The 407,014-nt window shown below is 66.9% G+C and carries 365 protein-coding genes, 4 tRNA genes, 2 rRNA genes, 5 pseudogenes and 1 riboswitch (2 of these 377 only partly in view); of the genes and pseudogenes, 155 read left to right on the forward strand and 221 right to left on the reverse strand.

Translation table 11 applies throughout. From position 1 onward, the window contains the following. Positions 1-225: the final stretch of a D-alanyl-D-alanine carboxypeptidase family protein gene (locus tag ACYKG1_RS19415; RefSeq protein ID WP_100474090.1), read on the forward strand. The gene continues 570 nt to the left of window position 1, outside the view; 225 of the gene's 795 nt are visible here — the last part of the coding sequence; its start codon lies beyond the left edge, outside the window; the stop codon is at positions 223-225. Positions 226-230: 5 nt separating this feature from the next. Here ACYKG1_RS19415 and ACYKG1_RS19420 read toward each other — a convergent pair whose 3' ends face one another. Together ACYKG1_RS19420 and ACYKG1_RS19425 are read right to left on the reverse strand one after the other, a co-directional pair. Further along, complete coding sequence (locus tag ACYKG1_RS19420) at positions 231-824, reverse strand: TetR/AcrR family transcriptional regulator (RefSeq protein WP_100474091.1); 594 nt, start codon at positions 822-824, stop codon at positions 231-233. Between the two features lie 16 nt (positions 825-840). Further along, on the reverse strand, positions 841-1,437 hold the full coding sequence (locus tag ACYKG1_RS19425) for an NAD(P)H-dependent oxidoreductase (RefSeq protein WP_100474092.1): 597 nt from the start codon (positions 1,435-1,437) through the stop codon (positions 841-843). Positions 1,438-1,563: 126 nt separating this feature from the next. Between ACYKG1_RS19425 and ACYKG1_RS19430 the strand changes: the two genes are divergently transcribed. Further along, on the forward strand, positions 1,564-2,097 hold the full coding sequence (locus tag ACYKG1_RS19430; RefSeq protein ID WP_262083568.1) for a hypothetical protein: 534 nt from the start codon (positions 1,564-1,566) through the stop codon (positions 2,095-2,097). A gap of 76 nt (positions 2,098-2,173) precedes the next feature. Here ACYKG1_RS19430 and ACYKG1_RS19435 read toward each other — a convergent pair whose 3' ends face one another. Beyond that, the gene (locus ACYKG1_RS19435) at positions 2,174-3,001 is read right to left on the reverse strand and encodes an isocitrate lyase/PEP mutase family protein (protein WP_262083569.1); all 828 of its coding nucleotides are present in this window, start codon (positions 2,999-3,001) and stop codon (positions 2,174-2,176) included. Positions 3,002-3,167: 166 nt separating this feature from the next. On the opposite strand from ACYKG1_RS19435, the gene ACYKG1_RS19440 reads away from it, so the two are divergent. From ACYKG1_RS19440 to accC, 5 genes are all read left to right on the forward strand, one after another. After that, the gene (locus tag ACYKG1_RS19440; RefSeq protein WP_100474095.1) at positions 3,168-3,896 is read left to right on the forward strand and encodes a DOPA 4,5-dioxygenase family protein; all 729 of its coding nucleotides are present in this window, start codon (positions 3,168-3,170) and stop codon (positions 3,894-3,896) included. Between the two features lie 273 nt (positions 3,897-4,169). Next, positions 4,170-4,619, forward strand: coding sequence for a type II 3-dehydroquinate dehydratase (gene aroQ, locus ACYKG1_RS19445; RefSeq protein WP_478471145.1), 450 nt, complete (start codon positions 4,170-4,172; stop codon positions 4,617-4,619). Further along, the gene (locus ACYKG1_RS19450; RefSeq protein WP_202908159.1) at positions 4,619-5,041 is read left to right on the forward strand and encodes a lysozyme inhibitor LprI family protein; all 423 of its coding nucleotides are present in this window, start codon (positions 4,619-4,621) and stop codon (positions 5,039-5,041) included. The genes aroQ and ACYKG1_RS19450 overlap by 1 nt, the downstream gene beginning before the upstream one ends. A 54-nt stretch (positions 5,042-5,095) precedes the next feature. Beyond that, positions 5,096-5,575: an acetyl-CoA carboxylase biotin carboxyl carrier protein gene (gene accB / locus ACYKG1_RS19455; protein WP_100474098.1), complete on the forward strand. Its 480-nt coding sequence runs from the start codon at positions 5,096-5,098 to the stop codon at positions 5,573-5,575. Positions 5,576-5,585: 10 nt separating this feature from the next. Then, positions 5,586-6,953, forward strand: a complete 1,368-nt coding sequence (gene accC, locus ACYKG1_RS19460) for an acetyl-CoA carboxylase biotin carboxylase subunit (protein ID WP_100474099.1) — start codon at positions 5,586-5,588, stop codon at positions 6,951-6,953. Positions 6,954-7,053: 100 nt separating this feature from the next. On the opposite strand, the gene ACYKG1_RS19465 is transcribed toward accC, so the two are convergent. Together ACYKG1_RS19465 and ACYKG1_RS19470 are read right to left on the reverse strand one after the other, a co-directional pair. Next, complete coding sequence (locus tag ACYKG1_RS19465; RefSeq protein ID WP_100474100.1) at positions 7,054-7,428, reverse strand: hypothetical protein; 375 nt, start codon at positions 7,426-7,428, stop codon at positions 7,054-7,056. After that, on the reverse strand, positions 7,425-8,396 hold the full coding sequence (locus tag ACYKG1_RS19470; RefSeq protein ID WP_100474101.1) for a hypothetical protein: 972 nt from the start codon (positions 8,394-8,396) through the stop codon (positions 7,425-7,427). The genes ACYKG1_RS19465 and ACYKG1_RS19470 overlap by 4 nt, the downstream gene beginning before the upstream one ends. 164 nt (positions 8,397-8,560) lie before the next feature. Here ACYKG1_RS19470 and prmA point away from each other — a divergent pair, with 164 nt between their 5' ends. The 3 genes from prmA (at position 8,561) to fis (ending at position 10,682) form a co-directional block, all read left to right on the forward strand. Then, positions 8,561-9,481, forward strand: coding sequence for a 50S ribosomal protein L11 methyltransferase (gene prmA / locus ACYKG1_RS19475; RefSeq protein ID WP_100474102.1), 921 nt, complete (start codon positions 8,561-8,563; stop codon positions 9,479-9,481). Positions 9,482-9,523: 42 nt separating this feature from the next. After that, positions 9,524-10,291: a DUF3426 domain-containing protein gene (locus ACYKG1_RS19480; protein ID WP_478471146.1), complete on the forward strand. Its 768-nt coding sequence runs from the start codon at positions 9,524-9,526 to the stop codon at positions 10,289-10,291. 115 nt (positions 10,292-10,406) lie between these two features. Then, positions 10,407-10,682 (forward strand): DNA-binding transcriptional regulator Fis, encoded by a 276-nt coding sequence (gene fis / locus ACYKG1_RS19485; protein WP_005419706.1) that lies wholly within the window; start codon positions 10,407-10,409, stop codon positions 10,680-10,682. Positions 10,683-10,806: 124 nt separating this feature from the next. On the opposite strand, the gene ACYKG1_RS19490 is transcribed toward fis, so the two are convergent. The 6 genes from ACYKG1_RS19490 to ACYKG1_RS19515 are packed head-to-tail and all read right to left on the reverse strand — an operon-like array spanning position 10,807 to position 16,601. Then, the gene (locus tag ACYKG1_RS19490) at positions 10,807-11,802 is read right to left on the reverse strand and encodes a phosphatidate cytidylyltransferase (protein ID WP_087923789.1); all 996 of its coding nucleotides are present in this window, start codon (positions 11,800-11,802) and stop codon (positions 10,807-10,809) included. After that, complete coding sequence (locus ACYKG1_RS19495) at positions 11,799-12,428, reverse strand: lysophospholipid acyltransferase family protein (protein ID WP_087923790.1); 630 nt, start codon at positions 12,426-12,428, stop codon at positions 11,799-11,801. The genes ACYKG1_RS19490 and ACYKG1_RS19495 overlap by 4 nt, the downstream gene beginning before the upstream one ends. 13 nt (positions 12,429-12,441) lie before the next feature. Next, positions 12,442-12,879, reverse strand: a complete 438-nt coding sequence (locus ACYKG1_RS19500; RefSeq protein ID WP_478471147.1) for a hypothetical protein — start codon at positions 12,877-12,879, stop codon at positions 12,442-12,444. Next, positions 12,876-14,201, reverse strand: coding sequence for a phosphatase PAP2/dual specificity phosphatase family protein (locus ACYKG1_RS19505; protein WP_100474106.1), 1,326 nt, complete (start codon positions 14,199-14,201; stop codon positions 12,876-12,878). The genes ACYKG1_RS19500 and ACYKG1_RS19505 overlap by 4 nt, the downstream gene beginning before the upstream one ends. Further along, the gene (locus ACYKG1_RS19510; protein ID WP_478471148.1) at positions 14,201-15,952 is read right to left on the reverse strand and encodes a bifunctional alpha/beta hydrolase/class I SAM-dependent methyltransferase; all 1,752 of its coding nucleotides are present in this window, start codon (positions 15,950-15,952) and stop codon (positions 14,201-14,203) included. Before ACYKG1_RS19510 ends, ACYKG1_RS19505 begins: the two co-directional genes overlap by 1 nt. A gap of 31 nt (positions 15,953-15,983) precedes the next feature. Continuing rightward, entirely contained in the window at positions 15,984-16,601 is a 618-nt protein-coding gene (locus ACYKG1_RS19515; RefSeq protein ID WP_100474108.1) for a CDP-alcohol phosphatidyltransferase family protein, read from the reverse strand. A 208-nt stretch (positions 16,602-16,809) separates the two neighbouring features. Here ACYKG1_RS19515 and purH point away from each other — a divergent pair, with 208 nt between their 5' ends. Both purH and purD read left to right on the forward strand, forming a co-directional pair. Further along, positions 16,810-18,393, forward strand: coding sequence for a bifunctional phosphoribosylaminoimidazolecarboxamide formyltransferase/IMP cyclohydrolase (purH, locus tag ACYKG1_RS19520; RefSeq protein WP_100474109.1), 1,584 nt, complete (start codon positions 16,810-16,812; stop codon positions 18,391-18,393). 61 nt (positions 18,394-18,454) lie between these two features. Further along, a complete protein-coding gene (gene purD / locus ACYKG1_RS19525; RefSeq protein ID WP_478471149.1) occupies positions 18,455-19,738 on the forward strand; it encodes a phosphoribosylamine--glycine ligase in 1,284 nt (427 codons plus the stop codon). A gap of 146 nt (positions 19,739-19,884) precedes the next feature. Here the strand turns inward: purD and rpoH are convergent, their stop codons facing one another. Next, positions 19,885-20,760: an RNA polymerase sigma factor RpoH gene (rpoH, locus tag ACYKG1_RS19530; protein WP_049424102.1), complete on the reverse strand. Its 876-nt coding sequence runs from the start codon at positions 20,758-20,760 to the stop codon at positions 19,885-19,887. Positions 20,761-21,118: 358 nt separating this feature from the next. Here rpoH and ACYKG1_RS19535 point away from each other — a divergent pair, with 358 nt between their 5' ends. The 3 genes from ACYKG1_RS19535 to ACYKG1_RS19545 all read left to right on the forward strand — a co-directional run bounded on the left by ACYKG1_RS19535 (position 21,119) and on the right by ACYKG1_RS19545 (position 24,704). Continuing rightward, positions 21,119-21,511 (forward strand): BlaI/MecI/CopY family transcriptional regulator, encoded by a 393-nt coding sequence (locus ACYKG1_RS19535; RefSeq protein WP_100474111.1) that lies wholly within the window; start codon positions 21,119-21,121, stop codon positions 21,509-21,511. Continuing rightward, positions 21,508-23,037 (forward strand): M56 family metallopeptidase, encoded by a 1,530-nt coding sequence (locus ACYKG1_RS19540; RefSeq protein WP_262227857.1) that lies wholly within the window; start codon positions 21,508-21,510, stop codon positions 23,035-23,037. The genes ACYKG1_RS19535 and ACYKG1_RS19540 overlap by 4 nt, the downstream gene beginning before the upstream one ends. 131 nt (positions 23,038-23,168) lie before the next feature. After that, positions 23,169-24,704: a serine hydrolase domain-containing protein gene (locus tag ACYKG1_RS19545; protein ID WP_478471150.1), complete on the forward strand. Its 1,536-nt coding sequence runs from the start codon at positions 23,169-23,171 to the stop codon at positions 24,702-24,704. A 37-nt stretch (positions 24,705-24,741) separates the two neighbouring features. On the opposite strand, the gene ung is transcribed toward ACYKG1_RS19545, so the two are convergent. The 6 genes from ung to rhlB all read right to left on the reverse strand — a co-directional run bounded on the left by ung (position 24,742) and on the right by rhlB (position 30,724). Then, on the reverse strand, positions 24,742-25,455 hold the full coding sequence (ung, locus tag ACYKG1_RS19550) for a uracil-DNA glycosylase (RefSeq protein ID WP_262083576.1): 714 nt from the start codon (positions 25,453-25,455) through the stop codon (positions 24,742-24,744). Beyond that, a complete protein-coding gene (locus tag ACYKG1_RS19555; RefSeq protein ID WP_049424094.1) occupies positions 25,452-26,294 on the reverse strand; it encodes a response regulator in 843 nt (280 codons plus the stop codon). Before ACYKG1_RS19555 ends, ung begins: the two co-directional genes overlap by 4 nt. Positions 26,295-26,301: 7 nt before the next feature. Continuing rightward, complete coding sequence (ftsX, locus tag ACYKG1_RS19560) at positions 26,302-27,249, reverse strand: permease-like cell division protein FtsX (RefSeq protein ID WP_262083577.1); 948 nt, start codon at positions 27,247-27,249, stop codon at positions 26,302-26,304. 3 nt (positions 27,250-27,252) lie between these two features. Further along, the gene (gene ftsE, locus ACYKG1_RS19565; protein ID WP_014648630.1) at positions 27,253-27,939 is read right to left on the reverse strand and encodes a cell division ATP-binding protein FtsE; all 687 of its coding nucleotides are present in this window, start codon (positions 27,937-27,939) and stop codon (positions 27,253-27,255) included. A 99-nt stretch (positions 27,940-28,038) separates the two neighbouring features. Continuing rightward, the gene (locus ACYKG1_RS19570; RefSeq protein WP_478471151.1) at positions 28,039-28,782 is read right to left on the reverse strand and encodes a class I SAM-dependent methyltransferase; all 744 of its coding nucleotides are present in this window, start codon (positions 28,780-28,782) and stop codon (positions 28,039-28,041) included. A gap of 238 nt (positions 28,783-29,020) precedes the next feature. Continuing rightward, positions 29,021-30,724, reverse strand: coding sequence for an ATP-dependent RNA helicase RhlB (rhlB, locus tag ACYKG1_RS19575; RefSeq protein WP_478471152.1), 1,704 nt, complete (start codon positions 30,722-30,724; stop codon positions 29,021-29,023). A 509-nt stretch (positions 30,725-31,233) separates the two neighbouring features. On the opposite strand from rhlB, the gene trxA reads away from it, so the two are divergent. The 3 genes from trxA to ACYKG1_RS19590 all read left to right on the forward strand — a co-directional run bounded on the left by trxA (position 31,234) and on the right by ACYKG1_RS19590 (position 35,320). Further along, entirely contained in the window at positions 31,234-31,563 is a 330-nt protein-coding gene (gene trxA, locus ACYKG1_RS19580; protein ID WP_005411275.1) for a thioredoxin, read from the forward strand. Between the two features lie 227 nt (positions 31,564-31,790). Beyond that, positions 31,791-33,536: a transcription termination factor Rho gene (gene rho, locus ACYKG1_RS19585; RefSeq protein ID WP_100474118.1), complete on the forward strand. Its 1,746-nt coding sequence runs from the start codon at positions 31,791-31,793 to the stop codon at positions 33,534-33,536. 209 nt (positions 33,537-33,745) lie between these two features. Beyond that, the gene (locus ACYKG1_RS19590) at positions 33,746-35,320 is read left to right on the forward strand and encodes a sensor domain-containing diguanylate cyclase (protein WP_478471153.1); all 1,575 of its coding nucleotides are present in this window, start codon (positions 33,746-33,748) and stop codon (positions 35,318-35,320) included. A gap of 39 nt (positions 35,321-35,359) precedes the next feature. On the opposite strand, the gene ACYKG1_RS19595 is transcribed toward ACYKG1_RS19590, so the two are convergent. After that, the gene (locus ACYKG1_RS19595) at positions 35,360-36,250 is read right to left on the reverse strand and encodes an energy transducer TonB (RefSeq protein WP_478471154.1); all 891 of its coding nucleotides are present in this window, start codon (positions 36,248-36,250) and stop codon (positions 35,360-35,362) included. Positions 36,251-36,330: 80 nt separating this feature from the next. Beyond that, positions 36,331-38,061: a bifunctional isocitrate dehydrogenase kinase/phosphatase gene (gene aceK, locus ACYKG1_RS19600; protein ID WP_262227850.1), complete on the reverse strand. Its 1,731-nt coding sequence runs from the start codon at positions 38,059-38,061 to the stop codon at positions 36,331-36,333. Positions 38,062-38,299: 238 nt separating this feature from the next. Here aceK and ACYKG1_RS19605 point away from each other — a divergent pair, with 238 nt between their 5' ends. Then, entirely contained in the window at positions 38,300-39,046 is a 747-nt protein-coding gene (locus tag ACYKG1_RS19605) for a KilA-N domain-containing protein (protein WP_478471155.1), read from the forward strand. A 110-nt stretch (positions 39,047-39,156) separates the two neighbouring features. Here the strand turns inward: ACYKG1_RS19605 and ACYKG1_RS19610 are convergent, their stop codons facing one another. The 9 genes from ACYKG1_RS19610 to ACYKG1_RS19650 form a co-directional block, all read right to left on the reverse strand. Next, on the reverse strand, positions 39,157-39,516 hold the full coding sequence (locus ACYKG1_RS19610) for a hypothetical protein (RefSeq protein WP_100474123.1): 360 nt from the start codon (positions 39,514-39,516) through the stop codon (positions 39,157-39,159). 53 nt (positions 39,517-39,569) lie between these two features. Next, entirely contained in the window at positions 39,570-39,986 is a 417-nt protein-coding gene (locus ACYKG1_RS19615; protein ID WP_262083583.1) for a roadblock/LC7 domain-containing protein, read from the reverse strand. Beyond that, positions 39,979-40,527, reverse strand: a complete 549-nt coding sequence (locus tag ACYKG1_RS19620; protein WP_478471156.1) for a GTP-binding protein — start codon at positions 40,525-40,527, stop codon at positions 39,979-39,981. Before ACYKG1_RS19620 ends, ACYKG1_RS19615 begins: the two co-directional genes overlap by 8 nt. Next, positions 40,520-41,485 (reverse strand): hypothetical protein, encoded by a 966-nt coding sequence (locus ACYKG1_RS19625; protein ID WP_262227848.1) that lies wholly within the window; start codon positions 41,483-41,485, stop codon positions 40,520-40,522. Before ACYKG1_RS19625 ends, ACYKG1_RS19620 begins: the two co-directional genes overlap by 8 nt. Positions 41,486-41,793: 308 nt before the next feature. After that, on the reverse strand, positions 41,794-44,016 hold the full coding sequence (locus tag ACYKG1_RS19630; RefSeq protein ID WP_478471157.1) for an NADP-dependent isocitrate dehydrogenase: 2,223 nt from the start codon (positions 44,014-44,016) through the stop codon (positions 41,794-41,796). Positions 44,017-44,362: 346 nt separating this feature from the next. Next, positions 44,363-44,872, reverse strand: a complete 510-nt coding sequence (locus tag ACYKG1_RS19635) for a hypothetical protein (RefSeq protein WP_478471158.1) — start codon at positions 44,870-44,872, stop codon at positions 44,363-44,365. Between the two features lie 46 nt (positions 44,873-44,918). Further along, positions 44,919-45,212: a LysM peptidoglycan-binding domain-containing protein gene (locus ACYKG1_RS19640; RefSeq protein WP_005419771.1), complete on the reverse strand. Its 294-nt coding sequence runs from the start codon at positions 45,210-45,212 to the stop codon at positions 44,919-44,921. Positions 45,213-45,380: 168 nt separating this feature from the next. Then, the gene (gene queF / locus ACYKG1_RS19645; protein WP_478471159.1) at positions 45,381-46,199 is read right to left on the reverse strand and encodes an NADPH-dependent 7-cyano-7-deazaguanine reductase QueF; all 819 of its coding nucleotides are present in this window, start codon (positions 46,197-46,199) and stop codon (positions 45,381-45,383) included. 541 nt (positions 46,200-46,740) lie between these two features. After that, entirely contained in the window at positions 46,741-48,060 is a 1,320-nt protein-coding gene (locus tag ACYKG1_RS19650; protein WP_478471160.1) for a M20 family metallopeptidase, read from the reverse strand. A gap of 187 nt (positions 48,061-48,247) precedes the next feature. Between ACYKG1_RS19650 and ACYKG1_RS19655 the strand changes: the two genes are divergently transcribed. The 10 genes from ACYKG1_RS19655 to ACYKG1_RS19700 all read left to right on the forward strand — a co-directional run bounded on the left by ACYKG1_RS19655 (position 48,248) and on the right by ACYKG1_RS19700 (position 64,771). Then, entirely contained in the window at positions 48,248-49,489 is a 1,242-nt protein-coding gene (locus tag ACYKG1_RS19655; protein WP_262083591.1) for an efflux RND transporter periplasmic adaptor subunit, read from the forward strand. A gap of 74 nt (positions 49,490-49,563) precedes the next feature. Beyond that, positions 49,564-52,797: an efflux RND transporter permease subunit gene (locus tag ACYKG1_RS19660; protein ID WP_100474133.1), complete on the forward strand. Its 3,234-nt coding sequence runs from the start codon at positions 49,564-49,566 to the stop codon at positions 52,795-52,797. 31 nt (positions 52,798-52,828) lie between these two features. Then, positions 52,829-55,951, forward strand: coding sequence for an efflux RND transporter permease subunit (locus tag ACYKG1_RS19665; protein ID WP_478471161.1), 3,123 nt, complete (start codon positions 52,829-52,831; stop codon positions 55,949-55,951). Between the two features lie 243 nt (positions 55,952-56,194). Further along, complete coding sequence (locus ACYKG1_RS19670; RefSeq protein ID WP_478471162.1) at positions 56,195-58,252, forward strand: TonB-dependent siderophore receptor; 2,058 nt, start codon at positions 56,195-56,197, stop codon at positions 58,250-58,252. A gap of 129 nt (positions 58,253-58,381) precedes the next feature. Continuing rightward, positions 58,382-60,559, forward strand: a complete 2,178-nt coding sequence (gene yccS, locus ACYKG1_RS19675) for a YccS family putative transporter (RefSeq protein WP_100474142.1) — start codon at positions 58,382-58,384, stop codon at positions 60,557-60,559. Between the two features lie 120 nt (positions 60,560-60,679). Next, entirely contained in the window at positions 60,680-61,474 is a 795-nt protein-coding gene (locus ACYKG1_RS19680; protein ID WP_262227841.1) for an SDR family NAD(P)-dependent oxidoreductase, read from the forward strand. Between the two features lie 156 nt (positions 61,475-61,630). Continuing rightward, entirely contained in the window at positions 61,631-63,520 is a 1,890-nt protein-coding gene (locus ACYKG1_RS19685; protein WP_478471163.1) for an MFS transporter, read from the forward strand. Positions 63,521-63,701: 181 nt separating this feature from the next. Further along, positions 63,702-63,989 carry a CD225/dispanin family protein gene (locus tag ACYKG1_RS19690; RefSeq protein WP_005419784.1) on the forward strand — a complete coding sequence of 96 codons (288 nt, stop codon included), beginning with the start codon at positions 63,702-63,704 and terminating at the stop codon, positions 63,987-63,989. A 34-nt stretch (positions 63,990-64,023) separates the two neighbouring features. Continuing rightward, on the forward strand, positions 64,024-64,302 hold the full coding sequence (locus tag ACYKG1_RS19695; protein WP_100474151.1) for a CD225/dispanin family protein: 279 nt from the start codon (positions 64,024-64,026) through the stop codon (positions 64,300-64,302). 43 nt (positions 64,303-64,345) lie between these two features. Next, the gene (locus ACYKG1_RS19700; protein ID WP_100474154.1) at positions 64,346-64,771 is read left to right on the forward strand and encodes a DUF2752 domain-containing protein; all 426 of its coding nucleotides are present in this window, start codon (positions 64,346-64,348) and stop codon (positions 64,769-64,771) included. Between the two features lie 253 nt (positions 64,772-65,024). Here the strand turns inward: ACYKG1_RS19700 and ampE are convergent, their stop codons facing one another. The 5 genes from ampE to ACYKG1_RS19725 all read right to left on the reverse strand — a co-directional run bounded on the left by ampE (position 65,025) and on the right by ACYKG1_RS19725 (position 68,719). Next, positions 65,025-65,912 carry a regulatory signaling modulator protein AmpE gene (ampE, locus tag ACYKG1_RS19705; RefSeq protein WP_100474157.1) on the reverse strand — a complete coding sequence of 296 codons (888 nt, stop codon included), beginning with the start codon at positions 65,910-65,912 and terminating at the stop codon, positions 65,025-65,027. Positions 65,913-66,057: 145 nt separating this feature from the next. Continuing rightward, positions 66,058-66,963 carry an NAD(+) diphosphatase gene (gene nudC, locus ACYKG1_RS19710; RefSeq protein ID WP_478471164.1) on the reverse strand — a complete coding sequence of 302 codons (906 nt, stop codon included), beginning with the start codon at positions 66,961-66,963 and terminating at the stop codon, positions 66,058-66,060. A gap of 119 nt (positions 66,964-67,082) precedes the next feature. After that, entirely contained in the window at positions 67,083-67,475 is a 393-nt protein-coding gene (gene erpA, locus ACYKG1_RS19715) for an iron-sulfur cluster insertion protein ErpA (protein WP_005419789.1), read from the reverse strand. A 31-nt stretch (positions 67,476-67,506) separates the two neighbouring features. Continuing rightward, entirely contained in the window at positions 67,507-67,971 is a 465-nt protein-coding gene (locus ACYKG1_RS19720; protein ID WP_100474163.1) for a bactofilin family protein, read from the reverse strand. A gap of 4 nt (positions 67,972-67,975) precedes the next feature. Then, positions 67,976-68,719 carry a DUF6776 family protein gene (locus ACYKG1_RS19725; RefSeq protein ID WP_100474167.1) on the reverse strand — a complete coding sequence of 248 codons (744 nt, stop codon included), beginning with the start codon at positions 68,717-68,719 and terminating at the stop codon, positions 67,976-67,978. 179 nt (positions 68,720-68,898) lie between these two features. Here ACYKG1_RS19725 and ACYKG1_RS19730 point away from each other — a divergent pair, with 179 nt between their 5' ends. From ACYKG1_RS19730 to ACYKG1_RS19740, 3 genes are read left to right on the forward strand one after another with little or no spacing between them, the layout of a single operon-like run. Then, positions 68,899-69,516, forward strand: coding sequence for a DUF4126 domain-containing protein (locus tag ACYKG1_RS19730; RefSeq protein ID WP_478471165.1), 618 nt, complete (start codon positions 68,899-68,901; stop codon positions 69,514-69,516). A 44-nt stretch (positions 69,517-69,560) separates the two neighbouring features. Beyond that, positions 69,561-71,450, forward strand: coding sequence for an EAL domain-containing protein (locus ACYKG1_RS19735; RefSeq protein ID WP_100474173.1), 1,890 nt, complete (start codon positions 69,561-69,563; stop codon positions 71,448-71,450). Position 71,451: 1 nt separating this feature from the next. Then, positions 71,452-73,668, forward strand: a complete 2,217-nt coding sequence (locus tag ACYKG1_RS19740; protein ID WP_478471166.1) for an ATP-binding protein — start codon at positions 71,452-71,454, stop codon at positions 73,666-73,668. Between the two features lies 1 nt (position 73,669). Here ACYKG1_RS19740 and bfr read toward each other — a convergent pair whose 3' ends face one another. From bfr to ACYKG1_RS19755, 3 genes are all read right to left on the reverse strand, one after another. Further along, the gene (gene bfr / locus ACYKG1_RS19745) at positions 73,670-74,140 is read right to left on the reverse strand and encodes a bacterioferritin (protein ID WP_005419804.1); all 471 of its coding nucleotides are present in this window, start codon (positions 74,138-74,140) and stop codon (positions 73,670-73,672) included. Between the two features lie 142 nt (positions 74,141-74,282). Next, the gene (locus tag ACYKG1_RS19750) at positions 74,283-74,492 is read right to left on the reverse strand and encodes a (2Fe-2S)-binding protein (protein WP_478471167.1); all 210 of its coding nucleotides are present in this window, start codon (positions 74,490-74,492) and stop codon (positions 74,283-74,285) included. Positions 74,493-74,600: 108 nt separating this feature from the next. After that, complete coding sequence (locus ACYKG1_RS19755) at positions 74,601-75,221, reverse strand: RNA pyrophosphohydrolase (protein ID WP_100474183.1); 621 nt, start codon at positions 75,219-75,221, stop codon at positions 74,601-74,603. Between the two features lie 120 nt (positions 75,222-75,341). Here ACYKG1_RS19755 and ACYKG1_RS19760 point away from each other — a divergent pair. Then, positions 75,342-75,418: transfer RNA gene (locus ACYKG1_RS19760), tRNA-Met, on the forward strand. Positions 75,419-75,473: 55 nt separating this feature from the next. Further along, a tRNA-Gln gene (locus ACYKG1_RS19765) sits at positions 75,474-75,548 on the forward strand. 298 nt (positions 75,549-75,846) lie between these two features. Here ACYKG1_RS19765 and rpsI read toward each other — a convergent pair. Together rpsI and rplM are read right to left on the reverse strand one after the other, a co-directional pair. Beyond that, positions 75,847-76,239: a 30S ribosomal protein S9 gene (rpsI, locus tag ACYKG1_RS19770; RefSeq protein ID WP_005411311.1), complete on the reverse strand. Its 393-nt coding sequence runs from the start codon at positions 76,237-76,239 to the stop codon at positions 75,847-75,849. Positions 76,240-76,241: 2 nt separating this feature from the next. Then, complete coding sequence (gene rplM / locus ACYKG1_RS19775) at positions 76,242-76,670, reverse strand: 50S ribosomal protein L13 (RefSeq protein WP_005414692.1); 429 nt, start codon at positions 76,668-76,670, stop codon at positions 76,242-76,244. A 196-nt stretch (positions 76,671-76,866) separates the two neighbouring features. On the opposite strand from rplM, the gene coq7 reads away from it, so the two are divergent. Further along, entirely contained in the window at positions 76,867-77,511 is a 645-nt protein-coding gene (gene coq7 / locus ACYKG1_RS19780) for a 2-polyprenyl-3-methyl-6-methoxy-1,4-benzoquinone monooxygenase (RefSeq protein WP_100474186.1), read from the forward strand. Between the two features lie 92 nt (positions 77,512-77,603). On the opposite strand, the gene ACYKG1_RS19785 is transcribed toward coq7, so the two are convergent. Together ACYKG1_RS19785 and speD are read right to left on the reverse strand one after the other, a co-directional pair. Further along, the gene (locus tag ACYKG1_RS19785) at positions 77,604-77,924 is read right to left on the reverse strand and encodes a DMT family transporter (RefSeq protein ID WP_100474189.1); all 321 of its coding nucleotides are present in this window, start codon (positions 77,922-77,924) and stop codon (positions 77,604-77,606) included. Between the two features lie 170 nt (positions 77,925-78,094). After that, positions 78,095-78,889 carry an adenosylmethionine decarboxylase gene (speD, locus tag ACYKG1_RS19790; protein ID WP_014648662.1) on the reverse strand — a complete coding sequence of 265 codons (795 nt, stop codon included), beginning with the start codon at positions 78,887-78,889 and terminating at the stop codon, positions 78,095-78,097. 149 nt (positions 78,890-79,038) lie between these two features. On the opposite strand from speD, the gene crp reads away from it, so the two are divergent. Continuing rightward, complete coding sequence (crp, locus tag ACYKG1_RS19795) at positions 79,039-79,728, forward strand: cAMP-activated global transcriptional regulator CRP (RefSeq protein ID WP_010482649.1); 690 nt, start codon at positions 79,039-79,041, stop codon at positions 79,726-79,728. A 62-nt stretch (positions 79,729-79,790) separates the two neighbouring features. Next, complete coding sequence (locus ACYKG1_RS19800; RefSeq protein WP_478471168.1) at positions 79,791-80,552, forward strand: sulfite exporter TauE/SafE family protein; 762 nt, start codon at positions 79,791-79,793, stop codon at positions 80,550-80,552. Between the two features lie 75 nt (positions 80,553-80,627). On the opposite strand, the gene ACYKG1_RS19805 is transcribed toward ACYKG1_RS19800, so the two are convergent. The 10 genes from ACYKG1_RS19805 to ACYKG1_RS19850 all read right to left on the reverse strand — a co-directional run bounded on the left by ACYKG1_RS19805 (position 80,628) and on the right by ACYKG1_RS19850 (position 89,131). After that, positions 80,628-81,344 (reverse strand): haloacid dehalogenase-like hydrolase, encoded by a 717-nt coding sequence (locus ACYKG1_RS19805; RefSeq protein ID WP_100474195.1) that lies wholly within the window; start codon positions 81,342-81,344, stop codon positions 80,628-80,630. Next, the gene (gene trpC, locus ACYKG1_RS19810) at positions 81,341-82,135 is read right to left on the reverse strand and encodes an indole-3-glycerol phosphate synthase TrpC (protein WP_100474198.1); all 795 of its coding nucleotides are present in this window, start codon (positions 82,133-82,135) and stop codon (positions 81,341-81,343) included. The genes ACYKG1_RS19805 and trpC overlap by 4 nt, the downstream gene beginning before the upstream one ends. 74 nt (positions 82,136-82,209) lie before the next feature. After that, on the reverse strand, positions 82,210-83,241 hold the full coding sequence (gene trpD / locus ACYKG1_RS19815; RefSeq protein WP_478471169.1) for an anthranilate phosphoribosyltransferase: 1,032 nt from the start codon (positions 83,239-83,241) through the stop codon (positions 82,210-82,212). 16 nt (positions 83,242-83,257) lie between these two features. After that, positions 83,258-83,845 carry an anthranilate synthase component II gene (locus ACYKG1_RS19820; RefSeq protein WP_100474204.1) on the reverse strand — a complete coding sequence of 196 codons (588 nt, stop codon included), beginning with the start codon at positions 83,843-83,845 and terminating at the stop codon, positions 83,258-83,260. Between the two features lie 2 nt (positions 83,846-83,847). Beyond that, entirely contained in the window at positions 83,848-84,627 is a 780-nt protein-coding gene (locus ACYKG1_RS19825; RefSeq protein WP_100474207.1) for an SIMPL domain-containing protein, read from the reverse strand. 67 nt (positions 84,628-84,694) lie between these two features. Next, on the reverse strand, positions 84,695-86,170 hold the full coding sequence (trpE, locus tag ACYKG1_RS19830) for an anthranilate synthase component I (protein WP_478471170.1): 1,476 nt from the start codon (positions 86,168-86,170) through the stop codon (positions 84,695-84,697). A 197-nt stretch (positions 86,171-86,367) separates the two neighbouring features. Continuing rightward, positions 86,368-87,321 carry a lipid kinase YegS gene (gene yegS, locus ACYKG1_RS19835; protein ID WP_478471171.1) on the reverse strand — a complete coding sequence of 318 codons (954 nt, stop codon included), beginning with the start codon at positions 87,319-87,321 and terminating at the stop codon, positions 86,368-86,370. Between the two features lie 235 nt (positions 87,322-87,556). Next, positions 87,557-88,039, reverse strand: a complete 483-nt coding sequence (locus ACYKG1_RS19840; RefSeq protein WP_262083607.1) for a GNAT family N-acetyltransferase — start codon at positions 88,037-88,039, stop codon at positions 87,557-87,559. A 58-nt stretch (positions 88,040-88,097) separates the two neighbouring features. Next, complete coding sequence (gene rpe, locus ACYKG1_RS19845; RefSeq protein ID WP_100474216.1) at positions 88,098-88,772, reverse strand: ribulose-phosphate 3-epimerase; 675 nt, start codon at positions 88,770-88,772, stop codon at positions 88,098-88,100. A gap of 29 nt (positions 88,773-88,801) precedes the next feature. After that, entirely contained in the window at positions 88,802-89,131 is a 330-nt protein-coding gene (locus ACYKG1_RS19850; protein WP_005411327.1) for a J domain-containing protein, read from the reverse strand. A gap of 144 nt (positions 89,132-89,275) precedes the next feature. On the opposite strand from ACYKG1_RS19850, the gene ACYKG1_RS19855 reads away from it, so the two are divergent. From ACYKG1_RS19855 to ACYKG1_RS19890, 8 genes are all read left to right on the forward strand, one after another. After that, positions 89,276-90,202: a phosphoribosylaminoimidazolesuccinocarboxamide synthase gene (locus ACYKG1_RS19855; RefSeq protein WP_162292088.1), complete on the forward strand. Its 927-nt coding sequence runs from the start codon at positions 89,276-89,278 to the stop codon at positions 90,200-90,202. 138 nt (positions 90,203-90,340) lie between these two features. Then, a complete protein-coding gene (locus ACYKG1_RS19860) occupies positions 90,341-90,826 on the forward strand; it encodes an Mpo1 family 2-hydroxy fatty acid dioxygenase (RefSeq protein ID WP_478471172.1) in 486 nt (161 codons plus the stop codon). A 333-nt stretch (positions 90,827-91,159) separates the two neighbouring features. Then, on the forward strand, positions 91,160-93,988 hold the full coding sequence (locus ACYKG1_RS19865) for a monovalent cation/H+ antiporter subunit A (RefSeq protein ID WP_262227830.1): 2,829 nt from the start codon (positions 91,160-91,162) through the stop codon (positions 93,986-93,988). After that, positions 93,988-94,380 (forward strand): Na+/H+ antiporter subunit C, encoded by a 393-nt coding sequence (locus tag ACYKG1_RS19870; protein WP_049423184.1) that lies wholly within the window; start codon positions 93,988-93,990, stop codon positions 94,378-94,380. The genes ACYKG1_RS19865 and ACYKG1_RS19870 overlap by 1 nt, the downstream gene beginning before the upstream one ends. After that, complete coding sequence (locus ACYKG1_RS19875; RefSeq protein WP_478471173.1) at positions 94,377-95,912, forward strand: monovalent cation/H+ antiporter subunit D; 1,536 nt, start codon at positions 94,377-94,379, stop codon at positions 95,910-95,912. Before ACYKG1_RS19870 ends, ACYKG1_RS19875 begins: the two co-directional genes overlap by 4 nt. Further along, positions 95,909-96,415: a Na+/H+ antiporter subunit E gene (locus ACYKG1_RS19880; protein WP_100474231.1), complete on the forward strand. Its 507-nt coding sequence runs from the start codon at positions 95,909-95,911 to the stop codon at positions 96,413-96,415. Before ACYKG1_RS19875 ends, ACYKG1_RS19880 begins: the two co-directional genes overlap by 4 nt. After that, the gene (locus tag ACYKG1_RS19885; RefSeq protein WP_005411334.1) at positions 96,412-96,696 is read left to right on the forward strand and encodes a K+/H+ antiporter subunit F; all 285 of its coding nucleotides are present in this window, start codon (positions 96,412-96,414) and stop codon (positions 96,694-96,696) included. The genes ACYKG1_RS19880 and ACYKG1_RS19885 overlap by 4 nt, the downstream gene beginning before the upstream one ends. Continuing rightward, positions 96,693-97,082 (forward strand): Na+/H+ antiporter subunit G, encoded by a 390-nt coding sequence (locus tag ACYKG1_RS19890; RefSeq protein ID WP_100474234.1) that lies wholly within the window; start codon positions 96,693-96,695, stop codon positions 97,080-97,082. The genes ACYKG1_RS19885 and ACYKG1_RS19890 overlap by 4 nt, the downstream gene beginning before the upstream one ends. Positions 97,083-97,216: 134 nt before the next feature. Here ACYKG1_RS19890 and ACYKG1_RS19895 read toward each other — a convergent pair whose 3' ends face one another. Together ACYKG1_RS19895 and ACYKG1_RS19900 are read right to left on the reverse strand one after the other, a co-directional pair. After that, on the reverse strand, positions 97,217-98,182 hold the full coding sequence (locus ACYKG1_RS19895) for a sodium:calcium antiporter (RefSeq protein ID WP_100474237.1): 966 nt from the start codon (positions 98,180-98,182) through the stop codon (positions 97,217-97,219). Between the two features lie 73 nt (positions 98,183-98,255). Next, complete coding sequence (locus ACYKG1_RS19900; RefSeq protein WP_478471174.1) at positions 98,256-98,909, reverse strand: hypothetical protein; 654 nt, start codon at positions 98,907-98,909, stop codon at positions 98,256-98,258. A 125-nt stretch (positions 98,910-99,034) separates the two neighbouring features. On the opposite strand from ACYKG1_RS19900, the gene ACYKG1_RS19905 reads away from it, so the two are divergent. Beyond that, positions 99,035-99,583, forward strand: coding sequence for a hypothetical protein (locus tag ACYKG1_RS19905; RefSeq protein WP_100474244.1), 549 nt, complete (start codon positions 99,035-99,037; stop codon positions 99,581-99,583). A 209-nt stretch (positions 99,584-99,792) separates the two neighbouring features. Here the strand turns inward: ACYKG1_RS19905 and hmgA are convergent, their stop codons facing one another. Together hmgA and hppD are read right to left on the reverse strand one after the other, a co-directional pair. Beyond that, the gene (gene hmgA / locus ACYKG1_RS19910; RefSeq protein WP_100474247.1) at positions 99,793-101,100 is read right to left on the reverse strand and encodes a homogentisate 1,2-dioxygenase; all 1,308 of its coding nucleotides are present in this window, start codon (positions 101,098-101,100) and stop codon (positions 99,793-99,795) included. Between the two features lie 104 nt (positions 101,101-101,204). Further along, positions 101,205-102,317 (reverse strand): 4-hydroxyphenylpyruvate dioxygenase, encoded by a 1,113-nt coding sequence (gene hppD, locus ACYKG1_RS19915; protein WP_202908132.1) that lies wholly within the window; start codon positions 102,315-102,317, stop codon positions 101,205-101,207. 129 nt (positions 102,318-102,446) lie between these two features. On the opposite strand from hppD, the gene ACYKG1_RS19920 reads away from it, so the two are divergent. After that, positions 102,447-102,938: a MarR family winged helix-turn-helix transcriptional regulator gene (locus tag ACYKG1_RS19920; protein WP_057501376.1), complete on the forward strand. Its 492-nt coding sequence runs from the start codon at positions 102,447-102,449 to the stop codon at positions 102,936-102,938. A gap of 80 nt (positions 102,939-103,018) precedes the next feature. Here the strand turns inward: ACYKG1_RS19920 and ACYKG1_RS19925 are convergent, their stop codons facing one another. The 4 genes from ACYKG1_RS19925 to ACYKG1_RS19940 all read right to left on the reverse strand — a co-directional run bounded on the left by ACYKG1_RS19925 (position 103,019) and on the right by ACYKG1_RS19940 (position 107,719). Next, the gene (locus tag ACYKG1_RS19925; RefSeq protein ID WP_478471175.1) at positions 103,019-104,158 is read right to left on the reverse strand and encodes a hypothetical protein; all 1,140 of its coding nucleotides are present in this window, start codon (positions 104,156-104,158) and stop codon (positions 103,019-103,021) included. Positions 104,159-104,540: 382 nt separating this feature from the next. Then, on the reverse strand, positions 104,541-105,146 hold the full coding sequence (locus ACYKG1_RS19930; RefSeq protein ID WP_478471176.1) for a thioredoxin family protein: 606 nt from the start codon (positions 105,144-105,146) through the stop codon (positions 104,541-104,543). A 16-nt stretch (positions 105,147-105,162) separates the two neighbouring features. Then, entirely contained in the window at positions 105,163-106,662 is a 1,500-nt protein-coding gene (locus ACYKG1_RS19935; RefSeq protein ID WP_014038761.1) for a peptide MFS transporter, read from the reverse strand. Between the two features lie 181 nt (positions 106,663-106,843). Then, positions 106,844-107,719, reverse strand: a complete 876-nt coding sequence (locus tag ACYKG1_RS19940; RefSeq protein ID WP_262083614.1) for a tryptophan 2,3-dioxygenase — start codon at positions 107,717-107,719, stop codon at positions 106,844-106,846. Between the two features lie 335 nt (positions 107,720-108,054). Here ACYKG1_RS19940 and pdhA point away from each other — a divergent pair, with 335 nt between their 5' ends. The 4 genes from pdhA to ACYKG1_RS19960 are packed head-to-tail and all read left to right on the forward strand — an operon-like array spanning position 108,055 to position 111,937. Next, positions 108,055-109,137 carry a pyruvate dehydrogenase (acetyl-transferring) E1 component subunit alpha gene (pdhA, locus tag ACYKG1_RS19945; RefSeq protein ID WP_100474259.1) on the forward strand — a complete coding sequence of 361 codons (1,083 nt, stop codon included), beginning with the start codon at positions 108,055-108,057 and terminating at the stop codon, positions 109,135-109,137. Further along, on the forward strand, positions 109,130-110,197 hold the full coding sequence (locus ACYKG1_RS19950; RefSeq protein WP_478471177.1) for an alpha-ketoacid dehydrogenase subunit beta: 1,068 nt from the start codon (positions 109,130-109,132) through the stop codon (positions 110,195-110,197). Before pdhA ends, ACYKG1_RS19950 begins: the two co-directional genes overlap by 8 nt. A gap of 1 nt (position 110,198) precedes the next feature. Next, on the forward strand, positions 110,199-110,552 hold the full coding sequence (locus ACYKG1_RS19955; protein ID WP_005411349.1) for an SH3 domain-containing protein: 354 nt from the start codon (positions 110,199-110,201) through the stop codon (positions 110,550-110,552). Then, entirely contained in the window at positions 110,549-111,937 is a 1,389-nt protein-coding gene (locus ACYKG1_RS19960; RefSeq protein WP_478471178.1) for a dihydrolipoamide acetyltransferase family protein, read from the forward strand. The genes ACYKG1_RS19955 and ACYKG1_RS19960 overlap by 4 nt, the downstream gene beginning before the upstream one ends. A 111-nt stretch (positions 111,938-112,048) precedes the next feature. On the opposite strand, the gene ACYKG1_RS19965 is transcribed toward ACYKG1_RS19960, so the two are convergent. From ACYKG1_RS19965 to ACYKG1_RS19975, 3 genes are all read right to left on the reverse strand, one after another. Next, complete coding sequence (locus ACYKG1_RS19965) at positions 112,049-112,435, reverse strand: VOC family protein (RefSeq protein ID WP_262083615.1); 387 nt, start codon at positions 112,433-112,435, stop codon at positions 112,049-112,051. Positions 112,436-112,648: 213 nt separating this feature from the next. After that, positions 112,649-113,356 (reverse strand): helix-turn-helix transcriptional regulator, encoded by a 708-nt coding sequence (locus ACYKG1_RS19970; RefSeq protein ID WP_478471179.1) that lies wholly within the window; start codon positions 113,354-113,356, stop codon positions 112,649-112,651. Further along, positions 113,356-113,991, reverse strand: a complete 636-nt coding sequence (locus ACYKG1_RS19975; protein ID WP_478471180.1) for a Rossmann-fold NAD(P)-binding domain-containing protein — start codon at positions 113,989-113,991, stop codon at positions 113,356-113,358. The genes ACYKG1_RS19970 and ACYKG1_RS19975 overlap by 1 nt, the downstream gene beginning before the upstream one ends. A gap of 105 nt (positions 113,992-114,096) precedes the next feature. Here ACYKG1_RS19975 and ACYKG1_RS19980 point away from each other — a divergent pair, with 105 nt between their 5' ends. Further along, positions 114,097-115,635: a GGDEF domain-containing protein gene (locus ACYKG1_RS19980; RefSeq protein WP_478471181.1), complete on the forward strand. Its 1,539-nt coding sequence runs from the start codon at positions 114,097-114,099 to the stop codon at positions 115,633-115,635. Between the two features lie 22 nt (positions 115,636-115,657). Here the strand turns inward: ACYKG1_RS19980 and ACYKG1_RS19985 are convergent, their stop codons facing one another. Further along, positions 115,658-116,584: a DUF808 domain-containing protein gene (locus ACYKG1_RS19985; RefSeq protein ID WP_100474273.1), complete on the reverse strand. Its 927-nt coding sequence runs from the start codon at positions 116,582-116,584 to the stop codon at positions 115,658-115,660. 209 nt (positions 116,585-116,793) lie between these two features. Between ACYKG1_RS19985 and ACYKG1_RS19990 the strand changes: the two are divergent. Both ACYKG1_RS19990 and ACYKG1_RS19995 read left to right on the forward strand, forming a co-directional pair. Continuing rightward, a pseudogene (locus ACYKG1_RS19990) lies at positions 116,794-118,440 on the forward strand (ABC1 kinase family protein); the annotation flags it as partial. A 244-nt stretch (positions 118,441-118,684) separates the two neighbouring features. Next, the gene (locus tag ACYKG1_RS19995; protein WP_478471182.1) at positions 118,685-120,790 is read left to right on the forward strand and encodes a phosphoglycerol transferase I; all 2,106 of its coding nucleotides are present in this window, start codon (positions 118,685-118,687) and stop codon (positions 120,788-120,790) included. A 529-nt stretch (positions 120,791-121,319) separates the two neighbouring features. Here ACYKG1_RS19995 and ACYKG1_RS20000 read toward each other — a convergent pair. Together ACYKG1_RS20000 and ACYKG1_RS20005 are read right to left on the reverse strand one after the other, a co-directional pair. Further along, the gene (locus tag ACYKG1_RS20000; RefSeq protein ID WP_100474282.1) at positions 121,320-123,749 is read right to left on the reverse strand and encodes a DUF3772 domain-containing protein; all 2,430 of its coding nucleotides are present in this window, start codon (positions 123,747-123,749) and stop codon (positions 121,320-121,322) included. Between the two features lie 87 nt (positions 123,750-123,836). Beyond that, the gene (locus tag ACYKG1_RS20005; RefSeq protein WP_005414723.1) at positions 123,837-124,085 is read right to left on the reverse strand and encodes a hypothetical protein; all 249 of its coding nucleotides are present in this window, start codon (positions 124,083-124,085) and stop codon (positions 123,837-123,839) included. Between the two features lie 182 nt (positions 124,086-124,267). Between ACYKG1_RS20005 and ACYKG1_RS20010 the strand changes: the two genes are divergently transcribed. The 3 genes from ACYKG1_RS20010 to ACYKG1_RS20020 all read left to right on the forward strand — a co-directional run bounded on the left by ACYKG1_RS20010 (position 124,268) and on the right by ACYKG1_RS20020 (position 126,590). Next, positions 124,268-124,762, forward strand: coding sequence for a lipocalin family protein (locus tag ACYKG1_RS20010; RefSeq protein WP_478471183.1), 495 nt, complete (start codon positions 124,268-124,270; stop codon positions 124,760-124,762). Between the two features lie 13 nt (positions 124,763-124,775). After that, positions 124,776-125,984, forward strand: coding sequence for an NAD(P)/FAD-dependent oxidoreductase (locus tag ACYKG1_RS20015; protein WP_478471184.1), 1,209 nt, complete (start codon positions 124,776-124,778; stop codon positions 125,982-125,984). A 126-nt stretch (positions 125,985-126,110) separates the two neighbouring features. After that, positions 126,111-126,590: a hypothetical protein gene (locus ACYKG1_RS20020; RefSeq protein ID WP_087923863.1), complete on the forward strand. Its 480-nt coding sequence runs from the start codon at positions 126,111-126,113 to the stop codon at positions 126,588-126,590. Between the two features lie 114 nt (positions 126,591-126,704). On the opposite strand, the gene ACYKG1_RS20025 is transcribed toward ACYKG1_RS20020, so the two are convergent. Beyond that, positions 126,705-127,139: a PepSY domain-containing protein gene (locus tag ACYKG1_RS20025; RefSeq protein ID WP_100474294.1), complete on the reverse strand. Its 435-nt coding sequence runs from the start codon at positions 127,137-127,139 to the stop codon at positions 126,705-126,707. Positions 127,140-127,289: 150 nt separating this feature from the next. Between ACYKG1_RS20025 and ACYKG1_RS20030 the strand changes: the two genes are divergently transcribed. From ACYKG1_RS20030 to ACYKG1_RS20040, 3 genes are read left to right on the forward strand one after another with little or no spacing between them, the layout of a single operon-like run. Further along, complete coding sequence (locus ACYKG1_RS20030) at positions 127,290-127,580, forward strand: PepSY domain-containing protein (RefSeq protein ID WP_478471185.1); 291 nt, start codon at positions 127,290-127,292, stop codon at positions 127,578-127,580. Next, positions 127,580-128,239: a response regulator transcription factor gene (locus tag ACYKG1_RS20035; protein ID WP_478471186.1), complete on the forward strand. Its 660-nt coding sequence runs from the start codon at positions 127,580-127,582 to the stop codon at positions 128,237-128,239. The genes ACYKG1_RS20030 and ACYKG1_RS20035 overlap by 1 nt, the downstream gene beginning before the upstream one ends. Next, positions 128,236-129,555, forward strand: a complete 1,320-nt coding sequence (locus ACYKG1_RS20040) for a sensor histidine kinase (protein WP_478471187.1) — start codon at positions 128,236-128,238, stop codon at positions 129,553-129,555. The genes ACYKG1_RS20035 and ACYKG1_RS20040 overlap by 4 nt, the downstream gene beginning before the upstream one ends. An 88-nt stretch (positions 129,556-129,643) precedes the next feature. On the opposite strand, the gene ACYKG1_RS20045 is transcribed toward ACYKG1_RS20040, so the two are convergent. Both ACYKG1_RS20045 and speA read right to left on the reverse strand, forming a co-directional pair. Further along, complete coding sequence (locus ACYKG1_RS20045) at positions 129,644-129,964, reverse strand: DUF6122 family protein (protein WP_478471188.1); 321 nt, start codon at positions 129,962-129,964, stop codon at positions 129,644-129,646. 43 nt (positions 129,965-130,007) lie between these two features. Continuing rightward, positions 130,008-131,897 carry an arginine decarboxylase gene (gene speA / locus ACYKG1_RS20050; RefSeq protein WP_100442105.1) on the reverse strand — a complete coding sequence of 630 codons (1,890 nt, stop codon included), beginning with the start codon at positions 131,895-131,897 and terminating at the stop codon, positions 130,008-130,010. Between the two features lie 191 nt (positions 131,898-132,088). Here speA and speE point away from each other — a divergent pair, with 191 nt between their 5' ends. Continuing rightward, positions 132,089-132,940: a polyamine aminopropyltransferase gene (gene speE, locus ACYKG1_RS20055; protein WP_049403786.1), complete on the forward strand. Its 852-nt coding sequence runs from the start codon at positions 132,089-132,091 to the stop codon at positions 132,938-132,940. Positions 132,941-133,058: 118 nt separating this feature from the next. On the opposite strand, the gene ACYKG1_RS20060 is transcribed toward speE, so the two are convergent. Then, positions 133,059-133,964 carry an aspartyl/asparaginyl beta-hydroxylase domain-containing protein gene (locus ACYKG1_RS20060; RefSeq protein ID WP_024957655.1) on the reverse strand — a complete coding sequence of 302 codons (906 nt, stop codon included), beginning with the start codon at positions 133,962-133,964 and terminating at the stop codon, positions 133,059-133,061. 434 nt (positions 133,965-134,398) lie between these two features. Between ACYKG1_RS20060 and ACYKG1_RS20065 the strand changes: the two genes are divergently transcribed. Next, complete coding sequence (locus ACYKG1_RS20065) at positions 134,399-135,058, forward strand: RIO1 family regulatory kinase/ATPase domain-containing protein (protein WP_478471189.1); 660 nt, start codon at positions 134,399-134,401, stop codon at positions 135,056-135,058. A 103-nt stretch (positions 135,059-135,161) separates the two neighbouring features. Here ACYKG1_RS20065 and ACYKG1_RS20070 read toward each other — a convergent pair whose 3' ends face one another. Next, complete coding sequence (locus tag ACYKG1_RS20070; RefSeq protein ID WP_005411374.1) at positions 135,162-135,500, reverse strand: P-II family nitrogen regulator; 339 nt, start codon at positions 135,498-135,500, stop codon at positions 135,162-135,164. Positions 135,501-135,655: 155 nt separating this feature from the next. Between ACYKG1_RS20070 and ubiK the strand changes: the two genes are divergently transcribed. Together ubiK and arr are read left to right on the forward strand one after the other, a co-directional pair. Continuing rightward, positions 135,656-135,907: a ubiquinone biosynthesis accessory factor UbiK gene (ubiK, locus tag ACYKG1_RS20075; RefSeq protein WP_005419983.1), complete on the forward strand. Its 252-nt coding sequence runs from the start codon at positions 135,656-135,658 to the stop codon at positions 135,905-135,907. 127 nt (positions 135,908-136,034) lie between these two features. Next, complete coding sequence (arr, locus tag ACYKG1_RS20080) at positions 136,035-136,469, forward strand: NAD(+)--rifampin ADP-ribosyltransferase (protein WP_478471190.1); 435 nt, start codon at positions 136,035-136,037, stop codon at positions 136,467-136,469. Between the two features lie 38 nt (positions 136,470-136,507). Here arr and ACYKG1_RS20085 read toward each other — a convergent pair whose 3' ends face one another. The 4 genes from ACYKG1_RS20085 to ACYKG1_RS20100 form a co-directional block, all read right to left on the reverse strand. Further along, on the reverse strand, positions 136,508-136,972 hold the full coding sequence (locus tag ACYKG1_RS20085; RefSeq protein ID WP_157804655.1) for a hypothetical protein: 465 nt from the start codon (positions 136,970-136,972) through the stop codon (positions 136,508-136,510). Beyond that, entirely contained in the window at positions 136,969-140,796 is a 3,828-nt protein-coding gene (locus ACYKG1_RS20090) for an RHS repeat domain-containing protein (protein ID WP_478471191.1), read from the reverse strand. Before ACYKG1_RS20090 ends, ACYKG1_RS20085 begins: the two co-directional genes overlap by 4 nt. Then, complete coding sequence (locus tag ACYKG1_RS20095; RefSeq protein WP_157804657.1) at positions 140,796-143,015, reverse strand: RHS repeat domain-containing protein; 2,220 nt, start codon at positions 143,013-143,015, stop codon at positions 140,796-140,798. The genes ACYKG1_RS20090 and ACYKG1_RS20095 overlap by 1 nt, the downstream gene beginning before the upstream one ends. A 409-nt stretch (positions 143,016-143,424) precedes the next feature. Further along, on the reverse strand, positions 143,425-143,913 hold the full coding sequence (locus tag ACYKG1_RS20100) for a hypothetical protein (protein ID WP_478471192.1): 489 nt from the start codon (positions 143,911-143,913) through the stop codon (positions 143,425-143,427). A gap of 554 nt (positions 143,914-144,467) precedes the next feature. On the opposite strand from ACYKG1_RS20100, the gene ACYKG1_RS20105 reads away from it, so the two are divergent. Then, the gene (locus ACYKG1_RS20105) at positions 144,468-144,824 is read left to right on the forward strand and encodes a hypothetical protein (RefSeq protein WP_478471193.1); all 357 of its coding nucleotides are present in this window, start codon (positions 144,468-144,470) and stop codon (positions 144,822-144,824) included. A 46-nt stretch (positions 144,825-144,870) separates the two neighbouring features. After that, positions 144,871-145,401: a cold-shock protein gene (locus ACYKG1_RS20110; protein ID WP_478471194.1), complete on the forward strand. Its 531-nt coding sequence runs from the start codon at positions 144,871-144,873 to the stop codon at positions 145,399-145,401. 52 nt (positions 145,402-145,453) lie between these two features. Here the strand turns inward: ACYKG1_RS20110 and ACYKG1_RS20115 are convergent, their stop codons facing one another. The 9 genes and pseudogenes from ACYKG1_RS20115 to ACYKG1_RS20155 form a co-directional block, all read right to left on the reverse strand. Next, on the reverse strand, positions 145,454-146,026 hold the full coding sequence (locus ACYKG1_RS20115) for a hypothetical protein (protein ID WP_478471195.1): 573 nt from the start codon (positions 146,024-146,026) through the stop codon (positions 145,454-145,456). Positions 146,027-146,095: 69 nt separating this feature from the next. Next, positions 146,096-146,503, reverse strand: coding sequence for a hypothetical protein (locus tag ACYKG1_RS20120; RefSeq protein ID WP_478471196.1), 408 nt, complete (start codon positions 146,501-146,503; stop codon positions 146,096-146,098). 26 nt (positions 146,504-146,529) lie between these two features. After that, entirely contained in the window at positions 146,530-146,970 is a 441-nt protein-coding gene (locus ACYKG1_RS20125; RefSeq protein WP_478471197.1) for a hypothetical protein, read from the reverse strand. Between the two features lie 42 nt (positions 146,971-147,012). After that, a complete protein-coding gene (locus ACYKG1_RS20130; RefSeq protein WP_478471198.1) occupies positions 147,013-147,351 on the reverse strand; it encodes a hypothetical protein in 339 nt (112 codons plus the stop codon). 110 nt (positions 147,352-147,461) lie between these two features. Continuing rightward, on the reverse strand, positions 147,462-147,860 hold the full coding sequence (locus tag ACYKG1_RS20135; protein WP_478471199.1) for an Imm10 family immunity protein: 399 nt from the start codon (positions 147,858-147,860) through the stop codon (positions 147,462-147,464). 672 nt (positions 147,861-148,532) lie between these two features. Next, positions 148,533-148,739 carry a hypothetical protein gene (locus ACYKG1_RS20140; protein ID WP_157804661.1) on the reverse strand — a complete coding sequence of 69 codons (207 nt, stop codon included), beginning with the start codon at positions 148,737-148,739 and terminating at the stop codon, positions 148,533-148,535. Positions 148,740-148,852: 113 nt separating this feature from the next. Next, positions 148,853-149,362 carry a hypothetical protein gene (locus tag ACYKG1_RS20145; RefSeq protein ID WP_157804663.1) on the reverse strand — a complete coding sequence of 170 codons (510 nt, stop codon included), beginning with the start codon at positions 149,360-149,362 and terminating at the stop codon, positions 148,853-148,855. Positions 149,363-149,504: 142 nt separating this feature from the next. Beyond that, positions 149,505-150,149: pseudogene (locus ACYKG1_RS20150) on the reverse strand (HlyD family type I secretion periplasmic adaptor subunit); the annotation flags it as partial. Continuing rightward, positions 150,074-150,502: a cysteine peptidase family C39 domain-containing protein gene (locus ACYKG1_RS20155; RefSeq protein ID WP_100474352.1), complete on the reverse strand. Its 429-nt coding sequence runs from the start codon at positions 150,500-150,502 to the stop codon at positions 150,074-150,076. The pseudogene ACYKG1_RS20150 and the gene ACYKG1_RS20155, both read right to left, overlap by 76 nt. Before the next feature lie 702 nt (positions 150,503-151,204). On the opposite strand from ACYKG1_RS20155, the gene ACYKG1_RS20160 reads away from it, so the two are divergent. Continuing rightward, on the forward strand, positions 151,205-152,704 hold the full coding sequence (locus ACYKG1_RS20160) for a YifB family Mg chelatase-like AAA ATPase (protein WP_478471200.1): 1,500 nt from the start codon (positions 151,205-151,207) through the stop codon (positions 152,702-152,704). Between the two features lie 124 nt (positions 152,705-152,828). Here the strand turns inward: ACYKG1_RS20160 and ACYKG1_RS20165 are convergent, their stop codons facing one another. The 3 genes from ACYKG1_RS20165 to yidA form a co-directional block, all read right to left on the reverse strand. Continuing rightward, on the reverse strand, positions 152,829-153,215 hold the full coding sequence (locus ACYKG1_RS20165; protein WP_478471201.1) for a hypothetical protein: 387 nt from the start codon (positions 153,213-153,215) through the stop codon (positions 152,829-152,831). Positions 153,216-153,393: 178 nt separating this feature from the next. Continuing rightward, complete coding sequence (locus tag ACYKG1_RS20170; RefSeq protein WP_478471202.1) at positions 153,394-155,712, reverse strand: TonB-dependent receptor; 2,319 nt, start codon at positions 155,710-155,712, stop codon at positions 153,394-153,396. Between the two features lie 340 nt (positions 155,713-156,052). Next, positions 156,053-156,886 carry a sugar-phosphatase gene (gene yidA / locus ACYKG1_RS20175; protein ID WP_478471203.1) on the reverse strand — a complete coding sequence of 278 codons (834 nt, stop codon included), beginning with the start codon at positions 156,884-156,886 and terminating at the stop codon, positions 156,053-156,055. A 149-nt stretch (positions 156,887-157,035) separates the two neighbouring features. Here yidA and ACYKG1_RS20180 point away from each other — a divergent pair, with 149 nt between their 5' ends. Beyond that, positions 157,036-157,698 (forward strand): exopolysaccharide biosynthesis protein, encoded by a 663-nt coding sequence (locus ACYKG1_RS20180; protein WP_478471204.1) that lies wholly within the window; start codon positions 157,036-157,038, stop codon positions 157,696-157,698. A gap of 69 nt (positions 157,699-157,767) precedes the next feature. On the opposite strand, the gene ACYKG1_RS20185 is transcribed toward ACYKG1_RS20180, so the two are convergent. From ACYKG1_RS20185 to ACYKG1_RS20195, 3 genes are all read right to left on the reverse strand, one after another. After that, entirely contained in the window at positions 157,768-159,078 is a 1,311-nt protein-coding gene (locus tag ACYKG1_RS20185) for a PQQ-dependent sugar dehydrogenase (RefSeq protein ID WP_478471205.1), read from the reverse strand. Then, the gene (locus ACYKG1_RS20190; protein WP_100475270.1) at positions 159,071-159,511 is read right to left on the reverse strand and encodes a DUF2231 domain-containing protein; all 441 of its coding nucleotides are present in this window, start codon (positions 159,509-159,511) and stop codon (positions 159,071-159,073) included. Before ACYKG1_RS20190 ends, ACYKG1_RS20185 begins: the two co-directional genes overlap by 8 nt. Before the next feature lie 107 nt (positions 159,512-159,618). Next, positions 159,619-160,029: a hypothetical protein gene (locus ACYKG1_RS20195; RefSeq protein ID WP_478471206.1), complete on the reverse strand. Its 411-nt coding sequence runs from the start codon at positions 160,027-160,029 to the stop codon at positions 159,619-159,621. Between the two features lie 252 nt (positions 160,030-160,281). Between ACYKG1_RS20195 and ACYKG1_RS20200 the strand changes: the two genes are divergently transcribed. Both ACYKG1_RS20200 and ACYKG1_RS20205 read left to right on the forward strand, forming a co-directional pair. Continuing rightward, positions 160,282-162,048, forward strand: a complete 1,767-nt coding sequence (locus ACYKG1_RS20200; protein ID WP_100474371.1) for a S8 family serine peptidase — start codon at positions 160,282-160,284, stop codon at positions 162,046-162,048. Further along, positions 162,048-162,626, forward strand: coding sequence for a DNA breaking-rejoining protein (locus ACYKG1_RS20205; RefSeq protein ID WP_315973640.1), 579 nt, complete (start codon positions 162,048-162,050; stop codon positions 162,624-162,626). Before ACYKG1_RS20200 ends, ACYKG1_RS20205 begins: the two co-directional genes overlap by 1 nt. A gap of 146 nt (positions 162,627-162,772) precedes the next feature. Here ACYKG1_RS20205 and ACYKG1_RS20210 read toward each other — a convergent pair whose 3' ends face one another. From ACYKG1_RS20210 to cyoA, 5 genes are read right to left on the reverse strand one after another with little or no spacing between them, the layout of a single operon-like run. Then, on the reverse strand, positions 162,773-163,453 hold the full coding sequence (locus ACYKG1_RS20210) for an SCO family protein (RefSeq protein ID WP_478471207.1): 681 nt from the start codon (positions 163,451-163,453) through the stop codon (positions 162,773-162,775). A gap of 11 nt (positions 163,454-163,464) precedes the next feature. Then, the gene (gene cyoD, locus ACYKG1_RS20215) at positions 163,465-163,797 is read right to left on the reverse strand and encodes a cytochrome o ubiquinol oxidase subunit IV (RefSeq protein ID WP_006399830.1); all 333 of its coding nucleotides are present in this window, start codon (positions 163,795-163,797) and stop codon (positions 163,465-163,467) included. 1 nt (position 163,798) lies between these two features. After that, positions 163,799-164,434 (reverse strand): cytochrome o ubiquinol oxidase subunit III, encoded by a 636-nt coding sequence (gene cyoC / locus ACYKG1_RS20220; RefSeq protein WP_100474380.1) that lies wholly within the window; start codon positions 164,432-164,434, stop codon positions 163,799-163,801. Then, positions 164,431-166,407 (reverse strand): cytochrome o ubiquinol oxidase subunit I, encoded by a 1,977-nt coding sequence (gene cyoB / locus ACYKG1_RS20225; RefSeq protein WP_006474876.1) that lies wholly within the window; start codon positions 166,405-166,407, stop codon positions 164,431-164,433. Before cyoB ends, cyoC begins: the two co-directional genes overlap by 4 nt. Positions 166,408-166,412: 5 nt before the next feature. Next, the gene (gene cyoA, locus ACYKG1_RS20230) at positions 166,413-167,318 is read right to left on the reverse strand and encodes a ubiquinol oxidase subunit II (protein WP_478471208.1); all 906 of its coding nucleotides are present in this window, start codon (positions 167,316-167,318) and stop codon (positions 166,413-166,415) included. Positions 167,319-167,501: 183 nt separating this feature from the next. Here cyoA and ACYKG1_RS20235 point away from each other — a divergent pair, with 183 nt between their 5' ends. The 4 genes from ACYKG1_RS20235 to ACYKG1_RS20250 are packed head-to-tail and all read left to right on the forward strand — an operon-like array spanning position 167,502 to position 171,374. Continuing rightward, complete coding sequence (locus tag ACYKG1_RS20235) at positions 167,502-168,917, forward strand: aminotransferase-like domain-containing protein (RefSeq protein WP_478471209.1); 1,416 nt, start codon at positions 167,502-167,504, stop codon at positions 168,915-168,917. 55 nt (positions 168,918-168,972) lie between these two features. Next, complete coding sequence (locus ACYKG1_RS20240; protein WP_478471210.1) at positions 168,973-169,251, forward strand: hypothetical protein; 279 nt, start codon at positions 168,973-168,975, stop codon at positions 169,249-169,251. Next, the gene (locus ACYKG1_RS20245; protein ID WP_478471211.1) at positions 169,251-169,850 is read left to right on the forward strand and encodes a DUF6436 domain-containing protein; all 600 of its coding nucleotides are present in this window, start codon (positions 169,251-169,253) and stop codon (positions 169,848-169,850) included. The genes ACYKG1_RS20240 and ACYKG1_RS20245 overlap by 1 nt, the downstream gene beginning before the upstream one ends. Before the next feature lie 9 nt (positions 169,851-169,859). Then, the gene (locus ACYKG1_RS20250; protein ID WP_478471212.1) at positions 169,860-171,374 is read left to right on the forward strand and encodes an aminotransferase-like domain-containing protein; all 1,515 of its coding nucleotides are present in this window, start codon (positions 169,860-169,862) and stop codon (positions 171,372-171,374) included. A 67-nt stretch (positions 171,375-171,441) separates the two neighbouring features. Here ACYKG1_RS20250 and ACYKG1_RS20255 read toward each other — a convergent pair whose 3' ends face one another. Both ACYKG1_RS20255 and ACYKG1_RS20260 read right to left on the reverse strand, forming a co-directional pair. Next, positions 171,442-172,743, reverse strand: a complete 1,302-nt coding sequence (locus tag ACYKG1_RS20255) for an aminotransferase class V-fold PLP-dependent enzyme (RefSeq protein ID WP_100474395.1) — start codon at positions 172,741-172,743, stop codon at positions 171,442-171,444. Continuing rightward, positions 172,743-175,145, reverse strand: coding sequence for a TonB-dependent receptor plug domain-containing protein (locus tag ACYKG1_RS20260; protein WP_478471213.1), 2,403 nt, complete (start codon positions 175,143-175,145; stop codon positions 172,743-172,745). The genes ACYKG1_RS20255 and ACYKG1_RS20260 overlap by 1 nt, the downstream gene beginning before the upstream one ends. A 199-nt stretch (positions 175,146-175,344) precedes the next feature. Here ACYKG1_RS20260 and ACYKG1_RS20265 point away from each other — a divergent pair, with 199 nt between their 5' ends. From ACYKG1_RS20265 to ACYKG1_RS20275, 3 genes are read left to right on the forward strand one after another with little or no spacing between them, the layout of a single operon-like run. Further along, the gene (locus tag ACYKG1_RS20265) at positions 175,345-176,172 is read left to right on the forward strand and encodes an AraC family transcriptional regulator (RefSeq protein ID WP_100474401.1); all 828 of its coding nucleotides are present in this window, start codon (positions 175,345-175,347) and stop codon (positions 176,170-176,172) included. A gap of 13 nt (positions 176,173-176,185) precedes the next feature. Next, the gene (locus ACYKG1_RS20270; protein WP_478471214.1) at positions 176,186-177,265 is read left to right on the forward strand and encodes an alpha/beta hydrolase family protein; all 1,080 of its coding nucleotides are present in this window, start codon (positions 176,186-176,188) and stop codon (positions 177,263-177,265) included. Between the two features lie 54 nt (positions 177,266-177,319). Beyond that, complete coding sequence (locus tag ACYKG1_RS20275) at positions 177,320-177,991, forward strand: VOC family protein (RefSeq protein ID WP_478471215.1); 672 nt, start codon at positions 177,320-177,322, stop codon at positions 177,989-177,991. A gap of 407 nt (positions 177,992-178,398) precedes the next feature. Here the strand turns inward: ACYKG1_RS20275 and ACYKG1_RS20280 are convergent, their stop codons facing one another. The 3 genes from ACYKG1_RS20280 to ACYKG1_RS20290 all read right to left on the reverse strand — a co-directional run bounded on the left by ACYKG1_RS20280 (position 178,399) and on the right by ACYKG1_RS20290 (position 181,398). Beyond that, the gene (locus ACYKG1_RS20280) at positions 178,399-180,123 is read right to left on the reverse strand and encodes a peptidoglycan-binding protein (protein ID WP_262227778.1); all 1,725 of its coding nucleotides are present in this window, start codon (positions 180,121-180,123) and stop codon (positions 178,399-178,401) included. A 122-nt stretch (positions 180,124-180,245) separates the two neighbouring features. Next, a complete protein-coding gene (locus tag ACYKG1_RS20285) occupies positions 180,246-180,821 on the reverse strand; it encodes a hypothetical protein (protein WP_262084286.1) in 576 nt (191 codons plus the stop codon). Positions 180,822-180,873: 52 nt separating this feature from the next. After that, positions 180,874-181,398 carry a hypothetical protein gene (locus ACYKG1_RS20290; RefSeq protein ID WP_262084285.1) on the reverse strand — a complete coding sequence of 175 codons (525 nt, stop codon included), beginning with the start codon at positions 181,396-181,398 and terminating at the stop codon, positions 180,874-180,876. 205 nt (positions 181,399-181,603) lie between these two features. On the opposite strand from ACYKG1_RS20290, the gene ACYKG1_RS20295 reads away from it, so the two are divergent. Continuing rightward, positions 181,604-182,230: a YiiX/YebB-like N1pC/P60 family cysteine hydrolase gene (locus ACYKG1_RS20295; protein ID WP_478471216.1), complete on the forward strand. Its 627-nt coding sequence runs from the start codon at positions 181,604-181,606 to the stop codon at positions 182,228-182,230. Positions 182,231-182,284: 54 nt separating this feature from the next. On the opposite strand, the gene ACYKG1_RS20300 is transcribed toward ACYKG1_RS20295, so the two are convergent. The 3 genes from ACYKG1_RS20300 to ubiA form a co-directional block, all read right to left on the reverse strand. Next, positions 182,285-182,446, reverse strand: coding sequence for a hypothetical protein (locus ACYKG1_RS20300; RefSeq protein WP_010482135.1), 162 nt, complete (start codon positions 182,444-182,446; stop codon positions 182,285-182,287). Positions 182,447-182,719: 273 nt separating this feature from the next. Beyond that, positions 182,720-184,144 carry a short-chain fatty acid transporter gene (locus ACYKG1_RS20305; protein ID WP_181390018.1) on the reverse strand — a complete coding sequence of 475 codons (1,425 nt, stop codon included), beginning with the start codon at positions 184,142-184,144 and terminating at the stop codon, positions 182,720-182,722. 201 nt (positions 184,145-184,345) lie between these two features. After that, positions 184,346-185,239, reverse strand: coding sequence for a 4-hydroxybenzoate octaprenyltransferase (gene ubiA / locus ACYKG1_RS20310; RefSeq protein WP_262227776.1), 894 nt, complete (start codon positions 185,237-185,239; stop codon positions 184,346-184,348). Positions 185,240-185,388: 149 nt separating this feature from the next. On the opposite strand from ubiA, the gene ACYKG1_RS20315 reads away from it, so the two are divergent. From ACYKG1_RS20315 to ACYKG1_RS20325, 3 genes are all read left to right on the forward strand, one after another. Continuing rightward, positions 185,389-185,465 (forward strand) — tRNA-Arg (locus tag ACYKG1_RS20315). A 72-nt stretch (positions 185,466-185,537) separates the two neighbouring features. Then, positions 185,538-186,662 carry a helix-turn-helix domain-containing protein gene (locus tag ACYKG1_RS20320; protein WP_262227775.1) on the forward strand — a complete coding sequence of 375 codons (1,125 nt, stop codon included), beginning with the start codon at positions 185,538-185,540 and terminating at the stop codon, positions 186,660-186,662. An 82-nt stretch (positions 186,663-186,744) separates the two neighbouring features. Next, positions 186,745-188,622, forward strand: a complete 1,878-nt coding sequence (locus ACYKG1_RS20325) for an aspartyl protease family protein (RefSeq protein ID WP_478471217.1) — start codon at positions 186,745-186,747, stop codon at positions 188,620-188,622. Positions 188,623-188,699: 77 nt separating this feature from the next. Here the strand turns inward: ACYKG1_RS20325 and ACYKG1_RS20330 are convergent, their stop codons facing one another. The 18 genes and pseudogenes from ACYKG1_RS20330 to ACYKG1_RS20415 form a co-directional block, all read right to left on the reverse strand. After that, the gene (locus tag ACYKG1_RS20330; RefSeq protein WP_262227773.1) at positions 188,700-189,158 is read right to left on the reverse strand and encodes a hypothetical protein; all 459 of its coding nucleotides are present in this window, start codon (positions 189,156-189,158) and stop codon (positions 188,700-188,702) included. Positions 189,159-189,327: 169 nt separating this feature from the next. Beyond that, positions 189,328-189,777 (reverse strand): adhesin, encoded by a 450-nt coding sequence (locus ACYKG1_RS20335; protein WP_478471218.1) that lies wholly within the window; start codon positions 189,775-189,777, stop codon positions 189,328-189,330. Beyond that, positions 189,774-190,208 carry a hypothetical protein gene (locus ACYKG1_RS20340; RefSeq protein ID WP_478471219.1) on the reverse strand — a complete coding sequence of 145 codons (435 nt, stop codon included), beginning with the start codon at positions 190,206-190,208 and terminating at the stop codon, positions 189,774-189,776. The genes ACYKG1_RS20335 and ACYKG1_RS20340 overlap by 4 nt, the downstream gene beginning before the upstream one ends. 88 nt (positions 190,209-190,296) lie before the next feature. After that, positions 190,297-190,692, reverse strand: coding sequence for a hypothetical protein (locus ACYKG1_RS20345; RefSeq protein ID WP_478471220.1), 396 nt, complete (start codon positions 190,690-190,692; stop codon positions 190,297-190,299). Positions 190,693-190,770: 78 nt separating this feature from the next. After that, positions 190,771-190,947 (reverse strand): hypothetical protein, encoded by a 177-nt coding sequence (locus tag ACYKG1_RS20350; RefSeq protein WP_478471221.1) that lies wholly within the window; start codon positions 190,945-190,947, stop codon positions 190,771-190,773. A 13-nt stretch (positions 190,948-190,960) separates the two neighbouring features. Beyond that, entirely contained in the window at positions 190,961-191,590 is a 630-nt protein-coding gene (locus ACYKG1_RS20355) for a hypothetical protein (protein WP_478471222.1), read from the reverse strand. Positions 191,591-191,674: 84 nt separating this feature from the next. Continuing rightward, on the reverse strand, positions 191,675-192,082 hold the full coding sequence (locus tag ACYKG1_RS20360) for a hypothetical protein (protein ID WP_478471223.1): 408 nt from the start codon (positions 192,080-192,082) through the stop codon (positions 191,675-191,677). A gap of 803 nt (positions 192,083-192,885) precedes the next feature. Further along, positions 192,886-193,275 carry an ankyrin repeat domain-containing protein gene (locus ACYKG1_RS20365; RefSeq protein ID WP_478471224.1) on the reverse strand — a complete coding sequence of 130 codons (390 nt, stop codon included), beginning with the start codon at positions 193,273-193,275 and terminating at the stop codon, positions 192,886-192,888. Between the two features lie 139 nt (positions 193,276-193,414). Further along, complete coding sequence (locus ACYKG1_RS20370; RefSeq protein ID WP_478471225.1) at positions 193,415-193,780, reverse strand: hypothetical protein; 366 nt, start codon at positions 193,778-193,780, stop codon at positions 193,415-193,417. A gap of 46 nt (positions 193,781-193,826) precedes the next feature. After that, entirely contained in the window at positions 193,827-194,078 is a 252-nt protein-coding gene (locus ACYKG1_RS20375) for a hypothetical protein (protein ID WP_478471226.1), read from the reverse strand. Then, positions 194,053-195,273 (reverse strand): annotated as a pseudogene (locus ACYKG1_RS20380) (RHS repeat-associated core domain-containing protein); the annotation flags it as partial. The pseudogene ACYKG1_RS20380 and the gene ACYKG1_RS20375, both read right to left, overlap by 26 nt. A 101-nt stretch (positions 195,274-195,374) precedes the next feature. Continuing rightward, positions 195,375-195,872 (reverse strand): hypothetical protein, encoded by a 498-nt coding sequence (locus tag ACYKG1_RS20385; RefSeq protein ID WP_478471227.1) that lies wholly within the window; start codon positions 195,870-195,872, stop codon positions 195,375-195,377. 445 nt (positions 195,873-196,317) lie between these two features. Beyond that, positions 196,318-197,187, reverse strand: a pseudogene (locus ACYKG1_RS20390) (RHS repeat-associated core domain-containing protein); the annotation flags it as partial. 187 nt (positions 197,188-197,374) lie between these two features. Next, positions 197,375-197,785, reverse strand: a complete 411-nt coding sequence (locus ACYKG1_RS20395) for a DUF4279 domain-containing protein (protein WP_478471228.1) — start codon at positions 197,783-197,785, stop codon at positions 197,375-197,377. Continuing rightward, the gene (locus ACYKG1_RS20400; RefSeq protein ID WP_478471229.1) at positions 197,782-202,446 is read right to left on the reverse strand and encodes an RHS repeat-associated core domain-containing protein; all 4,665 of its coding nucleotides are present in this window, start codon (positions 202,444-202,446) and stop codon (positions 197,782-197,784) included. The genes ACYKG1_RS20395 and ACYKG1_RS20400 overlap by 4 nt, the downstream gene beginning before the upstream one ends. A gap of 331 nt (positions 202,447-202,777) precedes the next feature. Then, positions 202,778-204,133, reverse strand: coding sequence for a Gfo/Idh/MocA family protein (locus tag ACYKG1_RS20405; protein ID WP_478471230.1), 1,356 nt, complete (start codon positions 204,131-204,133; stop codon positions 202,778-202,780). A 65-nt stretch (positions 204,134-204,198) separates the two neighbouring features. Beyond that, positions 204,199-207,174, reverse strand: a complete 2,976-nt coding sequence (locus ACYKG1_RS20410) for a TonB-dependent receptor domain-containing protein (protein WP_478471231.1) — start codon at positions 207,172-207,174, stop codon at positions 204,199-204,201. A 132-nt stretch (positions 207,175-207,306) separates the two neighbouring features. Continuing rightward, positions 207,307-210,666, reverse strand: a complete 3,360-nt coding sequence (locus ACYKG1_RS20415) for a TIM-barrel domain-containing protein (protein WP_478471232.1) — start codon at positions 210,664-210,666, stop codon at positions 207,307-207,309. Positions 210,667-210,988: 322 nt separating this feature from the next. Between ACYKG1_RS20415 and ACYKG1_RS20420 the strand changes: the two genes are divergently transcribed. The 6 genes from ACYKG1_RS20420 (at position 210,989) to ACYKG1_RS20445 (ending at position 218,261) form a co-directional block, all read left to right on the forward strand. Next, on the forward strand, positions 210,989-212,143 hold the full coding sequence (locus tag ACYKG1_RS20420; RefSeq protein WP_262084277.1) for an SIS domain-containing protein: 1,155 nt from the start codon (positions 210,989-210,991) through the stop codon (positions 212,141-212,143). Further along, positions 212,136-213,074, forward strand: coding sequence for an ROK family protein (locus ACYKG1_RS20425; protein ID WP_100474442.1), 939 nt, complete (start codon positions 212,136-212,138; stop codon positions 213,072-213,074). The genes ACYKG1_RS20420 and ACYKG1_RS20425 overlap by 8 nt, the downstream gene beginning before the upstream one ends. A gap of 16 nt (positions 213,075-213,090) precedes the next feature. Further along, a complete protein-coding gene (locus ACYKG1_RS20430; RefSeq protein WP_262084275.1) occupies positions 213,091-214,425 on the forward strand; it encodes a D-tagatose-bisphosphate aldolase, class II, non-catalytic subunit in 1,335 nt (444 codons plus the stop codon). Positions 214,426-214,458: 33 nt separating this feature from the next. Beyond that, positions 214,459-215,235, forward strand: a complete 777-nt coding sequence (locus ACYKG1_RS20435) for a DeoR family transcriptional regulator (protein ID WP_087924247.1) — start codon at positions 214,459-214,461, stop codon at positions 215,233-215,235. Next, entirely contained in the window at positions 215,232-216,359 is a 1,128-nt protein-coding gene (nagA, locus tag ACYKG1_RS20440) for an N-acetylglucosamine-6-phosphate deacetylase (protein ID WP_478471233.1), read from the forward strand. Before ACYKG1_RS20435 ends, nagA begins: the two co-directional genes overlap by 4 nt. Positions 216,360-216,482: 123 nt before the next feature. Beyond that, on the forward strand, positions 216,483-218,261 hold the full coding sequence (locus ACYKG1_RS20445) for an MFS transporter (RefSeq protein ID WP_478471234.1): 1,779 nt from the start codon (positions 216,483-216,485) through the stop codon (positions 218,259-218,261). Positions 218,262-218,313: 52 nt separating this feature from the next. Here ACYKG1_RS20445 and ACYKG1_RS20450 read toward each other — a convergent pair whose 3' ends face one another. The 7 genes from ACYKG1_RS20450 to ACYKG1_RS20480 form a co-directional block, all read right to left on the reverse strand. Continuing rightward, positions 218,314-218,784, reverse strand: coding sequence for a SecDF P1 head subdomain-containing protein (locus ACYKG1_RS20450; protein ID WP_478471235.1), 471 nt, complete (start codon positions 218,782-218,784; stop codon positions 218,314-218,316). Beyond that, positions 218,781-219,332 carry an HdeD family acid-resistance protein gene (locus tag ACYKG1_RS20455; RefSeq protein WP_478471236.1) on the reverse strand — a complete coding sequence of 184 codons (552 nt, stop codon included), beginning with the start codon at positions 219,330-219,332 and terminating at the stop codon, positions 218,781-218,783. The genes ACYKG1_RS20450 and ACYKG1_RS20455 overlap by 4 nt, the downstream gene beginning before the upstream one ends. Positions 219,333-219,390: 58 nt before the next feature. Next, positions 219,391-220,080: a ComF family protein gene (locus ACYKG1_RS20460; protein ID WP_478471237.1), complete on the reverse strand. Its 690-nt coding sequence runs from the start codon at positions 220,078-220,080 to the stop codon at positions 219,391-219,393. A gap of 96 nt (positions 220,081-220,176) precedes the next feature. Further along, on the reverse strand, positions 220,177-221,346 hold the full coding sequence (locus ACYKG1_RS20465) for an L-dopachrome tautomerase-related protein (protein ID WP_478471238.1): 1,170 nt from the start codon (positions 221,344-221,346) through the stop codon (positions 220,177-220,179). Between the two features lie 149 nt (positions 221,347-221,495). Beyond that, positions 221,496-222,821: a chloride channel protein gene (locus tag ACYKG1_RS20470; protein WP_262084271.1), complete on the reverse strand. Its 1,326-nt coding sequence runs from the start codon at positions 222,819-222,821 to the stop codon at positions 221,496-221,498. 122 nt (positions 222,822-222,943) lie between these two features. Further along, positions 222,944-223,510 carry an HAD family hydrolase gene (locus tag ACYKG1_RS20475; RefSeq protein ID WP_262084270.1) on the reverse strand — a complete coding sequence of 189 codons (567 nt, stop codon included), beginning with the start codon at positions 223,508-223,510 and terminating at the stop codon, positions 222,944-222,946. Between the two features lie 109 nt (positions 223,511-223,619). Continuing rightward, positions 223,620-224,183: a DUF3658 domain-containing protein gene (locus ACYKG1_RS20480; RefSeq protein ID WP_478471239.1), complete on the reverse strand. Its 564-nt coding sequence runs from the start codon at positions 224,181-224,183 to the stop codon at positions 223,620-223,622. 160 nt (positions 224,184-224,343) lie between these two features. On the opposite strand from ACYKG1_RS20480, the gene bioB reads away from it, so the two are divergent. From bioB to bioC, 5 genes are all read left to right on the forward strand, one after another. After that, positions 224,344-225,387, forward strand: coding sequence for a biotin synthase BioB (gene bioB, locus ACYKG1_RS20485; protein ID WP_478471240.1), 1,044 nt, complete (start codon positions 224,344-224,346; stop codon positions 225,385-225,387). Between the two features lie 67 nt (positions 225,388-225,454). After that, on the forward strand, positions 225,455-226,678 hold the full coding sequence (gene bioF, locus ACYKG1_RS20490; RefSeq protein WP_100474476.1) for an 8-amino-7-oxononanoate synthase: 1,224 nt from the start codon (positions 225,455-225,457) through the stop codon (positions 226,676-226,678). Positions 226,679-226,696: 18 nt separating this feature from the next. Beyond that, the gene (gene bioH / locus ACYKG1_RS20495) at positions 226,697-227,476 is read left to right on the forward strand and encodes a pimeloyl-ACP methyl ester esterase BioH (RefSeq protein WP_262084267.1); all 780 of its coding nucleotides are present in this window, start codon (positions 226,697-226,699) and stop codon (positions 227,474-227,476) included. A 29-nt stretch (positions 227,477-227,505) separates the two neighbouring features. Continuing rightward, positions 227,506-228,285 (forward strand): SDR family oxidoreductase, encoded by a 780-nt coding sequence (locus tag ACYKG1_RS20500; RefSeq protein WP_100474480.1) that lies wholly within the window; start codon positions 227,506-227,508, stop codon positions 228,283-228,285. 12 nt (positions 228,286-228,297) lie between these two features. Further along, positions 228,298-229,182: a malonyl-ACP O-methyltransferase BioC gene (bioC, locus tag ACYKG1_RS20505; RefSeq protein ID WP_478471241.1), complete on the forward strand. Its 885-nt coding sequence runs from the start codon at positions 228,298-228,300 to the stop codon at positions 229,180-229,182. Between the two features lie 108 nt (positions 229,183-229,290). Here bioC and ACYKG1_RS20510 read toward each other — a convergent pair whose 3' ends face one another. Together ACYKG1_RS20510 and ACYKG1_RS20515 are read right to left on the reverse strand one after the other, a co-directional pair. Next, positions 229,291-229,935, reverse strand: coding sequence for a YdcF family protein (locus ACYKG1_RS20510; protein WP_202908162.1), 645 nt, complete (start codon positions 229,933-229,935; stop codon positions 229,291-229,293). Continuing rightward, positions 229,920-230,882 (reverse strand): pyridoxal-phosphate dependent enzyme, encoded by a 963-nt coding sequence (locus ACYKG1_RS20515; protein ID WP_100474484.1) that lies wholly within the window; start codon positions 230,880-230,882, stop codon positions 229,920-229,922. Before ACYKG1_RS20515 ends, ACYKG1_RS20510 begins: the two co-directional genes overlap by 16 nt. 160 nt (positions 230,883-231,042) lie before the next feature. Here ACYKG1_RS20515 and ACYKG1_RS20520 point away from each other — a divergent pair, with 160 nt between their 5' ends. From ACYKG1_RS20520 to ACYKG1_RS20565, 10 genes are all read left to right on the forward strand, one after another. Further along, a complete protein-coding gene (locus ACYKG1_RS20520) occupies positions 231,043-231,534 on the forward strand; it encodes a hypothetical protein (protein ID WP_100474487.1) in 492 nt (163 codons plus the stop codon). A gap of 548 nt (positions 231,535-232,082) precedes the next feature. Next, positions 232,083-233,972, forward strand: coding sequence for a tRNA uridine-5-carboxymethylaminomethyl(34) synthesis enzyme MnmG (gene mnmG / locus ACYKG1_RS20525; protein ID WP_100474493.1), 1,890 nt, complete (start codon positions 232,083-232,085; stop codon positions 233,970-233,972). Positions 233,973-234,101: 129 nt separating this feature from the next. Continuing rightward, positions 234,102-234,920: a nucleotidyltransferase domain-containing protein gene (locus ACYKG1_RS20530; RefSeq protein ID WP_100474496.1), complete on the forward strand. Its 819-nt coding sequence runs from the start codon at positions 234,102-234,104 to the stop codon at positions 234,918-234,920. A 173-nt stretch (positions 234,921-235,093) separates the two neighbouring features. Then, positions 235,094-235,624, forward strand: a complete 531-nt coding sequence (locus ACYKG1_RS20535; protein ID WP_262227948.1) for a gamma carbonic anhydrase family protein — start codon at positions 235,094-235,096, stop codon at positions 235,622-235,624. A 123-nt stretch (positions 235,625-235,747) separates the two neighbouring features. After that, entirely contained in the window at positions 235,748-236,437 is a 690-nt protein-coding gene (locus ACYKG1_RS20540) for an RDD family protein (RefSeq protein WP_262227949.1), read from the forward strand. Continuing rightward, positions 236,434-237,426 (forward strand): stage II sporulation protein M, encoded by a 993-nt coding sequence (locus ACYKG1_RS20545; protein WP_262084263.1) that lies wholly within the window; start codon positions 236,434-236,436, stop codon positions 237,424-237,426. Before ACYKG1_RS20540 ends, ACYKG1_RS20545 begins: the two co-directional genes overlap by 4 nt. After that, positions 237,416-239,032, forward strand: coding sequence for a DUF4129 domain-containing protein (locus ACYKG1_RS20550; protein WP_478471242.1), 1,617 nt, complete (start codon positions 237,416-237,418; stop codon positions 239,030-239,032). The genes ACYKG1_RS20545 and ACYKG1_RS20550 overlap by 11 nt, the downstream gene beginning before the upstream one ends. After that, the gene (locus ACYKG1_RS20555) at positions 239,029-240,213 is read left to right on the forward strand and encodes a DUF4350 domain-containing protein (protein WP_478471243.1); all 1,185 of its coding nucleotides are present in this window, start codon (positions 239,029-239,031) and stop codon (positions 240,211-240,213) included. The genes ACYKG1_RS20550 and ACYKG1_RS20555 overlap by 4 nt, the downstream gene beginning before the upstream one ends. Continuing rightward, entirely contained in the window at positions 240,210-241,196 is a 987-nt protein-coding gene (locus ACYKG1_RS20560) for an AAA family ATPase (RefSeq protein WP_100474514.1), read from the forward strand. The genes ACYKG1_RS20555 and ACYKG1_RS20560 overlap by 4 nt, the downstream gene beginning before the upstream one ends. Next, positions 241,193-242,491 carry a DUF58 domain-containing protein gene (locus ACYKG1_RS20565; RefSeq protein ID WP_478471244.1) on the forward strand — a complete coding sequence of 433 codons (1,299 nt, stop codon included), beginning with the start codon at positions 241,193-241,195 and terminating at the stop codon, positions 242,489-242,491. The genes ACYKG1_RS20560 and ACYKG1_RS20565 overlap by 4 nt, the downstream gene beginning before the upstream one ends. A 141-nt stretch (positions 242,492-242,632) precedes the next feature. Here the strand turns inward: ACYKG1_RS20565 and ACYKG1_RS20570 are convergent, their stop codons facing one another. Next, positions 242,633-243,811, reverse strand: coding sequence for a glutathionylspermidine synthase family protein (locus ACYKG1_RS20570; RefSeq protein ID WP_478471245.1), 1,179 nt, complete (start codon positions 243,809-243,811; stop codon positions 242,633-242,635). Positions 243,812-243,818: 7 nt separating this feature from the next. Further along, positions 243,819-244,391, reverse strand: a complete 573-nt coding sequence (locus ACYKG1_RS20575) for a DUF1190 domain-containing protein (RefSeq protein WP_164090210.1) — start codon at positions 244,389-244,391, stop codon at positions 243,819-243,821. Between the two features lie 409 nt (positions 244,392-244,800). Between ACYKG1_RS20575 and ilvD the strand changes: the two genes are divergently transcribed. Both ilvD and ACYKG1_RS20585 read left to right on the forward strand, forming a co-directional pair. Beyond that, on the forward strand, positions 244,801-246,639 hold the full coding sequence (ilvD, locus tag ACYKG1_RS20580) for a dihydroxy-acid dehydratase (RefSeq protein ID WP_478471246.1): 1,839 nt from the start codon (positions 244,801-244,803) through the stop codon (positions 246,637-246,639). A gap of 138 nt (positions 246,640-246,777) precedes the next feature. Beyond that, on the forward strand, positions 246,778-247,389 hold the full coding sequence (locus ACYKG1_RS20585) for a hypothetical protein (RefSeq protein WP_262084259.1): 612 nt from the start codon (positions 246,778-246,780) through the stop codon (positions 247,387-247,389). Between the two features lie 57 nt (positions 247,390-247,446). Here ACYKG1_RS20585 and dinG read toward each other — a convergent pair whose 3' ends face one another. The 3 genes from dinG to aroE all read right to left on the reverse strand — a co-directional run bounded on the left by dinG (position 247,447) and on the right by aroE (position 250,907). After that, entirely contained in the window at positions 247,447-249,549 is a 2,103-nt protein-coding gene (gene dinG, locus ACYKG1_RS20590) for an ATP-dependent DNA helicase DinG (protein ID WP_478471247.1), read from the reverse strand. Between the two features lie 155 nt (positions 249,550-249,704). Further along, a complete protein-coding gene (locus ACYKG1_RS20595) occupies positions 249,705-250,058 on the reverse strand; it encodes a hypothetical protein (protein ID WP_049444215.1) in 354 nt (117 codons plus the stop codon). A 3-nt stretch (positions 250,059-250,061) separates the two neighbouring features. After that, positions 250,062-250,907 (reverse strand): shikimate dehydrogenase, encoded by an 846-nt coding sequence (gene aroE / locus ACYKG1_RS20600; protein ID WP_478471248.1) that lies wholly within the window; start codon positions 250,905-250,907, stop codon positions 250,062-250,064. Positions 250,908-250,955: 48 nt separating this feature from the next. Between aroE and ACYKG1_RS20605 the strand changes: the two genes are divergently transcribed. Continuing rightward, positions 250,956-251,819, forward strand: coding sequence for a TolB family protein (locus ACYKG1_RS20605; RefSeq protein WP_478471249.1), 864 nt, complete (start codon positions 250,956-250,958; stop codon positions 251,817-251,819). Between the two features lie 83 nt (positions 251,820-251,902). On the opposite strand, the gene ACYKG1_RS20610 is transcribed toward ACYKG1_RS20605, so the two are convergent. The 4 genes from ACYKG1_RS20610 to ACYKG1_RS20625 all read right to left on the reverse strand — a co-directional run bounded on the left by ACYKG1_RS20610 (position 251,903) and on the right by ACYKG1_RS20625 (position 254,503). Beyond that, complete coding sequence (locus tag ACYKG1_RS20610; RefSeq protein WP_253134565.1) at positions 251,903-252,172, reverse strand: DMAP1-binding domain-containing protein; 270 nt, start codon at positions 252,170-252,172, stop codon at positions 251,903-251,905. Positions 252,173-252,204: 32 nt separating this feature from the next. After that, positions 252,205-253,194 carry a porphobilinogen synthase gene (gene hemB / locus ACYKG1_RS20615; protein WP_065198312.1) on the reverse strand — a complete coding sequence of 330 codons (990 nt, stop codon included), beginning with the start codon at positions 253,192-253,194 and terminating at the stop codon, positions 252,205-252,207. Between the two features lie 19 nt (positions 253,195-253,213). Continuing rightward, positions 253,214-254,131 (reverse strand): bestrophin family protein, encoded by a 918-nt coding sequence (locus tag ACYKG1_RS20620; RefSeq protein WP_478471250.1) that lies wholly within the window; start codon positions 254,129-254,131, stop codon positions 253,214-253,216. Positions 254,132-254,254: 123 nt separating this feature from the next. After that, the gene (locus tag ACYKG1_RS20625; protein ID WP_005420185.1) at positions 254,255-254,503 is read right to left on the reverse strand and encodes a hypothetical protein; all 249 of its coding nucleotides are present in this window, start codon (positions 254,501-254,503) and stop codon (positions 254,255-254,257) included. Between the two features lie 186 nt (positions 254,504-254,689). Between ACYKG1_RS20625 and ACYKG1_RS20630 the strand changes: the two genes are divergently transcribed. Next, on the forward strand, positions 254,690-255,154 hold the full coding sequence (locus tag ACYKG1_RS20630; protein ID WP_014038879.1) for a hypothetical protein: 465 nt from the start codon (positions 254,690-254,692) through the stop codon (positions 255,152-255,154). A 102-nt stretch (positions 255,155-255,256) separates the two neighbouring features. Here ACYKG1_RS20630 and ACYKG1_RS20635 read toward each other — a convergent pair whose 3' ends face one another. From ACYKG1_RS20635 to ACYKG1_RS20650, 4 genes are all read right to left on the reverse strand, one after another. Beyond that, on the reverse strand, positions 255,257-257,053 hold the full coding sequence (locus ACYKG1_RS20635; RefSeq protein ID WP_478471251.1) for a DUF885 domain-containing protein: 1,797 nt from the start codon (positions 257,051-257,053) through the stop codon (positions 255,257-255,259). A gap of 67 nt (positions 257,054-257,120) precedes the next feature. Further along, positions 257,121-257,636, reverse strand: a complete 516-nt coding sequence (locus ACYKG1_RS20640; protein ID WP_478471252.1) for a cytochrome c oxidase assembly factor Coa1 family protein — start codon at positions 257,634-257,636, stop codon at positions 257,121-257,123. Between the two features lie 25 nt (positions 257,637-257,661). Beyond that, positions 257,662-259,887 (reverse strand): S9 family peptidase, encoded by a 2,226-nt coding sequence (locus ACYKG1_RS20645; protein WP_478471253.1) that lies wholly within the window; start codon positions 259,885-259,887, stop codon positions 257,662-257,664. A gap of 153 nt (positions 259,888-260,040) precedes the next feature. Beyond that, the gene (locus tag ACYKG1_RS20650) at positions 260,041-260,730 is read right to left on the reverse strand and encodes a glutathione binding-like protein (RefSeq protein ID WP_478471254.1); all 690 of its coding nucleotides are present in this window, start codon (positions 260,728-260,730) and stop codon (positions 260,041-260,043) included. A gap of 112 nt (positions 260,731-260,842) precedes the next feature. Here ACYKG1_RS20650 and ACYKG1_RS20655 point away from each other — a divergent pair, with 112 nt between their 5' ends. Both ACYKG1_RS20655 and ACYKG1_RS20660 read left to right on the forward strand, forming a co-directional pair. After that, positions 260,843-261,451 (forward strand): TIGR00645 family protein, encoded by a 609-nt coding sequence (locus tag ACYKG1_RS20655; RefSeq protein ID WP_100474559.1) that lies wholly within the window; start codon positions 260,843-260,845, stop codon positions 261,449-261,451. Positions 261,452-261,650: 199 nt separating this feature from the next. Next, entirely contained in the window at positions 261,651-262,664 is a 1,014-nt protein-coding gene (locus ACYKG1_RS20660) for an energy transducer TonB (RefSeq protein WP_014038885.1), read from the forward strand. Between the two features lie 82 nt (positions 262,665-262,746). Here the strand turns inward: ACYKG1_RS20660 and ACYKG1_RS20665 are convergent, their stop codons facing one another. Further along, entirely contained in the window at positions 262,747-263,001 is a 255-nt protein-coding gene (locus tag ACYKG1_RS20665; RefSeq protein WP_478471255.1) for a hypothetical protein, read from the reverse strand. Between the two features lie 76 nt (positions 263,002-263,077). Between ACYKG1_RS20665 and ACYKG1_RS20670 the strand changes: the two genes are divergently transcribed. Together ACYKG1_RS20670 and ACYKG1_RS20675 are read left to right on the forward strand one after the other, a co-directional pair. Further along, on the forward strand, positions 263,078-263,875 hold the full coding sequence (locus ACYKG1_RS20670) for a helix-turn-helix domain-containing protein (RefSeq protein WP_478471256.1): 798 nt from the start codon (positions 263,078-263,080) through the stop codon (positions 263,873-263,875). A gap of 99 nt (positions 263,876-263,974) precedes the next feature. Then, positions 263,975-264,685, forward strand: coding sequence for a transposase (locus ACYKG1_RS20675; RefSeq protein WP_478471257.1), 711 nt, complete (start codon positions 263,975-263,977; stop codon positions 264,683-264,685). Between the two features lie 22 nt (positions 264,686-264,707). Here the strand turns inward: ACYKG1_RS20675 and ACYKG1_RS20680 are convergent, their stop codons facing one another. The 4 genes from ACYKG1_RS20680 to ACYKG1_RS20695 form a co-directional block, all read right to left on the reverse strand. Beyond that, positions 264,708-265,892 carry an ABC transporter permease gene (locus ACYKG1_RS20680; protein WP_014038889.1) on the reverse strand — a complete coding sequence of 395 codons (1,185 nt, stop codon included), beginning with the start codon at positions 265,890-265,892 and terminating at the stop codon, positions 264,708-264,710. After that, a complete protein-coding gene (locus ACYKG1_RS20685; RefSeq protein WP_478471258.1) occupies positions 265,889-266,635 on the reverse strand; it encodes an ABC transporter ATP-binding protein in 747 nt (248 codons plus the stop codon). Before ACYKG1_RS20685 ends, ACYKG1_RS20680 begins: the two co-directional genes overlap by 4 nt. Beyond that, positions 266,632-268,158, reverse strand: a complete 1,527-nt coding sequence (locus tag ACYKG1_RS20690) for an alpha/beta fold hydrolase (RefSeq protein ID WP_478471260.1) — start codon at positions 268,156-268,158, stop codon at positions 266,632-266,634. The genes ACYKG1_RS20685 and ACYKG1_RS20690 overlap by 4 nt, the downstream gene beginning before the upstream one ends. A 68-nt stretch (positions 268,159-268,226) precedes the next feature. After that, a complete protein-coding gene (locus ACYKG1_RS20695) occupies positions 268,227-269,429 on the reverse strand; it encodes a GGDEF domain-containing protein (RefSeq protein ID WP_478471262.1) in 1,203 nt (400 codons plus the stop codon). A 153-nt stretch (positions 269,430-269,582) separates the two neighbouring features. Here ACYKG1_RS20695 and ACYKG1_RS20700 point away from each other — a divergent pair, with 153 nt between their 5' ends. The 3 genes from ACYKG1_RS20700 to ACYKG1_RS20710 all read left to right on the forward strand — a co-directional run bounded on the left by ACYKG1_RS20700 (position 269,583) and on the right by ACYKG1_RS20710 (position 272,822). Continuing rightward, positions 269,583-270,068 (forward strand): DUF1203 domain-containing protein, encoded by a 486-nt coding sequence (locus ACYKG1_RS20700; protein ID WP_478471264.1) that lies wholly within the window; start codon positions 269,583-269,585, stop codon positions 270,066-270,068. A gap of 233 nt (positions 270,069-270,301) precedes the next feature. Further along, the gene (locus tag ACYKG1_RS20705) at positions 270,302-271,474 is read left to right on the forward strand and encodes a lytic polysaccharide monooxygenase (RefSeq protein ID WP_478471266.1); all 1,173 of its coding nucleotides are present in this window, start codon (positions 270,302-270,304) and stop codon (positions 271,472-271,474) included. 178 nt (positions 271,475-271,652) lie between these two features. Further along, the gene (locus ACYKG1_RS20710; RefSeq protein ID WP_478471268.1) at positions 271,653-272,822 is read left to right on the forward strand and encodes a lytic polysaccharide monooxygenase; all 1,170 of its coding nucleotides are present in this window, start codon (positions 271,653-271,655) and stop codon (positions 272,820-272,822) included. Positions 272,823-272,897: 75 nt separating this feature from the next. On the opposite strand, the gene ACYKG1_RS20715 is transcribed toward ACYKG1_RS20710, so the two are convergent. Further along, entirely contained in the window at positions 272,898-273,647 is a 750-nt protein-coding gene (locus ACYKG1_RS20715; protein ID WP_100474588.1) for a ferredoxin--NADP reductase, read from the reverse strand. Between the two features lie 84 nt (positions 273,648-273,731). On the opposite strand from ACYKG1_RS20715, the gene ACYKG1_RS20720 reads away from it, so the two are divergent. The 5 genes from ACYKG1_RS20720 to ACYKG1_RS20740 all read left to right on the forward strand — a co-directional run bounded on the left by ACYKG1_RS20720 (position 273,732) and on the right by ACYKG1_RS20740 (position 278,657). Then, complete coding sequence (locus tag ACYKG1_RS20720; RefSeq protein WP_049400895.1) at positions 273,732-274,700, forward strand: ABC transporter ATP-binding protein; 969 nt, start codon at positions 273,732-273,734, stop codon at positions 274,698-274,700. Next, a complete protein-coding gene (locus ACYKG1_RS20725; RefSeq protein WP_100474591.1) occupies positions 274,697-275,488 on the forward strand; it encodes an ABC transporter permease in 792 nt (263 codons plus the stop codon). Before ACYKG1_RS20720 ends, ACYKG1_RS20725 begins: the two co-directional genes overlap by 4 nt. A 354-nt stretch (positions 275,489-275,842) precedes the next feature. Then, positions 275,843-276,610 carry a hypothetical protein gene (locus ACYKG1_RS20730; protein ID WP_478471270.1) on the forward strand — a complete coding sequence of 256 codons (768 nt, stop codon included), beginning with the start codon at positions 275,843-275,845 and terminating at the stop codon, positions 276,608-276,610. A 188-nt stretch (positions 276,611-276,798) separates the two neighbouring features. Beyond that, the gene (gene panE, locus ACYKG1_RS20735) at positions 276,799-277,737 is read left to right on the forward strand and encodes a 2-dehydropantoate 2-reductase (protein ID WP_478471272.1); all 939 of its coding nucleotides are present in this window, start codon (positions 276,799-276,801) and stop codon (positions 277,735-277,737) included. Beyond that, positions 277,734-278,657: a Rossmann-fold NAD(P)-binding domain-containing protein gene (locus tag ACYKG1_RS20740; RefSeq protein WP_100474600.1), complete on the forward strand. Its 924-nt coding sequence runs from the start codon at positions 277,734-277,736 to the stop codon at positions 278,655-278,657. The genes panE and ACYKG1_RS20740 overlap by 4 nt, the downstream gene beginning before the upstream one ends. 27 nt (positions 278,658-278,684) lie before the next feature. Here the strand turns inward: ACYKG1_RS20740 and ACYKG1_RS20745 are convergent, their stop codons facing one another. Beyond that, positions 278,685-279,482, reverse strand: a complete 798-nt coding sequence (locus ACYKG1_RS20745; RefSeq protein WP_262227975.1) for a TatD family hydrolase — start codon at positions 279,480-279,482, stop codon at positions 278,685-278,687. 67 nt (positions 279,483-279,549) lie between these two features. On the opposite strand from ACYKG1_RS20745, the gene hrpB reads away from it, so the two are divergent. Beyond that, positions 279,550-282,054 carry an ATP-dependent helicase HrpB gene (gene hrpB / locus ACYKG1_RS20750; protein ID WP_478471273.1) on the forward strand — a complete coding sequence of 835 codons (2,505 nt, stop codon included), beginning with the start codon at positions 279,550-279,552 and terminating at the stop codon, positions 282,052-282,054. A gap of 212 nt (positions 282,055-282,266) precedes the next feature. Then, positions 282,267-282,641, forward strand: a complete 375-nt coding sequence (locus tag ACYKG1_RS20755) for a hypothetical protein (RefSeq protein WP_057497856.1) — start codon at positions 282,267-282,269, stop codon at positions 282,639-282,641. A 60-nt stretch (positions 282,642-282,701) separates the two neighbouring features. On the opposite strand, the gene ACYKG1_RS20760 is transcribed toward ACYKG1_RS20755, so the two are convergent. The 3 genes from ACYKG1_RS20760 to ACYKG1_RS20770 all read right to left on the reverse strand — a co-directional run bounded on the left by ACYKG1_RS20760 (position 282,702) and on the right by ACYKG1_RS20770 (position 284,529). Next, complete coding sequence (locus ACYKG1_RS20760; RefSeq protein ID WP_262084337.1) at positions 282,702-283,241, reverse strand: pseudouridine synthase; 540 nt, start codon at positions 283,239-283,241, stop codon at positions 282,702-282,704. Between the two features lie 68 nt (positions 283,242-283,309). Next, positions 283,310-283,576, reverse strand: coding sequence for a hypothetical protein (locus tag ACYKG1_RS20765; protein WP_262084336.1), 267 nt, complete (start codon positions 283,574-283,576; stop codon positions 283,310-283,312). 95 nt (positions 283,577-283,671) lie between these two features. Beyond that, positions 283,672-284,529, reverse strand: coding sequence for a class I SAM-dependent methyltransferase (locus ACYKG1_RS20770; protein WP_100474611.1), 858 nt, complete (start codon positions 284,527-284,529; stop codon positions 283,672-283,674). A 169-nt stretch (positions 284,530-284,698) separates the two neighbouring features. Between ACYKG1_RS20770 and ACYKG1_RS20775 the strand changes: the two genes are divergently transcribed. The 4 genes from ACYKG1_RS20775 to ACYKG1_RS20790 all read left to right on the forward strand — a co-directional run bounded on the left by ACYKG1_RS20775 (position 284,699) and on the right by ACYKG1_RS20790 (position 289,130). Continuing rightward, on the forward strand, positions 284,699-285,655 hold the full coding sequence (locus ACYKG1_RS20775) for an aldo/keto reductase (RefSeq protein ID WP_100474614.1): 957 nt from the start codon (positions 284,699-284,701) through the stop codon (positions 285,653-285,655). Positions 285,656-286,299: 644 nt separating this feature from the next. Beyond that, positions 286,300-286,373, forward strand: a tRNA-Arg gene (locus tag ACYKG1_RS20780). Between the two features lie 355 nt (positions 286,374-286,728). Continuing rightward, complete coding sequence (locus ACYKG1_RS20785) at positions 286,729-287,853, forward strand: slipin family protein (protein WP_478471276.1); 1,125 nt, start codon at positions 286,729-286,731, stop codon at positions 287,851-287,853. A gap of 56 nt (positions 287,854-287,909) precedes the next feature. Next, a complete protein-coding gene (locus ACYKG1_RS20790; RefSeq protein WP_100474620.1) occupies positions 287,910-289,130 on the forward strand; it encodes an RtcB family protein in 1,221 nt (406 codons plus the stop codon). A 95-nt stretch (positions 289,131-289,225) separates the two neighbouring features. Here ACYKG1_RS20790 and ACYKG1_RS20795 read toward each other — a convergent pair whose 3' ends face one another. Beyond that, a complete protein-coding gene (locus tag ACYKG1_RS20795; RefSeq protein ID WP_100474624.1) occupies positions 289,226-290,131 on the reverse strand; it encodes an NAD(P)/FAD-dependent oxidoreductase in 906 nt (301 codons plus the stop codon). Then, on the reverse strand, positions 290,121-290,576 hold the full coding sequence (locus tag ACYKG1_RS20800) for an Rrf2 family transcriptional regulator (RefSeq protein ID WP_100474626.1): 456 nt from the start codon (positions 290,574-290,576) through the stop codon (positions 290,121-290,123). Before ACYKG1_RS20800 ends, ACYKG1_RS20795 begins: the two co-directional genes overlap by 11 nt. A 183-nt stretch (positions 290,577-290,759) precedes the next feature. Here ACYKG1_RS20800 and ACYKG1_RS20805 point away from each other — a divergent pair, with 183 nt between their 5' ends. Continuing rightward, entirely contained in the window at positions 290,760-292,880 is a 2,121-nt protein-coding gene (locus tag ACYKG1_RS20805; protein WP_262084235.1) for a methyl-accepting chemotaxis protein, read from the forward strand. Between the two features lie 252 nt (positions 292,881-293,132). Continuing rightward, a complete protein-coding gene (gene dkgB, locus ACYKG1_RS20810; RefSeq protein ID WP_478471278.1) occupies positions 293,133-293,942 on the forward strand; it encodes a 2,5-didehydrogluconate reductase DkgB in 810 nt (269 codons plus the stop codon). A 98-nt stretch (positions 293,943-294,040) separates the two neighbouring features. On the opposite strand, the gene ACYKG1_RS20815 is transcribed toward dkgB, so the two are convergent. Beyond that, positions 294,041-295,837, reverse strand: a complete 1,797-nt coding sequence (locus tag ACYKG1_RS20815; protein ID WP_478471280.1) for an ATP-binding response regulator — start codon at positions 295,835-295,837, stop codon at positions 294,041-294,043. A 717-nt stretch (positions 295,838-296,554) separates the two neighbouring features. On the opposite strand from ACYKG1_RS20815, the gene ACYKG1_RS20820 reads away from it, so the two are divergent. Continuing rightward, positions 296,555-297,331 (forward strand): YdcF family protein, encoded by a 777-nt coding sequence (locus ACYKG1_RS20820; protein ID WP_478471282.1) that lies wholly within the window; start codon positions 296,555-296,557, stop codon positions 297,329-297,331. Here the strand turns inward: ACYKG1_RS20820 and ACYKG1_RS20825 are convergent. Beyond that, positions 297,294-297,995 carry an alpha/beta fold hydrolase gene (locus ACYKG1_RS20825; RefSeq protein WP_478471284.1) on the reverse strand — a complete coding sequence of 234 codons (702 nt, stop codon included), beginning with the start codon at positions 297,993-297,995 and terminating at the stop codon, positions 297,294-297,296. The two genes, ACYKG1_RS20820 and ACYKG1_RS20825, sit on opposite strands and share 38 nt — an antisense overlap. 98 nt (positions 297,996-298,093) lie before the next feature. On the opposite strand from ACYKG1_RS20825, the gene ACYKG1_RS20830 reads away from it, so the two are divergent. After that, positions 298,094-298,474, forward strand: a complete 381-nt coding sequence (locus ACYKG1_RS20830; protein ID WP_100474648.1) for a YbjQ family protein — start codon at positions 298,094-298,096, stop codon at positions 298,472-298,474. A gap of 24 nt (positions 298,475-298,498) precedes the next feature. On the opposite strand, the gene ACYKG1_RS20835 is transcribed toward ACYKG1_RS20830, so the two are convergent. Together ACYKG1_RS20835 and mgtE are read right to left on the reverse strand one after the other, a co-directional pair. Then, complete coding sequence (locus ACYKG1_RS20835) at positions 298,499-301,225, reverse strand: bifunctional acetate--CoA ligase family protein/GNAT family N-acetyltransferase (RefSeq protein WP_100474651.1); 2,727 nt, start codon at positions 301,223-301,225, stop codon at positions 298,499-298,501. Between the two features lie 83 nt (positions 301,226-301,308). Further along, positions 301,309-302,679, reverse strand: a complete 1,371-nt coding sequence (gene mgtE / locus ACYKG1_RS20840) for a magnesium transporter (protein WP_478471286.1) — start codon at positions 302,677-302,679, stop codon at positions 301,309-301,311. 345 nt (positions 302,680-303,024) lie between these two features. Between mgtE and ACYKG1_RS20845 the strand changes: the two genes are divergently transcribed. Beyond that, on the forward strand, positions 303,025-304,803 hold the full coding sequence (locus ACYKG1_RS20845) for a monovalent cation:proton antiporter-2 (CPA2) family protein (RefSeq protein WP_478471287.1): 1,779 nt from the start codon (positions 303,025-303,027) through the stop codon (positions 304,801-304,803). A gap of 74 nt (positions 304,804-304,877) precedes the next feature. Here the strand turns inward: ACYKG1_RS20845 and ACYKG1_RS20850 are convergent, their stop codons facing one another. The 26 genes from ACYKG1_RS20850 to ACYKG1_RS20975 form a co-directional block, all read right to left on the reverse strand. After that, complete coding sequence (locus tag ACYKG1_RS20850) at positions 304,878-308,216, reverse strand: ankyrin repeat domain-containing protein (RefSeq protein WP_478471288.1); 3,339 nt, start codon at positions 308,214-308,216, stop codon at positions 304,878-304,880. After that, positions 308,209-308,469 (reverse strand): YcgL domain-containing protein, encoded by a 261-nt coding sequence (locus ACYKG1_RS20855; RefSeq protein ID WP_100474666.1) that lies wholly within the window; start codon positions 308,467-308,469, stop codon positions 308,209-308,211. Before ACYKG1_RS20855 ends, ACYKG1_RS20850 begins: the two co-directional genes overlap by 8 nt. A gap of 160 nt (positions 308,470-308,629) precedes the next feature. Beyond that, entirely contained in the window at positions 308,630-309,070 is a 441-nt protein-coding gene (locus ACYKG1_RS20860) for an excinuclease ATPase subunit (protein WP_100474669.1), read from the reverse strand. A 72-nt stretch (positions 309,071-309,142) separates the two neighbouring features. Further along, the gene (locus tag ACYKG1_RS20865) at positions 309,143-310,381 is read right to left on the reverse strand and encodes a beta-ketoacyl-ACP synthase (protein ID WP_100474672.1); all 1,239 of its coding nucleotides are present in this window, start codon (positions 310,379-310,381) and stop codon (positions 309,143-309,145) included. Then, the gene (locus ACYKG1_RS20870) at positions 310,381-311,112 is read right to left on the reverse strand and encodes a 3-ketoacyl-ACP reductase FabG2 (protein WP_100474675.1); all 732 of its coding nucleotides are present in this window, start codon (positions 311,110-311,112) and stop codon (positions 310,381-310,383) included. The genes ACYKG1_RS20865 and ACYKG1_RS20870 overlap by 1 nt, the downstream gene beginning before the upstream one ends. Then, complete coding sequence (locus ACYKG1_RS20875; RefSeq protein ID WP_100474678.1) at positions 311,109-311,564, reverse strand: hotdog family protein; 456 nt, start codon at positions 311,562-311,564, stop codon at positions 311,109-311,111. The genes ACYKG1_RS20870 and ACYKG1_RS20875 overlap by 4 nt, the downstream gene beginning before the upstream one ends. After that, on the reverse strand, positions 311,561-312,745 hold the full coding sequence (locus ACYKG1_RS20880; protein WP_478471291.1) for a beta-ketoacyl-ACP synthase: 1,185 nt from the start codon (positions 312,743-312,745) through the stop codon (positions 311,561-311,563). The genes ACYKG1_RS20875 and ACYKG1_RS20880 overlap by 4 nt, the downstream gene beginning before the upstream one ends. Beyond that, the gene (locus ACYKG1_RS20885) at positions 312,742-313,299 is read right to left on the reverse strand and encodes a DUF3261 domain-containing protein (protein ID WP_315973590.1); all 558 of its coding nucleotides are present in this window, start codon (positions 313,297-313,299) and stop codon (positions 312,742-312,744) included. Before ACYKG1_RS20885 ends, ACYKG1_RS20880 begins: the two co-directional genes overlap by 4 nt. Next, positions 313,287-314,537, reverse strand: a complete 1,251-nt coding sequence (locus ACYKG1_RS20890) for an NAD(P)/FAD-dependent oxidoreductase (RefSeq protein WP_032129172.1) — start codon at positions 314,535-314,537, stop codon at positions 313,287-313,289. The genes ACYKG1_RS20885 and ACYKG1_RS20890 overlap by 13 nt, the downstream gene beginning before the upstream one ends. A gap of 54 nt (positions 314,538-314,591) precedes the next feature. Then, entirely contained in the window at positions 314,592-316,967 is a 2,376-nt protein-coding gene (locus ACYKG1_RS20895) for an MMPL family transporter (RefSeq protein WP_478471292.1), read from the reverse strand. After that, a complete protein-coding gene (locus ACYKG1_RS20900; RefSeq protein ID WP_478472779.1) occupies positions 316,939-317,562 on the reverse strand; it encodes a LolA family protein in 624 nt (207 codons plus the stop codon). Before ACYKG1_RS20900 ends, ACYKG1_RS20895 begins: the two co-directional genes overlap by 29 nt. Before the next feature lie 2 nt (positions 317,563-317,564). Next, positions 317,565-317,996: an acyl-CoA thioesterase gene (locus ACYKG1_RS20905; RefSeq protein WP_478471294.1), complete on the reverse strand. Its 432-nt coding sequence runs from the start codon at positions 317,994-317,996 to the stop codon at positions 317,565-317,567. Further along, positions 317,983-319,533 carry an HAL/PAL/TAL family ammonia-lyase gene (locus ACYKG1_RS20910; RefSeq protein ID WP_478471295.1) on the reverse strand — a complete coding sequence of 517 codons (1,551 nt, stop codon included), beginning with the start codon at positions 319,531-319,533 and terminating at the stop codon, positions 317,983-317,985. The genes ACYKG1_RS20905 and ACYKG1_RS20910 overlap by 14 nt, the downstream gene beginning before the upstream one ends. Then, positions 319,523-320,464 carry an LpxL/LpxP family acyltransferase gene (locus tag ACYKG1_RS20915; RefSeq protein ID WP_100474695.1) on the reverse strand — a complete coding sequence of 314 codons (942 nt, stop codon included), beginning with the start codon at positions 320,462-320,464 and terminating at the stop codon, positions 319,523-319,525. The genes ACYKG1_RS20910 and ACYKG1_RS20915 overlap by 11 nt, the downstream gene beginning before the upstream one ends. Before the next feature lies 1 nt (position 320,465). Next, positions 320,466-321,236, reverse strand: a complete 771-nt coding sequence (locus tag ACYKG1_RS20920) for a glycosyltransferase family 2 protein (RefSeq protein ID WP_478471297.1) — start codon at positions 321,234-321,236, stop codon at positions 320,466-320,468. After that, on the reverse strand, positions 321,226-322,911 hold the full coding sequence (locus tag ACYKG1_RS20925; protein ID WP_478471298.1) for an ApeI family dehydratase: 1,686 nt from the start codon (positions 322,909-322,911) through the stop codon (positions 321,226-321,228). Before ACYKG1_RS20925 ends, ACYKG1_RS20920 begins: the two co-directional genes overlap by 11 nt. Continuing rightward, the gene (locus tag ACYKG1_RS20930; RefSeq protein ID WP_478471300.1) at positions 322,904-323,455 is read right to left on the reverse strand and encodes a COG4648 family protein; all 552 of its coding nucleotides are present in this window, start codon (positions 323,453-323,455) and stop codon (positions 322,904-322,906) included. Before ACYKG1_RS20930 ends, ACYKG1_RS20925 begins: the two co-directional genes overlap by 8 nt. A gap of 22 nt (positions 323,456-323,477) precedes the next feature. Then, positions 323,478-323,735, reverse strand: coding sequence for an acyl carrier protein (locus ACYKG1_RS20935; RefSeq protein WP_005411609.1), 258 nt, complete (start codon positions 323,733-323,735; stop codon positions 323,478-323,480). A 17-nt stretch (positions 323,736-323,752) separates the two neighbouring features. Next, positions 323,753-324,010, reverse strand: a complete 258-nt coding sequence (locus ACYKG1_RS20940; protein WP_005411610.1) for a phosphopantetheine-binding protein — start codon at positions 324,008-324,010, stop codon at positions 323,753-323,755. Further along, the gene (locus ACYKG1_RS20945; protein ID WP_478471302.1) at positions 323,997-324,794 is read right to left on the reverse strand and encodes a lysophospholipid acyltransferase family protein; all 798 of its coding nucleotides are present in this window, start codon (positions 324,792-324,794) and stop codon (positions 323,997-323,999) included. The genes ACYKG1_RS20940 and ACYKG1_RS20945 overlap by 14 nt, the downstream gene beginning before the upstream one ends. Further along, entirely contained in the window at positions 324,787-325,530 is a 744-nt protein-coding gene (locus ACYKG1_RS20950) for a beta-ketoacyl synthase chain length factor (protein ID WP_478471303.1), read from the reverse strand. The genes ACYKG1_RS20945 and ACYKG1_RS20950 overlap by 8 nt, the downstream gene beginning before the upstream one ends. A 217-nt stretch (positions 325,531-325,747) precedes the next feature. After that, the gene (gene cydB / locus ACYKG1_RS20955; protein WP_100474715.1) at positions 325,748-326,761 is read right to left on the reverse strand and encodes a cytochrome d ubiquinol oxidase subunit II; all 1,014 of its coding nucleotides are present in this window, start codon (positions 326,759-326,761) and stop codon (positions 325,748-325,750) included. A 1-nt stretch (position 326,762) separates the two neighbouring features. Then, a complete protein-coding gene (locus ACYKG1_RS20960) occupies positions 326,763-328,160 on the reverse strand; it encodes a cytochrome ubiquinol oxidase subunit I (protein WP_478471305.1) in 1,398 nt (465 codons plus the stop codon). 224 nt (positions 328,161-328,384) lie between these two features. Beyond that, positions 328,385-328,600: a hypothetical protein gene (locus ACYKG1_RS20965; protein ID WP_100474721.1), complete on the reverse strand. Its 216-nt coding sequence runs from the start codon at positions 328,598-328,600 to the stop codon at positions 328,385-328,387. Next, positions 328,597-329,250 (reverse strand): RNA polymerase sigma factor, encoded by a 654-nt coding sequence (locus ACYKG1_RS20970; RefSeq protein ID WP_100474723.1) that lies wholly within the window; start codon positions 329,248-329,250, stop codon positions 328,597-328,599. The genes ACYKG1_RS20965 and ACYKG1_RS20970 overlap by 4 nt, the downstream gene beginning before the upstream one ends. A gap of 37 nt (positions 329,251-329,287) precedes the next feature. Beyond that, on the reverse strand, positions 329,288-329,617 hold the full coding sequence (locus ACYKG1_RS20975; protein WP_005414880.1) for a hypothetical protein: 330 nt from the start codon (positions 329,615-329,617) through the stop codon (positions 329,288-329,290). A 236-nt stretch (positions 329,618-329,853) separates the two neighbouring features. Here ACYKG1_RS20975 and ACYKG1_RS20980 point away from each other — a divergent pair, with 236 nt between their 5' ends. The 6 genes from ACYKG1_RS20980 to hemF are packed head-to-tail and all read left to right on the forward strand — an operon-like array spanning position 329,854 to position 336,991. Further along, positions 329,854-332,223 carry a S9 family peptidase gene (locus ACYKG1_RS20980; RefSeq protein ID WP_478471308.1) on the forward strand — a complete coding sequence of 790 codons (2,370 nt, stop codon included), beginning with the start codon at positions 329,854-329,856 and terminating at the stop codon, positions 332,221-332,223. Next, positions 332,220-332,639, forward strand: coding sequence for an NUDIX hydrolase (locus tag ACYKG1_RS20985; protein WP_262084218.1), 420 nt, complete (start codon positions 332,220-332,222; stop codon positions 332,637-332,639). Before ACYKG1_RS20980 ends, ACYKG1_RS20985 begins: the two co-directional genes overlap by 4 nt. 30 nt (positions 332,640-332,669) lie before the next feature. Then, positions 332,670-333,230 carry a hypothetical protein gene (locus ACYKG1_RS20990; RefSeq protein ID WP_100474733.1) on the forward strand — a complete coding sequence of 187 codons (561 nt, stop codon included), beginning with the start codon at positions 332,670-332,672 and terminating at the stop codon, positions 333,228-333,230. Between the two features lie 34 nt (positions 333,231-333,264). Further along, positions 333,265-334,386, forward strand: a complete 1,122-nt coding sequence (locus ACYKG1_RS20995; protein WP_478471310.1) for a hypothetical protein — start codon at positions 333,265-333,267, stop codon at positions 334,384-334,386. A gap of 37 nt (positions 334,387-334,423) precedes the next feature. Continuing rightward, the gene (locus ACYKG1_RS21000; RefSeq protein ID WP_478471312.1) at positions 334,424-336,040 is read left to right on the forward strand and encodes a hypothetical protein; all 1,617 of its coding nucleotides are present in this window, start codon (positions 334,424-334,426) and stop codon (positions 336,038-336,040) included. Positions 336,041-336,094: 54 nt separating this feature from the next. Then, positions 336,095-336,991: an oxygen-dependent coproporphyrinogen oxidase gene (hemF, locus tag ACYKG1_RS21005; RefSeq protein WP_100474745.1), complete on the forward strand. Its 897-nt coding sequence runs from the start codon at positions 336,095-336,097 to the stop codon at positions 336,989-336,991. Between the two features lie 83 nt (positions 336,992-337,074). Here the strand turns inward: hemF and ACYKG1_RS21010 are convergent. After that, positions 337,075-337,554, reverse strand: a pseudogene (locus ACYKG1_RS21010) (DUF421 domain-containing protein). Between the two features lie 371 nt (positions 337,555-337,925). Then, a complete protein-coding gene (gene polA / locus ACYKG1_RS21015; protein WP_262084214.1) occupies positions 337,926-340,700 on the reverse strand; it encodes a DNA polymerase I in 2,775 nt (924 codons plus the stop codon). A 97-nt stretch (positions 340,701-340,797) separates the two neighbouring features. Between polA and ACYKG1_RS21020 the strand changes: the two genes are divergently transcribed. Continuing rightward, positions 340,798-341,082: a DUF2782 domain-containing protein gene (locus ACYKG1_RS21020; RefSeq protein ID WP_100474755.1), complete on the forward strand. Its 285-nt coding sequence runs from the start codon at positions 340,798-340,800 to the stop codon at positions 341,080-341,082. Positions 341,083-341,212: 130 nt separating this feature from the next. Here the strand turns inward: ACYKG1_RS21020 and ACYKG1_RS21025 are convergent, their stop codons facing one another. Further along, the gene (locus ACYKG1_RS21025) at positions 341,213-341,659 is read right to left on the reverse strand and encodes a universal stress protein (RefSeq protein ID WP_005411629.1); all 447 of its coding nucleotides are present in this window, start codon (positions 341,657-341,659) and stop codon (positions 341,213-341,215) included. A gap of 183 nt (positions 341,660-341,842) precedes the next feature. Between ACYKG1_RS21025 and ACYKG1_RS21030 the strand changes: the two genes are divergently transcribed. Further along, positions 341,843-342,037, forward strand: a complete 195-nt coding sequence (locus ACYKG1_RS21030) for a hypothetical protein (protein ID WP_478471315.1) — start codon at positions 341,843-341,845, stop codon at positions 342,035-342,037. A gap of 33 nt (positions 342,038-342,070) precedes the next feature. On the opposite strand, the gene ACYKG1_RS21035 is transcribed toward ACYKG1_RS21030, so the two are convergent. The 7 genes from ACYKG1_RS21035 to rpmB form a co-directional block, all read right to left on the reverse strand. Next, positions 342,071-342,625 carry a hypothetical protein gene (locus ACYKG1_RS21035; protein WP_478471317.1) on the reverse strand — a complete coding sequence of 185 codons (555 nt, stop codon included), beginning with the start codon at positions 342,623-342,625 and terminating at the stop codon, positions 342,071-342,073. 135 nt (positions 342,626-342,760) lie between these two features. Further along, on the reverse strand, positions 342,761-343,087 hold the full coding sequence (locus ACYKG1_RS21040; RefSeq protein WP_100474765.1) for a low molecular weight protein tyrosine phosphatase family protein: 327 nt from the start codon (positions 343,085-343,087) through the stop codon (positions 342,761-342,763). A 122-nt stretch (positions 343,088-343,209) separates the two neighbouring features. Further along, complete coding sequence (gene uvrD, locus ACYKG1_RS21045) at positions 343,210-345,402, reverse strand: DNA helicase II (RefSeq protein ID WP_478471319.1); 2,193 nt, start codon at positions 345,400-345,402, stop codon at positions 343,210-343,212. A 9-nt stretch (positions 345,403-345,411) separates the two neighbouring features. Beyond that, positions 345,412-346,833 carry an FAD/NAD(P)-binding protein gene (locus ACYKG1_RS21050; protein WP_262228005.1) on the reverse strand — a complete coding sequence of 474 codons (1,422 nt, stop codon included), beginning with the start codon at positions 346,831-346,833 and terminating at the stop codon, positions 345,412-345,414. Positions 346,834-346,878: 45 nt separating this feature from the next. Next, complete coding sequence (cls, locus tag ACYKG1_RS21055; protein WP_262228033.1) at positions 346,879-348,297, reverse strand: cardiolipin synthase; 1,419 nt, start codon at positions 348,295-348,297, stop codon at positions 346,879-346,881. A 180-nt stretch (positions 348,298-348,477) separates the two neighbouring features. Then, positions 348,478-348,645 carry a 50S ribosomal protein L33 gene (gene rpmG, locus ACYKG1_RS21060; RefSeq protein ID WP_169411268.1) on the reverse strand — a complete coding sequence of 56 codons (168 nt, stop codon included), beginning with the start codon at positions 348,643-348,645 and terminating at the stop codon, positions 348,478-348,480. A gap of 10 nt (positions 348,646-348,655) precedes the next feature. Continuing rightward, entirely contained in the window at positions 348,656-348,892 is a 237-nt protein-coding gene (gene rpmB, locus ACYKG1_RS21065; protein ID WP_005411638.1) for a 50S ribosomal protein L28, read from the reverse strand. A gap of 281 nt (positions 348,893-349,173) precedes the next feature. Here rpmB and ACYKG1_RS21070 point away from each other — a divergent pair, with 281 nt between their 5' ends. After that, on the forward strand, positions 349,174-350,388 hold the full coding sequence (locus ACYKG1_RS21070; protein WP_478471320.1) for a glycosyltransferase: 1,215 nt from the start codon (positions 349,174-349,176) through the stop codon (positions 350,386-350,388). Positions 350,389-350,401: 13 nt separating this feature from the next. Here the strand turns inward: ACYKG1_RS21070 and ACYKG1_RS21075 are convergent, their stop codons facing one another. Continuing rightward, complete coding sequence (locus ACYKG1_RS21075; protein ID WP_478471322.1) at positions 350,402-350,911, reverse strand: DNA polymerase III subunit epsilon; 510 nt, start codon at positions 350,909-350,911, stop codon at positions 350,402-350,404. A gap of 55 nt (positions 350,912-350,966) precedes the next feature. Continuing rightward, complete coding sequence (locus ACYKG1_RS21080) at positions 350,967-351,860, reverse strand: LysR substrate-binding domain-containing protein (protein ID WP_478471324.1); 894 nt, start codon at positions 351,858-351,860, stop codon at positions 350,967-350,969. 108 nt (positions 351,861-351,968) lie between these two features. On the opposite strand from ACYKG1_RS21080, the gene ACYKG1_RS21085 reads away from it, so the two are divergent. From ACYKG1_RS21085 to ACYKG1_RS21105, 5 genes are all read left to right on the forward strand, one after another. Next, positions 351,969-352,370 carry a RidA family protein gene (locus tag ACYKG1_RS21085; RefSeq protein WP_478471326.1) on the forward strand — a complete coding sequence of 134 codons (402 nt, stop codon included), beginning with the start codon at positions 351,969-351,971 and terminating at the stop codon, positions 352,368-352,370. Between the two features lie 198 nt (positions 352,371-352,568). Further along, complete coding sequence (locus ACYKG1_RS21090; RefSeq protein ID WP_100474792.1) at positions 352,569-352,904, forward strand: hypothetical protein; 336 nt, start codon at positions 352,569-352,571, stop codon at positions 352,902-352,904. A 56-nt stretch (positions 352,905-352,960) separates the two neighbouring features. Further along, entirely contained in the window at positions 352,961-354,214 is a 1,254-nt protein-coding gene (locus tag ACYKG1_RS21095) for a TolC family protein (RefSeq protein ID WP_478471328.1), read from the forward strand. Continuing rightward, positions 354,211-355,416, forward strand: coding sequence for an efflux RND transporter periplasmic adaptor subunit (locus tag ACYKG1_RS21100; protein ID WP_262228009.1), 1,206 nt, complete (start codon positions 354,211-354,213; stop codon positions 355,414-355,416). Before ACYKG1_RS21095 ends, ACYKG1_RS21100 begins: the two co-directional genes overlap by 4 nt. Positions 355,417-355,426: 10 nt before the next feature. Then, on the forward strand, positions 355,427-358,636 hold the full coding sequence (locus tag ACYKG1_RS21105) for an efflux RND transporter permease subunit (RefSeq protein ID WP_478471330.1): 3,210 nt from the start codon (positions 355,427-355,429) through the stop codon (positions 358,634-358,636). Between the two features lie 102 nt (positions 358,637-358,738). On the opposite strand, the gene ACYKG1_RS21110 is transcribed toward ACYKG1_RS21105, so the two are convergent. The 9 genes from ACYKG1_RS21110 to ACYKG1_RS21150 all read right to left on the reverse strand — a co-directional run bounded on the left by ACYKG1_RS21110 (position 358,739) and on the right by ACYKG1_RS21150 (position 366,796). Beyond that, positions 358,739-360,511, reverse strand: coding sequence for a DUF885 domain-containing protein (locus ACYKG1_RS21110; protein ID WP_478471331.1), 1,773 nt, complete (start codon positions 360,509-360,511; stop codon positions 358,739-358,741). A gap of 173 nt (positions 360,512-360,684) precedes the next feature. Further along, the gene (locus ACYKG1_RS21115; protein ID WP_162292089.1) at positions 360,685-361,032 is read right to left on the reverse strand and encodes a lipid-A-disaccharide synthase N-terminal domain-containing protein; all 348 of its coding nucleotides are present in this window, start codon (positions 361,030-361,032) and stop codon (positions 360,685-360,687) included. Beyond that, positions 361,032-361,754 carry a glycosyltransferase family 2 protein gene (locus ACYKG1_RS21120; RefSeq protein WP_100474808.1) on the reverse strand — a complete coding sequence of 241 codons (723 nt, stop codon included), beginning with the start codon at positions 361,752-361,754 and terminating at the stop codon, positions 361,032-361,034. Before ACYKG1_RS21120 ends, ACYKG1_RS21115 begins: the two co-directional genes overlap by 1 nt. Before the next feature lie 90 nt (positions 361,755-361,844). Further along, positions 361,845-362,810, reverse strand: a complete 966-nt coding sequence (locus tag ACYKG1_RS21125; RefSeq protein ID WP_262084201.1) for an NAD-dependent epimerase/dehydratase family protein — start codon at positions 362,808-362,810, stop codon at positions 361,845-361,847. Positions 362,811-362,855: 45 nt separating this feature from the next. Beyond that, complete coding sequence (locus ACYKG1_RS21130) at positions 362,856-363,590, reverse strand: suppressor of fused domain protein (RefSeq protein WP_100474810.1); 735 nt, start codon at positions 363,588-363,590, stop codon at positions 362,856-362,858. A 95-nt stretch (positions 363,591-363,685) separates the two neighbouring features. Continuing rightward, positions 363,686-364,609, reverse strand: coding sequence for a ParB/RepB/Spo0J family partition protein (locus tag ACYKG1_RS21135; protein ID WP_008267278.1), 924 nt, complete (start codon positions 364,607-364,609; stop codon positions 363,686-363,688). Next, complete coding sequence (locus ACYKG1_RS21140; RefSeq protein ID WP_014648884.1) at positions 364,609-365,406, reverse strand: ParA family protein; 798 nt, start codon at positions 365,404-365,406, stop codon at positions 364,609-364,611. The genes ACYKG1_RS21135 and ACYKG1_RS21140 overlap by 1 nt, the downstream gene beginning before the upstream one ends. A gap of 112 nt (positions 365,407-365,518) precedes the next feature. After that, a complete protein-coding gene (gene rsmG / locus ACYKG1_RS21145) occupies positions 365,519-366,157 on the reverse strand; it encodes a 16S rRNA (guanine(527)-N(7))-methyltransferase RsmG (RefSeq protein WP_478471334.1) in 639 nt (212 codons plus the stop codon). Positions 366,158-366,196: 39 nt separating this feature from the next. Then, positions 366,197-366,796: a 4'-phosphopantetheinyl transferase family protein gene (locus tag ACYKG1_RS21150; protein WP_262084199.1), complete on the reverse strand. Its 600-nt coding sequence runs from the start codon at positions 366,794-366,796 to the stop codon at positions 366,197-366,199. Between the two features lie 84 nt (positions 366,797-366,880). Here ACYKG1_RS21150 and ACYKG1_RS21155 point away from each other — a divergent pair, with 84 nt between their 5' ends. After that, positions 366,881-367,132: a GlsB/YeaQ/YmgE family stress response membrane protein gene (locus ACYKG1_RS21155; protein WP_025878785.1), complete on the forward strand. Its 252-nt coding sequence runs from the start codon at positions 366,881-366,883 to the stop codon at positions 367,130-367,132. Between the two features lie 36 nt (positions 367,133-367,168). Here ACYKG1_RS21155 and xth read toward each other — a convergent pair whose 3' ends face one another. The 4 genes from xth to ACYKG1_RS21175 all read right to left on the reverse strand — a co-directional run bounded on the left by xth (position 367,169) and on the right by ACYKG1_RS21175 (position 372,784). Further along, a complete protein-coding gene (gene xth / locus ACYKG1_RS21160; protein ID WP_262084198.1) occupies positions 367,169-367,936 on the reverse strand; it encodes an exodeoxyribonuclease III in 768 nt (255 codons plus the stop codon). Positions 367,937-368,031: 95 nt separating this feature from the next. After that, positions 368,032-369,441, reverse strand: a complete 1,410-nt coding sequence (locus ACYKG1_RS21165; RefSeq protein WP_478471336.1) for a coniferyl aldehyde dehydrogenase — start codon at positions 369,439-369,441, stop codon at positions 368,032-368,034. Positions 369,442-369,596: 155 nt separating this feature from the next. Further along, positions 369,597-371,261 (reverse strand): MFS transporter, encoded by a 1,665-nt coding sequence (locus ACYKG1_RS21170; RefSeq protein ID WP_100474815.1) that lies wholly within the window; start codon positions 371,259-371,261, stop codon positions 369,597-369,599. Positions 371,262-371,356: 95 nt separating this feature from the next. After that, positions 371,357-372,784 (reverse strand): DcaP family trimeric outer membrane transporter, encoded by a 1,428-nt coding sequence (locus ACYKG1_RS21175; protein ID WP_478471339.1) that lies wholly within the window; start codon positions 372,782-372,784, stop codon positions 371,357-371,359. Between the two features lie 245 nt (positions 372,785-373,029). Between ACYKG1_RS21175 and acs the strand changes: the two genes are divergently transcribed. From acs to ACYKG1_RS21190, 3 genes are all read left to right on the forward strand, one after another. Then, entirely contained in the window at positions 373,030-374,973 is a 1,944-nt protein-coding gene (gene acs, locus ACYKG1_RS21180; protein ID WP_262228015.1) for an acetate--CoA ligase, read from the forward strand. Between the two features lie 82 nt (positions 374,974-375,055). Next, positions 375,056-375,721: a response regulator transcription factor gene (locus ACYKG1_RS21185; protein ID WP_006477308.1), complete on the forward strand. Its 666-nt coding sequence runs from the start codon at positions 375,056-375,058 to the stop codon at positions 375,719-375,721. 180 nt (positions 375,722-375,901) lie between these two features. Beyond that, a riboswitch (yybP-ykoY riboswitch) is annotated at positions 375,902-375,991 on the forward strand. Between the two features lie 88 nt (positions 375,992-376,079). After that, positions 376,080-376,655, forward strand: coding sequence for a manganese efflux pump MntP (locus ACYKG1_RS21190; RefSeq protein ID WP_478471341.1), 576 nt, complete (start codon positions 376,080-376,082; stop codon positions 376,653-376,655). Positions 376,656-376,694: 39 nt separating this feature from the next. On the opposite strand, the gene ACYKG1_RS21195 is transcribed toward ACYKG1_RS21190, so the two are convergent. Next, a complete protein-coding gene (locus ACYKG1_RS21195) occupies positions 376,695-380,141 on the reverse strand; it encodes a hybrid sensor histidine kinase/response regulator (protein ID WP_478471343.1) in 3,447 nt (1,148 codons plus the stop codon). 135 nt (positions 380,142-380,276) lie between these two features. Further along, the gene (locus ACYKG1_RS21200) at positions 380,277-382,424 is read right to left on the reverse strand and encodes a S46 family peptidase (protein ID WP_478471345.1); all 2,148 of its coding nucleotides are present in this window, start codon (positions 382,422-382,424) and stop codon (positions 380,277-380,279) included. A gap of 127 nt (positions 382,425-382,551) precedes the next feature. Between ACYKG1_RS21200 and ACYKG1_RS21205 the strand changes: the two genes are divergently transcribed. Beyond that, complete coding sequence (locus tag ACYKG1_RS21205; protein WP_478471347.1) at positions 382,552-384,240, forward strand: Hsp70 family protein; 1,689 nt, start codon at positions 382,552-382,554, stop codon at positions 384,238-384,240. Beyond that, positions 384,237-385,850 carry a J domain-containing protein gene (locus ACYKG1_RS21210; RefSeq protein ID WP_478471349.1) on the forward strand — a complete coding sequence of 538 codons (1,614 nt, stop codon included), beginning with the start codon at positions 384,237-384,239 and terminating at the stop codon, positions 385,848-385,850. Before ACYKG1_RS21205 ends, ACYKG1_RS21210 begins: the two co-directional genes overlap by 4 nt. Positions 385,851-385,869: 19 nt before the next feature. Here ACYKG1_RS21210 and ACYKG1_RS21215 read toward each other — a convergent pair whose 3' ends face one another. The 4 genes from ACYKG1_RS21215 to glyQ form a co-directional block, all read right to left on the reverse strand. Further along, positions 385,870-389,727 carry a translocation/assembly module TamB domain-containing protein gene (locus tag ACYKG1_RS21215; protein WP_478471350.1) on the reverse strand — a complete coding sequence of 1,286 codons (3,858 nt, stop codon included), beginning with the start codon at positions 389,725-389,727 and terminating at the stop codon, positions 385,870-385,872. Continuing rightward, positions 389,724-391,520: an autotransporter assembly complex protein TamA gene (locus tag ACYKG1_RS21220; RefSeq protein ID WP_478472780.1), complete on the reverse strand. Its 1,797-nt coding sequence runs from the start codon at positions 391,518-391,520 to the stop codon at positions 389,724-389,726. The genes ACYKG1_RS21215 and ACYKG1_RS21220 overlap by 4 nt, the downstream gene beginning before the upstream one ends. Positions 391,521-391,733: 213 nt before the next feature. Further along, positions 391,734-393,809 (reverse strand): glycine--tRNA ligase subunit beta, encoded by a 2,076-nt coding sequence (glyS, locus tag ACYKG1_RS21225; RefSeq protein ID WP_100474826.1) that lies wholly within the window; start codon positions 393,807-393,809, stop codon positions 391,734-391,736. An 87-nt stretch (positions 393,810-393,896) separates the two neighbouring features. After that, positions 393,897-394,808 (reverse strand): glycine--tRNA ligase subunit alpha, encoded by a 912-nt coding sequence (gene glyQ / locus ACYKG1_RS21230; RefSeq protein WP_262228021.1) that lies wholly within the window; start codon positions 394,806-394,808, stop codon positions 393,897-393,899. 83 nt (positions 394,809-394,891) lie between these two features. Here glyQ and ACYKG1_RS21235 point away from each other — a divergent pair, with 83 nt between their 5' ends. Genes ACYKG1_RS21235 through ACYKG1_RS21245 form a run of 3 tightly spaced genes read left to right on the forward strand, consistent with a single transcriptional unit; the run spans position 394,892 to position 398,408 of the window. Beyond that, entirely contained in the window at positions 394,892-396,727 is a 1,836-nt protein-coding gene (locus tag ACYKG1_RS21235) for a GspE/PulE family protein (protein ID WP_049446899.1), read from the forward strand. Further along, on the forward strand, positions 396,699-397,445 hold the full coding sequence (locus ACYKG1_RS21240; protein WP_262084187.1) for a glutamine amidotransferase: 747 nt from the start codon (positions 396,699-396,701) through the stop codon (positions 397,443-397,445). The genes ACYKG1_RS21235 and ACYKG1_RS21240 overlap by 29 nt, the downstream gene beginning before the upstream one ends. Positions 397,446-397,496: 51 nt before the next feature. Next, complete coding sequence (locus ACYKG1_RS21245; RefSeq protein ID WP_262084186.1) at positions 397,497-398,408, forward strand: BPSS1780 family membrane protein; 912 nt, start codon at positions 397,497-397,499, stop codon at positions 398,406-398,408. Positions 398,409-398,492: 84 nt separating this feature from the next. Here ACYKG1_RS21245 and tatC read toward each other — a convergent pair whose 3' ends face one another. The 4 genes from tatC to ACYKG1_RS21265 form a co-directional block, all read right to left on the reverse strand. After that, positions 398,493-399,242, reverse strand: a complete 750-nt coding sequence (tatC, locus tag ACYKG1_RS21250; RefSeq protein WP_100474831.1) for a twin-arginine translocase subunit TatC — start codon at positions 399,240-399,242, stop codon at positions 398,493-398,495. Then, the gene (tatB, locus tag ACYKG1_RS21255) at positions 399,235-399,699 is read right to left on the reverse strand and encodes a Sec-independent protein translocase protein TatB (protein WP_262084185.1); all 465 of its coding nucleotides are present in this window, start codon (positions 399,697-399,699) and stop codon (positions 399,235-399,237) included. Before tatB ends, tatC begins: the two co-directional genes overlap by 8 nt. Positions 399,700-399,714: 15 nt before the next feature. Beyond that, on the reverse strand, positions 399,715-399,942 hold the full coding sequence (tatA, locus tag ACYKG1_RS21260; RefSeq protein ID WP_012512521.1) for a Sec-independent protein translocase subunit TatA: 228 nt from the start codon (positions 399,940-399,942) through the stop codon (positions 399,715-399,717). 75 nt (positions 399,943-400,017) lie between these two features. Beyond that, a complete protein-coding gene (locus tag ACYKG1_RS21265) occupies positions 400,018-400,917 on the reverse strand; it encodes a lipid-binding SYLF domain-containing protein (RefSeq protein ID WP_100474833.1) in 900 nt (299 codons plus the stop codon). Between the two features lie 165 nt (positions 400,918-401,082). On the opposite strand from ACYKG1_RS21265, the gene hemH reads away from it, so the two are divergent. From hemH to ACYKG1_RS21280, 3 genes are all read left to right on the forward strand, one after another. Continuing rightward, positions 401,083-402,045, forward strand: a complete 963-nt coding sequence (hemH, locus tag ACYKG1_RS21270; protein ID WP_262084183.1) for a ferrochelatase — start codon at positions 401,083-401,085, stop codon at positions 402,043-402,045. Next, on the forward strand, positions 402,042-402,896 hold the full coding sequence (locus ACYKG1_RS21275) for an alpha/beta fold hydrolase (protein WP_478471355.1): 855 nt from the start codon (positions 402,042-402,044) through the stop codon (positions 402,894-402,896). Before hemH ends, ACYKG1_RS21275 begins: the two co-directional genes overlap by 4 nt. 290 nt (positions 402,897-403,186) lie before the next feature. Beyond that, entirely contained in the window at positions 403,187-405,292 is a 2,106-nt protein-coding gene (locus tag ACYKG1_RS21280; protein ID WP_478471357.1) for a methyl-accepting chemotaxis protein, read from the forward strand. Positions 405,293-405,684: 392 nt separating this feature from the next. On the opposite strand, the gene rrf is transcribed toward ACYKG1_RS21280, so the two are convergent. Both rrf and ACYKG1_RS21290 read right to left on the reverse strand, forming a co-directional pair. Continuing rightward, positions 405,685-405,799 (reverse strand): 5S ribosomal RNA (rrf, locus tag ACYKG1_RS21285). Positions 405,800-405,924: 125 nt separating this feature from the next. Further along, positions 405,925-407,014 (reverse strand): 23S ribosomal RNA (locus ACYKG1_RS21290) (it continues 1,792 nt past the right edge of the window).

Below are 407,014 nucleotides of genomic sequence, written 5' to 3' on the forward strand. Positions count from 1 at the left end.
CTGCTTGGCGAAGACGGCGTGGATGGATTGAAGACCGGCTACACCCAGGCCGCAGGCTTCTGCCTGGCCGCCACCGCATGCCGGCCGGTGCCCGGGCACGACCCGCCGGCCCGCCTGATCACCGTGGTACTGGGTTCTGAAAGCCGCGACGCGCGCGACGCTCTGGTGCGCGAACGGCTGGCCGCCGGGTTCGCGGCACTGGCCGGCAACACCGCCAACGCCTGAGCGGCTCAGCGCCGCTTGACCGTCGCTACGATCAAGCGCTGCAGCTCGGCTTCGGCAGCGGCCTTGTCCAGCGCGCCGGAAGCCACGGCTTCGGACAAGGCTTCGGCCGCACCGAGAATCGCCCAGCGTCCCGCCAGCGGCACCGTGCCATCGGCAGCGAACGGGCCCAGCCAGGTGTCGCAGTTGTCGATGAAATCCTGCTGGTAGCGCCGCCGCACCTCGTGCAGTTCCGGTGCGCCGACCAGTGCGGCGAGGATGCCCTGCACTTCACTGCCCTGGCTGAGGATGCAGTCGATGTATCCGGAGGCGATGGCCGCCGCGCGATCGGCCAGCTGCGCCCTGGCGCGGCCGATGCGCTCGTTGAAGACCCGCGTCTGGCGGCCGTCGTAGTCATCGTAGAGCGCCGCCAGCAACCCATTGCGGGTGACGAAATGGTCGTAGGCCACCGGCTTGGTCACGCCGGCTGCCTCGGCCAGCCGCCCGAGCGTCAACGCGTCGGTGCCTTCGCCGCCCACCAGTGCCCAGGCCACGTCCAGCAACTGGCGGGCGCGTTGCTCGCGGGTCAATCGGCGGCGCGTGGGTGCGGCATTGGCAGGCATCGGCAGGGCACGGCGGTCAGCGCATCGGAGTACCGATTTTACGGCCGATCGCCAGCGCGGTCTGCAGATGCGCTTCGGCCGTACCGGAATCGGCGTCCAGCAGCAGATCGGATGACAGCACGCGCGCGCCGCAGTAGTCGAAGATGCCCATGTCGATCTGGGCCTTCATCGCGGCACCGTAGCCGCGCCGTTCGATCATGTCCGCGCCGGCTCCGCCGATGCCGACCAGGTGCACATGCAACCACTGCAGCTTTTTCCGTACCTTGCCATCGGCACCGTCCTGGTAGGCCCAGCCCTGGGTGAACACGCGATCGATCCACCCCTTCAGCAGCGCAGGGAACGACCACCAGTACAGCGGGTAGACCAGTACCAGCGTGTCGGCAGCCTCCAGCCGCGCCTGCTCGGCGGCGACGTCGGCGGGAGCTGCGCCGGTGCCACGGAACAGCGCCTGGTCCTGTCGGGTGAAGCGTGGATCGAAGCCTTCGGCCATCAGATCGGCGTGGGTCACGCTGTTGGCGGTATCCGACGCGGTGATCGCGTCGCCGATACGCCTGGCGACGGCCTGGGTCAACGCGCCGGATTCAGGATGGGCGGTAACGATGAGGGTGTGCATGGGGGATGTCCGGAATTCACTAACTACCAATAGTAAGTAGCGACGCCCGGGATACCAGCACCATGGGTGGGACGCTGTTTCCGCATCCACCGTATAGTGCGGCGGTTGCCGCCGAGATACCCGACGATGCACCGATATCTGCTTGCCCTTCTGCTGGCCCTGCCGATGGCAATGGCCGTTGCGCCAGCGCTGGCCGGTGAACTCAGTCCGGAAGACTCGGTCGCATTGCGCAAGGAGGTGCAGGCGATGATGGACGCCTTCGCCCGGGGCGATACCGAGCTGATCATCGCGCGCACCCATCCCAGCCTGAAACAGCTGGCCGGCGGCGACGAGGCCTATGCGCGGGCGACCCGCGATACGGTGAAGGCACTGCGCAAGGCCGGCGTCACCATCATCAGCGACGAAGCGGGCGTGCCGGGCCGCACCTATGCGGCCGGTGACGAGGACGTCTGCTTCGTACTGCGCCAATCACTGCTCCGCGTGCGCGAGGCGCCGATGCGCAGCACGTCATTCATGGTCGCCGTACGCCGTGTCGGCACGAGCCAATGGAATTTCATTGACGGTTCCACGCTGCTGGACAACCCCGCGCTGCTGCGTCAACTGCTGCCGGCTCTGGAACCTGGCGTGACGCTGCCCAAGAGTGGGATGGAAGCGCTGTAATCGCAGGCACATCCATCCAGGCATGGCGTGGAGCTTCTGCCCGCCTGCTGGCCTGGGGCCCGCGCCGAGGCTGCCGTCAGCGAAACAGCGCGTTCAACGCAGCCCCGGAAGCCGCCTGCTGCAGGCCATCGAAGCGGCCGTCCTGCACGATCGGCTGGGTCGCCTGCATCAGCCCACCCCATGCCGCGCGCGCCAGCGCACCGCCCAGGCTGACCCGGCGCACGCCGAGTGCAGCGATGTCCTGCAGGCTCAGCGGTGTCGGTCCACCGACCAGCAGGTTCACCGGCTTCGATCCCGCAGCGGCAACCACCGCACTGATCTGCTCGCGCGTGCTGATGCCCGGCGCGTACAGCACATCGGCACCGGCCTCGGCATACGCACGCAGGCGCCGCAGGGTGTCCTGCAGGTCCGGTACGCCAACGAAGAAATTCTCGGCGCGCCCGACCAGCAGCACGTCGCCACCCGCGCGGTCGATGGCTGCACGGGCAGCGCGCAGGCGCTCGACCGCCTGGTCGATCGGGCGCAGCGGTGCATCGGCCACGCCGCTGGCATCCTCGATCGACAGCGCCGCGATGCCGGTGCCGATCGCTGCCGCCACCGCCTCCCCCACGGCCTGAGGCGTGGCGCCGAAGCCATCACCGAAATCGGCGTTCAACGGCAGCGGTGTCGCTGCCGCCATCAGCCGCAGATGTTGCAGCGTGGCCTGCAGCGAAACCGCCCCATCCGGCCGCCCTTCACTCCAGGCGCAACCGGCACTGGTGGTGGCCAGTGCCTGGAAGCCCTGGCGCTGCAGGTAGCGGGCGCTGCCCACGTCCCACGGATTGGGCAGCACGAAACAACCGTGTGCATGCAATTGGCGGAAAGCCACGCGCTTGCGTTGGGTGTCGGCATCAGGCGAGGTCATGGCGGGCTCCGGGGCGGCAGACCTGCACCCTAGCCCGCCGCCCGGCCGCGCTCAATGGCGATGAAGGCGGCCGTGCATGAAGTGATACCGGCTGCTTATTGGACACCACCGTGCGCGCTGCCCGAGCGTGCTTGCCTGCCCACACAGTGCCACCACGGAGCCTTCCATGCAGCCGGACCCGCAGCCCCCCGTCGACGCCGGCGACGATGACGCCCACTGGGCCGACCTGCTCTCGCCCGCACGACGTCGCCTGATCGCATCAGCCGGACTGGCTGCCGGCGGCCTGGCCAGCGCGTCGACCGCCACCGCCGCCGCGCGCAGCGACAGCGCGGTGAACACTACCGAGCCCGGACGCCCCGGCTTCCGCGCCATCGTCCCGCCGACGCCCGAAGGCCGCAGCCCCTGGGGCCTGGCTACGGCAAGCGAGCCCACCCCGCGCCCGACCAGCGTGCGCCCTGGCGAGGCCACCCTGCCCGCCCGGCCACGCGCCTACACCGACATCAAGAGCTATCACGCGCATATCTACTTCGATGAGGACAGCTTCGAGAAGGCCGCGCTGCTGCGGCGCTGGGCGGCCGAGCGCTTCCCGGTGGAACTGGGCAACTGGAACCTTGAGCCGCGCGGCCCGCACGTCACCCCGTCGTTCTACTTCGGCTTCACCAACGACCTGCTGCCGGTGCTGGTGCCCTGGCTGCAGCTCAACAGCCTGGGCCTGACCATCCTGATCCACCCCAACACCGGTGATGGCCGTGCCGACCATCTGTATTACGCGTTATGGGTGAACCGCGCGCAGCCGGTGAATGCCTACAACTGGCCAGCGCCGAAGCCCGGGGAACGGGAACCGCTGGAGGAGGTGTTCCCGAACGTGGTGCCGACGGTGCCGCTGGAGACCTGAGCAATCGAGCATCCATCCACGCATGGCGTGGATCTACGGCGTCACGGGCCATTGCAGCATCCGTCATCGTCCGGCCTTGCCGTCATCGTCGGCCTACGTGCCTGCATCCCCGGCCAGCACGCCATTCAGCGCGCCTTGATCCAGCGCCCGCCGTACGGCCACAAGCGCTTCGGCGAATTTCAAACAATCGATTGAAACGCTGCAAACTTCGCCGAACTGGACAGTATCCGCCGGTTCCGCCAGACTGCCGCACTTTCCCGTCTTCCGGATCCCATGGCGAAGCTGCTGGTCCTGCACGGCCCCAACCTCAACCTGCTCGGCACCCGCGAGCCGGAGGTCTACGGCCACACCACGCTGGCCGACATCGACCAGGCCCTGGCCGCCCAGGCATCGGCTGCCGGGCACACCGTGGAGAGCCTGCAGTCCAACGCCGAGCATGTGCTGGTGGACCGCGTGCAGGCCGCACGCAACGACGGAACCGCGTTCATCCTGATCAACCCCGCCGCCTTCACCCACACCTCGGTTGCCCTGCGCGATGCGCTGGCGGCGGTGGCGGTGCCGTTCATCGAGATCCACCTGTCCAACCCGCACACCCGCGAGCCGTTCCGCCAGCACAGCTACTTCAGTGACAAGGCCGTGGGCGTGGTCTGTGGCTTCGGTGCCGACAGCTATCGCTACGCGATGGACGCGGCGCTGCTGCGCGTGCAGGCGGCCCGCACGTGATGATGCTCCCAAGAGTGGTTGCCGGCATCGTGCTGTGGGCCGGTGTGTGCAGCGCCAGCGTCGCCGCCGAGCGCGCGGCCGCAGGCATTGACTGCGCGCAGGCCACCGGTGGCTACGAGCGCGACATGTGCGATTCCGATCGCCTGGATGATGCCGACAGCGCATTGAACGCCGTCTACATCCAGGCGCGCGGCGAACTGAAGGCACAGGCCGCCGATGGCAGCTGCAGCCGCTGCGCGGCGGCCGAACAGCACTTGGTGAAGGCCCAGCGCATCTGGATAACCCTGCGCGATGCAGACTGCGAGGCGGTCTACGCCTTCAATGCAGACGGCACCTCGCGCAACCCTGCGAAGATGCAGTGCCTGATCACCCAGACGCGCGACCGTACGCGGCAGCTGCGCGAGTTCTACGAACTGCTTTGACCCGAGTGCAACCGCACTCCCCACCACACTGACATCACGAGCAAAGAGGCCACCATGGATCTCCGCAAAATCAAGAAGCTGATCGACCTGCTGGAAGAGTCGAACCTGGCTGAAATCGAAATCAAGGAAGGCGAAGAGTCGGTGCGCCTGTCGCGCGCCCCGGTGGCCGGCTATGCCGCCCCGATTGCAGCCCCGGTGTACGCCGCTCCGGCCGCTCCGGCGCCGCAGGCGATGCCGATGCAGTCGCCGACCGAAGCCTCCACCGGCGGCACCGCCAAGCCGGGCCCGGCGCTGCCGGAAGGCCACGTGCTGCGCTCGCCGATGGTCGGCACCTTCTACGCCTCGTCCGCCCCGGACAAGCCGGCCTTCGTCACCGTTGGCCAGCAGGTCAAGGAAGGCGAAACCCTGGCCATCATCGAAGCGATGAAGATGTTCAACCCGATCGAGGCCGACACGTCCGGCACCATCGTCGCCATCCTCGGCGAGAACGGCCAGCCGGTGGAATTCGACCAGCCGCTGTTCGTGATCGGCTGAGGGGCACGCCATGCTCGACAAAGTCGTCATCGCCAACCGAGGGGAGATCGCGCTGCGCATCCTGCGTGCGTGCCACACCCTCGGCATCCGCACGGTGGCCGTGCACTCCACGGTCGATCGCAACCTCAAGCACGTGGCCATGGCCGACGAGTCGGTCTGCATCGGCCCGGCGCCGTCGCCGCAGAGCTACCTCAACATCCCGGCACTGATCGCTGCCGCGGAAGTCACCGACGCCCAGGCCATCCATCCGGGCTATGGCTTCCTGTCGGAGAACGCCGACTTCGCCGAACGCGTGGAAGAGTCCGGCTTCATTTTCATCGGTCCCAAGGCCGACACCATCCGCATGATGGGTGACAAGGTCGAAGCCATCCGCGCGATGAAGGCCGCCGGCGTGCCGTGCGTGCCCGGCTCGGGCGGCCCGCTGGGCGAGGACATCGTCGCCAACACCAAGATCGCCCGTGAGATCGGTTACCCGGTCATCATCAAGGCGGCTGGCGGCGGCGGTGGCCGCGGCATGCGCGTGGTGCACGCCGAAGCCTCGCTGAAGACCTCGATCGAAACCACCAAGAGCGAGGCCAAGGCCGCGTTCGGCAATGGCGAGGTCTACATGGAGAAGTTCCTGGAGAATCCGCGCCACGTGGAAATCCAGGTGCTGGCCGACGGCCAGGGCAACGCCATCCACCTGGGCGAGCGCGACTGCTCGATGCAACGCCGCCACCAGAAGGTGGTGGAAGAAGCACCGGCACCGGGCATCAGCGCCGAGCAGCGCGAGCAGATCGGCAAGGTGTGCGTGGAAGCCTGCATCCGCATCGGCTATCGCGGCGCTGGCACGTTCGAATTCCTCTACGAGGACGGCCGCTTCTACTTCATCGAAATGAACACCCGCATCCAGGTGGAGCATCCGGTTACCGAAATGGTCACCGGCATCGACCTGGTGGCCGAGCAGCTGAAGATCGCCGCCGGCCAGAAGCTGTCGATCAAGCAGAGCGACGTGGTGCTGACCGGCCATGCCATCGAATGCCGCATCAACGCCGAAGACGCCGAGACCTTCGTGCCGAGCCCGGGCACCATCACCGGCTTCCATCCGCCCGGTGGCCCCGGCGTGCGCGTGGATACCCACATCTACAGTGGCTACCGCGTGCCGTCGAACTACGACTCGATGATCGGCAAGCTGATCGTGCACGGCCCGGACCGCGAAACCGCCATCGCCCGCATGCGGGTGGCACTGAGCGAAATGGTGGTCGATGGCATCAAGACCAACGTCGCCCTGCAGCAGCGGATCATGCGCGACAAGGGCTTCCAGGCCGGTGGCCAGAACATCCACTACCTGGAAAAGCGCCTCGCCGAGCGCAAGAACAAGCCGATCGCACTGACCTGATCGGCGGCAGGTGCTGGACATGGAAAGGGCGGGGATCTCCCCGCCCTTTTCTGTTTCCTTCCTGTAGCGCCGGGCATGGCCCGGCTCTACACTGGCGGGCTCAGCGCGCGTCCGCCGCCGTCGCCGGGATCTGCGAATTGGCCAGCGGCCGCACGCCATTGGGCGAGGTCGGATCGACGATCACCATGGTTTCGGTGGAACCATCGGGCCACACCACCTGGAAGGTGCTGCCGGCCGGCAGTGAAGTGAACGGCATGCCACTCTGCGCGCGATAGACCGCAGCGACCTGGCTGGCACCGGCGCGACGCACGTCTTCCTGCGCCTTCACCGTGGTCAGTTCGACCTTCGACAGATGCCGGTAGCGATCCTCGTAGGTATCGATCATCAACAGGCCAACCGCGCCGGCCGAGTAGGCCACGAACAGCGCCACCCAGAACCAGAACTTGGCCCCGTGCAGGAATCGGCGGTAGTTCATTGCTCGTTCCTCTTTCCAACCAATCGCTTGATCCATTCCTTCATTTTCCCAGCACCTTGCCGCGATACCGCAGCGTCATACACGAAATCCCGGAAATCCTGCGCCCCATCCTGCGAACAGATCCCTCCGTTCGCACAAAAATTGTTGACCAGCACGCTGTCCGCTCCACAGGCTAGACCGAGTTCACAGGCCGCAAGCCGCCATGCAAGTTCACTGAGCTGCTCGCCGGCCACCAGCCCGTCAAGCGCGCGGTCACCGGCAGCACGCACGCCCATGCCCGGCGCGATGGCCATGTAGGCCTCCGGGTCGCGCGAGGTGCGCACGCGCTCGACCAGGTCGCGGCGGTACTCGGCACTGTCGTGCAGCGGCTCACCTTCGGCGAACAGCGCTGCTTCCGCAGCCAGGTTGCCCTGCGCGGCCGCTTTGCGGCGTTCGGACAGCACCAGCGCCGCGCCCAGCTTGTCGCCCGGCACGAATCCGCCGCAGCGCTGCGCCACGCGCTCGCGCGCCTCGACCATCGCCGGCGCCGCCGTCAGGCCCAACCCACTCAGTACGTTGTTGTCCAGGCGGTAGCCGCCCGGATCGAGTGCGTACTGCGCGCAATAGTCATAGACGCGGCTGAGCATCCAGCGCGCCTCGTGATTACCGTTGTCGGCCTGTGTGCGCAGGCGCTGGGCGTAGGCATACAGGTCGCTGGCGTCTTCGATGTCGGCGCGCAGGTCCAGCGGCAGGCCAGACGGCAGCGTGTTGCCCCGCTCGAAGGCCGCCAGCCGTCGCGCCAGTGCTTCGGGCACCACCGGCAGCGGCGCTCCGCTGTCACGGCTGGCCACCGCCAGTGGCAGGTCCGGCGACGCCGACGGCGATGCCCCGCCCGCTGCGTGGCCGCTGGCCCGATACCCGGCCACGCCCAGCACGGCCACCGCCGGCAGCACGAGCAACCAGGTTTTCAGGGTCGGAGCGAAGGCCATCGGCGGCGGTGAGCGTTCACGGCGCACAGGAAAGCGCCGAGTTTAGCAAGGCCCGGCAGGCCTGTCTGAACTGCGCCCGTTCATCTCAAGGCGGCATCTCAGGCGATACGGAGACGCCCCGATGGTCTAGCATGGCCCCCTTTCCCGCGATTGCCCCCACCGCCATGCCGTTCCTGGAACTGACCCTGCGCTGCACCGAAGCCACCCAGCCCCGCTATGAAAATGCGCTGGAGGACGTCGGCGCACTGGCCGTCACCCTGCTCGATGCCGAAGCCGACACCAGCAACGAACAGGCCATCCTCGAACCGGGCGTGGGTGAAACGCCGCTGTGGGACACCCTGGTGCTGAGCGCGCTGTTCCCCGCCGACAGCAACGCGCTGTTGCTGCTGGCCGCACTGGAATCCTTCGACCCGGAACTGGACTGGAGCAATGGCAGCTTCCGCGCGGTCGAAGACGAAGACTGGGAACGCGCCTGGCTGGACCAGTTCCAGCCGATGGATTTCGGCAGCCGCACCTGGATCGTGCCGTGGAACCATGAACTGCCGGACGCTGCACAGGCCGCCGATGCCGCCGTGGTGCGGCTGGACCCGGGCCTGGCGTTCGGCTCGGGCACCCACCCGACCACCGCCCTGTGCCTGCGCTGGCTGGACCAGCTGGCCGTGGACGGCCAGCTGCAGGGCCAGCGCGTGCTCGACTTCGGCTGCGGCTCGGGCATCCTCGCACTGGCCGCGCTGAAGCTGGGCGCTGCCGAAGCGATCGGCGTGGACAACGATCCGCAGGCGCTGGTCGCCACCGCCGACAATGCCGAGCGCAATGGCGAGCAGGCCCGCATGCATGTGTACCTGCCGCAGGACGAACCGGTCGCCACCTACCCGGTCGTGGTCGCCAACATCCTTGCTTCGGCGCTGGATGCCCTGGCCGAGCTGCTGGCCGCACGCGTCGCCGCTGGCGGTCGCATTGCCCTGTCGGGCATCCTGCATGGTCAGGAAGGCGAACTGCTGCAGCGCTACGCCGCGTGGTTCGACGATCTGCAGGCCACCCAGGATGGCGACTGGATGCGCATCACCGGCGTGCGCCGCGCCTGATCATGATTGAATGACCGCTGGATCCGAGCCCGCGCCCTGAGCATGTCCGAGCCGAACCCGCCGCGCCGTCCCCTGGCCACCTTCCTGCGCCCCGCGCCGGAAGGCGAGGCTGCACCTGCGACCGATGCGCGCACGCCCGACCCGGCGGCGCATGGCATTCCTGCCGGGGAGACTGGCGACCCGATCGGCGCGGCGTTGCCGCCGATGGCGGAGACGCGACAGATCGATGACACCGTCATCCTCGACGAGGCGGCCGTGATCGAACCCGTCCTTGCCGTCCCGGCCGCGCAGGCCGTGGCCGGCGATGCGCCGAGCTTCCTGGGCACTTCACGGCCGCGCGCGCTGCCGACGCCGCGCTGGCACTGGGTGCTGGTTGCCGGGCTGGCACTGCTGCTGGTACTGCAGAGCGTGCTGGCCGATCGTGCGCGACTGGCCGCCGACGCCGGCAACCGCGCCTGGCTGGGCGCGTTGTGCGGCGCACTGCGCTGCAGCCTGCCGCCCTGGCACGAGCCCACCGCCTTCACCATGACCAGCCGTGAGATCCGTCCGCTGCCGGGCCAGCCCGGCGTACTGCAGGTGCAGGCCAGCATCCGCAACGATGCGCGCTGGGCACAGGCCTGGCCGGACCTGCGCCTGTCGCTGTCCGATGCCGATGGCCGGGTGATCGGCAGCGGCGTGTTCGCACCGGCGCAGTACCTCGGCGAGGCCCCCGGCGCGGCCCTGCTGGAACCGGGCCAGAGTGCGCGCATCGCGTTCCGCGTGCAGGAGCCTGCCGCGTCCACCGTCGCATTCACCTTCGACTTCCTCTGACCAAGGTAGAGGCGACCAGCCGTGGCAGGTCGGGCACGCTCGCGCTAGACTGGCCGCCACCACCTCGTCCGGCCGCGCGCTCCGCGCGCACGGGCCAACCAGATCGGGAACCCCCTTGAACGCTGTCCTCTCTCGTCCTGACAACAGTCGTGGCGCTCCCCGGCCACCGCTGCGTGAACACGTCGCCCAGTCCGTGCGCCGCTACCTGCGTGACCTCGATGGCTGCGACGCGGACGATGTCTACGAGATCGTGCTGCGCGAGATGGAAATCCCGTTGTTCGTGGAAGTACTCAACCACTGCGAAGGCAACCAGAGCCGTGCCGCCGCGATGCTGGGCATCCACCGCGCCACCCTGCGCAAGAAGCTGAAGGAATACGGCATCAGCGCCTGAGCGCGCGTGGGTAGTGCCGGCCGCTGGCCGGCAACCTCATGAACGATGACAGGATTGCCGTTGCCGGCCAGCGGCCGGCACTACCCGTAGATCCACGCCATGCGTGGATGCCGCCCCGGCAGAATCAGCCGCCTCCGCCTGCCTTCCAGTAATACCGCACCACGTGGAAGAACACCGGGGCGGCGAAGCACACCGAGTCCAGCCGGTCGAGCATGCCACCATGGCCCTCGATCATGTGGCCCCAGTCCTTGATGCCGCGGTCGCGCTTGATCGCCGACATCACCAGGCCGCCCCAGAATCCCATCAGGTTGATCAGCAGCGACAGGCCGAACGCCTGCAGCGGCGTGAACGGGGTGATCCACCACAGCGCCGCGCCCAGCGCACTGGCACTCAGCACGCCGCCCACGAAGCCCTCCACGGTCTTCGACGGCGACAGCTTCGGCGCAATCAGGTGCCTGCCCAGCAACTTGCCCCAGATGTACTGCAGCACGTCCGAGGACTGCACCACGATCACCAGGAAGGCGAACAGCAGCACGTTGCGCGACGGGTCATGGCCGGGCACGTGCAGGTTCAGCAGCAGCGGCACGTGCGAGATGCAGAACACGCAGATCATCAGCCCCCACTGCACCTTCGCCGTGCGCTCCAGGTAGTGCGTGGTGTCGCCACCGATGGTCGACAGGATCGGCAGGAACAGGAACGCGTACACCGGGATCAGAAGCGTGTACATGCCGTACCAGTCGATCCACACCAGGTAGTACTGCCAGGGCAGCACGATGTAGAACGCGGCCAGCAACGCGTAGTAGTCCCCTGAGCGTGTCGGTGCCAGGGTGATGAACTCGCGCAGCGCGAACAGCGAGATGATCGCGAACAGCACGATCACGCCGGCACGGCCGAAGAACAGCGCCAGCCCGACCACGATCGCCATCACCCACCAGGCACGGATGCGTGACACCAGGTTGGCGATCACCGCACTGGGCCGACCGCGCTGGCGCCAGCGCAGGGTCTCGGCCACCAGCGTGGCCAGCACCAGCACCGCACCGACACCGGCAAACAGCAGGCCGGTCTGCTGGCCTACGCTCTGCGTTGCCAGATCGCCAGATACATCCAACACGAAACTCATGCACGCCCCCCGTTCGGCGCCAGGTCCAGCAGCGCCTGCCGGCTGCGGGCCAGGAAGGCCGCCTTGTCCTCGTCGGCCTGCAGCCGCAGCGGCGTCCCGAACGTGGCCGTGCACAGCAGCGGCAACGGCAGGAACCGCCCCTTGGGCATCACCCGCTTCAGGTTGTCGATCCACACCGGCACGAACTCCAGCTCCGGCCGTTGCCGCGCCAGATGGTAGATGCCGCTCTTGAACGGCAACAGCGGCTCATCGCCCACATTGCGGGTACCTTCCGGAAACAGGATCAGCGAGCAGTCTTCGTCCACCGCGTCACGCAGCACCTGCAGCGGGTCCTGCCGGCGCTGGCCGGCCTCGCGTTCAACCAGCACGCCGTTGAACACCGCGTCGATCAGGTAGCGGCGCAGGCCATCGCGCTGCCAGTATTCGGCCGCAGCCACCGGGCGCACCTGGCGCCGCAGTGCTGGTGGCATCGACGACCAGATCAGCACGAAGTCACCATGGCTGGCATGGTTGCCGTAATACACGCGTCGTTCGCTGGACGGCGCGCAGCCGATCCACAGCGCGCGGGCGCCGGTCACCACATGGATCGCGCCACTGCAGGCGCGGGCAATCAGCTCGGCGAACATTGGTCCCTCCCGTTCACGTCTGCGGCCACAACACGGCCAGCACCAGCAGTGCGAACTGCACTGTGGTCAGCAGGTATTGGCGCAGCAGCAGGCGGCGCATGCCGGCCCAGCGCGCGTCCCAGCCGCGCAGCGGCGCATCGGGCGCCGCGCGACGCAGGCCACTGTCGTGCAGCAGCTGATCAGTGCGGCGCGCAGCGGCTTCGCCGTCCAGGCCCTCATCGCGCAGCAGCTGCAGCAGGCTGGCATCCAGCCCGACCCGCCATGCCTGGCAGGCCTGTGCGATACCCACGGCAACACTGATCAGCAACAGGCCGGCAGCGATCATCGCCAGGCCCGGCTCGATGCCGAGCAGCAGCAACGCCACCAGCAACAGGCCCAGCGACAGCAGCGCCGGCCAACGCCCCTGCCGCAACAGCAACTGCATGGTCGCCAGATCGGGGGCCTTGCTCATGCGCGCGCTCCTGCAGCAGTGATGGCCTTCAGGTGCGCTGCGCCCAACACGATGCCGGGGCGTGCACCACGCACGATCGCCACCGCCGCGTCCGCGTCGGCCACACGACCACTGCGCAGCAGCCAGGTCGCCACACTGGCGGCGCTGCGCGAATAGCCCAGCGCGCAACAGACCAACAGTGGCCCCTGCATGCGCAGGCGCTCGATGGCCTCGGCCGCCGCGCGCAGCTGTTCCGGCGTGGGCACCACCAGGTCCAGCATCGGCACGCTGGCATACGCCGCGCCCGATGCACGACAGGACAGTTCAGCACAGGTATCGACCACGCCGACCAAGGGTGTTGGCAACGCAGCACAGGGAATGCGCCCCAGCCACACGCCATCCATCACCGGCACCGGCTGCGGCGCACGTCGCGTCCACAGCCGCGAATTGATCCAGGCCGCGCCCAGGTACGGCGCCAGCAACCAGCGCGCCGCCATGGTCAGCCGCCCATCGGCGCGCTTCTGGAACACCGCCGTGCCCAGCCCGGCATAGGCCAGCGCCACCAGCAGCAGCGACACCACCGGCCACAGCAGCCACAACGCCACACTCCGCAGCAGGATCACCGGCACCATCAGCACAGCGGCCCCCAGCAGGTACAACCCCGCCAGGCGCCAGCGCCCGGCATCACGTGTCGTGCGCCATGCACGCAGCGGTGGCGTGCCCTGCTCCGGCCACAGCCAGACGCACAGCCAGCCGGCCAGCAGGCCGGTCGGGATATCGATGAAGTGATGCTGGAACGTGGTCAGCACCGAAACGCCGATCAGCAGCGCCCACCCATGCAGCACCCAGCGCCACGCACCGTGCAGGTATTGCGCGAACTTCACCCACAGCACGATCAGCAGCACGATGTGCAGCGACGGCGCCTGGTTGAACGGCTTGTCGAAGCCCAGCAGCACGTCGAACAGCCAGCCAAACACACCGCCAATCTCCGGCCGCTGGAAGCTGAAGCGCAGCGGCCACAGCAGGAAGCAACTCACGGCGATCAGCTGTGCACTGAACAGCCGCAGCGCGTGCCGGTCCAGTTCGAGGCGCTGCCGGCACAGGAAGAACGAGACCGCGTAGAACAGGTCGATCGACCAGTACGGCACGATCGTCCACGGCACGAACGGGATATGCGCCTCCCACGCGAACGCCATCACCGGCAGCGTAGCGTGGCGGCCGGCCATCCAGTTGGCGAAGCCATAGCTGGCGAAGAAGAACGGGCCCAGCAGGGCCAGCCACAACAGGGCGCGCCGCCAGGGGCGCCCCTCTGCGGCCAGCGGGGATGCGGCGAGCGTCGCCATCACGCGATCCGGCGCGCCAGCGACACCGTGAAGATGCCGAAGTCGTCGATACGCTGCGCCACCTTCTCGAACCCGGCCAGGCGCACCAGCTCATCCATTTCCTGTTGGGTACGGCGGCGCATCACCCACGCGGCGCCACCCCGATGGCTGGTCAGCGCGCGGGCGATGAATTCCAGCTGCGGGTGCCAGGGCTGGCCGGTATAGGCCAGGTAGCCGCCCGCCGGCACCGTCGCGGCAATGCCCTGCAGCGAGCGCAGCACCGCATCGTTGTCGGGGAACAGCTCGTACAGGCCCGATACCACCGCCAACGTCGGTGCCGGGTCGACCTTCGCCAGCTGCACCGGGTCGAACGCATCGCCCTGTTCGAAGCGGGCGATGTCGGCCGCCCCCAGGCGCTCTATCAAGGCCTGGCCCTGGGTGACGTTCAGATCGCTGAAGTCACGCAGCACGATGCGCTCGGCGCGCTGTTCGCCCTGGCCCAATGCTTCCAGCACGTAGCGGCCATGGCCAGCGGCCACGTCCAGCACGCGCACCGGCGCGCCCTGCCCGCGCAGGCGCTGGGCAGCATCGCGCAGCAGTTCCTGCAGGTGCTGGCCACGCACGCGGATGCCGCGCCAGCCGATCGCGTCCAGATAATTGCGGTCGACCATGCGACCCAATGGGCCCTTGCCGCGCGCTTCATCGCGGTAGATGTAGTCGAGCGTGCTGCCCGAATCGAAACCGGTCTGCAGTCCCAGCGCGATGCCTTCAGAGAGCGTGCCGCCGAAGCGCAGGCCGCCACGAACTACGCGCCAGCGCAGGTCGGCCAAGCTGTTGCGCTCCGGTGGCCAGGCCAGGATCTCCGATTCCTCGAACGTCGGCCCATGGCGGTGCGCATCGCGCCGTGACAGCTCACGCAGCGGTTCGGCGAAACGCGCCTGGATGAAGCTGCGGATGCGCGCCAGTGCCGGCGCCCGATCACGTTCGCCCAGCGTGTCGTGGAAGAAGCCCGGCAGGTGCACGCGCTCCTTGACCGGGCTGGACAGGCGCTCGTAGAAGCGGTCCTGCGGGCCGCGATGCACGACGAAGTCCGAGCCGGACACCAGCAGCTGCACCGGCACACTGATCGCCTGCGCATCGGCGACGATGCGGTCGGCGGCCTCGTACAGGCCCAGCAGTACGCGCACCGAGATCGGCCGGGTGATCAGCGGATCGGTGCGGTAGCTTTCCACCCGCGCCGGGTCATGGGTCAGCCACTGCGGCTTGACGTAGCTGTTGACGAAGAAGTTGCCACGCAGCTTCTGCATCAAGGCCAGGCCCGGGCGTGCGAACGGCACGTACAGCTTCACCTTGAACGCCGGCGAAGCCATCACCAGCGCGCGCAGGCGCGGTGCGTAATCGTGCACCCAGGTGGCGGCAACCACCGCTCCCACGCTTTGCGCGATCACCACGATGTCCTGCACCGCGATGCCATGCTCGGCGCCGATATGGGCAATGAAGCTGTCCAGATCGCGCACCAGCGCCGGGAAGCCCGGTGCATCGCCACGTGCGCCCGGCGAACGGCCATTGCCACGCGCGTCCCAGGCGAAGAAGGCGGTGTCGGGCAGGTCCAGCTCATCGACCAGGTGGGTGACACGCCCGGAGTGCTCGTGGCCACGATGCAACAGCACGATGGCCTTGGTGGCCGGGGTGGCGGTGGTGCCCGCCCAGTACCGGTAGAACAGCGGTCCCTGGTCGAAGCTGTGGAATTCCCGTTCCTGCGCCTGGCGCATGCAATCTCCTGATTGTCTTTTTGTATCTTGATTAATTCGGCGAAACCGCCGCTTCCCGCAGTCCACGACGGACGCGGTTGATCATCGTCAGCACGCACAGCACCGCCATGGCCGCGGCCACGCCAGTGACCGTCATCGCGCCACCCCACTCAAACGCCAGCAGCAGGCCCAGCGCACCGATCACGAAGGCGCGATCGCTCTTGCCCATCGGGCCGTCATAGCGGCGGCTGGCGCCGACCATCAGCCCCAGCACCCCGGCGTACTCGCTCAGCGCCGCGGTCCAGGCCAGCAGCCACAGCGCCTCCGGGCGCACGCCCGGCACGCTGAGCAGGCTCAGGTACAGCGCGGCGTCGGCGATCACATCGCACAGCTCGTTCAGATAGGCGCCCAGCCGCGACTGCTGGCCGAACTCGCGGGCCAGCATGCCGTCCACGGCGTTGAGCGCCATGCGCAGCAGCATCCACAGCGGCAGCAGCAGGTACAGCAGCGGCTGGGCCGGCGCGCAGCACCACACGGCGGCGGCCACCAGCAGCGAGACCCCGGCAGCGGCCACGGTCACCGTATTGGCGGTGATCCCCATGCGGTACAGGCCGCGTACGGCCGGACGCAACAGGTCCTGGAAACGTCCTTTCAATGCATAGATCGACATGATCCGTACCCGCTGATCCTTGGCAGTGCGGGCACAGCCTACCCGATTGGGGCAGCCGGCCCCATCCTGTTGCCTGCGGGCCACTCCGGCCCGGCTGTGCTGAAGGCGGCCGCAGGGCCACCGGCGCGGGCCGATTTTCCCCACCGGCGCCCGCCACCGGCCCCCACCGCCTACAATATCGGCCCCGCTCCGCTGCCGATTCTGTCCCATGACTGCTGATCTGTTGCCCGTCCGCCGGGCCCTCCTCTCCGTTTCCGACAAGACCGGCCTGGTCGAGCTGGCCACTGCGCTGGCGGCACGCGGCGTGGAGTTGCTGTCCACTGGCGGCACCGCCAAGGCGATCCGCGATGCGGGCCTGGCCGTGAAGGACGTGGCCGACGTCACCGGCTTCCCGGAAATGATGGACGGCCGGGTCAAGACCCTCCACCCGATGGTGCACGGCGGCCTGCTGGGCCGCTCCGGCCTGGATGACGCAGTGATGGCCGAGCACGGCATCGGCGCCATCGACCTGCTGGTGCTGAACCTGTATCCGTTCGAATCGGTCACCGCCAAGGCCGATTGCACCCTGGCCGACGCGGTCGAAAACATCGACATCGGCGGCCCGGCCATGCTGCGCTCGGCGGCCAAGAACTTCGCCCGCGTGGCGGTGGCGACCGATCCGTCGCAGTACGCCGAACTGCTGGCTTCGCTGGACGCCAACGACGGCCAGCTGTCGGCCACCACCCGCTTCGCGTTCTCGGTGGCCGCGTTCAACCGCGTCGCCCAGTACGACGCCGCGATCAGCAACTACCTGTCGGCCGTCACCGCCACCGACGCCGCGGTGCCGGCACGTGCCGAGTACCCGGCACAGATGAACTCCACCTTCGTGAAGGTGATGGACCTGCGCTACGGCGAGAACCCGCACCAGAGCGGCGCGTTCTACCGCGATCTCTACCCGGTGCCGGGCACGCTGGCCACCTTCCAGCAGCTGCAGGGCAAGGAACTGAGCTACAACAACCTGGCCGATGCCGATGCAGCGTGGGAATGCGTGCGCCAGTTCGACGCGCCGGCCTGCGTCATCGTCAAGCACGCCAACCCGTGCGGCGTGGCCGTCGGTGCCGGCAACGGCGATGCCTACGAGCTGGCCTACGCCACCGACCCGACCAGCGCCTTCGGCGGCATCATCGCCTTCAACAAGCCGCTGGACGCCGCCACCGCCAAGGTGATCCTGGACCGCCAGTTCGTGGAGGTGCTGATCGCCCCGGACTACGAGCCGGCCGCGCTGGAATACGCGCAGAAGAAGGCCAACGTGCGCGTGCTGCGCATCCCGCACGGCGACGGCCTGAACAACTTCGACAGCAAGCGCGTCGGCTCGGGCCTGCTGCTGCAGTCCTCGGACAACCGCGGCATGACCCGCGATGAACTGAAGGTGGTCAGCAAGCTGGCGCCGACCGACAAGCAGTTCACCGACCTGCTGTTCGCCTGGAAGGTCGCCAAGTTCGTGAAGTCCAACGCGATCGTCTACGCCAAGGACAACCGCACGATTGGCGTGGGCGCCGGCCAGATGAGCCGCGTGTACTCGGCCCGCATCGCCGGCATCAAGGCCGCCGACGCGAACCTGGTGGTCGAGGGTTCGGTAATGGCCTCCGATGCATTCTTCCCGTTCCGCGACGGCATCGACGCCGCCGCTGCCGCCGGCATCAAGGCGGTCATCCAGCCGGGCGGTTCGATGCGCGATGCCGAAGTGATCGCCGCCGCCGACGAACATGGCCTGGCCATGGTGTTCACCGGCGTGCGCCACTTCCGCCATTGATCCGCATTACGAAGCCGGGCCCTGCCCGGCTTTTCTTTTCCGCACCCGAGAACCCTGTCCCATGAAGATCCTCGTCATCGGCTCCGGCGGCCGCGAACACGCCCTGGCATGGAAGCTGGCCCAGTCCTCCCGTGTCACCGAAGTGATCGTGGCGCCCGGCAACGCCGGCACCGCCAGTGAAGGCAAGTGCCGCAACGTGGCAGTGAAAGTCACTGACATCGACGGCCTGCTGGCGCTGGCCCAGGCCGAGGGCGTAGCGCTGACCGTGGTCGGCCCGGAAGTACCGCTGGTGGCCGGCGTGGTCGACCGCTTCCGCGCCGCTGGCCTGCGCATCTTCGGGCCGACCGCCGCTGCCGCGCAGCTGGAAGGCAGCAAGGCTTACGCCAAGGATTTCCTGGCCCGCCACAACATCCCCACCGCGTTCTACGCCGTGCACAGCGACGTGGACGCTGCGTTGGCGTACGTGCGCGAGAAGGGCGCACCGATCGTGGTCAAGGCCGATGGCCTCGCCGCCGGCAAGGGCGTGATCGTCGCGATGAGCTTGACCGAGGCCGAAGACGCGGTGCGTGACATGCTCTCCGGCAACGCGTTCGGCGATGCCGGCGCCCGCGTGGTGATCGAAGAGTTCCTCGACGGCGAGGAAGCCAGCTTCATTTCGATGGTGGACGGCGTGCATGCGCTGCCGATGGCCACCTCGCAGGACCACAAGCGCGTCGGCGACGGCGACACCGGCCCCAACACCGGCGGCATGGGTGCGTACTCGCCGGCCCCGGTGGTCACGCCGGAGGTGCATGCGCGGGTGATGCGCGAAGTGGTGAACCCGACCGTGCAGGGCATGATTGCCGACGGTATCCCGTTCACCGGCTTCCTCTACGCCGGCCTGATGATCGACGCCAGTGGCGCGCCGAAGGTGATCGAATTCAACGTGCGCTTCGGCGACCCGGAAACCCAGCCGGTGATGCTGCGCCTGCAGTCGGATCTGGTGGAGCTGGTGGAAGCGGCCATCGATGGCCGCCTGGACCAGGTGGAAGCACACTGGGACGCGCGCCCGTCACTGGGCGTGGTGCTGGCCGCCAGGCCGTACCCGGAATCGCCGATCACCGGTGACGTGATTTCCGGCCTGGACGAGGTGCCTACCAGTGCCAAGGTGTTCCATGCCGGTACGGCATTGGATGCGCAGGGCCAGGTGCTGAGCGCCGGCGGCCGCGTGCTGTGCGTGGCGGCGCTGGGCGACAGCGTGCGCGACGCGCAGGCCAACGCCTATGCCGGCGTGGCCAAGGTCAGCTGGGCCAACGAATTCCATCGCAACGACATCGGCTGGCGCGCGATCGCACGCGAGGGCTGAGGCAGGCGCGGCGTCAGGACATCCACGCATGGCGTGGATCTACTGGTTCTGCAGCAGGGGGAGATGCACGCCATGCGTGGATTGAACACCCGAAAAGAAAGGCCCGGCAGTGCCGGGCCTTTTCATTGCTTCAACGCCGTCCCGCCTTACGCGGTGAACAGCGCCTTCATTTTCTTCAGCGCGTTCGCTTCAACCTGGCGGATGCGCTCGGCCGATACGCCGTACTCGTCGGCCAGCTCCTGCAGCGTCACCTTGCTGTCGGCATCCAGCCAGCGGCGGCGGATGATGTCGCGCGAACGCGCATCCAGCTCGGCCAGGCCTTCGCGCAGCAGCTGCATCTGGTTGTCTTCACTGTCGGCACGTTCGTAGGCCATCGACGGGTCTTCGTCGTTGGCGACCAGGAACGCAGCCGGCGACGGCGGCGCGTGTTCGTTGTCCTCGTCGGCCGGCGCATCGAAACCGATATCGCGACCGGACAGGCGCGACTCCATTTCCATGACCTCGCGCTCGGACACGTTCAGGTCCTTCGCCACCGCGCTGACCTCAGCCGCGTTCATCCAGCCCAGGCGCGTCTTCGACTTGCGCAGATTGAAGAACAGCTTGCGCTGCGCCTTGGTGGTGGCGACCTTCACGATGCGCCAGTTCTTCAGGATGAACTCGTGCATCTCGGCACGGATCCAGTGCACGGCAAAGGAGACCAGGCGCACGCCCATGTCCGGGTCGAAGCGCTTGACCGCCTTCATCAGGCCGATGTTGCCTTCCTGGATCAGGTCGCCCAGGGCAAGGCCGTAGCCGTTGTAGCCGCGGGCCACGTGCACCACGAAGCGCAGGTGTGAATGCACCAGCTCGCGGGCGGCGTCCAGATCGTTGCCGTCGCGGAAGCGACGGGCCAGGTCCTGTTCGTCATCGACCGACAGCACCGGGATCTGGTGCACGGCACCGATGTAGGCGTCCAGCGAACCGAGCGCACTGGGAATCGGGAGATTGTTTGCCACAAGGGCAGTAGAGGTGTTCTGGCTCATAGGCACCCATCTTAGCAGTCCGGGATTTGGACTGCTAAAGGAGGAAAAAGTTCCAGCATCCTATTGATGCAACACTGGTCCCAAACAGAGCCCTACCGTAGCGCGATTTGATGACAGTGGCGAGCACGCTTTTCGGGATTCACAATCCCTTGGAATTCAATCAATTAACTGCCGGAAACCGGCGATTTCCGGTCAAGCGGAGCTGAACGGGCCGGCCTGGAGGTCCATTCAGGCCTGGAGACGTTGCCGGGTGTTCAGGCCCGAAGGCCGAGGGTCGCCCCCTTTACTACTAAGAAACCCGTTGACAGCCATCCGGCGACATGCTCCGATGCATCAACTAATTCATACGTAGAAACACATGGCCCGTCCTGTCTCGCAGACTCCCACCCCCGCCGAGCAGGCCATCCTGGACATCCTCTGGGACAAGGGCGAAGCATCCGTGCGCGAAGTGGCGGATGTGCTCGGCGAACACAAGCCGGTCGCCTACACCACGGTGCTGACCATGTTCAACGTGCTGGCGAAGAAAGGCTTCGTCAGTCATCGCCAGGAAGGTCGCGCCTACATCTACCACGCCACGCTCAGCCGCGAGCAGGCCCGCCGGCAGGCGCTCGACCATCTGCTGCATCAGTTCTTCGACGGCTCACCGAACGTGTTGGCACAGCACCTGGTGGACGAACGCGAAATCGACCGCAACGAACTGCAGGCACTGCAGCAGCGCATCAGCGATGCCAGGGCCGGGAGGAAGGAATGAACCTCATCGACATGGCGATGGCACTGGGCCTTCGGCAGTTGCTGTTGTCCGCAGTTGTGCTGCTGCCAGCGCTGTGGCTGGCACGGCGGCGGGCCCTCAGTGCCGAACAACGCTCCTGGCTGCTGACAGCAGCGATGGCAGTGGCACTGCTGTTGCCGCTCAGCGCCTTCCTCCCGGGCTGGTCGACCACCCTGCCCGCACCGGCACCGCCCGCGGCCGCGTTCCACCCCATGCCCGGCGAAGGGGCAACGACGGAAGAGGCCATCTTCGAAGCCGGACGGCAGCCCGACATCTATTACGTCGAACTGCCGAAGACCCTGCCGACGGTGCTTGCACTGCTTTGGCTGCTGGGCACCCTGTGGCTGGGCATGCGCCTGCTGGACGCGATGCTGCACGCGCGCCGGCTGCGGCGGCTGGCGCAACCGGCGTCCGCCGGATTGCGCGCGGTCCTGGCCGACATCGTGCCCGCCCACGTGACGATCGCCACCTGCGCCGTCGACGGGCCGATGGTCGTCGGCCTGTGGCGCCCGCAGATCCTCCTGCCCCGCCCCTTGCTGGCACGGCTGGACAACAACGTGCTGCGCGACATCGTCCGCCACGAGGTTGCACACCTGGATCGACGCGACCTGTGGACAAGCACGCTGCTGCGGGCGGGAACAGCACTGTTCTGGTGGAATCCACTCCTGCACCTTGCCCAGGCACGCTTGGCGGTACTGCGCGAAATGGCCTGTGATGCACGCGCTGCGATGCAGGCACGCGAACCGCTGGACTATGCAGGTTCGCTGCTGGCCAGCATCGAACAGCTGCAGGCCCTGCGCGAAGAGGCACCGACACTTGCACTGGGCATGTTCAGTGCACGCAGCCAGCTGGCGCAGCGCATCGATCAGCTGCTGGACGCCGCGTCGCAGTCCCCCCGGCGCCGCAGCCTGTTGATGCTGGGCCTGCTGCTTCTGCTGGCCTGCACCGGCACCGCGGTGGCTGTCTCACCACGACTCGCCTCACCACCGGTTGCCAGCTCCTCCGATACGCGCGTCAACACGCTGCTCCAGGCCGCCAGCACGCATGACGTCGCGCAGGTCCACGCGTTGGCGGCGGCGGGCGTCGATCTCGATGCGCGCGTGCTCGGCGACGGCACGGCGCTGATCCAGGCCATCCGCGCACGCGATCCTGCGATGGTCGACGCCCTGCTGCAACTGGGCGCCGACCCCGATCGTGCCGCGCTGGGCGAAGGCAATCCATTGATCGTCGCCTCCGCGCTGGGCCTGCAACCCATCGTCGAGCAGCTGGTGCAGGCCGGTGCAGACGTCAACCGGGTCGTGACCTATGACGAGACGCCGCTGATCAATGCCTCGCGCGAAGGGCATCTGGTCACCGTGCAGTACCTGCTCGCGCACGGCGCCGACATCAACCTGGGCGTGGAAGCCGACGGCTGGCTGGGGCGCTGGCGGACACCGCTGAACCAGGCTGGCAACGCGGCCGTGCGCGATTACCTGCTGGCGCAGGGCGCCCGCCGCGAACGACGCTGACGCCGCCGCCGCATCGCCTCCTGCGCTGCGGCGGCAACCCGTTCCACCCGCAACGACCGGACGCGGCAGGCGTGCGTGGCAACGCGTGTGCCGATCCCGCCCGCTCTTCCACTCCTGCAAGGATGTCGATGATGAACCGACTGTTGCTGTGTTCGCTGCTGGTCTCCCTGACTCCGTTCCACGTGATGGCCACTGACGCCAGTGCTGAAGACCCTGCGCGCTTTGCCCAGGCAATGGCCCATGGCCTGCGCCCCAGCACCGCGCAGCTGGGCGCCGCGCTGCCGCAGTGGTCGATCGAGGAACGCCTCGCCCACTACAAGATACCGGGCGCTGCCGTTGCGGTGATCCGGAATGGCCAGGTGGTATACGCCGCCGGATTCGGCCTGCGCCAGGCGGGCACGCGCGATGCGGTGGATGCCGATACCGTGTTCTCGGTGGGCTCGGTCAGCAAGATGGGCGCTGCAGCAACCACCCTGAAGCTGGTTGCCGCCGGCACAGTCTCGCTGGAAGAGAACATCGACCTTCGGCTGCGTCGCTGGCATGTGCCTGCCGATGCGCAGGGACTGCACCCGCCGATCAACCTGCGCATGCTGCTCTCGCACACCGCCGGCTTCAATGTGCATGGCTTCCAGGACTACCAGCCTGCCGAACGCTTGCCGACCTTGCTGCAGACACTGGATGGACTGGCGCCTGCAAAGAATGAACCGATACGCCTGATCCACGCGCCCGGCCAGCAGGTCGACTATTCCGGTGGCGGCTACACGGTGGTGCAGCTGGCGATCGAAGACCTGACCGGCAGAGCATTCGCCGACGTCGCACGTCGCGAGGTGTTCGCGCCACTGGGCATGTCCCGCAGCACGTACCAGAATCCCTTGCCTGCCGGCTACGGCAACGTTGCCCATGCCCATGACAACAAGGGCCAGCCGGAGGCCCTGCCACGCGGCTGGCAGAGCTTTCCGGAACAGGCGGCGTCCGGGCTGTGGACCAGCGCCAACGACATGGGCCTGTTCGTCGCGGCCCTGCTGCGCAGCATCCGCACCAAGGATGGATGGCTGCCGCAGTCGTTGGCCCTGCAGATGGTCAGCGAAGTGGCGCCGGCCGGTCGTGGCCTGGGTCCGGAGCTGGCCGGCACCGGCGCCAGTCGCCGCTTCTTCCACAACGGCAGCAATGACAGCTATCACGCCGGCATTGAAGGCTACCCGGAGAGCGGCGATGGATTCGTCATCCTGACCAATGGCGACAACGGCCCCGCACTGCGCGGGGAAATCCGCAATGCCCTTTCCGATGCACTCGGCCACAATGCCAAACCAGTCATCCGCACGCTTGACCCGGCGCTTCTGCGCGACAGCTACCCAGGTTTCAGCGGTCACTTCGTACTCGATGGCGCGCTGCCGATGGACGTCCGCGGCGGTCTCGCTGACTGGTTCGAAGCCACGACGTTGGATCTACAGGCAGGCCAAGCGGGACTGGAACTGCGCCTTCCAGGACGGGACAAGGCCGTCGTGCTCCAGGCGCTGACCCCTGTTCGCTTCCTCGCCGGCAGCGTGGGCGCAGAGCTGCTGTTCCACCGTGGTGGCGACGGCACGGTCCAGGCCCTCAGCGTGATCGCCGAAGGTGCGCGTGCCTACTATCGGCGCGCGGATATCGCGCCAGCAGCGGGCCATTGATCCATCGCTGGCGGCGCCGGGCTACTGCCCGGCCCGCTCAGAGCGCGGAACGCGGCGGCAACGACCAGTCGATCGGGGCCTGCCCGCGGCGCTGCAGGTACTCGTTGGCCATCGAGAAATGGCGGCAGCCGAGGAAGCCGCGATGGGCCGACAGCGGCGACGGATGCGGCGACTTCAGCACGCGATGGCGGCGGGTGTCGATGACCTTGCCCTTCTGCTGCGCGTAGGCGCCCCACAGCATGAACACCAGCCCTTCGCGCTCGCGGTTGAGCACGTCCACCACGTGGTCGGTGAAGCCTTCCCAGCCACGGCCCTGGTGCGCACCGGCCTTGCCCTCCTCCACCGTCAGCACCGCATTGAGCAGCAGTACGCCACGCTGCGCCCACGGCATCAGGCAGCCGTGGTCCGGGCGCGGAATGCCGAGATCGCTCTCGATCTCCTTGTAGATGTTCAGCAGCGACGGCGGCACCGGCACGCCCGGCGGCACCGAGAAACTCAGGCCATGCGCCTGGCCGCGGCCGTGGTATGGATCCTGGCCGAGGATGACCACCTTCACCTGCTCGAACGGCGTGGCGTCGAACGCGGCGAAGATCTGCGGGCCGGGCGGGAACACCGCCGCGCCACCGGCCTTGCGCTGGCGCAGGAAGGCGGACAGCTCGCGCATCTGCGGCTGCAGCAGGTAATCGCCGACATGCTGCTTCCAGCTCGGTTCCAGCTGGATCGTCGGGGTGTCGGCTACTTCATCCATCATCGCAACAGAGGTCCATCGTTCAATCGGGCCAGCCGCAGCTGGAACAGCACCTTGGTAACCAGCAACCGTTCTTCGATCGGCTTGAGCACCAGGTCGTTGGCACCGGACTGCAGCAGCCCGGTCTGGTTGTGCGGATTGCCATCGCCGGTCATCACCAGCACCGGCAGGCGGCGCTTGCCGTAGCCGAAGTCCACGCGCACGCGCTGCACCACGTCGCGGCCGCTCAGTTCGCCCTTCAGGGTGACGTCGGTCAGCACCAGGTCGATGCGGTGGCGGCTGCGGCCCAGCGACTCGGCGGTCAGCAGGGTGAACGCTTCTTCGGCGCTGACCACGTGCAGCACGTTCAGCTGCTGGCGTTCCAGCATGCGCTTGGTCGCCTCGGCCACCACGCGGCTGTCCTCGATATAGAGGATGGTGGCGCCGGGAATGGTCTGCGGCTGCACGTAGCCGCGGATGAAGGTCGCCAGTGCCTCGTGGCCCAGCGCCTTGTCGAAATAGTCGGTGACGTACTCGGTGAAGCGACGCTGCTCCAGGTGCTGCTGGGCATCGCCAGAGACCACGATCACCGGCACATAGGCCTGGCCGGCCGCTTCGCGCACCATCCGCGCCAGCGCCAGGCCGTCACCATCGCGCAGGGTCAGCGAGGTCGTCACCAGGTCCACCGGGCCCTGCGCCAGCGCCTGCTGCGCATCCTCGATGCTGTCGCAGCCGATCACCTCCACGCCCGGCAGGTCGCGCTGCAGGACGTCGGCGATCAGCTTGCGGACCAGTTTCGAACCATCGACCACCATCACCCGCGTCGCGGGCCCTTCAAGGTGCTTCAGCGCTTGCGGTTGCATGCCGGTCTCAGGTGTCGGTCGGGCGGGTCTGGCGGAGGAAGTGGCCGGTGACCAGCCAGGCGCCCAGCCAACCCAGCAGCAGCGTGCCGAGCAGGACCAGGCCGCCGTGCAGCAGGTCCAGGCCGTGCAGCACGAACGGGCTGCCGTAGCTGCGCGAAAGTTCGGCCAGCGGCACGCGCAGCGCGGCACCGGCGGCGGCGATCAGGGCCAGCGCCACCGCACCGGCGCCCAGGCCGTACCACGCGCCCAGGTACAGGAACGGGCGGCGGATGAAGCCATCGCTGGCGCCCAGCAGCTGCAGCACGCCGATCTCTTCGCGGCGGGCCTGGATGTCCAGGCGCACCGTGTTGCCGACCACCAGCGCGGCACCCACGCCAAGCAGCACCGACAGCACCTGCACCAGCCGCGCACCGAAGGCCAGCCAGGCATCCAGGCGTTGGCGCCACAGCGCATCGTGCTGCACCAGGTCGGCCTCGGGCAGGCCTTCCAGCGCGCGCGCCAGGCGCGCGTCATCCTTGCCCTGGCCGGGGGTGATCACCAGCAACGAAGGCAGTGGATTGTCGTTGAGTGCGTCGATCGCCTCGCCGAGGCCGGCATCGCGCAGTTCCTGCAGGCCCTGCTCGGGCGTGCGCACGTTCACTTCGGCCACGTCGTCGCGGTCGCGCAGCTGGCCGGCCAGGCGCAGCGCGCCGGGGCCATCGACGTTGCCCTTCAGGAACACGTTGATGTCGCGCGACTGCTGCACGCTGCCGGCGAACTGCTTGAGGTTGTCCAGGGCGATCGACAGCCCCAGCGGCAACGCCAGCGCCAATGCCATGACCATCACCGTCAGCAGGGTCGCCCACGGCTTGCGGCAGGCGCGGCCCAGGCTGAACACCACGCTGTGCACGTGGTGCTGGAACCAGACACCCACACGCGAGGGGGCGGCGGCTTCGCTGTTTTCGTTCTTCGCCATCGGTTACTCCGCCAGGTCCTGCGGCGAGATGTCATCCACCAGCCGGCCGTGGTCGAGGATCAGCACGCGCTTGCGCATGCGGCGCAGCAGCGGCAGGTCGTGGCTGACCACCAGCACGCTGGTGCCGCGCGAAGGCAGCTCGGCGAACAGGGCCATGATCTCCGCCGCCAGGGTCGGGTCGAGGTTGCCGGTCGGCTCATCGGCCACCAGCAGCTTGGGCTCGCCGACGATGGCGCGGGCGATGCCCACGCGCTGCTGCTCGCCGGCCGACAGCTGCGAGGGCAGCGCCTTCTCGCGATGGCCCAGGCCCATCCGCTCGAGCACCGAGCGCACGCGCTTGCTGATGTCGCCACGGCGGGTGCCACGCAGGATCAGCGGCAGCGCCACGTTCTCGGCGATCGAGCGGTCCATCAGCAGCCGATGGTCCTGGTAGACCGCCCCCACCGCGCGTCGGTGGCGGGGCACGTCGCCGCCGCGCACCTTCAGCAGGTTGCGCTCGTCGAACACCACCGCGCCGCGGCTGGGCCGCTCGTCCAGGTGGATCAACTTGAGCAGGGTGCTTTTGCCCGCACCGGAATGGCCGGTGACGAACAGCATCTCGCCCGGCGCGACCTCGAAGCTGACATCGATCAGCGCCTCGTGGCCACCGGCGTACTGTTTGCTGACATTGTCGAAGCGCAGGACACTCATGCCCCGATTATGCAGGACCGGCGCGACGGATCGGTAGCGCCGGGCCCGGCCCGGCGGAATCTTCGATCCGCGGCTGCGCCCGCCGGGCCTCGCCGGGCGCTAGCCCTCCCTGCGGGCGTGCAGGACCACCAACGCGTTGTTGTCGCGGTATTCATCCCAGAAGCCGGCAGGCCGGCCCTGGCACTCCGCCGCCGTCGGCGCCGGCACCTGCCACTGCAGCCCGGGCAGCCCCGCGCGGGCGGCCGCCTGCTCATGCTGGTCCGCGCGCCATTGATGGTCGGTGACGCGGGCCTCGGCAGCATCGGCGAACGCGACCTCCACCAGGTGATGATCGTCCAGCGCCTGCTGCCGGACGATGCGTGCGCCGTAGCGCGAGAAGTCGCCCCGGGCCAAGCGGAAGGCCGGATGGGTGACGATGCCCAGCAGCCGTCCGCCCGGTCTGAGGACGTGGGCCGCCGCCCGGTACATGCGCTCCAGTTCCTGCAGCGTATCGGCGTGGTTGAACAGCCAGACTGCCACGGCAATATCGAAGCGGGCCGGCAGGTCCAGCCGGGTCGCGTCGCCGTGCAGGAACTGCATGGCGTCACCGCCTTGCCGGGAAAGCCGGCACGCCTGCTCGATCATCGCGGCGGACAGATCGACACCAAGGGCACTACGTGCCCCGTGCAGCAGAAGGTGGCGGCCAAAATCGCCGGAGCCGCAGGCCAGATCGATGACATCCCGCCCCTGCAGTGGACCGGCCAGCTCCAGCAGCGTCCGGCGTTCCAGCGGACGGGATGCAGAGGCCGCCACGTGCTGCGCGTAATGCAGATCGAATGCGTCGTAACAGGGTACGGATGCCATCGCGTGAGTCCTCCGCATGCGTGAGGAGCCAGCTTGGCTGGAGGCCGGCAGGCGCAGCCAGAGTCAGATGCGACAACGTTGCGTGGCAGGCGGCTGCGCGGCATGCCGGCCATCGGCCGGCACTACCCTTCAAAGCCACCCGACCAACGGTCGGGTGCTGCCGGTCCGGCGTGGTGGGTGCCGACCGTTGGTCGGCACACCCTGGATGTCGCCCGACCAACGGTCGGGCGCTACCGGCTCAGTTGCCCGACAGCATCCGGCGGATCTTGCGGCCGATGCGGGTCAGGAACGAATCGCCGGAGTCGGCCGCCGTGCGCACCGGCTTGGCCACCACCTGCACCGGGGTCACCGGGCTGGCACCGTTGCCGGCGTTAGCCTGCATGCCCTCGCCACCCTCGACCGGACGGCCGTGGCGACGACGACGGCGCTTGCGCGGCTTGCGCTCGCCATCCACGGCACCTTCCGGCGCACCCTCGGCACGCGGCGGACGCGGGGCCTGGGCGACGGCACCTTCGGCCGGGACAGCTGCGGACTGCTCGCCTTCCACGCGCGGCTTGCGCGGGCCACGCGAACGGCGCTCGCCGCTGCGCTCACCGTCGCGACGCTCGCCACGGCCACCGCCGGAGCGGCCACCACTGCGACCACCACCACGACGCTCTTCTTCGGCGGCACGTGCTTCGCGCGCTTCACGGAAGATCTGGCCGACGCTCTCGCTCTCCTCACCTTCCTCGCCAGCGGCCGGGGCCGGGCGTTCCGGGCGCGGCAGCGGGGTCAGCAGTTCCTTGGTGACCGGCTCAGACGGGATCTTCTGCTCGATGTAGGCCTCGATGTCCGGCAGGCCCATGGCGTAGCGTTCGCAGGCGAAGCTGATCGCATCACCCTCTTCGCCCAGGCGCGCGGTACGACCGATGCGGTGCACGTAGTCTTCGGCGTCGAACGGCAGGTCGTAGTTGTAGACGTACTTGATGCCGTCGATATGCAGGCCGCGCGCGGCCACGTCGGTGGCCACCAGGATCTCCAGCTGGCCCTTCTGGAAGCGGTTGAGCAGGCTCTCGCGCTTCTTCTGCGGCACGTCACCGGACAGCACGCCGACACGGTAGCCGGCCTTTTCCAGCGAACGGGCGACGCGCTCGACGAACACCTTGGTATTGACGAACACCATGGTGCGCGCGCCTTCGCTGCGCGACAGCAGGCCCAGCAGCAGCGGGATCTTCTCGTCGTCGGCCGGGAAGTAAATGCGCTGGCGCACGCGCGCGGCGGTGATGGTCTCGGCTTCGACCACCAGCTTCTGCGGCTCGTTCATGTGCTCGTAGGCCAGCTCCAGCACGCGATGGCTGAGGGTGGCGCTGAACAGCAGGGTCTGGCGGATGGTGCGTTCCGGCATGCGGCGCAGCAGGAAGCGGATGTCCTTGATGAAGCCCAGGTCGAACATGCGGTCGGCTTCGTCCAGCACGCAGATCTCGCAGGCGTGCAGCGAAACCACCTTGTGCTGCTTGACGTAGTCGATCAGTCGGCCGGGGGTGGCGATGATCACGTCCACGCCCTGCTGCAGCAGCTCGCGCTGCTTGTCGTAATCCACGCCGCCGTAGACCAGGGCGAAACGCAGGCCCAGGTCGGAACCGAACTTCACCGCATCCTTGTGGATCTGGATGGCCAGCTCGCGGGTCGGGGCGAGGATCAGCGCGCGCGGATCTTCCGGCTTGCGATCGGCCAGGGCCGGACGCGTCAGCAGGCGGTTCACGACAGCCACCAGGAAGGCCAGGGTCTTGCCGGTGCCGGTCTGGGCCTGGCCGGCGACATCACCACCGGGCAGCGCGACCGGCAGGGTCAGCGCCTGGATCGGGGTGCAACGGGTGAATCCGGCTCCTTCAAGGCCGGCCTGCAGGGCCGGGTGCAGCTCGAAGGAGGAGAAGGTCAAATCGGTCAGCGGTTTGTCGCTCATGAGTCCGTCTTGGTATGGCCGCCGGCCCGTGGGGCGGCTGGCACTTCATCGTCTAGGGGCACCGTCGCAAACTGCGGCCCCTGCGGCGGGTTGGCAGGCTGGGACCACCTGGTCCGCGCGCCGCACAATGGCCCAGTTTAACGCACTCGGGCAGGCAAACCGGAATGCGGCGTCTCACCGAACATGGAGACGCCACCTTCACCCAGCCACACCGGACTTGAACGGCCTGCCCAGGGCCGTTGGTGTCGCCCACTGCCAGCCCCATGTACAGGAAGACAGTGAAATCCGGCACATACCGGGCATCGAAGCGATCACGATACGCTGGGTTCCAGCCGGCGCCTGTCCCGGCCCTGCGATAGGGGTACACTGCCGGCCGTGAGCGTCCAGGCATCCCGCCGAACGCACCGCGGCAGTGCGCCGCGAGGCAACGACGAGGGTCGCGCCACCGGGCATGGCCCAGTTCACCCACCTCCGGCATGGCCGGGTGCAATCCAAGACGAGAAACCAAGATGAGCGACAAGGTTGTACATGTCGGCGACGCCGACTTCGATAGCGCAGTGCTGAATTCCAAGGAACCGGTGCTGGTCGATTTCTGGGCCGAGTGGTGCGGCCCCTGCAAGATGATCGCCCCGGCGCTGGACGAACTGGCCGATGCCTACCAGGGCCGCGCCAAGATCGCCAAGGTCAACGTCGACCACAACCGCGCGCTGGCCGCCAAGTACCACGTGCGTTCGATTCCGTACCTGGTCGTGTTCAAGGACGGCGAGAAGGTCGGCGAGCAGATCGGTGCGGTGGGCAAGGCCCAGCTGGCCGGCCTGCTGGACAAGGCCCTGGCCTGATCCTGCTGTTCCCGGCAGCCGCCGCCCGCGGCTGCCGGCGGGCGCCCAGCGTCCATGATGAATGCTGTTCCTGGCGACCCTTGCGTGGCGCCGCAGGCCGATGATAGTGTCGGCATATCCGGCCGCGTTCGCGTGCCGCACCCTCTGGACGCAGTTTCTTCCAGACCCATTCCCAACGTTCGCCGCCCCAGCCGGGCGCTCGCACCTTCAAGCGAGGAATAACGCTCTTGTCCGATAACACTTCCGAAACCGGCAGCGCCGATGCGCCCGCCGAAAAGCGCGTGCGCAAGCCCCGCGTGAGCAAGGCCGCCGCTCCGGCAGCCGCCGAAACCAGCGCCGCTCCGGCGCAACCGACCCTGCCGCTGGCAGCCGCGCCCGAAGCGCCGGCACCGGCTGCAGCCGCCCCCGCGCCGAGCGCGCCTGCCGCTGAAGCCCCCGCCTCCGGCGGCGGTGAGGGTGGCGAAGGTCGCGAATCCGGACAGCGCCAGCAGAACCACCAGGGCGGTGGCCAGAACCAGGGCCAGGGTCAGAACAACAATCCCTACAACCAGAACGGCCAGCAGGGCCAGGGCAATCGCCGCGACCGTTTCCGCAACCGTCGCGACCGTGACCGCAACCGCGGTGGCCGTGATGACGGCATGCCGCAGGACGGCGGCGAGCAGCAGCCGTTCGTGCCGCGCCCGCACGCCAACGTGCCCGAGGGCTTCCCGGTCTACTCGCTGAGCGACCTCAAGCGCATGCCGGCGCAGAAGCTGCTGGAAATCGCCGAGCAGCTGCAGATCTCCGAAGGCGTTGCCCGTGCCCGCAAGCAGGATGTGATCTTCGCCCTGCTGAAGGTGCTGACCCGCCACGGCGACGGCGTCGCCGCCGACGGCGTGCTGGAAATCCTGCCGGACGGCTTCGGCTTCCTGCGCGCGGCCGAAGCCAGCTACCTGGCCGGCCCGGACGACACCTACATCTCGCCCAGCCAGATCCGCCGCTTCAACCTGCGCACCGGCGACCACATCTCCGGCCGCATCCGCTTCCCGAAGGACGGCGAGCGCTACTTCGCGCTGAACATCGTCGACACCATCAACGGCGAGCCGATCGAAGCGTCGAAGAACAAGGTGCTGTTCGAGAACCTGACCGCGCTGTTCCCGCGCCGCCGCTTCACCCTGGAGCGTGGCAACGGTTCGTCGGAAGACATCACCGGCCGCATCCTCGACCTGATGGCACCGCAGGGCAAGGGCCAGCGCTCGCTCATCGTGTCCCAGCCGAAGGCGGGCAAGACGATGATGATGCAGCAGGTCGCCACCGCCATCACCACCAACCACCCGGACGTGCACCTGATCGTGCTGCTGATCGACGAGCGCCCGGAAGAAGTGACCGAAATGCAGCGCACCGTGCGCGGCGAGGTCATCAGCTCGACCTTCGACGAGCCGGCCGCGCGCCACGTGCAGGTGGCCGAAATGGTCATCGAGCGCGCCAAGCGCCTGGTCGAGCACAAGAAGGACGTGGTGATCCTGCTGGACTCCATCACCCGCCTGGCCCGCGCCTACAACAACGTGGTACCGAGCTCGGGCAAGGTGCTGACCGGTGGTGTGGACGCCAACGCCCTGCACCGCCCGAAGCGCTTCTTCGGTGCCGCGCGCAACGTGGAAGAAGGCGGCAGCCTGACCATCATCGCCACCGCGCTGGTCGATACCGGCTCGAAGATGGACGAGGTGATCTACGAAGAGTTCAAGGGCACCGGCAACAGCGAAGTGCACCTGAGCCGTCGTATCGCTGAAAAGCGCGTGTTCCCGGCCATCGACATCAACCGTTCCGGCACCCGCCGCGAAGACCTGCTGATCGAGCCGGAGCTGCTGCAGAAGATCTGGATCCTGCGCAAGCTGCTGCATCCGATGGATGAAATGGCCGCGATGGAGTTCCTGCTGGACAAGATGAAGAACACCAAGTCCAACGACGAGTTCTTCGGTTCGATGAAGCGCTGATCCACGGTGTTGCATCGAAAAGAACCTGCCGCTCGCTGCGGCAGGTTTTTTTTTGCCTGCAGGGCGACCCACTTCACTTTGCCGCCGACCGCTTTTGGCGATAATCCGCCCACCACCCTGCCCGGCCCTGCGGGCGTGGGCACCGATTCCCGCTGTCGCCCCTTCCGGAGAACCGGTCGGGTCCAGCCTCCTGCCGGATCCGTCGACGCATGCCAACGCTGTCTCCCCGCCTCAACCTGGGCAAGTTGATCCTCGCCCTGGCCCTGCTCAGCGCCATCATCGCCCTGGCCAATACCCTGCTGGCCAGCTACCGCGTGCAGCGCGACCAGCTGGTCGGCACTACCCTGGAAGCCAACCGCGTCTATGCCACCAAGCTGGCCGAGACCACCCAGAACTTCCTGCTGGCCGCGCAGCAGGAGCTGGCCTACGCCGCCACCCGGCTCGGCCAGAGCGACCTGGATCCGAAGCAGGCCCAGGATGAAGCCAGCCGCCTGCAGCTGCAGACCAACAGCTTCAACTCCTCGCTGGTGGTGGACGCCGACGGCCTGGTGATCGCCACCTCGCCGCAGACCCTGCAGCTGCAGGGCGAGATCCTGCACAGCGTCGGCAACAACGCCGCACTGGCCGCGCGCCAGCCGATGATCAGTGACCCGTACCAGTCGGCCACGGGCAAGCTGCTGGTCTCGCTGTCGCACCCGATCTTCGATCGCCAGGGCCGCTACCGCGGCTACGTCAGCGGCACCCTGTACCTGCGCCAGCGCAGCGCGCTGCACACGCTGCTGGGCAAGCACTACTATCGAGATGGCTCCTACCTGTACGTGGTCGACCGCCATGGCCGCCTGCTGTACCACGCCGACGGCACGCGGGTCGGCGACTACGTGGTCGGCAACCCGGCGGTGAAGGCGGTGGTGCGCGGTGAACGCGGCGCGCAGCAGGTACGCAACAACCTCGGCGTGTCGATGCTGGCTGGTTATGCGCCGGTACCGGCCACCGGCTGGGGCATCATCGCCCAGCGGCCGACCGAGGCCACGTTGCAGCCGCTGTCGCGGTTGATGACCGCGGTGATCTGGAACGCGATTCCGCTCGGCCTGCTTTCGCTGCTGATCACCTGGTGGTTCGCCCGGCGCATCTCGATGCCGCTGTGGCAGCTGGCGCGCAATGTGCAGGGCGGCGAGGACACCGGCAATGCAATCAACCACGTCAGCGGCATCCGCGCGTGGTACTTCGAGGTTGCCCAGCTCAAGCAGGCGGTACTGCACAGCTTCAACGCCCTGCAGGAGCGGATCGGTACACTCAGCCGTGCCAACCGCACCGATCCGCTGACCGGCCTGCTCAATCGCCGGGGCCTGCAGCAAGCGCTGGATGCACTGCAGGTGCAGGGCATACCGTTCGCAATCCTGGCGCTGGATATCGATCGCTTCAAATCGATCAACGACCGCCACGGCCATGACGTCGGCGACGCCGCCATCGTCCATATCGCTGACCAGATGCGCCGCTACTCGCGCGACAGCGACATCCTCTGCCGCGCCGGTGGCGAGGAATTCCTGCTGCTGTTGCCGGGCATCAGTACCGACTCGGCACGCCAGGCCGGCGAGCGCCTGCGCCAGCACATCGCCGACCATCCGTTCGAGCCGGTGGGCACCATCACCGTGTCGCTGGGCGTCGCCCACTTCCCAAGCTTCCATGTCGATGCCGAACAGGCGCTGCGGCTGGCCGACAAGGCGCTGTACATGGCCAAGGAACGAGGCCGCAACCGGGTGGTGGTCTACCCATACGCGGACTGAGAAGCAGCCGGCCAGGCCGGCTGTTTCACCGCGCTGGAATCAGCGCTGCGCCAGCGGCGTCAGCAGGCGCAGGCCGCGCTGGGTGCCATCGACCATGTACACGCCGCCGGCCGGCAGCAGATCACTGCCCGCCTGCCCGGCGGTATCCGGCGTGCGCCACGGTGCGGCCTGGCGCGGGCCGGGAATGAAGGCGCGCCAGCGCCCGTAACGTTCCGGCTGGGCGTTGCCATTGTTGTTCAGTGCGAAGGTGACCGGCACGCGCACGGTCCAGGAGTCCCGCGTGCTGTCCTCGCCGGTGGTCGGCGGCACGAAGGTCCACTTGCGGGCCGCACTGATGCTGGCCTTGGCGAGGATGTCGCGCATCCTGGCCATGGTCCGTTCCGGTGCGACCACCGTCATGTTCACCTGTTCGGCAATGACATCGGCAACGGTACCGTCGCGCGCCACCTGGACCAGCAGCAGTACGTCACCCTGCCCACCATTACGGAAGGCCTCCTCGGGGTAGCGCGGTGGCGGCATGCGCTTCTGGGTGACCGAGTCAGTCGCCTTCGGATCATATTCACTGAAGTCGACACTGGTCATGCTGACCTGGTAGCCGCCATCGTCCTGCTCCTTGCCACGCAGGCGTACCCGCAGCGGCGCGTGGATGGCCACCGGCCTGCCATCGCGCAGCGTCGGCTCGAACTGCCAGCCACGGATGGTGCCTTCCACGAACGATGCGATACCCGGTGCGAGCATCGCCTGCTGGTCCAGGACCAGCTTGCTGACCGAACCGTCGGCCGCCACGTCGATACTGCCCGACAGCGCCATGCTCATCTCGGCAGCTGCGCGCACCGCGCGCGCGTTCTGGGCAACGGCGTCCGCCGGCAGCAGCGGAGCACCGGCGGTGAACGCCAGGGCCAGCGCAAGGAACAGGGGAGAACGCATCATTGCCGGATCCATGGTGATGAGGTGGTCCCCGAGCGTACCCCAGCCTGGACGGGACCGGCAGGCGGTTCACGCCAATCCGTTCAGGCCAGGCGATGGGCCACCGCGTAGGGCGGCGTGTCCGGATAGTCACCTTGGGCGAAGCGTTCCTGCAGGCCCTGCCACCACGCTGGATCGAACAGGTGCCGGTAATGTTCGCGCACCGCGGCCAGCTCGCCCGCCGGCAGGCCCATGAACGGGCCGAAGCGCTCGGGAAACACATCGCGTGGCCCGACATGGAACCAGGGCTCGTCGGCCATGGCTTCCTCCGGCGTACGCGGCTGCGGCCAGGCGCGGAACACGCAGTCGCTGACCAGGCACAGCTCGTCATAGTCGTAGAAGACTGCCCGGCCATGCCGCGATACGCCGAAGTTCTTCGGCAGCATGTCGCCGGGGAAGATGTTGTTGCGTGCCATGTCGGTGATCGCCTGCGCGTAGTCGAGCACCGCAGCGCGCACCGCCTCCCGGGACTGCTCGCGCAGGTACAGGTTCAAGGGACGGAAACGACGCTGCACATAGCACAGTGCGATCTCGACCTCCTCGCCATCGATGCGTACGCTCTGCGCGCACTGCTGCAGCAGCTCTTCCAGCAAGGCCGGCGCGAAGCGCTCGCGCGGGAAGCGCAGATGACGATAGGGCTGTGCGTCAAGCAGGCGGCCGACACGATCCAGGTTGAACACCAGTGCATACTTTTCTTCCACCTGCTGCCGCGACATCGACTTCGGCCAGGCGAAGCGGTCGCGGATCAGCTTGAATACCAGCGGATAGCTGGGCAGGGTGAACACCGCCATGACCATGCCCGGCGTGCCTTCGGCGTGCACCAGCCGCTCCTGCGGGTGCTCGTTGAAGTGCCGGAAGAAGGTGCGGTAGCGCTCGGTCTTGCCCTGCTTGGCCCGGCCCAGCACGGTGTAGATCTCGTCGATCGGCTTGCCCGGCAGCAGGCTGCGCAGGAACACCACGGCGTCGCCGACCGTGCCCAGGTCGGCCTGGAAGTAGCTGCGTGATACACCGAACAGGTGAGCGACATCACGGCGCCGGGTCAGCACTGCATCTGCACGCAGGCCGCGCTCGTCGTTGACCAGAGCGATCACGCACGGCGAGAAGCGGTGCTCGCCGAACACGCGGCCGACCAGGTAGGCACGGCGCTCGCGGTAGAACACGGTGTCGAGCAGTTCGATGCTGCGTACCGGCGTGTCACCCCAATGGGCGAGGTCATCCTGCAGCCGCACGGCGATGGCCGCCGCGCAGCGCAACTGGTGCGCATAGGGGGTGTCGAAGCGGTAGTCGGCCAACACGCGTTGCAGCGCCTCCACCGGCCGCGTCGGCGAGACCGCATAGGTATGCCGCGCGACGGGGTGGGTGATTGCATCGGACGGCTCGACGTGGAAAGCGATGAACTCCAGCGCCGGGTCCACGCCCCGGGTAGCGAACAGACGCCGCGACAGCGTGTTGTAGAAGGTCTTGTACAGTTCGGCATCGATCAGGCCCTGCAGCAGCGCGCTGTACCGCGCGTGCACCTGCAGCCACAGTGCGCGCTCGCCGATCGCCTCACCGGCGAGGCGACGCAGCGCATCCATCTGCTCGGCGATGCACAGGTCATACAGGGCGATGCGTTCGACCGCATCCTGCCGCGCACCGGCCCAGTCGCGCTGCTCGAAGCGCTGCCGCGCCCGCGCGGTGATCGCCGCGAAACGGGCATGATACTGCTCGAAACCATCGCGGATGGCGCCGGCGATGCGCGGCGCCAGCTCGGCAGCGATGTCAGGCTCGGACATGCAGGGCTCACCCCGGGAGGACCGGCTTCACCATACGCTGGCGTGGGGTGGGTTGTGTAGAGCCGAGCCTATGCCCGGCCTGGTTTGCCGCGATCTGCCCGAAGTACAGCCGAGCATCGGTTTGGTCCCAGAGGGGCCAGCGCGCCACTGCGCGCCGCGACAAACGCAACGATTCCTACAGACCCCGCGCCCCCGTGCTGCCTACCCTGTCAGGCCCAACAACGGCACAAGGTGACGCATGCAGCAAATGACCTTTATTCCGCGCGTGGAGGAAGGCAACGTAATCCCGCAGCGCGCCCGCGACGGCTACATCAGTGCCACCGCCCTGTGCCAGTCCGTCGGCAAGCGCTGGTCCGACTACCGGGCGCTGAAATCAACGGAGGAGTTCCTGCAGGAACTCATGGCGCAGACGAAGCTGGCCGAGAATGAACTGATCCACGTGGTATCCGGTGGAAACCCGGCAATGCAGGGTACCTGGATCCACCCGTACCTCGCCATCAACCTCGGCCAGTGGTTGTCGCGCAAGTTCGCGGTGAAGGTCGCGCAGTGGGTGGTGGAATGGCAGCAGGGCCGCGCCAACGCGGTGATGCCCGTGCACATCGACCGCTACATGCAGAACCGTGCCAAGGTGCCGTACACCCATTTCTCGATGCTCAACGAGCTGACGTTGAACCTGATCGCACCGCTGGAGCAGGCGGGCTACACGCTCCCGCAGGCGCTGGTGCCGGACATCTCCGAAGGCCGCCTGTTCTGCAAATGGCTGAGGGATCATCGCGGCGTCAACACCGATGCACTGCCCACGTATGACCACGCCTACCCGGACGGCCGCACGGTGCAGGCCAAGCTGTATCCCAATGAGTTCTACGAGGACTTCCGCCGCCACTTCAACGAAGTGTGGCTGCCCAATCATGCATCCAAGTACTTCGCCGCGCGCGACAGCAAGGCTCTATCGTTCGTCTCTGCACTGCTGCTTCCAGCAGCTTGAGATTCGCGTCGAGCCTGCCTGGCTGCCTCTGCCGCAGTCGCGCAGGCTCGACGCTACGAAGGGCGGAGACCGCAGCAGCCGAGCATGGCTCGGCTACAGAAGCCGTTCGCTCAGATCGCCAGTTCGGTCTCCACGTCCTGCACCTTGCGCCGGGCCAATGCCAGGTTGGACTTGGTGCGGTCCAGCACGATGTAGAAGAACAGGCCCTTCTTCTTCGCCACCGGGCGCATGATGTGGTACGCCTTGCCCAGCGAGATCAGGATGTCTTCAATGCTGTCGTTGAGGTTCAGCGACGCGGCGGTCTTCATCTTGGCGCGGATCACTTCAGTGTTGCCGGCGGCGGCCACTTCCATGTCCATGCCGGCACCGGCTTCGCCCAGCAGCATGCCGCTTTCGTAGTCGACCAGCGCCACTGCCTGCGCGCCATCGATGCCCATCAGTGCATCCAACGATTCAGTCAATCCAGCCACGTCGCACCCCTTGTCGATGTTGGTTCGAGCCCCTCGTTCCCCTGCGGCCGGGCTCACGTTCCGCCGAGTTCGGCCAGGATTGCCTGGCCACATTCCCTGCTCTGCCACAGCACCTGGCCGATCACGCTGCGCTGGTCGCAGGCCGCCATCAGCAGCAGCGGTGCGCGCCCTTCGGCCTGGATCGCCAGCATCAGCACCTTGCCGCCCATCGCTTCCAGCATCAGCGTCTGCAGATCGCCCAGCACCAGTTCGCGCCCCACCGCTGCGGCCAGCGCCAGCATCGCGCTGGTCATCGCCGCCAGCCGTTCGCCGCGCCCTTCGGCGCCGGCGCTGACCAGCGCGAAGCCATCGACACTGGCCAGCACCACCGTGCGCACGCCTTCAACGCGCTGCTGCAGGTCCTGCAGCAGCGGCTGCAGGCGCTCACGCTGGCCGGCATCGGGCAGCACCGCCAGATGCCCGTCAGCCATGCGCCGCCACCAATGCGTGCGCTTCCATTTCGCTCATCAGTACATCCATCAGCAACAGTCCCTGTTCGCGGTCGCGGGCATCCACGGCCAGCAGCGGCAGCGGCTGGCCGTCAAGGCAGGCACGGGCGGCGCAGCCATCCAGTGCGGCCTGTGGCGCCTGGTCCAGGTGGGTGACCGCCACCACCAGCGCCAGTAACGATGCGAACGGCTGCAGCACCTGCAGGTAGTCCTCCAGTTCGGTCGCCAACCCGGCGCGGCGCGCATCCAGCAGCAGCACCGCGCCACGCGCGCCCTGCAGCAGGATCGGCCACAGGAAATCAAAGCGCTGCTGGCCGGGCGTTCCGTAGAGACGCAGGCGTTCGCCGTTGGGCAGGTCGATGTCTGCGTAGTCCAGCGCGACGGTGGTGGAAGCCTTGTCGGCGCCAAGGCGATCACTGTTGGCCACGTCGGTGTCGACCACCGCACCGGCCGCGATGCTGCGCACGAGTGTCGACTTGCCGCTGCCCATGCCACCCAGCACCACCACCTTGTGCTCACGCATTGCGCTCGCTCCCGCGCAGGTGCCGCCACAGGCGGGCAAGCAGGCCGTGGTCGGCGCCATTGCCGCGTAGTGCCGTCATCGGTGTCGCCGGGGCGCTCTGCAACTGCGCGTAACCGCAGAGATAGGCTGCATGGATGAAATCGCGCACCGCCGCAGCCGGCAACTCGAGCAGCATCGCGCATTCTTCAACCGTGCACGCGCGCTTGAGCAGCAGCGAGCACAGGCGGAAGCCATCGTGGTCGTGACCCAGTACGCGGAAATCCGGCCAGCGCAGCAGCTTTACCGAGGCGCCGCGCAGGCGTTCGTCCAGTGCCTGCCAATGGCGGCTGCGTTGCGCCCATTGCCATAACAGCGGCCGCAGCGGCTGGCGTGGTCGCTCACCACCCAGCGCCTGCAGGCGCGCCGGTGTCAGTGCATCCAGCTGCAGGCGTTCGAAGGCATCGGCCAGGCGCTCCACCAGCGCGCTCGCGGGCTCCTGCAACAGCACGGCCTGGTCATGCTCCAGGTCCATCAGCAGCAATGGCTCGCCTGCATCACTCAACAATGCCTGCCCTTGCCTCAACGGCAGCCGCTCGCGCAGCAGGCGGGTGATGGCGTGCGCGCCATCGGCCAGACGGATCGGTGCGGGTGCGTGCATGGCCATGGACTCCGGTGCCAACTGCATGCGGCGGAGCGCGCGGCCGATGGCACCATCGTCAAGCACATCCTGGAGCCCGTCGCCGTCACGCAGCTGGCCGCCGATATCCTCGATCCAGCACTGCAAGCGTGGGCGTTGCTGGCGCATGCGCTGGGCCGCGTTGCGCAGTGCCGGGGTATCTCGGATGACCAGCAGGTCGCAATCGTCCAGATCCTGGCTGCGGCGGACCTGGCCATCCGGCAGTGCCGAGGCCAGGCGCAGCCGTTGCAGCAGGGCCTGCTCGCCCTGGATGTCGGTTCCCACTACCAGCACGCGTGCCATCCGTGTTCCCCGTGCGGCCACCTCCCCGGTGGCCTCGTGTCGCCAAGGCTAGGGCATTGCCGACGAGGGCCGTCGTGATCAACTGCTCAGATTGAGGGCGGCTGCAGGCCGTCTCCTATCGGTTCTGCGACGGCCATCGCGGGCAAGTTTCATACCCCTTTGACGGCATTCCGACAGCCGACGGATGTCGCAGTCTCATCGCCTGGGGTCAGATCCCTTTTGCATGGCAAAAGGGATCTGACCCCAGAACCAAAAAAGAAACCCGCGCCGAAGCGCGGGTTCCGGTGCCACGACCTGGCGGCAGTGGATCAGCCGCGCAGCTGCTCCAGCGCGGCGTTGAAGGTCACGCTCGGGCGCATCGCCTTGCTGGCCTTGGTCACGTCCGGCCGGTAGTAGCCGCCGATGTCCACGGCCTTGCCCTGCACCGCGATCAGCTCTTCGACGATCTTCTGCTCGCTGTCGGTCAGTACCTTGGCCAGCGGGGCGAAGCGCGCCTTCAGTGCGGCGTCTTCGTCCTGTGCGGCCAGGGCCTGGGCCCAGTACAGCGCGATGTAGAAGTGGCTGCCACGGTTGTCGATGCCGCCCAGCTTGCGCGACGGCGACTTGTCGTTGTCCAGGAACTGGCCGTTGGCTTCGTCCAGCGCCTTGGCCAGCACGCGGGCGGCGGCGTTGTCGTAGCGGTTGCCCAGGTGCTCCAGCGACGCGGCCAGGGCCAGGAACTCACCCAGCGAATCCCAACGCAGGTAGTCCTCTTCGACGAACTGCTGCACGTGCTTCGGAGCCGAACCACCGGCGCCGGTCTCGAACAGGCCACCACCGGCCATCAGCGGCACGATCGACAGCATCTTGGCGCTGGTGCCCAGCTCCATGATCGGGAACAGGTCGGTGAGGTAATCGCGCAGCACGTTGCCGGTCACCGAGATGGTGTCCTCGCCCTTGCGGATGCGGTCCAGCGAGAACGCAGTGGCCTCCACCGGCGGCAGGATGCGGATATCCAGGCCGGTAGTGTCGTGGTTCTTCAGGTACTGCTCGACCTTGGCGATGACCTGCGCGTCGTGGGCGCGGGCGGCGTCCAGCCAGAACACGGCCGGGGTGCTGCTCAGGCGGGCGCGTTCGACGGCCAGCTTGACCCAGTCCTGGATCGGCGCGTCCTTGGTCTGGCACATGCGCCAGATGTCACCGGCTTCCACGGCGTGCTCGAACACCACGGTGCCGGCATCGTCGGTGACCTTGACCACGCCATCGGCGGCGATCTGGAAGGTCTTGTCGTGCGAGCCGTACTCTTCGGCCTTCTGCGCCATCAGGCCGACGTTGGGCACCGAACCCATGGTGGCCGGGTCGAAGGCGCCGTGCGCCTTGCAGTCGTCGATGACGGCCTGGTACACGCCGGCGTAGCAGCGGTCCGGAATGACCGCCTTGGTGTCCTGCAGCTTGCCTTCGGCGTTCCACATCTTGCCGGAGTCGCGGATCATCGCCGGCATCGAAGCGTCGACGATCACGTCACTCGGCACGTGCAGGTTGGTGATGCCCTTGTCCGAGTTGACCATGGCCACGCCCGGACGCTGCGCGTACTCGGCCGCCAGGTCGGCTTCAATCGCAGCGCGGGTGGCTTCGGGCAGCGACGGCAGGCGGGCGGCCAGGTCACCGATGCCGTTGTTGGCATCAAAACCGGCCTGCTTCAGCACCTCGGCGTGCTTGGCCAGCACGTCCTTGTAGAACTCGTTGACCGCCACGCCGAACATGATCGGGTCGGAGACCTTCATCATGGTCGCCTTCAGGTGCAGCGAGAACAGCACGCCCTGGGCCTTGGCGTCGGCGATCTGCTCGCCAAGGAACGCGGCCAGTGCCTTGCGGCTCATCACGGCGGCATCGACGATCTCGCCAGCCTTCACCGCGGTCTTTTCCTTCAGCACGACGGTGCTGCCGTCCTTGCCGTGGAAAGTGATCTTCAGCGAACCGGCGTTGGCCACGGTGGCCGACTTCTCGCTGCCGTAGAAATCACCGGCGGCCATGTGGGCGACGTGCGACTTCGAATCCGACGCCCAGGCGCCCATGCGGTGCGGGTGCTTGCGCGCGTAGCTCTTCACCGACAGCGGTGCGCGGCGATCGGAGTTGCCTTCGCGCAGCACCGGATTGACCGCACTGCCCTTGACCTTGTCGTAGCGCGCCTTGTAGTCGCGCTGCTGGTCGTCAGCGGGGGTTTCCGGGTAATCCGGCAGCGGATAGCCCTGGTCCTGCAGTTCCTTGATGGCCGCCTTCAGCTGCGGCACCGAGGCGGAGATGTTCGGCAGCTTGATGATGTTGGCGTCCGGGGTGGTCGCCAGCTGGCCCAGCTCGGCCAGGTCGTCGCTGACCTTCTGCGCATCGGACAACAGTTCAGGGAACTGCGAGAGGATGCGGCCAGACAGCGAGATGTCACGGGTTTCCACCACGATGCCGGCAGTGGCGGTGTAGGCATCGACGATCGGCAGCAGCGACTGGGTAGCCAGGAACGGGGCTTCGTCGGTCAGCGTGTAGAGAATCTTGGACATGGGGGACTTGGACTCTGTAGCAGTGCTCAGGGGAAGGCCGGCGCCAGCGCCGGGCCACGTGCAACCGTGTCGCGCGCGGGGCCGGGCCCCACGCTTTCCCCCGTCGCCGTCAGGGTGGGCGCGCGACGGGGAAACCCCTGCATTGTCGCGTTTTCAGCCGCGCGGGGCAAAGCCACGCCATACGCGGCGGTACTGCACGCGGGCAACGCTGTGATCCATCCACGCTGGGCGTGGAGCTGCCAGAACATCGCGCCGCACCCCGGATCCATGTCATCGCCCAATAAAAAAGGACGCAGCCTCGCGGCTGCGTCCATCGTGAGCCCTGCCGGGAGAGAGTCGGCAGGACTTACTTGACCTCGAACTCCTGCGGCGTTCCGGCCGCCTTGCCATCAACCATGACCTCGGCGCGGTACTTGCCGGCCGGCCAGCCCTTTGCATTCTTGAACGTGACGTTGGTGGTTTCCGCGCCACTGGTATTCAGGGTCGCGGTCTGTTCGCCGGCCACCTGGCCGTCCTGGAAGGTCAGCTTGGCAGCGACGCTCACGTTGTTGGCGGCGCCGTCGGTCTTGACCGAGACGATGACATCATCCTTCGGCGCGAACAGTGCCGCCGGTGCAACCGACTTGTCGGCGGCAGCGGTCTTGCCCACGGTGACGTTGGAAACGCTGACCGCTGCAGCTTCCACCATCGGCGGCGGCGCACCGGTCATCGGCGCCGGTGCCGGCTCGGCCGGAGCGGTTGCGGCAGGCGCGGCATTGTTGTCGGTCGACTCTTCCTTCTTCTTGCAACCGACCAGGGCAACGCTGCCCAGCAGGGCGGCGATCAGGGCGGTCTGGAGCGGGGTGGTCTTGATCATTCGGGGTTCCTCCCAGGGCAATTGTCGGACGGCGTTCGGTCGCCGTTTACTTCGGCGGCAGTTTCAGGGTCTGGCCCGGGAAGATCTTGTCCGGGTCATCAAGCACATCGCGGTTGGCTTCGAAGATCTTCTTCCAAGCATTGGCATCGCCCAGATGCTGCTTGGCGATCTTCGACAGCGAGTCACCCTTCTGCACGGTGTAGGTACCACCGCTGACGACGTCTGCGGTGCTGTCCACCGAAGCGCTGACGCCAGAGAAGTCTGCCTTCGGCACCTGCTCGGCGGTACTGTCGACGCTGCCACTGACGCCGGAGAAATCGGCTTTCTTCTCGGTACTCATCCACAACTCCCGTCTGCATGACTACGTTGCATGCACGTTGCCATGGTGGTTGTTAAATGGGGATGGTGCAGATGTGAAGCCGCCCCGGGGGGCGGCTGAACAATCGGGAAGGCGGGTGCCCGGTAGTGCCGGCCCGGGACCGGCACCAGCCTTAACCGCCTGCGGCGGCTATTGGCGCAGCTCGCGGTAGGTCGCGGCCGGGGCGGCGATGCCGGGGCTGGCGCGCCAGGGGTTGATGTCCAGGCCGCCGCGGCGGGTGTAACGGGCTTCCACTTCCAGCCATTGTGGCTGGCAGCGCGCGGACACCTCGCTGAATATCCGTTCGACGCACTGCTCGTGGAACTCGGCGTGCTCGCGGTAGCTGACCAGGTAGCGCAGCAGCCCGGCGCGGTCGATCTTCGGCCCGCGGTAACGCAGGCTGACCGTGGCCCAATCCGGCTGGCCGGTGACCGGGCAGTTGGACTTCAGCAGTGCCGAGACCAGGATCTCCTCCACCACCTCGCCCGCATCGGCGGCGAGGAATTCCGCCTGGGGTGGGCCATAGCAGTCGATGGCCACGTCCAGCCCGTCGATGGACTCGCCCAGTGGCGACTCACGCAGGTCCGGCAGGCCGAACTCAACCTGGACCGGCGCACCGGCGCAGGCTGACAAGTCAGCCACCAGGCACTCGCGCAGTGCCTCGGCGCTGTCGATGCGGGTGCTGTTGAGGGAGTTGAGGTACAGCTTGAACGACTTCGACTCGATCAGCCGCGGCGAGGTGCACGGCACCTGCACGGTCGCCACGGCGACCTGCGGCTTGCCACGCGGGTCGAGCCAGCTCAGCTCGAACGCGTGCCAGCGGTCGTGGCCGACAAACGGCAGCGCGGCGTCATCCAGGCCGATCTCGGCACGGGCGCCGCTGCGCGGGATGGGAAACAGCAGGCCGGGATCGTACTGCGACGGGTAACTGACCTCGCGACCGAGGCTGGAATCCTGTGGGGTGTTCATGGGCGTCATTGTATCGCGCGGACGGCGGGCCTTCGGCCGGGCCGGCCAACGGCGGAGCCCCTCCGTAGTGGGGTGTTGGGTCGTCGAAAGCCTGGATTCCCGGGAGTGGGCCGGGCGGATGGGGCTGGCGGGGACGCCGTGAATCCGTCCCTGGAGGCTTAGCCGCGCCATCCATGGCGCGGATACCCCGCCAGCCCCACCCGCCCGGCTCCCCGGACACATTTCTGCCGTCGATCCACCACGGGAAAGATCAGAAAATCAAAATCAGAATCCGATCCTTCAGACGTTCATGACGTCCGCCGTGCCGACCAACGGTCGGCACCCACCAACAGCAGCGGGCACCAACAGCCGCGGGAAACTGTCGAAGGCGGGGTGGGTCCGGTTGAGGGGGTGTCCGCGGCATGGATGCCGCGGCCAAGCCCCCATGGACGGGTTTACGGCGTCCCCCGCAACCGGACGCACCCCGCCATCCCACGGAATGCCCGTTTTTGACGTTGACGTTGATCTAAGCGGGTGCAGGGCGCAGCCCTGCCGGAAACCCTCACCCCGCAGGCGTGCCCGTACCGTGCAGGTAATCCAGGCTCACCTGCAGCAGCGCGCGGAATCCCACATCCAGCGCCTTCTCATCCAGCAGGAACTTCGGCGAATGGTTGGCCGGCGCCGTCGCCGGATCGATACCCACGCTGGTGGAGCCGACGAAGAAGAACATGCCCGGCACCTCCTTCGCGTACAGCGAGAAATCCTCCGCACCCATCTGCAGCGGCGGCTCGTACACGTTGTCCTTGCCCACCACCGCCTGCAGGCTCGGCAGCATCTTCGCCGTCAGTGCCGGGTCGTTCACCGTGGCCGGGTTGCCTTCCGACTCGTAGATGTCGGTCACCGCCTTCGCGCCATGCGCGGCGGCAGTGTGCTCGGCCACGTTGCGCAGGTCGGCGAAGATCTGCTGGCGCATGCCTTCGTCGAAGGTGCGGATGGTGCCGACCATCTCCACCTCATCGGGAATGATGTTGTAGCGGATGCCACCATTGATGGCACCGAAGGTCAGCACCGCCGGCTGCTTGGACAGGTTGGCGCGGCGGCTGACGATGGTCTGCGCGGTGCCGACCAGGTCAGCGGTGGCCACGATCGGGTCCACGCCATTCCACGGCGCCGAACCATGCGTCTGGCGGCCGATCACCTTGATGCCGAATCGATCCGAAGCAGCCATCAGCGGCCCACCCCGCACCGCGATCTGTCCTGCCTGCACGCTGGAAAACACATGCAGGCCGAACACCGCTTCCGGCTTGAAGCCGGCGAACAGCCCTTCCTTCAGCATCAGGGCCGCACCACCCTCTTCCGGTGGCGGTGCCCCCTCTTCGGCCGGCTGGAAGATCAGCATCACCTGGCCCGGCAGGTCCTTCTTCATCGACACCAGCGCTTCGGCCACGCCGAGCAGGGTGGCGGTGTGTGCGTCGTGGCCGCAGGCATGCATCACGCCCACGGTCTGCCCGCGGTACTGGTCGGTGGCCTTGGAGGCGAACGGCAGACCGGTCTGTTCGGTCACCGGCAGCGCGTCCATGTCCGCACGCAGGGCAATCTTCGGCCCGGGCTTGCCACCTTCGATGATCGCCACCACGCCATGGTGGGCGATGCCGGTCTTCGGCTTCAGGCCCATCGCGCGCAGGCGCTTGGCGACCTCGGCCGAGGTACGCACCTCGCGGTTGGACAGTTCCGGGTGCTGGTGGAAGTCGCGGCGCCATTCGACCACCTTGGCCTGCAGCCGCTGGGCGGCGGCGGTCACTTCCGGGCGCTGCCCGTCCTGGGCATGGGCGAGGGCCGGCAAGGCCAGCAGCAGGGCGGACAGCAGCAACGAACGGCGCATCACGATCTCCACGGCAGGGGGTTCCAGCTGAATGTAGGGCAACACTGCCGTCACGGGAACCTCCGCGGCCGGATCCGGTCCTAGCGCCCGTCCCATCCGTCATGCAGGAAACGTGATGTGGCACAGGTATGCTTTGCGCATTGCCAACCGGGGCACCGCCCTGTCCAGCCCACTTGGAGTCCTCGTAATGTCACGTGTTTGGAAGATCGTGCTGCTGGTCGTGGCGGTACTGGTGCTGGCCGTGGTCGGCCTGCGCGTCATGGGCGGAGGCAAGGACAAGCCTGGAAAACCCGCTGCGGGCGCGCGCCAGGGCGGCGAAGATCCGGATGCCGGCCCGGTGCCGGTGACCGTGGTGGATGCCACGCGCCAGGACGTGCCGGTGTATGCCAGCGCGCTGGGTACGGTGACCGCGATGAACACCGTGACCGTCAGCCCGCAGGTCGGCGGCCAGCTGATGAGCCTGAATTTCCGCGAAGGCCAGGAAGTGAAACAGGGCGATGTGCTGGCGGTGATCGATCCGCGCACGGCCCAGGCCAGCTATGACCAGGCCGCCGCGGCCAAGCGCCAGAACGAAGCCCTGCTGGCCACCGCGCGCTCCAACTTCCAGCGTTCGAACGCGCCGGAGTATCGCCAATACGTCGCCAAGACCGACCTGGATACACAGCGAAACCAAGTGGCACAGTACGAAAGCGCGGTCGCAGCGAACGAGGCCAGCATGCGCTCGGCACAGGTGCAGCTGCAGTACACCAAGGTCACCGCACCGATCTCCGGCATCGCCGGCATCCGCGCGGTCGACGCTGGCAACGTGGTCAACGCCGGCACCGCACTGGTGACGCTGACCCAGATCCATCCGATCCACGTGCTGTTCAACCTCCCCGAGCGCCAGCTCGGCGATGTGCGCCAGGCGCAGGCGGCCGGCACGGTGCCGGTGGCCGCGCTGGACCGTGCCGATTCGCACGTGTTGTCCGGCGACGGCAAGCTCGACGTGGTCGACAACCTGATCAGTGCCGACAGCGGCACGTTCAAGGCGCGCGCCCTGTTCGACAACACGGACAACGGCCTGTGGCCGGGCCAGTTCGTCAACGTGCGCATGCAGCTGCGCACGATTGCCGGCGGCGTGGTCATCCCCACCCAAGCGGTGCTGCGCGGCCCGGACGGCGAGTACGTCTATGTCGTGCAGGGCGACAACACGGTGAAGATGCAGACCGTGCGCAGCGGCGTGGAAGTGGGCGACAGCCAGGTGCAGATCGCCGAAGGCCTGAAGGGCGGCGAGCGGGTAGTCAGTGAAGGCCAGTTCCGCCTGAAGCCAGGCAGCAAGGTCACCGCACTGAAGCCGGGCGAGACCCCTGCCGCACCGACCGAGGCCGAACTGAAGGCCGCCGAGCAGAAGAACGGCAGCGGTGGCCGTCGCGGTGGTGGCCCGCGCTGAGCGCAGGCCACTGACCTCCCTCGCGCCGGCGAACCTGCCGGCGCCGACATTGAAGTGCCAGCAAGGATCAGTCCGTGGGCTTTTCGACGATCTTCATCCGCCGCCCGATCGCCACCTCGCTGTTGATGGCGGGCCTGTTGCTGCTGGGCATTCTCGGTTACCGCAAGCTGCCGGTGTCGGCGCTGCCGGAAATCGATGCGCCCAGCCTGGTGGTCACCACCCAGTACCCCGGCGCCAACGCCACCACCATGGCCTCGCTGGTCACCACGCCGCTGGAGCGCCAGTTCGGGCAGATCTCCGGGCTGGAACTGATGACCTCCGACTCGTCGGCCGGGTTGTCCACGATCATCCTGCAGTTCTCGATGGACCGCGACATCGACATTGCCGCGCAGGACGTGCAGGCGGCGATCCGCCAGGCCACCCTGCCCTCGTCACTGCCCTACCAGCCGGTCTACAACCGGGTGAATCCGGCCGACGCGGCCATCGTCACCCTGAAACTGACGTCTGACACGCGCCCGCTGCGCGACGTCAACAATTACGCCGACTCCATCCTGGCCCAGCGCCTGTCGCAGGTGCAGGGCGTCGGCCTGGTTTCGATTGCAGGCAACGTGCGCCCGGCCGTGCGCATCCAGGTCAATCCGGCGCAGCTGTCGAACATGGGCCTGACCCTGGAACAGCTGCGCAGCGCGCTGACCCAGGCCAACGTCAATGCGCCCAAGGGCTCGCTGAACGGCAAGACGCAGTCCTACAGCATCGGTACCAACGACCAGCTGGCCAGCGCCGCCGAGTACCGCGACACCATCATCAGCTACAAGAACGGCCGCCCGGTACGGCTGTCGGACGTGGCCGAGGTGATCGATGGCGTGGAGAACGACCAGCTTGCCGCCTGGGCCGACGGCAAGCCGGCGGTGCTGCTGGAAGTGCGACGCCAGCCCGGTGCCAACATCGTGCAGACCGTCGAGCGCATCCGCGCGATCCTGCCACAGCTGCAAGGCGTGCTGCCCGCCGACGTGCACCTGGAGATCTTCAACGACCGCACCGAGACCATCCGCGCCTCGGTGCATGAAGTGCAGTTCACCCTGATCCTCACCATCGGCCTGGTGGTGGCGGTGATCTTCGTGTTCCTGCGCCGGCTGTGGGCCACGATCATTCCGTCGGTGGCGGTACCGCTGTCACTGGCCGGCACCTTCGCGGTGATGGCCTTCGCCGGCATGTCGCTGGACAACCTGTCGCTGATGGCGCTGGTGGTGGCCACCGGCTTCGTGGTCGACGATGCGATCGTGATGATCGAGAACATCGTGCGTTACATCGAGCAGGGCAAGAGTGGCAAGGAAGCGGCCGAGATCGGCGCGCGCCAGATCGGCTTCACCGTGCTGTCGCTGACCGTCTCGCTGGTGGCGGTGTTCCTGCCGCTGCTGCTGATGCCCGGCGTCACCGGCCGCCTGTTCCACGAGTTCGCCTGGGTGCTGAGCATCGCGGTGGTGCTGTCGATGCTGATCTCGCTGACGCTGACCCCGATGATGTGCGCCTACCTGCTCAAGCCCGATGCCCTGCCCGAGGGCGAGGACGCGCATGAGCGCGCGGCAGCGGCCGGCAAGCAGAACCTGTGGACGCGCACCGTCGGCCTGTACGAGCACAGCCTGGACTGGGTGCTGGGCCACCAGCGCCTGACCCTGGCCGTGGCCGGCGGCGCACTGGTGCTGACCGTGCTGCTGTATGTGCTGATTCCCAAGGGCCTGCTGCCCGAACAGGACACCGGCCTGATCACCGGCGTGGTGCAGGCCGACCAGAACATCGCTTTTCCGCAGATGGAGCAGCGCACCAGGCAGGTGGCCGAAGCCCTGCGCCAGGACCCGGACGTGACCGGTGTGTCGGCCTTCATCGGCGCCGGCAGCATGAACCCCACGCTCAACCAGGGCCAGCTGTCGATCGTGCTGAAGGAGCGCGGCGAGCGTGACGGCCTGGATGAGATCCTGCCGCGCCTGCAGAAGGCCGTGGCCGGCATTCCCGGCGTGGCGCTGTACCTGAAGCCGGTGCAGGACGTGACCCTGGATACCCGCGTGGCCGCCACCGAGTACCAGTACTCGCTGTCGGACGTGGATTCGGCAACGGTGGCGACCCAGGCCACGCGCCTGACCGAAGCACTGCGCAAGCGCCCGGAACTGGCCGACGTCGACAACAACCTGTCCAACCAGGGCCGTGCGCTTGAGCTGAACATCGACCGCGACAAGGCCAGCGTGCTGGGCGTGCCGATGCAGACCATCGACGACACGCTCTACGATGCGTTCGGCCAGCGCCAGATCTCGACCATCTTCACCGAGCTCAACCAGTACCGCGTGGTGCTGGAAGTGGCGCCGGAGTTCCGCACCAGCACCGCGCTGATGGAACAGCTGGCGGTGGCGTCCAACGGTGCCGGTGCACTGACCGGCACCAATGCCACCAGCTTCGGCCAGGTCACCTCGTCGAACTCGTCGACCGCTACAGGCATCGGCGCGCAGAACACCGGCATCACCGTTGGTGCCGGCAACATCATCCCGCTGTCGGCGCTGGCCGAAGCCAAGGTCAGCAGTGCGCCGTTGCTGGTCAGCCACCAGCAGCAGCTGCCGGCGGTGACGGTCTCGTTCAACGTGGCGCCTGGCTATTCGCTGTCCGATGCCGTGCGGGCAATCCAGGAGACCAAGGACAGCCTGGACATGCCCACCCACCTGCATGCCGAGTTCATCGGCAAGGCCGCCGAGTTCACCGGCAGCCAGACCGATGTGGTGTGGCTGCTGCTGGCGTCGCTGGTGGTGATCTACATCGTGCTGGGCGTGTTGTACGAGAGCTACATCCATCCGATCACGATCATCTCCACCCTGCCGCCTGCCGGTGTCGGCGCGCTGCTGGCGCTGATGCTGTGCGGGCTGAGCCTGTCGGTGGATGGCATCGTCGGCATCGTGCTGCTGATCGGCATCGTCAAGAAGAACGGCATCATGATGGTCGACTTCGCGATCGAGGCGCGCCGCGCCGGTGCCAACGCGCACGAAGCGATCCGCCGTGCCTGCCTGCTGCGCTTCCGCCCGATCATGATGACCACGGCCGCGGCCATGCTCGGCGCGCTGCCGCTGGCACTGGGCACCGGCATCGGTTCGGAACTGCGCCGCCCGCTGGGCATCGCCATCGTCGGCGGCCTGCTGCTGTCGCAGCTGGTGACCCTGTACACCACACCCGTGATCTACTTGTACATGGAGCGCTTCTCCGAGTGGCTGGCGCGTCGCCGTGAGCAGCGCGCACTGCGCGACGGTTCGCTGCAGGAGCCGCAGGCATGAACCACTCCCCGGTGCCGTGGGGGGCCGCACGATGAACCTGTCCGGCCCCTTCATCCGCCGTCCGATCGGCACCGCGCTGCTGGCCATCGGCCTGTTCATGGTCGGCCTGATCTGCTACCTGAGGCTGGGCGTGTCGGCGCTGCCGAACATCGAGATCCCGGTGATCTTCGTGCACGCCAGCCAATCGGGCGCGGATGCGGCGACCATGGCCTCCACGGTCACTGCACCGCTGGAACGCCATCTCGGCCAGCTGCCGGGCATCGACCGCATGCGCTCGTCGAGCTCGGAAGGCAGCTCGCTGGTCTTCATGATCTTCCAGAGCGGCCACAACATCGATTCGGCGGCACTGGACGTACAGACCGCGATCAACTCGGCGCAGGCCGACCTGCCCACGGGCATGGGCTCGCCGATGTACCAGAAGGCGAACCCGAACGATGACCCGGTGATCGCCATCGCGCTGACCTCGCAGACGCAGTCGGCCGACGAACTGTACAACGTCGCCGATTCGCTGCTGGCGCAGCGCATCCGCCAGATCAGTGGTGTTGCTTCGGTCGACATCGCCGGTGCTTCGACGCCAGCGGTACGCGTGGACGTGAACCTGCGCCTGATGAACGCGCTGGGCCTGACCGCCGATGACCTGCGCAACGCGGTGCGCGCGGCCAACGTGACCTCGCCCACCGGCTTCCTCAGCGATGGCAACACCACCACTGCGATCATCGCCAACGACTCGGTGGCGCGTGCGGCCGACTTCGCCGACCTGGTGGTGAAGACCCAGGGCGATGGCCGGGTGATCCGCCTGAAGGACATCGCCAATGTCTACGACGGCCAGCAGGATGCCTACCAGGCCGCGTGGTTTGACCACAAGCCGGCGGTGGTGATGTACGTGTTCACCCGTGCCGGCGCCAACATCGTCGAGACCGTTGACCGGGTCAAGGCGCAGATCCCGACCCTGCGCGACTACCTGCAGCCGGGCACCACGATGACGCCGTACTTCGACCGCACGCCGACCATCCGCTCGTCGCTGCACGAAGTGCAGATCACCCTGCTGATCAGCCTGGCGATGGTGGTGCTGACCATGGCGCTGTTCCTGCGCCGGCTGGCACCGACGCTGATCGCCGCGGTGACCGTGCCACTGTCGCTGGCCGGTGCCGCGCTGGTGATGTACGTAATGGGCTTCACCCTGAACAACCTGAGCCTGCTGGCGCTGGTGATCGCGATCGGCTTCGTCGTGGACGATGCGATCGTGGTGATCGAGAACATCATGCGCCATCTCGACGAAGGCATGCCGCGCATGCAGGCGGCGTTGACCGGTGCCCGCGAGATCGGCTTCACCATTGTCTCGATCACCGCCTCGCTGGTGGCGGTGTTCATCCCGCTGCTGTTCGCCAGCGGCATGATGGGCGCGTTCTTCCGCGAATTCACCGTCACCCTGGTTGCGGCCATCGTCGTCTCGATGATCGTTTCGCTGACGCTGACCCCGGCGCTGTGCAGCCGCTTCCTCAGCGCACACGACCACAAGGCAGCACCGTCGCGCTTCGGCCGCTGGCTGGATGCCGGCCACGAGCGCATGCTGCGCATCTACACCGTGTTCCTCGACTTCTCGCTGCGCCACGCGTTGCTGCTGTCGCTCACCCCGCTGATCCTGATCGGCGTCACCATCTTCCTGTTCGGCGCGGTGAAGAAGGGCGCGTTCCCACCGCAGGACACCGGCCTGATCTGGGGCCGCGCCAACTCCAGTGCCACCGTCTCCTTCGAGGACATGGTCGCCCGCCAACGCCGCATCACCGACATGCTGATGGCCGACCCGGCGGTGAAGACCGTGGGTGTGCGCCTGGGCAGCGGCCGCCAGGGCTCCAGCGCACAGTTCAACATCGAGCTGAAATCGCGCAGCGACGGCCGCCGCGAAACCACAGCACACGCATTGGCGCGGCTCAGTGCCAAGGCCGACCGATACCCGGACCTGCAGCTGCGCCTGCGCGCGATCCAGGACCTGCCCAGCAACGATGGCGGCGGTTCCAGCCAGGGCGCGCAGTACCGCATATCCCTGCAGGGCAATGACCTGGCCGCACTGCAGGAATGGCTGCCCAAGCTGCAGGCGGAACTGAAGAAGAACCCGAAACTGCGCGACGTCGGTACCGACGTGGACAACGCCGGCCTGCGCCAGAACATCCAGATCGACCGCGCCAAGGCCGCGCGCCTGGGCATCACCGTGGGTGCCATCGACGGCGCGCTGTACGGTGCGTTCGGCCAGCGCCAGATCTCCACCATCTACTCGGACATCAACCAGTACAGCGTGGTGGTCAATGCGCTGCCCTCGCAGACCGCCACGCCGGCGGCGCTGGACGAGGTGCATGTGCGTACAGGCAATGGCGACATGGTGCCGCTCACTGCGGTGGCCAAGCAGGTGCCGGGGCTGGCGCCTTCGCAGATCACCCATGAAAACCAGTACACGACGATGGACCTCAGCTACAACCTGGCACCGAACGTGAGCATGGGTGAGGCCAAGGCGATCATCGACGCGACCGTGGCCGGCATGCGCATGCCCGGCGACATCCGCCTGGCCGATGATGCGGGCTTCGGCTTCAACTCCGATCCCAGCGACATGCTGATCCTGGTGTTTGCCGCGATCCTGACCGTGTACCTGGTGCTGGGCATGCTCTACGAGAGCCTGATCCACCCGGTCACCATCCTGTCCACGCTGCCGGCGGCGGGCGTCGGTGCACTGCTGGCGTTGTTCGGCACCAACACCGAACTGTCGGTGATCTCGATGATCGCGCTGGTACTGCTGATCGGCATCGTCAAGAAGAACGCGATCATGATGATCGACTTCGCGCTGGTCGCGCAGCGCGAGCATGGACTGGCACCGCGCGACGCCGCGCGAGAGGCCAGCATCGTACGCTTCCGCCCGATCATGATGACCACCATGGTGGCGATCCTGGCAGCCGTACCGCTGGCGATCGGCCTGGGTGAAGGGTCCGAACTGCGCCGTCCGCTGGGCATCGCGATGATCGGCGGCCTGCTGTTCTCGCAGAGCCTGACCCTGCTCAGCACGCCGGCGCTGTATGTGATCTTCTCGTGCCTGGCCGAGCGTTGGCGCGCACGTCGCGCACGCAAGCGCGAAGCGAAGCTGCTCAAGCGCGCGCAGCGGGCCTGATCGGATCGCCGGCCAGCGGCCGGCGCTACCGTGGGTGCGGATGGTGGGTGCGGACCGTTGGACCGCACGCCTCCGGGTTTGACGCGCCGTAACGAAAAGAGAACAATTCTCATCCAGCCATGGTCCTGCGCCCCATCGCGGCGCCCCGCTGCCATCTCCGGCCAGCCTGCGTGATCCCAGCCACTGCACATTCCCCCACCCGTGGGCGGATGGCCTGTGGCCGTCCGTCGAGGATCACCATCGATGCTGACGTTCCGTTCTCCCCGCCTGACCCTGCTGGCCGTAGCCTTGTCCGCCGCCTGCGCCGCCCACGCCGAAGCGCCGGCCGGCAGCCGTAGTGCCACCGATCTGGATGCGGTGAAAGTCACCGCCGAGCGCACCCATACCGAAGCCGGCGCACTGGGCGACCGTGCGCTGCGCGATACCCCGTTCGCGATCACCGCGGTTGGCCGCGAGCAGATCGAGCAGCGCCAGGTCGTCTCGCTGGGTGAAGCCTTCCTGCTCGACCCCTCGGTCAGCACCCAGGTCAGCGCCTATGCCAGTGGCTGGAGCTCGCCGATCCGCAACCGCGGTCTGGAGCTGAACTACGACAGCTACCGGGTCAATGGCCTGCAGGTCTCGTCCTGGGGCACCGAATGGCCGCTGGAAGCCATGGAACAGGTCGATCTGCTGAAAGGCCCGGGCGGATTCCTGTATGGCTTCGGCACCCCCGGCGGCATCGTCAACTACATCACCAAGAAGCCGACCGACACGCCCACCCTCTCCGCCCAGCTGGGCTGGCGCGAACAGGGCGTCGTCAGCGGCGGCATCGACGTTGGCGGCCGCTTCGGCAACGAGCAGATGTTCGGCTACCGCTTCAATGCCTTCCAGGAAAAGGGCGAGACCTTCAACGGCGGGCATGTCGATCGCAAGGTGGGCGCGCTGTCGCTGGACGCGCGCCTGAGTGATGCACTCACCTGGACCTTTGACGGTGTGTTCCAGTCGCGCGACCTGCGCGAGGAATCGCCGCAGTACTACTTCCGTGGCCTGACCTCGTTGCCGCGGCCGATCGCCGGAGATACCGACAACAGCGTACCCGGCACCTACTACGACACCCGATCCAGCCTGCTGTCGACCGGCCTGAACTGGCAGATCAACAGTGACTGGAAGGCCAGCCTGAGTTATGGCGTCACCACCTCATGGAATGACGTCAACAAGATTTTCGCCTACATCGACGATCTCAACGGCGACTACGACGTCAATGTCTATGAACTGGGTGGCAAGAGCGAGTGGAAGCTGGCCCAGGCCATGCTGCAGGGCAGCTTCCGCACCGGTCCGCTGCAGCATCAGGTGGTGGCGGGCATCAGCCACCAGACCGGGCTGGGCTGGGACCGTCCCTACGAGTGGAACCTGATCGGCCGCGCCAACCTGTACCAGCGCCATGCCATCCGCCACGACGCCGTCGGTTCGCGGGTGATGACCCGCGGTGACGAGACGGTGCAGCAGGCGGTGTTCGCAAGCGATACGGTGAACCTCGGCAGCGGCTGGTCGGTGCTGGCGGGCTGGCGCTACAACGACTTCGAAACCAAGGGGCGATACCACACCTACCCGGTCACCCCGACCTACGCCGTGATGTTCAAGCCCAGCGAAGCGGTCACCCTGTATGCCAGCTACATCGAATCGCTGGAAGCAGGCAGCCGCGTAGGCAACAGCTACATCAACGCCGGCGACGTGCTCGATCCCACCATCAGCAAGCAGTACGAGATCGGTGCGAAGGTCGAGGCGGCACGCTGGAATGCGAACGTGGCCGCGTTCCGGCTGGAACGTGGTGCCAACATCGATGCGCTCACGCCGGCCGGCAAGCGCCTGGTGCAGGATGGCATCACGCTGTACGAAGGCATCGAAGCCAGTGCTGACCTGCACCTCAACGATGCACTGACGGTCGGCGGCGGCGCCACCTGGCTGGATCCGGCCTACGACAAGCTGTCCCCGGGCAGCGCCGCGCAGGAAGGCAACCGTACCGCCGGTGCTGCGCGCTGGAGCGGTGTCGTGCACGCCACCTACCAGCTGCCGTGGATGGACGGCCTGGAAACGTATGCCGCAGTGCGCTACTACGGCGACGTCTGGTACGACGCCGACAACACCCTGAAGCTGCCCGACTACACGCTGGTCAATGCAGGCGTCGGCTATCGCCTGCTGGCGTCCGGTCACCCGGTGACCCTGCGTGCCGGCGTCGAGAACCTGGCCAACCGGAAGTACTGGTCCAACGCCGGTGCCGGGCTGCCGCGCACGTTCGCGCTGAGCGTGCGCTGGGAAATGTAAGGCACCGGGCCCCGCCGTCCATGCGGACCACGGGCCCGCACATGGACGGTGGGTGCGGACCGTTGGCCCGCACTCCATATTTCACCCCACACCCGCAATAATGGTGGAAGACCCTTCCACCGAGCCTGCATGTCCGCCCGACAATCCCGCCTCAGCCGCCTGTGGGCCCACGAGAAGGCCAGTTACGGCCTGCGGGTGTTCATCGCCCTGGCCGCGGCGCTGGCGGTGTGCTGGCAGCTGGATGCGCTTACGGCCCTGCCCGGCGTGTTCCTTGGCATCATCGCCAGCGCCATCGCCGAAACCGACGACAACTGGTGGGGTCGTACCAAGGCCGTAGTGCTGTCGCTGCTGTGCTTCTGCATTGCCGCAGCCTCGGTGATCTGGCTGTTCCCGTGGCCGTGGATCTTCATTGGCGCGCTGGCACTGTCCACCTTCGGCCTGACCCTGCTCGGCGCGCTCGGCGAGCGCTATGCGTCCATAGCCCAGGCCACGGTGACGCTGGCGATCTACACCATGATCGGCCTGGAACAGCATGGTGCCAGCGACCTGCACAGCGCGCTGGAAGCCGTCAGCCACCTGCTGGCCGGCGCGGTCTGGTATGGCCTGCTGTCGATCCTGTGGACCGCGCTGTTCGCCAATCGGCCGGTGCGTGAGCGCATAGCGCGGTTGTACCAGGAGCTGGGCCGCTACCTGCAGCTGAAGGCCGCGCTGTTCGAGCCGGTGCGCGAAGCCGACCTGCAACGCCGCCAGCTGGATCTTGCCGAACAGAACCGCCGCGTGGTCGGCGCCCTGAACGAGGCCAAGACCGCGATCCTGGCCCGCTTCGGCCGCTCCGGCCGGCCCGGCGTGAATTCCGGCCTTTACCTGCGCCTGTATTACATGGCGCAGGATTTCCACGAGCGTGCCAGTTCCTCGCATTACCCGTACGGCGCGCTGGTGGATGCGTTCTTCCACAGCGACGTGCTGTACCGCTGCCAGCGCCTGCTCGACCTGCAGGGCCAGGCCTGTGCCCGCCTGGGCGAAGCGATCCGCCTGCGCCGTCCGTTCGTATACGGTGAGAGCAACCAGCAGGCCGGGCGCGACCTGGCCGATGCGCTGGCCTACCTGCGCGGCCAGCAGCGCCCGCAATGGCAGCGCCTGCTGGGCTCGCTGGACCTGCTGGTGCACAACCTGCGCAGCATCGAACGGCGCCTGCTGGATGCCGAGCGTTCGGAAGCCAGCCTGGACAACGTCGATACCCGCCTGCGTGACAGCAATCCGCATACCCTGCGCGAGATGGGCGTGCGCATCCGCCAGCAGCTCACGCCCGGCTCGGTGCTGTTCCGTCATGGCCTGCGCATGGCGCTTGCGCTGATCGCCGGCTTTGCAGCGATCCGCCTGTTCAATGCGCAGAATGGTTCGTGGGTACTGCTGACCATCGTGTTCGTGTGCCGGCCCAACTTCGGCGCCACCCGCCAGCGGCTTGCGCAACGCATCGTCGGCACCCTTGCCGGCCTGGTGCTGACCTGGGCGTTGCTGCAGCTGTTCCCGCAGCTGCACGTGCAGCTGCTGATCGCCCTTTTGTCGGCGCTGCTGTTCTTCTTCACCCGCACCGACCGCTACCTGGTGGCCTCGGCGGCGATCACCGTGATGGCCCTGACCTGCTTCAACCTGATCGGCGATGGCTTCGTGCTGATCGTGCCGCGCATGGTCGACACCGTGCTGGGCTGCGCGATCGCAGCAGCGGCCGCGTTCCTGATCCTGCCCGACTGGCAGGGCCGCCAGCTGCATCTTGTACTGGCACGCGTGCTGGACACTGCGGCCCGCTACCTGGATTCGGTGCTGGGCCAGTACCGCAGTGGCATGCGCGACGACCTGGCCTACCGCATCGCACGGCGCGACATGCACAACGCCGACGCTGCACTGTCCACCGCGTTGTCGAACATGTTGCGCGAACCCGGCCATGTGCGCCGCAACCTGGATGCCGGTTTTCACTTTCTGGCGCTGTCCAACACGCTGCTCGGCCACCTGTCGGCACTGGGTGCGCATCGTGACCAGGTGGACAGCTACGCCGGCGATCCGCTGGCATTGGCCGCCGGTGAGCGCGTGCGCAAGGCGCTGCAGCAGCTGGCCTCGGCCCTGACCGCACGACAACCGGTCGCGGAGGATGACAACGACGCCGACCGCGCCGTGGCCGCCGAGCTGGAGCAGATCGACGAGGCGATGCCGCCGAAACTGCAACTGATCCGTACGCAGATGGCGCTGGTACTGCGCCTGCTGCCGAAGGTTCGGGCGGCGGCCAATGGAGCGGTGACCGGCCTGACCTGACATCGGTGGCGCCGGCATGGTCCGGTGCTGCCGGCGGCGCAACATCATGTTGCATCCAGTGATGCACCCCGATCACGTCCGCGCGCGGATACTGGGTCATCCCCTGCTCCGGATTCCCCCATGAAGATCGAACTTGCCAACCGCACCGCGCTGGTCACCGCTTCCACCGCCGGCATCGGCCTGGCCATTGCCCAGGGCTTGGCCACTGCCGGGGCGCGGGTCATCCTCAATGGACGCAGCACCGACAGCGTCGAGCGTGCGCGCCAGCATCTGCTGGGCGCCGTACCCGGGGCCGACGTGCTCGGTGTCGCCGCCGATCTTTCTGATGCAGCCGGTGTCGAAACACTATTGGCCGGCCTGCCCAAGGTCGACATCCTGGTCAACAACGCCGGCATCTTCGGCCCACAGGACTTCTTCGAGACGGATGACGCGACCTGGGAGCGCTACTGGCAGACCAACGTGATGTCCGGCGTGCGCCTGTCGCGCGCGCTGCTGCCGGCGATGGTCGATGCCGGCTGGGGCCGGGTGCTGTTCATCTCTTCCGAGTCGGCGCGCAACATTCCGGCCGACATGATCCATTATGGGGTCAGCAAGACCGCGCAGCTGTCGTTGTCGCGCGGCCTGGCCAAGCGCGTGGCCGGTAGCGGCGTCACCGTCAACGCGGTGCTGCCCGGCCCGACCCTCTCCGATGGTTTCGCGGCGATGTTCGAGGATGAACGCCAGCGCAGTGGCAAGCCGCTGGAACAGATCGGCCGCGAGTTCGTGATGGCGCACCGGCCGTCCTCGGTGATCCAGCGCACCGCCACGGTCGAAGAAGTGGCCAACATGGTGGTGTACCTGGCCTCGCCGCAGGCCTCGGCGACCTCGGGTGCAGCGCTGCGCGTGGATGGCGGCGTGGTCGACGATATCGTCTGAGTCCGCCGGCAGGTGTGCGGACCAACGGTCCGCACCCACATCGGTCCGCACCCACAGTCGTGGGGCTTCAGTAGATCCACGCCAAGCATGGATGCATCCCGCCATGGTCCCGGCAGGTGGGCAGGAATGCTAGGCTGCGCCGGTCAAGGAGGCTCCATGTCCGGTCACAACCAGTTCGCCCTGCTGCGCCAGCGCCGTTTCCTGCCGTTCTTCGTGGTCCAGGCGCTCGGTGCGTTCAACGACAACGTGTACCGGCAGGCGATCATCAGCATGTTGCTGTTCATGGCCGTGCCAGAGGAGGAACTGGGGCTGTACGCCACGCTGGCGCCGGCCATCTTCATCCTGCCGTATTTCCTGTTCTCGGCGCTGGCCGGGCAGATCGCCGACAAACTGGAAAAATCGCGACTGATCGTGATCACCACCAGCATGGAGATCGTGATCATGTCGCTGGCGGCCACCGGCTTCCTCACCCAGAGCCTGCCGGTGCTGCTGGTCGCACTGTTCTGTACCGGCATGCAGTCGACCCTGTTCGGCCCGGTGAAGTACTCGGTGCTGCCGTCGGTACTCAGGCCCGAAGAGCTGACCGGTGGCAATGGCCTGGTCGAGATGGGCACCTCGATGTCGATTCTCTCCGGCATGATCGTCGGCGGCCTGGTGTTCACCGTGGCCGGCAGCCACGGCACGGTGGTAGCTGCGTGCGCCATCATCGCCCTGGCGATCTGCGGCAACATCGCCGCGCGCCTGATTCCCAAGGTCGATGCCGGCGACCCGAACCTGAAGATCAACTGGAACCCGTTGCCGGAATCGCTGGCGGTGCTGCGCATGGCGCGCCAGCAGAAGGCCGTGCGCAACTCGATCCTGGGCGTGTCCTGGTTCTGGTTCGTCGGCACGGTGCTGACTTCGCAGCTGCCGGCCTACGCGGTGACCAACCTGGGGGGCAAGCCGACCCTGTACATCTTCGCGCTGGCCTTGTTCTCGGTCGGCACCGGCGTCGGTTCGCTGCTGTGCGAGAAACTCTCGGCCCGTACGGTGGAAATCGGCCTGGTACCGCTCGGTGCGTTCGGCATGACCGCGTTCCTGCTCGACCTGTACTTCGCCCGCAGCGGTGAAGCGCCGGTACACGGGCTGACCATCGGGCCATTCCTGCAGCAGCCCGGCAGCCTCCGCATCGTCATCGACCTGATCGGCATCGGCCTGTTCACCGGCATCTTCGTGGTACCGCTGTTCGCGCTGATCCAGAGCCGCACGCCGAAGACGCAGATGTCGCGCGTGTTCGCCGCACTGAATATCCAGAACTCGGGTTTCATCGTCGCTGCGGCGCTGCTGTCGCTGGCCGCGCACACGCTGCTGCACTGGACCATTCCGCAGCTGTTCCTGGCGCTGGCCATCGCCAACGCACTGGTGGCGATCTACATCTTCACCATCGTCCCCGAATTCCTGATGCGCTTCCTCAGCTGGCTGATGGTGCGCACCCTGTACCGGCTGCGCCCGCACGGCATCGAGGCCAACGTGCCGGACGAAGGCGCCGCGCTGCTGGTCTGCAACCATGTCAGCTACATGGACGCGTTGATCCTGTCGGCGACCATCCCGCGCCCGGTGCGCTTCGTCATGTACTACAAGATCTTCAACATCCCGGTGATGCGCTGGATCTTCCGCACCGCCAAGGCGATCCCGATCGCCGGCGCACGTGAAGACCCGGCGCTGATGCAGCGCGCGTTGGATGAGATCGACGCCGCGTTGGCCGAAGGCGAACTGGTCTGCATCTTCCCCGAGGGCGCGCTGACCCGCGACGGGCAGATGGCCCCGTTCAAGTCCGGCGTCGAGAAGATCCTCGAGCGGCGACCGGTGCCCGTGGTGCCGATGGCGCTGCGCGGCATGTGGTCGAGCATGTGGAGCCGGCGCGACAGCCGCCTCGGCCGCATGCGCGTGCCGCGCCGTTTCCGCGCCACGGTCGAGGTGGTGGCGGCACCGGCCGTGGATGGCCACACCACCAGCGCCCCGGTGCTGGAGGCCCAGGTACGGGCCCTGCGTGGTGATCACGCCTGATGGAACCGGCTCGCCACGCGGGCCTGGGGACCTCCTCGCATACGCCACCGTCCAGTGGCGAACACGGCATGCCGCGCCTGTAAACGCATACATGCAACGCAGGTTGCGGTAGATTACGCACCCACAGGGGGGAGGTCCGGCCAATGCACCACGGCCGGCCACCAAGGAATGGAGTCTCGCTTTGAATCAACCACCACCGCTCAGCCGTCCGGTCTACATCCCCAACCATCTGGTCTGGGCGATCCTGACGACGCTGTTCTGCTGCCTGCCGTTGGGCGTGGTGTCGATCGTCTATGCCTCCCAGGTCGATGGCCGCCGCGCGGCCGGCGACCTGCCGGGGGCCTACAGCGCGTCGCGCAAGGCGGGCTGGTGGGCGGTGGCTTCGGCCGTGGCCCTGCCGGTCCTGTTGCTGTTGTGGTTCGGGCTGTTCGGCGGCTTGGCCGTACTGGGCGCTCTTTCCGACCAATGATTCACCACCACCACCCATCAAGGAGCTTGAACCCATGAACACCGCCACTCCGCAGGTCCCGAACAATCTGGTCTGGGCCATCCTGAGCACCCTGTTCTGCTGCCTGCCGGCCGGCATCGTGTCGATCGTCTACGCCGCGCAGGTCAACGGCAAGCTGGCCGCTGGCGACATCGCCGGCGCCCAGGACTCCTCGGCCAAGGCCAAGAAGTGGGCCATCTGGTCGGCCATCGCCGCCGTCGTGGTCGGCGTGCTGTACGGCATCCTGATCGTCGCTCTCGGCGGCATGGGTGCGATGAGCAACAGCGGCTACTGATCCGCGTGGACGGATCCGGCGCCTGCGCCGGATCCGTTGCTGCATGTCCGCACTTCCCACCCGATCCCGACTGGCCCGCTGGGCACCGCTGCTGGCCGCCACCGGCCTGGCCGCCGGTGCCGCACTGGTGCTGCGCAACGTCAATCCATATGTCGCCGGCAATCCCCTGCCGAGCTGCCCGCTGTACGCCCTGACCGGCCTGTACTGCCCGGGCTGTGGCAGTACCCGCTGCCTGTATTCGCTGGTCCATTTCGACCTGCCCGGCGCGATGGCGATGAACCCGCTGCTGGTCATCAGCCTGCCCTTCCTGCTGCTGATGCTGCTGAACGTCGCCGGCATCCGTCCGCGCGTACTCGACCCGCTGATGCGGGTACTGGCCAATCCCACGTTCTGGCTCTGGGTGCTGCCCGGGTATGCGCTGCTGCGCAACCTGCCGTGGGCACCGTTCACCGCACTGGCACCGATCTAGGTTTCCAGCCAACGGCGCAGCCCCTCGTGGTGGGCGGCGTTTGAAGGTAGAAGCTTTCGGGTTGGCCGGGTGGGTGGGCTGCGCAGGGGGCGCTGCAAGTACGTCCATGTAAGCTCGCCATCGAGCCCCCAGGGACGGGTTTACGGCGTGTCCTGAAGCCCCACACCGCCCCGCCCAACCATCAGCAATCCAGAGCTGCTGTTGCTGTTGCTGTTGCTTCTGCAGGTGCAGGGCTGCAAGCCCTGCAAAACAACTACGTCACCCAGCCTGCAATCACCAGCAGCGCCAGCACGGCCAGCCACAGCAGCAGCATCCGCCACACCAGGCTCATCGCATCACGCAGGTCCGGCAGCCGCTGCCACACCGGCAGCAACCCCGCCTCGGTGTAATCGTGCGCATCCTCGCGCAGCTCGGCGTTGACACTGGCCCGCGCCACCGCGCCGAGGAAACCGATGCCGCCCGCCAGGCGTTCGCCATGGGCCTGGCGCCAGGCCTTCCACGCCGTATCGAAGTTACCCACCAGCGCCATCGAAAACGCCATCAACTGCGCCACCGGCCACTCGATCCAGCCCAGCAGGCGCTGCGCCAATGCCAGCGGCTCCACCGGCACGCGCGCGCGCATCGGGCTTTCCGCCATCAGCGCCAGCAGCCGGTAGCCCAGCGCGCCCGCCGGGCCCAGCAGCAGGAACCAGAACAGCACCGCGAACCAGCGCCGCAATGCATTGAGCACCGTCGCTTCGACCAGCGACGGCACGTCCTCGCGCAGGCTGCCACCGGCGGCCTGCAGGTTGCGCACCGCCGCCTGCCGCGTCGCGGCGTCGTCCGCATCGATGATCGCTTCGATATCGCGATCCAGGTCGCGCGGTCCCCAACACCAGGCCAGCACCACCACGCCCAGCAGCAGCGACGGCAGGCCGAACAGCACTCCGCGCAGCAGCCACGCCAGCAGCCCCATCAACAGCAGTGGCGGCAACAGCGCCAGGGCGACCCCCGCCGCGCCCTGCCAGGCCTTGCCGCCATGCGCGTCCAGCCAGCCCAGCCATCGCCGGAAGCCGTCGAAACGGCGCAGCGAAGCGGCAGCGGCCGGGGCAACGTGGCCCAGGGCCAGCGCCACCAGCACGGCGGCCAGAGTGGTGAACATGGCAGGTCTCCCTACGAAACAGAACGCTCGGCGCCGCTACCTTACCTGTCGCAGCGGCACCCTCGCTGGTGAACCGGACTCTAACCCGGGCCGTGTTCAGGTGGCGGCAATACAGTTGCCACCACCGGCCCGGCAGCAATCGGGCTCAGCCCTTGTGCTGGCGGTACCAGTGTTCGATGAGCCCCCGCGAAATCGAGATCGGTGGCGACAGGCGGATGCCCTGACCATCGTCCTCGACATCACGGGCCAGCGCAGCGCCCACCTCTTCGGCACTGAACCAGCGCGCATCTTCCAGCTCGCCATCCACGGTCGGCAGGTCATCCAGTGCCTGTGCACGGAAGCCGACCATCAGCGCGCCGGGGAACGGCCACGGTTGCGAACCGAGGTACTGGCAGGCGGTCACCCGTACCTTGCTCTCCTCATGGACTTCGCGCACCACGGTCTGCTCGAAAGTCTCGCCGGGTTCGACGAAACCGGCCAGCACCGAGTAGCGACGCGGTGCCCAGTTCGACTGCCGGCCCAGCAGCAACCGGCCCTGGTTCTCCACGGCGACGATCACGGCGGGGTCGACGCGCGGGTAGTGCTCGGTAGAGCACTGCCCGCAGCGGCCGACGAAGCCACCGCGGGCAAACGCCACGGCACCGCCGCATACGCCGCAGAAGCGGGTGCGCGAGTGCCAGTACGACATGCCGCGGGCATAGCTGAAAGCAGTCGCATCGGCCATGGACCACAGCAATGCGGCCTGGCGCAGATCGAGTCGGCGTGGCGCGCTGATAGTGACGTTGGCAGCTTCAACCGAGAACCACGCCTGCTCCCCGCGCAGGCCGAGGAAGATCGCGGCACCCGGGCCACCGCCGATGGCGGCGCCGGTCAGCGCCAGCGGCTGATCGTCATCGCCGGTGAAGGCGCTGCCGTCCTGATCGAGCACGAGAATGCGCGCACCCGGCCACAGGCGCGCCAGTGCATCGGCATCTTCGCGCAGGGCATCGGCGCGCTCCAGCGGTTCGCCAACGAAGGCAAAACCGGAAAGCGGCGAAGGAGAATTGGGCATCCGCCAAGCCTGCCGCCAATCGATGCGGGTGGCAAGCCGCAGGCTTTGCGGAAACCAGCTGTGGGTGTGGAGCTTGCTCCACACACCTTGTCGCGCCGGGCGCAGGCCCCGCGCCCTGCTTACATGCTGAAGCTGCTGCCGCAGCCGCAGGTGGTCTTCGCGTTCGGGTTGCGGATCACGAACTGGGCACCGGTCAGGCTCTCGGTGTAGTCCACCTCGGCGCCCATCAGGTACTGCAGGCTCAGCGGGTCGACCAGCAGGGTCACCCCGCTGGTCTGTACCGCCAGGTCATCCTCTGCACGGTTCTCGTCGAACTCGAACCCGTACTGGAAGCCCGAACAGCCACCGCCTTCGATGTACACGCGCAGGGCCAGGTCGGGGTTGCCCTCTTCCTGGATCAGGGATTTGACCTTGGCAGCCGCCGACTCGGTGAAGTTCAGCGGGCGCTCCAGCGACTGGTAATCGGGCGCGGCAACCGGGGTGGCGCCGGGCAGGGAGACTAGCGTGCTCATGCTGCCAGCATGGGGGTGCCGACGATGGCTTTCAAGCCATCGCCTCGGCCAGCTTGCGGCGTGCGGCGGTATCGCCCTTGCCATCATTGGCCTCATCGCCTTCCGGCGCCGGCAGGGCCGCCATCGGCGCGCTCGCGTGGATCAGGCGGCCGTTCAGCTGGGCGCCCGCATTCATCTCCACCACCTGGTAATGGACGTTGCCATTGACCCGTGCGCTCGGGGTCAGTTCGACCTTCTCGGTGGCATGCACATCGCCGTCCAGGCGGCCACTGATGACCACCACCTGGGCGCGGATCTCACCCTCGATCACGCCATGCTCGGCGACCGTCAGGGTCGCGCCACTGGCGCCTTCGGCGGCAATCACCTTGCCGTGGATGCGGCCTTCCACATACAGGCCCCCACTGAATTCCACATCACCGCGGATCACCACCTGGTTGCCGATCAGGGCATCCACCACCAGCTGGCCTTCACGGTTGGATTTGCTGCTTCCGAACATCTGCCTACTCCCCTTTGCTGGCCGGCGCGCCGGCCTGTTTCCAGTCGAATACCTGGGTGGTACCCCCCGTACCACTCCCCAATGTCACCCGCACGCGTTGCGGGGTGAAGTCAGCCGGCAGCATCACGCTGCCGGTGAGCTGCTGGAAGTACCGGAACGAGTAGTCCTGTCCCGGCACCTTGCTGCGCTGGTGCAGATCATCCCAACTGATCGTGGCCAGCTTGCCGTTTTTCACGCCTTCCACGGTGAAGCGCATCTGTCCCTGGCTGATGGCGCCGCGGTTGAGGTTCTGGGTCAGCACGGCGGTGTACTGCCACGTGCCGGCCGCTTCCGGGCTGAACTCGATCGAGTGGGTGTTCAGGCCCTTGCGCTGGCTGGTCGAGCCGACCAGTCGCTCGTAGAAGGCGACGTCGGCACGCAGGCCGGCGATTTCTTCGTCACGCTCGGCCAGCGAGGACTGCACCTCGGTATTGGCAGCGCGGCTGATGCGGTCGGAGGCTTCCAGCGTGGCCTGCTTCTGGCGCAGTTCGGTCAGCTGCGCCTGCAGCGTCTCGGCACGCTTCTCTGCGGCCTGCAGGCGCTGGCCCTGGGCATCGCGCGGCGTGGCCATCCAGCAGCCACCCAGCGCGGCCAGCACCAGGCTGAGCAGCCAGATGCCACCGATCATCAGCAGGCGGCGACGGTCCATCGGCGGTTGCGGCGCGCCGGGCAGGCGTACCTGCACGCGCATGGGAGGACGGTTGGTCATGGGTGGTTTCCGGGGTATCGCAAGGGCGATACCGGTACGGCCCCTGTGGCAAACGACGGGCTAGTGTATGACAGGACGGGTGGGTTTCCTGCGCAGTGGCCGGCCACGGTCTGTGGCGTTCAGGCACGCCATCGTCGATAGTGTGGCCCCCTGCACAGTTCCGTCGCCGGAGCACCGCCATGACCGAAGCCCACCTGTTCGTGATCGGCATCCTGCTGGCCTGGCTGGCCGGCATCCGCGTCTACCTCACCGTGTTCGGCGTCGGCCTGGCCGGCCTGCTCGGCTGGGTCGACCTGCCACCCGCCCTGCAGGCCACCGAATCATGGTGGGTGCTGGGCACATCGGCCGCGCTGGCCATCGCCGAGTTCTTCGCCGACAAGATCCCCGGCGTGGACTCGGCCTGGGACCTGGTGCAGACGCTCGCACGCGTACCCGCCGGCGCGTTCCTCGCGGCGGCCACGTTGTCGCCGGATGGCCAGCTGGGCACCGGTGCGCTCGCCGCCGGTGCCGGTGTCGCCCTGGCCAGCCATGGCCTGAAGGCCGGTACCCGCGCCCTGCTCAACACCTCGCCGGAACCGGCCAGCAACTGGGTCGCCTCTGCCGCCGAAGACACCGTGGTGATCGGCGGCCTGGCGTTGGCACTGGCGCATCCGTGGATCGCCCTGGTGGTGGTGCTGGCCTGCAGCCTGGCCGGCGCACTGCTGGTGTGGCTGGTCTGGCGCGCACTGTGGAAGGGCGTGCGCTGGCTGGCGCGCGGCGCATCGGCACCACCGCCAGGGCACGCCGGCACCGGTTGAGCGCCGGGCTTGTCGCATAATGGACGCGAACACCAGGAGCACCGATGGCCGCAAACGAATCCCCCGCGGGCGCCCGCCCGGGACGCGCTGAAACCCCGCCGGCCGATCATTGGCAGCGCTGGGTCCCCGAGGCGGCAAGCCCCGCTGTGGCCGCACCGATGATGGCGACCCCGCCGCCGGTCGCGGCCGATGTGCACTCGCCCGTCAACAGCGCACCACCGCCGCTGCCCGGCCCGATCGCACTGGCCGAAGCCGGGAACAACGATCTGGCCCCACCGCCATCGGACTCGCCCTATCGCGTGCTGATCGTTGAAGACGATCGTGCACAGGCCCTGTTCGCGCAGAGCGTGCTGCATGGCGCCGGCATGCAGGCCATCGTGCACAGCGATGCAGATGCCGCGCTGCAGGCGATCAAGGAGCACCGCCCCGACCTGATCCTGATGGACCTGCACCTGCCCGGGCTGGATGGCATGCGCCTGACCGCGCTGATCCGCCAGCAGCCTGGCCTGCAGCTGCTGCCGATCGTGTTCCTCAGCGGCGATCCGGATCCGGAGCGCCAGTTCGAAGTACTCGACAGCGGCGCCGACGACTACCTGAGCAAGCCGATCCGGCCCCGCCACCTGATCGCAGCGGTCGCCAACCGCATCCGCCGCGCACGTGCCCAGGCCGCGACCCTGCCCGGTGCCACCGGCGCACCGGCCACCAGCAATCCGGAAACCGGCCTGCCGACGCGCCACCACGTGCTGCAGCAGCTCAATACCGCACTCGCCCACCGTGACCAGGGCGGCGTGTTCTTCATCGAAGTGGCCAGCGCGCTGGGCCTGCGCGAACGCTATGGCTATGCCGCGTTTGAGCGGCTGATGGTACAGGCCGGGCAGCGCCTGGCCGAGGCCGGCCATCCGCACCTGCTGGCGCGCCTGAACGACAACAGCTTCCTGCTGCTGGCCCGCAACGCCGACGAGGACGCCCTCGAAGGCATCGCCGCGAGCCTGCGCGAGCAGCTGTCGGCACGTGCGTTCGTGATCCGCGACGACGAATCCGTGCACCTGCGCGGCGTGGTCGGCTACGCGCCGCTGTCGCCGGGCTTCGAGGATGCCAACAGTGCGCTGGAAGCAGTTGAGCGCACCACCCTGCAGGCACGCCTGCTCAGCGCCGGCGTGGCGGGCCATGTGCACCGCCAGGCGGTCACCGAACAGGAACACCTGGCGCTGCTGGAAGGCCAGCTGGAACTGGCCTACCAGCCGATCGTCGCCGTGGCAGGTGGCAACACCGCGCAATACCAGCTGCTGCTGCGCCTGCGCCAGACCGATGGCACGGTACTGGCGGCCGGCCAGGTGATCCCGGCTGCGGAAGCCGCCGGGCGCATTGCCGACCTCGACCAGCAGGTGATGGACCACGCACTGGGCCTGCTGGATCTGTACCGGCACGCAACGCAGCCGCTGAACCTGTTCGTTTCGCAGTCACTGCGCACCCTGCAGCGCGATGCCTTCGCCGACTGGCTGCTGGAATCGCTGCAACAGCGTGACCTGCCCGGCAGTGCGCTGGTGATCGACGTGCGCCTGCCCGACGCACTGATCCACACCGTGCCGCTGCAGCAGTTCTGCCAGCGCATGGCCAGTGCCGGGGTACGCTTCTGCCTGAGCCAGTTCGAGCCCGGCAGCGAGGCCGACGCACTGCTGACCCAGCTGCCGCTGTCGTTCGTCCGCATGGCTGCGCGCTTCTCCAGCAGCCATTCCAATCCAGCCACCCGCGAGGAACTGCGCAAGGCGATCGAACAGGCCCATGCCGCCGGGCTGCAGATCATCGGCCAGCAGATCGAGGATCCGCAGGCTGCAGCGGCGATGTGGGTCGGCGGCGTCGACTTCATCCAGGGCAACATGGTGCAGTCGGCCGGCAGCGACCTGAGCTTCGACTTCCACAACGCGGTGCTCTGACGTGCCGCCGTGGGGCCTGCTGCTGGTTGCCCTTGCCGCGGCCGCCATCGCGCTGACGGTGCTGGGCCTGCGGCTTCGCGCGCGCAACCATGCGCTGGCGCAGCTGCAGCGCACACACGGCGCGCTGGCCGCCGAACGCGACCAGCTTCGCCATACCACCGAACGCCAGGGTCAGCTGGAACAACAGCTGCTGCAGGCCAAGCAGGCCGCCGAGGCGGCCGTGCTGGCCAAGGGCGAGTTCCTGGCCACGATGAGCCACGAGATCCGCACCCCGCTGAACGGCATCCTGCCGATGCTGGAGCTGATCGCGCGCGGACCGCTGGGCGAAGACCAGCGGCAGATGCTGGCTACCGCCTCGGCCAGCTCGCAGCAGCTGCTGCGCATCGTCGACGACATCCTCGACTACTCCCGGCTGGAAGCGCAGGCACTGGAACTGGAGATCACCAGCTTCAACCTGCGCGACCTGCTCGATGGCGTGGTGCAGCTGATGCAGCGGGCCGCCGACGCCAAGGGCCTGGCCCTGGGCCTGCAACTGGATCCATCGGTGCGCCTGCCCGTGCGCGGCGATCCGGTACGCCTGCGCCAGGTGCTGAGCAACCTGCTGGCCAATGCCATCAAGTTCACCGCCCGCGGCCAGGTGCAGCTGCGCGTGCTGCGCCTGGGCGAAGGGGCCGCGCAGCACCAGCTGCGCTTCGAGATCATCGATACCGGCATCGGCATCGACGACGCGCTGCAGGCACGCCTGTTCCAGTCCTTCAGCCAGGCCGACGCATCCACCACCCGAATCTACGGCGGCACCGGCCTGGGCCTGGCCATCTGCAAGCGCATCATCGACCTGATGCACGGAAACATCGGCGTGCGGTCCACGCCCGGCCAGGGCGCGACATTCTGGTTTGAGATACCGTTGCTGAAGGTCCCTGGCGACCTGCCGGCGATGGTGCGCGCGCCGGCACCGCTGCTGCTGTTCAGTGCCGATGCAACGCTGCAGGCACGCATCGAGCGCATCGCCGCCCACCATGGGCTGCAGGTGCAGGTGCTGGCGCGGCTGGATGCCGTGGTCGAGCGCCTGCGCGCTCCCGCGCGGCCCGGACAACCGGCACCGGCATGGCTGCTGGTCGATGCCCGCGCCCGCCGCAACGGTGAGGCCACGCTGCAGCAGGCACTGGCCGAGCGCGGCGAAGACGATGCACTGCAGGTGCTGTGGCTGCAGGAAGACACGCCTGCACAACGCCCGCGCCAACGCCAGCTGCTCCCGCATTTCGATGATGCAGCCCTGCATGGACTGCTGGCTGCGCCTGCCACGCCTGCCCGCCCTGCGGCACTGCTGGCCAATGCCGAAGACGGATTGCCCGCGCCGACGCTGCCGCCACTGCATCTGCGTGTGCTGCTGGTGGAGGACAATACGGTCAACCGGATGGTGGCCGAACAACTGCTGCGCGTGTTCGAGTGCGAGGTGCGCAACGCCGCCGATGGCGAGCAGGCACTGGCCGTTCTCCGCGAAGGCGACGTGGACATCGTGCTGATGGATTGCCAGATGCCGGTGCTGGACGGCTACGCCGCCACGCGCCGCTGGCGCGCCGAAGAAGCGGAAACGGGGCGTTCGCGATTGCCGATCATCGCAATGACCGCCAATGCCATGGCCGGTGATCGCGAGCGCTGCCTGCAGGCGGGCATGGACGATTACCTGTCCAAGCCGATCGCGCGCGCCACGCTGCATGCGCTGTTGAAGCGCTGGGGGCAACGGTCGAGCGATGCCGTAGCGTCAAGCTTGCTCGACTGCTACGCCCCCGCAGCAGATCGAGCGCCGCCAGCCGAGCAGGGCTCGGCTCTACAAGACACAAAAAGCCAAGCCACTCCGCAACCGGTGCTGGACCGTGATGTGCTGGACGAACTGCACGCAGTAATCGGCGACGCCGCCAACCAGATCGTCACGGTCTTTCTTGAAGATGCGCAGGTGATGGTGCAGCAGCTGCAGCAAGCGGCGCAGAACGGCGACGAACCACGCCTGCAGGCAGTCGCGCACAGCCTGAAATCATCGAGTGCGAACGTGGGGGCCTTGTCGCTGTCGGCAGTCGCGCAGCGGATCGAGCATGAAGCCCGCAATGGCAGCCTGCAGCGCCCCGCCGTAGCGGTGGCGCTGCTGGTTGCCGAATTCGCCCGCGCGCGCGTGGCGCTGACGGGCTACCTGGCACAGCATCGCGCCGGCCAGGGCAGCTGACTCACTCTTCCAGCTTGCTCAGCAGGTACTTCGGCTCACCGATGCGCTCGATCAGGTCGAGCTGGGTTTCAAGCCAGTCGATGTGCTCTTCTTCCGAGTCGAGGATCTTCACGAACAGCTGGCGGCTGACGTAGTCGCCGACCGAATCGGAATAGGCCACGGCCTCGCGCAGGGTGACCACGCCATCGCGTTCCAGCGACAGGTCGCACTGAAGGATCTCGGTCGGGTTCTCTCCGATGCGCAGCTTGCCCAGTGCCTGGAAGTTCGGCAGGCCTTCAAGGAACAGGATGCGGTCGGCGAGCATGTCGGCATGCTTCATCTCGTCGATCGATTCCTTGTACTCGTGTTCGGCCAGCTCCTTGATGCCCCAGTTCTTCAGCATCTTGGCGTGCAGGAAGTACTGGTTGATCGCGGTCAGCTCGTTGTAGAGGACCTTGTTGAGGAATTCGATGACCTTGGTGTCGCCCTTCATGGGGATGCTCCTGCACGCTGAAAACGCAGGCACTTTAACGCCTTGCGTGCAGCCGTGAAGGAACGCGAATCGTGTGCATTGGCCTGTGTGGCCACGCGTGAAGGGTGCGAAAGCGCGGCGTCAACGCGCCGCGAAGAGACGATCAGGCGACCTGGGCCAGGCCCAGTACCGGCAGCGGCAGATCGTGGGTCGCACGTGCCTTGGCCAGCAATTCGCCGGCCATGTCCATGCAGGAACCGCAGGTGGCGCCACAACCGGTACGCATGGTCAGTTCGGCCACCGTGCTGACGCCATGGCTGGCGGCTTCGCGGATCTGGTGGTCGGTGACTCCGTTGCAGATGCAGACGTACACAGGCGGGAACCGGGCTGGCAGGCCAGAAGCGGCCTGCTGGCTATTCCAATGGAAACGAGAATGGTTGTCAATCAGAGACCTGAACCATTCTCGATACCGTTCAGCCGTTCAGCTGGCCGGGCCATCACCCGTGGCCTTCTTCGGCCAGTAGCCGCGGGTCCGCGGGCGCTTGCGCGGGCGGTCGTGCCCGGCCGTGTGCCCCGGCATCCAGGCCTCGGCGGCGCTCTTGGGCATGGCGGTAACGCCCTGCCCGGCCACCCCTCGCGCCAGCGGCGCCAGATGTCGCAGAGCGCGCGCATAGACGCCACGCTTGAACATCACCACGTGCTCCACCGGGTACCAGAAGTCCACCCAGCGCCAGTGGTCGAACTCGGGCGAGTCGGTGTGGTCCAGCTTCACGTGGGATTCGTCGCCGGTCAGGCGCAGCAGGAACCAGACCTGCTTCTGGCCGATGCAGACCTGTCGCTCGCTGCGGCGGATGGCGCGCGCCGGCAACTTGTAGCGCAGCCAGCCGGGTGTCGCCCCGAGCACTTCCACGTGCTCAGGCAGCAGGCCGGTCTCTTCCTGCAGTTCACGATACATGGCCTCGACAGGCGTCTCGTCGGTGTTCATGCCACCCTGCGGGAACTGCCAACCGTCCCGGCGCACACGTCGTGCCCAGAACACCTGGCCGTCCTGCCGCATCAACACGATGCCGACGTTCGGTCGATAGCCGTCCGGATCGATCACGATGCGGACTCCTAAAAAATCTACTGGTCGGGACTATCCCATGCCCTCTGTCGGCCCACAAGCGCGGTACAAAAGTGTTGACAGGGGCGATACACATCCGCAGAATAGCGGGCTCACCAAGGCTATGTAGCTCAGCCGGTTAGAGCACAGCACTCATAATGCTGGGGTCGGTGGTTCGAGTCCACCCATAGCCACCACACTGAAAATCAAGTTGTTTTCCAGTGTGAAAAGTGAGAAAATAGTTGCACGTTTTGCCCCGTCGCCAAGCGGTAAGGCACCTGACTCTGACTCAGGCATTCGGTGGTTCGAATCCATCCGGGGCAGCCAAATTAAAAGCAAAAGGCCAGATCGAAAGATCTGGCCTTTTGCTTTTAATTTGGTCGCATTCCACCTTGTCCCCGCGCCTGTCGGCGCGCCCCCTTGAACATCAAGGAGGCTCTTCTCCAGAGAGGCGCCCAAGGTCGGATCCTTTTCCAAAGGAAAAGGCTCTGACCCCACCCCATCGCCAGCCACTGGCCGGCAACCTCGAAATGCGCAACCCCAGAACGACAAAAGCCCGGCCGAAGCCGGGCTTTTGCTTTTCCAACCAGCGGGCTCCCGGAGGAGCCCAGCCAGGCGCGGTGAATCAGCGCTTGGAGAACTGGGTGGCGCGGCGGGCCTTGTGCAGACCGACCTTCTTACGCTCGACTTCACGGGCGTCACGGGTCATGAAGCCAGCCTTGCGCAGCTCGGACTTCAGGGTTTCGTCGTACTCGACCAGAGCACGGGCGATGCCCAGACGGATCGCACCGGCCTGGCCGGTGGTGCCGCCGCCAGCGGCGGTGACCAGGATGTCGAAGCTTTCGGTGTTCTTGGTCAGCTCGAGCGGCTGGCGCACGATCATGCGCGCGGTCTCACGACCGAAGAACTCGTCCAGCGGACGACCATTGACGGTGATGTTGCCCGAACCCTTGCGCAGGAACACGCGAGCGGTGGAGGACTTGCGGCGGCCAGTGCCGTAGTTTTGAGTGATAGCCATGATTAGATATCCAGAACCTGCGGCTGCTGTGCGGCGTGCGGATGCTCAGTGCCGGCGTAGACCTTGAGCTTGCGGTACATCTGGCGACCCAGCGGGCCCTTCGGCAGCATGCCCTTGACGGCGATCTCGATCACGCGCTCCGGGTGGCGCTCCAGCGCCTGGGCCAGGGACTCGGTCTTCAGGTTGCCGATGTAGCCGGTGAAACGGTGATACATCTTGTCCTGCAGCTTCTTGCCGGTGACGGCAATCTTTTCTGCATTGATGACGACCAGGTAGTCGCCGGTATCAACGTGGGGGGTGTAGACCGGCTTGTGCTTGCCGCGCAGACGGCGGGCCAGCTCGGTGGCGAGACGGCCCAGGGTCTTGCCCTCGGCGTCGACGAGGTACCAGTCGCGCTGGACGGTCTCGTTCTTGGCAGTGAAAGTGCTCATGAAGAACTCTAGGTTAGGTCGGGCTCATTGCGGCGAACGACTCGCCGGAACTCTGCCACGCGTTGTGAAAGGTGAAGCGTAAGAGGCGGGATTGTACGCAGGTCAAGCCCCCGGTGCAAGCTGGCCCTGCCCCGGGTTGGCAGGGGGGCGGGGGCGGGCGAGAATCGGCGGGTCTTCCGCCTCACCGCGTACCGCCATGACCGTGCTCCGCCAGACCACCCCGCTGGACCACCTGCTGACCGAGGCGCAGCGCGCCCTGGACACGGTGTTCGGCAATCCACCGGCGGCCCGCCCCTACCCGGCTGCGGAGACCGACGAGCCGGGCATGGACAATGCCGAGCGCCGCCACGCGGCGGGGCTGATGCGGATCAACCACGTCGGCGAGGTCTGCGCACAGGGCCTGTACTTCGGCCAGGCCGCCGTGGCCCGCGACCCGGCCACGCGTGAACACCTGCTGGAAGCGGCCCAGGAAGAAACTGACCACCTGGCCTGGTGCGCCACCCGCCTGGGCGAACTGGACAGCCGCCCCAGCCTGTTCAACCCGCTGTGGTACGCCGGCAGCTACACCATCGGCACCCTGGCCGGGTTGCGCGGCGATGGCTGGAACCTGGGCTTCGTGGTCGAAACCGAGCGCCAGGTGGAAGCCCACCTGGACGAGCACCTGGTCGACCTGCCGGCCGGCGACCTGCGCAGCCGCGCGGTCATCCAGGTGATGAAGGAAGACGAGGCCCGCCATGCGGAGCACGCCGAGCAGGCCGGCGCGCGCCGCCTGCCGTTCCCGATTCCGGGCGCGATGGCGCTGGCCTCCAAGGTGATGAAGACCATCGCGTACCGCATTTGACCGGGGCGCGCCCACCAACGGTGGGGGCCTACCAGGAGGTGCGGTGGGGCCCGGTGGTGGGGCCCGACCGTTGGTCGGGCCGTCGGCCCGCCTTAGTTCGGCGAGACCAGCTTCAGGCCGATCACGCCGGCCACGATCAGGCCCACGCAGGCCAGGCGGGCCGGCGATGCGCTGTCGTTGAACAGGTAGATGCCCAGCACCGCCACGCCCATGGCGCCGATACCGGTCCAGATCGCGTAGGCCGTGCCGACCGGGATGCTCTTCATCGCCTGGCTCATCAGGTACAGGCTGATCAGCGCGGACACGACCGTGGCAGCGGTGGGGAGGGGTCTGCTGAAGCCTTCGGAGTACTTCATTCCGAGGGCGAAACCGATTTCGAACAGGCCGGCCAGCAGCAGGTAGATCCAGGGCATGGGTGGGGGGCTCCTTACCTTTCTTGAGAAAAAACGAAACGGCCCGGTGTTTTCACACCGGGCCGTGGGTCGGTACATCACCGTGGAACTATAACCTGTGCGGGGCACTGGTTCCACGCAGCGGGTCGTCCCGCCTGGACGGCGATGCCTGCGGGCATCGCACATGGGGCTTACTCGGACAGGTTCCGGCCGTGGAACAGCTCTTCGATCTCGCGCTTGAGCAGCGCTTCGATCTTCATGCGTTCCTTGAACGACAGGTTCTTGGCCTTCTCCTCGAACAGGTACTGGTCCAGGTCGAAGTCCTTCAGGTGCATCTTCGTATGGAAGATGTTTTCCTGGTAGACGTTGACGTCGAACATCTCGTAACGCGACTTGATGTTCTTGGCCAGGAAGTTCTGGATCGAGTTGATCTTGTGATCGATGTAGTGCTTCTTGCCCTTCACATCGCGGGTGAAGCCACGGACGCGGTAGTCCATGATCACGATGTCCGACTCGAGGCTTTCGATCAGGTAGTTCAACGCCTTCAATGGCGAAATGACGCCGCAGGTGGCCACGTCGATGTCGGCGCGGAAGGTGGCGATGCCTTCCTGCGGGTGCGTTTCCGGATAGGTGTGCACGGTGATGTGCGACTTGTCCATGTGCGCGACCACGGCATCGGGAATCAGCTCCTTGCCGGCCTGCTTCTTGTCGATCACCGGCTCTTCGGAGATCAGGATGGTCACCGAGGCACCCTGCGGGTCGTAGTCCTGGCGGGCCACGTTCAGGATGTTGGCGCCGATAATCTCGGCGACATCGGTCAAGATTTGAGTCAGCCTGTCGGCGTTGTACTCTTCATCGATGTATTCAATGTAACGCTGACGCTCCTCTTCGGTGCGCGCGTAACACACGTCATAGATGTTGAAGCTCAGCGCCTTGGTGAGGTTGTTGAAACCCTGCAGCCTCAGGCGAGGCAACGGCTTGACCACGGCGGTCGATTCCTGTGTAAGAAGGGAAAGGGGGAATTATGGGGCAAACTGTCCCCGGGGGGAACGTGAAGACCGCTCACATCTGGCACACTGTTTGCCCTTAACAATTGCGCTGGTTAAGCTCCGCTATCGACCCCGTGAATCCGTTCATGCGCAGAGGGAGCGCTCCTATCGTGTCAACCGTGCGCCTAGCTAGCAGTCCACTGGCCCTGGATATCGCCACAATCGATCGTTTCCTGGCGCACAGCCACAGGCGGCGATACCCCACCCGTACCGACGTCTTCCGACCCGGTGACCCGGCGGGAACCCTGTATTACGTCATCAGCGGCTCGGTTTCGATCATGGCCGAGGAAGATGACGATCGCGAGCTTGTGCTGGGCTACTTCGGTGCCGGCGAGTTCGTCGGCGAGATGGGCCTGTTCGTCGAATCGGACCGCCGCGAGGTGATCCTGAGGACCCGCACCGCCTGCGAGCTGGCCGAAATCAGCTACGAGCGCCTGCACCAGCTGTTCCTCGGCCCGCTGTCGGCCGATGCCCCGCGCCTGCTGTACGCGCTGGGCCAGCAGATCTCCAAGCGCCTGCTCGACACCAGCCGCAAGGCCAGCCGCCTGGCATTCCTGGACGTCACCGACCGGATCGTGCGCACCCTGCACGACCTGGCGCAGGAACCGGAGGCGATGAGCCACCCGCAGGGCAGCCAGCTGCGCGTCTCGCGCCAGGAGCTGGCACGCCTGGTCGGCTGCTCGCGCGAAATGGCCGGCCGCGTGCTGAAGAAGCTGCAGACCGACGGCCTGCTGCATGCCCGCGGCAAGACCGTGGTGCTGTACGGCACCCGTTGACCGTTGAGCACCCGGTGGGTGCGGACCTTGGTCCGCACTCCTTCGCGCGCTAGGCTCGGTGCATGGAACTGAGCAGCGAATTCTGGTGGTTCATCCTCATCGGCCTCGGCGCCCAGCTGGTCGACGGCGCGCTGGGCATGGCGTTCGGCCTGGTGTCGTCGTCGGTGATGCTGGCCATGGGCATTCCGCCCGCACAGGCCAGCGCTGCCATCCACACGGCTGAAGTGTTCACGACCGGTGCCTCGGGTGTGTCGCACCTTGCCGCCGGAAATGTCGATAAGCGCCTGTTCCTCCGCCTGGCGCTGCCCGGCGCTGTGGGCGGCGCCGTGGGCGCCTACGGCCTGACCCAGCTGCCCGGCGAAGTGATCCGCCCGCTCATCTATCTCTACCTGCTGGTGCTGGCGATCATCATCCTGGCACGTGCCGCCGGCCGCTGGATGCCCAAGGGCGAGATCCGGCGGGTGCCGGTACTGGGCTTCTTCGCGGGCCTGCTTGATGCCAGTGGTGGCGGCGGCTGGGGACCCATCGCCACGTCCACCCTGCTCGCCCGCGGCGGCCAGGCGCGCACCACCATCGGTACGGTCAACGCAGCCGAGTTCGTGGTCACGTTGACGGTGTCAGCAACGTTCCTGCTGTCGATGGGGGTGCAGCACCTGCAGATCGTGGCCGGCCTGCTGATCGGCGGCATGATGGCCGCGCCGGTGGCGGCGATCCTGGTCAAGCAGGTGAAGGAACGCTGGGTGCTTGTGGCCGTGGGCGTGCTGGTGCTGGGCATCAGCCTGTTCCAGATCGGGCACGCGGTATACGGGCATCTGGGGCGCTGAGCGCTTGCCGGGCATGGCCCGGCGGATCGTTCATGGTGCGATGGGGTCAGAGCCCCTTCGGGATCTGACCCCGGGTCAGGCCTTGTCGCCACCGCGGTCCACGCAACCCCAGTTGAGGATGCGGGTGCCGGCCGGCAGCACGCGGCGGAAGAAGTCCACCCGCCCCGGCTTCGGGTTCACCACCACCGGCGCCTTGGCGGCCAGCAGCAGCGGCAGGTCGGCGGTGCTGTCGGAGTACGCGATGTCGATGTCGCCATAGCCGCGCTCGCGCAGCATGCGCATCTTCTCTTCGTTGTGGCAGTGGCGGGTCGGGCCGACACCGCCCAGCCGCGGGCCGACCTCGGTGCCGATCACCGGCACGTCCTGGTGGGCAACGAAAGCCAGGATCGCGCGCGCCAGCTCCGGCGGCGCACCGGTGGCCACCACCACGCGGTCCCCCTTGGCGCGATGCGCGGCGAACACCTCCAGCGCCTGCGGCAGCAGCTTGGCGCGCATCTGTGCCTGATGGCGCAGCACGTAGGCGTCGATGACCTTGTTGAAGTCACGCGCACGGTGCAGGCCGAAGCTGCCGATCCACACGTAGACCGAGATGCCCGCGCGACGGGTCGGCAGCATCGCCACCATCGGTCCGGCGATCGGCGTGACCAGCAGCGCCGCCAGCATGCGCAGCGGGTTGCGCTTGATCAGCGAGGCGAACAGGTGGGTTCCCGAATCGCCATCGTAGAGGGTGTGGTCGAAGTCGAAGACCACCAGCGGCGCATCCTCGCGCGGCGTTGGATAGTGCGTTGTCATGCCGCGAAGAATAGCTGACGCAGGCCCTCGCCCGGCTCTTCCACACGCATGAAGGCCTCGCCGACCAGGAAGGCATGGATGCCGGCATCACGCATCAGCGCCACGTCCTGAGGGCCGAGGATGCCGCTCTCGGTGACCAGCAGGCGGTCACGCGGCACCGCATTCTGCATGTCCAGCGTGGTCTGCAGCGACACCTCGAAGGTGCGCAGGTTGCGGTTGTTGATGCCGATCATCGGCGCCGGCACCTGCAGCGCGCGCTCCAGCTCATCGATGTCGTGCACTTCCACCAGCACGTCCATGCCCAGCGACAGCGCCAGTTCGGACAGCGTGGCCAGCTGGGTGTCGTCCAGCGCGGCGACGATCAGCAGGATGCAGTCGGCGCCCAGCACACGCGCTTCGTACACCTGGTAGGCGTCGATCACGAAGTCCTTGCGCAGCACCGGCAGCGTGCAGGCTTCACGGGCCTGCTGCAGGTAGGCGTCGGCGCCCTGGAAGAAATCCACGTCGGTCAGCACCGACAGGCAGCTGGCACCACCGAATTCGTAGCTGACCGCGATGTCGGCCGGGCGGAAATCCGGGCGGATGACGCCCTTGGACGGGCTGGCCTTCTTCACCTCGGCAATCACCGCCGGGTCGCCGCTGGCCACCGCCGCCTGCAACGCGCGCACGAAGCCACGTACCGGCGGGGCGCTGGCCACGGCGGCCTGCAGCTCCTCGAGCGGGCGCTGGGCGCGGCGCTGGGCTACTTCTTCGGCCTTGCGGGCCAGGATCGTCTGCAGGATGTCGCTCATCGTCTTCGGTTCGGTGCGGGGGCGGTGAGGACGGCCATTATCGGCCATCGACGGGGTCAGGCTGAACCGCGCGCTCAGACAACCAGCGCGCGGGTGGTGTCCACATACTGCTGCAGGCGCTGGCGGGCGCTGCCGTTGGCGATGGCGGCACGGGCGCGGGCCAGGCCGTCGCCGATGTCGCTGGCCACGCCGGCCACGTACAGGGCGGCGCCGGCATTGAGCGCCACGATGTCCAGCGCCGGGCCGGGCTCGTTGTCCAGCACCGCGCGCAGCATCGCGATGGACTGCTCCGGGCTGTCCACGCGCAGGTTGCGGCTGGCCGACATGGCGATGCCGAAGTCTTCCGGGTGGATTTCGTACTCGCGCACCGTGCCGTCGCGCAGCTCGCCCACCAGGGTACCGGCACCCAGCGAGATCTCGTCCATGTTGTCGCGGCCCCAGACCACCATGGCGCGTTCGGTGCCCAGCTCGCGCAGCACGCGCGCCTGGATACCCACCAGATCGGGATGGAACACGCCCATCAGCACCGACGGCGCGCTGGCCGGGTTGGTCAGCGGGCCGAGGATGTTGAAGATGGTGCGCACGCCCATCTCGCGGCGTACCGGCGCGACGACCTTCATCGACGGATGATGGATCGGCGCGAACATGAAGCCGATGCCGGTCCGGTCGATCGCTGCGGCCACCTGTTCCGGCTGCAGCTCGATGGCCGCACCCAGCGCTTCCACCGCATCGGCGCTGCCGGACTTGGACGACACGCTGCGGTTGCCATGCTTGGCCACGCGCGCACCGGCCGCGGCGGCGACGAACATCGCGCAGGTGGAGATGTTGAAGGTGTGCGAGCCATCGCCACCGGTGCCGACGATGTCGACCAGATGGGTGCGGTCGGCCACCGGCACCGCCAGCGCGAATTCGCGCATGACCGTGGCCGCTGCCGCGATCTCGTCGATGGTTTCCTTCTTCACGCGCAGGCCGGTGAGGATGGCGGCGGTCATCATCGGCGACACGTCGCCGCGCATGATCTGCCGCATCAGGTCGACCATTTCGTCAAAGAAGATTTCGCGGTGTTCGATGGTGCGCTGCAGGGCTTCCTGGGGGGAGAAGCTCATGGAAATGCTCCTTGGATCAGGCCGCCGGGCGCTGCAGGAAATTGCGCAGCAGGGCGTGGCCGTGTTCGGTGAGGATGGATTCGGGGTGGAACTGCACGCCTTCCACCGGGAACTGGCGGTGCCGCAGGCCCATGATCTCTTCGATCGAGCCGTCGTCGTTCTCGGTCCAGGCGGTCACTTCCAGGCAGTCCGGCAGGCGGTTCTTGTCCACCACCAGCGAGTGGTAGCGGGTGGCCTGGTAGCGGTCCGGCAGGCCTGCGAACACGCCCTTGCCTTCATGGCGGATCGGCGACGTCTTGCCGTGCATGATGTTGCCGGCACGGATGACCGTGCCGCCGTAGACCTGGCCGATGCCCTGGTGGCCCAGGCACACGCCGAGGATCGGCGTGGTCGGGCCAAGGCGCTGGATGAGTTCCAGCGACACGCCTGCTTCGTTGGGCGTGCACGGGCCGGGCGAGATGACGATGCGCTCGGGTTTCTGCGCGGCGATCTCGTCCACGCTCATCGCATCGTTGCGCACCACCTTCACCTCGGCGCCCAGCGTCTGCAGGTACTGCACGAGGTTGTAGGTGAAGCTGTCGTAGTTGTCGATCATCCACAACATGGTCAGGTTCCGTCGCTTATCAGGAAAATGGCGTACACGTTTTCGGTGTAGGTGATGGGGCCGGCTTCGATGGATTCGCGTTCAGCGGGCGCCGGCGCCGAGGCCGGTGCGTAGCTGCCGGTCACCGAGATCCTGTCCAGATACTCACCATCCTCGCCCAGCTGCGGCCATTGCCCGGCCTGGATGCCATAGGCGAAGTTCGGCGCCACATCGGAGATGCTGTACAGGCCGCGCACCTTTGTTCCATAGGCCTTGGCCAGCCCCTGCGCGGACTCCCGGGTCTTGGCCGCCGCCTCGCCCTTGAGTTCGCGTCGCAGCGCCACTTCGCCCGAGTAGGTCGGGGCGACGCTGCTGACCTGCACGTTCTCATTGGCTTTCAGCGCACCCAGCACGTCCTGCATCTGCTTCACGCTGGCGAAGCTGGCGCGCAACTGGCGCGACACCTGGGTACCCATGAAGACCTGCCGGTTCTGCTCATAGCGGGTTGCCGGGCCGATCCGCAGGTTGTCCGCACGTACGCTGCCTTCCACCGCCTTGTACTGCTTGAACAGCGCCAGCACGCGGGCAACGTTGTCCTGCACGCGGCGGCGCGCCGCATCCGCATCCATGTCGGTTTCCTCGATGTTCAACTGCAGGCCGAACCGGTCCGGCATCACCACGCGGCGCGCCTCGCCCTTCACCAGCAGGTGCGGCTGCGAGGGAATGGTATTGGCCTGCGCCCACGCAGACGGGGCCATCGTGGCCAGCAGTGACGACCACAGCAATGCGCTCAGCAGCTTCATGCGGTACTCCTTGTCTTGAACGGGAACAGCGGAAGGTGCCGCGGCGCAGGCCACGGCACGGGGAGAGTCACAGGCCCTTGGCGGCCTGGGCGACGGCACGGAACAGCGCGCGGCCCTTGTTCATCGTCTCGTCCCATTCCTTGTCCGGGTCCGAGTCGTAAACGATGCCGGCGCCGGCCTGCACATACAGGCGGCCATCCTTGATCACCGCAGTGCGGATCGCGATCGCGGTATCGGCATCGCCATGCCAGCCGATGTAGCCGATGCTGCCGGCGTAGACATTGCGCTTGATCGGTTCCAGCTCGCGGATCACTTCCAGCGCGCGGATCTTCGGCGCACCGCTGACCGTACCCGCCGGGAAGGTGGCACGCAGCACGTCGGCATAGCTCAGGCCCGGCTGCAGCTGCCCGGTCACTTCGCTGACGATGTGCATGACGTGGCTGTAGCGTTCGATCACGAACTGCTCGCCCACTTCCACGGTGCCGGCCTTCGATACGCGGCCGGCGTCGTTGCGGCCGAGGTCGATCAGCATCAGGTGCTCGGCGCGTTCCTTCGGATCGGCCAGCAGTTCGGCTTCCAGCGCCAGGTCCTGCTCGACGGTGGCACCACGCGGGCGGGTACCGGCGATCGGGCGCACGGTGACTTCGCCGTCCTGCAAGCGCACCAGGATCTCCGGCGACGAACCGACCACCTGCAGGTCGCCGACATCGAGGAAATACATGTACGGCGACGGATTCAATGCACGCAGCGCACGGTACACATCCACCGGGCGCGCCTTGAACGGCACGCTCAGGCGCTGGCTCAGCACCACCTGGAAGATGTCACCGGCGCGGATGTATTCCTTGCTGCGCTGGACCGCATCAACGAAGCCTTCGCGGGTGAAACCGGAAACGAAATCGGATTCGTCCAGCACATCACTGTTGAGCGGGGCGGGATAACCCGCACCCGGCGCGCGCAGCTTGGCAGTCAGTGCATCCAGGCGCGCCTGCGCCTGCTCGAAGGCGCCCTCGGCCCGCGGGTCGGCGTGCACGATCAGGTACAGGCGGCCCTTGAGGTTGTCGAACACCGCCAGCTCGTTGGAGTCCAGCAGCAGGATGTCCGGCGTCCCCAGCTCATCGCGGCCGGCCGGCGGGGCCAGGCGCGGCTCGATGTAGCCGATGCACTCGAAACCGAACCAGCCGACCAGGCCGCCGGTGAAGCCCGGCAGGCCTTCCAGCTTGGGCACGGAGTGGGCGCTGCGCAGCGCCTCGACCTCGGCGAAGGGGTCGGCCACCTCGCGGGTGTCCACCACCTGCCCATCCTCGCGCACGGTCAGGGTGTGGCCGTGGAAGGCGTACACGCGACGCGCCGGCAGGCCGATGATCGAGTAACGACCGAAGCGCTCGCCGCCTTCGACGGATTCAAACAGGTAGGTATTGGGGCCGTCGGCGAGCTTCAGGTAGACCGAAAGCGGCGTGTCCAGGTCGGACAGCACTTCACGGACGACGGGAATATGGGTGTGGCCTTCAGCGGCCTGCAGCTGAAACTGAGCGTGCGAGTTCAAGACGACTTTCCTTCCGGGACACAGCGTTATGGGGGCGGACGACGGCAACGGGCCACCATCGCCACCAACGGCGTGCGGAAGAAAGGGTATGCGGGGTCGTCAGGCTGGACACCCCTTGACTGTATCGCAGCTTGGACGGGAGGGGAACCCTGTGAAACTGAACCACGCGACGCCCGGGACGACTACGGAGACCGCCGCTACGCCGTGGCGCTCGCGGCGGATGCACCGGCCAGCAACGGGCAGCCGGCCGGCAGGTGCATCCTCACCCTGCCCGGCACGCACTCGATGCGGAAGTGGCGGGCCTGCACCGGCTCGCCATCCAGGTTGAGCGTCAACGGGCGCTCGGATTCCACCTGCAGCCACGGCAGCCGCGCGCGCGTGGCCAGCTGTTCGAGTGCGGCCTGGGTGCCGGACTTCAGCATCTGGCCGAGCGTGGCGGTGACTTCACCTTCCAGCTCCGGAAGCACCGTCACGTCCAGCAGGCCATCGTCGATCAGTGCCTGCGGACACAACTGCTGACCACCGCCGGCCTGGCGGCCGTTGCCGATGCCGAGCGCGATGAAGTCACCCTCCCACGCGAAGTCCGGGCCCGACAGGCGCGCGCTGATCGGCTCGATCCTCCCGAGCTTGGCGATACCGGTGATGACGTAGGCCAGCCCACCCAGCATCTTCTTCAAGCCGGCATCGGTCTCCACCGTCACCTGCGTGCCGAAGCCACCGCTGGCGAGATTGGCGCACCACCATTGCACGCCGTCGGCGTCCACGCGCAGCAGATCGACGGCATGCGGCACGGCCTGCGCGATCAATGCAAAGGCCTCCTTCGGCGCGGTCGGGATGCCAGCCGAGGTGGCGAAATCGTTGGCGGTCCCCATCGGGATCAGTGCCAGCGATGGCAGCGCATCGGCTGCTTCCTCGCGGTGCGCCAGCGTCTCCGCCACGGCACTGAGCGTGCCATCACCACCGGCAGCGACGATCACGTCCACGCCATGATCGATGGCCTCGGCCACGTAGCGCTCGGCGTCACCGTCCTCCCAGGTCACCCGCACGTCCAGCTGCACGCCCTGCCCGCGCCAGTGGCCGACGGCGTCGCGCAGCTCGTCATTGCCTGCGGATTTTCCGTTGAGGATCAGGCGCCAGCGCGGGGTGGTCATGCGGTGCTTCCAGGTCGGGGGCGGACAGGCTAGCAATGCGCTGTCTGTCCGCAGTGAATGTCACGCAGGTGTCATTCAGCTACCGGAGAATGGAAGGCCATAGCAGGGACGACGGATGGAGGCAGGATCAGCCTCCCACGCATGCAGCGAGGCCACGCCAGTGATTGGCGTGGCTTTTTTTTGGGTGCGCTGGGAGTGCGAACCCACCCGGCTGGGTTCGCACCCACCATGCGCCTCAACCGTTGGCGAAATCGTGCAGCGCCTGCCCCTGCAACCGGTACACGGTCCACTCATCCTGGGGCGTGGCGCCAGCAGCGGTGTAGAACTCGATGGCCGGGGTGTTCCAGTCCAGCACCGACCATTCGAAGCGGCCGCAGCCTTCGGCCACGGCCTGGCGCGCGATGTACTTCAACAGCGCCTTGCCGGCACCGGCGCCGCGCTTTTCCTGGCTGACGTACAGGTCTTCCAGGTAGATGCCCTTGCGGCCCAGCCAGGTGGAGTAGTTGTAGAAGTACACCGCATAGCCGATCGCTTCACCGTCGGCTTCGCAGATCAGCGCGCGCGCCGTGGCATCGGTGCCGAACAGGCTTTCGGCGATGCCGATCTCGTCGGTCTGCACCGAATGCTCGGCCTTCTCGTAGATGGCCAGTTCGCGGATGAAATGCAGGATCAGGCCAGCATCGGCCACAGTGGCCGGGCGGATGTTCAGCAGTGACATGTGCGCAAACGGGGAAGGAGGGGATCAGGCGAGCTTAATCCCCTTCCTCCCGTTTTTGTCAGCGGGTTGCAGCAACGTTGGCGCGCATCTGCGCGATCACGTCCTGGTAGCTGGTCTTGGCATTGAAGATGGCCGAGCCAGCGACGAAGGTGTCGGCGCCGGCGGCCGCGATCTCGCCGATGTTGTCGGCCTTCACGCCGCCGTCGATCTCGAGGCGGATGTCCTTGCCGCTGGCATCGATCATCTTGCGCACCACTTTCAGCTTGTCCAGCGCCGAGGGAATGAAGGCCTGGCCACCGAAGCCCGGGTTGACCGACATCAGCAGCACCAGGTCCAGGTCATCCAGCACCCAGTCGAGAATGTCCACCGGGGTGGCCGGATTGAGCACGATGCCCGGCTTGCAGCCCAGCGAGCGGATCAGCTGGATGGTGCGGTGCACGTGGCGGCTGGCCTCCGGGTGGAAGCTGATGTAGGTGGCACCGGCTTCGGCGAAGTCCGGGATGATGCGGTCCACCGGCTCGACCATCAGGTGCACGTCGATCGGTGCGGTTACGCCGTGCTTGCGCAGCGCCTGGCAGACCATCGGGCCGATGGTCAGGTTCGGCACGTAGTGGTTGTCCATCACGTCGAAGTGGACCCAGTCCGCGCCGGCGGCGAGGACGTTGTCGACTTCCTCGCCGAGGCGGGCGAAGTTGGCGGACAGGATGGAGGGGGCGATGAGGCAGTGGGACATGGCCGGGCCTTGCTACGAGGGGAAAGGGGTCAGCGCTTGCGCAGGGTCTTGATGCGGTCGTAGGCGGCATTGATCCGCCGCGACTTCTGCTCGGCCTGCTGCTGCAGCTCGGGGGCGGCGCCGCCAAGCTTGTCGGGGTGGTACTGCGAGATCAGCTTGCGATAGGCGCGCTCGACCTCGGCATCGGTGGCCTCGGAGGTCAGCCCCAGCTCCCGGTACGGGTTCTCCTTGTTCAGGCGGAACCAGTCCGAGTCGAAGGCGTGGCCGATCAACAGGCCGACCACCGCGCCGAACAGCGGATTGGGCCGGAACAGCAGGGCGCCGGCGATGAATCCGAGCAGTTTTCCGTACCAGCGCATGGCGCTCCGGGGTCGACCGACGAAATGGACGCTCATTTTACGTCACAGCGGGCCCGGACCGCTTTACACTAGGCCGCCCGCTGGTCAGCGGGCCCGCCGGGTCCGTTGGGCAGCAGCCGTATCGACAACGCCCCAGGAGTGCCCGTGCCAACCACGCTGTTGCAATCCGATCTCCCCGGCCTGCCCTTGCGCCATCGCGGCAAGGTGCGTGATGTGTTCGATATCCCGCGCGAGCGGCTGCCCGCCGGAACCCCGCCGGGCGAGTACCTGCTGATGGTGGCCACCGATCGCCTGTCGGCGTTCGACGTGGTCCTGCCCGACCCGATCCCGGGCAAGGGCGAGATGCTCTGCCAGGTCTCCAATTTCTGGTTCGCCAAGACCGCGCACCTGATGCCCAACCACCTGACCGGCATCGACGTGGCCAGCGTGCTGCCCGAAGGCGTGGACCCGGCCCTGTACGCCAAGCGCGCGGTGGTCACCCGCAAGCTGAAGCCAGTGCCGGTGGAAGCGATCGCCCGCGGCTACCTGATCGGAAGCGGCTGGAAGGACTACCAGCGCACCGGCAAGGTCAGTGGCATCGACCTGCCCGACGGCCTGCGCCAGGCCGAGCAGCTGCCCGAGCCGATCTTCACCCCCTCGACCAAGGCCGCTGTCGGCGACCACGACGAGAACATCGACTTCGATGCGATGGTGAAGCAGGTCGGCGCCGAGTTGGCCGAGCGCGTGCGCGATGCCACCCTGCGCATCTACAAGTTCGCGGCCGATTACGCCCGCGAGCGCGGCATCATCCTGGCCGATACCAAGTTCGAATTCGGTACCGATGCCGATGGCCGCCTGTACATCATGGACGAGATGCTGACGCCGGACTCCTCGCGTTACTGGCCGGCCGACGAGTACGAAGTGGGCACCAGCCCGCCGAGCTACGACAAGCAGTTCGTGCGCGATTACCTGGAGACGCTGGACTGGGGCAAGACCGCCCCGGGCCCGGGCATCCCGGCCGAGATCATCGAGCGCACCCGCGCCAAGTACGCCGAGGCGCTGCAGCGCCTGGCCGGGATCAGCGTCGACTGATCCCCTGCGCCCCCCGGCCGGAAAGGCGGGGGGCGTCCTGAATGCGGTAGTGCCGGCCGCTGGCCGGCAACCCCGTGAACCTGCAGCCAGGCGTGGCCTGGCTCTACTGACGGGCACCGGCGGGAGTATGCTGGCCGCATGCAGACCTCCACCGAGCTTGCGCGGCCGATCGACCGCTATTTCGCCAGCTACTCCGACGACCACCGCAATGTGATCAACCAGCGCATCCACGTGGTGGCGGTCCCGGCGATCCTGTGGTCGGTGGTGGCGCTGCTGTGGTGCGTGCCGCCGCTGATCACCTGGTTCCAGTACGGCATCTGGTCGGCGTTCGCGATGTTCAGCGCCTGGTGCTTCTACAACAAGCTGTCGCGCCCGCTGGGCATCGGCATGCTCATCCAGTTCTTCGTGTTCGGCTGCCTGTGCCGGCTGCTGGAGGCCGAGATCGGCCTGCAGGCCCTGCGCTGGCTGGCGGTGGGCGTGTTCGTGGTGGCCTGGATCGCGCAGTTCATCGGCCACACGTTCGAGGGCCGCAAGCCCAGCTTCCTGACCGACCTGACCTACCTGCTGATCGGCCCGGCCTGGGTGATGGCCAAGGTCTACCGCAAGCTCGACTGGCGCTACTGACCTGGTGGTGGCCGACAGCGACCGTCGTTTCCTGAACGGGCGGATTCCGTCACCCGTAGTCCACGGGACCCCTGCGAGCCTGCGCCGGTGATCCGCTCCCCATCGCCCGCCCGTCTACGGCAGCCCCTGTGCGACAGGGCCTGCGGTCTCCCTGCGTGGGCGTAGGGTGTCCCCTGAGGGCAACCAGGGAAGTGATGTGGGAACGTGATGTTGCGCCGCAGAAAAAATGAATCAGCGAACGTTACATGCAATTGATCGCTGTTCGATGGGTTTCGGCGACATTTCGCAGCCTGTTATCCTCCCTGACCTGCTCGTGAATCATGGATTCCCTGCATGCTCCCCAGCCTGCCCCTGCTGCTGGCCCTGCCGTTCCTGATGGCAGCGGCTGTTGCGGCCTTCCCCCGTAGTTCGCGCTCGACTGCTGCCTGGCTGGCGGCGCTGGCGCCGTTGGGTGGGCTGGCCATCCTCGGCTGGCTGACCCCGTCCGTACTCGATGACCAGGTGGTCCGCACCCTGGTGCCCTGGCTGCCGCAGATCGGGCTGGACTTCACCCTGCGCCTGGACGGGCTGGCCTGGATGTTCGCCGGGCTGGTGCTCGGCATCGGCGCGCTGGTGGTGTTGTATGCGCGCTACTACCTGAGCCAGCAGGACAACGCGCACCGGTTCTACTGCTATCTGCTGCTGTTCATGGGCGCCATGCTGGGCATGGTGCTGTCGGGCAACCTGCTGTTGCTGATGATCTTCTGGGAAATGACCAGCATCAGCTCGTTCCTGCTGATCGGCTTCTGGTCACACCGCCAGGATGCCCGCGAAGGCGCACGCATGGCGCTGGTGATCACCGGCGGCGGCGGCCTGGCCCTGCTCGGTGGCGTGCTGCTGATCGGCCGCATCGTCGGCAGCTTCGACCTGGACGTGGTGCTGGCCGCCGGCGAGCAGATCCGCGCCAGCGCACTGTACCCGTACGCCCTGTTCCTGGTGCTGGCCGGCATCTTCACCAAGAGCGCGCAGTTCCCGTTCCACTTCTGGCTGCCGCACGCGATGGCGGCGCCGACCCCGGTGTCGGCCTACCTGCACTCGGCCACCATGGTGAAGGCCGGCGTGTTCCTGCTGGCGCGGCTGCATCCGGCACTGGCCGGCAGCGATCTGTTCTTCTATACGGTCAGCGGTATCGGCGCGCTGACCCTGCTGATCGGCGCCTGGAACGCGATCTTCCAGCATGACCTGAAGGGCCTGCTGGCGTACTCGACCATTTCCCACCTGGGCCTGATCACCCTGCTGTTCGGGCTGTCCACGCCGATGGCGGTGGTCGCCGGCGTGTTCCACATCCTCAACCACGCCACCTTCAAGGCCTCGCTGTTCATGGCCGCCGGCATCATCGACCACGAGACCGGCACCCGTGACATGCGCAAGCTGGGGGGGCTGCGCAGGCTGATGCCGTTCACCAGCGCGCTGGCGATCATCGCCTCGCTGGCGATGGCCGGCATCCCGCTGCTCAACGGGTTCCTGTCCAAGGAAATGCTGTTCGCCGAAGCCATTACCGCGGGCGGACCGGGCATCATGCGCGCGGCCGTGTCGATCGCCGCGCTGCTGGCCGGTGTGTTCGGCGTGGCCTACAGCCTGCGCTTCGTGCACGACACCTTCTTCGGCCCCGGCCCGCACGATCTGGACCGCGTGCCGCATGAGCCGCCGCGCTGGATGAAGGTGCCGGTGGAACTGCTGGTGGTGATCTGCGTGGCGGTGGGCGTGGCCCCGGCGCTGACGGTGGCACCGGTGCTGCATGCCGCCGCGGCGTCGATCCTCGGCCCGGCGATGCCCGAGTACAGCCTGGCGGTGTGGCACGGTTTCAACCTGCCGCTGGCGATGAGCGCGATGGGCGTGGTCGGGGGCGTGGTGCTGTACTTCGGGCTGCGCAAGCTGATCAACCTGCACGGCGTAACCAACGTCAGCACCGGTCGCAACGTATTCCATGCGCAGCTGGATGCGGTTTCCGCGCTGGCCATGCGCCTGACCAACGGCATCGCCAATGGCAGCCTGCAGCGCATGCTGCTGGGCCTGGTGCTGGTGGCGATCGTGGTCGCCGCCGCGCCGTTCGTGGCCAACCCGGCCTCGCCGGACTGGACCGCGCCGCAGCCGATTCCGCTGCTGGGCTGGGCACTGTGGCTGGTGATGATGGCCTGCGCGGTCGCCACCCTGCGCATCTACAAGCAGCGCCTGCTGGCGGTGCTGCTGGTCGGCGGCGTCGGCCTGATGGTGGCGCTGACCTTCGTGTTCCTGTCCGCGCCCGACCTGGCCCTGACCCAGCTGCTGGTGGAGATGGTGACCCTGGTACTGATGCTGCTGGGCATGAACTACCTGCCGGCGCAGTCCGGGCCGGAGCGGCCGCGCTGGCGCAAGCGCCGTGACGCAGTGATCGCGATCATCGCCGGTGCCGGCCTGGGCGCACTGGCCTATTCCGCGATGACCCTGCCGCCAAACACCATGGCCGGCGAGCTGCTCGCCCGTGCCCTGCCCGAGGCCTATGGCCAGAACGTGGTCAACGTGATCCTGGTCGACTTCCGCGGCTTCGATACCTTTGGCGAGATCACCGTGTTCGGCATCGCCGCGCTGGTGGTGCATGCCCTGCTGCGGCGCACGCGGATGGCGCCGGAGCAGATCATGCCCGGCCCGCCGATCAAGCTGCCGGTACCGGCCGACCTGGCGCAGATCATGTTCCCGCTGACCCTGACCGTGTCGATCTTCCTGTTCCTGCGCGGCCACAATGCCCCGGGCGGTGGCTTCATCGCCGGCCTGGTGCTGGCGGTACCGCTGCTGATCCAGTACGTGATCCAGGGCACTGCATCGGTGGAATCGCGCTTCGGCTTCGACTACATCCGCTGCATCGGCATGGGCCTGCTGATCGCCATTCTCAGCGGCAGTGCATCGATGCTGTTCGGCGTGCCCTTCCTGACCAGCGGCCATCTCGACCTGCACCTGCCGCTGATCGGCGAGGTCCCTCTGGCCAGCGCCATCGGCTTCGATATCGGCGTGTATCTGGTGGTATTCGGCGGCGCCATGCTGATGCTGTCGATGATGGGCACGATCAAGCCCTCACGCACCCGTACCGCCCGCAAGGGCGAGATCGACCTGCAACGCCGTTCGGCCCGCACCGGGGAGATGCACTGATGGAACTGGCCCTGGCGACCGCGATCGGCGTGCTGACCGCCATCGGCATCTACCTGCTGCTGCGCGCGCGCAGCTTCGACGTGATCCTCGGCATGACCTTCCTGTCCTATGCGACCAACCTGCTGATCTTCGCTGGCGGCCGCGTGGTGCTGGGCAAGGCGCCGGTGCTGCAGGAGGGCGTGGACAGCCACCTCGGCAACTACACCGACCCGCTGCCGCAGGCGCTGGTGCTGACCGCGATCGTGATCGCCTTCGCGATGACGGCGGTGAGCATCGTGCTGGCCATGCGCAGCCGCAGCGACAACCACAGCGACCATGTGGACGCCCACGAGCCGGATGACGACCTGCAGGATGAGGGCGTGCCGCCGCGCCAGGGCGAGGACCGCGCATGAACCACCTGGTGATCCTGCCGATCCTGATTCCGCTGCTGGGTGCCGCGCTGTCGCTGTTCGTCGAACACCGCCGCTATGGCCCCAGGGTGCAGCGCGCGGTGGCCTGGACCGCGCTGTCGGCGCTGGCGCTGGCGGTGGGCCTGCTGTTTGCCTCCACCGCCAGCGGTGACATCAACGTCTACCTGCTCGGCGACTGGCCGTCGCGGCTGGGCATTGCACTGGTGGCCGACCGGCTGTCGGCATGGATGCTGCTGACCACCCTGTTGCTGGCCATTCCCTGCCTGCTGCATGCCTGCTCGGGCTGGGACCGGCGCGCACCGCATTTCCATGCGCTGTTCCAGTTCCAGCTGGTCGGCCTCAACGGTGCGTTCCTGACCGGCGATATCTTCAACCTGTTCGTGTTCTTCGAGGTGATGCTGATCGCCTCCTACGGCCTGCTGCTCAGCGGCGGCCGTGGCCTGCGCATGCGCATCGGCCTGCACTACGTGGTGTTCAACGTCACCGCCTCGACCCTGTTCCTGATCGCACTGGGCCTGCTGTACGCCTCGCTGGGCTCGCTGAACATGGCCGAGCTGTCGCAGCGCATCGCCGAGGTGCCGCCGGCGCAGTTGACCCTGGTGAAGGCGACGATGGGCCTGTTGCTGCTGGTGTTCTGCGCCAAGGCCGCGCTGATGCCGCTGTACCTGTGGCTGCCGGAAGCCTATTCGCGCGCACCGGCGGCCGTCGCTGCACTGTTCGCGATCATGACCAAGGTCGGCCTGTACTCGGTGCTGCGCATCCAGATGCTGTGGTTCGGCGACGATGCCGGTGCGATGGCCGGCTATGGCCGCGACTGGCTGCTGTGGGCCGGCGTGGCGACGCTGGTGCTGGGTGGCCTGGGTGCACTGGCCGCAACCCGCCTGCGCGTGCTGATCTCGTACCTGGTGATCGTGTCGGCAGCCACCCTGTTCATCGCCTTCTCGGTGGGCACGCCGCAGGTGCTCTCGGCCGGCCTGTACTACCTGCCGCACAGCAGCTTCGTGGCCGCTGCGCTGTTCCTCATCGCCGATCTGATCCGCCGCCGTCGTGGCGGTGCCAGCGACCGCAAGGAAGTGGTCGCGCCGATGCCGGGCAAGGAGACCCCGGCCGTGCTGTTCCTGATCGGCGCAGTGTCGGTGGCGGGCCTGCCGCCACTGTCCGGCTTCCTGGCCAAGGCCGCGCTGCTGGCCGGCATGCCGGCGCAGTACACCGGCCCGGTCTGGACCGCCGTGCTGGTCAGCAGCCTGCTGGTGATCATGGGCCTGACCCGCGGTGGCATCCGCCTGTTCTGGCGTGTGCCGCCGGTGGAAGCCGATGCCCCGAAACCGCGCAAGGCCCGCCTGCGCCGGGTCGAGCTGTATGCCGCGTGCCTGCTGCTGGCCTATGGCATCGGCATGACCCTGGCTGCCGCACCGCTGATGCGCTACACCGACGCCACCGCCGCACAGCTGCTGCAACCCAGCGAGTATGTGCAGCAGCTGCGTGCGACCACGCCGGAGATCCGCCAGCCATGACCGCCCAGCGCTCCCTGTTCCGCCGCATCATTCCCTCGCCGATGCTCAGCATCATGGTGGTGGCGTTCTGGCTGCTGATGTCCGACAGCTTCACCCTCGGCCAGATCGTGCTGGGGCTGCTGCTGGGTGTAGTGGTGCCACTGTTCGCCGCACGCCTGGACCGCGAGTTCGCCCGCATCGGCACCCTGCGCCCGTTGCCGAAGCTGCTGTGCGTGACCCTGTGGGACATCCTGATGTCCAACATCCGCGTCGCGCTCCAGGTGCTCGGCCCGGAGAAGAACATCCACCCGGGCTTCATCTGGCTGCCGCTGGACATCGCCAACATCCACGGCATCGCCGCGCTGACCAGCATGATCACCCTGACCCCGGGCACGGTCTCGGCCGCGCTCAGCGACGACCGCAAGTTCCTGCTGGTGCACGTGCTGCACCTGGAGGACCCGCAGGACCTGATCGATACGATCAAGCGCCGTTACGAGGCGCCGTTGATGGAGATCTTCCCATGACCGGTTTTGAAGTCATCCAGACCACCTTGGTGGTGTGCATGCACGTGGTCGGCCTGGCCATGCTGCTGGCCACCTGGCGCCTGCTGCGCGGGCCGACCGTGCCCGACCGCATCCTCGCACTGGATACCCTGTCGGTGACCGCGATCGCCGAACTGATGTTGTTCGGCATGTACCTCAACTCGCCGATCTACTTCGAGGCCGCGTTGATCATTGCCATGCTGGGCTTCGGCAGCACCGTGGTGCTGAGCAAGTTCGTGCTGCGCCGGGACATCGTCGAATGATCACCGCGATCCAGATCGGCCTGTCGATCCTGCTGCTGTTCGGCTGCTTCTTCATCCTGGTCGGCGCACTGGGGCTGGTGAAGCTGTCCACCTTCTTCAAGCGCCTGCATGCACCGACCAAGGCCAGCACGCTGGGCGTGGGCTGCGTGCTGGTGTGTTCGGTGTGCTACCACATCTTCCTGGGCCAGGACCCGCAGCCGCGCGAGCTGCTGATCACCGTGTTCCTGTTCATCACCGCGCCGATCAGCGCCCACATGATGGCCAAGGCCGCGCTGTCGCTGCTGATGGAAACCCGCCCCAGCCTGCCGGGCAACGAACCGGCCGCCGAGGAGCAGTTGCCGCCGCCGGAACCGGTGCGGGAAGAAGAGACCTCGCAGAACCGGTAAATCGGTAGAGGCCGACCTTGGTCGGCGCTTCGTTTCCCCAAGTGCCAACCAAGGTTGGCATCCACCGGATGATCGGTGGTGGGTGCCGACCGTTGGTCGGCACGAAACCAACCGCATCCACGCATGGCGTGGATCTACAACGCCGGTGCGCCCACCAGCAGCAGCTCCAGCACGAACCAGCCAACGAACGCGACCAGCAGGATGCCGCCTTCGCCACGGTTGATCTTCAGGTCGCCGCGCAGCATCGGGTACAGCACCAGCGCGAACGCCAGCAGCGCCGGCAGTTCCAGGCGCACGAACGAGGCCGGCAACGCCAGCGGCTGCAGCAGCGCCATCGCACCGATCACCAGCAGCAGGTTGACCACGCTGGAGCCCAGCACGTGGCCCAGCACCATGTCGCCATGACCGCGACGCGCGGCGGCGATGGCCGTGGCCACCTCCGGCAGTGCAGTGCCGATCGCCACCGGCAGCAGGCCGACCAGCAGCGGCGTCCAGCCCAATGCCGCGCCGAAGTCCGCTGCGGCACCCACCACCAGCCGCGCGCCCCAGTACAGTGCCAGCGCGGCAATCAGCACCCGCAGTATGTTCAACGGCAGACTGGTGCGGCTCAGCGCGGATTCGGCGATGGCCGCCTGCACCTCGGCGCTCTCAACACGGCCGCGGCGCAGCAGCAGTACCTGCACGACGATGAAGCCTGCCACCAGCACGCCGCCCTCCCAGCGCGCCAGGCCACCATCAAGACCGAACAGGATCAGCAGGACGCCGGCCGCCAGCAGCGACCACCACAGCACCGTCTGCAGGCGCGCGCGCAGCAGCAGGGGCGCGGCAATCGCCGCCACCGCCAGGGTCAAGCCCAGGTTGACGATGCTGCTGCCGACCGCATTGCCCAGTGCCAGCTCCGGCTGGCCGACTGCCAGCGCGCGCGCGTTGACGGCAAGTTCCGGCAACGAGGTGGCCACCCCGAGCAGCAACAGCCCTGCAGTGAACGGGCTGGCCCCGAAGCGCTGGGCCAGGCCGGACACGGCCTTGACGATGGAGTCCCCACCCAGCGCCAGCAACAGCAGGCCGAGCAGGAACCAGGCAATGGCAATGGTGATCATCGAGCACTCCCCCAGCGGTCGTGGCGCGATTCTACGCTGGCCCCGCGCGCATGGCTGGGCCGTGGATCAAGGATCAGCCGCAGCCCTCCACATAATCGACCTGCGGGGTCTGCCCGACGCGCCAGGCACCCACCCGGCCATCGGCACCGAGCGCGAAATCGATCACCGCCCCACCCTCCTGCGCCGGACGCACGCGCAGGTGCTGGGCCTTTTCGTCGTACTTGTCGGGGCCGACGTCGCCGCGCTCGGGGTACAGCACCTGCAGCTCGCCCAGGGTCATGCCGACCCTGCCGCCACCCGGTGCGGCAATGGCCGCGCTGCGCACGTCGTAGCGCACCAGCTTGCGGCCTTCGATCATCAGGCGCGGGTCTTCGGCGTCCTGCGGGCGCAGGACGTAGCAGCCGTCATTGCCGTCGTCGGCCGGCAGCGGCTTGCCGCTGGCGTCGGTGCCCAGCCCCTGCAACGGTGTGCCAAAGCCGCTGCGGACCTCGGCGATACCAGCGCCCAGCTTTGCACCGGCGAAGCCATCCAGGCGCGCGGGACTGTCTTCGCGGCGGTCATCGGCTGGACGGGCTGCCAGATCAGGATCCGTCGACTGCGCGGGCCCCGTTGCCGAAGCGGTTTCGGCCGGGGTGTCGCTGCCACTGCCGGCTGCCCCCTGTTTGTCATGGCCGCCGCAGGCGGTGAGCGAAAGCAGCAGCAGACCAGCAAGCGGAAGGTGCTTCATCGATGCGGTTCCCTGGCACGAAGGTGGCTGCACGCTAGCCCATCCCGTGTGCAGGCGCTGCATTGTCATCGCCGTTTCATCGCCTTCGTTCAGGCTCGGCGTGCACCGACTTGGCTGTCCCTTCCATGCAACCGCGCAAGACCGATCTCGCCCGAACCGCGCTGCAGGCACACCGCGCGCCGCTGGACATGCGCCAGCGCCGGTTGCTGATCCTGTGCGATGGCCAACGCAGCATTGCCGACCTGACCGGGCTGCTCGGCCCCGAGGCTCCGGCGATGGTCATCCAGCTGGTGCAGGCCGGCTACCTGAGCACCGGTACCGGTGCCACAGCCCCTCCGCCGTCGCTGGCTGCCGCGGTAGAGCCACTGCAGCCCGCAGTACCCGCCGCGGCGCCCGCTGCCCCCCCGGGCACAGCCGTCGAACGCCGCCGCTCGCTGGTGGCCGCGCGCATCTATGTGCTGGGCATCCTGGAAATGCAGCGCCACCCGCAGGCGGCAGCGCTGTTCCGCGACCTGCAACAGGCGCGTGCAGAGGAAGAGGTGCTGCAGCGGCTGCAGTCGGCGATGCAGATGCTGCCCGGGCTGACCTCGGAGGGCTATTGCCAGCGCGTGCGCCAGCGCCTGCTGGAAGCACTGCCGCTGGAGCATTGCGACGCGTTCGCCGAAGTGGCGTAAGCGCAGGTTCCGGCGGTCATCATCCACGCATGACGTGGATCTACGGCTCCACATCCCGACCGCTCTCCGGTAGATCCACACCATGCGTGGATACGGTCAGGATCCGTGCCGACCAACGGTCGGCATCCACCGAGGGCTGCGGTTGGTAGATCCACGCCATGCGTGGATACGGTCAGGATCCGTGCCGACCAAGGTCGGCACCAACCCAGCTAGCGGGACGACCGGAAGTTGTTGCGCAGGCCATTCCAGCACTGCTGGTAGTCGCCCTGGCGATGGCCGGCAGCCAAGGCCTGCGCGCTTGGGCGGATCACCGCGCGGGTCTCGAACATGAAGGCCATCGTGTCCTTGATCACGTCCGCCTTGGACAGGTCTGCATTGGATGCCTTGTCGAAGGTCGGGGCATCCGGGCCGTGGCCGCTCATGCAGTTGTGCAGCGATGCGCCGCCCGGCACGAAGCCTTCGGCCTTGGCATCGTAGGCCCCATGCACCAGGCCCATGAACTCGCTGGCGATGTTGCGGTGGAACCACGGCGGGCGGAAGGTGTTCTGCGCCACCAGCCAGCGCGGCGGGAAGATCGCGAAGTCCATGTTGCTGGTCCCCGGCGTGTCGCTGGGCGAATGCAGTACCAGGAAGATCGACGGATCCGGATGGTCGTAGCTGATCGAACCGATGGTGTTGAAGCGGCGCAGGTCATACCGGTATGGCGCGTAATTGCCGTGCCAGGCCACCACGTCCAGCGGCGAATGGTCGATCGGTGCACGCCACAGGCGGCCGTCGAACTTGGCGATGAGCTCGAAATCGCCATCGATATCCTCGAACGCCGCGTGCGGGGTCTCGAAGTCGCGCGGGTTGGCCAGGCCATTGGAACCAATCGGGCCGAGGTCCGGCAGCTTCAGCAGCGCACCGTAGTTTTCGCAGATGTAGCCGCGGCTCGGGCCGTCGGGCAATTCGACGCGGAACCGCACGCCGCGCGGGATCACCGCGATCTGCTGCGGCTCGATCTCGACCACGCCCAGCTCGGTCAGCAGGCGCAGCGCGCCCAGCTGCGGGACGATCAGCAGCTCGCCATCGGCATCGTAGAAGTAGCGGCCGACCATGTCGCGGTTGGCAGCGTAGAGGTGGATGCCCACGCCGGCATGCGCATCGGGCGAGCCGTTGCCCCCCATCGTGTACAGGCCTTCGACGAAGTCGGTCGGCAGTTCCGGCAGCGGCAGCGGGCTCCAGCGCAGCTGGTTCGGCGAAGCCGGCTGGGCGCCGAAATCACACTGCAGCTGCGACTGCGCGAACGGGGTGAACTCGCCATGGGTCACCGCCGGACGGATCCGGTACAGCCAGCTACGGCGATTGCTGCCGCGCGGCGCGGTGAAGGCGGTTCCAGTCAACTGCTCGGCGTACAGGCCGTGGGCCACCTTCTGTGGCGAGTTCTGCCCGACCGGCAGCGCGCCGGGGACGGCCTCGGTGGCGAATTCGTTGCCGAAACCGGACTGGTAGCCGCGGGCGGTGATGGCGGTGGACATGGGGGCTCCTGGAAGACGGCGAGACCGGAACGGAAAGCAGCCGAGCATGGCTCGGCTCTACAGGCAAGCAGGCGCCGGGGAATGCCCCGGCGCCGCCCAGGACCTTACAGCACGCCGCGGCGGATCTGGTCGCGCTCGATGCTCTCGAACAGCGCGGTGAAGTTGCCTTCGCCGAAGCCTTCGTTGCCCTTGCGCTGGATGATCTCGAAGAAGATCGGGCCGATGCAGTTCTGGGTGAAGATCTGCAGCAGCTTGCGCTGGTGGGTTTCCGGATCGGCGTCGATCAGGATCTTGTTCTTCGCCAGGCGCGGCACGTCTTCACCGTGGTTCGGAACACGCTGGTCGATCACGTCGAAGTAGGTCTCCGGCGTGTCGAGGAAGTCCACGCCCTGCGCGCGCATCGCTTCGACGGTTTCGTAGATGTTCTCGGTGAAGCAGGCGATGTGCTGGATGCCCTCGCCCTTGTAGGCATCCAGGTACTCGTTGATCTGGCTCTTCGGGTCGGACGATTCGTTCAGCGGGATGCGTACGATGCCATCCGGCGCGGTCATCGCCTTGGACACCAGGCCGGTCTTCAGGCCCTTGATGTCGAAGTAGCGGATCTCGCGGAAGTTGAACAGACGCTCGTAGTAGTCCGACCACTGCTGCATGTTGCCGAAGTACAGGTTGTGGGTCAGGTGGTCGATGAAGGTCAGGCCGAAGCCGAACGGGTGCAGGTCGGCGCCTGCGATCGGCTCGTAGTCGCCGTCGAAGATGCTGCCGGCGCTGCCGTAGCGGTCGACCAGGTACAGCATGCAGTCACCAATGCCCTTGATGACCGGCGCGCTGACCGCCTTGCTGTCCGGCTTGAAGGTGATGGCTTCGGCGCCGTTGCCCAGCGCGGTCTGGTACACCTCCTGGCCCGGCTTCTTGAAGCGGATGGCGAAGCCGCAGGCGCACGGGCCATGCTTTTCGGCGAAGTCCGAGGCGAACGAATCCGGGTCTTCATTGACCAGGAAGTTGACGTCGCCCTGGCGATAGACGGTAATCGGACGCTGCTTGTGCTTGAGCACCGCGCTGAAGCCCATCTTCCGGAAGTACTCGTGCAGCTCCTGGCCACGGCCGGCCGGGGCCGCGAATTCGACGAACTCGAAGCCGTCGATGCCCATCGGGTTCTCGAAGGTGGTGACCTGCATGCCGGGGTTGGGATGCGAGGCGGTCGGGACTGCGGTATTCATGGCGTGGCTCCGAATCGGTACCGCATCGGTACAAACCAGGTGCGGGCAGGTAGGGACCCGGCGAGAATGCAGGGTCTGGACCCACCCCTTATAGTTACACTTGAAACCACCAGCAAGGTGCACCGCAACATGAGCCCCGATCCCGCCTCGACCCGCCTGCGTGCCTCGCACGTCCTGCTCGACCTGGAACAGTTCCTGCCGTATCGGCTGAGCGTGCTGTCCAACCGGGTCAGCGGCAACATCGCCAAGCTGTACGGCGATCGTTACGGCCTGGCGATTCCCGAGTGGCGGGTGATCACCATCCTGGCGCTTTACCCGGGCTCCTCGGCCAGCGAGGTCTCCGACCGCACGGCGATGGACAAGGTGGCGGTCAGCCGCGCCGTGGCCCGCCTGCTGGAGCGCGGCTTCATCAAGCGCGAGACCCACGGCGACGACCGCCGCCGCTCGGTCCTGGCACTGTCGGCGGCCGGATTCGAGGTGTATGAGACCATCGCGCCGATGGTGATCGAGATTACCCGCAAGCTGATGTCGGTGCTGAGCGACGAGGAAGAGCAGGTGCTGGAAAAACTGATCCTGCGCCTGGCCGGGGAAGGGCTGGAGCGGATGGGCGAAGGGGTCTGAGAAAAAAGGGGACGGAGGGAATTAAGTCGCAATCTGCACACATGTGCCTGATGCGACTTAATTCCCTCCGTCCCCTTTTTTCAGCTCAGGTGCTTGCGGCGTGCATGGATCCACGGCACTGCCAGCGCGGCGATGGCACCGCCGGCGAAGCCGAGTGAAGCCGCGACCGTGGCCGCTTCGACGGCCCCCGGCAGCGCCAGTGCTGCAGCCACCAGCAGCAGCGACGGCAGGCCGACAAAGGTGCCGAGGAAGAAGTGCCAGCGCGGTGACCAGGTGTTGAGCTGCAACAGGCTGACCGGTTGCCAGGCATCGGATGCGGCGTCCTCGGCAATCTTCGCCACCGCCTTGCCCAGGTCCACTTCCGGCAGCGCGCGTCCCAGGCGTGCGGTTGCCAGCAGCTCCGCAACCGCCTCCACCGGCGGGAAGCTGGACGGCCACGCGACCGGTGCCGGCACGCCGTAGGCGGTCAGCAGCGGCACGCTCAGCCACGGCGCCACCAGCGGGCGCATGCGACGGCGGCCGTGCACGCACCAGATCTGCGGTTGGCCGTGCGCGGTGACGCTGTACAGCGCCAGCTCGTTGGCCGGCGGATAGCCCAGCATGGTCACCCGCGCGGCCAGGCTGTCCTGGCCCATCACGCGCAGGAAGCCCGGGCGGCTGCGCCCTTCCTGCATCCACGCCAGCCCCAGTGACCCCACCAGGTACGCCTCAGCCACGTCCTTGCTGCCGGCGGTGGCGCGCTCGTCACTGGCCAGGTACCAGGCCAGCGATTTCGGTTCGGACACATCGTCCAGCCCCCAGCGGCTGTCGTCCCCCAGTACGTGGCGCACCGGCAGACGGGCAGGCGCGGTTTCGCCACGCTCGCCGGTCTGCAGGAACGGCAGCACGCCCTGGATGAAGGTGGACAGTTCGATCGCGCGCGCGCCGTGACCCTGCCATTCCGGCGGCAGCAACCCCGCCAGCTGGCCTTCGGCCGCCAGCGTATCGAGCCTCGATTTCTGCTCGACCAGCTTCTGCACCGCGCCCTTCAGCACCACGTTGTCGGGCAGCGCGATCTGCGGCAGGCGGTGGCGTGGCGGTGCCAGTTCGACGGTGGCCTCGCCGGTACCGGCGTCATCCAGCAGCGCCTCCTGCGGCGGCAGGGTCACGCCCTCGCCTGCCCCACCCTCGGCCAGGTCGCTGGCAGGTTCGGGCAATCGTTCGGCGTGGTCGCTGTGCATGGGCGTTCCGGTAGGTTGCGTCGACGGGGCGTCGACTGAGGTCCTTGCCGGTAACGGCGTGCTCACGGTGAAGTTGAGACGCCGGTTCAGAGAGTGTGACGGTGCGCGCAGTAGAGCCGCGCAGGGCGTGGATGCGCCTCAGTGCCGACCAACGGTCGGCACCCACCAGGGCATGCTGACCAACGGTCGGCACCCACCAGGGCATGCTGACCAACGGTTGGCACCCACCAAGGCGTGCCGGCCAACGGTCGGCACCCACCAGGGCATGCCGACCAACGGTCGGCACCCACCAGGGCATGCTGACCAACGGTCGGCACCCACCAAGGCATGCTGACCAACGGTCGGCACCTACCTGGATTGCCGGCCAGCAGCCGGCACTAGCCTATTCCGGCTTGTCAGGTGCCCACTGCTTGAGGAACGCGGTCACGCGCGCGGGCTGGAAAGCTTCGCCCTTGCGCAGCTCGCCGGTCGCCTGCGACACCAGCAGGCCACCATCTGCGTCGAGCACCAGCAGGTACGGGTAGTCGCGTTCCATCACCGGGTATTGGGCGAAGAAGGCGGCGTTGGGCTGTTCGTCGCTGGCGTTGACCTTCACCCACACGTAGTGGGCATCACGGAAGCGGCGCAGGTCGCCGTTGCCTTCCACCACGTCGTCCAGCGCCCGGCAGCGATCACAGGCGGCGTTGCCGATCTCCAGCAGGATGCGCTTCTTGCCGCGCTGGGCTTCCACCTTGGCGGTGGCCAGATCGTCGGCGGGGTCGCGGGCCGGGTCGAACTGCGCACCGAGCCCGGCGATGGCGGCGATGTCCGCCGCCACCGGGGTGTTGCCCGAGGCCACCGGTTCGCTGGGGTCAGCGACCGGTGGCTCGGTGGGTCGGGTATCCAGAGGCTGCGTGGGCTCGGCGGCGGCAGGCGGTTGCGGTTGGGAACAGGCGCCGATCAGCGCCGCACAGACCACCACCACTACACCACCGAGCTTGCTGCGCATGCCTACTGCCCTCTCATCATTTGACGCCGTGCATCAGCTTGTTGATCAGCGGGGCGACCAGGAACAGCACCACGCCGGAGCCGATCAGGGCCCAGAACCCGAAGGTATACCCCTTCAGGGCCGACTCGACCGTCATGCCGCCTTCACCACTGACCACGCCAGCGAAGATGCCCGACAGGTTGTTGCCGATGCCGGTGGACAGGAACCAGCCACCCATGCCGAAGCCGACCAGGCGCACCGGGGCCAGCTTGGTCACCATCGACAGGCCGATCGGCGACAGGCACAGCTCACCCACGGACTGGATGACGTAGACCATGAACAGGGTCCAGAACGGGATCTTGCCGTCCACGACCATCTGCGACAGGGCGAACATCAGCAGCGCGAAGGCGGCGCCGTTGAACAGCAGGCCCAGGCCGAACTTGCGCGGGATGGACGGATTGGCGCGGCCCATGGCCACCCAGATCCAGGCGATGATCGGCGCCAGGGTGATGATGGCCACCGAGTTGACCGACTGGAACCACGCGGTCGGGAACGTCCAGTCACCGAACTGGCGGTTGACGATGTTCTCGGCCAGGAAGGTGAACGAGCTGCCGGCCTGTTCGAAGAACATCCAGAACATCACGTTGAAGGCGAAGATGATCAGCATGGCGATCACGCGGTCGCGCTGCACCTTGCCCTCGCGGATGCCCTCGACCAGCAGCAGGATGGCCAGCGCGGTGAACATCGCACCCAGGATCCAGGCCAGCGCGGTGGCGCCGGTCGCCAGCAGGAAGTACGCGACCGGGATGGCAACCACGGCACCGGCCAGCACCATGATGATGCGGCCGAAGCCTTCAGCGCCGGCCGGCGGTGCACCGATGCCCTTCAGGCCGGCGCGACCGATGTAGAACCACACCAGCGAGATCAGCATGCCCACGCCCGAGGCGATGAACACGACCTTGTAGGACGGCATCGCGTCGGTACCGAACACCTTGCGGGCCAGGTACTCGGTCAGCACCGGGGCGATCATCGCGCCGATGTTGATGCCCATGTAGAAGATGGTAAAGCCCGAGTCGCGGCGCTCGTCCTTCAGGCCGTACAGCTTGCCGACCATGGTCGAGATGTTGGGCTTGAACAGGCCGTTGCCGACGATGATGGTCGCCAGGCCGAGCTTGAAGATGTGCTCCTGCGGCAGCGAGATCATGAACAGGCCGGCGGCCATGATGATCGCGCCGGTCAGGATCGATCGCTGGTAGCCCAGTACCCGGTCGGCCACGTAGCCACCGAAGATCGCCGCGGCATACACCAGGGCCAGGTAGGCGCCGTAGATGCGGCTGGCGTCGCCTTCACCGGCAGCGCTGCCGTTGTAGAACTGGGCGACGATGTACAGCACCAAGGCCCAGCGGATGCCGTAGAACGCAAAGCGCTCCCAGAACTCGGTCATGAACAGCATCCACAACGGGCGCGGATGGCCCAGCGTGGTCTTGAAGTCCGGCAGCGCCGGCTCTGGGGTGTTCGCAGTGGCGTTTACGCTCATGCGGATTTCCTGGTTCGGTGGATGACGAGCACGTCCGCTGTGCAGTTGGAGCAACGCGCGAGGATCACCGACTTCTGGCGTTCACGTCAAATACACGCCGTTTGAGGCAGGTGCCAGCCTGCTCGCTGAACTTGCATCTGAAACGATCCAGCCAATGGCCGGGGTCCAAGCTGAATGGGGGTCAGCCCCGTTCTGCCGGGGGCGCCGCCTGCAGGCTGGTGCGCACCTGGAACAGTTCGGGGAAGAAGGTCAGCTCCAGCGCCTTGGCCAGGAAGCCGACGCCGGACGAGCCGCCGGTGCCGCGCTTGAAGCCGATCACGCGCATCACCGTGCGCATGTGTCGGAATCGCCACAGCTGGAAGGCGGTCTCCAGGTCGACCAGGTCCTCGCACAGCGAATACTCGCGCCAGTAGCGGTCGGTGTCCTGGTAGATGCGCTCGAACACCGGCTGCAGTGCGTCGTCGGCCACATGCGGCTGGGTCCAGTCGTGGGATTCGTACACCGCCGGCACGGCATGGCCGAAGCGGGCCAGGTACTTCAGGAATTCCTCGTACAGGCTGGGCGCTTCCAGCACGGTGCGCAGCTGCGCCTGCCCGGCCGGGTCGTGCTCGAACACCTGCAGCATCTGCGCATTCTTGTTGCCCAGCAGGAACTCGATGTAGCGGTACTGCAGCGACTGGAAGCCCGAAGACGGGCCCAGCACGTCGCGGAAACCCATGTATTCGGACGGGGTCAGCGTTTCCAGCACCGACCACTGCTCGGTGAGCTGGCGCAGCACCTGCTTGCTGCGCGCCAGTACCTTGCGGCACTGCCAGACTTCATCGCGCTGCAGGAAGCCGATCGCCGCGCGCAGTTCGTGGCCGAGCAGCTTCAACCACAGCTCAGATGTCTGGTGCTGGATGATGAAGAGCATCTCGTCGTGGTGCGGCGGGCTGGACAGCGGCTGCTGCGCGCTGAGCAGCTGGTCCAGACGCAGGTAGCCGCCGTAGGTCAGGCGTCCCTGCAGGTCGGTGTGGATGCCGGCTTCGAGATCGCGTTGGTTGTTGTCGACGGACATGGGCGGGACCAGATCGGGGGCGGCAAGGGTAGCGCGTTGCCGCCGCGCTGGCAGCCGCCGGGTCCATACCGGGGCGTGCGGTTGGCCGTGGAGCATCGGCCGATGCCGGGCCTGCGCGTGGAACCGTCCGCGCCGTTGTACTGGCGGTCAGCCAGAGGCGTATTCTGATGCTTTGCAGCAACGACTGAATACGTTGTTGTTATTGGCCCCCCACCCGCCGGCAGGGGTAAAACGGGGAATCGCCGTGTTGCGGCGCAGGAAGGCTATTCCGTACGCGTTCCTTAACATGGCGATTCATATCATTTGTAACTTCTCTGTCGAAGGTGCAGTACGCAATGACGGTTGCCGCTGAATTCAAGATCGAATACCTGCAGTACCTGGACGCGGACGGCAAGCTCGTCCGCGATGACCTGCCGGCGTCGCTGCGCGACCCCAAGGTCCTGGTGCCGCTGTTCAAGCAGATGCTGTTCGTACGTACGTTCGACAGCAAATCCATCGCGCTGCAGCGCACCGGCAAGCTCGGCACCTACGCCGCCTGCCTGGGGCATGAAGCCGCGCACGTGGGTATCGGCGCTGCGATGCAGAAGGACGACGTGTTCGCGCCCTCGTACCGCGAGTATGGCGCGATGTTCATGCGTGGCGTGCGCCCGCACGACGTGCTGATGTACTGGGGCGGCGACGAGCGCGGCAATGACTACGGCGGCAACGCGGCCAAGGACTTCCCGTTCTGCGTGCCGATTTCCACCCAGTGCCTGCATGCCGCAGGCGCGGCGCTGAAGTTCAAGCTCAACAAGGAACCGCAGATCGCGGTGGCCGTGTGCGGCGACGGCGGCAGCTCGAAGACCGACTTCTACGCGGCACTGAATTCGGCCGGCGCCTACAAGCTGCCGCTGATCCTGTGCATCGTCAACAACGGCTGGGCCATCTCGGTCCCGCGTTCGGCCCAGACCGGTGCCGAAACGCTGGCGCAGAAGGGCCTGGCTGGTGGCCTGCACTGCCTGCAGGTGGACGGCAACGACCTGATCGCAGTACTGGCGGCAATGGAGCAGGCGCGCGAACGTGCGCTGGCCGGCGATGGCGGCACCGTGCTGGAACTGATGACCTACCGCCTGTCCGACCACACCACCGCCGATGACGCGCGCCGCTACCGCGACGACGCCGAAGTGAAGGATGCGTGGCAGCGCGAGCCGATGCTGCGCCTGCGCAAGTACCTAATCAACGCCGGCGTGTGGAGCGAGGAAGAAGAAGCCGCCTGGACCGCCGAGTGCGGCACGCGCGTGGACGAGGAAGTGAACCTGTACCTCAACACGCCGGTGCAGCCGGTCGAGGCGATGTTCGACTTCCTGTATGCCGATCCGCCGCCGGACCTGCTGGCCCAGCGTGCCCAGGCGATCGCCCTGGAGCAGCGCCATGGATGAGATCATGAACGGCGCGCCCGGCGCGCACACCAACGCCGCCGACAGCGCTGCCGTCGCGCGCGGAGAACAGAGCATGACCACCACCCCCATCACCCTGATCGAAGCCATCACCCAGGCACTGGCCTGGGAGCTGGAGCACGACCCGTCGGTGCTGGTGCTGGGCGAGGACGTGGGCGTCAACGGCGGCGTGTTCCGCGCCACCGCCGGCCTGCAGCAGCGCTTCGGCTCCGAGCGCATCCTCGACACCCCGCTGGATGAAACCACCATCGCCGGCCTGACCATCGGCCTGGCGGCACAGGGCATGAAGCCGGTGGCCGAAGCCCAGTTCGACGGTTTCATGTACCCGATGGTCGACCATATCGTCTGCCATGCCGCACGCCTGCGTTACCGCACGCGTGGCCGCCTGCACTGCCCGATGGTGCTGCGCGTGCCGTGGGGCGGTGGCATCCGCGCGCCGGAACACCACAGCGAAGCCAACGAGGCGATCTTCACCAACGTGCCGGGCCTGCGCGTGGTACTGCCGTCGTCGCCGCAGCGCGCCTACGGCCTGCTGCTGGCCGCCATCCGCGAACCGGATCCGGTGATCTACATGGAGCCCAAGCGCATCTACCGCCAGTACAAGGAAGTAGTCGTCAACGACGGCGAAGCCTTGCCGCTGGACGTCTGCTTCGTGCTGCGCGACGGCACCGACGTGACCCTGGTGACCTGGGGCGCGCAGGTGAAGGAAGCGCTGGAAGCGGCCGACAAGCTGGCCGGCGAAGGCATCAGCGCCGAAGTCATCGACGTGGCCACGCTGCGTCCGCTGGACTTCGCCACCATCGCCGAATCGGTGGCCAAGACCGGCCGCTGCGTGATCGTGCAGGAAGCCCCGAAGACCGCGGGCTTCGGCGCCGAAATCGCCGCGCGCCTGGCCGAGGAATCGATCTACGACCTGCTGGCCCCGGTCGAGCGCGTCACTGGCTACGACACCCACATTCCGCTGTTCCGCCTGGAAATGAAGTACCTGCCGAGCGTTGAGCGGATCGTGGCTGCGGCCAAGCGCGCGGTGGCGGCCGGCTGACATGCGGGCCCGCCTTCTGGGGGCTTACCGCAGCCAGTATCCCAACCCGCTCCGGTTCCACACCGGCCAGATCGTCGAAGTAGGTGTCCGTGACGAGGAATGGCCGGCGTTTGCCTGGGTACGCACCAACGATGGGCGCGCTGGATGGGCGCCCATCGCCTGGTTGCAACTGCTGGACGAGGGTCGCGCCGAAGCCCTGTGCGACTACGACGCCCGCGAGCTGGATGTGGAAAGCGGCGAGATGGTGAAGCTTCATCACGAACACGGTGGGTGGTGGTGGTCCGAGCGCGCCAATGGCGCGACGGGTTGGCTGCCGGCCCGCGAACTGGAACTGCTGGAAGAGAACTGCAAATGAGCCAGACCAAGAACTTCAACCTGCCCGACCTGGGCGAAGGCCTGCCGGACGCGACCATCGTCGAGTGGTTCGTCAAGGAAGGCGATGTGATCAAGCTGGACGAGCCGCTGGTGTCGATGGAGACCGCCAAGGCCGTGGTGGAAGTGCCCTCGCCGTTCTCCGGCAAGGTGCTGAAGCTGTCCGGCGCTGCCGGCGACATCATCCCGACCGGTTCGGTGCTGGCCAGCTTCGAACTGGACCCGAACCTGCCGCAGCGCGCCGATGGCCAGGACACCGGCCACAGCCATGGCCACGCCGCACCTGCCGCTGCACCGACGCCGCCGCCGCTTCCCGCTGCTGCCGCACCGGTGGCCGCTGAAGCTGCCAAGCCCGCCGCCGCCGAGCGTGATGACGCCGGTACCGTGGTCGGCGCGATGCAGAGCTCCAACACCGTGCATGCCGAACAGGCGCTGGCCGTCGGTGGCGTCAAGGCCGTCCCGGCCGTGCGTGCGATGGCGCGCAAGCTGGGCGTCGACCTGAGCCGCGTGCCTGCCACTGGCACCGATGGCGCGGTCACTATGGCCGACGTCAAGCAGGCGGCCGCTGATGGCAGCGCAAAGATCGGTGCAGCTCCGGCTCCGGCCGCTGCCGCCGCCTATGCCGCGCCGGCCCCGGCGCAGGTGTCCGCTCCGGTGCAGAGCGAAGCGCGCACCCCGCTGTCGGCCGCCGGCAAGCCGATGCGTACCCAGCCGCCGGGCGTGGTCGCCAAGGGCCAGCCGGAACCGCTGAAGGGCGTGCGCCGCAACATGGCCCGTGTGATGGCCGACGCACACAGCAAGGTCGTGCCGACCACGCTGAATGACGACGCTGACATCCACGCCTGGCTGCCGGGCAACGACGTCACCGCGCGCCTGGTGCGTTCGATCGTGGTTGCCGCGCAGAAGGTGCCGGCGATGAACGCCTGGTTCGACGGTGAAGCGCTGACCCGCACCCTGCACGCGCAGGTGGACATCGGCATCGCCGTGGACACCGACGATGGCCTGTTCGTGCCGGCCCTGCGCAACGCCGACATGCTCGATGCACGCGGCATCCGCGAAGGCGTCAACCGCCTGCGCGAGCAGGTGGAATCGCGTTCGATCGCCGCCTCGGAACTGAGCGGCTACACCATCTCGCTGTCCAACTTCGGCATGTTCGCCGGCCGTTACGCGACCCCGGTCGTGGTGCCGCCGTGCGTGGCCATCGTCGGTGCCGGCCGTGCCCGCCACCAGATGACCCCGGTGATGGGCGGCGTGGAAGCGCACAAGGTGATCCCGTTGTCGGTCACCTTCGATCACCGCGCGGCTACCGGCGGTGAAGCCGCCCGCTTCCTGCGCGCGATGATGGACGACCTGGCGCTGGCCAGCTGATCAGGTGGGTGCCAACCTTGGTTGGCACATGACTTGGAAAGGACGCCGGGCAATGCCCGGCGTTCTTTTTCTCGCACCCACGCATCGCGTGGATCTACACAATGCGGGCGATCAATCGCGCGCCACCATGCCCTCGGCGCGGCTGTACACACGCAGGCGGTGGCCATCAGGATCTGCCCCGACGAAGGTGTGGCCGAATTCCAATGTCACGGGTACCTGCAGGATCTGCACGCCGAGTGCGTGCCACGCATCGTGCATCTGCTGCACGGCCTCCGGGCTGGCGACCACCATCGCCAGTTCGGCGGCACCGGCCTGCGCGGATACCGGCGGCTGCACGTCGTCGCGCTGCCAAAGGCCCAGTGCGGCACCATCGCCGAGCAGGAACAGGGCAAAGCCGGGCGACTGCTCGACCGGTGGCTTGCCGAGAATGCCGCTGTAGAACGTGGCGCTGGCGGCGACGTCGCGCACGTACTGCAGCAGGGTGCTGGGGGTGAACATGGGGAAGCTCCATTGTTGGGAGCGTTCATGGTGGTGCGGCCCTGCTGACAGATTCTGTCAGTAGCGTCGAGCTTGCTCGACTGCCGTTGCGGTTGCTCTGGTAGATGTCGAGCTTGCTCGACTGCTGTTCGCGAAGATCAAAGGCGGCCGAGCAAGCTCGACCCCTACCAGAAGCAGGAAGTGAAGCGCGGAAGCAGTCGTGCAGGCTCGACGCTACGAACGGTCCAACCAGTCCGGCGCGATGCCCTGCGCCTTCTGCCAGCGCCGCAGCAGGGTGGCGCGGGGCACGAGGTAGTGATCCTCCAGCACGCGCACCTGGCGGATGCGGTCCAGGCGGAAATGGCGAAAGTCCTCGCGGCGCTCACACCACGCCGCCAGCATCGGCACTTCGTCGAAGTAGCCCAGCGCGAACGGCCAGACGATTCGCTCGCTGCGCTGGCCCTGCGCATCCTCGTAGCCGAACTTCAGGCGCTGCTGTGAACCCACGGCCTCACGCACAGCCTGCAGGCGCGCAGCGGGAACCTTGGTCGCCGCACGCGAAGGGCCAACGCGCAGGCCGCTGTCACGCAAGGCTTCGCGACGCGCGGCAGGCAATACATGCGCGATGCGCGCCAAGGCGTCTCGTGCGGCCTCGGCCAGCGCCGGCTCTGTGCGTGCCGCGACCCAGCGCAGGCCCAACACCAGTGCGTCGATCTCGGCCGGTGGCAGGGTCATGGGAGGCAAGGTATCGCTCGGCGCCAGCTGGTAGCCGACCCCGGCCTCGCCGCGCAGGTCGGCGCCCTGCTCGCGTAGCGTCTCGATATCGCGGTACAGCGTTCGCAGGCTGATGCCCAGCGCTTCGGCCAGCATCTGCCCCGCGACCGGCCGCCGATGGCGGCGCAGCAGCTGCAGCAGCTGGGTCAGGCGCAGCGCACGCGACATCAACCGACCAGTTCGCTGGATGCCACCACGTGCTCGCCCGGTTGCGGAGCGAGCGCGGCCTCGACCAGTGTCTTGGCGATCTCGCTGGCCGGATTGATCCGCCACGCCCGTGGCAACACCGGCCCCAGTGCACCCAACACCGTCAGTGCCAGGCGCTCGCCGCGACGCACCTCGTTGCGCTCGCCACCGATCAACCCCGGGCGTACCAGCGTCAGCGAAGCGAAGCCCAGCGCACGCAGGTCACGCTCCAGCTCGCCCTTCACCCGGCTGTAGAAGATCGACGACTGCGGGTTGGCGCCGGCCGCGGAATTCAGCACATAGGTCTGCGCACCCTGTGCCTGTGCCAGGCGGGCGAACGCCAACGGGTAATCATGGTCGATGCGATGGAAGGCCTCGCGGCTGCCGGCCTGGGCGATGGTGCTGCCCAGCGCGCAGATGACCGCATCCACGCGCGCCCACCCAGGCGCGGCGGGCAGCGCATCGAAGGCCAGCACCGGGTTCTTCAGCGTCCCGTGGGTCACGCCCAGCGGGCGGCGGGTGGGAGCGACCACGGCGCTGCAGCGCGGGTCATCCAGCAGCCTGCGCAGGGTCAGCCCGCCGACCAGGCCGGTTGCCCCCAGCAACATCACGCGCATCACCACCTCCACTGCGGCATCCTGTCGCCCATCCTAGCCGTTCAAGCCGTCGGCGGCCGCGCCGATATGCTGGAACCAGTCCCTGCCAGCCCCAGGATTCGCTCCATGACGGACCAGCCCGACCACCGCCCTGCCCCCGGTACCGCCCTTGGGCCGCCGGCACGCGTGCGCGCGGTGGTGGACGATGGACTGGGTGACCGCGTGGTGCTGCAGGGGGGTGGCGGCGTGGCCCTGCAGCAGCTGTTCGCCGGTGCCGACGCGCCGGAGCCGCTGCTGGCGGCGTTCGCCAACGGCATGGCCACCCTGCCCGGCGAACTGGGCGACATGGGCGATCGCCTGCAATCGGCGCAGGCCAGTGCCGATTGGCCGCGCTATGGCCGGGCCATGCGGCAGCTGATCGACAAGTACATCCGCACCATCGAGCAGCATTCGCCCGACGGACAGCCCGACAGCCTGCGCCTGTCCGAACAGCTGCGGCTGTTGCTGGGCGGCGCGGTGGTGGCCCTGCTGCAGCACGACCCCGATCTGCGCGAACAGGCACAGGCACTGGCCATGCAGCTGCGGCAGTGGCAGCCGGGCACGGCACTGGAACCGATCGAACAGGGCGTGCGCGAACTCGGCCACCAGGTCGGCGTGCGCGCCGAGAGCTGGCAGGAGCAGCAGGCGCTGCTGCTGGAGCTGTTCGCACTGCTGCTGGAGAACGTCAGCGAGCTGCTGGACGACCGCAGCTGGCTGCAGGGCCAGATTGCCGCAGTGCGCCATCTGCTGGACGGACCGCTGGAAGCCGAAGCGGTTGAACGTACCCGTGCCGAGCTGCGCGAGGTGATCTACAAGCAGGGCCTGCTGCGCCAGGGCATCGACGATTCGAAGGCGGCGATGCGCGGGTTGATGGGCGAGTTCATCGAGCGCATGGATGGCATGGCCACCAGCACCGGCGAATACCACGACCGCATCGGCAGCTACGCGTTGCAGCTGCGCGAGGCACGCAGCATCGCCGACCTCAACCAGCTGCTGCAGGACGTGATGCGCGACACCGGCAAGGTGCAGCAGCAGGCCGCGCAGGCGCGCGATCACCTGGCCAACGCACGCCAGGAAGTGGAACGCGCCGAACAGCGCATTGCCGAGCTGGAGCAGGAACTGCGCGCCGCCGGTGACCTGGCACGCATCGATCCGCTGACCCAGGCACTGAACCGCCGTGGCCTGGACGAACTGCTGCAACGCGAACTGGCGCGCGCCGCTCGCAACAACTCACCGTTGGGCGTGGCGGTGATCGATCTGGATGATTTCCACCAGACCAACGATGCACATGGCCATGCCGGCGGCGATGCACTGCTGCAGCACCTGGTGGCTGTGTGCAAGCTGCTGCTGCGCGCCACCGATGGCATCGCGCGGCTGGGTGGCGACGAGTTCGTGCTGGTGCTGCCAGAGACCCAGGGTGCCGACAGCATGGCCACCGTGCAGCGCCTGCAGCGCTCGCTGGCGCACCGGGTGCTGACCGTGCAGGACCGCCGCGTGCCCGTGCATTTCAGTGCCGGGCTGGCGCAATGGCAGCCCGGCGACGATACCGAGACCCTGCTGCGCCGCGCGGATGACGCGCTGTATGCGGCCAAGCGGCAGGGCAAGAACCGGGTGCAGGCGGGTTGATCGCGGAATGGGGTCTACGGGATTACTTCCCGCGCAGCTTCTGGAAGCCGGTCACTGCCGCCAACACGATGGCACCGGCGATGATGCCGACCACCATGTTGCCCACCGCATTGACCAGCCAGCCCCATTGGCCATCGCCGCCCAGCGCCTGCACCGCGTGGTGCAGCGCCGGCACGTTGTGCACAAGGATGCCGCCGCCGACCAGGAACATGGCGATGGTGCCGGCCACCGACAGGAACTTCATCAGCCACGGCGCCGAGGCCACCAGGCCGCGGCCAAAGGCGGCCACAGCCCCACCCTTGCGCGAGAGATACAGGCCGGCGTCATCAAGCTTCACGATGCCCGCAACCAGCCCATAGACGAAGACCGTCATCGCCAGTGCAACCACGGCCAGCGTGACCACCTGGTTGGTAAACGGCGCGGTGGCGACCACGCCCAGGGTCAGCACGATGATCTCGGCCGAGAGGATGAAGTCGGTGCGGATCGCGCCCTTCACCTTGTCCTTCTCCCACGCCACCATATCCACCTCGGCATCAGCCAGCGCCTTGCGCCGCTCGGCCTGATGCTCGGCGTCATCCTCGGCCGAGTGCAGGAAGCGATGCGCCAGCTTCTCCACGCCTTCAAAGCACAGGAAGGCGCCACCGATCATCATCAATGGCACGATCAGCGGCACATTCCAGCCGCGGCTGTGCAGCCACGCCTCCAAGGCGCTGATCGCCAGGGCGGCCGGCACCAGGATCACCTTGTTCACCAGCGAGCCCTTGGCCACCGCCCATACCACCGGCAGCTCGCGGTTGGCATTGACCCCGGTGACCTGCTGCGCGTTCAGCGCCAGGTCGTCGCCCAGCACGCCGGCGGTTTTCTTCGCCGCGACCTTGGTCAGCACCGAGACGTCGTCGAGCAGGGAGGCGATATCGTCGAGCAGGGCAAACAGGCTGGCACCGGCCATGGGAAGTCCAGAGAGGGAATGAGCGGATTCTGACCGATCCGGCGTGGACTGCGGAAGATATCGGGTTCACCACGTGACGACCCCGCCCCGGCCAGACTGGGGCGTGATCCCGTTCCGCCGGGCATGGCCCGGCGCTACCGGCCGTCGTCTGCAAGGAGTTCCGCTTGAGCAATCCGCCCACCGCCAATGGCAATCCTCCGCTGGTCAAAGGCATGAACCGGCGCAGCCAGATCCTGCGCCTGCTGATGCGCTACCGCCATTCGGGCGTGTTCTCGGGCATGAACCTGGACGCCGCCAGCCACCAGGCCGACGTACCCGCCGACGGCAACCCGGAGCAGTTCGTCAGCGACCTGGAAGCCCTGGGCCCGACCTTCGTCAAACTGGGCCAGATGCTGTCCACCCGCCCGGACATGGTGCCGGTGGAGTTCGCTACAGCGCTGGAGCGCATGCAGGAGAAAGTGGCCGAGATTCCGGTCGAGCGCATCCACGCCATCGTCGAGCAGGAACTGGGCGCGCCGGTGAACAAGCTGTTCGCCGCATTCGATCCTGAGCCGCTGGGCTGCGCCTCGATCGCGCAGGTGCATCGCGCGGTGCTGCACGATGGCCGCCAGGTGGCGGTGAAGGTGCAGAAGCCCGAGGTCGCCGCGCAGCTGCGTTCGGACCTGGAGGCACTGCGCAGCTTCGCGCTGGCCGCCGACCACCTGACCCAGGTAGGCCGCCGCGTGCGCCTGCGCGACTGGCTCAACGAGTTCGCCAAGACCCTGATGCAGGAGCTGGACTACCACGCCGAGGCCGAGAACCTAGCCCGCTTCGGCCGCCATCTCAAGCCGTTCCGCCGCCTGTGGATTCCGCAGCCGCTGTGGGATTTCAGCAGCCAACGCGTGCTGACCATGGAACTGGCCACCGGCGTGCGCGTGGATGCGATTCCCGATGTGCGCCGTACCGAGCAGTCGATGGACCCGCTGGCGGCGGCGCTGATCCGCGGCTACCTGGACCAGATCTTCGTGCATGGCGAGATCCATGCCGACCCGCACCCCGGCAACCTGCGGGTGATGCCCGATGGCCGGCTGGCCATCTTCGACCTGGGCATGGTCGCGCACATGCCGCCGCGCCTGCGCGAGCGGCTGCTGAAGATCCTGTTCGCTGCCGTCGATGGCCGCGGCGAAGAAGTGGCCGACGACCTGATCAGCATCAGCACGCGGCTGGAGGCCTTCGACGAAGAGCGCTACCTGCGTGAGACCGGCCAGCTGATCGCGCGCTACGCCGCCAGCGGCAGTTTCTCCGAAGGCCGCGTGGTGCTGGACATGGTGCGCATCGCCACCGCCTGCGGCCTGCGCACGCCGCCGGAACTGAGCCTGCTGGGCAAGGCCCTGCTCAACCTGGAAACCGTCTGCCGGCTGCTGGCGCCAGAACTGGACACGCGCCGCATCGTCGAGCGCCAGCTGCAGCATGTGATGCGTGCGCGCCTGAAGAAATCGCTGTCGGCAGCCAACATCGCCAGCGAGGCGATGGAGCTGCAGCAGCTGCTGCGCGATGGGCCGCGCAAGCTGTCGGACATCATGGCGCTGCTGGCCGAGAACCGCCTGCAGATGAAGGTGACCGGGCTGGAAGAGTCGCGATTGATGGAGAACCTGCAGAAGATCGCCAACCGCGTGGCGGCCGGCATCATCAGCGCGGCATTGATCATGGCCGCTGCGATGATGATGAAGATCGACACCGGCTGGCACCTGTTTGGCTACCCGCTCATCGCCCTGATCCTGTTGTTCATTGGCGTGGTGCTCGGCCTGGGTATCGTGACCAGTGCATTGCTGTTCGACCGTCGCGCGCGGGCACGCGAAGAGCGCGGTCATCGCTAATGCATCGAACAAAACGCCCGTATTCATGCGGTTTTTAATGCAATCCAACGAAGCCTTTCACGCTCGTTTTACCTTCTGAGCGCGATTGCGCGCTCGTCATTCCAACAAACATTTCAGTCAGGTTCGTGCATGCACTATCGGGTCATCGGCCTGTCATGTGCATGTGCTTGTGGCAGCGCCGGTCGGATGGACACGCGTCGGTACGACGTCCATCACCACCACCCCGTCACTGCCGAAGCTGCCTATGCTCTGGATACTGCTGCTGTCGTTGTTGCTGTTGTGCTGGTTGTTCCTCGCGTCCGGCAGGTGGGTGTGGTGGAAGGCCGGTGCGTTCTCGCTGCTGCTGCTCATGCTCAGCACGTGGTGGTTGATCGACAAGCTGTCCGGTGATGGGCTCAATGCCGCCACCCTGTACCACCTGGGCGCCGACATGGAAGGCGCCGGGGTTTCCGATTTCAAGGGCTACATCGCCGGCTTCATCGTGCTGGCGCTGGTCTCGCTGCTGCCGCTGTTCGCCACACGGGTGAAGCGCTGGCGCCGGCCCGGCCACGGCGGCGCCTGGTTCGCCGGCTTCGCTGCAGTATGGGTGGCCACGATCATCATCAGCCCGCTGGCCCGCGACGGCCAACGCCTGTACCAGCAATTGCGCCCCGTCGACTTCGCACGCATCGCCCCCGAGTACCAGGTGCCCACGCAGCCGCTGCAGCGCCCGCGCAACATCGTCTGGATCTACGGCGAAAGCCTGGAACGCACCTACCTGGATGAAAGCGTGTTCCCGGGCCTGATGCCCAACCTCAATCGCCTCGCCAACCAGTCGCTGGACGTGCGTGGGCTGGGCTCGGCCGAGGGCAGCGGCTGGACCATCGCCGGCCTGGTGTCGTCAATGTGCGGCGTGCCGCTGACCACCTCGCAGGGCGACGAGAACAGCATGGATCGCATGGGCAGCTTCCTGCCCAAGGCCGTGTGCCTGGGCGACTACCTGAAGCAGCAGGGCTACACCAACCATTACCTGGGTGGCGCCAACGGCCAGTTCGCCGGCAAGGGCCAGTTCCTGGCCAGCCACGGCTTCGACGAAGTGCATGACCTGGCGTGGTTCAAGCAGCAGAAGAAGATCGGCCGCATCCACTACTCGGCCTGGGGCGTGCACGACGACGTGCTGCTGGACACTGCCTACCAGCGCTTCGAACAGCTCTCGCGTGCAGGCTCACCGTTCATGCTGACCACGCTGACCATGGACACCCACCATCCAGCGGGCCACCTGCCGGTGTCGTGCAAGGGCGAGCGCTACCAGAGCCAGTACGGCAACATCAGCATGCTCAACGCGCTCAAGTGCAGCGACCGGCTGATCTCGCAGCTTGTGCAGCGCATCCAGGCCAGCCCGTACGGCAAGGACACGCTGATCGTGATCGCCTCTGACCACCTGGCGATGCCCAACGATCTGACCCACATCCTGACCCGGCAGAAGCGCGAGAACCTGCTGCTGTTCCTGGGCGATGGCATTGCCCCGCAGCAGCTCAGCGCCGACGCCGGCACTACCCTGGATTCGGGTGCGACCCTGCTCAGCCTGCTGGACCCGAACCTGAAGACGATGGGCTTTGGCCGTTCGCTGATCGACAGCCAGCGCGCGCCGAGCGCGAGCGCAGCCACCCAGCGCGATGGCGGTCGTGACTATCCGCAATACCTCGCCTTCGCGCGGTCGCTGTGGCTGGGCGAACCGACCCGAGAACTGAAGATCGATGGCGATGACCAGGTGGTGGTCGGCCTGCAGCACGTGCAGCCGCCGGTACTGCTGGAGTACGACAAGGACTGGGGGTTGAAGTCGGTGTACCTGGAGAACACCTCGCGCCAGTTCGATGATGCCAACCCGGACAACACCCTGGCCTACGTCGACCGCTGCACCGCATTCGAGGATGGCTCGGCCGACGGCGACTGGTGCGCCCTGCTGGTCAACCGCGACAACGGCATCAAGCTGTACCGCGACAACGACCTGCGCGGCGGCATTGCGGTGGACGCACCGCTGGATGCGTTCCAGGGCCCGCGCCCGAGCGTGCGCCAGGCGCACATGATCACCCAGAAGGGCCGCCGCACCCGTGCCGGCCAGTACATGCTGCAGCTGGTGGCAAGCACGCGCCCGGATCGTGGTTTCTGGATCGAGGCGGTGTCCTCGCAGCGCAAGGTGGTGCTGGCTCAGCAGTGGGTGCAGCCCGATGCCAACGGCAAGATCAACGTGTCGTTCGGGCTGGACCACGAAGTGGATGATCTGGAGATCCGCGCGTGGTTGAACCACGCCGAGAAGCTGGCGGTGGACACGTTCGCACTGGTGCCGTCGCGCAGCCGACCGCAGGGGTAGGGTTTTGCAGGGCTGCGCCCTGCAACCGCCGAAGCAACGGCCGAAGCAACAGCAACGGCAACAGCGGGCATTCCGTGGGATGGCGGGGTGGGTCCGGTTGCGGGAGACGCCGTAAACCCATCCATGGGGGCTTGGCCGCGGCATCCATGCCGCGGACACTCCCGCAACCGGACCCACCCCGCCTTCGACAGTTTTCCACGATCTGTCGGAAATACTATTGGGGTCAGATCCGTTTTCCGGAGGAAAACGGATCTGACCCCAGATTGATTTCGCTATCTGACAGACGTGTCGACCAAGGTCGGCACCTACCGACAGCCGCAGGAATCTGTCAGAGGTGGGGCGGTGTGGGTTGGCAGGACCGTTGGCGCCATGGATGGCGCCATCGAGCCCCCATGGACGGGTTTACGGCGTGTCCTGACAACCCACACCGCCCCGCCAAACCACGGAATGCTCGCTGTTGCCGTTGCCGTTGCTTTTGCTGTTGCTCCGGCTCGTAGCGGGTGCAGGGCGCAGCCCTGCAGAGAAACCCCTACTCCTGCGGATCGCGGGTGATGTGGATGTCGGTCGGGGTCGACAGCGGGATGTTCCGCTCCGCCAGGATCTTCAACAGGCTGAAGTACAGATCGCTGCGGGTTCCGTACACCTGCCGCGGGCTGGCCACGTACGCGAAACTGTTGATGGTGATCTGCCCGCCGGCAATGCTGTCGATGTAGACCGTTGGCGCCGGCTGCTGCAGCACGTTGGTGTGCGCGGTGTACGCATCCAGCAGCGCCTGGCGCAGGTTGCCGACATCGGTGCTGGGCGGTACCGCGAACTGGATCTGGATGCGGCCCTGGTTGTTGCCCATCGTCATGTTGCGGATGGTCTTGGTGATCAGCTCGGAGTTGGGCACGATCAGGGTCGACTTGTCGCCGACCTGGATCTCGGTCGAACGCACGTTGATGCGGCGGATGTCGCCTTCCTGGTCACCCAGCTTCACCCAGTCGCCGATCTTCACCGGACGCTCGGCCAGCAGGATCAGGCCCGATACGAAGTTCTGGATGATCGCCTGCAGGCCGAAACCGATACCCACTGACAACGCGCTGACCAGCAGCGCAAGGTTCTTCAGGTTCAGGCCCATCGCGGTCAGCGCCCACAACCCCACCAGGATGATGCCGACGTAGCCGGCAATCGTGCTGATCGAATTGCGGGCGCCGAGATCCAGCTCGGTCTTGGGCAGATAGGTGTCGGTCAGCCAGCGCTGCAACAGCTGGGTCAGCCCCATGCCCACCAGCAGCACCAGCACGCCGGTGACGATACGGCCGGGCTGTAGCGTCAGGTCCTTGTTGATCTCGATGCCGTTGGCCAGCGAGGCGACGCGTTCGACGATCGTGCCGACGTTGCCGAACGGTGCGGCCAGGGCCAGCAGCGCGACCAGCACCACCAGCGTACGCAACATCGCAGACAGCAGAACACCCGCCTGCTCCAGCCTCGACACGCTCAGGCCAGTGCTGAGCAGGATGGTCTGGCCGACCTTGCTGTCCGCGTTTAGCAGCCACGTGCTGAAGTCATCGACGAACTTGAACAACAGCATCGCGGCCATCACCACAATGCTGCCGCCGATCAGCTGCTGGTTCACGAACTTGGCGAAATTCACGTAGCCCAGCAGGGTGGCGATGATCGCAGCCACCACCGCGATGTTGCCCGCCACGCGCGCCAGCACCAGCCAGCTGCTGCGCCGCACCGGCGTGCTCGCCGTCAGCCCGTCGGCCTGTGCCTCCAGCTTGGCCTCGGCCTCGGCGGTCTGCCGTCGGTGCAGGCGCGCCAGCGTCACCAGCATCGCCATGATCAGACCCAGGTAGGTCAGCGCGATCACTCCGTCCAGCGCCACGGTGGTCACATCGCTGGTGCGCGTGGCCTGATCGAGGGCGACCAGCACCGTACTCAACCAGGCCAGCGCTGCGGCGCCCCACGCATATTTGCGCAGCTTCAGCGCGGCGGTGTCATCCAGGTTCAACAACCGCCACGACGGGCGATTGGGCACCAGCAGGCAGGCGCTGAGCGCGGCGATGAACGCAGCGGCGAAGGTCGCCTGCTGCACGCCGTCGGCCACGTTCTGCAGGCGCGGGGCGATCGCATCGACGGCGTTGAGCGAGGCAATGAACACCACCACCGCATAGCCCGGCAGCAGCGTGCCCACCAGCAGCAGCCACATGGCCAGGCCGGAACGGCGCAGGCGACCGTCCGGCGCGCGCTCGGACTCCGCAAAGCGCCGGCCCAGCCTGCGCAGCCACAGCCGCAGCGGGAACATCATCACCAGCGCGGCCACCAGGCCCAGCAACGGTGTGCCCCAGCCATTGGCCCGGACGCCAGCGACAAACGTATCGCGCCCCTGCTCGGCCAACGGCGCGACGCGTGCGATATCGATCGGCAGGCGTTCGGCAACCTTGCTCCACAGTGCCGGAGACAACGGCGAGGCGACCTTCTTCCCCATGTCTTCGGCGCGTTGCGCAGTGCGCTGCTGGTCGATGTCGGCTGCCAGCTGCTGGGCACGCACGGCACTGGTCTTGGCCTGCGCTACGGACGCGGCCAGGCCGTCGCGCTGCTTGTTGATGGTGCGCCGTTGTGCCGCCAGTTCGGGCGGCTCGGTGGTGCCCTCGGCAGGCGTGCCCAGCTGCGCCAGCTGTTCGTTGAGTCGATCCAGCTGCGGCTGCAGCGCCTTTTCCAGCGCCTCGGCATCGCGCCGTGCCTGCGAGGCATTCTCGGACAGCATCGCCAGCGTCTCGATGGCGGCCGCATCACCCCGCTTGCGGTCGACCTCCTTCAGCTTCGCATCGATATCCGCCAGCTGCTGCTTGGGCGTGGGGTCCTCATCCTGTGCCAGCACCGGCGCGGACAGCAGGAAGACGCTGCACAGCAGCAGGACCAGCCAAGGGCCCCGTGCACGGATCGATTGCAGGAAAGAAGACACGCCAGCCACACCGGTTCGCGCGGACCACCGCGCCTGCGCGCGACTATACGGCAGAGGCGGTCAAGGGCGGATGGGCGGCCCCGGCAGCGTCGCGCATCAGTACTTCAGGCGCAGCTCTTCCACGGCCGGCTGCTGCAGCGCGTACCAGTCCTGGAACTCTTCCTCGGTGATCTCATCGGGCGCATACACCGCCACCGGGTGCCAGTCGTGGTCGGTCGGCAAGGGCTGGCGCGGGCCGGCACGCAGGCTGTAACTCACCCCTTCGTAGTCGACCAGGTCATCGACCTGCGGCCACTGTTCGCGCGCGAACGCGGATTCACTCTTCAACAGGATCACCTGGTACATCGGCACCTCCACCTCGGTTGGATCAGGAAAACACGGCGCTGGCAGCAGGATACCGCCACGCCGGTGACAACGGGCGCTCCGCCGGGGCGACGGAACGTTCTGGACACGGCCATCGCCCCGGCTTCACCCGCCCATGGCAAGGCCATCGGCATCGTGGAGGCCCACCCCTGCCACGACTGCCGATGACCGAGCACCCGCCGCTGAAGACCGTCACCGACCTCAAGCTGCCCCGCTACCTGGGCACCTGGTACGAGATCGCCCGCCTGCCGATGCGCCACGAGCCGGAGGGCTGCACCGACGTGTCGGCGCACTACACCCTGCTCGACAACGGCAACGTCGGCGTCACCAACCGCTGCCGAATGGACGGCGAGATCGAAGAGGCCAGTGGCGAGGCCTGCGCCATCGACAACGACAGCGCGCGCCTGGAAGTGAGCTTCCTGCCCAAGGGCCTGCGCTGGCTGCCGTTCGCCAAGGGCGACTACTGGGTGATCCAGATCGCCCCGGACTACAGTGTGTCGCTGGTCGGCAGCCCGGATCGCAAGTACCTGTGGCTGCTGGCGCGCGAGCCGCACCTGGACGCGACCGTGCAGGACCATTATCTAGCGGCGGCCCGCCTGCAGGGCTTCGATCTGTCCGAACTGATCCAGACCCCGCACACCGGCAATCCCACCGCCTGAGCAGCACACGGCCATGGACCTGAAGAGTGGCTACCCGTGGTGGGCGGTGCGCAACGGGCTGATCCACGCCTTCCCGCCGTTGCAGCAGGACCTGCGCTGCGACGTGCTGGTGGTGGGTGGCGGCATCACCGGTGCGCTGATCGCCGACGAGCTGTCCCACCATGGGCACGACGTGGCCGTGATCGAGCAGCGCGACATCGGCTGGGGCAGCACGGCCGCGAGCACCGCGCTGCTTCAGTATGAGATCGACACCCATCTGCTGGAACTGGCCCAGCGCTATGGCCACGATGCTGCCTCTCTGGCCTACCATGCCTGCGCCGAGGCGATCCCGGCATTGGGCGAAGTCGCGCGTGGGCTGAAGGATGTGGACTTCCGGCAGATGGACAGCCTGTACCTGGCAAGCCGCCACCGCGACGTGCCACGGCTGATGGCGGAGGGCGAAGCGCGGCGCAGCATCGGCCTGGATGCCCGCTGGCTGGGCCCGGAGGCGCTGCAGGAGCGCTTCGACGTGGATGCGGGCGGTGCCCTGCTCACCCGCCAGGCGGCGCGGGTCGATCCCTACTGCCTCACCTACGGCCTGCTCAAACGGGTTCGCCGCCGCGGCGGCCAGGTGCACGACCGCACAGTGCTGCACACGCTCACGCCCAGCCCCCGCGGCGTAACCGCACTTACCGAGGCCGGTACCACGATCCGCGCCCGCCATGTCGTGCTGGCGATGGGCTATGCAAACCAGACCTGGCTGCAGCAGCGGGTCGCACGCAACCGCAGCAGCTACGCCTTCATCACCGACCCGATCGATGCGGGCGTGCTGGGCCGCCTGCGCAACACGATGGTGTGGGAAAGCGCACGCCCCTACCTGTACCTGCGCGCCACCGGCGACCGTCGCCTGCTGGTGGGCGGGCTGGACGACGCCATCGATATCCCGGCCCGCCGCGACCGGCGCGTAGAGCGGAAGGCCGACAAGCTGATGAAGCAGCTGCTGCATTGGTTCCCGCGGCTGGACCCGGTGCCCGCCTTCTCCTGGGCCGGCACCTTCGCCGAAACCGCCGACGGCCTGCCGTTCTTCGGCCCCCACGCGCAGTGGGGCCCGCGGGTGCACTTCGCCATGGCCTACGGCGGCAACGGCATCACCTACTCGATGATCGGCGCCCAGCTGCTGCGGGCCCGGATCGAGCGGCGCAGGCATGCGCTGGAAGGGCTGTTCGGGTTCGGCCGGTTGTAGCGCGCGCCCCGGAATGGCCCGGCTCTACCCCAATCCGGCGCCGACAGGCATCATTCAAGCAACCCCTGCTAGCGTCGGCCTGTACCGCCGCGTGTTGCGCGGCCACCTGTCCGCTGGAGCGCCGTCATGATCCGCCCCCTGACCCTGCTGCTGTGCCTGGCCCTGCCGGGAACCGTGCTGGCCCAGTCTGCCGCTGGCGCCACTGCGCCGCAGGCCGCTGGCCTGGACCTGACGCTGCCGCAGGCGCCGATGCGCTACCTCAACGACCCGGCCCTGCAGCAGGACCCGCCCGGTACCTATTACGGTGACAAGAGCGGCCCGCGCGTGCACGACGACGCCAGGATCGCCGACGTGACCGACGACAAGGTCAAGGTGTCCGGCAGCTTCACCACCGGCATCGGCTATTCGAAGAACGGTGGCAACAGCCACTACAACGCGGCCACGCTGAACCTGAGCAAGAACTACACCACCGATGAAGGCAAGACCCACGGGGTCAACCTCAACATCCACGTGAGTGAAGGCAAGGGCCCGGGCTTCTTCGGCCCGTATGGCGGCTACTACGGCCGCGGCCCGGGCTGGGATTACCCGCCGCCGTACGGCTGGTAACGCCGCACGCGGGATACGGGCCGACCTGGATCGGCCACTACCGCTGCATGTGCCGGTGGGTGTCGAGCGCTGCGCTCTGTGCCGGCCAGCGGCCGGCACCTACCGGCACGCGAATCAATCCAGCCAGCCATCGCGTTCGCTGTGCAGGATACGGCCGTCATAACCGCTCAGGCGCACCTCCACCTTCTGGTTGCGGGCATTGCGGGCTTCCAGCGACCAGGTCGCACCATCGCGTTCCAGCGAATGGATCTCGCGCAGGCCATGCGCCTGCGCCCGTGCCAGCACCTGCTCGGTGGTCAACAGTGCGCGCTTGCTGTGCTCATCGAAGATCTCGCCGGTCTTCGGGTCCACGTAGACCTCACTGAAGCGGCCGTCGGCGCGGCTCACATCGGCTTCCCACAGGCCGTCATCGTGTTCGATCTCGTGGATCTGGGTGTAACCGGCCTTGCGCAGGGCCTGTTCGACCTGGGCCATGCCAAGCGGTGCGGCCTGTACGGCCGGCGCGATGGCCAGCAGGGCAACGGTGGCGAGGGTGAGCGACTTCAACATGGGGTTCTCCTGTTCGTGTTCGTGGCCGGACCATCCCGGCAACGCCACAATGCGCCCCGTGGTTAACAGCGCCTTAGCCGACACTGTTAGCCAGCTGTTAGTCACCAGCGGCACACTCACACCTGTTCCTACAGCCCTCCCTGCGCCCAGATGCTCTCCACCCTGCCCCTGCTGCTGGCCCTGGCCAACGCCCCGACCACCGCCGCGCCCGCACAGGATCCGGCGCAGCAGGTCGCGCGCCGCGCCGTGCAACAGGGCCACTACGTGCCATTGGAAAGCGTGGTGCGCGATGCCCTCAAGCGCTTCCCCGGCCAGCTGCTGGAAGTGGAGCTGGACGACGGCGTCTACGAAGTGGAGATCCTGCGCGGCGACGGCGTGGTGGTGGAGCTGGACTATGAGGCGCGCAGCGGAAAGCTGCTGAAGACGGAGCTCGACGACTGATGCGCATCCTGTTGGCCGAAGACGATGCCGCGCTGGCACAGCGCCTGCTGCCCCTGCTGGAACAGGCGGGTTACGTAGTGCACGTGGTTGCCGACGGTCGCGACGCCGAGGAGATCGGCCAGATCGAGGACCTGCAGGCGGCTATCGTCGATCTGGGCCTGCCCGGGCTGGACGGATTGAGCGTGATCGAGCGCTGGCGCGGCAATGGCCGCAGCTTTCCGGTGCTGGTGCTGACCGCACGCGGGCGCTGGCACGACAAGCTGGCCGGCTTCGATGCCGGTGCCGACGATTACCTCACCAAACCCTTCCAGGCCGACGAACTGGTGCTGCGCCTGCGCGCACTGATCCGCCGCAGCCATGGCCACGCCAGCCCGCGCCTGCACTGCGGCCCGCTGCAACTGGACGTCAACGCCGGCCGCTTCGAGCTGGATGGGCAGGCGCTGGCGCTGAGCCCGCAGGAGTTCCGCCTGCTCAGCTACTTCATCCACCACAGCGGCCAGGTCATCGGTCGCGATCGCTTGGGCGAACAGGTGTTCGACGGCGGCCATGACCCGGATTCCAACGCACTGGACGTGCTGCTCGGACGCGTGCGCCGCAAGCTCGGCACCGATCTGATCCAGACCGTGCGCGGCCAGGGCTGGCGGCTGACCGCACCATGAAACGGCAACCATCGCTGCGGCGGCGCCTGCTGCTGGCCGGCGGCGTCGGCCTGCTGCTGGTCTCGCTGCTGGCCAGCGCGCTGCTGGGCGAGCTGTTCAAGCGCAGCGCGCGTGACCGCCTCGACCACGAACTGCAGCAGGACATGCTGACCCTGCTGGCGCAGGCCGAAGTGGACGCGGACGGGCAGCTGCGCCTGCGCCAGGAGCCCAATGACGCACGCTTCCAGCGCGTGTTCTCCGGTGCCTACTGGCAGATCGCCGGTGCCGATGGGCACGTGCTGCTGCAGTCACGCTCGCTGTGGGATGAAACCCTGCCGGCCACGGCCGCCGGTCCGGCCACGCGCAATCTGGCCGGGCCGCTGCAGCAATCCCTGCGCGCGCGCGTGCAGCAGGTGCGCCTGCCGCGCGCCAGCGAACCGTTCGTGGCCGTGGTCGCCACCGACCGCAGCGCGCTGGACGCGGATGTCGCTGCATTCCGCAAGCGCACCGCCATCGCCCTGGGCGTACTGGTTGCGGCGTGGCTGGCGGTGCTGGCCAGCCAGGTGCACTTCGGCCTGCGCCCGCTGCATCGCCTCGGTGCGCAGCTGGAACGGGTACGGCGCGGCGACGCGCAGCGTATCGACACACAGGCGCTGGGTGCGGAAATCGCACCGCTGGGTGAGGAGCTCAACGCGCTGCTGGAGCACCAGCAACGCATGGTCGCGCGCGCGCGTACCAGCGCGCAGGATCTGGCGCATGCGCTGAAGACCCCACTGAGCGTATTGGCCACCGAGGCGGACGGCGACGGCACGCACTGGCGTGCCACCGTGCGCGAGCAGAGTGCGCGCATGCAGGCCAGCGTCGACCGTTACCTGGCCGCAGGGCTGGCCGCTGACCATCGCCAGCGAACCGATGTGGCGGTAGTCGCACAGGCAATGTGCCGGCTGATGGCACGCGTGCATGGTGAACGTGGCATTGCATTCACGGCCGCGGATATCGATCCGGCGTTGCAGTTCGCCGGCGCCAGTGCGGATCTGGAAGAGATGCTCGGCAACCTGCTGGACAACGCCGGGCGCTGGGCGAAACAGCAGGTCACTGTCGAAGCGGAAACCAGCGAAGCGCAGTTGCGCATCGAAGTGCGCGACGACGGCCCCGGGCTGGCTGCAGACGCGCTGGAACGGGTCACCCAGCGTGGCGTGCGGCTGGATGAGCGCGAGGGCAGCAGCGGCCTGGGCCTGGCGATCGTCGGGGATATCGCCGCCAGTTATGGCGGACGCGTGGCGCTGGAGAATGCGCAGCCGGGCCTGCGTGCGACGTTGTGGTTGCCGGTGGCGTGACGCACCGCTGCGCTCGCAGGGCATGGCCCGGCGCTACCGGTTCACGCGCCCCCGGTAGGCGTCGACCTTGGTCGACACGCACCCAGCATCAACGGTGATGTATCCACCAGCAGTCAATCGCGTCCAGCACGATATGGATGATCAGACCGATGCCTACCAGCCGCGTCTTCTTCGGCACGCACAGCCCGGCATAGACCGCGATGGCCGGTGCGGTGTGCAGCGGATGGAACCCGATGCTGCAGCGGTTCGGTGCATAGATCGGATCGGCCAGCAGGTGGTCCAGGTCGATGATCCAGCCCAGCAGCATCAGCAGCCACGCCGAGGCGAAGCGCTTGCGCCAGAACAGCCATGCCAGCAGGGCTGGCACGGCGGCATGCAGGAACAGGTGGAAGATCGCGCGCGCGCTCATCGGGGCCGGTAGCGCCGGGCCATGCCCGGCGTTCCCGTTGACCTCACACCAGCGGTTCGTCGGACAGGTAGGTGTAGCCGGTCAGGCCGGCTTCCAGCGCTTCGGACAGCTCCTGCGCACGTTCCGGCGACAGCTGTGCCTCGGCCACGCGCTGCGCATAGGTGGCACGCAGCTCGTCCAGGCGGTAACCCACGTAATCCAGCATCACGTCGGTGGTGTCGCCACGGCGCTGCTGGGTGATGGCGTAGCCATCGGCATCGGCCAGCACTTCCACTGCGTCGGTATCGCCGAACAGGTTGTGGATGTCGCCGAGGATTTCCTGGTAGGCGCCCACCATGAAGAAACCGATGCGATAGCTCTCGCCCGGCTTCATCTGGTGCAGCGGCAGCGAGCTGTCCAAGCTCTCGTTCTCGACATAGGTTTCCACCATGCCGTCCGAATCGCAGGTCATGTCGGCGATGATGCCGCGGCGGTCCGGGGTTTCGTCCAGGCGCTCGATCGGCACGATCGGGAACACCTGGTCGATCGCCCACACGTCCGGGATCGATTCGAACACGCTGAAGTTGACGAAGTACTTGTCGACCAGGCGCTCGTTCAGTTCGTCCAGCACCGGGCGGTGGCTCTTCTCGTCGTAGCTCAGGCGCGCACGCACGCCGTGGGCGATGGCGTAGAACAGATCGTCGATGCGCGCACGCTGCGGCAGGTCGATCTGGCCCAGCGCATAGCTGGCCAGGCCTTCGGCGTGGAAGTGCTGTGCTTCCTGGAACAGCTCCACCGCCGGGCGCACGTCCAGCTCGTCGTGGATCTCGCGCAGGTGGCGGATCGCCGCCGGCTCGTCGTCGTGCTGGTCCGGCACGCGGCCTTCCTGCGCTTCTTCCACTTCCGAGACATTGGCGATCAGCACCGCGTGGTGCGCGGTCATCGCGCGGCCGCACTCGGTCACGATGCGCGGCGGGGTCAGGCCGAACTCTTCGCAGGCATTGGCCAGCGGCTGCACGATGTTGCTGGCATAGGAATGCAGGCCGTAGTTGATCGAGCAGAAGCTGCGCGAACGGGTGCCTTCATAGTCCACGCCCAGACCACCGCCCACGTCGACGTGGGTGATCTTCGCGCCCAGGCGCGACAGCTCCACGAAGTAGCGGGTGGCTTCGCGCATGCCATTGGCGATGTCGCGCACGTTGGAGATCTGCGAGCCCATGTGGAAGTGCAGCAGGTTCAGGCAGTCGGCGTACTCGGTGTCACGCAGCGACTTCCACAGGTCCAGCAGCTGGCGCGGCGACAGGCCGAACTTGGCCTTGTCGCCACCGCTGTTCTGCCACTTGCCGGCGCCCAGCGAGGCCAGGCGCATGCGCACGCCCAGGCCCGGCTTCACGTCCAGCGCCTTGGACTCTTCCAGCACCAGCTTCAGCTCGGACGGCTTCTCGATGACGATGAAGGTCTGCAGGCCCAGCTTGCGGCCGATCAGGGCCAGGCGGATGTACTCGCGGTCCTTGTAGCCGTTGCAGACGATCAGGCCACCCGGGCGCGACAGCGCCAGCACGGCCATCAGTTCGGGCTTGCTGCCCGCTTCCAGGCCGAAGCCCTCGCCGTGGTGGCTGGCCAGGGTGCCGGCCACGCCACGGGTCTGGTTGACCTTGATCGGGTACACGGCGGTGTAGCCGCCGCTGTACTCCCAGTCCTGCTGGGCCTGGCCGAAGGCTGCCTGCAGCTTGCCCAGGCGCTGGCCGAGGATGTCCGGGAAGCGCACCAGCAGCGGCAGCTTGGCGCCGGCCGCACGGGCCGCGTCGACCACCTTGGGCAGCGACACCACCGGGCCGTCCGCCCCGGTCGGTCTCACCACCATGTGCCCGGCCTGATCCACGTCGAAGTAACCGTCCGCCCAATGCGGGATCGAGTAGGTCTTGCGGGCTTGGTCGAGGGACCAATCGGTCATTTCAGTCGGCCTTGTTGGCAATAAAAGGGGGGGCATGATAACGCCTATATGCCCACAGGTTCGTTATCATGCGCGCCCGCGCCCGTGACAGGTTTCAACCTGAACGGGCCGATCCGTCCGGATGTGGCATCTGTGCCACGCGGCCCCGCCCGCCAGCCCGGCTCCACCCCTCCGAACAGGACTGTTTTCCAATGACTGACAGCAACAACTGGTACATCGAACACTTCGAGCGCACCGGCTCGGCCATCGGCTACCGCATCACCGGCAAGCTGGACGAGGTGCAGTCGCCGTTCCAGAAGATCGAGATCTTCCAGACCACCGACTGGGGCAACCTGATGACCATCGACGGGGCCATCATGCTGACCAGCAAGGACAACTTCTTCTACCACGAGATGATCAGCCACCCGGTGCTGTTCACCCACGCCGCACCCAAGCGCGTGGTGATCATCGGTGGCGGCGACTGCGGCACCCTGCGCGAAGTGCTCAAGCACAAGGGCGTGGAGAGCGTGACCCAGTGCGATATCGACGAGCAGGTCACGGTGATGGCGCGCAAGCACTTCCCGGAACTGTGCGACTCCAACGACGACGCCCGCGCCGAGCTGCTGTTCGACGACGGCGTGGCCTACATGGCCAACTGCCCGGCCGGCAGCGTGGACGTGGTGATCGTCGATTCGACCGACCCGGTCGGCCCAGGTGAAGGCCTGTTCAACAAGGCCTTCTACGAGAGCTGCTTCAAGGCCCTGAAGGACGACGGCATCCTGGTGCAGCAGTCCGAGTCGCCGCTGATGCAGCTGGACCTGATCAACGAAATGCGCACCGAGATGGGCAAGGCCGGCTTCGGCTCGTTCAAGACCCTGCCGTTCCCGCAGCCGTGCTACCCCACCGGCTGGTGGAGCGTGACCATGGCGCGCAAGGGCGACAGCAGCTTCGACTTCCGCCAGGCCGACTCGGCCGCCAAGACCTTCAACACCCTGTACTACACCGCCGCGCTGCACACCGGCGTGCTGGTGACCCCGCCGTTCGTGCAGGCGGCGCTGAAGTAAGGCGTGCCGACCAACGGTCGGCACCCACCCATGCAAAAGAAAAACCCGCGCTGGCGACAGCGCGGGTTTTTTCATGTTCCGGTAGTGCCGGCCGCTGGCCGGCAACCGCATGTAACGATCACAGCGCCCAGATACCCGCGATCACCGCCACCACCAGGCCCCACTTGATCAGCTGGTAGGCCACCACGCTGCGCTCGCGCAGTGCTTTGGCCTTCAGGCGCACCTTGTAGACGCTGCCAAAGGCCTTGTTGACGCCGCCGGTCGGGTCACCCGGCAGGTTCGGCGAGGCACCACCGGCCAGCAGCGTGGCCGCCACCGCGCGGTTGAACAGGCCGGGCAGGCCGAAGCGCAGCGGGCGGGCGATGTCGCAGAACAGGATCACGCGGTCATCCGGCGTCTCGTTGTGCGCGTGGTGGATGTAGGTCTCGTCGAACATCATCCATTCACCATCGCGCCAGCTCTTCTTGATGCCGTCCACTTCGATGTAGCAGCCGTCGTTGTTGGGCGTGGCCAGGCCCAGGTGCAGGCGCAGCGAACCGGCGAACGGGTCGCGGTGCGGGCGCAGTTCGCTGCCCGACGGCAGCTGCGCGAACATCGCCGCACGCACGTCCGGCAGCGACTCCAGCAACGCCGTGGTCTTCGGGCACATCGCCTTCGCCGACGGGTGCGACGGGCCATACCACTTCAGGTAGAAGCGCTTCCAGCCACGGCGGAAGAACGAATTGAAGCCCGCATCGTTGAACGTGCTGGACGCAGCGATCTTCTGCGCATCGCGCAGCGCCAGCGCCTCGTCGCGGATCATCTGCCAGTTCTGGCGCAGCGGCTCCAGCTGCGGGAACTCCTTGGCCGGGTCCAGGAACGGCGTGGTCGGCACCTTCGAGAACATGTACATGACCACGTTGATCGGGGCCATGAAACTGGAGTGGTCCAGCAGCTGGCGCGACCAGCGCGCGCGCACCTTGCCACGGAAGTGGATGTACAGCACGCAGGCCACGAACAGCGCTGCAATGACGATTTTGATGATCAAAGCACTTTCCTCCAGCCGCGGCCGGAACGGGAAACGGGGCGACGCACGGCCAGGCGGCCAGCACCGGTTGGGAACGCGGCAGGGACGGGGACGTGCCGGAGGGGGCGGCCGCCGATGTCGCGGGTTAACAGCTTATGGTCGGCAGGCCGTGCGCCGGGGTCAAGCCGGGCGTGCGTCGCGTTCAGCGCGGCGCAGATGAATGGACCGGAACCCCGCCCAACCCATTGATCCAGCGAGGCGGCCCCTGTAAGTGAGACAGAATTGTCCGATTCTACGTGACGAACTGTTCCAGCCACGGCCCCGACATTTCTCCGACAAATCGTGGAATAGCGAACTGGCGAGTACTAAAATTAACGAAAACTTAGTAACTCCCTGTAACACCGGTTCGCTTGACGCTTTGCGCCACCCACCGGGTCGTCCGAGACCCCGACATGCATCTTCCTGCCCTGCCCCCCTCCTGCTGCGGCGATGACGCCGCCTCCCCGCTGTTGCTCAAGCGCGGCGAGCGTTTCCTGGCCCCCGACGTCTACCGCACCTGCCTGGACGGGCGCGAGGCGGTCATCAAGGACTATTCCCGCTATCGCGGCACTCCCGTTTCGCTGATCGCGCGGCTGATGGTGCGCCGTGAAGCACGCATTCTGCAGCGCCTGGGCGGCTGGAAGCATGCTCCCGCGCTGCTCGGCACCCTGGGTGGCCTGGCACTGGGCATGGAGTTCATTCCCGGCCAGACGCTCAGCACCGCGCAGGTGGTCGGCACTGAAGTGTTCGAGCAGCTGCAGCACGCGCTCAGCCGTCTGCATGCCGCTGGCATCACCCACAACGACCTGCATGGCACCAACGTGGTGGTCAGTGGCGGCGTGCCGGTACTGCTGGACTTCACCTCGGCCTGGCGGGCCCCGCGTTGGCTGCGCCGCAACCCGCTGAGCCGGCAGATGCGCCGCAGCGATATGAAGAACCTGCTGAAGATCCGCCAGCGCGTAACCGGCCAGGCGCCGAGTGCCGCGCAGGCCGCACTGGTGGCCGACCCGGGTTGGGTCGCCGCCGTGCGCCAGGGCTGGAAGCGGTTCTATAAGTGGGCGAAGCGTCGGTAATCACCGCCCCGCTTCACCCGCTTCACCGGTAGGGGTCGAGCTTGCTCGACCGCTCTTCGTTCCGACGACGCAAAACCTCGCCGCTCACGTCCCTCTCGGCGGCTTACAACGCGTCCGCGTCCAGCTCGCCGGTACGAATACGCACCACGCTGCCCAGGTCGTACACGAACACCTTGCCGTCGCCAATCTTGCCGGTGCCGGCGGCCTTCACGATGGCCTCAACCACCGCCTCAACCTGGTCATCGGTCACCGCCACTTCCAGCTTCACCTTCGGCAGGAAATCGACCACATACTCCGCGCCACGGTACAGCTCGGTATGGCCCTTCTGGCGACCAAAGCCCTTCACCTCCGTCACCGTGATCCCAGTGACCCCACGCTCGGCCAGCGCTTCGCGCACGTCGTCGAGCTTGAACGGCTTGATCACCGCCATGACCATCTTCATCGTCTATCTCCTGTCTTCCGGCGTGGAGGATAGCGCCTGAACGCGGCCCGTGCGAAGCCGCTGCCGCCTGTCCGGGCAGTGGGTGCCGGCAGTATCCTTGTGCCCGAATGGCCTGCCCGCGCCGGATGCACGGGCCTACCCCCACGGAGCACCCCATGATCGACCTGAACCAAATCGATGACCTTGCCCGTCGCCTCAGCGACCTGGTGCCGCCGGGCCTGCGCGAATCGCGCGAGGAACTGCAGGCCACCTTCAAGAGCGCGCTGCAGGCCGGCCTGGCCAAGCTCGACCTGGTCACCCGCGAGGAGTTTGAAGTGCAGCGCGCCGTGCTGCTGAAGACCCGCCAGAAGCTGGACGCGCTGGAAACCGCCGTGCGCGAGCTGGAAGGGCGCGGCGCCGCAGAATGAAAAAAAGGAGGCGCACCGCGCCTCCCGTTTACAGAGTATTTCCCGGATAGGGCCTTGCAGCAAGGCCCACCGGGCGCCCTAGACTCGCCGGCCTGTCGATCCGGCAGGACACGCAGGGGCAGTGCCGATGGCGCAGGACACCGAATGGACACCCGTTTCGCATGACACCTGCGACCAGGTCGCCGGGCCGTTCTATCACGGCACCCGCGCTGACCTCGCGGTGGGCGAGTTGCTGAGCGCGGGCTTCCGCTCCAACTATCGCGACAGTGTGGTGATGAACCACATCTACTTCACCACGATTGCCAAGGGCGCCGGGTTGGCTGCGGAGATGGCCAAGGGTGAGGGGCGGCCGCGCGTGTATGTGGTGGAGCCGACCGGGCCGTTCGAGGACGACCCGAACGTGACCAACAAGAAGTTTCCCGGGAATCCGACGCGGTCGTATCGCAGTGCGCAGCCGTTGCGGATTGTGGGGGAGATTGTGGAGTGGGAGCTGTATGACGCGGAATTCGTTCGGCAGTTGAGGGCGTTTGTTGCTTCGGGGAGTGGGGAGATCATCAACTGATACTGATAAGGAGGAAGATCAGCGCTTCCCCGCGGCCGTTACTTGCAGGGCGTGCTACCCGGTAGCTCGCCCTTCAGCCGTCGCATCGTGGAGTCGAGCGCTCCAAGGAACGACGCGTCGTCGTCCGTCACAAGCCCGCGCGCGCGCACCAGCATCACCTCAGCCCGGCGGCAATTCTCGCTTCCCCCCAAGGAAATGAGATGGGAAGCGAGGCGCTGCATCGCCGCAGGATCTCCTCTCGAAACCCCCTCCTCCATCCATTGCCTGTAGAGGGCTGCATCGCCCATCTCGCGGTAGTGATTTTCCACCAACGCCTGAGCGTGCCCATCGCCAGAGCGGGCCTTGGCTTCCATCTGTGCTGCGGATTCGGGGCCGTAGCTTTCGCTTCTGCTCCCTGCGATCACATCGCCTGCGGCTTTCTCGGAAGAGGTTCCGCCGGAATTTCCACATGCCGAAAGAAGCAACATCAGCCAAGTTGACAACGAAGCCTTGAGGCTTGTCATTTTGGTTTTCCGATGGTCTGAGTAAGAGGAAGCCTACTTCCAGTCTGTGATCCAGCAAACGTTATGGTCGTCGAGCCGTTTGCATTGAATCGAATCGTCTTGATGGCTGGGCCTGAACTTCCCGTACCGCCTGGAGTCAATCGATTCCAGACACCTGGCGCGCCCTTGCCGTCTTGCTGCATGTTAACACGCAGGGTAACAGGGCCCCCTGAGTAGTTTGTGGGATACATGACAAAACCACTCGGCGCATAGACGGTGGAATCGTTCAGATCGGCCCATAGCTGGCCAATTGACTTGTTCAATCCTATTGGGGCCACGCCTAAATGACACGCAGCCATAAATACGGTTTGCCCACGTTTCAAGCCGAAGTCACTTCGAGCACGATCAAGGGACTCCGACGACTTAAAGTCCGTGTAGCGCATCGAGTTGCGCTGGTCCTGTACCAGATCTGGATTTGCATGAGCGGTGAGCGTAAACATTGAGCGGGAATCTACCGCGTCTGCAGCCCTTCTCAACCCCGCCGGATCGTGGTCGCCGAACAGATTCATGCTGGAACGGCCATCAGGATCAACATATCGGTAAGGATTGTTGTCGGCGTACCAGTAACGATTGAAGGATCCCGCTGGAGTTCTATGGACGGCGATTGGATCCACTGACAGGAACCGGCCCACCTGCGGATCATAGTAGCGCTGCTGCATGTAGGACAGACCATTAGTGCTGTCGCTCACATGGCCAGCATAGCCGACGCCATCAGAAAGAGGGCGGTCCAGCAATTCCCCATAAGGATCGTAAACGCTTCTCTGGACTACGGCTGCGGCCGTGTCTGTGACCGCAACGGGCGATCCCAGCGCATCGAGATGCTGGTACTTGGGCCGGGTCACGCCATCACTTCCAGTCTCCAATGTCGCGACCAGCAGCTCTCCCAGGTAGAGGTACTCTCTGGATATCCCATCACGCTCGCTCTGCTGGCGACGGAGCCTTCCTTCCCTGTCGTACATCGAGTGAATGGAACCGCTCCCCTGCAACCATGCCAGCACGCGCCGACCCAGCGCATCGTAGCGATACGTCTCAGGGCCCGGCGCCTGTCTCATTCGATTGCCTATGTCGAAGACAAAGCTCTGCCCGTTCCGCATCGACAGGTTGCCTTGCACATCGTAGGACAGCCCCATCGTTGTCGCACCCGCACTGGATCTGACGTTGGTCAAGCGATTGTGCTGGTCATAGTAGTAAGAATGATCCTTGCGACCTGCAAGCTTTGCGCTCTGCATATTGTCCAGGACGTCATACGTGAAACGAACAACACCACCACCCCCAAAGGCGGCGGAGGTGGCCTGGGTGAGACGATCCAAACCGTCATACATCATCGTGCGGCTGCGGCTGCCTTGTCCGATTTCGGCAATCGTGACAACGTTTCCATTCAGATCGTAGTCGTAGTTCAGAGTACTGACATTCGGAAGCGCACTGAGGCGTGCCGGGAGCCCCCGGACGTTCAGGTCCTGCTCGAACCTGATGCCATTACCATACGTGAAGCGGCTTGCAACACCTGCCGGGTGATGGGACGCGCCAAGCACGTAGTCTCCAACCCGGGTTGCCCGGCCAAGAGCATCAGGCGCCAAGGCCACATACAGGCCACTGGGATACTGGATCCCGCTACGCGAGCCGTTGGCATCGTAGGAATAGCCAAGTCCCCATGTGTACCATCCCTCCTGTGAACTTGACTCTCCAATCAGCAGTCTGCGCTTGTTGTAGCTGTAGGCATTGATAGTGTGATTGGCTCCTCCATCATTCGCCGTAGAGATGCGCGCAGGCAACCCATCTGCGGCATAGGTCCAGATCTGATTGCCATTGCCATCCGGGAAGGAGAGCGTAGACACTCGATTGCGAGCGTCATAAGTCAGATCGACGCGACGAGGCGAGCCATGGGCGGCAGCTATATCGCAGTTGCCCGGATCCGGAAGGTCCAAGCCGCTCGCTGTCCAGATGGTATTGTCGCCGCCGTCATATCCCATCACTGTGCTGCCAGACTCCGGTTCGATCGACTTGCACAGGCTTCCGCCCTCGCCGTAAACCAGAGTTCTGCGCAACTGGATGCTGCCAGTAGCATCCCTGCGCACGATGGCAGTCGGGCGCCCATATCTGTCGCGGGGGATATCAGTGAACTGCCCCTCGGGCGCACTGATTGCGATCACATCCGACTGGATAGGGGAACCGAAAGCCTGATACTGGAATCTCGTAGTAGCTCCCCGAGGATCGGTCGTCGCTCTCCGATTTCCGGGCTCGTAGGCCACAACGGTCGTTGCGAGTCCCGCGTCAGTATCCTTTGAAATCGATGTCACCCGTCCCAGGGCATCGTATTCGGTCCAGACACCCTTCAATGGTGGCAGCACCACGCGAGTGTTTGTGCTGGCGGTAGCGTCTCCGAAGCGTCCCACGCCCTCCTGATTCATCCTCCACTGGAGAGGGTACTGGCCTGCCGTGGATGGTGCGGTTATGGAGAACAGGAACTCGACGATTCCGTTCGGTGGAACATCATGCGGCAGGGGGATTCGCGCTGCGCCCCAGACGGTATTGTCCGAAGGGCTTTCCGTTGCAAGGCTGTAGCCTGCACCACTACTCCAGGTCGTCTCGCCAGTGTTTCGAAAGCGAAGACGCATCTGGACAGTGCTCCCTGCCTGCACTTCAATTGGGATGCCTCCTCCTTCCTCCGTACGCGCATTGTTTACCGGCGCCGTCACACTGATCACTACATTCGACGTCGCAGGGCCAAACCATCCTTTGCCATCCGCCCACATCTGCCGCTGGAAGTTGTAGTTTCCTGGCGTCGCTGGCGCCTGCAGCGGGACAGCGATATCCACAACTTCCCCTGGCGCTACGGCCCGTGGAAGCGCGGTACGCGCCCCTCCCCATTGGGTGGAATCGGTCGGGTTCTGCGCCCCCAGCCAATGGGTACCCGGTTGCCACACCGTGTCGCCGGTGTTCTTCATCCTGACGACCGCCGTCTGGGTGCTACCCGTTTTCATTGCAGGCGCAACGCTCTGACTCTGAAACTCGGCGCTGTTCACCGGCTGCCACACAAAGAAGCCAATCTGGCCTGTGCTCAGACCAAACCAGCTTCCGTTTCGCTGCATCTGGAAAGTCACGCCATACCAGCCTCCGTTGGCAGCCCCTGTGCTGGGTGTGAGCGTGACGTTGAAAGTGGTGCTCTCACCTGGAGGTATGACCGCGGGAACGGCTGAGCTCGCTGCGCTCCAGTAGACCAGTCCGTTGTCCGGCATGCTCAGCGCATAGCCTCCCCCCGGTGACCAGGTGGTTTCACCGGTGTTCCTCATGGTCACAGTTGCGACGAACGGTTGTCCCGCGACCACCCGATTTGTATTGAGCGATACAGCAACCTTCTCAGCGGAATCTACCGGTGCCGGCGGTGGATTGACCGTGATGACCACCGGGCCGCTCTGCAACGACCGGACAATTTCCTCACCGTTGAGATTGCGGATGCCCTGGGCGGTCAGCATGTACTGGTACGTACCAGGTGGGAGTCCGTGAACGGTGTAGGTTCCGTTGGCGAAATTGCTGAGCAGAACTCCGTTCTGTGTCAGGCGTACGTTGTCGATGTACTCCGATTTTGGCCCGCCGTTGGTGCTGCCATACCCGACCGTCATGCTGACGGTCGCGGGCGCGGTATACACCGTCTGCGCGGGGCCGGTCAGCTTCACCCATGCCTGGGCATACGCAGCGGAGCTGGCCGCCAGAACCAGAACCATTACTGCCATGGCACGAATCCAGCCCAGTCGCTCAGTGAGCGCCGAATTCATCAGGATGCTCATCACGGCTCCCCAAGACGATAGCGGCCAGGATTGGACTGGAAGGTGGTTCTTCCAGCGTGGTCGTACGCGTTTATCACCTGCCTCAGCGTGGAACTTCGATTTGTCGCGTCGTACTCCTCCCTCAGCACTGGACGCAGGAGTGCATCCCGATAGGTAATCCGACGCGCATTCCCTGTTGCCTCGACTTCTCGCCAATGGCCAGCGGCCAAGCCTCGCTCAGTACCGGCAGTACGTTGGTGATTGATGACGGTATCGTTCCAGCCAACTGTGTCATCCGACGGATAGCGGATCAGGCTCACGCGTCCCATCGCATCGTAGGCAAATACCGTCGTTGCTGCTGTTTCGTCGGTCTTGCTCAGCAACCAGCCATTGTCGTCTACCGTGGCAGAGATGCTGGTGCCATCCGCATAGACAACGCGGCGGGGAGTACCCCGCTTGTAGTCCTGCATCTGCGTGATGTTGCCGTTGCCATCCTTCGCCTGCACCACGTTGCCCAATGCGTCGTACGCAAGCGTCTGTTTCAGTTTGCCAAACAGCCAGGTCGTTTGTGGAAGCGACTGGGCATTGTACTCAGTCCGGCTTTGCTCGATCCCGCTGTCGATATCGACGACACGCGCCTTCTGTCCCAATGTCCAGGAAGAGAGATCGTCATGGAACGTAGTCCGGTCCTTGGATACACCGACATCGCTGCCACTATAGGTTTCCACCGGCCTTGCAAATGTGTCGAAGCGATCTACCCGTTCGGTGTAGGACGTTCCCTCGCGAAGGGTTACTGCCAGCTTCTGCGGCTGGATGAGGCCCTCCGCGGGCATCATGATGCTCAGCGACTGCCCCACCAGAGGAATGAACTGCCCTGCGGCGTCTTCCTTGGCCAGGTATTGGTAGGTCACACCCTCCAGCGTGGCTCCTGCAGCGCTGGCGGTGCGCGTTTCCAGAATCTTTCCTTCATCGATGCGCGGCCGTACCCCGAAGCGATAGCTCACGACGCTGCTGTCCGGCTGGGTAATCGTCGTCCATCGACCGCCGGCGGAGAATCCGTCCTGGATGGAGTAGGACGTCGTCATCGTAGGCAGGCCGGCACCGCTGATTGTGCGCTGCTGCAGGCTCCAGACTCCTGTATAGGGAATCTGTTCCGGCGACGAGCAGGGGCTTATGTCGGTCGCCCGGTAAAAGTAGCGATAGGCAAGCGAGTAGGCTGCGGTGGCACCTGATGGGTGACCTACGGTGTAACTGTAGGGTCCGTACACGGTTCCCATTCGCGGATCACATTCCGACCCTTCTTGTGTAGGACCAAACGTGGGCGGCCTGAGGGTGCCTGTAACCGTGTAGGTCCAGCGGGTGCCATCAGGCTGCACCACCGCCGCCAAGCCACCGTCGATGCGCGATCCAAGGGCACCTGGCTCGCGGTACTGATAGGTCCACGTGCGACCATTTGCCGAAGCACTGGAGATTCGTTCGCCGTTGTAGGCAATGCTTATCGATCGCCCATCACTGCTGCTGATCGAGGTGAGCTTGTCGCCTGAGTAGCCATAGTTGACCCAGTTGCCAAAGCGATCTTCAACCCGAGTCGCCAGAAAGAACACATGGCTGCGCGAAAGAACGCGGGTCGGCGCCAGCGGATTGTCCCTATAGCTGAACAACGGCATTTCCCGGGTGACCACCCAGTTCAGGTAATACTTGGTCCCATCCGGCGCCAATGCAAGAAAGGCCTCGCCAGGGACTCCATTCTGCGTCTGTGGCAGACAACGGATCCGTACGTTACCCGTCGTAACCCATGCATACGTCAGCCCATCAGCAGGCATTGGCACGCCGGCAGAAGCCACCAGCATCTGCGATGTCCCATCGCCGGGGAGATTCAATCCATATCCATTCCAGAATGCGGCTTCCGGAAAGCTGCCCATGCCGTCGCCGATGTAGGGCTTTTTCTGCTGGGAACACCTTTGAAAGCGCGAGGCGTCGTTGTCGGGTCCAACCACCCACCCACGGGCGCTGAACACGCCCTCAAGATGCGGGATATCGATGTCCCAATCGTAGAAGCCGGCAAGATCGCCAGGTTTGCTGTCCTGATAGAGATAGCGCTCGCTTATCGAGCGCTTCCGGACCAGTTCCACTGGAGGCCCGGCATTTCCTGGGATCGCGATATCGGTTACCGAAAAGCTGAGCTGACCATTGAACAGTGAGATGTTCTCGCCGAAGGTCTTCTCGTCAAGGCGCCCCATCTGTTGTGCCTTGCCAACCTTGTTCGCGTACTCCGATTCCGGTTGCACAAGCTGCTGGGCAGCAACAGACGAAGCAACAACGCACAGCAATACTGGCGCGAACCGCAACCACCTGGATCCCATAGCGTTCCCCTGGCGAAAATGAACAATCCGTTCATGCAGCGCCGCCGATTCTGCACTGAGATTTCGATACGCACAGGTCAGTAAACCCCGCAATGAGCTGTAGGGCTTTTCCTAGGGCCAAGGCCCGAACGCACTGATCACCCCGAGGGGCCTCCGCACCTCGCGCGTTATGCGGCGATGACGACGCGCACAACAAGGTGGTCCCGGCGCACTTGGACGTAGATCAACTGACGGCGGAGAGTCTTCATTCCCTGCATCGCCCCAGATCCCCCCTCCGTGCAGATGATCAGGCCCCATCCGGAAGCCGGACCTGCACGGCACACGCTGCCGCGACCGGCGCGAGCGCGGTCCCCTTCATCCTTGCAGGCGCTGCAAGAGCACGTCGTTCGTATGCGTCGGCGACGCCCGGGGCCGGCTCGATGAAGGGCGATGTGCAGACCTCTTCGACATTGAATCCATGCGTGGTCAGTGCCAGCACCCGCTCGGGTGCGTTGGGCAGTGCACGGGCGACCGCGTAGTTGATGGAGGGCGAGGCGCCCGCATCGGAGAACGGCTTGAGAGCAACTGCGACTTTGAGCCACGAGGGATCGCCTGACTCGATGCCAGAGACGACCTGATCAAACTGCCGCTCGTGCTCCCATAGGTCCCAGAGAACCTTGCGTCCCCCATCGCTGGCGATGCGCTTGAGCAGAGCTTGTGCCGAGGCTCCATCCGCGGCCACTGCCGTCGGGCTGGCAAGCGCAAGCGCGAGCAGGAGCATTGAGATGCTTCTCATGAAACCTCCCTGATGGAATGACCCTACGCCTCTCTGCACGGCACCGCATCGCGGACCTGCCCGGTTGATACAGCGCGATACCAGGACGGCCAGGTTCGGCCAACAAGCCAACCCGCAACCAGACCAGTCATGTCGCATATGCCACGCCCAGAATTCTCCTTCCGGAAAAACGGGTGACGCGGCGGTATAGGCTCCGGAAGCCTTTCGCCCCAAGGCCTGTGGAAGCACGGCCCCTATGCGACAATGCCAAAAACGTCTCGGGTTTTGGCGGCATTGGCCCCCACCCCTTGGCAATCCTCACAACAGCAGGTAATCGTTACCCCGCCACCGTGCATCGGTGGCCGGGACTCGAAAACCCGTCGTTGTGATGAAGTTTGCGCTTGCCAGCCGGCATCACCCTGCGTGGTGCCGGCTGGCAATCCGTCTGCCGGCTATGGCGGGCGGGGCGTGGGGGCCTTGTGCCCGCCGGCGATCATCACACACCGGTTTTCGAGCCATGCCCCGTCCGCCACCTTTATCGGTGGCGGCTTCCGCTTGCTTGCACGGAGCCTGCCATGACCAAGCCGCACTCCCCTCCCCCGCGCGCCATCCAGCAGCCGCCATCGCCCGGCCCTGCTCTGGACCCCACCAGCCTCATCGCCATCCTGCACGCCATCGGCGCGGGCGCTGCGGCCGACGGACAGCCCTGGCCCGAGCGGCATCACCTGCGCAGCCGGCAGATGGCGTTGTCCGACGCCGACTGCGCGCTCACCGGCCAGCGCATCGTGCAGGAGATCCTGCTGGCGGCCGAGCGCACGCGCCAGAACGGCGAGCCGGAGCAGTACGTGGGCGACCGGGTGATGGAGGGGCTCGTGATGGCCGATATCGCGCTTACCGCCTTCATTCACGAGCGGATGCGACCCAAGGACTGAGCGCGCTTGTGGCGCGGAGTTTTCTGCCTGTGTGCGGGGGTGACGAATGAAGATGCACGGCCTTGCCGCTGCAGCGGTGTGCATCGCGGTGATCGGCGCGATGTGGGTGGAGTGGCCCGAGCCAGCGGGCGATCAGGTGTGGGCCTACCAGAAGCTGCGGCCGGCCGATTACCGCCAGCTGCGCAGTGATGCGCTCGGCTTCGTTACCGCGAAGGCATACGAGGGCTTTGAACTGCACGCGCGCCATGCCGGGGCGACGTCCTTCGAGATCCGGTGCAAGGGCGTGCTGGTGATGGACGTGGAGAACGCGCCCTCGCGCGTGCTGATCCGGATGCCTGCCGATGCACGGTGGCGGGCACCGGATATTGAGCGCCTGCGCATCAGCTTCGAGCGTTGGCTGGATCTGCACCAGAGCCAGGGGCGATTGCTGGTGGAAAGCGCGGGGCCTTCGTGGGTTGAGGCGCGGTTTGGGCACTTCGATGGGTTGGTGCCTGATGAGCAGCGGTGTCTGCTTGGCGGCCCAGGCCGCCGCCAGGCCGATCCCAGCAACCATGTCCGCGCTGAAGTGCCTTCGTAGGCTGACGCTTGTAGTGGGGTTGCGCCTGCACCGCAAGGGGCAGAGCAACCGGTCAGGGGCCGAACCCGAGTGCCATTGCAACCACTTTTCCGTCCCGGACGTAGAAGCATATGTTCGATCCGCCTTCCGAGAACCCGCAGGTGCGCTCGACCTTGAAGCCGCCCAGCGTTGCCTGCTTTGTGTCTCCATGGCCATACCTGACTGCTGTGCCGACGGCCTTGGACGCCGGGTCACCCATGGCAACGCCTTTCAGCTTTACACCCCGCAAGCTCTCAGTTCTGCCTGCGGCGGGTTGCCCCGCGCTGATCGATGAAACGCAGATTTCATCGATGGTTCGGAACTCTGGAGCGACGTCAGGGTTGGAGGTGATCAGCACCTCCAAGCGGGTAGTGGGATCCAGGTACCTGCGCCGTATCAGTCCTGCCGCGTCCACGACCATCTCGCCATCACCATAGCGGCGCAGGACATCCCGCTCGCTGTAGACATGCGGGATGAAACTTCCATCGCGGAAGGCATTCGATACAAAATCCACCCGTGGATTCCCTGCGGGGAAGCCGGCGACTGCAGGCAACATACCCACCGCAATCAAGATGAATCTGCGTGTCTTCATGACAACTTCGTCCATCCATCTGAAGGAATGATCACAGGACATTCGTGACTCATGCGCGGATAGCCGATTCGTTCCAGAGGCGTATCACCATTCCGGATGATAGCGGTCCTTGTACTCGTCTTGGATCAGTCCTTGATTCACATAGCGCCCCTGACTGGTCCTTAGCACGTCCCGCGCGAACCTCAAGGCACCATCAACCGAATCAAAGGTCCACTCGGCGCCAAAGGGATGATCCGGATCCACCGCCTCGAACTCGTACACATCGATGAAGCCAGGCGCTCCATTGTCAAACACTTCGCAAAGACGAACCCTCCAGGCGTTCAGATTGGCCTGCTCAATGGAGACAAAGCGAATCACACGCTGATCCAACTCATATCGATCGGGGAGCAGCTGCTCGACATCGCGGCCCGCCGAAAGATTGCCTGTTACATCCAGATCACAAAGATAGCGCTGCAATGGATCCCCCATTCCGTTGAGAAATTTGACCAGCAAGTGAGCATTGGTGACTTCCGGAGCGACTAGGATGCCTCGCCCGAGGCATAGTGCCATGCGCCAGACGATTGGCCGTCGTAACGGCTATCGATGTCCTCCAGCCATACCTTCAGATCCAGCAGAAACCTTGCATGGTCGAAGTCCTTGAACTTCACCCTGCCCAATTGCTCCGCCAACTGCTCACGCAATTCGCGGGAGACATACCGCATCTTCTCCTTCATCGAGAGCGGAACGATGGTCGGCAGGTCAAGCATTACATCGGTATAGAACTCCGACTTCTTTCGTCGAAACTGCACTCTTCGTTTGAAATCCAGCTCGGGATCTCGACACACGAAAAGCAATGCCACAGAAGCCACTTCGTTCCCGTAGCTCCTGGACTCGAATGTGGCGGAGCGCTCTACGTAATGACTTTTTATCCTGCCAACATGCGACTCCCAGTCGCAGTCCGCCACGAAGTTCAGTTTCATCAGTCCCACGCTCCATATCAGTGCTGCGCGCGCATCCCGCACCTATTCGAGCAGGTCGTGTAGATCGATGCCAGACGGATTCGCCAGGCGCTTCTCGCGACCCACATGGTGAAGCTCGAAGGTGCCTTTCTCTGAATCGATGACACGGGTGCCATCAAGCACCGCCAGAAACCCGAAGACCGCCGAACGGGCAGCTTCACCGGCAACGGGTCGCAACATGTCGGCTTCTACAGCGGACAAGCTGTTGAACCATTCGGACCGTGCCAACAGGTCTGGGGCCACCCGACGGCCCGGTGGATACGCCAGTTTCGAGATCGTACTACGCACGGATGATTCAAGCACATAGCGCTGGATAGCGGATACAAATTCGTCAGCTTTCATGCCACTCCCCCGGCTTTGAAAATGAGCCAGAACACATTCGCCTGTCAGGACCTGCTGCCTCTTGTCCCCGCTCAGCCCGCCTCTCGCAGGCAGCGCGGCACAGCATGAACTCAATCCCGTCCAGACGAGTTCAGATCAAGCGGAATACCCTCCGCAACACAGATTTTCCGCAACGCGGCCTCCAGCTTGCTGCCGTTTTCCAACGTTTTCAGTGTCACTGCAATCCCACCAGTGATCCCAAGCTTCCTCTGTGCACTTTCGGAGAGAGACAGCTCAAGCTCCATGCGCCGCAGAGAGATATGCACCAGACCGCCATAGCAAGGCTCAAGACCTCCACCGACCTCGATATGGGCGTGCGCCATGCCCAACTCTTCGTCCTGGTCGTCATACGCCTTCGCGTTCTGCAATACCACGTAACGAGACGGATTCGTCGAGCTGTCGGCCAAGCCAACTACGATGCAGTAGTCATCTTCCTCCATGGAAACGACTTCGGCCGTGAATCTGTACATTCCCCGGGTACTCCCGACATTACGATGTGCACTGCAAATGCATCAGGGGGGTATGCCCGCCAGGCGCGATGCGCGTTCTGCTGCAGGACACCCTCTCGGTGTCCTGCGTCGGCTGCGAGCAAGGCTCCCCCATGTACCAGGCATATGCCCAAGCCGCGAAGCGCAGATGGTCGGCGTGGCTCTCCGCGCCATAGGAGTACTGCAGGTACAATCCATCCATCTGCATTTCTGCACGGTAGATACCCCTGCTCGGCGAGTCGTTCGACCATGCGGTGGCAAGCACCTCGTGTCCGCAGGGACCCATGAAGCGAAGCATGCTGTGCATCTGGGACCCGCTGTCGCGTTCCAGTCGCTGGAATCCATCGCCTTCATCAGTGACGCGCTCATCGCCTCGAAGTGACATTGAGGCAGGCAGCGTGGCGCCGACGCTCACTATCAAGCGGATGGACGTCCATGGCGTTCCCGCTGCTCTATCCGGCCCCTCATTTACTCGGCCGTCGTCGCGGGACAGATGCACCACCACGGCGTTGCTACCAGCCGGGTCAACGCCGGGCCGCAGCAGGTAGGGACGGAGCATCAGATTCACTGGGCGCTGAGGTGGAGGGTCCTGGCATGCGGCAAGGGCTGTCAGAAGCAGAAGCAGGAGGAGGCGCAGCATCCGCACGGATGAACTCATTCATCGTTGGCGTTGATCTTGCCTGCGGCATTGAACCAGTTCGCCATCTTGTTGAGTTCTGCAGCGGTAGCTGCATCCAACCCCCGTGCCTGGGTATGGGCAAGGTCTCTCAGGTGGCGATAGGCCTCGGCATGCTGGCCTGAGTTTCGGTAGTTCTGAGGCGTGGCGCACTGGGACGAATCAAGATTGAGAATGCCGGACATGTTCTTCCTTGATACAGCTGCAGTGAAGAGTGAATGGAGTGAAGGCGTGATGGATCAGGCGAGGACCACCCGCCGCACCTGCAGCGCGTGGAGAGAGGATGTGGCGTCTGGGGTCAGTGTGTGCCGGGTTCGGGCGGGCTCCCAGCGGCAGGTTCCGAAGGAGGGCAGGCATGCCCGGCATACCAGTTGTAGACCCAGGCGGCGAAGCGGAGGTGGTCAGCGTGGGATTGCGCGCCGTAGAGGTACTGTAGATACATGCCATCCATCTGCATTTCAGCCAAGTAGGTGCCTTTGTCCGTGCTGTCACCGGACCGTTGCGTCGCCAGCACTTGATGCGCGCACGGCCCTTCGAAGCGAAGAATGCCGCGTTCAGGCGCCCAGCTCTTTGGAACCAGACGCTCGAAACCGTCGCCTTCATCCATGACACGGTCATCGTCGCGAAGCGACATTGACGCGGGCAAAGTGGTACCGATGCGTATCAGCAGGCGGATGGACGTCCATGGCGTCCCCGCCGCTCTGCCTGGCCCATCTTTGACGCGGCCGTTGTCGCGATACAGATTCACGACCACCGCGTTGTCACCCGCCGGGTCGACACCGGGTCGCAGCAGGTAGGGACGGAGCATCACGTGCACGGGACGCTGAGGGGGAGGACCCTGACATGCAGTCAGGACTGCCAGAAGCGGAAGCAGGAGGAAGCGCAGTCTTCGCACGAATGACCTCATTTGGTGTGTGGTGTGGCCACCCGTCTTGGGTGCCTGGCGTGGATCAGCGCTCGCGCATCGCCTCTCCCGCGTGTTGGCGCAACGGGCTCAGCAGGTAGTCGATGACCCGCCGTTTCCCGGTCTTGATCTCGGCGCTCAGGCTCATGCCTGCGGTCATGCGCACGCGCACCCCATCGATCTGCAGGGTGGCCTTGTCGAGTTTCACCCGTACCGGGAAGACCAGGCCGAGGTTCTCGTCCTGCATGGCATCGTGAGAGACGCTCACTACTTTCCCTGTCAGGTAGCCGTAGCGGGTATACGGGAAGCTATCCACCTTCACGGTTACCGCCTGGCCGGTGCGCACAAAGCCGATATCCTTGTTGAGGATGGTAGCTTCGACCTCCAGTGATTCCTCGCTGGGGACGACGGCCAAGAGGGGCTGCGCCGGAGTAACCACACCACCCACTGTATGCACGACCAGCTGCTGCACAGTTCCATCGACAGGCGCCCGCAGGGTCATCTGGTGGTCGCGCTGCCCTGTTCGCGATACTTCAGGCGCCATCTGCCCGATCTGCTCCTGCGCCTCACGCAATCCGTCCAGGGTCTGTTGGCGGAAGTCGGCCACCAGCACCCTCAGTTCTTCTTCGGCAGCCCGCTGGGCCGACCGGATCTCCTGCACGCGATTGCGCTGCGCGGCAAGATCGCGCTCAACGGGCGCTTCTGGGCCAGATCGTGGATCAGCACCTGATCGCCATTGATGCGGGCGATGATGAACGCATCACCGTCCTCACCAAGCGCAAGCGCAGGCAGGTTGGCCAACGCCAAGCGCGCGCAGGGCGTCGACACCATCCGCGCCTTGAAGCCCAGCTTGCGCGCCGCCAAGACCAGGGTCGTTTCGTCCATGGGGGCATTGCCCAGTCCAGCGTCGTGTGCCAGCTGACTGGTGTCGGCCGCAATGCCATGAAATTGAGCAAGCAGCACCAGACCACGCAACGCCAGATCCTGTTGATCCTGCGCGCGCGCTACCCCCGGCACCGAAAGTGCCGCGTCTCCCTCTGACATAAAATCCCCTGCGCAACTTCCATTGTGCGCGTCCCCGCGATGAGCTTGGGGTCAGTTGAAAACCCTGTCAAGTGGGGGTCTCAGCACAGTTGGCCGCATCAGAGGCGCCACTCTCCGCTTGTGGGATTCGACCCTGCGAGGACAGTTTCCGGGTCGTATCCGCCGCAGGGAAGCTCCTTGCAGCGTCGGGGCAGATGTCCGACACGTTGCCCGAAAAATCCGCAGCGGGTTGGCTCTAACTTTGGTCGGCTATCTATTGAACTTCCGCTGCCGGCCAGGAGCAGAGAATCGCGGTATTTCGTCCACGCCCAACCACGAAGTGCTTTGGCCTTGAAGGAAGTCCCGAGCCGGATCCTGCTGGAGCGGGCGTTGGCGGGATCAGGGCCCGCGGTGGTTGCCGGGGGAAAGTGCGGAGCCGCCATGGGCAGAGGCACGGATTGGGCGCTTCAATGGTCAGTGCCTGATGAGCAGTGGTATCTGCTTGGCCCCATACCGCCGCCAGGCCAATGCCGACGCCCTCCAGTTTGAGTAGCACGGCCAGCTGGAGACCATTCTTTACTCGATAGCAGAGGCTCGTTTCCGCAGAAGAAGACACGCTCCACCTATCCGCCGGAATTCCCCTAGCCGCTTCACCAGCGATTCCCGATAACCCCCACAGAACACCTGCCGCACCATCAAGCGTCCCTCCGCAGGAAACCATATATGAGCCTGGCGCTGGTCCACAGCCGTGCCCGCGCCGGGGTCGATGCCCCGCTGGTGCGGGTGGAAGTGCATCTCTCTGGTGGCCTGCCTGCCACCCAGATTGTCGGACTGGCCGAGACCAGCGTGCGCGAATCGCGCGAGCGCGTGCGTGCAGCCCTGCTCTGCGCGCGCTTCGACTTCCCGCAGCGGCGCATCACCCTCAATCTGGCGCCTGCCGACCTGCCCAAGGAAGGCGGCCGCTACGACCTGGCCATCGCGCTGGGCATTCTGGCGGCCAGCGGCCAGGTCGATCCACAGTCGCTGCTGCAGTACGAATTCCTAGGCGAGCTTGGCCTGACCGGTGAACTGCGGCCGGTGGCGGGTGCGCTGCCGGCGGCGATTGCGGCGGCTGATGCCGGCCGCATCCTGGTGGTACCGCCGGGCAATGCCGCCGAGGCGGCGTTGGCCGAGCATGCCGATGTGCGGGTAGCGCGTACGTTGCTGGAGTGCTGCGCTGGGTTGGGGAACCCACGCCTGCTGCCGCCAGTAGAGCGTGTGGACACGACGCCGTTGCCGCTGCCCGATCTGGCCGACGTGCGCGGGCAGGCGCATGCACGGCGCGCGTTGGAGGTCGCTGCTGCGGGTGGGCACCATCTATTGCTGATCGGCAGCCCTGGCTGCGGCAAGACGCTGTTGGCGTCACGCCTGCCCAGCCTGCTGCCGGACACCGAGGAAGCCGAGGCGTTGCAGCTGGCCGCGATTGCCTCGGTGAGTGGTGAAGGGCTGGACCCACGACGCTGGCGGCAACGGCCGTTCCGTTCTCCCCACCACAGTGCGAGTGCGGCGGCGCTGGTGGGTGGGGGCAATCCGCCCTGCCCCGGCGAGATCTCCCTGGCCCATCACGGTGTCCTTTTCCTCGATGAGCTTCCAGAGTGGAATCGAAGTGCGTTGGAAACCCTGCGCGAGCCACTGGAATCCGGCCACATCCGCATCGCCCGCGCGGCGCGCAGCGTGCAGTATCCCGCGCGCTTTCAGCTCGTGGCCGCGATGAATCCCTGCCCGTGTGGCTGGGCCGGTGACCGCAGCAACCGCTGCCTGTGCAGTGACGAACGCATCAACCGCTATCGCGCGCGGGTGTCCGGCCCGTTGCTGGACCGTATCGATCTGCATATCAGCGTGGCGCGCATGGACGCGGTGGAGCTGCGGGAGAGCACGCCGCTGGGTGAGCCCAGTGCTGCGGTACGTGCACGAGTGGAAGCCGCCCATGCCCGGCAGCAGGTGCGTGGCGGGCTGAATGCCCATCTGCCGCCGGCGGCGCTGCGTGTCTGTACGAGACTGAGCGAGGCCGATCAGGATCTGTTGGAGCAGGCCATCGAGCGGCTGCAGCTGTCCGCACGGGCGATGCACCGGATTCTGCGCGTTGCGCGCACGATTGCCGATCTGGCAGGTTGCGAGGTGATCCAGACGGCGCATCTGGCTGAAGCGATCGGGTACCGGCAGTTGGATCGGGGAAAGCCTTAGAAATGCCGGTCGGGTTGGCTATTGGTGGAGTCGACCGCTGGTCGACTCACGCGCGAAGCGCGGCCTTCTGCGAGGTAGATGCGAAGAGCGGTCGACTGACAGTCGACCCTACCAAGGGCAGGCATCACGCCGCGGAATCCACCCGCCCCCGCTTCGCCAGCAACGCCACCCGACGGCTGACCAGCGCGTGGAGCTCCGCCAGCTCCGACGCCCGGCCAGCCGTCATGTTCCCGCCAAACAACACCCGCGACAACGCCGCCTCGTCGCTGTCGTGCGGGTGCTGCCACCGGTCCCGGTACACCTTCTGGCACACCAGCCAGGCCAGCCGCAGCCCACCGCCGGGCAACGGACGGACCACGCGCTCGTACACGTGCCAGAACTGGTATTCGGCCCGCAGGTCGATTGCAGGCGCCACGGACAGCGCCTGCCGGGGCCGTCCTGGGCCCCGGATGCCGAACAGCGGGGTTCGCGGGTTGTGCTGTGCCATGCCAACAGCATGACCCAGCAACATTGTGGGAACCTTGCGTCGCTGCCAGAAAACCCCTGTTGTTTGCGCAAGGCAGGTTTGTAGGCGGGTTTTGGGGGTCAGAGCCCTTTGCTGCGCAAAGGGATCTGACCCCGATCATGGGATGGCTGCGGGGTCGGATCCCTTTGCGCAGCAAAGGGCTCTGACCCCGCCACTCCTTGCCTCAGAACGCCATCGAGGTACTGAACATCAGCTGCCGGGGCGCGCTGCGCTGCAGGGTCTGGTAATCCCCCGAGAACGACGAGCCGGCGATGGTGGCGGTGCCGATGTTGTGGCGGTTGAACAGGTTGCTCACGTCCAGCCGCAGCTCCAGGCCGGGCACGGCGCTGTCCGCACCGAAGCGGTAGGCGGCATAGGTGTTGACCTGCCAGAAGGTCGGCACGCGGATGTCGTTCTCGTAGGTGAACGGCTGGCGCAGGTAGGAGGTGCTGGTGGCACCGAAGCGCCAGTCACCGAAGTGCGCGGAAAGATCACTCACCAGCGAGATCTGCGGGTAGCCCGGCTGGGCGTTGCCCTTGATCGGGTACACCGTGTCGCCCACCACGAAATCACTGTCGTAGTACGAACGGGCCACGGCCACGCCCTGGTAGAACTGCAGGTGGTCGGTCAGGTCGGCGGTGATGCCGAGGTCGGCGCCGATCACGTGCATCTTCGGCATCAGCCGCACGGTGTTGATCTGCGCGAACTGGGTGCCGATGGCGGCCGACAGCAGGCGGTTGCGGATGTCGTTGTAGAACACGTCACCGGTGATCGTCAGCCGGTCGAAGCGATGCGATGCGCCCACGGTCAGGTTCCAGTTCTTCTCCGGGCGCAGCGTGCCGGCCACGCGGTCGAACTCTTCCTGGTCGGTGATGGTCCACGCCGAGGCGGTGTAGCCGATGTTGCCGCGCTGGGCGACGCGGTAGCCGTTCATGGTGTTGGCCAGGTCGATGAAGGCATCGGTGGATTCGGTCGGGCTCCAGAACAGCGAGACGTGCGGCAGGAAGTTGCTCTTCGCGCGCAGCGTGCCGTTCACCGGCCGGTCCTTGGCATCACCCAGGCCTCCACCGTTGGTGCGGAAATCCACGGCCTTGAAGCCGACACCCAGCTTCAGCGTGTCGTTCAGCTCGATGTCGTCCTGCAGGTAGAACTGGCGCGAGCGGGTCACCCAGCTCGATGCGTTGTCGGTCTTGAACGCGGGGCCATACACATCGAACGGACCGGTGGCCTTCAGTGGCGGGCCCTCGCCCAGCAGCGGCTGCTGGTACCACTCGGTCTTGGCCGCGGCCTTGCTCTTCTCCTGCCAGAAGCCGGCGGTGAAGGTGTGCGCGCCGGCCTCGAACTGAAGGTTGACCATGCCGCCCAGGCGATTCACACGCGGCGTCTGCACCTGTTCGGAGAACGGTGCGCCGTTGGGCGACGGCACGGTCGGGTCGGTCAGCGTGGCCTGGGTGTGGCTGTTGGCGTTGTACAGCTGCACGTTGCCGCTCAGCGCCGGGTTGATCTGGAAGCGATGGTTGATCGAGGACACGCGGTCGCGGGTGATCTGGCCGGTGTCGTACGGGATCAGTTCGGACAGCTCACCGCAGGTGTAGGCGCCGCAGGACTTGTCCGCGTTCTCCGGCGAGGCCACGTACCAGGCCCACGCATAGTCCGGATAGAAGATGTCGGCCTTCCAGCCCAGCTTGCGGATCATGTCGAAGGAGATGTTGTTGTAGCCCCAGACCTTTGCCTTGCTGTCGGACAGGAACACGGTGAAGTCGCCCCAGGCAACGTCCTGCTGCAGCTTCAGGTCGCCGCGCAGGAAGTTCTGGGTGCCCTCGCCCTGGTACTTGTCGGCGGACACGCGCTGCAGGTCGACCAGCACCTTCGGGCCATGCTCACCGAGCTGGCCGCTCTGCCCGGATACGGTGGTGACCAACGTGCTGTTGCTGCCTACGCCCTGCTTCACGCGCAGGCTGGGGGTGTCCTGCAGCTCGCGCAGGCGGTATTCCAGGCTGCCGCCGTTGACGCTGCTGGAGAATACGCTGACCGGTGCGCCGCCGGGGCTGACCGTGATCGCGCCGATGCCATCGGGCACGCCCACGTTCACCACGCTGGTGCCGGTGAGCGAGAGGAAGCCGTTGTCATTCAGTGGCACGCCCTCGAAGGTGATGCCCATTTCATTCATGCGGAAGCCGCGCACGAACAGGCTGGTGGCGGAGATATCCAGGCCCAGCCCGTCGGTAGCGGTGTAGCTGGCGCCCGGCACCTGCTTGAGCATGGCCAGGCCATTGTTGCCGGTGACCATCGCGTCGAGGTCCTCGGCCTTGATGATGTAGCGGTTGGGGCCGACCACCTGGGTCGGTGCCACGGCCGCACCGCGCGGTGTGGCGATGACCTGCAAGGCGTTGAGCGTGGTGGGCGTGTCGAGCGCGGCGTCGTGCGTGTCTGCGGCGTACGCAGGTGCGGTGATGGCCGTGATGATGGCCAGGGCGAGGCGCGTCGTGGGTGGGGTGTTCATGGCAGTAAATCCAGGTGCAGGGAGAGCGCGGCGCAGGCGCACGCCCAGCGCGTCGCAGCACCGGTGTCGGCGCCCTGGCTGGCGATGCGATTGCGTTGGGGGAGTGACGGCGCGGTGCGCGCCGGTCAGCAGACGAAGGCGATCATCTGCCGGGATTCGGTGGGGTGATTTCGACGTGCGAAATTCTTGCATCGCACTGCCGCATCCGCCATTGCGCCGTGGTACAGCGCCGATGGCGATGGGGATGGGTGGGCTATACGTGGGTATAGGCCTTGGTCGGCGCTTGCCGCTTGCGTGTGCCAACCAGGGTTGGCACCTACCAGGGCATAGGGACGCGCGGTTACTGCAGGACGAAACGCTCGATCGCGCGCGCCACGCCGTCATCGGCATTGCTGGTGGTCTCGAACCGCGCCACCGCCTTCACCGCGTCGATGGCATTGCCCATCGCCACGCTGGTACCGGCGTATTGCAGCATGGTCAGGTCGTTTTCCTGGTCGCCGATGGCCATCACGTTGGCGCGGTCGATGCCCAGGTGTTCGGCCAGCTTCTGCAGGCTCGGCCCCTTGCCGGCGCGGTGGTCGAACACTTCCAGGAAGAACGGCGCGCTCTTCAGTACCGCGAAGCGCTCGGTCAGCTCGCTGGGCAGGCGCGCGATGGCGGCATCCAGCACGTCGGGCGCGTCGATCATCATCAGCTTGATGAAGGACATGGACGGGTCCATGTCGGCCACGCGGCGGTACGACAGCGGCATCCGCGAGAGATGCGAGTCGGCCACGGTGTAGTAGCTGATGTCCTGGTTGGGCGTATACATGCGCTGGCTGTCCAGTGCCTGGAAGTGCACGCCCAGGTCGCGGGCCACCTGCTCGCAGAACAGGAAGTCGTCGAAGCTGAGCGGATACTCGACCACGGTTTCGCGCGTGCCGATGCGCTGCACCAGGCCGCCATTGCAGGCGATGCAGTAATCATCGTCGCCGGTGATGCCCAGCTCGTGCAGGAACGGCGCCAGGCCGGGAACCGGGCGGCCACTGGTCAGCACGATGTGCACGCCCAGCGCGCGCGCCTGCGCGATGGCCCGCTTGGCCCGGGCGGTAAGCGTGTGGGTGGGGTCCAGCAGGGTGCCATCCATGTCGATGGCGACCAGTTCGATGGTCGATTGCCTGCGGCCCATGTCCATTGCGTTCAACTCGTGCGGGGCACGCCAGTTTAACCCCTCATGCCCGGTTCACCTCTTTGCCTACGTTGGCCGGGATACTGCGGGGGCCTGTGCGTCCCCCACCGCAGGACGGCCCATTGACCGCCCTTCCCTGGAGAACCTTGCGACGCATGACCTACCGTGCCCCCGAAACCAATGACAGCGCGCCCCTGGCCCAGCAGATCGAGCAGATGATCGACGAGCTGCCCGGCGACCAGGTGAGCGTCGGCACCCTGCTCAGCGCGCTGGGCGATGAAGGCCTGCTGCTGATCGTGATCCTGCTCTCGGCCATCTTCATCATCCCGGTGTCGATTCCCGGGTTGAGTACGGTGTTTGGCGCCTCGATCCTGCTGATCGGCCTGAGCCGGGTGCGCAACCGACCGCTGTGGGTGCCGCAGAAGCTGGCGCGCCGCGAGATCGCCACCGACAAGCTGAAGGCCAATCTGGGCCGTGCGCTGAAATGGGTACACCGCATGGAGCGGCTGTCGCGGCCGATGCGGCTGGCAGTGATGGTGCGCTCGAAGAAGATGATGCGCTTGAACAACCTGATGCTGGTGTTCGCGACCCTGCTGCTGATGGCGCCGGCCGGGCCGATTCCCTTCAGCAATACCTTGCCGGCGCTTGCGCTGATGTCGTTTGCGATTGGCTTCATCCAGCGCGATGGCGCGGCGGTGGCGGCCGGTTACGGTTTCGTGGTGGCGTCGGTGGTGTACTTCGGCGTGCTGCTGGGTGGCGTGGGGTTCGCTGCCGAGTCCGTGTTCAGCGGGCTGCGCGTGGCGCCGTCGGAAGTGTAGAGCCGAGCATGGGCTCGGCTCTACAAACGCCAGATCCAACGCAGTCGAGCGTGGCTCGACGCTACACAGCTATTTCGCAGACACCCGCCACACCACGTCGCCCACGTCGTCGGCCACCAGCAGCGCGCCCTCGGCGTCCATGGCCATGCCCACCGGTGCGCCCATCAGGGTCTTCTCGTCCTTTGACGCGAAACCACTGACCACCGTCTGCGGCCGCCCGGTCGGCTTGCCGTCCTTGAAAGGCACGTAGACCACTTCGTAGCCGCTCAACGGCGAGCGGTCCCAGCTGCCGTGTTCGCCGATGAAGGCGCCGCCGTGGTACTGCGCCGGCAGTGCCTGCCCGGTGTAGAACAGCAGGCCCAGCGGTGCCACGTGCGAGCCGATGGCATAGTCCGGCACGATCGCCTTGGCTACCAGGTCCGGCCGCTGCGGCTGCACGCGCTCGTCCACGTGCTGGCCGTAGTAGCTGTAAGGCCAACCGTAGAAACCATCCTCCTTCACCGAGGTGAGGTAGTCCGGCACCAGGTCGGCACCGATCTCGTCGCGTTCGTTCGCGACCGCCCACAGCTGGCCGGTGCTCGGCTCCCAATCCAGCCCGGTCGGATTGCGGATGCCCGAGGCGTAGATGCGGCTACCACGGGTGGCCACGTCCACTTCCAGCACCACCGCGCGGCGGTATTCGACGGCCAGGCCGTTCTCGGTGATGTTGCTGTTGGAGCCCACGCCCACGTACAGCTTGCGGCCATCGCGGCTGGCCAGCAGTTCCTTGGTCCAGTGGTGGTTGATGGTGCTGGGCAGGTCGGTGAACTCGCGGCCCTTGTCGGACATGCGGGTTTCGCCGGGCACGTAGTGGTACTGCATGATGTTGCCGGTGTTGGCCACGTACAGCGTGTCGCCGATCAGCTGGATGCCGAACGGCGAATGCAGGCCCTCGATGTACACGTGCTGGGTCCACGTGGAAGTGCCAGGCGCACGGCGCAGCAGGGTGACCCGGTTGCCGCCCTTGCCGGCCTTGCCCGAGCGCGCCTTCACCTTGCCGGCGATCCACTGCTTGGGCGTGGTGACCGGTTCTTCCCCGGGGCCGTTGCCTTCCACCACCAGCACATCGCCATTGGGCAGGGTGAGCAGGCGGCGCGGATGCTGCAGGTTGGCCGCGATGCGTTCGATCTTCAGGCCCTCGGCCACCGTGGGTGACTGCCCCTCGGCCCAACCGACGCCCTTGGGCACCTGCATCGGCGGCATCAGGAAGTTGGCCGGCTTGGGCAGCGGCGGCTGCGGGCCCGACTGGTCGGCCGGATGGTATTCGGCCTTGCCGGCACAGGCCGACAGCATCACGGCCAGCGCCAGGGCGCCCACGATGGGCAGGATGTGCTTAGCCATGACGACCTCCCTGCAGCACCGGCGCCTGCAGTGACAACAGGATCAGGCCCAGGGCGATCAGGGCCACGGTCAGCGCCGACAGGATCGTGCCCGGCACCGCGACGGCATAGGCATCGCGGCTGTGTACGAAGGCGTTCCAGATGGCCAGCACCACCGCCACCAGGTTGAGGAAGAAGTCGATGCGGTCGATGCGGGTAGCGGTGCCGTTGCGGCGCCAGACCGCGAACAGGTTGATCAGGCGCGGAATGATGGCGATCAGCAGGCCGAAGGTGATCAGCCAGGCGGCGGCCTTGCCCCACATCACCTCGGCGCTGTTGAGATAGATCGCGTCGAAGATCAGCGCGCCGACGAAGAAGCCGAAGGGTATCGGATTCAACAGGCTGAACAGCGTGGTGCCGAGGCCGCGATGGGCCTGGGCGAGCGGATTGACCATCATCGTGCTCCGTGCGGAAGGGTGCACGGTCTGTAGTAGCACAGCGCGATGTGAGGACGCGCGATGACGCCGGGATGGGTTGCCGCTCCCGCCGAACGGGCACCGCGCTACGCGGATTCGTCCTCGCGCACCTCATGGAAGGGCAGCATCGTTTCGAATCCGAATTCGTGTTCCATGCTGGTGCGGACCAGGCCGCCGATGGCGTAGCGACTGGTGTTGGCATGCACGTCGATGCCACCGGGCCGCCACTCGGTTCGCAGATGCAGCGTCTCTGCGCGTCGCATGACGATCCGCTCCTCCTGCAGCAGCGCGCGACGGTGCTTCTTCATCAACAGGCGCAGCGGTTTCACCGTGGTGATGCCGAATGCTGCCAGCTCGGGCAGTAACTCGGCGATATCGGCATCGTCGCCATAGTCGTGGTTGCGCGTATGCACGGCCAGCACCACCTTGCGGATGGCGGCGACCGAGAGCGGGGTCTGGTCTGCGCGCGCACGACCGCGCTGGCGTTCGTTCTTCATGTGCGTGGTCATCTGCAAGTAGTTCTCCCTGTTTCCCACGACTCAACTTCAACCGCGCGAAGATGGCGTGAAGGTGCTTGTGTGCACTGTCATAACCAGACGTACTAAGTGTTTGTGACGCAATTGGCACATCTGCATATTGGGTGTGTGAAGAGGTAGGGGGTTCTTCGTTGTGTCGCGTTTGGCTCGTTGCGATGGGGCAGTCCCGCCCCGCCGTCCTGCCATGCCGATTCACAACAGAAGGATTCGTGTATGAAGCGACACACGCAACGCTCCGCGCCACCGCGCTCCGCGCGCCTGGCCCTTGCCACTGCCCTGGTGCTGGGCAGCCTGGCCGCCACCGCCCAGGCCCAACAGGCCGATCCACTGGCGGGCATCCAGTGGCACCTGCTCAACACCGGGCAGACGGTCCCGGCCGACACGCTGCCGGTGGCCGGCAACGATCTGAACGTGGATGGCCTGTTCCGCAATGGCATCCGCGGCCAGGGCGTCACCATCGCCATCGTCGATGATGGCCTGCAGATCGCGCATCCGGACCTGGCGGCCAACGTGGCGGCGGTGGCCGGCAAGAACTTCGCCAACGGTTCGAACAACCCCACCCCGACCAACCCGGATGTCGACAACCACGGCACCATGGTCGGTGGCATCGCCGGCGCGGTAGGTGCCAACAACCTGGGCGTGCGCGGCGTGGCGCCGGCGGCGACCCTGAAGGGCTTCAACCCGATTTCGCGCTCAGCGCTGGGCAACCAGCAGAGCAACATCGAGTACGCCTGGTGGGACGGCGCAGAATCGGCCGACGTGGAGGTGTTCAACAACAGCTGGGGCGCCGGCCCGGGCAATCCCAACCTGCCGCTGGCGTACAGCGAGAACACGATTCGTTCGTACGAGCAGGCGCTGTCGGGCACGCGCGGTGGCCGCGGCGGCATCTACGTGAAGTCGGCCGGCAACAACTTCAACAATGCTTCGATCAGCCAGACCCAGGATGTCTGCACCACGGACACCAAGAACCGCAACACCGGCTGCGTGCCGGCCGGCCGCGATCCGCGCAACAACCTGTTCAACGTGATCACCGTAGGCGCGGTGCGCGCCGATGGCGTGCGCTCGTCGTACTCCTCCACCGGCTCGGCCCTGTGGGTGTCGGCCTTTGGCGGCGAGTACGGCCTGCAGGCGCAGTACGCCCCCGGCCTGGTGGCACGCGCGTACGACCCGGCCATCGTCACCACCGACGTGACCGGGTGCGCGCAGGGCAGCAACAAGAACACCAATCGCCAGAACACCCTGGACAGCAACCTGTCGGCCATCGACAGCACCTGCAACTACACCGCCAAGATGAACGGCACCTCGGCGTCGGCGCCGATGGTCTCGGGCGTGGCGGCACTGGTGCTGGAAGCCAACCCGAACCTGTCCTATCGCGATGTGAAGTACATCCTGGCCACCACCGCCACCCGCAACCACCCGAACCAGCCGGCGGTGACGCTGGCCGATGGGCGCACGCTGGTTCCGGGCTGGACGGTGAATGCAGCCAACCGTGCCTACAGCAACTGGTACGGCTTCGGTGTGGTCAACGCTGCGCGTGCAGTGCAGGTCGCCGAGAACTTCCAGTCGCTGGGACCACTGGTCGACAGCGGCTGGCGCAACACGACGCGTACCGTGGCCATCGGCAACACCTCGGCTGCCGCCGCACGCCTGACCTTCCAGTTGGCCAACGGCGCGCGCAACATTGAAAGCGTGCAGCTGGGCTTCCGGGTCAACCACCGCAACACGCGCCAGCTGCAGTTCGTGCTGGTGTCGCCCAGCGGCACCCGCAGCGTGGTGCAACCGGCGTTCACCGCGATCGGTTCGGGCACGGGGGGCGCGCAGAGCAACTTCACCAGTTGGGACCTGCTGTCCAGCAATGCCTTCCTGGATGAGAATGCCAGCGGCACCTGGACGCTGGAAGTCACCGACATGGGGCAGGCCGCGACCGCTGCATCGCGCGGCAACCTCGAATTCTTCAAGATCCGCGTTCTGGGGCACTGATGATGAAGACGACCATTCTGTTGAGCACGCTCGCCTTCGCGGCGATGACCTCCGCTGCCTGGGCACAGAGCTCGGGGCAGACTCCTCCGGCCAGGACCCTGTCGACCGTGGATGCGCAGGAACTGAAGGCGTCCGCTACCGGCCGCTCGTTCGATGTGGGCGGCACGCGCTTCCAGCTGTCTCCCTCGACCACCGTGAAGCAGGCCAGCGGCGGCCAGTTCACGATCACCCCGCAGGCGGCGGCGACCACCAGCTCGCGTACCAAGCGTTCGCTGGATAGTGCAGCGGCCGCGCCTGCTGATGCAGGTGCCGGCAAGTTCGCGGCGGCGGTCTCCCGTGACGGAGCGCCGGTGGTGGCGACATCGCGGGTCAAGGTGTTCTTCACCGATGCAGCATCGGCCCAGCGCGCGGCAACCGCCACCGGAGGCACCGTTGTGAAGGTGTCGAAGGCTTCGGGCCAGGCCATCGTGGAGTACCCGTCGGTGAACGCGGCGCTGGATGCGACCACCAAGCTGCTGTCCACCGCCGGTATCCGCGCCACCGAGCCGGACGTGGTGCAGTGGGAAGAGACCAAGTAAGGCGTTGAGTGGTGCCCCTGGCCGGTTGGCTCTCCTGGCCGGCCGGGGGATTGATGTGTGGGGGTGTGCCGACCAACGGTCGGCACCCACCGGATTCACTAATCGTGTGCCGACCAAGGTCGACACCCACCGCGGTAGAGGTGGTGTCAGCGGGCGGCGAGTGTGTCGCTGTGCGCGAGGTGGCAGCTGGCCAGTGCGTCGTTGCCGGCGGCCGGGTGGTCGGGCTCGAGCAGCAGGCGCTGCACGTCGGAGAACAGCTTTTCCACCGGCATGCCGTACGGCGCGAACAGGCGCAGGCGGCCCTGGCGGTCGAACACGTAGCCACCGGCGATGTGGCTCATGGTGTAGGTATCCGGTACCGGGCCGGGCTCCTTCTCGTAGAACGCCTTGAAGTCGCTGGCCATCGCTGCCAGCTGCGCTTCGTTGCCGACCAGCGCGATCGCCTTGGGGTCGAACGCTTCCACGTAGGTTCGCGCCACCTCCGGCGTGTCGCGGGCCGGGTCGACGCTGACGAACACCACCTGCAGCTGATCGGCATCCTTGCCCATCAGGTGCTTCACCTGGCTCAGCTCGACCATGGTGGTCGGGCACACGTCCGGGCAGCGGGTGAAGCCGAAGAACAGATAGGTCACCTGCCCCTGCAGGTCCTTCGGGCCGCGCACGGTGCCGTGGCTGTCGAGCATCGACCACTGCTGGCCGAGCTCCTCGCAGGCGATGTCCTTCGCGTAGAAGTCCATGCGCGACTGCGCACTGCAGCCGGCCAGCAGGCCGAGCAGCAGGCCTGCGGCCAGGCGCAGGCCACGATGGGGGAACGCAATGCCTTTCACGGTTGGCAGGCTCAGTTAATCATCATGTGGTAGTGCATGCTCCAGATGATCCAGACCGACAGTGCGACGACGATGAACAGGATCACCAGGGTGAACACGAAGCTGGCCAGGTTCCAGCCACCCTCGGACTTGCGGTCCATGTGCAGGAAATAGACCAGCTGCACCAGGATCTGCGCCACCGCGAAACCGACCAGCAGGAACAGCGTGAGCGGCCGCGACAGCACCGGATTCATCACCAGCGCGAACGGCACCACGGTCAGCAGCGCGCACAGCACGAAGCCGATCAGGTAGGACTTGGTGGAGCCGTGCGCATTGCCGGCGCGCGAGGTTTCGACGTGGGCCATGTCAGAAGGCTCCGATCAGGTAGACGAAGGTGAAGACGCAGATCCACACCAGGTCCAGGAAGTGCCAGAACAGGCTCAGGCACGACACGCGGGTGATGTTGGTCGGGGTCAGGCCGCGACGGTAGACCTGGTGCATGACCACGGCCATCCAGATCAGGCCGCTGGCCACGTGCAGGCCGTGGGTGGCGACCAGCGCGAAGAACGCCGACAGGTAGGCACTGGTGCTCGGGCCGGCGCCTTCGTGGATCAGGTGCGAGAACTCGTAGATCTCCATGCCAATGAACGAGGCACCGAGCACGAAGGTCACGCCCAGCCAGCGCAGCACCGAGGAGGCATCGTGACGATGCATCGCCAGCACGGCCTGGCCGTAGGTGATGCTGGAGACCAGCAGCAGGAAGGTCTCGGCCATCACGAACGGCAGCGAGAACAGCTCCTTGCCGGTGGGGCCGCCAGCGTAGGCGGTGCTGAGCACCGCGTACGAGGCGAACAGCGAACCGAACAGCACCAGGTCGGACATGAGGTAGACCCACATGCCGAACACCTTCATGCCGCCCTGCTCGTGGCCATGGTCGTGTTCGTGGTGGTCCTCGTGCGCCTGCGTGTCGCTGGCCAGCTCCGGGCGGGTCAACAGGTTCATGCGCGTACCTCCTTCAGCTTGGCCAGGTTGGCCGCTTCGGTGCGCGCCACCTCTTCGGAACTGACGTAGTAGTCCACGTCCTCGTCGTAGGACCGCACGATCAGGGTGACGATCATCGCGATGAAGCTGGCCGCGGCCATCCACCAGATGTGCCAGACCAGGGCGAAGCACAGCACCAGGATCCAGATGTTGAGGATCAGCGGCACGCCGGTGTTCTTCGGCATGTGGATCGGTGCGTACTTCTTCGGCGGCGGCGGCAGGCCGCGCTTCTTCGCTTCGTGGAAGGCATCCAGCTCATCGGCCTTGGGCACTACGGCGAAGTTGTAGAACGGTGGCGGCGACGGCGTGGCCCATTCCAGCGTGCGTGCGTTCCACGGGTCGCCGGTCAGGTCCAGGTTGCGCTTGCGGTCACGCACGCTCACGTAGATCTGCACCAGCATCAGGATGATGCCCGCGAACACGAACAGTGCACCGATGAAGGCGGCGATCAGGTACGGCGTCCACGCCGGGTTGTCGTACTGGTTCATGCGGCGGGTCATGCCCATGAAGCCGAGCATGTACAGCGGCATGAAGGCCAGGTAGAAGCCGATCACCCAGCAGGCGAACGACCACTTGCCCAGGCGCTCGTTGAGGGTGAAGCCGAACACCTTCGGGAACCAGTAGGCGAAGCCGGCCAGGTAGCCGAACAGCGCGCCGCCAATGATGGTGTTGTGGAAGTGGGCGACCAGGAACAGGCTGTTGTGCAGCAGGAAGTCCGCGCCCGGGATGGCCAGCAGCACGCCGGTCATGCCACCGATGGTGAAGGTGACCAGGAAGGCGATGGTCCACAGCATCGGCACGCTGAACTCGACGCGGCCACCGTACATGGTGAACAGCCAGGTGAAGATCTTCACGCCGGTGGGAATGGCGATGATCATCGTCATGATGCCGAAGAAGGCATTGACGCTGGCACCGGAGCCCATGGTGAAGAAGTGGTGCAGCCAGACGATGAACGACAGGATGCCGATCGCCAGCGTGGCGCCCACCATCGACTTGTAGCCGAACAGCTTCTTGCGCGCGAACGTGGCAGTCACTTCAGAGAAGATGCCGAATGCCGGCAGCACCAGGATGTACACCTCCGGGTGTCCCCAGGCCCACACCAGGTTCACGTACATCATCGGGTTGCCACCCAACGTGTTGGTGTAGAAGTTGAAGTCCAGGTAGCGGTCCAGGGTGAGCGCACCCAGCGCCACGGTCAGGATCGGGAAGGCGGCGATGATGATCACGCTGGTGACCAGCACGGTCCAGGTGAACACCGGCATCTTCATCAGGGTCATGCCCGGCGCACGCATGCGCAGGATGGTGATGAACAGGTTGACGCCGGTCAGCAATGTGCCGATGCCCGAAGCCTGCAACGCCCAGATGTAGTAATCGACACCGACCCCGGGACTGAACTCGATGCCCGACAGCGGCGGATAGGCCACCCAGCCGGTCATGGCGAATTCGCCAACACCGAGCGAGATCATCATCAGCGCAGCGCCGACCACGAAGATCCAGAAGCTGAAGGCGTTGAGGAACGGGAACGCCATGTCGCGCGCACCGATCTGCAGCGGCACGATGATGTTCATCAGGCCGACCACGAACGGGGTGGCCACGAAGAAGATCATGATCACGCCGTGCGCGGTGAAGATCTGGTCGTAGTGCTCCGGCGGCAGGAAGCCGTCACTGCCCGGCCCGGCCGCCGCCAGCTGAGCGCGCATCATCAGCGCATCGGCAAAGCCACGCACCAGCATGACCAGCGCCACCACCACGTACATGATGCCGATCTTCTTGTGGTCCACGGTGGTGAACCAGTCACGCCACAGCGGGCCCCACAGCTTGAAGTACGTCACCGCGCCGAGCAGCGCGAGGCCCCCCAGCACCATGGCCGCCAGTGTGACCACGACGATCGGCTCGTGCAGTGGCACGGCCTCCCACGTCAATTTACCCAACATGTTCGTTACTCCTGGGAAACCTGGGCACCACCGGCAGCACCCGCCGGGGTAGCAGCAGCGGTGTTCTCACCGACGCCGATGAACTGGTCGATGACCTTCTTGAACAGCAGCGGTTCGACGCTGGAGAAGTGCTGCACCGGTGCGTTCTTCGACGGTGCGGCCAGCGCCTTGAACTGGTTGAAATCCAGCGCCTGCGGCGCGCTGCGCACCTCGGCCACCCAGCGCTCGAACTCCTCGTTGCTGCTGGCGGTGGCGATGAACTTCATGTTCGAGAAGCCATGCCCGCTGTAGTTGCCGGACATGCCGCGGAACTGGCCGGGTTCGTTGGCGATCAGGTGCAGCTGCGTGCGCATGCCGGCCATCGCGTAGATCTGCCCGCCCAGCTGCGGGATGAAGAAGGTATTCATCGTCGAGTTGGAGGTGATGTTGAACGCCAGCGGGCGGTTGGCCGGGAAGTTGAGCTGGTTGACCGTGGCGATGCCCAGGTCCGGGTACACGAACACCCACTTCCAATCGGTGGCGATCACGTCCACGTGCAGCGGCTCACCGGCCACGTCCAGCGGCTTGTACGGGTCCAGCTCGTGGGTCGACTTCCACACGATCACCGCCAGGCCGGCAATGATCAGCAGCGGCACGCCCCAGACCACGATCTCCACCTTGGTGGAGTGCGACCAGTCCGGCATGTATTTCGCTTTGGTGTTGCCGGCGCGGAAGCGCCAGGCAAATACGAAGGTCAGCACGATGGCCGGTATCACCACGATCAGCATCAGGCCGATGCAGATCAGGATCAGGTCGCGCTGGGCGAGCCCGACCATGCCCTTCGAATCCAGCAGCACCCAGTCACAGCCTGACAGGCCGACGCAGGCCAGGGCGACCAGCGCCAGGCGGATGCGGTTCCAGCAGATATTCATTGGAGGTCAACCCTGTTGAAGAAGCGCGCTTGACCGGCTCGCCTGCGCGCAGCGCCCGGGCGTGGAGCGGCTACACTGTGGGTACGAGGCCGCCTACAAGAAGGCGAACCACTCCAATCAAGCCCATACAAGATACATCATTGTATGGACTTGTGCATCTGCACGTATGGAAAAAACTGACCGATGACGCCACCTGCCGCCGGCCGCCGCCTGAAACACCCCAATCGCACTTGGGTTCGCCCCTTCCGCGAGGGCGCCGGCCCGCTGTACCTGCAGATTGCCCAGCAGGTGCGCGATGCGGTGGATGACGGCGTGCTGCGCCCGGGTGACCGCCTGCCGCCGCAGCGCGACCTGGCCCAGCAGGTGGGCGTGGACCTGACCACGGTCACCCGTGCCTTCGCCGAGCTGCGCCAGGCCGGCCTGCTGGATGCGCACGGCGCTGGCGGTACCTTCATCGCGCTGTCGGCTGGCAACCGCAGCACCTCGGTCGACCTGAGCATGAACATCCCGCCGCTGCTGGGCAGCGCGCCGTTCGCACAGGGCATGGAGGCCGGCTTCCAGCACGTGGGCCAGCAGCTGGGCCAAGGCGAACTGATGAGCTACCACGTCGGCGCCGGCACCCGCGAGGACCGCGCCGCCGCCGTGCAGTGGCTGGCGCCGATGCTGGGCACGGTGGGTGCCGACCAGGTGGTGATCTGCCCCGGCGCGCAGACCGCGCTGTGCGCGCTGATCCTGGCCCGCACCCAGCCGGGTGAGCTGATCGCTGCAGAGCAGCTGACCTACCCGGGCCTGCTGGCCGCCGCGCGCGTGCTGCAGCGGGGCGTGGCGCCGGTGGCAATGGACGCCGAAGGCATGCTGCCCGACGCGCTGGAGGAGGCCTGCCAGCTGCGTCGCCCACGCCTGCTGTACCTGGTGCCGACCATCCAGAATCCGACCACGGCGACGATGTCGGCGCAGCGCCGGCAGGCCCTGCTGGCGGTGGCGAAGCGCCACGATCTGACCGTGATCGAAGACGATCCTTACTGGTTGCTGGCCGGAGACGCCGCGCCGCCGCTGGCCGCACATCGAGATGCGGGCTGTCCGGTCTATTACATCTCCACCCTGTCCAAGTGCCTGGCCCCGGGCCTGCGCACCGCCTACCTGGTGGTGCCGGCCGGCGAGCCGATGGAACCGGTGCTGGACGCCCTGCGCGCGATCGCGCTGATGCCGACCCAGTCGATGGTGGCGGTGGCTTCGCAGTGGATCCGCAGCGGCCAGGCCCAGGACATGGTGCAGCGCTTCCAGCAGGAGCTGCGCGAGCGCCAGGCCATTGCCGCGCAGTACCTGCCGTCCCGCGCGCGGGCGCACCCGGCCGGCCTGCACGTGTGGCTGCCGCTGCCGCCGCGGCTGGACCAGTACCGGCTGATCCAGGCCGCCCAGGAGCAGGGGCTGGGCATCGCCAGCTCGGATGCCTTCAGTGTGGAAGAGCCGCCGCCGGGCAACGCGATCCGCTTGTCGCTGGGCGGCGCGGTCGACCAAGGCGCACTGGCCGGGGCGCTGGCCAAACTGAACGAGATCCTGTCCGAGGCCCCCGAGGCCCGGCACAGCGCCATCGTCTGAACGCCGTGCATGGCGCGATATCCATACAAGATGATATTTTGTATGCAATGTATGGATGAAGGGACGTGCCTCGATGCGGGCCGAGAAACTGAAGCTCCACCTGGTGATGGCCGGGTGTGGCGGCTTTGTCGTGTTGATGCTGGCCGCCCTGGCCTGGGTCTGCCTGCAGCCGCAGACCGTGGATGTGCAGGCCGCCGAACGCCACGCCATCGAGCAATGCGTGCAGCGCAGCGAGGATCCGTCCCGCAGTGAGATCCAGCGCCGCGCGCAGGCTGATTCCTGCCGCGAGATGCGCAAGCAGTACGTGCACAAGTTCGGCGGGGAAGATTCCTGATGGGCGCAGGTGCGCCGCGTCGCCGCTGGCTGCTGCCGACGATGATCGCCCTCGCCTGCCTGTTCATGGCCGGCGTCGCGGCTGCGCTGTGGCAGTACTTCGGCTACAGCGCGCAATCCACGTTCACCGAACAGGCCATCGTCTTCGATGATTCGCAGCTGCGCCTGCCAGCCGATCTGGCCGGGGATACCGGCCGCATCCGCGTGGTGCATTTCTGGGACCCGGCCTGCGGCGTGTGCAACCGCGAGACCGGTGCGCACCTGAGCTACCTGATCAGCATGTACCGCCGCGCCGGCATCGACTTCTATGCGATCCGCCGCCCGGGCACCCAGGGCGAACTGCCTGAGCCGCTGCGCAACAAGGTGATCAACCTGCCGACCATCGGCGGCATCGAGCACATTCCGGCCAGCCCTGCTGTCGCGATCTGGGATCGCCAGGGCCATCTGGCCTACGCCGGCCCGTACAGCATCGGCATGGTCTGCAACTCGGCCAACAGCTTCGTCGAACCGCTGCTGGACAGACTGGTGCGCGGCGAAACCGTGCGCCCGAAAGGACTGCTTGCCGTGGGCTGCTACTGCCCCTGGCAGGACAAGCGCTGAGGACGCGCAATGACATCACTGACGCTGGCCGGCGCGGCCGCCGCAAACAACAACGGCGGTCACCTGTCCGAACCGACCGATGGTTATGGACAGGCTCCCGCCGTTGGAAGCAACGATACGCCCCGACATGCTCCGTACATGCCGCGACCGGATGTCGCAGCCCGCGAATGGGTGCAGGACGTGCTCGCGCACAACGGGCCGATCTACCTGCGCATCGTCAATTCGCTGGAACGCACGGTGCGCCGCGGTGGTCTTGCGCCGGGCCAGCGCCTGCCCTCGCAGCGCGCGTTGGCGCAGCAGCTCGGCGTCGACCTGACCACGGTGACGCGGGCGTTCGATGAAGCACGCAAGCGCGGCCTGATCGAGGCGCGTGGACCACAGGGCAGTTTCATCGCACCGCCCAAGGCTGGCTTCGACCAGGTGGTGGACCTGAGCATGAACGTGCCGCCGGTGCCCGATGCCGATGCGCTGGCCGAGACCCTGCGCCGCGGTGCCGCCGCCGTGCTTGCACGCAGCAACGCACCTAACCTGATGACCTATCACCTGGGTGGTGGCAACCCCACTGATCGCCATGCAGCAGCGCGCTGGCTGCAGCCGATGCTGGGCACCGTGGATGACAACTGCCTGCTGCTGACCGAAGGCGCGCAGGTGGCGTTGGCCGCCATCCTGGTCAGCCAGGGCCGCGATGGCGACGCAATCCTGTGTGACACGCTGGTCTACCCGGGCCTGCTGCAGGCCGCGAGGGCCATCGGCCGGCGGCTTGTACCGGTGGAAGGCGACGAACACGGCATGTGCCCCGAGGCGCTGGCCCGGCACGCGCGCAACGGCGGCGCGCGGCTGGTCTATCTCAATCCCACCTGCCAGAACCCAACCGCGCTGACCCTGTCGTTGCAGCGGCGCGAAGCGCTGGCATGCGTGCTGAAAAGCGAGGGCCTGCTGGCGATCGAGGATGATCCGTACTGGCACCTTGCCGAAGAGGCGCCGATACCGCTGGCAACGCTGGCACCGCGTCATGTGTTCCATGTGGCGACGTTGTCGAAGGTGATCAGCCCCGGTCTGCGCACCGCCTTCGTGCAATGCCCGAGCGCCGCGCACGCCGAGGCGATGGCATCGGCCCTGCGGGCCACCCGGTTGATGGGGCATCCGCTGGTGTCGGCGCTGGCCAGCCAGCTGCTGCTGGATGGTTCGGCGCAGTCACTGCTGGCCCAGGTGCGTACCGAGGCGCGCGAACGCATGCGCATGGCGCGCTACCTGCTCGCGCCGTCGCTGCTGCAGCGTGCCGGGGGCCTGCATGCCTGGTGCCGGGTGCCGGCGCCGTGGACCGACGCCACGCTGGTGCGTACCGCGCAGCTGCAGGGACTGGCCATCGCACCGTCATCGGCGTTCTGCCCGCCCGGGGTGCTGCAACAGAACGGCGTGCGGCTGTCGCTGGGGCTGGCGGCGGATCGCCGGCAGCTGGAAAGTGCGCTGCGGCGGATTGATCGGTTGTTGTTGTCGGATGCCTTGCCAGCGATCGAGCGCTAGGCGGGGAGCCTCCACGCCATGCGTGGTTGGAATGTGCCAACCAAGGTTGGCACCTACCAAAGCAGGGTCAGGCCAGGGCGAAGAGCGCCTTCACCAGCGCATCCATCTGCGCCGGCCGGGTGAACACCGACGGTGTCACCCGCACGCAGGCGCCGGAGTCCAAGCCGTCGCGATGGGTGGTGAACACGCGATGCTCGTCCAGCAGGCGCTTCTGCAGCGCGATATTGTCAGCCGCGCTGGTGCGCCCGCGCAGGCGGAAGCTGGCCAATGCACTCGCCAGCGCCGGGTCCGGCGAAGACAGCACTTCGATATGCGCCATCTGCCGCGCCGGCAGCGTCCAGCGCTCACGCAGGTAGCGCAGGCGCGCCTGCTTGTTGGCCACGCCGATGCGCTGGTGCAGGGCAATGGCTTCCGGCAGTGCCAGGTAGGCGGCGAAGTTGACCGTACCGGTGTGCACGCGGCTGCCCACGCGGCCGTCGTCGGTCTCGCCCATGTACGGGTCAAGGTCAGCAACGCGGCCCCTGCGCACATACATCGCGCCGACACCGACCGGCGCCCCGATCCATTTGTGCAGGTTGATGCCGACGAAGTCAGCCTTCAGCTGCGGCACCACGTAGTCGATCTGGCCAAACCCATGCGCGGCATCAACGATCACATCGATGCCGCGCGCACGCGCACGCTCGGCGATTTCCGCCACCGGCAACACCAGCCCATGGCGGTGGCTGACCTGGGTCAGCAGCACCAGTTTCAGGCGCGGAAGCCGCGCGAATGCGTCCTCATACGCCTGCAGGATCTGTGCGTGGTCCGGCACCGCCGGCAGCGCGATGCGCTCCACCTGCACGCCACGACGCTGTTGCAGCCAGCGCATCGCGCCGATCATGCTGTCGTAGTCGATGTCGGCGTAGAGCACCTGTTCGCCAGGCTGCAGGCGGTTGTAGCCGCCGATCAGGGCCAGCATCGCTTCGGTGGCGCCACGGGTCAGTGCGATCTCGTCGGCGCCCACGCCCAGCAACCCGGCCACCTGCCGCTGCACCGCCATGTACTGCGCCGGAAACTCGCGGCGGCCATACCATGCGTTGCCACGGTTCACCTCGGCGGTGTGGCGCTGGTAGCTGGCCAACGTCTCGCGGCCCATTGCACCCCAGTAACCGTTCTCCAGGTGATTCACTTCGTCGGTGATGTCGAAGTGGCTGGCCACGGCGGCCCAGTAGCCTTCATCGCGGGCCAGCACGTCCGGCGCCACGGTCGTTGCGGGAATCTGCATGGGCGCAGCGTAACGCGCGGCGGCCATGGCGGGCAGTGAAGACAGTGCAGCGGCGGCCGGCAGCAGCGTGCCGGCGCGCAGCAGGTTACGGCGGCGGCTGTCCATCAGAAGGTCAACCGGTACTGCGCGTACACATTGGCACCATCGGTGTCGTACGGCGCGTTGCGCGAGTAGACCAGGCCGCGGCTGGCCTGGAAGGTCGCTTCGTCCGGATAGCGGTCGAACACATTGTCCGCGCCCACGCGCAGGCTGTGGTGCTCGTTGATGCGGTAGCCCACGGCCAGGTCGAGGAAGCTCATCGCGCCGAAACGCTGGTAGATGTCGCCCACCGCATTGCCGCTGGAGTCGGTCCAGGCACCGTAGTAGCGCATGCGCGCCATCAGTGACCAGGCGCCGATGTCCCAGCTGCCGGTGAAGCTGCCCTTGTGCTCGGGCAGGCGGTCTTCGAACAGCACGCGCTGGGTTTCGTTGGTAGCCACCGAGGTGCTGCCGTTGTCCACCCGCGTACGGTTGTAGTTGTAGGCCAGGGTCAGCGTCATGCGGCCCGCGCCGAGATCGCGCAGGTAGCTGCCGACCACGTCCACGCCGGTGGTGGTGGTATCGAAGTCGTTGGTGAAGTAGTTCACCGAGGTATAGCCCAGCGGATTCGGTGTGCCGGCCGGAATGGCGAAGCTGGCCGACTGGCTGAAGCGGTCGGTGAGCTTGATCTGGTAGACATCCACTGAGCCGGACAGGCCCAGGTCGGTACGCCAGGTCAGGCCCAGCGACGCGGTACGCGATTCCTCCGGCTTCAGCGGCCTGGCGCCGAGCAGCTGTGCCAGCGGATCGTTCGGCGACAGGCGGCCACTGGTGAAGATCTGCAGCGTGCGCGTGTCCAGGCCCTGGGTGGTGCTGGTGGTGTTGAGCTGCGCCGGGGTCGGTGCACGGAAGCCGGTGGACACGGTACCGCGCAGGGCTACGTCCGGGGTAATCGCGAAACGCGCCGAGAGCTTGCCGTCCAGCGTGCTGCCAAAGCTGGAGAAGTCCTCGTAGCGGCTGGCCGCGCCGATGCTCCAGCGCTCGCCCAGCGGCACTTCCATATCCACGTAGGCGGCCTTGCTGCGCTGGCTCCACTGCCCGGCCTGGCTGGCCGAGAAGCCAGGCGCGCCGTTGGAGTTGGCCTCCAGGCCTGCCGCTGCGCCCGGGCCCACCGCGTACGAGGCCGGATCACCGGCACGTACCTGGTAGGTCTCCTGGCGGAACTCACCACCGAAGGCGACGTTGATCGGCTTGGACAGCGCGCCCGCGTCCCACTCGTAGTTGAAGTCGGCGTTGGCGTTCTTCTCGGTCTGGGTCAGGCGGCCGAGATCGAATGCGGTCGGGCTGGCCGGGCCGAGCGAGGCGTTGATCGAGTTCTTCAGGCTGTAGTCGATTGCGTTGCGCCCGTACGAGGCGCTGACATCCCAGCGCAGCTTCGGGGTGATCTCGCCACGCAGGCCACCGACCAGTTGCAGGTCGTTCTGGACGTTGCCGTACTGCGGGCTGAAACCCACCGGATAGATCGAACGCAGGTTCCAGCCGGGGAAGATCGCCGTGGTGCGGTAGGCACCGGTGGTGGTGTCCGGGTTGCGCCAGTTGAAATCGCTGACACCATCGCTGTGGCTGTACAGGCCAAAGGCATAGAGCTCCAGCGTGTCGCTGGCGTTGGCCTTCACATTGAAGCCGACGCGGCGGCTTTCCAGTTCCGGCTGGCCCCAGCGCTGTACCGGGTTGGGCACGTCCAGATCCGGATGCGCGGCCTGGAAGGCGATCGCATCCGGGCGCTGGCGGGTGCGCGAGGTGGCGTCGGAATTGGACGATTCGGCGAACAGCACCAGGCTGCCGTAGTCACCCAACGACCAGCCGGTGCGCGCACTGAAATCGCGCGACGCGCCATCGCCCTGCGCATACTGCGAATAGCCGGCAGTGATCTCGGTACCGGGGCCATCCTCGAGAATGATGTTGATGACGCCGGCGATGGCGTCCGAGCCGTACTGCGCCGAGGCACCATCGCGCAGCACTTCGATGCGCTTGATCGCACTGGTCGGAATCTGCGCCAGGTCGGCCGCCTGCGCACCGCGGTTGCCGAGCAGCGCGCTGCGATGGAAGCGGCGACCGTTGACCAGCACCAGGGTCTGGTCCGGCGACAGGCCACGCAGCGTCGCCGGGCGCACGAACACCTGGCCGTCCGCCATCGGCAGGCGCTGTACCACGAATGACGGCACCAGCTGTGCCAGCACGTCCTTCAGATCGGTCGACTCGACGGACTTGATGTCTTCCTTGGTGAACACGTCCACCGGCGCCAGCGTTTCGAACTGGGTGCGGTTGGAGGCGCGGGTGCCGGTGACCAGCATCGCGTCGAGCTGGGTGGGCGCCGCACGGCTGCTGCCCGCGGCATCGACCGCATCGGCCTCCGCTGCGATCGCGCCTCCTGCGCTGGCCATGGAAAGGGCAAGGAGGATGGAACGCGAAAGCTTCGAACGATGCACGGCAGGGCTCCGGGAGGACGCGACAGGGCCAGCACCTGTGCGGATACACCAGGCGTGGACAAGGCGCGCAGTCTCGGCGCGATCTGTGAAGGAGGCATGACGTCGGTGCGACAGCTTGATGCGGCACTGGCGCAAGAACTGCTAAACGCCGCGCCTGCCGATCCGCTACTGTGCCGCCATTGGATCCGGGGACGGCAGGATGAGCGCGGCAGGCAAGGCGTTGTGGTACATCGAGACCCATGCGGACCAGCCCTTGGCGCTGGCCGACATTGCCGCTGCGGCCGGCCTGTCGCCGTTTCATCTGTCACGCCTGTTCCAGGCCCGCACCGGCACCTCGGTGGTGCGCTACCTGCGCGGGCGCCGCCTGACCGCTGCTGCGCAGCGGTTGGCCAACGGCGCCGGCGACATCCTGCAGGTGGCGCTGGGGGCCGGCTACACCACCCATGCCGCCTTTACCCGGGCCTTCAGCGAACTGTTCGGGCAGACACCGGAACGGGTACGCGAACAGGGCACCGATGGGCTGGCGCTGGTGCAGGCGATCCGGCTGGACGAGGCCCCGTCAGCCTGCATTGAAGCCCCCCGGCTGCTCGATACGCCAGCGTTCCAGGTGGCAGGCGTCGGCATGCGGCATACCCGCGACAGCAGCGGCGCCATTCCGGGCCAATGGGCCCAGCTCAACCGCGAGTGGCCGACGCCGGCACCGGTCAGCTTCGGCGTGTGCTGCAACAGTGATGACGATGGCGGCTTCGACTACATCGCGGCACTGCCGGCAAGCACGGTACCGAACGTGCCTGCGCACTGGCAACGCGTGGACATCCCGGCGCGCCGCTACCTGGTGGCCTGGCACGGCGGACACATCTCGGCCATCCGCTCGACCTGGTTCTGGTTGCTGGATCATTATCTCCCTGCGTCCAACCTGAGCCTTGCCGATGCGCCGGACCTGGAGCGCTACGACGCCCGGTTCGACGAGCACACCGGCCAGGGCGGCGTGGAAATCTGGCTGCCGGTCGAAGAACGTCCCCACTGACAAGGAGTTGAAGATGCGCATGACCGCTGCTGTGCTGGGAGGAATGCTGCTGGCGTTCGCGAGCGTCGGCGACGCCCGCGAAAGCGGCGTCGCCGGCGAGCGCCACGGCACGACGACGCTGGCCAGCGCCGCCGTGCGCGACGCAGGGCACCGCAACGCGCTGCGCTACACGGTCTGGTATCCGGCCCCGGCCGGCAGCCGCGAAACCGCGCTGACCATCGGTCCACCCGACGCGCCGCTGTTCGACGTCGGCCGGTCGGCCAAGGATGCGCCGGTCGCGGGTGATCGCCTGCCGACCCTGCTGCTCTCGCATGGCAACGGCGGCAGCGCGCGCATGATGGGCTGGCTGGGCACGGCGCTGGCGCGGGCCGGGTATCTGGTGATTGCGGTGGATCATCCAGGCAACAACGGCGTTGACACCATGACCCTGCCCGGCAGCCTTCTGACCTGGTTGCGCGCCGATGACCTGCATGCTGCACTGGCGGCCGTGCAGGCTGATCCGGTGCTGGGCCCGCATGTCGATCCTGAGCGCCTGGGGGTCGCCGGCTTCTCGGCCGGTGGCTACACCGCGCTGCTGGCAGCCGGTGCGCGACCGGACCTGCAGCGATTGCGGGACTTCTGCACCGCACATCCGGATGACGGCGTCTGCCGGCCCCAACAGGAGGCGGCAACGCACACGATGGAGGCACGCGTTGCCGCTGCGGCGTCGCCCGAGCTGTCGCCATGGATGTCCCACGCCAACGACGCACGCGCCATTCCCGGCGTGCGCGCGGTGTTCCTGCTGGCGCCGGCAATCGTGCAGGCCTTTGCGCCCGAGCAGCTCTCCTCGCTGAAACAGCCGGTGTCGATCGTGCTGGGCCAGGCGGACACGGTCGCGCCACCACAGACCAATGGCGAGGCTGCGCGTGCGGTGATTGCGGGCGCTGCACTGCAGGTGCTGCCCGGTGTCGGCCATTACGATTTCCTCGCCGCATGCACCCCGACCGGACAGCAGCGGCTGCAGGACCTGTGCAGCACGTCGGTGCCGAAGGCGCAGACCCACGCGCAGGCAGCGGACGCGGCAATACGGTTCTTCAACCATTCGCTGCGCTAGTGGCCGCCGGGCATGGCCCGGCGCTACAGTGGGCGCGTCCACGGAGGATCGATCATGCGCCTGCTCCACCTCACTCTGCCGGTATCCGACGTCGCTTCCGTGGCCACATATTTCCACGATGTGCTGCAGCAGCGCGTGGTCGGCAACCATGTGCACATCGGCTGGAGCACGATCGAACTGCAGCCGGCGGGAGGTCACCCCGTCGGTGGCGTGCACCTGGCCTTCAACGTACCGGACAACCGCTTCGGCGAGGCGATGGCCTGGTTGCGCGAACGTACCCCGCTGCAACGTAATCCTGAGGGCCTGGATTACTTTGCGCTGGAGAGCAGCTGGCAGTCGCAGTCGGTGTACTTCACCGGTCCCGATGGCCTGATCCTCGAGTTGATCGGCCGGCGCCGTCTGCCAGACAGCATGCGCGCAGGCGCCTTCCATGGCAGCGAGCTGGCGTGCCTGAGCGAGGTCGGCCTGCCCAGCCACGATGTCGATGCGGTGCGCGAACAGTCCAGCCAGCGCTTCGGCCTGCAACCGATCAGCACGCCTTCGCCGCAGTTCGCGCCGATGGGCGACGACGAGGGCCTGCTGATCGTGGTTGCGGCGGATCGACGGTGGTTCCCTGAGCAGAAAGACCTGCCCAATGCGCAGGGCGTGCAGCTGCAGGTGGGTGATGTGAGCGGTAGCGGCGAACTGCGTGATGCCACGCTGGGCTGGCGGATGTGGGCAGCCTGAGCCACCCGCTGTCCGAAGCGCCGCCGCCGCCGCTGCGACCACCACCACCGGACCCGCCGCCGGAACTGCTCGAGGACGAGCTCGACGACGAGGTGCTGGACGAGGAACGGTAGCCTTGGGACGACCCTCGCTTCAGGGCAACGACCGAATCCCCTGTGCGCCAATCCGCTGGCAACAGGTTGCGTGCGGATGAATCTTCCGACGGCGGCAGCTGCTCGCCATCGATCAGCGCCACCAGCAGCTTGCTGCCGTCCAGCATGCCCTGGTCCAGGTCTCCCTCGCGCAGGCGCGGCACGCTGTGCATCCTGCGAAACGGCATCCGTGGATGTCCTCCCCCATGAACGGAAAAAGCCGGCCGGATCGCTCCGGCCGGCCTCCTTTACCACACGCCTGTTCACACGCAGCGGTCAACGGCCCATGGCCACTCGCTGCTGCTCGTCCTGCACGTGTTGCTGCGAAGGCTCGTGCTTGGCCAGCATTGCAGCGCTGGTCTCCTGCAGGCTCGGTGCCGTCTGGGTCATGTCCACCGCAGTACGGAAGCCGGGGACGGTGCCCATGACGAAGGCCTTGCCATCCTGCAGGGTGACGCCCTGCAGCTTTTCCGGCGAATCGATGCCGGCGGCCTTGGCCTGGGCGGTCACATGCGCGCTCATCTCGTTGCAGATCATGCCCGGCAGGTGGCCACGGATCGCATTGTGCAGTGGCGTATCCGGATGCGCCTTGTCGCCCAGTTGCGGCCCCTTCGGCGACGCCTCGGCGTGGCTGCGGCCTTCGGCCAGCTTGGCCAGCGTCGCCGGACCCGCCACGCCATCGGCGGAGAGCCCGTGCTGCTTCTGGTAGGCGGTCAGTGCGTCCTTGGTATTGGCACCGAATTTGCCATCCTCGCTCAGCCGGTTGCCATGGCCGTCGCGCACGCCCAAGCGGTTGAGTTCCTTCTGCAGTGCAGTCACTTCCTCGCCCTTGGCCCCCTGGCGCAGCACACCGTTGTGGTCGGCGTCATGCGAATGGCCACCCTTGCCGGTTTCCTTCAGCTTGCCGTGGTCCCAGAAGTCCTGCGGACTGAGCAGCTTGCCGTGCGGATCCTTCAACTGGTAATGCACGTGCTGGGCATACTGCCCCGCACCGCCCGGGCCACGCCCACCCATGGTGCCGATCGGCTCGCCCGCCTTGATCGGCTGGCCTTCCTTCACCTGGGTCGACTGCAGGTGCAGGATCTCGTGCGAGTTGCCCTGTGCATCCCTGATCTTCACCGTGCCGTAGTCACCACCGACGAACGTCACCGTTCCGGAGATCGGTGCGTGGACGGTCGGGTGCTGCAGATTACGGCCGTGCTGGCCGCCGACGTAGTTGAAGTCGGTGCCACCGTGCGGCTTGTGCGCGCGGTGTTCGCCGAACTCACCGGTAACGTGCGGCTTGACTCCGTTCTGCGGGGGCAGCATCACCTGCATCGTCTGCTCAAAGGTGCGGGTCTGGCCTTCGGCATGCGCCGCTGCCGGCTTGGCCTGCGCGTGCGTGGCCGCAGCTACGGCGGGGGCCGCGTGGCTGCCATGGGACTGGCCGTGGGTCAGTCCCAGGCGCTGCTCCACGAACCGCTCGTACTTGTCCACGTACGGCATCACCTTCTTTTCAGACAGGTTGAGGCCGCCGTAATCGCGGGTCGGGCCGTCGTGGTGGTACTTGTAGATGTACTCCTCACCCTGGCCGCGCTTGTGCGCCAGCGTGCGGTTATCGATGTAATGGTCAACCAGTGCATCGGACTGTGCGCCGACGTCGAAGCGGTTGCGGTTGTTGAGGTGGTAGTGGTTGCCGGTCTTGTCGATGAACTGGCCCAGGCCCGAGGCCGAGGTGGTGCCAGCGGCGGCATCGGGGTTGAAGCCCGATTCAACGCGGGCGATGGCCAGTACGTGCGCCGTTTCGCGTGGGGTCAGGCCCTTCTCGCGCGCCGACTCGATGATCGTGTCGATCACCCGTGACTGCACTTCCGGGGTCGCATCGCCCCACCGGCGGGAGTTGCCATGCAGGCGGCCGTCGCTCTGGTCGATCGGCTCCCGGTAGTGGCTCCACGGTTTGATGCGGTCACTGCTGTAGGCCGCCCCGCGGGGCTGGACCATGTCCTGGTAGATGTCTGCCATGTCTGTGCTATCCATTCTATGAAAAGGGGGATTTCCTTAAGGGGTACTGCTCCTGGTACTTCTGGTACTGCGGTACTGCAGTACTGCGTTCACAGCGCGCGTGCGACGTCCTGCCGCTGCGCTCAGTCTTCGATGTAGTTCACCTCCGGGTGCTTGATGCCGAGCGAGTCGATCAACTTCTCGTACTCGTCGTTGTTGGGCTCCTGCTCCTCGCCTTCCGCGCCGCGCAGCGGCGGTGTGCTGTGGGTCAACTGGCGGCCACTGGCGTCGTACAGGTAGTACCACTCGCAGAAGCTGCAGCCGAATGGCAGTTCACCGTACTGCACGACGAAGTACGGCGTGCCGCTGCGGTCCTGCACGCAGGCCAGGCCAACGGCGGTATAGCCGTCCATCTCCTTGGGCGCAGCAATGGCCTGGCGTGCGCCGTCCTTTTCGATTTCCAGCGTGGTCAGCCGGGAAGCGTCCGTGTCTTGTGTGGGCTGGGCCGCCAGGTGCAGGCGGGTGCCTTGGCAATCGATATGCATGCCGGTCTCGTCGCGCGTAAGAGAGGTGGGAAGGTCCGCAACGGCAGCCGCAGGTGCGGCCGGCGCCGCTGCCGGGTGAGTGGAAGCGGGGGGCGCCGCCGGTGCAGCCGCCTCAGGGCCGCTGCAGGCAGCAAGCATCAGGGCCAGCACGGGGGCAACGGGAGACAGACGCATGCGGTGCTCCTTGGATGAATCACACGACCGCCCGCAGGCGGTCGCTCAGGGGTCAGATCGATTCGTCCTCACGCTTGACCAGCTGCCAGCACGGCTTCTGGGCAAAGGTGTAGATCTGCTGGTCGCTGGTATCGGGGGTGCGCATCTGCACCTGAACCTGGCCATCGGGCAGGCGGGTGACCTGCATCTCGCGGCCCTGTCGCTGCAGCGTGGCCGGGTCCGGCATCACCGGCCATTCGACCTTGGCAAGCGGCACCTTCTCCTCCACCTTGCGTGGCTCCGGCTCGGCTTCGCCGTCGATGTGGCTGTCCAGCAGCGGATCGGCAGTAGACGTTTCCTGCAGCGCGATCTCGTTGCCGAAATGCTTGAGGAAGTCGTCGAAGACCGGGTGGGGGCAGCTGGCAGAAGCGTCTGCCGGGGCCGCGGCAACCGGCGTGGCCGGCGCCGTGGCGGCGGCCGTGCTGGTCGGAGCCGGGGCGGCGGCGCCAGCGGGGGCAGCCTGGGGCGCGGGCTTGCAGCCCGACAGCGCAAGCCCCAGGGCAAGCGCAAGCAGGGCAACGGGGCGGAGCTGGTTCACGGGATCCTCCTGATTCCGAGTGGTCGCGCGCGGTTCCGGCGCGGTAGGGAGGCAAGGATAGCCATGCCTCCGTCAATTCAGTTTCAACGTCCGCTGTCAGGAATTTCCCGACATGCTGAATTGAGACTCATATCACACTAATGCTGAAATCAACGTCACTGCGGCAGCCGTTAGACTACGCCGCACACGCTTCGACCCTGGCCCCATGCGCGGATTCCTGCTTGCCCTCTCCCTGTTGCTGCCAATGCTGTGGCCTGGTGTTGTGGCCGCGCTGGAGGTCCGGGAAGGCGACCTGCTGTTCGTCACCGCCGGCCGCAGCGGCCTCAGCGCGGCCATCGACGATGCCACCGGCAAGCAGGGCGCACCCAGCTTCGATCACGTGGCCCTGGCTGCCGCAACGCCAAACGGCTGGGAGGTACTGCATGCGGACGAAAAGGGATCGCGCCGGCAATCGCTGGTCCAGTTCCGCCAGGACGCCCGGGGCAAGCAGCGGCAGATCGTGATCTATCGCCTGCGCGCACCGCAGCAGGCGGCGATCAAGGATGCGGTTGCCACCGCGCGCACGATGCTCGGCAAGCCGTACAACACCTCGTATGTGTTGAACGAGGACAGCTACTACTGTTCCGACTTCATCGAACGTGCGTTCCGTGCGCACCACGTATTCGCGTTGCAGCCGATGAACTTCCGCAATCCGCAGACCGGGCAGATCGCCCAGCACTGGGTGGATCTCTACCGCGGCATGGGCATGGACGTACCGCAGGACCAGCCCGGTACCAACCCCAATGACATGTCGGCGGCACCGGCCCTGCAGCGCATCGGCGTGCTGGAATAAGCGAAGCCCCGCGCGAGGCGGGGCTTCACCGGTCACGTTGCATGCGCAACGCAATCATTCTTCTTCGTCGTGGCCGCCCTGCTGCTGGTTCTGGTTGCGCTTCTGCTGTTCCTGCTGCTGTTGCTGCTGCTGGTCGCGGCCACGGCCCTGCTGCTGATCCTGCTGGTTCTGCTGGCCCTGCTGCTTCTGGTTCGGGTTCTGGTTCTGCTGTGCCATGTCCGATCTCCGAAAGCCACGCGCGGAATGCGGTGGACGGGGCCATCGTCTGCAGCGAAGAGTTAATCGTGCGTTGGCGGACGGCTACACCCGTGTGTACGCGCGTGAATGAACGCGTGCAGAGGCTTGCGGCACAAGCGCCTGAAGGATTCATGCGGGTTCGGCATGTGCTCATGCCGGCCTCGGGCCCATGCCCATTCATGGCGTCCTCCACCGGAAACACGCGCTGAACCCGGCTGGCGTCCTGTGTAAGCACGGACGCCGGCCCAGCATTCAGGGCATCACCGGCGGCACATACGCCAGGGTCATGCCCAGCAGCCACAGCAGGCCCAGCACCAGCGGGATGTGCACCAGCAGCTGGATGAAGGTGAAGCCTACGATGTCGCGTGCTTTCAGGCCCAGCACGCCCAGCAATGGCAGCATCCAGAACGGATTGATCAGGTTCGGCAACGCTTCGGCCGCGTTGTAGACCTGCACCGCCCAGCCCAGGTGCGCCTTCAGTTCGTTGGCGGCCTGCATCACGTACGGCGCCTCGATGATCCACTTGCCGCCACCAGACGGCACGAAGAAGCCCAGCACCGCCGAATAGACGCCCATCACCAGCGCGAACGAATCGGTGCTGGCCACGTGCACGAACAGGCTCGACAGCCGGTGCGCCAGGGTCTGCCCGTCACCGCCAGCGGCGTGGGTGAGGATCATCGCGATGCCGCCGTACAGCGGGAACTGGATCAGCACGCCGGTCGTGCTGGGCACCGCCTTGGCCACCGCGTTGAGGAAGCTGCGCGGCCGCCAGTGCAGCAGCAGGCCCAGCGAAATGAACAGGAAGTTGTAGGTGTTGAGGTTGGCGATGGCGGTGACCACCGGTTTGTTGGCGAACTCGTTGAACAGCCAGCCGAACGCCAGCAGCGAGAGCAGCACGGTCAGCAGTGGACTGTATTCCAGCCATTCGCCCGGGCGCGTGCGCTGCTGCAGCGGTTCCGGTTCGGCCTGCGCGGCGCCGGGGAAGTCTTCAGCCGTACGGGCACTGCCGGCGGCCGGCGCGGTCAGCCAGGCGATCAGCAGCGAGACCAGGATCAGCACCGCCGTCAGCGCAATCGACTGCCACAGGAAGATGGTTTCGGTGAACGGCAGCACGCCGGTGATCTCCACCAACCCCGGCGGCATGCTGGCCGGGTTGGCCTGCAGCTGCGCAGCCGACGAACTCAGCCCCATCGCCCACACCGCACCCAGGCCGAGGTACGCCGACGCACCGGCCGCGCGATAGTCCATGCGCAGTTCGGTACGGCGGGCCAGCGCGCGCACCAGCAGGCCGCCGAACACCAGCGAGAAGCCCCAGCTGAGCAGCGAGGCGAGCATACTGACCAGGCCCACGTACACCACCGCACCGCGGCCGGTGCGCGGCACCCGTGCCAGGAAATCGATGAAGCGTGCGACCACCGGTGCGGTCGCCACGGCGTAGCCACCGATGACCACGAAGGCCATCTGCATGGTGAAGGGAATCAGGCTCCAGAAGCCGTCACCGAAGGCGCTCGCGGTGGCCTGCGGGGTCGAGCCGAAGCCCATCGCGGCCAGTGCGACGATGACCACGCCCAGCACCGCGAACACATACGCGTCGGGGAACCACTTTTCCGCCCAGGCGGCCGAGCGCAGCGCTGCACGCGCCATCCAGCCGTCCTGTACTGCTGCCGTCGAGGCCATCGCCTACCCTCCCAGGTTCGATGGACCGATTCTGGGCGGTGGGGTGCGGGCTGTCAGCCACCTATTGGTCGTAGGTGGCGGGGTCGGATCCCTCTCCACAGGAGAGGGCTCTGACCCCGAGCCGGGTATCGGCGCGGCAGAAGGGTCAGAGCCCTTTCCCACAGGAAAAGGGATCCGACCCCGGGCGATCAATCCCCAGGATCAACGCAGCGCCAGGTCCACGGCGATACCGGCAAACAGCGCGGCGCCCACCCAGTTGTTGTGCAGGAACGCCTTGAAGCACGGGCCGCGCTCGCGATTGCGGCAGATCCAGAACTCGTACACCACCAGCACAGTGGCCACGGCCACGCCGGCCAGGTAGTAGCCGCCCAGGCCGCCGCGCACGCCAACCAGCGCCATCGTGGCCAGGAACAGCGCGTACAGCACGCCCTGGATGACCAGGTCGAGATCACCGAACAGGATCGCGGTGGAGTGCGAGCCCATCTTCAGGTCGTCCTCGCGGTCGACCATGGCATACCAGGTGTCGTAGGCGGTGGACCACAGGATGTTGCCGGCATACAGCAGCCAGCCCAGCATCGGCACCTCGCCCTGCACGGCGGCGAACGCCATCGGGATGCCCCAGCCGAACGACATGCCCAGGTAGACCTGCGGCAGATGGGTGTAGCGCTTCAGGTACGGGTAGCTGGCGGCCAGGAACACGCCGATGAAGCTCAGGCCGATGGTCAGCCCGTTCATGGTCAGCACCAGGCCGAACGCCACCAGCATCAGCACGGCGAACAGCACCAGCGCCGCACGGCCGCTGATAGCACCGGTGGCCAGCGGACGCGCCTTGGTGCGTTCCACATGCGGGTCGAGCCAGCGGTCGGCGTAGTCGTTGATGACGCAACCGGCCGAGCGGGTCAGCCACACGCCGGCGGTGAACACGAACAGCGTCCACAGCGGCGGCAGGCCGCCGGCGGCCAGCCACAACGCCCACCAGGTGGGCCACAGCAGCAGCAGCGTGCCGATCGGGCGATCAGCGCGCATCAGACTCCAGTAATGCCGCCAACGCGGCGTCGCCGGCGACTGCGGCGAAGTGAGGGGGGTATCAGCCATGGCGATAGGATACTCCTGCCCCTCTGGCAGGGCTTTGCCCGTGGGGGGAGATTTGTTCGGCGAAACTGGATAGAATGCCGGTCCCGCACCGCTTCATGGCGCTGCGATGCCCGCCCCGGCACTGGCCGACGGCGCGGCGGTTCTACAACGCGCCCGTAGCTCAGCCGGATAGAGTAGTGGCTTCCGAAGCCATTGGTCGGGGGTTCGAATCCCTCCGGGCGCGCCATCTTCCCCAGTGTTGCCTGCATGCCGCCAGCCCGCGCTGGACGTTGCCGCGCGCTTCATCAACACTGCGCGCATGACGCCAGCGGATCTGCTGCAGCTGGCGGCAGGCGCTGCGATTCTGGGCCTGGCCGCCTTGTCCACCGGCGTGAGCTTCGGTCGCGCTCGGCGTGGCAGTCATCTGCTCACCACCTTCTTCGCCTGTTTCGCCGCCGCCAATCTGTTCGGACTGGTGCTGTTGGGTGGCCAGACCTGGCTTTCGCCCGATGCGGTGCGCTGGCTGCGGGTCATCGAAGTGCCGCTGGTCTATCTGCTCGGTCCGCTGCTGTATGGCCATGCGCGTGCGCTGCTGTTGCCCGCATCGGGCCACACTTCGTTGCTGCCGCTCGCGCATCTGCTGCCGGCTGGCCTCGCATTCGTCATTTCCCTGTTGAACGCACTCGCGCCTTTCGAGGGCTCGCCGCTGGGCAAGGTCCTGTTCCCGCTCAGCTTCCATGGCTGGCTGCTGCAGGGCGCACCCTACCTGCTGGCCACGCTATGGCTCTCGCTGCGCACGTCTTCGGCCCCGCGCGGAACCACCATCCAGCGCAGCGGACTGCGCGGGCTGGCGATCGTGATGGCGGGCTGCTGGCTTGCCAGCGCGATGAACCGGTGGCCGCCGGACGCCGCTCCGCTGCTGGCCAGCATCGGGCTCAGCCTGCTGACCACCGCCGGCATGTATCTGCTGGCGTGCCGGGTCGTACGTCATCAGCTGCGCGTACGTGCGAGCACTGCGGCACCCGTCATGGTGGACATGACCGCGTCCGCCGAGGATACGACCCACGCACGCTACGAACGCTCGGGCATCGACGCAGCACAATGCGCGGCCATCGCCAGCGCGCTGACCGCATTGATGCGGGACGAACGCCTGCATGAAGCGCCCGGGCTGGACCTTCAGTCCCTCAGCCAGCGCAGCGGGTGGTCACCCAACCAGGTCTCGCAGGCGCTCAACCAAGGCCTCGGCCAGAGCTTTTCCGAGTTCGTGAACAGCTTCCGCGTCGCTGCCGCGAGGGCGTGCCTGTCCGATCCGTCCGACTTCCGCAGCGTGCTGGACATCGGCCTGGCCGCCGGGTTCGGCAGCAAGTCGACCTTCAACAGCGCGTTCAAGCGCGCCACCGGGCAGACACCGAGCGAGTACCGCCGCCGCGCCACCTCCGGCTGAACGTCCAATCCTTCACGCCCGGTCGAATATCCCCGGTCCGTGCGCTGCCATCACCTCCTGACCCAACGAAAGAGGTGACGCGATGCGTTTGCGATGGATGCTAGGTGGCCTGCTGTGGATGCTGGCGATTCCGGTACACGCCGCGGGGGTGGATGCTGCCGATGTGCTGGCCCGGGCCCGTGCAGCCAGTGGCGGCGAGCCGTGGCTGTCGGTACAGCGCCTGCAGGCGGAGGGCGAGCAGTCGGTGGGCGGCCTACACGGGCGCTGGCAGCTCAACCAGGACCTGCGTGCCGGGCGCTATGCCGAACAGGCGCAACTGGGAGCCTTCACTGTCGCCCAGGGGTTCGACGGGCACCTCTCCTGGCGGCGCGACTACGGCGGCGAGGTCGGCCTGCTGGACGGCAGCGTGCCACGCCGCACCGCGCGCACGCAGGCGTGGCTGGCCACCCGCGCCTACTGGTCCAGTGCCTATCCCGCCTCGCGCATTGCGGGCCCACGCACCGAGGCCCACGACGGGCAACGCTATGACGTGCTGTCGACGACGCCGGAGGGCGCGGACCCGATCGAACTCTGGTTCGACACCCGCAGCGGCCTGCTCGGCCGGGTGGTCATCGCCTCCGCGCGCACACCCACCGCCATCACGCTGGAAGACTACCGGGCGGTCGATGGCCTGCTGCTGCCCCATCGCCTCATCACCGACGCCCTCGATGCCCAGGGCCGTGCTGATCCGCGACTGCGCAGCGACGTGCAGGTGCAGCGCTACCGGGTGGATTTCCCTGTGCCGGATGGGTTGTATGCACCACCAGCGATGGCCGACGACAGCTACATCGAGGATGCCAGCGGCACCACCCGCGTCCCGTTCGACCTGATCAACAACCATGTCTACATCGAGGCCGAAGTGGACGGCCAGCCGGCGCGCTTCCTGGTGGACACCGGCGCCATCAACCTGCTGACACCGATCGCCGCCAAACGCTTGGGGCTGACCACAGCGGGCCGTCTGAGCGTGCATGGTGCCGGTGACAACGCCAGCGACCTGGGCCTGGCACAGGCCCGCCACCTGCGCATCGGTGGCGCGCACCTTGCAAACCCGGTGTTCCACATCATCGACCTCGGCCAGCAGATCAACTCGATGGGCGTGCCGCATGACGGCTTCATCGGCTACGAGACCTTCCTGCGCTTCGTCACCACCTTCGACTATGGCGCGCGCGTGCTCAGCTTCACCCGGCCGGGCCACTACCAGCCACCCGCCAACGCGGTGGTGCTGCCGTTCGAACAGGACGACCGCGCACCGGTACTGAATGGCGAGCTGGACGGTATCCCGCTGCGGCTGTGGCTGGACACCGGCTCACGCAATTCCCTGAGCCTGAGCAGTCCGTTCGTGCGTACCCATGGTCTGTTGGAGAAATACCACGCCAGCGAGGAGGCAGTGCTTGGATGGGGCCTCGGCGGCCCGGGGCGGGCGCGACCGGCCCGGCTCGGTGTGCTGCGCATGGGCAGCATCGAGGTCACCGGCCTGGTCGGTGACTTGTCCAGCACCGACAAGGGCGCGCTGGCCCTGGCCGACTATGGCGCGATTCTCGGTGGCGGCGTGCTGCGGCGCTTCTCCATGGGCATCGACTACGACGCCAAGCGCCTTTATCTGGTGCCCAACGCTGAAAGCACGCAGGCCGATGCCTTCGACCGCAGTGGGCTGTGGCTGCAGGCCGAGGACGGTGCACTGCGTGTGGCTGATGTGGCGCCGACCAGCGCTGGTGCGCGCGCCGGGCTGCGAAGGGACGATCGCATCGTCATGATTTCAGGCGAGCCGATTGCCACGCGGAAGCTGGCGGACTGGCGTGCGCTGTTGCGTGAGCGCCCGGTTGGGACGCGCGTGGGCATCCGTTATCTGCGCGATGGCCGGCAGGTGGATACCGAGCTGGTGCTGGGGGACCGGGTGGCTGCGGGTTGGCGTGCAGATTGAGTCAGTACTGGCGCTATCCCTGCGGAGCACCCGCCACTCACGTGGCGGATGCTCACGCACCACAAAGGCAGTGCCAACTATTTGTCTCTTAAGAAGTTCCTGGGCCGAGCGCCAAGTCTGATGATTTTTCGCGCGGCACCAAGATAGAAGTCACTGAATACAAATGAGAAGGCGGCAGCTGTATAGAAAACAAGTAGTGCCCCAGGAATGGGAATCGCGCGAACGAAGCTATCGCATTCGAGGTTGCGGGCGACCAGCAACCCAATCATGAACATCTCGGCCAGGAAAGCCATAGCGAACGCGAATCGCACTCGCCTAACTTCAACCGACAGAATTCCCCTTCTCGCCAGTTCGAACTTGGAATACACAAACAGCACCAGCAATGCCACAAAAAGAGCAAACATAACTGATGGAGAGTATCCAACGACTGGACAGCCCATACTCATCATGGACGCAATCAGCGCGTAGCAGATTGCCAACGCTCCAACTGCAGCTGCGCCCTTCATGCACCTTATGAAAATCAGTTCGCCGGACATTGGCATTTATTGTAGTTTGACCTCAGATACAGAGCTGGCGCTGGCGGACCGGGGGGCTGCGGGATGGCGTGCCGATTGAGCTCGCGCTGCCCGCTGTGGGGTACCCGCTGCGCATGCGGCGGGTGCCACTGAACGAGGGTGACCGTGAATCTCGCACACGGCGGGAACGTCAGAGAATGAACGATGCCGAGCGACGCTCGCAACCGGCTGCATCCCGTACCACGATGGAGTACTCCGCGTCCGCGCTGGATTGCCCGGGCAAAAACACGCCATCACCATCGAACAGAACGCTCTGCTGTTCACCCTGCCCGATCGTCAGCCCGATCGCTCCCGGTGTGATTTCCTCGAGGATCACGTTGTAAGGCCGCCAGGCATCCTCGCCTGTGCGCCTCATCTCTGCGCGAGCAGTCCTTGAGTTCAACCTGCGTCTTTCATCCACCCACAGCTGAAGTGGCTGATCAGCGTTGTGGGTGATCTGGAAGCGCCCGTAGGTCAACCCGTCGACTCTCTCGGTGCCGACATAGGTGAAATGGGCCGGCGGGCACTTCGTGGTGCGGTTCGGATGCGCCGCACAGGATGTCAGTGCAACCACGAGGCAAAAGGCAGTCAAGCGCTTCATGGGTTCGAGGCCTGATGTGGGTTGTTGTCGCGGCGGCATGCGGCGGTGAGGGCAACCAGCACTACGCCCCAGAGCGGCGTGAGCAGCACGACGCTCATCACCATCAGCGAAACCGGTACCTGCCAGAGCAGCGATGACCTGAACCCGCTGAATCTATAGGCTTCCAGTGCAAGCACCACGACCTGGGCCAGAAGGCCAGCGAGCAGCCCCAAGCCAGCCCCCTTGGCAAGCCGCCTGATCGTCAGGCGTCCAGCGGCGGGAACCCGTGCGCCAATTCCCAGCAACAGAAGGCTGACGGCATACAGCCAGAAGAAAACCTGATGTGAGTCGAAGGCGTAAAGCGCCCTGCCCACAAAGTGCAGGAACAGCCAGAGCGCTCCATACGACACCGCGTAGGCCAACCCGTACCGAAGAACCTGCGTGGCTTTCATCTTGTACCTCTACGAGGGCGTGCAGGCCGATCGCGTACTTTTGTGGAGGAGTGCGGGAGCTCATGCACCTTGCCTCCCGCTTGGCACCCTACTCGCGCAACGCATCGCGCAGCGCTCGAGAGTACCTGCCTGCCTCCAGCATTTGCAGCTGGGCCAGTGGAATCCGATACCTCCTGAACAGTGCGGCCAGTTCCCAGACCTCCTCCTCCAGAACCGCATCTGGATCCAGGGGTAGATAGATGACATCCCCTCTGCCGACCACATTCCCGATGCAGCCGATTCGACCAATCCACTCGAAGAAGAACCGTTCATCCTGTTGAGAAAAGAAAACTACCCTTTTCGCTTCAAGCTCCATGGTAAATAACCATCCATTCAACCAAGCCATTTGGATTGCCCGTCCCATTCCAGCCTTTGCATTGATTACTCTGGAGCGGCGACAACGAACAGAGCTGTCAGCGCGCTGCGGAACATCCTGCGAAGACACTGTTGGGCTTCTCCTTCAAGCTAACAGCGATCACGCGGCGCATGGGATGCTCCGGCACCTGCACGCGCATATCTGCAATCACACTTCTTCACTCAACCTCCCCCCTATCTCGTAGAGAAGGCAGGCCAGGGCGGAAAGATGATAGGCCAGTGGTTCCTGCTGCCCCAATGCGACTCTTTGAATATCAGAGTAGTCATCGAAAAGACTTCCATCTTCAAGCTCCACCCGCTCACCGCCCATGGAGTGGCGTTCCAACCATGGCACTCGACTATAGCGCCGCCGAGCATCGGCCGAAAACGCTGGCGGGCTTCTCTCGAAGGCTCACGGCAACCACCCGTTGCTTCTGCTCACCGCAGCCCCCCATCACCCCATACATGATGAGAAGTCCCTTGTCGTTGACGTAGCCGATGAACTTGCCCCAACTTTCATCCGAAGCGGCCCTGACGAGATAGACGCTCTCCCCAGGCGCTGGCTTCTGGTCACTCAACGGCATTGGACCGATCTTCCCTTCAACCTCTGATGCAGATACCACGGCCAGCGAATGCTTCAACATCCACTCCGCAATGGCTGCTTCACTATCAGGATCAAGCGTGGAAATGCGGTCAAGCGGCAGGGTCGTTGAATTGCCAGGGAAAATCGTACCGGACGAAACATCTACCCAGTCCGACTTCCATTCCGTATGTTGAAACTGGTGAATGCTGCAGCCCCCCAGCATTGGCAAGAGCAGCACCGCTGCACGCAAGATGCCAGCCTTCGGCATGGTGACGCCGTTTCTTGCTTGGGCACCCCGGATCCCCCTGCGCTTGCCGCACCACAAACCGATCAGATGCCCGCTGGTGGGTAGGCCCATCCCATCGGGACTACTGGCTGATGCCCGAACACCGGACGCTTCACTCATATTGTTCCACTCCCAATCTTCTACATCGGGGTCACTGCGGGTCGACTCGCCAGCCATAGACATGAAAGCCCTAGAAGGGACCGGCTAAATGCTGAGCACCATCTGCAACCCGTTCTGCAAAACGATCTTCGCGCGATTGAGGTCACGTCTAGAGATGGAGACCGCCGCCAGCCCAACGGCTCGAGCGATCTCGCATTGCGAGAAGAATGTGTCGTACGTATCGATCATGTCGGCGTGAAACATCCTCCGTGGAGCATTTGCTACCACCCTGAAAAGATCAGTCATGAAGTTCCAAGCATCAATAACAGCATCTGGGCTAACTTCAACTCCCGAATCGACCGAATTTATCAATGATTCGAAGTCAAGTAGCGATTCACCTTCCCAGTCCACGGCCCCCTCGCAAGCAGCGACTTCGTAATCGAGCCCCTCCCTACTACCGGCTGACACAGGCCTCCCGTTTTTTGATAGAACATAATCATAGTCATCAGACACCCACGCAAACCAGACGACTCTCCCCTGCGCAGCAATCCCAACCGGATATATATCAGCCATCACAAGCCCCCACCTAAATGACGCCATCGACCCTGAGCTCTTCCGGAATTGCGTCCATCACAGGATCTTGACTGAAGTTGAAAAAATGACTCTTCAAAGAATCCAGGCTTTTCACCGCTCGGAGTGAAGTGGGTTTCCGCATATTTTTTAAGCTTACTCAAGTTTGAGCCCTGCCCTTTTCCGGGATCCTGACCAAACTCCTTGCATACTCGCTGGGCATACTGAACAGGTGTCTCCCCATTCGTAGGATTTGTACCTCGCGCCCAAGATGGTATGTCATCTTTTGACTTCCCTATCATGGGCTGGCGCTTGGCGTGTCGCTACTCTGCTCCGGGTTTGCGGCAGCGTGCGTAGTCGAAGCACCCGGCCTGCGCGCATAGCTGTAATCGGGATCCCGGCAGGCGCGCACGATCGGACTTCGTGCGTGTCTGATCACGCCCGGGAACCAGCACAGCGCCAGCACTACCAGACAGATCATTCCCAGCCGTGTCCATTCACCCGCGACACTGGCCCCGATCAGCGGCAATGACGCCATCAGAATGATGACCTGTGTGTACAGAAGATAGAGCGTGTACGTGCCCAACCGCGGGTCTGAAAGAAGCTCGACGCGACACCCCCGGCAGGACGTCTTCGCTTGACGCTTTCCAGCAAATCGCAGAGGAAAGCGCTGCCCGCTAGCGCCACAAAGTGGGCAGATGAAGGTCATCAGGCGCATCGGTAGAACTTCTCTTCAGAAATTTCCATCACCAGGCTCCATCTGCGGCGTCGACCATACGCACCACATCATCAAACCTCGGGTCCTGGCACATCATTTCCAGTGGTGTCCGGCCCAGTTCATTCCCTGCGTGTGGGTCTGCACCACACCAGAGGAGATAGGCCGCTGCCGCGACGCTGCCATGTGCCACCGCGCTTGCCAGCGGCGTCAGATCAAGATCACCACGCACATCGATGGTGGTCACGAAGGGCATCAATGCGCTGAGGAGGGCCACATCGTTGTAATAGGCCACCACATGCAGGGGCGTGTCCTCATAGGCTCCCTGGGTCTCCGGACAAGTCAGCACCGTATCGCCGAAGTCAGTGTCGACACCGAGCCGGGAAAGCAGTTCGCTGAGTACAGGATCGATGATGTTCATCGGGCTGCACGCTCGGTAGAGCCCTTTGCGTTGGCCCGATGGTCGTCCGTCCCGCAATCCATCTCTCTGTCAGATCCCTGTCGACCTACAAGCCAAGCGGTGCGTGCGTCTTGGAGCGATGCATTCGACAGATCAAGAATCATGATTTGACAGGGATCAACCGGCTTTCCCAAGTCCCCTCTACTAGAAGTGCAATCTCTGCGCCGACAGAGGCCTCAATGAAGACCAAGGTGTCGCCATCGACAATTTCCCGGACAGCCACCGGGTCTAGACCAAGGAGGAAGCAGCACCGCTGGAATTCAAAGGAATCATCCTTTCGATTGAAGACCTTAAGATCGAGCACGACATTCTGGCTAGAGAAACCATCAACGCTTGCTCTCCTGACTCGACCAAAGACCAAATCATAGGATGCCTGCGAAGATTCATCGAACAGAGAAACAGTCACACCTGACACCGGATCAAGACGAATTCCAGCCAGCTGGAAATCGTGAATAGTGATACCCATACAATCTGCCGGAACCATACGTCGCGCGTGAGCCTCCAGGCGAAGCTTACTGACTGGCCTTCATTCCTTTAATGATAATTGCCATAAACATGCCGCAGATCAGTAGCGACCCCAGCGCCATAGGCAACATTACAAAATAATCACCCCTCTCAAGGTGACCAATCGCATACACCTTCAATACAAGATAGGACGACGACCTCAAAAAAATTAGCGCAAAGAACAAAAAACCAAGCCAATTCAGTATTTTCTTGCGCATATGCATATCATCCCCATTATCTGCAATTGCACCCAGACCCACCCGAAACATCCTTCACCGCCTTCATGGCATCCAGTGCATCCTTGTCAGTGGCTACGCGTTGAACCAGTTTTCGTGTGGCCTTAAGGTGACCGCTGAACGTCAAGCCGAATGACAACAGCTCTCCCGTCTTCGCGCCAACTGGCCCCAGCAACTCCCCGCCCACCTCGGTGTAGATGGATTCTCTTTCCTTTCCATCCTGTGCGGTTTGCATTGCTGACACTCCATCGTACGCCGTTGCCCCACCATTCACCATTACCAGGAATCCGGGGATTGCAACTTCGGGCTGCAGAGACAGAACACCGGCAATGGTGGCTCCTGCGCCATTCACAGCTTCCAAGCCTCCAAAGGTGAGGTCTGCCACACCGAACGTCATGCTTAAGTAGTCGACGCACTCGCAGGGACACAGACCAAGTGGATCTACCAAAGACGACGGGACGCCACCTGCGTATCCGTATGTGCTGATGCCCCCCCTAAGTCCAATGGGATCGCTCTGCGAATACCGCCCGACCGCCGGATCGTATTCCCGCTGGTAGTTGTAGAACAACCCGCTCTCATCCGTTGCCTGCTGGCCCGGGAAGCGCAGCGCCAGCTCGAACACCACACCATCCCCGTCCGGGTCTGCACTCGGAATCTGGTTGCCGAACACTTCGCTCTTGTTGCTCCACTCCCAGATCGCCACATCGCGCGCCGGGTCGATCACCACGCGCGGGGTGCCCAAATGATCTGGCTGCACGTAGGCCAGCTCCGGCACGCCGGTAGCCGGCGTGTTGATCAGTGCCACCGGGTAGTTGTCCAGCCAGATGGCCTGCTGTTGCGCCTGGCCCGTAGCCGAGTAGTTGCCCAGCCACTGCCCAGCCTCGTCGTACAACGTGATCTGCGCAGCGCCACCGGCCGGGGTACGCAGCACGCGCTCACCGCGATGGTTGTAGGCGTAGCTTTCCAGTACGGCATTGCCCTGCTTCACCGCGTTCATGCGGTTGGCATCGTTGTAGGTGAGCGTCTTGCCGCCGATGCCGGTGGTGTTGCCCGCCACGTCATGGCTGCGTGCCTCGCCATCCACGGCAGTCAGCCGGTGGCTGGTTGCGGGATAGGTGTAGCTGGCGGTGCCTGCCGAGGTGGTCAGCGCGGTGCGATTGCCGGTCGTGCCGTCCTGGGTCTGGGTCAGGCGACCCAGCGCGTCGTAGGCGTATTTGGCCTGCGACTATGCGCTCGCACCGCTCTTCAATTCGGAAGCCGTTGTGGCCGAGCCAGTCTGTCTCAAGGCCAACTTCGCGCGAGCTGGCCTCAAAACTGGCGCTACTCATTCCCAACAGGTCTGCAGAGGACGGCCTCCAGATCTCGATCATTGCGACGATTCCATAGGTATTGCCGCTGACCGTCCGAGCCCATCATTATTATTTCGTGAGCATTCTTTCGAACATCCCGCAGAGTAACTGAAGGAGCAGCACACCTGTAGTAAAGCGAAATGTCTGGTGGCAACTCAACCTTAAATCCAAGTGAATCGCGAATCAGAGGCACCGACTCACTTTCAACCTCCAACAGCCCATTTTCCTCGATGTAGTGCACCGCATAGCTTGTATCATATGAAATATAGTAGAGACCTGTCTCAGTATCCGACCGAATGTTGATAGATGTAGCATCCTCAGGAATCGCCACTGCCTTTGCGACAGACAGGTCACCCTCGCTAACAATCTTTGATAACGAATCATAGCTACGCCCGGCCCGATCGCAACCGGAAACACTGACCGAAAAAATTAATATTGAAAATGCCAGTGCATTTAGCTCAATCTTCACCCTTCCACTCCGGGATGTAATTCTTCAGAAGAAAACGAGAGGATACCGGGACATAGCTGGCACAACACCTAGCACAATCTTCACCCAACTCACACGCGGTTCCTTGGCGATTTGCGGCCATGTCTCCATAATTATCTATCTGCATCTCTGAATGCCCCCTTCGGCGACCATCCCCGTAGACGCCGACCCGGCCTGCATAATAGTCCTTCACCTCTTTCATTGCCATTAGCTCCAATACGACTCTGGGGTTACTTGTTACCTGGGTCGCGCGACAAGCCGCCAAGCAATGATAGAACTGATCTGAACCGGTTATGCTCCTCGACTTCATCTCCGAGTTATAACTTGAAAGTATTCTTCCCGCCACGAGCGCATCACCGATGTCTGTCGCTGGCAGCGCCTCAGGCTGCTTCATTCGATACTTTCCGAATTGGAACTGCCCAGACTCCAAACCCAACGCATCCAGATTTGAGTTCGGATTCGACTCGGCATATGAGTATGTCGACACACCTGCTTCCAACCCAATCGGATCACTCTGCGAATACCGCCCCACAGCCGGGTCGTATTCACGCTGGTAGTTGTAGAACAACCCACTCGCATCCGTCGCCTGCTGCCCCGGGAAGCGCAGCGCCAGTTCAAACGCCACACCATCGCCATCCGGATCGGCACTCGGAATCTGGTTGCCGAACACCTCGCTCTTGTTGCTCCACTCCCAGATCGCCACATCGCGCGCCGCGTCGATCACCACACGCGGCGTACCCAGATGATCCGGCTGGATGTAGGCCAACTCCGGCACACCTGCGCTTGGCACGCTGATCAGCGCCACCGGGTAGTTGTCCAGCCAGATGGCTTGCTGCTGTGCCTGGCCCGTGGCGGAATAGTTGCCCAGCCACTGCCCGGCCTCGTCGTACAACGTCATCTGTGCTGCGCCCCCGGTCGGGGTACGCAGCACGCGCTCACCGCGATGATTGTAGGCGTAGCTTTCCAGTACGGCATTGCCCTGCTTCACCGCGTTCATGCGGTTGGCATCGCTGTAGGTGAACGTCTTGCCGCCGATGCTGGTGGTGTTGCCCACCGCGTCATGGTTGCGCGCTTCGCCATCCACTGCGGTCAGCCGGTGGCTGGTTGCGGGATAGGCGTAGCTGGCGGTGCCTGCCGAGGTGGTCAGCGCGGTGCGATTGCCGGTGGCGTCGTAGGCATAGGTTTCAATCGGCGTGCCGGTCGCGCCGTCCTGGGTCTGCGTCAGGCGACCCAGCGCGTCGTAGGCGTACTTGGCCAGCACCGTCGAGCCTGCACCGTTCTTCAGTTCGGTGATCGAGCGGGGAATCTCAGCGGGCGAAGCTGAACACGCCTTTACAGCGACTGGCCTTCCCGAGCTGTGCACCTCTTAGTGAACAGTGCATCCAGGAATGCGCAGCATCGCAGCTTCCCAGACGCGCTGCGCTTGACTGGAGCCAAGCGCAGCGCCTATCAGGGTGCGATGATTGCCACGTCACCACCGAGCTTCAACTTGGGTATATGTCGAATGAGAGATCTAAATGCATATCAGCAAGATGACGAAGAGTTCGACTCTTCAGGACGAAACCCGAGTTAATTGAAGAGAACCATCCTATGAAGAACTCGGCATGACCGCCAGATGCGGCTATGCGCTTAAGGAAATCTCTCTTTCCCTCCAATCCCATCACCAACTGATCCAATGAGGCTTCAAGCTCGCCCCCCTCTTCAATCGAATACGCATGGCACCAGAATGATTCCTTTCTGACGCCACCAATTTCTCTTCCATTCACAGCCAACTTTGGATCGCCAGCCGTGTAGAAAGACTCTGGAGCAAACCCAAGCTCCCCCTCAAACAATGAAGCGTCCATGTCAGGGTGCGTGATTCGCAGTGAAATAGCAAATGTCGGTTTTTTAATCATGGCAGATAGTCATCCACTTTTCCTTGATCAGAGGCCTCGCCCCCCTCGTTCACCCAGATCGAGCGATCAGGACTTACGCCGACCCAATCCTTTCCTCGAGCATTGATCCCGCGCTTTATTTTGTGAATGTCGTTACTACTTAGTCCCGGGTATTGATTGATCGGCTTGGTACCTGCGGGGCAGTCTTGGGGTCGCTGCTCTCTATCTGGCTTTGCGGCCATCTGAATCAAAGGCCGCACCGGACTTATGGGGCTTGTGAGAATTCCGATTCCCTTTAGAACGATGTCTTGAGCAATGGAATCCGTATTGATGTAAATGTCTCCGGACTGTCCGTACTCGCCATTCCCTCGATCCGGGTTGTAAGGAACATACCCAGGCGGAGCGACTGGCAGGGGCAGGGGAACGGCCTGAAGCCCCAGGCTATCAGCTCGTTGCAGAGAATTTCCCCCAACGTATCCGTATGTGCTGATTCCGCCTTGTAACCCAATCGGATCACTCTGCGAATACCGTCCCACAGCCGGGTCGTATTCCCGCTGGTAGTTGTAGAACAACCCACTCGCATCCGTCGCCTGCTGGCCTGGGAAGCGCAGTGCCAGCTCGAATGCCACACCATCGCCATCTGGATCGGCACTTGGGATCTGGTTGCCGAACACTTCGCTCTTGTTGCTCCACTCCCAGATCGCCACATCACGCACCGGATCGATCACCACGCGCGGTGTGCCCAGATGATCCGGCTGCACGTAGGCCAGCTCCGGCACGCCGGTAGCCGGCACATTGATCAGCGCCACCGGGTAGTTGTCCAGCCAGATGGCCTGCTGTTGCGCCTGGCCCGTGGCCGAGTAGTTGCCCAGCCACTGCCCTGCTTCGTCGTACAGGGTGATCTGCGCTGCGCCACTACCCGGGGTACGCAGTACGCGTTCACCGCGATGGTTGTAGCTGTAGCTTTCCAGTACAGCATCACCCTGCTTCACCGCGCTCATGCGGTTGGCATCGCTGTAGGTGAACGTCTTGCTGCCGATGCTGGTGGTGTTGCCCGCTGCGTCATGGTTGCGCGCTTCGCCGTCTACCGCAGTCAGGCGGTGGCTGGTTGCGGGATAGGTGTAGCTGGCGGTGCCTGCCGAGGTGGTCAGCGCGGTGCGATTGCCGGTGGCGTCATACGCATAGCTTTCAATCGGCGTGCCGGTCGCGCCGTCCTGGGTCTGGGTCAGGCGGCCCAGCGTGTCGTAGGCGTACTTGGCGAGCACCGTCGAGCCTGCGCCGTTCTTCAGCTCGGTGATCGAACCCACCGGGTCATAGCCATAGCCCAGCGACAGGCCACCTGCAGCCGGGTCATGTACCGCCTGCGGGCGGTAATCCAGATCCAACGGACGCTGCAGCTGGCGGCCATTGCCGTAGGTCCAGCCTGTCGCCGGACCGAAGGCCGCATAGGTCACGTTGTTCACCACGATCTGGCGCGCCTGGCCGGGGCGGGTCAGGCCGATCTGGCTGATGCGGCCCTGGGTATCGCGCACGTAGTCGGCCACGCTGCCGTCGGGGTAGGTCAACGCAGTCAGGCGACCCGCCTTGCTGTAGGCATAGCGCAGCGTGCTGGCCACACCGTTGACGGTCTGCACCTTGCGGGTGACCTGCCCGAAGCGGTCGTGGCAGTACTGGGTGCTGCCATTGGCATGCAGCACCTGCCCCAGGCGTCCCTTGGCAAAGCGCTCGTCGGCGGCACAGACCGCTGGCGCCACGTCGTAGTTGTAGCCCACGTCCAGATTGGGGTCCGGGTAGGCCATGCCGATCAGGCGGTTGAGCGCATCGTAGTGATAGGTGGCGGTGACGCCGCGTGCATCGGTGGCCGTCTTGCGGTTGCCGGCGGCGTCCACGGTGAAGCTGCTGGCGCCACTGTCCGGGCTGACCTGCCCGGTCAGATCACCGAAACCGTTGTAGGCATAGGTCGTATGCAGGCCCTTCGGGTCGGTGACCTGGGTGACCTGGTCCAGAGCGTTGTACTGGCTGCGGATCTCCGCCGCCACGCCGCCGACGTCCTGCAGGGTCTGGGCCAGTCGGTTGAGCGGGTCGTACTGCTGGCTGGTCACGCGCTGCAGGGCGTCGGTCACCGTCTGCGGGTTGCCGTTGGCATCGTAGGCAAAGCCGGTGGCGTGATTGCCTGCGTCCTTCAGCGCGGTCAGCTGGCCGAGCGTGTTGAACGTCCGTGCCAAGGTGCGACGCAGGGTGCCGCCAGTATCCAGCGTGTCTTCCTTGAGGCGGTTGCCGGCGTTGTCCAACGCATAGTGAATGGTGTTGCCCGCACTGTCCACGATGTCCGTCAGCCGCTGGGCGGCGTCATAGACATAGGTGACGCTGCTGCCGTCAGGCTCGGTGATCTGTTGCACCTGGCCGGTCGGCCAGTAGCTGATCTGGGTGACCCGATCCTCGGCAGTGGTCGCGCCACGTACGATGATCGAGGTCGGCCAGCCACGGGCATGGTAGGTGTAGTCGGTGACGACGCCGTTGGCATCCTTCGCCGACAACGGCCGCCCGAACGCGTCGTAGGCCAAGGTCTCGACCGTCTGGCCCAGCGCATTGGTCACGCTGCGCAGGTCACCCTTGCGATAGCTGCAGGCACCATTGGCCGCGCATCCCGCGTCGTCCGCGGTGTAGTAGGCATAGGTGGAGACATCCGCCACATCACTGCGCGGGCCATCCGCGCTGCGCAGCAGTCCCACCAGCGGGCACTCCGGGCCCTCGGCCTCACAGTAGGTCTGGGTGGTGACGCGGGTGTCACCGGTCACCATGTCGCGCACGGTGATGGTGGTTGGCTGGAGGCGCGCATTACGCGCAATGCGGATCTCACGGTTACCGACGGTTTGCTGGACCAGCCGATTGCTGTCCATGGCCACGCGCGTCTCGCTGACACGCTGATCCGGAGTACCGGCCGCTTCGGTGGTGGTGGTCACGCTGACAGCGCCTGCGGCAGCATCGCTGGCCTCGGCATAGGCATACTGGGTGACAACGCCACGGCGGTCGGTCACCGACTGCAGCCGACGCCGGAAATCGGTCGCCTCGGGCAGATAGGTGCGACTGATGCTGCCGTTGCTCTCGGTGATGCCATTGACCTTGCGCGGAAGGCCGCTGGCGCCGCTGGCGGTCAAGGCGTAGGTGCTCTGCTTGCCCAGTGCATCGGTGACGATGGTGGTGCCCGCCGGGGTGTACTCCAGGCGCACGCCATCAATGCCCACGTCGGCTTGACTGCAATCGCCGGAATGGCGGCTGCAGGTAACCCGCCCCTTGGCGTCGTAGCCGAACCAGCTGTAGCGCCGGGTGTCTTCGGCGGTCACGCCGGTCAGGTAGCCCGGGAAGCGGGTGTCCTCATAGTGATACGTACGGCTAGCACCGTCTGCATAGGTCGTAGTGATCAATTCCCCGGCCGGGGAGTAGGCGTAGCTCACCACAGGCTGGCCGGCGATCACCAGGGCCGAGATCAGTGAATCGTCTCCCGGCGCGAGATACTGGACGTCCACACGCCGACCGGTTGAATGGGTGATGCTGAGCAGGCGACTTCGGTTGTCGTACGCGTACAAAAGCGTGGTTCCGTCCTCGAAATCGCGGCGCTGCATCAGGCCAGCAGCGTCGAACAGGATGCGCTCTCCAGCACGTGAAAGTTGCCAGTTGGTGCCCTGCTGGACCGCACGATCGCCGCTTCCGTCCATGGCTTCGTAGCTTGCCCCCACTTTCTGGAATGCGGTCTGCCCGCCATCGGCGCCGATCAGCCCAACTTTCAGTTCGGAGCTTGGAGGGAAAGTGGAATCATCCACGCCTGCGGTAAGCCGCAGATTGTGGGAATGGGTCCAGCCCGTACCCAACGCGCCGCCCGCCGTGCTTGTCAGGGAGTGATAGTGGCGTTGGAAGCTCACCCATCCAAGGTTGAAATCCGGCTCAGGCTGGGATTTATCGCCAGTGGTCGGATCACACGGGTTACCAACAGGACACTGCTGCGGCGGCAGCGGCGCGCTTGTGTAGGAGAGCATGGGCGACATGTGCGGCTCGTCCTGCTGGACCAGAGAGCACATCTGCAGGCCCTCATTCCACGTCAGGGACGGTCGATTCGGACAAAGCGCCGTTCTGGCCCGGCGCACATGCTCCCACCCCACTATCGACGAGCATTCTTGAGTGCTCTGGTGATAGAAGTTCAAGGTGTAATGGAAATCCTTCTCCTCGTTGGTAACGCTACCGTCGTCGCCCCTGCCAAGTCCAAGGAGCTCCACCCAAGGATCCTCCGTGAGTGAAGTCGCCGGGCACTGCGGGTCGCTGACGCGGGTAGCGAGGATCACGCTACGAATCTGATCTTCGGATGAGTACTCCTGCCCTGAGTGGGTGTAGACCCAGTCAGTAGTAACGATCTTCTCGGGTCTCACCCGGTAATCGTAGATGACCTTCTTTCCAAGGACGCGTTGGCGTTTGACATGCCAATCGAAGGGTTTGTCCTTCTCGTACTGGGAAAAGAGCGACTTGATGTCCTTCTGCACCGTCGCTTCCGTGGCTCGCGGCTGGCCCATCGACAGGTAGCTCTCCCACTTCTTCTGCACCTCCTGCGCCTGCGCAGCCCAAGGAGCCAAGCTCCCCAGCGCGATCATCGCCAGTGCGGCACACGAAATGGTCTTCAGTCGTTCCAACATCCCTGTTCTCCCTCCTGGACGAACACAGCACCGGCAGGAACGAGAACGTGGGGCGGTTGCCTCACCACGTCATGCTTCGGATCGTCCCTGGTCCGGAATGCGGCCTGACCGCACGGGGAACGTTATCTCCGATGTGGTTTACACATTCAAGTCAGAAACTGTGGAATGGGTTGGATTTCAGAGTTTTCTGATACAGGGGGTCCGATCAGATGGGCAGCCGAGCATGGGCTCGGCTCTACAGGGGCCAATGCCCACACAAACAGCAACGCCGGGCATAACCCGGCGTTGCACTCAAAGCAGTCGAGCATGGCTCGACTCTACAAGGAGCGGGTCAGTACCTGCCGTCGAACGCGAAGATCGGCTTGCGCGTCTTCCACGCACCAGCAGTAAAGTCCGGGAACTCCAGCGTCTGGAAGCTGTTCGCGATCGACTGCTCGCTCAGCGGGGTGATCGCACTCCAGGTGACCGCATCGTAGATGTCGATCGGCATCGGCGCCTTGGCCTTCAGCGCTTCCACAAAGGCATGAATGACGAACCAGTCCATGCCGCCGTGGCCGGCGCTGGCGGCGGTATCGGCATTCTGCTTCCACAGCGGGTGCTCGTACTGGTCCTGGTACTTCTTGAACTCTTCCCACTGGTGCGGCGGGCTGCGGCCTTCGATGTGGATCGAATGGTTCACGTCCATCCACAGGCCCTTGGTGCCCTGCACGCGGAAGCCCATCGAGTACGGGCGCGGCAGCGAGGTATCGTGCTGCAGCAGGATGGTCTCGCCGTTCTCGCAGGCCAGCGTGGTGGTGACGATGTCGCCCAGCTTGAACTTCACCTTGGTGCTGGGATGGGTGGTGCCGCCACTCTTGGCCACGGTGTATTCGTGCAGGCCGCGCGCCTTGGTCGCGAAGGCGTTGATGTGGGTGAAGCGGTTGCCACGGTTGATGCCGGTGTACATGGCGCACGGGCCGATGCCGTGACTGGGGTACAGTTCGCCGTTGCGCTCCACCGAATGCTCGGTGCGCCACCGTGCTTCGCTCCAGCCCTTGGGACCGAATTCCACGCCGCTGTCGTAGGGCTGGTTCGGGTCGCCGGAATTGAACTTCACGCCGCGCAGGTCGTGCTGGTAGCCGGCCTGCAGGTGCACCAGTTCGCCGAACAGGCCCTGGCGCACCATCTGCAACGCGGCCATCACGTCGCGGCGGTAGCAGACGTTCTCCAGCAGCATGTACGGGGTGCCGGTGCTCAGCTGGGTCTTCAGCACGTCCCAGTGGTCCTGCAGGGTGATGCCGGCCACCACTTCGCAGCCCACGGCCACGCCGGCCTGCATCGCGGAAATCGCCATCGGCGCGTGGTATTCCCACGGCGTGGCGATGATCACGCCGTCGATGCCCTTCTGTTCCAGCAGGCGCTTCCAGGCATTGGTGTCGCGGTCCTGGCCATAAGTCTTCGGTGCCGGCTTTCCGGCCTTGCTGACCATCTCCACGGCGCGGCCAAGCATGATCGGCTCGATGTCGCACAGGGCGACCACCTCGACATCGTCGCGGCGCACCAGCTCCTTCAGCAGCACCAGGCCACGCATGCCGGTACCGATCATGGCCAGGCGCACCTTGCGCCCACGTGCCCAGGCCGGGGTCTGCGGCAGCAGGCTGCTGGCGGCGACAGCGGCACTGGCCGCGATGAATTCCCTACGCTTCATGGCAAACATCTCTCCTCTTGGCAGCGTGCCGGCCGCAGCCGGCACGCCAGGTCACGCAAACGGAATTACTTGAACCGGTAGCCGATGGTCACACTGTAACCACGGCCGAAGATGGTCGCGTAGTCACTGGAGTCACCCAGGAAGCTGTTCGGGTCGTAGAACGGCAGGCGGTTGAACAGGTTCTTGACGGTGAAGCTCAGGTTCCACGCATCATCCGGGCGCCAGGTGACGCTCATGTTGGCGGTCCACCACGACGGCGCGCCATCGCACTTGCTCTTCTGCAGGGCCAGGTAGCCGCCGGTGCAGGTTTCCTTGTTGTTGCTCTCTTCGTCGATCTGGTCGGTGGCCCACTTGGTGCCGCCCACGTAGTTGACGAACATGCTGGTGGTCACCTGCTTGTAGGTCCAGTCGGCATTGAGCGTGGCACGCAGGCGCGGGTTGTTGTAGTAGCCGACCACGTCGCCGTAGTACCAGCCGTTCTCGGCGTCCATGTAGAAGCGGTTGCGGTTGGCGATGGTGGCGGCCAGGCCGATGTTCAGGTTGCCCCAGTCGCCCAGCGAGAAGCGGCTGCGCGCATCGATGTCGAAGCCGTCGATCAGCGTCTTGCCGCGGTTCTTGTACTGGCCCACCACGCTGGCCACGTTGCCGGCGGAGTAACCCGGCAGCACCGACGGGCAGTTCACGCCACTGGCGGGGTCGGCACACATCGCTGCCAGCTGGGCCAGGTTGGCACGGTCGCTGTCGGTGATCGGCGAACGCGACGAGGAGATGATGTCTTCCATGCGGCGGTAGTCCGGCGCGACGATCTCATTGTCGCGATAGATGAACCAGTAGTCGGCCGACACCGACAGCCAGGTCGCCGGTTCATAGACGAAACCAAGGGTGGCGATCTTCGCCTTCTCCGGCTTAAGGTCCTTGTTCGGCTGGGTCATGCGTGCCACGGTGCGGCTGCAATCGACGTTCAGCAGGGTCTTGCCGAGATCGACGTCACCCGGGCGCTGCGACTTCAGCAACAGGTTGGCGATGGCGTTGGTCTCGTTGCAGCGCAGCTCGTCACGGTAGCCACCCAGCTGTGCGAACACGCCGCCGTTGCCGGACTCGGCCAGGCTCGGTGCACGGAAGCCGGTGGAGTAGGTACCGCGCAGCATCAGCTGGTCGAACGCCTGGTACTTGAAGCCGATCTTCGGCGCGACGTTGGCGCTGAAGTTCGGGTACTTGTCCACGCGCACTGCTGCATCCAGTTCCAGCGTGTCGGTGATCGGTGCGACAGTCTCTGCGAACAGCGCGTACGTGTTGCGCTTACCGTCGAACCACGAGCCGCCCTGCTGGGTGATCAGGCCGTTGGCCGCATCGGCGTTGCCCGGGGTGTAGAAGGTTTCGCGGCTGGCGTTGAAGCCGAACGCGGCGCGCATCTCACCGGCCGGCAGCTGGAACAGCGGACCTTCGATCTTGCCGTCCAGGGTGTGCAGGCGGGTCCACGACTGGATGTCGAAGGTCGGGAACGCTTCACGGATCAACGCAGCGTTGGCTTCGCTGATCTCGCCGAACTTGTAGGCCGGGTGGTCGGAGATGATCACGCGGCCGGTACCTGGATCGATCGTGTACGGACCGAACGCCTTCTCGAAGCCCTTGGTGTTGACGTTGATGGTCTGGTAGGTGGTGGAGTGGGTACCCGCGCTGGCGAAGGCGGTCTCCCAGTTCCAGTCTCCCCTGTTGCCGCGCGCACCGGCCAGCACGCGGTAGCTCTTGTCGGTGTTGCGCTGGCCGAAGTAGTTCGGGCCGACATCCTGCAGCAGGTAGTTCAGGCCGACCACACCACCCATCATCGCCTTCATTTCCGGGCTGGCGTGGTTGTACTCGTTGTTCGGGCCCAGGAACGGGTACAGGAACTGGTTGACGTTGTTGCCGGTGTTGCGCGAGAACCAGCTGGTCGGGTTGCCGGTGGTGGTGCCGTAGGCGCGCGGCGTGCCACCGTTGGCGCGCAGGTCGATGTCGGTGTAGGTCGCCTCGGCGAAGATCTCGGTGCTGTCGCCCACCAGGAAGGTGCCGTTGAGGTAAGCGGTGTTGCGCTCGGACTTGGCGCCGGCATCGATCTCGTTGTTCATCCAGGTTTCCCAGACGCAACGCGGACCGGCCGCTTCACTGGTCAGCACGTTCTTGCAGCCCGGTGCGGCTTCCTGCACGCGGCGGCCGGTGACCGGATCGAAGGCGAAGTAGCTGCCCGGGTTGAACTCACCCGGCTTGCTGCCCACGCCCAGGCGCAGGTTGTTGAGGTAGTTCGGGTTGTTGACGTAGTACTGGTCGGGCCGCTTGTCGTAGAAATCGCTGAGCGGAATCGCGTCGCGGCGGTACATGTTCACCGCGCCGTAGATGTTGAAGCGGTTCTCGGCCAGGTCACCGAAGCCGGCGGTGATGCTGGCCTGGCGCTCACCGTAGGAATCGATGCGCGAGGAGGTGTCGTTGGTGAAGCTGACCTCGGCGCCCTGGAAGTTGCGCTTGGTGATCACGTTGATCACGCCGGCCACCGCGTCGGTGCCGTACACGGCCGAGGCACCGTCGGTCAGCACTTCCATGCGTTCGATGGCGGCGGCGGGAATCGCATCGATGTTGACGAACTGGGTCTGGAAGCCGGCCGGCGCACCGTAGTACGACAGGCGGCGACCGTTCAGCAGCACCAGCGTGCCCTGTGCACCCAGCCCGCGCAGGTTGGCCTGCGAGGCACCATCGGAGCCGGTGAACAGCGAACGCGCATCCTGCTGCGCCGGGCGTGCAGCCGGCAGGTTGTCGAGCACCTGCAGCAGCGTGCGCGCACCCATGTTCTGGATGTCCTGCTTGCTGATCACCTGCACCGGCGAGGCGGTTTCAACGTCGGTGCGGCGGATGTTGGAGCCGGTGACCTCGATGCGGGCCAGATCGGTGGCGGTGTCCTTGCTCTCCTGGGCAAAGGCAGGAACGGCTACCGACAGCAGCACGCCGGCGATGGCCAGCGACAGCGGAGCGATCGAACGACAGGGGGGGCGGTGGTGGCGTGCGGGCAACATCGGGGTTCTCTCCTGGCAGGGGTGCAGCGCAAAAAGTGAGCGCGTGGGCGTTCGGCGGGCAAAACGCTCCCGGGCCACGGCCGTGATGGCCGTAGTCGGAATGGGCGGGGGAGGAGCGGTGTTACGTAGGAGTCATGGGGCGACGATGCTGGCGGAGTCGCCCTCCTGGCCGATCAGGACGGCGTTGGCCCAGTTGGCGCAGACCTGGGCGGGTTGGCTGCCCTGCGCACCCAGCGTGCGCAGGCTCAGGGTGGAAAGGCCTCGGATGTCCAGCTCCGGCTTGACCACGCCGGGCGCCTTCACCAGGCCGCTGTCATACAGCAGGCGGTTGTCACCCCAGACCTGGAACTGCAGGCCGCCGGCGTTGCGGCAGGCGTCGTCGATGCCGAGGTCGGCGCGCAGCAGGTGCCAGCCGCCCTGCAGGCGCAGGTCGATGCGGCTGTTGGCGCCGACACCCAGGCCACGGCGGAACTGCAGGCCGTTCATGCGCATGCCGGCGTCGCCACGGAAGGACTGGTCGGTGCGCACCTGGCTGGCCAGCGCGGCCGGCACCGGCAGCTCGGAGAGATAGCGCTGCCGGGCCGGTCGCTCCGGTTCCTGGTGTTCAAGAATGTGGAAGGTGGACAGTGCGATCGGGCCGACATCGCGCGGCTGCAATGCATCGAACGCGCGGGCGCTGCCTTGTGCCGCGGTCACCATCGGGTCGGAGCTGCTGGCGCCGTCGCCCTCGGGGTTCTGCACGCTCAGCACGCGGAAGCGCAGCAGGCGACCGGCATGGGCCGGGAAGTCGATGCGCTGCAGGCCTTCCTTCAGCTGCAGGCGGCCACGGGCGATCGGCTCGCCCCACTCGCCATTGCTGTCACCCAGGTACACCTCGTAGTCGCGGACCTGCCCGTGCTTCCAGTTCTTGTCGTTGCGCGGCGCGATGTCGATGCCATCGATCATCTTCCGCTCGCCGAAGCCGATCACCCACTCATGCGCGCCGGTGCGCACGGCCTGGTTGCGCACGCTGCGGAACCAGGTGCCCGGATCCTCATCGAAGGCATTTTCCAGCGCATGGCCGGGTTCTTCGGCCGGGCGATTGACCACCAGCAGGCTGTCGGCCGGCAGTTCGCGGCCCAGCACCGGCGCGGCCGGATAGGCATCATCGGCGGCTGCGGCAGCGACTGCGAAGTCCAGCTGCAGCTGCAGCGGCTGGCGGATGTCCTGCGCGGCCGTGCGCACATGCAGCGTGCCGCGGCGCTCCTTGGCATCGAAGTACCAGCCTTCGCTGGCGCTGTTCAACGCAGCGGCATCGGCCAGCGCAGGCAGCGCGCGGCCACCGGCCTGCACCGCACGCGGCGCCTGGCGGCTGAGCACGCGCAGGCCATAGCGACGCTGCGCCAGCTGGCCCTGGTATTGGCCCTGCACTGCATCGATCTGCACCTGCACCGGGCCACTGCCCTGCAGCGGCGCCTGCACGCGGACCTGCTGCGTGCTCGATTCGCCCTGCTGGTAGCGGCGGGTGTTGCCATCGTCTTCGTACAGCGTGTACTGCGAATCACCCTGCGGGTACAGGTCGAACGTCACTTCATCCAGCGGCTTCTCGCCATCGAACAGCATCGACGGGTACATCGGCAGGATCGCACCGGCGCGCACGAACAGCGGCAGCGTGGCCAGGTCCACCTGGCGGTCGAGTTGGCGGCCGTCGGTGCCGGCCTGCACGCGGCGGCCATCCCAATAGTCGATCCAGCCGCCGGCCGGCAGGTGGATGTCGCGGCGCCATCCGCGGCTGGCCGCCTGGCTGCGGTACACCGGCGCCACCAGCAGGTCGCGGCCGAGCAGGAACTGGTACTTGTAGGTTTCGTCCTGCGCATGCGGATCGCGCGGGTTGTCCCACATCAGGCCACGCACCGGCGGTGCACCGGTCTGTGCGGCCTCGTGCACCAGCCCGTACATGTATGGGGTCAGGCGCATCTTCAACTTCAGGTAATCGCGGTTGATGCTGCGGTAGGGCTCGTCGTACCACCACGGGTGCTTGCGCGCGTTCGACGACCAGCCGCTCATGCCCATCAGCACCGGGGTGAACGCCTTCCACTGCAGGTCGCGGGTGAAGGTCTCGGCGCTGCCGCCGAAGATCGCATCAACGTCGCCGCTGGCGTAGGCCATGCCGGACAGGCCCGAACCGACCAGGGTCGGCACGTGCCAGCGGATGTAGTCCCAGCTGCTGCTCTGGTCGCCGGTCCACGCTACGGCATAGCGCTGGATGCCGGCCCAGCCCATCACCGTCCACAGGAACGGGCGCGAATCGGAATTGTCGAGGATGCCGTTGAATGCCTGGCGGTTGGCATCCATCGCGAACTGGTAGCCCTTGCCGGTCCAGGCCACGTCCAGCTTCTGCACGCGGCTGCCAGCCTTGCCCACTTCCCAGGCGATCTTGTCGACACCGTTCTCGGTCCACAGGCCGGTGCGGAAGCCGTACGTGGCCAGGCCCTTCACCGTTTCCGGCAACTGCTTGTAGCCGCAGCCGTAACCATCATTGGGCAGGATCCAGCCACCGGGCATGTCGTGGGCGCGGTACTGCTTGGCCACGCTGTCGATCACATCCGGCGTGGTGCCGGTCGGGCCGTCGCTCCAGCCTTCAGGCACGGTGCCGGGCTTCTTGCTGTTGTCGCCGTCGTTGTAGCAATCGGCATCGCCGTAGGACAGCGCCCAGCGCGCCACCATGTTGGGGCGGCCGGTCAGCTGGGTGTAGCGCTCGATCAGCTTTGGCAGATCGGCGCCGACGAAGTAGTAGGCATCGAAGCGGTCTTCGCGATGCAGCAGCGTGGCCTGGTCGGCCTCGCGCAGATCGTAGCTGCCATCGCTCCACGTATTGCGCAGCATGCCCCAGCCGCGGCTGCTCAGCAGCATCGGTGCCGGGCTGGGGCGGTCGCCCTCTTCCCAGCCGCCGGAGTAGGACACTTCCAGCTCGCGGCCCTTGAACTGGTAGCGGCCGTTCTGCTGGCCACCGCCGTAATAGCCTTCGTCGGCCTGCGAGGACAGCACCTGCACGCTCTGCGTGGCATCCAGGTCCAGGGGCTGCAGCTCCTGCCAGAGGGCGATGGGCTGGCCGTTGTCCAGGCGTTCCAGGCGCAGGCGCAGCGGCTGCCGCTGCACATGCAGCACCAGTGCATCGGTGCGCACGCGGATTTCCTGCGCGTCTTCTTCCAGCTGCGCCTGCACGTTCGCCTTGGGCTGCGGCAGCACGATCGGCGCGGCCTTGTCGCCTGCACCAGTGAGCTTGCCGTTGCGGCCGGCCTGCACGCGGATGATGTCGGTGGCCGGCAGCTCGATGCGGATGCGCGCGCCCTTGTCGGTCTGCAGGTCCCAGCCCTGCACGCCGTCGCGGCTGTCGCTGGCGGCCACCGAACGCAGGTTGCCAACCGGCTCGGCGCTGGCCGGCATGGACGCCAGCATCAATGCCGGCAACAGGGCCAGCATCAGCGGCGAGCGACGAACGCAGTTTTCCACGCGGACTCCCAACCCGTTCACCGGGCGTTTCGAAAGCGGTTGGGCCGACTCTAGGGCAGCGATTCGAAAGATGTCAACAAATTGAAAGGAAAAAGGAAGATATATTCCATTGAAACGAAAGTTGCTGCGCCGCAATACTTTGTGTAAGCGCTTGCAGGCGCCTGTTAAGCGTTGTGCGATACGGCATTCCGCGCATCCTTTCGTTTTTCATCGCACTGCGGATCGTGGAAAGACGGACGCTCATTTTCTTTCTTTTTGCTTTCGCAATTTGACATTTCGAAAGAAAACGAAGATGGTGCGCTGGCCCAACTGGAACCTCCGAATGGACGTCACCCTGCTTTCCGATGTGTCCGCCTGGCAGCGCCTGGGCGGAGCCGATACCGCTACTGAAATCGCCCAGCAGCCTGCGCTGTGGGAAGCCCTCGCCCAGGATCTGTCGCATGCCCGTGACCGCCTGCAGGCTTTCCTCGGCGACGGCCTCAACGATCCCAACCAGCGCGTGCTGTTCACCGGCGCCGGCAGCTCCGGCTTCATTGCCGAGATGGTGGCCGACGCGATCAACGCACAGTGGCCGGCCGAGGTGCGCGTGGTGCACACCACCAGCCTGCTGACCCACCCGGCGCTGTACCTGCAGCGCGACCGCCCGACCCTGCTGGTCTCGTTCGGCCGCAGCGGCTCCAGCCCGGAGAGCGTGGCGGCAGTGGACCGCGTGCGCAGCGATGTGGATGATGCGCGCTTCCTCGACATCACCTGCAATGCCGATGGCGAACTGGCCCGCCGTGGCGCCGGCCGTGCCGACACCTGCACCCTGCTGATGCCCTCGGCCAGCTGCGACCGTGCCTTCGCCATGACCAGCAGCCTGACCTGCATGCTGCTGGCCGCATTGACCGTGTTCGATCGTTCGCCGTGGGATGCGCGCGTGGCGCGCCTGAAGCAGATCGCCGCGCTGGCCCGCGAAGGCCAGGCGCAGTGGGATGCACCGGTGGCGGCGCTGGCGCAACGCCCGTTCAACCGCATCATCTACCTCGGCAGCGGCCCGCTGGAAGCGCTGGCACGCGAGTGCGCGCTGAAGGTGCTGGAGCTGACCGCCGGCCGCGTGCTGGCGCTGGCGAACACGCCGCTGGGCTTCCGCCATGGCCCGAAGTCGACGCTGGACGGCAACACCCTGGTGGTGGTGCTGCGCAGCGTGCAGCCGCTGGCGCGCCGCTACGAACAGGACCTGCTGGAAGAACTGCGCCGCGACGGCGTTGCCGGCCAGGTCCTGGCGATCGGCCCGCATTCGGACATCGGCGCCGATGATGAGTACACCCTCACCGTGCCGGCACTGGACGACCCGTGGCTGGCGCCGGTGTGGCTGGGCTTCGCGCAGCTGTTCGCGCTGCAGCGCTCGGCCGCGCTTGGCCTGACCCCGGACAACCCGTTCCCGGATGGCACCGTCAACCGCGTGGTCAAGGGCGTCACCATCCACCATGGCTGAGCTGATCGCCCACGCCTGCTACGGCATCGACATCGGCGGCACCAAGATCGAGCTGGTGGCGTGCGATGCGGCGATGCAGGTCACCTGGCGCCGCCGCGTGGCGACGCCGCAGGGCGACTACGACGGCTTCCTGCAGGCGGTGCAGAGCCTGGTCGCCGAGGCCGATGCCGCGCTGGGCCGCAGTGATGCGGCCATCGGCATCGCCCTGCCCGGCGTGCGCGATCGCCGCAGCGGCCGCCAGCTGAGTGCCAACGTGCCTGCGCTGACCGGCCACAGCGTGGCCGCCGACCTGCAGGCGCGCCTGCAGCGGCCGCTGCATTTCGGCAACGACCTGCAGTGCTTCGCCCTGTCTGAAGCCCACGGCGGTGCCGCCGACGGCTACGCCAGCATGTTCGGCGCCATCCTCGGCACCGGTGCCGGTGGCGGGTTCTGCGTGCAGGGCCGCCTGCTGTCCGGCTTCAACGGCCTGGCCGGCGAATGGGGCCACTGGAGCGTGCCCGGCCACCTGCTGCAGCGCCACGGCCTGCCGCTGATTGACTGCGCGTGTGGCCTGCAGGGCTGCGTGGAGCGGTATGTCTCCGGCAGTGGCGTGGCGATGATCGAACGCCACCTTGGTGGCAGCGCCGCCGACGCCAGCGCGGTGATCGCACTGGCCGAAGCCGGTGATGCCCGCGCACGCAAGGCGCTGGACATCCATCGCGACCTGCTCGGCCACAGCCTGGCCGCGCTGGTGCTGGCGCTGGACCCGCACGTGATCGTGCTCGGCGGCGGCCTTTCGCAGTACGCGCCGCTGTACCAGCAGCTGCCGGCCGCCATCGCCGCCCATCTGTTCAAGGGCGTGCAGGTGCCGCCGATCGTGCCGCCGCGTTTCGGCGATGCCGGCGGCGCACGCGGTGCCGCCCTGCTCGCCTGTCAACCCTCGTTTTCCTGATGTCCGGAGCCTGACCATGTCCCCGTTGCAGACCCTGCTTGCCTCCCACCGCGCTGGCGCCAACGTCGGCCTGTACAGCGTCTGCTGCAGCAACGAGCAGGTACTGCGCGCGGCCATGCACGTGGCGCAGGCACACGGCACCGTGCTGCTGGTCGAGGCCACCTCCAACCAGGTCGACCAGTTCGGCGGCTACACCGGCATGACCCCGCCGCAGTACCGCGATTACGTGGGCACGCTGGCCGATGAGGAGGGCTTCCCGCGCGAGCGACTGATCCTGGGCGGTGACCACCTCGGCCCGAATGCCTGGCAGAAGCGTCCGGCCGCCGAAGCGATGACCCACGCGCGCGTGCTGATCGAGGCCTACGTCGCCGCCGGCTTCCACAAGATCCACCTGGACTGCAGCATGTCCTGCGCCGATGATCCGGTGCCGCTGCCCGATGCCATCGTTGCCGCGCGCTCGGCCGAGCTGGCCGAGATCGCCGAACGCACCGCGGCTGACCACGGCCTGCCGCCGCCGGTCTACGTGATCGGTACCGAAGTGCCGATTCCCGGTGGCGAAGCCTCGCTGGCAGAAGGCCTGCAGGTGACCACGCCGGCCGCCGCCGCGCAGACCCTGGCCATCCACCAGCAGGCGTTCGATACCCCGCAGCTTCGCGATGCGTGGCAGCGCGTGATCGCGATGGTGGTGCAGCCGGGCGTGGACTTCGACCACAGCAGCGTGCACGAGTACGACGCGGCCGCCGCCAGCACGCTGGCCGGCTTCCTCGAACAGCAGCCGCGCATCGTGTTCGAAGCGCATTCCACCGACTACCAGCGCGAGAGCGGCCTGCACGCGCTGGTGCGCGACCACTTCGCCATCCTCAAGGTCGGCCCGGCCGCCACCTTCGCCTATCGCGAGGCACTGTTCGCGCTGGCCGCGATCGAGGCCGAGCTGCTTCCAGCCGCGCAGTGCTCGCGCCTGCCGCACGTGCTGGACGAGGTGATGGTGGCGCAGCCGAAGTACTGGCAGTCCTACTACCAGGGCGATGAGGCCGCGCTGCGCCTGCTGCGCAGCTATTCCTTCAGCGACCGCTGCCGCTACTACTGGGGCGAGCCAGCGCTGGTGCAGGCGGTGCAGACCCTGTTCACCAACCTGGAACAGCATGCGCCGCCGCTGGTGCTGCTCAGCCAGTATCTGCCGGAGCAGTACCGCGCCGTGCGCGAAGGTACCCTGGCCAACACCCCCACCGCACTGGTGCAGCACCGCATCGGCCTGTGCCTGGGCGAATACGCCCGCGCCTGCAGCGCCAACCAGGCCGGAACCCGCGCGCACCACGCAGGCTCGGCTGCCGCCGTGTCTGCGAACGGCTAATCTCTACCTTTTCCCGCGAAACCGAGAATGGCCATGCGCAACACCCGCTCCCGCCGGCAACAGATCCTGCAGCTGCTGATCGAGCACGGCTCGGTGCAGGTGGCCGATCTGGTCGAGCGCTTCGGCGTGTCGGCGGTGACCATCCGTGCCGATCTGACCCACTTCGAGTCGCAGGGCCTGGCCACCCGCACCCACGGCGGTGCCACGCTGGTGCGCACGCCGCCGCAGGAACAGGACATCCACGAGAAGGACGCACTGAACCTGCCGCTGAAGGAATCGATCGGCGCGCGCGCCGCGCGCCTGGTGCAGCCCGGCGACAACATCATCATCGACTCCGGCTCGACCACGATGACCCTGGCCCGCCACCTGCGCGCGCATCGCGACGTGACGGTGATGACCAACGGCCTGAACATCGCCTGGGAACTGGCCAATGCCGCGGGCATCACCGTGCTGCTGACCGGTGGCCTGCTGCGCCAGCAGTCGCTGTCGCTGCAGGGCAGCCAGGCCGAAGCCAGCCTCAACTCGTACAGCTTCGACACCCTGTTCCTGGGCGTGGACGGCCTGGACCTGCAGTTCGGCCTGACCACCCACGACGAGGCCGAAGCCCGCCTCAACCACCGCATGGTCGAACGTGCACGCCGCATCGTGGTGCTGACCGACGCCTCCAAGTTCGGCCGCGTCAGCCTGCACCGCATCGCCCTGCTGGATCAGATCCACGCCATCATCACCGACGCCGGCATCGACGATGCGACCCGCGAAGGGCTGCAGCGGCTGGGCATCGAAGTGATCATCGCCGAGCCCGCCGCATGACCGACACCCGCACCCTGCATGGCCGCATCCTCACCCCGCTGGGTTGGCGGCGTGGCCACGTCCACTTCGATTCACACGTACGCCGGCTGCAGGTGGACGACCACAGCGGTGCCGACGACCTGCAGCTGCCGGTGATCCTGCCCGGCTTCATCGACCTGCACGTGCACGGCGCGGCCGGCGTGGACCTGATGCAGGGCGGTGACGTGGCACGCACCATCGCCCGCACCCATCTGCGCTTCGGCACCACCACGCTGCTGGCGACCACCATGACCGCCGGGCTGGACGAGATCGAGCACGCGCTGCAGGGTGTGGCCGCCACCATGGCAGCGCCCGATGCCGATGCCGCCTGCATTGCCGGCGTGCATCTGGAAGGACCGTTCATCAGCCCGCAGCGTCTGGGTGCGCAGCCCAACCGCACGATCGAGGCGACGCTGGCACTGGTGCAGCAGCTGCATGCGCTGGCACCGATCCGGGTGATGACGCTGGCTCCGGAGATCGGCGAGCACACCGCGCTGATTCCCGCGCTGTCGGCAATGGGCATCCGCGTGCAGCTCGGTCACAGCGCCGGTACCTACGAGGAAGGCGTGGCCGCGCTGCAGGCCGGTGCCTCCGGCTTCACCCACCTGTTCAACGGCATGACCGGCGTCGATCACTATCGCCCGGGCATTGCAGCGGCGGCGTTGGCACATGCGCAGTACGCCGAGATCATTCCCGACCTGCAGCACATCCACCCCGGCGTGATCCGCCTGGCCGCGCGCGCGATCCCGCGCCTGTACGCAGTGACCGACGCCACCGCCGCCACTGGCATGCCCGATGGCGAGTACGCGCTGGGCGAGCAGCGCGTGCACAAGTGCGGTGGCTGCGTGCGCCTGGCGACCGGTTCGCTGGCCGGCAGCGCGCTGACCATGGACCAGGCGCTGCGCAACCTGGTGCAGGTGGGCCTGGAGCTGGCCGATGCCTCGCAGCGCGTTTCCACCTTCCCGGCCGATTACCTGGGCCTGGGCGATCGCGGCCGCATCGCGCCCGACGCCCGCGCCGACCTGGTGGTGCTGGACGCCGAACTGCGCCTGCAGCAGGTGGTGGTAGGCGGGCGCGTGGTCGATCTGAACGCAACACCAGCCTGACGCACCGCGCCTTTGTAGAGTCGAGCCATGCTTGGCTGTCCGCGCATGGCGCGGCAGAGCAATCGAGCATGGCTCGACTCTACAGAAAGCAATCCGCACCGAAACACCTCCTGGGATATGCCGATGACTGCACGCACCGCTCCGCGCTGGCCCGTACGCTACCTGCTCTTCATCGGCGGCCTGGGTGGCCTGCTGTACGGCATCGACATCGGCATCATCGCCGGCGCCCTGCCCTACCTGGAGGCAACGGCCAGCCACGCGTGGCAGCTCAGCAGCCAGCAGCTCGGCTTCGTCGTCGCGGCAGTGCTGCTGGGCAGCGTGTTGTCTTCGCTGTTCGCCGGCATGGTTGCCGACCTGATCGGCCGCCGCGGCGCGATGCTGCTGGCCGGCCTGCTGTTCACCGCCTCGATTCCGATCATGGCACTGGCCTCCGGCTACACGCCGCTGCTGCTGGGACGCTTGCTGCAGGGCATCAGTGGCGGTTTGATCGGCGTGGTGATTCCGCTGTACCTGGCTGAAGTGCTCAGCCCCGAACGACGTGGGCGCGGCGCGGCGATGTTCCAGCTGCTGCTGACCGTTGGCCTGGTGCTGGCAGCCCTGATCGGCCTGTACCACGCCCACGCCGTGGATGCCGCCGCCGAAGCCGTGCGTTCGCTGCCGGTCGCGCAGCAGGCGCAGGAACTGTTCACGGTGAAGGACCATGCCTGGCGCACCATCTTCTGGACCTGCCTGGCGCCAGGCCTGCTGTTCTGCGCCGGTATCTTCTGGCTGTCCGAATCGCCACGCTGGCTGGTGCGCCGCGGTCGCATCGATGAAGCCCGCCGCAGCCTCCAGCGCGTCCTGCCCGCCGCAGAGGTCGAGCCCACGCTGGCCCAGATCCAGGCGCCGGAATCGAGCAGCAGCGACGGCAAGCGCGATCCGCTGCTCAGCCGCCGCTACGTGGTGCCGTTCCTGCTGGCCTGCGTGGTGCTGGCCTGTACCCAGGCCACCGGCATCAACTCGGTGCTGGCCTACGCGGTGAACATCCTCAACCAGGCCGGCCTGTCCGGTTCAGTGGCCAATGGTGCCGACGTGGCGATCAAGCTGCTCAATGCGGTGATGACCGTGGTCGCGCTGCTGCTGGTCGACCGCAAGGGCCGCAAGTTCCTGCTGATGCTCGGCAGTGGTGGCATCTGCTTGGCCCTGCTGGCCGCCGCCACGCTGTTCTTCCAGGCCGAACGCGGCCGCACCGACGTGCAGCCCCAGCTGCAGGCGGCGGTCAACGGCGACGGCCTGCAGCTGGGGCTGGATGACGCGCAGTGGCAGCGCCTCGGCGCCGGCATCGACAGCGAAGGCAGGCCGATGCAGCTGACCGTGTCGTACGCCTATGGTGACTTCACCAATGTGCGCGCCCTGCGCAGCGACAACCTGACCGACCGCGAGCTGCGCATCGAGCGTGCCGGCACCGTGCAGCCGGACAGCGTGATCGGTGCGTTCTTCCGCACGCTGCATCTGAACCCGTTCGCCGACCCCGCCAGTGCCACGCAGGCACCGTTGCGCATCGAGCAGGCCCGCATCGGCCCGGTGCCGCCGCCGGCCCATGGCTGGGCGGTGGCCACCTGCATCCTGGTGTTCGTCGCGTTCTTCGCAGTCGGCCCCGGCGTGTGCGTGTGGCTGGCACTGTCGGAGCTGATGCCCAACCGCATCCGCTCCAACGGCATGAGCATCGCGCTGCTGATCAACCAGTTCGTGTCGACCACCATCGCCGCCATCTTCCTGCCCACTGTGGGCCACTACGGCTACGCCAGCATGTTCGTGTTCTGGGCGGCGTGCACCTTCGTGTTCTTCCTGGTGGCTGCGTTCTGGCTGCCGGAGACCAAGGGCAAGTCGCTGGAAGAAATCGAGGCCCGGTTCGCCCGGTAATCGTCGACCTGGGTCGACCTCCGCGCGCAGCGCGGGGTCGCAGGCGCGCCGGTCATTCGCCGGTGATGTGCCTGGCCAGATCCCGCGCCTCGGCAACGCTGGACAGCCCGCTCAACATCATCGATTCGCCGAACGGCCCCTGCACCGTCGCCACCATCAACACGCGGCCGTCCACGCTGAGCGCCGCGCGCTGGCCCACCAGGGCTGCCGTGCCATCATGGATGCGCTGGTGCGCTTCGGGTCGATAGCGGATCTGCAGGCCAGGTTGCTTGGCCTCATCCAGCACGTAGCGCACGTCGGCGATGTCGGTGCTGCCGGCGATCGACGGCTCGCGCAGGGCGAGGGTTTCGCCTTGCCATTGCGCCGGCTTGCCTTTGCCGGAGGCGTCCACCGCGCTCAGGCGCACATCCACGCCAGGGCGCGGCACGTGATCCTTCCCTGCCAAGCCACCGGGCGTGGCGCCCGGCACGCATCCGGCCAGCACCAGTGCCGCCCCCAGCAGAAGCGGAAGCGCAACCCTCACCGCAGCTTCCGCAGCTTGAATGCCACCAACACCTGCAGCAGCCCGTACAGCAGGCTGCCGATGCCGATCCACAGCGTGGTCACCGCTACACCGGCATACGGGTTGGCCGCAAACAGCAGGCCCAGCACCACCGCCAGCACGCCGCTGAGGATCAGCAGCCACTCGCCTTGGATCTGCTTGCGCACGCGGATCGCGAACACGATGCGATAGATGCCGGCCACCAGCAGCCACGCCGCCAGGAACAGCACCAGCACGCTGGCGGTGGCCAGCGGATTGATCACCGCCAGGATGCCGAAACCCAGCGAAGCAATGGCATAGAGCGCGAGCCAGCCGCGCGAAGCGCCGCTGCCGCCACTGACCAGTGCGAACAGGCTGATGACACCCTCGACGATGGCCATCACGCCCAGTGTCCAGGCCAGTGCCATGGCCGCCGACAGCGGCCAACCGATGGCAATGATGCCGAAGCCCAGAGCGACCAGACCATACAGCAGGAGGATCCACCAGCTACGGCCAACCGCCGACAACAGGGGAGACAAGGGGGAATTCATGGCCACTCCTTCGATCCGGAACCGGCCCCATCCTAGCCCCTGGCGATGAAGAGAACGATCACGGCACCCGCGCGCACACCCATACGCGCACCTCTTCAACGCCGACGCAGCGCAGCGTTTCGGCAATCTCCATCACCGTACTGCCTGTGGTCATCACGTCGTCGACCACGGTCAGCCGCGGTGGCACTGGACCGCGTACATCGAACGCATCGAACAGGTTCTCCCGGCGCTGTTCGGCCGTGCGTTCGGACTGTGGTGCCGTATGCCGCCGCCGGTACAGCCCGTGCCAGACCGGCATCGACAGCAACCGGCACAGCTCACCCGCCTGGTTGTAGCCGCGCTGGCGCAGGCGACGATTGTGCAGCGGCACCGGCACCAGCGGTGGGCACCACCAGGGCGGCGGCGCCCGCTGCATCAGCTGTGCCAGCAGGCGACCGGCGGCGACGTCCTGATGAAACTTGTAGCGCACCAGCAGCTGGTCGACCGGCGGCAGGTACAACAGGCTGGCATGGGTGGCGGCCTGCGGCGGTGCTTCCTCGCGGCAGCTGCCGCAGACGATCAGCGCGTTGTCGGGCAGCGGCAGCGCACAACGCAGGCAGGTGCGGCCAGACCAAGGCAGATCGACAAGGCAGGCACGGCACAGGTCAAGATCATCGTGGCCCGGGTCGCCGCAGACCAGGCAACGAAGCGGTAGCGGCACGCGAAGTGCGGCCTGCACGTGGCGGCCCGCATCGAAGAAGGCAGACATGCGCTTCAGCATGTCGCCCCCGCCAGCGCGTTGCCATCGGGGGTGCCCTCAACGACCCGTAAGCATTTTCATCGCCCACCTTCTGCCCCGATCCCTTCACCGCGTTGGCGCAGGCTTCGCATCCACCCGGGTGCGGTACACCATGTACGGCGTCTGCCGGCGATCAACGCCGCCATTGAATCCGGCCTGCCGATGCAGCTGGTTGGCGGTGAAGTACAGATAGCCATCGGGCCCCATCGACAGGGTATCCGGCCACAGGATGCGCGGGTCGTGCACCACGGTCGTCCAGCGCCCCTGCGCATCGCGGGCGTGGATGGCGTTGTGCTCGTAGTCGCTGGCATACAGCCGGCCGTTGGTGTCCATCTCCATACCATCGGACGCGCCCTTGTCGCCCAGGTCGACCACGGCCGCAGCCAGCGCCGCCTCATTTACGTTGGGGTCGCGCAGCAAGGCGGTGGGCACGCTGTACAGATGGCGGCTCGACAACGGGGTATAGAACAGCGTCGCGCCATCCGGCGACAACGCAATGCCATCGGCAGCCACGGTGAACGGCTGCGTCGAACCATCCGCGTTGCGCAGCCGCATCTGCCGTCCTTCCACGATCGGTACGAAGGCGGGATCGGCCGAGGTGGATACGTGGCCGACCAGTCGCTTGGACGCGACGCCAGTGGCGAGGTCAATCACGATGATGCCGCCGATGCCGCTCAGCGACGAGTCGGTCACGTAGGCCACGCCCTCGCGGCCGACACGGAAATCGAAGCGCACATCGTTGACATAGGTGCGCGCGTCGATGACGTTGGCCGGGAATACCAGCGTCTTGGTCACGGTGTTGGTGGCAAGGTCGATCGCCACCAGTTTGGCACCGCCGGCCTGTGGAGCGGAGAAGCCCGGCGCAGCAGTGTCCAGCACCCAGAGGCGCCCCTGGCCATCGGCCACCACGCTCTGCACGCTGATGAAATGGGCCGCCGGATCGGGACCGTCCTTGCGGTTGATGCGCGCATCCGGATAGGGCACGGCGCGGCCGTCGCGCCATTCGGCCACGCTGTAGGTCACGTCATCGCCCCAGCGCGGGAAGTTGACGAAGATCCGCCCGGTCTCGGACACCGCCACGCTGGTGGGCATGGCACCTTCGAAACGCGCCACCGGTTCGAGGGTGCCGATGCTGCGCTCGCTGGGCAGCAGGGGCGCGCCGGACATCGCCAGCGCGGGGGAACTGGCCAGGGCCAGGATGGCAGCCGCCAGGCTGCGGATACGGCAGTTGATCATGGTCGCGCTCTCGATGCAGGTCCGGGTGCGGCCCCGGCGTCGACGCATCTTCTGCGGCACACGCGGCATCGGGTAGACGGTGCAACGAGGAATCAGCTTCACTACAGGAGTGAAGATTACGACCTGATTGATCCTGTTGACCAAGGTAATCAGCGATGCCTATCAGCCGGCTCTGCTTGCGGCACCATCAACAACTCCGCCAACCCACGGTAGATCGGCACGCGGCACACCAGCCCGGACACGCCCCGCGCGATCAGCACCGTGGCCAGGATCGGCAGCAGCAGATCACCACTGTCGGTCAGCTCCAGCGAGATCACCGCCGAGGTCAGCGGTGCCTGGGTAACGCCGGTCAGGTAGGCACACATGCCCAGCAGCACGAACGCACGCGGATCCACGCCCGGCATCAACACCGCCAGGTTATGCCCAAGGCCGGCACCGACCGCCAGCGCCGGCGAGAACAGGCCGCCAGGGATACCCGCCACGTAGGACGCCAGATTCGCCAGCAGCTTCATCAGACCGAATTCATGGCCCACCATCGCCTGCCCCTGTACCAGGCTGCGCGCCTGCTCGTAGCCGGTGCCGAACGCGCCTTCGCCGAAGACGAGGGCGAGCACCACCACCACCAGGCCGCACGCGGCCGCCAGCAGCACGGGATGCCGCTGCCGCAGCTGGCCAAGCCAACGCGGGCGGCCCGCCGCACTGGCCAGGACGGCGCGCGCGAACAAGCCTCCCAGCAGACCCGCCACCACACCGCACAACAGGATCGCCAGCCAACCCTGTCCCAGCGGAAGCCGCGCGCTTACATGGCCGAAATAGGTGTAGTTGCCCAGCAGGCCCAGCGACACCACGCCGCCGACGATCACTGCGGTCAGCAGGGTGCCGGAGAACCGATGCTCGAAGCGGCCGCTGAGCTCCTCGATGGCAAAGACGATACCGGCCAGCGGCGTGTTGAACGCCGCCGCAATACCAGCAGCGCCACCGGCCAACAGGAAATGCGAGAGCTCGCGGGGATCCTTGAAGCCGAACCAGCGGCCAAACAGGTACATCAGGCTGGCACCCACATGCACCGTCGGGCCCTCGCGCCCGACCGACGCGCCACCGAGCAGCGACAACGAGGTCAGCAGCAGCTTGCCCGCCGAGACCGCAGGCGAAAGATTGATCTTCCGGAATGGCTCATCGGGCTTGTCCAACGCAGCGATGACCTGCGGAATACCGCTGCCGCGGGTGGGTTTCAGCACGCCCGCAGTCAGCCACGCCAACAACGCGAAGATGCCCGGCGTGAGCAGCAGCGCCCACCACGGCGAGTGCGAGGTGATGCGCTGGAACAGGTGGAAGGCCGCGTCGCTGGCCTTGGCGAACAGGATGGCCACCAGTGCCACGGCCACGGCGCCGCCCCAGAGCGCGGCGCGGCGGCGCCAGGCCTCGCTGAGAACCAGCGCGGTGATGCGGCCGCGGAGGCGATGGAGATCGGTCATGCGGGGCAGTGTGGACGGAGCGGAAACGGGCGGACAGCGGTTACTGTGGCTGAAGGCCTTGCAGGATGCGGTGAAATGCCCGGACACGGGCCGTTCCGGCAACCAGCCCCGTGCGCACACCGCTAAACGGGCAGGCGCTCCCGCCACCGGCGCTTTTCCACGCTGCGCACGTTGGGCTGCTGCCGCAGCCACTCCAGATACAGCTGCAGATGGGCCAGCTCGTCATCAGCCGGATCACCGGTGAACTCACGCACCTCGACCAGATTTCCGTAGTTTCTGGCGTACTTGCCGGGCGTGTCATCGATACCGATCATCTGCTCCAAACGGAAGCCGTGGCGCTTCAGCTTGCCCAGCCGCTTCTGCGAGGTGTAACCGCCGGTTTCCCAATCACGGGCCATACTGCACCGCGGCGCGGACCACAGGAACGCCAGCGGACGCCCCGGCATCAGCTGGTCCACCAGCGGTTCGGCATACAGTTGCCCGGACGACGTCCACACACCCACCGTGAAATGGGCAAAGGCATAGTCGAGGAATGCCTGCAGGTGGGGCCGCAGGTAGACGTGGTAGCCGACGAGGCGGAAATCCGCGGGTCGCTCCAGTTCACGCTCGCTGGCATGCACCAGCGTCTCATCCAGATCGAGTATCAGCAGCTTTCCGCCCTGCGGCATCGCGTCCGGTTCCATGTGCATTCTTCTTTCATTGCCTCAGCTGCCGCCATCTTCTGAATGGACTTCAGCATGTGTCCTTGCAGCAGGTAGATGTAAACACAGTTCCAACCAGGTCCTGGTTGGTGCAAGCCTACTGCCGGACGCGCACTTCGCAACAGCCCATCCGCGTGAGGTCGCCCTGCGCCTGCAACATGCCCCGTTCTACCAGCATGCGTACACGCCGTGCATAGAACACATCTGGAATTCCCGATCGGCACTTCGGCTGCAGCGACATGACCATGCCCACAATGTAGGCGATCTTTCGGAACTGCCCATCGCAATGGGAAAGCAGTTGCGCATCGATCCAGGCGATGTCCTCGTCGGTCAGCGCGGCGATGTTCTGCCGCTCCTGGTCAGTGAGATGGGCATCGTTGTCGGAGCGTTCGTCCGTATCGCGCAGGCAGCCATTGATGGCCAACAAGCGAACCAAGACATAGTGACCGAATGCTTCAAGTTCCTCCTTCGGCAGCATCGCCGGATCGAGCCCCCCTGCCGGGTAGTCCTTGAAGGTCACGAAGGCGTGATTCTTCCACTGCCCCTTCGCATCGGCCTGACGCAGATCATCCAGCACCACGCGCAGGCCGCCGTCAGGAAGTTCGGCCAGGCTGCACAGCACCGCGTCGCGACGGATCGGGTAGGACTGGTAGCTGTTCATGGCACGTGCTCGCGCGTCCGTATGCAGCAATGAACTTACACCGTAGCGCCCGTTCATGGCGGCCGATCAATGTAAACCAAATTAGAAGCACTTGAGTTGACAGCGCTCACCAACCCACCCACACTGCCGCCCTCGCTCCACTCGTACCCAAGGTCCCGCCATGGCTGCTGCCATCCGCCACGACTGGCAACACGACGAACTGCAGGCACTGTTCGATCTGCCGTTCCCCGAGCTGCTGTTCCGCGCCGCAGCGGTCCACCGCGAGCATTTCGACCCATCGCAGGTGCAGGTCTCCACGCTGCTGTCGGTGAAGACCGGCGGCTGCCCGGAAGACTGCGCGTACTGCCCGCAGGCGCAGCGCTACAGCACCGGGGTGAACGCGCAGAAGCTGATGGAGACCGACGCAGTGCTGGCCAAGGCACGCCAGGCCAAGGCCGCCGGTGCCTCGCGCTTCTGCATGGGTGCCGCATGGCGTTCGCCGAAGGACCGCGACATTCCGAAGGTGGCGGCAATGATCGCCGGGGTGAAGGCACTGGGCCTGGAGACCTGCGCCACGCTGGGCATGCTCAGTGGCGAGCAGGCGCGTGCGCTGAAGGACGCCGGACTGGACTACTACAACCACAACCTCGACACCGCGCCGGACTACTACGATTCGATCATCCACACGCGCCAGTACCAGGACCGCCTGGACACGCTGGAGCACGTGCGCGATGCCGGCCTGAAGACCTGTTGCGGCGGCATCGTCGGCATGGGCGAGACACGCGCGCAGCGCGTCGGCCTGCTGCTGGCGCTGGCCACGCTGCCGGCACATCCCGATTCGGTGCCGATCAACAAGCTGGTGCAGGTGGCGGGCACGCCGCTGCACGGCAGCGCCGAGCTGGACCCGTTCGAGTTCGTGCGCATGATTGCGGTGGCACGCATTGCCATGCCGCGCTCGATGGTGCGACTGTCGGCCGGGCGTGAAGCGATGAGCGACGAACTGCAGGCGCTGTGTTTCCTGGCCGGTGCCAACTCGATCTTCTACGGCGACAGGCTGCTGACCACCGGCAACCCGGAGCGCGAGCGCGACCTGGCCCTGTTCGCACGCCTGGGCCTGCAGCCGATGGCCGTGCAGGTGGATGCCGAGGGCCACGACCACGGCGGCACCGTGCACGCCGATATCAGCGCCGACACCCCCGGCTGTGGCTGCGCTCACGCGGCCTGAGACGGGGCACAAGCAGGCGTCGCGGCAACGCGCTACCCTAGCCGCCCCGTCGCCGCATTCAGCCGCCATGGCCCGCCCCGACCTGACCGCCCGCCTCCACGCCCAACGCGCCCTGCGCGATGCCCAAGGTCGTCGCCGCACGCGGCGCTCGGTCACCCGTCGTGATGGCATCCGCCTGGAAGTGGACGGCCAGTGGCTGACCGGCTTCTGCAGCAATGATTACCTGGGCCTGGCCCAGCAGTTCAGCGTGGTCAACGCGCTGCAGGATGCGGCCGCGCGCGAAGGCACCGGCGCCGGTGCCTCGCATCTGGTCTGCGGCCACCACGCCCTGCATGACGCGCTGGAGCGCGAAGTGGCGGAATGGCTGGGCTACCCGCGCGCGCTGCTGTTCGGCAGCGGCTTCGCCGCCAACCTGGCCGTGCAGCAGGCGCTGCTGAGCGAAGAGAACGACGTGTGCGTGCAGGACAAGCTCAACCACGCCAGCCTGCTCGATGCGACGCGGCTGGCCGGTGCGCGCCTGCGCCGTTATCCGCATCTGGATGCGGAAGGTGCGATGCGCCAGCTCAAGCACGCACCAGATGGTGCGGCGATGCTGGCCACCGATGGTGTCTTCAGCATGGATGGCGACATCGCACCGCTGCGTGCATTGTCGCTTGTGGCACGCCTGCAGCAGGCGCTGTTCTATGTGGATGATGCGCATGGCGTGGGCGTGGTGGGCGATGGCCGTGGCACGGTCGCGGCTGCGGGACTGGGCGTGGACGATGTGCCGCTGCAGCTGGTCACCCTTGGCAAGGCGCTGGGCGGTTCCGGCGCGCTGGTGCTGGGCCGCGATGACCTGGTCGAGCACCTGGCCGAAACGGCGCGCCCGTACATCTACACCACGGCGATGCCGCCACCGCTCGCCGCCGCAGCGCTCGAAGCGGTACGCCTGGCACGCCGTGACAACTGGCGGCGTTCGAAACTGACCGATCTGATCGCGCTGTTCCGCGGCGAAGCCCGCCGCCATGGCCTGGACCTGATGGCCTCGGAAACGCCGATCCAGCCGCTGCTGTGTGGCGACGACCAGCGCGCCGTGGCGATGTCCAAGGCATTGGAACAGGCCGGTTGGCTGGTCGGAGCGATCCGCCCGCCCACGGTTCCCGATGGCAAGGCGCGCCTGCGCGTCACCCTGTCCGCGTTGCACACCCCCGAGCAGGTGCGTGGGTTGGTCGAAGCCATCGCCAGCGCGCGCGATCGCGTCGAGCTGGCCGCGCGTGAGGCCGCGCCACCGCCGCTGCCTGTCTTTGCCTGAGCCTGCTGCCGTTTTCCCATGCATATCGACGTCACCGGCCAGGGGCCGGACCTGGTACTGATCCATGGCTGGGCCCTGCAGGGCGGTGTGTTCGCGCCGCTGGTACAACGCCTGGCCGATCGCTTCACCCTGCATCTGGTTGATCTGCCGGGCCACGGTCACAGCCGCGAGGACACCACGCCGCTGCGCCTGCCGTTCGTGGTCAACGCCATTGCTGCAGCCACGCCACCGGCAGTGTGGTGCGGCTGGTCGCTGGGTGGCCTGTTTGCGCTGCATGCGGCGGCCACGCTGCCGAAAGTGCGCGGGCTGGCGATGATCGCGGCCACACCGCGCTTCGTGCGTGGCGACGACTGGCCGCATGCGGTGGAACCGGCGGTGTTCGAGCAGTTCGGCCGCGAGCTGGCCAGCGACTTCGGCGGCACCCTCGAGCGCTTCCTGGCATTGGACGTGATGGGCTCGGCACATGCCCGCGAGGAGCTGCGCACGCTGCGCCAGCGCCTGGTCGAGCGCGGTGCGCCCACCGAACGTGCGCTGCTGGAAGGCCTGCGCCTGCTGGAAAGCACCGACCTGCGCGGCGCACTGCCGACGCTGGGCAAACCCAGCCTGTGGATCGCCGGCCAGCGCGACCGGCTGGTGTCGCCGCTCGCCATGCAGGCCGCCGCCGCGCTGGCCCCAGGCGCTCAGGCGCTGACCATCGCCCACGGCGGCCATGCGCCGTTTCTCGGCCATGCAGACGAGGTCGCCGCCGCCCTGCAACACTTCGTTGCCGGCCTGTCACCGGCCAATGGCGGACAATGAGCGCCTTCCGAATTCCGCAGGTTTGACGCATGGATCTGGGTATCAACGGCCGCTGGGCACTGGTCTGCGCCGCAAGCAAGGGGTTGGGCCTGGGCTGCGCGCGTGCGCTGGCGCGTGAGGGCGTCAACGTGGTGATCGTGGCCCGCGGCGAAGCCGCCCTGCAGGCGGCCGCTGAAGAACTGCGTGCCCTGCCCGGCGCCGCCGAAGTGCGCACAGTCACCGCCGACGTCACCACCGAAGCCGGTCGCGCTGCGGCGCTGGCCGCGTGCCCGCAGGTGGACATCCTGGTCAACAACGCCGGTGGTCCGCCGCCCGGCGATTTCCGCGCCTTCGAGCGCGACGACTGGATCGCTGCGCTGGACGCCAACATGCTGGCGCCGATCGCACTGATCCGCGCCACCGTGGACGCGATGATCGAGCGTGGCTTCGGCCGCATCGTCAACATCACCTCCTCGGCGGTGAAGGCACCCATCGACATCCTGGCGCTGTCCAACGGCGCGCGCAGTGGCCTGACCGGCTTCGTCGCCGGCCTGTCGCGCCGCACCGTGGCGCACAACGTCACGATCAACAACCTGCTGCCCGGCCAGTTCGATACCGATCGCCTGCGCGCCAACTTCGCCCACAGTGCCGGCAAGGATGGCGATGCTGGGGAAGTGGCCGAACGCCGCCGCCAGCAGATCCCCGCCGGCCGCTTCGGCACGGCGGATGAATTCGGCGCCGCCTGCGCCTTCCTGTGCAGTGCACAGGCCGGTTACCTCACCGGGCAGAACCTGCTGATCGACGGCGGCGCCTACCCCGGTACGTTCTAAGAGACTTTCGCAATGCCGTCCCACTTCGATGCCCGCCATGTCCGCCGCGCGTTCGCCCGCGCCGCCAACAGCTATGACGCCGCCGCCGCCCTGCAGCGCGAGGTGCAGGCGCGGCTGATCGAATCGCTGGACTACCTGGAGGCGCGCAAGCCGGAGGTGGTGCTGGACATCGGCGCCGGCACCGGCCACGCCAGTGCACTGATGAAAAAGCGCTGGCCGAAGGCGCAGGTGATCGCGCTGGACGTGGCATTGCCGATGCTGGACCAGGCCAAGCGCCAGGCTGGCTGGTGGAAGCCGTTCCAGCGCCTGTGCGGCGACGCCGCCGCGCTGCCGCTGGCCGACAACAGCGTGGACGTGATCTTCAGCAACCTGTGCCTGCAGTGGGTGGAAGACCTGCCGGCGGTATTTGCCGGGTTCCGTCGCGTGCTCAAGCCCGGTGGCCTGCTGCTGTGCTCGACCTTCGGCCCGGACACGCTGGTTGAACTCAACGAAGCGTTCGCCGCCGCCGATGACCGCCCGCACGTGAGCCGCTTCGCGCAGATCGCCCAGTTCGGCGATGCGCTGATGATGGCCGGCTTCCGCGACCCGGTGCTGGACCGCGACCTGTTCACCCTGACCTACGACGACCTGCCCTCGCTGATGCGCGAGCTGCGCGCGATGGGCGCGACCAACGCACGGGTGGACCGCCGCCACACGCTGACCGGGCGTGGCCGTTTCGCCGCTGCGGCAGCGGCGTATGAACCGATGCGGCGCGCCGACGGCAAGCTGCCCAGCAGCTGGGAAGTGATCTATGCCCACGCCTGGGCTCCGGACCCGGGCGCACCGATCCGCGAAGGCGGGCACGACGTGGCCTCGGTGCCGGTGTCGGCGATTCCGATCCGGCGCAAGCAGAGCTGACCACAACGCTCCGGTAGGTGCCAACCTTGGTTGGCACACCCCATCAGATCGCGGTGCCGCCAGCATTGTGCCAACCAAGGTTGGCACTCACCCAAAGCAGGCAGCTGCTCAGGTATTGGCCGGCGAACTCAGCGGCGGGCGCACCAGGTCGCGGTGGAAGAAATAGATTTCCTGCACCAGGAAGCGCCAGCTGGTGTGGAAGCTGCGGAAGCGCGTACTGGGCGTGGACGAGGCCAGTGCGTCGATGCCCAGCGCCTTGCTCAGGCGCAGCGCGCGCGCCATGTGCAACGGATCGCTGACGATGATCACCCGGTGCAGGTCGCGCTGGTCCATCAACCGCTTGGCTTCGACCAGGTTCTGCACGGTGTTGCGCGAGGCGGTCTCGATCAGGATCGCGTCGTCCGGCACGCCATGCTTGAGCGCATAACGCCGCGCCACCTGCGATTCGGAAAAGCGCGCGCCGGTCCCGCCATAGCCACCGGTGAAGATCAGCAATGGCGCGTACTGGGCCTCATAAAGATCCAGGCCATGGCGGATGCGTTCTTCGAACACCGGCGACGGCTTGGCGTCATAGGCCGCCGCACCCAGCACGATGATGGCGTCGGCCTTGGCGGCCTGGTCGCGCTCACCGACCCAGACGATCCAAGCGGTCACGCCCAGCAGCCAGATCACCAGCAGCACGAACAGTCGCCACAGCCACCCCAGCAGGCCGGTGCGGGGCCGGTGCCGGTCGCGGCTCACGGCGCCCCCCAGCGCAGCGCGGGCAGGTCGACATTGCCTCCGGACAGGACCAGGCCCACGCGCAGGCCGGCGAATCGCTGCGGCTGTGCCAGCACCGCGGCCAGCACGGTGGCCGAGGACGGCTCGACCACCTGCTTGAGCACCTCCCACAGCAAGCGCATCGCGGCCGTGGTGGCGGCGTCATCGACCACGATCACCTCGGCCCCGGCCGCGCGCAGCAGCGCGAAGTTGGGGGCGCCGATCAGGGTACGCAGGCCATCGCAGATCGTGTCCGGTGTGAAAGCCCCCTGGCGCTCGCCTGCGGCCAGCGAACGTGCGGTGTCATCGGCGCCGGCCGGTTCGGCCAGCACCAGCCGGGTCTGCGGGCTGGCGAGCTGCAGGGCCAGCGCGGTACCGCTGGCGAGGCCACCGCCCCCCACCGGTACCACCAGCACATCGAACGGGCCGTCGCTGTGCAGCAGTTCCAGGGCCGCGGTGCCCTGTCCGGCCATCACCGCCGGGTCCGCATACGGATGGACCAGGGTCGCGCCGGTATCGGCCTGCACCTTGGCGCAGGCGGCCTCACGATCGGCGACGGTCGGCGGGCAGCGCCAGAGGGTGGCACCGTGCCGGGCGATGTTGGCCAGCTTGGCCGCCACCGCACCTTCGGGCACCACTACATGGCAGGGAATGCCTCGGGTCCGCGCAGCCAGGGCCAAAGCGGCGCCGTGGTTGCCGGAGGAATGGGTGACCACGCCGGCACGGGCGCGATCGGCATCCAACGACCACACCGCGTTGCAGGCACCACGGAACTTGAACGCGCCGCCGCGCTGCAGGTGTTCGGCCTTGAACGCCAGCGGCGCGCCGGCCAGCGCATCAAGCGTGCGCGAGCGCAGCACCGGGGTCACGCTGGCGTGCGGCGCGATCCGCGCAGCGGCAGCCAGGACATCGTCGGCACAGGGCAACAGTGAATCGCTCATGACGCAAGATTAACGTATGGTTCCGCGCTGGCGACCCCGGCACAGGTCATGCCAGCATGAGGGCCTTCACCTTCATTCATCCTGGCCAGCGAAGTTAAGGGCCGATTCAACGCCTGCGCACGAAGCTGACTGCACAACCCGTCCTCTGGGGGGATCCACCATGAAAACGCGCCTGATGCTTGCCGGCGGCCTGATGCTGGCCCTGACCGGCTGCACCACCTACGACTACGTCGGCGGTGGCCGCAGTGGCGGCTACTACCACGGTGCGCCGTCGGTGGAATACCGCTACCCGGCCGGCTATCCCTACAACTATGGCTACCCGTACTACGGTGGCTATGGCGGTTACTACGGCGGCTATGGCAATCCGTACTACTCGCGCCCGATCTACCGCCCGCCGCACAACCACCGTCCGCCGCCGCGCCCGCCCGGCAATGGTGGCGAGAATCGTCCGCCGCCGCCGTCGCGGCCGTCGTACAACGGCGGTTCGCCGTGGCGGAACATGGACTCGATGCGTCGCCCGCCGCAGTCGAACATCCAGCCGTCAGCGCCTCCGCCGCAGGCCCGTCCGGCCCCGGCGCCGAGTGCGCCGAGGATGAACGGTTCCCCCTGGCGCAACATGGATCGTGGGACGCAGCGCACAGTTGAGCGCTGAACCGTCTTGCATTTCACCCGGTCCAAGCCGCACTCTACGGGACCAGTGACGGCCCGCGTCACAATGTGACAAAAACGACAAGGGCCGCCGCAAAAAGCTCTACGTCGATATCCGACAGGAACATCTGGATCCCCCCTGTTCCGGCCCTGTCGGATGTCGACACCTCTGAAGGCAGACGGCCCCGCAATGCGGGGCCGTTTGTTTTGCCGGGTCGCCCACCGGCGAGAGCCCCAGCGCCGGTAGATCCACGCCATGCGTGGATGGGGCCTTCCCGACAGCCCCAAAAAACAGGGCCGGACAGTCCCCCGACTGCCGGCCCCCTGCTCCCCCACCGTGCGCCTGTACCGGCCCCTGTTCCAATTCCGGTCACGGGCGCCTACGGCGCCAGCCACGGTGGGTGCTATTGGGTTATCTGCAAAAATCCTGCCAACTTTAGGGCTGATTTCGACGCCGGTCGGCCGGCGCCGACGTCCCGGCCCCGAATGGCGCTAAAATCGCCACCCCGGCGCCGCCCCGCGGCCGCGCCCGCCCCCAGCTGAACAGCCCCCATGAACCCGTCCTTCCATCGTTACGACGTCATCGTCATCGGCGGTGGCCACGCCGGCACCGAAGCCGCGCTGGCCGCGGCCCGCACCGGCGTGCGCACCCTGCTGCTGACCCACAACATCGAAACCGTGGGCGCGATGAGCTGCAACCCGGCCATCGGCGGCATCGGCAAGGGCCACCTGGTCAAGGAAATCGACGCCCTCGGCGGTGCGATGGCGCATGCCGCCGACCGTGCCGGCATCCAGTGGCGCACGCTCAACGCCTCCAAGGGCCCGGCCGTGCGCGCGACCCGCTGCCAGGCCGACCGCAACCTGTACCGCATGGCGATCCGCGCCATCGTCGAAAGCCAGGCCAACCTGACCGTGTTCCAGGCGGCCGTCGATGACCTGGTCATCGACGGCGACGCCGTGCGCGGGGTGATCACCCAGACCGGCCTGCGCTTCGACGCCGATGCCGTGGTGCTGACCGCCGGTACCTTCCTGGCCGGCAAGATCCACGTCGGCCCGACCCAGTACGCCGCCGGCCGCATGGGCGACCCGCCGGCCACCACGCTGGCCGCGCGCCTGCGCGAGCGTCCGTTCCAGGTCGACCGCCTGAAGACCGGCACGCCGCCGCGCATCGATGGCCGCTCGCTGGATTACAGCGTGATGGACGAGCAGCCCGGCGATTCGCCGCGCCCGGTGATGTCCTTCCTCGGTTCGGTGGACGAGCATCCGCAGCAGGTCAGCTGCTGGATCACCCACACCACCGAACAGACCCACCAGATCATCCGCGACGCGCTGCACCGTTCGCCGCTGTACAGCGGCCAGATCGAGGGCATCGGCCCGCGCTACTGCCCGTCCATCGAGGACAAGGTAGTGCGCTTCGCCGAAAAGGCCAGCCACCAGATCTTCGTCGAACCCGAAGGCCTGGGCATCGTCGAGATCTATCCCAACGGCATCTCCACCTCGCTGCCGTTCGACGTGCAGCTGGAGATGGTGCGCAGCATCCGCGGTTTCCAGAACGCACACATCACCCGCCCCGGCTACGCGATCGAGTACGACTTCTTCGATCCGCGCGGGCTGAAGGCTTCGCTGGAAACCAAGCTGGTCAGCGGCCTGTTCTTCGCCGGCCAGATCAACGGCACCACCGGCTATGAGGAAGCTGCCGCACAGGGCCTGCTGGCCGGCCTCAATGCCGCGCGCCAGGTGCGCGGGCTGGACGGCTGGTGCCCGCGCCGCGATGAAGCGTACCTGGGCGTGCTGGTGGATGACCTGATCACCCACGGCACCAACGAGCCTTACCGCATGTTCACCAGCCGCGCCGAGTACCGCCTGCAGCTGCGCGAGGACAATGCCGACCAGCGCTTGACCCCGGCCGGCCGCGAGATGGGCCTGGTCGATGACCGCCGCTGGAGCGCCTTCGAGACCAAGCAGGCGGCTGTCGCCGCCGAGCGCGCGCGGTTGGGTGCGCTGTGGGCGACCCCGGCCAATGCGCTGGGCCGCGAAGTGCAGGACACGCTGGGCGTGGCGGTCAGCCGCGAGACCAACGTGCTGGACCTGATCAAGCGCCCGGAGCTGGATTACGCGCAGCTGATGCAGGTGCCGTCGCTGGGCCCGGCCGTGGCCGATGGCAAGGTGGCCGAGCAGGTCGAGATCGGCGTGAAGTACGCCGGCTACCTGGACCGCCAGCGCGAGGAGATCGAACGCCAGCAGCGCCACGAAGCCACGCCGATCGCCGAAGGCTTCGACTACGCCAGTGTGCGTGGGCTGTCGGCCGAAGTACTGCAGAAGCTGGAGCGCGTACGCCCGCAGACCATCGGCCAGGCGCAGCGCATCCCGGGCATGACCCCGGCGGCGATCTCGCTGCTGCTGGTGCACCTGGAACGTGCCCGCCGCGGCCGCGTGGCGTAACGCACCGCTTCGCTCGCCGGGCATGGCCCGGCGATACCGGCTCTGGTAGGTGCCGACCGTTGGTCGGCACGACTGGGTGGGCCAAACGTGCGTTACAGTCGAGCAAGCTCGACTACGAATCTGCACTGCATGGACGACATCCACCCGATCGCACCGGACAAGCGCGCCGCCATCCTCACCACCCTGGCCGACATCGAGCGCACGCACGATGTGCGCGTGCTCCTGGCCTGCGAATCGGGCAGCCGGGGCTGGGGCTTTTCCTCGCCGGACAGTGACTACGACGCGCGCTTCATCTACGTGCATCGCCAGCCGTGGTACCTGAGCGTCAACGAGGCCACCGGCCCCGGCGAAGCGCAGCGCGATGTGATCGAGCTGCCGATCGATGACGAGCTGGATGTGAGCGGCTGGGACCTGCGCAAGGCGCTGCGGCTGGTGTCCAAGTCCAACCCGACGCTGATCGAGTGGCTGCGTTCGCCGATCATCTACCAGCACGATGCCAAGGCCGTTGCCTGCCTGTGGCAGGCCGCCGAGCGCTTCTACTCGCCGCTGGGCACGTGGTGGCACTACTTCAACATGGCGCGCTCCAACCATCGCGGCTACCTGCGCGGCGAAACCGTGCGTACCAAGAAGTACCTGTACGTGCTGCGCCCGCTGCTGGCCTGCCAATGGATCGAGAACGAACACACGCCGCCGCCGATGGCCTTCGAAGACCTGCTGGAGCGCCTGCTGCCCCAGGGTGCGGTGCGCGAGGCCATCGACGCGCTGCTGTTGGTCAAGCGTGCCAGTGCCGAGGTCGCCGCCGGTCCGCGCATCGCAGCCATCAGCGAGTACATCGACGCTATGTTGGCCGAGCGTGCCGAGGGGCCGCAGCTGCCTGCAGGGCACGGCGACGCCGCCTGGCTGGACGGCCTGTTCCGGCAGATGCTGGCGACGCACGCGCCAGCCTGAACCGGGGTCCATCCACGCATGGCGTGGATCCACCGCGCACGTGCCGAAGCCGCGGTAGCGCCGGGCCATGCCCGGTGAGCAAGGCGGCGCGCAATCATCCGCCGGGCGCAGCCCGGCGCTACCACTGCAATCGCCGCGTATCATCGCCGTGCTTGCCCCTCCTGGAGACCGCGATGAACCCTCTGCGCCCCTTCCGCGACAAGATGCCCGTCCTCGGCCAGCGCGTGTACGTCGACCCGGCCTGCACCCTCATCGGTGACGTGGCGCTGGCCGACGATGCCTCCATCTGGCCGGGCACGGTCATCCGCGGCGACGTCAATTACGTCCGCGTCGGTGCGCGCACCAACGTGCAGGATGGCACCATCATCCACGTCAGCCACCACAGCCCGTACAACAAGGCCGGCTACCCGACCCTGATCGGCGAAGGCGTGACCGTCGGCCACGGCTGCATCATCCACGCCTGCACCATCGGTGATTACAGCCTGATCGGCATGGGCGCCTGCATCCTGGACGGCGCCCGGGTGGAACGGCACGCCTTCATCGGCGCCGGTGCGGTGGTGGGCCCGGGCAAGGTGGTCGGCGAAGGCGAGCTGTGGGTGGGCAATCCGGCACGCCCGGCGCGCACGCTCAGTGACAAGGAGATCGAGTCGCTGCACTACTCGGCCGACCACTACGTGCGGCTGAAGGACGAATACCTGGGCTGAGCGGCCAACGCTGCCACGCGGCTCTGCTAAAGTCTGGGCCCGACCAGGACCTGTCGAGACCCCCATGCCTGTGGCTGCCTGCCGGAGAGGACTCCGCCGCCCACAACGAAGGCCATCGCGCTGATGACCGCACCGATGCTCGATACCTACCGCGAGGTGGTGACGCCGGAGGGTGTGCCGCTGCAGTTGCCGGCGGCCGGCCCGGTGCCACGGGCGATGGCCTGGCTGGTGGATCTCGGCGTGCGCATCGCGGTACTGATGGTGATGTCCATTCCACTGGCACTGCTGGACACGTTCGGCTCCGGGCTCAGCCTGGTGCTGATGTTCCTGGTCTATTGGGCCTACCCGATCGTCTGCGAGGCGCTGTGGGGGCGCACGCTGGGCAAGCGAGCGCTGGGGCTTCGCGTGCTGTCCCGCGATGGCGCGCCGGTGGGCTGGGTGGCCGCCATCACCCGCAACCTGCTGCGCACCGTGGACATGCTGCCGTTCGGCTATGCACTGGGCCTGATCAGCAGCCTGTTCGATCCCCATGGCCGCCGCCTCGGCGACCTGGTCGCCGGCACCGTGGTGGTGCATGCACCGGTGTTGTACCTGCCCCATCCGCCCACCATCGACAGCGTGCTGGCCCCTCCGCAGCCCCTGCAGCCAGAGGAACAAGCGGCACTGATGGCCTTCGCCGAGCGCGCGCCGCGTCTGTCGGCGGCACGCCAGCAGGAACTGGCCGGCATTGCCGAACCGCTGACCGGCAGCCACGGCCAGGTCGGCGTGCTGCGCCTGTATGCCATGGCCAACTGGCTGCTGGGGCGGCGATGAAGCAGGAACAGTTCGTCGCGCGCTATCAACAGGAGTGGCAGGATCTGGAGCAGTGGCTGCTGCTGCGCGCCGGTGCCTCGCGCCGCACGCGCCGCCAGGCCAGCGGCCTGGCACTGGACGACACCACCTTCCCGCAGCGCTACCGGCGGCTGTGCCAGCAGCTGGCGCTGGCCCGCGAGCGCGGCTACAGCCCGCAGCTGGTGCAACGCCTGCAGCAGCTGATGCAGCAGGGCCACAGCGTGCTGTACCGCACGCCGCCAACACGCTGGCGCAGTGCACTGGAATTCCTGGTGGCCGACTTCCCGCTGCTGGTGCGCAGCCAGGCGCCCAGCATGTGGGTGGCGCTGGCGATGTTCGCGTTGCCGGCGGTGGCCTGCTTCGTGCTGGTGCAGGTCTATCCGGACCTGATCCACATGCTGATGGACAACCGCCAGATCGCCGCGATGGAGCGCATGTACGATCCCGCCGCCGAGCGCCTGGGACGTGACAGCGGCACCGACTGGATGATGTTCGGCCACTACATCATGAACAACATCAGCATCGCGCTGCGCACCTTCGCCAGCGGACTGCTGGCCGGGCTGGGCACGCTGCTGGTGCTGCTGTTCAACGGCGTGATCATCGGTTCGGTGGCCGGCCACCTGCAGCACATCGGCCATGGCGACCCGTTCTGGCGCTTCGTGGTCGGCCACGGCGCGTTCGAGCTGACCGCGATCGTGATCGCTGGCGGTGCCGGCCTGCAGCTGGGCATGAAGCTGCTGGCTCCCGGCCGGCGCAGCCGCCTGGATGCACTGGTCGATGGCGGCCGCATCGGTGCCCGACTGTGCCTGGGCGTGGCGTTCATGCTGCTGGTGGCCGCTTTCATCGAAGCGTTCTGGTCGTCGATTGCCGAAGTACCGGCTTGGGGCAAGTTCAGCGTGGCCGGCGTGTTGTGGGCCGGCGTGCTGCTGTGGCTGTGGCGCGGCGGACGCGGAGGCGGCAATGCGCATTGACCACCTGGACGTGGTGCTGCGCGCGCGCAGTGGCTGGGAAGCAATGGAGCTGGGCACCGCCCTGTCACGCCGCCACGCGCGCCCGGTATGGGGCAGCTGGCTGCTGGCCAGTGCACCGCTGTTCGTGATCTTCAACGCGCTGGGCTGGTGGCTGGATGCGTTCGGCTGGGCCTGGCTGGCGATGTGGTGGTGCAAGCCGCTGTTCGAACGCGCGCCGCTGTACGTGCTTTCGCGTGGCATCTTCGGCGAGCCGGTCGGCACGCTGGCGGCCCTGCACGCGCAGCGCAGCTGGGGCAATGCAGGATTCTGGGGCTACCTGGGCTGGCGCCGTTTCAGCGTGCTGCGCAGCCTGTGCCTGCCGGTGAACCTGCTGGAAGGCAACGCACCGGCCCAGCGCGGCGCACGCCGCCGCGCAGTGGCCGCCGGTGCCGCAGGCGCCGCTGTCGTGCTGACCGTGGCCTGCATGGCCTTTGAAGCGGCGCTGGTGTCCGGTGCAATCGGTGCGGTGTTCATGTTCATGCCGCTGGAGCTGATGTCCGAATCGTGGCGAGCCGCTTGGGACATGATCGGCCAGGACACGCCCGCATGGGCGCGGCTGGGCTTCAACCTTGCGTGCTGGCTGGCGTCGGTGCTGATCGGGCCGTTCTACGTCGGCGCCGGCTTCGGCCTGTACTTGAACCGGCGTACGCAGATGGAAGCGTGGGACGTGGAAATCGCCCTGCGCCGACTGCGCGAGCGGCTGCTGCCAGCGGCATCGACGCTGGCCCTGCTGCTGTGCCTGGCACTGCCGCTGGCCTCTGCGCCGGTGCATGCACAGGACGCGCGATCGATCGCCGCCGAAGCCGACGATGCCGAAGAGGACGAGAACCACGCGGAAGAACCCGCCACCGCGGCGAACGACCCGGCCAATGCACCGGCGATGATCTTCGGTGCGGCGCCGGTGGACACCGCCGGTTTCCGCCAGGCGGTGAACCGCGCCTATGAAGACCCGCTGCAGCGCCCGACCCGCCAGGTGACGCGCTGGAAGCCGATCGAACCGGCCGAGGAAGAAAAGAAGGAAGACAAGACGCTGCAGAGCGACAGCAGCAGCAAGGGCGAGCGCAGCAACCGCAAGGCCGGCATCGCCTGGCTGGCGCGGCTGGCCGAATGGGGCCTGTGGGGCCTGCTCGGCATCCTGCTGCTGGTGCTGCTGCTGACCGCACGGCTGTGGCTGCCGTGGCTGCGCGGCAGTGGCCGGCGCAAGCCGGTAGCTGCACCGCAGGTGGTGGAGGAACAGGTGGAGTTGCCGGTCGTGCTGCCACCGGACGTGGCCACCCAGGCCGGCCTGCTGTGGGACCAGGGGCGGCCGCGGCAGGCCCTGGCCCTGCTGTACCGCGCCAGCGTGCGCACGGTGGGCGAGCGCAGCGGCATCGCGCTTCCGCCTGGCGCCACCGAAGCGCAATGCCTGCGCGCGTCACGGCGCATGCCCGATGCCACCGACCGTGACCTGTTCGCGCGCATCGTGCGCATGTGGCAGTACGCCGCCTACGGTGGCCGCCTGCCCAGCCGCGCCGATTTCGATGCATTGGCCGATACCCTGCGCCAACAGTACAGGTGGCTGGCATGAGCCCGCGTCTGTTCTGGTCGCTGCTGCTGGGTGGGCTGGTGCTGTTCGGCGTGCCGCTGACGATCCTTTACCTGCGCACGCACGAGCGGGTGACCGAGACGGTGCAGCTGCCGCCGCAGGGTGAGGCCGGTTACAACCCGCTGTACGTGCTGGGCCAGGCCCTGCGTGCCGATGGCATCGACGTGCATTCGCGGCCGCGGCTGGACCTGCAGCAGATGGTGCTGGGCCCGCGCGACACGGTGGTCCTGCTGCAGGACAGCAGCGAACTGCCGGCACCGGTGGCGAAGGCCCTGCTGGACTGGGTCGACGGCGGCGGCCACCTGCTGGTGCGCACGCCGCCACCAGCCAAGGACGACGCCAGCAGCACGCAGGGACCGCTGCTCGACCGGCTGGGAGTGGACAGCCTGTTCCAGCGCAGCGACTGCCAGCCGTTCCACATCGATGATGATCCCGGCCATGTCGAATTCTGCGGTGGCCGCCGCTTCACCCTGGGCTTTGCCGCCAGCACGCGGGCCGAAAGGCGCTGGGGCAGTGAACGCGACCTGGTATTCGCGCGCCTGCGCCACGGCCAGGGCAAGGTAAGCGTGCTGGCCGACATGGAATTCATGCGCGGCGAAGTGGATTCACCGGCAGCGCGCCTGGCCTCCGCCGCGGGCAAGGCCAGTGATGGCCTGCACGATCTCTCGCACCGCGACCTGACCCGTTACCTGCTCGACCCGAACTACGGCAAGGGCGCATTCTGGCTGGTCTACGCCAGCCGCCCGCCGTCGCTGTGGGCACGCCTGTTCTACCAGGGCTGGCCGTTGTGGGCGCCGCTGCTGCTGGCCCTGCTGGGGTGGCTGTGGGGCCGCTCGCAGCGCTTCGGCAGCCTGCTGCCGTCGCCGGTGCTGGAACGCCGCTCGCTGCTGGAACACGTGCGTGCCAGCGGCGAGCTGCTGCTGCGTTTCGGCCACGGCGCGCGCCTGTATGACGCCGTGCTCGCCCTGTTCCTGCATCGCCTGCGCCTGCGCGCACCGGTCGCCGCCGCACTCGATGGCGCACCGCGCGAGCAGGCCATCGCCGAGCTGCTGAAGTGGCCGCAAGGCCGCGTCGCCAATGCGCTCACACCTCCTCCGCCGCACGATTCCTCCGCCCTGCGCGAGCGCATCCGCTTGCTGCTCCAGATGAGATCCTTGCTATGACCGAAGTCCCCGAGCTGCCGGCGGCCGCCAATGCCCGCCTGATCGAACGCGTCGATGCCATCCGCGATGCCGTCGGCCACGCCTTCATCGGCCAGGCCGATGTGCTGGACCAGATCCTGGTGGCGCTGCTGGCCGGTGGCCACGTGCTGATCGAGGGCGTCCCCGGTCTGGGCAAGACCCTGCTGGTGCGTGCGCTGGCCCAGGCCCTGGAACTGGATTATGGCCGCGTACAGTTCACCCCCGACCTGATGCCCAGCGACGTCAGTGGCCATGCGGTGTACGACCCGAAGAGCGAGAGCTTCAAGATCCGCCGCGGGCCGGTCTTCACCAACCTGCTGCTGGCCGACGAGATCAACCGTGCACCGGCCAAGACCCAGTCGGCGCTGCTGGAAGTGATGCAGGAAGGCCAGGTGACCATCGAAGGCAAGGCCTTCACCCTGGCGCCGCCGTTCATGGCACTGGCCACGCAGAACCCGCTGGAGCAGGAAGGCACCTACCCGCTGCCGGAAGCGCAGCTGGACCGCTTCCTGCTGAAGGTGCTGATCGACTACCCGCAGCTGGAGGACGAAAAGCGCATGGTGACCGCGATCACCAGTGGCCGCGCCGCCAGCGATTTCGACCTGAGCCAGGTGCCACGCGTGTTGGGCGCTGGCGAACTGCTGGAGCTGCAGCGCGCGACCGCGGCGATCACGGTCGATGACGAAGTGATCGACTACGCGGTCCGCATCGTCGCGACGACCCGGCAGTGGCCGGGTATCGCGGTCGGCGCCGGCCCGCGCGGCAGCATCGCGCTGGTGCGTGCCTCGCGCGCGCAGGCGGTGCTGGCCGGCCGTGACTTCGTCACTCCGGACGATGTGCGCGACATCGCGCGCCCCGCGCTGCGCCACCGCATTGCGCTGGCACCGGAACTGCAGATCGAAGGCCAGGACGCCGACGATGTGCTGGGCGCGCTGCTGGCCAAGGTGGAAGCGCCGCGCCGATGAGGCCGGCTCCGCTGCTGCTGGCGCTGCTGCTGGCCTGGGCTGCCCTGGGTGGCCTGGTGCTGGGTGGCCTGCTGCCGCGCTGGAGCTGGGCGCTGGCGGCAGTGGCCATCGCGCTGCCTGCGCTGTTCGATCTGTGGCGGCAGACGCAGCGTCCTTCGCCACAAGTGCAACGCGAGCTGCCCGAGGCGCTGGCGCTGGGCGTGCGCCGTCAGGCAGCGCTGCGACTGCAGGCCGAACAACCGATGACGGTGCAGGTGTTCGACCTGGTGCCCGGCGGCTGGCCGCTGGAATCGCTGCCGCAGCGCGTGCGCCTGCAGGCCGGCACCGCCTCCACGCTGCACTACCACCTGCAGCCGCTGCAGCGGGGGCACTTCCGCTTCGAGGGCGTGCACCTGCGCATGCGCTCGCCGTGGCGCCTGTGGTGGCAGCAACGCACGCTGCCGCCGTCGCTGGACGTGCGGGTCTATCCGAACTTCGTGCCGCTCACCCGGTTTGCGTTGTTCAGTGCCGACCAGGCCTCGCGGTTGGTGGGGGCGCACGTGAAGCGCCGCCGCGGTGAAGGCACCGACTTCCACCAGATGCGCGAGTACCGCATCGGCGACAGCCTGCGCCAGCTCGACTGGAAGGCCACCGCGCGAGCGCGCAAGCTGATCTCGCGCGAATACCAGGACGAGAAGAACCAGCAGCTGCTGCTGATGCTCGACAGCGGCCGGCGGATGCTGGCCAGCGAAGGCGGGCTCTCGCACTTCGACCATGCCTTGAACGCCTCGCTGGTGGTGGCCTACCTGGCGCTGCGCCAGGGCGATGCCGTCGGCCTGTTCGCCGCCGGTGGTGAACGCCGGTGGGTGGCGCCGCAGCGTGGCATGGGTACCGTCGAGCACCTGCTGCGCGCCAGCTACGACCTGCAGCCACGCGCGGTGGCCACCGATTACCTGGCCGCCGCCACCGAAGTATCGCTACGCCAGCGCCGGCGCGCGCTGGTGATGCTGGTCAGCAACGTGCGCGACGAAGACATCGAAGACCTGCTGGCGGCAGTGCGCCTGCTGCAGCGGCGCCACCTGGTGTGCGTGGCCAGCCTGCGCGAGCGCGAGCTGGACGGCGCACTGGAGGGCGAGGTGCAGACGCTGGAGGACGCCACCCAGGCCGGTGCCGCGGCGCTGTACCTGCAGCAGCGCGCGAAGGCGCACGAGGCGCTGCGCAGCGAGAAGGTGATGGTGCTGGACGTGACCGCCGACGCCCTGCCCGGCGCGCTGGTGGAACGCTACCTGGCGGTGAAGCGCGAAGGGCTGCTCTGATACCAACGATCGCCCTGGTGGGGTGCCAACCTTGGTTGGCACGAAACCCAAACCGCCGACCAAGGTCGGCTTCTACCAACGGCGGTTGTTCTACGACCGGCGTCGGTCACCCGCGTCGGCTCTGGGGGCGCCGCACCACCATCAGACGTAGATCCGCGTCGGCGCCTCATCAACGATCGCGTGCGGCACGAAGCGCGCACTGTCGCGGGTGATCGCGCTGTCGTCCTCGCGGATGCCGATGCCGCAGGCGTGGTCACCCACCACCCAGCTGCCGATCAGCGGATAGCCGCCTTCGAAGCGGGTGAGCGGATGCGCACGCTGGATGATCGCCGGGCCGTCATAGGGCCCGTCGCTGCGCTGGGTGCTGCCATCGGCCAGGTGCATCTCGATGTTGGCGCCTTCGCGTGAGAACAGCGGCTTGCGCACCCAGCCCGATGCCAGCGTGCTGCCGTCATCGAAGTGCGCCTCCAGCAGGTTCGGATGGCCCACGTTGCGCTGCCACAGCAGCGGCAGGATGCCCTTGTTGCTCAGCACCGCCTTCCACGCCGGCTCCAGCAGCTGCACGCCCGAGCCGGGCAACGCGCGGCCGAATTCCTCGGCCATCAGGTCTTCCAGCGGATACAGCTTGAACAGCGTGCCGATCACCGAATCGTCCAGCGCGGTGAAGCGGCCGTCCTCGGACAGGCCGATGTCCTCGATGGCGATGGCCTGGCCATGCAGGCCGGCCTGCGACGCACAGTCACGCAGGTAGTCGACGGTGCCGCGGTCTTCTTCCGAGCTGCCCACGGCGCTGAAATACAGCGGCGGCGGCAGCTGCGTGGCCAGTTCGCCGAAGCGTTCGACCAGCGCTTCGTGGATCGCGTTGAACTGGTCGGCATGCTGCGGCAGGCGACCGGCGTTGCGCTGGTCCTCCAGCCACTGCCACTGGAAGAAGCTGGCCTCGAACAGCGAGGTCGGCGTGTCGTAGTTCAGTTCGTACAGCTTGGCCGGGCCGGTGCCGTCGTAGGCCAGGTCCAGGCGGCCATAGAGGTGCGGCTGGCGCTGGCGCCAACTTTCAGCGATCCAGTCGCGATAGTGCGACGGAATCGCCAGCTGGTCCATCAAGCGTTCGCTGGCGATGACATCACCGACCAGGTCCAGCGCCATCTGGTGCAGCTCGGCGCTGGGGTCTTCGATGTCCTGCTCTATCTGGCGCAGGGTAAAGGCGTAGTACGCGCTTTCATCCCAGTACGGCTGGCCGTCGATCGTGTGGAAGCGGAAACCCGCCTCTTCCGCGCGTGCCCGCCACTGGGCACGCGCGGCAATCCGGATGCGCTGCATGGGTCGATCAGCCGCCGTAGCTGCCGCTGGTGCTGCGGCGTGCGCTGGTGTTGCCGAAGCCACCACGGCTGGCGGTGACCGCACGGTTCGGCTCGCTGGTGACCGGGGCCAGGCCAGCCTTGCCGGCGCCGATGCCGCTGGCGGTGTTCAGGCCACCGCTGCCGCCCGGAGCCGGACGCGCCCAACCGGCGCTCTTGTCCTGGTAAGCCGGCGACGCCGCCGGCGCCTGCGGAGCGAGGCCGCCGCGGTTGCTCAGCATCTGCGACATGAAGAAGCCCATCATCATCGGGCCGATGAACGAAGTACCGGCCGAGGTGTGCTGCTGCACGCACTGTTCCGGCTTGTAGTCCTTCTCGCAGGCTTCCTTGCTGGCGTACTTCGGCGCCGCATCGGCGGCCTGCTTCTGCGCTTCGGCGAACGCGTTGCGGCACGCCGACGGATCGCCGGTGGCCTCGGTGCAGGCCTCCACCGAGGTGTACAGGCCTTCCTGCACCTTCACCTCCGGCTCCTTCTGGCAGGCGGTGAACAGCAGCGGCGCGGCGCTCATCAGCAGCAGCGCGGTGGTGCGGGAACGTTTCATGGCCTCATGCCCTGTCGACGGATCAATGCCCCAATGATGCCAAATCCGGGCCATCAACCGGAATCGGCAAAGTGGCAAAGATGAACGGACTTTCATTTTCGTCGGGCATTGGGGTCAGAGCCCATCGCGCCGCGATGGGATCCGACCCCGGGCGGCTCACCGCTCAGGTAGGTGCCAACCTTGGTTGGCACACACCCCGCGGCGCCCCGCTATGGCCGGCGCGCGCAGCCAAGTCTCCGGCAAGAAGCCCCCTTGTTGTTCAAGGGGGCGCGCCGAAGGCGCGGGGATAAGGGGAAATGCGCGGACCACCAAGCCGCTGCAAGCGGTGAAGGTGGTTGCAGCAGCAACCGAAAAAATTGGCCATGATCAGCCGACCCCCACGTCGTACGGCCCGCCCGTTCCGCCAGCCATGCCCGAATACCGTTCCCGCACCTCCACCGCCGGCCGCAACATGGCCGGCGCCCGCGCGCTGTGGCGTGCCACCGGCATGAAGGACGGCGACTTCCACAAGCCGATCATCGCCATCGCCAACTCCTTCACCCAGTTCGTGCCCGGCCACGTGCACCTGAAGGACCTCGGCCAGCTGGTCGCGCGCGAGATCGAACAGGTCGGCGGCGTCGCCAAGGAATTCAACACCATCGCCGTGGACGACGGCATCGCGATGGGCCACGACGGCATGCTGTATTCGCTGCCCAGCCGCGAGATCATCGCCGACGCCGTGGAATACATGGTCAATGCGCACTGCGCCGACGCGCTGGTGTGCATCAGCAACTGCGACAAGATCACCCCCGGCATGCTGATGGCCGCGCTGCGCCTCAACATCCCGGTGGTGTTCGTCTCCGGCGGGCCGATGGAAGCGGGCAAGACCAGGCTGTCCGAGCACAAGCTGGACCTGGTCGACGCGATGGTGGTGGCCGCCGATGACAGCGCTTCCGACGAAAAGGTCGCGGCGTTCGAGCGCAGCGCCTGCCCTACCTGCGGTTCCTGCTCGGGCATGTTCACCGCCAACTCGATGAACTGCCTGACCGAAGCGCTGGGCCTGTCGCTGCCCGGCAACGGCACCACGCTGGCCACCCACGCCGACCGCGAAGCGCTGTTCCGCCGCGCCGGCCGCCTGATCGTGGAACTCTGCCACCGCTGGTATGGCAGCGAAGACCCGAGCGCGCTGCCGCGCGGCATCGCCACCCAGGCCGCCTTCGCCAATGCGATGACCCTGGACATCGCCATGGGCGGTTCCACCAACACCATCCTGCACCTGCTGGCTGCCGCGCAGGAAGCCGAGGTCGACTTCGACCTGACCCACATCGATGCACTGTCGCGGCGTGTCCCGCAGCTGTGCAAGGTGGCACCGAACACGCCCAAGTACCACATCGAAGACGTGCACCGCGCCGGCGGCGTGTTCGGCATCCTCGGTGAGCTGGACCGCGCGGGCCTGCTCGATACCACGGTGCCGACCGTGCACAGCGCCAGCCTGGCCGACGCGCTGGAACGCTGGGACGTGGTGCGTAGTGACAACGACACCCTGCATACCTTCTTCAAGGCCGGCCCGGCCGGCATCCCCACCCAGGAGGCCTTCAGCCAGGCCACGCGCTGGCCGACCCTGGACGTGGACCGCACCGAAGGCTGCATCCGTTCGCTGCAGCACGCGTACTCACTGGAAGGCGGCCTCGCCGTGCTGCGCGGCAACCTGGCCGTCGATGGCTGCGTGGTGAAGACCGCCGGCGTGGACGAGTCGATCCACGTGTTCGAAGGCCCCGCGCGCGTCTACGAAAGCCAGGACGCCGCCGTTGCCGGCATCCTCGCCGACGAAGTGCAGCCGGGCGAGGTGGTGGTGATCCGCTACGAAGGCCCGAAGGGCGGCCCGGGCATGCAGGAAATGCTGTACCCGACCAGCTACCTGAAATCGAAGGGGCTGGGCAAGCAATGTGCGTTGCTCACCGATGGCCGCTTCTCCGGCGGCACCTCGGGCCTGTCGATCGGCCATGTTTCGCCGGAAGCCGCCAGCGGCGGAACGATCGGCCTGGTCGAGGACGGCGACCGCATCCGCATCGACATCCCGGCCCGCCGCATCGACCTGCTGCTGGATGAGGCCACGCTGGCCCAGCGCCGCGCCGACGCCGATGCCCGTGGCTGGAAACCGCGTGCACCACGCCCGCGCAAGGTCACCAGCGCGCTGAAGGCCTACGCGCTGCTGGCCACCAGCGCCGACAAGGGCGCCGTGCGCAACACCGCCCTGCTGGGCGATTGACCGCCATACAGTCGTGCCGGCCGCTGGCCGGCATCCGTACCGTGACAGCCCACATCGATGAGGCTGCCGGCCAGCGGCCGGCACTCCCCATCCTGATCCGTTATGGTGGCCCAGGAAGTCACCAACACGGAGGTTGCGATGATGTTGCTTTCCTTTGCGCTGGCCGCTGCCATGGGCATGTCAGCAGAGCCGCCAGAAGCACCGGACTGCCGCTACGACCGTGCAGCGATGCTGGCGATGGAACCGGATGCGTTCGATCAGGACCTGGAAGGTGGCTGGCGCACGCTGGCCGACCGCGGCTGCCACCGTGAAGCCGCTGATCTGCTCGCCGCCTATGCTGCGTTGCCCAAGGCTGCGGGCAACACCATGATCCTGTGGCATGAAGGCCAGATGCGTGCCGAGGCGGGCCAGTACCCGCAGGCGGTGGCGCTGATGCGGCGCACCTACAAGCCCACCGGCACCGACCCCGGTTACTGGAACGCCTACGTGGACGGCACCATCGCCTTCCTGCAGCGCGACCGTGCAGCGCTGGAAAGGGCGCGTGCAGCACTGATTGCGATTCCCACGCCGGAGCAGATCGCCGGGGCGCTGAAGGATGGGCGCTATCACTTCACCACCGCCGGCGGGCAGAAGGTGGATGTGCCATGGCCGCCCAACCTGGACGTGCTCGATGGCTTCCTGCGCTGCTTTGATCGCGATTACCACACTGCGATGGGCAACCAGGCCTGCCGGAATCCGCAGGGCGGTTGAGCGACAGAGTGCGTGGTGGGGTCAGAGCCTTTCCTTCGGAAGGGATCCGACCCCGTGTCAGCCGATCACGCGCTTGAACGGCGGCAGCGCGTCGATGATGCGCTTGCCGTAGCGGCGGGTCAGCAGCCGCGAATCAAGAATGACCACGCGGCCGGTGTCGGTGGAGGTGCGGATCAGGCGGCCGGCGAACTGGGTCAGCGTGCGCAGCGCATGCGGAATGGCGATCAGGTTGAAGGCATTCAACCCGCGCCCCTCGAACCACTCGCTGAGCGTGGCGGTCTGCGGGTCGGTCGGCACCGCGAACGGCACCTGGGTGATCACCACCGTAGTGCAGGCTTCGCCCGGCAGGTCGAGCCCTTCGCCGAACGAGTTCAGCCCGAACAGCACCGAGCCCTCGCCTGCCGCCACGCGCCGCAGATGCTCGTCGATCAGGCGGGTCTTGGACATCTCGCCCTGCACCAGCACCTGCTTGCGCCGCGCGGCCGACATCAGCCCGGCCACCTTCTCCATCTTCCAGCGCGAGGTGAACAGCACCATCGAGCCCTTGGCCCAGTCCAGCTCGGTGTCGAGGTAGCGCGCCACTTCGCGCGGGTGGCCTTCGCGGTCGTCCGGCGTGACCGGGAACTTCGGCACGACCAGCTCGGCCTGGTTGGGCAGGTCGAACGGCGACGACAGCGAGACCATCTCTGCCTCTTCCGGAATGCCGTTGTCGATCGCCAGCGACTGGAAGTCGCCACCGCCGGTCAACGTCGCCGAGGTCATCACCACCGAGTCCACTTCATCCCACAGCAGCTTGCGCAGCACGTGCGCGGCCGACACCGGCGAGCCGTGCAGCACCAGGTCGCCGTCGCGGGTGGCGGTGACCCAGCGCGCCATCGGCGGCGCGCCATCCTTGTCCTCGCGGCGCCACGCCTGCCACAGGTTGTACTGCTGCTCGATCATTTCCAGCGCCATGCCCAGGTTGCGCTGCAGGCGCTCGCGCGCGGCATCGTCTGGCTTGCCCTTGGCCACCTGCGCAGTAGCGGCATGCGCCCAGTTGTAGAGGCTGCGGGTATCGTCGGCCAGGGCCTCGATCGGCCCGCGCCAGGCCTCGGGCAGGCGCCCGTTGGCCGCGCGCCACATCGGCTCTTCGTCCGCCGGTGCCGGCATCCACACCCGCTCGATGTGATCGCGGAACGCGCGCAGCTGCTTGGCCACGTTGCTGGCCACCTCGATCGCTTCGTTCGGCAACAGGTTGCCAAGGCGGTCCTTGTCGACCGCGCGGTAGGCACCGGCGATCAGGATCTGCAGGCGGCCGGTGCGTTTGGCCATCTCGTCCAGCGCCAGGCTGGCTGCACCCTGGTCGATCGCCACGCTGCCGATGTGATGGCCTTCGTCCAGCACCAGCAGCATGTCCGACGGCGGCGCGATCAACGGCTGGCCGTTGTCGCTGTCACCGATCGACAGCGCCGACAGCAGCAGCGCGTGGTTGGTGACCACGATCTGCGCATCGCGCACGGTGTTACGCGAACGCAGCACTGCGCACTGCGCCGAATAGGCGCAGCGGCGCCCGGCACAACCCGAAGCCGGCGTGGTGATGCGGCTGCGCAGACCGGGGCTGATGGTCTCCGGCGCGTTGTCGATGTCGCCATCCCAGGTGCCGCCGGTGAAGGCGTCGGTCAGGCGCTTGGCGATGTCCATCTCGATCGGCGCCAGCGGCCGGTCGAACAGGGGTGCGTCATCCTCGAACATGCCGCCCTGCGAACCCTCGCCCTGCGCCTCAGCAGCATTGCGCGTGCACAGGTAGCGGGTACGGCCCTTGGCCAGCGCCACGGTCGCTTCCAGGCCGGTGGCCTTGAGGAAATTCGGGATATCGCGCTCGACCAGCTGCGACTGCAGCGCTACGGTGCCGGTGCTGATCACCAGCTTCTTCTTGCTGGCCAGCGCGATCGGTACACCTGCGGTGAGGTAGCCCAGGCTCTTGCCGACGCCGGTGGGCGCCTCGACCACGCCGACGCCGCCACTTTTCGACAGCGCACGCGACACCACACCGATCATCTGGCTCTGCGAGCGGCGGGTGGAGAAGCCGGGAGTATTGGCCTGCAGCGTCGTGTACGCCTTGCGGATCGCGTCCTTCAAGGCGTCATCGAGCGTGCGCGGAGCGGCGACGGTTTCGGTCACGCCGGGAACTACCGTGGCTGGATCAGGCCGGTCATTGTCGCATGGCCGGCCGCGTTCACTGTCGCTGGCACCCTGAACGGGCCAGCGACGACGCCCGGCGGCTGGATGAACACGCCGGACGCTACTGACGACGACCCAGGGCCGTCACCGGGCTGTCACTGCACCGCGTTGCCGCGCAGGCGCAGCAGGCGCACCAGCGCCCACACCAGCAGCACCACGCCGATGGCCTCGACCATCGCCAGCGCGAAGTGCACCACGCCGAAGATGGCGCTCATGCCCGAGATGGCGCTGAAGTTGCCACTGCTGACCAGCCACATCGGCAGCATGCCCGCCGCCAGGCCCCCCAGGCTGGACAGCAGCAGCAACAGCAGGCCGACCAGCGCGCCGGTGCGGGTGGCATCGCGCGGCGCACCGACCACCCAGACCAGGCCGACGCACAGCGCGATCAGCACCGGCAGGCGCACGCCGACCATGCTCAGCACGGTCACCATCAACGTTGTGCTGTCCATCGGTCAGTCTTCGCCGGCCAGCACGGCCGAGCCCTGCCGCAGCGACTGGTAGACCTCGTCGGTCTGCGGGCGCACGCCGTGCCACTGCAGGAAGCTTTCGGCCGCCTGCTCGACCAGCATGCCCAGGCCGTCGACGGTATTGCGGCAGTTCGCCGCACGGGCCCAGGCCAGGAAGGCGATGGCGGCCTCGCCGTAGTTCAGGTCGACGGCGGTGGTCATCGAATTGACCAGTGACAGCGGCAGCTTGAATTCGACGTCGCGGTCGCGACCGGCCGAGGTGGCGTTGACGATCAGTTCGAAGTCGCCGAGGTCGCGCAGGTCCTCCCAGTAGCGGCTGATCGCACGGCCCGGTTCGCCCATCGCGTCGATCAGTTCGTCGGCGCGCTCCGGCGTGCGGTTGACCACCACCAGTTCGGTGATGCCTGCATCGAGCAGCGCCGGGGCGACGCTGCGCGCCGAGCCACCGGCACCGATCATCAGCACGCGGCGGCCGCGCAGGTCCAGGCCGTGGCGATCGGTCAGGTCGCGCACCAGGCCGATGCCATCGGTGGTGTCGCCGTGCCAGCGGTCGCCCTTGCGCAGCAGCGTGTTGACCGAGCCGGCGCGGCGCGCCCGTGCGGTCAACGTGGTGCACACCGAGAACGCGGCTTCCTTGTGCGGCAGGGTAACGTTGGCACCAACACCGCCCTCGGCGGCGAAGGCCTGCAGGCCGGCCAGGAACGCATCGGGGGCCAGGTCGATCGCGCGGTAGTCGATGGCGATGCCTTCCTGGCGACCGAACGTCGCATGGATCTGCGGCGACTTCGAGTGGGCAACGGGGTGTCCGAAGACGGCGTAACGGTCGGTCATGGAATCCTCAAGCTGGCTAGACTGATGCTCTTTCGTGCACGGAACCGGATGATGCGCATCACCCCGCCCCTGCTGGTGCTCGCCGCCAGTCTACTCTCTGCCCCCGTGGCGATGGCGTTGAACGAGTACGGGATCGAAGGCATGGGCGTGGTCTCGACCCGCGCCGACGAGGGCCGCGCCACGATCAGTGCCGATGGCCGGCGCATCGTCTTCGCCCGCCGCGGCGAGGCCGGATGGGGCCTGTGGGAAGCGCGCGTGGTGGACGGCCGCTGGCAGCAGGCGCAGGCGCTGCCGGTAGGCGTGGCCGGTGAAGCCCGCGATCCCTACTTCAGCCGTGACGGCCGCTGGCTGCTGTTCGCGGCCGGCGGCGAGGGCAAGCTGGCGCTGTACCGTGCCGCGTTGGCCGCCGACGGCCAGCCGGGCCCGGCGCAGCCGCTGGCCGGTGACGGCGGGCGCCGGGAAGAGCGCGGGCCAGCCCTGAGCGCGGATGGCAAGCAGCTGTTGTTTGCCCGCCAGCAGGGCCGTGGCGCCGGCTGGGACCTGTTCGTGGCGACGCTGGATGCGCAGGGCCTGCGCGGCCCGGCCAGCGCACTGAGCGCGTTGAACAGCGCCGACGACGAGACCGACGGTGACTGGCTGGGCCATGACGGCGCCGTGGTATTCAGCCGTGGCAGCGGCAGTACCGCGCAGGTCTGGAGCAGCCGCTGCGCATGGAGCGGCGTGGCACTGCAGCCGCTGGGGCTGTCGTTCAACCAGGCTGGCGGCTGGACCGGCGCGCCGGTGATCGACAACGCCAAGCCCGGCGAGATGATGGTCGCCAGCAGTGCGGCGAAGGCACCGCGTGCCGGGGGCGTGGATGTGTACCGGTTGGCGGTGCCGAAGGTGGCGGCGGTGCCCGGGTGCGTGCGGTAGATCCACGCCATGCGTGGATGGTGCCCGCGAAGGGGTCAGAGCCCTTTCCTGCGGAAAGGGATCCGACCCCGGGCATTGCCCCGTCAGCGCGACAACACCTTGGCGCGCAACTGCTCGTACTCCATCTCGCTCAGCTGGCCGTTGTCCTTGCGCTGGTTCAACGCGGCCAGCTCGGCCTGCACGCTGTCCGGCAGCGCCTGTTCACGGGCCACGTGACGCGCGGCGGAGAGCTGTTCCGGCGGGCGCTTGCCGGCCCGCCAGGCCGCGATGAAAACACCGACGATGATGGCGCCGAACACCAGCGTACCGATGCCCCAGATCAACCATTGCACCCATCCCAGCTCGGGTCCCATCGCGTATTCCTCCGTCTATCGTGGCGCTATTGTCAGCGCTCGCGCAGCCATCGCGCCACCTGCGGCGCGAAATAGGTCAGCACACCATCGGCGCCTGCCCGCTTGAAGCCCAGCAGCGACTCCATCACGCAGGCGCGTTCGTCCAGCCAGCCGTTGGCGAAGGCGGCCTTCATCATCGCGTACTCGCCACTGACCTGGTAGGCGAAGGTCGGCACGCCGAATTTCTCCTTCACCCGGCGCACCAGGTCCAGGTAGGGCATGCCCGGCTTGACCATCACCATGTCGGCGCCCTCTTCCAGGTCCAGCGCGATCTCGCGCAGGGCCTCGTCGCCATTGGCCGGGTCCATCTGGTAGGTCTTCTTGTCGGCCTTGCCGAGGCTGGCCGCGCTGCCCACCGCATCGCGGAATGGGCCGTAGAACGCCGAGGCGTACTTGGCCGAGTAGGCCATGATGCGTACGTTGATGTGGTGGTCGGCATCCAGCGCACGGCGGATCGCGCCGATGCGACCGTCCATCATGTCCGACGGCGAGACGATATCCACGCCGGCTTCGGCGTGCGATACCGACTGCTTGACCAGTGCTTCGACGGTGATGTCGTTGAGCACGTAACCCTTGTCGTCGATGATGCCGTCCTGGCCGTGGGTGGTGTACGGGTCCAGCGCCACGTCGGTCATCACCCCCAGTTCCGGGAAGCGCGACTTCAGCGCGCGGATCGCGCGCTGCGCCAGGCCGTCCTCGGCCCACGCCGCCGACGCGTCCAGCGATTTCAGCGACGGATCGATCACCGGGAACAGGTCGATCACCGGAATGCCCAGCTCCAGCGCCTCTTCGGCCACCTTCAGCAGCTCTTCGATCGACAGCCGCTCCACGCCCGGCATCGACGGCACCGCGGTGCGGCCGGCCAATTCGTGCACGAACACCGGGTAGATCAGGTCGTCGGTGGTCAGCGTGTTCTCACGCATCAGGCGGCGCGAGAACTCGTCATGGCGCATGCGGCGCGGGCGATAAAGCGGGTGGGACATGGCAGGCTCCGAGGAGTGGCTATTGCAACAGGTAGCCCTGCGGCAGCAGGGGTTCGGGCAACGGGCGTTCGCCGAGCGCGTCGAGCTGGTCGATCTCGATCGTGCGCACCAGCGCGTCCAGCGGCAGGTCGTTCGGCTCCAGGCCGAACGGGTCTTCCATTTCTTCGCCCAGCTGGTCCAGGCCGAAGAAGGCATAGGCGAGCACCGCCGACAGCACCGGCGTGCCCCAGCCCAGCGAGCTGGCCAGGCCGAACGGCAGCAGCACGCAGAACATCCATGCGCTGCGGTGCAGCAGCAGGGTGTAGGCGAACGGCAGCGGCGTGGTGAGGATGCGCTCGCAGCCGGCCTGGATCGACGACATCGCGTGCAGGCGCTCCTCCAGCTGGGTGTAGAGGATCGGGTCGAGTTCACCGGCGCGCAGGGCCTGGGCCAGCTCGGCGGCGATCATCGACAGCACTGCATCAGGCACGTTCTCGCGCTGGCCCAGCTGCTCGCGCTGCGGCTTGTCCATCCACGGCAACGCAGCCAGGGCCACGATGCGACCACGCAGGCGAGCGGCCAGCGCATGGGCGAAGGCCGTAGTGAGGTAGGCGATGCGGCGACGGCGACCGGCGTCATCGGCCAGCAGCAGGTTGACCTGGCGGGCCAGCGAACGCGATTCATAGACCAGCTGGCCCCACAGCTTGCGGCCTTCCCACCAGCGGTCATGGCAGGCGCTGTTGCGGAAGCTGAGGAAGATCGACAGGACCAGGCCAAGCAGGGTGAACGGCGTGACGGAAACGCGTTCGATGCCGGTCGGTGGCGCCAGTTCCACCACCGCGGCCACCGCGATGGACAGGATCAGGATGGCCAGCACCTTCGGCGCGATCGCTTTGACGATCGAGCCGCGCAGGATGTACAGCAGTTGCCAGCCGTGGGGACGGGGTCGGATGATCATGGGGCAGCCGCGCCGGGCGCGGATTCACAGGCACGCGGGGGGCTCGCGCAGCCGTTCATTGTACGCCCCTGCCCGGCCCGCGGCCGTGTACCTGCGACGCCCTGTCGCACCCGGCGACGCGGCTCAGATCACGCCGCCACCCAGGCCCAGGCGCAGGATGCCGACCACCACCACGATGCCGTTCAGCACCAGCCCAGCCCAGGCCCGGCCGCGCTTGGTCGGGTGGGTGAACAGGATGCCCAGCGCGGCGATCACCGCGCCCACGGCGGCGAACGGGATCAGGAACCAGTTGCCCCAGCCCAGCAGCGGAATCAGCGCCAGGATCATCCACAACAGCGCCAGTACGCCCCACAACAGACTGATCACACCCATTCCGCTCTCCCGCAGTTGGTTCCTGTCTGTCCACCATAGTCGTTCCCACGGTCGCCGCCTACTGCCGTTGGCGGGGCTGTCACCGGCACCGTGCTAGCGTCCTGCCGTACGCGCTCTGGCCCGGGTGTTGGCGCCGATTCAGAGTAGCCCGCCGATGATCGCAACCAGTCCTACAGGGGTCGTGCCATGAACATCCGTTGGGCCGCGCTGGCGGCCATCCTGCTGGTCGCCGCCGGTTGTGCCAGCACCTCCAAGGTCATGCTGGGGCGCGCCCGCGCGCCGATCGATCCGGCACTGGTACAGATCTATTCGACGCCGCCGGCCGGCTCCCAGGAAATCGCCCAGCTGGAATCGGCGTCTGCCGTAGGCTTCGGCACGCAGGGCCAGACCGACGCGGCGGTGGCGCGCCTGAAGCGCGAGGCCGCAGCGCTGGGCGCCAATGGCGTGGTGCTGATGGGCGTGGGCAGCAGCGGCTCGCCGGTGGGCATGTCGGTGGGTGCCGGCACGTTCGGCTCGCATGTCGGCGGAGGGGTCGGCATCGGTATTCCGACCACGCAGAAGCGCGCCGCCGGCGTCGCGATCTGGGTACCGAACCCGGCACCGCCGGCACGGCTGCCGACGCAGGTGATCACGCCGCAGCCGCAGCGTTGACGGTGATGCGGTAGATCCACGCCATGCGTGGATGGGCATTCCCGGTGACGCACGCGGTCAGAGCCCTTCCCTACGGAAAGGGATCCGACCCCAGCGCTTCGGTTACTTGTACTTCGGCACGAACACCTTGTTCACCGCATCGGCCAGCTGGTCCGGCGGCAGCAGGCCCTGGTCGAGCAGGAAGTTGTTGAACGCCAGGCGGTCAAACTTCGCACCCAGTGCCAGCTCGGTCTGCATGCGCAGTTCCAGGATGCGGGTGTAGCCATAGAAGTAGCTGCCCGCCTGGCCCGGCATGCGCACCATGTAGCGGTCCAGTTCCTGGGTGGCCATCGCCTTGGACAGGCCGACCTGCTCCATCAGTACGCGCTCGCCGTTGGCACGGTCGGTCAGGCCGAGGTTGAGCATCGGGTCGAGCATCGCGCGCGCGGCCCGCAGCAGGCGGAACTGCAGGGCGATCATCTGCCCATCCAGCGGCTCGTACGGCACCATCTCGGCTTCGGCATACAACGCCCAGCCTTCCACGTTCACCGAATTGAACGCGAACATGGTGCGTGCCAGCGAGACGCCACGCTCGACCATGGCGGTGAACTGCAGCTCGTGGCCGGGGCGGCCTTCATGCGCGCTCAGCGTCCACGCCGCCGCGCCGAAGTTGAAATCATCGTACTGCGCGCCCGGGCCCGCGGCCGGGTTGCCCAGCGGCAGCACGAAGGTGCCCTGCTGCCCGGTGTTGTTGACCAGCGGCGCCGGCAGGAAATGCGGTGCCGGGCTGGCCGCGCTCTCGGCGGCCGAACCCAGGCGCATCTGCATGGCGCGCTTGGGCACATCGACGATGGCGTGCTCGCGGATCAGCGGATCGATCGCATCGATCACCTTGCGGTAGTGGCCTTCCAGATGATCGTCGGCGATCTTGTCGGCCTTCAGCGCGCGGATCACCGCCACCGGGTCGCTCGGATCGGCCACCTTCAGGCCCTTGTCCTTCACCACCAGCGGTGCCAGCTGCTGCATCGCCGAACGGGTTTCCATGAATTCCAGCTGCGCGCGCTGCATCAGCAGCTTCGGGTCGATGTCGATGCCGACCTGCTTGAGCTGGTAGGCGTACAACGGCGCCGGCAGGCGTGCGTCGGTGCGCGCCTTCGGCAGCACGGTCGAGCGCGTCCAGCTGGCGTAGTCCTTCATCTGCCCGGCCAGGGCCTTCATCGCCTCGTCGGCGCCGGCGATCTGGTACTTCTTCAGCAGCGACTCGATGCCGGTGATGTAGGTCTCGACGTTGTCCAGCGACTGCTGCACTTCGATCTTCGTCGGCTGCAGCAGGCTGCCGTCCTTCAGCCGTTCCTCGTAGCGCTGGCGGGCCAGCGTGGTGAACGCGGTGCCGCCCGGCTGCAGGCCAGCATACGCCTTGAGGCGGTCGAGCGCCTTGGCCCGGCGCTCGGCCGGCACCTGGTCGGACAGCAGCAGGTTAAGGCCGCTGAACACCGTCTGCGGCGCATCGCTCCACGGCAGCAGGTACTTCTCGTTGAGCTCGCTGCCTTCGATGTTCTGGTTGGCCGCGTGGATCATGATCTCCAGGTCCTGGCGGACATTGGGATCCTGCTCGGCGGCCAGCTTCGCCTTCAGTTCGTCGCGTGCCTTGGCCATCGCGGCGCGGTAGCGCTTGCCGTTGTCCGGGCCGAGGTCAGCCACCTTGTCATCGTAGCCGGGCACGCCGAAGAAGCCGGTTTCTTCCGGCTGGAACGGGCCCTGCGCATCGAGCAGGATCTGCGCCAGTGCGTTGCTGCGGGCCACCCAGGCCGGGCTGGCCGGGGTAGCGGCCTTGGCGGCGGGTGCAGCCAGCGCCGGCGGTGCGGACAGCAACGGGGCAGCGGTCAGGGCCAGGGCAACGGCCAACGCGATCGGCTTCATGGTGCACTCCAGGACAGGGTTGCCCGCACCCTACGCGCTCAGCGCAGCGGCGACAATCGGCCGGAGGTCACAACGCCGCGGTCAGCGGGCACTCGCCGCGCTCGCGGCAGGCCTGCAGTTCGCATTCCTGCGCGGCTTCAACGTCATCCAGTGCGGTCAGGTCGAACGTCTGCTTGTTCTCGCCCAGCACGTACATCACCGGGTAGTCCCACACGTCGTCACTGCGGGTACCCTTCACGAACAGCCGGCCCTGCGCGCGTGGTCCTTCCAGGGCCACGGTCAGGCCAACATCGCGCTGGCCGTTGATCGCGGTCTGCATGCTGCCCAGTGGCATCGATTCAATATGCAGCGGCTCGCCGAAGGCTTCCACCAGTTCGATGCTGCATCCCGCGCGACGCATTGCTTCGCGCATCGGCGGGCTCTCGCGTGCCGCCTCGCTCCAGCGCAGCACGCTCCAGGCCACTGTGCCACCGGCGCCGGCCAGCACCAGCAGCACGGTCAGCGGCATCGCCCAGCGCCAGTGACGGCACCACCAGCCGGCGGGCTTGGGGCCATGGGTGGGAATCGGCGGTGGCAGGGTCATCGGCGGGCTCCTTCCCGTTCGTGCATCAGGGCTTCAGGCAGCGCCCCAGGAAGGCTTCGGCCACGCGGTAGCGATGCAGGGCATCGGCGCCGGACAGGCCATGCTTGGCGCCCGGGTAGGTCATCAGTTCGAACGGCTGCGCACGCTTCTGCAGCGCGCTCATCAGGCTGGTCGAGTTGGTGAACAGCACGTTGTCGTCGGCCATGCCGTGGATCAGCAGCAGCGGCGAACGCAGGCCGTCGATGTGGGTCAGCACGCGCGCTTCGCGGTATCCCGCTTCATTGCGCGCCGGCAGATCCATATAGCGTTCGGTGTAGTGGCTGTCGTACAGGCCCCAATCGGTGACCGGTGCGCCGGCCACGCCGCAGGCGTACTGGTTCGAGGCCTTGGCCAGCAGCATCAGGGTCATGTAGCCGCCGTTGGACCAGCCCTGCACGCCGATGCGCGCCGGGTCCACCCACGGCTGCTGCTTCAGCCAGGTCACGCCGCGCAGCTGGTCGGTCACTTCCACCGTGCCCTGCTTCCCGTACAGCGCGCCACCGAAGTCGCGGCCACGGCGCGGGGTGCCGCGGTTGTCCAGCGAAAACACCACGTAGCCCCGCTGGGCCAGGTACTGGTTGAACAGATGGTCGCCACGACCGGGCCAGCTGTCGGTGACGGTCTGGCTGGCTGGGCCGCCGTAGACGTACACGGCCACCGGATAGCGCTTGGACGGATCGAAGCCGGCCGGCTTGATCAGGCTGTAGTTCAGCGGGGTCTTGCCATCGGCAGCCATCAATGTGCCGAACTCGACCGGGCGCTGCGCATCGCGATAGCGCGCATACGGGTGCTTGGGATCGGCCAGGTCGTTCTCGACCAGCGTGGCGATCTTCTCGCCACTGGCGCGGAACAGTTCGATCTGCGGCGGCGTGGTGCTGTTGGACCAGCTGTCGACGTAGACGCTGGCATTGCGGGCGAACGTGGCACTGTGCATGCCCGGTGCCTTGGACAGGCGCTGCGGCTCACCGCCCTGCAGCGACACCGCGTAGATCTGGCTTTCGCGCGAGCTCTCGATGCCGGCACGGAAGTAGGCCTTGCCGGCCTTTTCATCGACCGCCAGCAGCTCGTCCACCGGCCAGTTGCCATGGGTCAGCGCGGTGGCCTTGCCCTTGCTGTCGATGCGGTACAGGTGCTGGAAGCCGGTGCGCTCGGACGACCACAGCACGCTGCCGTCTTCAAGGAAGCGCAGGCTGTTGTGCAGCGGTACCCAGGTCGGGCTGGTCTCGTGGGCGAGTACGCGCTGGCGGTTGGAATCGAGTGCCACTTCCACCAGGTCCAGCTGCCTCTGGTCGCGCGACTGGCGCTGGAAACTCAGGTGCTGCGCATCGCGCCAATCGACGCGGGCCAGGTAGATGTCCTGCTCCTTGCCCAGGTCGACCCAGCGCGGCTGTGCATCGGCGGCCGGTGCAATCACGCCCAGCTGCACGCGTACGTTGGCGTCGCCGGCGGCCGGGTAACGCTGCTCGATCACATCGGTGCGGTCGGCGTAGACCTCGTAGCGCTTCTGCACCGGCACCGGTGCCTCGTCGATGCGCGCGAAGGCGATGGCCGAATCATCCGGCGCCCACCAGTAACCGGTGTGGCGGTCCATCTCTTCATCGGCGACGAACTCGGCCACGCCGTTGCCGATGGTGGTGCTGCCGTCGCGGGTCAGCTGCAGCTGCTTGCCACTGGCCAGGTCGATCACCCACAGGTTGCGGCCGCGGATGAAGCTGACGAAGCCGCCCTTGGGCGACAGCTTGGCGTCGGTGGCGAAGCCTTCACCGTGGGTCAGCTGGCGCACGGCCGCTGCACCCTGCTGCTTGAGGTCGTACAGGTAGAGTTCGCCGCCCAACGGGAACAGCAGGCGCTGCGCGTCCGGCGACCACTGGTAATCGACGATGCCGGTCATCGCGGCGATGCGCTGGCGCTCGCGGCGGGCCTTTTCCTCGTCGCTGAGGGTCTCGGTGCCGGGCAGCACCACCTTGGAATCGACCAGCAGGCGGGTCTGGCCGCTGCCGATGTCGTAGGTCCACAGGTCCAGCTGGTTGCGGTCGCTGTCCTTGCCGCGCAGGAAACTGACCTGCGAACCGTCCGGCGCCACCTTCGGCTTCATCAGGGTCGGGCCGGACAGCGGCAGCGGGCCGGTGATGGCTTCCAGGGTCAGCTTTTCGGCGTGGGCGGCGGTACTGGTGGCGAGCATGAGGGCGAGCGAAGCGAACAGGTGGCGCATGGAGGATCCCGTCAAACGGCAGGTCCGCCCCGCGGCGGGCGCCGGGCGGTCGTCCCCCATCCTAACCAAGCCCGTGCGGGAAGGCAGCATGACCTTCTGCCCATAAGGAGTGCGAGCGAGTGCCGACCAACGGTCGGCACCCACCGTTCTGGGTCAGCGCTGGCCGAACAGGTGCTTGCGCTCTTCGTCGCTGAGCGGCTTGCCGGCGTTGGGGTTCACCTGCTGGCGCAGGGCATAGGCGCGCTGGGTGGCCGGGCGTGCGGCGATGGCCTCGTGCCAGCGCTTGAGGTTCGGGAAGGCGGCGAAGTCCACCGGCAGCGTGTCGTAGGCGCCGATCCACGGGTAGCTGGCCATGTCGGCGATGGTGTACTCGTCGCCGGCCAGGAAGGCGTGCTGGGCCAGGCGCTTGTCCATCACCCCGTGCAGGCGGCGCACTTCGTTGTCATAGCGCTCGATCGCGTACGGGATCTTCTCCGGCGCATACACATTGAAATGCCCCATCTGGCCGCTCATCGGGCCCAGGCCCGCCATCTGCCAGAACAGCCACTCCAGGGTGGTGACGCGGCCGCGCGGGTCGCGGGGCAGAAACTGGCCGGTCTTCTCGGCCAGGTACAACAGGATCGCGCCGGACTCGAACACGCTCTGCGGGGCACCGCCATCGGCCGGGGCCTGGTCGACGATGGCCGGCATCTTGTTGTTGGGCGAAATGGCCAGGAATTCCGGCTTGAACTGGTCGCCCGAGCCGATGTTGACCGGGTGGATGCGGTACTCCAGGCCGGTTTCCTCCAACAGCAGGGTCACTTTGTGGCCGTTCGGGGTGGGCCAGTAATACAGGTCGATCATGGCGTCGGCTCGGGGTGCGGAAAGGAACCTGAAGTCTAGTGCGAGAGTTGGGTTGGCACCGTCATGTCGGGCCGGTAACCTCGCCTCTCCCCCGAAACGCAGCATCCCCCGCATGAGTGCAAACCGCCCGCCGCTCTCCCCGCTGTCCACGCTGATCTTCGCCTCGCGCTGGCTGCAGCTGCCGCTGTACCTGGGCCTGATCGTGGCGCAGTGCGTCTACGTGTTCCTGTTCGGCAAGGAACTGTGGCACCTGATCTCGCACTCGGTCTCGATGGGCGAACAGCAGATCATGCTGATCGTGCTGGGCCTGATCGACGTGGTGATGATCTCCAACCTGCTGGTGATGGTGATCGTCGGCGGCTACGAGACCTTCGTCTCGCGCCTGCGCCTGGAAGGCCACCCGGACCAGCCGGAATGGCTGAGCCACGTCAACGCCAGCGTGCTGAAGGTGAAGCTGGCGATGGCGATCATCGGCATCTCCTCGATCCACCTGCTGAAGACCTTCATCGCCAGTGGCGCACTGAATGGCATCCCGCTGTGCACGCCGGAACAGATGAGCGTGGCCGCCGCCAACATCGGTGTCGCCCGCTGCTCGATGCTGACCCCGGACGGCGTGCTGTGGCAGACCATCATCCACTGCGTGTTCATCCTGTCGGCAATCGGCATCGCCTGGACCGACAAGCTGATGTCCAACAGCCACAGCAAGTCGCACGACCACTGAGGTCGTCGCCGGCAACGGCGGTGGCCGTTGCCCCTTCCGGCCACCGCCCCTTGTACGCGGCGGTGGCCGGGATGCTAGATTGCACCCTCGCCGTTGCCGGCGGTGGCGTCGGGAAACGTCACCCTGCCGCGCCCGGACCGCAGGTCCCGGCCATGCATATCAATGATTTACGTCACGTCGTCTTCTAGAGGGGAGCAGGATGTCGCACGTCTCAACGATCACCGCCGCGCGCCGGTGGCTGCCGGTTGCTTTGGCACTGGCGCTGGCCGCCTGCTCGGGCAAGGAAGAATCCGCAGCACCGGCCCCGGCCGCCGCACCCACCGCCGCCGCACCGGCCGCACCGGTGGTCGCCGCCAAGGTGCAGTCGATGGGCACCGAGCAGCTGCGTGAGTCGGCCAGCCAGGCCCTGCGCGAGAACCGCATGTACGCGCCGGCCGGCGACAACGCCATCGAGTACTACCTCGCCCTGCGCGACAAGACCCCGGACGACGCCTCGGTGAAGAGCGCGCTGACCGACCTGCTGCCCTACACCCTGATCGCCGCCGAGCAGCACCTGGGCCGCGAGGACTACACCGAGGCGCAGCGCCTGGTGGCGCTGATCGAGAAGGTGGATGCCTCCGCGCCGGCCCTGCCGCGCCTGAAGGACGGCCTGGCCAAGGGCGTGCAAAACGCTGCCAAGCGCACCGAAGCCGAAGCCGAGAAAGCCAAGAAGGACGCCGAGGACCGCAGCAAGCAGCAGACCGAACAGCAGCGCCTGGCCGAGCAGCGCGCCAAGGAAGCCGACGCGGCCAAGCAGATCGCTGCCCAGCAGGATGCTGCCCGCCGCGACAACGAGCGCCAGGAGGCCGAGCGCCAGGCCGCTGCCCGCCGCGAAGCCGAGCAGAAGCAGCAGCAGGCGGCCGCCCAGCAGGCCAGCGCCGCACGCCAGGCGGCGGCTCCGGCGGCCGCTGCGGCGCCGAACCTGCGCCCGGTCAGCACCCCGGCACCGCGTTATCCGTCCGAGGCGCTGCGTGCAGGCACCTCCGGCGAAGTGCTGGTGGAAATCACCGTCGGCACTGACGGCTCGGTGATCAACGCCCGCGTGCTGCGCGCAACGCCGTCGCGCGTCTTCGATCGCGAAGCCATGAACGCAGTCAAGCGCTGGCGCTTCGAGCCGGTCAGCGCGCCGGTCACCACCCGCCGCACCCTGGTATTCGCCCCGGGCGGCGGCTGACCACGAAAAGGGGACGGAGGGGATTAAGTCGTTTCCGTCCCGCAATGACCACACGGCCCGGCATGTCCGGGCCGTGTTCGTTTCAGGGGTAGCTGTCGATCAGGCGCTGCAGTGCTGGATCGCGCGCGGCCAGCACCTGGAACAGTCCCAGCGCATGCAGGCCCGGCAGCAGCTCACGCATGTCGGCTTCGGCGGTGGCGCGGAGGGCGTCATCGCTGGCGGGATCCTGCCAGTCACGGACGCTGGCGAGGAAGGCACCGACGCTGCCCTTGCGCACGGTGAGGCCGTTTACCTGCACGTCGTTCTGGTGGTCGGGAAGGATGTCCTGCGGCTGCATGGGTGATGCTCCATTGAGGGGACTTCCAGTATCGACACCCCGCAGCGACCGTTCTGCCGTATAACTGCCAAACGATATGGCAGATCAGACATTCCCCGCGTTGCTCGACCCCGCACTGGCCAACGCCAGCAGCGGGCCGGCGTTGCTGGCAGCCCAGCTGCGCCTGCACCGCCCACGACGCACGGCCCGCCACCGGCACGCCCGCGGCCAGCTGCTGGGCGCACACCAGGGCCTGCTGCGGATCGAGGTCGATGATCTGCAGTGGCTGCTGCCAGCCGGGCACGTCGCCTGGATTCCGCCCTCACTGCCCCACGCCCTGGTAGGGGCAGAGGAATTTGATGGCTGGAGCCTGTACTTCAACGCCGAGGCCTGCCTGGACCTGCCCGCCGTGCCGCGCATTTTCCAGCCCAACGCGCTGTTGCAGGCCGCGACGACGCGCGCGCTGAGTTGGCCACACCGGGCGCTGGACGCCGCGCAGGTACGCCTGGCCGGCGTGATCGCCGATGAGATCACCGCCAGCACGCCGCTGCCGCTTGCCCTGCCACAACCGCAGGATCGCCGCCTGCGGCGGGTCGCTGCGGTGCTGGCACGTTCGCCGGATGACCTTCGCAGTGTCGGGGCGTGGGCAGCCACCTGCGGCCTGTCCAGCCGCAGCCTCGCCCGCCGTTGGCAGGCCGAAACCCACATGACGCTGGGCCAGTGGCGGCAACGCCTGCGCGTACTGCTGTCGCTGCCACGCCTGCTGGCGGGCGAACCGGTGATCAGCGTTGCGCTGTCCATGGGCTACGACACGCCCAGCGCCTTCATCACCGTGTTCAAGCGCGAGATGGGGATGACGCCTGCGCGCTACGCAAAAGGGGACGGAGGGGATTAAGTCGCTTTTGACTCACCCGACACTGCTTCGCGGCATTGCCTGATGCCCTGCTCCGCAGCCGCGATGACAGGCTGAGGTCCCTTTCAGCCTCCGAATCCCATGCCCCGACAAGCACGCCTGATGCTGGCAGGCCAGGCCTATCACGTGATCCAGCGCGGCGTGAACAAAGGCGCGATCTTCATCGACGACATCGACCGCCAACTGTTCCTGCATCTGTTGCACAGCGCATTTCTCAAGCACCACGTCGCACTGCATGCCTATGTACTGATGGGCAACCACGTCCACCTGCTGGCCACGCCCTCCACACAGCAGGGACTGGCGGGCGCAATGCGCATGCAGGGCAACAACTACGTGCAGGCCTTCAACCAGCGGCACGGACGCAGTGGGCCTCTGTGGCAGGGGCGCTTCCATTCCTCGATGATCGACAGCGACGCTTATCTTCTCAGCGTATACCGCTACATCGAACGCAATCCGGTTCGCGCCGGAATTGTTGTCAGCGCCGAAGATCATCCGTGGTCCAGCGTGCACGGCAACCTTCAACGACGGGATGATCCAATGCTGACCCTGCACCCCGCGTTCAAAGCGCTTGCAGGAACCGCTCGGCAGAGGACGAGGTTGTATGCCGAATTCCTGCGCGATGTGAATGCATCCGCAGACCTGCCCGCAATCCGCAACCACAGCAGCAGGCAATGCCCAATGGGGGACGCTGCATTCCTGCGGATGGTGGAGAAGACGCTGGGACGCCCCGTGGCAATACGCAGACGAGGGCGCCCGCGCAAGGAGGGGACGGGGGAGGCAGAAACGACTTAATCCCCTCCGTCCCCTTTTTGGGTCAGCCGGAGATCGCCAGGCGCTCGTTGTGGTAACGGCGAACGGCGGCGAACCACAGCACCGCGGCCAGGCCGAGGCTGGCGCCTAGGTAGATCGCCCAGACCGCCGGGGTGATCGTCTCGTGGCGGATCACCTTCAGCAGCATCTGGTTCTGCGACAGGAACGGCACGGCGTACTGCCACATCTCGCTCTTCAGCGGATAGGCCACCAGTGCGTAGCCGGGCAGCATCGGCAACAGCATCAGCCAGGTCATGTGGCTCTGCGCTTCCTTCATGCTCTTGGCCGCAGCCGACAGGAAGGTCAGCAGCGAGGTGCCGATCAGCAGCATCGGCAGCATCACCAGCAGCATCTGCAGCATCGATCCGACGTTCATGTTGAACTGGCGGCCGATGTTGCCGGGCGCGATCTGCGCGCTCACCTTGAACGCGACCAGGGTCAGCAGCAGCGATACGAAACCGACCACGCAGGCGGCGGCGATCTTGCCGCTGACGATCGCGCTGCGCGAGCCCGGCGTGGCCAACAGTGGTTCCAGCGACTGCCGTTCGCGCTCGCCGGCGGTGGCGTCCATCACCAGGTAGGCGCCACCGATGAACGAGGTCAGCGTCAGCAGCACCGGCAGCAGCATCGACAGGATCATGCCGCGCTTGGCCTCGGCACTGGCCAGGTCCTGGCGCGCCACGTCCAGCGGGCGTGCCACCTGTGCATCGATGCCGCGCGCCATCAGGCGCAGTGCACCGACCTGGCCGTTGTAGGTGGCCAGCGCCGCCTCCAGGCGTGCGCCAGGCACTTCGGCAGCGCGCCGCGTGCTGTCCTTGATCACCTCCACCAGTGCCGGCTTGCCATCGGCCCAGTCCTTGCCGAAGTCATCGCTGATGCGCAGCGCCACATCGATGTCCTGGGTGCGGATGGCCTCGGCCAGGTCCTTCGGTGCCGGTGCGGCATTGAGGCCCTGTGCGGCGAGGAAGCGCACCAGGTTCGGTGCGTTCTCCGCGCCGATGGTCGGGATCTGCAACGGCTCTTCGATCTGGGTCCGCACCCGGCTCTCGGCCAGCTTGCCCATGCCCAGCAGCAGCACCGGGTACAGCAGCGGCCCGAACAGCAGGGTCAGCAGCAGCGTGCGGCGGTCACGCGACAGGTCACGCAGTTCCTTGCGCATCACCGTCATCAGGGTCGACATCATGCTCATGCGTGCAGGCCCTCTTCGCTCCCGATCAGTTTCACGAACGCATCTTCCAGGTTGACTTCTCCGGCCTGTGCACGCAGCTCGTCGGCGCTGCCGGCCGCCATCACCGTGCCCTTGGCGATGATCACGATGTGGTCACACAACGCGCCCACCTCCTGCATGATGTGGCTGGACAGGATCACGCAGCGGCCCTCGTCGCGCAGGCCCAGCAGGAAGCGGCGTAGCGCGCGCGTGGTCATTACATCCAGGCCGTTGGTCGGTTCGTCGAGGATGACGTTGCGCGGGTCGTGCACCAGCGCGCGGGCAATCGCGGTCTTGGTGCGCTGGCCCTGCGAGAAGCCATCGGTCTGCCGGTCGAGGATGTCGCCCATGTCCAGTGCGTGCGACAGCACCTCGATGCGTTCGCGGATGCGCTCGGCCGACAGGCCATGCAGCTCGCCAAAGTAGGCGATGTTCTCGCGCGCGGTCAGGCGCTTGTAGACACCACGCGCATCAGGCAGCACGCCGAGGTGGCGACGCACCTCCACCGGATGGCGTGCCGCATCGATGCCGTCGACCATGATGCTGCCCTGATCGGGCGTCATCAGCGTGTAGAGCATGCGCATGGTAGTGGTCTTGCCGGCACCATTGGGGCCCAGCAGGCCGGTGATCTGCCCATCCCCGGCGCGGAAGCCGACGTTGGCGACCGCCTGGATGCGGCCCGTGCGGGTATCGAAGGCCTTGTGCAGGTTGTCGGCGACGATCATGGTTCCCATCCGTTGAACGAGGTGAACGCCGGCACGTAGCTCAGCGTGTCCAGGCAGCTGGCATCCAGTGCCTTGGCATCGGTCTTGTCGATGAACTGGCCGAGCAGGCGCGGCATGCAGCCGGCGGTCAAGGTGCCATGGCCCTGGCCACGGGCGACCAGCGCACGGCCATTGGGCAGGCCCTTGAGCACCTGTGCGGCGTAGCGGGGCGGCGTTACCGGGTCCAGCTCACCGGACAGCAGCAGTGCCGGCACCCCGCTGCGCAGCGGCACGGCATCGGTTGCCGGCGCCGGACGATGCGGCCACACCGGGCAGGCCGCGAAGAAGGCGCTGGCGACTTCGTTGCCGAACAGCCGTTCGGGATCCTCGGCCGGCGCGTGGTAGCGCGGCGCATCCTCGCTGCAGATCACCGACCACTGCATGCCGCGGTTGATCTGGAAATCCATGCTGCGGTTCGCGCCGCGCGCCAGCGATGCCAGCGGTCCGTAGCGCCCGTGTGCGGCCTCATCCAGCACCAGTGGCAGCAGCGAGGAATACTGCGGCACGTAGGAGAAGGCGAAGGCCAGGCCGACCACGCTGTCCGGCGTCAGGACATCCTGCCGCGGTGCGTTGGTACCCGGATCGCGATACTCGACCGAGACCGGCGCACGACGCAGGGTGTCGACCACGCTGCGCAGCTGCGCGCGGGTGTCGGTCGGGAAGCGCTTGCTGCAGGCGGCATCCTTGCGGCACTGCGCCGATTGCAGGGCGATCGCGTCCTCGAAGGTGGTCGCGAAGTCGCCACCGACCACCAGCTCGTTCGGCACCACGCCATCGATGACGATGCTGCGGGTGTGCTGCGGATAGGCGCCGGCATAGCGCTGGGCCACGCGGGTGCCGTAGGAGCCACCGACCAGGTTGACCTGATCCACGCCGAGCGCACCGCGCACCGCATCCAGGTCGGCGATGGCCTCGGTGGTGGTGTAGAAGCGCGCGTCGGCACGCCCCTGCAGCGACGCCGCGCAGCGCTGGGCGTAGTCGCGCAGCGATGCCTCGGAAGGCGCGGCATCTTCGTCCATCTGCAGTGGCTTGCCGTCTGCGCCCAGGCAACTGAGCGGGTTGGAGCCGCCGGTGCCGCGCTGGTCGATCAGGAACACGTCGCGCTGCTTGCGCACCTGGCGCAGTGCGGTATCGACGATGACCGCCACCTCGCTGGCCGCCTGGCCGGGGCCGCCGGCCAGGAAGAACACCGGGTCGGGCTGGCTGGCGCCGCTGCTGCCCGATTCCAGCCAGGCGATGCGCAGGCCGATCCGGCGGCCCGCGGGCTGGGCCCGGTCCTCCGGTACCTGCAGGGTGGCGCACTGCGCCTCCACGTTGGCGCTGGCGCCTTCGGTGGACAGCGTGCAGGGCTGGAAGTCGATCGTGCCGAAGCGGCGGCTGGGTGCATCACTGGCACTTCCGGCATCGGCCGCCGGCGGCTGGCTGCACCCGGCAATCATCAGGCTGGCCAGCATCCCGGCCAGCGCGAGGTGGTGTCTTTGCATCGTGCTCGTTTCCCCTGGAGGACGTTCCTGTCGACCACGACGGGCTGCCGCGGAAGATGTGACCCAACTTACACGGGCAGCGCGCCGACGGCGATGGGCAATGACGAATCCGCCGCCGACGGCGCGCAGACCAGGCGGTCCCGCCCTTCGGCCTTGGCCCGGTACAGGGCGGCATCGGCGGCGGCCAGCAAGGTCGACAGATCGCCCTGTCCCGTATCCATCGCAAGTCCGACGCTGGCGGTGACCGGCACCGGTCCCTCGGCCAGCAGCGCCGGCCGCTGCTGCAGGCGTGCACGGATCGCGGCGGCCCGATCCACCGCTTCGCCGCACGTGCTTCCAGCCAGCACCAGCACGAATTCTTCGCCGCCGTAACGGCCCAGCAGGTGCTCATGGCCCTGCACGCAGTGCTGCAGCGTCGCCGAAAAATGGCGCAGCACCTGGTCGCCCGCCAGGTGGCCCCACCGATCATTGATCTGCTTGAAGTGGTCCACGTCGATCAGCAGCAGCCCCAGCGGGCGGCGCTGTCGGCGCAGCTTCTGCAGTTGTGCCTGGCCGTCGGCCAGCACCGCGCTGCGGTTGAGCAGGCCGGTCAGGCCATCGGTACGGGCGGCATGGCGCAGGTCGACCAGCATGCGCTCGACCAGCAGCAGCACCATCGCAAAGCAACGCGCCAGCTCCAGCATCACCCCGGCAATGTATGTGACGAACATCGGCGAGCCGGTGCGCATGATGTCCTCCCCGGCGTCCGGTGCCACCGGCAGGAACAGGCGCACGCCATAGAGAGCAGCCTCTGCCAGGAACACCGTGGCAGCCAGGAGGCAGCTGGTGCGCTGCGGGAGCGGCGCATGGCGCAGCAGCAATCCGGCGATCCAAGCATCGACAATCAGTGCGAACACACTGAACACCTGCAGGCGCAGGGCCAGGTTCGGCCACAGCACCAGGAAGGCGAAGATGCAGGCCATGAACGCAACCGCCACCAGCAATGGCCGCCACAGCGGCAACGGCTGCTCCAGATGCAGGGCCACGCCGCGCAGCATCATCAGCCCGCAGCCTGCCATCGCTGCATTGCCGGCCAGTACCGCCGGCACCAGTGGCAGGTAGGGTCGCAGCGCCAGCAGGGTCACCCCCAGGGTCAGCAGCCACAGGCTGATGGTCCACTGCCGCAGCACCGGTTGTCCGCGCAGCACGACCAGCAACAGCGAGAATCCCACGGCAATGCCGATGCAGAGCAGGAAGCCAAGCACGGCGATGGTGGGGAAATCCAGGGGCATGCGGCGCTCATCGGCCGGGGGGCGCGCGCATCTTAGCGCCTTGTTGTGCCATCCCCGTGGCGTTCTCCTGGCCGAAGCCGATGTGGGGTCTGAAAACGGCGAGCACGGCGGCCGGCGCATGCGCACAATCCGCGGCAGACCCAGGAGACGCCCATGCACACGTGGTACCTCGGTGGCATCGACCACCGCCCGTTCCTGCACCTGTTCGAGATGAGCGACAGCGCACTCGCCGCGCTCGGCATCCAGCGTCGCTGGGCGGGCGCCAATGGCGGCCATCCCTGCCGGATCAGCCTGAGCGATCCCGCACCTGGCAGTGAACTGCTCCTGCTGTCCCACGTCCACCTGCCGCTGCATTCGCCATACCGCGCCGCCGGGCCGATCTTCGTGCAGCGCGGCGTGACCCGCTGCGTCCTGCCGCCGGGCGAAGTGCCCCCGTACGTTCAGCGCAGGATGATCTCGGTGCGTGCCTATGATCACGCCGCGCTGATGCGCGATGCCGAGATCTGTGCGGGCATCGACGTTGCGGGCCGACTGGATGCACTGTTCGCCGACCCGTCGGTGGCGTTCGTCCAGTTGCACAATGCGGCGCATGGCTGTTTCTCGTGCCAGGCGGATCGGGTCGCTACCGGGACTGCGTAGCGTGATCTCCATGACGTGATCGATGCCACGCCGATCCCGTGACGTCCAACGCATCCGTTCAGCCCTGCGTGAAGCCGGTGGGAAGGGCTTCACATGCGCAGTCACGGATCGGCACAGGGATGGTTCCGCCGCCTGCATCGCGACTCGATACTCGCCGTGGTGCCGCCGAAAGTCCGCCACGCAGCGCAGCTCCTGCGGTCACCGTTCCCTTTCGACGACCACAAGGATGCGCCATGTCATTCCGATCCACACCGTTGTTGCTGGCCACCTCGATCGCCGCTGCGGGCCTGTGCCCGGCCGGCAGCGCGTTCGCCCACGGCACCATGACCACACCGGTCAGCCGCGTCTATGCCTGCTTCCAGGGCAATCCCGAGAACCCGACCAACCCGGCCTGTGCCGCTGCAAAAGCGATTGGCGGTTCGCAGGCGTTCTACGACTGGAACGGCATCAACCAGGCCAACGCCAACGGTAACCATCAGGCCGTGGTACCCGACGGCAAGCTGTGCAGCGGCAACAACCCGACCTTCCGCGGGCTGGATGTAAATCGCAGTGACTGGCAGACCACGCCGATCCAGCCCGATGCCAGTGGCAGGTTCACCTTCGTGTTCAAGGCAACTGCACCACACGCCACGCGTGACTGGCGATTCTTCGTTACCCGCGAAGGCTGGCAACCGGGCAGCCCACTGCGCTGGGCCGACCTGCAGGAATTCTGCACGCTGGGCAATACGCCACTGTCGGCCGATGGCACGTACAAGCTGCAGTGCACGCTGCCGCAGCGCAGTGGCCAGCATGTGATCTACAACACCTGGCAGCGCTCGGATTCGACCGAAGCGTTCTACACCTGCATGGACGTGCGTTTCGAGGGAGGCGGCGGCAGCACTCCGCCAGCAGCGCAGTGGCAGGATGCAGGCCCGGTCACCGCGCGCGGCGAGCTGCCGGTTGGCACGACGTTGGCACTGCGCGTGTTCAATGCCAACGGCAATGACGTCGAACGCGTGGAAGCAACCCTGGCCAGCGGCCAGACGGCGGCCGCGCAGTGGCCGTTGGCGCTGGCCCGCAAGGTCAATGCCAGCGCCCAGCATGCACGCGTGGGCGTGCTCAGTAACGGCGTGATCACGCCTGCCGCTTCGGCCACCGGCAACCGCGTGTACCTGAAGGACGGCAACCGCTTCCAGCTCGATACCCAGGTTCCCGACCCTGGCACGCCGTCACCGGGCGGCGATTTCGACCACGTGTACCCCGCCGGCATCGGCAGTTACGTGCCGGGCCAGACCGTGGTGAAGAGCAGCGACGGCAAGCTGTATGCCTGCCGCCCGTTCCCGGAGGGTGCGTGGTGCAACGTCAACGCGGAGACGTACCGGCCGGGTGTCGGCGCGGCCTGGCGCGACGCGTGGATCGCGTACTGAGGCCGTGATGCGGGAGGCGGTGCAGCATGCACCGCCTTCTGCCAGGGAAGCGGCACAGTGAGCAACGTGTTGCAGATCGAACACGGCCGCCATCGAATTCGAACTTATCCGATGTTGCCGGCGGGCCTGCATGTGAAGACTGCGCGAGGTTTCCCACACTTCGCAAAGGAGTTCCTGCATGCACCTGTCCCATCGGGCAGTCCTCGCTCTGTCCGTCGTTGCCGGCCTGGCCCTGTCCGGCAGCGCCTTCGCACACGGCACCATGACCAAGCCGCTCAGCCGCGTGAAGCAGTGCCACGAGGGCAATCCGGAGAACCCGACCAACCCGGCCTGTGCCGCGGCCAAGGCCATCGGTGGCGCGCAGCCGTTCTATGACTGGAGCGCGATCGCCCACGGCAACGCCAATGGCAACCACCGCGATCTGGTGCGTGACGGCGAGCTGTGCAGCGCCAGCATCCCCAAGTACCGCGGGCTCGATCTGAACCGCAGCGACTGGCCGACCACCCCGGTCCGCGCCGATTCGCGCGGCCGCTACACCTTCGAATTCCGGGCACCGGCGCCGCACGCCACCCGCGAGTGGAAGTTCTACGTCACCCGCGATGGCTGGCAGCCGGGCAGCCCGCTGCGCTGGGCCGACCTGCAGGAATTCTGCACCCTGGGCAACGTTCCGCTGTCCGAAGGCGGCGTCTACAAGCTGGACTGCCCGCTGCCCAAGCGCAGTGGCCAGCACATCATCTACAACACCTGGCAGCGCTCGGATTCGCAGGAGGCGTTCTATACCTGCATGGACGTGCGCTTCGAAGGTGGTGGTGGCGTGGTTCCGCCGCCGCAGTGGCAGGATGCCGGTGCAGTAACCGCCAATGGCGCGCTGGAGGTGGACAGCACCGTGACCCTGCGCGTGTTCAACGCCAACGGCAATGACCTGGAGCGTCTGGAAACCAAGCTGGCGACCGGCCAGACCAGCCCGACGCAGTGGCCGCTGGCCCTGGCCCGCAAGGTCAACGCCAGCGCACAGCACGCCCGCGTGGGCGTGATGAAGAACGGCGTGATCACACCGGTCGCCTCGGCTACCGACAACCGCGTGTACCTGAAGCCGGGCAACCGCTTCCAGCTGGAAACCCAGGTGCCGGGCCCGGTCGATCCGGTCGATCCGCCGGGCAACGATTTCGACTTCGTGTACCCGGCCGGCCTCGGCGGCTACAAGCCGGGCGAGACCGTGGTGAAGGGCACCGACGGCAAGCTGTATGCCTGCCGCCCGTTCCCGGAGGGCGCCTGGTGCAACATCAATGCCGATGCCTATCGTCCGGGCACCGGCTTCGCCTGGCGCGACGCCTGGATCGCGTACTGAGGCAGGACACCGGGGGCGGCATGATGCCGCCTCCGGTTCATGGGATTGCCGGCCCGCGGCCGGCACTACCCCGACTTATTTGCTGCTGACGTACTTCTCGCGGCGGATCTGCGGGTTGCCCAGGCCTGCGGCCTTCAGCAGCTCGGCGCAGGCATCGACCATGTCCGGGTTGCCGCACAGGTAGGCGATGTCGGTGGCCGGGTCCGGGGTGAAGCCGGCCAGCGCCTGCTGCACGTAGCCGTGCTGCACGTCCGGGTGCGGAGCGGCCGGCAGTTCGCGCGACAGGCACGGCACATAGCGGAAGTTCGGGTGTTTTTCGGCGAAGCTGTAGAAGTCTTCGCTGTACAGCAGCTCGCCCGGGCTGCGCGCGCCCTGCAGCAGCACGATCTGCACACCGCGCTCGGCCATGGCCTTTTCCAGCAGCGGCAGCATCGAGCGGTACGGGGTGACGCCGGTACCGGTGGCGATCAGCAGGTAACGGGCGTTGTGGTCACCGGGATTCAGGCAGAACCGGCCATAGGGGCCGGACGCACTGATCTGGCCGCCCTGCTCCAGCGCCTCGAACAGGGCCGTGGCGGCGCCGCCGGGCACGAAGCTGACCGCGATATCCACCGCCTCGCCCGGGCCCAGCGCATGGTCATGGATGGTCGCCAGCGAGTAGCTGCGCTTGGTTTCAGTGCCGTCGGCGTAGCTGAAATGGACCTGGATGAACTGGCCGGGCTGGAAATCCAGCGGCTGTCCATCATCACGCACGAACTGGTAGTGGCCAACGGTCGGGGCCAGCATGCGGCAGCCGACCAGCTTGAGGGGGAATTGAACAGGCACGACTTTTCGGGACAGTGTGTAGCCGGGGCAAGCCCTCGGGGTCTTCTATAATAGCCGCTCCCCGCCCCTCTCCAGCGCCAGCCCATGGGCGCGAAGGCTTCGAGCTTGGCATCCCAGAACGATACGGCGCCCGCCCTGCGCGTGCGCGACCTGCGCAAGACCTACGACAACGGCACCCAGGCCCTGAAGGGGGTTTCCCTGGAAGTGGCCCCGGGCGACTTCTTCGCCCTGCTCGGCCCCAACGGTGCCGGCAAGTCGACCCTGATCGGCATCATCAGCTCCCTGGTCAACCTCAGCGAGGGCCAGGTGGAGGTGTTCGGCAGCGACCTGGTGCGCAACCGCAGCGCCACCATGCGCCTGATCGGGCTGGTGCCGCAGGAAATCAACTTCAACCTGTTCGAAAAGCCCTTCGACATCCTGGTGAACTACGCCGGCTTCTATGGCGTGCCGCGCGAGGAAGCCGAGCAGCGCGCCGAAGAGGAACTGAAGCGGGCCCACCTGTGGGAAAAGGCGCAGGTGATGAGCCGCACGCTGTCCGGCGGCATGAAGCGCCGGCTGATGATCGCCCGCGCGATGATGACGCGCCCGCGCCTGCTGATCCTGGACGAGCCGACCGCCGGCGTGGACATCGAGATCCGCCGCGACATGTGGCGCGTGCTGAAGGAGATCAACGCTGCCGGCACCACGATCATCCTCACCACGCACTATCTGGAAGAAGCCGAGTACCTGTGCCGCCACCTGGCGATCATCAACCATGGCCAGATCGTCGAGCAGGGGCCGATGCGCACCCTGCTGGCCAAGCTGGACGTGGAAGGCTTCCTGCTGGACATCGACGGTGACCTGCCGGCGCAGCTGCCGGTGATCGAAGGCGCGACCCTGACCGCGCCGGACCCGCATACGCTGGACATCGACATGCCGCGCGCGATGGACCTCAACCGCGTGTTCGCCACGCTCAACGAGTCCGGCATCCGCGTGCGTTCGATGCGTACCAAGAGCAACCGCCTGGAGGAGCTGTTCGTGCGCCTCACCGGCAACCTGGAGAAGCCTGCATGAGCACCACCGAGCTGACCGACGGCCAGCGCAACCGCGTCGCACTGCTGACCATCGTGCGCCGCGAAGTCGCCCGCATCATGCGCATCTGGGGCCAGACCCTGGTGCCGCCGGCGATCACCATGACCCTGTACTTCCTGATCTTCGGCCGCCTGATCGGCTCGCGGGTGGGCAACATGGGCGAGTACAGCTACATGGAGTTCATCGTGCCGGGCCTGGTGATGATGAGCGTGATCCAGAACAGCTACGGCAACATCAGCTCCTCGTTCTTCGGCGCCAAGTTCGGCCGCCACGTGGAAGAACTGCTGGTCAGCCCGATGCCGAACTGGGTGATCCTCTGGGGCTACGTCGCCGGCGCAGTGCTGCGCGGCCTGATGGTGGGCGTGATCGTGCTGATCATCGCCATGTTCTTCACCCCGGTGCGCATCCCGCACCCGCTGGTGACGCTGAGCACGGTGATCCTGGGTGCGACGATCTTCTCGCTGGCCGGTTTCATCAATGCGGTGTATGCCAAGAAATTCGATGACGTGGCGATCGTGCCGACCTTCATCCTGACCCCGCTGACCTACCTGGGTGGCGTGTTCTATTCGGTGAAGCTGTTGCCGGGCTGGGCGGAAGCGGCCACGCACGCGAACCCGATCTTCTACATGGTCAATGCATTCCGCTATGGCCTGCTGGGCAGCAGCGATGTGCCGTTGTGGGTGGCCTATGCGCTGATGATCGGTTTCGTGGTGATGCTGACCGCGGTGGCGCTGTGGCTACTGCGTCGCGGCGTGGGCATGCGCAGCTGAGGGTTGCCTGCAGGGCCTGCGGCCCTGCACCCGCCGAATCAACTTCAACGTCAACGGCCACGGCCACGGCAAAAGCTGACTATCCGTGGGATGGCGGGGTGGGTCCGGTTGCGGGAGACGCCGTGAACCCATCCCTGGGGGCTTGGCCGCGGCATCCATGCCGCGGACATTCCCGCAACCGGACCCACCCCGCCTTCGACAGATTTCCGCGATCTGTCGGAACGGCATTCTGCTCTGGTAGGTGTCGACCTTGGTCGACACGGTAGATCCACGCCATGCGTGGATAAAGCGTTCCCTATAGAGCCAAGCCGATGCTTGGCTCTTTTCGTTTCGGATTACGGCTAGGCTGTGGCGATGAAGATCACTTCCATTGCGTTGCACAAGGCCGTGTCGGACGGCCCCATCGATGCGTTCAGCCATGCCCTGCTGAGCGACTCGCCCACGCTGGATGAGGTGCTGGAATACCTGGCCTCGCTGCACGTGGCCGATCCCCGCCACCGCTATCTGTGCACGCTCGACGATGCCGGCCAGTGCCGCTACACCAGCATGCATGCGTCCGACGACGAGCGCATCGCGCTGTACGAGGACGAAGACCCGGCGACGCCGGAAGACGCGCTGGCGGCACGCGAGCGGTTGCTGGCGCATGTCATCGCGCAGCTCGATCACTCCCCTCATCGGCTGGAATGGACCACCCTGCCGGGCACCTTGCTGTGCAATGACGCAGACATCGAGGCGCTGGTCACGGCCAATGCTGCGCCGGATCTGATCGCCGACGAGGTGGTCTGCGTGCAGCAGGTGCGTGTGGCCCGCGACGACCTGCTGATTGCCGCCCTGCCCAACGGCTACTTCAGCGCGGACTGGGACCTCTTCCAGAACCACGCCCTGATCCGGTACCTGCAGCAGCAATACGACTACCGCCTGTTCGGGCTCGGCGCATCGTGGCTCGGCTTCCGGCGCGACAGTGCACCGTCGCCTGCACAATCGGACGCGTTGGTCGCGGACCTGCAGCGCGTCTACGCTGCAGGAACGCACGATACCTGGTCACAACTGGCCGCAACGCTGGCCACCCGCACCACACTGCTGCTGGGCTACACCGAAGGCTTCAGCGAACAACTGCCCTGAGCGCGGCTCTACACGAGCGAGCGACCCGCTTCCGCCTTCGCTTTTGATCTGTTTTCCGAGGTGGCCGCGCCCGGATACTGGCAGGGGTCGTGAAACCAACTCCGCGAACCACCACGAGGGGCTCCGCCGTTGGCCGCAATCTCCGGCACAATCGAAATCCTGATTCCCCAGAAAACGGTGAACGTGCAATGCGCATCCTGATCCTCGGCGCCGGCGGTACCGGCGGTTACTTCGGCGGCCGCCTGGCCCAGGCCGGCGTGGACGTGACCTTCCTTGTGCGCCCCGCACGCGCCGCCCAGCTGGATCGCGACGGCCTGGTCATCCGCAGCCCGCTCGGCGATGCCAGCCTCCCGGTACAGCATGTCACCGCCGACGCGCTGCCTGCGCTCGCCGCACAGAAGCCGTTCGACCTGGTCATCCTCAGCTGCAAGGCCTACGACCTGTCCAGTTCGATCGACGCCATTGCCCCGGCCGTTGGCGCAGGCACCACCGTACTGCCCATCCTCAATGGCCTGCATCACTACAACGCCCTGGACGCGCGCTTCGGCCGCGACGCCGTGCTTGGCGGCCTGTGCTTCATCAGCGCCACCAAGGCCCCCGACGGCGCCGTGCTGCACCTCGGCAAGCCGGCCAAGCTCACCTTCGGCGAGCGCGACGGTGGCGCGCTGTCCGCGCGCGTGCGCGGCTTCGCTGCGGTCTGCGCGCAGGCCCAGCTTGATCACCTGGCCAGCCAGCACATCGGCCAGGAGCAATGGATCAAGTACACCTTCCTGACCGCGCTGGCCGCCGCCACCTGCCTGCTGCGTGCGGATATCGGCACCATCGTCGCCACCGATGATGGCGAGGGGATCGTGCGCGGCCTGTACGACGAATGCCTGGCCGTGGCCGAAGCTGCCGGTGAGCCGATTCCCGATGCCGCGCAGGACGCCGCGCGCGCCACCCTGACCCAGGCGGGCTCGGCGTTGAAGGCATCGATGCTGCGTGACCTGGAAGCCGGCCAGCAGGTGGAGGCCGAACAGATCGTCGGCGACATGCTGGCGCGCGCGCGCAAGGCCGACCAGGAAGCCCTGCTGCTGCAGGTCGCCTACAGCAGCCTGCAGGCCTACCAGGCACTGCGCAGCGCGTGAGCCAGACGTTGCAGGCCAGCACGCTGCCGGCGCGGGTGCTGATCCTTGGCATGGGCTGGAGCGGACGCGTGCTGGCCCAGCATCTGCAGGCATTGGGCGCATGCGTCGCCGGCACTGTACGCGATCCAGAGTCGGCACCACAGGATGGCCTGCGGCGCCATCCGCTGCGTGCCGACGCCACGCCATCGCCTGCCCTGCTCGATGAGGTCGCGCGGGCCGAGGCCGTGCTGTGCAGCGTGCCGCCCGACGCCGATGGCGATCCCGCACTGCGCCGGCTGTTGCCCGCGCTGCAAGCCAGCCCGGCCTTGCGCTGGGTCGGCTACCTGTCATCGACCTCGGTGTACGCCGACCGCGCCGGCGGCCGGGTCGACGAGCGCAGCGCAGCCGATGCCACTGAAACAGCCGGCGTGCAGCGCCTGCGGGCCGAAGCGCAATGGCGTGCGCTTGCTGAAGTACGCGGTATCGCATCGGCGCTGTTCCGCCTGCCCGGCCTGTACGGGCCCGGGCGCAATGCGCTGCTGCAGCTGGCTCAGGGACGTGCCCGCCACGTAGTGCGTCCTGGGCTGGCATTCAACCGACTGCACGTGGATGACCTGGCAAGGGTCGTTATCGCGTCGATGCAGCGGCCGTGCGTGGATGGACTGTACCTGCCGTCCGATGACGAGCCGGCACCGCCGCAGGAGGTACTGGCCTTCGCCGCGCAGCTGGGCGGGTTTGCGATGCCACCTGCCGTGGCATGGGACGACCCCGCACTGAGCCCGACGCTACGGCGCTTCTACGAGAGCAACAAGCGCATCGACAGTCGCGGCACGCGTGAAGCGCTGGCGTGGGAGCCAAGGTTCCCGACGTACCGGGAAGGACTGGAAGATCTGGCTGCGGCGCTCGCTCCCGGCTTCGGGCGTTCACAGCTGCCGCGGTAGGGCCGGCCGCTGATCGGCGCGAGCCGATCAACCCGCATCGGGCAGGCGGAAGAACGCACGCGTCGCCGCAGTTGCATTCGCGGCGGTCACCGCCACGTCCTCGCCGCGGTCGCGCGCCAGTTCTTCCACGATGTGCGACAGGAACATCGGCTCGTTGCGGCGGTCCTTCGGCATCGGCTTCAGCGTGCGCGGCAGCAGGTACGGCGCGTCGGTCTCGATCATCAGGCGGTTGGCCGGAATGTTCTTCACCAGCTCGCGCAGGTGCGCGCCACGGCGTTCGTCGCACAGCCAGCCGGTGATGCCGATGTACCAGTCCTGGTCCAGGTAATCGAACAGCTCGTCGCGTTCGCCGGTGAAGCAATGCACCACCGCCGGCCCGATGCGACCCTCGACGTTCTTCATCTGCGCCATGAAATCGGCATGCGCGTCGCGCTGGTGCAGGAACAGCGGCTTGCCGTTGTCTGCGGCCAGCTGCAGCTGGCGCTCGAAGGCACGATGCTGGGCCGGGCGCGGCGAGAAGTCACGGAAGTAGTCCAGCCCGCATTCGCCCACCGCCACCACTTCCGGGTGGGCATGCAGCGCGCGCATCTCGGCATCGCATTCCTCGGTGTACTCCACCGCGTGGTGCGGGTGCACGCCGGCGGTCGCATACAGGAAGCCGGGGTGCTGCTGGGCCAGCTGCACGGCCAGCGGTGAGTGCTCCCGGCTGGCACCGGTGATGACCATCTGCACCACGCCGGCCTGGCGCGCGCGCTCCAGCACGGCATCGCGGTCGCGGTCGAAGGAGTCGTGGGTCAGGTTGGCGCCGATATCGATCAGGTGCATGGTCATCGCAGGGGAAAAGTGCCCGCGCATTGTACCTGCGCCCGCCGTGGCCCCTTATCCTTTGCACATGAACGCCCCGCTCTTCCCTATCTCTCCGCTGCTGCCACAGATCCAGCAGCACCTGGCCACACACCCTCGGCTGGTGCTGGAGGCGCCGCCCGGCGCCGGCAAGACCACCCAGGTACCACTGGCGCTGCTCGATGCAGCGTGGCTGCAGGGGCGGAAGATCATCCTGCTGGAGCCGCGCCGGGTCGCTGCACGCAGCGCCGCGCAGTTCATGGCGCGGCAACTGGGCGAAGAGGTGGGCGGCACCGTCGGCTACCGCATCCGCTTCGAGAACAAGGTCTCGGCGCGCACCCGCATCGAGGTGGTGACCGAAGGCATCCTGACCCGCATGCTGCAGGACGACCCGATGCTGGAAGAGGTCGGCGGGATCCTGTTCGATGAGTTCCACGAACGCCACCTCAGTGGCGACCTCGGCCTGGCGCTGGCGCTGGACGTACAGGCACAGCTGCGCGATGACCTGCGCCTGGTGGTGATGTCGGCGACGCTGGATGGTGAGCGCCTGGCACGTTTCCTCGATGCGCCGCGCCTGAGCAGCGAAGGTCGCAGCTACCCGGTGGCGGTCAGCCATTTCCCGGCGCGCCGCGATGAGGCGCTGGAACTGCAGGTACGCCGCGCGGTGCAGCAGGCCCTGGCTGAACATCCCGGTGACCTGCTGGTGTTCCTGCCCGGCCAGCGCGAGATCGCGCGGGTGCAGGCGGGCCTGCAGGAATCGCTGGACACGGGCGTTGAAGTGCTGGCCCTGCACGGCGAGCTGCCGGTGGAACAGCAGGCGCGCGTACTGCAGGCGGCCACTGATGGCCGCCGGCGCGTGGTGCTGGCCACCAACGTGGCCGAGTCCTCGGTGACCCTGCCCGGCGTGCGCGTGGTGATCGACAGCGGCCAGGCACGCGAACCGCGCTACGACCCCAACAGTGGCTTCACCCGGCTGGACGTGGTGGCCATCGCCCAGGCGTCGGCCGACCAGCGCGCGGGCCGTGCCGGCCGCGTTGCCGAGGGCGTGGCGTGGCGGCTGTGGCCGCAGTCGCAGCGGCTGGAGCCGCAACGCCGCGCCGAGATCGACCAGGTGGAACTGGCCGGGCTGGCGCTGGAACTGGCGGCCTGGGGCAGCAGCGACCTGCGCTTCCTCGATCCGCCCCCGGCCGGCCCGATGGGTGCCGCGCGCGAACTGCTGCAGCGGCTCGGCGCGCTGTCCAGCAGCGGCGCGATCACCGCGCTCGGCCGCCGTGTACTGGCGCTGGGCACGCACCCACGGATGGCAGCGATGCTGCTGGCCGCGCCCGATGCCCGCACGCAGGCACTGGCCGCCGATCTGGCCGCCTTGCTGGACGCGCGCGACCCGCTGCGCCAGGGCGGTGATGCACTGGCCGCGCGTTGGCGTGCACTGGCGGCGTTCCGCAACGGCCGCGCACCGGGCGACGCCAACCGCAGCGGGCTGGCCGCCATCGATGCGGCCGCCAAACAATGGCGACGACGCCTGCGCTGTGACGCCACGCCGCCCACCAGCATCGAGGCCCACGAACTGGGGGACCTGCTCGCACATGCGTTCCCCGACCGGATCGGTGTCCAGCATCCCAGCGATCCGCTGCGCTACCTGTTGGCCAATGGTCGTAGCGCACGCCTGCACGAACTGAGCGACCTGCGTGGCGAACCGTGGCTGGTAGCCAGCGAACTGCGATTCGAGGCGCGCGATGCGCTGCTGCTGCGTGCCGCGCCGGTGGATGAAGGCCAACTGCGCAAGGCGTGGCCGGAGCGCTTCGTCACCGAAGATGTGGTGCGCTGGGACAGCGAGCGTCGCGCCCTGGTGGCACTGCGCGAGACCCGTTTCGACCGCATCGTGCTGGACAGCCGCTCGGCCGGGCGCGTCGATCCGCAGCACGCCGCGCAGGCCCTGACCGACGCGGTGGCCGAGCTCGGCCTGCAGGCGCTGCCGTGGACCGAAGGCCTGCGCCAGTGGCAGGCACGGGTGGAATCGCTGCGGCGCTGGATGCCCGAGCTCGGCCTGCCCGATTGCAGCGACGACGCCCTGCTGGCCACGCGCGCGCAATGGCTGCAACCGGCGTTCGCCGGCAAGGCGCGACTGGATGCGCTGGATGAATCCAGCTTCGGCGAAGCGTTGAAGTCGCCGCTGGAGTGGTCGCAGCGGCAGCTGGTCGAACGTCATGCGCCGACCCGCATTACCGTGCCCTCCGGGCTGGAGCGGCCGATCACCTATGCGCTGGACAGCGAGAGCGGCGATCCGTTGCCGCCGGTGCTGGCGGTGAAACTGCAGGAACTGTTCGGCCTGGCCGACACGCCGCGCATCGCCGACGGCCGCGTGCCACTGACCCTGCACCTGCTCTCCCCCGGTGGCCGCCCGCTGCAGGTCACCCAGGATCTGCGCAATTTCTGGGAAAGCACCTACGCCGAGGTGAAAAAGGAAATGAAGGGCCGCTACCCGCGCCATCCGTGGCCGGATGACCCGTGGACGGCGATGGCCACGCACCGGGCCAAGCCGCGCGGCACCTGAAGGCGGGGTCGGATCCCTTTGCAACGCAAAGGGCCCTGACCCCGGGCGCGGCGGTTGGGGTCAGAGCCCTTTCCCAAGGGAAGGGATCCGACCCCACCCTGCCTGATCCTGAATGGCTGCGCTGAAGTCACGCCACGTGCTGCCTCGACTGACATACCGTTTACGGGCAACACGCGACACTGGACTTCGACCCGAGGCAAAGGACCCCCCGCATGAGCAAGCTGACCGTAATCACCGACCGCGCTCTGGAGCGCGCCCTGGAGCTGGCCCACACCGCCGGCGATGGCCTGAAGAGCGCCGGTGGCAGCCTGCGCAATGCGGACTGGATCAAGACCGGCGCCGCCATCGGCGCAGTGAAGACCGGCGGCAAGGTGGCGACCAAGTTCGTGCGCCGCAATCCGGCGGTAGCCGTGGCTGCAGCTGCGGTCGGCGTGGGCCTGCTCGGCTATGCGCTGTACCGCAAGCAGCAGAAGAAGAAGGCGGCCAATGGCCACGTAGTGAATGGGCAGGCGCAGCGCATCAACGCGCGTGACCGCCGCAACGACACCGTCGTGGACGAGCACAGCGATATCGGCAGCGACGCCTGAGACCGTAGACCGCTGCCAGGGCCGGGGTCCTTCCCCAGGAAGGGCTCCGGCCTTTTCATTTCAACCGATCTGCCGCCACTGCCCGGGCTGTAGGCCCTCCAGCCGGTACGGCCCCATCGCCACCCGCACCAGACGCAGCGTCGGCAGGTTCACCGCCGCGGTCATCCGACGCACCTGGCGGTTGCGGCCCTCGCGGATCGTGACCGCCAACCAGCTGTCGGGTACGGTCTTGCGGAAGCGCACCGGCGGATCACGCGTCCACAGCGACGGCGCCGGATCGAGGCGCTCGATCTTCGCCGGCAGGGTCGGCCCGTCGTTCAGCTCCACGCCGTCGCGCAGCCGTTGCAACTGCTCGTCGCTGGGCGTGCCTTCCACCTGCACCCAGTAGGTCTTGTCGGCCTTGTGCTTCGGGTCGGTCAGCTTGTGCGCCAGCGTGCCGTTGTCGGTCAGCAGCAGCAGGCCCTCGCTGTCATGGTCCAGCCGGCCGGCGGCATACACGCGCGGCGGCAGGCCGAACCCGGCCAGGGTCGGCCGCGGCGGCACGCTGCGGTCGGTGAACTGGCAGAGCACGTTGAAGGGCTTGTTGAAGGCGATCAGCATTGCGGGCACGGCGGGCGGCGGGTGGGGCATTGTCCCATTCCCGCATCGCCGCCGCGATCACCGGCTGCTCAGCCGAAGACCTTCCTTTCCATCAACAGCGCAACGAGCACCACTACGGCGCCGCACGTGGCGGCAGCGTTGGCGCGGTAGCGCAGCCGCGCTACCGGTGGGCAGGTCCTGCGCGCGCGTTCGTCCAGCAGGCAACCAACGAGCAGCACCGCAAAACCTGCCGCCGCCACGAGGTCATGCACGTGACCCGCATGGAACACGAAGTCGTACAACCGCGGCAACGCCATCAATGCGAAGGCGAAGTACAGCACTTTCTTCAACAGCACACTCCATTGACGGCAGCGCCGGGCATTGCCCGGCGGCGACCCATTCCTTCCAACACCGCGCTGCGCGCTCACCGGGCGCAGCCCAGCGCCACCCGCTACGGCTTGATGAAGCGCAGGGTCATGCGGTCGCTTTCGCCGATCGCCTGGTACTTCGCATCGTCGGCCTTGTCGTGCTGGTTGGTCGGCGGCAGCGTCCACACGCCGTTCGGGTGGTCCTTGGTGTCACGCGGGTTGGCGTTGACCTCGCTGCGTGCGTCCAGCTTGAAGCCGGCGGCCTCGGCCATCGCGATCACCTGCTGCTGGCCGACATAGCCGGTGTCATCGTCGTCGGCCACGTCGGCCTTGGCGCGATGCTCGACCACGCCCAGCACGCCGCCCGGCTTGAGCACGTTGAAGAAGCCCTGGAACATGCCCTGCGCCTGGCCGGCCTTGCGCCAGTTGTGCACGTTGCGGAAGGTCAGCACCACATCGGCTGAACTGGCCGGGCCGAACACCGGCTTGGCCGGATCGTAGGCCACCACGGCGGTCTTGCCGAACTGTGCCGGCGCAGCGGCGTACTTCTTTTCCAGGCTGTCGCGGCTGCGCTGCTGGTAGTCACGGCCGCGGCCTTCGGCAACGGCCATCGGATCGACCACGGCGGCAACGTAGTGGCCCTTGTCGTGCAGCAGCGGCGCCAGGATTTCCGAGTACCAGCCGTTGCCAGGGGTGATCTCGATGACGGTCTTCTCCGGTGCCACCTTGAAGAACGACAACGTCTGCGCAGGATGACGGAAGCCATCGCGCTTGACGTTGTTGGCATCGCGGGTGGGCGCCTTCACCGCCGCGTCGATGGCCGGTGAGACCTGGATCTTCGCCGGTGCGACCGTGGCCGGTACGGCGAACGCGGGAACAGCGGCAAGCAGGGCCGAAGCAAGCAGCAGGCGGCAACCACGCAGGGACGAAGCAGGCATCATCGGAGCGACTCCAGCGGAAGATGCGGCGAGACTAGCAGCCGCGGCGTCCCGGGTGTTCACAAAACGTTAGCTGCGTGCGCATCGCGGAACACTGTTTTGTGGTCGCCGCCGCAGCGCGGTCACACAACGCGTTCTATTCTGGAGCACTTCCCCCAAGGAGTCCGTGCCCATGACGGCAACCCGCGAACTGGGCCGTTCCGGCCTGCATGTACGTCCGCTCGCCTTCGGTGGCAACGTGTTCGGCTGGAGCGCCGATGAGAAGGCCAGCTTCGCCCTGCTCGATGCCTTCGTCGACGCCGGCTTCAACCTGGTCGACACCGCCGATGTGTACTCGGCCTGGGTGCCGGGCAATGCCGGCGGCGAATCGGAAACGCTGATCGGCAAGTGGTTTGCCCGCAGCGGCAAGCGCGACAAGGTGGTGCTGGCGACCAAGGTGGCCAAATGGGCCGAACGCCCCGGCCTGACCCCGGACAACATCAATGCCGCGGTCGAGGATTCACTGCGCCGCCTGCAGACCGACGTGATCGATCTGTACCAGGCCCACGAGGATGACGAGTCGACACCACTGGAAGCGACCCTGGCCGCGTTCGGCCGCCTGATCGAAGCCGGCAAGGTGCGCGCGATCGGTGCCTCCAACTACAGCGCCACGCGCCTGGCCGACGCGCTGAAGGTGTCCACCGACTACAAGCTGCCGCGTTACGAAACCCTGCAGCCGGAGTACAACCTGTACGACCGTGCCGGCTACGAGAAGGAGCTGGAACCACTGGTGGAGCGCGAACAGATCGGCGTGATCGGCTACTACGCGCTGGCCAGCGGCTTCCTCAGCGGCAAGTACCGCACGCCGGCCGATGCGGCCAAGAGCCCGGCACGTGGCGAAACGGTGGTGAAGCGCTATCTGAATCCGCGTGGCCTGCGCATCCTGCAGGCGCTGGACGACGTGGCCAGCAAGCACAATGCCAGTGCCGCGCAGATCGCACTCGCATGGCAGATCGCACGGCCGTCGATCACCGCGCCGATCGTCAGCGCCACCAGCGTCGAGCAGCTGCACGATCTGCTGGCGGCGGCCAACCTGTCGCTGAGCGTGCAGGATGTCGCGCAGCTGGATGCCGCCAGCAAAGAAGGCTGAGTTGTAGTGCCGGCCGCTGGCCGGCATCGCACAATGCCGAAGAAAATAATTGAACAAAATGGTTGCACGCGAGTAAATCGTGGTTTATCGTGCGCACCTCGTTTCAACAACCACTGGAAACTTCCCTTGAACGCGCATTCCGTCGCCATCGCCAAACTGCTGCCATGCCTGCGCATGGACGTGCTGGCGCGCGCGTTCGGCAAGGAAGTCCAGCTGACAACGGCCTGATACCCGCCCTGCGGAGATCGGCCACCCCGATCTCCGAGGCCTGACGACGCCCTCGGAACGCAAGTCCCGGGGGCGTTTTCGTTTGCGTCGGCACAAGGACCCGCGATGCCAGAACTGCACCCCGCGCGGCAACCCGCCGCTCACTGACCCAGGTTTTTCCCGCCCCGCCGAAGGATTTACTTCGCGCGAGTGGCGACGCCTGGACATTATCTGCATCGCACCCAAACATTATCGCTCGCGATAATGTCGGTGGCCTGCACCCTCGATTCTCCAACGGTCCCGTTTCATCCACGGGCTGGTGCGCGCGGCGTTGCCGTGGCGTATGCCGGAGGTCGCGGACATGCCATCGCGTGGATCGCCTGCTGGAGGCAGGCGCCGGTTCGCCGGTACGCGGTTCGATTCCGCGCGGTCCCCAACTGGATAGCTCAGCTTGGTCAGAGCAACGGATCCCTAATCCGTCTGTCGTGGGTTCGATTCCCACTCCAAACCACATGACCTGTCACGTCATGACTTGAAGCAGCACCCGGGGCGCAAGCCCCAGCGGCCATCGTCGCCGTCCACGGACAACGCCTTCGAGCAGGAACGTGGAAGGCAACGGACCGCACGCCGGGCCCGGGCCCGCCGCCACTGCCAGCCACGTTCCGCACCGGTGCTGCCTGCCGGGAACGACGACGGCAGCAGTGCCGGTGCACCGAAGGCTCCGCGCGCGGACCGTCCGCCGGTGGCCGCCCTCTTCCGCTGGCTGCACGTGGTGTGCAGGCAGCCTCGCCACGACCTGATCGACCCGGGTCACGGCGATTCATGCCATCGGGTCGAACCACCAGAGCCAACAAGGAGAGACTCCCATGTTCTGGACCATCAAGGTCGTGATCGGCGACGGCGAGCGCGGCCTGGTGTATCGCAACCGTCGTTTCCAGCAGATCCTGCTGCCGGGCGTGCACCGCCTGTCGCCGTTCGGCGGCCGCCCGCACGTGGACATCCACACTGCATCGAAGGGCGCGGCCTACACCGGCAGCGACCAGGACAGCCTGATCGAGGCACTGGGCGCGACGCTGGACACGCACTTCGTGCTGGCCAACGTCGGTGCCACCGAGGTCGGCCTGTTGCTGCGCAACGGCCGCATCGATGAAGTGCTGCCGCCGGGCAGCCGCCGTCTGTACTGGCGCGGTTCGGTCGATACCCAGGTGCAGGTAATGGCGCTGGGTGACGAGCCGCGTATTCCGGCGGACGTGCAGCAGCGCCTGGGCCAGCTGGGCGTGTTGCCGCGTGTGGCGGTGATCAGCACCGTGCCGAGCGAGTCGGTCGGCCTGCTGTTCATCGATGGCACGCTGCGGCAGACGCTCGACGCCGGCCTGCACGCGTTCTGGAACTTCAACGGCAACGTGTCGGTGGAGCGCGTGGAGCTGCGTGCGCGTTCGCTGGATGTGTCCGGCCAGGAACTGCTCAGCCGCGACAAGGTGACCCTGCGGGTGAACCTGGCCGCGACCGTGCAGGTGGTCGACCCGGTGCGTGCACACCGCACGCTCAGCAATGCCGACGAGTTCGTCTACCGGCAGCTGCAGTTCGGCCTGCGCCAGGCGATTGCCGCGCGCAGCCTGGACGAGCTGCTGGGTGACAAGGCGGCACTGGACGGCGAGATCGCCGCCCATGTGCAGGCGGCGATCGAGGGCCACGGCGTGCAGTTGCTCGGCGTGGGCATCAAGGACGTGATCCTGCCGGGCGAGATGAAGGAGATCCTCAACGGTGTGGTGCTGGCCGAGAAGCAGGCACAGGCCAGCGTGATCCGTCGCCGCGAGGAGGCCAATGCCACGCGTTCGCAGCTCAACACCGCAAAGCTGATCGAGGACAACCCGGTGCTGATGCGCTTGAAGGAGCTGGAGGCGCTGGAGAAGGTCACCGAGAAGATCGACAAGCTCACCGTGTTCGGCGGCCTGGATGGCGTGCTGAAGCAGCTGGTGACGATCAGGTAGGGGGTAGCGGCGGCGCAGGGACGCGCCGCCGGCCCATCAAGGACAAACACGAAAACATGGACACTCAATACAACTATCAATGGCTGCACGCCGAGGGCACCACGCCGATCAAGGGTTGGGTCAACGGTGTACCGCTGGAAGCGCAGGCGCATGAGCAGCTGCGCAACATCGCCGCGATCCCGTTCGTCGGGCCGTGGGTGGCCGTGATGCCGGACGTGCACCTGGGCAAGGGCGCGACCGTGGGCTCGGTGATCCCGACCCGCGGTGCGATCATCCCGGCGGCGGTCGGCGTCGACATCGGCTGCGGCATGGCGGCGGTGCGTACCACGCTGCGCGCCAATGATCTGCCCGATGACCTGCGGCAGCTGCGCAGCAGCATCGAGCGCAGCATCCCGGTCGGCAACGGTCGCGGCGGCGAGCACCAGCGCATGCCCGACAGCATCCACACCCGGCTGGTGCAGTCGGGGCTGGCCGCCGGCCTGGAGAAGATCAAGGACAAGCACCGCCGGATCCGCACCGACAAGCTGGACCGCCAGCTGGGTACGCTGGGCGGCGGCAACCACTTCATCGAACTGTGCCTGGACGAGACGGATACGGTGTGGGTGATGCTGCACAGCGGATCGCGCGGTACCGGCAACCTGATCGGCACGTACTTCATCGAGAAGGCGCGCGAGGAACTGGCCCGGCGCGTGCTCGGCTTCCACCTGCCGGACAAGGACCTGGCGTTCTTCATGGAAGGCGAGCCGCTGTTCGATGACTACGTCGAAGCGGTGTCGTGGGCACAGGACTACGCCCGGCAGAACCGCGAGGCGATGATGTCGCGGGTGCTGGCCGAGATGCGCCACCGGTTGCCGAAGTTCCAGCTGGCGGCGATGGCGGTGAACTGCCACCACAACTACGTACAGAAGGAGACGCACCACGGCCAGGAACTGCTGGTGACCCGCAAGGGCGCGGTGAGTGCGCGCGAGGGCGAACTTGGCATCATTCCCGGCAGCATGGGCACGCGCAGCTACATCGTGCGTGGCAAGGGCAACGCGGACAGCTTCCACAGCTGCAGCCACGGCGCCGGCCGGGTGATGAGCCGCGGCGCTGCGCGCCAGCAGATCACGCTGGCCCAGCATCGTGAAGCGACCGCGCACGTGGAATGCCGCAAGGACAGCGGTGTGCTGGACGAGTCGCCGGCGGCGTACAAGTCGATCGACGATGTGATGGCCGCACAGCTCGATCTGGTCGACGTGGTGCACACGCTGCGGCAAGTGCTGTGCGTGAAGGGATGATGGAGGGGTGCCGGCCAAGGTCGGCCTCTACCAGAGCAGCACGGCATGCCGGGGGTCAGAGCCCTTTCTGCGAAAGGGATCTGACCCCGAGACGTTCAGCGCGGCACGCTGTCCTCGGCCACCAGCGCATGATGCACGCCGATCCCCGCGCGAACGCCCTCGGCAGTGGCGAGGGTGATGTTGCCGACCGTGGTCGCATCGCCTGCGGCATACACGTTCGGCACCGAGGTCTGCTTCATCATGTCGACCTCGATCAGCACGCCCAGCGGGCTCTCCGCCAGCGTGCAGCCGAGCTGCTGCACCAGCGGCGTGGCCATCGCCTGGGTGGCCGGTACGAACAGCGCACGCTGGGCGATGCGGCGGCCATCGGCCAGCTCCACTTCCAGCCAGGTCGGCTGGTCGCCCTGCACCCCCAGCACCGGCGAGGTCTCGATCTGCACGCCGCGCTGCTGCATGGCCGCCCGCTCCTCCTCGGTGATCGGCAGGCCCTGGCTGAAGAAGGTGACATTGCCCCAGTCGGCGAACAGCGGTGCTTTGCCGGCGGACATCGGATGGCCACCGAGCAGCCCGATTGCGCCACCGCCGACTTCATAACCGTGGCAGTAAGGGCAGTGCAGCACGGTGCTGCCCCAGCGCTCGGCCAGTCCGGGGAGCTCCGGCAGCTGGTCGGCGATGCCGCTGGCCAGCAGCAGCTTGCGCGCGGCCAGCACCTGGCCATCGGCGGTGCGCACTTCCACGCCCGCTGCGCTGGCGGTGGCCTGCACCGCCTCGGCCTGCACCCAGCGCACGCTGGGGTAATCCAGCAGTTGCTGGCGCGCAGTCTTCAGCAGCTCGGCGCCGCTGATGCCATCCAGACCCAGCACACCGTGCGAATGGCTGGCGAAACGGTTGCGCGGCGAACCGGCGTCGATGACGGTGACCGGGCGACGGGCACGGGCCAGGATCAGGCCGGCGGCGATGCCGGCATAGCTGCCGCCGACGATGAGCACATCAGGATTCATGGTGACCCTCCAGGGAACGGTGATGGGCGAGATGGCGGGCGAAATCGGCGCCGAGCTGGTCCAGCGTGGTCGCCTGCAGGCGCTGTTCGAGCAGCCGCTGCGCCTCGCGTGCGCCCTCCAGCAAGGCACTGTTGACCAGCTGCTGGATCGGGCAGCCGCCGCCTGGATCACGGCTACCGACCTGCACCAGCGGCGGTGCGCCCACCGCCAGGTAGATGTCATGCAGGGTGATGGCTGCGGCGTCGCGGGCCAGCTGGCTGCCGCCCCCATGGCCGCGGGCACTGTGCACCAGGCCGGCCTTGTGCAGCTGCGCCAGCAGGCGGCGGATCACCACCGGGTGGGTCGGCAGGCACGACGCCAGCTGCTCGGAGGTACGCGGGGCGGACTGGCCGACCAGGTGCGCCATCACGTGCAGGGCATCGGAGAGGGGATTCGCGGATTTCATGTAACAACAATAGTTACATTTAATCCAGCTGTCGAGGGTCCGCATTCGTTCCATATGGACACATTTGTCCTATGAAATAGTTTCTTCACATCGCTAAACGAAACGCGAATGTGATGAGTGTCGCACTTCAGTGCGCGGGCGACGGGTCGATACCGCAGTGCCCCTTCCCGAGAGTGCTTCCCCATGAATGCGTCTGTCCGTGCTCCGCGCCTGCAGTCCAAGCTGCTCGGCGCGGTTTCTGTTGGTCTGGCCGTGGTCCTGCTGTGCGCCCTGGCAGGCCTGGCCTTCGCCTGGTTGAAGGTGTCCACCGAGGTTCCACCCGAGGTCGCGCACAGCCGCGATGCCGAACGCCTGCAGCGTGAATTCCGCGGCCAGGTGCAGGAATGGAAGAACGTGCTGCTGCGCGGCCACGACGATGCCCTGCGCAAGCGTCACCTGGATGCCTTCGACAGCGAAGGTCGTCTGGTCGAGCAACTGGCCAAGGGCCTGGTGACCAGCCCGGACACGCGCACGCGCGAACTGGCGCAGGCGTTCATCGGCCTGCACGCGCAGCTGCAGCAGGACTACCACGCGGCGCTGCAGGCGTTTGCCGAGGCCAGCTACGATCCCGCCGCCGGCGACATCCTCGTGCGCGGCAAGGATCGCCCGGTGGCGGCGGCACTGGATGCGCTGAGCACGCACGCCACGCAGGTGGCCGAAGCGGCGCTGGCAGCGCGCTCGCAGCAGGCGCGGCAGACCCTGCTGCTGTGTGCGGCACTGACCGTGCTGGCCGCCGTTCTTCTGCTGATGGGCCTGGCCTGGTGGCTGCGGCGTGCGGTGGTGCAGCCGGTGCTGGCAGTGGAAGCCGCTGCGCGTGCAGTGGCCGCCGGTGATCTGCAGCACGTGGTGCAGGTGCGCAGCCGCGACGAGATCGGACGCCTCGCGCAGGCCATGCAGGCGGTGCAGTCCACGCTGCGCGGCGTGCTGGATGCACAGACCGCGATGGCGCAGGCGCACGAAGCCGGCACCATCAGCCATCGCATGGACGCCGGTGCCTTCCCCGGCGCGTTCGGCACCATGGTGGCCGACTGCAACACGCTGGTCGACGCGCACATCCAGGTCAAGATGCGCGCGATCTCGATCATGGGCCGCTACGCCGTCGGCGACCTCAGCCAGGACATGGAGCGCCTGCCCGGCGAGAAGGCGGTGATCACCGAAGCGCTGGACGCGGTCAAGCACAACCTCGGCGCGATCAACGGCGAGATCCGCCGCCTGGCCGAAGCGGCGGCCGCCGGTGACTTCAGCCAGCGCGGCGACAGTGCCCGCTTCGAGCATGATTTCCGCGCGATGGTCGAGGGCCTGAACCGCCTGATGCAGACCACCGAGCTGAACCTGGGCGAGGTCTCCAGCATGCTGCGCGCGATCGCCGACGGACGCCTCGGCGCGCGCATGCACGGGGATTTCCAGGGCGTGTTCGCGCGTATCGCCGGCGACGCCAATACCACCGCCGCGCAACTGGCGACCATCGTCACCGACATCAAGCATGCCTCCGGCAGCATCCACACCGCCGCTGCGGAGATCGCCGCCGGCAATAATGACCTGTCGCGCCGCACCGAACAGCAGGCCGCCAACCTGGAAGAGACGGCGGCGTCGATGGAGGAGCTGACCTCCACCGTGCGCCAGAACGCCGAGCATGCGCGCCAGGCCAACCAGCTGGCGATCGGCGCGCATACGGTCGCCTCGCACGGTGGCAGCGTGGTCGGCCAGGTGGTGGCGACGATGGGCGCAATCGAAACCTCGTCGCGGCAGATCGCCGAGATCATCAGCGTGATCGATGGCATCGCGTTCCAGACCAACATCCTGGCGCTGAATGCCGCGGTGGAAGCGGCGCGCGCCGGTGAACAGGGCCGCGGCTTCGCGGTGGTCGCCAGTGAAGTGCGCACGCTGGCACAGCGCTCGGCGGCGGCCGCGAAGGAGATCAAGTCACTGATCGAAGCCTCGGTGGAACAGGTCGGCCACGGCGCGCAGCGCGTGCGCGAGGCGGGCGACACCATGGCCGAGATCGTTGCATCGGTGCAGCGCGTGACCGACATCATGGCCGAGATCTCCGCCGCCTCGCAGGAACAGAGCGCGGGCATTGAACAGGTCAGCCAGACCGTGATCCAGATGGATGGCACCACCCAGCAGAACGCTGCACTGGTGGAAGAGGCCAGCGCCGCGGCGCGCAGCCTGGAGCAGCAGGCCAACCGCCTGATCGATGCCGTCGATGTGTTCGATCTGTCGACCACGGCGGCGGTGAAGGGCGAGCAGGCACGCGCGGCCTGATTGATCCGGTTGCCGGCCAGCGGCCGGCAGCCGGATCCGTGCGGACCAACGGTCCGCACCCACCATAGCGGTCGTGCCGGTCGCTGGCCGGCAGCGTCCGACGCCGCACGGGTGGCGCCCGACCGTTGGTCGGGCGATGGCAGGAATCCGTGCGTATACGGTGATGCAATGCACCGTTGCCGGCATGCACGCGGCCACTGGCCTACCCTTTGCCGGATGTTCCCGCCTCCCTCCCCTTCTGCTGGAGCCCCCATGACTGTCCCCGCCTTCGGTCTCGGCACCTTCCGCCTGAAAGACCAGACCGTGATCGACTCCGTGCGCAACGCGCTGGCGGTCGGCTACCGCGCCATCGATACCGCGCAGATCTACGGCAACGAAGCCGACGTCGGCCAGGCCATCGCCGACTCCGGCGTGCCGCGCGATGAGATCTACCTGACCACCAAGGTCTGGATCACCGAGTTCAAGCGCGATGCGCTGCTGGCCAGCCTGCGCACCAGCCTGGAAAAGCTCCGCACCGACCAGGTGGAGCTGGCGCTGATCCACTGGCCTTCGCCGAACGACAAGGTCGACGTGCCGATGGAGGAGTACCTGGCCGCACTGGCCGAAGCCAAGGCGCAGGGCCTGACCCGTGAGATCGGCATTTCCAACTTCACCGTCGCGCAGACCCGCAAGGCGGTCGGCATCCTCGGTGCCGATGCCATCGCCACCAATCAGATCGAAGTCCACCCCTACCTGCAGAACCGCCTGCTGGTGAAGTTCCTGCAGGACAACGGCATCCACGTCACCGCCTACATGAGCCTGGCCTATGGCGAGGTGATCAAGGACCCGGTGATCCAGGCCATTGCCGGCCGCCACCAGGCCACCCCGGCGCAGATCGCGCTGGCCTGGGCGCTGCAGCAGGGCTTCTCGGTGATCCCGTCATCGACCAAGCGCGAGAACCTGTCCAGCAACCTGGAAGCGGCGGCGATCCGCCTGACCGACGAAGACCTGGCACAGATCGCCAGGCTCGACCGCGGCCACCGCCTGGCCAACCCGGAAGGCATCGCCCCGGCCTGGGATTGATTCCAACGACGGCGCGCAACGGCCCTGGTAGGCGCCGGCCTTGGTCGGCGCAGACGTCTGATCGATCGATGAAACATCGTGCCGACCAAGGTCGGCACCTACCGGAAGCGCCCCGCCGCCGGAATGGTTGGAGCCTGGTCCTGCACAGTTGCACCCGAACCACCGCGTCCTGCAACACCGCGCAACATGTCCAGCACGTCGTGGATATCCAGTGGCTTGCATAGAAAACCGGCAGCCCCCAGCGCACGGGCTCTTTCAATCACCTGTACCCGCGTATCCGCGCTCATTACAAGAACCGGTGGCGCGCCGGGGCCCCTGGCCACCGACTCCAGCACCTCCCATCCGCTGCAGCCCGGCATGTGCAGATCCAGCAGCACCACATCGGGCCCGAGTGCCTTGATCACTTCCCGCGCATCGTGGCCATCATGGCGGGAGCTCAGGCGATGGCCGGCGCTCTGCAGCAGGCGTTCCACCACGTCACGGTTGGTTTCCACATCCTCGAACAGCAGGCAGTGCAGCGATCGAACCGACGCTGCGTGTGACTGAAGAAGCTGTTCAAGGGAAGGAAGAGGGTCCACCTCCGAGGTGGAGGCCACCGTGAAGCGCCACACGAACGAGGCACCGCCTGCTTCACTGCGGCCCACGCTGATCGTTCCACCCATGGCATCGGAAATCAGCCGCACGATGTACAGCCCCAGCCCGACACCCTGCTCGCAGCGTGCCTCGCCCTGGCTGAGCTGTACGAATGGCGAGAAGATCATCTCCAGATCCGCGCCATCGATCCCCGTGCCGGAATCGCAGACCTCGATCTGAAGCTGCCAGTCGTCGCCCGATGGGACGGCATCAATGGATACCCACACCTCGCCCGCCATCGGGCTGAACTTGATGGCGTTGCAGACAAGATTGGTCACCACCTGTTCGATACGGCCGCCGTCTGCCAGCATCCATACATCTGGCTCGCTCCCATCCATCTGCAGAAGTACGCCCTTGTCGGCGGCCGCGGGCATGCAGGTTGCCTGCACGCCTTCAATGAGCGACCGCAGCGAACAAGGATGAAGCCGCAACCGCAACCGACCACCATCGATGCTGGCTACGTCCAGTACATCATCGATGCGGTGCCTGAGCGCCTGCGCCTGTCTTGCGACCGTCGCCAGTGCATGCCGTTGGGCCGTACCCACCGTACCCACCTCCAGCAGTTGGATCCCACTGATGATGGCGTTCAGCGGCGTCCGAAGCTCGTGGCTCATCGTACTGACGAATCGGCCCTGCGCCTCACGCGAAGCAATGGCGCGCAGCGCTATGTCACGCATCGCCGCTACCAGCGACGCTACTACCAACGGCAACAGGATCGTCAATGCCAGCGCGTAGGCCAGGTAGGCGGGTCGAGAGACCCAATAGCCTTCAGGCGCGGCCCACAACAATGCCAGCGCAGTCGATGCGATCGCGGGAGCAATTGCCCTGCGGCCATACACCGCGGTGGCGGAGATCACCAGGAAAGGCAGGGCTGCATTGAGCGTCATCAACAGGATGAACGCCGTGTCCACCTGGATCGCAACCATTGCCAGGCTGAGCAGGAGGCCTACCCCATCGCACCAGCGGTGCCAGCGCTCCATGCAGAGCCTTGCAAGGAGTGCCCATGTCACGGATACCACAAGCAGTGCAACGGCCTCCGGCAACACGCGGGCCGCCTCATTGGCCAGAACCGGCTGCGGACCATCCACCCACAGCCAGCACCAAAGCACCACCAGTGCCTGCAGCAGCACCCGGAATCCGCTGGCGCGCGGCTCCTGCAGGCACGACAGAAGCCAGGCCAGGCGGTGCATCTCCAGCGCACGGGCTGCCTGCAGCAACGCTGCCGGTGCAAAGGTCTGCGAGGACACACGGGGCTCGTTCACGTCAGCCCCCTTCCATCAGGAAATGCGTCGTCGCACGATGCAGAAGACGCTGCGCAGACAGTGCCAACGCGCATGCCCGCCGCCGCACAGCGCACGCTTCTGTACCCGAGCGGAGACAGTCACTCAGCGCGTCGCAGGCTTGTGCAACCCCGGCGCTGCCCAACGCCGAGGTAACACTCTTCAGGGCATGCAGGCGCGCCAGCTCCTGCTCCATGCCACCGAAGGACTCTTCCTTTGCCTTGCTCATCCATTGCGAGATCGCCCCGTCCAACGCCGCGGTGAATGATGGCAAGTGGTGAGGTGACGTTGCCGCAATGAGACAGAGCATCGAGCCCTCTCCGAGCTCTGGTCGTTCCATGGCGCGCGACCCCGGGTTCAGCCCAACCCGTGAATTCAAGCCTTGCATTGCCTTCCCCCGTCTGTCGCATTCAACACCTGAACGAGCCCACTCGAGCGCCCGGTTGCGCCTGACCATTAGACTTCAGGCGTCAGCATGCAGGACTCACGAGCTACTGCATCCGCTGATGGATCTGTACGAAGAACTGCGGGAAGCCGCCACCCAGCAGATACCCTGCGGCAATCGCGAGCATGATTCCGCCTACGATGACAGCACATCGGGTCGGGAGTGAAAGTCGCTTCAGGTCCATGGCATCCAGCATGTAGGCAACGATCTCTCCATGCCATCGGAATCCTTTCAAACTTCCCCTATGGACCACCATGCTGACATTGACACTTCTCCTGCTGCTTTCATGCGGCGCGCTGGTCCTGAAACGACGCCTGCGCAGTGCCGCTCTCCTGGCGACGCTTCCGCTGGCCATTGCAGCCAGCGCCAGCACGCCCATCACGCAATGGCTGCTGGACCGTGCGCAAGACACGCCGCTTGTCAGTGAACATGCGCTCCATCCGCGCACTGTGATCGTAGTGCTGGGTGCTGGCATCGATCACGATGCCCGTGGCCCCAGGCCCGGGCTGGCCGGTTATAGCCGCCTGATGAGGGCTGCACAGCGTTACCACGAATGCGACCGCACGGGGGAGGTCTGTACCGTGCTTGCCAGCGGAGGCGTCACTGCCACGGGCGATGCCGCTGAGGCCGATGTCTACGCAAGGGAACTGATTGCCCTGGGCGTGCCCACCGAGAAGATTGTCCGCGAGCGTGCCAGCAGCAACACCTGGCAGAACGCCAGAAACAGCAGTGCGATCATCGGGCGCAACAGCTCGCGAGTGGTGCTGGTGACCTCAGGCCTGCATCTCACGCGGAGCCTGATCTACTTCCGTCACTTCGGCGTCGGGGCCGAGGGCCTGCCCAGTGACCACCTCCGTGCCACCCGTGGGTGGTTTCCCTCCACATTCAATCTACTGCTGGTGGAAGTGATGCTGCATGAGCGTATCGGCGTTCTGCGCTACCACGTCTACAACTGGATGGGCTGGAACCAGGCGCCGGCTGGACCGGATGCAGTCACTTCTGCAGCAACCACCCGCGCATCGCCGCACTGACCTCGTCCGGTTTTTCCATCGGTGCCAGGTGCCCGCAATCAGGCACCACCACCAGCTGCGAGTGCGGCACCATCGCGTGCATTTCCTCGCTCACCGCCAGCGGCGTGATGCGATCGTTCGCGCCGCACACGATCAGCAGCGGATCGCGGTAGCCGGCCAGCACATCATGGCCATCGCGGCGTTCCAGCGCGCTCTGGCGCAGGAACACGTCCGCGCCCAGGCGGGCGGTCATGTCGCGCACACGCTGCACCAGCACGTAGTCATCCAGCCGCGAAGCATCGATGTAGCTGCGCATCAGCACATCACCGAAGCCGTGGAATTTCCCCGGCAGGCGCACGCTGGCACGTTGGCTGCGGCGCTGCTCGGCCCGCTCGGGTGAGTCGGCGTGGATCGAGGTGTCGATCAGCGCCAGCTGCAGCACCCGCTCCGGCGCGATGCGCAGGATCTGCTGGGCCACGAAACCTCCCAGCGAGAAACCAGCCAGCGCAAAGCGCTCCGGTGCCTGCGCCAGCACGTCTTCGGCCACCGCCTGCAGGGTCTCGCCACGGGTCTGGTCGCCCACGGTGCAGTCGGCGATATCGGCCAGGTCGGCCAGCTGCGCGCGCCACAGCTCGGCATCGTTGAGCAGGCCGGGCAGCAGCAACAGGGGAATACGGTCGGTCATGGGGGTATTGTCGCGCCAGCGCGGTGACGGAACCATGCCGCAACGGGCGGTTGCGTTGTAGAGTCAGGCAAGCTCGACCCTACAACACGGGCGCGACCATGGCAGACCCCTACAACAGCGGCACCTCTTCTCCGCCGGCACTGCGCTTCGACGATGCGCTGGTCACCACCGCCTTCGAGCTGCCCGGGCACCGCGTCGTGCGCAACCTCGGTGTGGTACGCGGCATCACCGTGCGCTCGCGTTCGATCGTCGGCAACTTCCTGGGCGGCATCCAGACGATCTTCGGCGGCAACATCACCATCTACACCGAGCTGTGCGAACAGGCCCGCGAGGAAACCTACCGCGACATGGTCAAGCATGCGCGGCAGCTGGGTGCCAACGCGATCATCGGCATGCGCTACGACGCCACCGATGTGATGACCGGGCTGACCGAGGTGCTGTGCTATGGCACGGCGGTGGTGGTGGAACCAATGCGGTAGGACCGGTGCACCGCCGAGCGCGGATCACGCCGCCGGCGGCACTTCAGGAACCTCGACCTGCTGCACCGGCAGGGTCACCATCATCACCGTCGGGTCGTCCGGGTCCAGCTTCGTCTTGAAGCCCAGGCTCTGGCACATCGCCAGCATGGTGCTGTTCTCGCGCAGCACCTGGCCTTCGACCACGTCCAGGCCCAGCCACTTGGCATACTCGATCATGATCGCCATCAGGCGCCAACCGATGCCGTGTCCCTTCAGGTCCGAGCGGATCAGGATGCCGTACTCGCCACGGTGGTAGTCCGCGTCGGCGTGCAGGCGCACTGCGCCCAGCATTTCCCCGCTGCGTGGCTCGATCGCCACCAGTGCGATCGAGCGTGCGTAGTCGAGCTGGGTCAGGCGCGCGATGAACTCGTGGCTGAAGTGCTTCACCGACTGGAAGAAGCGCAGGCGCAGGTCCTCGTCGCTGACACGGGCGAAGAACGCACGGAACAGTGCGTCGTCTTCCGGCCGCACCGGGCGCACGAAGGCACGGCCGCCATCGGACAGTTCGATGGTGCGCTCCCACTCCTTCGGGTACGGGAACACCGAGAAGCGTGGGTGGCCGCGGCCCTTGTGCAGGATGCGCGACGGCGCCACCGCCACGCGTGCGTCGAGGGCGAGGATGCCCTTGCCGTCGACCAGCAGCGGATTGATGTCCAGCGTACGCACTTCGGGAATGTCGGCGGCCAACTGCGCCAGCTTGACCAGCGCCAGCGCCAGTGCGCGCTCATCGGCGGCGGGCACATCGCCGTAGGCCTTGAGGATGCGCGAGGCCCGGGTCTGGCCGATCAACTCGTGAGCCAAGCGTAGATCCAGCGGCGGCAGCGCCAACGCCTTGTCATTGATCACTTCGACGGCAGTACCGCCACGGCCGACCACGATCACCGGACCGAACGTCGCGTCATCGGCGATGCCGACGATCAGTTCGCGCGCCTTCGGGCGGACGATGGTCGGCTGTACCAGCAGGCCATCGATGCGCGCATCCGGCCGCAGCTGGCGTGCGCGCGACAGGATCGCGTTGGCCGCGCTCTGCACCGCCGGCAGCGTGGACAGGTTCAGGCGCACGCCATCCACTTCCGACTTGTGCGGAATATCCGGCGAGAGAATCTTCAGAGCAACCGTGGCACCGCGTTCCAGCAGCGGCTGCGCCAGGTCCATCGCCTCGTGCGCATCGCGCGCGTGCATCACCGGCGCGGAGGGAATGCCATAGGCCTTGAGCAGTTCATGGGTGGCCAGCGGGTCCAGCCACTGCTGGCCGTTGGCCAGTGCGGCATCGACCAGCGTGCGTGCGGCGGCTGTGTCGACGCTGAAGTCCTGCGGCAGGCTGGGCGGCGTTTCCATCAAGGCGTTCTGCGCTTCGCGATAGCGCACCAGGTGCTGGAAGCCACGTACGGCCTCGGCCTCGGTCGGGTAGGTCGGCACCCGTGCTGCGTTGAGCGTGGCGGTAGCCTGGTCGTCGTTGCCCAGCCACACCGCAAACACCGGTTTGTCGCGATGATGGCGCGGGCGCAGGCCGAGCGTGCGGGTGAGTGCCTGCGCGGCGTCCGCTGATGAGGTGAACGCGGTCGGCACGTTGACCACCATCACCGCGTCATTCTCATTGTCGGCCAGCAGCGCTTCGATGGCCGCGGCGTAGCGGTCACCATCGGCGTCGACCACGATGTCGACCGGATTGCTGCGCGACCAGCCCTGCGGCAACGCCGCGTCGAGCTTCTCGATGGTGCTGTCGGACAGGTTGGCCAGCGTGCCACGCAATGCGATGAGCTGGTCCACGGCGAGGCGGCCGACACCGCCACCGTTGCTGAGGATGGCCAGGCGGCGACCGGGGAAGGTGCCCAGCCGGCCCAGTGACTCGGCGGCGGTGAACAGCTCGTCCAGCGCCCCCACGCGCAGCAGGCCGGCGCGGTTGAAGGCCGCCCCGTACACATCGTCGGCGCGGGCCAGGGCCTGCACATGGGTATCGCGGCTGCCTGGCTGCACGCGTTCGGCGCGGCCGGACTTCACCACCACCACCGGCTTGGCGCGTGCGGCGGCACGGGCGGCCGACATGAACTTGCGTGCGTCCTTGATCTGCTCGACGTAGAGCAGGATGGCGCGGGTGCGGTAATCGGTGGCGAAGTAGTCGAGCAGGTCACCGAAGTCGACGTCCATCGTGTCGCCCAGCGAGACCACGGCGGAGAAGCCGACCGAGCGCGCCACGCCCCATTCCACCAGCGCAGCGGCAATGGCCGAGGATTCGGAGATCAGCGCGAGGTCGCCAGCCTGCGGGAAGTGCGCGGCGATGCTCGCGTTGAGCCGCGCATGCGGTGCGATCACGCCCAGGCAGTGCGGGCCGAGGATGCGCAGGCCATGCTTGCGGGCCACCGCTTCGACCTGCGCCGACGGCGAACCCGGGCCTTCGCCCAGGTGCGCGGTGAGGATGATCGCCGCCTGCACGCCACGCTCGGCGGCAGTGCGCACCACCTGCGGCACGATCGCCGCCGGTGCGGTGATCACCACCAGGTCGGGCACCCAGTCCAGGTCCTTCAGCCGCTTGACCGTGCGGATGCCATCGATCTCGGCATGCCGCGGATTGACCCAGGCCACCTTGCCGGGAAAGCCGGTGCCGCGCAGGTTGCGCATCACCGCACGCCCGGCCGAGCGCTCACGCGGGCTGCCGCCAATCACCGCGACCGACTGCGGACGGAACACGGACTGCAGGTGGTAGGTACTCATGCGCCTACGGTACCCAAAAAAGGGGACGGAGGGGATTAAGTCGTTTGTGCACAAACGACTTAATCCCCTCCGTCCCCTTTTTGTTACAGCAGCGTGCCGTGCAGGATCATCGCGGCGATGCTGAAATAGATCACCAGCCCGGTAACGTCCACCAGGGTGGCCACGAACGGGGCCGAGGCGCTGGCCGGGTCGAAACCAAGCCGCTTGAGGATGAAGGGCAGCATCGAGCCGGACAGCGAACCGAAGGTGACGATGCCGACCAGGGCCGCGCCGATGGTGATCGCCAGCAGGATCCAGTGCTCGCCGTAGTCATGCAGGCCACCCAGCTGCCAGATCACGATGCGCACGATGGCCAGGCAGCCGAGGATGGCGCCCAGCACCATGCCGGTCGGCACTTCGCGCAGGGCCACCTTCCACCAGTCGCGCAGGCGCAGTTCACGCAGCGCCAGGCTGCGGATCAGCAACGAGGTGGCCTGCGAACCGGAGTTGCCGCCCGAACTCATGATCAGTGGGATGAACAGGGTCAGCACCACCGCACGCGCCAGTTCGTCCTCGTAGTGCTGCATCGCGCTGGCGGTCAGCATCTCGCCCAGGAACAGCACGCTCAGCCAGCCGGCGCGCTTGCGCAGCATCTCGAAGAAGCCGATCTGCATGTACGGCTTGTCCAGTGCTTCCATGCCGCCGAACTTGTGCGCGTCCTCGGTGGATTCTTCGATCAGAGCATCGAGCACGTCGTCCACGGTAACGATGCCGAGCATCTGCTGCTGCACGTCGACCACCGGGATCGCCAGCAGGTCGTGGCGGCGGATCAGCCGCGCCACTTCTTCCTGGTCCATCAGCGCGTCCACCGTTACCGGCGGATTGACCTGGGCCACGTCCAGGATCGACTCCTCGGGCAGGCCGGTGATCAGCCGGCGCATGGTCACAACCTGCTGCAGCTGCTGGCTGGCCGGCTCCAGCACGTAGATCGCGTACACCGTCTCGCGGGTGCGCTCGACCTGGCGGATGTGCTGCAGGGTCTGCGCCACGGTCCAGCTGGCGGGCACCGCCACGTACTCGGTGGTCATCAGCGCACCGGCAGTGTTCGGCGGGTAGCTGAGCAGCTTCTGGATGGCCTGGCGGGCATCGGTGCCCAGCAGTGGGATCAGCCGCGCGCGTTCGTCCTCGTCCAGCTCGTGGACGATGTCGGTGGCGCGGTCGTCGGCCATCAGGCCCAGCAGAGCCGCAGCCCGCGCCGGCGGCAGCGCGGCCACCAGCTCGCCGCTGCGGTGCAGCTCCGGCGCTTCAAGCATCTTCACTGCACGCGGCAACGGGAGCGCGGCCAGCGTTTCCGCGGCGCGGGTCAGTTCCAGCGTGTTGAGGAATTCCACCGCGTCGGCGGTGTTGTAGTTCGCCAGCGGTGCGGCCAGTGCGGCGGCATCGGCCACCGGGCGCAGCAGTTGCTTCTGGTTCATCGGTTTTGCCTTGTGGGGTGCGACCTCGCGCAACGCCAACGCAGGCAAACCGTCCCGATGTCAGGCGGTGGCCATCGCTGGCGTCGAACGAGGTCGACTTCTACTGTCGCTGGACATGGGTTGGGGACTCCGGGATGCGTGTGCCGACGGACGCGCCGCCAGCGGCGGGCAGTCTGGACCGGTGGGCCATGCAGGTCAACCCGGCAGCCCTGCGCCGAGATCCGGCCCGGCCGGTTGCTCTCGTGCATACACAGACCGGCGCGCATAATGGTGGCGTGGCGTTCGCCACGCCCTCCCCCACCCGAACGGACGCACAGCGGGCTCCCCCGATGACCAGGTACTCCCATGCATAGCGGTGGTCTGGAACTGGCCCTGGTGCTGCTGCTGGCGGCGGTCATCGCCGTGCCGGTGTTCAAGAAGTTCGGCTTCGGCGCAGTGCTGGGCTACCTGGCGGCCGGCGTGGTGCTCGGCCCGGACGGGCTGGGCTTCGTGCAGGATGCCGACCGCATCCTTGGCGCCGCCGAGATCGGCGTGGTGATGCTGCTGTTCGTGATCGGCCTGGAGCTGTCACCAGCACGCCTGAAGGTGATGCGGCGCTCGGTGTTCGGTGCCGGTGCGGCGCAGGTGGCACTGTCCGGGCTGGTGCTGGGCGGCCTGCTGCTGCTCGACCATTTCCAGTGGAAGAGCGCGCTGGTGGTGGGCGTGGCACTGGCGCTGTCGTCCACCGCAGTCGGCCTGCAGCTGCTGTCCGAGCACAAGGCGATCAACAGCGACCATGGCCGGCTGGGCTTCGCCATCCTGCTGTTCCAGGACCTGATCGCGATCCCGCTGCTGGCGGCCATCCCGCTGCTGGGCGGGGTAAAGAACGAGACCTTGCGCTGGGAAGACGCCGCCGTGGCGCTCGGCGCGCTGGCCGTGGTGATCCTGTGCGGGCGGCCGGTGCTGCGCAAGGTGTTCAGCATCATCGCGCGCACCCGCAGCCCGGAGGTATTCACCGCTACCGCGCTGCTGGTGGTGCTGGGCACCGCCTGGTTCATGCAGGAGGCCGGCCTCAGCCCCAGCCTCGGCGCGTTCCTGGCCGGCGTGCTGCTGTCCGATTCGGAGTTCCGGCACGAACTGGAGGCGCAGATCGAGCCGTTCAAGGGCCTGCTGCTGGGCCTGTTCTTCATCGCGGTGGGCATGGGCATCGACCTCGACCGCATCGCGGCCGAGCCCTGGCTGATCGCGGCCGGCGTGGCGATCCTGCTGGTGGTCAAGTTCAGCCTGCTGTACGTGATTGGCCGCATTGCAAAGCTAGGGTCACGGCAGTCGCTGCTGCTGGGCAGCGTGCTGTGGCTGGGTGGCGAGTTCGCCTTCGTGGTGTTCAACGAAGCACAGCGCGCGCACCTGCTGGGCAACGCCAACCATGACCGGCTGGTGGCGATCGTCGGCCTGTCGATGGCGATCACACCGCTGCTGATGATCGCACTGCTCAAGCTGCTCGGCCGGGAGAAGGCGGTGCCGCACCAGGCCGCCGAGGCGGACAGGGTGGCGCCGGACAACCGGCCCAAGGTGCTGATCGCCGGCATGGGCCGCTTCGGCCAGGTGATCGCGCGCCTGCTGACCGCGCAGAAGGTGCCGTTCGTAGCGCTGGAGGCGAACCCGGACACCGTGGCCGACCTGCGCCGCTTTGGCAACCAGCTGTACTACGGCGACCCGACCCGGCCGGAGATGCTGCGCGCAGCAGGCGGCGAGCACATCGATGTGTTCGTGATCACTGTGGATGACCCGGAAACCAACCTTCGCGCAGTGCGCATGGTGCGCCGGCTGTACCCGGACGCAAAGGTGCTGGCGCGCGCGCGCAACCGCCAGCACGCGTGGCGCCTGATGGACATGTCGGCCGAACCGTTCCGCGAAGTGTTCGGCACCAGCCTGGAAATGAGCGGGCGCGTGCTGACTGCATTGGGTGTTGCACCTGAAGTGGCCGAACGCCACGTGCAGCGCTTCCGTGAGCACGACGAGCAGCTGCTGCGCGACCAGTACCTGGTCTACGACGACGAGGCCGCGGTGATCCAGACCTCGCGCGATGCACGCAACGACCTGATGCACCTGTTCGAGGCCGACGCGGAGAGCGACGACAAGTAGGCGTGCCGACCAACGGTCGGCACCCACCACAGATTGCGGTAGTGCCGGCCGCTGGCCGGCACCATTTCCAGGGATCAGCCGTTGTCGCGCAGGAACCGCGCCATCGACGAAACGCCCGGCACGCGCGGTTCGAACTCGCCAGCAACGTCGATGAAACCACGCATCACCGCGATCTCGCGCGGGCTGCGGTTGAGGCTGTCGCGCACTTCCGGATCGGCGCCGGCGCGCAGCAGGCGCTGCACCAGCAGCGGCAGGCCATGCAGCGCGGCCAGATGCAGCGGGCCGAAGCCGCGCGGATCGCGCACGTCCAGGCTGACGTCCTCATCCAGCAGGCGCTCTACCGCCGCCATCACCACCTGCTCGTCGCAGGCGGTGCCCGGCTCGGCACGGGCGCCCAGCAGCAGCAGCAGCGGCGTGACCGAACCGGCCGCGGCCTGGTCCGGTTCGGCCCCGGCCAGCAGCAGGGTGTCGAGCAGGGCCAGCAGGCGCGAACGGTCGCGGGCACTGAAGCCATACAGCGCAGCACAGTGCAGCGGCCCCAGCTGCTGCGCATCACCGGCATGCACGTCGGCACCGGCGGTGAGCAGGCGCGCGACGATGTCCGGCAGGCCCAGCGCCGAGGCCAGCATCAGCACGGTCACGCCGCCCGGCAGGCGGTGCTCCAGCTTGGCGCCGGCATCGAGCAGGGCCGAAACGATATCCACCTGGCGCATGCTGACCGCCGCCGACAACGGCGTCGCACCACTGGCAGCGGCGTGCTGCGGATCGGCGCCGCGCGCCAGCAGCAGGTCGGTCACCGCCAGGTGGCCGCCACCGGCCGCACGCAGCAGCGCGGTGCAGCCCTGTGCGTCGACCGCGTCGACGGCAAATCCCAGATCGATCAGGCGGCGCACCGCGTCCACATCACCGGCCATCGCGGCAGCCGGCAGATCGGCCTCGCGCAGGGTACGGCGCGGCAGCGGCCACACCCGCCAGTCGAGCCAGTCGGCCAGGTCACGGCGACCAATCGACAGTGCGACGCCCAGCGGCGTCTGGCCATCGGCGGCGCGTGCTTCCGGCGAGGCGCCGTGCTGCACCAGCAGCTTCAGCGCACCTTCGCGGGCCAGCGCGGTGGCCAGGTGCAGTGCGGTCATGCCATGGCTGTCGCGCGCTTCGCGATCGACACCGGCCTTGAGCAGGGCCAGCTGCAGGCGCAGCCAGCCCAGGCGCACCGCCAGCGACAACGGCGGGTCACCGGCCGGCGACGCGGCGAACGGATCGGCGCCACGCTCCAGCAGTTCCAGCGCCAGCTGTTCCAGGCCACGCGCGGCCTGGTCGTGCTGCGCGCAGGCGGCCAGGAACCGCGCCAGGCCGCCGCGGCCGGCCGGCGACAGGCCACGCTGCAGCATCACCTGCAGCGCGGGCACCGCATCGATGCCGCGCGACAGCAGCGCGAACATCGGCGTGTCGGCGCAGGCATCGCGCACGTAGGGATCGGCGCCGTGGGCCAGCAGCCAGTCGACCGCACGCGGTTCCAGCGCCAGCTCCGGATCGAGCAGCAGGCCACCCAGTTCCTCCGGCTGGCACAGCTTGGCCAGCGCGGCCATGCCTTCGGTGTTGCCGAAGCCAAGTGCCTCGCGCAGCAGGGTCAGCGGCGGGCGGTCCGGCAGCAGGCCGCTGGCGCTGGCCGCTTCGCCGCGTTCGGCCAGGCCATCACTGACGGCGGCCGGCAAGGGATAGGACGGGTCCAGCAGGGCGACGATCGCCCAGCGGCCGGCTTCGGCGGCATAGTCCACCGCGCGGCGACCGAGCGGATCGGCGGCATCGGCGGCGATGCCCAGCTCGACCAGGCGCTTGATCAGCAGCGGTGAGACATCCTCGGCCATGGCCGCCAGCTGCACCGCATTGCGGCCTTCGCCGTCGACCGCGGCCAGGTCCGGCTTGTGCGGCAACAGGTGCTCGACCACCGCGGCTCGGCCGGCACGGGCCGCTTCCAGCCACGGCGTGCGACCCAGTGCATCGCGCGCCTCCAGATTGGCACCGGCGCCCAGCAGCACGCCGATGATCTCCACGTGGCCGGCCAGCGCCGCCTCGTGCAGCGCACTGCGACGCTGGCGATCACGCGCGTCGGCCCGTGCCTTGTGCTTGAGCAGCAGCTGCACACCGGCCGGATCGTCGTCTTCGGTGGCGGCGGCGGCCAGCAGCACCGGCGTGCCTTCGGCCGGTTCACTGCGTGCACCCCGTTCGAGCAGGAAGCGCGCCAGGCGCCAGTTGCCCACCTGGCAGGCCACCGCCAGCGGCGACCAGCCATCGCGGTTCAGCGCATCGACTTCGGCGGCGGCATCGCGCAGCAGCGCGGCCACGCCCGGGTCGGAACTGCGGGCTGCATGGTGCAGGGGGGTGTTGCCGTCGCTGTCGGTCGCGCGCGAATCGGCGCCGTTGGCGAGCAGGGTCATCACCGCTTCGGGGCGGCCATGCCAGCTGTCGCGGGTCGCGGCCAGCAGCGGGGTCATGCCCCGGTGCGGACCATTCACATCGACACCGCGGGCAATCAATTCGCGCAGCAGGCGCAGGTCCGGCAGCACTGCGGCCAGTACCGCCAGGCTGCGCTGGTCGCGCCAGTTCGGGTCCGGCAGCGCATAGGGATCGGCACCGGCCTGCAGCAGCTGCAGGGCGCGGTCGATGCGGCCATGGCGGGCGGCTTCATACAATGCCGGTGTCAGTTCCTGTGGCGCCATGGCCTCCAGCGGCGCGGTTTCGGCCGCAGCGGGGAACATCGGTTCGTGTTCACTGCTGGCCGCTGCCAATGAGCTGGGGCGCAGCGACACCAGCGGCGCCGGCGCGACCCGCTGCAGCAACAGGTGCAGCACAGGCGACAGCAGCACGACCGCCAGTGCGGCGGGCCAGCGCGCGCTTTCCGGCAACAGGCCCGGCCAGGCCGGCAGCACCACCAGCGCGGCCAGCGCGATCACCAGCGCCGCGACACCGAGACCACGCCAAGCGGTCAGGTCGCGCCCGGCCAGCGCCTGCCAGTGCTGGGCCAGGCTGCCATCGAGGCGTTCAACGTCATTCCACAACGGCCAGGTGCGCCAGGCCGCCAGCAGGCCGGCACTGACCAGTACGCTCAGGCCCAGCACCGCCGCCAGGCTGCCGCTGTCGCGCAGCGCCGCCAGTGGCCAGGCCAGCAGCAGCGCCAGCAGCAGCGGTGCGGCGGTCCACAGCGCCAGCAGCGCGGGCAGGTCCTGGCGTGCGACCACCTTCAGCGGCAGCAGCGCGCGGCTGCGACGCCACCACGACACACCCAGCGCGAACGCTGGCTGCGCCAGCGCGGCAAGGATGGCACCCGGGACGCCGCCCACGGCGGCGCCCAGCGCCAGCACGGCACCCACGGCGAACGCGATCGACAGGACGCGTGGACGGGAGGCGTCAGTCATAGTGCCGCGGCATCAGGCTTGCCACCGACGGCGGCACCTGCAGGTAGAACCCACGTTCGCTCATTTCGCTGCGGACCTTTTCAGGATCGGCCTGGGCCAGGCGGCGCTGGGCATCCAGGGCCACCTCCAGGACGAAGGTGAGCGACCCCAGCGAGGTGAGCAGCGGCGCGGGCAGCGTGCTGAAATCATCGCGTCGGGGAACGTAGACGTAGGTGTCCGGCTTGAGTTGGCTTTTATAGACGTAGGCGTGCATGTCCGCGGGACGATAACCCGGGAAGAGCCATGATTGTGTCGGAAAGCCGACACCGGGGAAAGCCGTCAGCCGACGATGGCGGCGTGATCGACGGCGTTTCCCCAGCGGGGTTCAGCAATGTGGCGGCGGCGTTCAGCCAGCACCGCCGCCGCACGGGCGCTTACTTGACCTTGGCGTAGGTGCCCTTCAGCGCAACGCCGGCCAGGATGGCGCCGGCGTAGCACTCGTAGTTGGTGCTGCTCTTGAACTCGTTCTTCTTGTAGTAGCTGACGATGTCGACCACGGCGTTGGCGCCGCGCGACTTGGCACCGTCCTGCAATGCGCGCAGCGCCGACAGTGCGACCCAGCGGCAGGCCTCGGCATCGCTCTTGTTGGCGGCGTTGGTCTTCTTGTTGGTCACGTCCTCGCCCAGGCGCTGCTGCACGCTGACCGGCTGGCCGGCCAGGTAGAAGCGGACGCTGCCGTCGATGCCGGCGTCCTTGGCGGCCTGCGAATTGACCAGTTCCTGCAGGGACTGCTCCACGCGGGTATCGCGGGCAGAAGCGGTGGAGGACAGGGCCAGCAGCGCGGTGGCGGTGGCGATCATGAGAGTGCGGCGCATCGGAACATCTCCTTGTCGAAGGTGCGGGTGGGTAGCGGAAACAGTGCGGTGGGTGGGATCAGCGGCGGTGGATCACTCGCGCCATCGGCGGAACACCAGCGAGGTGTTGATGCCGCCGAAGGCGAAGTTGTTGCTCATCACGTACTCGGCCTGCAGTTCGCGGCCCTGTCCGGTGATGAAGTCGAGCTGGCCACAGCGCGGATCGACCTCGGCCAGGTTCAGGGTCGGCGCGAACCAGCCGGCGCGCATCATCTCGATGCTCAGCCAGGCCTCGAACGCACCACAGGCACCCAGCATGTGGCCGACGTAGCTCTTCAGCGAGCTGATCGGCACGCGGCTGCCGAACACCTGCGCGGTCGCCTGGGTTTCGGCGATGTCACCGTGGTCGGTGGCAGTGCCGTGCGCGTTGACGTAGTCGATCTGCGCCGGCTCCAGGCCGGCATCCTCCAGCGCCAGGCGCATGGCCTGGGCCATGGTGTCGGCGCTGGGCTGGGTGACGTGCTGGCCATCGCTGTTGGTGCCGTAGCCGACCACCTCGGCAAGGATGGTGGCGCCGCGTGCCTGCGCGTGCTCCAGGTCTTCCAGGATCAATGTGCAGGCGCCCTCGCCCAGCACCAGGCCGTCACGACCGGCATCGAACGGGCGCGGGGTGGTCTGCGGTGCGTCATTGCGCACGCTGGTGGCGAACAACGTGTCGAACACCGCCGCTGCGGTGGCATCGAGCTGCTCGGCGCCGCCGGCCACCATCACCGTCTGCTTGCCACTGCGGATCGCTTCATAGGCCGCGCCCACGCCCTGGCTGCCGGAAGTGCAGGCACTGGAGGTGGTGTAGACGCGCCCGGACAACCCGAAGAACACGCCGATGTTGACCGGCGCCGTGTGGCTCATCATCTTCAGGTAGGTGGTGGCGCTGATGCCGTCGGTGGTGAATTCGTTGAGCATGCGACCGAATTCGCCGGTAGCCTCATGGCTGCCCGAGGACGAGCCGTAGGCCACGCCGGTGCGGCCGCTGCGCAGTACCGGGTGCTCGTGCAGGCCGGCTTCGCGCAGCGCCACCTCGGTGGCGCGCACCGACATGATCGCGACCTTGCCCATCGAGCGGGTGGTCTTGCGGTTGTAGTTCGGGGGCAGCTCGAAGTCCTGCGCCGGCGCGGCCAGCTTGGTGTTCAGCCCGGCATAGACGTCCCATTCGGGCATCGTGCGCACGGCATTGCGGCAGCTGCGCAGGTGCGCCTCGATGGTGGGCCAGTCGTGGCCGAGCGGACTGATGGCGGCGGCACCGGTAACCACCACGCGACGATCGGCGGCCATCAGAGCATGCCCCCGTTCACCGAGATCACCTGGCGGGTGATGTAGCCGGCCGGTTCGGACAGCAGGAAGGCAACCGTGGCTGCCACTTCCTCCGGCCGACCGACACGGCCGGCGGGAATCAGCTTGAGCGCATGTTCGATCACTTCATCGTTGAGCATTTCGGTCTCGATCAGGCCCGGGGCCACGCAGTTGACGGTGATCTGGCGGCTGGCCAGTTCCAGCGCCAGTGCCTTGGTGGCACCGATGATGCCGGCCTTGGCCGCGCTGTAGTTGACCTGGCCGCGGTTGCCGGCCAGCCCGGACACCGACGACAGGGTGACGATGCGGCCCGGCTTGCGCCGCCGCACCATCGGCATGATCAGCGGATGCAGCACGTTGTAGAAGCCATCCAGGTTGGTGTGGATGACCTGGTCCCAATCCTCCGCCGACAGCGCCGGGAAGGCGCCATCGCGGGCGATGCCGGCATTGCAGACCACGCCGTAGTACGCGCCGTGTGCTTCGACATCGGCCTCCAGCGCAGCGCGTGCGGCCTCGCGGTCGGCTACGTCGAACGCCAGCACGCGGGCCTGCCGGCCCAGGGCCTGGATCTCGGCCACCACGGCCTGTGCCTCTTCCACGCGGCTGCGGCAGTGCACCACCACGTCGAAGCCATCACGCGCGATGCGCAGCGCGATGGCCCGGCCGATACCCCGGCTGGCGCCGGTCACCAGCACGCTTCGATTCCCTGTCATGCCTGTCCACTCTCCAGATAGGCCATCGCATCGGCCGGTTCGAATACCGATACGTTGGCTGTCGCCCATTCGTCCTCGCCCGCCAGGATGCGGCAGGCGAACATCCCCAATCCATTGTCACCCAACAGCTCGCAGCGCGCCTGTACGCGCAGCCGGGTGCCACTGGGAAAACCGCTGCAGCGGCTGCTGTAGCGCCGGCTGCCGAGCAGGAAGCCGAGCTGCGGTGGCTTGCCGGCCGCACGCGCTCGGCAGCCGGCCCAGGCCGCGATGGCCTGCGCCATGTATTCGATGCCGACCCACGCCGGCACCTCGCCGTTCTCCACGAACAGGCCGGCCTCGGGCACCACCAGTTCGGCCTCGATGGCGTCCTGGTCCCACCGCGTGATGCGCTCCAGCAGGCACATGTCCTGGCGGTGCGGGACCACGTCTTCGATCGCGTACAGCGTGTTCATCGGCGCTCCAGCGCCAGCACGGCATTGCTGCCGCCGAAGGCGAACGAATTGCTCAGCACCCGCCGCGGGGGGTGCGCCAGGCGGGAGCCCGGCACGACCAGCGGCAGCACCGGCAATGCGGGATCGGCCACGCCGTCCCACCAGTGGGGCGGCAGCAGCTGCTGTGGGTTCTCGGCCAGCAGGATCCAGCATAGTGCCGCCTCGATCGCACCCGAGGCGCCCAGCGTATGGCCGGTCAATGGCTTGGTCGAACTGGCCGGCACGCTGTTGCCCAGCACCTGCGAGACCGCCAGGCTTTCCATCGCATCGTTGTGGCCGGTGGCGGTGCCATGCAGGTTCACGTAGTCCACTTCGTCGGCCGCCCAGCCGGCACGCAGCAGCGCCTGCTGCAGGGCATCGATGGCGCCCAGCCCCTGCGGATCGGGGGCCGACATGTGGTGCGCATCGGCCGACTCGCCCCACCCGGCCAGGCATACCGGGCCGGGCTCGCGGGTGAGCAGGAACAACGCCGCCCCCTCGCCGATGTTGATGCCGGCGCGATGCTGCGAGAACGGATTGCAGCGCAATGCCGATACCGATTCCAGCGCGCTGAAGCCGGCCACGGTGAAACGGCACAGCGAATCGGCGCCCCCGGCGATCACCGCATCGACGATGCCGGCGCGCAGCATGCGCGCGGCCGACATCAGCGCCTTGGCGCTGGACGAACAGGCGGTGGACAGGGTCCATGCCGGCCCCTGCGCGCCACTGCGCTGGCGCACGAACTGCGCGGCAGTGCCCATTTCCTGCTGGGCGTAGTCGAAGCCCTGCGGCCACTGGCCCTGTTCGGCGTGGCTGCGCAGGGCCTGCTCGGATTCACCGATGCCGGAGGTGCTGGTACCCAGCACCACCGCCACGCGCTCGGCGCCATGGCGGGCAATCGCGGCGGCCACTGCCGGTGCGATCTGCGCCAGTGCCACGTCCAGCAGGGCGTTGTTGCGCCCGCGCAGGGCCACCGGCAGGTCATCCAGCGTCGGCAGCGGCGTGCGGACTTCTCCCAGCGCCAGGGTACGTCCCGGCAACAGGCTGTCGTTGTCACTGAGCCCGCCCGGCGCGTCGGCGAACAGTGCCGACGTCACAGCGGCACGGCCATCGCCGAGCGCACAGACCACGCCCAGATCATTCAGGTAGATCGGTGCACTCATGGGTCCTGCCCGGCCATGTCGATCGACTCGATGCGCAGGGCGTAGCCTTCGGCGCGGTTGTCCAGCTGCACGCTGCCATCGTCCAGGCGCTGCAGCTGCAGCCACACCGTGCCGTCGCGCGACAGGCTGCGCTGATGACCGTCATCGCTGACATTCCAGCCGGCCGGCAACGCGGCGGCAATGGCCGCGGTCGGCCACAGCGCGAACTGCAGGTCATCCAGCACACGTTCGGCACGCACCTGTGGCGGCAGCCACGGCGCGCGCTGCTGGGTCAGTTGCTGGCCGTCCCACTGCAGGCGCACGCCGGTCTGCCCCATCGCCTGCACCGCCAGCCGCACCTGCTGCGCGTCGGCTTCCAGCAAGGCGTCGAGGTCGCGCTCATGGCTGCCGAAACGGAAATGCAGCTGTTGCTGCAGCGCCAACGGCGACGGCAGGCTGGCCGGCGACAGGCGCAGCGGCGGCAGTTCCACCTGCGGCTTCGGCATGCGGCCGGCACAGGCCGCCAGCAGCAGGCACAACAGCACGGCCACGGTACGGGCGATCACGCGCTGCACAGCTGCTCCAGCACGCGCATGCGGCGGCCGCTTTCGTCGGCCACATACGGATTGTTGGTGTCCCAGGCGTAGCCGGCCAGGATGGAACTGATCATGTCGCGTACTTCGGGCTGTTGCTGCGGGTGGTAGATGATCTTCTGGAACCCGCCTTCGTACCAGCTTTCGACGAAGCGGCGGAAGGTCTTCACACCGGCACGCAGCGGGATCGAGAACTCGGCTTCCCAGTCGACGGTTTCACCGGCATAACGGCGCGCCAGGCATTCGCTGGCCAACTGCGCCGACTTGAAGGCGATGGTGACGCCGGAGGAGAACACCGGGTCGAGGAACTCGCCGGCATTGCCCAGCAGGGCGTAGCCCGGGCCCCACAGCGAGCTGACATTGGCCGAGTAGCCGGTGATGCGGCGTACCGGCAGCACCGCCCATTCGGCATTGGCCAGCAGGCGGGTCAGGTTGGGGTCCTCGCCAACGATGGCCTGCAGCTTCTGCAGGTCGTCGCCCTCGTAGCGTTCGAAGAACGACGGTTCGGCAACCACGCCCAGCGAGCAGCAGCCGTTGGAGAACGGGATCGTCCAGTACCAGACGTCGATGTGCTCGGGATGGGTGGTGATCAGGATCTTGTTGCGGTCGAAGTCCGCTTCAGCCGGAATGTTGTCGCGCACGTGGCAGAAGATCGCGCCACGCACCGGGAAATTGGACGGCGATTCCAGCTGCAGCAGGCGCGGCAGCAGGCGCGCGAAACCGGACGCATCCAGGATGAAATCGGCCTCGATGCGGTACTCGCTGCCGTCCGGGCGACGCACGGTCACCGCCGGTTGCTCGCCCGGCTCGACCGCAAGCACTTCATCGCCGAAGCGCAGCGTGGTGCCCATGCGCTCGGCGCCGCGCGCCAGCACGTTGTCGAAGTCGGCGCGCTGCACCTGGTAGGTGGTGCCCCAGCCTGGCGAGAACTTCTTCCTGAAGTCGAACGCGGTGCGCGCCTCGCCATGCACGAAGGCAGCGCCGTTCTTGTGCTGGAAACCTGCTTCGACCACGTCCTGCAACAGCCCGGCGGCTTCGATGTATTCCATGCTTTGCGGAAGCAGGCTTTCACCGATGGAGAAGCGCGGGAACTGCTGGCGCTCCAGCATCAGCACCTGGCGGCCCTGCTGGCGCAGCATCGCCGCGGCCACGGAGCCGGCCGGGCCGGCGCCGATGATCAGGATTTCAGTACGTTCGACAGCATCCACAGCAGTATTCATCGGTGCGTCCTTGTTGCTCGATCAAGTGGAAAGTAAGGAAGTCGGAGAACCGGCTCAGGCCGGCGGCAGATCGTGCGGCGGCGGCCGGAACAACGGCGAGATCAGCCAGACCAGGCCAATGCCGAACAGCAGGGTCAGGCCGAACGCGCGCAGCGCCGGCGTCTGCGACAGTCCCAGCAGGCCGAACGACAGCCAGGTACTGGCGGCACCCACGCACACCGCCAGCCACGCGCTGGCATCGCCGCGGTGCTCGATCAGGAAGATGCCGTAGTCGATGCCCATGCCCAGCAGCAGCATCAGTGCCAGCACGTTGAACAGTTGCAGCGGCTGGCCGAACAGGCCCAGCAGGCCCAGGGTCAGCGCGCCGGCAACCAGGGTCGGGGCGAACACGCGCCAGGCCTGGTGGCGGTAACGCAGCCACAGCGCACCGAACACCAGCACGATGCCGACCAGCAGCAGCCCACCCATCAGCTTGCGGTAGTGGCCCAGCAGCTGCGAGAAGTCGGCGGTGCGGTCCACCCAGCGCACACCCGCCAGGCCCTCGGCCGCCCCACGCAGGGTGGCCAGCGCATCGGCGCGCGACAGGTCATCGACCATCACCACGCTGATCATCTGCCCACCGACCTTGCCTACCCACAGGTGACGGAACGGCTGCGAGGCCGGCGAGGCCAGGAACGCCTCGGCAGTCAGCGGCGTGGCGGCGAAGTCCGGGCGCGGCAGGGGTTCGCCGACCGCATCGGACACCGCATCCAGCACGCCCGGTTCCACCTTCGCGGTCAGCGCGGCGTCGGCCTGCTGGCGCGCCGGCGACGGCAACCAGTCGCTGATCGCGCGGTAGCCACCAATGCGCTTCTCATTGGCCAATACACGCAGGCGTTCAGTCAGCGCTTCCTCACGCTGCAGCAGCTGTGCGGCGTCACTGCCCTGCACCAGGTAGAACTGCGCCGGGCTGGGCATGCCCAGCAGCTGGCTCAGGCGGATCTGCTGGGCCATCAATGCCGGCGGCGAGGACTGCAGGCTGCGCAGGTCGTCATTGCTCTGCAGGCGGGCAATACCGATGGCAGACAGCGCCAGCGTGATCACCAGGAACATCGTCACCCTGCGGCGGCCATGCAGGCGCGGGAAGCGCTCCAGCGTGTTGCCCAGCCACTGCGAGAAACGGGTCTGGCGGATCTCGCCGCCATCCAGCCACGGGAACCAGAAGATCACGGTAAGGAAGGCGGCAGCCAGGCCGACCACCGAGAACAGCGCCATCTGGCGCAGGCCCGGGAACGGCGCCAGGCCCAGTGCCACGTAGGCCAGCGCGCTGGTCAGCAGGGCCAGCCACAGGCCCGGCAACAGGTGACGCAGCAGTTTCCAGCGGCGATCGGCCGGCTCGGCCTGGCGCGAGGCAAACCAGTGGATGCCGTAATCCTCGGCCACGCCCACCAGCGAGGCACCGAACACGAGGGTGAGCACGTGCACCTTGCCGAACACCAGCACCGTCACCGCCAGCGCCACGCCACAGCCAATCAGCAACGATGCGGCGACCAGCAGGATCGGCCGCAGCGAGCGGAACGCCAGCCATACCAGCAGCAGCACCGCGGCCAGCGAGCCCCAGCCGATGGTGTTGATCTCCTGGTTGGCCTGCACCGCAGCCGCCTCGGCGTGCAGCGGCACGCCGGCATGCAGGATTTCCAGCTCGGGCGCCGCCGCCCTGGCGGCCTGCCCGGCGCGCTCCAGCAGGCCATCGAGATGGCGCTCACCATCGAGCTGGAACGCCGAACCCGGCGTATCGAACTGCAGCGCGGCCCAATGCTTGCCTTCGGCCTCGAGCAGGCCGTCGTCCCCCAGCCGCAATCCTGAACCCTGTGCCTGCTGCTGCCACCATTGCGGCCACAGCGACAACGGGTCTTGCCGCCAGTCGGTCAGGCGCGGGGCGCCCATCGGGCCGTACAGCGCGGCCAAGGCCTGCTCGGCCAACGCGGCCGGCTCGCTGACCTGCAGCTGCTCGCGCTGGGCTGGGGTCAGCAGGCGGTCGCGGTACGGCGCGTAGAACGCGCGCGCCTCATCGAACCAGCCTTCGATCGAACCGCTGGGCACCAGCAAGGCGTGGTCGGCGTCCTTGGCCATGGCCGCGGCAAAGGCGGCCTGCGCACGCTTGGCGGCGGCGCCGTCCTTGCTGCCGAGCAGCACCACCACCTGCCGCGAGCTGCCATCTGCGATGCGCCGGGTGACGTCGCTCAGCAGGCGGTCATGCGCATCCTGCGGCAACAGCGCGAGGATGTCGGTGTCGATCCGCGATTGCTGGCTCCACAGCTGCCACTGCTGTGCGCCCAGCACCAGCAGCAGCACCAGCCAGGCGATGCCCAGCCAGTGCCACCAGCGCCGCAACCGGTCCGGTGCATTCGATGCCACGGCCTCACTCAAAGCGGCGCGCCTCGTCCGCATCGAGCGTGGCCGGCGCCTCGCTCAATGCGCTGAACTGGATCTGCGTGCGGTCCTTGTTGGCCTCCACGATCTCGACCTGGCGCACGTAGCGGTCGCCCTGCAGGGTCAGCGATTCGAAAGCCTTGGCCAGCATCGCCGACTTCGGCGTCAGGCGCAGCCGCCAGCCCTGCCCTTCACGGCTGGCCGCCACATTGAACTGGCTGGACAGCGCCTGCACGTCCCCGCTCATCAGCGCGAACATGATCGCGTTCACCGAACGCATCGCCGGCTGCTGCCGCGCATCGAGCTCGACGCGGGTGCTGCCATCGCGCTGGCGGCTGAGGATGCGGTCGGCGGTGACCACCACCTCGGAGGGGAACGGCTTGAGCGTGGACCAGATCACGCCGTGCTGGCGCGCGACCACGAACCGGCCCTGCGAGCGCAACGGGTTCTTGAAGCCGCTGACCTGCTTTTCCTGGCTGAACTGGCCGCGCAGCACGTCCGGCCGCGCCACCGCCTGGGTGATCGCATCGATGGCGGGGTCGGCCGCCTGCACCTGCGGTGCGGCAACGAACATCAGCGCGCACAGCAGCACGCTCGGAAGACGGGCAAGCATGTTCACGGCGCAGGCACTCCCAGGCGTTCCCACAGTACCGGCGGGCACTGGTACAGCATTTCCTTGCTGGCCGCGTCCACCGCGACCTGGATGGTCATCGCGCGGGTCAGCACCTGGCCGCTCTGCGCATCGACGATTTCGTACTCGATCTTCAGCCGGTTCTCCCATTCCACGATGCGCGCGATCACGCGCAGCGCCTGGTTGAACAGCAGCGGGCGCACGTACTTCACCCGGGCATCGACCACCGGCCACAGGTAGCCCGATTCGAGCATCTGCGGGTAGTCGTAGTCGTAGCGCCCGAGCAGCGCGCAGCGCGCGATCTCCAAGTACTTGAAGTAGTTGCCATGCCAGACCACGTTCATCGGATCGCAGTCATGGAAGGCGGGGGTCAGCGCAATCTCGCCGACCCGTTCGATGGCCTCATTCACCGGCATACAGCTCCCAACGTTGCGCGCGGATCTCCACCAGCAGCTCCCGCAGTTCGCGATCCAGCGCGCGGTCTTCTTCAACCAGGGCGATGCGCTGCCCGAGGTCGGCGTACATGTCGGCCAGACTGCCATGCAGCTGCGCGTTCAGGCCAACCCGTTCGCGCAGCGCCAGGCCCTGGCGGGCGGCGATCAGCGTCGCGGCCACCACCTGTTCAGTCAGCTCGATCACGCGCAGGCAGTCGCGCGCGGCGATGGTGCCCATGCTGACCTTGTCCTGGTTGTGGCACTCGGTGGAACGCGAGAACACACTGGCCGGCATGGTCTGCTTGAGCGCTTCGGCAGTCCAGGCCGAAACACTGATCTGCAGCGCCTTCAGGCCATGGTTGATGGCTGCGCGCGGGCCGGTGGCCGCCGACAGGTTGGCCGGCAGGCCGTGGTTGTAGCGAGCATCAACCACCAGTGCCAGCTGCCGGTCGAGCAGATCGGCAACGTTGGCCACGGTGTTCTTCAGGGTGTCCATCGCCAGCGCGATGTGGCCGCCGTAGAAGTGGCCGCCATGCAGGATGCGCTCGCCGTCGGCATCGATCAGCGGGTTGTCGTTGGCGCTGTTCAGTTCGGTTTCGATCAGCTGGCGCAGGAACGGCAGGCTGTCCTCCAGCACGCCGATCACATGCGGTGCGCAGCGCAGCGAATAGCGGTCCTGCAGGCGCTGTTCATTGCGCGGCGGGCGTTCGCTGTGCAGGTCGCTGCGCAGGCGCGCGGCGATGCGGCCCTGGCCCGGGTGCGGCTTGGCCGCGAACAGGGTCTCGTCGAAGTGGTGCGCGTTGCCGTCGCTGGCCAGCACGTTGAACGCGGTCAGGCGTGTCGCCATGCGCGCCAGGTAATCGGCGCGCTGCCAGGCCAGGCAGGCCAGGCCGGTCATCACTGCGGTGCCGTTCATGATCGCCAGGCCTTCCTTCGGCCGCAGCTTCAGCGGGGTCATGCCGATCTTCGCCAGGACCTCCGCCGCCGGCTGCACGCGACCGTCGTGCAGCACCTCGCGCTCACCGCACAGCACCGCCGCCACGTATGAAAGTGGCGTCAGGTCACCGCTGGCACCCACCGAGCCTTCGGCCGGAATCATCGGCAGCACGTCGTGCTGCAGCAGCGTGGCCAAGCCTTCCAGCAGCGGCACGCTGACACCGGACATGCCGCGCACCAGCGACGCCAGGCGCGCGGCCAGCACGGCGCGGGTCTCGACCGGGTCCAGGTAACGGCCCAGGCCGCAGCCGTGGTAGGTGTACAGGTGGTGCGGCAGTTCCGCCACCAGCGCCGGCGGGATGTTCACCGTGCACGAGTCGCCGTAGCCGGTGGTCACACCGTAGATCACGCCGTCCTCGCGCAGCAGGCGGTCGAGGAAATCGGCACCGCGCTGGATGTGCGCGCGGAACGCCGGCGCGTCGCTCAGTGCGGCCTCGCACTGGCGCTGGGCCAGGGCAACCACGTCTTCAATGGTCAACGGTGCATCGCCAAAGCGGCACACGGGTACGGCGTCAGTCGTCATGCGGAGCCTGATCCCAGAAGGGGAAGAAATTGAACCAGTCCAACGGGGACTGGATGACCTGGAGTTCCAGCCAGCGCGCGAAGCGCTGTGCCTGTTCGGCCAGTGCGGCGTCGCGCGAGCCACGCGGCAGCACGATGCGCTCGGCGAACTGTTCAAATGCCACGCGATAGCCCTCGCCCTGGTGCAGGCAGGCCATGGTGTAGACCGGGCAACCGAGCGCGGCCGCGAGCACATAGGCGCCGATCGGGAACGGCGCGCGGTGGCCAAGGAATTCAGCGGTGACGCTGCGGCCGCCCTGTACCGGCGTACGGTCGCCGACGATGGCGACGAAGCCACCCGCCGCCACGCGCTCGGCCAGCATCACCGCAGTGGCCGGCCCCATTTCGGTCACCTGCACCAGTTCCACCGCCGCCAGCGGGTCCAGCCGCTGCAGCAGCCGGTTGAAGCGCTGCGCGTGCGCGGTATGCACCAGCACGGTGATGCGGAACCCCGGCACCTGTTCGGCCAGCACCTGGCACAGTTCCAGGCAGCCGATGTGCGCGGTGAGGATCAGCCCGCCTTCGCGGCGCGCGATCTTTTCCAGCACCAGGTCGCGATGCAGGTGGATGCGTCCGGCCGGATAACGCCCGCCCAGCCCGAGGATCTTGTCCAGCATCGTGTCGGCAAACGCGAAGAAGTGGCGCAGGCTGTCACGCCGGGTCGGCGTGCGGCCGAGCGCGCCACTGTGCGCCTGCAGACGCTGCAGGTACTGCATCGAGGCCTGGCGTCCAACGCGGTTGCCCAGCCAATGGCAGGCCACCACCGGCCACACGCACAGGCGGAACGGCCAGCGCCCGAACCAGCGGTGCACCCAGCACAGGAACAGCACGCCGGCCACCGAGGTGGATTCGCCGATGTCGGCCCAGTGCGGGGCACCCTGCGCGGCCGCCATCTCAGCGCTGCCCCCGCAGGCGGCGCCACAGCAGGCTCGGTGCGCGCCAGAGCATGCCGAAGAACAGGCGGGTATGCATCCGGCTGATGCGCACGTTGTCACGCCACACATCGAAGTGCGACACGCCATCGGATGGATAGGTCACGCGCGTGGCCAGATGCTCGACCGGCAGTTGCCGCCAATACAGGCGCACCATCACTTCGGTATCGAAATCCATGCGCCGGCCAATGGTCTCTTCACCGATCAGGAGCAGTACCGGCGGCAGCGGATACACGCGGAAGCCGCACATGGTGTCGCGCAGGTGCAGCGACAGCGTGTTGATCCAGACCCAGATATGGGTCGCGTAGCGGCCGTACAGACGCGCCTTCGGAACACTGGCATCGTAGGCCGGAATGCCGCAGATCACCGCATCCGGCTGCGCCTGCGCCGCCTCGATGAAGCGCGGCAGGTCGCCGGTGTCGTGCTGGCCGTCGGCATCGATCTGCAGCACGTGGCTGTAGCCACGCGCACCGGCCTCGGCAAAGCCGGCCAGCATCGCCCCACCTTTGCCCTGGTTGATGTCCAGGCGCAGCAGGTCGACCCCTTGGCGCTGTGCCAGCGAACGCAGCACCGCCGCGCAGGAGGCCCGCGAACCATCGTCGACCAGCAGGCAGGGCAGGCCGGCGGACTGCACGCCGTCGACCACCGCCGCGATGGCGTGCTCGTGGTCGTAGACGGGAATCACCACCAGTGGCGCGAACGCGGCACCGGCAACGGCCGGGTCAGTCCGCATCAGCGAAAACCACCTTGCCGCTGGCATGCACGCCGTGGCTGGAGGTGTAGCGGAAGGCCAGCACGTTGCGTGCGGCATCCCAGTCCAGCTGCAGGGTCAGCTCATCGCCCGGGCGGGCCACGTGCTGGAACTTCACCGCGTCCATGCGCAGGAACGCCGCCGGCATCGCAAACGCCTGGCGGCCGAAACGCACCGCCCAGTCCAGCTGCGCCACGCCGGGCAGGATCGCCGCCTGCGTGAAGTGGCCCTGGAACGACCGCAGCGCCGGGTCCAGGGTCATGCGCAGCGTGGCACTGGCGGCATCACGGCGGTCCCATGACGGCACCGGCATCAGCGGTTGGAACAGCGCTGCCAGGGCGGCCTGGGTCACCTTGCCCTGCGCGTTGATCGGCAGCGACGGCACCAGGCGCCAACGGCGCGGCCGGGTCACCGCGTCATGCGCATGCGCCAGACGCGCGCCGAGGCGCTGGCCCAGCGCGCGGCGCGCGGCATCACCGCCCTCCAGCAGCGTCGGGTCAGCCGGTACCACCACCGCGGCCAGTTGCTCGCGCTGCCCGGGCAGCACCAGCACGCGCGCGTCATCCACTTCGGCGTCTTCGCGCAGCGCGCGTTCCAGCGCATCCAGCGACACGCGGCGTTCTTCGATCTTGACGATGCGGTCGGCGCGGCCCAGCAGGCGGAAGCGGCCATCGGCCAACGCTTCAACGCGGTCCTGGGTACGCCACCAGTCGGGGGTTTCCAGATGCGCCGAGGCCACCGCCAGGCAGCCGTCGTCGATCCGCCACTGCACGCCCGGCAGCGGCTGCCATGGCGGCAGGTCGGTGTCCCAGCGGCGCCAGGCGATGCCGCCAGTCTCGCTGCTGCCATAGACCTCGGTTGGGGCCACGCCCAGCCACTGCCGTACCTGCCGCGCCGCGTCTTCCGGCAGCGGGCCGCCGGAAGAGAACACCGCGCGCAGGCGGCCATGCAGGCTGGCCCAGTCGAGCTGCTCAGGCAGACGCTTGAGGTGGGCCGGCGTCGCCACCAGCACTGTGTCGGCACCAGCCAGCGCGCCCACCAGGTCTTCGTGGAAGAACCGGCGCGGATGGATCAGGCGGCCGGCGGCCAGCGGCCACAACACGCGGAACAGCAGCCCGTAGATGTGCTGGTGGGACACCGTGCCATGGACCTGCACACCCTCCATCTGCGCACCGAACGCGGCCTGCAATGCCTCCACCTCGCGCGCCAGTTGGTCCAGGCGCTTGCCGATCGCACTGGGCTGGCCGGTGCTGCCGGAGGTGAACACGCACAGTTCGCAGGCGCGCTCGTCCAACGCCTGCAGTTCATCGTCCAGCACGGCGTCCCGCACCGCCAGCGGGTGGTAATCAGCGCAGACATCGCCCGCGAAACCGCTCACCCGCGGCTGCAGCGCCTGCAGCGTGGCCGGCAGGTTGTCGGCGGCCAGGAACACCCGCTTGCCGGCGTGCCAGGCACCGAACAGCGCTGCGGCAAAGGCCACGGCGTCGTCGAAGTACAGGGCCCAGTCGCGGCCTTCGGCGGCCGCAAAGGTGGCGCGCCAGGCCAGTACGTGCTGGCGGAAGCCGGCGTGGTCAACCACCTCCCCGTCGCAGAGGCCGACGCTGCGCTGCGGCCGTGCCTCCAGCAGCAACCGGTCCAGGGCAATCCAGTCAGCCATGCGCGTGCGCCGCCTTCACCCGCCGCCGTACCAGCCACTCACCCGCGAACAACACGCCCATCATCACGTACGCCAACAATCCGTTGTAGAGCATCCAGGCCCGGTCCGACGCGTACAGCGCGGTCAGCAGGGCCAGGCTGCCGTTGAGAACGAAAAAGCCGCACCACACCTGGGTGACGCGGCGGGTATAGGCCACCGCGAACGGCGGCAGGTCCGGCTCCTGCAGCCGCGCCAGGCGCTCCACCAGCGGCGGCCCGAAGCGCAGGCTGGTGCCGAACACCACCAGCATCACCGCGTTGACCAGCGCCGGGTACAGCTTCAGCGGCAGGGCCTGGTTCAGCACGGTGGCCAGCACTGCCAGCAGGCCGGTGCCGGCGGCGGCGGCCCACCACAACGGCTGGCGCGTGCTCAGCGCACGCAGCAGGGCCAGGGTGAACAGCAGCAGCGACAGCCAGCGCGGCTCGAAACGGCCCATCGCCAGGTACACCAGCAGCGGGTAAGCCAGCGAAATCGCTGCCACCACGACGGTACGTGCGCGAGCCATGGCGAAGCCGCCGGCGCTGCGGTCAGGCGGCTGCCTGGTCCGGCAGCAGTCCATGCACAACATCGACGATGTCCTGCACGGTGCGCACGGCCTTGAACGCCTCCGGCTGCAGATTGCGGCCGAGCAGCGGCTTGAGCTGCACGATCAGGTCGACCGCATCGATGCTGTCGATGTCCAGGTCGTCGTACAGGCGGGCCTCGGGTGTGATCCGGGCGGTTTCGATCTCGAAGCTGTCGGTCAGGATGCTGACGATGCGTTCGAACAGTTCATTCTTGGTCATGGCAATTCCTGGCGCCGTTACGACTGGCGGGCGGCGACGAACTCGCCGAGCGCGCGCACGCTGGAGAAATGGCGACGGGTTTCTTCCGAATCGGCCGAGAGGCTGACACCGTACTTCTTCTGCAACGCCAGGCCCAGCTCCAGCGCGTCGATCGAATCCAGGCCAAGGCCCTCGACGAACAGCGGCGCGGTCGGATCGATGTCCTCCGGCGTGATGTCCTCCAGCGAAAGGGAGGAAATGATCAATTCCTTGATCTCGTGCTCAAGTGCTTGCACGGGGCGGATCTCCAGACAGGTCGAAATAACGAGAAAGGTGCTCGGTGACGCGGCGTGCTGCCAAGGCATCCCCCCTTGGCGAGTCGTCATCGGCCAGGAAGGGCGCGATCGGGATATCTTCGCCGATCTGCAGCCGAACGTGAAAGCGACGTGAGGGGACACGATACCACTTCTGTCCCTTGGTCAACGTGGGCGGGGTGCAGGTGATCCGCACCGGGGTGATGTCCAGCCGGCCGCGGACGGCGATGTTGGCGGCGCCCCGCTGCAGCCTGGGCGGCTGGCCCGGCACGCTGCGGGTGCCCTCCGGGAAGATCACCAGGGTACCGCCGGCATGCACCGCCGCCACGCAGTCGTCAACCAGGCCCGCCCCGTCATCGTTGGCGATGTAGCCGGCCGCCCGCACCGGGCCGCGCATGAACGGGTTGCAGGCCACGGCCCGCTTCACCACGCAATCGGCGTTGGGCAGCAGCGAGATCAGGCAGACCACGTCGATCAGGGTCGGGTGATTGGCCAGAACCAGCAAACCGTCGCGCTGCAGGCGTTCCCCGCCCTCGATCTGGTAGGTCATCACCCCCAGCGCACGCATCAGGCGCAGGTGGCTGGCAAAGGCGACCTGGACCACGCGGCGGGCCCTGCGGCGGCGGGCCACCGGATCGCGCATCAGCAGCAGCACCGGCATCACCAGCACGCCCAGCAGCAGGCCGCCCACGCCAAATGCGACAAAGCTCAGGCCGGTGCCGAGCACCCGCCAGGCATGATCGAGGCGGCGCAGCGCCTCAGCCACGGCGCCCCCAGCGCCAGCGCTGGCCCTGGGCCACCTGCTCCAGCGCCGGCGCGCCGGACAGCAGGAAGCGGTGGAGGTCCAGCGCGTGCGGCAGCATGCCCGGTGCGGTGGCCGCGGCATGCGGCGCCGCCTCCCACTGCAGCGAGAGGGTCGGCTGGCCCGGCGTTGGCGCGGTCAAGCGCCAGCACCAAGCAAAGAACGGGTCGGGTTCGTCGGCGAACGTCGCGTAAATTTCAGGAAGCGGCGATTCGTAGACCACCACCCGCACTTCGCGGGCACCATCGGCCAGCAGGCCGGCTGCCTCCAGGCAGGCGGTCTCGACCGTGGCTTGGCCTGCGGCCAGCGCCAGGTAGTTGCCGCGGTGGCCGCGGGCGATCGAATACAGCGCCGCGATCGCGTTGTGCACCGACAGGCCGAACCCGGTCGGCGACAGCGGCTGCTCGCCGGCCAGCGCCGCGAGCAGATCCATCGAACGGGCGACGTCGCCATGGCGGCTGGCGAACACCAGTGGTACCCGGCTGTCGGCACCCTGCCCGTCCTCGCACCAGCACGCGGCCTGGATCGCCATCCGGCCCAGCCGCTCGATACGGCGGCGCCGCATCGCCGGTATCTCGGCCAGCGCCGGCGTGTCTTCGCCCTGCGGCGGATACGGCGCATCGGCCCAGCCCAGCCACTGGCTACGCTCGCTCAGGCCGGGCGCCCAGGCAGCCCAGTCGACGATGGAGAATTCGATCATTTAGCGATGGTGCTTCAACGGGAGAACGATAGGCACGAGCCATTACGGCGACGCGCGGCGGCCCCCCATTCCTGCAGCCGTGCGTCCGTCCAGGACGTCGCCGGCTGCCCCCCTGGCCGCCGGAAAGGAGCGCACGCTAGCACGTCCTGCACGGGGTGTGCAGGTTTCACATTCCCCAACGCGGGACCCGGCACCGGCAGGCCCCGCATTCAATCGATCAGTGGTAACCGGTATCGGCGTGCACCTTGCCGCGGAACACCCGGTACGACCAGGCCGTGTAGCCGAGGATGACCGGCAGCAGAATGACCAGCCCGACCAGGGTGAAGCCCAGCGAGGAGGCCGGCGCGGCGGCCTGCCACAGGGTCATCGACGGCGGCAGCAGGTAGGGCCACATGCCCAGCACCAGGCCGAGGAAGCCGAGCACGAACAGGGCCAGGCTGAGCAGGAACGGCGGCAGGTCGCGGCGCGGATGGGTGGCGCTGCGCCACAGCGCGGCAGCCACCGCCAGGGTCAGCAACGGCACCGGTGACAGCCACCAGAAGTTGCCGTCGCTGAACCAGCGATCCATCAACCGCGAATCGAGGAACGGCAGCCAGCTGCTGACCAGGCCCATCGCCGCGATCACCGCCACCACCAGCGGCCGCGTCATCTGCCGCGCCAGCGCCTGCACGCGTCCCTCTGTCTTCAGGATCAGCCAGGTGCTGCCCAGCAACGCATAGCCGGCCACCAGGGCGGCACCGGTCAGCATCGCGAACGGGCTGAACCAGGTGAATGCACCGCCCTGGTAGACACCGTCGACCAGCGGGATGCCCTGAACCAGCGTGCCCAGGATCACGCCCTGGGCGAAGGTCGCCAGCAGCGAACCGAGGCCGAATGCCACGCTCCACAGCCGGCGCGAACGATGTGCCTTGAAGCGGAACTCGAACGCCACGCCGCGGAACACCAGCGCCACCACCAGCAGCAGCACCGGCAGGTACAGCGCCGACAACAGCACCGCATAGGCCTTGGGGAAGGCCGCCAGCAGGCCAGCGCCGCCCAGCACCAGCCAGGTCTCGTTGCCGTCCCAGATCGGCGCGGCCGTGTTCATCATCAGGTCCAGCTGTTCCTCGTCCTCGGCGAACGGGGCAAGGATGCCGATGCCGAGCACGAAGCCGTCCAGCACCACGTACATCAGCACGCCGAAGCCGATCACCGCGAACCACGCCACCGGCAGCCAGGTCATCAGGTCCATGTCAGCGCTCCTCCAGTGGTTCGTCGGCCGCCGACAGCGGGCGCGCCGGGGTATGGCTGCCATGGTCCAGCGACGGCCCCTCGGCATACGGCTGCGGCCCATGGCGCAGGATCTTCACCAGGTACCAGATGCCCCAGCCGAACACGAAGGCGTAGCCAACCACGTAGACGCCCAGCGACAGCGCGGTCATCCACGCGCTCTGCGGGCCGACCGCATCAGCGGTGCGCAGTACGCCATACACCACCCACGGCTGGCGCCCCATCTCGGTGACGAACCAACCCGACAGCAGCGCGATGAAGCCGCTGGGCAGCATCCAGTTCCAGCCGCGCAGCAGCCACGGCGAATCCAGCAGCTTCCTGCGCCACAGCTGGAACGCTGACACCCAGGCCAGCAACAGCATCAGCGTGCCCAGCCCGACCATGATGCGGAAGGCGAAGAACACCGGCGTCACCGGCGGCCGTTCGCTGGCCGGTACCGAGGTCAGCGGATCGAAGGTGCCGTCCAGGCTGTGGGTGAGGATCACGCTGCCCAGCTTCGGGATGGCCACTTCGAAATCGTTGCGCTCTTCCTTCTCGCTCGGCAGTGCGAACACCACCAGCGGCACGCCCTCGCCTTCCCTGGTTTCATGCCAGTGCGCTTCCATCGCCGCGATCTTCATCGGCTGGTGCTTGAGCGTGTTCAGGCCATGCATGTCGCCGACGAAGATCTGCACCGGCACGGTCAATGCCGCGAATGCAACGGCAGCGACCAGCATGCGCCGGCCTGCTTCGACGTGCGTGCCCTTGCGCAGGTACCACGCGCCGATGCCACCAATCACGAAGCAGGTGGTGATGAACGAGCCCAACGCCATGTGCGCCAGACGGTACGGGAACGAGGGATTGAACACCACCTGCCACCAGTCCACCGGATGCACGACGCCGTTGACCATCTCGTAGCCGGCCGGGGTATGCAGCCAGCTGTTGGACGACAGGATCCAGAACGTAGAGAACAACGTGCCCAGCGCCACCATGCAGGTGGACAGGAAATGCAGGCGCGGCGAGACCCGGCCCCAGCCGAACATCATCACGCCGAGGAAACTGGCTTCCAGGAAGAACGCGGTCAGCACTTCATAGGTCAGCAGCGGGCCGATGACCGTGCCGGCCACCTCGCTCAGCCGCGGCCAGTTGGTACCGAACTGGAAGGCCATGACGATGCCACTGACCACGCCCATGCCGAACGACACGGCGAAGATCTTCTGCCAGAAGAAATACAGCTCGCGCCACACGGGCAGCTTCGTGCGCAGCCAGCGCCACTCGATGAAGGCCAGCCAGCTGGCCGTGCCGATGGTGAAGGCGGGGAACAGCACGTGGAAACTGATGACGAATCCGAACTGGATCCGGGACAACAACAACGCGTCCAAGGGACGCCTCCTGCCTGTGACCGGTGGGATACCGGACCACTTTAGGAGGATTTCGTTAAGCCGGGATGCGACCGGGTGACGCGCTGCTTCACTTTGTCGCAGGGCGGCACGAAGGACTTACCGCTTTGGTAGCTGCCAACCTTGGTTGGCGCACACACCCAGACGCCGACCCAGGCCGGCATCTACCAACAGCGACTGCAGCGGCCCACCGCCCGGAGGGCACCTCAGTTCCAGAAGTACCAGGCTGCGGCAGCGAGCAGCGCGCCAAACAACAGCACCTGCACCACCACGTAGCCCACGCCACCGTCGCGCGACTCAACGGCAATGCGCTTCTGCAGCGCCTCGCTCACATCCGGCGTCTGTTCCTGCCGTGCCTGTTCACGCAGCGCCTGTGCCAGCGCGCGCGCTTCCGCATCGCGAGGGTCGGTCGGTGGGTTCACAGCAGCTCTCCGGCGGTGGCATGCCGCGTCAGTTCCTGCTTCAGGACCTGGCGCGCGCGGTGCAGGTGGCTCTTGATGGTACCGCGTGCCAGCCCGGTCACCTGTTCGATCTCGGCCAGATCGAAATCCTCCAGGTAATGCAGGCCGACGATCAGGCGCTGCGGTGCGCTCAGTCGTTCCAGCGCCGCGCCCAGCTGGCGCCCGGCCTGCAGGGCCTCGCTCAACTCGGCCGGCCCCGGGCCTTCATCGCCAATCCCCAGTTCCTCCGGCACCTCCACTGCCACCATCCATTGCGCCTCCAGCCGCCGCCGGCGCAGGTGCTGCAGCGCAGTGGTGTAGGCCACCCGCGAAACCCAGGTGCGCAGCGAGGATTCGAAGCGGAACCGGTGCAGCTGGCGGAACACGGCCAGGAAGGTTTCCTGCAGCAGGTCGGCGACTTGGTCGCGGTCGCCGACCATGCGTCCGATCACATGCGCGCAGGTGCGCTGGTGGGTCTCGACCAGCTGCGAAAACGCCGCCTGCGAACCATCGATGATCGCCCGCACCAGGGCCTGGTCCGCGTCCAGCGGCTCGGCGGGCGGTGCAGCCGCTGCTGCATCATCGCGACGACGGCCCCGCAGTGCCGACAATGCTTCGCCGAGCAGGCTCATGCGCGGGGCGCCCCCTGTGCCCGTGGCATGTCCTGGCTCAGCCCTTGCGTGCGGCAGGACGGGTGAAGTGCCAGGCCAGCAGCTGGCCCAGGCCAGCACTGCCGACCAGCGCGGCGGCGGCGCCGAAGGTCAGGTCACGGGCACCGATGGCTTCCAGCAGGGCCATGGCCAGGGCCAGGCAGACCAGGCTGATGCCCCAGCGCAGCGCACCCTGGCGCCGGCGCTCTTCTTCCAGCACCGCCAGCGAGCGGATCACCTCCTCCGGCACGTGCGGGGCCACCAGCTTGCTGCGCGCGCGGGCATCGGCAATGGCGTGGATCGCGTAGGCGATGCAGATGAAGAGGGTGATCGGGATCAGTTCCTGCATGGTCGGCTCCTGTTCGGTGGATGATGCGGGTTCAGGAGAATGGATGCGCGACCACGGCAACCGGTTGCATCAGGCGTCCGGTCCCATCCGAACGGAATGGCCATCATGCCGCACACGCCGCCGCAGCGACTCGGGCGGTGCCTTTTGCCGATTCCGCTGCCATGACCTGTGGCCCCTGCCCCGGGTCCTTGCGGCTGCTACGCTTGCCCGGTTTCCTCTTCTGGTGCCGTCCGCCCATGTCCCGAGTGCTGCCCCTGTCCCTCCTGCTGTCGGCCGTACTGGCCGCACCGGCTGCGCATGCCGCGCCGACGCCGATCACCATCGAACAGGCCATGGCCGACCCGGACTGGATCGGTCCGCCGGTCGAGAAGGCCTGGTGGTCGTGGAACAGCCAGCAGGTGGAGTACCAGCTCAAGCGCAACGGCAGCCCGGTACGCGATACGTTCCGCCAGCCGGTGGCCGGCGGCGTGGCCGCACAGGTGGCCGATGACCAGCGCGGCACCCTGGACGTCGCCGAGCCGGTCTACGACCGCAGCCGCAGCCGCAGCGCCTTCGTCCGCAATGGCGATGTGTTCGTGCGCGACCTGCGCAGCGGCGCGCTGACCCAGCTGACCCGCAGCAACGAGCGCGCGGGCAACGTGAACTTCGCCGCCGACAACGGCGTGATCTGGCGCGTCGGCCAGAACTGGTTCCACTGGACCGCCGCCAGCGGCGTGCAGCAGGTAGCCAGCCTGAAGGCCGAGAAGGACCCGCGTACGGCGCCGAAGGCCGATGTGCTGCGCGACCAGCAGCTGCGCACGCTGGAAACCCTGCGCCGCGACCGCGACCAGCGCGAAGCGCTGAAGGACCAGGACCAGCGCTGGCGCCAGGCTGATCCGACCCGCGCGCCGGGCCCGGTGTACCTGGGCGCCGACGTCGAAATCGGTGACAGCGTGCTGTCGCCCGACCTGACCCACCTGATCGTGGTGACCAAGCCGAAGGACTTCGACGACGGCCGCACCAGCAAGATGCCGCTGTACGTGACCGAATCGGGCTACGAAGAAACCGAGGACACCCGCACGCGCGTCGGCCGCAACGGCTTCGAACCGCACACCCTGTGGTACGTGGACGTGCGCACCGGCAAGGCCGAGAAGGTCTCGCTGTCCGGCTTGCCGGGCATCAGCACCGACCCGCTGGCCGAGCTGCGCCGCAAGGCCGGCAAGGATGCGCTGAAGGGCGAGCGCAGCGTGCAGGTGATGAGCGACTTCATGGGCGGCGGCATCCGCTGGAGCGCCGACGGCCAGCAGGCCGCGGTGATGCTGCGTGCCAACGACAACAAGGACCGCTGGATCATCAGCGTCAACGCCGCCGACGGCCGCGTGCAGAACCGCCACCGCCTGACCGACAACGCCTGGATCAACTGGGGCTTCAACGATTTCGGCTGGATGGCCGATGGCCGCACGCTGTGGCTGCTGTCCGAGGAATCGGGCTTCTCGCACCTGTACACCCAGGCCGGCACCGCCAAGCCACAGGCGCTGACCAGCGGCAAGTGGGAAACCTCGGCGCCGGTGCCGTCGGCCGATGGCAAGGGCTTCTATTTCCTGTGCAACCAGCAGGCGCCGCATGACTACGAAGTCTGCGCGGTCGACACCGGCAACCGCCAGGTGCGCGAGCTGACCAGCCTCAATGGCGTGGAAGACTTCTCGCTGTCGCCGGACGGCCAGCAGCTGCTGGTGCGCTACTCCGGTGCCTACCTGCCGCCGCAGCTGGCGGTGCTGCCCAGCGCCGGTGGCCAGGCACGCGTGCTGACCGATACCCGCACCGCCGATTACAAAGCGCGTGAGTGGATCCAGCCCAAGCTGGTGGCGGTGCAGTCCAAGCATGGTGCCGGCGTGGTCTGGGCCAAGTACTACGAGCCCGAGCACAAGGAACCGGGCAGGAAGTACCCGATCGTGATGTTCGTGCACGGCGCCGGCTACCTGCAGAACGTGCACCAGCGCTATCCGGCCTACTTCCGCGAGCAGATGTTCCACAACCTGCTGGTGCAGAAGGGCTACATCGTGCTGGACATGGACTACCGCGGCAGCGAGGGCTACGGCCGCGACTGGCGCACGGCCATCTACCGCAACATGGGCCATCCGGAACTGGAAGACTACAAGGACGGCCTGGACTGGCTGGTCGACACCCAGCAGGGCGACCGTGACCACGCCGGCATCTACGGCGGTTCCTACGGTGGCTTCATGACCTTCATGGCGCTGTTCCGCGCACCGGGCACCTTCAAGGCCGGCGCCGCGCTGCGCCCGGTGGTCGACTGGCACAACTACAACCACGGCTACACCAGCAACATCCTCAACACCCCGGACATCGACCCGGAGGCGTACCGCGTGTCCTCGCCGATCGAGTACGCGCAGAACCTGCAGGACAACCTGCTGATCGCCCACGGCATGATGGATGACAACGTGTTCTTCCAGGACTCGGTGAACCTCACCCAGCGCCTGATTGAGCTGCACAAGGACAACTGGTCCATTGCCCCGTACCCGCTGGAACGCCACGGCTACGTGCGTGCTGATTCCTGGCTGGACCAGTACAAGCGCATCCTCAAGCTGTTCGAGCAGAACCTGAAGTGAGCAACACCGCAGCCACGATCCGGATCGTGGCTGCGGTCATCCTGGATGACCGCGGCCAGGCGTTGGTGGTGCGCAAGCACGGCGCCCGCCGCTTCATCCAGCCCGGTGGCAAGCCCGAACCCGGCGAGGCGCCGTTGCAGGCGTTGGCCCGCGAACTGCGCGAGGAACTGGGCGTGCAGCTGTGCACCGCGTCGGCCCTCGCGCTGGGCGCGTTCGAAGACTGGGCGGTGAACGAGCCCGGCCATCGCGTGCAGGCGCAGGCATGGTGGGTGCAGGTGGTCGGCACGCCGCAGGCACGCGCCGAGATCGCCGAGCTGGCCTGGGTTCCACTGCGGCCACCGCATGGTCTGCCCTTGGCACCCTTGAGCGAACACCATATCCTGCCGGCGGTCGCCACCCGGGTGACGGCCCGCTGAGCAGGCGGGCGCCGACTGCAAGGACATCGGATGTCAATGTCGATCCCGTCGATCCCCTCCCTGCCTTCCCCGGCCTATCACGCCTGGGTGCGCCCGGTGGCCCAGGCCTCGTTCTGGCTGTCGCTGCTGCTGACGATCTACTTCGTGCTGCAGGGCCTGGTGCTGTGGCCGCTGCACAACCTCGCGCTGTGGCGCCTGGTGGAAAGCGAAGTGCAGCTCCAACAGCTGCACAGCCTGATCTGGCTGCTGGCGCACCCGGTGGCCGCGTCGATGGTCGTCGCGCTGTTGTGCCTGGCCTCGACCGTGTCCAGCTGGGGCCTGTTGCGCGAACGGCGCTGGGGTCTGTGGAGCTTCGTGCTGTTGCTGCTGCTGAGCGGCTTGACCAACTTCGCAGTCGCCTGGTGGCTGGATGTGTTCATGGGCGACCTCATCCCGTTCCTGGCCGATGACCCGGCCCTGCTGCAGGAACTGCAACTGAAACGCTGGCTGATCACGCTGACCGTGGTCGGCATGTCGTTCGTGCTCCTCGGCCTGCAGGGTTGGCTGGCCTGGCGCCTGCTGCGCCCCGACGTGCGCTCGCGCTTCCACTGAGTTCCACCGATCCCTGCCCGACAAGGACCGTCGCATGCGCTGGCCGTCGCTTCTTCCAGCACTGCTGCTGTTCGCCGCACTACCTGCTTCCGCCGACGCGCTGCACTGCGGCGAGTACCGCAGTGTCGATGACGGCATGGCACTGGTGTTCACCACCCACAGCAGCGGCTACCGCCACAACGGCATCGGTGAGCCGCAGCCGCTGTGGGTCGATCGCAGTGCGGCACAGACCCGCCTGGTCATGCTCGACGATGGCGTGGCGGAGCCGATCCGGATCAGCGCCGATGGGCGGCGCATCGAGGACGACGTGCTCATGGTCTACACCCTGCGCCAGCCCCGGGCCTGCGCTGTCGAGCCCAGCACTGTGGCCGGCAGCTGCCGCGCTGCTGGCAGCTACTGCATGGTGCAGCTGCCAACGGCCTCACCCGGCCAGGCCCGGCGCGCCTGCGACGAGGGCGTGGGTGCGGGTTGCTCGGCACTGCTGCAGCAAAGGCTCGAAAGCAACTCCGCGGCAGCGACCGATGGCGCCGGCACCGCGCGCTTCGAGCGCCCGCCGGCCTGCCGCGAGTACACCCCCACCCACGATCCGCAGGCCTGCGAAGCGCTGGCCGACGCTGATCTGGCCGCCGCCATGCGACGGGTTGATCAGCGCCTGGAACGTGCCGAGAAGGCACCGGAGGGACCGCCGTTACCCCTGGCGGCACTGCAACAGCTGCAGCGACTGTGCCTGCAGCACCGCGGTGGCCGCTTCTGTGTCGAAGTGGCCGAGCAGCAATTGAAAGCACTGCAACCCGCGCTGGCGGTACAGGCGCTGCAGGTGGCCTGCGACGCAGGCCGCGCCAGTGCGTGCGAACGTACCGCGCCATTGCGTGAACTCGGTGCCGATCTACGCCTGGTCCCGCTCCAGCAGCTGCCGTGTGGCCGATACCAGGCCGAGGGTGGCCAGGTCGACATGCTCGACTTCGGTGATGGCACGCGAGGCCGCCTGCAGGAAGGTGCGGTCCAGCTGCAGCAGAACGGCGAAACCCATGTCCTGCGCCAGCTCGGCAATGGCGACCTGCTCGGCATGGATTCGCAGACCGGTTACCAGCGCTACCAGCGCGTGCCAGACGCGGCACAATGCGTGACCGCGCGCGTGGGCCGTGGTTCGCCGTAGCGCCAGGAGTTATCCGTTCGATCGTCAAGGAGACGACATGCTTCTACCCGCACCACGCCGCCGCTGGCTGGCCTGGGCCTTGCTGCTGGCCGCACCGACGGCCGCCGCGCAATTGCCCCAATGTGGCCTGTTCAAGGCCGACGAAGGCAGCAGCACGCTGCGCATCAACTCACCGAACCGCGGCGAGCAGAAGCACTTCGGCAGTGCGCCGTCTCCGGTCGCGTTCCAGCAGATCGACGGAAAGCTGCAACTGGTGAACCTGGAGTACGGCCTGCCCAGCGCGCTGCAGGTGCGCGATCGTGGCCGCACGGTTGAGGCGGATGGCACGGTCTACATCCTGCAAGCCCCCGCACAGTGCGCCGCAGCCGCCACGCCGGCCGAAGGCAGCTGCCTGGCCGATGCGGCGGCGTGCCTGGACAACCGTCGCGAAGCGATCCCGACCGCACTGGAAGCAGGGTGCCGGGAAGGCGTGCCCGGCATGTGCCTGCAACTGGCCGATCGTTGGCACGATGAAGCCAAGCCCACGGTCGGGGCCGATCCTGCCATGGCGAAGGCAGCGCTCGACGCCGCCCTGTCCGGCATCACGCTCCCCGCCGCCTGCAACAACGGCGGCTTCGAACAGGGAACCCCGGCGTGCGCCACCGCACTCGAGGCGGCCCCCGCAGTGCAGGAGCAGCTGGCCAAGGCGGCGATGACGGCGGCCATGACCGAAGCGATGGTGGCGATGACGGCGCCAGCCGGGCCGGTGGTCATCCCGGCTGAGCGACGGCAACAGTTGTTGCGGCTGTGCCGCGAGGTACCGCATGGCGGCTTCTGCACCCGCGTGGCTGAGCTGTCCTGGGAGGCGGGAGATCCCCTGCAGGCAGTGCAGGCCCTGGCTGCGGCCTGCACCCCCGGCAATGACACCGCCACCTGCGAGCGCCTGCCGGCATTGCAGGCGGTGGGCGCATCGTTGCAACCGCAGCCGGCAACGGCCCTGCCCTGCGGCAATTACCGGGCCGACGGCGGCCTGATGGACACGCTCGATTTCGGTGACGCCGGCCTGGTCGGCGTCGGCTGGGGCAGCCATCTTCGCGCGCGTATCGATGCGGGCGACATCCGCATCCGCCACGACAAGGGCGGCGACTTCGTGCTGCGCCCGCTGCCGGGCGGCCAGCTGCTGGGCCTGGATACCTGGACCCGCTTCCAGGTGTTCACCCCCACCGGCGAGGGCCCGGCCCGGTGCAGTGCGCCGAAGCAGTTCAACGTGCTGCCACTGCCACAGGATTGCCCGCTGGCGCTGGCCAACGAGGACGGCGCCGAAGCCTGCTGCACGCAGGGCAAGCTGCAGGGCTGCAACATTCTCGGCAACCGCCTTGCGCTGTCCGGGAACTGGCTGCAGGCCGCCGAGCACTACACCACGGTCTGCCGCGCCGGCGTGCGCGAAGGGTGCGAGAACCTGGTGACCGCGCAGGGCAACGGTGCGGAACTGGACGCACGGGCAACCCTGGAGCAGCTGTGCAAGGCCGACCGCAGTGGCCTGCATGTGGCCTGCGACGTGCTCGGCGCCCAGAACTGGGGGCTGATCACGCTGGGCGGTGCCCTGCAGAAATCAGTTGACGAGGCGGCCGAGGACGACGCTCCGGCGCCGCGCAACTCCAACCGCAAGCGCTGAGCCCGCCAGGGCCTGTCCGCAGCTTCGGGCGGGCCCTGCGGTAAAGTACGCGCCATGAACGAATTCGAGCGCGTGCGCGCCTACCTCACCGACCTGCAGGACCGCATCTGTACGGCGATCGAGGCCGTCGATGGCCAGGCCCGCTTCCAGGAAGACCTGTGGCAACGGGCCGAGGGCGGTGGCGGGCGTACCCGCGTGCTGCGCGACGGTGCGGTGTTCGAGCAGGCCGGCATCGGCTTCTCCGACGTGGCCGGCAGCCGCCTGCCGCCGTCGGCCTCGGCCAACCGCCCGGAGCTGGCCGGCGCCTCCTGGCGCGCCACCGGCGTGTCACTGGTGTTCCACCCGCTCAACCCCTACGTGCCGACCACCCATGCCAACGTGCGCTTCTTCCAGGCGCAGCGCGACGGCGAGGTGGTGGCCAGCTGGTTCGGCGGCGGTTTCGACCTGACCCCGTTCTATCCGTTCGACGAGGACGTGCAGCACTGGCACCGGGTTGCGCGCGACCTGTGCGCACCGTTCGGCGATGAGCGCTACGCCGCGCACAAGCGCTGGTGCGACGAGTATTTCTTCCTGCGCCATCGCAATGAAACGCGCGGCGTCGGTGGCCTGTTCTTCGACGACCTGCACGGCGACTTCGAGCGCGATTTCGATTACCTGCGCGCGGTCGGTGATGGCTTCCTCGACGCCTACCTGCCGATCGTGCAGCAGCGCAAGGACGCCGCCCATGGCGAGCGCGAACGCGAGTTCCAGCTGTACCGCCGCGGCCGCTACGTGGAATTCAACCTGGTCTACGACCGCGGCACCCTGTTCGGGCTGCAGAGCGGTGGCCGCAGCGAAAGCATCCTGATGAGCCTGCCGCCGCGGGTGCGTTGGGAGTACGGCTTCAACCCGGAAGCGGGCAGCGCCGAGGCACGCCTGGCCGATTACCTGGTGCCGCGCGACTGGCTCTGATGGATGTCGTCGCGCTGGGCAAGGGCCTGGTGGGCACGCATAGGCGGTGAAGGGCGGCCGAGCCTGGGCCCGGCGCTACAAGATCAGCTGTGCTTCCGCGCGATGATCGTGATGTGCCCGGTCGTCTCCAGCAGCGCGACCTGCACGTCTTCGATCCGCAGCCCGCCCTGCTGGCGCAGCGCGGCGTCGAAATCGGCCGGGCTGATCAGTTCGCGGCGGAGAACACCGTCCAGCAGCCGGCCATCACGCGCGATCACGGTGGGCTCTCCTTAGATCATCCGCTCCATGCGGCGATTCCGGGTGGTCAGCCAGCCCACCCCGTAATTCAGCACGATCAGGGTGGCCGCCAGCAGCAGGCCTCCGCCCAGCGAGGTGTCCGTGCCCAGCAGCGCGTTCTGTACCGCGTTGCCCAGCAACACGATCAGCAGCACGTCGAAGGGCGTGATCTGTCCCAGAGCCCGCTTGCCACCGAGCCGGACCATGCCGAGCACCACGACATACACCACCACCGCGCGCAGGATGAACTCCCACCACGGCATGGCCAGTGCGAACAGGTCGGGCATTGCGGGTTCCCCTGCTGGACAGTGGCCCAGCCTAGCACCTGGGGTCAGATCCCTTTGCCCGGTGGGCAAAGGGATCTGACCCCATCGGAGATGTTCCGGCGGCACAAATAAAAAGCCCCGCTGACCAGGGGGAGGTCAACGGGGCCGGGGAACGGGCACTTGGGGAGGAGTCCCCGTTCCGAGATCTGCTCCAGGGGATGGGAGAGATCCACAACAGGCATTGCGCCTGTCGGGAGTTATAGAAGCACTCCGAACACTAACGGTTCGTGAAGGGACCCAATTTAATGAACCTCAATCAGGGCAACATTCATGATCGAGTCAGAAACATCTGATGAATGAATAGGTTCACGTCGTTTTCGGCCCGAAACACGTCAGTGCGCTTCGTCCCAGTTGCTGCCGACGCCCGTATCAACCACCAGTGGCACCCGCAGTTTGGCCGCTTGCGACATGCGCTCGACTACCTGCAAACGCAACTCCTCGACGAAACTGCTTTCGGTTTCGAACACCAGTTCATCGTGCACCTGCAGGATCATCCGCGCCGGTGCACCACTGTCACGCAGCCACTGGTCCACCTCCACCATCGCGCGCTTGATGATGTCGGCGGCGGTGCCCTGCATCGGTGCGTTGATCGCGGCACGCTCGGCACCGGCGCGCAGGCCCTGGTTACGTGCATGAATGTCGTTCAGGTACAGGCGGCGGCCGAACAGGGTCTCCACAAAGCCCTGATCGCGGGCCTGCTGCCGCATCCGCTCCATGAAGTCGCGCACGCCCGGGTAGCGGCTGAAGTACAGCGCCACATAGTCCTGCGCCTGGCCGCGGTCGATGCCCAGGTTGCGGGCCAGGCCGAAGGCGCTCATGCCGTACATCAGGCCGAAGTTGATCGCCTTGGCGGCGCGGCGCTCGTTCGGGGTCACCTCCTCCAGCGTGCGCCCGAACACCTCGGCAGCGGTGGCACGGTGTACGTCGGCGCCCTGCTCGAAGGCACGCACCAGGCCCGGGTCCTCCGACAGGTGGGCCATGATCCGCAGCTCGATCTGCGAATAGTCGGCCGCCAGCAGCTGGAAGCCCTCCGGGGCGATGAACGCGCGGCGGATGCGGCGGCCGTCCTCGGTGCGGATCGGGATGTTCTGCAGGTTCGGGTCCGACGAGGACAGGCGGCCGGTCGCAGCGCCGGACTGGTGGTAGCTGGTATGCACCCGGCCGGTGTCCGGGTTGACCATCTCCGGCAGCTTGTCGGTGTAGGTGCTGCGCAGCTTGGCCAGGCCCCGGTAATCCAGGATCACCCGCGGCAGCTCGTGCTGGTCGGCAATCGCCTCCAGTGCCTCTTCATTGGTGCTGGGCTGGCCCTTCGGGGTCTTCACCACCGCCGGCAGCTTCAGCTCGTCGAACAGCACCGCCTGCAGCTGCTTGGGCGAATCCAGGTTGAAGCTGCGCCCGGCCAGCTCGGTGGCCTTCTGCTGTGCGGCCAGCATGCGCGAGGACAGGTCCTGGCTCTGCCGGCGCAGCTCGTCGGTGTCGATCCGCACACCGTTGGCTTCGATCGTGGTCAGCACCGGCACCAGCGGCATTTCGATGTCGCGATACACGCTGTCCAGTGCCGGCTCGGCCAGCAGCTGCGGCTGCAGCGCGTGGTGCAGGCGCAGGGTGATGTCGGCGTCCTCGGCCGCGTAGCGGCTGGCTTCGTCGATGCCCACCTGCGAGAACGGAATCTGCTTGGCACCCTTGCCGGCCACGTCCTCGAACTTGAGGGTGCTGTAGCCCAGGTAACGCAGGGCCAGCGAATCCATGTCGTGGCGGGTGGCGGTGGAATTGAGCACGAAGCTCTCGAGCATGGTGTCGTCGTGGTAGCCCTGCACCTGCACGCCATGGCGGCGCAGCACATGCAGGTCGTACTTGCCGTGCTGGCCCAGCTTCTTCTTTGCCGGGTCCTGCAGCACCGGGCGCAGCGCATCCAGCACCTGCTGCATCGGCAGCTGCGGCGGCGCGCCCGGGTAATCGTGGCCGACCGGGATATACGCCGCCTTGCCCGGCTCGACCGCCAGGCTGATACCGACCAGGCGCGCACGCATCGCGTCCAGCGCATCGGTTTCGGTGTCGAAGCTGATCAGGTCCGCCTGCTGCAGGCGCTCGACCCAGGCCTGCAACTGTTCGGCAGTCAGCACGGTCTCGTACTCACCCGGCGCGGCCAGCGCCGGATCCAGCGTGCCGGCAGCCGGTGCCTCGGCGCTGCCCCGGGCGAAGCCTGCGGCGGTACCGCGCAGGCTCGGGGTGGCCTCGCTGGCGGCGGCCGGTGCCGGCAGCGGCGCACCCAGTTCCTTCAGCGCCTGGGTGAAGCCGTAGCGCGTATACAGCTCGGTCAGCTCCGGTACGTCCTGCTCGCGCAGGGCCAGCGTAGTCGGGCTGGCGTCCAGCGCCACGTCGGTGCGGATGGTCACCAGCTCGCGGTTCAGCGGCAGCCGCTCCAGCGCCGCGCGCAGGTTCTCGCCGATCTTGCCCTTCATGGTCGGCGCGGCCGCCATCACGCCTTCCAGGTGCTGGTACTCGGCCAGCCACTTGGCGGCGGTCTTCGGCCCGCACTTCTCCACGCCCGGCACGTTGTCGACGGTGTCGCCCATCAGCGCCAGCAGGTCGATGATCTGGTCGGCGCGCACGCCGAACTTGTCCATCACCGCCGCGTCCGAATCCATGCGGCTGCCGGTCATGGTGTTGACCAGCTCGATGCCCGGGCGCACCAGCTGGGCGAAGTCCTTGTCGCCGGTGGAAATGGTCACCTTCAGGTCCTGCGCCAGGCCCTGCAGCGCCAGCGTGCCGATCACATCGTCGGCCTCCACGCCGGGGATGCGCAGGATGCTGATGCCCAGCGCCTCGACGATGCGGCACATCGGCTCGACCTGGCTGCGCAGCTCGTCGGGCATCGGCGGGCGGTTGGCCTTGTACTGGTCGTACAGGTCGTCACGGAAGGTCTTGCCGGGCGCGTCGACCACGAACGCGACGTAGGCCGGGCGCTCCTTCAGCGTGGAACGCAGCATGTTGACCACGCCGAACAGCGCGCCGGTGGGTTCGCCCTGCGCGTTGGACAGGGGCGGCAGCGCGTGGAACGCGCGGTACAGGTAACTGGACCCGTCGATCAGGACTAATCTGCTCATGCGCCGATTCTACGCGCCCGTGCCTGCACCGCGACGACACGGCGCGCACCCGGCGATGGGGCATAATCAAGGCTCTTTCCAGGCAAAGGCGCCGCCGATGAAGACCCTGATGCTGGCTTCCCTGCTCCTGCTCGCTGGCTGCGCCAGCATGGGTGGCGCGGGCGCTCCCCCGGTGGACGTCAAGGGCGCGGATGTGTCCAAGCGCACCATGGACAACGGTGACACGATCGAGGAATACCGCGTGTCCGGCCAGCTGCGCATGGTCAAGGTGACCCCATCGCGCGGTGCGCCGTTCTACATGTATGACAAGAACGGCGATGGCCGTTTCGACAACGACAAGGACGGCGTGTCGCCGGTGTACTGGAAGCTGTACAGCTGGTGATGTGACCGGGGGTCGGGTCCCTGCGATCCAGTAGATCCACGCCATGCGTGGATGCCCCCGGCCCCACAAAAAACAACGCCGGCGCGCATCCTGCGGCCGGCGTCGGGTCCCCTCCCCGGGAACGCTTGTATCAGCGGATGACCAGCACCGGCAGGGTGCTGCGCGCCAGCACTTCGGCGGTCTGGCTGCCCAGCAGCACACGGGTCACGCCACGGCGGCCATGCGAGGTCATCACGATCAGGTCGCTGTTGCGCTCGCCGGCGGTCTCGATGATGCCGTCAGCCGCATAGCGGTCCAGCACGTGCACCGGGTTGGCGGTAATGCCCTGCTCGGCGGCCTTGGCCAGCGCCGGCTGCAGCACCTTCTGCGCGCCTTCCTCGCGGTCGGCCTTGTACTCAGGGCTGTTCATGTAGCCCACGCTCCAGCCCATGGCGTCGTACATGCCGACAGCCCACGGCTCGGAAACGGTCACGATATCGACCTCGGCATTGAGGTCCTTGGCCAGCTCCAGGCCCTTGGCCAGGCCCTTGTCGGCCAGCTCGGACCCGTCGGTAGCAATCAGGATGCGCTTGTACATGGTGGGGCTCCGTGGCGGTCTGCCAGATGGGAACACCACCATTGCACACTGGATGTGCAGAGCGCGCCTTGAGCAGGATCAATCCGGCGCCGCGCAGCGGCCTGTGCCCACCGCCAGCTTGCGTACCCGAACACTGAGGCGCAGGCTGGGTGGGCGGCGGCGCGCCGCCTTGGGAGAACCCGCATGCAGGACAGCAAGCCGACACCACCAAGAACGCTCAGGATCATCTTGTGGAGCCTTATCGCCGCCTTCGTACTGTTCTGCGGCGGCTATTACCTGGGCAAGGATCTGGCCCAGCGCGACAACGCCCGACAGTCAGCCAGCCAGCCGATAAGCTGCTTCTATAGAGCCGAGCCATGCTCGGCTTCGGATGCATGAGCCGAGCATGGCTCGGCTCCACATTTTCCGCCCTCAGGCGATCTGCACCACGCGTGCGTTCTGGCACAGCGGGTAGCTGGCCACGAATTCAGCGATCGCATCACGCATCGCCTCGAACGATTCGCCGTACATGTACAGCGCGGTCTCGGTCGGGCCCTGCCACCAGCTGCAGATCTCGCCCAGGCCGTCGATGTTCTCCGACAGCTGCTCGAACACGTGGTTGGAATCGCACTGTTCGTAGACGTCGTCCGGCAGGTTCAGGCCGTCCAGGTAGATGCCCAGGCCCTCGGTCACGCCGAAGCTGCGGTCGGCCTCGCCCGCACCCTGCAGCTGCGAACCCTTCGGTGCACCCAGCTGTTCCAGCAGATCGATCAGCTTCGGCACGCCATCAGCATCGAGCAGGGCAACTTCGATATCACCGTACTCGACTTCACCCAGGTCGGAGATCGCGGTGCCGCCGCCGGTCAGCTCGCCCACCCGGGCCGCCTGCAACAACGCGTCAAGCGGATCCTCGAACAGTTCGTGGCGATGCTCGGGCTGCAGCCGGGCGTTCAACTTCACGGTGACGTGCAGCGTGGGTTCGGTCATGGGGGCGTTCCTGGAAGATGTCAGGCCCCATTGTAGAGTCGAGGTTGCTCGACTGCCTTTGTAGAGTCGAGCCATGCTCGGCTGCCTTTCCCACCAGAAGCCGCCGAGCATGGGTTCGACTCTACAACACCGCGGTCAACGCAGAAACGGCGTGACCTTGCGTTTCAGCAGCTCCACCAGCACCGGGTCCATGTAGTCGTAGTCGTCTGGAATATCCAGGCAGATCACCCGCTTGCCGTTCAGCCATGCCTTGTAGCGGCTGGACAGCCGGTTGCGGTGCGCCTTCTCCATCACAAACACCAGGTCGGCCCACTGCAGCAGCTCGGGGCTGAGCACTTCGTCGGCATCGGCCAGCAACCCGGCCGAGGCGGTCTCGATGCCTGGCCAATCGGCAAACACCTGCTCGGCCGTCGGGCTGCGCAGGCGGTTCTGGCTGCAGAGGAAGAGCACGTTGCGGGTCATGCCCGCAGCCTAATCGGGGTCGGATCCCTTTTCCAACGGGAAAGGGATCTGACCCCAACCACGTGCATTCCGCGATGGGGTCAGAGCCCTCCCTGCGGGAGGGATCCGCCCCTCGACGGTGATCAGATCACCGTCAGGTTGGCATACGCCATCACCAGCCACTTGCTGCCGGCGTCGGCGAACTCGACCTGCACGCGGGCGTGGGCGCCGTTGCCTTCGTAGTCGGTCACCATGCCTTCGCCGAACTTGGGATGGGTGACCAGTGCGCCGAGCTTGATCGGCGGTGCCTCGATCGAGGCGTGGCCCATCACCCGGCTGGCGCCCATCGAGGCCGGCCGCGAGACCTGCACCTTCGGGCGCACTTCGTGCAGCAGCTCGCGCGGGATCTCACGCAGGAAGCGCGACGGCAGGCTGTAGTTGTCCTGGCCGTGGATGCGGCGCGATTCGGCGTAGCTCAGCACCAGCTTCTGGCGCGCGCGGGTGATGCCGACGTAGGCCAGGCGGCGCTCTTCTTCCAACCGCCCACTTTCCTCCAGCGAACGTGCGCTGGGGAACAGGCCTTCCTCCAGTCCGGCCAGGAACACCAGCGGGAACTCCAGGCCCTTGGCCGAATGCAGGGTCATCAGCTGCACGCCGTCCTCGCCCGCCTGCGCCTGGCCCTCGCCGGCCTCCAGCGCGGCATAGGCCAGGAACGCGACCAGCTCGTCCATGTCCTCGCCCACTTCCTCGATATCATCTGCCCGGCGCACGAAGCGCGAGGCCACCGAGACCAGTTCGTCGAGGTTGTCGGTGCGCGATTCGGAGTCCAGCGCGTTGCGGCTTTCCTTGCTCCAGTGCTCGCGCAGCTGCGAGCGGGCCAGCACGTGGTCCACGCGCTCAGCCAGGGTCATGTGCACGGTCTGCGCGTGCAGCTCGTTGACCAGCACCAGGAAGCCGGCCAGCGCATTGCGCGCACGTGCGGCCAGCGCGCTGCCCTGGGTGACCAGCATGGTCGCTTCCCACAGCGAGATGCCCTGCGCGCGCGCCTCGCGGCGCACCTCGTCCAGCGTGCGGTCGCCGATGCCACGCGTCGGCGTGTTGACCGCGCGCTCGAAGGCGGCGTCATCGTTGCGGTTGGACAACAGGCGCAGGTAGGCCAGCGCATCCTTGATTTCGGCACGCTCGAAGAAGCGCATGCCGCCGTACACGCGGTACGGCACCTGCTCGCTCAGCAGCGCTTCTTCCAGCGCGCGCGACTGCGCGTTGCTGCGGTAGAGCACGGCCACTTCGGTGTAGCTGCCCCCATCGCGCACCCATTGGCGGGCACGCTCGACGATGTAGCGCGCTTCGTCCATCTCGTTGTACGCGGCGTACAGGTCGACCGGCTCGCCGTCGCCGCTGTCGGTCCACAGCTGCTTGCCGATGCGGTCCGGGTTGTGCGCGATCACCGCGTTGGCGGCGCCGAGGATGTTGGCGGTGGAGCGGTAGTTCTGCTCCAGGCGGATGGTCTGCGCGCCCGGGAAGTCGCGCAGGAAGCCCTGCACGTTCTCAACCTTGGCACCGCGCCAGCCGTAGATGGCCTGGTCATCGTCACCGACCACGAACACGTGGCCGGAATCGCCGGCCAGTACGCGCACGAAGGCGTACTGGATGGCGTTGGTGTCCTGGAACTCGTCCACCAGGATTTCGCGGAAACGGGCGCGGTAGTGCGCCAGCAGCGCCGGGTTGTCGCGCAGCAGTTCATGCGCGCGCAGCAGCAGCTCGGCGAAGTCGACCAGACCGGCGCGGTCGCAGCGTGCCTGGTACTCGATGTAGGCCTGGCGCATGGTTTCCAGCCAGGCGTCGTGCGGCTCGGGCTGGATGTGCTGCGGGCGGCGGCCTTCGTCCTTCTGCGCGTTGATCCACCACGCGATCTGCTTGGCCGAGTACTTGCCGTCGTCCAGTTCCAGCGCCTGCACCACGCGCTTGACCAGCCGCAGCTGGTCGTCCGAATCCATCACCTGGAAGCCTTCGGGCAGCTTCGCGTCCTGCCAGTGCAGGCGCAGCAGGCGGTTGGCCAGACCGTGGAAGGTGCCGATCCACATGCCACGGCTGCCGTTGGGCAGCTGGGCATCGATGCGGTGGCGCATTTCGCCGGCCGCCTTGTTGGTGAAGGTCACCGCGAAAATGCCGTGGGTCGGCACGCCATCGACTTCATGCAGCCAGGCGATGCGGTGGGTGAGAACGCGGGTCTTGCCGGAACCGGCACCGGCAAGCACCAGGTGGTGGCCGGGGGGAGCGGAGACGGCTTCGCGCTGGGCCGGGTTCAGGCCATCAAGCAGGTGGGAGACATCCATGCCCCCATTTTACGGCATCGCCGTCGCGGCTCCTGCGACCACCTGGGTGGCCAGTGCCTGCGCCTGCTGACGCAGTTCAGGCACCGCCAGGCTTTCCCACAGGCTGCCGATGCGCAGGCTGCCAAGCACGCCCAGCCGTGCCTGCGGCTGGCCACCGGCGGCACACAGGCGGTCGCCCGGCACCGTGCTGTCCAGGCCCAGCCCGTGCGGGCCGGAGCGTGCCAGCCCATCGGCCTGCAGCTGCTGCAACAACGGATTGCGCAAGGCACTGGCACGGGTTTCCACGCCGGTGGCGTTGATCACCCCGCCGATCGTCCACTGCTGTTCATTGCCCGAGGCATCGCGGCCGGACAGTTGCAGGGCATCGCCTTCGCGGCAGACGCGCTGCAGGCGGGACCGGTGGATACGCAGTTGGCCGCTGTCCTGCAGGGACTGCAGCTGTGCGTCGACCTCTTCGGCGATGCGGTGGCGATGCACGTCCCAATAGCGCACCACATGGCGCAGGAAGCGGCGCTGGTCGGCCTCATCGAGGCTGCACCACAGCGCCTGCCCGTGCGGACGGATGCGGTCCATCACGCCCTGCCACGGCAGGCCGTCGGCCTGCGCCTGACGCGCGAACCCGCGCAATGCGCGCAAGCGCTGGCGCAGGTTCATCGGCAGCAACGTGGCCGGGTCGAACGTGGGCAGGCCGCCATGCGCATGCGGCAACGGCAGCAGGCCATGGCGCGAGATCACGTGCAGCGGGCCGGTGTGGCCGGCGGCGACCAATGCCAGCACGGTGTCGGCCATGCTCAGGCCGGACCCGACAATGGCCACGGCCTGCTCGCCGGCCAGGGTGCGCACGCCGTCGTAGTCCCAGGCCTCGATCACATCGTCGGCAGGCAGCGCATCGGCACCGGCCACCGGCAGCGGGCGCATGCTGTTGCCGGTGGCCAGCACCGCCTGCGCGGCGTGCAGCGTGTGGCCATCGCCCAGCTGCAGGCGGTAGCCGTGGTCATCCGGCTGCAGGCCCAGCACTGGCTGCGCGATCACCCGGAGCTGCGCCGGGCTCGCGGCGGCGGCCTCCTGCAGGCGCTGCTGCAGGTAGGCCGCAAAATAGTGCCGGCACACGTAGCGCTCGCCCAGCACCTCGCGCGCCTCGCCCGGGTAGGCATTGGCAACCATCAGGTAGTCGAGGAAATCGCCGGGCTGGTCGGCAAACGCACTCATCTTCGCCGCCGGCACGTTCAGCAGGTGTTCGGGCCACGGTGTGGCATAGGCGATGCCCTGCGCCAGCTGCGAGGCCGGCTCAAAAATGGCCAGCACCAACGGCGCCTGGGCCTGGCGCAACACCTGGATCGCCACCAGCACCCCGGCCGCGCCGCCACCGATGATCGCCAGGTCCAGTTCGCCATTACGCGGTGAATCAGTCATGTGCTGATTGTAGGTCATCGGCGATGACAGGCCGGATTGCCGAAGTGGGCGGCCGGCCTTGCCTCACATCAACGCATCGGCCAAGCGTGCGATGCCTTCGCGGCTGCGCCGCCACGTGGGGCGGCTGCGCCACTGCTGCAGGTCCAGCTGTCGTGACTCGCGCAGGTAGCCGTCCTCGATCGCGCACAGCTGCTGGACCAGCGCGCGGTCGTAGCAGATCAGGCCGATTTCGGCATTCAGCGCGAACGAGCGGATATCCATGTTGATCGAGCCGAGCACGGCGATGTCCTCGTCCACGCTCATGTGCTTGGCGTGCAGGAACTGCGGTTCGTACAGGGCGATGCGCACACCACAGCGCAGCAACTCGTCGTAGTACGCCTCCTGCGCCCACGAAGTCAGCCGCTGGTTGTTGCTGGCCGACAGGATCAGCTGCACGTCCACGCCGGACAACGCCGCAATGCGCAAGGCGCTCAGCGTGGCTTCGTCGGGCACGAAGTACGGGGTGACCATCACCAGCCGGCGCCGTGCCAGGTGGATCAGCGCCGCCACCGCATCGCGTGCGTTGCTGTAGGGATAGGCCGGGCCGCTGGGCAGCAGCTGGGTGGCGATGTCGTCGCTGCACTCGGGCACATCGGCGATCACGTCCAGGCGCTGGCCGGTTTCCATGTACCAGTCGCTGGCGAACACCGCCTCCAGGTGCGCCACCGCCGGGCCGCGCACGCGCGCCACCAGCTCGCGGTTCGGGTGGCCGGGCACGAACTGCGGGCCCGCCAGGTTCTGCGAACCGACATAGGCCACTTCGTTGTCGATCACCGCGATCTTGCGGTGGTTGCGCAGGTCCATGCGCCCGCTGCGGCGCCAGCGCAGGCCACCGGGCAGCATCGCGCGCACTTCGATGTCGCGCGCTTGCAGGCGCTTGCGGTAGGCGCGCAGGCCGCGCTTGGCACCGACCGCGTCGAGCAGCACGCGGCACTGCACGCCACGTGCGGCCGCACGCTGCAATGCCTCGGCCACCGCCTCGCCCACCGCGTCATCGAACATCAGGTAGTACAGCAGGTGCACGCGGTCTTCGGCCTGATCGATGTCGGCGATCAGCGTGTGCAGTGATTCATCGTAGTCGGTCAGCAGGTCGACCGCGTTGCCATGCACCGGCATGAAGTCGCCTTGGCGCTGCACCAACGGCACGATCTCGGCGCAGGCGGTGTCCGGCCGCGGGGCCCAGCGCAGGCGATGCTGCAGCGCCTGTTCCTCGCGGATCACCTGCGAGGCCTCGGCCTGGCGGCGGATACGCTCGCGCGACAGCCACGGGTGGCCGAACAGCAGGTACAGCGGCAGGCCCAGCAGCGGCACGAAACCGACCAGCAGCAACCAGCTGCGCGCCGCACCCGGCGTGGTGCGGGTGGGGATCCAGCACAGCGCGACCAGCCGGATCAGCCAGTCGATCAGCAGCAGGTACGAACCCAGCAACCACTCGAACAGCATCGTGTCGCCCGTCGGGAGGTGATGGGCCATTCTGCCCAGCGGGGTGTGTAGAGTCGAGCCGCGCTCGACTGCCTTGAACCCGCGTGTCGACCACGGTCGGCACCCACCATCTGGATGCCAGACATGAAAAAACCCGCCACAAGGGCGGGTTTCTTCGCGGGGACCAGCCATCCTTGCGGATTACTTGATCTTGCCTTCCTTGTACAGGACGTGCTTGCGCACGACCGGATCGTACTTCAGGAATTCCATCTTCCCCGGGGTGTTCTTCTTGTTCTTGTCCGTGGTGTAGAAGTGGCCGGTACCGGCCGAGGAAATCATACGGACCTTATCGCGCTTGCCTGCCATGATGCTTTACTCCTCAGACCTTTTCGCCGCGCGCACGCAGCTCAGCCAGAACGGAATCAATGCCGTTCTTGTCGATGGTGCGCAGTGCATGCGCGGAAACACGAAGCTTGACCCAGCGGTTCTCGCTGGCCACCCAGAAACGGCGCTCGTGCAGATTCGGCAGGAAACGACGACGGGTCTTGTTGTTGGCGTGCGAGACGTTGTTACCCGTCTGCACTCGCTTGCCGGAAACCTGGCATACGCGGGACATTGCGCACCTCGATAGTAGTTGTTGTCAGCCCGTAGCCCGGGAGACGGCGGCCTCGATGGTTGCCCACCACACGTCAAGAGAATCAAAGGGTTACGCTAGCGTTGGGCGGCCGGGGACGTGCTCCCGGGGGCGCCGCCCGGTAGAAAACCGGACACAGCGAGCCGCGCATTATGCACGGGTTCAAGCACTTGCGCAAGTTACCCACAGGCTGCGGCTGAACGCGGCAGTGCCAGCCCTTCTCGCCAGCCTCCATACTGGCGCCGTCCAATGCGGAGCTTTCCATGCGGCTGCTGGCCCTGACCTACGGAACCGAAGGCGATACACGCCCCCTGGCCATGCTCTGCCATGGCCTGATTGGCGCAGGCCACGAGGTGACACTGCTGGCCGACGGCGGCACCCTGGGCAGCGCGCGGGCGCTGAATGTGCCCCATGCGGCCCTGGAAGGTGACATCCATGACGAAGTGGTCGCACTGGTCTCGCGTGGCAACGGTGTCGCCGCCGCCAGTACCGGCCTGGCACGGATGGCGGTGCAGCATGTCAGTGGCTGGATGCGCCAGGCGGATGCGGCGGCCGAGGGTTGCGACGCGATTCTGACGGGTGGGCTGGCGGCCTTTGTCGGCATGAGCGTGGGCGAACACCGGGGTCTGCCGGTGATCGGCACCGGCATGATTCCGCTGACCCCGACGCGTGCCTTCCGCTCCCCGTTCCTGCCACCTGGACGCTCGCCGGGCTGGTTGAACCGGGCCAGCTACGGTCTGGTCAACGGCCTGATCTGGCGACAGTTCCGCCGGCCGATCAACGAGGCCCGCAAGCAGCTGGGGCAATCGCCACGCCGCTCGCTGTGGTCCGGCCTGCCGATGCTCTATGGCATCTCGCCACAGCTGCTGCCGCCACCGGCGGACTGGCCAGCCGACCACATCGTCTGTGGCCAATGGCGGCTTCCGGATGCCCCGTGGACACCCCCGGCCGGCCTGCAGGCTTTCCTCGATGCCGGCCCGCCGCCGGTTTACCTGGGTTTTGGCAGCATGACCGGCTTTGATCGCGATCGCGTGCTGCCGGCCTTGCTGCAGGCGCTGGCACCGCGGCGTGTCCTGCTGTTCCCCGGCTGGATGGGACTGCCTGCGATGACCTTGCCCGATTCGGTCTTCGTGCTCGGCCCGACGCCACACGAAGCACTGTTCCCGCATTGCGCACTCGCCATCCACCATGGTGGCAGCGGCACTACGCATTCGGCCTGCCGCGCCGGCATTCCCTCGCTGGTGATGCCGTTCGCCGCGGATCAGTTCTTCTGGGCCGATCGCCTGTATCGATTGGGCGTGGCACCGGCACCGTTGTCACCGACACGACTGGATGCAGCAACGCTGGCAGCAGCCATCGCCTTCGCTGAAACCGAAGCAACACGCGCACGCGCGGCGGCTCTGGGCGTAGCGATGGGCGATGAGGACGGGGTGGCATGTGGCGTGGCAATGATCGAGCGCTGGTTGCGGCCGATGTAACAGCGGCCAGGCCTCAACGCAGGTGCGGAATCACCTGGGCCAGCAGATGGGCATCCTTCAGCGCGCCGTGCAGGCCCCGGTTGCCGGGAATGCGCAGGCGCTGCAGCACATCGTCCAGCTTGTTGCCCTGGCCCGGCCAGCGCCCGCGCGCCAGCTTCAGGCTGCAGGTGATGCGGCAATGCTGGGCCAGCGTGCCGGGGATACCAGCCAGGCGCAGCTCGTTGTCCAGGAAGCCCACATCGAAGGTGGCGTTGTGCGCGACCATCTCGCTGCCGCGCAGGAAATCCAGCAGTTCAGCGGCCTTGCTGGAGAACAGTGGCTTGCCCACCAGCATCGCATCGCTGATGCCATGCACGCGCTGCGCGCCCCAGTCGACCTTGCGCTGCGGCTGCAGGTAGGTGTGGAACTGACCGCCGCTGAGCTGGCCATCGATCAGTTCGACGGCACCGATTTCGATGACCCGGTGCCCCAGGCGGTGGGAGATGCCGGTGGTTTCGGTATCCACTGCAACGATGCGACTCATCAGGGTATGCGTTCTCCGGTACGTGCGTCGGGATTTTCGCACGCGACCGATGCACTCACCCCAGCGTTTCCACCGCCCAGTCGATGAACACCCGCAGCCGTTGGCTCATGTGCCGGTTCGGCGGGAACATCACGTGCATCGGCATCGGCGGCAGCTGCCAGTCCTGCAGCACCGGCAGCAGCTCACCGCGCGCCACGTGCGGATCGGCCATGTAGCTGGGCAGCGCGACCACGCCCAGGCCGGCCAGCGCAGCGGCCAGATAAGCGTTGCCATCATCGAAGCCGACCGTGTAGCGGCCCTGCACCTCGATGCGCTCATCGCCGCGCTGCGCACTGAACACCCGCGCCCGGCCGCTGCGCGGGCTGAGGAAGCCGACCATGTGGTGGTTCGGCCCGTCCAGCGCGCGCGGGTCGGCAGGCAACCCGAAGCGCTGCACATAGCCCGGGCTGGCGTGGAAACCGATCGGCAGCGCAGCCAACGGCCGTGCCACCAGCGCCGGGTCGGCCGGGGTACCGCCGCGAATCACGCAGTCGACGTTGTCGGCGATGACATCGACCTCGCGGTCGCTGACGCCGATGTCCAGCTGGATCTCCGGGCAGCGCGCCTGGAAATCCGGCAACGCCGGCACCAGCCGCAACCGCGCGTACGGCCCCGGCACATCCACGCGCAGGCGTCCGCGCGGTTGGGTGGCCGCGTCGCCCAGCCCGCCCTCCACCTCTTCCAGCTCGGCCAGCAGGCGGGCGATGCGTGGGTAATAGGCCGCGCCGTCGGCGGTGACGCTGACCCGCCGGGTGGTGCGGTTGAGCAGGCGCAGCCGCAGGTGCGCCTCCAGTTGCTGCACCAGCTGCGTGGCCGTAGTGCGGCTGATCTGCAGGGTCTGCGCGGCGCGGGTGAAGCTGCCGGTTTCCACCACGCGGGCAAATGCCCGCATCGCCTCGAAACGGTCCATGGCGGGCCATGATTGTTTGGGATTGGCAATCAATCTAGGCCGATCATCGCGGTTTATCCAGACAGCGGCGACGAGGAGGATGGCATTTTCTCCCACGGGATCTTCCCCATGTCACAGCGAGATGTCGTTTTCCCCGCCGGGCGCCAGGCCCTGTACGAACGCAACCGCTACTCGCCGGCGATCCGTTCCAATGGCTTCCTGTTCGTTTCCGGCCAGGTCGGCAGCCGCGAGGATGGTTCGCCCGAGCCGGATTTCGAAACCCAGGTGCGCCGCGCCTTCGAGAACCTCAACGCGGTGCTGGCCGCCGCCGGCTGCACCTTCGATGACGTGGTCGACGTGACCGTGTTCCTGATCGATCCGGAAACGAACTTCGAGAAGGCCTGGGCGATCGTGCCCGGGTATTGGGGCGAGGCGCCGCACCCGACCCTGACCGGTATCGGCGTGACCTGGCTGTATGGGTTCCAGTTCGAGATCAAGGTGATCGCGAAGCTGCCCGCAGACCGGCGGTAGTGCCGGCCGCTGGCCGGCGATGTGTCGGGGGTCGAAAAGCGTGTCGACCAAGGTCGACACCCACCAGAGCAGAAGTTCAGCACCCACCAAGGCAGAAGGAGGCCCCCAAGTCGCCCACCTGAACGGGAGATTCCGACGGATTCCCGAGGTGGCCATTGATATTGTATCCGGCGAAAACCGCTTGCTAGCCTCCCCTCCATGCGCCGGATCACCCGCCAACTGCGTACGTACCTGATGATGCTGCTGATGGCGGCATTCGTGGTCGTGCCGGTGGCCGACGCACTGGTGTGTGCGGTGGAACCGCATGCCAGCAGCGCCCATGTCGAGTCCCTGGCGGACGATGCAGGCGACGACAGCGACAGCAAGCACACCGGTGCCTGCACGCATAACCACTGCCATCACTCCACGCTGAGCCTGCCAGCAAATGATTTCGCCGTCTTCGGTACGCCACTGCCGGCGCGCTGGATGAATGCCGGCGACGTGGCGACCTATGCGGTCGCCCAGGATGAATTGACACGTCCCCCCCGGGCGTGAGTTGAGCGCGTCCCGCAATCGCGGGCTCCCGTTTCACTCACAACCGGAATCCCCCTATGTCGATCCTGACACCTCGGTCGCCGCGCGCGGCCGGGCTGGTCGTCGCCGTGTTGCTGGGCCTGGCCCCGGCGGCTTCGGTGATGGCGCAAGCCGCCCCTTCCTACGACACCCTGCTTGAACGCCTGGACCAGCTGCCCGGCACCCGCGTCGGTACGGCGCTGGCCGAGGCGGCCGACGCGCGCGCCGACCAGGCCCGTGCGTTGCCCAACCCTTCTCTCTCCTACTCGGCCGAGAACGCCTGGGGCACCGGCTCCTATGGCGGCATGGGCAAGGCCGATACCGTACTCACCCTGTCCCAGCCGCTGGAGGTCTGGGGCCAGCGTGGCGCGCGTGTCCGTGCCGCCCGTGCCGAGGCACAGGCCGCCAACCTGCGTGGTGCCCAAAGCCGCAGCGACGTGGCCAGCCAGCTGGCGGTGGTCTACGCACAGGCGGAAAGTGCACTGCGCCGCTATTCCCTGGCCGAAGAGGCGCTGACCCTTACCCGCGATGACGCCAACGCCGTCAACGCGATGGTCAAGCAGGGGCGCGAACCGCAACTGCGCGCGGTGCAGGCGCAGAGCGAAGTGGCCAACGCCAGCGCCGCGCTGGATGAGGCGCAGGCGTTCCGCGACGCCGCGCTGGCACGCCTCGCCGGTGCCGCGCTGCTGGATACGCCGGTGCAGTCGATCGACAACAGCCTGCTCGACCGTGCACCGCCGCTGCCACGGGGTGCGACCGATGTGGCGCTGGCGGTACGCATCGCCGAAGCCGAAGCCGATGCGGCCGGCAAGCTGGTCGACGTGGAGCGCAAGCGCGCCCTGCCCGATCTGAGCGTCACCGCCGCGCAGACCCGCTTCCGCGAAGGCGGCGAGCGTGCCTACACCCTCGGGGTCAGCCTCAGCATCCCGCTGTTCGACCGCAACCGCGGTGGCATCCGCGCCGCCAATGCCGACCAGCGCGCGGCCGAGGCACGCCTGGACCAGCAGCGCCGCGACAGCGAGGCCGCACGCCTTGCCGCCGTGGCCGGGCTGAAGGCCGCCGGCAGCCGTACCCGGGCCGCCGATGAAAGCGTGGCCGCCGCCGAGGAGGCGTATCGCCTGGCCCGTGTCGGCTTCGACGCCGGACGCATCTCGCAGCTGGAACTGCGCAGCACGCGCAGCGCCCTCATCGCCGCCCGCGGCACTGCCGTGGACGCGCGCCTGTCGCGCGTCGGCGCGGAAATCGATCTTGCCCGCCTTGAAGGGCGCGCGCCTTTTGTGGAGGCCCCATGACTCTCTCCCGTACTTTCCCGCTGATCGGCGCCGTGCTGCTGGCCGTGCTGTTGGCCGGCTGCGCTGGCAACGCGCAGACACCTGCAAATGAAGACCCCGCCGCGGCCAAGGCGGGCGCCGACGATGGCCATGGCCACGCGACCGACAGCAAGGAAGCCAAGGCCGAATCCGCGAAGGCACCCCCCGATGCGGATGAGGGTGTCGTGCAGTTGACCCCTGAGCAGATCAAGGCGTCCGGTATCGAAGTGGTCGCGATCGGTCGCGGTGGCGGTGGCTCCACGCGCCTGTCCGGCCGGGTCGAACCGTCGGTGGGCGCCCGCGCCTCGGTCGCCTCCACGGTGACCGGTCGCGTCGAGCGCGTGCTGGTCGCGCCGGGCACCGCGGTGAGGCAGAACCAGGCGCTGGCCATCGTGGTCAGTGGCGAGGCCGCGGTGTTCCGCGCCAATGCGCTGGCCGCATCGGCCGAAGCCGAGGCCGCGCGCCTGGCCTATGGCCGCGACAAGGCGCTGGTCGACCAGGGCGTGGTCGCCCGCCAGGAACTGGAGGCCTCGCGCGCGCGCTCGCTGGCGGCACAGGCCCAGGCCGCCGCCGCGCAGGCACAGGCCGCCGCCAACGGGGCGCCCGATGCCAGTGGCCGCGTGCGCATCACCAGCCCGGTGGCCGGCATCGTCGGCAACGTGCAGGTCACCCCGGGCGGCGTGGTTGCTGCCGGCAGCGCGGTGGCCGACGTCGCCGACCCGACAATGAACGAGCTGGTGTTCACCGCACCGCCGGCGCTGGCTGCGCAGGTCACGCCGGGCATGAAGCTGGAAGTGAGCGTGCCAGGTGGCAGTTTCACCGCCACCGTCACCGGTTCGGCCGCCGACGTGCGCCAGCAGGGTGGCGTCGCGGTGATCCGTGCCACGCCGGTGGACGCTTCGCTGCCGCCGGCCGGATCGCCGGTATCGGCGGTAGTCGTCACTGATGGCCAGGATGGCTCGCTCAGCGTGCCCGCCGATGCGGTGCAGAACGTTGATGGCAGCAGCGCGGTGTTCGTCGCCGTCGACGGCGGCTTCAAGGCGCAGCCGGTGCTGGCCGGGCGCCGTGCCGGCGACCGCATCGAGATCCTCGGTGGCCTGACCGGCAACGAGCGCATCGTCGGTGCCAACGCCTTCCTGCTCAAGGCCGAACTGGCCAAGGGCGAAGCCGAGCACGGCCACTGAGGAGGCGACCATGTTCAAGCTGATCATTGAAACAGCGGTACGCCACCGCTGGCTGGTGGTGTTCATGGCGGCGCTGATCGCCGCCGTGGGCCTGTTCCAGCTGGGCAAGCTGCCGATCGACGCGGTGCCGGACATCACCAACCGCCAGGTGCAGATCAACACGGTGGCACCGGCGCTGACGCCGGAGCAGATCGAACGGCAGGTGACCTACCCGCTGGAAACCGCGCTGGCCGGCATTCCCGGCCTGACCACCACGCGTTCGTTGTCGCGCAATGGCTTCTCGCAGGTCACCGCGATCTTCACCGATGCGACCGACATCTACTTCGCCCGCCAGCAGGTGGCCGAACGCATGCGCGAGGCATCGGAAGACCTGCCCGATGGCGCGTCGCCGATGCTGTCGCCGGTCACCACCGGCCTCGGCGAGGTGCTGATGTGGACGGTGGACTTCACCGCGTTCGATCCGGCCAAGCTGGCCAAGCCCGGTGAAGCGGGTTGGCAGGCCGGCGAGGTCTACCGCACGCCGGAAGGCACTCTGCTTCGCACGCCGGAAGAACGTGCCACCTACCTGCGCACCGTGCAGGACTGGATCATCGCGCCGCAGATGCGTTCCAGCCCGGGGCTGGCCGGCGTCGATACGGTCGGCGGCTACGTCAAGGAATACGGCGTGCATCCGGACAGTGCCAAGCTGGCCGCGCACGGCCTCGGCCTGGCCGATCTGGTCACTGCCCTGCAGCGTTCCAACGTGCAGGCCGGTGCCGGTTTCGTGCAGCGTGCCGGCGAGGGCCTGGTGGTACGTGCCGACGGCCTGGCGCTGACCACCGACGATCTGGCACAGGCCCCGGTAGCCACCCGCAATGGCGTGGTGGTACGCGTGGCCGATGTGGCCGAGGTCGAGCTGAGCCACGCACCGCGCCTGGGTGCGGCCAGCCGCAACGGCCATGAAGCCGTGCTGGGTACCGCGCTGATGATTGCCGGCGGCAACAGCCGCACCGTGGCCCAGGCCGCGGCGACGCGCCTGGAGCAGGTGAACAAATCGCTGCCGGCCGACATCGTGGCCGCACCGGTGCTGGACCGCAGCGTGCTGGTCAATTCCACCATCAAGACCGTGGCCAAGAACCTCACCGAGGGCGCGCTGCTGGTGGTGGTGGTGCTGTTCCTGCTGCTGGGCAACCTGCGTGCGGCGACGATCACCGCGCTGGTGATTCCGCTGTCGTTCCTGTTCGCGGTGATCGGCATGAACCGCTTCGGCATCAGCGGCAACCTGATGAGCCTGGGTGCGCTGGACTTCGGCATCCTGGTGGACGGCGCTGTGATCGTGGTCGAGTCGACGCTGCTGATGCTGGGCCAGCGCCGCGCCGAACTGGGCCGTGCGTTGACCGCGATGGAACGCCTGCGCGTGGCCGCCGATTCGGCGATGAAGATGGCGCGCCCCGCGGCCTTTGGCCAGCTGATCATCCTGCTGGTGTTCGCGCCGATCCTCACCCTGGAAGGCGTGGAGGGCAAGACCTTCCACCCGATGGCAGCCACCTTCATGCTGGCCCTGGTCGGTGCCTTCATCTTCTCCTTCACCTTCGTGCCGGCGATGGCCGCGCTGCTGGTGCGCGAGCCCAAGGTGAAGGACGGTGATACGCATGCCGATGATGGCGAGCACGAGACGAAACTGATCCGCGTGCTGCGTGCGCGCATCGAACCGGTGGTGCGCAAGGCCGTGGCGCATCCGCGCACGGTGCTGGCCGGTGCGGTGATGATGATGGTGGTGGGTATCGGTTCGTTCTCGCTGCTGGGCCGCGAGTTCATGCCGACGCTGGACGAAGGCAACGTGGCGATGCAGGCCCTGCGCGTGCCGTCGACGTCGCTGGAGCAGTCGCTGGCAATGCAGCTGGCACTGGAAAAGGCGATTGCCAAACAGCCGGAGGTGGAAACCGTGTTCTCGCGTACCGGTACCGCCGAGGCAGCGATCGACCCGATGCCGACCAACATCTCCGACAGCGTGATCGTGCTGAAGCCACGCAAGGACTGGCCGGATCCGAAGCTCGGCAAGGATGCACTGGTGGCACGCTTCGAGAAGCTGGCCGGGCAGCAGCTGGGCAACAGTTTCGAGTTCAGCCAGCCGATCGAGCTGCGCTTCAACGAACTGATTTCCGGCGTGCGTACCGACCTGGCGGTGATGATCTTCGGCGATGACTTCAGCCAGCTGCAGAAGGTGGCCGACCAGGTGGCGTTGAAGCTGCGTGCAGTGGATGGCGCGGCCGACGTGCGGGTGGAGCAGATCTCCGGCCTGCCCACGCTCAACGTGGCCATCGACCACGTTGCAGCGGCACAGTACGGGCTGACCGCCGCGGACGTGAGCGATGCACTGTCCACCGGCATTGGTGGTACCGCGGCCGGCAAGATCTTCGAAGGCGACCGCCGCTTCAACGTGGTGGTGCGCCTGGACGATGCCTCGCGCAACGATCCGGACCAGTTGGCTTCGTTGCCGATCGCTACGCCGTCGGGGTTGGTGATTCCGCTGTCGTCGGTCGCGCGCATCACGGTCAGCGAAGGGCCGAACCAGATCAGCCGCAACAACGGCAGCCGCCGCGTGGTGGTGCAGGCCAACGTGCGCGGTCGTGACCTCGGCGGCTTCGTGGGTGAAGCGCAGGCGGCGGTGGCCGACGTGGCACTACCGCCGGGCGCCTACCTGACCTGGGGTGGCCAGTTCGAGAACCTGCAGCGTGCCGAGAAGCGGCTGGCAACGGTGGTGCCGGTGGTGTTCCTGCTGATCGGCAGCCTGCTGTTCATGGCCCTGCGCAGCGGCAAGGAGGCCATTCTGGTGTTCAGCTGCGTGCCGTTGGCGCTGGTCGGCGGCATCCTCGCGCTGCTGCTGCGTGGCATGCCGTTCTCGGTGTCGGCGGCGGTTGGTTTCATCGCCGTCTCCGGCGTGGCCACCTTGAACGGCCTGGTGCTGATGCAGGCGATCCGAGAGCGCCTGGATGCCGGTGACCTGCCGCTGCAGGCGGCGATCAACGGCGCCTCCAGCCGCATCCGCGCAGTGCTGACCACGGCGCTGGTGGCCATCGTCGGCTTCATTCCGATGGCGATCGCCAGCGGTTCCGGTGCCGAGGTGCAGAAGCCACTGGCAACGGTGGTGATCGGTGGCCTGATCACCGCCACCGTGTTGACCCTGCTGGTGCTGCCGACCTTCGCGGCACGGGTGGCCAAGCCGAGGGCGGTGGGATGATGTGATGCCGGGGTCGGAGCCCTTTCCGTGGGAAAGGGATCCGACCCCATGCGGGTCGGATCCCCGCCCGACGGGCGGGGCTCTGACCCGATCACACAACGGTCAGGCCTTCTTGCGTTCGGCGATGTACGCCTGGATCTGCTGTTCCAGCACCGGCAGCGGCACCGAGCCCTGCTTGAGCAGGGTGTCGTGGAAACCCTTGATGTCGAACTTGTCGCCCAGCTCCTTCTCTGCCTGCGCACGCAGGCGCACGATGGCGATCTCGCCCAGCTTGTAGCTCAGCGCCTGGCCCGGCCAGGAAATGTAACGGTCCACTTCGGTGGTCACTTCATGCTCGCTCAGCGCAGTGTGGTCACGCAGGTAGGCCAGCGCCTGCTCGCGGGTCCAGCCCTTGCTGTGCACGCCGGTATCGATCACCAGGCGCGCCGCACGCCACATTTCGTAGGTCAGGCGACCGAAATCCTCGTAAGGGGTTTCGTAGATGCCCATCTCCACGCCCAGCTTCTCGCAGTACAGCGCCCAGCCTTCGCCATAGGCAGAGATGTAGGTGTTGCGGCGGAACTCGGGCAGGTTTTTCTGCTCGGCGGCAATCGCCCCCTGCAGCGAGTGGCCCGGGTCGGATTCATGCAGGGTCAGCGCCGGCAGGTTGTACAACGGGCGCGACGGCAGGTTGTAGGTGTTGAGCCAGTAGGTACCCATACCACCGCGGCCGGCGGTCCAGAACGGGGCGATGTCCGGCGGCACCGGCACGATGGTGAAGCGCGCGCGCGGCAGCGTCATGTATTTGCCGAGCTGGCCATCGGCCCGCTTGGAGATCCACGCGGCACGCGACAGCAGCTCTTCCGGCGTCTTCGCATAGAACTGCGGATCGGTGCGCAGGAAGGCCAGGAACTCGGCGAAGCTGCCCTTGAACTTCACCTGCTTGATGATGTCGTTCATTTCCTTCTGGATGCGCGCGACTTCATCCAGGCCGATGCGGTGGATCTCGTCCGGCGACAGGTCCAGCGTGGTGTATTCGTGGATCTGCTGCTTGTAGTACGCCTTGCCGTCCGGCATCGCTTCGGCGGCCAGGGTGGTACGCGCCTGCGGCACGTACTCGTTGACGAAGAAGGTGCGCAGTTGCTGGAACGCCGGCACTACCTTGCCACTGATCGCTTCACGCGCCTGCGCCTGCAGCCTGGCCTGCTCTGCGGCCGGGATGCTGTTGGGCAGCTTCTTGAACGGCGCGTACAGCGGCGAATCGGTCGGGTCCTTCAGCTCGGCGACGGTGGCGATGGACACTTCGCGGCCATCGAGCACCGCGCGCGGCACGCTGAAGCCACGCTTCAGGCCGGCGCGCATGTTCTCGGTCTGCTGGCCGAAGTAGCGCGGCACATCGTTCAGGCGTGCGATGTAGTTCTGGTAGTCCTGCACGGTCTTCATCTCGCGCCGGGCCATGAAGGACAGGTTGGACCAGAACGAGGAGTCGGCGTTGAACGGCATCTCGTAACCACGCAGGCGCACTTCCTCGGCCAGGTTGAACACCTGATCGCGGTAGATCGCGTAGTTGATCTGGTTGTCGGGCGACAGGGTCTTCGGGTCGATCTTCTTCAGTGCAGCCAGGGTCTCGTCCCACACCTTCAGGCGCGCCTGCTGCGCGGCCGGGCCGACGTCGGGCATGCGGGTGGCGTTTGCAGGGGCGTCCTCGTCCTCGCTGGCCTCGCCGCCACCCTGCTGGCGCCACTTCCATTCCTTCTCGTACAGCGCGCGGAAGGCGGCGTCGGCGGGCGATTCAGTGGCCACGCTGGCCGGTGCGGCGGTGGCGGGAGGCGCGGCCAGGGCCACGGCGGGGGCGGACAGGGCGATCAGCAGGGCAACGGCAAGACGGGTTTTCACGAGCACAGGTTCCCGGGAAGGCAGACCCCGATCATGGCACCGCGCACGGCCCGTGGCATGGGACGAAGGTCCTGCCTGGGCATGCGGTAGATCCACGCCATGCGTGGATGGGCCAGGCCGGGATACAGATGTGCCGACCAAGGTCGGCAGCTACCGGATGGGGCCCCCGGCGCCTAGTGGCTGGCCCTGTCCCGCTTCCAGCCCCGGTGCTTGATGTCCAGGTGCAGGCTGTACAGCGCGGTGAACGCCGGGAACAGGTTCTGCAGCACGCCCACAGAGTCCTGCTTGGCCGAGAACAGGAAGTAGCTCAGCGTCATCAGGCTGCCGACCACGCTCATGTACCAGAACAGACGCGGGATCACCGGCTTGCCCGCACGCTTGGAGGCAATGAACTGGACCAGCCAGCGGCCACCGAACATCAGCGCACCGGTGTAGCCGATCAGCTTCCAGCCGGTCACATGCAGGCCGGTCCAGTACAGCCAGGTCAGCGGCTGGTCGAGCCAGTGCAGCTCCAGATCCATCAACGCTCCTCCACCGCGGTGCGCTTGCTGCGGGTGATCAGCCAGGCCACGCCGCGCAGGTCACGGATGCCCACCAACGCGCGGCCCAGGTTGTTGTACTTGGAGACACCAGCGGTACGGTGGCGATGGTTGACCGGCACGCTGGTGGTCTTCCAGCCGGCACGCTGCATCAGCGCCGGCAGGTAGCGGTGCATGTGGTCGAAGTACGGCAGATCGAGGAACGCACTGCGCTCGAACAGCTTGATGCCGCAGCCGGTGTCGGGCGTATCGTCGCGCAGCATGCGTGCGCGGATGGCGTTGGCCCACTTGCTGGCCCAGCGCTTGCTGCCGCTGTCCTGGCGGTTGACGCGCCAGCCAGCGAACAGCTTCACCTGCGCCTCGGCGGCGTCGCGCGCGGCGAGCAGCCTGGGGATATCGGCCGGATCGTTCTGGCCATCGCCATCCAGGGTCGCGATCCACGGCGCGCGCGCGTGCTTGACGCCGGTGCGCACGGCGGTGCTCTGCCCGCTCTGGTTCACATGGTGCAGCACGCGCAGTTCCGGGGTGGTCGCCTTCAGGCCCTGCAGCACCGCCAGGGTGTCATCGCGCGAGTGATCGTCGATGTAGACGATCTCGAACGGCAACCGCCCACGCAGCGCAGCGGTGATTTCGGCAACCAGCGGGGCGACATTGTCGCGCTCGTTGAATACCGGGACGACGACGGAAAGCTCGGGTTGGCTCATAAGGCACTCGGCCAAAGGGGGGACAAAGACCGCGCATTCTCCGAAACCAAGGTTATCCGAAGATGAACCCCGCGGCGTGAGGATCCATCCTCAGGCGCGATCACCAAAATACTCGCGGCACCACTGCACCACAGGTGGCAGGCCTTCTTCGATCGGGGTCACCGCATCGAAGCCGAAAGCGTCATGTGCGCGCCGGGTGTCGGCCATCGTGCGCACCATGTCGCCGGGCTGCATGGGCTTGTAGACCTTCTGCGCGGGGCGGCCGGCGGCCTGCTCGATCACGCTGATGAAGCGCTCCAGCTCGACCGGCGTATGGTTGCCGAGGTTGAACACCCGGTGCGGCACCGGACCGTCGGCCGGATGCGCGAGGGCGCCGAGAATACCGGATACGATGTCGGAAACATGTGTGAAATCGCGCTGCATGCGGCCTTCGTTGAACACGTCGATCGGCCGCCCGGCCAGCACCGCGCGCGAGAACAGCAGCGGCGCCATGTCCGGCCGGCCCCACGGGCCATACACGGTGAAGAAGCGCAGGCCAGTGGCGCGCAGGCCGTACAGCTGCGCGTAGGTATGGGCCATCAGTTCGTTGGCGGCCTTGGTCGCCGCGTACAGCGAGCGCGGTTGGTCCACGCGCTGGTCCTCGGAGAACGGCGGCGTGGCCGAATCGCCGTAGACCGAGCTGCTGGAGGCATACACCAGGTGTTGCACGCCACGGTGGCGGCACAGCTCGAGCATGTTGACGAAGCCGACCAGGTTGCTGTCGACGTAGGCCTGCGGGTTCTCCAGCGAATAGCGCACGCCGGCCTGCGCGGCCAGGTGGATCACCGCGGTCGGCTGCACTTCGTCGAACAGCGCGGCCAGGCCCTCGCGGTCGGTCAGGTCCAGTGCGCGCAGGTCCAGCGTCGGGCACAGCGCGGCCACGCGGTCGCGCTTGATCTGCGGGTCGTAGTAGTCGTTGAAGTTGTCCAGGCCGACCACGGCGTGGCCGGCCTCCAGCAGCGCGCGGGCGGTGTAGGCACCGATGAAGCCGGCAGCGCCGGTGAGCAGGATGGTCATGACAGGGGCCTGGAAACGAAGTTCAGGCCGCTGATGTTACCGGTCTCAGAACAAACCGAAACGCTTCCTGGCCACGTTGGTGCGGCCGGGTTCGATCACGTCCTGGATCTTCTTCGCATCGAAGCGGTCCAGCAGCGCCTCGGCGCCCTTCTTCAGCTTCAGGTCCATCTCTTCCGGGTACAGCGGGACCAGGGACATGAAGCTGATGGTCTTGCCATCGTCCAGTTCCAGTGCGGCGAAGTCGTCCGGAGCAGTCACCGGCGGCAGCACGATGGCACCGTCGAAGCCGACGCCCGGCGCGTAGGGTTCGCTGGGATGGCCGTTGGGGATGGTGTGGCCGAAGCCCAGCCAGGTGTCGTACTCGTGCGGCAGCCGCGCCATGCCCTTCAGCAGGCGCACCGGCCAGTAGTTGCGCTCGTCCTCGAAGGCCTCCTGCGAGATCGGCCACTCGGCCGGCAGGGTCACCATCAGTTCCATGTAGCGCGGCACGTCCGCGTCCAGCTCGGCGGGCACGGTCATCGGCAGATCGCTCATGCCGGAGGTCACCAGCCGCACATGCGGGCAGTGGTCATTGGGAGGCACCACGTGCACGTCGATGTGCACCAGGTCGGAGATGATTTCGTGCAGGACCGTGGCGATCGGTCCGAGATGGCGCTCGATGTGCGCGCTGATCGCCTCGATATGCTGCTCTTCGCCGACGGCGAGCACGAAGTCCTTTTCGCGCTGGTGCACCAGGATCTGGGTGCCGTCCGGGCTGACGCCCTCGTATTCGTTGCTCATGTCCCGCTCCCTGATGAGGCCACGGCGCGCGCGGCGGTACGTTCCCTGTCACCGGCAGGACCCGGCACGCCGCGTCCCCCGTCACTGCGCCGGGCTCAGCCCTGGCGCGTGCGCAGCTTTTCCAGCACGCCGTCCAGCGTGTCCAGGTCGGTGTAGTGGATGATCAGCTTGCCCTTGCCGCCGCGGCCATGATTGATCGCCACCTTGGCACCCAGCGCTTCGGACAGTTCGGTTTCCAGCGAGGCGATGTCGGCCTGCTGCACCTTCGGCGTGGCCACCGGGCGGTTGCTTGGCACCTTGCCGGCGGCGAAGGCCTGCGCACGGCGCTCGACCTCGCGCACCGACCAGCCTTCGTCGGCCGCTTCCTGCGCCAGCTTGCCGGCCAGCTCGGGGGCAAGGGTCAGCAGCGCACGGGCGTGGCCCATTTCCAGGCGACGGGTTTCCAGCAGCAGGCGGATCGCCACCGGCAGCTCCAGCAGGCGCAGCAGGTTGGACACCGCCGCGCGCGAGCGGCCAACGGCCTCGGCGGCCTCGGCATGGGTCAGGGTGAACTCGCTGATCAGGCGCTGCAGCGCCTCGGCTTCTTCCAGCGGGTTGAGGTCTTCGCGCTGGATGTTCTCGATCAGCGCCATCGCGATGACGGTGCGGTCTTCCAGCTCGCGCACCACCACAGGCACTTCGTCCAGGCCGGCCAGCTGCGAGGCGCGCCAGCGGCGTTCACCGGCGACGATTTCGTAGTTACCTGCCGGCAGCTGGCGCACCAGGATCGGCTGGATCACGCCCTGCGACTTGATCGAGTCGGCCAGCTCGGAGAGCTTGCCCTCGTCCATCTCGCGCCGCGGCTGGTACTTGCCCGGCTGCAGCTGGCCCACGGCCAGCTTGCGCAGTACTTCACCCGGCAACGGCTCGATCACTGCGGTGGTGGCCTGCACCTGGCTGACCGCGCCTTTCGGGCCCAGCAGCGCATCCAGGCCACGGCCGAGGCCTCGCTTCTTGGCTGCCGGCTTGCTGCTGGTCATCAGACGATCTCCACGGCCTTGCCGGCCTTGTTGCGTTCGTTGTTGCGGCGGATGATCTCGCCGGCCAGACCCAGGTAGGCCACGCCACCGCGCGAAGCGCGGTCGTAGCCGACGATGCTCTGGCCATGGCTGGGCGCCTCGGCCAGGCGCACGTTGCGCGGCACGATGGTGCGGAACACGCGATCGCCGAAGTGCTCGGTGAGCTCGGCCGAGACCGCGTTGGCCAGGTTGTTGCGCACGTCGAACATGGTGCGCAGCACGCCTTCGATCTCCAGCGCCGGGTTCAGGCTGGTACGCAGCGCCTCGATGGTTTCCACCAGCGCGCTCAGGCCTTCCAGCGCGTAGTACTCGCACTGCATCGGCACGATCACCGAGTCGGCGGCGGCCAGCGCGTTGAGCGTCAGCAGCGACAGCGCCGGCGGGCAGTCGATCAGGATGTAGTCGTACTCGTCGCGGATCGGCGCCAGCGCGCGCTTCAGGCGCTGCTCGCGTTCGCTCTGGCCCATCAGCTGGATCTCGGCAGCGGTCAGGTCGATGTTGCCGGGCAGCAGGTCGTAGCCCTCGGCCGTCTGCACGCGCACATCGGCGGCGCTGTTCTCGCCGAGCAGCAGGTCACAGGTGGAGGCGGCCAGCTCTCGTTTGTCCACGCCACTGCCCATGGTCGCGTTGCCCTGCGAATCCAGGTCGACCAACAGCACGCGCTTGGGTGCGTTGGCCAGGGAAGCGGCCAGGTTGACGGCGGTCGTGGTCTTGCCGACGCCACCCTTCTGGTTGGCGATGGCGATGATGCGGGCCATGCGGGTGTGCCTCGTCGACGTGTGCTGGGACCGGTCATTATGCGTACAACCGGCCCCTTGCGGAAATCGTGGATCGCCAACCTCTTGTTCCACAAGGGGCTGGCGACGGGAATCAGGGGCCTGTAACAGTGACCAGGTGGCGTTCGCCGGCCAGGCCGGGCACGTCCAGCGGGGTCACCTCGCGCACCTGCCAGCCAGCCGGCAGGCCCGCGATCTCTTCATGCGGGTAGACGCCCTTCATGGCCAGCAGCACGCCGCCGGGGCGCAGCAGGTGGCCACCGACGCGGACGATGCCGGCCAGGGTATCCATCGCGCGCGCGGTCAGCTGGTCGTAGCGGCCGGCCTCGTCCAGCGCCTCGGCACGCGATTCGGCCACGCGGGCGTTGCCCAGGCCGAGCTGGCGCACGGCCTCGCGCATGAAGCGCGCCTTCTTGCCGTTGCTCTCGACCAGGGTGACCTGCAGGCCCGGGCAGGCGATCGCCAGCGGGATGCCGGGCAGCCCGGGGCCGGTGCCGAGGTCGGCCAGGCTGCCGTCGGCCACGAACGGCTGCATCGCCAGCGAGTCGAGCAGGTGGCGGGTGACCATCTCCTGCGGATCGCGGATGGCGGTGAGGTTGTAGGTGCCGTTCCAGCGGTGCAGCAGGGCCAGGTAACGCAGCAGCGGCGGCGCCAGCGCGGCGTCCAGGCCCATGCTGGCCAGGCCCTGTTCCAGCGTGGCAGCCACGCTGGCGGGAAGTGGGTGTTCGCTCATACCGGCATTATCGCCGGTTTTGCGCGCTGATTCCCCGCTTCAGTGCGGATACCAGGCCAACGCCGCACGGAACTGGCCGCTGGCCTGCCATTCGTGCAGGTGCCAGCGCGTGGCCTCGCCCAGTTCCGGGTCGCACCAGCGCAGGTGCAGGGCGCCATCGGCCCCCGGTGCCAGCTGCAGGCGGTGCAGGCCGAACGAGATGCCCTGCCCGTGCGCCTTCAGGATGGCCTCCTTGATGCACCACACGCGGAAGAACCAGTGCTCGCGACCGGCCGCGTCCAGGCTTTCCAGCCAGGCCACCTCCTCGGGGTGGAAGAAACGCTGCACGATCTCCAGCAGGCGGGCCCGCGGCCGCAGCAGCTCCAGGTCCACGCCCAGCCGCACGCCTTCGCCCAGCGCTACCAGCAGCACCTCGCCACTGTGGCTCCAGCCGGTGCCGTAGTGGGCCAGCGCGCCGCTCAGTTCCGGCCGGCCCTTGTCATCACGGACCAGTGGCAGCGTCTGCGGGTCGGCGCCCAGCGCCTGCGCCAGCACCTGCCGCGCCTGCGGTTCGCCGCGCTGGCCTGGCACATGCGGACGCCGCCAGACCGTCACCGGACCGAAGCGCCACGGGCCGTCGAGGGTGGCTGGCAGGCTCATCCGCACGCGCCCGTCACGCAATTCCACGACGGGTTCACGGCCGTGCGCGTCAACTGGTCACAGTTCCCCACCGGAGGTTCGATCATGGGCATCATCATCTGGCTGATCGTCGGCGGCATCGTAGGCTGGCTGGCCAGCATCATCATGAAGCGCGATGGCCAGCAGGGCATCATCCTCAACATCGTGGTCGGCATCGTCGGCGCGCTGATTTCCGGCTGGCTGTTCGGCGGCGGCATCAACGAAGCGATCACCCTCCGCACCTTCCTGTTCTCGCTGATCGGTGCGGTCATCCTGCTGGCGATCGTCAACCTGTTCACCCGCAAGAGCATACGGTGAACTGACGGATAGCGCCGGGCATGGCCCGGCGCTATCTCAACCGATCTGCACCCACGCCGGCGCGTGATCGCTCGGGCGTTCCCAGGTACGCGGCTCACGGTCGATGCCCGAGGCCACCGCACTGCCCTTCAGCGCGTCTGACACCAGGGTCAGGTCGATGCGCAGGCCCAGGTTGCGGCGGAAGCCGGCGGCACGGTAGTCCCACCAGCTGAAGGTGCCGGACTCGTCGTTGTGCAGGCGGAAGCCATCGTGCAGGCCCAGCTGCAGCAGCTTGTTGAGCGCGCCGCGCTCGGCGGTGGAAGTCAGGATGTGGTTGTCGTTCCACACCGCCGGATCGTGCACGTCGCGCGCGTCCGGGGCGATGTTGAAATCGCCCATCACGACCAGCTTCGGGTGCCGCTGCAGTTCCTGCGCGATCCAGGCATGCACCGCCTCAAGCCAGCGCAGCTTGTACTCATACTTGTCGGTGCCGATGTCCTGGCCGTTGACCACGTACAGGTTGATCACCCGCAGGTCGCCGAAGGTGCCGGCGATGACGCGCTTCTGCTCGTCCTCGAAACCGGGAATGCCGATCTGCACGTCCTGCGCCGGCTCACGCGACAGCAGCGCCACGCCGTTGTAGGTCTTCTGGCCGGCGAACACGCTGCGGTAGCCCGCGGCGATCAGCGCCGAATCGGGGAACTTGTGGTCCTCCAGCTTGGTTTCCTGGATACCGACGATGTCCGGGCCGAACTCCTTGAGCCACTGCTCCAGGTGCGGCAGGCGGACATTGAGCGAATTGACGTTCCACGAGGCGATCTTCATGGGGGCATTCTAACCGGGTGGGCGGGGGCGGGGACCGGCCCGGACTCCCATGTAGAATCGGCCCCGGAATCAGTAGAGCCACGCCATGCGTGGCTTCACCGCAGCAACAGCTTCAACAACCCCGCAATCTTCGAATACGGCGGCCGCAACCGGTCACTGGCCGCCCAGCGCGACTGCCACAGCACCGGCAGCCGCTTGCTCATGGCGTCGAACCCGGCCCGGCCGTGGTACGCGCCCATGCCGCTGGCGCCCACGCCGCCGAACGGCAACCCATCGGCGGCGAAGTGCAGCAGCGTGTCATTCACCGTCACCCCGCCGGCCACTACCTGGCCGAGGATGCGCTCCACCGTGGCCCGGTCATGGCTGAAGGGATACAGCGCCAGCGGCCGATCGCGGGACAGCACATCGGCCAGCGCGCCGTCCAGGTCCGGGTAGGCCCGCACCGGCAGGATCGGCCCGAAGATCTCCTCGCGCATCAGGTCCAGGTCCTCCGGCGGGTCCAGCACCACGGTCGGCACCAGCAGGCGCTCGCGGTCGGCGCGCGCTTCATCCACCTGTGCCAGCGGAATCACCGGCACGCCGCGTTCGCGCGCCTGCGCCAGATAGCCCTGCAGGCGCCGGTACTGGCCTTCGTTGATGATGCGCGTGTAGTCGTCGGCGTCGCTGAAGTCGCCATAGCGCTCGCGTACCTGCTGCTGCAGCGCCTGCACGAACTCGCGCTGGCGCGCGGTGTCGATCAGCACGTAATCCGGCGCGATGCAGGTCTGGCCCGCGTTGAACCACTTGCCGGTGGCCAGCCGTGCGGCAGCCTTCTCCAGTGGGAAATCGCGGCAGACGATGGCCGGCGACTTGCCGCCCAGTTCCAGCGTGACCGGCACCAGATGCTCGGCGGCAGCGGCCATCACCTTGCGGCCAACCGCCGTCGAGCCGGTGAACAACAGATGGTCCAGCGGCAGCGATGACACGGCTGCGGCCACGTCCGCCCCACCCTGCACCACCGCCACCCGATCGGGCGGGAACACACTGGCGAGCAGATCGGCCAGGAACGCGCTGGTGCGCGGGGTGTGCTCGGAGGGTTTCAGCAGCACGTGGTTGCCGGCGGCAATCGCGGTGGCCAGCGGCACCAGCGCCAGCGTCACCGGGTAGTTCCACGGCGAGATCACCCCGACCACGCCCAGTGGCGTCGGCCGCAGCTGCGCGCGCGCCGGCCACAGCCGCCAACCGGCGCCGACGCGCTGCGGCGTCGACCAGCGGCGCAGATGGCGGCGCAGGTGGTCGATGGCCGAGAGCACGCTCATGCCATCGGCCAGCTTCGATTCGACGTGGGCGCGATGGCCGAAGTCCTCGGCGATGGCCTGGGCCATTTCGTCCAGGCGCGGCTTCAGCGCCTCACGCAGGCGGCGCAGGTCGGCTTCGCGCTGGTCCAGCGATGGACGCTGGACCTGCCACGCACTGCGCAGAGTGTGCAGGAGGGCGGGGAGGTCGGCCGGCATGGTGATGGTCATGGAGCGACTATACGGGGTGCAGCACGTCTCGATGGGGTCAGATCCCTTTCGCAGGCGAAAGGGATCTGACCCCAAAAACAGGGAAACAAAAGGGCCGCGGTCTGCACCGCGGCCCCTGAAACCCGGTGGGTGCCGACCGTTGGTCGGCACGCCGATTACTTGGTGATATCCACGTCCTTGGTCTCGCGCAGGAACAGGCCACCAATCACCACCGACATCAGCGCGATGATGATGGGGTACCACAGGCCGTAGTACAGGTTGCCGGTACCGGCCACCAGTGCGAACGAGATCGCCGGCAGGAAGCCACCGAACCAGCCGTTGCCGATGTGGTACGGCAGCGACATCGAGGTGTAGCGGATGCGGGTCGGGAACAATTCAACCAGGTAGGCGGCGATCGGGCCGTAGACCATGGTCACGTACAGCACCAGCAGCCACAGCATGAGGATGGTGCCGGCATAGTTGATACGCGAGCTGTCAGCCTTGGCCGGGTAGCCGGCGGTGGTCAGGGCGGTCTTCAGTTCCGCACCGAACGCATCGGCCTTGGCTTTGCCCTCTTCCTTGGTCAGGCCGGCCGCCTCATACGAGGTGACGCTGGCGCTGCCCACGTTCACCATCGCCAGCGAACCGGCGGCGGCGGGCTGCACGTCGTACGGCACACCGGCCTTGGTCAGCGCGGCGGTGGCCACGTCGCAGGAGCTGGTGAACTTGCGCAGGCCGACCGGATCGAACTGGAACGAGCAGGTGGCCGGATCGGCCACGACCAGGGCCGGCGAGCTGCTGCGGGCCTCTTCGATGGCCGGGTTGGCGAAGTGGGTCAAGCCCTTGAAGATCGGGATGTAGGTGACGGCGGCCAGCAGGCAGCCGGCCAGGATGATCTTCTTGCGGCCGATACGGTCGGACAGCCAGCCGAAGAAGATGAAGAACGGCACGCCCAGCGCCAGCGCGGCCGCGATCAGCAGGTAGGAGGTGGTGGCATCGACCTTCAGCATGCTGCTGAGGAAGAACAGCGCGTAGAACTGGCCGCCGTACCAGACCACCGCCTGGCCAGCCGCAGCACCCAGCAGGACCAGCAGCATCAGCTTCAGGTTGCCGCCCTTCAGGCTGTCACGGAACGGGGTCTTGGAACCCTTGCCCTCGGACTTCATCTGCTGGAACAGCGGCGATTCGCTCAGCTGCAGGCGGATCCACACGGACACGCCCAGCAGCAGGATCGAGACCAGGAACGGAATGCGCCAGCCCCAGGCTTCGAAGGCTTCGTTGCCGAGGAAGTAGCGGCAGGCCAGGATGATCAGCAGCGACATGAACAGGCCGAGCGTGGCCGTGCACTGGATGAAGCTGGTGTACAGGCCGCGCTTGTCGTCCGGCGCATGCTCGGCCACGTAGGTGGCGGCACCGCCGTACTCACCGCCCATCGCCAGGCCCTGGGCCAGGCGCAGGATGATCAGGATCACCGGTGCGGCGAAGCCGATCGAGGCGTAGTTGGGCAGCACGCCGACCAGGAAGGTCGAGATGCCCATGATCAGGATGGTGACCAGGAAGGTGTACTTGCGGCCGATGCGGTCGCCGAGGCTGCCGAAGAAGGCCGCGCCGAACGGACGCACGAAGAAGCCGGCAGCGAAGGCCAGCAGGGCGAAGATCATGCCCGTGGTTTCATTGACGCCACTGAAGAACTGCTTGGCGATGATGGCGGCGAGCGAGCCGTACAGGAAGAAGTCATACCACTCGAAGACCGTACCCAGGCTCGAGGCGAAGATGACCTTCTTGTGGCCCTTGGTCAGGGTGCCCGCTGGATTGTGCGGGCTTGATGCAGTGCTGGACATAAGACGCTTCCCCTCCGAAGCAATCGTTGTTGGTGGGTGCCGACTGTTGGTCGGCACTCAATCTCGGTAGGTGCCGACCGTTGGTCGACACTCGATCAGAAGCTGTACTTCGTGGTGAACTGCAACCGGGTGATGTCACCCTTGTTGCCGTTCTCCACTTCGCGACGGCCGTACATCAGCTCGGCACCGATATCGACCTTGGGCAGCGGTGAGTAGAAGATGTTGCCGCGGATGCTCTGCACGCTCTTGGTCACCAGCGGGCCGAGGATGCTGTCGTTGTCGTAGTCGCTGCGCGCGTAGATGAGGTTGGTGCGCAGCTTCGGCGAGAACGCATGCCGCCAGCCCACGTAACCGGCAAGCACGCCGGTCGGGTTGAGCTCGTCGCGGGCCACGTCGTAGGCGCTGTCGGCGGTGATGCCCAGGCCGATGTAGCGGGCGATGCCTTCGCCGCCGGTCAGCTGGTAGTGCAGCGAGTCGCTGTCACCCATCACCCACTTGCCGCCCAGGGTCAGGCCGCCGGCCACCTTGTCGGCCTTGGCGCCGGTGGCCTGGTTGTCGACCTTCAGCTGGCGGACGATGCCGCCGACACCGAACGTGCCCCAGTCGCCCTTCCAGCCATAGCGCATGGTCAGATCAGGCAGGCTGCCACGGTCGGAGTTGGCGCTGGCATTGGTCCAGGCCCCGGTAACCGGGTTGCGGGTACCGGTGAGGGTGGTGGTTTCGGGGTTTTCCAGCGCGACGCTGAAGCCACCCTGGGTGTAGCGCACCTGGGCCTGGCGCACGAAGATCACGCCGTCGGTGGGGCCGACGAAGTCGACCGCTTCCGGCAATGCGGCCGCGTCCATGAAGTTGGACCAGGTCTGGCCGGCCATCCAGTTGTTCCAGTACATGTAGGCGTGGCGCAGGGTCACACCGTAGGTATTGGTGGCGGTCTGGTTGCCCAGCGAGTTGCCGAAGAAATCCATCTCGAAGAACGCACCGGCCTTGTTGCCGGATTCGCTCACGTTGTCGATGCCCAGGTTGAAGCGCGAGAACTTGGCGTGGGCGTTGAAGTCGGTGCCCGAACGCTTGCCGCTGCCGCCGGCGCCTTCCACCGGCGTCTGGCCCGGCAGGTACAGGGAGCGGCCGGTGGCGTCGTCGGCCAGCTGGCCATCGCTGGTCTGGGTAGCCAGGAAGTCGGCCTTGATGAAGCCGCCGATCTTGACCGTCGTGCCGGGCGCGGCGCCCGGGGTGATGGTGGTGACCTGGATCGGCTGCTTGCCGGCCGGCACCTGTGCGACCGGCTTCTGCTCGGCCTGCACGGTGCGGACTTCGGTCACCGCCTGCTGGGTCTGGCTGATCTGGGCCTGCTGTTGTTGCTGCGAAGACAGCAGCAGCTGGACCTGGCGTTCCAGTTCGGCAACGCGTGCTTCCAGCGCTTTCTCTTTGGCGGTCTCTGCGAACGCCATGCCCGGTGCGACCAGGGCGACCAACAGGCAGGCCGCCAAAGGTTTGCGCACGGCTTTCAACGTACGGTGGCTCATGTTGCCCTCTCTCCCAAGTGGCAAGGTGATGCCGCGCGTGGGGCACGGTCGAGCCGAGACTGCGGGGCGTTCGCGCACAGCGGCTATTGGCCATTGGTCGAACCCGGCCCTGCGGGGCGCTCACTTTCGACCATGGTCTAACCAGGGTGGTGACGCGGCCGGGGGTGGATGGGGCAAACTGAGGGGGATCGGTCGCTGCAATGCTGCGACCGCACATACAAAGTCAACGTGCAAGTGAGGGTGCCATGGCTGATATCTACCCCGTCGATCCGCAGTTCGCCGCCAAGGCACGCATCGACAAGACGTCGTACGAACAGCAGTACCAGGCTTCGGTGACCGACCCGGATGGTTTCTGGGGCAAGGCCGCCGAGCGCCTGCAGTGGATGCGCAAGCCGACGAAGATCAAGAACGTCAGCTACGACCTGTCCGATTTCCACATCAAGTGGTTCGAGGATGGCGAGCTCAATGCCAGCGTGAACTGCCTGGACCGCCAGCTCGAGAAGCGCGGCGACAAGACCGCCCTGCTGTTCGAGCCGGACGGCCCGGATGCACCGGCCCAGCACGTGACCTATCGCGAGCTGTACGAGCGCACCTGCCGCCTCGGCAACGCGCTGCGCAACCTCGGCGTCAAGAAGGGCGACCGGGTCACCATCTACCTGCCGATGATCGTCGACGCCGCGGTGGCCATGCTGGCCTGCGCCCGTATTGGCGCGATCCACTCGGTGGTGTTCGGTGGCTTCGCGCCGAACTCGATCGCCGACCGCGTCAGCGACTGCCAGAGCAAGCTGATCATCACCGCCGACGAGGGCCTGCGCGGTGGCCGGAAGATTCCGCTGAAGGCCAACGTCGATGCGGCGCTGAAGCTGCCCGGCACCAATACCGTGGAAACCGTGCTGGTGGTGCGCCACACCGGTGGCGCGGTGGACATGCAGGCGCCGCGCGACCGCTGGTTCCACGATGTGGTGGACAGCCAGCCGGCCAGCTGCGAGCCGGAACGCATGAACGCGGAAGACCCGCTGTTCATCCTCTACACCTCCGGTTCCACCGGCAAGCCGAAGGGCGTGCTGCACACCACCGGCGGCTACCTGCTGTACGCGGCCTACACCCATGAAGCGGTGTTCGACCTGCGCGAGGATGACATCTACTGGTGCACCGCCGACGTCGGCTGGGTCACCGGCCACAGCTACATCGTGTACGGGCCGCTGGCCAACGGCGCGACCTCGCTGATGTTCGAAGGCGTGCCGAACTACCCGGACACCTCGCGCTTCTGGAACGTCATCGACAAGCACAAGGTGACCATCTTCTACACCGCCCCGACCGCCATCCGTGCACTGATGCGCGAAGGCGAGGAGCCGGTGAAGAAGACCTCGCGCGCGTCGCTGCGCCTGCTTGGCAGCGTCGGCGAGCCGATCAACCCGGAAGCCTGGCGCTGGTACTACGAAGTGGTCGGCGACAGCCGCTGCCCGATCGTCGATACCTGGTGGCAGACCGAGACCGGCGGCATCCTGATCTCGCCGCTGGCCGGTGCGATGGACCTCAAGCCGGGTTCGGCCACCCTGCCCTTCTTCGGCGTGCAGCCGGCGCTGGTCAATGCCGATGGCGAGATCCAGGACGGCCCGACCGAGGGCAACCTGATCATCCGTGATTCCTGGCCGGGCCAGATGCGCACGGTGTACGGCGACCACCAGCGTTTCATCGATACCTATTTCCGCACCTACCCGGGCAGCTACTTCACCGGCGACGGTTGCCGCCGCGATGAGGACGGCTACTACTGGATCACCGGCCGCGTCGATGACGTGATCAATGTGTCCGGCCATCGCATCGGCACCGCCGAAGTGGAAAGCGCGCTGGTTTCGCACCCGAAGGTGGCCGAAGCGGCCGTGGTCGGCTTCCCGCACGACGTGAAGGGCCAGGGCATCTACGCCTACGTCACCCTGGTGGCCGAAGAAGCGCCGAGCGACGAACTGCAGAAGGAGCTGGTCGCCTGGGTACGCAAGGAGATCGGCCCGATCGCCACGCCGGACCATCTGCAGTGGGCACCGGGCCTGCCGAAGACCCGCTCGGGCAAGATCATGCGCCGCATCCTGCGCAAGATTGCCGAGAACGCGCCGGACCAGCTCGGCGACACCTCGACCCTGGCCGACCCGTCGGTGGTGGCATCGCTGGTGGACGAGCGCAAGGTGCGCTGATGCGTCACCCGGGGTCAGAGCCCTTTCCGCCAGGAAAGGGCTCTGACCCCATAGAGTTTCCCCCCCACGGTTCCCCCCGACCATGACCACCCTCCTGATTGCCGATGACCACCCGCTGTTCCGCGAAGCCCTGCGTGGGGCGGTGCAGCGGGTCATCCCCGGCGTGCAGCTGTTCGAGGCCGACAGCGTGGAAGCGCTGTATGCACTGGCCGACCAGCACAACGACGCCGACCTGGTCCTGATGGATCTCAACATGCCCGGTGCGCAGGGTTTCAACGCGCTGGTGCACATGCGCTCGCTGCACCCGCACCTGCCGGTGGTGGTGGTGTCCGCGCGCGAGGAAGCCACGGTAATGCGCCGCGCGCTCGACCACGGCGCGCTGGGCTTCATTCCGAAGTCGGCCGACTCGGACACCATCGGCCATGCACTGGGCACCATCCTTGATGGCGAGACCTGGGCACCACCGGAAGCGCACAACGTGCCGCCCACCGGCAGCGAAGAACGCGAAGTCGGCCAGCGCCTGCGCGAGCTGACCCCCCAGCAGTTCCGCGTTTTGCAGATGCTCGGCGCCGGCCGCCTGAACAAGCAGATCGCCTACGACCTCAACGTCTCCGAGGCGACGATCAAGGCGCACGTCACCGCCATCCTGCGCAAGCTGGGCGTGACCAACCGCACCCAGGCGGTGCTGATGGCCGGCAAGCTGGCGATCGACGACGACGCCATCGTGCTGCCGCCGGAAGAAGACTGAAGGTAGTGCCGGCCGCTGGCCGGCAATCCCCTGAAACCGCCTGAAACCGCTTCGGTGGGTGCCAAGCTTGCTTGGCACGCCCTTGCTTCGTCCTTTATAGCCATCGCTATACAAACCAGCCCTGCCTGCGCGTTTCGCTGGAAATGCGCCACGCGCGAATCGCGGTGCTAAGCTTCGCGTCCCCTTGGGGAGTAGCCGGATTCCTTCGCAGGAATCGTCCACGTCAACATACTCGGCCAGTGCGCCGTGGCGTGGACAACCATGATGGTTGGCGAGACCAGCGGCCCGCGCGCGCAACGTCAGGTTGGGCGCGAGCGCAGGCCGTGCGTCCGTCCTAGCCCGACCTCAGCCGCCGCCCATGTCCCCCCTTTCGATCCTCCTGATCGGCTTTGCCATGTCCACCGATGCCTTCGCCGCGGCGATCGGCAAGGGTGCGGCCATGCGCAAGCCGGTGTTCCGCGACGCACTGCGTGCCGGCATCATCTTCGGCGTCATCGAGGCGATCACGCCCATCATCGGCTGGCTGCTCGGTCGGGCCGCCCTGCAGTACGTCGAAGCCTTCGACCACTGGATCGCGTTCGGCCTGCTCGGCGCGCTGGGCATCCACATGATCTACAACGGCCTGCGCCCGGACAGCGCCAAGGACGATGAAGATCCCTCGCAGCACCACGGCTTCTGGAAGCTGGCGCTGACCGGCTTCGCCACCAGCATCGATGCGATGGCGGTGGGTGTCGGCCTGGCCTTCATGGACGTGCATATCGGCGTGATGGCTGCGGTGATCGGCCTGTGCACGTTGACCATGGTCACCGTCGGCATCATGCTCGGCCGCGTACTGGGCAGCATGGTCGGCAAGCGTGCGGAGATCATCGGCGGCGTGATCCTGGTGATCATCGGCGCGACGATCCTGTACGAACACCTGCACGGCGTGGGGTAACACATCCGCGATTACGTGGTTGCCGGCCAGCGGCCGGCACTACTGCGCGTCGCGCAGCGCGCCCAGGAAGGCGCGCAGCGAGGCCGGCTTGATCGGCTTGGTCAGCACGCGGTAACCGCGTTCGCGCGCCATCCGCTTCAGCTCATCGCGACCATCGGCAGTCAGCAGCGCACCCGGCAGCGGGTAACCGGCTGCCTCGCGCAGCGCCACCAGCGCGTCCAGGCCATCCATGCGGTCGTGCAGGTGGTAATCCACCAGCATCACCTGTGGGCGCTCGGCGATCTTCTCCAGCGCCTGGTCGACGGTTGCGGCGGTGATCACCTGCACCTGCCAGCGGCCGAGCAGCGCGCGCATGCCGTCGAGGATCTCCTCGTCGTTGTCCACGCACAGCACGCGCAGGCCGGCCAATGAATCGCTGCGCACCGGCGCGGCGACGGCCTGTACCGGGGTCGCCAATTCGGTGTAGCCCGGCAGCGGCGCCACCCGCGGCAGGATGATCGAGAACATCGACCCTCTGCCGACCCGGCTGCGGGCATTGAGCCGATGGTCGAGCAGGCGCGAGATGCGCTGGCAGATCGACAGGCCCAGGCCCAGGCCTTGCTCGCCCCAGTCGAACGGCTGCTGGTAGCGGTGGAACTCGTCGAAGATCTGCCGCATGTGATGCTCGGGAATGCCGGGACCGGTATCCCACACCTGCAGTTCCACTTCGTCGCCGCGCTGGCGCACGGCCAGCACGATGCGGCCCTGGCGGGTGTAGCGCAGCGCATTGGCCAGGAAGTTCTGCAGTACCCGGCGCAGCAGGCGACGGTCACTGCGTACCCAGGCCGGGCGCGCGAACAGGTCCAGGCGCAGGCCACGGCCGGCCGCGACCGGGGTGTACTGCGCGGCCAGTTCGCGCATCAGCGCGCTCACGTCGAACTCGCCGATCACCGGGTGCAGGCCGCCGGCATCCAGCCGCGACACATCCAGCAGGCCATCGAGCAGTTCTTCGGCCGCACGCAACGACGCGTCCACGCGCTCGGCCAGATGCTTCTGCTCGTCGCTCACATGATCACTGTCGCGCAACGCGGAAGCGAACAACCTTGCGGCATTCAGCGGCTGCAGCACGTCGTGGCTGATCGCCGCCAGGAAGCGGGTCTTCGACTGCTGCGCGACCTCGGCTTCATGCGAGCGCTCGGCCACGCGCTGTTCCAGCGTCTCATTCGCTTCCAGCAGCGCTTTTTCCGCGTGCTTGTAGTCGGTGATGTCGTTGTAGCTGGTCACGTAACCGCCACCGGGCAGCGCCTGGCCGCGCATCTCGATCACCTTGCCATCGCTGCGGGTGCGCTCGAACACGTGCGGTGAACCGGCACGCATGTAGCCGATGCGGCGGTTGATCTGCACTTCGATATCGCCCTCGCCCAGCTCGCCGCGCTCGGCGTTGTAGCGGATCAGGTCGGCCACCGGGCGGCCCACGTAGAGCATGCCGTCGGGGTAGCCGAACATGTCCTGGTAGCGGCGGTTCCAAGCGGTCAGTCGCATGTCCGGGTCGACCACGCTGACCCCGGCGCTGATGTTCTCCAGCGTGGTCGACAGGATCTCGCGGTTGAAGCGCAGCTCCTGCCCCGCTTCGTCCAGCACCGCCACCACTTCGCCCAGGTCCATGCCCGAACCACGCAACAGGCTGGTCAGCAGCAGGCGGGCTGAGGCGGCACCAATGGACGCGGCCAGCAGGCGTTCGGTGAACTGCACCCACGGCCGGTCCGCAGGCGCCGAGGATTGCAGCTCGCGGCCGAGCGACTGCGCCTGCTCGAAGAACGAACGCCGCGCATGGCGCTCGCCCACCACGCGCGAGGCCAACGCCAGCAGGTCGCCCACGTGCACGTGGCCGGGCCAGCCACCCGCCACCGACGGGCGCTCGGCATACGGGTCGAGGAACGGTGCAGCGCGCAGCCGTTCGTCCACGCCGGGCCGCCAGCGCGCAGACACCAGCATCATCGTGGCCGCATTGACCAGCAGCGACCAGAACGTGCCGTGGGTCAGCGGATCCCAGCCGGTCATGCCGAACAGCTGTTGCGGGCGCAGCCACTCGATGCCGAACGGGCCGTGCTGCACCCAGTCGGCATCGACCCAGCCGGCCATGGTCATCGCCGGCAGCAGCAGGGTGTACAGCCAGGTGGCGAAGCCCAGCAGCATGCCCACTTCAACGCCGCGCCGGCTGGCACCGCGCCAGTACAGGCCACCGATCAGGCCGGGCGCGAACTGCGCCACCGCCGCGAACGCCATCAGGCCGTACGAGGCCAGCGTGCTGTCGTTGCTGCTGGTGCGGTAGTAGCTGTAGGCCATCAGCGCCAGCAGCAGGATCGCCAGGCGGCGGATCCACAGCACGCGCGAGGCGACGTCGGCGGCCTCCTGGTGGTCACCGCTACGGCGCAGCAACACCGGCATCACCAGGTCGTTGCTGACCATGGTGGCCAGCGCGATCGACGACACGATGACCATGCCGGTGGCCGCCGAGAAGCCACCCACGTAGGCGATCAGCGCCAGCGCGTTGCGGCCCTCGGCCAACGGCAGGGCCAGTACCATCGAATCGTCGGCGACGCTGCCCCCGGTGCCGAACAGGGTCACGCCGGCGGTGGCGATCGGCAGCACCATGCCCGAGATCAGCACCAGGTAGCCGCCGAACATCCAGCGCGCGCGGCGCACATCGCGCACGTCACCGCACTCGACCACGGCCACGTGGAACTGGCGCGGCAGGCAGATGATGGCGAGGAAACTGAGCAGGGTCTGCGAGATGAAGCCCACCGGCGGCAGCCCGGTGAACAGCGTATGCACTGATTCAACCACCGCGTCGCTGCGGTTGCTCAGCCACAGGTAGGCGAACACGCCTACGGCCAGCATCGCCAGCAGCTTGATCACCGACTCGAAGGCAATCGCCAGCATCATGCCGTGGTGATGCTCGGTGGCATCGACCTGGCGGGTACCGAACAGGGTGGCGAACAATGCCATCAGCAACGCCACGTACAGCGCCGGGTCGGTGAAGAAGCCGGTCGGGCCGGTGTTGCCGGTCAGCACCTGCAGGCTCATCGCCACCGCTTTGTACTGCAGGGCCAGGTACGGAATGATGCCGATCAGCGCGATGATCGCCACCAGCGCCGCCAGCCGCCGCGAGCGGCCGAAGCGCGAAGAGATGAAGTCGGCGATGGACACCACGTTCTGGCTGCGCGCGATCAGCGCCAGGCGCTCGATGATGCGCCAGCCGAACAGCAGCAGCAGCAGCGGGCCGATATAGATCGGCAGGTAGCCCACGCCGTTGCGCACGGCGGTGCCGACCGCGCCATAGAACGTCCACGACGAGCAGTACACGGCCAGCGCCAGGCTGTAGACCACCGGCCGCAGCCACGGCCGGTCGGGGTACATCGGCCGACGGTCACCCCACCACGCCACGCCGAACAGCAGCGCGGCATAGGCAACCGAGACCAGCAGCAGGATCCAGCTGGAGACCACGCGTGCGTTTCCGTCGGAAGAACCCGCAGTGTAGGCCACGCGTGGCCGGGGGTGCGGGCTCGTTGGGGGCAACCACCCCCACCAAGGTGGGGGCCTACGCGGTGCGGGCCACGACCATTGGTCGTGGCCGGCTTCTTACTGGGCCGGCACGCCCATTTCCTTCAGCAGTTCCGGTGCCGGGTAGACCTTGGCCAGCAGCCAGCGCAGGTAGCGCATGTCCACGTGCACGGCGCGCTTGTAGCGCGGGTCGAACCACCAGCTGGCGCTGACCGACTCCCAGTTGCTGTCGAAGTTCAGGCCGATCAGTTCGCCCTTGGCGTTGAGCACCGGCGAGCCGGAGTTGCCGCCGGTGGTATCCAGGTTGGTCAGGAAGTTGACCGTCTGGGTCTTCAGCGCCGGGTCGGCGGTGCTGCCGAAGTCACCCTTGGCAATCGCCGCCAGCAGCGGCTTGGGCGCATCGAACGGATAGGCGTTGGTGTTCTTCTCGACGATGCCGGCCACGGTGGTCACCGGCGAGTAGGTCACGCCGTCGCGCGGATGCAGCGCTTCGACCTTGCCGTAGCTGATGCGCAGCGTGCGGTTGGCATCCGGGTACACCGCGCGGCCCTGCTTGGCACGCCAGGCGAACAGCGCCTGCATGTAGGCCGGGCGCAGGCGCAGCTGCTCGCCTTCGCGGGTCTTGCTCTCGTTCTCGATGCGCAGCTGCGCGGCCACCAGCGGGCCGGCCAAGGCGATCAGCGGATCGGCAGCCAGCGCCTTGCCTTCGCGGGCAGCAGCGAAGCGCGACAGGCGCTGCGCCTCGTCACCCAGCTGGGTGCCGGCGTACAGGGTGTCCAGTGCCTTGGCCAGCTGCTCCGGGGTACGGCCGAAGGCCGTATCGAACTCGGCCACGCGCTGCGCGTCAGGCAGCTTCTGGTAGCGGGTCAGCAGGGTGGTCAGCAGCGCCTTCTCGACTTCCGGCGCGTAGCGGCGCTGGACCTGCTTGAGCACGCCTTCGATCATCGCCTGGTCGCGCTGCTGGTAGCCGCTATCGCGCTGCGCATCCGGCTTGGCCGATTCGATGCGCAGGCGCTCCAGCAGCAGCGCCGAACGCAGCAGCTGGCTCTGCGCGGCCATCTGCTCCAGCAGCAGGTCACGCTCGCCCACCGCCGCGCCCTGCGACAGGTTGGCCAGCAGCGCCTTGATGTCGCTCTGGTACTTGCGGTCGGTGGCGGCCAGCATGGCCGTCTCGTCGGCCGCACGCTGGGCCTTGGCGTCGCTGCGCAGCAGGCCTTCCAGCTCACCGGCGGCGCGCTTGCGGTTGTTCTTCAGCGACTGCAGCTGCGAGGCGTAGCGGGTGCGCGCCTGCGCGTCCTTGGCGCTGGCGGCCTCGATGGTGTCGATCATCTGCTGGAACACCGACACGCGGCGCGGCAGCACGGTATCGATCTGGCCGGCGAATTCGGCGGCGGTACGGTGGCGATAGGTGATGCCCGGATAACCGGCCAGCATCGCGTAATCGCCTTCCTTCGGGCCTTCCACCGACATCTGCAGGTGTGCCGGTGCCTGGTAGGGCACGTTGTCCTTGCTGTAGGCAGCTGGCTTGCCATCCTTGCCGACATAGGCGCGCAGCAGGGTGAAATCGCCGGTGTGGCGCGGCCACATGAAGTTGTCGATCTCATCACCGTAGTTGCCGATCGCACGTGGCGGCGCATACACCAGGCGCACGTCGCTCAGTTCCAGCTGGGCAATGCGGTAGAAATCGGTGCCGTAGTACATGTTGGCCACCGAGCAGCGCACGCTGCCGTCCTTCTCGCACTCGGCCACGATCTGCTTGCTGGCCGCATCCACGGCATCGAAGTAGGCACGACCGGTCTTGCCACGGGCCTGCGCCAGCACCTGGTCGGTCACCTTGTCGAAGCCGACGGTGACCAGCACGCGGAAGTCCGGGTTGGCCGGGCGTTCGTCGGCACGGTCCTTGGCGATGAAGCCACCATTGATCAGGTCGTGCTCGGGCGAACTATTGTACTGGATCACGCCCATCGCCACGTGGTGGTTGGTCAGCAGCAGGCCGTCGGCGGACACGAACGAACCGGTGCCGCCGCCGGCACGCACCACGGCGCTCAGCGGCGGCGCAGTGACGTTGGCCAGGTCGGCCGGATTGCCCTTGAAACCTGCGGCCTGCAGCGGCTTGGCCAGTTCCGGCAGCTGGGTCGGCATCCACATGCCTTCATCGGCGTGGGCACCGGCGGCGAGGGTCAGGCCCAGGGCCAGGGCGGTGGGAAGGGCTTTGCGTGGTGACATGAGGCAATCCGGTACGACAGAACAGCCCGGGACCATAGCTGTTGGGGCGCTGTCGGGCAACGCCCGATGGTCAGGGGGTCGGGGCCACTCCTACAATCGCGGTTCCCTGCACAACGGACGTCAGCAGATGATTGTTGGAATCGACCTGGGCACGACGCACTCGCTCATCGGTGTGCATTCGTCGGATGGACCGCGCCTGTTCCCCAATGCCCATGGCGAGCTGTTGACCCCGTCGGTAGTCAGTCTCGACGGCGACGTCGTGCTGGTGGGTGCTCCCGCTCGCGATCGCCTGATCAGCCACCCTGATCAGAGCGTGGCCCATTTCAAACGCTGGATGGGCAGCAACCGTGAAACCCGGCTGGGCGATCGCGTATTCCGTCCCGAGGAGCTTTCGGCGCTGGTGCTGCGTTCATTGCTGGCCGATGCGGAAGCCGTGCTCGGGCAGAAAGTGGAAGAAGCGGTCATCAGCGTGCCTGCGTATTTTTCCGACGCCCAGCGCAAGGCCACCCGCGCCGCCGGCGAACTGGCTGGCATCCGGGTCGAGCGCCTGATCAACGAACCCACCGCCGCCGCGCTGTCCTATGGCCTGCAGCAGCGCGAGGAGGAAGCTCGGGTGCTGGTACTGGACCTTGGCGGTGGCACCTTCGATGTCTCCATCCTGGAACTGTTCGAAGGTGTGGTGGAAGTCCATGCCAGCGCCGGCGACAACTTCCTTGGCGGGGAAGACTTCCTGCGGGTGCTCGAGCAGGCGTTGCTGGCCGAACAGGGCCTGCGGGCGGCCATGATCGCCCCGGGCGAACGTGCACAGCTGCTGCGCCGGCTGGAACTTTTCAAGCGCGAACTGAGCCAACAGGGCAGCGGCCACCTGCAGTTCAACCTGGAAGGCCGCGAATTGGACTGGCAGCTGGATGAGGCACGCTACGCGCAGTTGTGCGACCCCCTGCTGCAGCGCATGCGTGCGCCCATCGAACGGGCCATCCGTGATGCCCGCCTGAAGCCGGAGGCGCTGGACGACATCGTGCTGGTGGGCGGTGCCGTCCGCATGCCGATGATCAGCCGGCTGGTGACCCGCATGTTCGGTCGCCTGCCATTGCGGCATGTCAACCCGGACCAGGCCATCGCCATGGGCGCGACCGTGGCGGCCGGCCTTAAAGCGCGCGACCAGTCACTGCGCGAAACCGTGCTGACCGATGTCTGCCCCTATACGTTGGGCATACAGGTGTGCCGTCGCGATGCATCCGGCCAGGAGCGCGGCGGCTACTTCCATCCGATCATCCAGCGCAACAGCGTGGTGCCGGTCAGCCGCGAGGACGATTTCTGCCCAATCAACGATGCACAGACACAGCTGGTACTGGACATCTACCAGGGCGAAAGCCCCACCGTGGACCGCAACATCAAACTGGGTGAAATCCGCATTCCGTTGAAGGGAAAGGGCCCGGCCCAGGAAAAAAGCGTGACTGCCCGCTTCACCTACGACGTCAACGGATTGCTGCAGGTGGAGGTGACCGAACATGCCAGCGGGACCCGGCATGAGCTGATCCTGGAACAGAACCCCGGCCTGCTGTCACCGGACGAGATCCAGCAGCGGCTCGCGGCACTGCAGTCATTGAAAGTGCATCCGCGCGACGATCAACCGAACCTGGCCGTAGTGGCCCGACTGGGTCGGCTTTACGAAGAGTGCCTCGACCAGCGCGATACCCTGCAGAGATGGCTGTCGCAGTTCCATGCTGCGCTGGAGAGCCAGGACCTGGCCCGTATCGAACGCCACCGCGAGGAATTGACCCACGCCATGGATTCGCTGGAGATCGATGCATGAGGCGGGGGCTGGACGTCCTCGAACTGGACGAGGATGCTGACGAGCGGGCGATCAAGCGAGCCTACGCCAGGCTGTTGCGGGTAACCCGGCCTGACGATGATCCGGTTGCGTTCCAGCACCTGCATGAGGCTTACCAGTCTGCGTTGTCATGGGTGAACCAACGCGCTCAGCCCCTCGACATCGATCAGGACAAGCACGCCTTGCCGCCGATGCAGGATCCATCGCTGGAACCGGCGTCGCGTGCACATATCGATGCGATACACGCAGCGATCGCGCTGGATCGCCAGCTGGAGCAGGAACGCGGGCCATACGGCCATGACCCTGTCCGGATCGTGCAGACCACACCGATGCCGCCAGCCGACACCGGGTTGGACAAGGTGGTAGAGCCGTCGCAGAGCGATCCGCACGGGCCTGACGCGTTACCAACGGCGCACGCCCTGGCACCGCAGCCCACGCTCGCCCCTGCTGGCGACGGCGAGCGATCGCCACTGCGTTCAGTGGATCAGATGGTCGCGGCCATCCTGATCCGACTGGCTGCAGCTGCCCGGGGCAGCGACGATGACACGACCGTGCCCGCGCTGGAAACCTGGCTGCAGGCTCAACCCGAGCTATGGTCCCTGCATGACAAGGCGCTCATCGCGGCGTCCCTGCTGGAGCAACTGCGCGAGGCGTCCCCGCCTCTGCCGCGGGAGGTGGTCGAGCACATGGCCAGCAGCTTCGGCTGGGATGATATCGGCAACGGACTCGATGCCGAGGATCTGCAGCGGATCGTGCGTCGCTGCGATCAGGCCTGGATGCTCACGGATGCGGGCCGGCAGCGCCTGGCGTGGCATGTTTCGCGGCTGGACACCTCCATCGTGCGCCCGGATATGCGCCCGGTGCTGGACCGGTTGCGCCGCCCGCGCAGCCGCTGGCGCAACCTGCTGGAGTCGCTGCCGTGGTCGCGGCCCGACATCACGGTGCTGACGTTGGCGGCACTGCGTTACTGGCCCGATCGTGAGCTGCCGCCAGGCCTGTCCGCCACGCAGGTGGCGTTCTGGAGTCGCTTCGGCAGCCGTCAGGATCCTCTGCGTTCGCAGGTGGCCGCCCTTCGGGCCTGGTTGGCCGGCCTGCTGTGCGGCACGATCTGCCTAGTCGGCGTGATCAACAGCTGGCCACTGGCCTCCACCGAGGGCGGCATGACCGGCGGTGCGAAGGCCGCGCTCAGCCTCGCGATCGGCACGCTGCTGATTCCACTCGGCTGGTACCTGATCTGCGGATTACGGATGCTGATCAGCTGGCAGGTGAACCCGGTTGCGGCTGGAAGCTGGCGGCAGGTCGCCTCGCTTCCAGTTATTGTCGTTGTCGGTGCCGGCCTTCTGCTGCTGTTCCAGCATGAGTCGTTCCCGGATATGTCTGGGATCCTGTTGGCTCGTGGACTGGTGTTCGCGCTCTGGTTGGTGGCATTCATCGGTGCCACCACGCAGCGCCAGCGGCTCGGTATGGCCGACCATGGCGCCCTGGACCGCGTCAGCATGATGCCCGGCCTGATTTTTCCCTGGTTGGGGCTGGTGATCGTGCTGGGCTATTGGGCCCGCACCCAGGTGCTGCGGCGCAGATCGCCGCAATGATGCATCCATGTGCGGCGGGTTACTTCTCCCGCCGCCAGTTGATCGACCCCCGGTTTTCCACCGTGCTCGATTCCACTTCCACATCGAAGCCGCGACGCAGCAGGTACTTCAGCGTGATCACCGAACCGGCACCGACCAGCGACACGCCGTAGCCGACGTACAGCTTGGGCGAGATGTACTTGCCAACGCCGATCACCGAGCCACCCAGCGCGCGCGACTGGCTCACGCCGGCATCGTCCAGGCCCAGCTTGGCACCCAGCTGCGAGGCCAGCAGGCCACTGCCGGCAGAGAGTGCCGCCGAGGCCGCGTTGACCTGCTGGGTCTGGTCGCTGCTGGCACCGGTCAGGCTGCGTCCCAGCACCAGATAGGCCAGTGCCTCGGACTGCGACATCGCCGGATCGGACCACACGTCCGCGCGCGGCTGCTGCGCACGCCCGGTCACGTCGATGCCGGCGGTGACATCACCGATCCGGCGCTCGGCGCGGATGTTGATGCGCGGGTCGGACACCGCGTTGTAGTTCCAGGTGAGGTTGCCGCGGGTGATGGTCAGGTCCTGCCCATACGCCTTGTAGCGGCCGCTCACTTCCAGGCCGCCATTGGCGGTCATTTCACGGCCGGGCTTGGCCCAGACCTGCATCTTGCCGGTCAGTGCACCCTTCAGACCGAAGCCGGTCATTTTCACCTTGTCACCGAGGCTGACCACCAGGTCCATGTCCAGCGGCGAAGTGCGCGACTCTTCCGGATCGGCCGGGTCGAGCACCACCACGTCTTCGGACACCGAGGTGCCGCGGTCCAGGCGCTCCAGATCGATGTCGGCCTCGGGCACGTGCACCGTGCCACGCAGCTCCATCGCGGCCTTGGCCAGGGTGAAGTCGAGGTTGGGATTGGCGACGATGCGCAGTTCGCTGGTGTTGGACAGCAGCACATTCTCGCCGTGGATCTTCAGCTGCAGCGGCTGTGCATCGCCGAACCACGACAGGCCACCATCCACGTACAGCGTGCCCTGGCCCGAGTTGGCCTGCGCAGTGATCTTGGCCGAACCGTCGGGCTGGGCCACGAAGCTGCCCTTGCCCTGGTCGAAGGTCAGGCCCAGCGCCGGGAATTCACCCTTGAAGTTGCTCAGCTGCGCGTCACCGCCCAGCGACGGCTGGCCGCGCGTGCCGCGCAGGCTGACGTGGCCTTCGATCAGGCCGGTCGGTCGCACGATGTCCGGCGAGAACAGCTCCAGCCAATACAACCGCGACATGTTGAGGTAGAGCTCTCCGTTCAGCGGTGCGCTGGCTTCCCAGCCGGTCTGCATCCTGGCGTCGACGAAGCCGTTGCCCTGGAAGCCCATGCCCAGGTAGCCCTTGATGCTGGCGGGGGTCATGTCCAGCTTCAGCGAGAACTGGTCATAGCGCACCAGCTCGCCACGGGTGGTGTCGCCCACGGCGTTGCGGTTCTCGCCCAGGCGCACGCCGCCTTCCTTCGAGCGCACTTCCACATGACCTTCCCAGGCGTTGCCGCGCGGGCGGATCTGCGCATCCAGGCTGACATCGCCACGCAGGTAGATGCGACGGCCGGACTGCGGCGGCAACCACGGCTGTACCAGCGCCAACGGCAGCGCATCACTGCGCACCACCAGGCCCTCGCGCGGCCAGTTGGCCTGTGCGCACAGTGCGCCGCTGCTGGCGGCGACCAGGCAGGCTTCGGACAGCGTGTAGGTGCTGCCGTTGATCGCGAACGCCGCCGGTGCACGCAGCGACCAGGCATCGCCCTTCACCGGTGCGATGCGCAGCGATGCCAGCTCGCCACGCCACTGCGCACCCTGCTGGCGCACGCTGCCCTGCAGCTCGATCGCGCCCATCTCGTTGCGGGTCTGCGCTGCCAAGCGCAGGTTGGAGACACTGCCCTGCGCATCCACATTCAAGCGTTCCAGCAGCATGCCAGCGTTGACCTGCTGGCCCTGCACCGCCAGCGTGCCGCTGTCGCCACGCCAGGGCAGGTGGCCCTTGATGCTCACGCTCTCGGCGCCGTAGCCGTCCCAGTTGAGATTGTTGCCGACCAGGTCGGCGGTGATGTCCGGCGCATCGCGCGGGCCCTTCACCTGCACCTGGCCACGCAGGCCACCATCGGCGCCCGGCAGCAGGTCGCTCAGCTGCAGCGGTTCGAAACGCGCATCGATGTCGAGGCGGTCACCGACCTTGCCCGATGCGGTCACCCGGCTGCTGCCCAGCGACAGCTTCAGGTCGCCCTGGCCCTGCGCGCCCTGCAGCGCGAACTTGCCCTGTGCGTCGAGGTTGCGCTGGCGCAGCATGCCCTTCAGCGAGGGCAGGTCCACCGTGGCTTCCAGCGTTCCGGCGGTGCCCGGTGCGGCATTGGCCGGCGGCGGCAGCTGGCGGCCCTTGGAGGCCAGGTTGCCGGACAGGCGGCCGTTCCAGCCCGGCACGAAATAGCCAGGGTCGAAGTCCTTCAGCGTGGCCTTGGCGTCCCAGTCCAGCTGCGGCGCCCAGGCCACCTGGCCTTCCACCTGCAGCTGCCCACCCGGGGTCTGCGCCTGCAGTTGGTGGATCGACGCGGCCTGGTCGTTGCCGCGCACGTCGAAGCGCAGCTGCGCCTTCTGCGCATCACGCTCCACCTCCGCGCGGCCGATCGCGGCCCAGGCCTTCAACGTCCCGGCCAGGCCGAAGCGCGCTTCCTTCAGGGTCACCGGTACCGGTGCGCTGCCGGCGGTGTTCGGATCGGGCACCGGCACATAGGTCAGGTCCCGTGCGACCACCGAGAAGTTGAGCTTCTGCTGGTCTTCCTGGCTGAAATCAGCGGTGCCCTCCAGGCGGGCTTCGCCACCGAGGCCCTTCACCAGCAGCGGTGAAACCTTCAGCACCTGGTCCTGCAGCGATACCACCGACGGTGCCAGCTCCAGTTCCTGGTCACCCTGCTTTACCTTGCCGCGCAGATTGGCGTTGCCGCCCTTGCCGGCAGCAGTGAAGTCCAATGCCAGTGGCGCGATCGCCGAGTTGGCCAGTGCCGGCGACAGCAGCGCCAGATCCAGCTCGTCGCTGCGCACGCTGGCGCTCCAGCTCGGGTCGGTGCGGCCATCGAACACCAGCATGGCGTGCAGCGGCTTCGGCGCACGTCCAGCCAGCGCGACTTCCATGTGCGACAGGTCACCACGGGCGACCAGGCCAAGCGTCGCGGCGGTGCGACCACGCGGGGCCGGCAGCACTGCGGTGACGGTCACGTCGGTGTCGTAGTCCTTGGCCGGGATGTAGCGGCCTTGGGCGGTGAAATTGCCCATGTCGCTGTCCACGACCAGTTTGCGCGCCTGGAACTCGCCGTTGGCGATCTCGATGCCGCCACGCACGCGGCTGATGTCGATCACCGGCTCGTTGGCCTGGCTGATGCGGAAACCATCGATGGCGATGGCATCGGCCTGGATCGCCAGCGGCATTTCAATCTGCGGCAGCGAATCGGGCCAGGACGGCAGCTTGAACGGCTCGTCACTCTTGGCCAGGTTCAACGTCGCATTGGTCAGCTCTAGCTTGTCCAGCAGCAGCTTGCGGCCCAGCAGTGGGCGCAGGTCCGGCTCCAGGTGTGCACGCTCGGCATGGAAATGGATGTCGTCGTAGCGGAAGTCGACGTTGTACAGGGTCAGCGGGCCAGCCACCGGGCCGTCCACCTTGTCCCAGGTGAAGCTGGCGCCCACCGGCAGCCGCGCCACCACCTGTGCCAGCAGCACATCGCGGCCGGCCACGGTCTGCAGCAACCAGTACACCGCCAGCAGGGCCAGCAGCACCAGCCCGATCACGCCGGCGCCGGACCACGCCCAGAAGCGGCGGCGGCGGTAGAAGCGCACGCGCGGCGGCGGCGTGCTGGGGGTCGGTGCAGGCGTGCTCACAGGTCCGCTCCGATGTTCAGGTACAGCTGGAACTGCGAATCCGGGTTGTTCAGGCCATGCGCCACGTCGATGCGCACCGGGCCCACCGGCGATTTCCAGCGCACGCCGAAGCCAACGCCGGTATGCAGGTCGATGGTGTCGTCAAAGGCACTGCCAGTGTCAACGAACACCGCCGCGCCCCAAGGGCCCCCATTGAAATAGTGCTCGTACTCGGCCGAGCCGATCACCAGGTTCTTGGCGCCCAGCGCGTACTTGTCCGGCGCCGGCGTGCGCGGGCCGACCTCACGATAAGCGTAGCCACGGATGCTGCGGTCGCCGCCGGCGAAGTAACGCAGGCTCGGCGGCATCGCCACCAGGTCGCTGGTCCAGGTGGTGCCACCTTCGCCGCGCAGGATCAGGCGATTGCTTTCGCCCACCGGGATGTACCAGCGCAACACGGCGTTGGCCTGCACGAAGCTGGTATCCGAGCCGGCACCTTCGACACCGGCACGCATCGTCGCGGTGCCGCTGATGCCCTTGCGGGGGAACATCTCGTCGTCGACGTTGACGTAGTCGGCAACCATCTGCGGGTACACCAGCGTCGAGGTGTTGTAGACGGCGTCGGTGAATTCGGTGCCGGAGGCATAGCGCCAGCGCTCGCGCAGTGCGTTGACCGAGGCGATCGCAGTCCAGTGCTCGTTGATCTCGCCGCTGCGGCTGGCAATCAGCTTGAAGTTGCGCAGGTCGATGTAGTCGGTCTGCTCGTCATACGCACTGGCAGCGAAGGTGTACCAGCCATCGAGCCAGTTGAACGCCGGGATGCGGTAGCTGGTCACCAGGCTCTTGCGCTTCTGCGCATAGTCCAGCTGCGTGTTCATCTTATGGCCGCGGTTGTTCAGGAACCGCCGCTCGATGCCACCGCGCACACCCGGGCCGCTCTCGCTGCCGTAGCTCAGGCCGGCGGTGTAGATGGTGCGCTTGGCCCGGGTCAGCTTCACGTCCACCGGCACGTCGCCGTTTTCGTCGGCCTGGTCCGGCCGCGGCTGGATGTCGATCACGCTGAAGTAATCCAGCTTGGTCAGCGACTGCCGCAGGCGGTCCAGCTTGCCCTCGTGGTAGTAGCTGCCCTGGTCCCAGTACACCAGCGGATCGAACAGCTTGTCGACGAAGTAGTCCTGTTCGAAACGCACCGGGCCCATGTTGTAGCGGCGGCCGCTGTCCCAGGTCAGGTCGATGTCGGCGGCATTGTCGGCGCGGGTGATCTGCACCTGGCGCTGGGTGTAGTCGGCATCGAAATAACCACGCTCGGCCAGGCGCCGGGTGATGGTGATCTTGCTGGCTTCGTACTGGGTGTGCTCGAAGCGCTGGCCCTTGCGCGGCTTGAACGCGGCCAGATCGTCCTGCAGGTACTGGTCGTACATCGCCGGGCCGGTGATGTCGATGTGCTCGCGGCGCACGGTCACCGGGGTGCCCTTGTCGACATGGATGAGCACCCGCACGTGTTCGTCCTCGCGCGGCGCCTCGACCTTGATCACCGGGTTGTAGTACCCGAACGGCTCCAGTGCCTGGCGGGTCTGCCGCTCGGCCTGTGACAGCAGGTATTCCAGGCGCGATTCGCCCTGTACCTTGCCGATCGTGTCGTACAGCGACAGCGATTCCTGGATGTTCTCGATGATCGCGGCGTCGTCGCCCTTGTCCAATCCCTTGATGTCCACCTTGTCGATGGTGCCGCGCGCGTGGGCCACGGAAGTGGCGGCCAGCGACAGGACCATCAGCGGCAGGGCGTATTTCTTTGGCTGCATGCGGCACAGCATACCGACCGGAGGTGACGATGCGAAATGCATCACGTCATTCGGGATCGGTTGTTAAGTGGCGGTCAAAATACGCGCCTTTGTGGCGATCGTCGTGATCGCAGGCGAGGATGCCGGCATCGTGCGCGATGCCGGCAATGACCCCGATGGACATCCGCCGTCGATGCGGTGCGCGGTGGTAATGCCGGCCAGCGGCCAGCACTACCGATACGGGCGTCAGCTCGACAGATGCTCGATCGCCGCGACCTTGCCCAGGCGCTCACCCAGCATCGTCAGCAGCGCCAGGCGGTTGCCACGCAGCGCCGGATCCTCCGCATTGACCATCACGCCATCGAAGAACGCGTCGACCTGCGGGCGCAGGCGGGCCAGACGGGCCAGCACGGCCACGTAATCCTTGTGCTGCAGGCTGGCGCCGGTGTCGTCGATGGCTGCGGTGACCGCTTCGGCCAGCGCGCGTTCGGCATCTTCCTGCAGCAGCGCCGGGTCGATCTGGGCCGGAATGTCGCCCTCGGCCTTGCGCAGGATATTGCGGATGCGCTTGTTGGCCGCGGCCAGCGCCTCCGCTTCCGGCAGTGCCGCGAAGGTACCGATCGCATCCAGGCGGCGGTCGAAGTCGTACAGCGAGGCCGGCTTCAGCTCGGCCACCGCATTGAAGTGCGTGGCCGGCACGCCCTTGTCGGCGTAGTAGCCCTTCAGGCGGTCGAGGATGAAGTCGTACAGCTCGCCGACATCGGCCTGCACGTTGCGCGCGGCCAGGCCGGCGTTGGCGCTGGCCAGCAGCGCGCGCAGGTCCAGTTCGAAGCCGCTTTCAATGATCGTGCGGGCCAGGCCCAGCGCGTTGCGGCGCAGGCCGAACGGGTCCTTGTTGCCGGTCGGCTTCAGGCCAGCGGCGAAGCCACCGGCCAGCGTGTCGACGCGCTCGGCGATCGCCAGCACCTTGCCCAGCGGCGACAGCGCGATGTCATCGCCACCGAAGCGCGGCTGGTAGGCCTCGTCGATGGCCAGCGCGACCTCGGCCGATTCGCCACCAGCCACGGCGTAGTGGCGACCGGCGATGCCCTGCAGCTCCGGGAACTCGTTGACCATGCGCGACTGCAGATCGTTCTTGGCCAGCTCGGCGGCACGCCTGGCCTGCGCGGCATCGGCGCCGGCCTGGGGTGCGATCACCTCGGCCAGGGCGGCCACGCGCGCGACCTTGTCGGCCACGCTGCCCAGCTTGGCCTGGTAGGTCACCGTCTTCAGGCCCTCGCCCATCGACACCAGGCCCTGCTTCAGATCCTCGTCGAAGAAGAACTTGGCGTCGGCGAAGCGCGGGCGGATCACGCGCTCGTAGCCCTTGGCTACTTCGGCCACGTCCTTCGATTCGATGTTGGCGATGCCGATGAACTTCTCGGTCAGGGTGCCCGCGGCATCCAGCACCGGGAAGAACTTCTGGTTGATCTCCATCGTCTCGATCAGCGCTTCCTGCGGCACCGCCAGGAACGCACGCTCGAAGCTGCACAGCACCGCCGACGGCCACTCGACCAGGTTCACCACCTGCTCCAGGTTGTCGTCGGTGATGCGGGCGCTGCCACCGGCCTCGGCCGCGGCGGCCTCGACCTCGGCCACGATGCGCGCACGGCGCTCGCTCGGGTCGACCAGCACGAACGCGGCACGCAGGGCTTCCACGTAGTCCTGCGGCTGCGCCAGCGACACCGTCTGGTCGTGGTGGAAGCGATGGCCACGGCTGAGGCGGTCGGCCTGCAAACCGAACAGCTCGGCTTCGACCACGTTGGCACCGTGCAGCAGCACCAGCCAATGTGCTGGGCGAGCAAAGCCCCAGGCGTGGTCGCCCCAGCGCATCGGCTTGGGAATCGGCATCGCCGCGATCGCCTCGCGCAGGATCTCCGGCAGCAGGCTGGCGGTGCTCGCGCCCGGGGTCACCGCGCGGTGCACGAAGCGCTCACCCTTGTTGTCGGTGGTCCTCTCCAGCGCGGTCCAGTCGATCCCGGCCTTGGCGGCGAAGCCCTGCAGGGCCTTGGTCGGCTGGCCTGCGGCGTCCAGCGCGATGTTCAGGTACGGGCCCAGCACTTCGCTGTGCTGTTCCGGCTGCTCCAGGCCGACGCCCGGCAGCAGCACGGCCAGGCGGCGCGGGGTCGACAGCGGGCGCGCGTCGCCCAGTTCCAGCGCGACGCCACGCTTGCGCAGGCCTTCGACAACACCGTCGAAGAACGCCTGGGCCAGGCCCGGCAGCGCCTTGACCGGCAGCTCCTCGGTGCCCAGTTCGATCAGCAGGGGGGACAGTTGGCTCATCGGTTCGATCCTGTGGTGGGGGCGCAGCGCGCAACGCGTCCGGCGCCCCGGGTAGTGGGTGAAAAGCGGGTCGGTGCGGGAGGGCCGTCAGGCCTTCTTCGCACCCGGGAAGCCCAGCTTCTCGCGCTGCTCGTAGTACGCCCTGGCCACCGCCTGGGCCAGCGCGCGCACGCGCAGGATGTAGCGCTGGCGCTCGGTCACGCTAATCGCGCGGCGCGCATCGAGCAGGTTGAAGGTGTGGCTGGCCTTCATCACCTGCTCGTAGGCCGGCAGCGGCAGGTTCACTTCCACCAGCTTCTGCGCTTCACGTTCGCAGGCGTCGAAGCGGTGGAACATCTCTTCCACGTCGGCGTATTCGAAGTTGTAGGTGCTCTGCTCCACCTCGTTCTGGTGGTAGACGTCGCCGTAGGTCACCGGCTGGCCGTCCGGGCCGTAGGTCCACACCAGGTCGTAGACGTTGTCGCAGTTCTGCAGGTACATGCACAGGCGCTCGAGACCGTAGGTGATCTCGCCCAGCACCGGGCGGCACTCCAGGCCACCGGCCTGCTGGAAGTAGGTGAACTGGGTCACTTCCATGCCGTTGAGCCAGACTTCCCAGCCCAGGCCCCAGGCGCCCAGGGTCGGCGATTCCCAGTTGTCCTCGACGAAGCGCAGGTCGTGCACCAGCGGATCGATGCCCAGCGCCCTCAGCGAATCCAGGTACAGCTGCTGGATGTTGTCCGGTGCCGGCTTCATCGCCACCTGGTACTGGTAGTAGCGCTGCAGGCGGTTCGGGTTCTCGCCGTAACGGCCGTCGGTCGGGCGGCGCGACGGCTGCACGTAGGCCGCGTTCCAGCTTTCCGGACCGATCGCACGCAGGAAGGTGGCCGGGTGGAAGGTACCGGCGCCCACCTCCAGGTCGAGCGGCTGGATGAGCACGCAGCCCTGCTGGGCCCAGAACTGGTTCAGGGTCTGGATCAGGCCCTGGAAGGTGATCGGAACGGTCGGGGTCGCGGACATGCGTACGAGTCTTGGCCGGCAAGGGGGTGCGCTAGTATAACGGCCGACCTGCGGGGCATTCCGTACCCGGGAGGAGCAGGCAGATGGAACATCGGCTGCCGGTGGGCACGCCCGGCGAGCCAGGCGGCGTCCCGCTGCCGTGGGGCCGCCTGCATTTCGAACAGGTCGGTGCGGCGCTGCTGGCCGACGGCCTGGTCGCCGAGCACGAGGGCGAGCGCATGCGGTTTTCCGCGCAGGGCGCGCGCAATGCCAGTGAAGTGCATCCGCTGGTGCTGCTGTCCAACCTCAAGCTGGCCGCCCGCGACGGTGGCGAGCTGACCCTGGAGCGCCTGACCGAATGGCTGGCCCGGCGGACCGGCAGCCGCTACCTGCGCATCGATCCGACCCGGGTCGACGTCGCGGCCGTCACCGCGCTGGTCTCCCACGCCTATGCCCGCCGCCACCGCTTCCTGCCGCTGGCGGTGGATGCAGAGCGCGTGCTGGTGGCCACCAGCGAGCCGCTGGTACAGGAATGGCGCCGCGACCTGCAGCACCTGACCCGCCGCCGCATCGAGCTGGCGGTGGTCAATCCGCTGGACCTGCACCGCTACACCATGGAGTTCTACGGGGTGACCCGCTCGGTGCGTGGCGCCCGCGGCGACGTCCGCGGCGAGGCCAACACCACCCTGCCCAGCTTCGAGCAGCTGGTCGAGCTGGGCCGCACGGGCGACGTCAACGCCGACGACCAGCACATCGTGCACATCGTCGACTGGCTGCTGCAGTACGCCTACGAACAGCGCGCCTCGGACATCCACCTGGAGCCGCGCCGCGAAATGGGGCGCATGCGCTTCCGCATCGACGGCGTGCTGCACAAGGTGTTCGAGGTGCCACCAGCGGTGATGACCGCCGTGGTCAGCCGCATCAAGGTGCTCGGCCGCATGGACCTGGCCGAACGCCGGCGCCCGCAGGACGGCCGCATCAAGACCCGCTCGCCAGGTGGCCGCGAAGTCGAGATGCGTCTGTCGACCATGCCCACCGCGTTCGGCGAGAAGTGCGTGATGCGCATCTTCGACCCCGATGCCGCCTTCAAGAGCATCGACCAGCTCGGTTTCAGCCCGCAGGAGGCCGCCGGCTGGAATGCGCTGGTCGAGCGTCCGCACGGCATCGTGCTGGTCACCGGCCCGACCGGCTCCGGCAAGACCACCACCCTGTATTCGACGCTGAAGCGGCTGGCCACGCCGGACGTGAACGTGTGCACGGTGGAGGACCCGATCGAGATGATCGCGCCCGAGTTCAACCAGATGCAGGTCCAGGCCAACATCGACCTGGACTTCGCCAGCGGCGTGCGCACCCTGCTGCGGCAGGACCCGGACATCATCATGATCGGCGAGATCCGCGACCTGGAAACCGCGCAGATGGCGGTGCAGGCGTCGCTGACCGGCCACCTGGTGCTGTCCACCCTGCACACCAACGACGCGCCGTCGGCGGTCACCCGCCTGCTCGACCTGGGCGTGCCGCATTACCTGCTGGCCAGCACCCTCAACGGCATCCTTGCCCAGCGCCTGGTGCGCACGCTGTGCCCGCACTGCAAGCAGCCGCACAGCCTCGGCGCCGCCGATTGGGCCGTGCTGGCTGATAGCCAAGCCGCATATCCAGATGCCGCCACGCCCTGTCGGCCGGTCGGTTGTCTGGAGTGCCGGCGCACCGGTTTCCTCGGCCGCATCGGCCTGTATGAGTTGCTGCCATTGGGCTCGCGGCTGCGCGGCCAGATCCGCGCCGACATGGATCTGGCCGGTTTCACCCGTGCCGCGCGGGCTGAAGGGCTGCGAACCCTGCGCCAGGCCGGGCTTGAAAAGGTGGCGCAGGGGCTGACTACAATCGAGGAAGTCCTGTCAGTGCTGCCGCCCCCGGATGAACCCAGCCCCGTTCCTGATCCTTGAAACCGGCCGACCGGTGCCGGCACTGCGCCGCTATGGGCGCTTCCCGCACTGGATCCGCGTCGCCGCCGGGCTGGAAGAGCACGAGACCGTGGTGGTGGATGTCGAACACGGGGATGCCCTGCCCGATGCGCATGGCTTCGCCGGTGTGCTGGTGACCGGCTCGGCCGCCTTCGTCACCGACCATGCCGAATGGAGCGAGCGCAGCGCGGCGTGGCTGCGCCAGACCGCCCACGCTGACCTGCCGGTATTCGGCATCTGCTACGGCCATCAGTTGCTGGCGCACGCACTGGGCGGGGAGGTCGCCTACAACCCGGCCGGGCGCGAGTCCGGCACGATTGAACTGCAGCTGCAGCCGCAGGCCGCGCAGGACCCGCTGTTCCAGGGCCTGCCGCAGCACTTCGCTGCCCACGCCACCCACCTGCAGACCGTGCTGCGCGCCCCCGATGGTGCCGAAGTGCTGGCACGCTCCCCGCTGGATGGGTGCCACGCCTTCCGCTGGGGGCGCCAAGCCTGGGGCGTACAGTTCCATCCCGAATTCGCCACCCACCACATGCGCGGCTATGTGCGTGCCCGCGCCGACTGCATCGGCCGCCACGGCGGCTGTGCCCGCAGCATCGAGCGTGCAGTCAGCGCCGCACCGCTGGCCCGCCAGCTGCTGCGCCGCTTCGTTCGCCAGGCGCGGCTGCCTTCAGCCCAGCCGGCGGCAAAACAGGGATAATCAGCGGCACGGGCAGCCGCCCGGCCCCCCTCCTGTCCTACCCGGATGTCCATGAAAGAGATTCGCAAGCTGCCGGCCTCGGCGGGCGCCCAGTGGTTGCTGGATACGTTCTCGCTGTACCGGCGTGCGCCGCTGCAGCTGGCCCGGATCGGCCTGGCCTGGCTGCTGGTGAGCTGGGTGGTCACCCTGTTGTCGACGCTGATTCCCGGCGCCGCCGGCATGGCGGTGCAGCTGATGACCCTGGCCATCTCGCCGATCATGTTCGGCGGCATGCTGTACGCCGTGGGTGAGATCGACGAAGGCCGCCCGGGCCTGGCCTCGCACCTGCTGCAGCCGATCCGCGACCATCGCGTCAGCCACCTGCTGGTACCGCTGGCGATCCAGGTACTGGCAGTACTGCTGCTGGGCGCGCTGCTGTTCATGATGATCGGCCGCGAGGGCTTCACCGCCTTCAGCGAGGTCATGACCAAGATGGAAGAGATCAGCCGCAGTGGCCAGCAGATCAAGCCGGACGATGCCGCTGCGCTGGTGGCCAACCTGCCGGCCAAGCGCATTGCGCTGTGGATGCTGCTGGTGTTCCTGAGCGCGGTTGCGCTGTCGCTGGCGATGTTCACCCAGCCGGCGCTGGTGGTGTTCGACAAGCAGAGCGGCATGCACGCCCTGCGCCTGAGCCTGCAGGGCTGCGTCGAGAACATCGGCGCGATGATCGTGTTCGCCGTACTCGGCCTGATCGCCGCGTTCTGCATCTACATCCTGTTCGTGATCGTTATCCAGATCGCGATGCTGATCGGTGGCCCGCTGGCCGCCGCCTTCATCGCGCAGCTGGTACTGACCACGGTGCTGATGCCGCTGTATGTCGGTGCGGTGTACGCCGCGTGGAAGCAGATGTTCGTGCACCGCGGCAGCCGCGCCGCGCCGCCGATCCCGACCACGCCGACGTCGAGCGACGTCTTCCACGCCTGACGAAAAAAGGGGACGGAGGGGATTAAGTCGTTTATGCCCAGTGTGTGCAGCTAACGACTTAATCCCCTCCGTCCCCTTTTCTTTTCAGGCGGCGGGTTTCTTCACCACCGACGACGGCACCAGCCAGCGCGCGGCATGGATGCCCAGCTCGTACAGCAGGCACATCGGTATCGCCAGCATCAGTTGCGAGACCACGTCCGGCGGGGTCAGCACCGCCGCCACCACGAAGATGCCGACGATCGCGTAACCCCGGCCCTCCTTGAACTGCTGCGGCGTCACCCAGCCCAGCAGCACCAGGATCACCATTGCCACCGGCAGTTCGAAACTGCCACCGAAGGCGAAGAAGATCGCCAGCACGAAATCCAGGTAGGCGTTCGCATCCGGGGTGATCGCAATCACGTCCGGACTGAAGGTGGTCAGGAAATGGAACACCGCCGGCAGCACCAGGAAGTAGGCGAAGGCACAGCCGGTGTAGAACAGCAGCACCGAAGACACCAGCAACGGCACCGCCAGGCGCTTCTCGCGCGCATACAGGCCCGGGGCAACGAACGCCCACAGCTGGTACAGCAGCCACGGCACCGCCACGAACAGGGCCACGAAGAAGGTCAGCTTCAATGGTGCGAAGAAGGCGCCAGCCGGATTGGTCGCAATCATCGTCTGCCCGTTCGGCAGCTGCGATACCAGCGGCTCGGCCAGCGCGTTGTACAGCTTCTGGGTAAACGGCAGCAGCGCCAGCAGCGCCACGCCCAGGCCCAGCAATGCGCGTACCAGGCGGCCGCGCAGTTCCACCAGGTGTTCGACCAGCGAGCTTTCGCCGAAATCCTGTTCACTCATGGCTGGCGCGCTCCGTGCTCTGCGGCGGCGGTGCACCGGCTTCAGGGGTTGTCGCCGGCGTCGGCTCGGGAGCAACGCGCTCCTGTACCGGTGCATCGGCATGGGGCAGGCCGCTCATATGCGGCGGCAGATCCGCTGGCGCCGGTGCGCGTACCTCCTGCGCCAGCGTATCGCCCTGCCGCTGCGCGTCCTGCGCTTCGCGACGGATCGCTTCACCGCTGGCGCGCAGCTGGTTCTCGGTCTCCTGCATGCCCTGGCGCACGTCCTGCATCTGCCGCTTGATGTCCTCGGCCTGCAGTTCGCGCTCCAGTTCCTGTTTCACCGAATCCCACTGATTGCGGGCGCGGCGCACCCACAGGCCGGCGAAGCGGGCCGCCTTGGGCAGGCGCTCGGGACCGAGCACCACCAGGGCGACCACTGCAATCACCAGCAGTTCGCTGAAGCCGATATCGAACACCGCAACCGCTCCGGATCAGCGAGGGGTGCGGTCGTGCTCGTCCTGCGCGGTGCGCGAGGCATCCTGGCTGCGCGATTCGTCGCCCAGCTGCGCGTTCGGCTTGTCCTCGTCGCGCATGCCCTTCTTGAATTCCTTGACCGCCGAGCCGAGGTCCTTGGCGCCACTGGTCAGGCGCTTGGTGCCGAACACCAGCAGGACGATGGCCAGCACGACCAACCAATGCCAGATGCTGAAACTGCCCATAAAGACGCTCGTTACGTTAGTGATCAGGCTGTCGAGCATAGCGCACCGGCTGTTAGCCGGCGCGCGTGACGAAAGTCAGTTTCCGCCCAGCGTTTCCGTGCGGATTTCGCCGTCGTTGACCGGTTGGAAGCCCTGCTGCTGCGGCGGCGGGTTCTGCGGGACGTTCTGCAGCGGTGCGGTGGTGGCTTCGGCCGGGGCGGCCGGTGCTGCCTGAACAGGCGCAGGAGCGGCAGCCGGGGCCGGCACCGGGCGCGCGTTGCCACCGTTGCCACCGTTGCCATTGCGGTTGTTGCGGGCAGTGTAGGTAGCCTCTTCCAGACGATCACGGAAGGCGACCACGTCCATCGACGGCGACCCAACGGCGCGACCTTCGAAGATCATCCGCGGCGTGGTGTTGCTGCCGTAGGCCTCAAGGTTGGCGGCATCGTCGATCTGCAGCACCGCGCCATCCAACGCAACACCGGCGAACAGGCCGCGGGCACGCGACCAGGACCAGATTTCGGCCTTCAGCTGGCCGTCGGTGGCCGCAGCGGCATTGCGGCCCACCGGACCGGCGGCAACGCCGGCATCGGCACCGAGGGTGAACTTGCCGTTGACCAGGTTGTCCAGGCTGCGGTCGTTGCGGAACACCAGCACCACGTCCGAAGACTGAACGCCGGCCTGGAAGCCGATGCTGCCACCGGTCAGCTTCACGAATACCGGGCTGGACCACGCGCCATTGGGCATGCGCACCGACATCAGGCCGTGGCCGCGGCGTCCGCCAATGACCAGACCGGCCTTGATCGTGTCGGGAATGACGATGACCGCGCGGCCTTCGTCGAGCAACTTGTCCGGAATTCCCTGTTCAGGGATTTCCTGGATTTCAGCCAGCACGCGCACGGCATTGCGGGCACGCTGGTCTTCCTGCGGTCCGGCCATGGCCTGGCTGGACAGCAGGCTGGCGGCGATCAGCAGGGCTTGGATCGGGCGACGCATGGCAGGCTCCAGAAGTCAGTCCATAGGAAGATATAGCAAGTGACTGAAATTAGTGGTGTTGTCATGAATCGCCAATGAGCGCTCCCTGCTTGTATTGAGGCGCGCTATGCCTGCAATCGGAACCCTGCATCCCGGCGCGGCATCGGATCGGCGACAATACACGCCATGCTCGACGCACCCGATACCGCCGTGCTGGCGGTCAACCTAGGCACGCCCGAGACGCCGACGGCCCCCGCCGTACGCCGTTATCTGGCCGAATTCCTGTCCGACCCCCGCGTGGTCTCGATCCCGGCGCTGCTGTGGCAGCCGCTGCTGCGCGGGCTGATCCTGCCGCTGCGCAGCAGCCGTTCGGCGGCCAAGTACGCCCAGGTCTGGCTGCCGGATGGCTCACCACTGATGGTCCATACCCGGCAGCTGGCGCAGGCGATGCAGGCCCTGCTGCCAACCCTGAAAGTGCGTCATGCGATGCGCTACGGCGAGCCGGCCCTGGCCAGCGAGCTCGACCGCCTCGCCGCCGAAGGCGCACGCCGCATCGTGGTGCTGCCGCTGTACCCGCAGTATTCGACCACCACCACCGCCTCGGTCGAAGACCGCGTCGACGCCTGGCAGCGCCGCAATCCGGGCGTGACTGTCAGCCTGGTGCGTGACTACTCGATCGACCCGGGCTGGGTCGAAGCGGTTGCCGGCTCGATTCGGCGCTACTGGGATCAGCACGGTCGCGGCCATACACTGATGTTCTCCTTCCATGGCATCCCACAGCGCCTGGCCGACGCGGGTGATCCGTACCCGCAGCGCTGCGAAGCCAGCGCGCAGGCCATCGCCAACGCACTGGGCCTGGGCAAGGACGACTGGCAGATGGGTTACCAGTCGCGCTTCGGCCGCGAGCGCTGGCTGCAGCCTTACGCTGAGCCGAGCCTGTGGGCGCTGGCCGAATCCGGCGTAAAGCAGATCGACGTGGTCTGCCCCGGCTTCGCCACCGATTGCCTGGAAACACTGGAAGAAGTCGCGATGGGCTTCACCGAAACGCTGGCGGAACGCGGCGCGACGATGCGCTACATCCCCTGCCTCAACGCCGAACCGGAACACGCGCGCGCCCTGGCGCGACTGGCCGTGGCCTCGCTGGCATGAATCTGCAGCCCTTTGAACTCGAGGTCGGTGGCGCGCGCGTCGCCGGCCTGCGCAACAGCAGCGAGGGCCCGCGCGTACTGGCCCTGCATGGCTGGCTCGACAACGCCGCCAGCTTCGTACCACTGGCACCGCATCTGTCTTCGCTGCAGCTGGTGGCGATCGACCTGCCCGGCCATGGCCACAGCGCGCATCTGCCGGCCGGTGCCAGCTACACCACGGCGGCCGCGATCTGCCACGTACTTGATGTCGCCGACGCGCTGGGCTGGGACCGCTTCAGCCTGCTCGGCCATTCAATGGGCGCTGGCATCGCCAGCCTTACCGCCTCGGTCAGCGACCGTGTCGAACGCCTGGTGGCGATCGAAGCCCTCGGCGGCCTGCGCGGCCCCGAGGAAGAAACCGCCCATCGCCTGCGCGAGCATGTGAACGCCACCCGTGCGTTGGCGCGCAAGCAGCTGCGCGTGTTCCCCGACCTGGCCGCGCCGATCCGCGCACGGATGATGACCAACCAGCTCAGCGAACCGTGCGCACGGCTGCTGGTCGAGCGCGGCGTGGAACCGGTCGAAGGCGGCTATCGCTGGTGCAGTGATCCGCGCCTGATGCTGCCCACCGCGATCCGCCTCAGTGAAGGCCAGATCGACAACCTGCTGCAGGCCATCGCCTGCCCGACGCAGGTGATCTATGCCACACCGGCGCAGTCCTATTATCCCGAGCCGATGCGCAGCGATCGCCTGCAGCACCTGCGCGATGGACGGCTGGCAGTGTTTCCCGGCAACCACCACCTGCACATGGAAGCGCCGGCGCCAATCGCCGAGGTGATCCTGCGCTTCTTCAGCAACGACAACGCCGGCTGAGCGCAGGCGACCGCGCGCTTCACTCTGCGCGTTTGCGGCCGATACATCAGTTGCGGGCCCCTGCGCCCGCTGCACGCGGGTCCGGTCGGTCCTGCGGCATGTGTCTGGTTCTGCAAGGAAGTCCGCATGCCCGCTCTGCTGCACTGTCACCCACAGGATGTGGCCGCGGTGTCCCGTCTCCGCGTCGCTGATCGCGCCGCTTCCCCCGAATTCCCGGCACCCGCCCTGGTCACGCCCTGCTGCGTGCGCTGCGGCGTGCTCGTTGTCGTCTGCTGATCCAGGAGCCTCCGATGTCCAATGCATCCGCCCGTCCCCCCGATACCGCCCGCCTGTCGCACCTGCAGCAGCTCGCCCGCGGCGCCGACCGCCGCCTGCTGATCGGCAGCGCAGCGCTGGCCGTGACTGGCCTGGTGCTGGCCCTGCGCGGTCCGCACGGAATGACCGCCGCGTTGGCCGCGGGCGCGGTGTTCCCCGCCTTGTGGCTGGCTGGTCCGCTGGCAGGCCGCGGGATCGCGCGCAACGGCCTGGCGATACTGTTGTCGCTGCAGCTGGCCCTGTTGTGCGCGTTCGCCGGCCTGTCGCCGGCATTGCCGATCGCCCTGCTGCTGGGCGTGCTGCTGGGCCATCGCGATCGCCTGCCGGTGTGGCTGGCCGGTAGCATCGGCACGCTCGCACTGCTGGCGCCGCTGCAGGCGGGTGCCGCGGTGGGGCCGACACTGCTGCAGGCCGCCATGCTCGCCGGCCTGACCCTGTTCCTTGGCCAGATCGCACTGCGGCTCCGCCAGCAGACCGAAGCCCTCGGCCACGGCCCCCGCCGGTTGGCTGCACTGGCGCGCGATATCGCCACCGGTGCCGATCTTGGTGCACACGCCGACACCAGCGCCTACGCACCGGGTTCGCTGGCCCATGCGCTGGCCGACACTGCACGCCATGTGCAGGCCCAGCGTGGACGCGAAGCGGAGGCGCACGCCGAGAACGCGCAGATCCGCCAGGCCCTCGATGCCTCGCGCACCGCGATGATGATTGCCGACAACGACCACGTGATCCGCTACGTGAACCGCTCGGTGGTAGCCCTGCTGCGCAACCAGCAGGCAACGTTGCGCCAGGCCTTCCCCGATTTCGATGCCGAGCGCCTGGTGGGCAGCAGCATCCATCGCTTCCACGCCAACCCGGACCGCATCCGCGCCATCCTCAATGGCCTGCAGGTCACCCACAACGGCAAGGTCCAGATCGGCCCAGTGCACTTCGCCCAGGTGGTTACTCCGGTCTTCGACGCACAGGGCCTGCGCCTGGGCTTCGCCGTGGAGTGGCATGACCGTACCCATGAGCTCGCGCTGGAGAACGCCGTCGTCGGCATCGTCGCGGCCGCCGCCGCCGGCGATCTCGACCAGCGCCTGCAGGCAACCGAAGGCGCCAGCTTCCTCGATGGCCTGACCGGTGGCATCAACCAACTGCTGGATACGTTGGGCAGTACCGTCGATGAAGTGCGGCAGATGCTCTCGGCGCTGGCCAGCGGCGATCTCGATCGACGCATGCACGGCGAGTATCACGGCGCCTTCGCTGCGATCCAGCGCGATGCCAATGCGACGGCAGGGCAGTTGGCACGCATGGTCGGTCGCATCCAGCAGTGCGCCGCCTCGATCAGCACCGCTGCAAGCGAAATCGCTGCGGGCAATGGCGCGCTGTCCGAGCGCAGCGAGCGCCAGGCGGCGCACCTGCAGGAAACCGCCGCCTCGATGGAGGAGCTGACCGCCACCGTGCGCCAGAACGCTGCCCATGCACGCGAGGCGAGCCAGCTCGCGGTCACCACGCAGGCCGCCGCCAGCGACGGCAACGTCGCCATGCAGCGGGTGATCGACACCATGCAGGCGATCGAAGGCGCCTCGAAGCGGATCGGCGACATCACTGGCGTGATTGATGGTATCGCCTTCCAGACCAACATCCTCGCGCTCAATGCCGCGGTGGAAGCCGCGCGTGCCGGCGAGCAGGGCCGTGGCTTCGCCGTGGTGGCCAGCGAGGTGCGCGTGCTGGCGCAGCGTTCGGCCGCCGCCGCACAGGAAATCAAGAAGCTGATCGATGAAGCCGGTCGCCAGGTCGGCGAAGGTGCCCAGCTGGTGGCCGACGCCGGACAACATATGCAGGGCATTGTCGGGGGCGTGGAGAATGTCAGCCACCTGATGCACGAGATCTCGGCGGCCTCGCAGGAACAGTCGATCGGCATCGAGCAGATCAACCAGACCGTGGTGCAGATGGACCAGGCGACCCAGCAGAACGCCGCGCTGGTGGAGGAAGCGACCGCCGCAGCACGCGAGCTGCAATCGCAGGCAGGTACGCTCACCGAGGCGGTGTCGGTGTTCCGCCAACAGGAACCGCACGAGGTCTCGCGGGCCGCCTGATCGGGGCCTGCAACGCGAGCTGATGAAAACGGCGCCCGCAGGGCGCCGTTTTTTTGCCTGCCTTTGCGTGATGGGTCAGGAAAAGACCGCTTCCGGACCTGCCGTGGAGAGCGACCAACCCTGGCTGGCGCCACATCCACACACGGCGGGGATCTACCGGCAGTGCCGGCCGCTGGCCGGCAACCCCAGTGGCGTGCGCCATCTGAGCCTGCCGCCGGTAGCCTCCAACCTGGGCTGGCACCGCTCTTCGCAGGGACAGCCCATCCACGCGTGGCGTGGACCTACCGGCCGGTGTGCAGCCACGGGATTGCCGGCCAGCGACCGCCACTACCCGCATTTTCTGCGCGCAAAGAAAAACCCCGCTGCGTGAGCAGCGGGGTTTTGGGTGTAAACCCTGGCGATGACCTACTCTCGCATGGCTTGAGCCACACTACCATCGGCGCAGCTGCGTTTCACTTCCGAGTTCGGGATGGGATCGGGTGGTTCCACAGCGCTAATTTCACCAGGGAGGCTTTTGGAGAGTCGCACTCGTCCCGGGGGACAAGGCGCCAGCCTCGCATAGTTCTTGTGACGTAGCGTGCACTTGGATGCTCTTACGACGTTGTCGTAAAGCCAAGGCAACTTGAGGTTATATGGTCAAGCCGCACGGATCATTAGTATCAGTTAGCTCAATACATTGCTGTACTTACACACCTGACCTATCAACCACGTAGTCTACATGGTTCCTTCAGGGGGCTTGTGCCCCGGGAGATCTCATCTTGAGGCGCGCTTCCCGCTTAGATGCTTTCAGCGGTTATCGCTTCCGAACATAGCTACCCGGCAATGCCACTGGCGTGACAACCGGAACACCAGAGGTTCGTCCACTCCGGTCCTCTCGTACTAGGAGCAGCCCCTCTCAAATCTCCAACGCCCATGGCAGATAGGGACCGAACTGTCTCACGACGTTCTGAACCCAGCTCGCGTACCACTTTAAATGGCGAACAGCCATACCCTTGGGACCGACTACAGCCCCAGGATGTGATGAGCCGACATCGAGGTGCCAAACACCGCCGTCGATATGAACTCTTGGGCGGTATCAGCCTGTTATCCCCGGAGTACCTTTTATCCGTTGAGCGATGGCCCTTCCATACAGAACCACCGGATCACTAAGTCCTAGTTTCCTACCTGCTTGATCCGTCGATCTTGCAGTCAAGCACGCTTATGCCTTTGCACACAGTGCGCGATGTCCGACCGCGCTGAGCGTACCTTCGAGCTCCTCCGTTACTCTTTAGGAGGAGACCGCCCCAGTCAAACTACCCACCATACACGGTCCCCGACCCAGATAATGGGCCCAGGTTAGAACGTCAAGCACGACAGGGTGGTATTTCAAGGATGGCTCCGCTGCAGCTAGCGCCACAGTTTCATAGCCTCCCACCTATCCTACACAGACGAACTCAACGTTCAGTGTAAAGCTATAGTAAAGGTTCACGGGGTCTTTCCGTCTTGCCACGGGAACGCTGCATCTTCACAGCGATTTCAATTTCACTGAGTCTCGGGTGGAGACAGCGCCGCTGTCGTTACGCCATTCGTGCAGGTCGGAACTTACCCGACAAGGAATTTCGCTACCTTAGGACCGTTATAGTTACGGCCGCCGTTTACTGGGGCTTCGATCAAGAGCTTCGCCTTGCGGCTGACCCCATCAATTAACCTTCCAGCACCGGGCAGGCGTCACACCCTATACGT

This window comes from Stenotrophomonas sp. 85239_Sma (genome assembly GCF_056481725.1).

What these genes read in the sequence shown, in the direction of transcription:
- ACYKG1_RS20555 (WP_478471243.1), top strand. Translation starts at nt 239,029, where the DNA reads ATGAGCCCGCGTCTGTTCTGGTCGCTGCTGCTGGGTGGGCTGGTGCTG.
- ACYKG1_RS20835 (WP_100474651.1), bottom strand. Translation starts at nt 301,225, where the DNA reads ATGAGTACCTACCACCTGCAGTCCGTGTTCCGTCCGCAGTCGGTCGCG.
- ACYKG1_RS20890 (WP_032129172.1), bottom strand. Translation starts at nt 314,537, where the DNA reads ATGAATACTGCTGTGGATGCTGTCGAACGTACTGAAATCCTGATCATC.
- ACYKG1_RS19545 (WP_478471150.1), top strand. Translation starts at nt 23,169, where the DNA reads ATGAACCGACTGTTGCTGTGTTCGCTGCTGGTCTCCCTGACTCCGTTC.
- speE (WP_049403786.1), top strand. Translation starts at nt 132,089, where the DNA reads ATGACTGACAGCAACAACTGGTACATCGAACACTTCGAGCGCACCGGC.
- rplM (WP_005414692.1), bottom strand. Translation starts at nt 76,670, where the DNA reads ATGAGCACTTTCACTGCCAAGAACGAGACCGTCCAGCGCGACTGGTAC.
- ACYKG1_RS20620 (WP_478471250.1), bottom strand. Translation starts at nt 254,131, where the DNA reads ATGATCATCCGACCCCGTCCCCACGGCTGGCAACTGCTGTACATCCTG.
- ACYKG1_RS21155 (WP_025878785.1), top strand. Translation starts at nt 366,881, where the DNA reads ATGGGCATCATCATCTGGCTGATCGTCGGCGGCATCGTAGGCTGGCTG.
- ACYKG1_RS19590 (WP_478471153.1), top strand. Translation starts at nt 33,746, where the DNA reads ATGCCAACGCTGTCTCCCCGCCTCAACCTGGGCAAGTTGATCCTCGCC.
- ACYKG1_RS19805 (WP_100474195.1), bottom strand. Translation starts at nt 81,344, where the DNA reads ATGACAACGCACTATCCAACGCCGCGCGAGGATGCGCCGCTGGTGGTC.
- ACYKG1_RS19630 (WP_478471157.1), bottom strand. Translation starts at nt 44,016, where the DNA reads ATGTCCAAGATTCTCTACACGCTGACCGACGAAGCCCCGTTCCTGGCT.
- ACYKG1_RS20295 (WP_478471216.1), top strand. Translation starts at nt 181,604, where the DNA reads ATGCGCGGATTCCTGCTTGCCCTCTCCCTGTTGCTGCCAATGCTGTGG.
- ACYKG1_RS19955 (WP_005411349.1), top strand. Translation starts at nt 110,199, where the DNA reads ATGCGGGCCCGCCTTCTGGGGGCTTACCGCAGCCAGTATCCCAACCCG.
- ACYKG1_RS20135 (WP_478471199.1), bottom strand. Translation starts at nt 147,860, where the DNA reads ATGTACAGATTCACGGCCGAAGTCGTTTCCATGGAGGAAGATGACTAC.
- ACYKG1_RS20280 (WP_262227778.1), bottom strand. Translation starts at nt 180,123, where the DNA reads ATGGCAGACATCTACCAGGACATGGTCCAGCCCCGCGGGGCGGCCTAC.
- ACYKG1_RS20870 (WP_100474675.1), bottom strand. Translation starts at nt 311,112, where the DNA reads ATGACAGGGAATCGAAGCGTGCTGGTGACCGGCGCCAGCCGGGGTATC.
- ACYKG1_RS19650 (WP_478471160.1), bottom strand. Translation starts at nt 48,060, where the DNA reads ATGCGCCGTTCGTTGCTGCTGTCCGCCCTGCTGCTGGCCTTGCCGGCC.
- ACYKG1_RS19880 (WP_100474231.1), top strand. Translation starts at nt 95,909, where the DNA reads ATGACCGCCCAGCGCTCCCTGTTCCGCCGCATCATTCCCTCGCCGATG.
- yegS (WP_478471171.1), bottom strand. Translation starts at nt 87,321, where the DNA reads ATGACCACCCCGCGCTGGCGCCTGATCCTCAACGGAAAATCCGCAGGC.
- ACYKG1_RS21105 (WP_478471330.1), top strand. Translation starts at nt 355,427, where the DNA reads ATGTTCAAGCTGATCATTGAAACAGCGGTACGCCACCGCTGGCTGGTG.
- bfr (WP_005419804.1), bottom strand. Translation starts at nt 74,140, where the DNA reads ATGAAGGGCGACACCAAGGTCATCGAATTCCTCAACAAGGTCCTCTAC.
- ACYKG1_RS20685 (WP_478471258.1), bottom strand. Translation starts at nt 266,635, where the DNA reads ATGATCGTCGCCGACAACCTGCACAAGGCCTTCGATACCCGCACGGGC.
- ACYKG1_RS20910 (WP_478471295.1), bottom strand. Translation starts at nt 319,533, where the DNA reads ATGACGACTGACGCCGTACCCGTGTGCCGCTTTGGCGATGCACCGTTG.
- cyoB (WP_006474876.1), bottom strand. Translation starts at nt 166,407, where the DNA reads ATGTTGGGTAAATTGACGTGGGAGGCCGTGCCACTGCACGAGCCGATC.
- ACYKG1_RS20540 (WP_262227949.1), top strand. Translation starts at nt 235,748, where the DNA reads ATGACCGCACCGATGCTCGATACCTACCGCGAGGTGGTGACGCCGGAG.
- ACYKG1_RS19935 (WP_014038761.1), bottom strand. Translation starts at nt 106,662, where the DNA reads ATGAGCGTAAACGCCACTGCGAACACCCCAGAGCCGGCGCTGCCGGAC.
- ACYKG1_RS20655 (WP_100474559.1), top strand. Translation starts at nt 260,843, where the DNA reads ATGAGTGCAAACCGCCCGCCGCTCTCCCCGCTGTCCACGCTGATCTTC.
- ACYKG1_RS21280 (WP_478471357.1), top strand. Translation starts at nt 403,187, where the DNA reads ATGTCCAATGCATCCGCCCGTCCCCCCGATACCGCCCGCCTGTCGCAC.
- ACYKG1_RS19875 (WP_478471173.1), top strand. Translation starts at nt 94,377, where the DNA reads ATGAACCACCTGGTGATCCTGCCGATCCTGATTCCGCTGCTGGGTGCC.
- ACYKG1_RS20435 (WP_087924247.1), top strand. Translation starts at nt 214,459, where the DNA reads ATGCGCAACACCCGCTCCCGCCGGCAACAGATCCTGCAGCTGCTGATC.
- ACYKG1_RS21165 (WP_478471336.1), bottom strand. Translation starts at nt 369,441, where the DNA reads ATGACCATCACCATGCCGGCCGACCTCCCCGCCCTCCTGCACACTCTG.
- ACYKG1_RS20240 (WP_478471210.1), top strand. Translation starts at nt 168,973, where the DNA reads ATGAAGGGACGTGCCTCGATGCGGGCCGAGAAACTGAAGCTCCACCTG.
- ACYKG1_RS19435 (WP_262083569.1), bottom strand. Translation starts at nt 3,001, where the DNA reads ATGACCTCGCCTGATGCCGACACCCAACGCAAGCGCGTGGCTTTCCGC.
- mnmG (WP_100474493.1), top strand. Translation starts at nt 232,083, where the DNA reads ATGAACCCGTCCTTCCATCGTTACGACGTCATCGTCATCGGCGGTGGC.
- ACYKG1_RS21150 (WP_262084199.1), bottom strand. Translation starts at nt 366,796, where the DNA reads ATGAGCCTGCCAGCCACCCTCGACGGCCCGTGGCGCTTCGGTCCGGTG.
- ACYKG1_RS20705 (WP_478471266.1), top strand. Translation starts at nt 270,302, where the DNA reads ATGTCATTCCGATCCACACCGTTGTTGCTGGCCACCTCGATCGCCGCT.
- ACYKG1_RS21050 (WP_262228005.1), bottom strand. Translation starts at nt 346,833, where the DNA reads ATGACCTACAATCAGCACATGACTGATTCACCGCGTAATGGCGAACTG.
- ACYKG1_RS19640 (WP_005419771.1), bottom strand. Translation starts at nt 45,212, where the DNA reads ATGAGTACCGAGAAGAAAGCCGATTTCTCCGGCGTCAGTGGCAGCGTC.
- pdhA (WP_100474259.1), top strand. Translation starts at nt 108,055, where the DNA reads ATGACGGTTGCCGCTGAATTCAAGATCGAATACCTGCAGTACCTGGAC.
- tatC (WP_100474831.1), bottom strand. Translation starts at nt 399,242, where the DNA reads ATGAGTGAACAGGATTTCGGCGAAAGCTCGCTGGTCGAACACCTGGTG.
- ACYKG1_RS20915 (WP_100474695.1), bottom strand. Translation starts at nt 320,464, where the DNA reads ATGGCGGCCGCGCAGGGTGCCCCGCACTGGGCCGACATCGGCGAATCC.
- ACYKG1_RS20935 (WP_005411609.1), bottom strand. Translation starts at nt 323,735, where the DNA reads ATGACCAAGAATGAACTGTTCGAACGCATCGTCAGCATCCTGACCGAC.
- ACYKG1_RS20275 (WP_478471215.1), top strand. Translation starts at nt 177,320, where the DNA reads ATGCGCCTGCTCCACCTCACTCTGCCGGTATCCGACGTCGCTTCCGTG.
- ACYKG1_RS20445 (WP_478471234.1), top strand. Translation starts at nt 216,483, where the DNA reads ATGACTGCACGCACCGCTCCGCGCTGGCCCGTACGCTACCTGCTCTTC.
- ACYKG1_RS20730 (WP_478471270.1), top strand. Translation starts at nt 275,843, where the DNA reads ATGAAGATCACTTCCATTGCGTTGCACAAGGCCGTGTCGGACGGCCCC.
- ACYKG1_RS20130 (WP_478471198.1), bottom strand. Translation starts at nt 147,351, where the DNA reads ATGAAAGCTGACGAATTTGTATCCGCTATCCAGCGCTATGTGCTTGAA.
- aroE (WP_478471248.1), bottom strand. Translation starts at nt 250,907, where the DNA reads ATGACCGACCGTTACGCCGTCTTCGGACACCCCGTTGCCCACTCGAAG.
- ACYKG1_RS21185 (WP_006477308.1), top strand. Translation starts at nt 375,056, where the DNA reads ATGACCACCCTCCTGATTGCCGATGACCACCCGCTGTTCCGCGAAGCC.
- ACYKG1_RS21240 (WP_262084187.1), top strand. Translation starts at nt 396,699, where the DNA reads ATGAACCCAGCCCCGTTCCTGATCCTTGAAACCGGCCGACCGGTGCCG.
- ACYKG1_RS19925 (WP_478471175.1), bottom strand. Translation starts at nt 104,158, where the DNA reads ATGCACAGCGACCACGCCGAACGATTGCCCGAACCTGCCAGCGACCTG.
- arr (WP_478471190.1), top strand. Translation starts at nt 136,035, where the DNA reads ATGGCGCAGGACACCGAATGGACACCCGTTTCGCATGACACCTGCGAC.
- ACYKG1_RS20105 (WP_478471193.1), top strand. Translation starts at nt 144,468, where the DNA reads ATGACCAAGCCGCACTCCCCTCCCCCGCGCGCCATCCAGCAGCCGCCA.
- rpmB (WP_005411638.1), bottom strand. Translation starts at nt 348,892, where the DNA reads ATGTCCCGCGTATGCCAGGTTTCCGGCAAGCGAGTGCAGACGGGTAAC.
- rpoH (WP_049424102.1), bottom strand. Translation starts at nt 20,760, where the DNA reads ATGAGCCAGAACACCTCTACTGCCCTTGTGGCAAACAATCTCCCGATT.
- hemB (WP_065198312.1), bottom strand. Translation starts at nt 253,194, where the DNA reads ATGTCCCACCCGCTTTATCGCCCGCGCCGCATGCGCCATGACGAGTTC.
- ACYKG1_RS19480 (WP_478471146.1), top strand. Translation starts at nt 9,524, where the DNA reads ATGTCCGAGCCGAACCCGCCGCGCCGTCCCCTGGCCACCTTCCTGCGC.
- accB (WP_100474098.1), top strand. Translation starts at nt 5,096, where the DNA reads ATGGATCTCCGCAAAATCAAGAAGCTGATCGACCTGCTGGAAGAGTCG.
- ACYKG1_RS20515 (WP_100474484.1), bottom strand. Translation starts at nt 230,882, where the DNA reads ATGAGCGATTCACTGTTGCCCTGTGCCGACGATGTCCTGGCTGCCGCT.
- ACYKG1_RS20725 (WP_100474591.1), top strand. Translation starts at nt 274,697, where the DNA reads ATGAGCACCACCGAGCTGACCGACGGCCAGCGCAACCGCGTCGCACTG.
- trpD (WP_478471169.1), bottom strand. Translation starts at nt 83,241, where the DNA reads ATGAGCTTCTCCCCCCAGGAAGCCCTGCAGCGCACCATCGAACACCGC.
- ACYKG1_RS20250 (WP_478471212.1), top strand. Translation starts at nt 169,860, where the DNA reads ATGACATCACTGACGCTGGCCGGCGCGGCCGCCGCAAACAACAACGGC.
- ACYKG1_RS20340 (WP_478471219.1), bottom strand. Translation starts at nt 190,208, where the DNA reads ATGAAAGCCACGCAGGTTCTTCGGTACGGGTTGGCCTACGCGGTGTCG.
- ACYKG1_RS20070 (WP_005411374.1), bottom strand. Translation starts at nt 135,500, where the DNA reads ATGAAGATGGTCATGGCGGTGATCAAGCCGTTCAAGCTCGACGACGTG.
- ACYKG1_RS20425 (WP_100474442.1), top strand. Translation starts at nt 212,136, where the DNA reads ATGGCTGAGCTGATCGCCCACGCCTGCTACGGCATCGACATCGGCGGC.
- ACYKG1_RS20720 (WP_049400895.1), top strand. Translation starts at nt 273,732, where the DNA reads ATGGGCGCGAAGGCTTCGAGCTTGGCATCCCAGAACGATACGGCGCCC.
- ACYKG1_RS19730 (WP_478471165.1), top strand. Translation starts at nt 68,899, where the DNA reads ATGACCGAAGCCCACCTGTTCGTGATCGGCATCCTGCTGGCCTGGCTG.
- ACYKG1_RS20205 (WP_315973640.1), top strand. Translation starts at nt 162,048, where the DNA reads ATGATGAAGACGACCATTCTGTTGAGCACGCTCGCCTTCGCGGCGATG.
- ACYKG1_RS20775 (WP_100474614.1), top strand. Translation starts at nt 284,699, where the DNA reads ATGACGGCAACCCGCGAACTGGGCCGTTCCGGCCTGCATGTACGTCCG.
- ACYKG1_RS20465 (WP_478471238.1), bottom strand. Translation starts at nt 221,346, where the DNA reads ATGATCAACTGCCGTATCCGCAGCCTGGCGGCTGCCATCCTGGCCCTG.
- ACYKG1_RS20755 (WP_057497856.1), top strand. Translation starts at nt 282,267, where the DNA reads ATGAGCAAGCTGACCGTAATCACCGACCGCGCTCTGGAGCGCGCCCTG.
- ACYKG1_RS20630 (WP_014038879.1), top strand. Translation starts at nt 254,690, where the DNA reads ATGAACATCCGTTGGGCCGCGCTGGCGGCCATCCTGCTGGTCGCCGCC.
- ACYKG1_RS19670 (WP_478471162.1), top strand. Translation starts at nt 56,195, where the DNA reads ATGCTGACGTTCCGTTCTCCCCGCCTGACCCTGCTGGCCGTAGCCTTG.
- ACYKG1_RS19655 (WP_262083591.1), top strand. Translation starts at nt 48,248, where the DNA reads ATGTCACGTGTTTGGAAGATCGTGCTGCTGGTCGTGGCGGTACTGGTG.
- ACYKG1_RS19515 (WP_100474108.1), bottom strand. Translation starts at nt 16,601, where the DNA reads ATGTCGATCTATGCATTGAAAGGACGTTTCCAGGACCTGTTGCGTCCG.
- rhlB (WP_478471152.1), bottom strand. Translation starts at nt 30,724, where the DNA reads ATGAGCGACAAACCGCTGACCGATTTGACCTTCTCCTCCTTCGAGCTG.
- ftsE (WP_014648630.1), bottom strand. Translation starts at nt 27,939, where the DNA reads ATGAGTGTCCTGCGCTTCGACAATGTCAGCAAACAGTACGCCGGTGGC.
- hemH (WP_262084183.1), top strand. Translation starts at nt 401,083, where the DNA reads ATGCTCGACGCACCCGATACCGCCGTGCTGGCGGTCAACCTAGGCACG.
- ACYKG1_RS20690 (WP_478471260.1), bottom strand. Translation starts at nt 268,158, where the DNA reads ATGCAAAGACACCACCTCGCGCTGGCCGGGATGCTGGCCAGCCTGATG.
- ACYKG1_RS20085 (WP_157804655.1), bottom strand. Translation starts at nt 136,972, where the DNA reads ATGACAAGCCTCAAGGCTTCGTTGTCAACTTGGCTGATGTTGCTTCTT.
- ACYKG1_RS19900 (WP_478471174.1), bottom strand. Translation starts at nt 98,909, where the DNA reads ATGAAGCACCTTCCGCTTGCTGGTCTGCTGCTGCTTTCGCTCACCGCC.
- ACYKG1_RS20970 (WP_100474723.1), bottom strand. Translation starts at nt 329,250, where the DNA reads ATGAGCCTGCTCGGCGAAGCATTGTCGGCACTGCGGGGCCGTCGTCGC.
- ACYKG1_RS20270 (WP_478471214.1), top strand. Translation starts at nt 176,186, where the DNA reads ATGCGCATGACCGCTGCTGTGCTGGGAGGAATGCTGCTGGCGTTCGCG.
- ACYKG1_RS20065 (WP_478471189.1), top strand. Translation starts at nt 134,399, where the DNA reads ATGCATCTTCCTGCCCTGCCCCCCTCCTGCTGCGGCGATGACGCCGCC.
- ACYKG1_RS20475 (WP_262084270.1), bottom strand. Translation starts at nt 223,510, where the DNA reads ATGCACATGGAACCGGACGCGATGCCGCAGGGCGGAAAGCTGCTGATA.
- ACYKG1_RS19800 (WP_478471168.1), top strand. Translation starts at nt 79,791, where the DNA reads ATGGAACTGAGCAGCGAATTCTGGTGGTTCATCCTCATCGGCCTCGGC.
- ACYKG1_RS19985 (WP_100474273.1), bottom strand. Translation starts at nt 116,584, where the DNA reads ATGGCCGGTGCCAGCCTGTTTGCCCTGCTCGACGATATCGCCTCCCTG.
- ACYKG1_RS20170 (WP_478471202.1), bottom strand. Translation starts at nt 155,712, where the DNA reads ATGAACACCCCACCCACGACGCGCCTCGCCCTGGCCATCATCACGGCC.
- ACYKG1_RS20990 (WP_100474733.1), top strand. Translation starts at nt 332,670, where the DNA reads ATGTCAATGTCGATCCCGTCGATCCCCTCCCTGCCTTCCCCGGCCTAT.
- ACYKG1_RS21020 (WP_100474755.1), top strand. Translation starts at nt 340,798, where the DNA reads ATGAAGACCCTGATGCTGGCTTCCCTGCTCCTGCTCGCTGGCTGCGCC.
- ACYKG1_RS21070 (WP_478471320.1), top strand. Translation starts at nt 349,174, where the DNA reads ATGCGGCTGCTGGCCCTGACCTACGGAACCGAAGGCGATACACGCCCC.
- ACYKG1_RS20320 (WP_262227775.1), top strand. Translation starts at nt 185,538, where the DNA reads ATGACGCCAGCGGATCTGCTGCAGCTGGCGGCAGGCGCTGCGATTCTG.
- ACYKG1_RS20325 (WP_478471217.1), top strand. Translation starts at nt 186,745, where the DNA reads ATGCGTTTGCGATGGATGCTAGGTGGCCTGCTGTGGATGCTGGCGATT.
- ACYKG1_RS20790 (WP_100474620.1), top strand. Translation starts at nt 287,910, where the DNA reads ATGGACACTCAATACAACTATCAATGGCTGCACGCCGAGGGCACCACG.
- ACYKG1_RS21245 (WP_262084186.1), top strand. Translation starts at nt 397,497, where the DNA reads ATGAAAGAGATTCGCAAGCTGCCGGCCTCGGCGGGCGCCCAGTGGTTG.
- polA (WP_262084214.1), bottom strand. Translation starts at nt 340,700, where the DNA reads ATGAGCAGATTAGTCCTGATCGACGGGTCCAGTTACCTGTACCGCGCG.
- ACYKG1_RS19505 (WP_100474106.1), bottom strand. Translation starts at nt 14,201, where the DNA reads ATGGCGACGCTCGCCGCATCCCCGCTGGCCGCAGAGGGGCGCCCCTGG.
- ACYKG1_RS19825 (WP_100474207.1), bottom strand. Translation starts at nt 84,627, where the DNA reads ATGAAGCTGCTGAGCGCATTGCTGTGGTCGTCACTGCTGGCCACGATG.
- ACYKG1_RS20015 (WP_478471184.1), top strand. Translation starts at nt 124,776, where the DNA reads ATGGACCTGAAGAGTGGCTACCCGTGGTGGGCGGTGCGCAACGGGCTG.
- bioH (WP_262084267.1), top strand. Translation starts at nt 226,697, where the DNA reads ATGCATATCGACGTCACCGGCCAGGGGCCGGACCTGGTACTGATCCAT.
- ACYKG1_RS20950 (WP_478471303.1), bottom strand. Translation starts at nt 325,530, where the DNA reads ATGATCGAATTCTCCATCGTCGACTGGGCTGCCTGGGCGCCCGGCCTG.
- trpC (WP_100474198.1), bottom strand. Translation starts at nt 82,135, where the DNA reads ATGAGCGACATCCTGCAGACGATCCTGGCCCGCAAGGCCGAAGAAGTA.
- ACYKG1_RS20905 (WP_478471294.1), bottom strand. Translation starts at nt 317,996, where the DNA reads ATGCCGGTGAATGAGGCCATCGAACGGGTCGGCGAGATTGCGCTGACC.
- ACYKG1_RS20245 (WP_478471211.1), top strand. Translation starts at nt 169,251, where the DNA reads ATGGGCGCAGGTGCGCCGCGTCGCCGCTGGCTGCTGCCGACGATGATC.
- ACYKG1_RS20930 (WP_478471300.1), bottom strand. Translation starts at nt 323,455, where the DNA reads ATGGCTCGCGCACGTACCGTCGTGGTGGCAGCGATTTCGCTGGCTTAC.
- ACYKG1_RS20305 (WP_181390018.1), bottom strand. Translation starts at nt 184,144, where the DNA reads ATGGCCTCGACGGCAGCAGTACAGGACGGCTGGATGGCGCGTGCAGCG.
- ACYKG1_RS19940 (WP_262083614.1), bottom strand. Translation starts at nt 107,719, where the DNA reads ATGTCCGTCGACAACAACCAACGCGATCTCGAAGCCGGCATCCACACC.
- hmgA (WP_100474247.1), bottom strand. Translation starts at nt 101,100, where the DNA reads ATGTCCACCGCCATCACCGCCCGCGGCTACCAGTCCGGTTTCGGCAAC.
- ACYKG1_RS20195 (WP_478471206.1), bottom strand. Translation starts at nt 160,029, where the DNA reads ATGAAGAACGAACGCCAGCGCGGTCGTGCGCGCGCAGACCAGACCCCG.
- ACYKG1_RS20895 (WP_478471292.1), bottom strand. Translation starts at nt 316,967, where the DNA reads ATGCGGACGAGGCGCGCCGCTTTGAGTGAGGCCGTGGCATCGAATGCA.
- yccS (WP_100474142.1), top strand. Translation starts at nt 58,382, where the DNA reads ATGTCCGCCCGACAATCCCGCCTCAGCCGCCTGTGGGCCCACGAGAAG.
- ACYKG1_RS19930 (WP_478471176.1), bottom strand. Translation starts at nt 105,146, where the DNA reads ATGCGCAGCAAGCTCGGTGGTGTAGTGGTGGTGGTCTGTGCGGCGCTG.
- ACYKG1_RS19490 (WP_087923789.1), bottom strand. Translation starts at nt 11,802, where the DNA reads ATGAGTTTCGTGTTGGATGTATCTGGCGATCTGGCAACGCAGAGCGTA.
- ACYKG1_RS19685 (WP_478471163.1), top strand. Translation starts at nt 61,631, where the DNA reads ATGTCCGGTCACAACCAGTTCGCCCTGCTGCGCCAGCGCCGTTTCCTG.
- ACYKG1_RS20670 (WP_478471256.1), top strand. Translation starts at nt 263,078, where the DNA reads ATGGCAGATCAGACATTCCCCGCGTTGCTCGACCCCGCACTGGCCAAC.
- ACYKG1_RS20140 (WP_157804661.1), bottom strand. Translation starts at nt 148,739, where the DNA reads ATGTCCGGCATTCTCAATCTTGATTCGTCCCAGTGCGCCACGCCTCAG.
- ACYKG1_RS20865 (WP_100474672.1), bottom strand. Translation starts at nt 310,381, where the DNA reads ATGGCCGCCGATCGTCGCGTGGTGGTTACCGGTGCCGCCGCCATCAGT.
- ACYKG1_RS20500 (WP_100474480.1), top strand. Translation starts at nt 227,506, where the DNA reads ATGGATCTGGGTATCAACGGCCGCTGGGCACTGGTCTGCGCCGCAAGC.
- ACYKG1_RS21100 (WP_262228009.1), top strand. Translation starts at nt 354,211, where the DNA reads ATGACTCTCTCCCGTACTTTCCCGCTGATCGGCGCCGTGCTGCTGGCC.
- ACYKG1_RS21025 (WP_005411629.1), bottom strand. Translation starts at nt 341,659, where the DNA reads ATGTACAAGCGCATCCTGATTGCTACCGACGGGTCCGAGCTGGCCGAC.
- ACYKG1_RS21140 (WP_014648884.1), bottom strand. Translation starts at nt 365,406, where the DNA reads ATGGCCCGCATCATCGCCATCGCCAACCAGAAGGGTGGCGTCGGCAAG.
- ACYKG1_RS20420 (WP_262084277.1), top strand. Translation starts at nt 210,989, where the DNA reads ATGGACGTCACCCTGCTTTCCGATGTGTCCGCCTGGCAGCGCCTGGGC.
- ACYKG1_RS20005 (WP_005414723.1), bottom strand. Translation starts at nt 124,085, where the DNA reads ATGTACCAGGTGATCCTGTTGAAGAGTGAATCCGCGTTCGCGCGCGAA.
- ampE (WP_100474157.1), bottom strand. Translation starts at nt 65,912, where the DNA reads ATGTTCACCACTCTGGCCGCCGTGCTGGTGGCGCTGGCCCTGGGCCAC.
- ACYKG1_RS19725 (WP_100474167.1), bottom strand. Translation starts at nt 68,719, where the DNA reads ATGACCAACCGTCCTCCCATGCGCGTGCAGGTACGCCTGCCCGGCGCG.
- ACYKG1_RS20020 (WP_087923863.1), top strand. Translation starts at nt 126,111, where the DNA reads ATGATCCGCCCCCTGACCCTGCTGCTGTGCCTGGCCCTGCCGGGAACC.
- ACYKG1_RS20800 (WP_100474626.1), bottom strand. Translation starts at nt 290,576, where the DNA reads ATGAAATCCGCGAATCCCCTCTCCGATGCCCTGCACGTGATGGCGCAC.
- ACYKG1_RS20820 (WP_478471282.1), top strand. Translation starts at nt 296,555, where the DNA reads ATGCTGACATTGACACTTCTCCTGCTGCTTTCATGCGGCGCGCTGGTC.
- ACYKG1_RS19635 (WP_478471158.1), bottom strand. Translation starts at nt 44,872, where the DNA reads ATGATCAAGACCACCCCGCTCCAGACCGCCCTGATCGCCGCCCTGCTG.
- rpsI (WP_005411311.1), bottom strand. Translation starts at nt 76,239, where the DNA reads ATGGCTATCACTCAAAACTACGGCACTGGCCGCCGCAAGTCCTCCACC.
- ACYKG1_RS20355 (WP_478471222.1), bottom strand. Translation starts at nt 191,590, where the DNA reads ATGAGTGAAGCGTCCGGTGTTCGGGCATCAGCCAGTAGTCCCGATGGG.
- ACYKG1_RS20980 (WP_478471308.1), top strand. Translation starts at nt 329,854, where the DNA reads ATGTCCCGAGTGCTGCCCCTGTCCCTCCTGCTGTCGGCCGTACTGGCC.
- ftsX (WP_262083577.1), bottom strand. Translation starts at nt 27,249, where the DNA reads ATGGCGAAGAACGAAAACAGCGAAGCCGCCGCCCCCTCGCGTGTGGGT.
- ACYKG1_RS20605 (WP_478471249.1), top strand. Translation starts at nt 250,956, where the DNA reads ATGATGCGCATCACCCCGCCCCTGCTGGTGCTCGCCGCCAGTCTACTC.
- cyoD (WP_006399830.1), bottom strand. Translation starts at nt 163,797, where the DNA reads ATGGCCCACGTCGAAACCTCGCGCGCCGGCAATGCGCACGGCTCCACC.
- ACYKG1_RS21090 (WP_100474792.1), top strand. Translation starts at nt 352,569, where the DNA reads ATGCGCCGGATCACCCGCCAACTGCGTACGTACCTGATGATGCTGCTG.
- ACYKG1_RS20430 (WP_262084275.1), top strand. Translation starts at nt 213,091, where the DNA reads ATGTCCCCGTTGCAGACCCTGCTTGCCTCCCACCGCGCTGGCGCCAAC.
- ACYKG1_RS21220 (WP_478472780.1), bottom strand. Translation starts at nt 391,520, where the DNA reads ATGCTGTGCCGCATGCAGCCAAAGAAATACGCCCTGCCGCTGATGGTC.
- ACYKG1_RS19420 (WP_100474091.1), bottom strand. Translation starts at nt 824, where the DNA reads ATGCCTGCCAATGCCGCACCCACGCGCCGCCGATTGACCCGCGAGCAA.
- ACYKG1_RS20695 (WP_478471262.1), bottom strand. Translation starts at nt 269,429, where the DNA reads ATGCCCCTGGATTTCCCCACCATCGCCGTGCTTGGCTTCCTGCTCTGC.
- ACYKG1_RS19960 (WP_478471178.1), top strand. Translation starts at nt 110,549, where the DNA reads ATGAGCCAGACCAAGAACTTCAACCTGCCCGACCTGGGCGAAGGCCTG.
- ACYKG1_RS19615 (WP_262083583.1), bottom strand. Translation starts at nt 39,986, where the DNA reads ATGGCTGACGGGCATCTGGCGGTGCTGCCCGATGCCGGCCAGCGTGAG.
- ACYKG1_RS21085 (WP_478471326.1), top strand. Translation starts at nt 351,969, where the DNA reads ATGTCACAGCGAGATGTCGTTTTCCCCGCCGGGCGCCAGGCCCTGTAC.
- ACYKG1_RS20025 (WP_100474294.1), bottom strand. Translation starts at nt 127,139, where the DNA reads ATGTTGAAGTCGCTCACCCTCGCCACCGTTGCCCTGCTGGCCATCGCG.
- ACYKG1_RS20700 (WP_478471264.1), top strand. Translation starts at nt 269,583, where the DNA reads ATGCACACGTGGTACCTCGGTGGCATCGACCACCGCCCGTTCCTGCAC.
- ACYKG1_RS19500 (WP_478471147.1), bottom strand. Translation starts at nt 12,879, where the DNA reads ATGAGCAAGGCCCCCGATCTGGCGACCATGCAGTTGCTGTTGCGGCAG.
- ACYKG1_RS19430 (WP_262083568.1), top strand. Translation starts at nt 1,564, where the DNA reads ATGCACCGATATCTGCTTGCCCTTCTGCTGGCCCTGCCGATGGCAATG.
- bioB (WP_478471240.1), top strand. Translation starts at nt 224,344, where the DNA reads ATGGCTGCTGCCATCCGCCACGACTGGCAACACGACGAACTGCAGGCA.
- bioF (WP_100474476.1), top strand. Translation starts at nt 225,455, where the DNA reads ATGGCCCGCCCCGACCTGACCGCCCGCCTCCACGCCCAACGCGCCCTG.
- ACYKG1_RS20575 (WP_164090210.1), bottom strand. Translation starts at nt 244,391, where the DNA reads ATGAAACGTTCCCGCACCACCGCGCTGCTGCTGATGAGCGCCGCGCCG.
- accC (WP_100474099.1), top strand. Translation starts at nt 5,586, where the DNA reads ATGCTCGACAAAGTCGTCATCGCCAACCGAGGGGAGATCGCGCTGCGC.
- ACYKG1_RS20010 (WP_478471183.1), top strand. Translation starts at nt 124,268, where the DNA reads ATGACCGAGCACCCGCCGCTGAAGACCGTCACCGACCTCAAGCTGCCC.
- ACYKG1_RS20155 (WP_100474352.1), bottom strand. Translation starts at nt 150,502, where the DNA reads ATGTCAGAGGGAGACGCGGCACTTTCGGTGCCGGGGGTAGCGCGCGCG.
- ACYKG1_RS20925 (WP_478471298.1), bottom strand. Translation starts at nt 322,911, where the DNA reads ATGGCTGACTGGATTGCCCTGGACCGGTTGCTGCTGGAGGCACGGCCG.
- ACYKG1_RS20535 (WP_262227948.1), top strand. Translation starts at nt 235,094, where the DNA reads ATGAACCCTCTGCGCCCCTTCCGCGACAAGATGCCCGTCCTCGGCCAG.
- ACYKG1_RS19570 (WP_478471151.1), bottom strand. Translation starts at nt 28,782, where the DNA reads ATGGCATCCGTACCCTGTTACGACGCATTCGATCTGCATTACGCGCAG.
- ACYKG1_RS19695 (WP_100474151.1), top strand. Translation starts at nt 64,024, where the DNA reads ATGAACACCGCCACTCCGCAGGTCCCGAACAATCTGGTCTGGGCCATC.
- ACYKG1_RS20235 (WP_478471209.1), top strand. Translation starts at nt 167,502, where the DNA reads ATGACGCCACCTGCCGCCGGCCGCCGCCTGAAACACCCCAATCGCACT.
- nagA (WP_478471233.1), top strand. Translation starts at nt 215,232, where the DNA reads ATGACCGACACCCGCACCCTGCATGGCCGCATCCTCACCCCGCTGGGT.
- ACYKG1_RS20625 (WP_005420185.1), bottom strand. Translation starts at nt 254,503, where the DNA reads ATGGGTGTGATCAGTCTGTTGTGGGGCGTACTGGCGCTGTTGTGGATG.
- ACYKG1_RS19905 (WP_100474244.1), top strand. Translation starts at nt 99,035, where the DNA reads ATGCAACCGCGCAAGACCGATCTCGCCCGAACCGCGCTGCAGGCACAC.
- ubiA (WP_262227776.1), bottom strand. Translation starts at nt 185,239, where the DNA reads ATGGCTGATACCCCCCTCACTTCGCCGCAGTCGCCGGCGACGCCGCGT.
- purD (WP_478471149.1), top strand. Translation starts at nt 18,455, where the DNA reads ATGAAGATCCTCGTCATCGGCTCCGGCGGCCGCGAACACGCCCTGGCA.
- ACYKG1_RS20650 (WP_478471254.1), bottom strand. Translation starts at nt 260,730, where the DNA reads ATGATCGACCTGTATTACTGGCCCACCCCGAACGGCCACAAAGTGACC.
- ACYKG1_RS20265 (WP_100474401.1), top strand. Translation starts at nt 175,345, where the DNA reads ATGAGCGCGGCAGGCAAGGCGTTGTGGTACATCGAGACCCATGCGGAC.
- ACYKG1_RS20190 (WP_100475270.1), bottom strand. Translation starts at nt 159,511, where the DNA reads ATGGTCAATCCGCTCGCCCAGGCCCATCGCGGCCTCGGCACCACGCTG.
- ACYKG1_RS19680 (WP_262227841.1), top strand. Translation starts at nt 60,680, where the DNA reads ATGAAGATCGAACTTGCCAACCGCACCGCGCTGGTCACCGCTTCCACC.
- ACYKG1_RS20680 (WP_014038889.1), bottom strand. Translation starts at nt 265,892, where the DNA reads ATGAGCATGATGTCGACCCTGATGACGGTGATGCGCAAGGAACTGCGT.
- ACYKG1_RS20180 (WP_478471204.1), top strand. Translation starts at nt 157,036, where the DNA reads ATGACCTACCGTGCCCCCGAAACCAATGACAGCGCGCCCCTGGCCCAG.
- ACYKG1_RS19970 (WP_478471179.1), bottom strand. Translation starts at nt 113,356, where the DNA reads ATGTCGCGTGCGCTGCGCCTGACCCAGCTGCTGCAGCTGCTGCGCCGC.
- ACYKG1_RS20115 (WP_478471195.1), bottom strand. Translation starts at nt 146,026, where the DNA reads ATGGACGAAGTTGTCATGAAGACACGCAGATTCATCTTGATTGCGGTG.
- ACYKG1_RS19950 (WP_478471177.1), top strand. Translation starts at nt 109,130, where the DNA reads ATGGATGAGATCATGAACGGCGCGCCCGGCGCGCACACCAACGCCGCC.
- ACYKG1_RS19700 (WP_100474154.1), top strand. Translation starts at nt 64,346, where the DNA reads ATGTCCGCACTTCCCACCCGATCCCGACTGGCCCGCTGGGCACCGCTG.
- ACYKG1_RS20045 (WP_478471188.1), bottom strand. Translation starts at nt 129,964, where the DNA reads ATGAGCGCGCGCGCGATCTTCCACCTGTTCCTGCATGCCGCCGTGCCA.
- ACYKG1_RS19605 (WP_478471155.1), top strand. Translation starts at nt 38,300, where the DNA reads ATGCAGCAAATGACCTTTATTCCGCGCGTGGAGGAAGGCAACGTAATC.
- ACYKG1_RS20100 (WP_478471192.1), bottom strand. Translation starts at nt 143,913, where the DNA reads ATGAGAAGCATCTCAATGCTCCTGCTCGCGCTTGCGCTTGCCAGCCCG.
- ACYKG1_RS21040 (WP_100474765.1), bottom strand. Translation starts at nt 343,087, where the DNA reads ATGACCCGCAACGTGCTCTTCCTCTGCAGCCAGAACCGCCTGCGCAGC.
- ACYKG1_RS19535 (WP_100474111.1), top strand. Translation starts at nt 21,119, where the DNA reads ATGGCCCGTCCTGTCTCGCAGACTCCCACCCCCGCCGAGCAGGCCATC.
- xth (WP_262084198.1), bottom strand. Translation starts at nt 367,936, where the DNA reads ATGAAGATCGCCTCGTGGAACGTCAATTCGCTCAATGTCCGCCTGCCG.
- ACYKG1_RS21035 (WP_478471317.1), bottom strand. Translation starts at nt 342,625, where the DNA reads ATGACCGAACCCACGCTGCACGTCACCGTGAAGTTGAACGCCCGGCTG.
- ACYKG1_RS20335 (WP_478471218.1), bottom strand. Translation starts at nt 189,777, where the DNA reads ATGAAGCGCTTGACTGCCTTTTGCCTCGTGGTTGCACTGACATCCTGT.
- ACYKG1_RS19425 (WP_100474092.1), bottom strand. Translation starts at nt 1,437, where the DNA reads ATGCACACCCTCATCGTTACCGCCCATCCTGAATCCGGCGCGTTGACC.
- ACYKG1_RS19440 (WP_100474095.1), top strand. Translation starts at nt 3,168, where the DNA reads ATGCAGCCGGACCCGCAGCCCCCCGTCGACGCCGGCGACGATGACGCC.
- ACYKG1_RS20560 (WP_100474514.1), top strand. Translation starts at nt 240,210, where the DNA reads ATGACCGAAGTCCCCGAGCTGCCGGCGGCCGCCAATGCCCGCCTGATC.
- ACYKG1_RS21030 (WP_478471315.1), top strand. Translation starts at nt 341,843, where the DNA reads ATGCAGGACAGCAAGCCGACACCACCAAGAACGCTCAGGATCATCTTG.
- ACYKG1_RS19595 (WP_478471154.1), bottom strand. Translation starts at nt 36,250, where the DNA reads ATGATGCGTTCTCCCCTGTTCCTTGCGCTGGCCCTGGCGTTCACCGCC.
- ACYKG1_RS20145 (WP_157804663.1), bottom strand. Translation starts at nt 149,362, where the DNA reads ATGCTCCGTCCCTACCTGCTGCGACCCGGTGTCGACCCGGCGGGTGAC.
- erpA (WP_005419789.1), bottom strand. Translation starts at nt 67,475, where the DNA reads ATGAGCACGCTAGTCTCCCTGCCCGGCGCCACCCCGGTTGCCGCGCCC.
- ACYKG1_RS21000 (WP_478471312.1), top strand. Translation starts at nt 334,424, where the DNA reads ATGCTTCTACCCGCACCACGCCGCCGCTGGCTGGCCTGGGCCTTGCTG.
- ACYKG1_RS20710 (WP_478471268.1), top strand. Translation starts at nt 271,653, where the DNA reads ATGCACCTGTCCCATCGGGCAGTCCTCGCTCTGTCCGTCGTTGCCGGC.
- queF (WP_478471159.1), bottom strand. Translation starts at nt 46,199, where the DNA reads ATGAACACCCCACAGGATTCCAGCCTCGGTCGCGAGGTCAGTTACCCG.
- ACYKG1_RS21075 (WP_478471322.1), bottom strand. Translation starts at nt 350,911, where the DNA reads ATGAGTCGCATCGTTGCAGTGGATACCGAAACCACCGGCATCTCCCAC.
- ACYKG1_RS20550 (WP_478471242.1), top strand. Translation starts at nt 237,416, where the DNA reads ATGCGCATTGACCACCTGGACGTGGTGCTGCGCGCGCGCAGTGGCTGG.
- ACYKG1_RS20285 (WP_262084286.1), bottom strand. Translation starts at nt 180,821, where the DNA reads ATGCGTCTGTCTCCCGTTGCCCCCGTGCTGGCCCTGATGCTTGCTGCC.
- ACYKG1_RS20785 (WP_478471276.1), top strand. Translation starts at nt 286,729, where the DNA reads ATGTTCTGGACCATCAAGGTCGTGATCGGCGACGGCGAGCGCGGCCTG.
- ACYKG1_RS19860 (WP_478471172.1), top strand. Translation starts at nt 90,341, where the DNA reads ATGCAGACCTCCACCGAGCTTGCGCGGCCGATCGACCGCTATTTCGCC.
- ACYKG1_RS20200 (WP_100474371.1), top strand. Translation starts at nt 160,282, where the DNA reads ATGAAGCGACACACGCAACGCTCCGCGCCACCGCGCTCCGCGCGCCTG.
- ACYKG1_RS20370 (WP_478471225.1), bottom strand. Translation starts at nt 193,780, where the DNA reads ATGGGTATCACTATTCACGATTTCCAGCTGGCTGGAATTCGTCTTGAT.
- ACYKG1_RS20595 (WP_049444215.1), bottom strand. Translation starts at nt 250,058, where the DNA reads ATGGACAGCACAACGTTGATGGTGACCGTGCTGAGCATGGTCGGCGTG.
- ACYKG1_RS19450 (WP_202908159.1), top strand. Translation starts at nt 4,619, where the DNA reads ATGATGCTCCCAAGAGTGGTTGCCGGCATCGTGCTGTGGGCCGGTGTG.
- ACYKG1_RS20975 (WP_005414880.1), bottom strand. Translation starts at nt 329,617, where the DNA reads ATGCAGGAACTGATCCCGATCACCCTCTTCATCTGCATCGCCTACGCG.
- ACYKG1_RS20160 (WP_478471200.1), top strand. Translation starts at nt 151,205, where the DNA reads ATGAGCCTGGCGCTGGTCCACAGCCGTGCCCGCGCCGGGGTCGATGCC.
- ACYKG1_RS20880 (WP_478471291.1), bottom strand. Translation starts at nt 312,745, where the DNA reads ATGAGTGCACCGATCTACCTGAATGATCTGGGCGTGGTCTGTGCGCTC.
- ACYKG1_RS21120 (WP_100474808.1), bottom strand. Translation starts at nt 361,754, where the DNA reads ATGAGCCAACCCGAGCTTTCCGTCGTCGTCCCGGTATTCAACGAGCGC.
- hemF (WP_100474745.1), top strand. Translation starts at nt 336,095, where the DNA reads ATGAACGAATTCGAGCGCGTGCGCGCCTACCTCACCGACCTGCAGGAC.
- ACYKG1_RS20455 (WP_478471236.1), bottom strand. Translation starts at nt 219,332, where the DNA reads ATGAATTCCCCCTTGTCTCCCCTGTTGTCGGCGGTTGGCCGTAGCTGG.
- ACYKG1_RS21095 (WP_478471328.1), top strand. Translation starts at nt 352,961, where the DNA reads ATGTCGATCCTGACACCTCGGTCGCCGCGCGCGGCCGGGCTGGTCGTC.
- ACYKG1_RS20565 (WP_478471244.1), top strand. Translation starts at nt 241,193, where the DNA reads ATGAGGCCGGCTCCGCTGCTGCTGGCGCTGCTGCTGGCCTGGGCTGCC.
- ACYKG1_RS20090 (WP_478471191.1), bottom strand. Translation starts at nt 140,796, where the DNA reads ATGAGCATCCTGATGAATTCGGCGCTCACTGAGCGACTGGGCTGGATT.
- ACYKG1_RS20875 (WP_100474678.1), bottom strand. Translation starts at nt 311,564, where the DNA reads ATGAACACGCTGTACGCGATCGAAGACGTGGTCCCGCACCGCCAGGAC.
- ung (WP_262083576.1), bottom strand. Translation starts at nt 25,455, where the DNA reads ATGATGGATGAAGTAGCCGACACCCCGACGATCCAGCTGGAACCGAGC.
- ACYKG1_RS20395 (WP_478471228.1), bottom strand. Translation starts at nt 197,785, where the DNA reads ATGATTAAAAAACCGACATTTGCTATTTCACTGCGAATCACGCACCCT.
- aroQ (WP_478471145.1), top strand. Translation starts at nt 4,170, where the DNA reads ATGGCGAAGCTGCTGGTCCTGCACGGCCCCAACCTCAACCTGCTCGGC.
- ACYKG1_RS20255 (WP_100474395.1), bottom strand. Translation starts at nt 172,743, where the DNA reads ATGGACAGCCGCCGCCGTAACCTGCTGCGCGCCGGCACGCTGCTGCCG.
- ACYKG1_RS20675 (WP_478471257.1), top strand. Translation starts at nt 263,975, where the DNA reads ATGCCCCGACAAGCACGCCTGATGCTGGCAGGCCAGGCCTATCACGTG.
- ACYKG1_RS19720 (WP_100474163.1), bottom strand. Translation starts at nt 67,971, where the DNA reads ATGTTCGGAAGCAGCAAATCCAACCGTGAAGGCCAGCTGGTGGTGGAT.
- cyoA (WP_478471208.1), bottom strand. Translation starts at nt 167,318, where the DNA reads ATGAATATCTGCTGGAACCGCATCCGCCTGGCGCTGGTCGCCCTGGCC.
- speA (WP_100442105.1), bottom strand. Translation starts at nt 131,897, where the DNA reads ATGACCGATTGGTCCCTCGACCAAGCCCGCAAGACCTACTCGATCCCG.
- nudC (WP_478471164.1), bottom strand. Translation starts at nt 66,963, where the DNA reads ATGCCCAATTCTCCTTCGCCGCTTTCCGGTTTTGCCTTCGTTGGCGAA.
- glyS (WP_100474826.1), bottom strand. Translation starts at nt 393,809, where the DNA reads ATGAGCCAACTGTCCCCCCTGCTGATCGAACTGGGCACCGAGGAGCTG.
- crp (WP_010482649.1), top strand. Translation starts at nt 79,039, where the DNA reads ATGCGCAGAGGGAGCGCTCCTATCGTGTCAACCGTGCGCCTAGCTAGC.
- ACYKG1_RS20645 (WP_478471253.1), bottom strand. Translation starts at nt 259,887, where the DNA reads ATGCGCCACCTGTTCGCTTCGCTCGCCCTCATGCTCGCCACCAGTACC.
- ACYKG1_RS20095 (WP_157804657.1), bottom strand. Translation starts at nt 143,015, where the DNA reads ATGGGGCGCCTTGACGAGAAGACCTTCGGCGAGAACATCTCACTGTTC.
- purH (WP_100474109.1), top strand. Translation starts at nt 16,810, where the DNA reads ATGACTGCTGATCTGTTGCCCGTCCGCCGGGCCCTCCTCTCCGTTTCC.
- ACYKG1_RS19975 (WP_478471180.1), bottom strand. Translation starts at nt 113,991, where the DNA reads ATGCGCGTGATGTTGCTGGGGGCAACCGGCCTGGTCGGCGGGCTGACC.
- ACYKG1_RS19785 (WP_100474189.1), bottom strand. Translation starts at nt 77,924, where the DNA reads ATGCCCTGGATCTACCTGCTGCTGGCCGGCCTGTTCGAAATCGGTTTC.
- ACYKG1_RS19820 (WP_100474204.1), bottom strand. Translation starts at nt 83,845, where the DNA reads ATGTTGTGGATGATCGACAACTACGACAGCTTCACCTACAACCTCGTG.
- cyoC (WP_100474380.1), bottom strand. Translation starts at nt 164,434, where the DNA reads ATGAACCTGTTGACCCGCCCGGAGCTGGCCAGCGACACGCAGGCGCAC.
- ACYKG1_RS19850 (WP_005411327.1), bottom strand. Translation starts at nt 89,131, where the DNA reads ATGCGCTGGTACGGAAAACTGCTCGGATTCATCGCCGGCGCCCTGCTG.
- ACYKG1_RS19980 (WP_478471181.1), top strand. Translation starts at nt 114,097, where the DNA reads ATGACGGACCAGCCCGACCACCGCCCTGCCCCCGGTACCGCCCTTGGG.
- ACYKG1_RS20635 (WP_478471251.1), bottom strand. Translation starts at nt 257,053, where the DNA reads ATGAAGCCGATCGCGTTGGCCGTTGCCCTGGCCCTGACCGCTGCCCCG.
- ACYKG1_RS21170 (WP_100474815.1), bottom strand. Translation starts at nt 371,261, where the DNA reads ATGTCCAGCACTGCATCAAGCCCGCACAATCCAGCGGGCACCCTGACC.
- ACYKG1_RS20845 (WP_478471287.1), top strand. Translation starts at nt 303,025, where the DNA reads ATGCATAGCGGTGGTCTGGAACTGGCCCTGGTGCTGCTGCTGGCGGCG.
- prmA (WP_100474102.1), top strand. Translation starts at nt 8,561, where the DNA reads ATGCCGTTCCTGGAACTGACCCTGCGCTGCACCGAAGCCACCCAGCCC.
- ACYKG1_RS20745 (WP_262227975.1), bottom strand. Translation starts at nt 279,482, where the DNA reads ATGCACCTGATCGATATCGGCGCCAACCTGACCCACGACTCCTTCGAC.
- ACYKG1_RS20300 (WP_010482135.1), bottom strand. Translation starts at nt 182,446, where the DNA reads ATGGCACAGCAGAACCAGAACCCGAACCAGAAGCAGCAGGGCCAGCAG.
- ACYKG1_RS21205 (WP_478471347.1), top strand. Translation starts at nt 382,552, where the DNA reads ATGATTGTTGGAATCGACCTGGGCACGACGCACTCGCTCATCGGTGTG.
- ACYKG1_RS20330 (WP_262227773.1), bottom strand. Translation starts at nt 189,158, where the DNA reads ATGTCCGGCGAACTGATTTTCATAAGGTGCATGAAGGGCGCAGCTGCA.
- uvrD (WP_478471319.1), bottom strand. Translation starts at nt 345,402, where the DNA reads ATGGATGTCTCCCACCTGCTTGATGGCCTGAACCCGGCCCAGCGCGAA.
- trxA (WP_005411275.1), top strand. Translation starts at nt 31,234, where the DNA reads ATGAGCGACAAGGTTGTACATGTCGGCGACGCCGACTTCGATAGCGCA.
- ACYKG1_RS20795 (WP_100474624.1), bottom strand. Translation starts at nt 290,131, where the DNA reads ATGAATCCTGATGTGCTCATCGTCGGCGGCAGCTATGCCGGCATCGCC.
- ACYKG1_RS19995 (WP_478471182.1), top strand. Translation starts at nt 118,685, where the DNA reads ATGCTCTGGATACTGCTGCTGTCGTTGTTGCTGTTGTGCTGGTTGTTC.
- ACYKG1_RS21115 (WP_162292089.1), bottom strand. Translation starts at nt 361,032, where the DNA reads ATGGATCTGGAGCTGCACTGGCTCGACCAGCCGCTGACCTGGCTGTAC.
- ACYKG1_RS20760 (WP_262084337.1), bottom strand. Translation starts at nt 283,241, where the DNA reads ATGCTGATCGCCTTCAACAAGCCCTTCAACGTGCTCTGCCAGTTCACC.
- ubiK (WP_005419983.1), top strand. Translation starts at nt 135,656, where the DNA reads ATGATCGACCTGAACCAAATCGATGACCTTGCCCGTCGCCTCAGCGAC.
- ACYKG1_RS21275 (WP_478471355.1), top strand. Translation starts at nt 402,042, where the DNA reads ATGAATCTGCAGCCCTTTGAACTCGAGGTCGGTGGCGCGCGCGTCGCC.
- ACYKG1_RS21130 (WP_100474810.1), bottom strand. Translation starts at nt 363,590, where the DNA reads ATGAGCAACGAATACGAGGGCGTCAGCCCGGACGGCACCCAGATCCTG.
- ACYKG1_RS19735 (WP_100474173.1), top strand. Translation starts at nt 69,561, where the DNA reads ATGGCCGCAAACGAATCCCCCGCGGGCGCCCGCCCGGGACGCGCTGAA.
- ACYKG1_RS19870 (WP_049423184.1), top strand. Translation starts at nt 93,988, where the DNA reads ATGGAACTGGCCCTGGCGACCGCGATCGGCGTGCTGACCGCCATCGGC.
- tatA (WP_012512521.1), bottom strand. Translation starts at nt 399,942, where the DNA reads ATGGGCAGTTTCAGCATCTGGCATTGGTTGGTCGTGCTGGCCATCGTC.
- ACYKG1_RS19495 (WP_087923790.1), bottom strand. Translation starts at nt 12,428, where the DNA reads ATGTTCGCCGAGCTGATTGCCCGCGCCTGCAGTGGCGCGATCCATGTG.
- ACYKG1_RS19625 (WP_262227848.1), bottom strand. Translation starts at nt 41,485, where the DNA reads ATGGCACGCGTGCTGGTAGTGGGAACCGACATCCAGGGCGAGCAGGCC.
- ACYKG1_RS20460 (WP_478471237.1), bottom strand. Translation starts at nt 220,080, where the DNA reads ATGTCTGCCTTCTTCGATGCGGGCCGCCACGTGCAGGCCGCACTTCGC.
- ACYKG1_RS21175 (WP_478471339.1), bottom strand. Translation starts at nt 372,784, where the DNA reads ATGAGCCACCGTACGTTGAAAGCCGTGCGCAAACCTTTGGCGGCCTGC.
- ACYKG1_RS20125 (WP_478471197.1), bottom strand. Translation starts at nt 146,970, where the DNA reads ATGAAACTGAACTTCGTGGCGGACTGCGACTGGGAGTCGCATGTTGGC.
- ACYKG1_RS21200 (WP_478471345.1), bottom strand. Translation starts at nt 382,424, where the DNA reads ATGTCACCACGCAAAGCCCTTCCCACCGCCCTGGCCCTGGGCCTGACC.
- glyQ (WP_262228021.1), bottom strand. Translation starts at nt 394,808, where the DNA reads ATGTCCGCGACCCCGACCGTTCCGATCACCTTCCAGGGCCTGATCCAG.
- ACYKG1_RS20165 (WP_478471201.1), bottom strand. Translation starts at nt 153,215, where the DNA reads ATGTTGCTGGGTCATGCTGTTGGCATGGCACAGCACAACCCGCGAACC.
- ACYKG1_RS20520 (WP_100474487.1), top strand. Translation starts at nt 231,043, where the DNA reads ATGAAAACGCGCCTGATGCTTGCCGGCGGCCTGATGCTGGCCCTGACC.
- ACYKG1_RS20850 (WP_478471288.1), bottom strand. Translation starts at nt 308,216, where the DNA reads ATGACTGACGCCTCCCGTCCACGCGTCCTGTCGATCGCGTTCGCCGTG.
- ACYKG1_RS20035 (WP_478471186.1), top strand. Translation starts at nt 127,580, where the DNA reads ATGCGCATCCTGTTGGCCGAAGACGATGCCGCGCTGGCACAGCGCCTG.
- ACYKG1_RS20805 (WP_262084235.1), top strand. Translation starts at nt 290,760, where the DNA reads ATGAATGCGTCTGTCCGTGCTCCGCGCCTGCAGTCCAAGCTGCTCGGC.
- rpe (WP_100474216.1), bottom strand. Translation starts at nt 88,772, where the DNA reads ATGTCCCACTGCCTCATCGCCCCCTCCATCCTGTCCGCCAACTTCGCC.
- ACYKG1_RS20470 (WP_262084271.1), bottom strand. Translation starts at nt 222,821, where the DNA reads ATGACCGATCTCCATCGCCTCCGCGGCCGCATCACCGCGCTGGTTCTC.
- ACYKG1_RS19865 (WP_262227830.1), top strand. Translation starts at nt 91,160, where the DNA reads ATGCTCCCCAGCCTGCCCCTGCTGCTGGCCCTGCCGTTCCTGATGGCA.
- ACYKG1_RS20830 (WP_100474648.1), top strand. Translation starts at nt 298,094, where the DNA reads ATGGCAGACCCCTACAACAGCGGCACCTCTTCTCCGCCGGCACTGCGC.
- ACYKG1_RS20855 (WP_100474666.1), bottom strand. Translation starts at nt 308,469, where the DNA reads ATGCACGCCTACGTCTATAAAAGCCAACTCAAGCCGGACACCTACGTC.
- ACYKG1_RS19620 (WP_478471156.1), bottom strand. Translation starts at nt 40,527, where the DNA reads ATGCGTGAGCACAAGGTGGTGGTGCTGGGTGGCATGGGCAGCGGCAAG.
- ACYKG1_RS19885 (WP_005411334.1), top strand. Translation starts at nt 96,412, where the DNA reads ATGACCGGTTTTGAAGTCATCCAGACCACCTTGGTGGTGTGCATGCAC.
- ACYKG1_RS20410 (WP_478471231.1), bottom strand. Translation starts at nt 207,174, where the DNA reads ATGTTGCCCGCACGCCACCACCGCCCCCCCTGTCGTTCGATCGCTCCG.
- bioC (WP_478471241.1), top strand. Translation starts at nt 228,298, where the DNA reads ATGCCGTCCCACTTCGATGCCCGCCATGTCCGCCGCGCGTTCGCCCGC.
- ilvD (WP_478471246.1), top strand. Translation starts at nt 244,801, where the DNA reads ATGCCCGAATACCGTTCCCGCACCTCCACCGCCGGCCGCAACATGGCC.
- coq7 (WP_100474186.1), top strand. Translation starts at nt 76,867, where the DNA reads ATGACCGTGCTCCGCCAGACCACCCCGCTGGACCACCTGCTGACCGAG.
- ACYKG1_RS19890 (WP_100474234.1), top strand. Translation starts at nt 96,693, where the DNA reads ATGATCACCGCGATCCAGATCGGCCTGTCGATCCTGCTGCTGTTCGGC.
- ACYKG1_RS19665 (WP_478471161.1), top strand. Translation starts at nt 52,829, where the DNA reads ATGAACCTGTCCGGCCCCTTCATCCGCCGTCCGATCGGCACCGCGCTG.
- ACYKG1_RS20610 (WP_253134565.1), bottom strand. Translation starts at nt 252,172, where the DNA reads ATGGGACCCGAGCTGGGATGGGTGCAATGGTTGATCTGGGGCATCGGT.
- mgtE (WP_478471286.1), bottom strand. Translation starts at nt 302,679, where the DNA reads ATGAACCAGAAGCAACTGCTGCGCCCGGTGGCCGATGCCGCCGCACTG.
- ACYKG1_RS20640 (WP_478471252.1), bottom strand. Translation starts at nt 257,636, where the DNA reads ATGACCCTGCCACCGCCGATTCCCACCCATGGCCCCAAGCCCGCCGGC.
- ACYKG1_RS20365 (WP_478471224.1), bottom strand. Translation starts at nt 193,275, where the DNA reads ATGAACATCATCGATCCTGTACTCAGCGAACTGCTTTCCCGGCTCGGT.
- cls (WP_262228033.1), bottom strand. Translation starts at nt 348,297, where the DNA reads ATGCTGTTCGAGTGGTTGCTGGGTTCGTACCTGCTGCTGATCGACTGG.
- ACYKG1_RS21080 (WP_478471324.1), bottom strand. Translation starts at nt 351,860, where the DNA reads ATGGACCGTTTCGAGGCGATGCGGGCATTTGCCCGCGTGGTGGAAACC.
- rsmG (WP_478471334.1), bottom strand. Translation starts at nt 366,157, where the DNA reads ATGAGCGAACACCCACTTCCCGCCAGCGTGGCTGCCACGCTGGAACAG.
- ACYKG1_RS20400 (WP_478471229.1), bottom strand. Translation starts at nt 202,446, where the DNA reads ATGTTGGAACGACTGAAGACCATTTCGTGTGCCGCACTGGCGATGATC.
- ACYKG1_RS20405 (WP_478471230.1), bottom strand. Translation starts at nt 204,133, where the DNA reads ATGAAGCGTAGGGAATTCATCGCGGCCAGTGCCGCTGTCGCCGCCAGC.
- ACYKG1_RS20995 (WP_478471310.1), top strand. Translation starts at nt 333,265, where the DNA reads ATGCGCTGGCCGTCGCTTCTTCCAGCACTGCTGCTGTTCGCCGCACTA.
- ACYKG1_RS19540 (WP_262227857.1), top strand. Translation starts at nt 21,508, where the DNA reads ATGAACCTCATCGACATGGCGATGGCACTGGGCCTTCGGCAGTTGCTG.
- acs (WP_262228015.1), top strand. Translation starts at nt 373,030, where the DNA reads ATGGCTGATATCTACCCCGTCGATCCGCAGTTCGCCGCCAAGGCACGC.
- aceK (WP_262227850.1), bottom strand. Translation starts at nt 38,061, where the DNA reads ATGTCCGAGCCTGACATCGCTGCCGAGCTGGCGCCGCGCATCGCCGGC.
- ACYKG1_RS20585 (WP_262084259.1), top strand. Translation starts at nt 246,778, where the DNA reads ATGATGTTGCTTTCCTTTGCGCTGGCCGCTGCCATGGGCATGTCAGCA.
- ACYKG1_RS21210 (WP_478471349.1), top strand. Translation starts at nt 384,237, where the DNA reads ATGAGGCGGGGGCTGGACGTCCTCGAACTGGACGAGGATGCTGACGAG.
- yidA (WP_478471203.1), bottom strand. Translation starts at nt 156,886, where the DNA reads ATGGACATGGGCCGCAGGCAATCGACCATCGAACTGGTCGCCATCGAC.
- ACYKG1_RS21235 (WP_049446899.1), top strand. Translation starts at nt 394,892, where the DNA reads ATGGAACATCGGCTGCCGGTGGGCACGCCCGGCGAGCCAGGCGGCGTC.
- ACYKG1_RS20570 (WP_478471245.1), bottom strand. Translation starts at nt 243,811, where the DNA reads ATGCAGCGCATCCGGATTGCCGCGCGTGCCCAGTGGCGGGCACGCGCG.
- ACYKG1_RS20545 (WP_262084263.1), top strand. Translation starts at nt 236,434, where the DNA reads ATGAAGCAGGAACAGTTCGTCGCGCGCTATCAACAGGAGTGGCAGGAT.
- ACYKG1_RS20040 (WP_478471187.1), top strand. Translation starts at nt 128,236, where the DNA reads ATGAAACGGCAACCATCGCTGCGGCGGCGCCTGCTGCTGGCCGGCGGC.
- ACYKG1_RS20770 (WP_100474611.1), bottom strand. Translation starts at nt 284,529, where the DNA reads ATGATGCCTGCTTCGTCCCTGCGTGGTTGCCGCCTGCTGCTTGCTTCG.
- ACYKG1_RS19510 (WP_478471148.1), bottom strand. Translation starts at nt 15,952, where the DNA reads ATGCGCCAGGCGCAGGAACGGGAATTCCACAGCTTCGACCAGGGACCG.
- ACYKG1_RS19920 (WP_057501376.1), top strand. Translation starts at nt 102,447, where the DNA reads ATGAGCCCCGATCCCGCCTCGACCCGCCTGCGTGCCTCGCACGTCCTG.
- ACYKG1_RS20665 (WP_478471255.1), bottom strand. Translation starts at nt 263,001, where the DNA reads ATGCAGCCGCAGGACATCCTTCCCGACCACCAGAACGACGTGCAGGTA.
- ACYKG1_RS19555 (WP_049424094.1), bottom strand. Translation starts at nt 26,294, where the DNA reads ATGCAACCGCAAGCGCTGAAGCACCTTGAAGGGCCCGCGACGCGGGTG.
- ACYKG1_RS20900 (WP_478472779.1), bottom strand. Translation starts at nt 317,562, where the DNA reads ATGCTTGCCCGTCTTCCGAGCGTGCTGCTGTGCGCGCTGATGTTCGTT.
- hrpB (WP_478471273.1), top strand. Translation starts at nt 279,550, where the DNA reads ATGAACGCCCCGCTCTTCCCTATCTCTCCGCTGCTGCCACAGATCCAG.
- ACYKG1_RS20860 (WP_100474669.1), bottom strand. Translation starts at nt 309,070, where the DNA reads ATGCGCCGCACTCTCATGATCGCCACCGCCACCGCGCTGCTGGCCCTG.
- ACYKG1_RS21135 (WP_008267278.1), bottom strand. Translation starts at nt 364,609, where the DNA reads ATGACCAGCAGCAAGCCGGCAGCCAAGAAGCGAGGCCTCGGCCGTGGC.
- ACYKG1_RS20110 (WP_478471194.1), top strand. Translation starts at nt 144,871, where the DNA reads ATGAAGATGCACGGCCTTGCCGCTGCAGCGGTGTGCATCGCGGTGATC.
- ACYKG1_RS19895 (WP_100474237.1), bottom strand. Translation starts at nt 98,182, where the DNA reads ATGATCACCATTGCCATTGCCTGGTTCCTGCTCGGCCTGCTGTTGCTG.
- hppD (WP_202908132.1), bottom strand. Translation starts at nt 102,317, where the DNA reads ATGAATACCGCAGTCCCGACCGCCTCGCATCCCAACCCCGGCATGCAG.
- ACYKG1_RS20825 (WP_478471284.1), bottom strand. Translation starts at nt 297,995, where the DNA reads ATGACCGACCGTATTCCCCTGTTGCTGCTGCCCGGCCTGCTCAACGAT.
- panE (WP_478471272.1), top strand. Translation starts at nt 276,799, where the DNA reads ATGCGCATCCTGATCCTCGGCGCCGGCGGTACCGGCGGTTACTTCGGC.
- ACYKG1_RS19965 (WP_262083615.1), bottom strand. Translation starts at nt 112,435, where the DNA reads ATGTTCACCCCCAGCACCCTGCTGCAGTACGTGCGCGACGTCGCCGCC.
- ACYKG1_RS21265 (WP_100474833.1), bottom strand. Translation starts at nt 400,917, where the DNA reads ATGCGTCGCCCGATCCAAGCCCTGCTGATCGCCGCCAGCCTGCTGTCC.
- ACYKG1_RS20660 (WP_014038885.1), top strand. Translation starts at nt 261,651, where the DNA reads ATGTCGCACGTCTCAACGATCACCGCCGCGCGCCGGTGGCTGCCGGTT.
- ACYKG1_RS20920 (WP_478471297.1), bottom strand. Translation starts at nt 321,236, where the DNA reads ATGCGGACTGACCCGGCCGTTGCCGGTGCCGCGTTCGCGCCACTGGTG.
- ACYKG1_RS19465 (WP_100474100.1), bottom strand. Translation starts at nt 7,428, where the DNA reads ATGAACTACCGCCGATTCCTGCACGGGGCCAAGTTCTGGTTCTGGGTG.
- ACYKG1_RS20185 (WP_478471205.1), bottom strand. Translation starts at nt 159,078, where the DNA reads ATGGCTAAGCACATCCTGCCCATCGTGGGCGCCCTGGCGCTGGCCGTG.
- ACYKG1_RS21190 (WP_478471341.1), top strand. Translation starts at nt 376,080, where the DNA reads ATGTCCCCCCTTTCGATCCTCCTGATCGGCTTTGCCATGTCCACCGAT.
- ACYKG1_RS21125 (WP_262084201.1), bottom strand. Translation starts at nt 362,810, where the DNA reads ATGACCATCCTGCTCACCGGCGCTGCCGGCTTCATCGGTGCCTACACC.
- ACYKG1_RS19840 (WP_262083607.1), bottom strand. Translation starts at nt 88,039, where the DNA reads ATGTCACTGCTGAACATCCGCCCGGCCACTGTGGCCGATGCTGGCCTG.
- ACYKG1_RS20030 (WP_478471185.1), top strand. Translation starts at nt 127,290, where the DNA reads ATGCTCTCCACCCTGCCCCTGCTGCTGGCCCTGGCCAACGCCCCGACC.
- ACYKG1_RS20480 (WP_478471239.1), bottom strand. Translation starts at nt 224,183, where the DNA reads ATGAACAGCTACCAGTCCTACCCGATCCGTCGCGACGCGGTGCTGTGC.
- ACYKG1_RS19470 (WP_100474101.1), bottom strand. Translation starts at nt 8,396, where the DNA reads ATGGCCTTCGCTCCGACCCTGAAAACCTGGTTGCTCGTGCTGCCGGCG.
- dkgB (WP_478471278.1), top strand. Translation starts at nt 293,133, where the DNA reads ATGACTGTCCCCGCCTTCGGTCTCGGCACCTTCCGCCTGAAAGACCAG.
- ACYKG1_RS20530 (WP_100474496.1), top strand. Translation starts at nt 234,102, where the DNA reads ATGGACGACATCCACCCGATCGCACCGGACAAGCGCGCCGCCATCCTC.
- cydB (WP_100474715.1), bottom strand. Translation starts at nt 326,761, where the DNA reads ATGGACCTGATGACCTGGCTGCCGGTGGCGTGGTTCGCGGTGATCGGC.